General features: G+C 65.1%; 357 protein-coding genes and 8 tRNA genes (1 of these 365 cut by a window edge). 200 read left to right on the forward strand and 165 right to left on the reverse strand.

The features are described from left to right. Positions 1 to 293: 293 nt before the first annotated feature. The 6 genes from AC6RV7_RS09375 (at position 294) to AC6RV7_RS09400 (ending at position 16,647) form a co-directional block, all read left to right on the forward strand. Positions 294 to 3,542, forward strand: coding sequence for a TonB-dependent receptor plug domain-containing protein (locus AC6RV7_RS09375; RefSeq protein WP_500093710.1), 3,249 nt, complete (start codon positions 294 to 296; stop codon positions 3,540 to 3,542). A 149-nt stretch (positions 3,543 to 3,691) separates the two neighbouring features. Then, complete coding sequence (locus AC6RV7_RS09380) at positions 3,692 to 6,961, forward strand: family 78 glycoside hydrolase catalytic domain (protein ID WP_500093711.1); 3,270 nt, start codon at positions 3,692 to 3,694, stop codon at positions 6,959 to 6,961. Positions 6,962 to 6,998: 37 nt separating this feature from the next. Next, positions 6,999 to 10,904: a phage baseplate protein gene (locus tag AC6RV7_RS09385; protein ID WP_500093712.1), complete on the forward strand. Its 3,906-nt coding sequence runs from the start codon at positions 6,999 to 7,001 to the stop codon at positions 10,902 to 10,904. 61 nt (positions 10,905 to 10,965) lie between these two features. Next, on the forward strand, positions 10,966 to 12,150 hold the full coding sequence (gene rhaT / locus AC6RV7_RS09390) for an L-rhamnose/proton symporter RhaT (protein ID WP_500093713.1): 1,185 nt from the start codon (positions 10,966 to 10,968) through the stop codon (positions 12,148 to 12,150). 28 nt (positions 12,151 to 12,178) lie between these two features. After that, positions 12,179 to 13,606, forward strand: coding sequence for an arabinose isomerase (locus tag AC6RV7_RS09395; protein WP_500093714.1), 1,428 nt, complete (start codon positions 12,179 to 12,181; stop codon positions 13,604 to 13,606). A gap of 35 nt (positions 13,607 to 13,641) precedes the next feature. Then, positions 13,642 to 16,647, forward strand: coding sequence for a glycosyl hydrolase (locus tag AC6RV7_RS09400; RefSeq protein ID WP_500093715.1), 3,006 nt, complete (start codon positions 13,642 to 13,644; stop codon positions 16,645 to 16,647). Between the two features lie 123 nt (positions 16,648 to 16,770). On the opposite strand, the gene AC6RV7_RS09405 is transcribed toward AC6RV7_RS09400, so the two are convergent. Both AC6RV7_RS09405 and AC6RV7_RS09410 read right to left on the reverse strand, forming a co-directional pair. Next, positions 16,771 to 16,845 (reverse strand) — tRNA-Met (locus AC6RV7_RS09405). 89 nt (positions 16,846 to 16,934) lie between these two features. Then, positions 16,935 to 17,261 carry a hypothetical protein gene (locus AC6RV7_RS09410; RefSeq protein ID WP_500093716.1) on the reverse strand — a complete coding sequence of 109 codons (327 nt, stop codon included), beginning with the start codon at positions 17,259 to 17,261 and terminating at the stop codon, positions 16,935 to 16,937. 405 nt (positions 17,262 to 17,666) lie between these two features. On the opposite strand from AC6RV7_RS09410, the gene AC6RV7_RS09415 reads away from it, so the two are divergent. After that, positions 17,667 to 19,430 (forward strand): ATP-binding cassette domain-containing protein, encoded by a 1,764-nt coding sequence (locus tag AC6RV7_RS09415; RefSeq protein ID WP_500093717.1) that lies wholly within the window; start codon positions 17,667 to 17,669, stop codon positions 19,428 to 19,430. On the opposite strand, the gene AC6RV7_RS09420 is transcribed toward AC6RV7_RS09415, so the two are convergent. Together AC6RV7_RS09420 and AC6RV7_RS09425 are read right to left on the reverse strand one after the other, a co-directional pair. Further along, positions 19,421 to 21,823: an STT3 domain-containing protein gene (locus AC6RV7_RS09420; RefSeq protein WP_500093718.1), complete on the reverse strand. Its 2,403-nt coding sequence runs from the start codon at positions 21,821 to 21,823 to the stop codon at positions 19,421 to 19,423. The genes AC6RV7_RS09415 and AC6RV7_RS09420 overlap by 10 nt on opposite strands. A 71-nt stretch (positions 21,824 to 21,894) precedes the next feature. After that, positions 21,895 to 23,022 (reverse strand): UDP-N-acetylglucosamine--N-acetylmuramyl-(pentapeptide) pyrophosphoryl-undecaprenol N-acetylglucosamine transferase, encoded by a 1,128-nt coding sequence (locus AC6RV7_RS09425; protein ID WP_500093719.1) that lies wholly within the window; start codon positions 23,020 to 23,022, stop codon positions 21,895 to 21,897. 253 nt (positions 23,023 to 23,275) lie between these two features. On the opposite strand from AC6RV7_RS09425, the gene AC6RV7_RS09430 reads away from it, so the two are divergent. The 5 genes from AC6RV7_RS09430 to AC6RV7_RS09450 all read left to right on the forward strand — a co-directional run bounded on the left by AC6RV7_RS09430 (position 23,276) and on the right by AC6RV7_RS09450 (position 29,812). Beyond that, positions 23,276 to 23,941, forward strand: coding sequence for a PEP-CTERM sorting domain-containing protein (locus AC6RV7_RS09430; RefSeq protein ID WP_500093720.1), 666 nt, complete (start codon positions 23,276 to 23,278; stop codon positions 23,939 to 23,941). Between the two features lie 100 nt (positions 23,942 to 24,041). Beyond that, positions 24,042 to 24,731: a PEP-CTERM sorting domain-containing protein gene (locus tag AC6RV7_RS09435; protein WP_500093721.1), complete on the forward strand. Its 690-nt coding sequence runs from the start codon at positions 24,042 to 24,044 to the stop codon at positions 24,729 to 24,731. Positions 24,732 to 24,822: 91 nt separating this feature from the next. Next, positions 24,823 to 26,007, forward strand: a complete 1,185-nt coding sequence (locus AC6RV7_RS09440; protein WP_500093722.1) for a glycosyltransferase — start codon at positions 24,823 to 24,825, stop codon at positions 26,005 to 26,007. Then, the gene (locus AC6RV7_RS09445) at positions 26,004 to 27,197 is read left to right on the forward strand and encodes a glycosyltransferase (RefSeq protein ID WP_500093723.1); all 1,194 of its coding nucleotides are present in this window, start codon (positions 26,004 to 26,006) and stop codon (positions 27,195 to 27,197) included. The genes AC6RV7_RS09440 and AC6RV7_RS09445 overlap by 4 nt, the downstream gene beginning before the upstream one ends. Positions 27,198 to 27,358: 161 nt before the next feature. Further along, positions 27,359 to 29,812, forward strand: coding sequence for a DEAD/DEAH box helicase (locus tag AC6RV7_RS09450; RefSeq protein ID WP_500094197.1), 2,454 nt, complete (start codon positions 27,359 to 27,361; stop codon positions 29,810 to 29,812). A gap of 18 nt (positions 29,813 to 29,830) precedes the next feature. Here AC6RV7_RS09450 and AC6RV7_RS09455 read toward each other — a convergent pair whose 3' ends face one another. From AC6RV7_RS09455 to AC6RV7_RS09465, 3 genes are all read right to left on the reverse strand, one after another. After that, entirely contained in the window at positions 29,831 to 30,568 is a 738-nt protein-coding gene (locus AC6RV7_RS09455; protein ID WP_500093724.1) for a hypothetical protein, read from the reverse strand. Next, a complete protein-coding gene (locus tag AC6RV7_RS09460) occupies positions 30,565 to 31,116 on the reverse strand; it encodes an RNA polymerase sigma factor (protein ID WP_500093725.1) in 552 nt (183 codons plus the stop codon). The genes AC6RV7_RS09455 and AC6RV7_RS09460 overlap by 4 nt, the downstream gene beginning before the upstream one ends. Before the next feature lie 101 nt (positions 31,117 to 31,217). Next, entirely contained in the window at positions 31,218 to 31,823 is a 606-nt protein-coding gene (locus AC6RV7_RS09465; protein ID WP_500093726.1) for a mechanosensitive ion channel family protein, read from the reverse strand. 189 nt (positions 31,824 to 32,012) lie between these two features. On the opposite strand from AC6RV7_RS09465, the gene AC6RV7_RS09470 reads away from it, so the two are divergent. After that, positions 32,013 to 32,102, forward strand: a tRNA-Ser gene (locus AC6RV7_RS09470). A gap of 17 nt (positions 32,103 to 32,119) precedes the next feature. Here the strand turns inward: AC6RV7_RS09470 and AC6RV7_RS09475 are convergent. Both AC6RV7_RS09475 and AC6RV7_RS09480 read right to left on the reverse strand, forming a co-directional pair. Beyond that, positions 32,120 to 32,827: an SGNH/GDSL hydrolase family protein gene (locus tag AC6RV7_RS09475; RefSeq protein WP_500093727.1), complete on the reverse strand. Its 708-nt coding sequence runs from the start codon at positions 32,825 to 32,827 to the stop codon at positions 32,120 to 32,122. A gap of 15 nt (positions 32,828 to 32,842) precedes the next feature. Then, positions 32,843 to 35,296 (reverse strand): TonB-dependent siderophore receptor, encoded by a 2,454-nt coding sequence (locus AC6RV7_RS09480; protein WP_500093728.1) that lies wholly within the window; start codon positions 35,294 to 35,296, stop codon positions 32,843 to 32,845. 143 nt (positions 35,297 to 35,439) lie between these two features. Here AC6RV7_RS09480 and AC6RV7_RS09485 point away from each other — a divergent pair, with 143 nt between their 5' ends. Continuing rightward, positions 35,440 to 36,456 (forward strand): LacI family DNA-binding transcriptional regulator, encoded by a 1,017-nt coding sequence (locus AC6RV7_RS09485; RefSeq protein WP_500093729.1) that lies wholly within the window; start codon positions 35,440 to 35,442, stop codon positions 36,454 to 36,456. Between the two features lie 12 nt (positions 36,457 to 36,468). Here AC6RV7_RS09485 and AC6RV7_RS09490 read toward each other — a convergent pair whose 3' ends face one another. Together AC6RV7_RS09490 and AC6RV7_RS09495 are read right to left on the reverse strand one after the other, a co-directional pair. Beyond that, positions 36,469 to 36,663, reverse strand: coding sequence for a hypothetical protein (locus tag AC6RV7_RS09490; RefSeq protein WP_500093730.1), 195 nt, complete (start codon positions 36,661 to 36,663; stop codon positions 36,469 to 36,471). A gap of 3 nt (positions 36,664 to 36,666) precedes the next feature. After that, positions 36,667 to 37,497, reverse strand: a complete 831-nt coding sequence (locus tag AC6RV7_RS09495; protein WP_500093731.1) for a prohibitin family protein — start codon at positions 37,495 to 37,497, stop codon at positions 36,667 to 36,669. Positions 37,498 to 37,631: 134 nt separating this feature from the next. On the opposite strand from AC6RV7_RS09495, the gene AC6RV7_RS09500 reads away from it, so the two are divergent. The 8 genes from AC6RV7_RS09500 to ribF all read left to right on the forward strand — a co-directional run bounded on the left by AC6RV7_RS09500 (position 37,632) and on the right by ribF (position 46,482). Continuing rightward, positions 37,632 to 38,108 carry an NYN domain-containing protein gene (locus tag AC6RV7_RS09500; RefSeq protein ID WP_500093732.1) on the forward strand — a complete coding sequence of 159 codons (477 nt, stop codon included), beginning with the start codon at positions 37,632 to 37,634 and terminating at the stop codon, positions 38,106 to 38,108. 2 nt (positions 38,109 to 38,110) lie between these two features. Further along, the gene (locus AC6RV7_RS09505) at positions 38,111 to 39,349 is read left to right on the forward strand and encodes a DUF2851 family protein (protein WP_500093733.1); all 1,239 of its coding nucleotides are present in this window, start codon (positions 38,111 to 38,113) and stop codon (positions 39,347 to 39,349) included. Between the two features lie 117 nt (positions 39,350 to 39,466). Next, the gene (gene nusA, locus AC6RV7_RS09510) at positions 39,467 to 40,693 is read left to right on the forward strand and encodes a transcription termination factor NusA (RefSeq protein WP_500093734.1); all 1,227 of its coding nucleotides are present in this window, start codon (positions 39,467 to 39,469) and stop codon (positions 40,691 to 40,693) included. 43 nt (positions 40,694 to 40,736) lie between these two features. Continuing rightward, positions 40,737 to 43,280 carry a translation initiation factor IF-2 gene (gene infB, locus AC6RV7_RS09515; RefSeq protein ID WP_500093735.1) on the forward strand — a complete coding sequence of 848 codons (2,544 nt, stop codon included), beginning with the start codon at positions 40,737 to 40,739 and terminating at the stop codon, positions 43,278 to 43,280. An 86-nt stretch (positions 43,281 to 43,366) separates the two neighbouring features. Further along, entirely contained in the window at positions 43,367 to 43,765 is a 399-nt protein-coding gene (gene rbfA, locus AC6RV7_RS09520; RefSeq protein ID WP_500093736.1) for a 30S ribosome-binding factor RbfA, read from the forward strand. A gap of 11 nt (positions 43,766 to 43,776) precedes the next feature. Continuing rightward, a complete protein-coding gene (locus tag AC6RV7_RS09525) occupies positions 43,777 to 44,796 on the forward strand; it encodes a DHH family phosphoesterase (RefSeq protein ID WP_500093737.1) in 1,020 nt (339 codons plus the stop codon). Beyond that, positions 44,793 to 45,518 carry a tRNA pseudouridine(55) synthase TruB gene (gene truB / locus AC6RV7_RS09530; protein ID WP_500093738.1) on the forward strand — a complete coding sequence of 242 codons (726 nt, stop codon included), beginning with the start codon at positions 44,793 to 44,795 and terminating at the stop codon, positions 45,516 to 45,518. Before AC6RV7_RS09525 ends, truB begins: the two co-directional genes overlap by 4 nt. A 19-nt stretch (positions 45,519 to 45,537) precedes the next feature. Then, positions 45,538 to 46,482, forward strand: coding sequence for a riboflavin biosynthesis protein RibF (ribF, locus tag AC6RV7_RS09535; protein WP_500093739.1), 945 nt, complete (start codon positions 45,538 to 45,540; stop codon positions 46,480 to 46,482). Positions 46,483 to 46,550: 68 nt separating this feature from the next. On the opposite strand, the gene AC6RV7_RS09540 is transcribed toward ribF, so the two are convergent. Continuing rightward, positions 46,551 to 46,627, reverse strand: a tRNA-Val gene (locus tag AC6RV7_RS09540). Between the two features lie 179 nt (positions 46,628 to 46,806). Between AC6RV7_RS09540 and AC6RV7_RS09545 the strand changes: the two genes are divergently transcribed. The 5 genes from AC6RV7_RS09545 to AC6RV7_RS09565 all read left to right on the forward strand — a co-directional run bounded on the left by AC6RV7_RS09545 (position 46,807) and on the right by AC6RV7_RS09565 (position 52,777). Continuing rightward, complete coding sequence (locus AC6RV7_RS09545; RefSeq protein ID WP_500093740.1) at positions 46,807 to 47,415, forward strand: TetR/AcrR family transcriptional regulator; 609 nt, start codon at positions 46,807 to 46,809, stop codon at positions 47,413 to 47,415. Positions 47,416 to 47,427: 12 nt separating this feature from the next. Then, on the forward strand, positions 47,428 to 48,519 hold the full coding sequence (locus AC6RV7_RS09550; protein WP_500093741.1) for an HlyD family secretion protein: 1,092 nt from the start codon (positions 47,428 to 47,430) through the stop codon (positions 48,517 to 48,519). Positions 48,520 to 48,529: 10 nt separating this feature from the next. Further along, positions 48,530 to 50,062 carry a DHA2 family efflux MFS transporter permease subunit gene (locus tag AC6RV7_RS09555; RefSeq protein ID WP_500093742.1) on the forward strand — a complete coding sequence of 511 codons (1,533 nt, stop codon included), beginning with the start codon at positions 48,530 to 48,532 and terminating at the stop codon, positions 50,060 to 50,062. A 63-nt stretch (positions 50,063 to 50,125) separates the two neighbouring features. Further along, on the forward strand, positions 50,126 to 51,787 hold the full coding sequence (locus tag AC6RV7_RS09560) for a DNA repair protein RecN (protein WP_500093743.1): 1,662 nt from the start codon (positions 50,126 to 50,128) through the stop codon (positions 51,785 to 51,787). A gap of 66 nt (positions 51,788 to 51,853) precedes the next feature. Then, positions 51,854 to 52,777 (forward strand): ThuA domain-containing protein, encoded by a 924-nt coding sequence (locus AC6RV7_RS09565; RefSeq protein ID WP_500093744.1) that lies wholly within the window; start codon positions 51,854 to 51,856, stop codon positions 52,775 to 52,777. Positions 52,778 to 52,816: 39 nt separating this feature from the next. Here the strand turns inward: AC6RV7_RS09565 and AC6RV7_RS09570 are convergent, their stop codons facing one another. From AC6RV7_RS09570 to AC6RV7_RS09580, 3 genes are read right to left on the reverse strand one after another with little or no spacing between them, the layout of a single operon-like run. Then, positions 52,817 to 54,769: a cytochrome c biogenesis protein gene (locus AC6RV7_RS09570; protein ID WP_500093745.1), complete on the reverse strand. Its 1,953-nt coding sequence runs from the start codon at positions 54,767 to 54,769 to the stop codon at positions 52,817 to 52,819. Between the two features lie 33 nt (positions 54,770 to 54,802). Next, positions 54,803 to 55,960, reverse strand: a complete 1,158-nt coding sequence (locus AC6RV7_RS09575; RefSeq protein WP_500093746.1) for a cytochrome c biogenesis ResB family protein — start codon at positions 55,958 to 55,960, stop codon at positions 54,803 to 54,805. Further along, the gene (locus tag AC6RV7_RS09580; RefSeq protein ID WP_500093747.1) at positions 55,957 to 56,583 is read right to left on the reverse strand and encodes a hypothetical protein; all 627 of its coding nucleotides are present in this window, start codon (positions 56,581 to 56,583) and stop codon (positions 55,957 to 55,959) included. The genes AC6RV7_RS09575 and AC6RV7_RS09580 overlap by 4 nt, the downstream gene beginning before the upstream one ends. 186 nt (positions 56,584 to 56,769) lie before the next feature. Here AC6RV7_RS09580 and pxpB point away from each other — a divergent pair, with 186 nt between their 5' ends. Then, positions 56,770 to 57,489, forward strand: coding sequence for a 5-oxoprolinase subunit PxpB (gene pxpB, locus AC6RV7_RS09585; RefSeq protein WP_500093748.1), 720 nt, complete (start codon positions 56,770 to 56,772; stop codon positions 57,487 to 57,489). Beyond that, on the forward strand, positions 57,480 to 58,442 hold the full coding sequence (locus tag AC6RV7_RS09590) for a 5-oxoprolinase subunit C family protein (RefSeq protein ID WP_500093749.1): 963 nt from the start codon (positions 57,480 to 57,482) through the stop codon (positions 58,440 to 58,442). The genes pxpB and AC6RV7_RS09590 overlap by 10 nt, the downstream gene beginning before the upstream one ends. Positions 58,443 to 58,454: 12 nt before the next feature. Here AC6RV7_RS09590 and AC6RV7_RS09595 read toward each other — a convergent pair whose 3' ends face one another. Next, positions 58,455 to 58,868 (reverse strand): acyl-CoA thioesterase, encoded by a 414-nt coding sequence (locus tag AC6RV7_RS09595; protein ID WP_500094198.1) that lies wholly within the window; start codon positions 58,866 to 58,868, stop codon positions 58,455 to 58,457. 123 nt (positions 58,869 to 58,991) lie between these two features. On the opposite strand from AC6RV7_RS09595, the gene polX reads away from it, so the two are divergent. Beyond that, entirely contained in the window at positions 58,992 to 60,752 is a 1,761-nt protein-coding gene (polX, locus tag AC6RV7_RS09600; RefSeq protein WP_500093750.1) for a DNA polymerase/3'-5' exonuclease PolX, read from the forward strand. Positions 60,753 to 60,834: 82 nt separating this feature from the next. On the opposite strand, the gene AC6RV7_RS09605 is transcribed toward polX, so the two are convergent. Genes AC6RV7_RS09605 through AC6RV7_RS09615 form a run of 3 tightly spaced genes read right to left on the reverse strand, consistent with a single transcriptional unit; the run spans position 60,835 to position 62,798 of the window. Further along, positions 60,835 to 61,836, reverse strand: coding sequence for a DUF3618 domain-containing protein (locus AC6RV7_RS09605; RefSeq protein WP_500093751.1), 1,002 nt, complete (start codon positions 61,834 to 61,836; stop codon positions 60,835 to 60,837). After that, positions 61,820 to 62,263, reverse strand: a complete 444-nt coding sequence (locus AC6RV7_RS09610) for a phage holin family protein (RefSeq protein ID WP_500093752.1) — start codon at positions 62,261 to 62,263, stop codon at positions 61,820 to 61,822. Before AC6RV7_RS09610 ends, AC6RV7_RS09605 begins: the two co-directional genes overlap by 17 nt. A 25-nt stretch (positions 62,264 to 62,288) precedes the next feature. Continuing rightward, the gene (locus AC6RV7_RS09615) at positions 62,289 to 62,798 is read right to left on the reverse strand and encodes a hypothetical protein (RefSeq protein ID WP_500093753.1); all 510 of its coding nucleotides are present in this window, start codon (positions 62,796 to 62,798) and stop codon (positions 62,289 to 62,291) included. Between the two features lie 324 nt (positions 62,799 to 63,122). Between AC6RV7_RS09615 and AC6RV7_RS09620 the strand changes: the two genes are divergently transcribed. Then, a complete protein-coding gene (locus AC6RV7_RS09620; protein ID WP_500093754.1) occupies positions 63,123 to 64,949 on the forward strand; it encodes a glycoside hydrolase family 15 protein in 1,827 nt (608 codons plus the stop codon). Here the strand turns inward: AC6RV7_RS09620 and deoC are convergent. From deoC to AC6RV7_RS09655, 7 genes are all read right to left on the reverse strand, one after another. Continuing rightward, positions 64,936 to 65,691 carry a deoxyribose-phosphate aldolase gene (deoC, locus tag AC6RV7_RS09625; protein ID WP_500093755.1) on the reverse strand — a complete coding sequence of 252 codons (756 nt, stop codon included), beginning with the start codon at positions 65,689 to 65,691 and terminating at the stop codon, positions 64,936 to 64,938. The two genes, AC6RV7_RS09620 and deoC, sit on opposite strands and share 14 nt — an antisense overlap. A gap of 10 nt (positions 65,692 to 65,701) precedes the next feature. Beyond that, on the reverse strand, positions 65,702 to 66,529 hold the full coding sequence (locus AC6RV7_RS09630; protein ID WP_500093756.1) for an FAD:protein FMN transferase: 828 nt from the start codon (positions 66,527 to 66,529) through the stop codon (positions 65,702 to 65,704). Next, complete coding sequence (locus tag AC6RV7_RS09635) at positions 66,526 to 67,251, reverse strand: glycosyltransferase family 2 protein (protein WP_500093757.1); 726 nt, start codon at positions 67,249 to 67,251, stop codon at positions 66,526 to 66,528. The genes AC6RV7_RS09630 and AC6RV7_RS09635 overlap by 4 nt, the downstream gene beginning before the upstream one ends. Then, positions 67,248 to 68,744, reverse strand: a complete 1,497-nt coding sequence (locus tag AC6RV7_RS09640; protein ID WP_500093758.1) for a flippase activity-associated protein Agl23 — start codon at positions 68,742 to 68,744, stop codon at positions 67,248 to 67,250. Before AC6RV7_RS09640 ends, AC6RV7_RS09635 begins: the two co-directional genes overlap by 4 nt. A gap of 102 nt (positions 68,745 to 68,846) precedes the next feature. Beyond that, positions 68,847 to 69,509, reverse strand: coding sequence for a discoidin domain-containing protein (locus tag AC6RV7_RS09645; protein WP_500093759.1), 663 nt, complete (start codon positions 69,507 to 69,509; stop codon positions 68,847 to 68,849). Positions 69,510 to 69,582: 73 nt separating this feature from the next. Beyond that, the gene (locus AC6RV7_RS09650; protein WP_500093760.1) at positions 69,583 to 70,971 is read right to left on the reverse strand and encodes a Gfo/Idh/MocA family protein; all 1,389 of its coding nucleotides are present in this window, start codon (positions 70,969 to 70,971) and stop codon (positions 69,583 to 69,585) included. 14 nt (positions 70,972 to 70,985) lie between these two features. Further along, a complete protein-coding gene (locus AC6RV7_RS09655; RefSeq protein WP_500093761.1) occupies positions 70,986 to 71,441 on the reverse strand; it encodes a DoxX family membrane protein in 456 nt (151 codons plus the stop codon). Positions 71,442 to 71,759: 318 nt separating this feature from the next. On the opposite strand from AC6RV7_RS09655, the gene AC6RV7_RS09660 reads away from it, so the two are divergent. Further along, the gene (locus tag AC6RV7_RS09660; RefSeq protein ID WP_500093762.1) at positions 71,760 to 72,386 is read left to right on the forward strand and encodes a hypothetical protein; all 627 of its coding nucleotides are present in this window, start codon (positions 71,760 to 71,762) and stop codon (positions 72,384 to 72,386) included. 2 nt (positions 72,387 to 72,388) lie between these two features. Then, complete coding sequence (locus AC6RV7_RS09665; protein WP_500093763.1) at positions 72,389 to 73,729, forward strand: Gfo/Idh/MocA family protein; 1,341 nt, start codon at positions 72,389 to 72,391, stop codon at positions 73,727 to 73,729. A 12-nt stretch (positions 73,730 to 73,741) separates the two neighbouring features. On the opposite strand, the gene AC6RV7_RS09670 is transcribed toward AC6RV7_RS09665, so the two are convergent. The 3 genes from AC6RV7_RS09670 to AC6RV7_RS09680 form a co-directional block, all read right to left on the reverse strand. After that, positions 73,742 to 76,048, reverse strand: a complete 2,307-nt coding sequence (locus AC6RV7_RS09670; protein ID WP_500093764.1) for a HEAT repeat domain-containing protein — start codon at positions 76,046 to 76,048, stop codon at positions 73,742 to 73,744. A gap of 16 nt (positions 76,049 to 76,064) precedes the next feature. Continuing rightward, positions 76,065 to 77,351: a Gfo/Idh/MocA family protein gene (locus tag AC6RV7_RS09675; RefSeq protein WP_500093765.1), complete on the reverse strand. Its 1,287-nt coding sequence runs from the start codon at positions 77,349 to 77,351 to the stop codon at positions 76,065 to 76,067. A 193-nt stretch (positions 77,352 to 77,544) separates the two neighbouring features. Beyond that, positions 77,545 to 79,935 (reverse strand): DEAD/DEAH box helicase, encoded by a 2,391-nt coding sequence (locus tag AC6RV7_RS09680; RefSeq protein WP_500093766.1) that lies wholly within the window; start codon positions 79,933 to 79,935, stop codon positions 77,545 to 77,547. A gap of 190 nt (positions 79,936 to 80,125) precedes the next feature. Here AC6RV7_RS09680 and AC6RV7_RS09685 point away from each other — a divergent pair, with 190 nt between their 5' ends. The 3 genes from AC6RV7_RS09685 to AC6RV7_RS09695 all read left to right on the forward strand — a co-directional run bounded on the left by AC6RV7_RS09685 (position 80,126) and on the right by AC6RV7_RS09695 (position 84,023). After that, positions 80,126 to 80,590 carry a hypothetical protein gene (locus AC6RV7_RS09685; protein WP_500093767.1) on the forward strand — a complete coding sequence of 155 codons (465 nt, stop codon included), beginning with the start codon at positions 80,126 to 80,128 and terminating at the stop codon, positions 80,588 to 80,590. 134 nt (positions 80,591 to 80,724) lie between these two features. Next, entirely contained in the window at positions 80,725 to 82,644 is a 1,920-nt protein-coding gene (locus AC6RV7_RS09690; RefSeq protein ID WP_500093768.1) for a CHASE2 domain-containing protein, read from the forward strand. 101 nt (positions 82,645 to 82,745) lie between these two features. Next, positions 82,746 to 84,023: a FecR family protein gene (locus AC6RV7_RS09695; protein WP_500093769.1), complete on the forward strand. Its 1,278-nt coding sequence runs from the start codon at positions 82,746 to 82,748 to the stop codon at positions 84,021 to 84,023. 148 nt (positions 84,024 to 84,171) lie between these two features. Here the strand turns inward: AC6RV7_RS09695 and AC6RV7_RS09700 are convergent, their stop codons facing one another. Further along, positions 84,172 to 85,203 (reverse strand): haloacid dehalogenase-like hydrolase, encoded by a 1,032-nt coding sequence (locus tag AC6RV7_RS09700; protein WP_500093770.1) that lies wholly within the window; start codon positions 85,201 to 85,203, stop codon positions 84,172 to 84,174. A 109-nt stretch (positions 85,204 to 85,312) separates the two neighbouring features. On the opposite strand from AC6RV7_RS09700, the gene prfA reads away from it, so the two are divergent. Together prfA and prmC are read left to right on the forward strand one after the other, a co-directional pair. Continuing rightward, positions 85,313 to 86,440 (forward strand): peptide chain release factor 1, encoded by a 1,128-nt coding sequence (prfA, locus tag AC6RV7_RS09705; protein WP_500093771.1) that lies wholly within the window; start codon positions 85,313 to 85,315, stop codon positions 86,438 to 86,440. A 1-nt stretch (position 86,441) separates the two neighbouring features. Next, complete coding sequence (gene prmC, locus AC6RV7_RS09710; protein ID WP_500093772.1) at positions 86,442 to 87,287, forward strand: peptide chain release factor N(5)-glutamine methyltransferase; 846 nt, start codon at positions 86,442 to 86,444, stop codon at positions 87,285 to 87,287. 33 nt (positions 87,288 to 87,320) lie between these two features. Here prmC and AC6RV7_RS09715 read toward each other — a convergent pair whose 3' ends face one another. After that, positions 87,321 to 89,543 (reverse strand): carboxy terminal-processing peptidase, encoded by a 2,223-nt coding sequence (locus tag AC6RV7_RS09715; protein WP_500093773.1) that lies wholly within the window; start codon positions 89,541 to 89,543, stop codon positions 87,321 to 87,323. Positions 89,544 to 89,632: 89 nt separating this feature from the next. Next, a complete protein-coding gene (locus AC6RV7_RS09720) occupies positions 89,633 to 90,499 on the reverse strand; it encodes a rhomboid family intramembrane serine protease (RefSeq protein WP_500093774.1) in 867 nt (288 codons plus the stop codon). A gap of 143 nt (positions 90,500 to 90,642) precedes the next feature. On the opposite strand from AC6RV7_RS09720, the gene AC6RV7_RS09725 reads away from it, so the two are divergent. The 6 genes from AC6RV7_RS09725 (at position 90,643) to AC6RV7_RS09750 (ending at position 101,544) form a co-directional block, all read left to right on the forward strand. After that, positions 90,643 to 90,879, forward strand: coding sequence for a ferredoxin (locus AC6RV7_RS09725; protein ID WP_500093775.1), 237 nt, complete (start codon positions 90,643 to 90,645; stop codon positions 90,877 to 90,879). Positions 90,880 to 91,012: 133 nt separating this feature from the next. After that, positions 91,013 to 92,839: a TonB-dependent receptor plug domain-containing protein gene (locus AC6RV7_RS09730; RefSeq protein WP_500093776.1), complete on the forward strand. Its 1,827-nt coding sequence runs from the start codon at positions 91,013 to 91,015 to the stop codon at positions 92,837 to 92,839. Between the two features lie 46 nt (positions 92,840 to 92,885). Next, positions 92,886 to 94,943 carry a M3 family metallopeptidase gene (locus AC6RV7_RS09735; protein WP_500093777.1) on the forward strand — a complete coding sequence of 686 codons (2,058 nt, stop codon included), beginning with the start codon at positions 92,886 to 92,888 and terminating at the stop codon, positions 94,941 to 94,943. Positions 94,944 to 94,981: 38 nt separating this feature from the next. After that, a complete protein-coding gene (locus AC6RV7_RS09740) occupies positions 94,982 to 98,614 on the forward strand; it encodes a translocation/assembly module TamB domain-containing protein (RefSeq protein ID WP_500093778.1) in 3,633 nt (1,210 codons plus the stop codon). A 55-nt stretch (positions 98,615 to 98,669) separates the two neighbouring features. Further along, positions 98,670 to 100,712 carry a BamA/OMP85 family outer membrane protein gene (locus AC6RV7_RS09745; RefSeq protein ID WP_500093779.1) on the forward strand — a complete coding sequence of 681 codons (2,043 nt, stop codon included), beginning with the start codon at positions 98,670 to 98,672 and terminating at the stop codon, positions 100,710 to 100,712. A 124-nt stretch (positions 100,713 to 100,836) separates the two neighbouring features. Next, the gene (locus tag AC6RV7_RS09750; protein ID WP_500093780.1) at positions 100,837 to 101,544 is read left to right on the forward strand and encodes a zinc metallopeptidase; all 708 of its coding nucleotides are present in this window, start codon (positions 100,837 to 100,839) and stop codon (positions 101,542 to 101,544) included. A gap of 60 nt (positions 101,545 to 101,604) precedes the next feature. On the opposite strand, the gene AC6RV7_RS09755 is transcribed toward AC6RV7_RS09750, so the two are convergent. The 3 genes from AC6RV7_RS09755 to AC6RV7_RS09765 are packed head-to-tail and all read right to left on the reverse strand — an operon-like array spanning position 101,605 to position 104,774. Continuing rightward, entirely contained in the window at positions 101,605 to 101,928 is a 324-nt protein-coding gene (locus AC6RV7_RS09755; protein ID WP_500093781.1) for a molecular chaperone DnaJ, read from the reverse strand. A 10-nt stretch (positions 101,929 to 101,938) separates the two neighbouring features. Beyond that, positions 101,939 to 102,661, reverse strand: a complete 723-nt coding sequence (locus AC6RV7_RS09760; protein WP_500093782.1) for a PP2C family protein-serine/threonine phosphatase — start codon at positions 102,659 to 102,661, stop codon at positions 101,939 to 101,941. Between the two features lie 16 nt (positions 102,662 to 102,677). Continuing rightward, positions 102,678 to 104,774 carry an ATP-dependent DNA helicase gene (locus AC6RV7_RS09765; protein WP_500093783.1) on the reverse strand — a complete coding sequence of 699 codons (2,097 nt, stop codon included), beginning with the start codon at positions 104,772 to 104,774 and terminating at the stop codon, positions 102,678 to 102,680. Between the two features lie 99 nt (positions 104,775 to 104,873). Here AC6RV7_RS09765 and AC6RV7_RS09770 point away from each other — a divergent pair, with 99 nt between their 5' ends. Further along, on the forward strand, positions 104,874 to 107,105 hold the full coding sequence (locus AC6RV7_RS09770) for a heavy metal translocating P-type ATPase (RefSeq protein ID WP_500093784.1): 2,232 nt from the start codon (positions 104,874 to 104,876) through the stop codon (positions 107,103 to 107,105). A 15-nt stretch (positions 107,106 to 107,120) separates the two neighbouring features. Here the strand turns inward: AC6RV7_RS09770 and AC6RV7_RS09775 are convergent, their stop codons facing one another. Next, positions 107,121 to 107,657: a L,D-transpeptidase family protein gene (locus tag AC6RV7_RS09775; protein WP_500093785.1), complete on the reverse strand. Its 537-nt coding sequence runs from the start codon at positions 107,655 to 107,657 to the stop codon at positions 107,121 to 107,123. On the opposite strand from AC6RV7_RS09775, the gene AC6RV7_RS09780 reads away from it, so the two are divergent. The 8 genes from AC6RV7_RS09780 (at position 107,656) to AC6RV7_RS09815 (ending at position 114,232) form a co-directional block, all read left to right on the forward strand. Next, positions 107,656 to 108,705, forward strand: coding sequence for an aspartate-semialdehyde dehydrogenase (locus AC6RV7_RS09780; protein ID WP_500093786.1), 1,050 nt, complete (start codon positions 107,656 to 107,658; stop codon positions 108,703 to 108,705). The genes AC6RV7_RS09775 and AC6RV7_RS09780 overlap by 2 nt on opposite strands. Positions 108,706 to 108,805: 100 nt before the next feature. Further along, positions 108,806 to 108,882 (forward strand) — tRNA-Val (locus tag AC6RV7_RS09785). A gap of 68 nt (positions 108,883 to 108,950) precedes the next feature. Further along, positions 108,951 to 109,421 (forward strand): acetolactate synthase small subunit, encoded by a 471-nt coding sequence (ilvN, locus tag AC6RV7_RS09790; protein WP_500093787.1) that lies wholly within the window; start codon positions 108,951 to 108,953, stop codon positions 109,419 to 109,421. Between the two features lie 109 nt (positions 109,422 to 109,530). Continuing rightward, positions 109,531 to 110,556 carry a ketol-acid reductoisomerase gene (gene ilvC / locus AC6RV7_RS09795; protein WP_500093788.1) on the forward strand — a complete coding sequence of 342 codons (1,026 nt, stop codon included), beginning with the start codon at positions 109,531 to 109,533 and terminating at the stop codon, positions 110,554 to 110,556. 62 nt (positions 110,557 to 110,618) lie between these two features. Next, a complete protein-coding gene (gene hemC / locus AC6RV7_RS09800; protein WP_500093789.1) occupies positions 110,619 to 111,473 on the forward strand; it encodes a hydroxymethylbilane synthase in 855 nt (284 codons plus the stop codon). Positions 111,474 to 111,537: 64 nt separating this feature from the next. Next, a complete protein-coding gene (locus tag AC6RV7_RS09805; RefSeq protein WP_500093790.1) occupies positions 111,538 to 112,323 on the forward strand; it encodes a uroporphyrinogen-III synthase in 786 nt (261 codons plus the stop codon). Between the two features lie 71 nt (positions 112,324 to 112,394). Continuing rightward, complete coding sequence (locus AC6RV7_RS09810; protein WP_500093791.1) at positions 112,395 to 113,489, forward strand: DegT/DnrJ/EryC1/StrS family aminotransferase; 1,095 nt, start codon at positions 112,395 to 112,397, stop codon at positions 113,487 to 113,489. A gap of 74 nt (positions 113,490 to 113,563) precedes the next feature. Further along, positions 113,564 to 114,232 carry a phosphoribosylanthranilate isomerase gene (locus AC6RV7_RS09815; protein WP_500093792.1) on the forward strand — a complete coding sequence of 223 codons (669 nt, stop codon included), beginning with the start codon at positions 113,564 to 113,566 and terminating at the stop codon, positions 114,230 to 114,232. A 50-nt stretch (positions 114,233 to 114,282) separates the two neighbouring features. Here AC6RV7_RS09815 and AC6RV7_RS09820 read toward each other — a convergent pair whose 3' ends face one another. Together AC6RV7_RS09820 and AC6RV7_RS09825 are read right to left on the reverse strand one after the other, a co-directional pair. After that, positions 114,283 to 114,777 carry a methylated-DNA--[protein]-cysteine S-methyltransferase gene (locus AC6RV7_RS09820; protein WP_500093793.1) on the reverse strand — a complete coding sequence of 165 codons (495 nt, stop codon included), beginning with the start codon at positions 114,775 to 114,777 and terminating at the stop codon, positions 114,283 to 114,285. After that, positions 114,774 to 116,270, reverse strand: coding sequence for a DNA-3-methyladenine glycosylase 2 family protein (locus AC6RV7_RS09825; protein WP_500093794.1), 1,497 nt, complete (start codon positions 116,268 to 116,270; stop codon positions 114,774 to 114,776). The genes AC6RV7_RS09820 and AC6RV7_RS09825 overlap by 4 nt, the downstream gene beginning before the upstream one ends. A 166-nt stretch (positions 116,271 to 116,436) precedes the next feature. Between AC6RV7_RS09825 and AC6RV7_RS09830 the strand changes: the two genes are divergently transcribed. The 4 genes from AC6RV7_RS09830 (at position 116,437) to AC6RV7_RS09845 (ending at position 122,126) form a co-directional block, all read left to right on the forward strand. Beyond that, positions 116,437 to 116,898 carry a four-helix bundle copper-binding protein gene (locus tag AC6RV7_RS09830; RefSeq protein ID WP_500093795.1) on the forward strand — a complete coding sequence of 154 codons (462 nt, stop codon included), beginning with the start codon at positions 116,437 to 116,439 and terminating at the stop codon, positions 116,896 to 116,898. 32 nt (positions 116,899 to 116,930) lie between these two features. Beyond that, positions 116,931 to 118,235, forward strand: coding sequence for a flavin monoamine oxidase family protein (locus AC6RV7_RS09835; RefSeq protein ID WP_500093796.1), 1,305 nt, complete (start codon positions 116,931 to 116,933; stop codon positions 118,233 to 118,235). 53 nt (positions 118,236 to 118,288) lie between these two features. Further along, positions 118,289 to 118,738, forward strand: coding sequence for a GatB/YqeY domain-containing protein (locus AC6RV7_RS09840; RefSeq protein WP_500093797.1), 450 nt, complete (start codon positions 118,289 to 118,291; stop codon positions 118,736 to 118,738). 199 nt (positions 118,739 to 118,937) lie between these two features. Then, positions 118,938 to 122,126 (forward strand): PAS domain S-box protein, encoded by a 3,189-nt coding sequence (locus tag AC6RV7_RS09845; protein WP_500093798.1) that lies wholly within the window; start codon positions 118,938 to 118,940, stop codon positions 122,124 to 122,126. A gap of 16 nt (positions 122,127 to 122,142) precedes the next feature. On the opposite strand, the gene speA is transcribed toward AC6RV7_RS09845, so the two are convergent. Further along, positions 122,143 to 124,086 (reverse strand): biosynthetic arginine decarboxylase, encoded by a 1,944-nt coding sequence (gene speA, locus AC6RV7_RS09850; RefSeq protein ID WP_500094199.1) that lies wholly within the window; start codon positions 124,084 to 124,086, stop codon positions 122,143 to 122,145. Between the two features lie 192 nt (positions 124,087 to 124,278). Between speA and yajC the strand changes: the two genes are divergently transcribed. The 4 genes from yajC to AC6RV7_RS09870 all read left to right on the forward strand — a co-directional run bounded on the left by yajC (position 124,279) and on the right by AC6RV7_RS09870 (position 129,268). Beyond that, positions 124,279 to 124,617 carry a preprotein translocase subunit YajC gene (gene yajC / locus AC6RV7_RS09855; protein ID WP_500093799.1) on the forward strand — a complete coding sequence of 113 codons (339 nt, stop codon included), beginning with the start codon at positions 124,279 to 124,281 and terminating at the stop codon, positions 124,615 to 124,617. Positions 124,618 to 124,712: 95 nt separating this feature from the next. Further along, positions 124,713 to 127,268 carry a protein translocase subunit SecD gene (gene secD / locus AC6RV7_RS09860; RefSeq protein WP_500093800.1) on the forward strand — a complete coding sequence of 852 codons (2,556 nt, stop codon included), beginning with the start codon at positions 124,713 to 124,715 and terminating at the stop codon, positions 127,266 to 127,268. A 102-nt stretch (positions 127,269 to 127,370) separates the two neighbouring features. Further along, positions 127,371 to 129,089 carry a single-stranded-DNA-specific exonuclease RecJ gene (gene recJ / locus AC6RV7_RS09865; protein WP_500093801.1) on the forward strand — a complete coding sequence of 573 codons (1,719 nt, stop codon included), beginning with the start codon at positions 127,371 to 127,373 and terminating at the stop codon, positions 129,087 to 129,089. A 102-nt stretch (positions 129,090 to 129,191) separates the two neighbouring features. Then, positions 129,192 to 129,268, forward strand: a tRNA-Arg gene (locus AC6RV7_RS09870). Positions 129,269 to 129,324: 56 nt separating this feature from the next. Here the strand turns inward: AC6RV7_RS09870 and AC6RV7_RS09875 are convergent. From AC6RV7_RS09875 to AC6RV7_RS09885, 3 genes are read right to left on the reverse strand one after another with little or no spacing between them, the layout of a single operon-like run. Continuing rightward, complete coding sequence (locus AC6RV7_RS09875; RefSeq protein WP_500093802.1) at positions 129,325 to 130,146, reverse strand: UDP-2,3-diacylglucosamine diphosphatase; 822 nt, start codon at positions 130,144 to 130,146, stop codon at positions 129,325 to 129,327. Then, positions 130,143 to 131,324 (reverse strand): MGDG synthase family glycosyltransferase, encoded by a 1,182-nt coding sequence (locus AC6RV7_RS09880; protein WP_500093803.1) that lies wholly within the window; start codon positions 131,322 to 131,324, stop codon positions 130,143 to 130,145. Before AC6RV7_RS09880 ends, AC6RV7_RS09875 begins: the two co-directional genes overlap by 4 nt. Further along, complete coding sequence (locus AC6RV7_RS09885) at positions 131,321 to 132,529, reverse strand: glycosyltransferase family 4 protein (protein WP_500093804.1); 1,209 nt, start codon at positions 132,527 to 132,529, stop codon at positions 131,321 to 131,323. Before AC6RV7_RS09885 ends, AC6RV7_RS09880 begins: the two co-directional genes overlap by 4 nt. A 172-nt stretch (positions 132,530 to 132,701) precedes the next feature. Here AC6RV7_RS09885 and AC6RV7_RS09890 point away from each other — a divergent pair, with 172 nt between their 5' ends. The 13 genes from AC6RV7_RS09890 (at position 132,702) to AC6RV7_RS09950 (ending at position 150,967) form a co-directional block, all read left to right on the forward strand. Beyond that, complete coding sequence (locus AC6RV7_RS09890) at positions 132,702 to 135,305, forward strand: DEAD/DEAH box helicase (RefSeq protein WP_500093805.1); 2,604 nt, start codon at positions 132,702 to 132,704, stop codon at positions 135,303 to 135,305. 92 nt (positions 135,306 to 135,397) lie between these two features. Continuing rightward, the gene (locus AC6RV7_RS09895; protein WP_500093806.1) at positions 135,398 to 135,862 is read left to right on the forward strand and encodes a PTS sugar transporter subunit IIA; all 465 of its coding nucleotides are present in this window, start codon (positions 135,398 to 135,400) and stop codon (positions 135,860 to 135,862) included. Next, the gene (locus AC6RV7_RS09900; protein WP_500093807.1) at positions 135,859 to 137,634 is read left to right on the forward strand and encodes a ClcB-like voltage-gated chloride channel protein; all 1,776 of its coding nucleotides are present in this window, start codon (positions 135,859 to 135,861) and stop codon (positions 137,632 to 137,634) included. Before AC6RV7_RS09895 ends, AC6RV7_RS09900 begins: the two co-directional genes overlap by 4 nt. 57 nt (positions 137,635 to 137,691) lie before the next feature. Continuing rightward, positions 137,692 to 140,598 carry a TonB-dependent receptor gene (locus tag AC6RV7_RS09905; protein ID WP_500093808.1) on the forward strand — a complete coding sequence of 969 codons (2,907 nt, stop codon included), beginning with the start codon at positions 137,692 to 137,694 and terminating at the stop codon, positions 140,596 to 140,598. Between the two features lie 76 nt (positions 140,599 to 140,674). Then, on the forward strand, positions 140,675 to 142,420 hold the full coding sequence (locus AC6RV7_RS09910) for a beta-helix domain-containing protein (RefSeq protein WP_500093809.1): 1,746 nt from the start codon (positions 140,675 to 140,677) through the stop codon (positions 142,418 to 142,420). Between the two features lie 174 nt (positions 142,421 to 142,594). Continuing rightward, a complete protein-coding gene (locus tag AC6RV7_RS09915) occupies positions 142,595 to 143,914 on the forward strand; it encodes a putative porin (RefSeq protein ID WP_500093810.1) in 1,320 nt (439 codons plus the stop codon). A gap of 25 nt (positions 143,915 to 143,939) precedes the next feature. Further along, entirely contained in the window at positions 143,940 to 144,746 is an 807-nt protein-coding gene (locus AC6RV7_RS09920; RefSeq protein ID WP_500093811.1) for a phosphate ABC transporter substrate-binding protein, read from the forward strand. 86 nt (positions 144,747 to 144,832) lie between these two features. Next, positions 144,833 to 146,440: a phosphate ABC transporter permease subunit PstC gene (gene pstC, locus AC6RV7_RS09925; RefSeq protein WP_500093812.1), complete on the forward strand. Its 1,608-nt coding sequence runs from the start codon at positions 144,833 to 144,835 to the stop codon at positions 146,438 to 146,440. A 3-nt stretch (positions 146,441 to 146,443) separates the two neighbouring features. Beyond that, positions 146,444 to 147,499: a phosphate ABC transporter permease PstA gene (gene pstA / locus AC6RV7_RS09930; RefSeq protein ID WP_500093813.1), complete on the forward strand. Its 1,056-nt coding sequence runs from the start codon at positions 146,444 to 146,446 to the stop codon at positions 147,497 to 147,499. Further along, positions 147,493 to 148,365: a phosphate ABC transporter ATP-binding protein PstB gene (gene pstB, locus AC6RV7_RS09935; protein ID WP_500093814.1), complete on the forward strand. Its 873-nt coding sequence runs from the start codon at positions 147,493 to 147,495 to the stop codon at positions 148,363 to 148,365. The genes pstA and pstB overlap by 7 nt, the downstream gene beginning before the upstream one ends. A gap of 50 nt (positions 148,366 to 148,415) precedes the next feature. Beyond that, positions 148,416 to 149,081 (forward strand): phosphate signaling complex protein PhoU, encoded by a 666-nt coding sequence (gene phoU, locus AC6RV7_RS09940; RefSeq protein ID WP_500093815.1) that lies wholly within the window; start codon positions 148,416 to 148,418, stop codon positions 149,079 to 149,081. Continuing rightward, positions 149,071 to 149,757 carry a response regulator gene (locus AC6RV7_RS09945; protein ID WP_500093816.1) on the forward strand — a complete coding sequence of 229 codons (687 nt, stop codon included), beginning with the start codon at positions 149,071 to 149,073 and terminating at the stop codon, positions 149,755 to 149,757. Before phoU ends, AC6RV7_RS09945 begins: the two co-directional genes overlap by 11 nt. 37 nt (positions 149,758 to 149,794) lie before the next feature. After that, complete coding sequence (locus AC6RV7_RS09950; protein ID WP_500093817.1) at positions 149,795 to 150,967, forward strand: sensor histidine kinase; 1,173 nt, start codon at positions 149,795 to 149,797, stop codon at positions 150,965 to 150,967. Positions 150,968 to 150,980: 13 nt separating this feature from the next. On the opposite strand, the gene AC6RV7_RS09955 is transcribed toward AC6RV7_RS09950, so the two are convergent. From AC6RV7_RS09955 to AC6RV7_RS09965, 3 genes are all read right to left on the reverse strand, one after another. Then, entirely contained in the window at positions 150,981 to 152,042 is a 1,062-nt protein-coding gene (locus tag AC6RV7_RS09955; protein ID WP_500093818.1) for an inorganic phosphate transporter, read from the reverse strand. Positions 152,043 to 152,109: 67 nt separating this feature from the next. Next, positions 152,110 to 152,748 (reverse strand): DUF47 domain-containing protein, encoded by a 639-nt coding sequence (locus AC6RV7_RS09960; protein ID WP_500093819.1) that lies wholly within the window; start codon positions 152,746 to 152,748, stop codon positions 152,110 to 152,112. An 83-nt stretch (positions 152,749 to 152,831) separates the two neighbouring features. Beyond that, a complete protein-coding gene (locus tag AC6RV7_RS09965; RefSeq protein WP_500093820.1) occupies positions 152,832 to 153,620 on the reverse strand; it encodes an ElyC/SanA/YdcF family protein in 789 nt (262 codons plus the stop codon). 170 nt (positions 153,621 to 153,790) lie between these two features. On the opposite strand from AC6RV7_RS09965, the gene AC6RV7_RS09970 reads away from it, so the two are divergent. After that, on the forward strand, positions 153,791 to 154,738 hold the full coding sequence (locus AC6RV7_RS09970) for a chorismate transformation FkbO/Hyg5 family protein (RefSeq protein WP_500093821.1): 948 nt from the start codon (positions 153,791 to 153,793) through the stop codon (positions 154,736 to 154,738). Between the two features lie 4 nt (positions 154,739 to 154,742). Here the strand turns inward: AC6RV7_RS09970 and AC6RV7_RS09975 are convergent, their stop codons facing one another. From AC6RV7_RS09975 to AC6RV7_RS10015, 9 genes are read right to left on the reverse strand one after another with little or no spacing between them, the layout of a single operon-like run. Further along, positions 154,743 to 156,125, reverse strand: coding sequence for a class I adenylate-forming enzyme family protein (locus tag AC6RV7_RS09975; protein WP_500093822.1), 1,383 nt, complete (start codon positions 156,123 to 156,125; stop codon positions 154,743 to 154,745). Next, positions 156,122 to 158,404, reverse strand: a complete 2,283-nt coding sequence (locus tag AC6RV7_RS09980; protein ID WP_500093823.1) for an MMPL family transporter — start codon at positions 158,402 to 158,404, stop codon at positions 156,122 to 156,124. The genes AC6RV7_RS09975 and AC6RV7_RS09980 overlap by 4 nt, the downstream gene beginning before the upstream one ends. 2 nt (positions 158,405 to 158,406) lie before the next feature. Then, on the reverse strand, positions 158,407 to 159,033 hold the full coding sequence (locus AC6RV7_RS09985; protein ID WP_500093824.1) for an outer membrane lipoprotein carrier protein LolA: 627 nt from the start codon (positions 159,031 to 159,033) through the stop codon (positions 158,407 to 158,409). After that, positions 159,030 to 159,797, reverse strand: a complete 768-nt coding sequence (locus AC6RV7_RS09990) for a glycosyltransferase family 2 protein (RefSeq protein ID WP_500093825.1) — start codon at positions 159,795 to 159,797, stop codon at positions 159,030 to 159,032. The genes AC6RV7_RS09985 and AC6RV7_RS09990 overlap by 4 nt, the downstream gene beginning before the upstream one ends. A 5-nt stretch (positions 159,798 to 159,802) precedes the next feature. Further along, positions 159,803 to 160,762, reverse strand: a complete 960-nt coding sequence (locus AC6RV7_RS09995; RefSeq protein WP_500093826.1) for a hypothetical protein — start codon at positions 160,760 to 160,762, stop codon at positions 159,803 to 159,805. Further along, positions 160,753 to 161,406 (reverse strand): hypothetical protein, encoded by a 654-nt coding sequence (locus tag AC6RV7_RS10000; protein WP_500093827.1) that lies wholly within the window; start codon positions 161,404 to 161,406, stop codon positions 160,753 to 160,755. The genes AC6RV7_RS09995 and AC6RV7_RS10000 overlap by 10 nt, the downstream gene beginning before the upstream one ends. Then, on the reverse strand, positions 161,399 to 162,526 hold the full coding sequence (locus AC6RV7_RS10005; RefSeq protein ID WP_500093828.1) for a beta-ketoacyl-[acyl-carrier-protein] synthase family protein: 1,128 nt from the start codon (positions 162,524 to 162,526) through the stop codon (positions 161,399 to 161,401). The genes AC6RV7_RS10000 and AC6RV7_RS10005 overlap by 8 nt, the downstream gene beginning before the upstream one ends. Before the next feature lie 20 nt (positions 162,527 to 162,546). After that, positions 162,547 to 162,822, reverse strand: coding sequence for a phosphopantetheine-binding protein (locus AC6RV7_RS10010; protein WP_500093829.1), 276 nt, complete (start codon positions 162,820 to 162,822; stop codon positions 162,547 to 162,549). 21 nt (positions 162,823 to 162,843) lie between these two features. Next, positions 162,844 to 163,572 carry a class I SAM-dependent methyltransferase gene (locus AC6RV7_RS10015; protein WP_500093830.1) on the reverse strand — a complete coding sequence of 243 codons (729 nt, stop codon included), beginning with the start codon at positions 163,570 to 163,572 and terminating at the stop codon, positions 162,844 to 162,846. Between the two features lie 177 nt (positions 163,573 to 163,749). Here AC6RV7_RS10015 and AC6RV7_RS10020 point away from each other — a divergent pair. After that, positions 163,750 to 163,826, forward strand: a tRNA-His gene (locus AC6RV7_RS10020). Between the two features lie 85 nt (positions 163,827 to 163,911). Further along, complete coding sequence (locus AC6RV7_RS10025) at positions 163,912 to 164,787, forward strand: alpha/beta hydrolase family protein (protein ID WP_500093831.1); 876 nt, start codon at positions 163,912 to 163,914, stop codon at positions 164,785 to 164,787. Here the strand turns inward: AC6RV7_RS10025 and AC6RV7_RS10030 are convergent. The 7 genes from AC6RV7_RS10030 to AC6RV7_RS10060 form a co-directional block, all read right to left on the reverse strand. After that, positions 164,774 to 167,143 carry a beta-galactosidase gene (locus AC6RV7_RS10030; protein ID WP_500093832.1) on the reverse strand — a complete coding sequence of 790 codons (2,370 nt, stop codon included), beginning with the start codon at positions 167,141 to 167,143 and terminating at the stop codon, positions 164,774 to 164,776. The two genes, AC6RV7_RS10025 and AC6RV7_RS10030, sit on opposite strands and share 14 nt — an antisense overlap. Before the next feature lie 232 nt (positions 167,144 to 167,375). Further along, the gene (locus tag AC6RV7_RS10035; RefSeq protein WP_500093833.1) at positions 167,376 to 168,050 is read right to left on the reverse strand and encodes a response regulator; all 675 of its coding nucleotides are present in this window, start codon (positions 168,048 to 168,050) and stop codon (positions 167,376 to 167,378) included. Positions 168,051 to 168,145: 95 nt separating this feature from the next. After that, the gene (locus AC6RV7_RS10040) at positions 168,146 to 170,287 is read right to left on the reverse strand and encodes a sensor histidine kinase (RefSeq protein WP_500093834.1); all 2,142 of its coding nucleotides are present in this window, start codon (positions 170,285 to 170,287) and stop codon (positions 168,146 to 168,148) included. Positions 170,288 to 170,434: 147 nt separating this feature from the next. Continuing rightward, a complete protein-coding gene (locus AC6RV7_RS10045; RefSeq protein ID WP_500093835.1) occupies positions 170,435 to 174,181 on the reverse strand; it encodes a TonB-dependent receptor plug domain-containing protein in 3,747 nt (1,248 codons plus the stop codon). Positions 174,182 to 174,614: 433 nt separating this feature from the next. After that, on the reverse strand, positions 174,615 to 176,420 hold the full coding sequence (locus AC6RV7_RS10050; RefSeq protein ID WP_500093836.1) for a SulP family inorganic anion transporter: 1,806 nt from the start codon (positions 176,418 to 176,420) through the stop codon (positions 174,615 to 174,617). 73 nt (positions 176,421 to 176,493) lie between these two features. Continuing rightward, a complete protein-coding gene (locus AC6RV7_RS10055) occupies positions 176,494 to 178,104 on the reverse strand; it encodes an SLC5 family protein (protein ID WP_500093837.1) in 1,611 nt (536 codons plus the stop codon). A 10-nt stretch (positions 178,105 to 178,114) separates the two neighbouring features. Further along, entirely contained in the window at positions 178,115 to 179,503 is a 1,389-nt protein-coding gene (locus tag AC6RV7_RS10060; protein ID WP_500093838.1) for a sulfatase family protein, read from the reverse strand. 64 nt (positions 179,504 to 179,567) lie between these two features. On the opposite strand from AC6RV7_RS10060, the gene AC6RV7_RS10065 reads away from it, so the two are divergent. The 3 genes from AC6RV7_RS10065 (at position 179,568) to AC6RV7_RS10075 (ending at position 184,433) form a co-directional block, all read left to right on the forward strand. Beyond that, positions 179,568 to 180,638: a LacI family DNA-binding transcriptional regulator gene (locus tag AC6RV7_RS10065; RefSeq protein WP_500093839.1), complete on the forward strand. Its 1,071-nt coding sequence runs from the start codon at positions 179,568 to 179,570 to the stop codon at positions 180,636 to 180,638. Between the two features lie 130 nt (positions 180,639 to 180,768). Next, a complete protein-coding gene (locus AC6RV7_RS10070) occupies positions 180,769 to 182,145 on the forward strand; it encodes a sulfatase-like hydrolase/transferase (RefSeq protein ID WP_500093840.1) in 1,377 nt (458 codons plus the stop codon). 17 nt (positions 182,146 to 182,162) lie between these two features. Beyond that, positions 182,163 to 184,433, forward strand: a complete 2,271-nt coding sequence (locus tag AC6RV7_RS10075; RefSeq protein WP_500093841.1) for a right-handed parallel beta-helix repeat-containing protein — start codon at positions 182,163 to 182,165, stop codon at positions 184,431 to 184,433. A gap of 12 nt (positions 184,434 to 184,445) precedes the next feature. Here AC6RV7_RS10075 and AC6RV7_RS10080 read toward each other — a convergent pair whose 3' ends face one another. Then, positions 184,446 to 185,303 (reverse strand): alpha/beta hydrolase, encoded by an 858-nt coding sequence (locus AC6RV7_RS10080; RefSeq protein ID WP_500093842.1) that lies wholly within the window; start codon positions 185,301 to 185,303, stop codon positions 184,446 to 184,448. A 58-nt stretch (positions 185,304 to 185,361) separates the two neighbouring features. Further along, complete coding sequence (locus AC6RV7_RS10085) at positions 185,362 to 185,802, reverse strand: LamG domain-containing protein (RefSeq protein WP_500093843.1); 441 nt, start codon at positions 185,800 to 185,802, stop codon at positions 185,362 to 185,364. Positions 185,803 to 186,003: 201 nt separating this feature from the next. On the opposite strand from AC6RV7_RS10085, the gene AC6RV7_RS10090 reads away from it, so the two are divergent. Together AC6RV7_RS10090 and AC6RV7_RS10095 are read left to right on the forward strand one after the other, a co-directional pair. Then, complete coding sequence (locus AC6RV7_RS10090) at positions 186,004 to 187,749, forward strand: arylsulfatase (protein ID WP_500093844.1); 1,746 nt, start codon at positions 186,004 to 186,006, stop codon at positions 187,747 to 187,749. A gap of 12 nt (positions 187,750 to 187,761) precedes the next feature. Beyond that, complete coding sequence (locus AC6RV7_RS10095; RefSeq protein WP_500093845.1) at positions 187,762 to 189,210, forward strand: arylsulfatase B; 1,449 nt, start codon at positions 187,762 to 187,764, stop codon at positions 189,208 to 189,210. Between the two features lie 23 nt (positions 189,211 to 189,233). Here AC6RV7_RS10095 and AC6RV7_RS10100 read toward each other — a convergent pair whose 3' ends face one another. Together AC6RV7_RS10100 and AC6RV7_RS10105 are read right to left on the reverse strand one after the other, a co-directional pair. Next, complete coding sequence (locus AC6RV7_RS10100; protein WP_500093846.1) at positions 189,234 to 190,862, reverse strand: sulfatase family protein; 1,629 nt, start codon at positions 190,860 to 190,862, stop codon at positions 189,234 to 189,236. 66 nt (positions 190,863 to 190,928) lie between these two features. Further along, positions 190,929 to 192,338 (reverse strand): alpha-L-fucosidase, encoded by a 1,410-nt coding sequence (locus AC6RV7_RS10105; RefSeq protein WP_500093847.1) that lies wholly within the window; start codon positions 192,336 to 192,338, stop codon positions 190,929 to 190,931. Positions 192,339 to 192,661: 323 nt separating this feature from the next. Here AC6RV7_RS10105 and AC6RV7_RS10110 point away from each other — a divergent pair, with 323 nt between their 5' ends. Both AC6RV7_RS10110 and AC6RV7_RS10115 read left to right on the forward strand, forming a co-directional pair. After that, the gene (locus AC6RV7_RS10110; RefSeq protein WP_500093848.1) at positions 192,662 to 195,055 is read left to right on the forward strand and encodes a TonB-dependent siderophore receptor; all 2,394 of its coding nucleotides are present in this window, start codon (positions 192,662 to 192,664) and stop codon (positions 195,053 to 195,055) included. A gap of 120 nt (positions 195,056 to 195,175) precedes the next feature. Continuing rightward, on the forward strand, positions 195,176 to 196,999 hold the full coding sequence (locus AC6RV7_RS10115; RefSeq protein WP_500093849.1) for an alpha-L-fucosidase: 1,824 nt from the start codon (positions 195,176 to 195,178) through the stop codon (positions 196,997 to 196,999). Here AC6RV7_RS10115 and AC6RV7_RS10120 read toward each other — a convergent pair. Both AC6RV7_RS10120 and AC6RV7_RS10125 read right to left on the reverse strand, forming a co-directional pair. Then, on the reverse strand, positions 196,991 to 197,947 hold the full coding sequence (locus AC6RV7_RS10120; RefSeq protein ID WP_500093850.1) for a YihY/virulence factor BrkB family protein: 957 nt from the start codon (positions 197,945 to 197,947) through the stop codon (positions 196,991 to 196,993). The genes AC6RV7_RS10115 and AC6RV7_RS10120 overlap by 9 nt on opposite strands. A 71-nt stretch (positions 197,948 to 198,018) precedes the next feature. Continuing rightward, positions 198,019 to 198,387 (reverse strand): DUF6496 domain-containing protein, encoded by a 369-nt coding sequence (locus AC6RV7_RS10125; RefSeq protein WP_500093851.1) that lies wholly within the window; start codon positions 198,385 to 198,387, stop codon positions 198,019 to 198,021. Positions 198,388 to 198,613: 226 nt separating this feature from the next. On the opposite strand from AC6RV7_RS10125, the gene AC6RV7_RS10130 reads away from it, so the two are divergent. From AC6RV7_RS10130 to ftsZ, 19 genes are all read left to right on the forward strand, one after another. Continuing rightward, the gene (locus tag AC6RV7_RS10130; RefSeq protein WP_500093852.1) at positions 198,614 to 199,114 is read left to right on the forward strand and encodes a hypothetical protein; all 501 of its coding nucleotides are present in this window, start codon (positions 198,614 to 198,616) and stop codon (positions 199,112 to 199,114) included. Positions 199,115 to 199,650: 536 nt separating this feature from the next. Further along, positions 199,651 to 200,103: a division/cell wall cluster transcriptional repressor MraZ gene (locus AC6RV7_RS10135; RefSeq protein WP_500093853.1), complete on the forward strand. Its 453-nt coding sequence runs from the start codon at positions 199,651 to 199,653 to the stop codon at positions 200,101 to 200,103. Between the two features lie 3 nt (positions 200,104 to 200,106). Further along, a complete protein-coding gene (locus AC6RV7_RS10140; protein WP_500093854.1) occupies positions 200,107 to 200,316 on the forward strand; it encodes a hypothetical protein in 210 nt (69 codons plus the stop codon). 16 nt (positions 200,317 to 200,332) lie between these two features. Then, a complete protein-coding gene (gene rsmH, locus AC6RV7_RS10145; protein WP_500093855.1) occupies positions 200,333 to 201,253 on the forward strand; it encodes a 16S rRNA (cytosine(1402)-N(4))-methyltransferase RsmH in 921 nt (306 codons plus the stop codon). A gap of 27 nt (positions 201,254 to 201,280) precedes the next feature. Next, positions 201,281 to 201,670: a hypothetical protein gene (locus tag AC6RV7_RS10150; protein WP_500093856.1), complete on the forward strand. Its 390-nt coding sequence runs from the start codon at positions 201,281 to 201,283 to the stop codon at positions 201,668 to 201,670. Between the two features lie 4 nt (positions 201,671 to 201,674). Then, complete coding sequence (locus AC6RV7_RS10155) at positions 201,675 to 203,594, forward strand: peptidoglycan D,D-transpeptidase FtsI family protein (protein WP_500093857.1); 1,920 nt, start codon at positions 201,675 to 201,677, stop codon at positions 203,592 to 203,594. A gap of 104 nt (positions 203,595 to 203,698) precedes the next feature. Then, positions 203,699 to 205,192: a UDP-N-acetylmuramoyl-L-alanyl-D-glutamate--2,6-diaminopimelate ligase gene (locus AC6RV7_RS10160; RefSeq protein WP_500093858.1), complete on the forward strand. Its 1,494-nt coding sequence runs from the start codon at positions 203,699 to 203,701 to the stop codon at positions 205,190 to 205,192. A gap of 43 nt (positions 205,193 to 205,235) precedes the next feature. Further along, entirely contained in the window at positions 205,236 to 206,666 is a 1,431-nt protein-coding gene (locus AC6RV7_RS10165; protein WP_500093859.1) for a UDP-N-acetylmuramoyl-tripeptide--D-alanyl-D-alanine ligase, read from the forward strand. Then, on the forward strand, positions 206,666 to 207,781 hold the full coding sequence (gene mraY / locus AC6RV7_RS10170) for a phospho-N-acetylmuramoyl-pentapeptide-transferase (RefSeq protein ID WP_500093860.1): 1,116 nt from the start codon (positions 206,666 to 206,668) through the stop codon (positions 207,779 to 207,781). The genes AC6RV7_RS10165 and mraY overlap by 1 nt, the downstream gene beginning before the upstream one ends. 1 nt (position 207,782) lies before the next feature. Next, a complete protein-coding gene (murD, locus tag AC6RV7_RS10175) occupies positions 207,783 to 209,066 on the forward strand; it encodes a UDP-N-acetylmuramoyl-L-alanine--D-glutamate ligase (RefSeq protein ID WP_500093861.1) in 1,284 nt (427 codons plus the stop codon). A 34-nt stretch (positions 209,067 to 209,100) separates the two neighbouring features. Continuing rightward, positions 209,101 to 209,964 carry a LysM peptidoglycan-binding domain-containing protein gene (locus AC6RV7_RS10180; RefSeq protein ID WP_500093862.1) on the forward strand — a complete coding sequence of 288 codons (864 nt, stop codon included), beginning with the start codon at positions 209,101 to 209,103 and terminating at the stop codon, positions 209,962 to 209,964. Between the two features lie 96 nt (positions 209,965 to 210,060). After that, on the forward strand, positions 210,061 to 211,218 hold the full coding sequence (locus AC6RV7_RS10185) for an FtsW/RodA/SpoVE family cell cycle protein (protein ID WP_500093863.1): 1,158 nt from the start codon (positions 210,061 to 210,063) through the stop codon (positions 211,216 to 211,218). After that, a complete protein-coding gene (locus tag AC6RV7_RS10190; RefSeq protein WP_500093864.1) occupies positions 211,215 to 212,348 on the forward strand; it encodes a UDP-N-acetylglucosamine--N-acetylmuramyl-(pentapeptide) pyrophosphoryl-undecaprenol N-acetylglucosamine transferase in 1,134 nt (377 codons plus the stop codon). Before AC6RV7_RS10185 ends, AC6RV7_RS10190 begins: the two co-directional genes overlap by 4 nt. 3 nt (positions 212,349 to 212,351) lie before the next feature. After that, positions 212,352 to 213,728 (forward strand): UDP-N-acetylmuramate--L-alanine ligase, encoded by a 1,377-nt coding sequence (locus tag AC6RV7_RS10195; RefSeq protein ID WP_500093865.1) that lies wholly within the window; start codon positions 212,352 to 212,354, stop codon positions 213,726 to 213,728. Further along, on the forward strand, positions 213,725 to 214,669 hold the full coding sequence (gene murB, locus AC6RV7_RS10200; RefSeq protein WP_500093866.1) for a UDP-N-acetylmuramate dehydrogenase: 945 nt from the start codon (positions 213,725 to 213,727) through the stop codon (positions 214,667 to 214,669). The genes AC6RV7_RS10195 and murB overlap by 4 nt, the downstream gene beginning before the upstream one ends. 84 nt (positions 214,670 to 214,753) lie before the next feature. Further along, positions 214,754 to 215,689 (forward strand): D-alanine--D-alanine ligase family protein, encoded by a 936-nt coding sequence (locus tag AC6RV7_RS10205; protein WP_500093867.1) that lies wholly within the window; start codon positions 214,754 to 214,756, stop codon positions 215,687 to 215,689. A 71-nt stretch (positions 215,690 to 215,760) separates the two neighbouring features. After that, positions 215,761 to 216,690 (forward strand): cell division protein FtsQ/DivIB, encoded by a 930-nt coding sequence (locus tag AC6RV7_RS10210; protein ID WP_500093868.1) that lies wholly within the window; start codon positions 215,761 to 215,763, stop codon positions 216,688 to 216,690. After that, positions 216,687 to 217,901, forward strand: coding sequence for a cell division protein FtsA (ftsA, locus tag AC6RV7_RS10215; protein ID WP_500093869.1), 1,215 nt, complete (start codon positions 216,687 to 216,689; stop codon positions 217,899 to 217,901). Before AC6RV7_RS10210 ends, ftsA begins: the two co-directional genes overlap by 4 nt. Before the next feature lie 18 nt (positions 217,902 to 217,919). Beyond that, positions 217,920 to 219,206, forward strand: a complete 1,287-nt coding sequence (gene ftsZ, locus AC6RV7_RS10220; protein WP_500093870.1) for a cell division protein FtsZ — start codon at positions 217,920 to 217,922, stop codon at positions 219,204 to 219,206. A gap of 135 nt (positions 219,207 to 219,341) precedes the next feature. Here the strand turns inward: ftsZ and hpf are convergent, their stop codons facing one another. Next, on the reverse strand, positions 219,342 to 219,713 hold the full coding sequence (gene hpf / locus AC6RV7_RS10225; RefSeq protein WP_500093871.1) for a ribosome hibernation-promoting factor, HPF/YfiA family: 372 nt from the start codon (positions 219,711 to 219,713) through the stop codon (positions 219,342 to 219,344). 74 nt (positions 219,714 to 219,787) lie between these two features. Here hpf and AC6RV7_RS10230 point away from each other — a divergent pair, with 74 nt between their 5' ends. Both AC6RV7_RS10230 and AC6RV7_RS10235 read left to right on the forward strand, forming a co-directional pair. Next, complete coding sequence (locus AC6RV7_RS10230) at positions 219,788 to 220,606, forward strand: SDR family NAD(P)-dependent oxidoreductase (RefSeq protein ID WP_500093872.1); 819 nt, start codon at positions 219,788 to 219,790, stop codon at positions 220,604 to 220,606. Then, the gene (locus AC6RV7_RS10235) at positions 220,603 to 221,430 is read left to right on the forward strand and encodes an RluA family pseudouridine synthase (RefSeq protein WP_500093873.1); all 828 of its coding nucleotides are present in this window, start codon (positions 220,603 to 220,605) and stop codon (positions 221,428 to 221,430) included. The genes AC6RV7_RS10230 and AC6RV7_RS10235 overlap by 4 nt, the downstream gene beginning before the upstream one ends. A gap of 7 nt (positions 221,431 to 221,437) precedes the next feature. Here the strand turns inward: AC6RV7_RS10235 and AC6RV7_RS10240 are convergent, their stop codons facing one another. Then, the gene (locus AC6RV7_RS10240) at positions 221,438 to 222,199 is read right to left on the reverse strand and encodes a M14 family metallopeptidase (RefSeq protein ID WP_500093874.1); all 762 of its coding nucleotides are present in this window, start codon (positions 222,197 to 222,199) and stop codon (positions 221,438 to 221,440) included. A 112-nt stretch (positions 222,200 to 222,311) separates the two neighbouring features. Between AC6RV7_RS10240 and AC6RV7_RS10245 the strand changes: the two genes are divergently transcribed. Then, positions 222,312 to 223,694, forward strand: a complete 1,383-nt coding sequence (locus tag AC6RV7_RS10245) for a glutamate--tRNA ligase (protein ID WP_500093875.1) — start codon at positions 222,312 to 222,314, stop codon at positions 223,692 to 223,694. A gap of 63 nt (positions 223,695 to 223,757) precedes the next feature. Here the strand turns inward: AC6RV7_RS10245 and thrH are convergent, their stop codons facing one another. Next, complete coding sequence (gene thrH, locus AC6RV7_RS10250) at positions 223,758 to 224,360, reverse strand: bifunctional phosphoserine phosphatase/homoserine phosphotransferase ThrH (protein WP_500093876.1); 603 nt, start codon at positions 224,358 to 224,360, stop codon at positions 223,758 to 223,760. A gap of 172 nt (positions 224,361 to 224,532) precedes the next feature. On the opposite strand from thrH, the gene asnS reads away from it, so the two are divergent. Continuing rightward, complete coding sequence (asnS, locus tag AC6RV7_RS10255; protein WP_500093877.1) at positions 224,533 to 225,921, forward strand: asparagine--tRNA ligase; 1,389 nt, start codon at positions 224,533 to 224,535, stop codon at positions 225,919 to 225,921. A 96-nt stretch (positions 225,922 to 226,017) separates the two neighbouring features. Here the strand turns inward: asnS and AC6RV7_RS10260 are convergent, their stop codons facing one another. From AC6RV7_RS10260 to AC6RV7_RS10275, 4 genes are all read right to left on the reverse strand, one after another. Continuing rightward, positions 226,018 to 228,318, reverse strand: a complete 2,301-nt coding sequence (locus AC6RV7_RS10260; RefSeq protein ID WP_500093878.1) for a TonB-dependent siderophore receptor — start codon at positions 228,316 to 228,318, stop codon at positions 226,018 to 226,020. 944 nt (positions 228,319 to 229,262) lie between these two features. Continuing rightward, positions 229,263 to 230,957, reverse strand: coding sequence for a TonB-dependent siderophore receptor (locus tag AC6RV7_RS10265; RefSeq protein ID WP_500093879.1), 1,695 nt, complete (start codon positions 230,955 to 230,957; stop codon positions 229,263 to 229,265). A gap of 76 nt (positions 230,958 to 231,033) precedes the next feature. Next, positions 231,034 to 232,059, reverse strand: a complete 1,026-nt coding sequence (locus AC6RV7_RS10270; RefSeq protein ID WP_500093880.1) for a FecR family protein — start codon at positions 232,057 to 232,059, stop codon at positions 231,034 to 231,036. Beyond that, entirely contained in the window at positions 232,046 to 232,606 is a 561-nt protein-coding gene (locus tag AC6RV7_RS10275; protein ID WP_500093881.1) for an RNA polymerase sigma factor, read from the reverse strand. Before AC6RV7_RS10275 ends, AC6RV7_RS10270 begins: the two co-directional genes overlap by 14 nt. Positions 232,607 to 232,765: 159 nt before the next feature. Between AC6RV7_RS10275 and AC6RV7_RS10280 the strand changes: the two genes are divergently transcribed. Beyond that, on the forward strand, positions 232,766 to 234,457 hold the full coding sequence (locus AC6RV7_RS10280) for a rhamnogalacturonidase (RefSeq protein WP_500093882.1): 1,692 nt from the start codon (positions 232,766 to 232,768) through the stop codon (positions 234,455 to 234,457). Positions 234,458 to 234,471: 14 nt separating this feature from the next. Then, on the forward strand, positions 234,472 to 236,622 hold the full coding sequence (locus AC6RV7_RS10285) for a hypothetical protein (RefSeq protein ID WP_500093883.1): 2,151 nt from the start codon (positions 234,472 to 234,474) through the stop codon (positions 236,620 to 236,622). A 58-nt stretch (positions 236,623 to 236,680) separates the two neighbouring features. Here the strand turns inward: AC6RV7_RS10285 and glnS are convergent, their stop codons facing one another. The 3 genes from glnS to AC6RV7_RS10300 all read right to left on the reverse strand — a co-directional run bounded on the left by glnS (position 236,681) and on the right by AC6RV7_RS10300 (position 241,227). Further along, positions 236,681 to 238,498: a glutamine--tRNA ligase gene (gene glnS, locus AC6RV7_RS10290; protein ID WP_500093884.1), complete on the reverse strand. Its 1,818-nt coding sequence runs from the start codon at positions 238,496 to 238,498 to the stop codon at positions 236,681 to 236,683. Positions 238,499 to 238,596: 98 nt separating this feature from the next. Further along, positions 238,597 to 240,336 (reverse strand): putative manganese-dependent inorganic diphosphatase, encoded by a 1,740-nt coding sequence (locus AC6RV7_RS10295; RefSeq protein WP_500093885.1) that lies wholly within the window; start codon positions 240,334 to 240,336, stop codon positions 238,597 to 238,599. Positions 240,337 to 240,462: 126 nt separating this feature from the next. Then, positions 240,463 to 241,227 (reverse strand): type II secretion system protein, encoded by a 765-nt coding sequence (locus AC6RV7_RS10300; protein WP_500093886.1) that lies wholly within the window; start codon positions 241,225 to 241,227, stop codon positions 240,463 to 240,465. A gap of 245 nt (positions 241,228 to 241,472) precedes the next feature. Between AC6RV7_RS10300 and ilvE the strand changes: the two genes are divergently transcribed. The 5 genes from ilvE to AC6RV7_RS10325 all read left to right on the forward strand — a co-directional run bounded on the left by ilvE (position 241,473) and on the right by AC6RV7_RS10325 (position 248,612). Then, positions 241,473 to 242,339 carry a branched-chain-amino-acid transaminase gene (gene ilvE / locus AC6RV7_RS10305; protein ID WP_500093887.1) on the forward strand — a complete coding sequence of 289 codons (867 nt, stop codon included), beginning with the start codon at positions 241,473 to 241,475 and terminating at the stop codon, positions 242,337 to 242,339. Positions 242,340 to 242,503: 164 nt separating this feature from the next. After that, complete coding sequence (locus AC6RV7_RS10310) at positions 242,504 to 243,010, forward strand: UvrB/UvrC motif-containing protein (protein ID WP_500093888.1); 507 nt, start codon at positions 242,504 to 242,506, stop codon at positions 243,008 to 243,010. Between the two features lie 4 nt (positions 243,011 to 243,014). After that, entirely contained in the window at positions 243,015 to 244,106 is a 1,092-nt protein-coding gene (locus AC6RV7_RS10315) for a protein arginine kinase (RefSeq protein WP_500093889.1), read from the forward strand. A 14-nt stretch (positions 244,107 to 244,120) separates the two neighbouring features. Further along, positions 244,121 to 246,640 (forward strand): ATP-dependent Clp protease ATP-binding subunit, encoded by a 2,520-nt coding sequence (locus tag AC6RV7_RS10320; RefSeq protein WP_500093890.1) that lies wholly within the window; start codon positions 244,121 to 244,123, stop codon positions 246,638 to 246,640. Positions 246,641 to 246,842: 202 nt separating this feature from the next. Further along, entirely contained in the window at positions 246,843 to 248,612 is a 1,770-nt protein-coding gene (locus AC6RV7_RS10325; RefSeq protein WP_500093891.1) for a hypothetical protein, read from the forward strand. A gap of 47 nt (positions 248,613 to 248,659) precedes the next feature. On the opposite strand, the gene AC6RV7_RS10330 is transcribed toward AC6RV7_RS10325, so the two are convergent. Then, on the reverse strand, positions 248,660 to 249,577 hold the full coding sequence (locus tag AC6RV7_RS10330; RefSeq protein WP_500093892.1) for a LysR family transcriptional regulator: 918 nt from the start codon (positions 249,575 to 249,577) through the stop codon (positions 248,660 to 248,662). A gap of 295 nt (positions 249,578 to 249,872) precedes the next feature. Here AC6RV7_RS10330 and leuC point away from each other — a divergent pair, with 295 nt between their 5' ends. Beyond that, on the forward strand, positions 249,873 to 251,300 hold the full coding sequence (leuC, locus tag AC6RV7_RS10335; RefSeq protein ID WP_500093893.1) for a 3-isopropylmalate dehydratase large subunit: 1,428 nt from the start codon (positions 249,873 to 249,875) through the stop codon (positions 251,298 to 251,300). Between the two features lie 104 nt (positions 251,301 to 251,404). Next, positions 251,405 to 252,010, forward strand: a complete 606-nt coding sequence (gene leuD / locus AC6RV7_RS10340; protein WP_500093894.1) for a 3-isopropylmalate dehydratase small subunit — start codon at positions 251,405 to 251,407, stop codon at positions 252,008 to 252,010. Between the two features lie 64 nt (positions 252,011 to 252,074). On the opposite strand, the gene AC6RV7_RS10345 is transcribed toward leuD, so the two are convergent. Next, a complete protein-coding gene (locus tag AC6RV7_RS10345; RefSeq protein ID WP_500093895.1) occupies positions 252,075 to 252,938 on the reverse strand; it encodes a diacylglycerol/lipid kinase family protein in 864 nt (287 codons plus the stop codon). Between the two features lie 94 nt (positions 252,939 to 253,032). Continuing rightward, positions 253,033 to 254,310, reverse strand: a complete 1,278-nt coding sequence (gene tyrS, locus AC6RV7_RS10350; protein WP_500093896.1) for a tyrosine--tRNA ligase — start codon at positions 254,308 to 254,310, stop codon at positions 253,033 to 253,035. Positions 254,311 to 254,537: 227 nt separating this feature from the next. On the opposite strand from tyrS, the gene AC6RV7_RS10355 reads away from it, so the two are divergent. The 6 genes from AC6RV7_RS10355 to AC6RV7_RS10380 all read left to right on the forward strand — a co-directional run bounded on the left by AC6RV7_RS10355 (position 254,538) and on the right by AC6RV7_RS10380 (position 262,400). Beyond that, positions 254,538 to 255,011: a redoxin domain-containing protein gene (locus tag AC6RV7_RS10355; RefSeq protein ID WP_500093897.1), complete on the forward strand. Its 474-nt coding sequence runs from the start codon at positions 254,538 to 254,540 to the stop codon at positions 255,009 to 255,011. A 75-nt stretch (positions 255,012 to 255,086) separates the two neighbouring features. Then, positions 255,087 to 257,924 (forward strand): aconitate hydratase, encoded by a 2,838-nt coding sequence (locus AC6RV7_RS10360; protein ID WP_500093898.1) that lies wholly within the window; start codon positions 255,087 to 255,089, stop codon positions 257,922 to 257,924. A gap of 185 nt (positions 257,925 to 258,109) precedes the next feature. Then, positions 258,110 to 258,622 carry an STAS domain-containing protein gene (locus AC6RV7_RS10365; RefSeq protein WP_500093899.1) on the forward strand — a complete coding sequence of 171 codons (513 nt, stop codon included), beginning with the start codon at positions 258,110 to 258,112 and terminating at the stop codon, positions 258,620 to 258,622. A 79-nt stretch (positions 258,623 to 258,701) separates the two neighbouring features. Continuing rightward, a complete protein-coding gene (locus AC6RV7_RS10370; RefSeq protein WP_500093900.1) occupies positions 258,702 to 260,141 on the forward strand; it encodes a PP2C family protein-serine/threonine phosphatase in 1,440 nt (479 codons plus the stop codon). Between the two features lie 73 nt (positions 260,142 to 260,214). Then, complete coding sequence (trpB, locus tag AC6RV7_RS10375; RefSeq protein ID WP_500093901.1) at positions 260,215 to 261,444, forward strand: tryptophan synthase subunit beta; 1,230 nt, start codon at positions 260,215 to 260,217, stop codon at positions 261,442 to 261,444. An 83-nt stretch (positions 261,445 to 261,527) separates the two neighbouring features. Then, on the forward strand, positions 261,528 to 262,400 hold the full coding sequence (locus AC6RV7_RS10380; protein WP_500093902.1) for a YicC/YloC family endoribonuclease: 873 nt from the start codon (positions 261,528 to 261,530) through the stop codon (positions 262,398 to 262,400). Positions 262,401 to 262,427: 27 nt separating this feature from the next. Here AC6RV7_RS10380 and lspA read toward each other — a convergent pair whose 3' ends face one another. The 6 genes from lspA to hemF form a co-directional block, all read right to left on the reverse strand. Next, positions 262,428 to 262,982, reverse strand: coding sequence for a signal peptidase II (lspA, locus tag AC6RV7_RS10385; protein WP_500093903.1), 555 nt, complete (start codon positions 262,980 to 262,982; stop codon positions 262,428 to 262,430). Between the two features lie 31 nt (positions 262,983 to 263,013). Then, the gene (locus tag AC6RV7_RS10390) at positions 263,014 to 263,907 is read right to left on the reverse strand and encodes a TraR/DksA family transcriptional regulator (protein WP_500093904.1); all 894 of its coding nucleotides are present in this window, start codon (positions 263,905 to 263,907) and stop codon (positions 263,014 to 263,016) included. Between the two features lie 24 nt (positions 263,908 to 263,931). Beyond that, positions 263,932 to 266,799 carry an isoleucine--tRNA ligase gene (gene ileS / locus AC6RV7_RS10395; protein ID WP_500093905.1) on the reverse strand — a complete coding sequence of 956 codons (2,868 nt, stop codon included), beginning with the start codon at positions 266,797 to 266,799 and terminating at the stop codon, positions 263,932 to 263,934. Positions 266,800 to 266,865: 66 nt separating this feature from the next. Then, entirely contained in the window at positions 266,866 to 268,242 is a 1,377-nt protein-coding gene (gene hemG / locus AC6RV7_RS10400) for a protoporphyrinogen oxidase (protein ID WP_500093906.1), read from the reverse strand. 75 nt (positions 268,243 to 268,317) lie between these two features. Next, a complete protein-coding gene (gene hemE, locus AC6RV7_RS10405) occupies positions 268,318 to 269,367 on the reverse strand; it encodes a uroporphyrinogen decarboxylase (protein ID WP_500093907.1) in 1,050 nt (349 codons plus the stop codon). Further along, positions 269,364 to 270,356 (reverse strand): oxygen-dependent coproporphyrinogen oxidase, encoded by a 993-nt coding sequence (gene hemF, locus AC6RV7_RS10410; protein WP_500093908.1) that lies wholly within the window; start codon positions 270,354 to 270,356, stop codon positions 269,364 to 269,366. Before hemF ends, hemE begins: the two co-directional genes overlap by 4 nt. Positions 270,357 to 270,572: 216 nt before the next feature. Between hemF and AC6RV7_RS10415 the strand changes: the two genes are divergently transcribed. Further along, complete coding sequence (locus AC6RV7_RS10415) at positions 270,573 to 271,292, forward strand: hypothetical protein (RefSeq protein WP_500093909.1); 720 nt, start codon at positions 270,573 to 270,575, stop codon at positions 271,290 to 271,292. Between the two features lie 39 nt (positions 271,293 to 271,331). Here AC6RV7_RS10415 and AC6RV7_RS10420 read toward each other — a convergent pair whose 3' ends face one another. The 4 genes from AC6RV7_RS10420 to AC6RV7_RS10435 form a co-directional block, all read right to left on the reverse strand. Beyond that, entirely contained in the window at positions 271,332 to 272,360 is a 1,029-nt protein-coding gene (locus tag AC6RV7_RS10420) for a D-alanyl-D-alanine carboxypeptidase family protein (protein ID WP_500093910.1), read from the reverse strand. A gap of 134 nt (positions 272,361 to 272,494) precedes the next feature. Next, complete coding sequence (locus AC6RV7_RS10425; RefSeq protein WP_500093911.1) at positions 272,495 to 273,097, reverse strand: YdeI/OmpD-associated family protein; 603 nt, start codon at positions 273,095 to 273,097, stop codon at positions 272,495 to 272,497. Next, positions 273,094 to 273,522 carry a hypothetical protein gene (locus AC6RV7_RS10430; RefSeq protein ID WP_500093912.1) on the reverse strand — a complete coding sequence of 143 codons (429 nt, stop codon included), beginning with the start codon at positions 273,520 to 273,522 and terminating at the stop codon, positions 273,094 to 273,096. The genes AC6RV7_RS10425 and AC6RV7_RS10430 overlap by 4 nt, the downstream gene beginning before the upstream one ends. Positions 273,523 to 273,581: 59 nt before the next feature. Further along, on the reverse strand, positions 273,582 to 275,228 hold the full coding sequence (locus AC6RV7_RS10435) for a peptide chain release factor 3 (protein ID WP_500093913.1): 1,647 nt from the start codon (positions 275,226 to 275,228) through the stop codon (positions 273,582 to 273,584). Between the two features lie 165 nt (positions 275,229 to 275,393). Here AC6RV7_RS10435 and AC6RV7_RS10440 point away from each other — a divergent pair, with 165 nt between their 5' ends. The 4 genes from AC6RV7_RS10440 to AC6RV7_RS10455 all read left to right on the forward strand — a co-directional run bounded on the left by AC6RV7_RS10440 (position 275,394) and on the right by AC6RV7_RS10455 (position 278,054). Further along, on the forward strand, positions 275,394 to 276,293 hold the full coding sequence (locus AC6RV7_RS10440) for a c-type cytochrome (protein ID WP_500093914.1): 900 nt from the start codon (positions 275,394 to 275,396) through the stop codon (positions 276,291 to 276,293). A 146-nt stretch (positions 276,294 to 276,439) separates the two neighbouring features. Beyond that, the gene (locus AC6RV7_RS10445) at positions 276,440 to 276,613 is read left to right on the forward strand and encodes a hypothetical protein (protein ID WP_500093915.1); all 174 of its coding nucleotides are present in this window, start codon (positions 276,440 to 276,442) and stop codon (positions 276,611 to 276,613) included. A 20-nt stretch (positions 276,614 to 276,633) separates the two neighbouring features. Continuing rightward, entirely contained in the window at positions 276,634 to 276,801 is a 168-nt protein-coding gene (locus tag AC6RV7_RS10450; RefSeq protein ID WP_500093916.1) for a hypothetical protein, read from the forward strand. Between the two features lie 77 nt (positions 276,802 to 276,878). Continuing rightward, positions 276,879 to 278,054: a class I SAM-dependent rRNA methyltransferase gene (locus AC6RV7_RS10455; RefSeq protein ID WP_500093917.1), complete on the forward strand. Its 1,176-nt coding sequence runs from the start codon at positions 276,879 to 276,881 to the stop codon at positions 278,052 to 278,054. Positions 278,055 to 278,090: 36 nt separating this feature from the next. Here AC6RV7_RS10455 and AC6RV7_RS10460 read toward each other — a convergent pair whose 3' ends face one another. From AC6RV7_RS10460 to AC6RV7_RS10470, 3 genes are all read right to left on the reverse strand, one after another. Then, positions 278,091 to 278,741, reverse strand: coding sequence for a hypothetical protein (locus AC6RV7_RS10460; protein ID WP_500093918.1), 651 nt, complete (start codon positions 278,739 to 278,741; stop codon positions 278,091 to 278,093). A gap of 147 nt (positions 278,742 to 278,888) precedes the next feature. Further along, positions 278,889 to 280,175, reverse strand: coding sequence for a phosphopyruvate hydratase (eno, locus tag AC6RV7_RS10465; protein WP_500093919.1), 1,287 nt, complete (start codon positions 280,173 to 280,175; stop codon positions 278,889 to 278,891). Between the two features lie 149 nt (positions 280,176 to 280,324). Next, positions 280,325 to 281,350, reverse strand: coding sequence for an ankyrin repeat domain-containing protein (locus AC6RV7_RS10470; protein WP_500093920.1), 1,026 nt, complete (start codon positions 281,348 to 281,350; stop codon positions 280,325 to 280,327). Positions 281,351 to 281,521: 171 nt separating this feature from the next. On the opposite strand from AC6RV7_RS10470, the gene AC6RV7_RS10475 reads away from it, so the two are divergent. Next, positions 281,522 to 281,899, forward strand: a complete 378-nt coding sequence (locus tag AC6RV7_RS10475; protein WP_500093921.1) for a response regulator — start codon at positions 281,522 to 281,524, stop codon at positions 281,897 to 281,899. 106 nt (positions 281,900 to 282,005) lie between these two features. Here AC6RV7_RS10475 and AC6RV7_RS10480 read toward each other — a convergent pair whose 3' ends face one another. Together AC6RV7_RS10480 and AC6RV7_RS10485 are read right to left on the reverse strand one after the other, a co-directional pair. Then, entirely contained in the window at positions 282,006 to 288,086 is a 6,081-nt protein-coding gene (locus tag AC6RV7_RS10480; RefSeq protein WP_500093922.1) for an excinuclease ABC subunit UvrA, read from the reverse strand. A gap of 86 nt (positions 288,087 to 288,172) precedes the next feature. After that, on the reverse strand, positions 288,173 to 289,261 hold the full coding sequence (locus tag AC6RV7_RS10485) for a glycosyltransferase (RefSeq protein ID WP_500093923.1): 1,089 nt from the start codon (positions 289,259 to 289,261) through the stop codon (positions 288,173 to 288,175). Positions 289,262 to 289,299: 38 nt separating this feature from the next. Here AC6RV7_RS10485 and AC6RV7_RS10490 point away from each other — a divergent pair, with 38 nt between their 5' ends. Together AC6RV7_RS10490 and lpdA are read left to right on the forward strand one after the other, a co-directional pair. Beyond that, entirely contained in the window at positions 289,300 to 289,722 is a 423-nt protein-coding gene (locus AC6RV7_RS10490; RefSeq protein WP_500093924.1) for a phage holin family protein, read from the forward strand. Between the two features lie 92 nt (positions 289,723 to 289,814). Further along, positions 289,815 to 291,212 carry a dihydrolipoyl dehydrogenase gene (gene lpdA / locus AC6RV7_RS10495; protein WP_500093925.1) on the forward strand — a complete coding sequence of 466 codons (1,398 nt, stop codon included), beginning with the start codon at positions 289,815 to 289,817 and terminating at the stop codon, positions 291,210 to 291,212. Between the two features lie 96 nt (positions 291,213 to 291,308). On the opposite strand, the gene AC6RV7_RS10500 is transcribed toward lpdA, so the two are convergent. From AC6RV7_RS10500 to cutA, 4 genes are all read right to left on the reverse strand, one after another. After that, a tRNA-Arg gene (locus tag AC6RV7_RS10500) sits at positions 291,309 to 291,383 on the reverse strand. 74 nt (positions 291,384 to 291,457) lie between these two features. After that, positions 291,458 to 292,090, reverse strand: a complete 633-nt coding sequence (locus tag AC6RV7_RS10505) for a YqaA family protein (protein ID WP_500093926.1) — start codon at positions 292,088 to 292,090, stop codon at positions 291,458 to 291,460. A 73-nt stretch (positions 292,091 to 292,163) separates the two neighbouring features. Beyond that, positions 292,164 to 292,319, reverse strand: coding sequence for a small basic protein (locus AC6RV7_RS10510; RefSeq protein WP_500093927.1), 156 nt, complete (start codon positions 292,317 to 292,319; stop codon positions 292,164 to 292,166). Positions 292,320 to 292,347: 28 nt separating this feature from the next. Further along, positions 292,348 to 292,707 (reverse strand): divalent-cation tolerance protein CutA, encoded by a 360-nt coding sequence (gene cutA / locus AC6RV7_RS10515; protein WP_500093928.1) that lies wholly within the window; start codon positions 292,705 to 292,707, stop codon positions 292,348 to 292,350. Between the two features lie 98 nt (positions 292,708 to 292,805). On the opposite strand from cutA, the gene AC6RV7_RS10520 reads away from it, so the two are divergent. Then, the gene (locus AC6RV7_RS10520) at positions 292,806 to 293,006 is read left to right on the forward strand and encodes a DNA-directed RNA polymerase subunit omega (RefSeq protein ID WP_500093929.1); all 201 of its coding nucleotides are present in this window, start codon (positions 292,806 to 292,808) and stop codon (positions 293,004 to 293,006) included. A 70-nt stretch (positions 293,007 to 293,076) separates the two neighbouring features. After that, positions 293,077 to 293,553, forward strand: coding sequence for an SsrA-binding protein SmpB (gene smpB, locus AC6RV7_RS10525; RefSeq protein WP_500093930.1), 477 nt, complete (start codon positions 293,077 to 293,079; stop codon positions 293,551 to 293,553). Position 293,554: 1 nt separating this feature from the next. Here smpB and AC6RV7_RS10530 read toward each other — a convergent pair whose 3' ends face one another. Then, positions 293,555 to 293,977, reverse strand: coding sequence for a response regulator (locus AC6RV7_RS10530; RefSeq protein WP_500093931.1), 423 nt, complete (start codon positions 293,975 to 293,977; stop codon positions 293,555 to 293,557). 94 nt (positions 293,978 to 294,071) lie between these two features. On the opposite strand from AC6RV7_RS10530, the gene AC6RV7_RS10535 reads away from it, so the two are divergent. Then, the gene (locus tag AC6RV7_RS10535; RefSeq protein WP_500093932.1) at positions 294,072 to 294,548 is read left to right on the forward strand and encodes a tRNA (cytidine(34)-2'-O)-methyltransferase; all 477 of its coding nucleotides are present in this window, start codon (positions 294,072 to 294,074) and stop codon (positions 294,546 to 294,548) included. Positions 294,549 to 294,677: 129 nt separating this feature from the next. Here AC6RV7_RS10535 and AC6RV7_RS10540 read toward each other — a convergent pair whose 3' ends face one another. From AC6RV7_RS10540 to AC6RV7_RS10565, 6 genes are all read right to left on the reverse strand, one after another. Then, the gene (locus tag AC6RV7_RS10540) at positions 294,678 to 295,670 is read right to left on the reverse strand and encodes an ABC transporter ATP-binding protein (RefSeq protein ID WP_500093933.1); all 993 of its coding nucleotides are present in this window, start codon (positions 295,668 to 295,670) and stop codon (positions 294,678 to 294,680) included. Between the two features lie 6 nt (positions 295,671 to 295,676). Beyond that, positions 295,677 to 296,651, reverse strand: coding sequence for an ABC transporter ATP-binding protein (locus AC6RV7_RS10545; RefSeq protein ID WP_500093934.1), 975 nt, complete (start codon positions 296,649 to 296,651; stop codon positions 295,677 to 295,679). A 67-nt stretch (positions 296,652 to 296,718) separates the two neighbouring features. After that, the gene (locus tag AC6RV7_RS10550) at positions 296,719 to 297,768 is read right to left on the reverse strand and encodes a glycosyltransferase family 9 protein (RefSeq protein WP_500093935.1); all 1,050 of its coding nucleotides are present in this window, start codon (positions 297,766 to 297,768) and stop codon (positions 296,719 to 296,721) included. A gap of 7 nt (positions 297,769 to 297,775) precedes the next feature. Further along, a complete protein-coding gene (locus AC6RV7_RS10555) occupies positions 297,776 to 298,783 on the reverse strand; it encodes a glycosyltransferase family 9 protein (protein ID WP_500093936.1) in 1,008 nt (335 codons plus the stop codon). Positions 298,784 to 298,785: 2 nt separating this feature from the next. Next, positions 298,786 to 299,694 carry an LpxL/LpxP family acyltransferase gene (locus AC6RV7_RS10560; protein WP_500093937.1) on the reverse strand — a complete coding sequence of 303 codons (909 nt, stop codon included), beginning with the start codon at positions 299,692 to 299,694 and terminating at the stop codon, positions 298,786 to 298,788. A gap of 7 nt (positions 299,695 to 299,701) precedes the next feature. Next, a complete protein-coding gene (locus AC6RV7_RS10565) occupies positions 299,702 to 300,292 on the reverse strand; it encodes a DUF4254 domain-containing protein (protein WP_500093938.1) in 591 nt (196 codons plus the stop codon). A 60-nt stretch (positions 300,293 to 300,352) separates the two neighbouring features. On the opposite strand from AC6RV7_RS10565, the gene AC6RV7_RS10570 reads away from it, so the two are divergent. Continuing rightward, complete coding sequence (locus AC6RV7_RS10570) at positions 300,353 to 301,303, forward strand: glycosyltransferase family 9 protein (RefSeq protein WP_500093939.1); 951 nt, start codon at positions 300,353 to 300,355, stop codon at positions 301,301 to 301,303. Between the two features lie 111 nt (positions 301,304 to 301,414). Then, complete coding sequence (locus tag AC6RV7_RS10575; RefSeq protein WP_500093940.1) at positions 301,415 to 302,380, forward strand: glycosyltransferase family 9 protein; 966 nt, start codon at positions 301,415 to 301,417, stop codon at positions 302,378 to 302,380. A 7-nt stretch (positions 302,381 to 302,387) separates the two neighbouring features. Here AC6RV7_RS10575 and AC6RV7_RS10580 read toward each other — a convergent pair whose 3' ends face one another. Then, on the reverse strand, positions 302,388 to 303,656 hold the full coding sequence (locus AC6RV7_RS10580; protein ID WP_500093941.1) for a hypothetical protein: 1,269 nt from the start codon (positions 303,654 to 303,656) through the stop codon (positions 302,388 to 302,390). A gap of 140 nt (positions 303,657 to 303,796) precedes the next feature. On the opposite strand from AC6RV7_RS10580, the gene serS reads away from it, so the two are divergent. The 6 genes from serS (at position 303,797) to AC6RV7_RS10610 (ending at position 316,267) form a co-directional block, all read left to right on the forward strand. After that, positions 303,797 to 305,068, forward strand: coding sequence for a serine--tRNA ligase (gene serS / locus AC6RV7_RS10585; protein ID WP_500093942.1), 1,272 nt, complete (start codon positions 303,797 to 303,799; stop codon positions 305,066 to 305,068). 29 nt (positions 305,069 to 305,097) lie between these two features. After that, positions 305,098 to 306,153, forward strand: a complete 1,056-nt coding sequence (gene tilS, locus AC6RV7_RS10590; protein ID WP_500093943.1) for a tRNA lysidine(34) synthetase TilS — start codon at positions 305,098 to 305,100, stop codon at positions 306,151 to 306,153. Positions 306,154 to 306,202: 49 nt separating this feature from the next. Further along, a complete protein-coding gene (gene ftsH / locus AC6RV7_RS10595) occupies positions 306,203 to 308,224 on the forward strand; it encodes an ATP-dependent zinc metalloprotease FtsH (protein WP_500093944.1) in 2,022 nt (673 codons plus the stop codon). Between the two features lie 121 nt (positions 308,225 to 308,345). Next, positions 308,346 to 309,704 (forward strand): UDP-glucose 6-dehydrogenase, encoded by a 1,359-nt coding sequence (locus AC6RV7_RS10600; protein WP_500093945.1) that lies wholly within the window; start codon positions 308,346 to 308,348, stop codon positions 309,702 to 309,704. 120 nt (positions 309,705 to 309,824) lie between these two features. Continuing rightward, positions 309,825 to 312,359, forward strand: a complete 2,535-nt coding sequence (locus AC6RV7_RS10605; RefSeq protein ID WP_500093946.1) for an SdrD B-like domain-containing protein — start codon at positions 309,825 to 309,827, stop codon at positions 312,357 to 312,359. Between the two features lie 200 nt (positions 312,360 to 312,559). Then, the gene (locus AC6RV7_RS10610) at positions 312,560 to 316,267 is read left to right on the forward strand and encodes a hypothetical protein (RefSeq protein WP_500093947.1); all 3,708 of its coding nucleotides are present in this window, start codon (positions 312,560 to 312,562) and stop codon (positions 316,265 to 316,267) included. Positions 316,268 to 316,456: 189 nt separating this feature from the next. On the opposite strand, the gene AC6RV7_RS10615 is transcribed toward AC6RV7_RS10610, so the two are convergent. From AC6RV7_RS10615 to AC6RV7_RS10625, 3 genes are all read right to left on the reverse strand, one after another. Next, a complete protein-coding gene (locus tag AC6RV7_RS10615; RefSeq protein WP_500093948.1) occupies positions 316,457 to 321,520 on the reverse strand; it encodes a beta strand repeat-containing protein in 5,064 nt (1,687 codons plus the stop codon). Positions 321,521 to 321,667: 147 nt separating this feature from the next. Next, positions 321,668 to 322,819 (reverse strand): alanine racemase, encoded by a 1,152-nt coding sequence (gene alr, locus AC6RV7_RS10620; protein WP_500093949.1) that lies wholly within the window; start codon positions 322,817 to 322,819, stop codon positions 321,668 to 321,670. Continuing rightward, complete coding sequence (locus AC6RV7_RS10625; protein WP_500093950.1) at positions 322,816 to 323,454, reverse strand: peptidase M22; 639 nt, start codon at positions 323,452 to 323,454, stop codon at positions 322,816 to 322,818. Before AC6RV7_RS10625 ends, alr begins: the two co-directional genes overlap by 4 nt. Before the next feature lie 70 nt (positions 323,455 to 323,524). On the opposite strand from AC6RV7_RS10625, the gene tig reads away from it, so the two are divergent. The 5 genes from tig (at position 323,525) to AC6RV7_RS10650 (ending at position 330,856) form a co-directional block, all read left to right on the forward strand. Further along, positions 323,525 to 324,886, forward strand: coding sequence for a trigger factor (gene tig / locus AC6RV7_RS10630; protein ID WP_500093951.1), 1,362 nt, complete (start codon positions 323,525 to 323,527; stop codon positions 324,884 to 324,886). A gap of 22 nt (positions 324,887 to 324,908) precedes the next feature. Further along, positions 324,909 to 325,529, forward strand: a complete 621-nt coding sequence (locus tag AC6RV7_RS10635; protein ID WP_500093952.1) for an ATP-dependent Clp protease proteolytic subunit — start codon at positions 324,909 to 324,911, stop codon at positions 325,527 to 325,529. A 61-nt stretch (positions 325,530 to 325,590) separates the two neighbouring features. Then, complete coding sequence (clpX, locus tag AC6RV7_RS10640; protein WP_500093953.1) at positions 325,591 to 326,889, forward strand: ATP-dependent Clp protease ATP-binding subunit ClpX; 1,299 nt, start codon at positions 325,591 to 325,593, stop codon at positions 326,887 to 326,889. Between the two features lie 105 nt (positions 326,890 to 326,994). Beyond that, entirely contained in the window at positions 326,995 to 328,287 is a 1,293-nt protein-coding gene (locus AC6RV7_RS10645; RefSeq protein ID WP_500093954.1) for an AGE family epimerase/isomerase, read from the forward strand. A 22-nt stretch (positions 328,288 to 328,309) separates the two neighbouring features. Further along, positions 328,310 to 330,856, forward strand: a complete 2,547-nt coding sequence (locus AC6RV7_RS10650) for a glycoside hydrolase family 9 protein (protein WP_500093955.1) — start codon at positions 328,310 to 328,312, stop codon at positions 330,854 to 330,856. A 64-nt stretch (positions 330,857 to 330,920) separates the two neighbouring features. Here AC6RV7_RS10650 and AC6RV7_RS10655 read toward each other — a convergent pair whose 3' ends face one another. Then, entirely contained in the window at positions 330,921 to 331,988 is a 1,068-nt protein-coding gene (locus AC6RV7_RS10655) for a M42 family metallopeptidase (protein WP_500093956.1), read from the reverse strand. 61 nt (positions 331,989 to 332,049) lie between these two features. Between AC6RV7_RS10655 and hisA the strand changes: the two genes are divergently transcribed. After that, positions 332,050 to 332,775 carry a 1-(5-phosphoribosyl)-5-[(5-phosphoribosylamino)methylideneamino]imidazole-4-carboxamide isomerase gene (gene hisA / locus AC6RV7_RS10660; protein WP_500093957.1) on the forward strand — a complete coding sequence of 242 codons (726 nt, stop codon included), beginning with the start codon at positions 332,050 to 332,052 and terminating at the stop codon, positions 332,773 to 332,775. A gap of 34 nt (positions 332,776 to 332,809) precedes the next feature. Here hisA and AC6RV7_RS10665 read toward each other — a convergent pair whose 3' ends face one another. From AC6RV7_RS10665 to AC6RV7_RS10835, 35 genes are all read right to left on the reverse strand, one after another. Further along, positions 332,810 to 334,198 (reverse strand): dihydrolipoyl dehydrogenase family protein, encoded by a 1,389-nt coding sequence (locus tag AC6RV7_RS10665; RefSeq protein ID WP_500093958.1) that lies wholly within the window; start codon positions 334,196 to 334,198, stop codon positions 332,810 to 332,812. A gap of 81 nt (positions 334,199 to 334,279) precedes the next feature. Continuing rightward, positions 334,280 to 335,650, reverse strand: a complete 1,371-nt coding sequence (locus AC6RV7_RS10670) for an exopolysaccharide biosynthesis polyprenyl glycosylphosphotransferase (RefSeq protein ID WP_500093959.1) — start codon at positions 335,648 to 335,650, stop codon at positions 334,280 to 334,282. Beyond that, complete coding sequence (locus AC6RV7_RS10675) at positions 335,647 to 336,870, reverse strand: glycosyltransferase family 4 protein (protein WP_500093960.1); 1,224 nt, start codon at positions 336,868 to 336,870, stop codon at positions 335,647 to 335,649. The genes AC6RV7_RS10670 and AC6RV7_RS10675 overlap by 4 nt, the downstream gene beginning before the upstream one ends. Continuing rightward, positions 336,870 to 337,733: a glycosyltransferase family 2 protein gene (locus AC6RV7_RS10680; protein ID WP_500093961.1), complete on the reverse strand. Its 864-nt coding sequence runs from the start codon at positions 337,731 to 337,733 to the stop codon at positions 336,870 to 336,872. Before AC6RV7_RS10680 ends, AC6RV7_RS10675 begins: the two co-directional genes overlap by 1 nt. After that, complete coding sequence (locus AC6RV7_RS10685) at positions 337,730 to 339,211, reverse strand: O-antigen ligase family protein (protein ID WP_500093962.1); 1,482 nt, start codon at positions 339,209 to 339,211, stop codon at positions 337,730 to 337,732. Before AC6RV7_RS10685 ends, AC6RV7_RS10680 begins: the two co-directional genes overlap by 4 nt. Beyond that, positions 339,208 to 340,377 (reverse strand): glycosyltransferase, encoded by a 1,170-nt coding sequence (locus AC6RV7_RS10690; RefSeq protein WP_500093963.1) that lies wholly within the window; start codon positions 340,375 to 340,377, stop codon positions 339,208 to 339,210. Before AC6RV7_RS10690 ends, AC6RV7_RS10685 begins: the two co-directional genes overlap by 4 nt. Beyond that, positions 340,341 to 340,904, reverse strand: a complete 564-nt coding sequence (locus tag AC6RV7_RS10695) for a DapH/DapD/GlmU-related protein (protein WP_500093964.1) — start codon at positions 340,902 to 340,904, stop codon at positions 340,341 to 340,343. The genes AC6RV7_RS10690 and AC6RV7_RS10695 overlap by 37 nt, the downstream gene beginning before the upstream one ends. Positions 340,905 to 340,935: 31 nt before the next feature. Then, positions 340,936 to 342,072: a glycosyltransferase family 4 protein gene (locus AC6RV7_RS10700; RefSeq protein WP_500093965.1), complete on the reverse strand. Its 1,137-nt coding sequence runs from the start codon at positions 342,070 to 342,072 to the stop codon at positions 340,936 to 340,938. Further along, complete coding sequence (locus tag AC6RV7_RS10705; RefSeq protein ID WP_500093966.1) at positions 342,069 to 343,289, reverse strand: glycosyltransferase family 4 protein; 1,221 nt, start codon at positions 343,287 to 343,289, stop codon at positions 342,069 to 342,071. The genes AC6RV7_RS10700 and AC6RV7_RS10705 overlap by 4 nt, the downstream gene beginning before the upstream one ends. Further along, the gene (locus AC6RV7_RS10710; protein WP_500093967.1) at positions 343,286 to 344,830 is read right to left on the reverse strand and encodes a hypothetical protein; all 1,545 of its coding nucleotides are present in this window, start codon (positions 344,828 to 344,830) and stop codon (positions 343,286 to 343,288) included. Before AC6RV7_RS10710 ends, AC6RV7_RS10705 begins: the two co-directional genes overlap by 4 nt. 1 nt (position 344,831) lies before the next feature. Then, positions 344,832 to 346,094, reverse strand: coding sequence for a glycosyltransferase (locus AC6RV7_RS10715; protein WP_500093968.1), 1,263 nt, complete (start codon positions 346,092 to 346,094; stop codon positions 344,832 to 344,834). Further along, the gene (locus AC6RV7_RS10720) at positions 346,091 to 347,524 is read right to left on the reverse strand and encodes a glycosyltransferase family protein (RefSeq protein ID WP_500093969.1); all 1,434 of its coding nucleotides are present in this window, start codon (positions 347,522 to 347,524) and stop codon (positions 346,091 to 346,093) included. The genes AC6RV7_RS10715 and AC6RV7_RS10720 overlap by 4 nt, the downstream gene beginning before the upstream one ends. After that, positions 347,517 to 348,557 (reverse strand): glycosyltransferase, encoded by a 1,041-nt coding sequence (locus AC6RV7_RS10725; RefSeq protein WP_500093970.1) that lies wholly within the window; start codon positions 348,555 to 348,557, stop codon positions 347,517 to 347,519. Before AC6RV7_RS10725 ends, AC6RV7_RS10720 begins: the two co-directional genes overlap by 8 nt. 6 nt (positions 348,558 to 348,563) lie before the next feature. After that, complete coding sequence (locus tag AC6RV7_RS10730; RefSeq protein WP_500093971.1) at positions 348,564 to 349,565, reverse strand: hypothetical protein; 1,002 nt, start codon at positions 349,563 to 349,565, stop codon at positions 348,564 to 348,566. Further along, the gene (locus tag AC6RV7_RS10735) at positions 349,562 to 350,812 is read right to left on the reverse strand and encodes a glycosyltransferase family protein (protein WP_500093972.1); all 1,251 of its coding nucleotides are present in this window, start codon (positions 350,810 to 350,812) and stop codon (positions 349,562 to 349,564) included. Before AC6RV7_RS10735 ends, AC6RV7_RS10730 begins: the two co-directional genes overlap by 4 nt. Before the next feature lie 8 nt (positions 350,813 to 350,820). Beyond that, positions 350,821 to 352,092, reverse strand: a complete 1,272-nt coding sequence (locus tag AC6RV7_RS10740) for a glycosyltransferase family 4 protein (RefSeq protein WP_500093973.1) — start codon at positions 352,090 to 352,092, stop codon at positions 350,821 to 350,823. Next, positions 352,089 to 352,916, reverse strand: coding sequence for an FkbM family methyltransferase (locus tag AC6RV7_RS10745; RefSeq protein ID WP_500093974.1), 828 nt, complete (start codon positions 352,914 to 352,916; stop codon positions 352,089 to 352,091). The genes AC6RV7_RS10740 and AC6RV7_RS10745 overlap by 4 nt, the downstream gene beginning before the upstream one ends. Before the next feature lie 88 nt (positions 352,917 to 353,004). Beyond that, positions 353,005 to 353,997 (reverse strand): glycosyltransferase, encoded by a 993-nt coding sequence (locus AC6RV7_RS10750; protein WP_500093975.1) that lies wholly within the window; start codon positions 353,995 to 353,997, stop codon positions 353,005 to 353,007. A 14-nt stretch (positions 353,998 to 354,011) separates the two neighbouring features. Then, positions 354,012 to 355,706 carry a hypothetical protein gene (locus AC6RV7_RS10755; protein WP_500093976.1) on the reverse strand — a complete coding sequence of 565 codons (1,695 nt, stop codon included), beginning with the start codon at positions 355,704 to 355,706 and terminating at the stop codon, positions 354,012 to 354,014. Next, the gene (locus AC6RV7_RS10760) at positions 355,703 to 356,857 is read right to left on the reverse strand and encodes a glycosyltransferase family protein (protein WP_500093977.1); all 1,155 of its coding nucleotides are present in this window, start codon (positions 356,855 to 356,857) and stop codon (positions 355,703 to 355,705) included. The genes AC6RV7_RS10755 and AC6RV7_RS10760 overlap by 4 nt, the downstream gene beginning before the upstream one ends. Before the next feature lie 35 nt (positions 356,858 to 356,892). Then, entirely contained in the window at positions 356,893 to 357,912 is a 1,020-nt protein-coding gene (locus AC6RV7_RS10765) for a glycosyltransferase family 2 protein (RefSeq protein ID WP_500093978.1), read from the reverse strand. Continuing rightward, positions 357,909 to 358,436 carry a hypothetical protein gene (locus tag AC6RV7_RS10770; protein WP_500093979.1) on the reverse strand — a complete coding sequence of 176 codons (528 nt, stop codon included), beginning with the start codon at positions 358,434 to 358,436 and terminating at the stop codon, positions 357,909 to 357,911. The genes AC6RV7_RS10765 and AC6RV7_RS10770 overlap by 4 nt, the downstream gene beginning before the upstream one ends. Positions 358,437 to 358,962: 526 nt before the next feature. Continuing rightward, on the reverse strand, positions 358,963 to 359,781 hold the full coding sequence (locus AC6RV7_RS10775) for an FkbM family methyltransferase (RefSeq protein ID WP_500093980.1): 819 nt from the start codon (positions 359,779 to 359,781) through the stop codon (positions 358,963 to 358,965). A gap of 22 nt (positions 359,782 to 359,803) precedes the next feature. Beyond that, on the reverse strand, positions 359,804 to 360,817 hold the full coding sequence (locus AC6RV7_RS10780; RefSeq protein WP_500093981.1) for a glycosyltransferase family 2 protein: 1,014 nt from the start codon (positions 360,815 to 360,817) through the stop codon (positions 359,804 to 359,806). Beyond that, positions 360,814 to 361,755: a glycosyltransferase gene (locus AC6RV7_RS10785; RefSeq protein WP_500093982.1), complete on the reverse strand. Its 942-nt coding sequence runs from the start codon at positions 361,753 to 361,755 to the stop codon at positions 360,814 to 360,816. The genes AC6RV7_RS10780 and AC6RV7_RS10785 overlap by 4 nt, the downstream gene beginning before the upstream one ends. An 18-nt stretch (positions 361,756 to 361,773) precedes the next feature. Further along, entirely contained in the window at positions 361,774 to 362,319 is a 546-nt protein-coding gene (locus AC6RV7_RS10790; RefSeq protein WP_500093983.1) for an acyltransferase, read from the reverse strand. Beyond that, positions 362,316 to 363,317, reverse strand: coding sequence for a glycosyltransferase (locus AC6RV7_RS10795; RefSeq protein WP_500093984.1), 1,002 nt, complete (start codon positions 363,315 to 363,317; stop codon positions 362,316 to 362,318). Before AC6RV7_RS10795 ends, AC6RV7_RS10790 begins: the two co-directional genes overlap by 4 nt. A gap of 186 nt (positions 363,318 to 363,503) precedes the next feature. After that, a complete protein-coding gene (locus AC6RV7_RS10800) occupies positions 363,504 to 364,718 on the reverse strand; it encodes a glycosyltransferase family 4 protein (RefSeq protein ID WP_500093985.1) in 1,215 nt (404 codons plus the stop codon). Next, positions 364,715 to 365,455, reverse strand: a complete 741-nt coding sequence (locus AC6RV7_RS10805; protein ID WP_500093986.1) for an FkbM family methyltransferase — start codon at positions 365,453 to 365,455, stop codon at positions 364,715 to 364,717. The genes AC6RV7_RS10800 and AC6RV7_RS10805 overlap by 4 nt, the downstream gene beginning before the upstream one ends. 8 nt (positions 365,456 to 365,463) lie before the next feature. Next, positions 365,464 to 366,378: an alpha-1,2-fucosyltransferase gene (locus AC6RV7_RS10810; protein WP_500093987.1), complete on the reverse strand. Its 915-nt coding sequence runs from the start codon at positions 366,376 to 366,378 to the stop codon at positions 365,464 to 365,466. Further along, on the reverse strand, positions 366,375 to 367,181 hold the full coding sequence (locus AC6RV7_RS10815) for an FkbM family methyltransferase (RefSeq protein ID WP_500093988.1): 807 nt from the start codon (positions 367,179 to 367,181) through the stop codon (positions 366,375 to 366,377). Before AC6RV7_RS10815 ends, AC6RV7_RS10810 begins: the two co-directional genes overlap by 4 nt. Before the next feature lie 85 nt (positions 367,182 to 367,266). Further along, the gene (locus AC6RV7_RS10820; protein ID WP_500093989.1) at positions 367,267 to 368,502 is read right to left on the reverse strand and encodes an ABC transporter ATP-binding protein; all 1,236 of its coding nucleotides are present in this window, start codon (positions 368,500 to 368,502) and stop codon (positions 367,267 to 367,269) included. 1 nt (position 368,503) lies between these two features. Next, complete coding sequence (locus AC6RV7_RS10825; protein WP_500093990.1) at positions 368,504 to 369,340, reverse strand: ABC transporter permease; 837 nt, start codon at positions 369,338 to 369,340, stop codon at positions 368,504 to 368,506. After that, positions 369,337 to 372,468 carry an asparagine synthase (glutamine-hydrolyzing) gene (asnB, locus tag AC6RV7_RS10830; protein ID WP_500093991.1) on the reverse strand — a complete coding sequence of 1,044 codons (3,132 nt, stop codon included), beginning with the start codon at positions 372,466 to 372,468 and terminating at the stop codon, positions 369,337 to 369,339. The genes AC6RV7_RS10825 and asnB overlap by 4 nt, the downstream gene beginning before the upstream one ends. A gap of 297 nt (positions 372,469 to 372,765) precedes the next feature. Next, the gene (locus AC6RV7_RS10835; RefSeq protein ID WP_500093992.1) at positions 372,766 to 373,305 is read right to left on the reverse strand and encodes a DJ-1 family glyoxalase III; all 540 of its coding nucleotides are present in this window, start codon (positions 373,303 to 373,305) and stop codon (positions 372,766 to 372,768) included. 85 nt (positions 373,306 to 373,390) lie between these two features. Between AC6RV7_RS10835 and AC6RV7_RS10840 the strand changes: the two genes are divergently transcribed. The 5 genes from AC6RV7_RS10840 (at position 373,391) to AC6RV7_RS10860 (ending at position 375,796) form a co-directional block, all read left to right on the forward strand. Then, positions 373,391 to 374,293: an NAD-dependent epimerase/dehydratase family protein gene (locus AC6RV7_RS10840; RefSeq protein WP_500093993.1), complete on the forward strand. Its 903-nt coding sequence runs from the start codon at positions 373,391 to 373,393 to the stop codon at positions 374,291 to 374,293. Between the two features lie 126 nt (positions 374,294 to 374,419). Further along, positions 374,420 to 374,728 carry a YbaB/EbfC family nucleoid-associated protein gene (locus AC6RV7_RS10845; protein ID WP_500093994.1) on the forward strand — a complete coding sequence of 103 codons (309 nt, stop codon included), beginning with the start codon at positions 374,420 to 374,422 and terminating at the stop codon, positions 374,726 to 374,728. A gap of 66 nt (positions 374,729 to 374,794) precedes the next feature. Then, entirely contained in the window at positions 374,795 to 375,391 is a 597-nt protein-coding gene (gene recR / locus AC6RV7_RS10850) for a recombination mediator RecR (RefSeq protein WP_500093995.1), read from the forward strand. Positions 375,392 to 375,433: 42 nt separating this feature from the next. After that, positions 375,434 to 375,508, forward strand: a tRNA-Gly gene (locus AC6RV7_RS10855). Positions 375,509 to 375,568: 60 nt separating this feature from the next. Continuing rightward, positions 375,569 to 375,796: a hypothetical protein gene (locus AC6RV7_RS10860; protein ID WP_500093996.1), complete on the forward strand. Its 228-nt coding sequence runs from the start codon at positions 375,569 to 375,571 to the stop codon at positions 375,794 to 375,796. A gap of 69 nt (positions 375,797 to 375,865) precedes the next feature. Here the strand turns inward: AC6RV7_RS10860 and dxs are convergent, their stop codons facing one another. Beyond that, positions 375,866 to 377,800 (reverse strand): 1-deoxy-D-xylulose-5-phosphate synthase, encoded by a 1,935-nt coding sequence (dxs, locus tag AC6RV7_RS10865; RefSeq protein WP_500093997.1) that lies wholly within the window; start codon positions 377,798 to 377,800, stop codon positions 375,866 to 375,868. Between the two features lie 29 nt (positions 377,801 to 377,829). Then, on the reverse strand, positions 377,830 to 378,072 hold the full coding sequence (gene xseB / locus AC6RV7_RS10870) for an exodeoxyribonuclease VII small subunit (RefSeq protein ID WP_500093998.1): 243 nt from the start codon (positions 378,070 to 378,072) through the stop codon (positions 377,830 to 377,832). 137 nt (positions 378,073 to 378,209) lie between these two features. On the opposite strand from xseB, the gene AC6RV7_RS10875 reads away from it, so the two are divergent. Both AC6RV7_RS10875 and AC6RV7_RS10880 read left to right on the forward strand, forming a co-directional pair. Beyond that, entirely contained in the window at positions 378,210 to 379,457 is a 1,248-nt protein-coding gene (locus AC6RV7_RS10875) for a M48 family metallopeptidase (protein ID WP_500093999.1), read from the forward strand. A gap of 80 nt (positions 379,458 to 379,537) precedes the next feature. Continuing rightward, complete coding sequence (locus AC6RV7_RS10880) at positions 379,538 to 380,476, forward strand: endonuclease/exonuclease/phosphatase family protein (protein WP_500094000.1); 939 nt, start codon at positions 379,538 to 379,540, stop codon at positions 380,474 to 380,476. 13 nt (positions 380,477 to 380,489) lie between these two features. Here AC6RV7_RS10880 and AC6RV7_RS10885 read toward each other — a convergent pair whose 3' ends face one another. Continuing rightward, complete coding sequence (locus AC6RV7_RS10885) at positions 380,490 to 381,407, reverse strand: IPT/TIG domain-containing protein (RefSeq protein WP_500094001.1); 918 nt, start codon at positions 381,405 to 381,407, stop codon at positions 380,490 to 380,492. A gap of 45 nt (positions 381,408 to 381,452) precedes the next feature. On the opposite strand from AC6RV7_RS10885, the gene hemW reads away from it, so the two are divergent. Genes hemW through AC6RV7_RS10900 form a run of 3 tightly spaced genes read left to right on the forward strand, consistent with a single transcriptional unit; the run spans position 381,453 to position 384,597 of the window. Further along, the gene (gene hemW, locus AC6RV7_RS10890; RefSeq protein ID WP_500094002.1) at positions 381,453 to 382,691 is read left to right on the forward strand and encodes a radical SAM family heme chaperone HemW; all 1,239 of its coding nucleotides are present in this window, start codon (positions 381,453 to 381,455) and stop codon (positions 382,689 to 382,691) included. Next, positions 382,688 to 383,572 carry an SAM hydrolase/SAM-dependent halogenase family protein gene (locus AC6RV7_RS10895; RefSeq protein ID WP_500094003.1) on the forward strand — a complete coding sequence of 295 codons (885 nt, stop codon included), beginning with the start codon at positions 382,688 to 382,690 and terminating at the stop codon, positions 383,570 to 383,572. The genes hemW and AC6RV7_RS10895 overlap by 4 nt, the downstream gene beginning before the upstream one ends. Continuing rightward, positions 383,539 to 384,597 carry a M23 family metallopeptidase gene (locus AC6RV7_RS10900; RefSeq protein WP_500094004.1) on the forward strand — a complete coding sequence of 353 codons (1,059 nt, stop codon included), beginning with the start codon at positions 383,539 to 383,541 and terminating at the stop codon, positions 384,595 to 384,597. Before AC6RV7_RS10895 ends, AC6RV7_RS10900 begins: the two co-directional genes overlap by 34 nt. Positions 384,598 to 384,718: 121 nt before the next feature. Here the strand turns inward: AC6RV7_RS10900 and AC6RV7_RS10905 are convergent, their stop codons facing one another. Next, positions 384,719 to 385,087, reverse strand: a complete 369-nt coding sequence (locus AC6RV7_RS10905; protein ID WP_500094005.1) for a TPR end-of-group domain-containing protein — start codon at positions 385,085 to 385,087, stop codon at positions 384,719 to 384,721. A 6-nt stretch (positions 385,088 to 385,093) separates the two neighbouring features. Beyond that, positions 385,094 to 385,561 (reverse strand): Fur family transcriptional regulator, encoded by a 468-nt coding sequence (locus tag AC6RV7_RS10910; RefSeq protein ID WP_500094006.1) that lies wholly within the window; start codon positions 385,559 to 385,561, stop codon positions 385,094 to 385,096. 110 nt (positions 385,562 to 385,671) lie between these two features. Here AC6RV7_RS10910 and priA point away from each other — a divergent pair, with 110 nt between their 5' ends. The 6 genes from priA (at position 385,672) to AC6RV7_RS10940 (ending at position 395,546) form a co-directional block, all read left to right on the forward strand. Next, a complete protein-coding gene (gene priA, locus AC6RV7_RS10915) occupies positions 385,672 to 387,909 on the forward strand; it encodes a replication restart helicase PriA (RefSeq protein WP_500094007.1) in 2,238 nt (745 codons plus the stop codon). 129 nt (positions 387,910 to 388,038) lie between these two features. Then, positions 388,039 to 388,917, forward strand: coding sequence for a CheR family methyltransferase (locus AC6RV7_RS10920; RefSeq protein ID WP_500094008.1), 879 nt, complete (start codon positions 388,039 to 388,041; stop codon positions 388,915 to 388,917). Between the two features lie 80 nt (positions 388,918 to 388,997). Beyond that, complete coding sequence (locus tag AC6RV7_RS10925; protein WP_500094009.1) at positions 388,998 to 391,097, forward strand: hybrid sensor histidine kinase/response regulator; 2,100 nt, start codon at positions 388,998 to 389,000, stop codon at positions 391,095 to 391,097. 73 nt (positions 391,098 to 391,170) lie between these two features. Continuing rightward, a complete protein-coding gene (locus tag AC6RV7_RS10930) occupies positions 391,171 to 392,586 on the forward strand; it encodes a UDP-N-acetylmuramate--L-alanine ligase (protein ID WP_500094010.1) in 1,416 nt (471 codons plus the stop codon). A gap of 81 nt (positions 392,587 to 392,667) precedes the next feature. Continuing rightward, positions 392,668 to 394,755: a PDZ domain-containing protein gene (locus tag AC6RV7_RS10935; RefSeq protein ID WP_500094011.1), complete on the forward strand. Its 2,088-nt coding sequence runs from the start codon at positions 392,668 to 392,670 to the stop codon at positions 394,753 to 394,755. Beyond that, on the forward strand, positions 394,752 to 395,546 hold the full coding sequence (locus AC6RV7_RS10940) for a S1 family peptidase (protein ID WP_500094012.1): 795 nt from the start codon (positions 394,752 to 394,754) through the stop codon (positions 395,544 to 395,546). The genes AC6RV7_RS10935 and AC6RV7_RS10940 overlap by 4 nt, the downstream gene beginning before the upstream one ends. Before the next feature lie 63 nt (positions 395,547 to 395,609). Here the strand turns inward: AC6RV7_RS10940 and rimO are convergent, their stop codons facing one another. Next, on the reverse strand, positions 395,610 to 397,022 hold the full coding sequence (gene rimO / locus AC6RV7_RS10945; RefSeq protein ID WP_500094013.1) for a 30S ribosomal protein S12 methylthiotransferase RimO: 1,413 nt from the start codon (positions 397,020 to 397,022) through the stop codon (positions 395,610 to 395,612). Between the two features lie 298 nt (positions 397,023 to 397,320). On the opposite strand from rimO, the gene AC6RV7_RS10950 reads away from it, so the two are divergent. Next, positions 397,321 to 398,007 (forward strand): 3-keto-disaccharide hydrolase, encoded by a 687-nt coding sequence (locus AC6RV7_RS10950; protein WP_500094014.1) that lies wholly within the window; start codon positions 397,321 to 397,323, stop codon positions 398,005 to 398,007. Here the strand turns inward: AC6RV7_RS10950 and AC6RV7_RS10955 are convergent. The 8 genes from AC6RV7_RS10955 to mgrA form a co-directional block, all read right to left on the reverse strand. Next, positions 397,985 to 399,001, reverse strand: a complete 1,017-nt coding sequence (locus tag AC6RV7_RS10955) for a small ribosomal subunit Rsm22 family protein (protein ID WP_500094015.1) — start codon at positions 398,999 to 399,001, stop codon at positions 397,985 to 397,987. The two genes, AC6RV7_RS10950 and AC6RV7_RS10955, sit on opposite strands and share 23 nt — an antisense overlap. A 10-nt stretch (positions 399,002 to 399,011) precedes the next feature. Continuing rightward, entirely contained in the window at positions 399,012 to 400,226 is a 1,215-nt protein-coding gene (locus tag AC6RV7_RS10960) for a class I SAM-dependent methyltransferase (protein ID WP_500094016.1), read from the reverse strand. A 61-nt stretch (positions 400,227 to 400,287) separates the two neighbouring features. Beyond that, a complete protein-coding gene (locus AC6RV7_RS10965) occupies positions 400,288 to 401,817 on the reverse strand; it encodes a lipase maturation factor family protein (protein WP_500094017.1) in 1,530 nt (509 codons plus the stop codon). Between the two features lie 190 nt (positions 401,818 to 402,007). Next, the gene (locus AC6RV7_RS10970) at positions 402,008 to 402,967 is read right to left on the reverse strand and encodes an ABC transporter substrate-binding protein (RefSeq protein ID WP_500094018.1); all 960 of its coding nucleotides are present in this window, start codon (positions 402,965 to 402,967) and stop codon (positions 402,008 to 402,010) included. A gap of 65 nt (positions 402,968 to 403,032) precedes the next feature. Then, positions 403,033 to 403,824, reverse strand: a complete 792-nt coding sequence (locus AC6RV7_RS10975; RefSeq protein ID WP_500094019.1) for an ABC transporter permease — start codon at positions 403,822 to 403,824, stop codon at positions 403,033 to 403,035. 19 nt (positions 403,825 to 403,843) lie between these two features. After that, positions 403,844 to 404,587 (reverse strand): ABC transporter ATP-binding protein, encoded by a 744-nt coding sequence (locus tag AC6RV7_RS10980; protein ID WP_500094020.1) that lies wholly within the window; start codon positions 404,585 to 404,587, stop codon positions 403,844 to 403,846. 60 nt (positions 404,588 to 404,647) lie between these two features. Beyond that, entirely contained in the window at positions 404,648 to 405,859 is a 1,212-nt protein-coding gene (locus AC6RV7_RS10985) for an MFS transporter (protein WP_500094021.1), read from the reverse strand. A gap of 125 nt (positions 405,860 to 405,984) precedes the next feature. After that, the gene (mgrA, locus tag AC6RV7_RS10990; protein WP_500094022.1) at positions 405,985 to 406,986 is read right to left on the reverse strand and encodes an L-glyceraldehyde 3-phosphate reductase; all 1,002 of its coding nucleotides are present in this window, start codon (positions 406,984 to 406,986) and stop codon (positions 405,985 to 405,987) included. A gap of 168 nt (positions 406,987 to 407,154) precedes the next feature. Here mgrA and obgE point away from each other — a divergent pair, with 168 nt between their 5' ends. The 5 genes from obgE (at position 407,155) to AC6RV7_RS11015 (ending at position 412,860) form a co-directional block, all read left to right on the forward strand. Next, a complete protein-coding gene (gene obgE / locus AC6RV7_RS10995; protein WP_500094023.1) occupies positions 407,155 to 408,195 on the forward strand; it encodes a GTPase ObgE in 1,041 nt (346 codons plus the stop codon). A gap of 17 nt (positions 408,196 to 408,212) precedes the next feature. Continuing rightward, positions 408,213 to 408,737, forward strand: a complete 525-nt coding sequence (locus AC6RV7_RS11000) for a hypothetical protein (protein ID WP_500094024.1) — start codon at positions 408,213 to 408,215, stop codon at positions 408,735 to 408,737. Positions 408,738 to 408,748: 11 nt separating this feature from the next. Next, on the forward strand, positions 408,749 to 410,452 hold the full coding sequence (locus AC6RV7_RS11005) for a GspE/PulE family protein (protein WP_500094025.1): 1,704 nt from the start codon (positions 408,749 to 408,751) through the stop codon (positions 410,450 to 410,452). An 83-nt stretch (positions 410,453 to 410,535) separates the two neighbouring features. Next, a complete protein-coding gene (locus tag AC6RV7_RS11010; protein WP_500094026.1) occupies positions 410,536 to 411,048 on the forward strand; it encodes a hypothetical protein in 513 nt (170 codons plus the stop codon). A gap of 96 nt (positions 411,049 to 411,144) precedes the next feature. Beyond that, positions 411,145 to 412,860 (forward strand): HDOD domain-containing protein, encoded by a 1,716-nt coding sequence (locus tag AC6RV7_RS11015; protein ID WP_500094027.1) that lies wholly within the window; start codon positions 411,145 to 411,147, stop codon positions 412,858 to 412,860. Between the two features lie 15 nt (positions 412,861 to 412,875). Here AC6RV7_RS11015 and AC6RV7_RS11020 read toward each other — a convergent pair whose 3' ends face one another. Together AC6RV7_RS11020 and mnmA are read right to left on the reverse strand one after the other, a co-directional pair. Further along, complete coding sequence (locus AC6RV7_RS11020) at positions 412,876 to 415,080, reverse strand: FUSC family protein (RefSeq protein WP_500094028.1); 2,205 nt, start codon at positions 415,078 to 415,080, stop codon at positions 412,876 to 412,878. Between the two features lie 33 nt (positions 415,081 to 415,113). Next, on the reverse strand, positions 415,114 to 416,202 hold the full coding sequence (mnmA, locus tag AC6RV7_RS11025) for a tRNA 2-thiouridine(34) synthase MnmA (protein WP_500094029.1): 1,089 nt from the start codon (positions 416,200 to 416,202) through the stop codon (positions 415,114 to 415,116). 186 nt (positions 416,203 to 416,388) lie between these two features. Here mnmA and AC6RV7_RS11030 point away from each other — a divergent pair, with 186 nt between their 5' ends. The 4 genes from AC6RV7_RS11030 (at position 416,389) to tpiA (ending at position 422,334) form a co-directional block, all read left to right on the forward strand. After that, a complete protein-coding gene (locus AC6RV7_RS11030; RefSeq protein WP_500094030.1) occupies positions 416,389 to 418,839 on the forward strand; it encodes an alpha-amylase family glycosyl hydrolase in 2,451 nt (816 codons plus the stop codon). A gap of 147 nt (positions 418,840 to 418,986) precedes the next feature. After that, positions 418,987 to 420,033: a type I glyceraldehyde-3-phosphate dehydrogenase gene (gap, locus tag AC6RV7_RS11035; RefSeq protein ID WP_500094031.1), complete on the forward strand. Its 1,047-nt coding sequence runs from the start codon at positions 418,987 to 418,989 to the stop codon at positions 420,031 to 420,033. 144 nt (positions 420,034 to 420,177) lie between these two features. Next, positions 420,178 to 421,458: a phosphoglycerate kinase gene (pgk, locus tag AC6RV7_RS11040; protein ID WP_500094032.1), complete on the forward strand. Its 1,281-nt coding sequence runs from the start codon at positions 420,178 to 420,180 to the stop codon at positions 421,456 to 421,458. Between the two features lie 105 nt (positions 421,459 to 421,563). Further along, positions 421,564 to 422,334 (forward strand): triose-phosphate isomerase, encoded by a 771-nt coding sequence (gene tpiA / locus AC6RV7_RS11045; protein ID WP_500094033.1) that lies wholly within the window; start codon positions 421,564 to 421,566, stop codon positions 422,332 to 422,334. 274 nt (positions 422,335 to 422,608) lie between these two features. Here the strand turns inward: tpiA and AC6RV7_RS11050 are convergent, their stop codons facing one another. Beyond that, a complete protein-coding gene (locus tag AC6RV7_RS11050; protein ID WP_500094034.1) occupies positions 422,609 to 426,373 on the reverse strand; it encodes a carbohydrate binding domain-containing protein in 3,765 nt (1,254 codons plus the stop codon). Between the two features lie 151 nt (positions 426,374 to 426,524). Here AC6RV7_RS11050 and AC6RV7_RS11055 point away from each other — a divergent pair, with 151 nt between their 5' ends. After that, positions 426,525 to 427,934 carry a glycoside hydrolase family 28 protein gene (locus AC6RV7_RS11055; protein ID WP_500094035.1) on the forward strand — a complete coding sequence of 470 codons (1,410 nt, stop codon included), beginning with the start codon at positions 426,525 to 426,527 and terminating at the stop codon, positions 427,932 to 427,934. Between the two features lie 15 nt (positions 427,935 to 427,949). On the opposite strand, the gene AC6RV7_RS11060 is transcribed toward AC6RV7_RS11055, so the two are convergent. After that, complete coding sequence (locus tag AC6RV7_RS11060) at positions 427,950 to 428,834, reverse strand: polyprenyl synthetase family protein (RefSeq protein ID WP_500094036.1); 885 nt, start codon at positions 428,832 to 428,834, stop codon at positions 427,950 to 427,952. A 131-nt stretch (positions 428,835 to 428,965) separates the two neighbouring features. Between AC6RV7_RS11060 and AC6RV7_RS11065 the strand changes: the two genes are divergently transcribed. The 14 genes from AC6RV7_RS11065 (at position 428,966) to AC6RV7_RS11130 (ending at position 443,803) form a co-directional block, all read left to right on the forward strand. Next, positions 428,966 to 429,235, forward strand: coding sequence for an FmdB family zinc ribbon protein (locus tag AC6RV7_RS11065; protein ID WP_500094037.1), 270 nt, complete (start codon positions 428,966 to 428,968; stop codon positions 429,233 to 429,235). A 54-nt stretch (positions 429,236 to 429,289) separates the two neighbouring features. Continuing rightward, positions 429,290 to 429,940: a hypothetical protein gene (locus tag AC6RV7_RS11070; RefSeq protein WP_500094038.1), complete on the forward strand. Its 651-nt coding sequence runs from the start codon at positions 429,290 to 429,292 to the stop codon at positions 429,938 to 429,940. 72 nt (positions 429,941 to 430,012) lie between these two features. Beyond that, entirely contained in the window at positions 430,013 to 431,602 is a 1,590-nt protein-coding gene (gene murJ / locus AC6RV7_RS11075; protein WP_500094039.1) for a murein biosynthesis integral membrane protein MurJ, read from the forward strand. Next, on the forward strand, positions 431,599 to 432,567 hold the full coding sequence (locus AC6RV7_RS11080) for a bile acid:sodium symporter family protein (RefSeq protein ID WP_500094040.1): 969 nt from the start codon (positions 431,599 to 431,601) through the stop codon (positions 432,565 to 432,567). Before murJ ends, AC6RV7_RS11080 begins: the two co-directional genes overlap by 4 nt. Before the next feature lie 5 nt (positions 432,568 to 432,572). After that, positions 432,573 to 432,869, forward strand: a complete 297-nt coding sequence (locus AC6RV7_RS11085; RefSeq protein WP_500094041.1) for a GNAT family N-acetyltransferase — start codon at positions 432,573 to 432,575, stop codon at positions 432,867 to 432,869. Between the two features lie 79 nt (positions 432,870 to 432,948). Further along, a complete protein-coding gene (locus AC6RV7_RS11090) occupies positions 432,949 to 433,590 on the forward strand; it encodes a TetR/AcrR family transcriptional regulator (protein ID WP_500094042.1) in 642 nt (213 codons plus the stop codon). 104 nt (positions 433,591 to 433,694) lie between these two features. Beyond that, on the forward strand, positions 433,695 to 433,937 hold the full coding sequence (locus AC6RV7_RS11095; protein ID WP_500094043.1) for a hypothetical protein: 243 nt from the start codon (positions 433,695 to 433,697) through the stop codon (positions 433,935 to 433,937). A 58-nt stretch (positions 433,938 to 433,995) separates the two neighbouring features. Next, positions 433,996 to 435,222, forward strand: a complete 1,227-nt coding sequence (locus AC6RV7_RS11100; RefSeq protein WP_500094044.1) for an efflux RND transporter periplasmic adaptor subunit — start codon at positions 433,996 to 433,998, stop codon at positions 435,220 to 435,222. Between the two features lie 121 nt (positions 435,223 to 435,343). Continuing rightward, complete coding sequence (locus tag AC6RV7_RS11105) at positions 435,344 to 438,514, forward strand: efflux RND transporter permease subunit (protein ID WP_500094045.1); 3,171 nt, start codon at positions 435,344 to 435,346, stop codon at positions 438,512 to 438,514. A 40-nt stretch (positions 438,515 to 438,554) separates the two neighbouring features. Further along, complete coding sequence (locus tag AC6RV7_RS11110; RefSeq protein WP_500094046.1) at positions 438,555 to 439,334, forward strand: SDR family oxidoreductase; 780 nt, start codon at positions 438,555 to 438,557, stop codon at positions 439,332 to 439,334. 35 nt (positions 439,335 to 439,369) lie between these two features. Next, on the forward strand, positions 439,370 to 440,812 hold the full coding sequence (locus AC6RV7_RS11115) for an efflux transporter outer membrane subunit (protein WP_500094047.1): 1,443 nt from the start codon (positions 439,370 to 439,372) through the stop codon (positions 440,810 to 440,812). A gap of 125 nt (positions 440,813 to 440,937) precedes the next feature. Beyond that, the gene (locus tag AC6RV7_RS11120) at positions 440,938 to 442,191 is read left to right on the forward strand and encodes an MFS transporter (protein ID WP_500094048.1); all 1,254 of its coding nucleotides are present in this window, start codon (positions 440,938 to 440,940) and stop codon (positions 442,189 to 442,191) included. Between the two features lie 101 nt (positions 442,192 to 442,292). Continuing rightward, on the forward strand, positions 442,293 to 442,718 hold the full coding sequence (locus AC6RV7_RS11125; RefSeq protein WP_500094049.1) for an OsmC family protein: 426 nt from the start codon (positions 442,293 to 442,295) through the stop codon (positions 442,716 to 442,718). Between the two features lie 14 nt (positions 442,719 to 442,732). Continuing rightward, entirely contained in the window at positions 442,733 to 443,803 is a 1,071-nt protein-coding gene (locus AC6RV7_RS11130; protein ID WP_500094050.1) for an NADH:flavin oxidoreductase/NADH oxidase, read from the forward strand. 29 nt (positions 443,804 to 443,832) lie between these two features. Here the strand turns inward: AC6RV7_RS11130 and AC6RV7_RS11135 are convergent, their stop codons facing one another. Then, the gene (locus AC6RV7_RS11135) at positions 443,833 to 444,399 is read right to left on the reverse strand and encodes a pseudouridine synthase (protein WP_500094200.1); all 567 of its coding nucleotides are present in this window, start codon (positions 444,397 to 444,399) and stop codon (positions 443,833 to 443,835) included. 115 nt (positions 444,400 to 444,514) lie between these two features. On the opposite strand from AC6RV7_RS11135, the gene AC6RV7_RS11140 reads away from it, so the two are divergent. The 12 genes from AC6RV7_RS11140 to AC6RV7_RS11195 form a co-directional block, all read left to right on the forward strand. After that, the gene (locus AC6RV7_RS11140) at positions 444,515 to 445,510 is read left to right on the forward strand and encodes a zinc-binding dehydrogenase (RefSeq protein WP_500094051.1); all 996 of its coding nucleotides are present in this window, start codon (positions 444,515 to 444,517) and stop codon (positions 445,508 to 445,510) included. A gap of 118 nt (positions 445,511 to 445,628) precedes the next feature. Beyond that, positions 445,629 to 446,696 (forward strand): mannose-1-phosphate guanylyltransferase, encoded by a 1,068-nt coding sequence (locus AC6RV7_RS11145; RefSeq protein ID WP_500094052.1) that lies wholly within the window; start codon positions 445,629 to 445,631, stop codon positions 446,694 to 446,696. Positions 446,697 to 446,867: 171 nt separating this feature from the next. Then, positions 446,868 to 448,856 (forward strand): transketolase, encoded by a 1,989-nt coding sequence (tkt, locus tag AC6RV7_RS11150; RefSeq protein WP_500094053.1) that lies wholly within the window; start codon positions 446,868 to 446,870, stop codon positions 448,854 to 448,856. A gap of 230 nt (positions 448,857 to 449,086) precedes the next feature. Further along, positions 449,087 to 449,647, forward strand: coding sequence for a MarR family winged helix-turn-helix transcriptional regulator (locus tag AC6RV7_RS11155; RefSeq protein ID WP_500094054.1), 561 nt, complete (start codon positions 449,087 to 449,089; stop codon positions 449,645 to 449,647). 55 nt (positions 449,648 to 449,702) lie between these two features. Next, complete coding sequence (locus AC6RV7_RS11160; protein WP_500094055.1) at positions 449,703 to 450,833, forward strand: efflux RND transporter periplasmic adaptor subunit; 1,131 nt, start codon at positions 449,703 to 449,705, stop codon at positions 450,831 to 450,833. A 110-nt stretch (positions 450,834 to 450,943) separates the two neighbouring features. After that, positions 450,944 to 454,093, forward strand: a complete 3,150-nt coding sequence (locus tag AC6RV7_RS11165; protein ID WP_500094056.1) for an efflux RND transporter permease subunit — start codon at positions 450,944 to 450,946, stop codon at positions 454,091 to 454,093. Positions 454,094 to 454,099: 6 nt separating this feature from the next. Further along, positions 454,100 to 455,443, forward strand: coding sequence for a TolC family protein (locus AC6RV7_RS11170; protein WP_500094057.1), 1,344 nt, complete (start codon positions 454,100 to 454,102; stop codon positions 455,441 to 455,443). Between the two features lie 137 nt (positions 455,444 to 455,580). Beyond that, on the forward strand, positions 455,581 to 458,556 hold the full coding sequence (locus AC6RV7_RS11175) for a hypothetical protein (RefSeq protein ID WP_500094058.1): 2,976 nt from the start codon (positions 455,581 to 455,583) through the stop codon (positions 458,554 to 458,556). Positions 458,557 to 458,607: 51 nt separating this feature from the next. Beyond that, positions 458,608 to 459,420 (forward strand): ABC transporter permease, encoded by an 813-nt coding sequence (locus AC6RV7_RS11180; protein ID WP_500094059.1) that lies wholly within the window; start codon positions 458,608 to 458,610, stop codon positions 459,418 to 459,420. Then, positions 459,417 to 460,433: a polyamine ABC transporter substrate-binding protein gene (locus AC6RV7_RS11185; RefSeq protein WP_500094060.1), complete on the forward strand. Its 1,017-nt coding sequence runs from the start codon at positions 459,417 to 459,419 to the stop codon at positions 460,431 to 460,433. Before AC6RV7_RS11180 ends, AC6RV7_RS11185 begins: the two co-directional genes overlap by 4 nt. A 58-nt stretch (positions 460,434 to 460,491) precedes the next feature. After that, positions 460,492 to 461,361 carry an ABC transporter permease gene (locus AC6RV7_RS11190; protein WP_500094061.1) on the forward strand — a complete coding sequence of 290 codons (870 nt, stop codon included), beginning with the start codon at positions 460,492 to 460,494 and terminating at the stop codon, positions 461,359 to 461,361. Then, on the forward strand, positions 461,361 to 461,373 hold the 5' portion of the coding sequence (locus tag AC6RV7_RS11195) for an ABC transporter ATP-binding protein (RefSeq protein ID WP_500094201.1). It continues 1,070 nt past the right edge of the window; 13 of the gene's 1,083 nt are visible here — the first part of the coding sequence; it begins with the start codon at positions 461,361 to 461,363; the stop codon falls past the right edge of the window. Before AC6RV7_RS11190 ends, AC6RV7_RS11195 begins: the two co-directional genes overlap by 1 nt.

A 461,373-nucleotide genomic window follows, 5' to 3' on the forward strand; every position in this document is an offset into this window, starting at 1 on the left:
GCGGGAGAGTGCCGCGCCGGCGCGGTTTCCGGGGCTTGACAAGCGGAGAAGCGTCAACTGTGGTGATGGAATTCAAATGCTGAATAAATATACAACGCTTCGGCTGGCGCGCTCCCTGGAGGTGAAACGAGCTCCGGCCGCTGCATCCACGACGGCCATCGCCGAGCCCGCTGCCACATCGGCGCAGGCGCGGCATGTGGACCCCTCGGCATGGTGTAATAGCGACTTTGCATAGCCATTCGTCTTCGTTGGCCCGAAGGCTTTCCTCCCAAAACCGCCCAAGCATCAACCTCATGGAAATCCCCACAATCCGAACCCTGCTCCGCGGCTGCCTCGGCGCCGCCGGCCTTTTCGCGGCGCAGACCGCGTGGACCCAAACGTCTGCGGAAACCAACTCCGAGGACCAGCCGCTGCTCCTCAGCCCCTTTGTCGTCAGCGCCGAACAGGATAACGGCTACATCGCGACTGACTCGCTGGCGGGCACGCGGCTGCGCACGCCGCTCAAGGACATCGCCGCCTCCATCAGCGTCGTCACGAAGGATCTGCTCGAGGATCTGGGCGTAAACGACACGGCGGGTCTGCTCGTTTACACCACCGGGACCGAGGTCGTCGGCGTGGGCGGCAATTACTCCGGTTCCACTAGCGAGACCGCCGCGCAGACGTTCGATCCGATGCGCGAATCCACGAGTCCGACCACGCGCGTGCGCGGGCTCGCGGCGGCCGACGAAACCCGCAACTATTTCATCAGCCCCGGCATTCCGTTCGACGCCTACAACACCCAGAGCGTCACCCTGAACCGCGGCGCCAACGCGATCCTCTTCGGCTTCGGCAGCCCGGCCGGCATCATCGAAAACTCCCTGCTCGCGCCGCAGTTCAAAAACAAGGGCCAGGTCAAGCTCCACGCGGGCAGCTACGGCACGTTTCGCCAGTCCCTCGACGTCGAGCGCGTGCTGATCAAGGACAAGCTTTCGCTGCGCATCGCGCAGCTGGACGACAACCGCCGTTACGAGCAGAACGCGACGTTCCGCGACCAGGAGCGTTATTTCGGTGCGCTGACGTTTCGACCGTTCCAGTCCACCACCATCCGGCTCAACGCCGAGCACGGCCATCTCGACCAGCGGCTGCCGCGCGTAGACCCGCCGGTGGACAGCCTCACCACCTGGTGGGACTTCGGCCAGCCGACCCGTGACAACAACTTCACCTCGGCCGCGACCAAGGCCTACCAGCGCGCCAACAATCTCGACGGCATGGCGGGCAACTGGTCGCAGAACGTCGGTCTCATTTACACGGATACAAACGCCACGCTGCCGGGCGACGCGATGGTGCCCTATGCCAACGCGCCGGGCATCACCTATCGTTTTCTCGGTCCGCGGAGTAGCCAGGAAATCGCGGCGGCGGTCACCATGGATCCGCTCGCTGGCTTCATGGTCGGCAAGCAGTTGTTCGATCGCTCCATTTTTGATTACCGCAACCAGCTTCTCGACGGCCCGAACAGCGGCACGTGGCTCGACTTCGACACGGTGAACGTCGCGGTGGAACAGCTTTTCCTCAACGGCGACGCCGGCATCGAACTCGTCTACGACCGGCAGGCCGCCGACTCGTCGATGCTGCGCGGCATCAGCAACAGCTATCGCGGCAACAATATCTTCATCGACGTCAACACCGTCACGCCCGACGGCCGCCCCAATCCCAACTTCGGCCGTCCGTTCATCGCCTCGAACGGTTACTTCTACAATTACGACAAGCTTTACGAGACCGGCCGCGCCACGGCCTTCCTGCGCCACGACTTCACGAAGGAGGGCAACAGCTTCCTGCGCCGGCTCCTCGGCACGCAGACGGTCAGCGCGATGTATTCGGATCTCCGGACTTCCGACTACACCCTCGGCGGCTATCCGCAGGTCGTCGGCCCGGCCTTCCGCGACGGCCTCAACGGCAACACGATCGCGACCAGCCGCAAGATCTCCAGCGTCGTTTACCTCGGACCGTCGCTCGCGAATGCGGCGAGCCCTGCCGGGGCAAACCTGCAAGGCGTGCAGGGCGAACTGAGCATGCCGGCAACGGTGGACGTGATGGTGGAGAACGTCGGCACCGGTTACAAATGGGTGCGTCAGTCGGTCCCGACCTACAGCTACTACGATCCCGAGGACCTGAAGTATCTCGTGGTTTCGAACACCGGCCTCCGCAACAAGGCGCAGTCCAGCGCGATCATCCTGCAGAGCGACTGGTGGCGCAACACGCTCGTCTCCACGCTCGGCTGGCGCCACGACAAGGTCGAGAACGCCCGTGGCACCAACTCCGCCACCGATCCCGAAACCGGCGGTCGCACCCTCGTCCGGCCCGACTTCGATCCGTCCGAGATCACGGAGAAGGACACGTTCAGCTACGGCCTCGCGCTGCACCTTCCGCCGCGCTGGCTGCGCGGACTGCCGGGCCGGCCGTCGCTTTCGCTCTATTACAACGAGTCCGAGAACTTCGACGTCTCGATGGGCGTGCGCCGCAACATTCTTGGCGACTATCTCCCGCCGCAGGAGGGCACCACGCGCGAATTCGGCGCGGGCATCTCCGCCTTCGAGAATCGTTTCACGCTCCGCGTTGCCCGTTACGAGACCACGCAGGATAACATGACCGACACGCGCCTGAGCGGCGTGCTCGTGCGCACGGTCGATCTCGAAGCGCGCATCACCAGCTCGCTCTCGAAGAGCTTCCTCGATTCCATCGGCTATGTCGGCTTCGACAGCGCCAGCGCGTCCGAGATGTTCAAGCGCTATCTCTCGAACTATAACTATCGGGTGGGCGAGCAGCGCGAGGACGGCACCCGTAACGCCGAATACACGAGTCCCGGCGCCACCTATGAGACGACGAGCTCGATCTCCAAGGGCTACGAAATCGAGGGCGTTTACAACGCCACGCGCAACTGGCGCATCGGCTTCAACGTAGCCCAGCAGGAAGCGGTGCGCGGCGACACGAGCCCGTTGCTCACGAGTCTCATCCAGGAGCGTCTCGCCCAGTGGCAGAAGCCCGAGCTCTGGCCGCTGACGCTCGCCGGTGGCGTGCAACGCGTCGATTCCTACGCGACCACCTACATGGTGAACCCGCTCAACACCGCCAAGCTCTCCATCGGCCAGAAGATGCCGGAACTCCGCGAGTGGCGCGCGAACCTGGTGACCAACTACACCTTCGACCGCGCCTCCCGTTTCAAAGGCTGGGGCATCGGTGGCGCCGCGCGCTGGCAGGACAAGATCGCGATCGGCTATCCCGTGATCACCGACCCGGTGCTCGGCAACGTCACGGATGTCCAGCATCCGTTCATGGGGCCCTCCCAGACGACCTACGACGCGTGGCTGAGCTACCAGCGCAAGATCTACCACGGCCGCGTGAACTGGAAGATCCAGCTCAACGTCCGGAATCTCCTCAATGACGACCTCATGATTCCGGTGAAGGCCAACCCCGTCACGCTCGGCGATCTGACGACCATGGACATCGCCGCGTGGCGCATCGGCGCCGAGCGCACCTGGGAAGTCACGTCGACGTTCTCGTTCTAAGTCAGGTTTTCGAAACGATCCCGCCCGTCAGGCGGGCCCTCCGCTCCCGGCCTTGCGTGCGAACGCGGGGCCGCGGAGCGCGACGGCGTTTTCCGGAACCACGTTCCGGGAAACGTCTTCTTTTCGCCGTAGTGTCTTGGTCTTCTCCCATGCCCTTCAAAAACGGTTTCTCCGGGCGCGTCGCTGGAATCCGGCCGCGGATGCGCCTCTTCGCCGGGATTCTCGCCGCCCTGCTGTGTGCCATCGTTGCGCCGGCGCGTGCGGCCGGCCTCGAGCTCTACGATCTGCGCTGCGACGGCATTGAAAATCCGCTCGGGATCGATTCGTCGCCGCCGCGTCTGTCCTGGAAACTCCGCAGCGAGGAGCGCGGCCAGCGTCAGACCGCGTGGCAGGTGTTGGTCGCTTCGTCTCTGGCCCAACTCCAACGCGATCGCGGCGATCTCTGGGATAGCGGCCGCCGCCACAGCGACGAACAGTTGCATGTTCCTTATGCCGGCCGGCGGCTCACGTCATCCGAGCAGGTCTTTTGGAAAGTGCGCGCGTGGGATCGCGAGGGACGCGCCTCGGCTTGGAGCACGCCGGCCACTTGGACGATGGGCGTGCTCGCCGCGGAAGAGTGGAAGGCCCGCTGGATCACGGATGCCGGGCTCCTGCCATGGGTGCGACCGAAAATTGGTTTTCACTCGCAGGTGACCCGTGACGCGACGGAGCCGAAATGGATTCGCGTCGATCTCGGCGCCTCGCGGCCGATCGAAAGCGTGCGTCTGTATCCGGTTCGTCAGGTCCTCGAGGATTCGCAGGGATTGCCGCTGCGGTTCAAGCTCGAGGCCGCGGACGACCCCGACTTCGCGACCGCGCAGACGATCGCGGATTACACGGCTGACGACTTCCACTATACCAGCACGGCGATCAAGACGACGGTGCCCACGTTTACAGCTCCGCCTGGTGTGCGCGGCCGCTACGTCCGCCTTGCGACGTCAAAGTTGCGGCGCAACGGCGCTGGGCACTTTCTCGCGCTCAGCCAGATTGAGATTGTTTCCGAAGGGAAAAACATCGCCGCCGGCGCGTCCGTCCTGGCGAGCGACAGCCTCGAAACCGGCCGCTGGAGCGCGGCGTCCGTGGTCGACGGCAAAGAGACTCGCGGCGCGAACACGCGCGATAACGCCACGCTGCTCGCGCGCCGCGAGTTCATCGTGAAGCCCGCCTTGCGCCGCGCGCTCCTGCACGTCAGCGGGCTCGGTCACTATGAACTTGCGATCAATGGCCACCGGGTGGGCGACGGCCTGCTGTCGCCGGGCTGGACGACTTACGAGAAGACCACGCTCTACGACACCTACGAGGTGACGGACCTCGCCCGCTCGGGGCGCAACGCCGTCGGCGTCGTACTCGCCGGCGGCATGTATAATGTGCGCGCAGAACGCTACGGGAAATTCGAGAGCCTGTTCCGGCCGCTGACCGTCATCGCGCAGCTCCGTCTCGAATATGCTGACGGCACGGTCGAACTCATCGGCACCGACGAGCGGTGGACGTTGAGCGCCGACGGTCCGATCACGTTTGAGAACGTGTATGGCGGCGAAGACTACGATGCCCGTCGCGCGCTGGCAGGCTGGACGGAGCCGGGCTTTGACGATTCCGCTTGGACGAGCGCCATGGTGTTCGAGGGCCCCGGCGGGGCGTTGCGCGGAATCTCGCATGCGGCGCCGCCGTTGCGCACGCACGACGTGTTCCAGCCCGTAACGGTCAACGAGCTTCGGCCGGGCGTGCGGGTTTACGATTTTGGCCAGAATACGTCCATGATGCCGCGGCTGCGCGTGCGCGGCCCCGCGGGGGCGACCGTGAAAATGACGCCGTCCGAGCTGCTGCAGCCGGATGGATCGATCGATACGTCGTCGTTCATGCGTGGGCCCAACGGCTCGTGGTGGAGCTACACGCTGCGGGGCGGCGATGTCGCGGAGGAGTGGTATCCGAAATTCTTTTACACCGGGGCGCGTTACCTGCAGGTCGAACTGTCGGCGCCGGACGGGAGGAATCTGCCCACGATCGAATCGCTCGAGAGCGTGGTCGTGCACACCGCCTCCCCTCCCGCCGGCGAGTTCGCCTGTTCGAACGAACTCTTCAACCGCATCCGCACGCTCGTGCGCTGGGCTCAGCGCAGCAATCTCGTCTCCGTCATCACGGACTGCCCGCACCGCGAAAAATTCGGCTGGCTCGAACAGTATTATCTCAACGGCCCATCGCTGCGCTACGAATTCGACCTCGCGCAGCTCTACACGAAGACGTTCGGCGACATGGCGGATGCGCAGCTGCCCAACGGCCTCGTGCCCGATATCGCGCCGGAGTTCGTGATCTTCGGCGGCGGTTTCCGCGATTCGCCGGAGTGGGGCAGTGCGATCGTGCTCGCTGCCTGGCAACACTTCGAATGGACGGGCGACGACACACCGCTGCACCGCTACTATCCCGCGATGTGCCGTTACGCCGACTACCTGGCGAGTCGCACCGAGGGCCACATCCTTTCTCACGGGCTCGGCGACTGGTATGACATCGGTCCGAAGCCGCCCGGCGTTTCGCAGCTCACGCCGCTGGGGCTCACGGCCACGGCGACCTATTACGAGGACATCAAAACCCTGGCGGCCATCGCGACGCGGCTTGGCCATACGGCGGATGCCGCTCGCTTCACGACCCGGGCCGCCGAAATTCGCACCGCGTTCAACCGCCGGTTTTTCGATGCGGAGCGGGGCGTCTATGCGACCGGCTCGCAGTGCGCCAACGCCATGCCGCTGGTGCTCGGTCTCGTCGAGCCGGCCGAGCGTCCGCGTGTGCTTGCTGCGTTGGTGAGCGACGTGCGCGACCGCGGTTTGACCGCCGGCGATGTCGGCTACCGCTACCTGCTTCGCGCGCTCGCGGATGCCGGGCGCGGGGACGTGATCCACGACATGAACAATCAGTCGGAGAAACCTGGATACGGCTATCAGCTCGCCCAGGGCGCGACCGCCCTTACCGAGGCATGGAACGCCCGCCGGACGTCGTCCCACAATCATTTCATGCTCGGCCAGATCACCGAATGGTTTTACCGCGATTTGGCGGGGCTCGGCAGCGATCCGGAGGCGCCCGGTTTCAAGCGTGCGATCGTCCGTCCGCAACCCGTGAGCGGCATCGCGTGGGCGCGCGCCTCGCACGCATCGCCGCGCGGACGAATCGTCTCCGCCTGGAAGCGCACCGCCGGCCGGTTCGAACTCAAGGTCGAGATTCCCGCCAACGTCAGCGCGACGGTATTCGTGCCGACCTCCGATCCGGACGGCGTGACCGAGGGCGCCGAATCGGCCGCGTACCGTCCGGGCATCCGCCGTCTCCGCGTCGAATTGGGCGTCGCGGTTTATGCCGTGGAGTCCGGCCGCTATTCGTTCTCCGCTCCGTTTTGATTACACCGACCACTACACCCGCCTTGATCAAACAGTGATGAAACAACCCGCGATCGCCTTCCGCCTCCAACCTGAAACCCTTGCGAATGCCCGCCGATTCGGGCGCTGGCGGGTGTGGGTGAAAGCGACACTGGCGATCGTGCTCGGTGCGTGGAGTGCGCCGGTGGGACAAGCGGCTGCACCAGAATCGCCGCGCTTCGATCTTCGTGCGGAACCGCAGACCTTGTTTCGCGCAAAGTGGCTTCAGGACCGGCGGCACATCCTGCAGTCGTTCGCGTTCGATGACGCCGGTGGTCACGTTTACGTGCTCCAGGTTGAGGGATCCAATGCCGGCGGAACGTTTGCGGAACACAGCCGGCGCGGCGATCTGATCCTGACGAAGCTCAGCCGCGATGGAGCGCGGATCGAAGGTCACATGACGCTCCGTGGATTTGGTCACGGCGTGGCCATGGGCATCGAGCGCGAAGGCGATGAGGTGTTGGTCTGGACGGAGGTCGATTCTGAGCCCAACGCCGCGGGCGTGGGGCGGGGAACGCGGATCGGACGCTTCCGTTTCGTCGACGGAACAACGCTCGAGACGACCTCGCCCGCCATCCAGAAATTTACCCCGGCGGCCGGCGCGCGCGCCTGCACGCCGAGCCTCGACCTCGCTCATGGTCGTCTCGCGGTGCGCTACGTTTCCGCCGAGGGCAGCTGGAAAATCGCGCTTTACGATCTGGCTGCGTTCAAGGCCGGCGACGCAAAACCGCTGCGCGAGATTTCGCTCCCTCAAAATTTCGGAGTCTTCCAGGGCTGGTGCACGTTTGGCGACTGGCTCTATGTCTACAGCGGCACTGCTTACGGTGAGAGCAACCCGCCGCCGGGAAATGCCACGCTCTTCGTGCTCGATTGGCGAAGCGGCACCGTCGTCGACCAGGCGCACACGAATGCGTTTGCCGATCTGGTGTATCGCGAACCCGAAGGTATCGCCGTTCGAATCGCGGCAGGAAAACCGCACCTTTGCTTCGGCTTTGGCGCGTCGGTATCGGCGACCGATTCGCGCCGACAGGCGAGCATCGCGTATATCGATCGCTTTTGCGAACGCGACGAACTGGCCGCCGGCTTCGCCCGGCCACCGGATGCGGCGAAGCCCGCGACCATGTGGTGGTGGTTCAACAGCAACGTGAACCACGCCGGCATCACGCGGGATCTCGAGCAGTTTCGCGCGAAGGGCATCGGCGGCGTGGTGCTGATCAACAGCACGACCGGCTTCGGCACCGGACCGATTCCACAGGGGCCGAAGTTTCTCTCACGCGAATGGCGTGAACTTTACCGCCACGCGCTCGCCGAGGCGCATCGACTCGGCCTCGAAGTCGGCGTGAATCTCAGCACCGGCTGGTGCATGGGCGGACCTTGGATCAAGCCGGAGAATTCCGGCCGTTGGTTTCTGCAATCGTCCGTGGTGGTCGAGGGTCCGGCGAAGTTTTCCGAGGTGTTGCCGCTGCCAGGAAACAAAACCGGCTACGAAAACGCCCGCCAGCTCTTCATCAAAAACTACGTCAACCTGCCGCTGGCCGAACTCGATTACCGGGATTCGTCGGTGATCGCGTTTCCCGAGCCCGAGCCGGCGGGCACGCAGCTCGGCGCGGCGCGCGGCGCGCTGCTGCCGGCGAAAAGCAATCGCCTCGATGCAAGCAGCCACGCGCGCGCGCATGAAGTGATGGACCCGACGCTGATCCCGTGGTCGGCGTCGCCGGCGGATGCACCGGTGCCGGCGAAAGGCGTGATCGATGTCACCTCGAAACTGGGTGCCGACGGCCGGCTCGAGTGGGATGTGCCGGCAGGGCGCTGGGTGATCCTGCGGACCGGTCACCGCATGACCGGCGCGCGCACCGCGTATGCGCTGCCGGAAGGTGAGGGACTCGAAGTCGACTGGCTCGACGAGGCGGGTGTCGAAGCGCAGTTCGAACACCTCGGGCGAATCCTGCTCGAGGAAGCGGGCCCGCTTGCCGGCGGCACGCTGAAGTATTTTCACGAGGACAGTTTCGAGGACGGATTCCCGAACTGGACCGTGACGTTTCTCGAAAAATTCAAGCACTATCGCGGTTACGATCCGACGCCGTATTTGCCGGTGTTTGCCGGACGCCTGGTGGAAAGCGCCGAAGTGTCCGACCGCTTCCTCTACGATTACCGCCGCACCGTCGCCGATTGCATGGCGGACGCGCATTACGGGCGCTTCGCCGAGCTTTCCCATGGGCACGGACTCGAGGTGCAGAACGAATCCGCCGGCCCGAGCTGGTCTGGTACCATGTGCATGGATACGTTGAAAAATCTCGGTCGCAGCGACCGCCCGATGGGAGAATTCTGGCAGGACAACTACCGCTTCGTGCAGGACGGACAGAATCAGGTGACAAAAATGGTCGCGACCGCTGCGCACGTCTATGGGAAGAAGACGGCGTCGGCGGAAGCGTTCACGACCTTCGCGCACTGGAGCGACGATCCGGCGGCGTTGAAGCCGATGGCGGACCGCGCCTTTTGCGAAGGCATCAACCGCCTCGTGTTTCACACCTCGACCGCGACGCGACCCGAGGACGGCAAACCCGGCTACGAGTACGGCGCCGGCACGCATTTCAATCCAAACCTCACGTGGTGGGAGCAGTCGGGCGCGTTTCTGGATTACCTTGGCCGCTGCCAGCATCTCCTTCAGGAGGGCGTCTTCGTTGCCGACGTGCTCTACTATAACGGTGATTGGGCGCCTAATATCGTGCCGCCGAAACACGTGCCGCCGGATCTGGGGCCCGGTTACGATTACGACGTCTGCAACACCGAGGTGCTGCTCACCCGGCTCGCGGTGAAGGACGGTCGGCTCGTGTTGCCGGACGGCATGAGCTATCGCGCGCTCGTGCTGCCGGAGAGCGAGACGATGCCGGTCGAGGTCGCGCGCAAGCTCCGCGAACTCGTCGCCGCCGGCGCGACGGTGGTCGGCGCGCCGCCGCAGCGCGATCCGGGCTTGCGCAATTATCCGCAGTCGGACGCCGACGTGCGCGCGATCGCCGCCGAGCTTTGGGGCGCGACAAACGGTGAAACGCTTCAAGAAAACCGCTTCGGCCGCGGACGTGTCATTCGCGGGAAAGCCGTTCGCGCGGTGCTCGCCGCCGATGGTATCGAGCCGGACTTCACGTTCGATGCCGCGGCCGGTTCGCTCGATTTCATTCACCGCACCGCGGACGGCGCGGAGATCTATTTTGTCGTGAATCGCAACGCTCGCACCGACGTCGTCGCGTGCACGTTTCGCGTCGCGGGACTTCAGCCCGAGCTTTGGGACCCGGTGACCGGCGCGAGACGCGACGCGACGGAGTTCACGACCGCTGCGACCACGACGACGGTGTCGCTGCGTTTCGCGCCGCATCAATCGTGGTTTGTGGTGTTTCGTCAACCGCTCCGTCCGAGCGCGACGCAGGTGCCGAACTTTGCGGCAACCACGGTGGTGCAAACGCTCCGGGGCGCGTGGTCGGTGCGATTCGATCCGCAGTGGGGCGGCCCGGCCGAAGTCGAGTTTCCCAGCCTGACCGATTGGACGCTCAGCCTCGACGAGGGCATCCGTTTCTATTCCGGCGCCGCGACCTACCTGAAACGATTTCACCTCGAAGCGTCGCCGGCGACGGGCGAGCGCTGGCTGCTCGATTTGGGCCGGGTTCACAATCTCGCCGAGGTGCGTTTGAACGGCGTGAAACTTGGCGTCATCTGGACGGCGCCGTGGCAAATCGACCTCGGCACGGCGCTGCGTGCGGGCGAAAACCAGCTCGAGATCGACGTCGTCAACCTTTGGCCCAACCGGCTGATCGGAGACAAATATTTGCCGGCAGCACAGAAACTCACGCGCACGAACATCCCGCTGAAGGACGATGCGCGCTTGCTGCCATCGGGCCTGCTCGGACCGGTGTCGCTCCTGCGCGAACAATGAAGACTTCCGCTCGCATATCTCCGGCGGCGATGTCGCGCACCCACACCTCTCGACTCAATTCATGATCCCCAATCCTTTTCTCGGCGTTTTGTTTCACTGGCTCGGCGGCCTCGCGTCCGGCTCCTTCTACGTGCCGTACAAGGGGGTGAAAAAGTGGTCGTGGGAAACCTACTGGCTCGTGGGCGGCGTGTTCTCGTGGATTGTTTGTCCGTGGCTGCTCGCGTCGATCCTGACGAACGATGTCGAGGGCGTGATCCGACAGCAATCCGCCGGCACGCTGGGTTGGACGTATTTCTTCGGCGCGCTCTGGGGCCTGGGCGGTCTGACCTTCGGTTTGACGATGCGTTATCTCGGCATGTCGCTCGGCATGGGCGTCGCGCTCGGTTACTGCGCCGCGTTCGGCACGTTGCTCCCGCCGATTTTCAAGGCATTCGCGCCGACGATTCCGGTTGTGCAGACGATCGGTGAAATTGCGGCGACGACGTCCGGCCGCATCACGCTCGCGGGCGTCGTGGTGTGTCTGCTGGGCATCGCGATCGCGGCGCTCGCCGGTTTGAACAAGGAGCGCGAGATGCCGGCGGCGGAGAAGAAGAAGGCGATCGCCGAGTTTGCGTTCACGAAGGGAATTCTGGTGGCGACGTTCTCGGGCATCATGAGCGCGTGCTTCGCGTTTGCGCTGACCGCGGGCAATCCGATCGCGGATGCGTCGCTCGCCGCGGGCACCGATCCGATCTGGACGGGCCTGCCGAAGCTCGTGGTCGTGCTGCTGGGCGGCTTCACCACCAATCTGATCGCCTGCGTGACGCTCCATGTGCGCAATCGCACCGGTTATCAATATTTCGCCTCACACGTGCGGCCCGAGCACGCAGGGCTGCAGGCGAGCGGAGGCGAGCACAGCGGCGGCGGGGCGGACACGAAGGCGCGTTCAATCGCGGTGGTGGACCTGAAGGCGCCGCGGCTGGCGAATTATCTCTTCTCCGCGCTCGCGGGCGCCACGTGGTATTTCCAGTTTTTCTTTTACACGATGGGCGAGACGCAGATGGGGCGGTTCGGGTTCGCATCGTGGACGCTGCATATGGCGAGTATCATCATTTTCAGCACGCTCTGGGGCGTGTATTTCCGCGAATGGCGCGGGAGCAGCCGCCGGACGCATGTGCTGATCGCCTCCGGCATCGCGGTGCTGATTCTTTCCACGCTGGTCGTCGGCTACGGCAGCTTTGTGGGATCCGCCGCCGCCGCTCACTGAAAACGCTCAACCCGCTTCCTTCCCTTTCATGAAAACGAAACTGCGTGTCGGACTTTTTGGCATCGGCCTCGAAACCTACTGGTCGCAATTCAAAGGCCTGCGCCGCCGCCTCGAAGGCTATGTTGGCGTCGTGGCGGGGCGGCTGCAGCGCCCCGATGTGGAGGTGGTCAACCTCGGCCTGATCGATTCCCCGCCGAAGGCGTTCGAGGCGGGACATCGTTTTCGCCGCGAAGACGTAGATCTCATTTTCCTCCACGTTACGACCTACGCGCTGTCGTCGACCGTGCTGCCGGTCGTGCAGCGCGCGCGCGTGCCGGTGATCGTGCTGAATCTGCAGCCGGCCGCGGCGATCGATTACGACGCGTTCAATCGCATGACCGATCGCACGAGCATGACCGGCGAATGGCTGGCGCACTGTGCCGCGTGTCCGGTGCCGGAGATCGCGAACGTCTTCAAGCGCGCAGGCCTTACGTTTCATCAGATCACCGGCATGCTGCACGACGATCCGGCCTGCTGGGACGAAGTGGAGGCGTGGCTCGAGGCGGCGCGCGTCGCGCACACGATGGCGCACAACCGGCTCGGATTGATGGGGCATTATTACGGCGGCATGCTCGACATCGCCACGGACATCACCCGGCAGTGCGCGACCTTTGGCGGGCACATGGAAATCGTCGAAGTCGACGAGCTCGCGGCGCGCCGCGGCGAGGTGACGGCGCGGCAGATCAAGACGCGGGTCGGCGAATTTCGTCGCACCTTCGACGTGCAGTCCGACTGCGCGTCCGCGGAACTCGAGCGCGCGGCGCGCACCTCGATCGCGCTCGACGCGCTCGTGCGGGCGCACGATCTCGGTTCGCTGGCGTATTACTACATGGGCACGGGTAATCGCGACAACGAGGACGCGATCAGCTCGATCATCCTCGGCAATTCGTTGCTCACGGCGCGCGGCGTGCCCGTCGCCGGCGAATACGAGATCAAGAACGTCCAGGCGATGAAGATCATGGATACGTTTGGTGCGGGCGGTTCGTTCACGGAATACTACGCGATGGATTTCAACGACGACGTCGTGTTGATGGGCCACGACGGTCCGGGACATATCGCGATCGCACAGGGCAAGACCAAGGTGCGCCCGTTGAAGGTTTATCACGGAAAAGTCGGACGCGGTTTGTCCGTCGAAATGTCCGTGCGGCACGGGCCGGTGACACTGCTCTCCGTGATCGAACAGGCTGACGGCAGCGTCGCGCTGCTCTGCGCTGAAGGCGAATCCGTCGCCGGACCCATTCTCGAGATTGGAAACACCAACAGTCGCTATCGTTTCCCGATCGGTGCGCGCGCCTTCGTCAACGGCTGGAACGCGCAAGGCCCGGCGCATCATTGCGCGATCGGGGTCGGGCACATCGCCGGCAAGATCGAAAAGCTCGGTCGCCTCCTCGGCATCGAAACGGTGCGCGTGTGCTGATCCTCCCTCACGACTGTCATTCTCATTTCTTTCGCATGACTTTTTTCCGTCGAAATTTTTTCTTCCTCGCCGCGATCGCTCTTGGGGGCGTCGGCGTGGACGCCGTCGCTCATGAAACGCTCTCGCGCGAGTTCCTGCGTCCGCCGGCGTCGGCGCGTCCCGGCTGCTACTGGTGGTGGCTCGACGGGCTCGTGGACCGCGCGGGCATCACCCGCGATCTCGAGGAGTTCGCCGCGAAGGGAATCGGCGAAGTGCTGCTCGTCAATTCCTCGAACCTCAAGCGCTCGGACAACTACGCGGAGGATTACGCGAACGCCGTGAAGTTTCTTTCGCCGGAGTGGCGCGAGCTTTATCGCTTCGCGCTGCGCGAGGCCGATCGGCTCGGCATCGAGGTCGGCGTCAACCTCTGCGGCGGCTGGTGCATGGGCGGTCCGTGGATTCCGCCCGAGCATGCGGGCCGCTGGTTTCTGCAGTCGCGCGTGACCGTCACCGGTCCGATGAAGTGGGCGGAGAAGCTGCCGCTGCCGGGCAATCGCGACGGTTACGACCACGTGTTCAATCCGCCCGGTTTCAAGGACTACATCGATTTGCCGCTCGAGCAGCTCGACTACCGCGACACGGCGGTCGTGGCGTTTCCCGCTCCGGACGACGCGTCGGCGAAATTAGGCGACGCACGCGCGAAGCTGCTGTCGGCGAAAACGAATCGCCGCGACGCGAGCAATTTCATGCGCGCGCGCGACGTCATGGGCCCGACCCTAGTGCCGTGGGAAAACGCGCCCGACGATCGTCCGGTGCCGGCGGAGAAGGTCATCGATCTCACGACGCGGGTGCGCGCCGACGGTTATCTCGAGTGGGACGTGCCGCCCGGCCGGTGGACGATCGTGCGCACGGGCCATCGCATGACCGGTTCGCGTGTGATGATTCCGCCGCCGGAAGCCGACGGCCTGTCGGTCGGCTGGCTCTCGCCCGAGGGCGTCGAGCTGCAGTTCAAGCATCTCGGCGAACAACTCCTCGCCGATGCGGCGGCGGTCGGGACGAAGTTGAAATATTTCTGCGACGACAGTTTCGAGGACGGTTTTCCCAACTGGACCGCGCGGATCGTGGAGCGCTTCGAACATTACCGCGGTTACAATCCCGTGCCTTATCTGCCGGTGCTCTCGGGTTACATCGTCGGCAGCGCGGAAGTCTCCGACCGTTTCCTGCACGACTATCGCAAGACCGTCGCCGACTGCATGGCGGACGGACATTACGCGCGTTTCGCGGAGCTCTGCCACGAACGCGGGATGCTCGTGCAAAACGAATCCGCGGGGCCGAGCCGTTCGGGCACGATGTGCATGGACGGTTTGAAAAATCTCGGACGCAGCGATCTGCCGATGGGCGAGTTCTGGCTCGGGCTGCGGCACGACGAGGAAGGCGGGCTCGATCCGAAGTTGTCCTATGGCGTTTCGCGATTGGAGGACGGGCAGAACAAGGTGACGAAAATGGTTTCGTCCGCCGCGCACATCTACGGGCGCAACCTGGCCTCAGCGGAGTCGTTCACGTCGAACCGGCACTGGCTCGACTATCCGGGCAGCCTGAAGCCGGCGGCGGATCGCGCGTTCTGCGAAGGCATCAATCGCCTGATGATTCACACGTCCACGCTCGTGCGGCCCAGCGACGGGCAGCCGGGCTATGCGTATTACGCCGGCACGCATTTCAATCCGAACGCGACCTGGTGGAACCAATCGGGGGCGTTTCTCGACTACCTCGCGCGTTGCCAGCACCTGCTGCGGCAGGGACAGTTCGTTGCCGATGTGCTCTACTACAATGGCGACTGGGCGCCGAACATCGTCGCGCCGAAGCACACCGATCCGTCGCTCGGCGCCGGCTTCGACTACGATGTCTGCAACGCCGAGGTGCTGCTCACGCGTGTATCCGTGCGCGGTGGACGGCTCGTGCTGCCGGACGGAATGAGCTACCGGCTGCTGGTGTTGCCTGACACCACGCGGATGCCGGTCGAAGTGGCGGCAAAACTCAAGGAACTCGTCGCCGCTGGCGCGACGGTTGTCGGGCGCAAACCCGAATCCGATCCGGGACTGCGCAACTACCCGCAATGCGACGAGGACGTGCGGCGTCTCGCGGCCGAGGTCTGGGGCGACTGCGACGGCGAAAACGTGAAAACGCACCGGTTCGGCGCCGGTCGCGTGTTCTGGGGCGTGCCGCTGCGCGAGATCCTCGCGCAGGACGGCGTGACTCCTGATTTTGAATACGCCGGGTCGGCCAGCGCGTGGATCGATTTCATTCATCGGCGGACCGATGACGCGGAGATCTATTTCGTCGCGAACCGCGAGAACCGGCCGGCGGAAATCGAGGGGATTTTCCGCGTGACGGACCGCGTTCCGGAAATCTGGGATCCGGTCACGGGCACCTTGTGCGCGGCGAGTGGCGTTCGCCGCGAGAACGGGCGGGTGGTGGTGCCGCTGACGTTGGCGTCGCACCAGTCGTTTTTCGTGGTGTTCCCGAAGACGCCGTCGGCGTCGGCGAATGCGAGTGTGGACGGGCACGCTCCTGAAAAAAGTCGGACGTTGCTGCCGTTGGACGGCCCGTGGCGCGTGCGTTTCGATCCGAAGTGGGGCGGACCGGCGGAGACGGAGTTCGCGGAGTTGACGGATTGGACCAAGCGAAGCGAGGACTCGATCCGCTACTATTCCGGCACGGCGACCTACGAAAAACGTTTCGATTTGGTCGCGCCGGTGTCGGGTCGGCTCGTGCTGGATCTCGGGACCGTGCACGACATCGCCGAAGTGCGGCTCAACGGAAAACGGATCGGCGTCGTGTGGACGGCACCGTGGACGATCGACGTCACGGACGCGGCCAGGCCCGGCGGGAACACACTCGAAATCGAGGTGGTGAACGAATGGGCGAACCGCCTGATTCGCGACGCCGCGCTGTCGCCCGCACAGCGCCTTACGCGCACGAACATCGAGTTCAAGCCGGACACGCCGCTGCGGCCTTCAGGGCTGCTCGGTCCGGTGGTTCTGAACCTTCAGTCGGGGCGCTGAGCGCCCGCGATTTCCAGCATCGCGGCTTCTCGCCTTGTGCGAGGAGCCGCACGACCGCGAAAGAACGGGAGCGACGCGCGATGCAAACCGGTTTCCGGTGGTCGATTCGACCTGCAGTCGAATTGGTGCCAGGGGCCGGGATTGAACCGGCGACCAAAGGCTTATGAGTCCTCTGCTCTACCACTGAGCTACCCTGGCAAGGGAGGGGCACCAACGTGTAAAGTCCCGCGGCAAAATCCAACTCAAAATTTCCGCACCGCGGCAGCGGAGTGCAAATGGCGTGTTTTCTACTGCTGCCGATCGTCGGGTCGTGGTGCAAAAGCCTGAATCACCGTCCCAAGGTAAGTGTTGGGCTTCATCAGCACGGCATCCTCTTCCATCGCATCGAACGTGTTCGTGGACCAGCCTTTCGGTGTAGGTTGCTCCAGCACTCGCGCCACTCGGCGCAGGCCGCGGCGGAGAATCACGAGCGTCCCGCTGCGCAGGTCCGTGTAGTTCTGGCGTTCGGCCACGAAGGCCGTGCCGGCGGGATAGCGCGGCAGGAGCTCATCGGTGGTGTTCACAAACACAAACCCGCCGGCGCTGCTCTTCGCCCGGCTTTCGGCCAGAGGCATGATTTCATCTTCCGGCACGAAGGTGGGCGCGGGAAGCTCATCCAATTTCAAAACCGCGGGAGCGCTCCGTGGTGGACTGGTGCAGCTCGAGAGGAGCAGGAGGCTGAGCGCAGCCGCCAAGAGGGCCGCGCCCACTCTCAACCATCCGCCTGGCGCAATAACGCAGTCGGAAGGGGCGGTTTTCATAGTCTGAATCTACCACACCTGAAGAGGCGCCGCTCCGCATAATTTGAGGCGGAAACCGGCGCCGCAGGCATGACGCCGCTTCGCCCGGCGAGTGGAGAGGGGAGTGCGCGCCCAATCGAGATCGAGGGCGGCGATCGGCGGTGAGACAACGCCCGGAGCCGGGCGGTTTTGCAGGCTTGTCCTCCCGCGGTTTTGTCGTCGTCGTTCGCGCTCAGTGACATGAGGCGCGAATGGCTGACCTGTTGGACGTTGCTGGCGGCCCCGCTGCGGCGGCGATGGTGCGCGCTCGCGGCGGTCGCGCTGCTGGCCGCAATGTTGGAACTGGCGACGGCGGCCTTGCTGTTGCGTCTCATCACTCGACTGGAGCGCGGCGCGGACGATTTTGCCGGCGACGCATTGATCGGCGTCGCCTGGCTTCCCGAGACGGCGGGAGCGCTCGCGTTGATTTTTGCTGCGCTGCTGGTGGCGAAGACCTCGCTGCGTCTCGCCGAGACGCAGTGGCGGGAGCGGCTGACGGCGCGCACGGTGGATGCGTTTTCCGTTTACCTGCTCGGGGCGTGGCTGGGCGCGCCGTTGCGGCGCCAATTGAGTGCGACGAATCCGGCGATCATCGAAGACGTGCAGTCGGCGAGTCTTCTGGCCGGGCGCGAGGGCATCGCTTCGGTGATCCTGATTGTTTCCGAAGGCCTGGTCGTGCTCACGCTCACCGGCGTGATGATCGCGCTCTCGCCGCCGGCCGCTCTTGGATTGATCGCGGGCCTGCTGGTGCTGGCGGGCGGATTGCTGCGCCTGGCGCATCGGCGGCACGATCGGCGTTCCGCCGAAATTCTGGAGGCGCGGGTGGCGGCGCAGGGGTTTCTGCAAGGCGCGCTCGCCGGCGCGCGGGAGCTGCGACTGGCCGGGGCGGTGCCGATGTTTGTGCAGCGCTTTGCGAAGATCCGTGCGCGGGTGACCGGACCGCTGGCGGCACAGGAAGTGTGGCGGCAGGCGCCGCTGTTCATCTTCGAGGCGCTGGCGCTGCTGGCGGCGGCGGTGTTCTTGTTTCTCCTGCGTGGGACCGATGCGCTGCCGCTGTTCGTGGTCGCGGTCTATGCGGCGCTGCGCTTGCTGCCGGCGATCAACCGCCTGGTTTATCGCGCGTTTGCGTTGCAGGGAGCGCGGGCAGGATTTCGTCGGTTGCTCGATGCGCCGACGCCGGCGTCGAGACGGGACGTGGCACCGGCGGCGTTCGACCGGAGTCTGGAGTTGAAAGACGCGTCGCTGATCTATCCGGGCAACGCTGCGCCCGCGCTGTCGGACGTGAATCTCACCCTGCGACCGGGCGAATGCGTGGCGATCGTGGGACCTTCCGGACACGGCAAGAGCACGTTGCTGCAGGTGCTCGCGGGCTTGCTCGCGCTCGATCGCGGCGAAGTGTTGGCCGACGGAAGTTCCGTGACCGCCGACGATCCCGCGTGGCAGGCGCTTGTGGGCTACGTGGGACAGGAGTCGCCGCTGCTGGACGACACCCTGCGCTTGAATATCACGCTCGGCGATCGCGAGGCCGACGCAGCGGCGCTGAGGGAGGCGGTCGCGCTCGCGCGGCTCGAACCAGTGCTGGAGCGATTGCCGGCGGGACTCGACACGCCGATCGGACCCGGCGGGCGAACGCTGTCCGGCGGCGAGCGTCAACGCGTGGCGCTCGCCCGTTGTTTTTATCGGCGGCCACGGCTGTTGCTGCTCGACGAAGCGACGGCGTTTCTCGATCCGCCCACGGAGCTGGCCGTCATGGCGGGACTGGCGGCGCGGGAGCAGCCGCCGGCCGTCGTGTTCATCACGCATCGCCTCGCCACCGCGCGGCGGGCGGATCGCGTGATCTTCGTGGAGCACGGTCGAATCGCGGGCAGCGGCAGCTTTGAAACGTTGCGCGCCACGCAGCCGGCGTTTGCCGCGTTTGCGTCGACGGTCGACGCGGGTAATGTCACCGATTCTGTTCAGCGCTGAACGTCGACGTCGAGACGCTCGCCGCTCCGGATGGCGGCCTCGGGCACACGCATGCGACGGAGCGGGGGAGGAGAGAGCCGCAAGCGAGCTTCGGTGGATTTGAACTCCACGAGGTAGCCGGCGGGGTCGGGGCTGACGGCGTTCCAGTCGGGCAGAGACTCTGTCGCATAGGGCACGGTGATTTGCCACGTGCCGTCGGCGGCGGCCGGCGTAGACCAGATGAGCGTCAAGTCCCGGCCGGTGGAGCGAACAGTCGCGTGCAGCCGGAGATGCACGATCGTTTCCGGATCGGTGCGTCCGTGCAAAGTGGCGCCGCGCACGATTTCGAAGATCTTCACGCTCGGATGCAGCTCGCCGCGATAGCCGAGACGGGCGCCTTCCTGCCAGCTCGTTCGCGCCAGGGTCGCGCGCGCGGTGTCGAGGGCGTCGGGTGGCACGCGATCGCTTTGCAGGCTCCATGTTTCGAGGGCGGGCAACAGGAGATGACGCAGCGCGACTTGTCGCGGCGATTCGTAAACGAGGCGGAAATGCGCCAGCCCGGCGCCGTCCGCGGCGAGCAGTCGCCGGCCGAGCAGACGTTCATACTCGCTGCCCAGCGCGACGGTATCGCGTTCGCCCTCGGGCGTGTTCAGCCGGATGCGGGTGAGAAATGGCTCGCGGGGACGGTCCAGCGTGGAGAGATGCGCAAAAAAATAATCGCCAAACGTGCGTGGCTCGATCGCCACCCAGCGCACGGAGTCGCCGACCGTGCGGCCGCGCAACGGCAACCTCAGCGCCTCCTCCTCGCTCGTCGCAAACAGCGGGCGCAGGCCTTCGGCGTCAGGATAGCGGCTGTTGACCACCGGCCAGTCCGTGTAGGTGTTGACGATGTTGCCCGAGGCCCAATCGCCGAGCACGCCCACTTGGCCGCGGGGCGAAAAAGCCGCGCTCTGCCCGGGCGCGGCGTCCACGGCGAGCGGCCGCGGAGCGGGGACGGTGCGCCACCAAGCGACGGTTTGCGTCCAGCCCTCATGCTGCACGCGCACCGCTTCCGTGACGTTGCGTTGATCGATGACGAGGGGAAAGGTCCAGCGAGCGGGACCGACGCCCCACAGCACCGCGAGACTCACGGCGATCACGAGGCTCCAGCCGGCGCGGGGGCGCCAGCGGTGCGTCAGCGTCGCGGCGATGCCCGCGGCGAGCACCGCTTGCAGAGCCACGTGATAAATGTAATCGCCGGTGCGCGCCCAAAGAGCCACGTGCAGCAGCGGCAGCATCACGGCGCCCAACGCCGCGGGCGAGCGCCATGCGCCGGTCATGACCAGGATCACCGGCGACACCAACGCGAGGACGCCGGCTGCGCCGGTTAATCCGAAAAACAGCCGCCAGGTCACCGCGGGATGCTCAAAGACCGTCGCCGCCTTTTCGCTGAGCCCAAACTGCACCGCGGCGCGCACGAACGGAACCGTGGCCCAGGCGACCACGATCAGCACGAAGCACGCGGCGAAAGCGAAACCGCTGATCCGCGCGCCCGCCGCCGGCCAGCGGTCTTGGGCCCGTCCCAACACCGCGCCCAGCCCGCCCAAGCCCGCGATCGCGGCGGCCGAGCCGGCGAGCATGCCCGCATGCAGCGACTCGCGCAGCACGGCCACGGGAAAAATCAAACCCGCGATGCCGCACATCAGTCCATGCGCGAGCAGCAGGCGCACGGCCGCCCGGGCGCACGCTCGCGGATCGCTGCCCGCCCCGGGCGCCAGCAGCGTGGTCACGACGGCCGCGACGACGAGAACGAGCAGATGCAGCGGAGCGCCGAGCCAGGAGAAATGCAGCACGGTTAACGGCGCCGCCGCTCCCCACGCCGGGTGCCACCACGCGCGTGCGCGCTGGATCTCGCCGGTGACGAGACGAATCCACGCCAGCGCCGTCCACACGACCGCGAACATCTCGACCACGTGGTGATCGCAATAACCCGCCGCCGTGCGCGTGAAGGTGTCGCCGGGCAGCAATACGAGCCATGCGGCGGCCACCAGCGCGACTGACGCATCGCCCAGCCGCCGCCACAGTCGGTAGGCGAGCAGGAACGTCAGCGTCAGCAGCAGCGGCGGCGCGAAGAACGCCGCCCAAGCCGTGGCGTCCGCGGGAGCGAGCCCGGTCACCGCGGCGAGGGCGCGACCCGCTGCACCCAGCGACAAATCCCACAGGCCACTGGCGTCGTTGCGCTCGAGTTCCGGGTAGCGCGAAACATCCTCCCACCGCTGCAGCTCGGGAAAGTTTTCCGCGACATGAGTCGCATGTCGGAGATGAAACAGCGCGTCATTGTCGACCGGGCGCGGCGGACCGCCCTCGGCCGGAACGATCAGCGGCCAGGCGGGAAAAATGCGCAACGCCAGCGCCACCGCGAGAAGCAGGATCAAGAGGGGACGCGTCCACGCTGGCGGACGCGACGCCGGGCAGGCGGTGGACGAATCTATTGCCGCGACCGTGCTCATGGCGGGCACAAAACGGCTTCGCCGCAGGCGGCGAGCAGCGCGCGCGCGCAGCGCTCCGCGGCGCCAGGCGGTTCCATCGCCTGCAGGCGCTCGCGTGCGGCGCGCCAGGCCGCGTCATCGATCAGCCAGCTTTCCAGATCGCGCGCCACAGCGTCGGCCGACCAGCCGGCGTGACGGTGCGCGGGGCAGCCGGTCAGGCGCGCGAATGCGTCGGCGTTGATCTCCTGATGCGGCCCCGCCGCGCCCCCGAGCGGCACGGCAATCGTCGGCACGCCGGCGGCGGCGAGTTCGTGCAACGAGATCGCGCCGGCCGAGGACAGGGCGACGTCGGCCCACGTCAGCGCGCCGGCCATATTCTCGACGAAGGGCAGCACCTCGGCATCGACGCCCGCGCCGGCGTAAGCGGCGCGCACGATTTCGGGCGCGGTGTGCCGGCCGCTTTGATGGCGCACCTGCAAACCCGGCACGCGGCGATGGAGGGCGGCGGCGACCGCGGGGGCAGCCTGGTTGAGAAAATCGTCGCCGAGCGAACCGCCGAGCACGAGCAGGCGATGCCCTGGCGCAGTGCGGACGAGGCGGCCGGCGGCGGTAATTTCCGCGCGCACGGGCACGCCGGGGCGTTGCGCGGTTTTGTATCCATCGGACCAGAACGCGCCGGCGAGCAGCGTGCGGGCGACGGGTCGCAGCACGCGATGGGCGAGACCGGGCGTGGCATTGCTTTCGAGCAGGACGAGCGGACGGCGCAGCGTTGCCGCGGCCAGGCCGGGCGCCAGCGCGGCGTAGCTCCCAAGGCTGGCGCAACCCATCACCCGGCGAGCGCGAAACAGGCGCCGCGCTGCGAGCACCGCCGGCGCGAGGAGGACCAGGCTGCGGGTGCGCGTCGCGACGTTCATTCCGAGCCATGGCGCGCCGGGCAGGCCGGCGAAAGCGAGTCCCGCGTGGCGCGCCAGCTCTTCCTCGAATCCGCCGCGGCGTCCCAGGAACAGCAGCTGGAGATCAGGCCGCAGACGTGCGAGCTCGGCCGCCACGGCGAGGCCCGGAGTGACATGCCCGGCCGTGAATCCACCCGCCATCGTCACCACCGGAGGGGCGGAGGTGCGAGGGGGCGGAGCGAGACGACTCATGCGCGGGAAAAAGCCGGAACGCTAAGGACCGGCGGCAAAGACGCGCCACATTTTTGTGGGCGCGGAACGAAAACGCATCCGTCTCTATCGCGGAATTTTTTCAAAAAGACCGGGATTTGCGGCTAGGCGTTGAGTGTCAGTGGCAAAAATTTTTAAAGAGCGCTGCTGTATTCAAGAAATCTCGACACGCTCCGAATAAGCGACGACTTCGACGGCGCATTTTATGGGGATTCATCATTTTTTCGCGGACTTCGTGAGTGTGAGGAAACTGGCCGGTCTGGCCCTGCTCGTCGCCGCGGTGAATGCCCGGGCGGATTTCAGCACGGAGTTTTTCACGAGCGAATCGGCTCCGGCGGGTCGTTACGAGTATACCCAAGGAGGAAACACGCCGGCGCAGCTGGGACTGTGGACGGCCGCGCCGACCTTCAATGGTCCGGCGCTGACCAGCAGCGTGTGGGTCGACACGGGTGGCACTAGTAATCTGCCGGCGCAGCTAGAATTGGGGGCGGAAGCGGAATCGCACGACGAAGGCCAGGTCATCTCGCAGCTGGTGTTCTCGTTTACGGCCGACCAGGACACGACCTTCTCGTTTTCAAATCTTTCCATCTCATCGGACGGAAGCGCCTCTGCTTCTTGGTCGGGATGGATTACCAAGACCGGTATTCTGGACGAATGGTTGGATTCGACGGGGCTCAATGCCCGGACCTATTCTCTCCTCACGGGTCAGACCCTTGCGTTCTATCTGCAAGCGACGGCGGAGTCTTACGATAGCGAGAGTTCTGCCTGGCAACAGGTGTCCTTGGTGTTTTCCGGCGTCGAGATGAACTACACGGCGATTCCGGAGCCGGGCACGGTGGCGGCGATCCTCGGCATGGCCGCGCTCGGCCTGGTCGTCTGGCGCCGGCGCGCGCAGGCCTGAGCCGATCGCGCCTCGGCGCGGGTTTCCTGCGGTCGTTCGGTCGCGCCGGGATCATGTCGGACTCCCGCCCGCAAGTCCGCTCGTATCCATTTTTAACTACATGCGTTTGCTCCCTTCCCCCTCGTTCCTCCGCGGTCTCGCCGTGGCGCTGGTCAGTCTCTCGCTTGGCAGTCGTGCGCGCGCCGATTTCGTCGGTGAGCTTTTCACGAACCCGACGACGCCGGCCGGTATTTATCACCTCGACGCGAGTGGGTCGGGGACCATCGGGCAGTGGAGTCTCACCACCGCTTTCTCGGATTCATCCGGCTGGGCGGCGGTGAATACGGTCAACGTCCCCGCGGCCGTCATCCTCGAGATTGGCACCGCGTTGACCGGCGTGGGGACGTCGACGGCGGAGCTCAGGTTTGCGTATACGGCGATCGGGGACACGACGATCAGCCTTGGAGGCATACGTCCATCGAGCCTGGGTTTTGAGGTCACGGGCGACGGCACGCAGGGGTTCGAGTTCAGAGCCTTCGATCCGGATCAATCGTTCGTTTATAATTCGGTTGGCGCGAAAGGCTCTCACACGTTTTCAATGACGACGGGCCAAACGCTGACGTTCGTGCTGACTGCCACCGCGACGGGGCTCACCTCGGAGGACACTGCGTCCTTGGGCGTCAGGATCTGGTTGCAAAGCATCAGCGGCAGTCTCACGGCGATTCCCGAGCCGGGCACGGTGGCGGCGTTGATGGGATTCGCCGCGCTCGGTTTCGTCTGCGTTCGCCGGTGGACGCGGCGTCGCGCGTAGCGATCGTAAATCTCCGGCCCGCTTTCAAGGAAGCGGGCTTTTTTGTGGCCGCGACAGCCCGGGCCGATTGGCTGGCGACTCTTCAACTGGAATGAAATCGGGTCCTGCACTCGCGCTGGTTGTCGTTCTCGGCGACTTGGGTCGGAGTCCGCGGATGCTCGCGCATGCGCGGGCCTTGCGATCTCGTGGCTGGGCAGTGGCGCTCTGCGGACATGCCGATTCGGCGTTGCCGCAGGATGTGCGGACCGATGCCGGTGTGACGGTGCACGATCTCGGTCGCGGCGCCTTGCGCGGCGCGCTCAACCTCGCGCACTTCGCCGCTCGTCTTCCCTGGCGCCTGGCCGTCGTGCAGAATCCCCCCGGCTTCCCCGCTGTCCTCGCGCTGACGTGGGCGCGGGGCGCACGGAACGCGCGGATCGTGCTCGACTGGCACAACACGGGCGCCGAGTTGCTGGCGGCGGGCTGGCCGTGGCGGCAGGCGTATGCTGCGGCGGAAACGTTCGCGGCCCGGTGGGCGGATACGCATCTAGCCGTGACGCTCGCGCTGAAACGGGCGGTGCAACGCCGTATTGGTATCGTGGATATTCGGGTGTTGCGGGACGCGCCGGGTGAAACGCGACCGGCCGGGACGCCGAAATTCGGCCGAGCGGCGTGGTGGCGGACGCACGCCGTGGTTGAGGGGACGGGAAGCGCCGCAGGTAACGTCCCGCTGGAAAACGCCCTCTGGGTGGTGTGCCCTTCGAGCTGGGGACCTGACGAGGCGATGGAGGAATTGATGGACGTGGCGGCGAACTGGTCGCTCGCGGCGGCAGGGGGGCGAAGCCTGGCACTGATCGCCACAGGAAAGGGCGCACGTCGCGCGGCCTTTGTCTGCACCCTGGCGTCGAACGGAAATGTCGTCGCCAATGAGAAAGCTGCGACGGTGCACGTTGCGTGGTTTTCCCCCGAGGATTATCGGGAACTGCTGGCGCGGGCGGATGCGGGCCTGTGTCTGCATACGTCATCGAGCGGATTGGATTTTCCGATGAAGCTGGTGGATTTCGCGGCGGCGGGTCTGCCGGCCCTGGCCTGCGATTACGGCCCGGCGTTGCGGGAGGCGTTTCCGGCCGCGCCGGGCGACGCGACGTTTCGGAACGGGCGCGAGTTGCGGGCGCGTTTGACCGCCCTTGCGACGGGGGAACGGACGCTCCGCGAAACGGAAAAACCCGCTCGCACGTGGAGCGGCGAATGGAACCTGGCGGCTCCGGATGTCGCGGCGGAAGGAACGATCATATGAGGCCGAAAGGAGAAGTCGCGTTCCTGCGGGCCAGTCTCGGGATCGGCGGCGGCGAACGCTGGGCGATCGACGCGGCGCGGGCCTTGGCTGAAGCGGGTTGGCGGGTGCGGCGGGTTGTGGCCGAGGCGGACATGCGGGTCTTTCCGGATTTGAATGACGGCCTGGAGCCGGTGGAGACGCCTTACACTCCGGGGCCGATCCTGAGCGACCGGTTGCGCAGCCTGCGATCGATCCTGCGCCTGAGGCGGCTGGCCCAGGCTTGGGCGCGAACCGGAGCGCGGCCGGATGTCCTGATTCTCGACGGTCTACCGCAGATCGCCCCGTGGTTGCGCGGACTCTGGCCGCGCGCGCGGATCCTGATGTATTGTCATTTTCCTGACGGACTCGTGGCGCGCGGAGGCGGCAGCGGGGCCCGGCGGCTTTATCGACGCTGGCTCGACGCCTGGGAAGCCCGCGGACTGGCGGCATGCGATGCGGTCGCGGCGAACTCGGCGTTTACGGCCCGCGAGGTGCGCGCGTTCACCGCCGGTCGCGTGGCGCCGACGGTCATTCATCCCGGCGTGCGCTGGCCGGAGGAGGCGCCGGCCTGGCCGGAGTCGGACGGTGGCGGATTGCGCGTGCTCACCGTGGGACGTTTCGATCCCGACAAGCGGCTCGACTTCGCCCTCGACGTGTGGGCCGCGGCGCAGGAGCGCGTGGGAGCAGAGCGGTTTAGCGGCTGGCGTCTGACGATCACGGGCGGATGCGACCTGCGGCGGCCGGCGAGCCGTGGCGTTCGGGCCGGGCTGGAGCAAAGGATCGCCGCGGAGGCGTGGGGCAGCACCGTGCATTTGCAGCCGGAGCCGGATGCGATGGTGCTGGAGCAGGCGTTTTCGGCGGCGCACTGTCTCTTGCATCCGATGCCGGACGAACACTTCGGGATCGTGCCGGTGGAGGCGATGGCGCGCGGGCGGCCGGTGCTGGCGGTGCGGGGCGCGGGACCGGACGAAACCATCGTGGACGGCGGGACGGGGGCCTTGCGCCCGATGGACGCCGACGTTTTTGCGGAAGTGCTCACCGATTGGGCGGCGCAGCCCGAACAGATACGTGCCCTCGGCGCGGCCGCTCGCCGCCGGGCCGAGGCGTTTTCGGTTGGAGCGTTCGCCAAGCAATGGACGTCGTGGGTCGCGGATGCGGCCCGACGGAAATAATCGGCGGGACAAAGCCCGCGCGCCACCGGCCGCTGCTTGCCATCGGCGACGGAGGAAGCACAAACGTCGGCGTGTCAGACGCACCGCTTCCTTCCGCCCCGCTTGCGCCCTTGCCCGGAAAATTCGATCCGGACGCGGCGCTCGACCGGTTTCTCACCGTCATGGCGGAGCGCGGGCTCGAACTCTACCCAGAGCAGGAGGAGGCGATTCTCGAACTCTTCGCCGGGCGTAACGTAATTCTCAATACGCCGACCGGTTCCGGAAAATCCCTCGTCGCCGGCGCGTTTTATTTCAAGGCCCTGTGCGCCGGCGAGCGTTCCGTCTACACCTGTCCGATCAAGGCGCTGGTGAACGAAAAGTTTCTTTCGCTCTGCCGCGATTTCGGCCCTGAAAACGTCGGTATGATGACCGGCGACGCCAGCGTGAATCCGCAGGCGCCGGTGCTTTGTTGCACGGCCGAAATCCTGGCCAACATCGCCCTGCACCGCGGCGACCGCAGCGACATCCGCGCGGTGGTGATGGACGAGTTTCACTATTATTCGGATCCGGAACGTGGCTACGCCTGGCAGGCGCCGCTGCTCACGATGCCGCAGGCGCGGTTCCTCCTGATGTCGGCCACGCTCGGGGCGACGGAGTTCTTCGAGAAAGACCTCGAACGCCTGACGGGCGCGCCGGGCGTGACGGTCCGCAGCACGCGGCGGCCGGTGCCGCTGGAGTTCGAATACTCCGAGACACCGCTCAGCGAGCGCGTGTCGGAGCTGCTGCAGATGAAGCGCGCGCCGGTGTATCTCGTGTATTTCACGCAGCGCGCGGCGTCGGAAGCGGCGCAGGACCTGATGAGCCTCAACGTTTCCTCCAAGGAGGAGAAAGCCGCGCTGCAGGAAGCGCTCGAACGCGTGAAGTTCAACAGTCCCTACGGCAAGGACATGAAGCGCTGGCTGCGGCACGGCATCGGCGTGCACCATGCGGGTTTGCTGCCGAAGTATCGCATCCTGGTGGAGCAACTCGCGCAGAAGGGCCTGCTCAAGTTGATCTGCGGCACCGACACACTGGGCGTCGGGATCAACGTCCCGATCCGGACCGTCGTGTTCACGCAACTGTGGAAATACGACGGCGCGAAGGCGTCGATTTTGAGCGTGCGCGATTTTCGCCAGGTCGCGGGCCGCGCCGGGCGGAAAGGTTACGACGACAAGGGCTACGTGATCGTGCAGGCCCCGGACCATGTGATCGAAAACAAGCGCGCCGAAGAACGCGCGGCGGGCGATCCGAAGAAACAAAAGAAACTGGTAAAGCAGCGGGCGCCGGAAGGCTCGGTCGGCTGGGACGCAAAGACCTTCGAGCGCTTAATGGCCGCGCCGCCCGAGGGGCTGCAATCGCGCTTCAATGTTACGACCGGGATGCTGTTGCTCGTGCTCAGCCGCGACACGGACGGTTGTCGCGCGATGCGCCAGATCATCGCGGATTCGCACGAGACCCCGACGAAGAAAAAGGCGCTGCGGCGACGCGCGTGGCAGCTGTTTCGCGCGCTCCTGCAGCGCAAAATCATCGAGTGGATCCCGCCGCAACCGTCCGGCCGCAAGCTGCGGGTCAACGTCGAGCTGCAGGACGATTTTTCGCTGCATCAGGCGTTGTCGCTTTATCTCATCGACACGCTGCCGCTGCTCGATCGCGAATCGCCGGACTATGCGTTCGACGTGCTCACGTTGTGCGAGGCGATCGTCGAGGACCCGGACCAGATTCTTCGTCGCCAGGTCGACAAATTGAAGACCGAGAAACTCGCGGAGCTGAAGGCGGCCGATGTGCCTTACGAGGAGCGGATGGAGAAACTCGACGAAATCGAACATCCGAAACCGCGGCGCGAGTTCATCTACGACACCTTCAACGCTTGGGCGGCGGCGCATCCGTGGATCGAGAACGAAAACGTCCGGCCCAAATCGATCGCGCGCGAAATGTATGAGCGTTACCAGTCGTTTGCCGAGTATGTGCGCGATTACGGACTCGAGCGGTCGGAAGGCCTCCTGCTGCGGCATCTTTCACAAGTGTGGAAGGTGCTGAGCCAGACGGTGCCGACGTCCGCCAAGACGGAACCGGTGCTCGAGATGGAGGATTATTTTCGCGAACTGATCCGCGGCATCGACTCGAGTTTGCTCGAGGAGTGGGAGCGGCTGCGCAATCCGGAGTTTGCCGCGGCCGACGCGGCGGAGAAACCGGAGCGGCCGTCGAGCTTCGATGTCACGCGCGACAGCGCCGCGTTTCGCAAGCTCGTGCGCACCGCGATTCTTGGATTCCTGCAGGACGCGGGCGCGCGGGATTGGGAGAATGCCGCGGGCCGTGTGCTCGCGGTGGACGAAAAGGAGGCGCGGCGGATCGAGGATGCGTTTCGGGCGTATTTCGAGGCGCGCGGACGTTTTCGTTTGGATCCGGAAGGCCGCTCGGTGAAGCACACGCACTGGGAAACCGAAAGCGGCGCCGACGCTTGGAACGTCGCGCAGGTTTTGATCGATGCGGACGAGCAGAACGACTGGGAAGCGACGTTTGTCGTTTTGCTGGCAGAGTCGCGCGCGCAAAATCAACCCGTGTTGCGCTTCACCGGCGTGCGTCCGATCGGCGCGTAACCGGCGCGCGCGTTTCGCTCAAAGGATCTGTTCGACGGCCTCGCGCGAGGCGTCGGTCACGAGCACGTAATAGTTCTTCGGATCGGACCATGAGGCGACCACGTGATTGTGGCTGACGAACATCGCCGGGCCGCGCGGCGAGCGGTCGGCGGGGAGTTCGTCGCGCCGCGCCACAAACACATGATACTCCTTGCCGCCGCGTTCGAAGCAGACGAGCGACACGCTGTGCTCGTCGAATTTCACGGTGCGGCAGCCGAGGGCCTGCAGGCGTTCCAGTTCGGCGGGAATCGAGCGCGGCATTGGTCCGCCCTGTTGCGCGAGCCAGGTTTTCAGCACCTCGACATCGGCGTCACGTTTCTCGAGGCGGAAACCGTGCGAGACGTAATTGACTGCGAACTGATCGAGCGTCTGGCCGGGCGTCGGAGCGAACCACCACCACGCGGTGACGGAAAGCACGAGTGCGATCGAAGCGGCGATCGCGAAGAAGAGGGAACGCGTCCAGCTCGGCCGGGCCGGGCGGGCGTTGCTGCCGGCGCGCGCACCGGCGAGGATCGCGTCGCGCAGGCCGGCGGGCGGTGCGAGTGCGATCAGTTTTTCGGATACAGCGGCGTCGTGGGCCTGCTGCCGCTGGAACCAGGCGCGCAGCGCGGGATCGTTCTGCGCCTGCGCGAGCGCCTCGGCCATGGCGGGATCGTTCGCGTCGCGGCCGCTGGGCCGGTAGGCGTGAAGCAGGAATTGGGCTTCGTGATTGCTCATGGGGCTTTCGCTCCTTTCGCGGCGGGGAAGGGAAGCACTTTGCTGGTGGAGCCCTGGCGGGTTTGCTCGAGGATCTGGCGGAGCTGGGTTTTGCCGCGGGAGAGCCGCGACATCACGGTGCCGATCGGCACGTCGAGCGCGGTGGCGATTTCCTGATAGGAAAGGTCGTCGAGGTAGAACAAGGTCAGCGGGGCCCGGAAGGTTTCCGGCACGGACTGCAGCGCGGTCATCACGCTGCCGGCATCGAGGCGGCGCACGTGATCGATCTCCTCGTCGGCGATGTCCTGCTCCTGCGGCGGCAGATCCTCGATCGAGGTGGCGCGTCCGTCATGCCGACGCACGCGCAGGAACTCGCGGTAGAGCGTGGTGAAGAGCCAGGTTTTTGCCTTGCTGCGGTCGCGCAGCGAATCGCCTTTGGTGCTCCAGATGAAAAACGTTTGTTGGACGAGGTCGCTCGCGTCGGCGGTATTGCGCGCGAGGCTCAACGCGAAGCGGTAAAGCGAGGCGTAGTGCGCATCGACGAGCTGGGCGAAAGCCTGTTGCGACATCGGTCGTAAGAGCGGGCGAGCGGACGAATATTCCCGCGGCCGGTCGCGGAGGCTGTCGAGGACTTTTCGGCGTCGGCGCGCGGAGGCGGCCAGCGCGATTGTCAGGCCGTCGCCCCGGCTTCGCGCAGATTCCCGGGCGTGGCGTCCGCGGCCGCCTGTTTTTCCCGCAAATGATCGGCGGGCGAGACGGCGTTCACGGCGGCATGGCGACGGCGGATGACTTTCTGAAAGAAGAGATTGTTTGGCACCTGGAGCACGGTGCCGTCGCCGGCGTCGAGGGTGGTGTAGATGAAGTTCAGATCGGAGACGCGGCCCTTGATCGGCTCGCCGGCGATCTCGACTTCGTCGCCGACGGAGAACGGGCGAAACAGCATGATGATGAGTGTGCAGAGGGTGTTGCTCAGCACGCTCCAGACGGCGACGAAACCGATCGCGACCATCGCGAGGATCGTCGAGAGCACGCCCCAGACCCCGCCGATGTTCAGACCGAAAGCGCCCAGCGCGAAGATCAGTGCGGCGATGGAAATCGTCCATTTCATCGCGCGGCGGACGGGAGCAATTTCGCGGTCGGTGAACGACGTCCGACGCGCGACGAATACCAGCGCGCGTCCGAGGACGAAGTTCAGCAGCACGGCGCCCACGATGATCGCGATCGCGGCCGGAAGCGCGGCGAGGAGGACGGGCATCAGTTCGGAAAAATCGGGCATTTCGAAGTTCATGTGCGCGCAGTATCGCCGGATCCGCGGACGCCAGCCATGGAGGAAAAACTTGAAGCGCCGGTCCGGGAGAACGACCAAGGAAGCGGCGAGCTCGTTGCGGACGACGACGGAGGCGCGGGTCGCACTCCATGCTCGACACCTGCGGGGATTCCCAAAACTTAAGCGGCGACCGCCTGCGGAGAGGTGGCAGAGTGGTCTATTGCGGCGGTCTTGAAAACCGCTGTGGGCGAAAGCTCACCGGGGGTTCGAATCCCTCCCTCTCCGCCAGTCTTTTTTCGCCGCGTTCAGCGTTTGGGCGGCAGGAGCGGACGGATGTTCGCGGTGACGGCGTCGCCGAGCAGCTCGTAACCTTCTTTGGTGAAATGGACGTTGTGCGGAAGCTGCAGGTCGGACTGCCGCGGAACGATCGCGGACCACAAATCGACCACGGGGATCTTTTCGTCCGCCATCACGCGCTGTGCAATTTCGTTGTAGGCGCGTTCGTCGTGCGCGACGCGGCCGAGCGAATCGTCAGGCACCGGAGTCGTGGTGGCGAAGAGCAGTTTCGCGCCGGTCTTTTTCAAACGACTGACGAGCTCGCGCAGGTTGGCTTCGTAGCGCGGGAGCGGCGTCACCTGTTGGCCTTCGCTCGGGGAAACGTATTTCCCCGCAGCGTCGAGGTATTTTAGATCGTGCAGACCGAAGTTGAAAACGATCACGTCCCACGGTCGGTCGCCGAGCCAGGTCGCGAGTTTCTTCAATCCGCGGCCGGTGTCGCCGCAGTTTTCCGCGGGATGGTGAACGTTGGCCTGTCCGCGCAGGCCCTCACGGACCGGCCGGGTGTAGCCGAGCGAAATCGAGTCCCCCACGAGCAACACGCGCGGCAGGCCGGGCTCGTCTTCGATCTGCAGCGAGGCCGCACTCGGAATGAGCGGTTCGGCCGGCGGCACCTGCCCGAACAGCACGGCGCCGAGCAGCAGGAACGACGCGAGCGAGAGCGAAAGATGAGCCATGGCGAAACGTAAGAACTAGAGTTTGACGGAAAGGGAAATCCACGCGCGCTCCGGCAACCCGCGGCCAATCAGGCCGGTGAGATAAACTTCGTCGGTGATGTTTTTCCACGTGAGCGAAACCGACCACGCGGCCCGGTTCGTTTTCCAATCGTAGCCGATCACCGCGTCCCAAAGCGTCACGTCGTCGAAGAAGAGATTGGGATTCGCGATGCTCAGTTTCTTCTCGCCCGTGTAGTTGGCGCCGCCGCCGATCCAGAGGCCGGCGAGCGGCTTCGCGGTGAAACTGTAGCGCGTCCAGACGTTGAAGAGATACTCGGCGGAGTTCTCGATTTTCGCGCCGACGGATTGGGACAGGGCGGCGGGCGCGCTGACGGTGCGGGCGTCGATCTGACTGAACGACGTGTAGATTTGCCACTGGTCGGTTGGCGACAGCGTGAGGTCGATTTCGTAGCCGGTGCTCTTGTCGTTCGTGCCTTGGATCACGCTCGAGAGTGTCGTGCCGGTCACCGGATCGGGGATGGAGAAACGCGAGATGCGATCCTGCTGGTTGATTTCGAAATACGAGATCGTCGACGACAGCCGGCCGTTGAAGAAATCGGTTTTTACGCCGAACTCCACGCCGTCGGAGGTGACCGGTTTCGCGGGTCCGGCGGGCACGCCGTTGAAGGACAGCAACGTGTTCGCTGGCGTGAACGACTCGCTGTAGGAACCGAAGACGAGCAGCGAGGGCAGCACTTTGTAACCGCCGCCAAACTGCGTCGACGTGCGGCTCACGTCGAAGTCGGTGCCGGCGGCGTTGGTGCGACGATTGAAGGACGACGCCTCGCTCTGGCTGCGGCGAACGCCCGCGATGGCGTAGAGCCGATCGTCGAGAAACGCGCCGTTCAGCACGGCGTAGTAGGCGGTGTTCTCGCCTTCCGAGGTGGCGCTCGCCTGGAGCGGCAGCGCGTATTCGTCGTAAGATTCATTCAGCGTGCGCGTGCCGAGGCTGAGATAATTCCACGGCTGCAGATTCTGCGTGGGCGTCGTCTGCTCGTTGGCCAAACCGGCGGGCGGGTTGGTGGTGGACTGGCGGTTGAATGACTCGCCCTTGTTCTTTTGCAGAAACACGCCGACGAGCGGCTTCAATTTGCCGAACCGAAACTCGAAGTTGCCGGCGAGCTCCGCCTGATAATTCCACGATCTCGCGCCGTCCATCGTGAGCCGCTTGCGGCGATTTTGGAAAATGTAAGGCGACTCGAAGACGACGCTCGGATCGGCGAGCACGCGGTTGGCGAACTGGCGCGCGAGATCGAGCAGGTAGGCGTTCTTCTCCGCGGTCGTCGTGCCGGGAACGGTCGCCGGATCGATCGTGCCGTTCGTGTCGGCGGTGCCGGGCGCGTAGCTGTTGATGTCGCCGATGCCGGTCGCCTTGTTTAGAATTTCGCTCTTCTGATACGAGGCGTTGGCGCGCAGCGTCCAATGGTCGGAGAGTTTGCCGATGTATTCCGCGTTGAAGTTGTCGATCTTGGAATCGCGGTAGTCGTCGGCGCCGGTCCAGTTGAACTTCGAAGGCAGCGGAAACGGATACAGGATGCCGTAGTCGAAGGTGGTCGCGACCGGATCGGTGAGTCGGACAACCGCGGTTGGATTCGCGGCGTTGGCGGCGGAGGCGATGTTGTGCGAAACGACGACGATGTTGGGGATCGTGTTGAACGGCGTGCGCTCCTCGCGTGTGTAGTGCTCGTAGTCGAGGGTCAGCGCGTGATCGCGATTGATCCGCCAGGTGAGCGAGGGCGCGATCACCCAGCGGGTGTCGCCGGCCGGATCGGCGGGATTGGGGCCGTTCTCGAACGCGGCGTTCACGCGCGCGAGGAGCTTGCCGGCGACGAGTGGCAGGTTCGCGTCGAGCTGCGTGCGCAGGTAGTCGTCGGTTCCGAAGTCCTGCGTGATTTGCGCGAAACGTTTCTCGCCCGGTTTCTTCGTGATGTAGTTCACGGTGCCGCCGGGTTCGATCGCGCCGTAGAGGAGCGACGCCGGGCCCTTCACGACCTCGACGCGCTGGATGTTCACCGGATCGACGTAGCGCGCGCCCACGAAGCCGTTGCGCTGCGGCGCGGTCGTATCGAAACCGCGGATATTGAAGCGCGTGTTGCCCGAGACGAATTCGCGACCCGCGCCGGTGACGCCCGGCGCGTATTTCACGATGTCCTGCAAATCGCGCGCCCCGGTATCGAGGATGAACTGCTCCGTGAAGGCGTTGACGGCGAACGGCAGGTTTTTGATCGGCGTGTCGATGCGGGTCGCGGAAACGGAGTTACCGGCGCGGTAGCCCTGATCCTGGCTGGTGGAAACGGTGAACTCGGAGAGCACGACGGGATCGTTGCCGGCGTCGGCGGCCGAGGCGGCGGTTTCCGCAAGTATCGAAACCGCCGCCAGGCAGGCGACGCGGCAAGGGACGTGAAAACGACGGATGAAGGGCGAGGTCATGGTGGGGAAGGGAAGATTGGCGGTCGCAGAGACGAGGGGGTGGCGCGCGCTGACGGGCACCGTGCCGCTGGGCGGAAAAAAGAAAAGGGGCGGTTTATTGAAATTGTTAAACGAACCGGCGCTGCGCAGGCTCCGGCAACCCCATGCCGGACTACGTGCGTTTGAAGGATATCGCCGCGAAAGCGCGCGTGAGCGTCGCCACGGTTTCGATGGCGCTGCGCGGCAGCGAACTGCTGCCGGAGAGCACCCGCCAGCGCATCGCCGCGCTCGCCGAAAAGATGGGCTACCGTTCGCATCCTTACGTTTCCGCCTACATGAGCTGGCGGCGAACTCGCGGCGGACTGAAGCGACCGACGATCGCGCTGTTGCATGCGTATCCGGGCGAGGACGGCTGGCGGAAACACGAATCGCCGACGCTGCGGGAAATGCATCGCGGCGCGATGGAGCAGGCGCGCACGCGGGGTTACGCCACGGAACAGTTTCGCCTCGGGTCCGCGCGACCGTCGCGATTGGTGGACATCCTGCGGGCGCGCGGGATCAAGGGGCTCGTCTTCGCGCCGGTTCCGCAGGTCGTCGCCGATTATGGTTTCCCGTTAACGGATTTTTCCGCGGTGCAGATCGGGGTGGGTCCGGCGGCTCTCAATCTTCCACGGGTGGCCCACGATCACTATCGGGGCGCGCTCGAGGCCGTGCGTCAGTGCGGCGCCCAAGGCTATCGGCGGCCCGGACTGATCATCGACCCCGAGCACGACCTGCGGCTGCAGCACGTGTGGCGCGCAGGTTTCGAGATGGGCGCGGCGGAAAAACGATTTCCTCGGACCGCGATATTTCCGCTCAGCGAAACGCGGCCGGATCGCTCGGCCCTCGCGTGCTGGCTGAGACAGCGGCGTCCGGATGTTATCGTGACGAACCTGCACCGCTTGGTGGAGAAAATGCTGGCCGAGTTGGATTACGCCGTGCCCGCCGATGTCGGCTTGGTGAGCCTGTCGGTGCCCGCGCCGCAACATCGCGTTTCGGGCATCAATCAAAACGGATTTCTGATCGGATCGACGGCCGTCGACCTCCTCGCGAGCGCGCTGCAGTTGCACCAGACCGGCGAGGCGACTGACGCGATCGCCACGCTGATCGGCGGCCGCTGGAATCCCGGCGAGACGTTCTAGATGCGGTCGCGGTCAGTCGCGTTTCCGGCCGACGAAAAACGCGAGCCAGAGGCCGAGCGCGAGGAGCAAAATCAGCCACCAAAAGTAGCGCAGCTCGCGCGCGGCGAGTTCGACGAACGCGAGCACCCGCGGGAAAAACGCCGCCGCCGCGATCAGCGCCAGCCCGGCCAGCGCGATGATGAAAGCGCGCAATCGCGGCGGGCGCATGGTTCAGCGTCGCGGCGTCGCGGCCGGCAGAGTGGGGGGCAGTCCGATCGGCAAGAGGATGTTGGCACCGCCGGCGCCTTCGCCGCCGCCGACCACGAGCGGAGATTTGCCGTCCCATTTCTCGACGATCTGCAGCTGGATCAGGCCGGGATTATCGCGGATCGCTTCGGCGCGCACGCGAATCGCCTCCGCTTCGCCCTTCGCGCGAATGATCGCGGTGTCGGCTTCGATCTGCGCTTTTTGCTGCGTGAAGCGCGCCTTGGCGGCTTCCTGTTCCTGCACCATCTTCGATTCGATGGCCGCTTCGAGTTCCTTCGAGAGCACGATGTTTTCCAGCACGATGTCCTCGATGATCAGAATGCCGCCGATTTTCTCGCGCGCGGCGATGAGCGACTTGGCTTTGATGTCTTCGCGTTTCTTCACGATCTGTTCGGCGCTCTGCAGGGCCGTCACTTCCTTCAGGGCTTCCTGCACACGCGGTGCGATCAGGTTTTCGAACGGATCGCCGGCGAACTCCTTGTAGATGCGGACGACCGACGCTTCCGGCACGCGGTAAAGAATCCGCAGCCCGACATTAACCTGCTGCAGGTCGGAAGAATAGCATTCCGACTCGAGCGGGCGGGTGATTTGTCGAATCGGGATCGAAATGATGTTGGTGACGAACGGCGCCTTCGTGCCGAAACCCTCGGGTTTGAATTGATCGCTTACCCGGCCGAGCGTCACCTGGACGCCGCGAAACCCGGGCTGCACCACGAACGTCGCTTGCGCGGCGGCGATGACCGCGACCAGAACCACGATGCCAAAACCCACCAACCTGCCGATGTTTGAAGCCATGCGCGCGATGCCAGTGGACGAGGCGTGAGGTCGCAAGCGGCGAGTTGGGGGTTGGAAAGGCGCGACGTCATTCCAGCGCAACGATGACGGGAATTTGAATGGTATCGTCGCGCCACGTTGCTCAAGATTTGCAAGTGAGTTTCAGCCGTCACCTGCTCGTCGATGGACCGAACGTCTTACATGCCTGGTCGGAGTTGCGCGGGCTGCTCGCGTCCGATCGCGACACGGCACGCGTGCAACTCGCGCAGCAGCTCACGGCGATTCACGATGTCGAGCAGGTGCGGGTAACGATCGTGTTCGACGGTCGCGGCGCGGAGCTGGCCGTGGAGCGACCCTTTGGCGATCTGACGTTTTCGGTGCTCCACACGCCTTCGTCGCTGGCGGCGGACGACGTGATCGAGCAACTCGTCGCCAACTCGGCCGACCCGTCGGCCTGTATGGTGGCGACCGACGACAACGCGGAGCGCGAGACGGTCGCTGCCGCGGGTGCGAGCGTGCTGCGCGCGGCGGATTTGCAGACGTGGGCGCGACAAGCCGCCACGCGGCAGACGGAAAAAGTGGCGACGCTGCGGGCGGCCGCGGCCCGCCAGTGGCGGCAGCCGCACGCGTGACCATGAGCCGCACCTTGCCGGAAAACGTGGGCGCCGTGGCCGAGCTGCAGGGGTTGTACGGCCCGTTTTCGTTTTCGGAGAAACTGCTGCAGAAGATCTGGCTGAAGGGCGATTTCGACCGAAGTCGAATTGTGGATACAACGGGTGCGCGCGTGCGGGTGTTGCATCCAGGCCGCTGGAATCTGCTGGGCGGCCCGGACTTCAGGGATGCGCGGTTGCGGTTCGATGACGGCGGGGAGGTGATCGGGGACGTGGAGTTGCACCTGCGGGCGACGGATTGGGAGGCGCACGCGCATGTGCGCGATCCGGCGTATGACCGCGTGGTGTTGCATGTGGTGTTGTTTCCGCCGGCGGCGGGACATGTGACGCGTGGCGCCGAGGGACGCGCCATTCCGGTCGTGGCGCTGCTGCCGTGGCTGCATCACGACCTCGAGGAATACGCCGCGGAGGAGGTGGTTGAAACGCTCGCGAACCGCCCGGCCGCGCGGATTCTCGAGGTGCTGGGCCCGCTCGCGCCGGCGGTGCGAGCGGCGCTGTTGCAGGATCACACGGAGCAGCGCTGGCGGCAGAAGGTGCGTTTCGCGCGGTTGCGGATCGAGCGCCTGGGCTGGGACGAGGCGTGTCATCAGACCGCGCTGGAGATTCTCGGTTATCGTTTCAATCGCGCGCCCATGCTGAGAATCGCAGGCGCGCAACCGCTGGCGGCGTGGCGCGCGTCGGAGTTTTCGTCGGAGGCCGTGTTCGAGACGGAACGCGGCGGTTGGAGCTTGCAAGGACTGCGGCCGGCCAATCATCCGCGTCGCCGTCTGCAGCAGTATGCGGAATGGGTGAGCCGCCGGCCGACCTGGCCGGATACGTTACGTGTCGCCAGAAAGTGGATTCAACGTGCGGAGCCGGCGTGGGGTGCAGCGGAAGCGCGCCGGCGGCTGCGGCTGGGCGAACTGCGCGAACGGCTGCGCGAGGAGATCGGTGCGGGCGCGGTGGGCGGCACGCGTTTCGAGAATCTCGTTTGCGACGGGTTCTGGCCGCTGCTCGCGGCCGGAGGCGCCGACGATTTGCAGCCGTATTGGCGGCACTGGTTTGTGGGCGACGTTCCGCCCGTGCTGGCGAAGGCGTTGCGCGAATTGGGCGTGTTCGACGGCCGGCTGCAGCCGGCGTGTCACGGCGCCGTGCAAGGTCTGCTCGGCTGGCTAATTGCGCAGGAGACGCAACGGGCCGTCACGCCGGGGCGCGGGGCTTGACAAGAAATCCCGCCGGCGAATACGTTTTTCGGCTCAATACAACTCACTTTTCACGAAAGTGGGCCCTGCGGCCCGCTTTTTTTGTCCCCATCTTTTTCCCATCAATCTTTTTTCCTTATGAGCAGCGAAATTCTTTCCGTCCTTGAATACATGGAAAAGGAGAAAGGGATCCCTCGCGCGGACATGATTGCGACGATCGCAAATGCTTTGAAGACCGCCGCGCAAAAGGGAGTGAATTCGGGGCAGGAACTGAAAATCGAAATCAATCCGAAGAACGGCCAGCTCCACGCGTGGTCTTTGCTCAAGGTGGTCGATTCCGTCAGCAATCCGAAGACGGAGATTCACATCGAGCGCGCCCAGGCCGTGAAGCCGGGCGCCGTTCTCGGCGAGGTTCTCGAAAAGGAACTCGATCCCTCCACGCTCGGCCGCATCGCCGCGCAGACGGCCCGTCAGGCGGTCATGCAGCGGCTGCGTCAGTTCGAGAAGGACCGCATCTTCGACGATTTCAAGGACCAGGTGGGCAACATCGTGACTGGCACGGTCCGTCGCCGGGAGCGCAACGACCTTTACATCGATCTTGGCAAAGCCGAGGCGGTGATGCCGGCGAAGGAGCAGGTGCCGGGCGAGGAATACCAGCCGGGCGAACGCATTCGCTGCCTGCTGCTCAACATCGAGAGCACACCGCGCGGCCCCGAGATCATCCTCAGCCGTGGCAGTCCGAAGTTCGTCCGCCGCTTGTTCGAACTCGAGGTGACCGAAATCGCTGACGGCACGGTGAAGATCGAAGCCTTTGCCCGCGAGCCGGGTTATCGCACGAAGATCGCCGTCACGAGTGCCGATCCGAAAGTGGATCCGGTCGGCGCGTGCGTCGGCGCCCGCGGCGCTCGCGTGAAGACGATCGTCCGCGAATTGAACGGCGAGAAGATCGACATCATCCGCTACTTCTCCGATCCGCGCGAAATGGTCATCGAGGCGATGAAGCCCGCGGTGCCGCGCGAGATCGTCATCGACGAAAAATCGCATCGCGTCCTGTTGAAGGTGGCGACGGACGATCTCGCGATCGCCATCGGTCGCAAGGGCCAGAACGCTCGACTCACGTCGCGTCTCATTGGCTGGCGGCTTGACATCGAGGAGTTCCGGGCTGTCGGTGACGATCCGCGCGGAAACGCCATCGCGACCTTGGTGAAGACCTTTGGCATCGATGAAGGCGCCGCCGGCCGGCTGGTGGATATGGGCATCAACTCGCCTGCCGCGTTCGAAGGAGTGGAGGCCAGCGATCTCGTCGACGCCGGCTTCTCGTCCGAAGAGGCGGCCGATATCATCGGCCGCGTGTCCACCCGTTAATCCCTTTTAGAAAATCAAGACCGCATCCCCGTCCAAACCACTGATGAGCCTCCGCATTCACGAACTCGCCAAACGCCACAACATGGAGGGCAAGGACATGCTGGCCTTGCTCAAGGAGCGAGGCTACGTCGCTGCGGAAACGAAGTCGGTCTCGAGCACCGTCAGCAAGATCTACGTGGAAGAGATCGAGAAGGAATTTGCCGCCAAAGCGGCTGAGACGGCGGCGGCAGAAGCTGCCGCCGCGCCCGAGGAGCCAGCCGCAGAGGCGCCGGCCACGGAAGCCGCTTCCGACGCGACGCCGAAGCTGCGTCTGCCCGCCGGTGCGTTCGTGAAAACGAAACAGGACGTGGAGCGGGAGAGGGAAGCGGCCGCCGCGGCCAAGGTCGCCGCCGCCAAAGCCGCGGCTGCGCCCGCCACGCCGCCGACGCCACCAGCTCCGACCGTTGCCAGCCGTCCCGCTGCCGTGGTGACTCCGCCGCGTCCGGCCTCGGCTCCGCCGACGCCTCCCCGGATCGCGCCGCCGCCCCCGCGCGTTTCAGCGCCACCGCCGGTGGCTCCTGTGGTTCCTCCATCGCGTCCGAGCACGCCCGCGGCACCCGCGGCGCCCGTGTCGGCACCGCCTGCGCCTCCCGTTGCAAAGGCTCCCGTCGCTCCGCCGCCCGTGTCGGCCCCGCCCGCACCGGTTGCGCGCACGGCTCCGCCTTCTCCGCCTGCCCCGCCGCCGCTGCCCGGCGCGAGTCCGGCTCCCGTGGCTCCGCCCGTTCCCCCGACGGCGCCGGCCGCAGCTGAGGACGCTCCGTCAGGCGAGGTCAAAATCATTCATATCAAGCCGCCGATCGTCGTGCGCGATTTCGCCACCGCGCTCGGGCTGAAGCCGTTCCGGCTCATTTCGGAGCTGAATCAGGCAGGCGGTTTTGCGTCGATGAACTCCAACATCGACGAAGCCGTCGCGATCAAGGTCGCCGAGAAGCACGGCTTCATGCTGGAAATCAAACACCGCGGCGACGCGGCGACCCAGCAGCAATCGCAGAAGAAGGAAAAGAAACCGGAGGAGGACGAATCGAAGTTCCTCGAGCCGCGACCGGCGGTCGTGTGCATCCTCGGTCACGTCGACCACGGCAAAACCTCGCTGCTGGACGCAATTCGCAAAGCCAATGTCGCGAGCGGCGAGGCCGGCGGCATCACGCAGCACATCGGCGCTTACCAGGTCGATTTCCAAGGCCGCAAGATCACGTTTCTGGACACCCCGGGTCACGCGGCGTTTTCGAAGATGCGCGCCCGCGGCGCCAACGTCACCGATATCGCGGTGCTGGTGGTCGCGGCGGATGACGGCTTCATGCCGCAGACCGACGAGGCGCTGAAACACGCGCAGAATGCGAAGGTCGCGCTGATCGTCGCCATCAACAAGATGGACGTGAAGGGCGCCAATCTCGACCAGGTGAAGGCGCAGATGCAGCAACGCGGCATCGCGCCGGAAGACTGGGGCGGCGAGACCATTACTGTGCCGGTGGCGGCCATCAAGGGCCAGGGCATCGACAATCTGCTCGAGATGATCGGTCTCCAGGCGGATGTGCTCGAGCTGAAGGCCAACCCGAAGGCAGAGGCCAGCGGCGTGATCATCGAATCCCAAGTCGACGTGGGCCGCGGTCCGATGGCCACGGTCATCGTGCAGCGCGGCACGCTCCGCGTCGGCGACACCCTGGTGTGCGGTCCGTATTACGCGCGGGTCCGGGCGATGTTCAACGACAAGGGCGAGAACCTGAAGGAAGCTCCGCCGTCGACGCCGGTGCGGGTGATCGGCTGGTCCGGCACGCCCGACAGCGGCGCGACGTTCAAGGCGGTCAAGAACGCCCGTGAAGCCGAGAAACTGGCCGAGGAGGAACAGCAGCGCCTGCGCAAGGCCGCGACGGTCACCGACTCCGCGCCGAAGGAGGTCTCGGTCGAACAGCTGTTCGCGAACATCGCGGCGACCCAGGCCAAGGTGCTCAAGTTGATCATCAAGACGGATGTCTTTGGCTCCTCCGAGGCGGTGCGCACCGTGCTCGAAAGCATCAAGAGCGCAAAGGTCTCGGTGGAGATCGTCTCGACCGACGTCGGGCTCGTGACGAAGAACGACGTGCTCATGGCGAGTGCCGCGGGCGCGGTCGTGATCGGTTTCAACACGAAACTCGAAAACGGCGTGACGCCGCTCGCGAAGCATCATGGCGTGCGGATCGAGACCTACTCGATCATCTACGAACTGGCCGACAAGGTCCGCGAGATGATGGCCGATCTGCTCGAGCCCGACATCAAGGAGGTCAAGACCGGCGCCGCCGAAGTGCGTCAGGTGTTTCCTCTCGCAAAGGGTTTCGTGGCGGGCTGTCTCGTCACCGAAGGCAAGATCACGCGCAACGCCTCGGCGCGACTGCGCCGCGGACGCGAGATCGTCACCGAGGGCAAGATCGCCACGCTCAAGCGCTTCAAGGACGACGCGAACGAAGTGCGCGCCGGCCTCGAGTGCGGCATCAAGCTCGACGACTTCAACGGCTATCAGGCGGGCGACGTCATCGAGGTTTACGAAGTCCAGAAGGTCAGAGCGTCGCTGTGATTTCGGAGTTTTGATTCTCGAGTTTCGATTGGCGCAGCCGGTCGCAGGCGAGAATCGAAACCCGAGCGCCGAAACCCGAGCACCCGATGTCGAATCGCACCCTGCGTGTAAACGAGCTGATCCAGCGCGAACTCAGCGATATCCTGCGCAAGCGGTATCAGAGTGAAGCCGTGGCGATCACGATCACGGAGGTGCGGGTCGCGCCGGATCTGCGCGATGCGCGGGTGTTCGTGTCGGTGATCGGAAACGAAGACGTCCAGACGCAAAAGCTGCGCTGGCTGAAGCAGCAAACGCGGGTGCTGCAGGATGAACTGAGCCGGCGGATCGTGTTGAAATACATGCCGCGGTTTCAATTTGTGGCCGACCACTCGGTGGCGCAGGGCACGCGCATCTTGCAGATGCTCGACGAAATCGGCGGCGAGCCCGCGCCCGCGGACGATTCGTTGCAGGACGAGCCGTCTCAGGACGAGCCGCCGCGGGCGTAGGGAGGAGTTTCGTGGAAAAATTTTATCCTGAGCTTTCCGCGCGTTTCGCGCGCTTTCTCGAGCAGATCCGCGGGCGCAAGGTCGCCGTGATCGGTCACGCGCGGCCAGATGGCGACTGCATCGGCGCCCAGATCGCGCTGGCGCGGGTGCTGTGCACGCTCGGGCACGACGTCATCTGCGTGAATGCCGACATCGTGCCGCGCCGGCTGCAGTTCCTCGTGCCGGGCATGACGTTTTTGCGCACCGACGACGTGCTGGCCGATCCCACGGACTATGCGGCGATTTTCGTCGACTGCGCGGATCACGCGCGGGCGGGCGAGCGCCTGCGGACCCGCTTTCCCGCGCCGGTCGGCAACATCGACCATCATCTGAGCAATATCGGTTACGCGGAGACGAACCTCGTCGACAGCGCGTCGGCCGCGACCTGTGAGATTCTGGCCGGCATGTTCTTCGACAACGGGCTCACCGTTGTCGCGCAGGCCGCGCAGGGCCTTTACACCGGAATCCTGACCGACACGGGGCAATTCAGGTTCACGTCGACGACGCGCCGGACCTTTCTGCTCGCGGCGGAATTGATGGGTCGCGGAGCGAAACCCACGGAGGCGGGCTTCGAGCTCTACGAGCGCGAAACCACCGGCAAGCTGCAACTGCTGCAGCGTTTCCTCGCCTCGCTCGCGATGGAGTGCGATGGCCGCATCTGCATCGGCGTGCTGCCGAATGGGGTCTTTGAAGAAACCGGCTCGAACACCGAGGACACGGAAGGCCTGGTGGACTATGCGCGTTGTATCGACGGCGTGGATATCGGCGTGCTGATCGAGGAGCGTCCCGACGGCTCGGTGAAGGCGAGTCTGCGCGCGAAGGATCCCGCTTTCCGGCTCGACCGCGTCGCGGCGCATTTCGGCGGCGGCGGACACGCCTGCGCGGCGGGACTCAGTCTGAAGCACGGCGTCGCGGGTTTCCGCGAGCGGCTGGTGGCGGCTTTGGCCGCGCAAATCGCCGCCGTCGACGCGGGCAAAAAGAAAGGCGTATGATACTGCAGCGAAAGGAACTCGACGGCGTGCTCCTCGTGGACAAGCCCTCCGACCACACGTCGCACGACGTCGTCGCGCGTTTGCGGCGCAAGTTGAACATGAAGCGCATCGGCCACGCGGGCACCTTGGATCCGATGGCGACCGGCCTCATGATTCTGCTCATCGGCAAGGCGACGCGGATTTCGCAGTATTTGATCAGTCTCGACAAGGAATACGAAGGCACGGTCGAACTCGGGAAGGTGACCGATTCGCAGGACGCGGACGGCGAAGTGCTGGAGACGCGGCCGGTGCCGGCGCTCACCGAGGAACAATTGCGCGCGGCGATGAAGACGTTCCTCGGCGATCAATATCAGACCCCGCCGATGTATTCCGCGATCAAGATCGACGGCGTGCCGCTCTACAAGTCAGCCCGCAAGGGCGTGGAGGTGGAGCGTGAACCGCGTTTCATTCGCGTGATGAGCTTTGAGCTGACGAAGTTCGGCGTGCCGCGCTTCGATTTCAGGCTGCGTTGCAGCAAGGGGACCTACGTGCGCACGATCGCGCACGATCTGGGGCAGCGACTCGGCTGCGGTGCGCACCTCGCGGCGCTGCGTCGCACGGCGACGGACAAGTTCAACGTCACCCAGGCGCTCACCATCGAGCAAATCGAAGCGCTCCCGATCCCGGAGATCGAAAAGCGTCTGATTCCCGCCCATCAGGCGGCGCCCACCGTGGCGTTCTAAAGCGGATCCGATACGCCGCATGAGCCTGCCCGCGCAATTCGACGGCTTGGAAAAAGCGGTGTTGCCGCCGCGGCCACTGCACCTGGCGATCGGGATTTTCGACGGCGTGCATCTCGGGCACCGCGCGGTGATCGAATCGGCCGTGCAATCGGCGCGCCGCAGCGGCGGCGTGTCCGCGGTGCTGACCTTCGATCCGCATCCGAGCGCCGTGTTGCGACCCGCGCAGGCCACGAAACTGTTGATGTCGCGTGCGGCGAAGGCCCGGGTGGTCGGCGAACTGGGCGTGGAGATCGTGATCACGCAGCCGTTCGACGAGACCTTTGCGGCGCTGGCGGCGGAGGACTTCCTGATCTGGCTGCGCCGCTATGCCCCGCGGCTGGCGGGGATTTACGTCGGGGAGAACTGGCGTTTCGGTCGCGGGCGCGCCGGCGACGTCGCGATGCTGGTGGCCGAAGGGAGGCGGCATGGGGTGCATGTTTTCAGCGCGCCGCGCGTGAACCTCGATGGCGAGGCGATCAGCAGCTCCCGCATCCGCACGTTGCTGGAGGCCGGCCAGGTCGCCGCGGCGAATTCACTGCTTGGATACGCGTATGTGTCCGAGGGCCGGGTGGCGCCGGGAAAAAAACTCGGGCGCACGATCGGCTTTCCGACGCTCAATCTCGACTGGACGCTCGCATTTCGTCCGCGCCTGGGCGTTTACGTGGTCCGGATCGGCGGGGAAAAAACGCCGACGGCGCTGCGCGGTGTGGCGAATTTCGGACTGCGGCCAACCGTGGAAAAAACCACGGAGCCGCGGCTGGAAGTGCATGCGCTGGACGAGTGTCCGTATGATGCCGGCGACGACATTGTCGTGGAATGGCTGGAGTTCCTGCGGCCGGAGATGAAGTTCGGCGGACTGGGGACGCTGCGAGCGCAAATCGCGGCCGATCGGGAGGCTGCGATCGCTTATTTCCGCTCGTCGTAGCCGCGCTGAGCAGGCAGTGAGTAAAAACAGGAAAGCCGCCAACTCGTTGAGTGTAGCGGCTTAGCGGATGGTGGACCTTACTGGACTCGAACCAGTGACCTTTTCCATGTCAAGGAAACGCTCTAACCAACTGAGCTAAAGGTCCGCAGTGTTTAGGGCCGGCGAGTAAGCACGAGGGCCGGGCGGCTCGGCAAGTAAAATTCTGCGGGAATTTCTGCAACTGCGCCGCGCGTTTTCGCGCACCGCCAACACCCCGGTGAAGAGAAAATGGGTCGGACGCTTGCGCCGACGCTCGTCTCTCGTTGTATGCAAGCACTCACTTGCATGAAATCGCGCCTTCCGCTTCGTCCCTCCGCCCGCGAACGTCTCCTTCAGGCGGCGGCCAAGGTGTTTGCGCGGGACGGTCTCACCGGCGCCACGACCCGGGCGATCTCCCGCGAGGCGGGCGTGAATGAAGTGACGCTGTTTCGCCTGTTCGAAACGAAGGAGGGGCTCATCGAAGCCGTGGTGCGGCAGAACTTCGGACCCGAGCTGTGGCGGGCCGCCCGGGAAGGCGTCGCGCCGAGCGGCGACTTGCGCGCCGATCTCGTGACGCACGCCGGCCTCTACGAACGGGTGCTGCAGGAAAATCTGCCGCTGATTCGCGCGATGGTCGGTGAGATTCATCACCACGGCGAAAACGAGCGCCAGGTCTTTCAGGGAATCTTCCGGCCCTTGCGCGCGGCGCTCGAGGAGCGGTTGCGGCTGGCGCAGGAGGCGGGCGAGCTGCGCCGGGACGTGTCGGCGATGATCCTCGCCGACCTTTTTGCCGGCATGATTTTCACCGGAGTTCTTCGCCGCGCCTCGAAGCACAGCCGGCGGGAGTATCCGAATTCCGATTACCTCGATGCCGCCGTGGACCTGCTGCTGCGGGGAGCGGGCAGTGAAACGTAAACTTTGTCTATCATGAGCACACTTGCTGAGGAGGATGCCGGCGCCGTCGCGGAACGGCGCGGCCTGCGTCGAGTGCTGTTGCTGGCCGGCCCCGTGGTGCTGGTCGCGGCGGCGCTATGGTTCTACCTGCACGGCGGACGCATCGTTTCGTCGGACAACGCCTATGTTCACGCCGACAAGCTGACGGTTTCGACCGAGGTGGCGGGGGCGGTGAAGGAAGTCGCGGTGCAGGAGAATCAGCACGTCGCCGCCGGGCAGCTGTTGTTTCGCCTCGACGATGAGCCGTATCGCATCGCCGTGGCGGCGGCCCGCGCGCAGCTTGAGGCCGTGAGGCTCGAGCTCGCGACGCTCCGCGGCACCTATGGACAGCGGCTGGCTGAGATCGAGGAGGCGAAGGAGGCGGCGGCGTTTGCCGAGTCGGAGCTGCACCGGCAAGAAACGCTGACGCAGACGGAGGTGTCGCCGACGGCGCAGCTCGACCAGGCGCGGCATGCGCGGGACGCGGCGAACCGGCGGGTGGCGGTGCTGCAGCAGGAAGCGGCGACGGTGCTCGCGTCGCTCGGAGGACTCGATGTTGCCGAGGAGCAGAATCCGCGTTTCCAGGCCGCGCAGGCCCAGCTCGACAAGGCGGAGCGCGACCTGCGCAAGACGCGGGTCGTGGCGCCGATCGATGGCGTGGTGGCCAACGTCACCAACATCCCGGTGGGAAAGTTTCTGCAGCCGGCGCAGCCCGCTTTCGTGCTGGTGGCGACGGATCGCGTCTGGATCGAGGCGAACCTGAAGGAGACGGAACTGACGTATTTGAAAGCGGGTGACGCGGTCTCGATCGAGATCGACAGTTATCCGCATCGGCGCTGGACCGGCACGGTGACGGACATCGGGCCGGCGACCGGCGCCGAATTTGCGGTGATTCCGCCGCAGAACGCCTCGGGCAACTGGGTGAAGACGGTGCAGCGCATCCCGGTGCGAATCGCGATCGACCGCGGCGATTCCGCGCGGCCGCTGCGCGCCGGGATGAGTGCGCAGGTGGAAATCGATACCCGTCACCGGCGGCACCTGCGCGACCTCGCGCGACTGGTCGGCATGACCGGGCGAAACCGCTGAGCGTTTCGAGGTGAGTTCCGTTGTTTCCACCGCTCCCTCGCATCGTGGTGCGATCACCATTTGTGTGATGCTCGCGACGATCATGCAGGCGCTCGACACGACGATCGCGAACGTCGCGTTGCCGTACATGCAGAGCAGTCTGTCGGCGGCGCAGGATCAGATCAACCTGGTGCTCACGTCGTATATTGTGGCGGCGGCGATCATGATGCCGGCGACGGGCTGGCTGGCGGCGCGGCTGGGGCGGAAGAATCTTTTCCTGATCTCGGTGGTGGGCTTCACGATCGCGTCGGTGTTTTGCGGCCTCGCGATGTCGCTCGAACAGATGGTCGTGTATCGACTGTTGCAGGGCGTGTTTGGCGCGACGCTCGTGCCTTTATCCCAGGCGGTGCTGCTGGACGAGTATCCGCGGGAGAAGCACGGATCGGCGATGGCTCTGTGGGGCGTGGGCGTGATGGTGGGACCGATTCTCGGGCCGACGCTGGGCGGCTGGCTGACCGAAACCTACAACTGGCGGTGGGTGTTCTACATCAACCTGCCGGTGGGCGTGCTGACCTTCCTTGGGCTATCCGCTTACCTGCACCGGGCGACGCCGCAGCGCGGGTTGTATTTCGACTGGTTTGGATTCCTGACGCTTGCGGTCGCGATCGGTGGATTGCAGATGATGCTGGATCGGGGCGAGCAGCTGCAGTGGTTCGATTCGCCGGAGATCGTGACGGAGGCGGCATTGTCGGTCCTCGGCGCTTATCTTTTCCTCGTGCACACGTTCACGGCGCGTCGCCCGTTTCTGGACCTGCGGCTGTTTCGCGACCGGAATTTCGTGACGGGGCTGGTGTTCATTTTCGTCGTGGGCGTGATTTTGCTGGCGACGCTCGCGCTGCTGACGCCGTTTCTCCAGACGATGCTCGGTTATCCGGTGATGACGGCCGGCATGTTGCTCGCGCCGCGCGGGGTGGGGACGATGATCGCGATGATCATCGTGGGACGGCTGGTGAACCGGATCGATCCGCGCTGGATGGTGGCGCTCGGCCTTGGGCTTACGGCGCTGGCCCTGTGGCAAATGAGCCGGTTCTCGCTGGACGTGACCGCGGAAATGCTCGTGACGTCCGGGGTGGTGCAGGGGCTCGGGCTGGGCTTTCTCTTTGTGCCGCTGAGCACGATGACCTTTGCGACCCTGGCGCCGGAGTTGCGCACCTCGGCGACGGCCCTCTACAGCCTGTCGCGCAATCTCGGCTCGAGCATCGGGATCTCCGTGGTGATTTATCTGCTCGGGCAATACGCCGGTGCGGCGCACGCGAATCTGGCGGAATTCGTGCAACCGTTTCGCGCGCCGATGCAGGCGCTGCCGGCGGCGCTCGATCCGGCGACGACGGGTGGCGCGGCGTTGCTGGATGCGCTGGTGACGAAGCAGGCCGGGCTGCTGGCGTATCTGGCCGATTTCCGGCTGATGCTATGGGTGGCGATCGGGGCGTTGCCGCTGGTGTTGCTGATGCAACGTCCCCGGCACGGATCGGGCGACGAGGACCTCGCAGCGGCGATGGAGTAGGCGCAGCTCGATTCCTGCCATCCGCCGCTTGAAACGGGACGCGGTTTCGTGCCCATATCGGGCATGCTCCAGTCGCTCCATATCCGCAACCTCGCCCTGCTCGAGGAAGTCGCGCTCGATTTCGAGGCCGGGTTCACCGCGGTGACGGGCGAGACCGGCGCAGGCAAGAGCATCCTCCTTGGCGCGCTGGCCCTGCTGGCGGGCGAGCGGGCGGACAAAACCATCATCCGCCAGGGCGCGCCGGCCACCGAGGTGGAAGCGAGCTTGTTTTTCGAGGATCCGGCGAAGATCGATGCGTTGCTGGCGACCCTGGATCTGCCGGCCTGCGACGATGGCGTGCTGATCTTGAAACGCAGCCTGCCGCGCGAGAAGGCGCCGAAGATCACCGTCAACGGCAGCCTCGCCACCCTTTCGGCGCTGCAGCGAATCGGCGAGCGCTGGGTCGATTTTCACGGCCCGAGCGAGCCGCGGCGGTTGTTGAAAGAAAGCTGCCAGCTCGAGTTGCTCGATCTGTTTGGCCGGGCGAACCAGACGCTCGCGGCGTATCAGGCCAGGTATCAGGCCTGGCGTGCGCTTCTGACCGAGCGCGACCGGATCGCCCACGAGACGAAGTTGTCGCCGGATCAAATCGAGTTCATCGAGACGCAACTCGCGCGCATCGAACGGCTGGACCTCACGGAGGAGGCGATCGAGACGCTCGAGCGGGATTTCGCGCGGATGAGCCGGGCGCAGGAATTGATCGAGTTGAGCCAGGCCCTCGAATCGGGACTGACGGGCGAGGACGGAGTGCAACCGCGGCTGGCGGCGCTGCTCCGCGAGGCGCGGCACATCGAGAGCATCGATGCCGCGAGCAAGCCGCTGGCCGACCGGCTGGGTTCGGTCGCGGTGGAAATCGCGGATCTGGCGGCGGAGTTTTCGGCGTTGAGCCAGCAGCTGCAGTTCGATCCGGAGCAGGCGGAGTCGCTCGCGGAGCAGATGAACACCTGGCTGGAATTGAAACGAAAGCACGGCAGCGAGCTGTCCGCGGTGCTGGCGGCGCGTGACGAGATGCGGCGGCGACTCGAGATCCAGGGCGATCTCGAAGGGACGCTGGCGCGACTCGAGAAACAAATTGCCGGGGCCGAGGAGGCGGCGCGGAAGGAAGCGCAGGCGCTCCGGACGTTACGCGAGCGGGCGGCGCGCGAACTCGGCAAGGCCGGGGCGAAAAGCATTGCCCAGCTCGGTTTCAAAAAGGCGGATTTTCAGGTGCGGATCGTGTCGCTCAATCAGCTCACGCCAACGGGCGATTGCGCGGCGGAGTTTTTGTTTTCGCCGAACGTGGGCGAACCGGCGCTGCCGTTGAATCGCGTCGCCTCGAGCGGCGAGCTTGCGCGCGTGATGCTGGCGCTCAAGGCGGTGCTGGCCGAGCTCGACGAGGTGCCGCTGCTGGTGTTCGACGAAGTGGATGCGAACGTTGGCGGCGAGATTGGGCGGATCGTCGGCGAAAAGATGGCGGGCATCGCCGGAAGTCATCAGGTGCTGTGCGTGACGCATCTGCCGCAAGTCGCGGCGCAGGCGAGTTCGCATCTGGTGGTGACCAAGGATCAGTCGAAGGATCGCGCGGTGGTGAAGATCGACCCGATCCAGGCGAATCGAAAAGCGAGGATCGGCGAGCTCGCGCGGATGCTCGGCGATCGCAATGCAAAGAGTGCGATCGCGCACGCCGAAGAGTTGCTCGGACGGTGACGCCCGGGTGTCGGGCGAACCGCCACGCAGTTGCCAAGTCGCCGGTCGCGAGCATCGTCGCGGGCGATGAACGTTACCTCAACCCTCCGCGCCGGCTGGCTGGCGCTGGCGGCGCTTGCCGCTGTTTCCCTTCACGCCGCCCCGCTGCGGGTGCTGTATTTCACGAAATCGTCCGGCTTCGAACACAGCGTGGTGAAACGCGAAGGCGGACAGCCGAGCTACTCCGAGCGGGTGCTGTCGAAGCTCGCGCCGAAAGAGGGAGTCGCCTTCACGTTCAGCAAGGACGGCAGCGCCTTCTCGCTGGAGTATCTGGCGCAGTTCGACGTGGTGCTGTTCTACACGAGCGGCGATCTGCTCAGCAGCGGCACGGACCGGCAGCCGGCGATGACGGCGGCGGGCAAGCAGGCGCTGCTGGACTGGATTGCGGGCGGGAAAGGCTTCGTCGGCGTGCACAGTTGCAGCGACACGTTTCATTCCGGCGAGAGCGGCGGCGGGAACAATCCGCGGCGGCATCAGCGGTATCGAAACTATGGAGACCAAGCGGACCTGTTTGTGCAGATGCTCGGTGGCGAATTCATCCGTCACGGCCCGCAGCAGGTCGCGACGGCGCGGGTCGTTTCGCCGGAATTTCCTGGATTCGAGAAACTCGGGCGCGAGCTCACGGTGAAGGAGGAGTGGTATACGTTGAAGGAGTTCGCGCCGAACCTCCACGTGCAGCTGGTGATGGAAACGAAAGGGATGGAAGGTGGCGACTATCGGCGGCCACCGTATCCGCTGGCGTGGGCCCGCAATTTTGGGAAAGGGCGCGTCGCCTACAACGCGATGGGCCACCGCGAGGACGTGTGGGACAGCGCGGCGTTTCAGGGGATGCTCGTGGGTGCGTTGAAATGGGCGGCGGGCGAAGCCGACGCCGACGTGACTCCCAATTTGGCGCAGGTGGCGCCGGACCACGCCACGCTGCAGCCGATTCCCGGCGAGGTTAAGCAGTAACCCTGCGCCGGGATTGACGCGCCGCCGAGCCCCGCCGGATCAAGGGAGCGCTTCGACGTGCTCGGGCGCGGTGGGCGCCGGACGGCTGCGGAAGCTGCGCCATTTTTCCAGCGGGAGATTGGCGAGCCCGATCAGGAGGAGCTGACTCGCCACGAAAAACGAGAGCGCGACAAACGCCGCATCGGTGAAGCCGTAGCTGTGCAGGCCGACACCGAGCATGTTCGTGCCGAACCAGCTCCAGCTCGTCACGATGTTGCCGCCGATGGCGAGGCACATGAGACCGCGCTGCTTGATCATGCCGCCCCAGCGGGCGTGCAGGATGACGGCGTTCCAGATGACGATGATGAGCGCGCCGTTTTCCTTCGGATCCCAGCCCCAGAAACGGCCCCAGGATTGATCGGCCCAGATGCCGCCGAGCACGGTGCCGGCGAAACTGAAGAGCGTCGCGAAACACACGATGCCGTAAACCATGCGCGCGAGGGCGTCGGCCGTCGGCCGGTCAAGCGAGCGGGTGAGCACGCCGCGCACGACATAGATGATCGCGAGGAAGCCGGCGAGGAACGTGGCCGAGTAGCCGGCCGTCACGACCACGACGTGCGTGGCCAGCCAGAAATTCGAGTCGAGCACCGCGCGCATCATCTCGAGCGTGTCGCCGCCGAGCGAGAGGTGGTGCGCGATCAGGAGCGTGGCGAAACCGGTGAGGCCGGCGGCGGCGCTGGCGATGGCGTTTTTGTAAATCGCCTCGAGCAGCAGGCAGAGTCCGGCGGTGCCCCAGCCGACGAACAGCGCCGAGGAATACAGATTCGTCACGGGCGGGCGACCCTCGAGCCACATGCGCGTCACGATCCCGACGGTGGTGAGCACCCACGCAACGGCGATCAGCCAGAACGCGGAACGCCCGAGGATGTCCGGCCACTTGAGCCAGGAGAAAATCGCGACGAAAAACGCGAGCACGTAGAGTTCGAGGCTGGTGTAGAACGGCGCCGCGGAATTGAAGCGCGCCTCGGCGTCGGCTTTGCGGATCGCAGTCGGAAACGCCTTCGCGAGCTGCTCGTGATAGAGCTTCACGATCTGGTTGAACTCCGCGGGGCGGCCGGCGGTCCAGGTGCGCGCGAGTCCGGCGTAGGTCAGCACATACGGATTCACGCGCCCGGTGTGGAAGGTTTCGAGCAAGGTCGCGCCGGTGCTGCGCCAGCCCGTCGCGACGTCCTCGCCGTTGCTGGGCGGGACGGCGAGCAGCTGGTTGGCCTCGCCCATGCGCAGCGCGCGCTGGCCGAAGGCGATCAGCTTCGCGGCGGCCGCTTCGTCATGCGGCTGGCCCGCGTCCTTCGCGCGCACGGCGGCGATGCCGGCCTGCAGCGAATTCTGGACCTCCGTCAGCTCGGCGAGGAAGTCGGGGCTTTCCGGCGAGACCAGGCTGTATTTCAGTTGCTGATACGTGACCAGGTCCGCGTGCAGCTGCACGACGGCCTTCTGGAAGGCGGTGCGAGTCTGGGGCTCGACCGGGGATGCGAGCCGCGCCTGTTCGTCGATCTTCTGCAGGTGCGGGGCGAGATCGTTGAACGCGAAGCGCCGGTGACGGCTGGGCAGGAAGCCGACGATGGCGAGCACCTGCTTGGCGGTCGACGTGTAGTCGATGCGGAGGCTGTCCTCGGTCTTGCCGATGAGCGTGAGCAGCTCGGGATTGTCGACCGTGAAGGTCGGATAGGCGTCGGCCTTCTCGGGACGGAAGCAGACGTCGAGCAGCCACTCCGTGGGCGAAGCGACAAGCGGCTGGCTGACGTCCGGCGTGCTGACGCGCTGGCGGCCCTGGAGTGTGAGCAGCGTGGTCCGCGCGACGGTGTCGAAAGGTTTGACGCGGCCATTGGTCACGACCGGCAGCCGGCCGAAACCGACGAGATCAAATTCGCCGGAATTCGAAGGTGAGCGAAGGGTTCCGGCCACCCAGACGAGGACGACGGCGAGAACCAGGAGAGGAAGGAAACGCTTCATGGCGCGAGCGGGACGGTGTGTTACAGGCGGGACTTAAGCAGCGACCATCTGGCGGCGGCGGGTGAAAAACGCGGCGAGGTGGATACCGAATTGCAGGAGCAAACCGAGCACGATGATCGTGCACGAGATGTAGGGAATCAGCCAGCTGGGGTTTCTCACCACCTGGAATACGCTCATGCCCTGCTCGCTGTTCATCTGGTATTGATAGAACGTCAGGCCGCCGTGGCGCAGCGGGTTGTTCATATAGATCAAGACCTCGCGATTGTCGGCCTCGCCGGGCGTGGAGATACGCACGCGGCTCGAGAAGTTCTTCGGGATATCGGTGCCGATATAGACGTCGTGGGTGACCTTCAGCAGCGTGAGCGAGAACGGCTGGTAATCGCGCTCGAAGCGAAGCCCGAGCCGCCACGTGCGGTCGCCGAGCTTGACCGTCTGCGCGGCGGCGAGGTGGGTGGAGACGACCCATGTGCCGAGGGAACCGTCGGGTCCCACCAGCTCGAGCACCGCGGCGGGAGCGTTGCGCTCATCCTGGCGGAAGGTGAGCGGGGCGGGAGAAACGACGAGCTTCGGGCCGACACCCTGCGACGCCGCTGCGGGGATCTGCGCGTTTTCAGAGCGAAGTCCGAGCACGCCATTGGGGAAGTAGCTGCGGATGAGAACGCGGAACGGGAGCTTCGGGTGCTGGATCTCCTTCTCGTGCGCGAGCACGGGCTCGGGCACGGCGACGACGTCGTCGACTTTGGGATCCGTGGTTTCGATGAAAACGAGTTCGTTGTTCCGGAAGCTCTCCGCGTAGTTCTTCGTTTCGCCCTCCGTGAGGCTCATCTGGTAATCCTCCTGCCAGAGTCCGGTCAGGAGCTCGCCGATCAGGAGCAGAATGAGGCCGACGTGCGTGAGCCAGATGCCGGATTTCCGGAGGGAGAATTTGAAACGATAGAAGTGAGCGCCGATCAGGTTGAGCAGCAGGAAACCGCCGATCAGGTAACCGCCCGGAAAGACCGGGATCGGGATTTCGCGCACATGCCAGAGCACGAAGAGCGAGCGGAAATATTTTTCCTGCACGGCCCAGATGCCGAGGTGAACCTGATCGAGCGTGGCGGCGAAGATCAGGATCATCGACAGCACCAGCAGAACGACCGTGAGCTTCAGCGAGACGAAGAAGTCGCGGAATTGTCGGACCGTGTCGTTCATGGTGCGGCGGGAGCGGAGGGCTTGATCGTCTGGACGAACTGACGGAAGGCGTTGCGTTCGCCCGCGACGACCGCGTCAGGACCCATCATTTTGAAAAACCACGTCGCGTTCTCGTAGGGCACGGACACGCCGATGATGCGTTGCGGCTGGTCGCCGGTGCCCGCGATGTCGACGAACGTCATGTGCAGGCCGTTGAAGTCGAGGTGCTCCGTCGCGGACGAAAGCTCCGCTGCGCCGATCGGGGGCAACGAGAGCTGGCCGCGCCAGCGGTTGATGTTGGCGAGATCGCCGCCGACATCGCCGGGAAAAGCGGTGATGGCCAGGTCGGCCTCGGTGCCGTCGGCGCCGACGATGGCGTAACTGCCCTTGCGCATCGCCGAACCCGGTTTGGCTTTCCAGTGCGCGGGCGCCGTCCAACTCAACGCTTCGCCACCGGCGGTGGGCACGGCGGTGTTGGCCATCGCCGTGCGATCGGACCCGGAAGCGGCCGGGACCTCTCCGGTCAGAATCGGCGGCAGTTTCTCGGGCGTTTCGGCCGCGACGCGGTAACTCTTGATGTTGGTGTCGCGGCACGCTGACACAAGCAGCAGCGCGAGCAGCACGAACGGGGGACGGAAATGCATGGAGAAAAGGGAATCAGCCGCTTCCACGGGAAACTGCAAACCTAACCGGCCCGCGTGGCCGGGAGTGGCGCCGCTGTTTACCGGGGCTGCTGAACGGGATTAGAAAAAAAGGTGTCGGAGTCCAACCGTCGCGCGCATGCCGCGTTTTGTTTTTGTTTCCCGGTGAAGCTTCGCCATGGTGAACGCATGACGTTCGCACCGCTGGGTGATTCCGCCGTGGTGATTACGCTCGGCCCGGGGCTCGACGACGCGACGTTGTTGAAAGTGCGGTCGCTCACGGCGGCGCTCGAGCAGGAGAGCGAGAGTGGCGTGCTGGAGGCGGTGCCGGCCTATCATACGGTAACAGTATTTTACGATCCCGCCGCGTTCGCCAGCAACGGCGAGGCGCCGTATGATCGCGTGTGTCGCCACATCGCCGAGGCGGCCGATCGCGCCGAGAATGCGTGGCCGGATCTGGTGAGCCTGCCCGACGGCGCGGGGCAGGGTGCGCGCGGGATGCTGGAGATCCCGGTGTGCTACGGCGGCGAGTTCGGTCCCGATCTTGAGGACGTGGCGCGACATTGCGGGCTGACGTCCGAAGAAGTCGTGGCACGGCACAGTGGTGCGAGCTACGTGGTGCATGCCGTCGGCTTTTTGCCGGGTTTTCCGTATCTCGGGGGCTTGCCGCCTGAGTTGGAGACGCCGCGTCGAGCCACGCCGCGAGTGCGCGTGGCGGCAGGCTCGGTGGGAATTGGCGGAAGGCAAACCGGTGTCTATTCGCTGGAATCGCCGGGCGGCTGGCAGTTGATCGGGCGGACGCCGATCGCGTTGTTCGATCCGTCCCGCACGCCGGCGGCGCGGCTGCGTGCGGGCGATCGCGTGAGTTTCCGGCGGATCGGGCCCGAGGAGTTTGCCGCATGGAGGTAAGCGTGCTGAGAGCCGGCCTGCACACGACGGTGCAGGATCTCGGCCGTGTCCGCCACCGGGCCGCCGGCGTGCCGCGCAGCGGTGCGATGGACGCGTTTGCGCTGCGAATCGCCAACGCGCTGGTGGGAAACGCGGACGATGCGGCGGGGCTCGAGTTCACCCAGACGGGACCGGAACTCGAATTCTCGAAGCCGACGTGGATCGCGCTTGGCGGAGCGGAGTGCGAAGGGCTGCGGCCCTGGCGGAGCCGGCGCGTCGAAGCGGGGGAGCGCCTCGCGATCGGTCGTTGTGTGCGGGGAGTGCGGGGGTATCTGGCCGTGGCCGGAGGTTTTCAAACCGAGCCGGTGCTCGGCAGCCGCAGCACCTTCCTGCGCGGGCGTTTCGGCGGACTGCAAGGACGCCTGCTGCGCGACGGGGACGTGCTGCCCGTGGTGGACCTCTCGTGTGACCGCGTCCCCCGCGAGCGACCCGACGCCGCGGGATCGTGGCGGATCGATCCGCGCATCCTGCCCGCGTATGGTCCGGAGGTGACGGTGCGCGTGCTGCCGGGCGCGCAGGTCGCGGAATTTCCCGGCGCGTGGACCGGACGAGCGTTCAAGGTGTCGCCGCATTCGGATCGGATGGGCGTGCGATTGATCGGCGAACCCGTGGTGAGATCGACGGGTGAGGAATTGCTTTCGTCGGCCGTGACGCCGGGAACGGTGCAGGTGCCGCCGGACGGTCAGCCGGTGGTGCTGATGGCCGATGCGCAGACGATCGGAGGGTATCCACAACTTGGACACGTCATCTCGGTCGATCTCCCGCTGGTCGCGCAACTCGCGCCGGGTGACACGTTGCGATTCGAAATCGTGACGCTGGCCGAAGCGCACCGGCTGCTGGTGACCCGGGAACGAGCGATCGCGCTGCTGAAGCAGGGACTCGCGGAGAAGCTCGCGAACGAGGGGCGGGCCTGAGCCGCGGGCGGCTCAGGCGCCGAGGCGCGCGATCCACGCAAGGATGTCGCCGGGCAGCGGCACGCGCTCGCGTTTCGAGGCGGAGGTGGCGACGTGTTCCGTGCGGGCGCGGGCGGCGATCTTCTCGACATTGCCCGCGCGGAAAACCTCATAGCGAATCGCGAAGGCGTTTTCCGAAAGCCGCTCGGGCTGCACCGTGATGCGGAGTTTGTCGCCGGGAAACAGCGGTCGCAGATACTCGACCTCGCTGCGCGCGATCGGGATGACGACATCGGTTTTCCGGAAGAATGTCTGCAGTTCGATTCCGCCCGCTTCGAGCGAGGCCTCGTAAGCCTCGTGGCAGATCGCGAGATAGTTGGCGAAGAACACCACGCCGGCGGCGTCCGTGTCGGCAAATCGCACCGTGCGCTGATAATTGAACGGCATCGAGCGCACGAGATACACCAAAGCCGCGGGCGAGGGGAAGCGCGTTTTCCCTGCGGCGAGGCGGTGTCGTCGCGAGCTGCAAATTTTCGTGTTTTTCGTGTAGTTCGTGTTTTGTTCGCAGCCGTGACCAAAAACGAAATCGCCGACGTCCTGAACGAGATCGCCCTGCTGCTGGAGTTGAAGGGCGAGAACCCGTTCAAGATCCGCGCTTATCAGACCGGCGCGCGCGTGGTGGAAGGTTTCGAGTCGGACGAACTCGAGCGGCTCGTCGCGAGCAAAGAGTTGCAGACCGTGAAAGGCATCGGGGATGCGCTGGGCCAGAAGATCACCGAACTGTGCACGACGGGGAAACTGGAGTTTTTCGAAAAGCTCAAGGCCTCGATCGCGCCCGGCCTGGTCGAGTTGCTCGAGATCCCGAGTCTCGGACCGAAGAAGATCAAGGTGCTGAACGAAAAGCTCGGGGTGGTGGACATCGCGTCGCTGACGAAAGCCTGCGAGGACGGGCTGGTGGCGGAACTCGCCGGTTTCGGCGCGAAAACGCAGGAAAAGCTGCTCGCGGGAATCAAGAACCGGCAGGCGTATGGCCGGCGGCATTTGTGGTGGGACGCGGCGGCCGTCGCGGAGCCGATCGTGACGGGATTGCGTGCCTTGCCGCAGGTGAAGCGGGCGGAGGCGGCCGGGAGTTTGCGGCGCGGCGTCGAGACGGTGGGCGATCTGGATTTCATCGTTGCGGCCAGCGAGGTCGCGCCCGTGGTGGACTGGTTTGTCGGCATGCCCGGTGTGCAGGAGGTGACCGCGCGAGGGGAGACGAAGGCGAGCGTGCGATTTGCGTCGGGACTGCAGGCGGATTTGCGGCTCGTGCCGGAAGAACAGTTTCCGTTTGCGCTGCATCATTTCACCGGTTCGAAGGACCACAATGTTCAGATGCGACAGCGGGCGCTCGCGCGCGGATTGAGCCTGAGCGAGTGGGGGCTTTTGCCGGCGGACGGCGAGGGCACCGTGAAACAGAAAGCGGCCGCCGGAAAACAGACGGCGGCCATCCGCAGCGAGGCGGATTTGTTCGCCGTGCTTGGGTTGCATTTTATCCCGCCGGAGTTGCGAGAAGGCCTGGGCGAAATCGAGGTGGCGGAGAAAGGCGAGTTGCCACGGCTCGTGGAGCTCGGCGATTTGCGGGGAACGTTTCACTGTCACACCACGGCCTCCGACGGACGCAATACGTTGAACGAGATGGTGGCCGCGGCGGACGCGCAGGGGTGGGAGTATTTCGGGATCGCCGACCATTCGAAATCGAGTTTCCAGGCGAACGGGTTGACCGAGGAGCGCCTGCTCCAGCAGGCGGCCGCAATCGCGGCGTTGAACGCAAGCGGGCGTTTCAAGGTGCATGTCTTCAGCGGCACCGAGTGCGACATCCTGCCGGACGGCCGGCTCGACTTCGCTGCGGAGGTGCTCGCGAAACTCGACTACGTGGTCGCGTCGGTGCACAGCACCTTCAATCAGGACGAAGCCACGATGACGGCTCGCATCGTGCGGGCGATCGAGCAGCCCGGAGTGACGATGCTCGGCCATCTGACGGGGCGGTTGCTGTTGCGCCGCGACGGTTATCGTGTGGACGCGCGCAAGGTGATCGACGCCGCGCTGGCGAACGACGTCATCATCGAGCTCAACGCGAGCCCGGCACGGCTCGACATGGACTGGCGCCTCTGGCGAAAGGCGGCGGAGCGCGGGATGATTTGCGCGATCAATCCCGACGCGCACGAGATCGGCGATTTCGCCTACCTGCGAGCCGGCATCAATGCCGCACGGAAAGGCTGGCTGACGGCTGCGCAGGTGCTCAACACGCAGCCCTTGGCTGAAGTGAAACGCGTGCTGGCGCGGCGGCGCTGACGCGTCGCTGCCGCCGGCCGCGTTTGTGGTGCAAAAAAAAGAGCCGCCGTGGGACGGCGGCTCGCAGGAGGAATCGTTTCCGCTATGCTGGGGTGGAAGACGGCGCGTTGCTGCCCGGCAGGCCTTCGGCCCGGGCAGTGGAGGCGGCGGCATCCTTGGCGCTGGTGGCAACGGCCTTGGCTCCCTCGCGCATTTTTTCGGGCGTCAGGCCCTGCGCGTTGGCTTCGTCTTTTGCGGCCTCCGCCGCGGCGTGCGCGACCCGCTGGCCTTTCTCGACGAGCTCGCTGCCGGCTTCCCGGGCCCGATCGCGCAAGCGATCGACCGAAGGGCCGGCGAGTTCGTCGACTTTTTCGGAGCGCGGCAGAGCGAGGCCAACGAGAATGCCGGCGGCGAGGCAGGCGATGCCCACCCCGAGCGGGTAGTCGTTGGCGGTGCGAACGACGCGATCCCGGCTGCGGGAGTAGGTTTGACGGGCCGTGTCTTGCACGCGCGAGCCAGCTCCGGAAAGCGTGTCGCGCACGCGCTGCGTGGCGGCGGAGGTTTTCTGCAGGACCTTGTCCTTGGCGCTGGCAAGTCTGGAACCGGCATTGCTGCTGGAATCGGTTTCGGCGTAATTCGGCACGCCGCTGGCGGAATAGCCGCTTTCGGTCGACGCGTGGGTGGCGGCGCTCGCCGGGTAATCGAGCGGGCGATCGTAGAGGGCGTCCTCGTCGGGATCGCGATAGGCGCCGACGCCAAAGGACCGCGTATCGTAACCTTCATGGTCCTCGTCGCTCGTGCGGTGCTTGCGCCGCGTCTCATAGATCATCCACGCGACACCGGCGCCGATGATCGCGAACGGAAGCGGGTGCGCCTTCACGGTGTCGGTGACGGCATGAACGGCGTTGCTCGCGGAATGCGTGAGGCTCTGGCCGATCTCGCGACCGCGTTCGCTGCCGCGGCGGAAATAACCGAGCGCCTCATCGAGGAGGTGGCGGCCTTGGAAGCGCTCGCCGAGTGCGTCCATCGTTTCGTCCATGCGGCGGCGGGTGGTTTCGATATCGGAGCGGATCGTTTCGGTCTCGTTCTCAGGTGTTGGATTCATGGGAGGGGTGGAGTTTGTTTTGCGCCCAATCCTTGTTGGTTTTCAGGGATTCGATGGTTTCGCGCGGGGTGAGGGTGTCGTGAGCGAGGGCGCGCTTGGCCTTCGCCAGCATCGCCCAGCCGATCACGCCGATGACGAGGCCGACCAGCGTGGGCGCGAGCCACTGGGCGACGTCGGGATCCATGCCGGCGCGCACGAGGCCGATGCCCACCAGTTGACCGAGACCGATGAGAAGCACGATCACGCCGGCGTAGGCGACGAAGCCACCCACCGCGATTTCTGCGGCGTGGCGCCCGACGTGCGAGGCGTTCGATTTCAACTCGGCCTTGGCAAGGGCGACCTCCTGACGGAGCAGCGTCGTGGTGTCGTCCCGGAGACTTTGCAGCAGCGTGACAACGGTGCTTTGCGGCGGCAGTTCGGAATTCATGACGGACAGGCTGGTTTCAACAGTTTCAATAAGCGGCGGACGGTGGGGTGGCGGTGGCAGCCGCCCAGTCGGACGTGCCTTCCTCGCCCGTCATGGAGCTCGAGCTGTCGGTGAGCCGCCGGCTGGTGGATTTCATAATCGTGCCGAGCAGCAGACCGGCCGCGAAGAGTCCGCCGAAGAACAGGGCGGGATGACGCCGGGCCATTTCCTCGGTGTCGTTGCGGAGCTGGGAGAAGTCGCGGTTGTGGAGATAGTCGGCGGCGTGTTCCAGCCGATCGGCGGCCTGATGAGTGAACCACGCGATGTTGGGATCGGTGTCTTCGAGCGAGCGTGCCGACTCGCGAATCGCGGAGCCGTAGTGGCCGATGCGCTCGGCCGTCGCGGATTTTTTGTCGCTGGCAAAACGCTCGGCGTCGGATCGGACGCGATCGGCCGCGGAAGTGGCCGCCGACTTGACTTGCGAAGCGGCGTCGCGGGCGGTGGCTTTCAGGCTGGATTTGGCGGACGCGATGCCGCCTGCGCCTGAGGATGGCATCCCGGACGGTTGGGTGGGATTATCGGAAACATTCGATGGGTTCATAATGTGGGATTCTCCTTCGGGCTGGTGGAATCAGGGGTTCGAATCGGTCGAGCAATGCGCATGCCCATTGGCCTCGCGAAGAGAACTCCCGCCTAAGGTGCTCGGCTCGAACTGGAACCGACCCGAGGTTTCTCCGTCGTGAAACGGAGACGGCGACACCTGCCGTGCAATGTGCCGGAAGGCGTCCGTCGCGCGGGGCAAACTGCATTCCACGCGGTGAGATCGGTGCGGTTCGCGGAGGAGCGAACTCGCAGCGCCGGTGGATGACGAAGAGGCCGCGTGAAACTCGAGTGTTACGGTTTTGTGGGCGACCTGCATACCTGCGCCATCGTGGGGCTGAACGGTTCCATCGATTGGCTGTGCCTGCCGCGTTTCGATTCTCCCGCGGTGTTCGCCGCGTTGCTCGGCACGGAGGAAAACGGCTGCTGGCGGATCGCGCCAACCGGCCCCGTCGTGCGATCCGGACACGTTTACCGGAAAGACACGCTCGTCCTCGATACGGAATTTGAAACGCCCACCGGCCTCGTGCGCCTCACCGATTGCATGCCGGTCGACGGCGACTCGCGGGACGTGGTGCGGATCGTCGAAGGCGTGCGTGGCGAGGTCGAGATGCACATGCGCCTCGTCGTGCGCATGGACTACGGTCGCACGATCCCTTGGGTGCGGCACAGCGACAAGGGTATCACGGCGGTGGCCGGCCCGGACGCGGTGAGTTTGCGTTCGGATGTGCCGACGCGTGGCGAAGGTCTGTCAACCGTGGCGACGTTCACGGTTCGGCCCGGTGAGAAAAAGGCCTTTGTGCTGACCTGGTTCGCGTCGCACTTACGGCCGCCGGGGCCGATCGATGCGCACGACGCACTCGCGAGGACGGAGCGCTACTGGCGCGGGTGGACGTCGCGGTGCACCTACCGCGGCGAATGGCGCGACGCCGTCGTGCGCTCGCTGATCACGTTGAAAGGGCTGACGTTTGCGCCGACCGGCGGCATCCTGGCTGCGGGCACGACCTCGTTGCCGGAGTGGATCGGGAGTGTGCGAAACTGGGATTATCGCTACTGCTGGCTCCGCGATGCGACGTTCACGCTCTATTCGCTGATGGAGGCCGGCTACACCGAGGAAGCCTCGGCGTGGAGCGACTGGCTGCTGCGGGCCGTGGCCGGCGATCCGGCGCAGTTGCAGATCATGTATGGCGCGGCGGGCGAGCGGACGCTGCCGGAGCTAGAACTGAGTCATCTGCGCGGCTACGAAGAATCGCGGCCGGTGCGCATCGGCAACGCCGCCGCCTCGCAGTTTCAGCTCGATGTTTACGGCGAGGTCATGGATGCGATGCACCTGGCGCGAAAAGTCGGACTGCATCCGGACGCCGACGGATGGAGCCTGCAGCGACACCTCGTCGATTTCGTCGTGCGCAACTGGATGGAACCGGATGAAGGCATCTGGGAGATCCGCGGGCCGCGACGGCATTTCACGCATTCCAAGATTATGGCGTGGGTCGCGATAGACCGGGCCGTGAAGGCCGTTGAAGAGTTCGGCTTGAAAGGGGATGTCGAACTGTGGCGCGCGACGCGAAAAGCGATTCACGACGACGTCTGCGCCAAGGGCTGGCATCCGGGCCGCCGCGCGTTCACGCAGTATTATGGGTCCGAACTGCTCGATGCGAGTGTGCTGATGATGCCGCTGGTCGGTTTTCTGCCGCCCTCGGATCCGCGCGTGGTGGAGACGGTCGACGCGATCAAGGATGAGTTGATGTCGGACGGACTCGTCTATCGCTATCATCCGAACCGATCGGCCAACGTGGATGGATTGCCGCCGGGCGAGGGCGCGTTCCTGCCGTGCTCGTTCTGGCTGGTCGACTGCCTCTATCTGCTCGGACGCGAGGAGGAGGCGCGGAAACTTTTCGAGCATCTGCTCGATCTACGCAACGGCCTTGGGCTTCTGTCCGAGGAATACGATCCGGCGGCGCGGCGGCTGTTGGGAAATTTCCCGCAGGCTTTTTCGCACGTCGGCCTGGTGAACACCGCTCAAAATCTCTCTCGCAATCGCGCCGGCCCGGCGGAAATCCGCAGCGCCGAAGGCGAGGCGGAAAGCGCCGGCGTCACGACGCGCTGAGTGCGGCGAGCCGGGGCGAACCCGGCGGAAAACCGCGCCGCAGCGCCTCGCGCACGATCGTCTCGGTCGCCGTCGCGCCGATCCTCGTCACGCCGAGGTCACGCACGCGCAGGGTGTCGTCGAGAGTGCGGATGCCGCCGGCGGCTTTGATCTGCACCTGAGGCGGACAGTGGGCGCGCATCAGGCGAAGATCGTGGTCGGTCGCACCGCGGTAGTTGTAGTCGCCGTTGGGTTGTTTGACGAAACCGTAGCCCGTGGAGGTTTTCACGAACGCGACGCCGATCCCGCTGCAGATCCGGCAGAGTTCGCGAATGTGACTCTCCTGCAGGTAATCGTTTTCGAAAATCACCTTGAGGATCGCGTCGTGCGCGAGACAGGCGTCGTTCACCGCGCGGATATCCGCGGCGACATCGTCGAACTGGCCGCCGAGGACGCGGCCCGCATTCACGACCATATCGATTTCCCGGGCGCCTTCAGCGAGCGCGAGCAGCGTTTCCTGAACCTTGATCGACGTGTGGCTGTTGCCGTGAGGAAAGCCGATGACGGAACAGACGAGCACGTCGCTCCCGGCGACGAGTTCGGCGGCGCGCGGCACGTAGTAGGGCTTCACGCAGACGGTGGCGACGTCGTGGGCGACGGCGAGCGTGCAGCCGGCGTCGAGCTGTGCATCCGTCAACGTCGGATGCAGCAGCGAGTGATCGATCATGCGGGCGATGTCCCAGGCAGTGATGGCAGCGTTCATGGCGGTGAGCTCAGGAGAGATTTGCGGGGGCGAGCGTGCCGTGCAGCGAGAGGGTGTCGTTGGCGGCGATCGCGGCGCCGATTTCGGGATGGGCACGACAGAATCCTGCGATCTCGTCATCGGTCATGACGAAGAACGCGGTGGAGAGCGCATCGGACAACGCGGCGCTTGCAGCGAGCGCCCAGACCCGTGCGGTGCGAGCGGCGGCCGTGCGGGTGAGCGGGTTGACGAGATGAGCGCCTTTGACGGCGATGCCGGAGGCGCTCAAGGCGGCGTTCGCCAGCGGAAGCGCGCGGTAGCTTTCGTCTTCGCCGAGCCCGAGCGGCCAGCCGGCCGGATCTTCGGTGGGCGCGGCGAGGGCGAGTGCGGTGCTCCCGCCGCTCTGGAGGCACGCCTGGTTGACACCCCAGTCGCGCAGCGTGTCGGCCAGACGATCGAGCGCGTAGCCCTTGCCGATCGCACCGAGATCGAGGCGCAGGCGTTTCGCGTGAGACGTGAGCGTGTGGGCGGAAGGATCGAGCGTGAACGGCGCGCCCTCGTGCGACCGCTCGCTGGCGTAAGCCGGATCGAACGCGCGCTGTGTGGCAACGGCGACCTCGACGGCGAGGAGCAGGCATTGCATCGCGTCGTCTCCGATCGCGATTGTCTCGCCCTCCGCGATCCGGCTGGCGCGGGCAATGTCGCTCGACTGGATGAAGCGGCTCAACTCCGTCTCGAGCCGGTCGAGCTCCCGCCAAGCCGCGACGGCGGCCTGCCGCGCGTAATCCTGTTCTTGGCCGGCGATGGTGATCGAGAAATCGGTCGCCATGGCCTCGTGGTGAAAGGTGAACCAGCTCATGTCGTTTTATCGTGGATACGGCGCGCCGCGCGGAGGGCGTGCAACCGGGGGCGGAGCCGGAGCATGGCGACGGCGGGCCTCCACCACAGCCGGCGAAGTCCGAAATGCGCTTTGCCCTGCAACCGCGGGTGATGGCGGACACGAAACTCCGCGACACGAAAACCGGCGGCGACCGCGATGGACGGAAGGAAGGACTGCATCAACTCGATCGGGAAAAGCACGTCGACGATCTCGTGGCGGAACACCCGCAGCTGGCAGCCCGCGTCGTGGAGCGGATCGCGGAGGACGCGGCGGCGCACGGCGTTGGCGAGCCGCGACATTGCGCGTCGGAGCAGGGAGTCGTGACGGTCGGCGCGCCAGCCGCACGCGAGATCGAGTTCGCCGCGTTCCACGGGGGCGAGCAACAACGGGAAGTCGCGCGGGTCGTTCTGCCCGTCGCCATCCATCGTCAGCAGGATCCCGCCGCGCGCGGCGCGCAGCCCATTGAGAAGGGCGGCGGCCTGGCCGAGATTGCGCGGATGGTCGAGCCGGCGGCACTCGGGCCAGCGTTGTCCGGCGACTGCCAATTCGCCGGCCGTGCCGTCGATGCTGCCGTCGTTGACCAGGATGACCTCGAGCGAGCCGCGCAGCAGTTCGAGCGCGGCAAACGCGCGCTCGAGGAGGGGCAGGACATTGCCCGCCTCATTGTAGAACGGAATCACCAGCGAGTAGCGGGGCGTCATGGCGCGGGCGTGAACACGACGCAGAGAAAGCCGGGGCGAAGCCCGAGAAAGGACTCGCGGTAGCGGCCGTGCAACCGGCTGCGTACCTCGTCGGCGTGCGAGGCCGAGGCGATCACCAGCGCACCGTCGCAGTCGTCGGGGATCGTGGTCCAGTAGCCGACGCGCGGCACGTCGCGCAGATACCATGGGAGCGGCCAGTATTCCTCGCTGACGATGCGAATCACGCCGCCGGGCTGGCGCTCGAGCGCGGTGGCGGCGAGAGCGCGGACCTTGCGCACATCGGGCGAGCTGTGCACGTAGGCATAAGGATTACGGGCGTCGGCCGGGCGCAGAAAAACCGCGAGTTGGGTTTGTTTGAACTGGATGAAGACGATCGCGGCAGCGAGCCCGAGCGCGAGCCACGCGCGCGGGATGAACGCGAGCGCGCCGGCGGCGAGCAGCGCGAATCCCGGCACGAGATGGATCGCGTGCCAGGGCGTCTTGTAGGGAACGACGGACAATGCGATCACGACGAGCAAGGTGGAGAGCGCAGCCCAGCGCAGCAGGTGCCGTCCGGCGTAGTGAGAAGTTGGATGCGAGCGTTCTGCGGCCGCCGGCAGGCGCGTCCAGGCGAGGGCGGCACCGGCGGCGGCCAGCGCGAGAAAGGCGAGTTGTTGAAAAACCAGGCCGCCGTTCCGGACCCAGGCGAACAGCTGGAGGTAATAGAACCACGGTTTCTCGTGTCCGCTCGGACCGGTGGCGCGCTGTGCGCCTTGTCCTAGGGCGGCGAACGCGTCTCGCACCCCGCTCCAGTGTGTGCCGAAAGAAGAATAAAAGAGGACGAAGACCGCCGCCGCCGCGGCGAGGGCGACGCCGAGGGCGGGCGTTATCCGCGCTTTTGGAGTCGGTGGGTGAGTTTTCTCGATGCGAAGGACGAGCAGGCTGGCGATCAAGGCGGCGCCCCAGAACAGCGGCGCGCTCGCTTTCGTGGCCTGCATGAGTCCGACGCACCCGCCGGCGATCGCGGCCCAGCGCAGGTGGTCGGTGCGCCACCAGGCGCGGGCGGCCACGAAGGCGCCGAGGGCGAACGTGAGCAGCAGCGTTTCCTGGATGAAGTAACGACTGTAGTAAACCGCGGGCGGTGCGACTGCCAGCAGCGCGGCCGCGACGAAGGCGGCCAAGCGCCCCAACGGCAGCGCGAGAACGTAAAGCAGGAGGACGGCGAGCGTGCCGGCGATCGCCGGCACCAGGCGCACCGTGGTTTCGTCGATCGCGGCGAGGGAGTGTTGGCCGCGCCACCAAGCGATCGGGAGCGCTGCGTAGTAGAGTGTGGGGCCGTGATGGTCCGACGGATCGAAGGCGTAATGTCCCGATTCGAGCAACTGGCCGAACTTCACCGCCTGGTTGGCTTCGTCGGCATGCATCGGCCGGCGCGCCAGGTCGTGGGTGCGCAACCACAACGCGGCAATCGCGAGCGCGACGAGGGGAAGGAAGCGGCGCAGCAGGGCGGCCATGGCGCAAGCAAAGCGGAGAAGCGGGCGGCGGACAAGCAGCGGGGCCGGTCGAAGGACCGGCCCCGCGGGAAGAAGAAACTGTCGGACGCGAATCCGCGGAGATTATTTGGCCGGCTGGCCGTAAACCTCGACTTCGATATAGTGGTTCAGCTCGTCCGAGGTGTTGCCGTTGCTGTAGAGGCGGACATAGCGACCTTTGGTGTTCCGGGCATCGAAGATGCGGCCCTCGTAGGTTTCGATGTAGGCCGGATCGGAGCCGGTGCCGAGGCCGGCCGAGTTGTTGTCGTCGTTGTTATAAACGGTGGTGACGCCGGTCTTGAAATCCGCGTCGTCGGAGATCTGGACGATCACGTCGTGATAGGCGCGAGCCTGCGAGTGAAAGTGCCAGGCGACGATCGCCGCGATCTTGGCGGACGCGCCGAGGTCGATCTGCACCCATTGGACGCCGGGCCCGAGTTCGACGTAGCTGCCCTCGGTGCCGGACTTGTCGCCATCGGTGACGTAGGAGAGATCGCCGATCACGGGGAACGAATCGCTGCTGGTGACTTCCTTGCCCTTGGAGAGATTCTCCGTGCCGGCGGGCACCATGAAGTCGGGGCGGCGGCCGCTGCGCGGTTGCTCCAGATTGGCGAGTTTGATCGGGCGCGGCGTGCCGACGAAGAGCGGGCGGGGCAGCTCCAATTTAAGCGGAACTTTGTCTTCGGCCCGGGCCAAACCAGCCAGGGCGGCAGAAACGAGGAGGAGGGAGACGAGGGGTCTGAGCATGGTAAAAGCGAGGTTGAATTGCCCGGCGACGCCGGGAGAAACGGTGGCGGGCGAAAGGCGCCGCCACCAGGATTTAGGCGACAAAATCGCCGGGTGCAAACTTCAGCATGGTTTGCGCGGCGACGGCTTCGTTGACCTTGAGAACCGTGACGGCGGTGGCGAAGGCGCTTTCCGCGGGGCAGTTGAGCTTCGTGGTGCCGCGGATCGCGTCGAAGAAGTTCTCGAGGTGCGGTTGGTGAATCGCCTTGTCCAGCGTGACCGGGATATCCCACGCGGAGAGCTCCGCGGTTTCGCGGACGTCGACCACGGACGCCTTCGACGGGCCGGCGAGTTTCTTGCGGGGCTTTTCCCACGGCTTCACCGGCGGCGGCGCACCTTCGCCGGAGGTCGGGCGGGAGACGATGCCCTTGTCGACCCACTGGTCCCATTCGGGGGCGCGGGCTTCGCGGTAGAGCTTCGTGTATTTGGGATTCTCGGACATCTTCAGCGCGCCCTCGTCGCCCATGAAATATTCATGGTAGCCGCCGCCGGCGCTCGTCGTGGTAAGGACGCCGTAAACCGCGCGAATGGTGCCGGTCTCCGTGGGGAACTCGTAGATCGCGGTGACGTTGTCATACCATTCGTGCGTCGTGTAGTAATCGACGCCGCCGCCGGCGAGGACGGAGCCCGGGTTGGCGCCGAGGAACCAGTTGAAGATGTCGATCTGGTGCGCGCCGAGGTCCGAGATCGGGCCGCCGGCGTAGCGTTTGAACCAGCGCCAATTCCGGAACTCGTGCATGTTCGTGTAGCCGTATTGGTGGAGCTTCGCCTCGGGAATCGCGAACTTGGCGGGGAAGCCGAGATCGGGGGTGACGGCGCGGTTCCACTGGCCGGCGGCGTTGGTGAGCCGGCCGAGCAGCCGGGCGTCGTGCACCACGTGATTGAGCGCGTGCAGGTAGCGCGGATTGCTGCGACGCTGGTGGCCGACCTGCAGGAGCTTCTTGGTCTCGCGCGCGGTCTGCACCATCGAGCGGGCGCCCTCGACGGTGTTGGACATCAGCTTCTCGCAATACACGTGCTTGCCGGCGCGCAGGGCGGCGTTCGTGTGCTCGGCGTGCACGAAGTCCGGCGTGGCGACGATGACGGCGTCGAGATCGGGGACGCTCGAGAGCAACTCGCGGTAATCCTCGAACGGCTTCGGATCGTGCCCGAATTTTTTCAGCAGGCGTTCGCCGTAGGTGCGGTTGTAGTCCCAGATATCGCAGACGGCCTGGAAACGGATATCGGGAATCTTGAGCGCGGCATTGAGCAGGACGCGGCCCTGTTCGCCGCAACCGATGAGGGCGACGTTGAGAGGTTGCGCGCCGGTGCCGGCGGAGCCTTGGGCGCGGGCGATGTAGGGGGCCGCCAGGAGCGCGGCGCCAAGTTTGGCGCCGCCGACGATGAAGTCGCGGCGGCTGAGAGGGGAGGAAGTTTCGGGCATTGGACGCTCCTCGATCAATCGTGCTTGTCGGGCCAGACGGCGAAACGGTCATGGCGAACCAGGACCAGGGCGCCGGCGATCAGGCCGACATGGATCGCGAGCCACGCGATGCCTTCGGCTTCCTGCACGGCCATGAGGCCGAACGAGAGCGCAATGTAAACGAGACCGGTGAGGACGAGCGAGAGGCGGGTCTTCAAACCAAGCAGGAGCATGAGGCCCACGATGGTGAGCACGTAGCCCAGCGTCATCGCGAACGGCTTCGTGGCCCAGAGCGGGAGAAACGACGCCCCCGTGATGCCGCTGGCCATCCGGCCCATGTTCTGCGCGTAGTTCGCCAGCGAATAGCTGCCGTTCGACTCGAATTTTTCGAGACCGGCCAAAACGGTGCGCAGCCCGAGAAACAGCCGCAGCAGCAGGAAAGCCGCGGTATACTCGTAGCGACGGGCGGGGACGGGAGGTAGGTCACTCATGGTTTTTGGGATCTAGTTCAGTGGAGTTGAGGTGCAAAGTCGCAAACGTGAGCGGGCGAAAAAGCCACAGGCGCGTTCTCCCGCCGGCGCTGCTCGCGAGCGCGCGATCCGCGGGCCAAGGCATGGCTTGGAAGCGATCGGGAGTTCATTGGGAACGGCAGCGAAATGGGGAGGGGTGAAGCGGACCGAGCTGAAAAACGATGCGCGCGGAGGCACCGAGGTCCAGTCTGGAGAGCGGAAACGCGTCAACATTAGCGTCAACGTTGATTCCTGGCAGAGCGACTTCACGACCTTCCGGCGCAAAGGAAGAGATTTTTCGTGCGCCGGCCGGTGGGACTGTTTGTTTGGAGGGGCGGTTCCTCGCCGCACCACCCCTTTACCCTGATGGACAACGATGATTTGCCCTCCCCGGCCGGCCAGCGTCCGGCCAACCGCGAAGACTGGTTCACGACTACTCCCAGCCCCTGGCAGGAAGTCGCTCGTCTGCAGTCTGACGGCGACCGCAGCTTCGCCACGACCATCGAACGCATGGTCATGAACGCGGAGCCCGCGCAGCGGCCCGAACTGGAACGCAAATTGATCGCTGCGCTGCAGCAGCCGCGCATCACGGCGGCCGGGCAGCTGTTCCTCTGTCGGATGCTCGGCTTGATCGGCTCGCCGGCGTGCGTGGCGGCCGTGCGCGATCTCCTGGTCCAGGAAGACGCGTCGCACGCCGCCCGGATCGCCCTCGATTCAATCGACGATGCCGCGGTCGATGCCGCTTATCGGGATGCCCTGCCGCAGCTTCGGGGCGCGGCGAAATGCGGATTGATCGGCAGCATCGCCCGCCGCCGCGACCAGGGTGCGATCGAGGCGTTGACGGCCCTCGCACTGGACGAAAACGAAAATCGGGAGGTGCGCGCCGCGGCCGAGCGCGCGGTGGAAGCTTTGGTGGCGCAATCATGACCATGGAAAACTCCTTTCAGCCTGCGGTAACGCCATCGCCCGCCCGGACCGCGGGCGTGACCCGGCGCGAATTCGTGAAACGATCCGCGCTCACCGGCGCGGCGCTCGCCTTGCCGTTGATCCTGCCGGCGCGCCTGCGCGGGCAGACGGCGCCAAGCAACCAGATCCGCGTCGGCTTCATTGGCACGGGCGGAATTGCGCAAGGACACATCGATACGCTGCTCGGGTTTCCGGACGTCCGGATCGTGGCGGTGTGCGACGTTGACCGCTTCCGACGGGACGCCGCCGCCGCGAAGATCGACGCGTTCTATGGCAGCGGACGCTGCGCGCGGCACCCTGATTTCCGCGAGCTCGCGGCCCGACCCGATGTCGACGCGGTGTGGGTTTGCACGCCGGACAACTGGCACGCGCTGGCGGCGATCGAGGCGATCCGCCGCGGCAAAGATGCCTATGTGGAAAAGCCGTTGACGCTCACGATCGAGGAAGGCCGGGCGCTGGTAAACGCAGCCCGCAAGCACGGACGCGTGGTCCAGACCGGCACGCAGCAGCGCTCGTCGAAGCGGTTTCACGACACCGCGGAATTCATCCGCAACGGCGGCCTCGGCCGGGTGGACCGCATCGAGGTGCTGATTCCGGCGAACAACAAATTCGTCGCGGGCACCTGGAAGGCCGAACCGGTGCCCGAAGGGCTCGATTGGGATCTGTGGTTGGGGCCGGCCCCGTGGGCGCCGTTTCATCGCAACGCCTGCCACTACAACTTCCGGTTCATTCGCGATTATGCCGCCGGCCAGGTGACGAACTGGGGCGCGCACTATATCGACATCGCGCAATGGGCGCTCGGCATGGACGATTCCGGTCCGGTCAGCGTCGAGGGCCATGGCGAGTTTCCGACGACGGGACTTTTCACCACGGCGACGAAGGTCGATTTCACCTGCCGCTACGCGTCGGGGGTGACCTTGCGCTGTCGCACGCGCTACGACGGAGTCTTCGACGGCAACGTGCGCTTTTTTGGCGAACGCGGCTGGATCGATGTTTCCCGTTCAAAGAGCATCGCGTCGGATCCCGCGCTCTTGCGCGAGGTCGCCGCGCGTCAGGGGACGCTCAAGCTGCCGGTGAGCACGAACCATCACGACAACTTCCTGCAGTGCATGCGCACGCGCGAGCGTCCGATCTCGGACGTGGAAATCGGGCACCGCACGACGACGATCTGCAACCTCGGCAACATCGCGATGCTGCTCGACCGATCCGTGCAATGGGATCCGGTGGCGGAGAAATTCGTCGACGATCCGATCGCCGACCGCCTGCGGGGCCGCGCGATGCGCGGCCCGTGGTCGCTCGCCTGAGCCGCCGCCGGCTCAGTCGACGAGCAGCTCGGCGATCGTCCACCAGCTGTCCGGCCGCGTCTCGCTGTTGCGAATGATCAGATAGCGGCCGTGGGTCTGTGGCGGCAGGTCGGCGGCGGTCTGCCCCGACGTGCCTGGGACCTCCGCGGCCGGCTTGCCGGGATGTTCGGGTTGGTCGGTGACGATGATCTGGAGACGCTCGGGATAGTTGTCGGGACGGCTGCCCTGATCCAGCACCACCCGGCGGAACGGACGGGATTTGAGAAAATCGATTTGGATGCCTTTGCCGGCTTCGGCCGACGTGTTCCAGCTCGCGTCTCGATTGCCGTCGAGGAGGTTTTTGAGCTGCCACTGGTTGTCGCCGGTGATTTTCGGCGCCCCGGCGCGATTCGCTTCGATGACGGCGAGGGCGTAGTTGGCCTCCTTCGCCAACGCCGGATCCTTCTGGAACTTCTTCACCAGCGCGAGCGCCTCGTCGTCCGAAGCGCGCGACAGGAGGGTGACGAGCTGGGCCCGCACCGTGGCGGTGCTCACCGCCGCCAGCAGACGGTCGATGGCGGCCGTCAGTTGAGCGGAGGGAAGCGACCGGTTGCGCTCGAGGAATTCGGCGGCGGCCTTGCCCGCCGATTCGCGGACGGAGTCACTGGAGGTTTTCTCCACGATACGCACCAGCGCTGGCAGCCCGGCGGGATCGGTCCAGCGGCTCAGCTGCGCCACCGCAGGCGACGCAAGGGGAGCGTCGGCGCGCAACGCGAGGTCCGCGAGCGCTTCGGCTGCGGCGCTTCCGCCCAGACGGGGCAAGGCCGGCAGGATGCGGGCGGCGATCGACGGTTCCAGCTGCCCGATGGCCGTCGTGATCGGCCGCGCGCGCGCATCGAGGTCGGGGTTGCGCAGCGTGAGCGCGACGAGCGTGCGGAGCGCGCGCGATTGTTCGCCGGAGTCCTTGGCATCGGTCGCCCAGGCGAGCACGGCGGCTTGCACATCGAAGGGGGCGATTTCGGCGAGGGAGGAAAGGGCGACGAGCCGGACATCGCGGTCGGGGTCGTCGCGCAGCGAAAGCAACAACGGGATCTGCTCGATCATGTAGCGCGAAGCGAGGGCGGCGACGAATTCCGCTCGCAGCGCCGGGTCGCCGGCGCGCGCGCCGCCGATCACGGCGTCGGCCACGCCCGGGCCGTTCAGGCGGGCGAGGCTTTGGCGCGCCTGCTTCGCGGTGTCGGCGTCGCCCTGCGCCGCGCGTTCCGCGAGCAGACGTGCAACGTCCGCATCGCCGGGCAACTGGCCGAGGGCAGAGAGCGCGGCGGTGCGCACCGCCAGGTCGCCATCGTCAACGGCGGCGACGATCGCGGGGCGTGCGCGCGCGTCGCCGCGGCGGGCGAGCGCGCGGATGACTGCGGCGCGCGTCGCCGGATCCCATTGCGGCAGTTCGCGTGCGATGGCGGGCACGAGTTCGTCCGCCGGATGCGTGGCGAGCGATTCGATGAGGACGGCTTTGAGCGTGTGGTCCGAGCTGGCGAGCGCCCGCGTGATGCGTTCGGGGGCGGCGACGGGCTCGACGCTGACGAGACCGAGCAGACCGGCAGCGCGCAGTTCGGCGGGCGCGGGGCTGAGATCGGCGATCTCGGTGAACAGGCGTGACGCCTCGCGGCCGCCGACGAGGTGCGCGATGTGCAGTCGGGCTTCGATCGCCGCGGACGAACGGGCGTTGGGCGCGGACTCGAGGGCGGCGAGCGCCTCGCGCGACGCAATCTGGCCGAGCGCGGTGGCGGCGGCGTCGGCGAGGGCGGGATCGGACTCCTTGAGCGCGGCGGCGAGGAGGTCGACGGCGCCGGCGATGCGACGGTTGCCCGCGGATTGGACCAGGGCGAGCCGCGTGTCGGGCGCGGGCGCTTCGAGGGCGCGGACGAACAAGGCGTCGATATCGGGGCTGGGCACGTGCTCGAGCGCGAGGCGCACGAGATTCACCTGCTGCGGGTCGTTCATCATCGCGAAGAACACGAGGGCGTTGTTCTCGACGAGGAGGCTGTCAGCTGGAAAAAAGGCGAGTCGCTCGCAGATCGCCTGACGGGCGGCGAAGGTGGTGTTGGGATCCTTGAGGATCTGGGTGAGGTTTTTCGCGATGCCGGCGAGCTTGGCGCGGTCGTTGCCGGCGGCGGCGATCTGCCGGTCGAGCGCGGCGACCGGAGCCTGGCTGCCTTCATAGGTGAGGTCGGGCAATTCCGGCGCGCGCGGGCGCGGCGGCGTGGTGCAGGCCGCCGTGAGCAGCAGGGCGGCGATGCAGGCGAGGGGAAGCGACCGGCGGAAAAGTTGGGCGAGCATGGCGGCGAAAGCGGGTTCAGAGGGTGCCGTAGGGAGCGCGGCGAGGGCGGTCGAGCAGGGTGCTGGCGACGGGATCGCCGACGATCTCCTCGCGGAGCGGGTCCCAGCGAATGGGGCGGGCGAGCCGGGCCGCGATGTTATTGAGGTGACCGACGGTCGCGCTGCGATGACCGATCTCGACATCGGCGATCGGCCGCTGGCGCGTGCGCACGCACTCGAAAAAGTCGCTGTGATGATTGTCGCTGGCGTAGAGGTGGATTTCGCCGGCGCGGAGCGGGCGTGTGGCGAGTTCGGGCGGGTCGGTTTCCAGGAAGTCCTCCCGCGAGACGTAGACGTGGCCTTTGGTGCCGTGAAATTCGATCATCGCCTTCAGGTCGGTGTCGTCGACGCGTTCGACGCGCACGCCGTTGGCGTAGGTGTGAGTCTGATACGGCGTGCCCTCGAAGCCCTGCGGGATGAATTCCACCGGGCCGGAGTCGTCCATGCCGAGCGCCCACTGAATGATGTCAAAATGATGCGCGCCCCAATCCCCGTTTTTCCGGCCGCCGTATTCGGTGAAGCAGCGCCAGCCGCCGCTGTAGTCACCGCGGACGCGCGCCTCGTTGTAGGGCCGCCAGGGCGTCGGCCCGAGCCAGCGGTCGTAATCGAATTCGGCGGGGATGGGTTGTTCGCCGACGTTGGGGGCGGCGGGAAAGTGACCGAGGCGCGTGCGGATAACCTTCAGATCGCCGATGAGACCGTTGCGGACGATCTCGGCGGCGCGGCGGAAGGCGCGCTCCGAGCGTTGTTGCGTTCCGGTCTGGAGGATCCGCCCGTGGGTGCGGGCGGTGGAGACCAGCGCGCGGCCTTCGCGCACGGTCAACGAGAGCGGCTTTTCGCAATACACGTCCTTCCCGGCGACCATCGCGTCGTGCGCGATCCCGACGTGCCAGTGATCGGGGGTGCAGACGAAGACGACGTCGATATCGTCCCGCGCCAGGAGCTCCTCGTGATGTTGATACACGCCGACCCCGCGGTAGGTGCCGCTGGTGGAATTCTGGCCGTAATGTTTGGTGATACGCTCGGCCATGCGGCGCGCCTTCGGCAGGAACACGTCGCAGACGGCCACGAGGCGGACATCGTCGCGGCCGATCAGGCCGCCGAAATGGCTGCCGCAGATCAAACCGTTGCCGATCAGGGCCACGTTGAGCCGGTTGCTGGGGGGCAGGCCGGGCTGGGCGCGGAGCACGCGCGGAAACGCGAGAGCGGCCGAAGCCAAAGACGCGGCTTTGAGGAAATCGCGGCGGGAGAGGGCGGAACTCATGGGGCGAAGACGAATGACGGAGAAAGGGGCAACGAAACCGGGGTTGAAAGCGGCTCAGCGACGCGGACGCACGCCGCCACTGGAGATGAAAACCGGCGGCAACGGAAGCCAAGAAGCGCGACGGGCAGGGGCATGCGGGGCACGGAAGTGAGGACGAATCAGCGGGGAAGTCGTTGCGTTTGTTACTCTGATTTTAGCGAAGAAGGGCCTGCAGATCGGCGAGCGTGAGGCGTGAGGAGAGCTCGTCGCTCGCCTCGAAGACATGGGCGAGCAGCGCGCGTTTCTCCTCCTGGAGGGCGAGGACCTTTTCCTCCACCGTGCCGCTGGCAATCAGCTTGTAGCTCGTGACGACGCGCGTCTGGCCGATCCGGTGCGCGCGATCCGTCGCCTGCGCCTCGGCCGCGGGGTTCCACCACGGGTCGAAATGCACGACGGTGTCCGCGCCGGTGAGGTTGAGACCCGTGCCACCCGCCTTCAGCGAAATGAGAAAGAGGGGAATCTCGGGCGAACTTTGAAAACGATCGACTTCCGCCTGGCGGGCGCGGGGCGCCATGGAACCATCGAGATAGCAGTGCGCGATCTCCTGCGCGGCGAGTTCCGTCCGCAAAAGTCCGAGCAGCGAGGTGAATTGCGAAAAGACGAGCAGCCGGTGGCCGTCGTCGATCGCCTCGGCCAGCAACTCGCGAAACGCCTCGAGCTTCCCGGAGTCGGCAAACGCCGCGGCATCGCTGACCACGCTGCCGGGTGCGGCCACCAGTCGCGGATCGCAGCAGATCTGGCGGAGCCGGAGCAGCTGGGTGAGCATCGCGAGCCGCAGGCGTTGCTCGCTCGCGCCGCCTGCCTGAAGGTCGAAGAGCTCGCGCTCGGTGCGTTCCTGCGTTTCGCGATACAATCTCGCTTGCGCGGGCGTGAGCTCGCACCAGAGCACCTGCTCGAGTTTCTCGGGCAGCTCGGGCGCGACCGCCTGTTTCGTGCGGCGCAGCAGGTAGGGCGCCGCCTTCGCGCGCAGCCGGTCGTCGAACCACACGCGCTCGTCGGCACGCAATCCGGCGGGCAGCCGGTCGATGTAGCCCGGCAGCAGGAATTCGAAAAGCGAGCGCAGGTCGTCGAGCGAGTTCTCCAGCGGCGTGCCGGTGAGGAGGAAGCGGCTGCGCGCCCGGAGCGAGCGCAGGGCGGCGGCGTTTTGCGAGCGGCGATTCTTGATGTGTTGGGCCTCGTCGGCGATCACACAGGCGAAGTCGACCTTGGAGAACAGCTCCCAGTCGCGCGTGAGCGTGCCGTAGGACGTGATGACGAGGTCGTGCGCGGCGACGTCGCCCGTCGTCGCGAGCCGCCGGTCGCCATGGTGAACGAACAGCTTCAGTCCGGGCGCGAAGCGACCCGCTTCGCGGCGCCAGTTCTCCAGCAGGCTCGCCGGTGTGACCACCAGATGAGGGCGGCGCCCACCGCGTGCCGGCGTTTCGGTCGCGACGGCGCTCAACAGGGCGAGCGCCTGCAGCGTTTTGCCGAGACCCATCTCGTCCGCGAGGATGCCGCCGAGCTCCTGCCGGTGCAGATGCCAGAGCCACGCGACGCCCAGGCGTTGATAAGGGCGAAGCGCGACGTCGAGGTCGCGCGGGATCGGGGCGGGGGGAAGCTGCGAGAGGTGTCGCAGGGCGTCCGTGCGCGCGCGCCAGCTCTCCGGCGGTTGAAACGAAGGCGACAAAGCTTCGAGCAGGTCCTGCGTCTCGGCGACGCGGGCGCGCGAAATACGCTGGGTGCGACGAGTGGCGAGCGCGACGCCGGGGCTGCCGGCCAGCGCGCGCTGCACCATTTCGAGCTGCTGCAGTTTGCCGGGATCGAGCAGGAAGATCCGGCCGCGATCCTCGACGTAACCGCGGCGGGAAGCGACGGCGGAGCGGACGGTGTCGTCGGTCGCCTCTCCGGCCCGCAGCGATAGCGTGAGATCGTAATCCGAGTCGCGGTCGACGATTTCCGCCGCCACCTCGGCGAACTGCACCCGGGCGGTGTTGCGTTCGAAATTCGGCGTGAACGTGGCATGGAACTCCTCGCGCAGCCGCTGGCCCTGGTCGGCGAGGAAGTTCAGGGTCTTGTGCCGATCGCGCAGCCACCATTTGCGGTTGGACGGCTCGAGCACGAAGCCGTGCGACTTCACGAGCTCGAGCGCGGCGCTGTAGGACGGGTGTTCGCGCGACGGCAGCGCGATCGCGAGGAAATGTTCGGAACCGTCGACCGACATCGGCGTGCCGGTGGCGGCGGGTCGGCGGGGCGATGCCGGCGCCGACGCGACGGGGGGCGGCGGGGCCTTTTCCGCGAGGAGCACGTGCTGACGAAAGGACGTGAGCCGCCCGTCCTCGACGAAGACGGGCTGTGTCGAAAGAACGGATACAAGTTCGCGGAGCTGCGCGCGCGTCAGCTGCAGAAATTTCGGCGGCGTGGGCGTGCCGCACCAGCGCTGCAGGAGCGCCAGAGCGGGCCACAGTTCGGGCGCCGGCGGCTGCGCGAGATCGAGATCGACCTTCAGCGGGATGGCGTCGCGCGGCGCGGCGGCGGCGAGATTGGGAGGAAGATGAAGGCGGAGCATTCCGAAAGGCAGAGCGGCTCTGCGGATGAAGGTTCACGTTCCTCAAGTCCGGCCGTTGCGGGCAATGAGAAAAGCGGCAACGAACACGGTCTCGTGCAGCCTGCACGCCTGTGGGAGTTCCCCCCATTTCCGGAAAATATCTTCAATCGGGATTGAACCTGAGGAAGGTCGTGCCGGTCTGGGGCCCGTCGTGAAAACCAGAAATCAGTGCGCCCGGTGGCGGTCCGTGTTCGTCCTTGGGATACTGCTGGGGGCGGGGGCGCCGGTGATCGCGGCGACACCGCGGCAGGATGTGCTGGAGGCGATTCAGGCCGTCGAGAATCCGACGAATACGGATCGGCCGGGTCCGCGAGGAGAACTGGGGCCCTATCAGTTTCGTGTCTCCACCTGGCGGATGCATTCGACCTCGCCGTTTCGCCATGCGCTGGAAACGGATGCGGCGCACGACGTGGCGGTGCGCCATTACGAATGGATCCGGCGGGGCTTGATTCGCAACGGGCTGGAACCTTCGTGCTACAACATCGCGCTCGCGTGGAACAGCGGATTGTCGGCCGTCGTTCGCGGCCGCGCGCCGGCGGTGGCGCGCGATTATGCGCAACGGGTGACGAATCTGGTGAAGGATCGGGAGCGCACGCGGCTGGCGACGGCGGAGTAGCGGCCGGCCGACGCTCGCACCCGCGGTGCGGATACAGGCTCGGCGCCGGAATGCGCTTGGTTCCGGGCGCGGCGGCCGACAGCGTGGGCTCGACGATGAAGAGTCCAGCGCTTCGTTTGGTCCGGCGATTTCCCGTGTCTCCGCTCCTTTGTCTCGGCGCGGCGTGGCTGCTGGGCCGGACGGAGTTTGTGCAGGGCCTCGAATGGCGCACGCTGGACTGGCGCACGGAAATGCGGGTGCCGTTCCAGCCGCCGCCAGATCCGCGGATCAGTATCATCCTCTACGAGGATACGACCGAGATGGAAGTGATGCCGTGGCCGGCGGACCGGGGCGTGCATGGCGACATGATCAAGTTCCTGACGCTGGCGAGGCCGAAGGTGGTCGCGTGGGACGTCATTCTCGATGCGAGTCGCGAAGGCGACGGCGACGAGGCGATGGGCCGTGCGGCCGCCATCGCCGGTCGCGCGGGCGTGAGCGTGGTGACCGGTGCGGTCAGCGACCCCGAGGGGGCCGGCGAAGAGGGCGCGGTTAACGACGGCCCGACGCAACCCTTGCGCGATGTGCGCGGAGACATTGGCCGCGTGTTGGGCGACGCTTCGGCGCTGCGGCCGTTTCGCGAGCTGCGGGAAAACGGACTGTATGGATTTGTGGATACGCCGCCGGGGCCGGACGGGATTCGTCGCGAGATTCCGCTGGTGGTCCGGATCGGCGACGAGCTCTATCCGTCATTGGCGCTGCAGACGCTGATGGCGTTTTACGACGTGCCGGCAGCGGAGGTGCGCGTGCGTCTGGGCGATGCGATCTACCTGCCGACGGCGGTGCGCGGCGAACTACGCGTGCCGGTTTCCGCCGCTGGTCGCTTCCTCCTCAACTATCGCTATGATCAGGACGAGGACACGACGGATTTTCCGACCCTGAGCTACTACGGAGCGCTGCTGGGGCTGAACGAAGCGTATGTCGAACGCTCGGGGCATCCGCCGCTGCCGGAGTTCGCGGGCGGCATCGTGTTTCTGGGCCAGACGGTGACGGGGAAAGCGGACGTCGGTCCGACGGCGCGATCGCCTTCGGCGCCCCTCGTGCTCGTGCATGCCAATCTCGTGAACAACCTGCTGGCGTCCGATTATGCGAGCCGCGCAAACCCCTGGCTGGTCTGGGGCAGCGCCCTTTTGATCGGCTACGCCGGTGTTGTGATCGGCGCGCGCCGTCCGGTGTGGTTGTTGGCAACTTTCGGGGTGTTGGCTTGCGTCTGTTACGTCGTGGCTGCGCTGGCCGCGTGGATCAAGTTCAGCCTCTGGCTCCCACTGGCCGCGCCGCTCCTGGGGTTTGTCGCGCTGCAGTTCGTCGAGATCGGACGCCGGGTGCTGCGGGAACAGCGCGCGCGGGAGCAGGTGAAGCGAATGTTCGGCACCTATCTCGCCCCGGAACTGCTCGCGAAGATGATGAAGGAGGGGTCGGAGCGGGCGACGGTGGGGAGCGAGCGCCGGGCGGTCACGATCCTGTTCAGCGATCTGCGCGATTTCACGCGTTTGACCGAGCAGACGCGCGACGAATTGTTGATCGAGCAGTTGAACGAATACCTCGCGGCGATGGTGGAGTGCATCCATCGTGAAAGGGGGACGCTGCACAAATTCATCGGCGATGCGGTGATGGCCGTGTGGGGTGACTTGGAGAGCGAAGGTCCGGAGGCGGACGCGCAGCGAGCCGCGCGTGCCGCCCTGGCGATGCAGACGACGCTCGCGCAGTTGAATGAGGGCTGGCAGCAGCGCAACAAACCCCCGCTGCGAATGGGAATCGGGTTGAATCATGGCGTGGTGCTGGTCGGGAACATCGGTTCTCCGCGGCGCATGGAATTCGCGGTGATCGGAGATGCCGTGAATCTCGCCGCCCGCCTTGAGAGCCTGAACAAGGACCTGAATACCTCGATTCTGGTCGGGGAGAGCTTGCCGCCGTTGCTCGGAAGCGGTTTCCATCTCGCGCCCTGCGGTGTCGTGCCGGTCAAAGGCAAAGCCGAGCCGGTGAAAGTGTATGCGTTGCGGGGCCTCGTTTCCCACTAGCCGCAAGTAAATAAGCATTGCCTTGGGGTTTCCCCGGTGAATATTCCCGGACGTTTCCCGATAGGACCGGATTCGGCCAACACCATTCAGACCAGCTCCACATGAATCGTCTAAAACAATACGTCTCTTTTCTCGCCCTCTGCGCGTGCGCGCTCAGCTTCGCGGCGCAAGCGCAGGCGCACGATGCGAAGGTCGTCAAAGTAAATGGCGCAGCGGAAGTGCAGCTGCCCGGCCAGTCTTCGGCCCAACGATTGACGCCTGACATGGCGATTCCGGAAGGGGCGGTGATCAAGACTTACGCCGGCGCGCAGGTTTATCTCGAAACCATGCCGGGTGTCGTCGCGACGATCGAGAGCGAGTCGACGGTGCTCGTCGAGAAGCTCGCGATGGACCAGCAGGGCGGGGTCGTGGCCTCTCAGGAAGCGATGCTCGATCTCAAGAAAGGCAGCATTGTCTCGACGCTCGATCCGAAGAACAAGGCGATCAATCGCTATGGTGTCCGCACCCCGAAGGGTGTCGCAGCGGCGCGGGGCACGGTGTATGGCGTGTCCGTCAGCATTTCCGGCACGTCGGTGGCGACTCTGAGCGGCACGGTGTCGGTGAATCTCGGCAATGGCGTGACGGTCGACGTGCCTGTCGGCAGCGCCGTGGTGAACGATTCGGCCACGGTGACGACCCTGGCAGCCGCGATCGCGGCGTCGGGCCAAACCGGCCTCACCGTTGAACAATTGCTGGCCGAAACCGTGCAAGCGGTGGCGGCCAATGTCGCGGCCAACACGAGCGCCGCCGGCGGTTCCGATACCGCGACGGCCGTTTTGGCGGCGGTGGTGAATGCGGCCTCGGCGGCGGCGCCGAATCAGGCGTCGGCCTTCGCGGCGACGGCGATCGCGGCGGCGACCTCCTCGACCTCCGCCACCGCGGGCAACACCAATGCCGCGGCCGCCATCACGGAAGCGGCGGTGCGCGCGGCCCCGAACCAGACCACGGCGATCGCCCAGGCGGCGGCGCGTGCGGCGGTTGAAACCCAGGTTGCCGAAGCGGTCGCGGCCGCCAAGGCGAGCGGCGGCGATGTGAATGCTGCAGCGGCGCAAGCGGCGACGCAGGCGCAGGCCGCGGTCTCGGCGATCGCGCAGGCCGCCACCGCGACCGGGACTTCCCTCGGTGTCGTGTCGAATCCGGCGGACGTGGCGGCGGCGGTGAACAACGGCTCCCGCACGGGTGCGGTCGCGGCGGCTGAAGCCGGCAATGTTCCGCCCCCGGCCAATCCCCCCACGGTGACCGTGCCGAGTCAACCGACCACCACTCAGCCGCCCGCGTCGGCTCCGATCACGCCGCCGACGACGCCGGTCGATCTGCCGCCCGTGAGCCCGGCGAGCTGATCTCGGGAGAATCTTTTTCAAAGCGCGTCACGAAAGTGGCGCGCTTTTTTTTGCCCCGACGGGTTCGGTGGAGATGCCGCGCGCAGATCGGCGCGCGAAGTCGCAGCGGCGCGGCGCATGCCTGCAGCGATTTCTGAAAACGAGAGACTCAGCCTTCGTCCAGGAACGAAGACTGTTTGGGCAGGTTCGAGGTGCGACGCGCGGCGAGTTCTGCGGCGGTGAGATTCAAATGCCGCGGCGGCCGCGTGGCCTTTTGCGCGACGGCGGCCTCGCGGTCCGTCACGATCCGGTCGCAGATCTGATGGATATGCATGCGCAGCCATTGCGAGGTGCTGCTCTTTTCCGTGTAGTCGGCGGGACCATAACCGTGAATCCGGCCCGATTGCAGCAGTCGGTCGTTCTGCTCGAACTCCTCGGGTTTTTCCGGGTTGTAGACGGCGTAGGCCTTCCCTCCGCCGCTTTTAACGACAGAGAAACTCGGCACATCGCTCGGACCGTCGGCGATGTAGATCATGTTCTGGAACGGAATCCGGCGGTCCTCGGCGGCCATCTTCGAATTCACGTCGATGGCCGGATTCTTGTTCGTGCCCTTGTTGATTTCGAAGATCGCGCGGGTCTTGGTCGTGTTGTCGATGACCATCCCGATCTGGGCGATCGCGGCGGTGTCCTCGATCGAGAGTTCCTTTTGTTTGAGGAAGCCAGGCTGCAGCGGATTCTCGATGAACTCGCACGCCCACAAGCCGTCGAGGTGGCTGGCGATGGCGCTGCCGCGGATCATCGGCGCGATGCCGGTGCTCACGACGTAATGTTCGAGCCGGATGTCGTGTTTCTCGTATTCCGGACGTTCGCGAGCGAACTGCTTCGCGCGATCGAGGAAGTGCGGAAGGCCGGGATAAAACCGGATTTCTTTTCCGCAATCGGCGAGGATCTTGTTGTTCAAACCGGCGAGCGGGCCGGCGAGCACGTAGGTCAGCAGGTGGTTGAGATAACTGATCTCAGGCGAAAGATGATAGCCGCGACAGCGGTAGTGCTCGGCGAGCTTGTTCGTTTCCTCCCAGAAGTTTGTCTCGTCGATGCCATAGCGCCGGAAGAGCGGCGACTGCATGTAATCGGGGATTAAGGTCTTGTCGAAATCCCAAATGCACGCGATGGTGTTCTGAGTGAAAAGCGTCGTGGCCATGGCTGATCGGCACTGCTAGGCGGACTCGCCTGGCGAATGATGCGCGCAGCCAAGCCGCACCTCGCGGCGCGCGCAATTCGCAAATCGCCACCGGCCCGTTTCCCCGTTCATGGACGAACTTCCCGACATCGCTCCGTTCCAACGCCGCCTCGACGAACTCGACGCGCAGATGGCGGAACCGAGCTTTTATTCCAATCCGCGTCGCGCGGCGGAGATCTCGCGCGAACAGCAAAAGCTGCAGACGCTGGTCGCCGATTACGCCGAATTCAACCGGCTCCAGCACGACCTCGCGGAATCCCTCGCCATGAGCAAGGATCCGTCGGCGGATCCGGATCTGCGCGAGCTCGCCGCCGGCGAGCTGCCGGAGTTGCAGCAGCGGATCGAACGCGCGCGCGAGGCCGTGCTGCTGGCGATGATTCCGCCGGAGCCGACCGACTCGCGCAACACGGTGATGGAAATCCGGGCGGGCACCGGCGGCGACGAGGCGAGCCTCTTCGCCGCGGATCTGTTCCGGATGTATTCACGTTATGCGGACAACCGCGGGTGGAAGATCCAGCCGATGAGCAGCAGCATGTCGGAGCGGGGTGGATACAAGGAAGTGATCTTCCTGATCACCGGCACCAACGTTTACAAGGAGCTGAAGTTCGAGAGCGGCGTGCACCGCGTGCAACGCATCCCCGTCACCGAGGCCAATGGCCGCATCCACACGTCGACCGTGACCGTGGCCGTGCTGCCGGAAGCGGAGGAGGTCGACGTGCAGATCGATCCGCAGGATCTGGAAATTACCGTGACCCGCGCGAGCGGACCGGGCGGACAGGGCGTCAACACCACCGACTCCGCGGTGCAGATCGTGCACAAGCCGACGGGCCTGATCGTCACGTGCGCCGACGAGCGTTCGCAGATCAAGAACAAGGCCCGCGCGATGACCGTGCTGCGTTCGCGCCTGCTGCAGCGGCGCGAGGAGGAGGAGCGCGCGAAGTATGCGGCGACGCGACGCAGTCAGATCGGTTCCGGCGATCGCAGCGAGCGCATCCGCACCTACAACTTCCCGCAGAACCGCGTCACCGATCATCGCATCGGTCTCACGCTCTACAATCTGCCGCAGGCGATTGAGGGTGACATCGACGAGATCGTGGCGGCGCTGCAGAAGGCCGATTACGAGGAGAAACTCGCGGCGCTCACCGGCGTCGTGCTCCCGGGGTCCGTGGCTCGCGGGCCGCGGGCGGACGAAGACTGAGATGCTGACCGTTCTCGAAATCATCAAGCGGACGACGGAGTTTCTTGGCACCAAAGGGGTGGAGAATCCGCGCTTGAACGCCGAATTGCTGGTGGGCCAGGGCCTCGGTTTGCAGCGGATGCAGCTTTATCTGCAGTTCGAGCGTCCGCTGGCCGATGCCGAACTCGAAAAAATCCGGCCGCTGGTCCGGCGCCGCGCGGCGCGCGAGCCGTTGCAGTATATCCTCGGAGAAACCGAGTTTTACGGCCTCAAGTTGAGGACTGACCGTCGCGCGCTGATCCCGCGTCCGGAGACAGAGCTGCTGATCGAGCTGATCGTTGCGCGGCTCGCGACCCCGCCGACCACCATCCTCGATCTGGGCACGGGCACGGGCGCGATTGCGCTCGCGCTGGCCAAGGAATTTCCCGCCGCAAACGTGACCGCTGTGGACGCGAGCGACGAGGCGCTGGCGCTCGCCGGCGAAAACGCGGTCGCGACGGGCTTGGCGGAACGGGTGAGCTTTTTGAAATCGAACTGGTTCGCCGCGCTGCCCGCCGCTGCCCGCTTCGATCTCATCGTGGCGAATCCGCCCTATCTCACGGAGGAAGAGACGGCGGCGACCGCACCGGAAGTGCGGGGGTTCGAGCCGGTTTCTGCCTTGGCTGCGGGCGCGGACGGGCTCCGGGACCTCGCCCAAATCGTGAAAACGGCGCCCACTTATTTGGGCGAAGGCGGCCTGCTCGGGCTCGAGACCGGAATCGCGCAACACGCCGCGCTCGAGGCGCAGCTAAAGGCGGCGGGCTTCCGCGCGGTCGAGTCGTTGCCCGATCTCACGAAGCGCGATCGCTTCGTGATCGCGCGCCGTTAAGCGGACGTCGACACGTCGCGATTGCCGGAGTGGTCAGCTCTTGCGATCGAGCGCTGCGGTGAGCGGCGCGTGGCTGCTCACCCAGAATTCCTGGTGCTGGCCGAGCGCGATGGCGTCGCGAATCACGCGCAGACTCTCGCGCAGGTGGATGTCGACCTTGCCGTAGGTGTCTTCGTCGGTGCTGAGTTCGGATTCCTCCGCATCGTCCTCCTCGCCCGGCTTGGGTTCGGCCTTGATCTTCGGGGGAGGCGGCGGTCCGAGGCGAAACTCGCGGAACGGAAAGTCCTGCTGCGCGAGCCGTTCCTTCTCGGCTTTCATTTCCTTCTGAAAGGCTTCGTCCTCGGCTTTCTGCTGACGACGCGCCTCGATGTTGAGCGAAACCAGTTTCTGGCTCTGGCGCATTTTGAACCAGTCGACGTTTTTGCGAAGATAGGCGAACTCCTCGAGCTGCGCCTGACGTTCCCGGCTCGATTCGAGCAGGGGCTTGAGAACTTTCTGGTCCAGCGGAGCGCCGTCAAAAAAGCTCGTCGGAATCTCGTCCCACGCGAGCGCGTGCGGCAGGCTGGCTTCGCCGATGGGAAGAAACTCGTCGATGGAGGGAAGAACGATGTCCGGCACGACGCCCTTGAGCTGGGTGGAGGAGCCGTTGGGCAGGTAGTATTTCTGCACCGTGAACTTGGCGGCGCCGCTCTTGACCGGCGCGCGGGCGAGTTGCGGCACGAGATTTTTCATCTCGAGCACGGTCTGCACGCTGCCTTTGCCGTGCGTGGAGGAGTCGCCGATGACGATCGCGCGGCCGTAGTTTTGCAGCGCGCCGGTGACGATCTCCGAGGCTGAGGCGCTAAAGCGATCGACCAGCACCGCGAGCGGGCCATCGTAGGCGACGCCGTTGTTGTTGTCGTTGTCGATCTGGATCTCTCCGGCGTAGTTTTTGACCTGCACCACCGGACCGCTGGGGATGAACAGGCCCGTCAGGTCCACCGCTTCGGTGAGATAACCGCCGCCGTTGCGACGAAGATCGAGGACGAGGCCCTTGATGCCGGCGCCCTTGAGTTGGTCGATCAGGCGCGCAACGTCCTTGGTGGCGGAGGTCTTTTCCGCGTCGGGATCGTCGCTGTCGGCCGGGCCGTAGAAGGCTGGCAGGGTGATGACGCCAAGCGGAATCGTGCCGGTGCCGGAAGGATCGGGAACATCGAAGACCGCGCCGCGGGCCCGGGCGGAATTGAGTTTCACGATGTCGCGAGTGATGGCGATCTCGCGACGAACCGACGAATCGGGCGCCGCGGCGGGCTGGACGATGAGGCGGACCTCGGAACCTTTCTCGCCGCGGATGAGCTCGACGACTTTGCGCAGCTTCATGCCAATGACTTCGACCGGTTCGGCGCTACCTTGGGCCACGGCGATGATCTTGTCGTTGGGTTTGAGTTGTTTTTGGATGTCGGCCGGGCCGCCGGGCACGATCTCTTTCACGACGCAATAATCCTCCTCGATGCCGAGCAGCGCGCCGATGCCCACGAGCTGGAGCTTCATCTGAATGCCGAAGTCCTCGAAAGTCTCGGCAGAGAAATAGGTGGAATGCGGGTCGTAGAGGCGGGCGATGTTGGAGAGGAACAGTTCGGCCAGATCCGCCGATTCGATTTCAGCGACGTTTTTCAACATACGCTCGTAGCGCTTGCGCACGACCTGCTTGGCCTCGTCCATCGACTTCTTGTTCATCAACTCCTGGATGAGTTCGAATTTCAGCCGCTGGCGCCAAAGCTGGTCGGCGTCGGCGGGCGAGGCGGGCCATTCCGACTTGGTGCGATCGACGCGGTAGCTTTCGTTGACGGCGAGGTCCACGTCCTTCGTCAGCTCGTCGAAAATCCAGTTGATCCGGCTGACGGCGCGCTGCTCGTAGACATTGAAGATGTCGTAGGCGGCGTCGATTTTGCCGAGCGCGCTGACGTTCCAGTAGAGATTTTTACCGTATTGGTCGTCGAAGCGCTTGCGGTCGGTCTCGAGGAAAAACAAACGCTGGCCGTCGAGATCGCTCATGTAGGCCGGGATCACTTGGACGAAATCGACGTTCGGGCGCACGGCGTCGCGATTGTAGTGCGCCTGCTCCAGCAGATTGATCAGCGTCCGGGCCTCGGTCGCGAGCGTCGGGGAGGTGGCGAACTTCCGGTCCGGGCGGGCGCCGGCGGCATGAAGGGCCGGCGACACGGCGACGAAGGCGAGCAAGGCCGACACCAAGAGGTGGCGAAAAGGGCGGGTCATGGCGGGAAAGGAATTGAGACGGGGCCGACGGCCGAATGTTTCACGGCCGGGCCGGGACGCATCGAAAACACGGATACACGCGGGGGCCACTAGCGACGGCTCAGCAGGTCGCGCGCCTCGTCCAGGAGTCGTTTCTCCTCGGGGGTCAACGAGCCGAAACCGTGGCTGTTGATCTTGTCGAGAATGCGGTCGACCTCCGCCCGAAGGTCCTCGCGACGCGTGACGTCGACCTGATAAGTGACGGGCGGCGCGGCTTTGGCGCTCTTGCGAAACCACTTGGGCAGCTCGATGTCGCGATGCTGCGCGAGACGCCAGTTGGCTTCGTGAATGTAGCGATAATACACCCAGCCTGCCAGCATGCCACCGAGGTGCGCCGAATGCGCGATCGACGGACCGAACGGCGAAACCGCGCCCATGATCTCGTAGAAAAAGAAGCCCAGCAGCTCCATCGCCACCAGCGCGATCGCCACGTATTTGGGTTTCAGCGTGATCGGCAGAATGAAGAAGAGGAGAAACGTGATCGGCTGGTTCGGCTGGAAGCAGGCAAATACGATGAAAAGACCCACCACGCCGGCCGAGGCGCCGATCGCGGTGCTGAAGGGATCGTCCCAATGGGTCGCCGTCCACAACACGCCGCCGGTCATCACCGCCGCGACGTAAAACCACGCGAAGCGCCGCGAGCCCAGCAGCGGCAGCAGCACCCGCCCGAGAAAGTAGAGTCCGAGCAGGTTCGCCACGATGTGCAGCAGATTCCCCGTCGAATGCAGAAAATTGTAGGTGAAGAGAGTCCAGATCTTCCCCGCCTTGATGTTCGCGGCGCTCAGCGCGAAGGTGTGCTCCAAGGCGTCCGAGTTGAACCACCGGATGAAGACGAATTGCAGAACGAACACGGCGACGATAGCCGAGATCAGCCACGTCACCACGCTCGTCCCGTTTCGCGGGTAATCGTCCCGCATGTAAGACCGGTCGGACAACATCGCGAACAAACTAGAAACCCGCTCTCGCGAACACAAGTCGTCAACCGATTTTCACCGTAATTTCTCCTCCGGGCGGTCGGCTTGACAGCCCTGTCAATTACTCTCTTTGTTCGCGAACAATTATGGCCAATAAAGCGGACAAATGGGCGCAGAACGCCCCGGGTAAATTCTACGTCGATCAGCAATGCATCGACTGCGACTTGTGCCGCGAGACGGCCCCGGGATTCTTCACCCGTCACGACGAAGGCGGCTACTCCTACGTGCAAAAGCAACCGACGACCGAAGAAGAAATTGCACAGTGCATGGAAGCCCTCGAGGGATGCCCAGTCGAAGCGATCGGCCAGGACGGCGAGGAATAAGCCGTCCGGCTCCAGCAAGGAACGCCCCGGACTCCGCCGGGGCTTTTTTGTGAACATCCCAAGTTGTTAAGGCGTTTTGTAAATGCGCCTAACTAAGGCTTGTTTTTGGCGGTCGCGCTGCTAGCGCTTCGCCATGAGATTGCCGCTTTTCTTCCTGGCCGCCGCGCTGCCGGTGCTTGTTTCCGCGGAAACCGCGGAGGTGTTGCCGGAGGTGACGGTGTTCTCGCCGCGGGTGGCGAACCAGGCTCCGGTCGCAACGTTCGCCATGCCGGTCTCCGCGCTGCGTTTCGAACCGCGCGTCGACGTCCAGGCGCGCAATTTCGCCGAAGGGCAGGCAGATGTGACCATCCGCGGCGGTATTTTCGAGAACACGGGTTTCCGCATCGGCGGGCTGTCTCTCTTCGATCCGCAAACGGGTCACTACTTCGCCGAGATTCCGATCGCGCCAGCCATGCTTGGCGCGCCGCAAATCGTAACCGGCCCGGATCTCGCGCTGCAGAGCACCAACGCGACCGTCGGAGCGGTCGCCTCTTCGTGGCGGCGCATTCGCGACACCGGTCACGCGTCGATCGGCGCCGGCGAATTCAACCTTTTTCAAGCCGAGCTCTATCAAGGCTACGTGCGGCCGATCGGCGGCCGCGGCGCTTCGCTCGGCGCGGACATTGCCTGGGCGCATTCCGAGTCCGACGGCGCCGTGACGTTCGGCGATCATCAACTCGACCGCATCAACGGGCGTTTGCAGTTCGTGAGCGCGGCGGGACAAACCGACCTCTTCGCCGGTTATCAGGCGAAGTTCTTCGGCTGGCCGAATCTCTACACGCCGTTCAACTCGCCGGAATCGGAGAACCTCAAGACGCTGTTGCTGCTGGTGAACCATCGCGCCGACCTCGGCGGCGGTGATTTCGTGGAAGCCGGTTTTTATCACCGACGTAACGTCGACGATTATCGTTTCAACCGGTTCGCCGCGGTGCCGCCGTATCTTTATCTGCATACCTCGTGGGTGGACGCCGCCGCACTTTCCGCGCGCCGCGATCTCGGCGCCTTCGTGCTGAACGGCCGCGCCGAATTTCTGGCGGACGACCTGAGTTCCACGACGCTGACGCATGGCCGTTATCGATCGCGCTCGCTCGCGAAACTCGCCTTGTTGCCGGAAAAGACGTTCGCGCTGGCCGACGGCGCGCGGTTGGTCGTGAAAGCCGGCGCGACGTATGATGACTCCAACCGCACTGGCGGTCGCGTCTCGCCCGTCTTCGAGATCGCACGCGAAAAGTCGTCGGCATCGCTGCCGCGTCTCTATTTCAGCTATGCCGAAACCACGCAGCTTCCGACCTACACGGCGCTGAACTCCGACGCGACGAGCGGTCTTTTTCGTGGCAATCCGAATCTCGGCCGCGAGGTCACGCGCAACGTCGAACTGGGTGCGACCGCCGTCGTCGCCGGCTGGTCGGCGCAAGCCGCGCTCTTTTATCGACGTGACGACGATCTCGTCGACTGGACGTTTCGCCATGGCGTCACCGCGCGAACGGCGAGCCCGGTTGACATCGCCACGACGGGACTGGAACTCGTCGCGCAACGCTCCTGGCGTCACATCGACCTGGTGCTCGGTTACACGTGGCTCGAGAAGAGCGAGGACTACGGCGCGACGATCGCGGATGCGAGTTTCTACGCCCTGAATTTCGCCAAACATCGACTGACCCTCGCGGTGGTCGCGCGGCTGACGTCCGAGCTCGAGTTGCGCCTCGACAACGAAGCTCGCCTGCAGGCCGACAATCTTCTCCGCACGGCCGGCGGCGACGAACCGCTGCTCAGCTCGATCGGGCTGAGTTATCGTCCGCAAGCCTTCCGCCGTTTCGTGTTTACCGTGCAGGCCGACAATCTCTGGGATTCCGATTTTCAGGAGGTGCCGGCGGTCCCGGCGTCGCCGCGACAGGTGTCGGCGACCGTCGCTTTCAGCTGGTGAGGTTTTGCGGTTTGACAAGTCGCATGCGCCGAAGGTGTTTGCGGCCATGACCGCTCACGCGTTTCTCGATCCTGCGTTTCACATCCGCTGGTCCGCACTCCAGCCGGCCGACATCGAGCCCGCCCTTTCCCTCGCGCTGCAGCGGGCGCAGGCGGCGATCGATGTGATCGCGAAGCAACCGCTCGACGCGCTCAATTATGAAAATACCTTCCTGGCGCTTGAGCACGCGACGGAGGAGTTGAACCAGGCGTGGGGCAAGGTCACGCATCTGCAGTCCGTCGCCGATGCGCCGGAATTGCGCGCGGCTCATAACGCCATGCTGCCGCAGGTGTCGGCATTTTACGCGCGCATCCCGCTCAACGCCGAATTGTGGCGGCGTCTCTGGACGTTCGCGGCGAGCGAGACGGCGCGCGCGCTCACGGGCGTGCATCGCCGGTTTGTCGACGAGACCGTTGCGGAGTTTCGGCAGGCGGGCGCGGATCTCGCCCCAGCAGCGCGTGCCCGGCTTGAGGCGCTGCAGACGGAATTGTCGGAACTCACGCAGAAATATTCGGAGAACGTCCTCGACGCGACGAACGCCTGGCAACTTCTGATCGACGACGAACATCGTTTGACGGGATTGCCGGAGCACGCGAAGGCCGCGGCCCGGCGAAGCGCCGAGAGCAAGAGTCTGGCGGGTTGGCGTTTCACCCTGCACCAGCCGTCGCAGGAACCGTTCATGACCTATGTGGAGGACGATTCGCTGCGACGCGAAATGTGGTCGGGGGCGATCGCAGTCGGCGCGGCCGCGCCTCACGACAACACGCCGCTGATCCGCCGCATCCTCGAGTTGCGGGCCGAGAAGGCGAAGCTGCTGGCGAAGGCGCATTTCGCGGACCTCGTGCTCGAGCGCCGCATGGCGAAGACCGGCGAACGCGCCATCGGGTTTCTCGACGATTTGCGCGAGCGCGCGCGCGAAGCCTTTGCGCGGGAGTGTCGCGAGTTGGAGGAATTCAAGTCCACGCGCACCGGCCGCCCGCGCGCGCCGCTTGCACCGTGGGAACTGGCTTACTGGTCCGAGAAGCTGCGCCAGGAACGTTACGCGTTCGATGAGGAAGCGCTGCGGCCTTATTTTCCGATGAACCGAGTGATCGGCGGCTTATTCGAGCTCGTCGGTCGCGTCTTTGGTTTGAAAGTCGCGGAGCGTTCGCCGGGCGAAGTCGAGGTGTGGCATCCGGAGGTGAAGTTTTACGACGTGCACGATCGCACGGGTCGGCACCTCGGCTCGTTTTATGCCGACTGGCATCCGCGGGAATCGAAGCGCGGCGGCGCGTGGATGAATTATTTGATCACCGGCGGACCGCAGCCCGATGGCACGCGCGCGCCGCATCTGGGACTGATTTGCGGCAATCTCACGCCGCCGACGCCCGAGCGGCCGGCGCTCCTCACGCATCGCGAGGTGGAGACGATTTTCCATGAGTTCGGGCATCTGCTGCATCACCTCCTCGGCGAAGTGGAGATCAAGTCGCTCAATGGCGTGAACGTCGCCTGGGATTTCGTCGAGCTGCCGTCGCAGATCATGGAAAACTGGTGCTGGGAGCGCGAAAGCCTCGATCTGTTTGCGCGCCATCATGAGACGGGCGCGCCGATCCCGGAGGACATCTTTGGCAAGATGACCGCGGCGCGCACGTTTCGCGCGGCGTGTGCGACGATGCGGCAGCTTGCGCTCGCGCGGATGGACCTGCTGTTGCACACGCGGACGGAGGAGTTCGCGGCGGTGGCCGACGTCGAGCCGCTCGCGCGCACCGCGGTGGCGGAGGCGTTGATTCCGACCGAACCGCCGGCGCCCACGGTGGTGAAACGCTTCACGCACATTTTCGCCGACCCGGTGGGCTACGCCGCCGGCTATTACTCCTACAAATGGGCGGAGGTGCTCGATGCCGACGCGTTCACGCGTTTCAAGGCCGCGGGAATTTTCAACGCCGAGGTCGGCGCGGCCTTCGTGCGCGAAATCTTGAGTCGGGGAAATTCCGCCGATCCGGCGGAACTGTATCGCGCGTTCATGGGTCGTGATCCGGACCTATCCGCCCTGTTGCGGCGGAGTGGTCTGGCACCTGCGGCCTGACCGGCCGCGTTCGCAACGGCCGCGGAAAATTTCCACTCATGCGCCGTGCTCTGATCGTCCTTGCTGCCGCGGCCGCGCTCCTCGTTGTCGCGGCGGTGGCCTCGCCGTGGTGGACCGGTTGGGCGGTGGCCCAGATCGGAGGGCGGTTCGGACTCACGTTTGCGAGGGCGGAGAGCGAGGGCTACCGGCGGCTCGTGCTGCACGATGTGCGCATCGAACGTCCGAACGTCCGCATTTCGGTCGACCGGATCGAGTCCGACGGGTTGATCCTCTGGCTCTGGCGACGGGCGACGGGCGCACCGGCCAACCTGGTCGCCGGCGACTGGCGGGCGGACGTCATTCCCGCAAATGGCGCGCCGGCGAAAAAAACTCCCCGCGGGTGGCAGCCGCTGCGCGTACAACTGGCCCGCGCGGGCGACCGGCTGGCGCAGTGGCTGCCGCACGCACGAGCGGGACGCGGCGTCGTGGCCTGGCCGACGGGCGTTTTGAAAATCGACTCGGCGGAATGGCACGATCGCGTGTTGGTGTCGCCGGCCGTCACGTGGGGCCGCCTCACCGCGGCGGTGCGGGTCGAAGTTCCCGCCGACGGTGAGATCGTCGCGCGCGCCGAGAACGACGATGGCACGCTCGCCTTGCAGGGCAGCGCGACGGACGTGCGGGCAACGCTCACGTGGTGGAATCAGAAGGCGGAGGGCGAAGCGCGTTTCGGCGCGGAAGGTTGGCGACCCGAGTATGCCAGCGTGCGGGCGGAAGCTTGGACGTTGCCCGCAGAACGTCTCAAACTCGGCCGGCAATACGCTCACGTGCGCGGCGACGCACGGATCGAGTGGAAGGATGGTGCTTTGACGGCGGATGTTGCCGCGCGCGGCGAACCTCGCGAAGGCCAGGAGGCGCCGCCGCTCGAGATCGCCGTGCATGGACGCGGCGAGGCGGGCGGTTTTGTGGCGGAGCAGTTGCGCGTCGAGATTCCGGGAGTGACCGCGCGACTGAGCGATCCGGTGCGCATCGACCGCAACGGACACATCATTTCGCCGCCTGCGCGGTTCGTGGCCGAGGCCGATCTGGCCCGGCTGCCCTGGCTGACAGCGGTGGGAAATGTCACCGGCACCGGCGCGATCGCGGCGAATGCCGAAGGGTTTCCGCGAGTGGACTTCGAGCTGAACGGGCGCGGCATCGAACTGTATCGGCCAAAATTGGACATCGCCGCGCGCGGTGCGCTGGACTGGCCGGTGCTGCGCGTTGACGCCGTGCAGCTGCGATCGGAGAACGGCGAACGCCTCGTCGCGGAAGGCGCTTGGGATTTTCGTGAACGTCGCGCCTCCGACGTGAAGGCGAACGGCCGGCTCGGCCGCGATCTGATGGGAGACTGGATGCCAGCGACCCTCCTGTGGGATGACGCGGAGTTCGAGGCGGAGGTCGCGGGCCCGGCGGCGGCGCTGGAGCACCGGGGGCATCTGGTGGTCACCGGCTTTCGTTCGGGACCGTGGCACCTCGGGCGCGTCGAAACCGATTGGATAGGACGCGGACCGGTGCTCGAAAAAGTTTCACTCGCGGCCGCGGCCGGTGCGACGCGGGTAACGGCGCACGGCAGCGCAGACGCCGACAAGATGCGGATCGAAGCGGCGGAGTTCGTCCGCGGTGAGAACGTCCGGCTGCGCCTCGGCGCGCCCGCCGAGGTGCGGTGGACGGAACGGCGGTTTCGCGCCTTGGATTTCGTGGGCGATTCCGCGCGAATCTCGATGAGCGGAGCGCTCGGACCGGCCGGGGAGTTGGGGCTTACGTTGCACCATGTTTCGTCCGAGTGGTGGCGCGATCTCGTCGATCTGCCCGCCGCAAAATGGACGGTGCACGAGCTCGAGTTGACGGGCGTATGGGACCGGGGACCGGCGCGTTACGCAGCGAAAGGGCGCGGACAGGTCGAGTTTGGCCGCGGACAGGCGGCACAGATCGTCACGCAATTCGAAGGCTCGGCCGACGGGCTGGAGCTGAATTCGCTGGATGTCACGGAGGGACAGGGGCCGATTGTGCGCGCCACCGGCCATCTGCCCGTGATCGTATCGCCCGGTGGGCCGCGTTGGTTCCAGCTGGATGAAACGGCGCGGCTCGAGATCGAGGCGGAGACCTCGTCGAATCCGGAATTCTGGCGGGAGCTCACGCAGATCACCGGCGTGGAGCTGACGGACCCCGAGGTGCGGGTGAACCTCACCGGCAGCTGGCAGCGGCCGCGCGGCGAGGCGACGGTGCGGGCGGCGTCCGTGGCGGTCACGAACGACCGGCTCCGGAAAAACTGGCCGCGTATCGAAGCTTTGGATGCGCGACTCGTGGGCTTGAACGACGGGGTGCGTCTCGAGCGATTTTCCGCCGTGGTCGAAGGGCAGCAGTTGCGCGCGCAGGGATGGCTGCCGCTCTCGATGGAGCGTTGGCGCGAAATCCGGGACGATCCGCGAACGCTGGCGAAAAGCGGCGACCTCCACGTGGAGGTTCCCGATGCGGATCTCGCGGCGGTGGCGAAGTATTTCCCGGATATCCTCGCCCCGAAGGGCCGCCTGCAGGTCGAGGTGACGCTGCGGTCCGATGCGACTTTGAACGGCTTCGTGCGGGTGCGCGATGCCACCTCGCGTCCGCTCGGACCGCTCGGCGTGCTCCAGGACGTGAACGCGGAGATCCGGTTGCGGGATCGCTCGGTGGAGCTGCCCGCGGTGTCCGCGCGTATGGGTGGCCAGGCGGTCACGCTCGAGGGCCGGGCGACGTTGCCGAAAGAGGGACGCGCGCTGCTGGACCTGCAGCTCAAGGGGCGGAACCTGCCGTTCGTCCGGAGAATGGGGCTGTTGTTGCGCGGCGATCTCGACCTGACGCTGAAAACGCCGGCGAGCGGGCCCACCGCGATCGGCGGCACCGTGAGACTGCGCGACAGCCTGTTTCTGACGGACGTGCGCTCGCTGCTGCCGAGCGGACAAAAGGGGAGTGCGGCGCGGCCGCCGTATTTTTCCATCGAGGCGCAGCCGCTGAATGGCTGGCGGCTGGATGTGGGGATCCAGGGCGAAAATTTCATGCGGGTGCGGACGCCGATCTTCGACGGTGCTGCGTCGGCGCGATTGCATCTCGAAGGCTCGCTCGGCGAGCCGCGGCTGCGGGGCGAGATCGTGGTCGGGCGCGGAACGGTAAAGCTGCCGTTCGCGACCTTTGCGGTCCAGCAGGGTTACGTGCGCTTCGCTCCGGAGCAGGCGGATCCCCAGCTGCTGGTCAACGCACGGTCACGACGTTTTGGATACGATGTGCGCATGGAATTGTCGGGACCGGCCACCGCGCCCAACTTGACGTTCTCGTCGAGCCCGCCGCTCGATGCCGAGCAGGTGCTGCTGATGGTGATGGCCGGGCAGCCTCCGAACGACGAGATCACCACGACGGATCGCCAGCGCATCGCCCGGTTTGGCGCGTTTTTCGGGCAGAGTTTGCTCGGATCGCTGGGGGGCGATGCCACGGGTGCCGACCGCCTGACGATTTCGAGCGGCGAGAGCATCTCGGCCCAGGGCCGTGAAACCTACAGCATCGAATACCGGCTCAACCCCCGCTGGGCGATCACGGGCGAATACGACGAGTTCGACGAATACTACGGCGGCTTGAAATGGCGGGTGTATCCGCGGGGAGGCGGCGAAGATGAGGAAGATTGACCTCCGCCTCGTGTGTGCGCTGGCCCTCGCGGGGAGTGCGCCGGCAACGGCCGCTTTGCACGCTGATACCTCCGAGGCCAAGCCGGCGCGGATCGAGGTCAACGGGCTCGGCTGGTGGGACAATCGCGAGCAGCGGGTTTCGTTGGACCGCCTGTTGGGCAGCGAGCGGGGCCCGACGCTCGATGCGAATGCGCTGGAGGATGCGGCGTTTCTGCTGATGTCGGCGCTCAATCAGGACGGATATCTCAAGCCCACCATCAAGACCCGGGTAACCGAGCGCGGCGGCGGCAGGCGGGAATTCGTATTCGATGCGCGCATGGAGACGTTGCTGCCGCGACCGTTGGAGGCGACGGAGGTGGCGTTCGACGTGAAAACCGGCCCGCGTTACCGCTTTCACGAAGTGACATTTGCCGGGCTGACCGCACTTTCGGAGGAAGAGGCGCGCGAGTATTTCCTCGGCGAGGGCGTGCTGATTGCGAGGTCGGGTGCGAGGGCGTATTCGCCGGCGCATCTGCAGCGCGATCTCGCAGCGCTCGAAGGCGAATTGCAGCGTCGCGGTCATGCGGAGGCGAAGGTCGCGGCGGAGGACGTGCGGATCGACGACAAGACCGGCCGTGTCGACCTGCGCGTGGCCGTCACGGAGGGCCCGCGCTGGGAGGCGCGCTCGCTGCGGATCGAAACGCCGGATGGGCCGCTGGACCTTCCGGAACTGCGCACTTTCGTGGGCCAGTCGTGGTCGCGGTATTGGGAGCAGGACGTGGCGGCGGCGATCCGGAGCCATTTCTACAAACAAGGGCATCCCGATGTGCGTGTGCGGATCCAGCGCGAGACGGGTGAGCCGGCCGGCGGGTCGCGGCCGGTGGACGTCGTGGCGCAGGTGCAGCCGGGCGAGGAGGTGCGGGTGGGGCAGGTGCGGATCGAAGGCGCGGAACGCACGCGCGAAACGGTCCTGCGGCGCCGGATTCGCAGCGCCGGGGGCGATCTGCTGAACCCGCTCGAAATCGACCAGGCGCGATTCCGCCTGTCGCGACTGGGCATCTTCGACGCGGTGGACCTCCGCTACGAACCGGCGGACGGGCCGGTGCGCGATCCGGTGTTCGTGGTGCGCGAGACCCGGCCGGTCGAGGTGAATCTGCTTTTCGGATACGGCAGCTACGAGCAGTTCCGCGGCGGCGTGGAGCTGCGGCAGCTGAACGTTTTCGGACGCGCGCACCAGACGCGGCTGCTTCTCGCGCAATCGGTCAAGAGCAGCCGGGGCGAGTTCACCTACACGGTGCCCGAGCTGTTTGGCGAATCGCTGGATGCCAGCATGCGAATCTTCGGATTGCAGCGGCAGGAGACCGCCTTTCTGCGGCAGGAATACGGCGGCAACGTGTCGCTCAGCGCGCCCCTGCGGCGTCTCGGCGCCAACGCCACCGTCGGCTACACCTATCAGGCGCTGCGCAACCGCGAAAACGAGCTCACTACGCGGACCGATGACGAGAAACAGGTGACGGCGGCGAGTATCGAAGGCCGGATCGTGCGGGACCGGCGCGACAATCCGCTGCGTCCACGACGTGGCTACCGCCTGTTTGCACAGGCCGAGACGGCGAGCCGGTATTTTGGCGGCAGCGTGGATTACCAGCGGTTCGAATTTGGCGGATCGTATCACCGGCCGCTCGGCCGCGGACGCTGGCTGCACCTGGGGCTGAATCATGGCGTGATCATGACGCTCGGCGGAACGGACGACTCGCAGCTGCCGGTGAACAAGCGATTCTTCCCCGGCGGGGACAATAGCATCCGCGGCTACCAGGAGGGCGAGGCCGCGCCTGTCGGTCCGGACGGCCGCTATGTCGGCGCCAAGAGTTATGTCCTGGGGAACATCGAGTTCGAGCAGGCGCTGACCGCGAAATGGGCGGTGGTGGTTTTCGGCGATGCGCTCGGGACGGCGGTGCGGCTCGGAAATTATCCGTTCAACGAGGAATTGTATTCCGTGGGCGTCGGGCTTCGTTACCAGACCCTGATCGGACCGGTGCGCGCCGAGTATGGGCGAAACGTGAATCCTCGACCGATCGATCCGGGCGGCACGTTTCTGATCTCGATCGGCTTTCCTTTTTAGGTGGCCGGCGCAAGAAACACTGGAATGCGCGATCGTCGTTTCCAACCGGGCCGATTCCGCTGGAAAAGATCGCGTTTTGGCTAAGTTAGAAACATTTCAATCCACCCTTTACCAACTTCATCCAATGACAGCAGCACATCTCGCGTTTGTTTACCTCCCGCCGGGGCTGTTCTGGCTCCTCTTCATCGGCGTCTTCGTCTTCGCGCTCTATGCGCAGATCCGCGTGTCGAGTGTTTACGGCAAAAACGCGCGGATCGCGTCGCGTGGCCGTATTACGGGACGTGAGGCGGCGGAGGCCGTGATGGCGCGCGCTGGGATCCGCGATGTGCAGATCGTGGAGACGTCCGGGCATCTCACGGATCACTACGATCCGACGCACCGGCGCCTAGTGCTTTCGTCCGAAAATTATCGCGGCACGAGTCTCGCGGCGCTGGGCGTCGCGGCGCACGAAGCGGGTCACGCGATCCAGCACAAGGTCGGCTATTCCATGTTGAAGGCGCGCATGGCGCTGGTGCCGGCAACGCAGTTCGTTTCCCAGATCATTCCGTTCCTGATCCTCGGCAGCTTCTTCTTCGTTCGCGGGCTGACGGGCATCGTGCTCGATATCGCGATCATCTGTTATGCGGTGCTGACGCTGTTCCAGTTGATCACGCTTCCGGTCGAATTCGACGCCAGCCGCCGCGCAAAGGTGCAACTGGTCGAGCTGGGGATCCTCGATCGCGACGAAATGCCGGGTGTGAATCAGACGCTGAACGCGGCTGCCCTCACGTATGTGGCGGCGTTCGTCGGCGCGCTGCTCAACCTCCTTTACCTGCTCTCGCGGCGCGACTGATCCGCTCGAGCAGGCGACTGAATTTCAGCCGGTCCGCGCTGCGGGCCGGCTTTTTTTGAGTCACGCTGCCGGGGCGTCCACGTCGGCGAGCAAGGCACGGAGTTCGCGTTCCGGATCCTCGTGGTGCTGGGCAACCGCCAACGCGAGGGCGTCGGCGAGCAGTGGACGCGCCTGGGCGCGGCGGCCGAGTTGGAGCAGAAGTTTCCCGAGCAGAATGCGTGGCATCATCCAGTCGGCTTTCTTCGCGACGCAGAATTCGAAATGCGGGATGGCGTCTTCCGCGCGGCCGGCAGCCGAAAAGGCCTGCGCGAGACTGAAACGAAAGAGCTCGTTCTCGGGCTGGCGGACGACGAGCGCCTGGAATTGTTCGATGCGCGAGGACACGATGGGAGCGTCAAGGTTCGTCGACGAATACCAGCACGCCGGTCGCGTTGTCCGGCCCACCGCGGTGCACTGCGAGCAGGATGATCTCGCGGAGCAACTCTGAGGGCTCGAGCGGTTTGCCCAGCAGCGCGCCAAGTTCGTCGTTCGAAATCAGGCGGGTCACGCCGTCCGTGCAAAAGAGATACCGCTCGCCGGCTCGGAGCGGCCGGCGAATGACATCGACGGCGGGCGAGCCCGGCTGGCCCATGCAGCGGGTGAGGGCATTGCGGTTGGACTCGTGATAAAAAACGGTTTCGCCGCGGGCGCGGCGGTGCCGGGCCTCGTTTTCCACCGAGTGATCCTCGGTCAATTGCTGGCAATCGCCGCGATGCCAGACATAGCAGCGGGAATCGCCGACGTGCGCGATCTGCAGCTCGCCCGCGCGCACCACGCCAAACGTGAGCGTCGAGCCGATGCCCATCGCCGGACTCAACGTGGCGCCGAGCTGGCGGATCCGGTGGTTGACGCGTTGCACGATGGTCGTGAGATCGGCGTCTCCGCCCGGTTTCAAGTGGTGCAATTCATCCGCGATCTCGCGCACCGTGTGCTCGGCGGCCTCCGCGCCGCCGGGAAGACCGCCGACGCCATCGGCGACCCCGAAGATCATCGCATCGTCGTCGCAGAGGAAACGATCCTCATTCTTCCGGCGCACCCGACCGATGTCGGAAAAAGAGGCTGAGCGAAGAAGCGTCATGGAGCAGGGCACCAAACTAGCGCGGCGGCCGCGGCACGAAAGGCTGAAATCGTTGGTCCCGGTCCGCACGCGTGAGTCGGGTAAAGTCTGACTTCGGCAGCGAATCGAGAAAGAGCCGGCCGTAACTTTTCGCGAGAATCCGCGAATCGAGGATGGTGACTACGCCGCGATCGACGGCGGAGCGAATCAGGCGCCCCACGCCCTGGCGGAATTTGATCAACGCATCCGGCAGCGTGAGTTCGTTGAAGGGATTTCCGCCCCGATCGCGAATGTGATCGCAGCGCGCCTCGGTAATCGGATGTGTCGGCGGATCGAAGGGCAGCCGCGTGATGATCACTTGCGACAGCGCCTCGCCGGGCACGTCGACACCGGTCCAGAAGCTGTCGGTGCCGAACAGCACGGCGTTGCCCAGCGCGCGCATCTGATGCGCGAGTTCCGTGCGCGACAGTTCCGCGCCCTGGATCATGAACGGCCGGCCCGCGGTGCGGAAAACCGGTTCCAACGTCGCGGCGACCGCGCGCATGTCCGTGTAGCTCGTGAACAACACCAGCGAGCCGCCGCTCACGCGCTCGGTGCAGAACCGCACGTAATCCGTGAGCGCGTCGAGCGCGAGACGCGCCTCCTGCGGCGAGGGCAGCGGAATGTCGGCGGCGACATAGACGCGCATGTTGCGCTCGTAATCGAACGGCGATTTCACGGCGACTGCGCGCGCGTCGTCGGCGCCCATGCGCGCGGCGAACGGCGCGATTTCGTGGCCGATCGCGAGCGTCGCACTCGTGCAGACCACGCTCGTGCCGCAACCGAACAGATGTTTTCTCAACTCCGGGGCGACGTCGATCGGCGCGCTGCGGAGCGTGACGATCGTCTGTTTGCGGCCGCTGCGCTCGGCCCAGTAAACGTGTTTCTTGTCGGCGAGCGTGAGCCATTCGTCGATCGCGGCGGCGATCGATTTCACGCGCAGCTTCTGCTCGAGCAATTCGTCGCGCTCGCGACCGTCCTCGAGTTTGTCGGCTGCCTTGCCGATCAGCCGATGCAGCGCGCCGAGCGGACCTTCGAGGGTGTTTTCGGCCACGCCCGCTTCCCGCACGCGCACGACGGGCCGCTGCGTGAGCAGGCTGCTGGCGACGAAATCGAAGAACAGCTGCGACGCTTCCAAGGCGTCGAGCACGAGTTGTTGCACTTCGGGCCCGCCGTGCTTGCGGAGAAGGCCGCGTTTCGTGCGCGGATTGTAGAGGTATTTCAGCGCGCGATCGACGCCGTAGCTCGAGAGCGAAAGGCCGAAATTCTCCGTGGCGACGTCCGGCACGGTGTGCGCCTCGTCGAGGACGACGAAATCGTCGGCGAAGAGCACGCCGCGCGCGTCGGTGTTGGCGCCGTTGGCCTGCGCGCCGCCGGAGTTGATCAACGCGAACAGCAGCGCGTGATTCACGATGATCACGTGCGCGGTGCGCAACCGGGCGCGGGCGCGCTGGTAGAAACATTTTTCGCAGTCGCAGTGCTTGCGCGAACAAGACGACGAGTCGGCGTTGACGGCGTCCCAAACTTCCGCACGCGGCGGCGGCTTCAATTCGTGCCGCAGGCCCGTCGCCGTTTCCTGCGCCCAGCCGGCGATGCGCTGCAGTTCGTCATAATCCGCGTCGGCGAACAGACTCGCGCGATCCGAAAGGGCGGTCGCGAGCCGCGTGGTGCAGAGATAATTCGATTTGCCGACGAGAACCGCCGAGCGGAAATCCGCATAGCGGGCCAGCTCGGGCGCGCCCTTGAACAAGCGCCGGCAGAGCGGCAGGTCCTTGGTTTCAAGCTGCTCTTGGAGGGAAATCGTGTGGGTCGAGACAATCAGCTGCCGCGACTGGTCGACGGCGTGAACGATGCCGGGGACGAGATAGGCCAGGGATTTCCCGACGCCGGTGCCGGCTTCGAACAGCAGCGGCACGTCATCGCGCATCGCCGCGGCGACAGTGCGGGCCATCTGTTCCTGCTCGGGGCGATGTTCGAGCTGGAGGGCTTCGTGGAGAAATCCTGTTTCGGCAAAAATCGCCGCGGCCAGCTCCGGCGCGCGACTCGCCACCGGTGGCGGGAGGCTGGAGTCGGTGTCGTCGCGGAGTCCGATCATGATGTGAACGCAAAGAGGTGACGGCGTTTGGACGGGATTTCAATGTCGGCTGCCGGCTTGCAGTGAATTTTTGGTTGGGCGAACATCGCGGCACGCACGATGAGCACGTCGAACAAGCACGGCGCAAACTGGGTCGAGGAACTCGCGGCATTTTTGCGCGAACAGCCGGAAATCAGCGCGGTCCGCATCGATCGCGCGGCGCACACCGTCGCCGTGGCGACCATCGGGCCGGTGGAGCTGACGGGCTTGCGCGAGAAACTCGCCGAAACGATCGCGGAGGTCGAAGCCCAACTCGCCACGGATGACGAAGCGCGGGTGCCGGCGGGATTTGCGCTGAAGCATGAAGGCGGCGCCACTGTACTGGGGCGTGAAACCTGCGTGACGGCGGAAAAACTCTGGCTGTGGCGCGAGATGGAGTGGCCGGAACTCCAGGCGGAGCCGGAGGCGCCGGAGTGGCGGATGCTGGCGCTGCTGGCGGCGATCTGCGGTGGAGCGGGCATCGCCGGCTTCATCAGCGGTTACGTCGCGCCCGAATTGCCGTGGCTGAGCCGCGGCTTTTTCATCGTCGGCCTGATCGCGGGGGCGTGGGACGCGGCGGTCGACTCGTGGGAGAATCTCAAGAAAGGCGATATCGACATTCACTTCCTGATGCTCGCGGTCGCGGTGGGCGCGATGTTCATCGGCGCGTGGGGCGAGGCGGTGTTGCTGCTGTTTTTGTTTTCCGCTTCGGGCGCGATGGAGGAGTTCGCGTTGGATCGCACGCAACGCGAGGTGAGCGCGTTGCTCAAGAGCGCGCCGAAACATGCGACGCTGGTGCTGGCCGACGGCGGCACGAAGGAAGTGGCGGTGGCGGAGTTGCGGGTTGGCCAGCGTGTGCTGGTGCGGCCGGGGGAGGCGTTTCCGGCGGACGGCGCGGTGGTGAAAGGCCGCAGCGCGAGCGACGAGTCGGCGCTGACCGGCGAGGCGACGCCGGTCGAGAAAGGCGTCGGCGATCCGATTTTCAGCGGCACGATCAATCTCTGGGGCGCGGTCGAGTTCGACGTCGCGCGGCTGCCGTCGGAAAGCACGCTGCAGAAAATCATCCGCCTGATCCAGACGGCGCAGAAACTCAAGGCGCCGAGCGAGCGGTTCACCGACAAATTCGGCACGGGTTATACCTACATTGTGATCGGCGGCTCGTTCGCGATGTTCCTGGTGTGGTGGCTCGGCTTTCAGCTCCCGGCCTTCGAAAACACCGAAGCCACGCGCTCGGCGTTTTATCGCGCGATGACGCTCATGGTGGTGGCGAGCCCGTGTGCGCTCGTGCTGTCGATCCCCTCGGCGATCCTGGCGGCGATCGCGTGGGGTGCGCGGCACGGCGTGCTGTTTCGCGGCGGCGCGGCGATCGAGAAACTGGCGGACATCAACGCCGTCGCGCTCGACAAGACCGGCACGTTGACGACGGGTGAACTGAGCGTCGAGGCGGTGGAGAGTTTTCCGGCCGGACGCGAGGGCGAGGTGCTCGAGCTGGCGTATGCTTTGGAGGCGAAGTCGCAGCATCCGATCGCGCGGGCGATCGTGCGTTACGCGAAAGCGCAGGGCACGCGGATGCTGGAATTGGAGGAGTTTCACTCGATCACCGGTCAAGGATTGCGCGGAAAAATGGCGGGCGCGAGTTTGCTGCTGGGACGACGCGAATTGCTCGAGAACGGGCCGCTGGCGGAGTGGGCGAAGCGGTTGCCACCGGCGTCCGCGGAATTGACCGAAGTCTGGGTGATCGCGGCGGACATGGTGGGCCGCGTGCTGTTGAAGGATCAGATCCGCGCGGAGTCGCGCGACGTGCTCGCGAAGCTGAAACACGCGGGGATTCGCACGATCATGCTGACCGGCGACCGGCGGCATGCGGCGGAAGCGGTGGCGAAGGAACTCGGTCTGGACGAAGTGCGCGCGGGTTTGTCGCCGGAAGGAAAGGTGGCGGCGATCATGGAGCTTCGCGCCGGCGGCCGGAAAGTGGCGATGGTCGGCGATGGCGTGAACGACGCGCCCAGCCTCGCGGCGGCGGATGTGAGCGTGGCGATGGGCGCGCGCGGCAGCGATGCGGCGCTCGAGCAGGCGGAAGTGATCCTGATGCACGACCGGATCGAGAACTTTCTCGCGGCGGAACGCCTGAGCCGGCGCGCGCGCGCGGTGATCCGGCAGAATCTCACGATTTCGCTCGGCGTGGTGATCGTGATGGTGATCGCGACGGCGTGGGGTGCGGTGCCGCTGGCGATCGGCGTCGCGGCGCACGAAGGTTCGACGTTGGTCGTGTGCTTGAACTCGTTGCGCTTGTTGTTCGGCCGCAACGCGTGAGCGCCGCGCGGGAACTCAGTCGACGATCATGACTTGATCGCCGGCGCGCACGTCTTCGTAGAGCGCGACGATGTCGAGGTTGCGCATGAGCACGCAACCGGCGCTCATCGGTTCGCCGATGCGCGCTTCGTGATTCGTGCCGTGGATATAAATGTAGCGGGCGTAAGTATCGACGTCGTCGTCCCGGTTCACGCCGGGTTCGAGTCCGCGCAGCCAAAGGATGCGGCTGGTGATCAGGTTGTCCTGCGCCGCGGCGTCGGAGAGTTCGGAAAAATGATGCCCGGTGGCGATGCGGGACTTGAACACCATCCCGGGCGGCTGGCCCGCGCCGATGCGCTCGGCGATCTCGTGGAGCCCGCGCGGGGTGCCGAGGGAGTTCTTGATGTTCGAGGGCGGACGGCGCGACGTGGAGACGGGATAGCTCCTGACGAGCACACCTTTGCGATAGAATTGCAGGGTGGCTGTGCCGATCCGGACAAACAGCAACCGGTCTGCGGGCTTGATGCCGAGGCGCAGACAGGTTTTCGTGACCAATCCTAACGGAGTTTCCATGAGCAACACGCCATCCCTATCGGTCGGTATCGTCGGTGCCACGGGTGTCGCCGGTCAAGAGCTGCTGCGGCTTTTGCACGAGCGCCAGTTCCCGTTCGCCTCGCTGCGGCTCTTCGCCTCGGCGCGGTCGGCGGGCAAAGTCGTGGAGTGCGCCGGCAAGAAATACACGGTCGAGGAGGCCAAGCCCGGCGTGTTCGCCGACGTGGACGTGGCGTTCTTCGCCACCGAGGGTGCAGTCACCAAGGCGCTCGCGCCCGACGCGGTGAAGGCGGGCTGCGTCGTGATCGACAAGAGCTCGGCGTTTCGCATGGACCCGTCGGTGCCGCTCGTGATTCCGGAGATCAATCCGGAAGGGTTGCGTGATCACAACGGCATCATCGCGAATCCGAACTGCTCGACCGCGGTGTTGTTGATGGCGCTGTGGCCGTTGCACCAGGCGTTCGGGTTGAAGCGCTATTTCTCGGCGACGTATCAATCGGTCTCCGGCACCGGCATCGAGGCGGTCGAGGAGCTCGAGTCGCAGGTCCAGGCTTACGTCAAGGGCGCGCCGCTGGAGAAGAAGGTGTATCCCTACCAGATCGCGTTCAACTGTATCCCCCAAGTGGATTCGTTTGGCGCCGACGGCTACACCGGCGAGGAAACCAAGATGCTGCAGGAGAGCCGCAAGATCATGGGCCTGCCAAACTTGAAGGTGTCCTCGACCTGCGTCCGGGTGCCGGTCGTGCAGGCGCATTCGATCGCGGTGAACGCCGAGTTCGAGAAGCCGGTGAGCGTCGAGGCGGCGCGCGCGGCGATCGCGGCTTTTCCCGGTGCGGAGCTGGTGGACGATCCGTCGAACCGCCGTTATCCGACCCCGCTCGATTTCACGCGCAAGGTGAAGTGCGGCGTCGGTCGCATCCGCATCGATACGGCGCTGGACAACGGCCTCGCGCTGTGGGTCAGCGGCGACAACCTCTGGAAGGGCGCCGCACTGAACGCACTGCAGAACGCCGAGCTGATGGTGCAAAAAGGCTGGTTGAAGTCGAAGGCGCAGACGGCGGCGGCGTGAGGTGGAGCGGGTCTTCGACCCGCTCTGCGTTCTCACCCGTCATACCGGAATAATTCCTTGTCATAGCGGCGGCCCGGACACTTTCATAAACCCTCGGCTCGGACGCTTAGCTCAGTTGGTTAGAGCACCTCGTTTACACCGAGGGTGTCGGGGGTTCGAGTCCCTCAGCGTCCACCAGTTTTCGCTCGCATCGTGAGCTTCGGCTGGCCAGCCGGTTGGTTTTCCTTCTAATTCAAACCTTTTCCATGCGTCACACGATCTCCGTCCTAGTCGAGAACAAGTTTGGCGTGTTGGCGCGCGTGTCGGGCATGTTCTCCGGCCGCGGGTTCAACATCGACTCGCTCAACGTCGCTCCCACGCACGATGCCTCCCTGTCGCGGATCACCGCGGTGCTCAAGGGCGACGAGGGGCAGCTCGACCTCTGCATCAAGCAGCTGCGGAAGCTGATCAATGTCGTCGACGTGATCGATTTCAAAGAAGGCCAGGCCGTCGAGCGCGAGCTCGTCCTGGCGAAGGTGCGCGCGGATGCGAAGACCCGCTCGGAGATCGTCCAGATCGCCGATATCTTTCGGGCGAAGATCGTGAATCTCACGCAGGACAGCCTCATCATCGAACTCACCGGCACCGACGACAAGATCGGCGCGTTGCTGAGCCTGCTCGAGCCCTTCGGCATTCTCGAGATCGCGCGCACCGGCCGTCTCGCGTTGAAGCGCTGACGTCCCGCGCGGCGAGAGTTGAGGGACGGGAGTTGTCTGACCAAACCCCGTTTTTCCTCTCGCTGATTTCTCTCAACTCCAGACCCTCAACTCTCAACTTTTCATCCACATGCCCGCCAAAGTCTACACCGACAAAGACGCCGACCTCGGCGTGTTTAAAAACAAAACGCTCGCCGTCCTCGGCTACGGTTCGCAGGGCCACGCCCACGCGCTCAATCTGAAGGACAGCGGCTGCAAGGTCATCATCGGCCTCTATGAGGGCTCGAAGTCGAAGGCCGTCGCCCAGCAGCACGGTTTCGAAGTGGTCGACACGGCCGAGGCCGTGCGTCGGGCGGACGTCATCATGGTCGGCCTCCCCGACATGAAGCAGGCGGACGTTTACGAAAAGGACATCGCGCCGAATCTCGCCAAGGGCAAAACGCTCCTCTTCTCCCACGGTCTCGCGATCCACTTCGGCCTGATCAAGCTGCCGAAGGGCGTGGACTGCATCATGGTCGCCCCGAAGGGCCCCGGTCACATGGTCCGTCGCCTCTATGCCGAGGGCAAGGGTATGCCGGCGCTCATCGCTGTCGCTCCGGGCTCCTCGAAGAACGCGAAGAAAGCCGCGCTCGCCTGGGCGAAGGGCATCGGCTCGACCCGCGCGGGCGTGCTCCAGACGACCTTCAAGGAAGAAACCGAAACCGATCTCTTCGGCGAACAGGCCGTGTTGTGCGGCGGCGCCAGCGCCCTCGTCCAAGCCGGTTTCGAAACGCTGGTCGAGGCCGGTTACCAGCCCGAGATGGCTTATTTCGAGTGCCTCCACGAGCTGAAGCTCATCTGCGATCTCATGTATGAGAGCGGCATCGCCGGCATGCGTTTCTCGATTTCCGAGACCGCGAAATACGGCGACATCACCCGCGGCCCGCGCGTCGTGAACAAGAAGACCAAGGCCGAGATGAAGAAGATCCTGAAGGAGATCCAGACCGGCAAGTTCACCAAGGAGTGGGTCAAGGAATACAAGGGCGGCCTGAAGAACTACAACAAGCTGCTGAAGGCCGGCGAAAAGCACCAGATCGAGAAGACCGGCGCTTACCTGCGCGGCATGATGCCCTGGATGGCGAAGAAGCACATCAAGGGCGTGCAGGCTGCTTACTAAGCACAGCTCGACATTGCCAATTCACCAGGGCGCGGACAAAGTCTGCGCCCTTTTTCTTCGCCGTGACCAAACTCGTCCTCGCCACCCGCAAAAGCCCGCTCGCGCTTCGCCAGACCGAGATGGTCGCGGCTCATCTCGAATCCACCCTCGGCGTCAAAACCGAGCTGCTGAAAATCGTCACCACCGGCGATCGCCAAACCGATTGGTCGCTGGAGCAAAAGGGCGGAAAAGGTCTCTTCACGAGCGAGCTCGAAGCCGCGTTGCTCCGTGGCGAGGCCGACGTCGCCGTGCACAGCACGAAAGATCTGCCCGGCGACATGCCAGAGGGTCTCGCCATCGCCGGCTACCTGCCCCGCGCCGATACGCGCGACGTGCTTGTGCTGCGCGCCGGCGTCGCCAAACCGAAGCTTCTCGCCACCGGCAGCCCGCGGCGTCGCCTTCAGATCGCGAAGCTGTTTCCCGGCGTCGAGTTCACCGAGATCCGCGGCAACGTCGACACGCGTCTCAAGAAAATCGGCGAACAACACGTCGCCGACGGCACGATTCTCGCCAGCGCGGGACTCAACCGTCTCGGGATCGGCAACTGGCCCGGAGTCGAGTTTCACGCGCTCGGCCATCACGACATGGTGCCGGCCGTCGGGCAGGGCGCGATCGCGATCCAGTGCCGCGCGGGAGACAAGAACCGCTTTGCGGACGTGTTCGACGCGGCGACGGCGCGCGCGGTCGATCTCGAGCGCGCGTTTCAAGCCGCGCTCGGCGTGGGCTGTCACACGGCCTTCGGCGCGCACGCCACGGCCGACACACTGTATTTTTTCCACGAGGCGATCGGCACGCGTCAGTTCCCGATTGGCCCGGCCGATTTCGCGGCGCCGGCGGCGACCGCGGGACGGATTTTGCACGAGCTCAAACTGAAATAATCGGGGCGCTCCGATCGGGCCCCGACGGGGCGGCGATCCGGACAACCCTTCCTCTATGGCGGACATGACCAAGCTTTCTCCACTCACCGGCCGGCGCGTCGCCGTCACTCGCGCGCGCGAGCAGGCATCCGAACTTTCGCAAAAACTCACCGCGCTCGGCGCGGAAGTCGTGGAGCTGCCGCTCATCCGCATCTCGAAGGAAATCTCGAAGGAATCGCTCATGGACGTGCTGCTCGAGCTGGGCGGCTACGACTGGATCGTCTTCACCAGCGCGAATGGCGTGCGCTTCTTTTTCGAGGAGTTTCTCCGCATCTACGACGACATCCGGTCGCTCGGATTGCTGCGGATTGCGTGCGTCGGAGAAGGCACGGCCAAACTGGTGCGGGAGCTGCACCTGAAGGTCGAATGCATGCCCAAAATCGCGACCGCGGAGGCGCTGGCCGACGAGCTCATCGCAACCGACAGTCTCGACCATGCGAAGATGATCGTGGTCACGGGCAACTTGAACCGCGATACGCTCGTGACGAAGCTCGAAGGCGCGCACGCGATCGTCGATCTCCTGCAGGTTTACAAAACCGAGCAAACCGACCTTGGTGACGATCCGGCGGCCGCCGACTTTCGCGCGAAAGGCGCCGATGCGATCCTGTTCGCAAGCTCGTCCGCCGCGCAGTCGTTCGCCGACCAGGCGAACGCCCTGAAGCTGAAAACCGGCGCGAAGCGTCCGCTCGCGGGCAGCATCGGTCAGCAGACCAGCGATACGATGAAAGCGGTGGGAATCCCGGTCGATTTCACCGCCAAGGAACCGAGTCTCGATAGCCTGATCGAGGCTCTGGTGAAAAAGCTGAAATAGCCCCCGCAACGCGCCGACGGAAACCGGAGTTTTCTTTCTGGGAGTTCCGTGTATTCCGTGGGCCCTCTCTCATGAAAGTTCCGTTTCTCGATCTTTCGCTTCAACACCAGGCTCTGCGCGAACCGGCGCTCGCCGCGCTCGCGGCCACCTACGACGCGACGCGTTTTTGCCTCGGGAAGGACGTTGAAGAGTTCGAGCGAAACTTCGCCACGACGCTCGGCTATCCGCGCGCGCTCGGGATGAACAGCGGCACTTCACCGCTCCACGTCGCGTGCATGATCGCCGGCTTCGGTCCGGGCGACGAGGTGATCGCGCCGCCGTTCACGTTCATTTCGACCGTCTGGGGTGTGAGCTACGTCGGCGCGACGCCGCGGTTCCTCGACATCGAGGAGGGGACGTTCAATCTCGATCCCGCGAAAATCGAAACCGCGATCACGCCGAAAACGAAAGGTATCATCGTCGTGCACCTGTTCGGCCAGCCCGCGCGGATGGACGAGATCATGGCGATCGCGCGCAAGCACCGGCTTTTCGTGATCGAGGACTGCGCGCAGGCGGTAGGCGCGAGGTATCGCGACACGCCGGTGGGCATCATCGGCGATGTGGGAACGTTCAGCTTTTATCCGACGAAAAATCTCGGCGGTTGCGGCGAAGGCGGGGCATTTGTTTCCCGGCGCGAAGACGTGCACGTCACGGCGCGGCACATCCGCGTGCATGGTTCGGATCGTCGTTACTACCACGATATTGTCGGCGGCAATTTCCGCATGGACGGTTTTCAAGGCGCGCTGCTCAACGTGAAACTCCCACACCTCGCCGCTTGGACGGCGCGACGTCGTGAGATCGCGGGACGCTACCTCGCCGGCATCAAGCTCGCCGACGTGCGGCTGCCGGATCAGCCGGATTACGGGCATTCGGTGTTTCACCAGTTCACCATTCGCCATCCGCGACGCGACGCGTTGCGCGAGCATCTGGCGAAGCACGAGATCGGCACCGATCTGATTTATCCCGTGCCGCTGCATCGGCAGAAATGTTACGCCGCGCTCGAGCTTGGCGAAGGTTCGCTGCCCGTCGCGGAAACGGCGGCGAAAACCTGCGTGAGCCTGCCGATCTTCCCCGAGCTGACCGACGCCCAGGTCGATCACGTGATCAAGAGCATCAATTCGTTTTAGGAACCACGAAAGACACGAAATACACGAAAGAACGGTTTGGTTTTGGTGTATTTCGTGTTTTTCGTGGTGGTCTCATGATCGATGGAATTCGCCTCAAGGTCTGCGGGCTCACTTCGCTGATCGATGCCGAATGGGCCGATCGCTGCGGCGCGGATTACCTCGGTTTTATTTTTCACCCGAAGTCGCCGCGGCACCTCACGCGGACGCAATTCGCAGCGATGGCACCGCGACTGCCGGAACGAAAAAAAGTCGCGGTCTCCGTTGAGCCGACGCTCGACGAACTTCGCGCGCAGCGCGACGCCGGTTTCGATTATTTTCAGATTCACTTCCGCCCCGAAACGCCGGTCGAGCAACTGAGCGCGTGGTCGCGGCTCGTCGGCGAAAAACACCTGTGGCTTGCGCCGAAGCTTCCGCCTGACGCGGACGTGTCCGCCGCGACGCTGGCGGTCGCGAAGTTCGTGCTCCTCGATACGTTTCACACCGAGGGCTTCGGCGGTTCTGGCAAAACCGGCGACTGGGCCAAGTTCGCACGTCACCAAGCGGCGCATCCGCACAACTTCTGGATTCTCGCCGGCGGGCTGAATCCGGAAAACATCGGCGCGGCGCTGCAGGCGAGTGGGGCGCGATTTGTCGATGTGAACAGCGGCGTCGAGGCGGCGCCGGGCGTGAAAGATGCGGAGAAACTGAAGCGTTTCGTCGTCGCGCTACATCGCGCGGCGACATCCGCAACACCCGGTTCCTGAGCGGGTGCGTTCGGTCGCCGACTCCCGACGAAGCGCGGCGCCGTGGCCATTCACGCCGACACCAGCGCGCCCTCGAGTTCGAGGAGACGGCGCTTGATGTCTTCGCCGAAAGCGAAACCCGTCAGTGCTCCATCGCTGCCGATCACGCGGTGACACGGCACGATGAGGCAGATCGGGTTGGTGGCGTTGGCGCGACCGACGGCGCGCGACGCCCCGGGTTTGCGGAGCGAAGTCGCGAGTTGCCGATAACTACGGGTCTCGCCGAACGGAATGTGGCGGAGCGCGCTCCACACCTGGTGTTGAAACGTCGTCCCTCGAGGCGCGAGCCCCAATTCGAACTCCCGGCGCTCTCCCGCGAAATACGCCTCCACCTGCTCGCGCGCCGCGGCGACCGGAGTAGTGTCATACATTATATGACACTTTCCGAGGCGTCGCAGAAGGGTGTCGGAGTTGCCGAAGGCGGTGGCGGCGACGGCGGCGGTGGAGTCGACGGCGATGGAGAACCGGCCGAGCGGAGTGGGAAAAGTGTCGTAGAAAAGGCTCATGACGGGATCGGTTGGTTGAGTTGCCACAAGTGGGCGGTGGCGAGGCTGCGGAAGGGAGAAAATACGCTCATCAGTTTGCGCGTCGCATCAGGATCGGGACGCGTTTCGAGATGGAGGAGCGACTGGAGACCGCTGGTGACGCCGGTGTCGCCGAGCGGCACGCAATCCGGGAAACCCAGGGCTCGCATCATCACGTAGTTCACCGACCACGGCCCGAATCCGCGCAGCTCGAGCAGCGTGCGCTCGGCGCGGGTGGCGGACATGGAGCGCAAGACCTCGAGATCGAGTTCGCCCCGAACGATGCGCTGCGCGGTGGTGACGACGTAGTCGGCTTTCTGCCGCGAAAATTGCAGCGGCAGCAGTTCGACGGGATCCAGCGCCGCGACGGCGGCTGGAGTCGGCGACGCGATCAGGCCTTTGCCCAGCGGCGTGCCGACGCGCTCGACGAGGCGCCGCCGCAGCAGGCAGGCGAACGCGAAATTGATTTGCTGGCCGATGATCGACCACAGCAGTCCGTCGAACAGCGTCGCCGTGCGGCTGATCCGAAGCTCGGCGCGGCCGTGCACGAGACGCGCGAGACCCAGCTTGCGCGCGAGCCGCGAGAAACCGGCGGAATCGTCGTCGAGGCCGAGCAGGCCGACCGCGATTTCGTGCGCTTCGATGGCGGCAGCGGTGGCTTCGGGCGTCGAACTCACCTGCACGTGGAGCGAGTCCGGGCGAAGATGCAGCGTCAGGAGCGCGGGGCCGCTGGCGAGTTGAACGGCCGCGGTGTAGACGTCGCCGACGAGCCGTTCGGTGACGCTGTGGACATCCCGGCTCAGGGCGCGGCGCAGGTAGCCGAGCAGATAACCCGGCGGGAGGTGGAGTTCGAATTCGCGGGCGCCGGCCAGTGCGCGGTAGGCGCTGGGGGTGAGGCCGTTCAGCCGGCGGAAATTTTCGTGGAATACGGAAAGCGATTCGAAGCCCGTGGCGTAGGCGATCTCGGGCAGCGGTTGCGCGGACGCGAGCAAGCGACGCTTGGCGGCGGCGAGACGCGCGTGCAGCAGGAGATCGGCGGGTGTAGTGTGATAGTGGAGACGGAACAGCTCGAACGCCCGGGTCGGGCCGAAGCCGAGCCGTTTCACCACCGCGCGCGCGTCGGCAAACGCCGCGGGATTCGTGCGCAGCTCGGCGACGACGGTCTCGACGGTTTCCAGGACGGGATCGGCACCGCGCGCGAAGTCGTCGGGATGGCATTTCTTGCAGGGACGGAGCCCGGCGGCGCGAGCGGCCGCGCACGTCGGGAAGAATCGGACATTTTCGAGTTTGGGCTTCCGCGCCCCGCACGAGGGCAGGCAATAGATGCCGGTGGTGAGCACGCCGGTGAAGAAACGGCCATTCCACGCCGGGTCTCCGGCCAGCACCCGGGCATACATCTGGGCGGGCGAAAGGCGGAGCGGACGCGGACGGATCACCGCGGCAGGCTCGGGCGTCGATGAGGTGGAAGCAACCATGCGGCGGGACGATAACGCGCCGGTCGCGCGATGTCGTCCGACCAGCTCCGGTGCAATTTTCGCGGGAAGGCCGGCGCTGCAAATCCTTTTCCTACGAGACGGCCGGGCGTTCACCCCATGGCGGTCGACCGGAGTCGGGCGTAGGTTGCGCAAAACCAACAACGCCATGAAACTGATCGATACCATGCTTCGCAGCCATCCGCGGGCCGATTTGCAGCACGTGGAGGGATACACCGATGCGCTGAATGCCCTGGCGTTGTGCGCACAGATTTGCACCTCGTGCGCCGACGCGTGCCTGGCCGAGGAGGAACTCGCACAGTTGAGAAAATGCATCCGTTACAATCTCGATTGCGCGGACATTTGTGCGGCGACCTCCGCCGTGGTGACCCGACAGACGGAGCCGTCCGGTGAGGTGCTTCATTCGCAGTTGCATGCCTGTATCCTGGCGTGCCGGACGTGCGCGGACGAATGCGAACGGCACGCGTCGATGCACGATCATTGCCGCATCTGCGCGGAGACCTGCCGTCATTGCCAGGAGCGCTGCAACTTCCTGCTGGGCGCCATCTCCTCCACCGGCGTCGAGGAGGAAGAGGCGCCGCCTACGGACAGCCCGTCGTTCTCGCGCTGACCGCCGGCGTAGCGCGGGCGAGCCGTATCCATATGGCTGATGCGGACGTGATCGTCGTCGGCGCCGGCGTGGCCGGGCTGATCGCCGCGCTGCGGCTCGCGCAGAAAAAGCATAATGTGGTCGTCCTGGAGGCGCGGTCGCGGGCCGGGGGCCGGATTTATTCAGAAAAGCCTCCCGGCTGGCCCGCTCCGGTGGAAGTCGGGGCGGAGTTCGTGCACTCGGGAAATGCGGCTTTAGCGGCGGCGTTGCGCGCGGCGGCGGTGAAGAAACTCCCGGTCACTGAGCGGCAATGGCTGGCTCGTGGCGGCCGGCGTGAGGCTCTTCCTGATGGGTGGGAGCGGATCGATGGAGTGATGCGGCGAATCGGGCCGCGTTACCGCGGCGCGTTCGGCCCCTGGCTGGCGGCGCACGAAGGGGAGCTCGATCCGGCCGATGCGGTGCTCGCCCGTGCATTCGTGCGCGGATTTCAAGGCGCGCCGCCGGATCGGATGAGTGCGCGGGCGTTGTATGAAGCGGCGCAGGAAGAGGAGGAGCAGTTTCGACCGAGCCGGCGCTATGATGCGCTGGTGGACGATCTGGTGCGGCGGCTGAGACGGGCGGGCGGGACGATCCACCTCGACACCGTCGTAACCGAAATTCGCTGGCGGCGCGGGCGGGTATCGGTGAGCGCGGGGGGACGGAATTGGGGGGCGTCCGCGGCGCTCGTCACGGTGCCGCTCGGAGTGTGGAAGGCGGGGCCGGGAGCAACGGGCGCGATTGCGTTCGCACCGCGCTTGAGGGTGAAGGAGCGATTGCTGTCCCGGCTGGAAAGCGGGCACGCCCGCCGGGTGGTGCTGCGCCTCCGGGCCGAGGCGTGGCGGCGTGGGCCGTTGCCAGCCGAACTGCGACGCAACGAAGGTCGCAGCTTCGGATTCCTGCAGTCGGAGGAATATTTTTTTCCCGTCTGGTGGGCGGAGGCACCCCGGCCGGTGCTGGTGGGTTGGACAGGCGGACCGGCGGCGAAGGAGATGACGGGATGGCCGGACCGGAAGGTGTTCGCGGCCGCGCTGCGCAGCCTCGCGAAACTGTGCGACTGCAGTCTCACGGCGCTGCGTCGACTGGTGCTCGAGGGCCGCACGCACGATTGGGCCGGCGATCCCTTTACGCGCGGCGCCTACAGTTTCGCCACGGCGGGAGAGGAGCAGGCGCCGTCGCAGCTCGCGCGTCCGGTGGGCGGAACGTTGTTTTTCGCCGGCGAGGCGACGGCGGAGCTTTTGGAACTCGGAACGGTGCACGGTGCGCTGGCGAGCGGGGAGCGAGCGGCGCAGGAGATCCTGGCACGGCTGGTTTCCCGTTGAAGCGTTTCGGGCCCGGGCTCGACACGGCGGGTTTCCGCCCGCACGCTGGACGCATGGCCACAATCTACGAAACGTTGCGGGCGGACATTGTTGTTGCGATGAAGGCTCGCGATACGGCGACTGCGACGGCGCTGCGAAGTGCGGACGCGGCGATCCAGCGCGCCTCGATCGATACGGGAAAGCCGATCGACGACACGATGGTGGTCACGATGGTGCGCAAGCTCGTGAAAAATCTGGTCGATGCGAAGACCGAGTTCGCGAAGGGCGGTCGCGCCGATCTGGTTGCGGCCAACGATACTGAAATCAAGGTGCTCGAGAAATATCTGCCGGCGGGCTTGGACGAGTCGAAGTTGAATGCGTTGATCGCGGAGGCGATCCAGGAGACCGGTGCCCAGTCGAAGAAGGACATGGGCAAGGTGATCGGGGCGCTGAAGAAGCGTCCGGAGGCGGGCCTGATCGATTTCGGCGTTGCCAGCAAGCTGGTGCAGGCGAAGCTGCCCTGAGTGGTCGGGAGAAATCGGGCTCGGGCGGCTGAATCCTGGCGAAAACTGAGCGATAGGAAAATCGGTCCAGCTGGCAACTTCAGCCACATTGTCGCGATGAGCTTGTGCCTCGCAGCCAGGAGATCGATTGAAGCGGTGAGCGCGGACGCGCTCGCGAAATGGGCGCCAACGCGCGCGCGCGGAATCGGACGACGAGACCATGGCTGAACCGCCCTCCAAGCATGTGGCGGACTTGCAACGTTTGCGTCAAACGGCGCGAACGCTGGCGGGGGAAGCCGAACCCCAGGCGGCGTTGTCCCATGTTTTGGACGCGGCGCTGTTGTCACTGGGCGCTTCCTGCGGGCTGATTTCGTTATGCGAAGCGGAGCGCTCGACGCTCCGGGTGGCGGCGTGTCGCGGTTTCAATGACGTGCCATCGGAGAGCCTCGAAGCCGTCGCGATGGCGGGCGGCGGGACGGCTTGGTCGGCGCACCGCCGGGTCGTGATCGCCGACGTGCGAAAGGATCCCGCGTTCGCTCGCATTTTGAATCTCGCGGAGGCGGCCGGCTTGGTCGCCACTCACAGCGTGCCGCTCGCGGCTCACGGCGGCGAGGTCGTTGGCGTTTTGACGGTCTGTTATGCCGAACCGCATGTGCCGGACGAGCGCGAGGAGGTTTTGCTCGAACTTTATGCGCAGCTCGTGGCGGACTTCATCGCGAAGGATCGGGGAACCGAGCAACTGCGGTCCAGCGAGGAGCGCTTCCGATTGCTGGCCGATCACGCGCCGGTCGGCATCTTTCTCGCGAACGCCGGCGGCGATGCCGTTTACTTCAATCCCGCGTGGTGTCGGCTCGCCGGTTTGAGCGCCGCCGAAGCGAGCGGGCGCGGGTGGGAGCAGGCGCTGCACCCGGAGGATCGCGAGCGGGTGAGCCGCGAGTGGGCGCTGGCCGTGGCTGATACCCGGCCTTCGCGCGTGGAGTTTCGGTTTTTGCGCCCCGATGGATCGATCTGCTGGCTGCAGGGCAACGCGGTGCGGTTGCGCGACGGGGACCGGATCACGGGATACATCGGCACCGTGGTGGACATCACGGAGCAGCGGGCGGCCACCGACCGCAACCGGATGCTGGCGGCGATCGTGGCTTCGTCGGAGGACGGCATCGTCGGCTCGGACCTGCAAGGCCGGATCACGAGTTGGAACCAGGGCGCGGAGCTTCTGTACGGTTATACCGCGGACGAGGCGATCGGGCAACCGGTGCAGATGCTGCTGCCGGACGAACGCCAAAGCGAGGAGCCGGACATTCTCCTGCGGATCAGCAACGGCGAACGTATTCATCATTTCGAGACGGTCAGACTGCGCAAGGACGGGACGCCGGTGGATGTGTCGCTCACCGTCTCGCCGATCCTCGGGCACGACGGGAAGGTGGTCGGTGCGTCGAAGACGGCCCGCGACATCACGCTGCGCAAGCGGCACGAGGCGGAGCTCAGGCGACGGGAAAAAATCTATCACGCGATCGGCGAATCGATCAGCTACGGCGTGTGGATCTGCGACGCGGAAGGACGCCACACCTATGCGAGCGAGTCGTTCCTGAACCTGGTGGGACTGACCCAGGAGGAGTGTGCGGGACTCGGATGGCTCCAGGCGGTGGCGCCGGAGGAGCGCGAGGGCGTGCTGGCGGCGTGGCGCGAGGCGATGGCCGGGGCGGGCGAATACGAAAAGAGATTCCGCGTGCGCGGAGCGGATGGCGAATGGCATCCGGTGCTGGCGCGCGGCGTTCCGATCCGGGACGAGAACGGCCGGATCGTGCATTGGGCGGGGATCCATCTCGACATCGCGGCGTTCATCAGGACGGAGGTGGCGCTGCGCGGACGGGAGGCGCAGCTGCGACTGGTGACGGACAATGCGATCGTCTATCTCGCGCAGTGCGACCGGGAGTATCGGTTGAAATTCGTCAACCGGCCCTACGCGGCGAGATTCGGCCGGAAGCCGGAGGACGTGGTGGGAGAATCCATCGTGTCGCTGATCGGCGAGGAGGCGTTCCGCCTGGTGAAACCGCAGATCGACGAAGCGCTGCTGGGCCGGCGGGTGGAGTTCGAGCTGGAGCTTCCTTACGAGCGGGTGGGCAAGCGCTGGATGCGGGTGATCCACGAGCCGGAGCGAAACGACGCCGGCGCCGTGATCGGCATCGTGGCGGTAATCACCGACATCACTGCGCGAAAACAAGCCGAGCGCGAGATGGAGCTGGCGCGCGACAAGGCCTTGGCGGCGTCGCGCGCGAAGGACGAATTTCTGGCGACGCTTTCGCACGAACTGCGCACGCCGCTCAATCCCGTGCTGTTGCTGGCGAGCGAAGCGGCGGCCGACTCCAGTCTGCCGGAGCGCACGCGGGAGGATTTCGCGACGATCCGCCGCAGCGTGGAACTGGAGGCGCGGCTGATCGACGATCTGCTGGATCTGACGCGGATCACCCGCGGGAAACTGTCGTTGAATCTCGGACGGCAGGATGTGCATGCGATCCTGAAGGACGCCCTGGCGGCGTTGCGCTCGGACTTCGAACAGAAAGGGCTGCAACTGGAGGTGGAACTGCGCGCGCCGGAGCCGCGGGTATGGGGCGATGCGGTGCGGTTGCAGCAGGTTTTCTGGAACGTGCTGAAGAACGCGGTGAAGTTCACGCCCGCGGGCGGCCGCGTGCAGGTGCGCACCCGCCGGGGACCGGAGCCGGACCGAATCTGCATCGAGATTCAGGATACAGGCATCGGGTTGACGGCCGAGGAACTCGCGAGCGTGTTCGACGCGTTTTCGCAGGGAGAACACGCGTCTCCGGGCGGCTCGCATCGGTTTGGCGGCGTGGGCCTGGGACTGACGATTTCGAACACGTTGATCGCGATGCACGGCGGGAGCATCGAGGCGGTGAGCGGCGGCCGCGGCCAGGGGGCCTTGTTTCGCATCGACCTGCCGGTCGCGCGGCCGGAGCAGCTGGACGTGCCGGAGGAATCCGGGCCGGCGGCGCCCCTGCTGGCGGCCGCCGGGGCGGAGGAACCGCGGCGGCCGCGACGGATCCTGCTGGTCGAGGACCACGAGGCGACGCGCCGGGCTTTGGCGCAGCTCCTGAAGCGTCGGCAGTTCGAGGTGCTCGCCGCGGGCAGCGTGGCGGAAGCGCGGGCCCTGGCCGAAAACGCGGAGATCGATCTGCTGGTATCCGATATCGGACTACCGGATGGCAACGGGTGCGAACTGATGGCGGAGCTGCGCGAGCAGCGGCAGCTGCCGGGGATCGCCCTCACCGGCTACGGGATGGATCACGACATCGTCCGCAGCCAGGCGGCGGGCTTCCTCGTGCACCTCACGAAACCCGTCGCGATGCAGGCGCTCGATCGGGCGCTCGCGACGGTGCTGGCGGAGCGGACGTAGGGCCGCCCCGGCCGGCTCAGGATTTCTTTTTCCGCCCGCGCTTGGGTTCGATGCTCAGATAGGTCTTGTTGAGCATCTGGCTCTCGTAGAGCTCGAGGAGGCGGACGCCCTCCCGGGGCTTGACCATGTCCTTGCGGGTGGCGGCGTCGATCTGCGCCTTCATGCGGCGGCAGAGATCCTCCTGCTGGTATTGCACGCCCTCGATGACGTCCGCGATGCGGGAGCCGCTGAGCGCTTCCTCGATATAGAAGCCGTTCGGTTCGTCGTCCTCGAGGAACACGTGCACCTCGTTGACGCGGCCGAAAAGGTTGTGGAGGTCGCCCATGATGTCCTGGTAGGCGCCGGTGAGGAAAATGCCGAGGTAGTAGGGCTTGTTGTTCAGCGGGTGCAGCGTGATGTAGTCCTTCACGTCCTGCAGATCGATGAACGAGGAGATCTTGCCGTCGGAGTCGCAGGTGATGTCGACGAGGATCGCGTTGACCGAGGGCTTTTCGTTGAGCCGGTGAAGCGGTGCGATCGGGAACAGCTGCTTGAGCGCCCAGTGGTCGAGGAGCGACTGGAAGACGGAGAAATTGCAGACGTATTGGTCCGCGAGGAGCTTGTTGAGATCGTGCAGCTCCTCGGGCTGGTAGCCGGTGTCGATGCCTTCCTTGGCGATCTGCTCGCAGATCTGCCAGAAAAGCGATTCGGCGGCGGCGCGGTTCTCGAGATCGAGATAGCCGAGGTTAAAGAGCGAGAACGCCTCCTCCTTTTTCTGGATGGCGTCGTGGAAACGTTCGAGGCGGCCGAGCTTGGATTTGTTTTTCAGCATCAGCTCGAGATCGGTGACGACCTTGTGCTTTTCCTTCGGCTGGTGCTGCTGGCCGAGCGACTCGCGCTTGTTGATGCGCTCAAAAACCTCGACGACGAGGAGGGAGTGGGGCGCGACGATCGCGCGGCCGGACTCGCTGACGATGTCGGGCACGTTGACGTTCGAGGCGTTGCAGATTTCGCGGACGTTGAAGACCACGTCGCGCGCGTATTCCTCGAGCGAGTAGTTCATCGAGCTCTCGAAGTTCGTGCGGGAACCGTCGTAGTCGATGCCGAGGCCGCCGCCGACGTCGAGGTAGCCCATCGGGAAACCCATGCGCGAGAGCTGGCAATAGAAGCGCGTCGCCTCGATGACGGCGTTCTTGATCGTGATGATGTTCGGGACCTGCGAGCCGATGTGGAAATGGACGAGCCGCAGGGCGGAGGCGAGTTTCGCGGCGCGGAGCTTTTCGCAGGCGAAGAGGACCTCGGCGGTGTTCAGGCCGAACTTGGCGTTGTCGCCGGTGGACATCGCCCACTTGCCTTCGCCGCGGGTCTGGAGCTTCACGCGGAAGCCGATCATCGGCTTCACGCCGGTTTCGGCGGCGAGGCGGATGATGTCGTCGAGTTCGGCGAGTTGTTCGACGACGATGATGATCCGCTTGCCGAGTTTGCGGCCGAGGAGGGCGAGGCGGATGTAATCGTGATCCTTGTAGCCGTTGCAGATGATGAGCCGCTGCGCGCCCTCATGCATCGCGAGCGCGATCATGAGCTCGGGTTTCGAGCCGGCTTCCAAGCCGTAGTTGTAGTCCTTGCCGGCGGCGACGATCTCGTCGACCACCTCGCGAAGCTGGTTGACCTTGATCGGGAAGACGCCGCGGTATTCGCCCTTGTAGCCCTCTTCCTTCATCGCCTTCGCGAAGCTCTCGTTGAGCTGGATGACGCGATGGCGCAGGAGATCCTGGAAGCGGATGACCATCGGGGCGCGGAGGCCCATGCCGAGCGCTTCGTTGACCACGTCGAGCACGCGGATGCCGCGTTCGTCCGCGCGTGGCCGGATGTTCACGAATCCTTCGTCGTCGACCGAGATGTGGCCGGAGCCCCAGCGTTTGAACCCGTAGTGTTCTTCGGACTTGGCGGCCGACCAGGCGGATGCGGATTTGGTTTTCAGGACAGGTTGGAAGTTGAGTTTGTGAGAGTTGAAAGAAAAACGGGCGCAGCGCAAGCGGCGTGGTCCAAAACGATTCGGGGCGCGAGCCTGGCCCGCCGCCGGGACTTCCGCTTTACGGGCTTGCTTTTGCGGAAGCGGAATCCGTTAGATGCGTGTTTTCTTTTTTCAAATCCTCAAACCGCTCTTACGAAAATGTCTCCTCTAGCCGCAACGCTCCCTCTTCTCGCTCAGCAACCCGGACCGCAGGGCGGCGGCTGGACCCAGCTGATTTTCTTCGGCCTGCTGTTTGCGGCGATGTATTTCCTGATGATTGCGCCGCAGCGCAAGAAACAGAAGGAGCACGAAAAGATGCTGAAGGCGCTTTCGTCGGGCGACGAAGTGGTGACGACCGGCGGCATCTACGGCACGATCACGAACGTGAAGGAAGACCGTTTCGTCGTGCGCATCGCCGAGAACACCAAGATCGAGGTCGGCAAGAGCTTCGTCAGCGGCGTGGTCCGCAAGGCCGGCGGCGGCGATTCGAAGAACTGACCATCGCATCCGCGGCACGCGGCACCGGCGGGCGGCGGCGACCGTGGCATCACGGCGGCCGCTCGCGGCGTTACCCCTTTTAAACCAAAACACCCATGCTCAGAAGCAACCTCTGGAAGCTGCTTATTTCCCTCGCCGTCGTGGCCTGGGCGATTGGCACGCTGATCCCTGTCAAAGACCAGGATTTCGCGTCCTATGCGAAATCCCATGCCGGCGCAAAAACAGCGGAATTCAGTTCCCTGGTCACCGAGGCCAAGACCCGCGTCAGCAGCGGCCGCGCCCTCAGCGAATTCGTCGCGCTCAAGCAGATCGGCAACGAGCGCAAGATCGACCTGTCGCAATATTTCCCGCAGATCCGTCTCGAGGAGTCGCTGCGCAATCTCGAGAAACGAAACGAGATCCTCCTCAACGAACTGCTCCGCCGCTCGAAGGGCAGCCTGCAGCTCGGTCTCGACCTGCGCGGCGGCGTGGCGTTTACGCTCGAGGTGGATGAACGCGCGGCCGGCTCCGAGCCGGCACAGGAGCGGCAAGAGAAACTCCAGAAGGCGATCGAGATCATCGGCACGCGCATCAACGCGTTCGGCGTCGCCGAACCGGTGATTCGTCCGGTCGGCGAGAATCGCATCGAAGTTCAGCTCCCGGGCGTCAGCACCAAGGACAATCCCGAGGTGGTCGACACGGTGAAGAAGCCCGCCCGGCTCGATTTCCGCGTCGTGCATCCGACGCTGTCGCCGCGCAACACCCCCGGCGGCGAGGTCCCCGCCGGCTACGAATTGATGACCCTCGATTACGAGGGCCGCGCCGGCGAGACCGCGGCCGAGGAACTGTTCATCAAGCGTCGCCCGGAAATGTCGGGCGAGTCCATCGACCGCTCGTTCGTCCGCGCCGATCTCTACGGCAAACCGGAGATCATCCTGATGTTCACGAAGGAGGGTCGCGACAAGTTCGCGCAGGTCACGCGTGAGATCGTCCAGGAAGCGCAACAGGCCGGCACCGTCGGTCGCCTCGCGATCGTCCTCGACGGCAAGCTCTACTCCGCACCTTCCGTGCGCGAGGAGATCAACAGCGATTCCGCCCAGATCACCGGTAGTTTCAGCGACCGCGAAGCGTTGAACCTGGCCAACGTGCTTAACAACCCGCTCGATCTTCCGCTCGTCATCAAAGAGCAATACGAAGTCGGGCCGTCGCTGGCGCAGGACGCGATCGATAGCGGCGTGAAATCCGCGATCATCGGCTCGGCGCTCGTCGCCGGCTTCATGGTCGTTTATTACACGCTGGGCGGCGTGATCGCGGTGATCAGCGTGACCTTCAATATTCTGGTCGTGCTCGCGGCGCTTTCGAGCCTGGGCGCGACGATCACGATGCCCGGCATCGCCGGCATCGTGCTGACGATCGGCATGGCGGTCGACGCCCACATCCTGATTTTCGAGCGCATGCGCGAGGAGCTCAGCCTTGGCAAATCGCTTCCCGCCGCCTTCCACGCCGGTCACGACAAGGCGTTTACCACGATCATCGACGCGAATCTCACGACGCTGATCACCTCCGGCCTGATGATCGCGTTCGGCACCGGTCCGGTGAAAGGCTTCGGCGTCACGCTCACGATCGGTATCTTCTCGACGATGTTCACGGCGCTGCTCGTCAGCCGCATGCTGCTCGAGATGTCGATCGGCTCCGGCCTGATGAAGAAGTTCGTGATGATGAGCTTCCTGAAAGCGCCGACCTTGGACTTCATGAAATACGGCCGGATCGCGTTCATTTTCTCGTGGATCGTGATCGCCGTCGGCATCGTTGGCACCGTTTCGAAAGGCCGCGCGATCTACGGCATCGATTTCGTGGGCGGCGACGACATGAGCCTCAGCTTCAAACAGCACGTCGACGTGGCGAAGATCCGCGCGGCGACCGACGCCGCGAAACTCGGTGAGGTGAATCCGCTCTATCAGAGCGACCTCAGCGGCGAGGGAGAAATCCTGCGCGTGCAAACCGAAGCAGGCAAGGGCGCCGAGGCGGTGAGCGTGATTCAAAAAGCGTTTCCGCAGGCGGGCTTCGACGTCGTCGGCACGACCATCGTCGGCCCTTCGGTCGGCGCGGAGATTCAGTGGAACGCGCTCATGGCGCTCGGTCTCTCGATCATCGGCATCCTCCTCTATGTCGCGTTTCGTTTCGAAGTCGGCTACGGCATCGGCGCGGTGGTCTCCACCATTCACGACGTGCTGATGACGATCGGCATCTTCGTCCTGACGGATCGACAGTTCACGGCGCCGATGGTGGCGGCGTTGCTGCTCGTCGTCGGTTACTCCGTCAACGACACCGTGGTCGTGTTCGACCGCATTCGCGAGGAGTTGAAGGCGAATCCGGGCACCTCGCTGCGCGATCTCATCAATCTGTCGATCAACCGCGTCTTCTCGCGCACGATCCTGACCAGCTTGACGACGTTCCTCGCGGCGCTGGCGCTCTACATCTTCGGCGGCGGCGTGATCAACGACCTGGCGTTCACGTTCATGGTCGGCGTCGTGACCGGCACGTTCTCGTCGATCTTCGTGGCGAGCCCGATTTTCTACTGGTGGCACAAGGGTGACCGGAAGCACGTTGAGGCGCACCACGATGTGATGCCGAAATACGAGTGGTCCGGCTCCAGCAAGGCCTCCCACTAAAGCGGTAGGGCGCGTTGGCCGTCGACGCGCCGCAAAACGTCCGATCGCCACCGGCGATCGGACGGCGGATTCGCGACAATCCGCCCTACCAGGTCCGCCTCCATGCACTGGAGCTACACACCCGTCGCGCCCGAGGAGATCGATGCGCTCAGCAAATGCGCCGGGGTGAGTCCCACCCTGGCGGAGCTGCTGCTGCGTGGCGGTCTGCGCGATCCCGACCGGATCGGCGAATTCCTCGAGTGCGCGCTCGCCGGGTTGAACGATCCCTTTCTCGTTCGCAACGTCGACCTCGCCGCGACCCGCTTGCGCGAGGCGATCGCGCGCCAGGAGAACATCGTCGTCCTCGGCGACTACGATGTCGACGGCGTGAGCAGCACGGCGCTGCTCGTGAGCGTCCTGCGCCGTTTCGGTCTGCTGCCGCGTTTCGTCGTGCCGCGCCGCGCCGAGGATGGCTACGGGCTGACGCGGAGCGCGATCGACCGCGCGCTGGAGGAGGGCCGGCCGCACCTGTTCATCGTGCTCGATTGCGGCACGAACTCGCACGACGAGGTCGCATATCTGCGCGAGCTCGGCATCGACGTGATCGTGCTCGACCATCACCGCTCGAAGGAGCGCGCCCTGGAGGGATTGCTGATCAACCCGCACGTGCACACCGACGCGACGGGCGCCGACGGCCCCTGGCGGCACCTGTGCACGGTCGGGCTGGTGTTCAAGCTGGCGCACGGGCTGTTGAAGCAGTTGCGGGCGGACAACCATCCGGTGGCCTTTCGGATCAAGCTGCGCGACCATCTCGACCTCGTGGCGCTCGGCACCGTGGCGGACCTCGTGCCGCTCGTAGGTGAAAATCGAATACTCGCGCGCCACGGCCTGAGCATCCTGCAGGAAACGCGGCGGCCGGGCCTGCGGGCGCTGATGAACGTCGCGGGCGTGAAGCCGGAACATGGCATCAATCCGGTCGACATTTCCTTCCGGCTCGGCCCGCGCATCAATGCCTCCGGCCGCCTGGCCGACGCGGCGATCTCGGTCGAGTTGTTGTTGAGCGAGGACGAGGCGTTCTGCGAGGAGACGGCGCGGCAGCTCGATACCTTCAACCGCGAGCGGCAGGAGATCGAGCGGCGCATCACCGAGGAAGCCGAGCGGATGATCGAGACCGAGTATGCCGGCGAACCGGGCATCGTCCTGTTCAGCGAAAACTGGCATCCCGGCGTGGTCGGCATCGTCGCCGGCCGCGTGACGCGGAAATATCATCGCCCCTGCGTCGTGCTCGGGAACGAAGGCGACATGGCGAAAGGTTCCGGCCGCAGCATCGACAGCGTGAATCTCGTCGAGGTGCTCGGCGCGTGCGGCGGCGAGCTGGCGAGCTGGGGCGGGCATCCGATGGCGGTGGGGATTTCGTTGCGCAAAGATATTTTGCCCCGCTTCCGCGAGCAGTTCGCCGCGGCGGTGCACGCGCACGCGGGCGGCAACATTGCCGAGGCGCGCCTGGAACTCGCGGCCTGGTTGACGCCCGAGCAGGTGACGCCGCGGCTGATGGAGGAGATGGATTCGCTGCACCCGTTCGGCCAGGGCAACCCGGAGCCGACCTTCGGGATTCGCGGCGTCGTGCTGCGCCTCCCGCCCGAGGTGTTCAAGGATCACCATTTCCGCTTTCAGTTCGAGGATCGGCGCGGCCGGCGGCTGCACGGCGTGGCGTGGAAACTGGCACACCGGGTGCCGCCGACGCGCGTGCCGGTCGACCTCGCGGTGGAGTTGAAATGGAATCACTTCAACGGCCGGCGCTTTTTGCAGTTGTGCCTGATCGACTGGCGGCTGGCGCAGTAGCGCGCGGAGAGGTCCGGGCGCGCGCGCGAATTTTCCCCCGGCGGCGGCGAAATTCCGCTTGCACTTCCCGGCGGAAACTTGCTTGTTCTCGCCCTCTTTCACGCACCCGTAGCTCAATTGGATAGAGCATCTGACTACGGATCAGAAGGTTTGGGGTTCGACTCCCTACGGGTGCGCCAGTTTGACGGCGGCCGGCATCTTTCGGGATGCCGGCCGTTTCGTTTTGCGGCGGCAATCAGCGCTCTTCCACGTCGGCCAGTTCGGGCATGTTCTCCGCACTCGCGGCCTCCTCGGGCGGCAGCGGGAACTCCCGCACGAAGTCGCTGAAGGCGATCAATTCGCAGCGTCCGTCGTGATGCTCGACGATCGCCGTGAGCGATTCCACCCAGTCGCCCGAATTCAAATAATGGATATCGCCGATCATCCGGTCCGCGGGCGTGTGGATGTGACCGCACATCGCGCCCTGGCAACGGCGGGAGCGCGCGAGCTCCGCGATGTGATCCTCGAATCGCGAGATGTGGCTCACCGCCTCCTTCACGCGGGCCTTGATCGCCTTGCTGAGCGACCAGTATTCCTTCCCGCGCCAGGTGCGCCACGCATTGTAAATGCGGTTGATGCGGAGTAGGGCGCGATAGCCCCAGTCGCCGAGGTGCGCGAGAAAGACGAAGTTCTTGGTGACGGTGTCGAACACATCGCCGTGCAGCACGAGGTAGCGACCACGCGGCGTCTCGTGCACGTAATCCTCCACGATCTTCAGGTTTTCGAATTCGAGCGGGAGAAAGGTCGCAAGGATGTCGTCGTGATTGCCCCGCAGGTAGATCACCTCGGTATCCCGCTTTTCCAGTTTCTTCAGGATGATCCGCACGAACCGCGTATGCGCCTTCGTCCACAGGCCGGAGCGGCGCAGCTGCCAGCCGTCGATGATGTCGCCGTTCAGGATCAATTTCTCCGAGCGCGTGTGCCGGAGAAAGTGATTCACCTCGGCTATCTTGCAGTCGGGCGTGCCGAGGTGCACGTCGGAGAGGATCACGGTGCGAACGCGGAGCAGGTTTTTCATGACGAGGCGAAACGGCTCTTCGGTTGAAACGCGGACGGGCACGTCGCGCCGGGGCGGCGCGTCGTCGCTGTCTCCATTCGCGCGATCACCTGACGGGCGATGTGGTCGGCGGCGTCGGGCCGCGCCAGCGGACGCAGCGCGGCGCGCCAATCGCGCCACCGGCGGGCGTCATCCGCGAAGGCAGCGCGCAATGCCGTGAGCACGGCCGGGGGCGTCTCCGCCAGCGCGCCGATGCCGTGGCGGCGCAGCAGTTCATAATTTCCCTCCTCCTGTCCGGGCACGATCTGACTGACGACCATCGGGCAGAGTGCGGCGATCGCCTCCTGCGTCGTGGCGCCGCCGGCTTTGCTGACGACGACGTGATGCGTCATGAGCAGCCGCGGCATCTCGTCGGTCCAGCCGAGGATCCGGGTGGGAAACGGCCGGCCTGCCGCGAGGCGTTCAAGCCGGGCGCGAAGACGCACGTCGCGGCCGACGGTGCAGGTGATCTCCCAGTCGGTTTCCACGAACAGGCGGCGCGCGGTCTCGGCGGCATGGCGCGTGCCCGAGTGGACGATGTGCAGCACGCGGGGGCGCCCGGGCGGGACGGGTTCGGGCGGCGACAGCCGGCTCGCGTTTTCCGAGAAGAAAGCGGGCACGGGAAAACCGGAGACGTCCGGCGCGCTGTCCGGCAGGCCGACGCGGCGCAGGACCTCGGCGGAGTCCTCGTTGGGCAGAAACCAGCCGTCGCAACGGGCGCGCCACCAGAGCGAGTGGATGCTGATCGAATCGGTGACGATGTTGAAGACCGGCAACGACCACTCGCGACGCCGGGCCAGGTGTTCGAGGAAAAAGGCGTAGAGCGGGTAGGTGCAGCAGACCGCCGTGGGCTGTTCGCGCTCGATGAGCGTGGCGAGCGCGTCGATCGGGCGGCGAAACAGCCAATGCTGGCGCGGCACGCGCGGACTGCGGTCGATCAGGTCGTAGACGTGGCTCCAGACGTGCGGCGCGTGGTTGATCAGCCGGAGGTAGAACGAGCGTGCGATCCGGTTGAAGCGAGGCGAAGCCAGTGCAAACGCGTCGTGCATCGTCGCCGTCCCGGCGCCGCCCACGCGATCGAAGCCGGCCACGAGCGCGCGCGCCGCCGCATTGTGGCCTTCGCCAAATCCGGCGGTGAGAACGAGGACGCTGCCGCTCATGGTTGCGGGCCCGCCGGCGCCGCCGGTTGTAACGAAGGACCGGATACGGGCGGGACGATGGACCCGGGCGGGCCGGATTCGGCGAGCGTCTCGAGCAGATCCGCCTCGAAGCGGCCGATGACTTTTTCCCACGTTTGGGCGGCGACGGCAGCGCGGGCTTCGACGCGCAAACGCGTGCGGAGCGGCGCGGAGATCGCGAGCGAGATGGCCGCGTCGATCAACGCCTCCGGCGCGTCGCACGGGACGCGCAGCCCGCTGGTTTCGTGGCGGACGAACTGGCGCGCCGCGGCGTAGTCGAACGCGGCGACGGCGAGGCCGCTGGCCATCGCCTCGGTGAGGACATTGCCAAACGTTTCCGTCAGACTCGCGTGCACGTAGATGTCGGCTGACGCGTAGTGCTGCGCGAGCTCCTCGCGCGGCACGAAGCCTGGAAACAGGTAATCCGGATTCTGGCGCTGGAGCGCGGCACGCAGCGGACCGTCGCCGACGAGGACGAAGCGGCAGCGCGGATTCGCCATGCGCATGGCGGCGAACGCCCGCAGCAGCAGCGGGTAGTTTTTCTCCGCGGCCATGCGGCCGGCGTGGAGGACCACGGGATCGTCCGGTGCCGCGCCCCAGCTATCGCGGAGGACGGAGGATCGTTTGTCGGGCGAAAACTGCGTCGCGTCGATGCCGCGCGAGAGCACGCGCAGATTGCGAAAACCCCAGGCGCGCAGCTCGTCGCAAAGCTCCGGGGTCGGTGCAAAGGTGCGGCGGGTCCGATTATGCAGCCGGCGCAGCCAGGCGAGCGCCACGCGGTGAAGGAGGCCGAAGCCGTAGTGGCGCGTGTAGGCGTGGAAGTTGGTGTGAAAGCTCGAGGTGACCGGAAGGCCGAGCTGCCGCGCGGCGCTCACGGCGGAAGCGCCGAGCGGGCCTTCGGTGACAACGTGCACGAGATCCGGACGATCGGCTTGCCAGACGCGAAGCAACCGGCGCCGGGCGGGCAGGCCCAGGCGGAGGAGCGGGTAGCCGGGGATCGGCAGTCCGGGAAAGGCGAGTTCGCGGAAGGCGTTTTTCTCCGCGGGCGAGGCGGCGTCGTCGCGGCGCGGACGGCAGACCGTGACCGTGTGACCACGGCGCGCGAGTTCACGGGCGATGTGACCGAACGTCATCGCCACGCCGTTGATTTCGGGCGGAAAAGTTTCGGTCACGAGGAAGAGTTTCACGTGGGCGCGGAGGTGCGGGCGGAAGGATGTTTTCGGGCGAAAACTAGCCCCGCGAAGTGGCGCCACGGTGGCGAACTCGTTACGACTGCGTGAAATTCGGCGGCATGGGAAAAAACCTTACTTCTGGGTTGCACCGTTCGAAGGCACTTCTACGGTCGGCGTTTTTCAGTGAATGCAGTCGCACGGCCCTAAGCGCGTATATACACCGCAGTCCCTGGAGTTTTGGTTCGATCGTCTCGAGCACGACTGGGCGAACTCGTTTACCGCTGAGCAGTTGGAACAGGGACGGCGGATTTACGTGAACGGTGAAGTCCGGGAGCTCGAGCTGACGGCGAAGGACGCGATCATTCACCGCCGGGTCGACAAGAAAGACGACTATGCGGTGATCGAGTGGGGCACCCAAGGCCTCGCGGTGCGTTCATCCACCACCGACAAGGATCTGGCGCATGCGCTGGCGGTGGCCGGCTTGCATGAGATCGAGGAACTGGTGGCCGACGAAATCTCGCCGTTGCCCGACGAAACGTTGAAAGCGCTCGATTCCGAGGCGTCCGCCCGCGTGACCAACGGCCACGCGAATGGGCACGGCATCGACGCCGGCAAGTCGCTCGAAGCGGCGAACGAGTCGTCCGGCGGGGTCGCGACCGCCAGTCCCGCGACTGCCTCCCGCACGCTGTTGCTCGTGTTCAAAACGAAAACCGCCGGCCTGACGTTTCAGGCTTATTGGGCGGAGGCAGATGGCAAGACGCGCCATCCGGCCCTCGGTGCCGCGGCCCACGCGAACGGCAACAGCCCGGTTTCGTCCAGCGAGCGGGCCAAGCTGATCGGCCTGGCTGCTTATGCGCGAAAGGCGCATTTCCAATATCACCAGGAGACGAGCGTTTACCTGCTGGAATCGCTGGTCGAGATTCCCAATTTCCTGAAGACGGTCCTGCCGGCGTGGAAGAAGGTGTTTGCCGTCGAACTCGACGACAAGGCGGCCAATTTGTTGAAAGGCACGCGCGCGGTCGAAATCGAAGCGGTCGCCGAGGCGAGCGGCGGTGGTGCCGCCAGCGAGGTCGGTGGACTCAACCTGCGCTGGATCTTCCGCGCCGGCGAGCGGATGCTGACCGATTCCGAGGTGAGCACGCTGCTCAAGAAGGGTGGCGCGCCGGTGATACTCCCCAACCTCGGCATCGTCTCGCTGTCGGGCGAGCGCTGGGCATCGTTCAGCGCGTGGCGCGACAACGTCGACGAGACGCAGGCGGGTGGGGCGCTCTCGCCTTATCTGGTGTTTTCGTTGTTCAACGACGCGCGGCTGAAGCTCACGCTTTCGCCGGAAATCGAAGCGTGGCGGCAGAAGGTGCTCGCCGCGCCCGAGGCGCCGCCGGCCCTGCCGGAAATCCTGCGCCCGTATCAGCGGCGTGGCGTCGAATGGCTCGCGCATCTCTGCGACGTCGGGTGTCATGGTTTGCTCGCCGACGAAATGGGTCTGGGCAAGACGCTGCAGGTGATCACGCTGCTGGCGACGCGTCCGATCGCCGACAAGCCGAGCCTGATCGTCTGCCCGGCGAGCGTGGTGCCGGTGTGGCGCGAGGAAATCGCGCGGTTCCAGCCCGATCTCGCCGTCGAGGTGTTGAAGACGGGGCGCGACTTCTCTTCGCGGACCGGTCCGGTCGTGTGGCTCGCGAGCTATACCCAGCTGCGCAAACACCGCGACATCCTGCCGGCGCACGAATTCGGTTACGCGGTGCTCGACGAGGGGCAGTTCATCAAGAACCCCGACGCGAAGGTCACCCAGACCTGCTTTGCGATCCGCGCGAAACATCGTCTCGTCCTGACCGGCACGCCGCTCGAAAACCGGCAGCTGGATCTGTGGAGCATCTTCCGTTTTCTCCTGCCGGGTCTGCTCGGATCGAGGAGCAGTTTCGAGAGCGCGCTCGCCGGCGATCGCGCGGGCACGCTTGAGCGGCTCCGCGCCCAGCTCGCGCCTTTCATCCTTCGCCGCACGAAAAACGAGGTGGCCCAGGAACTCCCGCCGAAGGTCGAGATGGAGCTGCTTTGCCCGCTCACCGACGTGCAACGCGCGGAGTATGCGCGGATCTGCGCCGAAGGGCTGCAGCGGCTCGGCGACGACATCGGCGCGGCGATCCGCGAAAAATCGTTCGGCTTTCTCGCCCTGCTCACCCGGCTGCGCCAGACCTGCTGCGATCCGGACATGCTGCCGTGGCTCAAGTCGCCGTTGTCCGACTCGGGCAAGATCAACCTTCTCGTCGAGAAACTCGCCGAGATCGTCAGCAGCGGCCACAAGGTCGTCATCTTTTCGCAGTTCGTGATGCTGCTCGAACGCGTGCGCGCAGCGCTGGCGCAGAGCTTTCCCGACCTGCCCCGCTACGAGCTGACGGGCATGACGCTCGACCGGCTGAAGCCCGTGCAGCAGTTCCAAAACGCGCCGGGCGCGGCCGCCATGCTCGTTTCCCTCAAGGCCGCCGGCACCGGCATCACGCTCCACGCGGCCGATTACGTGTTCCTGCTCGATCCGTGGTGGAATCCGGCGGTCGAGGCGCAGGCCGTCGATCGCGTGCACCGGATCGGCCAGACGAACACCGTGTTCGTTTACCGCATGGTCACCGCCGGCACGATCGAGGAGCGCATCGAGGCGCTCAAGGCCGAGAAAAAGGACCTGTTCGACAAGCTGGTTGGCGGGCTCGGCGGCGACTTCGACCTGAGCCAGCATTTCAGCTCGCTGCAGAGTCTCGTGCAGTTGACGACGCAGGTCGAGTCCGAGCAACCGGTGTAAAGACCCTCCCGCGCCGGCTGCCGCGGACGGACGGAACCGCCGATGCACGGCGGACTTGTTTCGGAGCGAACCCGCGCTAGCGTGCCGTGCACGTGCAATCGCCGAGTGAACTCATAAGCCATCCCGACGTGGTGATGCTCGATCTGCCGGGAGGATCGCGCGAGACCGTGCTGCGAACGCTGCATGGCCGCCTGGCAGGCAATCCGGCCGTGCTCGATGCGGATCGGCTGCTGCGCGACGTGCTCGAGCGCGTGATGCTCGCGACGGTGTGCGTGTCGGCGGACACCGCGCTGCCGCACGCGCGCACCAACGCCGTCAGCCGGATCGTGCTCGCGGTCGCGCGGCTCGCGCCGCCCGGCGTGGCGTTCGACCCGGAGCATCCGCAGATCCGGCTGGTGTTCCTGATCGGGACGCCGCGCGCCGAGGTGGACAGTTATCTCCGGCTGGTCGGATCGATCTCCCGCCTGCTGCGCGATCCGGCCGCGCATGACGCCTTGCTGGCGGCGAAAAGCGAGCCGGAGTTCCGGGCGGTGCTGGCCGGCGAGGTGAAAGCATGAAGGGAATGCGCGATCCGGCTGCGTTGCTGCTGGAGCGCTTGATGCGCCTGCTGCGCTGGCGGCTCTGGATCCAGGAAAAGCTTCAGCCGACCGAGTGGCAGATCACGCTGATGTGGGCGGCGGCGGCCGGCTTCGTCGGAGCGATGTCGTCGATGCTGTTCTCCGTGATGGCCGAGGGTATCCACGAAGTGATGACGGGGCACCACAATGCGGGCGTCGTGGAGACGATGCGGCTGCTGCCGTGGTGGGGCGTCATCGCGGTGCCGGCGACGGGCGGCCTGCTCGCGGGGGTGACGCTGCTGCTCGGCAAGCGCATCGCGCGCGGCCAGAGCTCGACCGACTACATGGAGGCGATCGTGATCGGCTCGGGCGAACTGCCTGTGCGCGCCAGCTTGATCAAGAGCGCCGCGGCGCTGTTTTCGATCGGCTCCGGCGGCTCGATCGGACGCGAAGGTCCGATGGTGCAGATCGCGGCGGTGCTGGCGTCGATCATCGGTCGATGGCGCAAGTTTTCCCCGCCGCAACTGCGGCTGCTCGTCGCCTGCGGCGCCGCCTCCGGCATCGCTTCGGCCTACAACGCGCCGATCGCGGGCTCGTTCTTTGTGGCGGAGATCATCCTCGGCACGATCGCGATGGAGAGCCTTGGGCCTCTCGTCGTCTCCGCGGTCGTGGCGGCGTTGACCGTGCGCGGATTGACCGACGCGCAGCAGTTGTATCAGGTGCCGCCCTTCAAGCTGAGCTCGGCCTGGGAAATGATTCCCTACACGGTGCTCGGCCTGCTTGCCGGCACGCTCGCGCCGTGGTTCCTGCGCTCCCTGCGGCAGGCGGAGAAATGGTTTGTGGCGACGACCATGCCCCCGATCGCGCGCCTGGTGATCGGCGGCATCATCGTGGGCGACATCGCGGTCTTTTACCCGGAGGTCGCCGGCAACGGCTACTCGGTCGTGCTCAGTATTCTCAACGGCCACATCGCGTGGTTCGCCCTGATCGGCATCATGCTGGCGAAGTGGCTCGCGACCGCGTCTTCGTTCGGCTCGGGGGCGCCCGGCGGTGTGTTCACGCCGTCGCTGTTCATGGGCGCCAGCGCGGGCTATCTGTTCGGCACGGCGGTCAACGTGTTCTGGCCCACCGGCGCGGCGGATCCGCAGGCGTTCGCACTCGTCGGCATGGGCGCGTTTTTGTCGGCCGCGACGTATGCGCCGGTCATGGCGGTGATCATGCTCTTCGAGATGACGCTCAGCTATGACATCATCCTGCCGCTGCTGTTGAGCGCGGTCGTCGCGTATTACACGGCCAAGGGCGTGCAGGGCGAATCGCTCTATAGCGAGTCGCTGCGACGCAAGGCCGCCGAAACGCCGCAGGCGACGCTCCCGCTGGGCACCGTGCGCGACCTGATGAAACAGAATCCGCCGGTGGTGCCGACGACGGCGCATTTCGCGGAGATCGCGCGCATGTTTCTTTCAGTGCGCGTGAACAACATTTACGTGACGAATCCGGACGGCCGTTTCATGGGCGCGGTGTCGTTGCACGACATCAAACCGTATCTCGGCGATGCGGATCTCGCCGGCCTCGTGATCGCGAACGACATCATGCGCGAGGATTTTCCGCGCATCCGGCCCGAGCAATCGTTGAGCGATGCACTGGGCGCGTTTCTCGGACAGGCCGTCGAACGCCTGCCGGTCATCGAGAACGACGGCCGCCTGCTCGGCAGCCTTTCGAAAAGCGATCTGCTCCTCGCGCTGGTGGAAAAACGGCAGAAGCCGACGGCCTGAGTTCGCCGCCGGATCGTTGCATAGGTGACGCGCGCGTGTCCGGCGCGTGAATACTCCGTGACGCGCGCAGTCTGGAATTGCGCTGCGTTGCCGAAGGGCGGCGAGCTTGGCAGCATGTTCCAGCGCGCGTTTTCCCGGACGGCCTTCGCGACCGTCCTCCTCGCCACTATTCCGGCCGCAACCCTGGCTGACGAAACATCCGGCCGCGGTCGGTTGGTCGGACAGGCGATCAACTCCGAGAACGGCCTGGGGGTCGCCGGTGCGACGGTCACCGTCACCGGTTCGGCGCAAAGCACCGCGACGGATCTCTCCGGCCGGTTCTCGCTCGAGGACGTGTCGGCTGGCGTGCACGATCTCGTTGCGACGAAGGACGAATTCCGGCCGCTGACGGTCGCGCGTGTCCAGGTGACCGCGGGCGGCACCGCCGTAGTGGAAATTCCGATGCACCCGGTGCAGTCCGTCATCCGCATGGAGGCAATGACTGTGTCGGCCGACGTGGTGCAGAACTCCGGTCTCGGCCTGCTGAGCGCGCGACAGAAGTCGGCGGCGGTGAGCGACGCGATCGGCGCCGACCAGATGAGCAAGCTCGGCTTCGGCACCGCGGCCGCGGCGATGCGCGCCGTCACCGGCGCGTCGGTGGTCGGCGGAAAATACGTTTACATTCGTGGCCTCGGCGAGCGCTACAGCTCGACGATGGTGAACGGGGCTGAGGTGCCGAGCGCGGATCCCGATCGCCGCGCGGTGAACATGGACATGTTTCCCAGCGATCTGGTCGACGCGATCGTCACGACGAAAACCTTCACGCCGGACAAGCCGGGCAACTTCACGGGCGGCGCGGTGGACCTGAAAACGAAGGAGTTCCCCGAACAATTCACCGCGCAGCTGTCCGCCTCGTTCGGCTTCAACTCGCGCGTGACGGGGAAAACCTTCCTGACTTCCGGCGGCGGCAGCAATGTCTGGGCGCGCGACGACGGTTCGCGTTCGCTCCCGGCCGCGCTCGCCGGCCAGCGGATCCCGCTGCGTTTTACGGAGCCCGGGATCGATGCGCAGATCGGCGAGCTGACGCGGGCCTTCAGTCCCATCATGGCGCCGCGGACGAAGGATGCGCCGTTGAATCAAAGTTTCGCCGCGGCGGTGGGCGGCGTGGCGGAGTTGTTCGGCCGGAAGCTCGGCTACGCGACGAGCCTGTCGTATGACCGCACATTCAGCGGCTATCGCGGCGGCGTCTTCGGCCGCTACGAACGACAGGGCATTCATTCGCCCGCGCTCGCGCCGCTGGTGAAGCTCGACGACACGCGCAGCGAGGACGACGCGCTGATCGGCGCGCTGTTGAATTTCACGTATCAGCTCACCCCCGACCACCAGATCGCGTTCAACACGATGGTGAACCAGGCGGGTAACGATCTCGCGCGCCGGCAAACCGGATTGAATGTCGCGGGCGGGGGCATCACCGAGCAGGAAATTTTTACGACGCGCACGCTGCGCTACACCGAGCGTTCGCTGCAGTCGTTTCAACTTGCCGGCCGGCATTTGTTTCCCTTGTGGCGCGACCTCCGCGTGAACTGGAGCATCACGGACGCGACGACGACGCAGGACGAGCCCGACACGCGGTATTTCAGCACATTTCAGACGTGGGACGGAAACGAGTTCTTCGAAGTCTCCGGCGTGCCGCGGCCGTCGCGCTATTTTCGCGATCTCGAGGAGTCCCGCCGCGATTACAGCTTCGATGTCACCCTGCCGGTGACGACGTGGGGCGGGCGCGAGAGCCAGCTCAAGTTCGGCGGAGCGCTGGCGCGCACGCGGCGCAACTTCAGCGAGCGGCTGTTCGAATATAACAGCACGACGCTGCGTTACGACGGCGACGAGCAGAACTTCCTGCGCGAATCGCAGGTGGGGCAGGTCGATCCGGCGACGAACCGCTTCCGCACCGGCCAGCTTTACCTCGTGGAGACCACGTCAGCGGGCAACAGCTACGACGGCGAGATGGACGTCGATGCGATCTACGCGATGGCCGATCTCTCGCTGACGCCAAGACTGCGATTCATCGGCGGAGCGCGCGCCGAATCGACGAAGCTCGACGTGCGCAGCCGCGATCCCGGCCGGCGCGCGGGGCTGCTCGACGACGACGACCTGCTCCCGTCGGCTAACCTCGTCTACGCGCTCTCGAAGAAGATGAACGTGCGCGCGGCGGTGACGCGCACGATCGCGCGTCCGAATTTCCGCGAGATCGCCGACTACACGTCGTTCGAGTTCGTCGGCGATTTCGTTTACATCGGAAACCCGGATCTCCGGCGCACCACGATCACGAACTACGACCTGCGCTGGGAGTGGTTCCCGCACAAGGAGGAGCTGATCGCGGTGAGCGTGTTTCACAAGGACATGACCGATCCGATCGAGCGCGGCGTATTCTCGGTCATCAACAGCGGCGAGTTTCAGTATCAGAATGCGCCCTCCGGCCGCGTGACGGGCGTGGAGTTCGAGGCCCGCAAGAACCTTGGTTTCCTCGCCGACTGGCTGCGCGATTTCTCCGGCGGGCTGAACTACACCTACGTGGAATCCGCGGTCGAGATCTCGCCGGCGGAGCTGGCGTTTATCCGCTTCTACGAACCGGAGGCCGGCTCGACCCGCGCGCTCACCGGCCAGTCGCCGTATATCTTCAACGCGGACCTCACCTTCACGCATCCCGACTGGGGCAGCAGTGTCAGCGCGTATTTCAATCTCTTCGGCGAGCGGCTCTCGCAGGTGAGCCCGCCCGGCACGCCCAACGTTTACGAGCAGCCGGCGCCGACGCTCGATCTGATCTGGAACCAGAAGATCGGCTACCGGTGGAAGCTCACACTCAGCGTGAAGAACGTTTTGGATCGTCCGGTCGAGGAGACCTACACCTACCGCGGCGAGACGTATCAGCGATCCTCCTACAAGCGCGGCGCCGTCACCTCGCTCGGCGTGACGTTCACGTTCTGAGCGCCGCCGCGCCCTCCATTTCTTTCCCTCGGAAGAAGCCAAAGAAAAACCAAAGATGAAATCAACGACCCTAGCCATGCTCGCGGCCCTGGCCGCTCCGGCGGCACTCCTTGCCGCCGATATCACGGTGAACGCGAACGTCACCGCGAACACCACCTGGACGAAAGACAACGTCTACCACCTCGACGGTCGCGTGTTCGTGACCAACGGCGTCACGCTCACGATCGAGCCCGGCACCGTCATCAAAGGCAAGCCGCGCGCCGCCCAGGACGCGTCGGCCCTCGTGATTGCGCGCGGTGGCAAGATCAACGCCGCCGGCACGATGAACGAACCGATCATCTTCACCGCCGAGGCCGACGACCTGAAGGGCGGCCTCACGCAGGCCGACCGCGGTCTCTGGGGCGGCGTCGTCATCCTCGGACGCGCGACGAACAATCGTGCGAGCGGCGAAGGCAACATCGAGGGCATCCCGACCACCGAGCCGCTCGGCACCTACGGCGGCACGGACGACAACGACAACTCCGGCGTGATGCGCTATGTCTCGATCCGCCACGCGGGTTCCTTGCTCGGTCCCGACAACGAGCTCAACGGCCTTACGCTCGGCTCCGTCGGCGCCGGCACCACGCTCGAATACATCGAGGTGTTCGCCAACGCCGACGACGGCTTCGAGTTCTTCGGCGGCACGGTCAACGCGAAGTATCTCGTCAGCGCGTTCAACGACGACGACTGCTTCGACTGGGACGAAGGTTACCGCGGCAAGCTGCAGTTCCTCTTCGCGATTCAGGATCCGTCCGTCGGCAATCACGCGTTCGAATCCGACGGCGGCACGACGCCCGAGGACGGCACGCCCTACGCGAAGCCGACGATCTACAACTACACCGCGATCGGTTCCGGCGTGGGGAGCAACAACTCGAACAGCCTCGGGCCCATCTTCCGCGACAACACCGGCGGCATGGTCTACAACTCCATCTTCACCGACTTCAAGGGTTACGCGTGGCGCATCGAGACCGAGAGCGCGCAGGCGCAGGACAGCGCCAAGCGTCTGGCCGCGGGCGACATCGTGATCGCGAACAACCTCTTCGGCTCCTTCGGTGCCGGCACCACGGCCGACGACCTGTTCAAGGCCGTCAACGCCACCAGCGGCGGCGCCGCTCCCGCGAGCAACTACACCGCCGCGCACATCACCGCCGCCGCGCAGAACAACCGGCTCAACACGGATCCGAAGCTCATGATGATCGATCGCACCAAGACGGCGAAACTCGATCCGCGCCCGCAGGCCGGCAGCCCCGCGCTCACCGGCGCGGCCACGCCGCCGAACGACGGTTTCTTCTCGACCGTCCCGTTTCTCGGCGCCTTCAGCTCCGTGAACAACTGGGCTTACGGCTGGACGAAGCTCGGCCGCGACGGCTACTTCGATCCGGAGAGTGCGATCGTGACGGACTCCACCAGCAAGCTGGCCAACCTCTCCGCTCGCGTGATGGTCAACGCCAACAGCGTCGTCATCCCCGGTTTCGTGATCGACGGCACGCAGGCGCAGACCGTCCTCGTCACCGCCATCGGACCGTCGCTGCCCAACACGGTGGCGAATCGTCTGCCCGATCCGACGCTCGAACTCTTCAACGCGCAGGGCGTGAAGATCGCCGAGAACGATGACTGGAGCGGCACCGCGGCCACGATGGCCCGCGTCGGCGCCAGCCCGCTCACGCCTGGCAGCAAGGATGCCGTCATCGCCGTCACCCTCCCGCCCGGCGCCTACACCGCGCAGGTCAAGGGCAAGGGTGGCTCTGGCGAGGTCGTCTTCGAGGTTTACGAGGTGGACTGATTCCGCCCTCACGGGAAACGCCGCCGGGTCTCCTTTCGGAGGCCCGGCACACCCGGCCGTTGCTCTACCGTAACTTGATGGCGCTCGTTTTGCGGCCTCGTAACACGGCCGCCACGGAACCGTAACAATCGCCCGGCATAGTGGTGACGTTTCCAAAAACTGAAAACACCTACCATGCCGAAATTATCCACCAAATGGCTCGCGTTGATCGCCGGCGCAGCGCTTGTCACGGGCGCCGTTCAGGCGCAGGACAGCGGACCGCTCCTCAATCTGCTCGTCGCGAAAGGGATCATCACCGACCAGGAAGCCGAAGACCTTCGCGCCGAGTTGGTGAAGGACTACACCGCGAACACGTCCTCCGGTAAGCTCAACCTGAACAGCTCGCTGAGCGAGTTTAAGCTCTCCGGCGATGTCCGCCTCCGCCACCAGATGGAAACCCAGGCGCCCGAGACCGCGACGGGCCGCCCGACCGTGTCGAACGAACGCACCCGCGAGCGCTTCCGCTTCCGCTTCAATGGCGACGCCGTTTTGCAAAAGGGCTGGTCCGGCGGCTTCGCGTTCGAAACGGCCTCGGCCGCCGATTCCGGCAACCAGACGTTTCAGGACGGCAACAACGATTACAGCCTCTATCTCGCCCGCGCCTACATCGGCTGGCAGGCAAGCCCGAATCTCTCGTTCGCCGGCGGCAAAATCAAAAATCCGTTCTACACCACCGACTTGGTGTGGGACAGCGACATCAACCCGCAGGGGGTGAACGAAAACTACAAATGGTTCGTCGGCGCGAAGGACACCTTCGAGCTCCGCGCGATGCAGCTGATCATGGACGACCGCCCGGAGACGGCGTTCGGCCCCGCCGGCCGCGACGCGTGGCTCTTCGCCCAGCAGGCGGTCTACACGCACTGGTTCGGCCGCGACGAGATCGGCAATCAGGTCAACAGTCTCGTCCTCGCCCCCGGCTTCATGAAATACAACGCGTCCACGCTGGACGGCCTCGACAACGAGACGCCCTTCAACGGCAGCACGCAGGGCCTTGCGGTCATCACCTTCGCCGGCGAAGTCAACTGGCTCAACGTGGCCGGCAGCGGCACGGCCGTGAAGTTGTATTGGGATTCCGGTTACAACCTCGAATCGAAGTCGCGCCTGCGCGCCTACGGGCTCAACCCGAACGTCTGGGACGACGACCCGTTCGCCTGGCTCGTCGGCGTGGGCTATGGCTACGGTTCCGGCAAGACGCAGGGTGACTACGGCGTGAAAGTCGATTACCGTTCCATCGGCCTGGGCTCGCTGGATCCCAATCTCACCGATTCCGACTTCGCCTTCGGCCGCCTCAACCAGCAGGGCTGGAAAGCCGCCTTCAGCTATAACCTCACCGATTTCGCGAACTTGAACCTGGCCTATTTCTACACCCAGGCGATCCAGGACAAGCTCGTCACCCCCGTCGCTAATCTCGACCACTCGCAGACCCTGCAGGTGGATCTGATCCTCAAGTTCTAAGTCAGGCAATCCAACCGTTCTCCTCATGAAAAACATTCTTCTCTTCGCGGCCGCCCTGGTGGCCCTGCCGCTCGCGCAAGCCCAGAAGCTCGTGATCAAAGGTTCCGACACGCTCGGCGCGAAGCTCGTCCCGCAACTCGCCGAGGAATACAAGGCCCGCCACCCCGGCGTCTCGTTCGAGATCGCTGCGGAAGGCTCCACGACCGGCATCGCCGCGATCATCGACGGCACCGCGCAGATCGGCATGGCCTCGCGCCGCGCGAAGCCGACCGAGATGTCCGCTGCGCAGGCCAAGGGCGTTTCCATGAAGCCCACGATCGTCGCCTACGACGGCATCGCGGTGATCGTGAACGCCGGCAATCCCCTCGCGAGTCTGACCAAGCGCCAGATCGAGCAGATCTTCACCGGCGACGTCACCGACTGGTCCGCGGTCGGCGGCAAGCCCGGCCGGATTTCGGTCTACACCCGCAACACGTCGTCCGGCACGTATTCGGATTGGAAGGACCTCGCCATGAAGAAGCGCGACTACGCGTCGTCGTCCCAGAAAATGGCCGGCAACGAGCAGATCGCGGCCGAAGTGGCGAAGAACCCGAACGGCATCGGCTATGTCGGCATCGCCTACATCCACGCCGACGGCATCAAGGTGGTCCCGATCGATGGCAGCACGCCCGACAAGGCGTCGGTGCTTTCCAAGAAATATCCCTACGCGCGTCCGACGTTCTACTACACGAACGGCGAGCCGACGGGCGAGGCTGCGAAGTTCATCGAGTTCACGCTGAGCGCGGACGGCCAGCGCATCGCGGAACGCGTTGGCTTCGTGCCGCTGCGCTGAAACGCGGCGCTCGCGCGGAACGTTTGCAAAGCAAAAGGCCCGCTTGACGCCGGTTGAGCGGGCCTTCGTTTACTGACACCAGGATTATGGCTTCATCGAATTCCAGCACCGCGGGTCCGGGTAGCTTTACGATTGCACGCCGTCGCGTTCGGTTTCTGGGCCTGAGCATCGACGACTGCATCCGCTACTTCTTCGGCGGAAACGCCTTTGTCGCCGTCATCGTGCTGGGCCTGATCACGATCTTTCTGTTTCGCGAAGGCGCCGGCTTTTTCGCGCAGAACCGCGACAACCTCTCCGTCTATCGCCGGGCGGGACTCGAGTTCGTCGACATCATGCGGCGCGTCGAGACCGAGCACACGGACATGACGCGCGACCTGTTCGCGCTGCGGCAGCGGACGCTGACCTATTATTTGGAAAAGGAAAAACTGCCGCTCGCCGAAGCGAATGCGCGCCTCGCCGCGTTCGACGATTATTCGGGACGGTTCTCGGATTCGATCGAAGGGTTGCGCGGTTTCATCTCCGATCTCAGCGACGCGGCGAGCGCGACCAAGACGAAGTTCATCGTTTCGCAGGATCAGCTCGAAGAGCGCAACCAGCTGCTCGCGGAAGGAAAGACGGCGGAAGCGGCCGCGGTGAAGATCGACGAGGTCAATTTCGACGAGGAGATCCGGACGCTCACGGGCACGCTGCCCCTCTACAAGGAAACGAGTCGCGAGTTCGCTCGCGAGACCCAGGCGGTGCTCGATCATCCGCCGCAGCTGCCCACGCCGGAATTGACCGCGCGACTCGAGCGTTTCCAGGGCGACGCGCGGTCGTTTCTCGGCACGTTGCCGGGCGTCGAACAGGAGCTGGAATCGTGGGACTGGCGCCGGCCCGTGCCGCTGTGGCGCACGGTCACCTCCTTCGTTTTTGGGACGCGCTGGCTGACCGCGAGCTTCTGGCAGGACTGGTATGGCGTGATCCCGCTGTTCACTGGATCGCTGCTGGTCTCCGCCATCGCCCTCGCCATTGCCGTGCCGTTCGGCATTGCGGCGGCGATCTACGTCAACCAGCTCGCATCGCCGGCCGAGCAACGCCTGATCAAGCCCTGCATCGAGTTCATCTCGGCGTTTCCGTCGGTCGTGCTCGGTTTCTTCGGCATCATCTTTCTCGGCGAACACCTCCGCCAGTTGTCGAACGCCTCGTGGCTGTCGTGGGTGCCGGGATTTCCTTTCTCGGAGCGGTTGAACGCGTTGACGGCCGGCTGCCTGCTCGCGCTGCTCGCGGTCCCGACGATCTTCACGCTGGCGGAGGATGCATTGAACAACATCCCGCGTTCGTTTCGCGAGGCCTCGCTCGCGCTGGGCGCCACCAAACTGCAGACGATCGTGAAGATCACCGTGCCCGCGGCCTTGTCCGGCATGGTCTCCGCGGTGCTGCTCGGTTTCGGTCGCGTGATCGGCGAGACGATGGTCGTGCTGCTTTGTGCGGGCAATCGCATCGCGATTCCCGATTTCACCGAGGGCCTCGCGGTGATCACGCAGCCGGTCCACACCATGACCGGCATCATCGCGCAGGAGATGGGCGAGGTCGTCCGCGGCAGCATTCACTATCGCGCGCTGTTCGTGGTCGGCATGGCACTGTTCTTCCTTTCGCTGCTGATCAACTTCTTCGCGCAGAAAATCGTGCGGCGCTACCGTCTTTCGATTGGTTGAATCATGACCTCTTCGTCCATGACCGAAACCCTCCCAAATCCCTATGCTGCCCGCGCCGGTGCGCACCACTTCTGGGAGGGCGTGGTGCGCTGGATCTTCCGGCTGGGGACGTATGCGATCCTCGCGAGTGGGGGAGCGGTGCTGCTGAACATAGTCGTCAAGGGCCTGCCCGCGCTGGTCACGACCGACGCGCCGTTCATCAACACCTCCTTCCTGTTCGACGCGCCGGAGTCGCTTTACGTCTTCGAGTATCAGGGGCAGCATTACGAGCTCGGCGACCGGGCGTTTCGAGAGTTTCGCGCCGCGCACGGCAATCCTTCGATCGACGCCGAGAGCTACGTTTATTCCGCGGGCGGCATCTTCCCCTGTATCGTCGGCACCGTGCTGCTGGTGGTGGGATCGATGACGATCGCATTGCTCGTCGGCGTGAGCGCCGCGGTCTATCTCAACGAATACGCGAAGGACAGCCGTCGGATCCGCTTCGTGCGCCTGGCGATCGTCAACCTCGCCGGGGTGCCGTCGATCGTGTTCGGCCTGTTCGGCTTCGGCATGTTCGTGATCTTCCTCGGCTGGAACGTCTCGCTGCTCGCCGGCTGGTTCACGCTCGCGTTCATGGTCCTGCCGGTGGTGATCACCGCGAGCGAGGAATCGCTGAAGTCGGTGCCGAAGGGATTTCGCGAGGGCTCGCTGGCGCTGGGCGCCACGCGGTGGCAGACGATCCGGAAGAACGTCCTGCCGTATGCGCTGCCGGGCATCCTGACGTCCTCGATTCTCGGCATCGCGCGGGTCGCGGGCGAGACGGCGCCGATCATGTTCACGGCCGCGTATGTCGTGCGCGACAAGCTGCCTTGGGAGGTTTCGCAATGGGGCGATTTCTTTTTCCAAGGCGTGATGGCGCTGCCTTACCACATCTACGTCGTCAGCTCGAAAATCCCGCAGAACGACTACACCGAGCGCGTCCAATACGGCACGGCGCTCGTGTTCATGCTGGTCGTGGCCGGCGTCGCCGCCGGTTCGATTGTCCTGCGCAACAAACTTCGCAATCGCTACAAATGGTGAACGCCATGACGCTCATGGAACCTTCCGCCTTCCGTTCCGCCTCGTCCGCGGCCCCCAACGCTTCCGCTCCCGTGAATTCCTCTCCGGCACCGGCCTCCACGACCGCTCACAAACCGATCATCGACATCCAGAACGTCGACTTCCGCTACGGCGCGCACCAGGCCCTGCACGGGATCTCGCTGCAGATCCAGGAGAAAAAAGTCACCGCGTTCATCGGCCCCTCCGGCTGCGGCAAGTCCACGCTCCTCCGCTGCCTGAACCGGATGAACGACCTGATCGACGAGGCGCGCGTCACCGCCGGCACGATCAAGATCCGCGGCGTCGATATCAACGGCCCGCAGGTCGACCCGATCGAGCTGCGCAAACGCGTCGGCATGGTGTTTCAGAAATCGAATCCGTTTCCCAAAACCATTTACGAGAACATCGCCTACGGCCTGCGCCTCCAAGGCGTGAACGACAAAAGCCGCCTCGACGAAACCGTCGAGAAATCCCTCCGTGGCGCCGCGCTCTGGGACGAGGTCAAGGATCGCCTGCACACGAGCGGTCTCGGTCTCTCTGGCGGCCAGCAGCAGCGGCTTTGCATCGCGCGCGCGATCGCGGTCGAACCCGAGGTGATCCTGATGGACGAGCCGTGTTCGGCGCTCGATCCGCTCGCGACGGCCAAGATCGAGGAGCTGATCCAAGACCTGCGTGCGCGTTACACCATCGTGATCGTCACCCACAACATGCAGCAGGCCGCGCGCTGCTCCGATCAGACGGCGTTTTTCTATCTCGGGAAACTCGTCGAGATGGGCCAGACCCGCGAACTCTTCATGAACCCCGCCAACCCGCAGACGGAAGCCTACGTTTCCGGCCGCTTCGGCTGAGCCGCGAACTCCGTTCCCCGGTCTTCGAACTCCGATTCCGCTTCGCCAACATGACCCACTTCACGGAAGAAATGAGCAAACTGAAGGAGAGCCTCCTTGCGATGGCGAGCCACGCCGAGTCGTCGGTCGCCCGCGCCATGCGATCCCTGGTGGAGCGCGACGACGCGCTCGCGCAACAGGTCATCGATGACGACAACATCCTCGATCAGTTCGAGGTCGAGGTCGACGACATCGCGATCCATCTCCTCGCCAAGGCGCCGCTCGCGACCGAGCTGCGCCTCATCACCGTGGCGATGAAAATCTCCCAAAACCTCGAGCGGGTCGGCGACGAGGCGGTCTCGATCGCGCGCCGCGCGATGGATCTGAACCGCGAGCCGCAGCTCAAGCCGTATGTCGACCTGCCGCGCATGGCGACGATGTCGCTCGAGATGCTCCGCGACGCGCTCACCTCCTTCGTCGAGCGCAAACCCGAGCGCGCCCGCTCTGTCGTTCCGCGCGACCAGGAGGTCGACGACATCAACCGGCAGCTCTACCGCGAGCTGTCGAGCTTCATGATCGAGCGGCCGCAGACCATCTCGCGCTGCCTCGCGCTCATGGCCGTGTCGAAACGGCTCGAGCGCATCGCCGACCACGCGACCAACATCGCCGAGGAGGTGGTTTACCTCTACGAGGCGCGCGACATCCGCCACACCGGACGAAAGAACGATGAAACCTAAAATCCTGGTCGTTGACGACGAGCCGGACGCGCTCGAAGTGCTCGGATTCAAGCTGCGCGAAGCGGGCTTCACGCCGATCTTTGCGGCTGACGGCGGAAAGGCTCTCGCCGCCGTCCGGGCCGACCGGCCGGATCTCATCGTGCTGGATCTGATGTTGCCCGAGATCGACGGATTGGAGGTCTGCAAGATCCTCCGCCGCGATCCGACGACGGTGTCGATTCCGATCCTGATGCTCACCGCGAAGGCGGCCGAGATGGACCGCGTCATCGGCCTGGAATTGGGCGCCGACGATTACGTGACGAAGCCTTACAGCCCGCGCGAATTGGTTTTGCGGATACGAAAACTGCTCAAGCGGATGGAAGCGGCCGAGGAGGCGGGCGAGCACTTCCGGATCGGGCCGCTCGAAATGGACATCCCGCGGCATGAGGCCCGCGTCGACAGCAAGCCCGTCGCGCTGACCGCCACCGAGTTCAACCTGCTCGCGCTGCTCGCCCAGCGCCGCGGCCGGGTGCAGACGCGCGAGCGTCTGCTGCAGGACGTCTGGGGCTACGAGACCGCGATCGACACCCGCACGGTCGACACGCACATGCGCCGGTTGCGCGAGAAGGTGGGACCGGTCGCCGATTATTTGGAAACGATCCGCGGCGTCGGCTACCGTTTCAAGGCGGAGGGCTGAGCCGCGCGATTGCCCCGCAACCCCACCGTCGCAGCTCATGACTTTCGCGCTTGTCTTGCTCGCCTGTCTCCTGGCGGGCGCCTGTTTCGGCTGGTGGCGCGAGCGCACGCGCCGCCGGGCCCTGCGCGCGAGCCACGCCCGCGAGCTGGCGCAGGTGCAGTCGGCGCACGACGCCGCGGTGCGCGAGCACGCGCAACGCATGCAGGCGGTGCTCGACAGCATGGTCGAAGGCATCGTGGTGCTCGATCGGCAGAACCGCGTGACGATCGCCAACCGCGCCGCGGCGATGCTCTTCGGCTTCACGGAAAGCGTCGCCGGCCGGGCATTGATCGAGGCGGTGCGACATCACGAGGTGCTCGCGGTGGCCGACCGGCTGGCCAGCGAGAACGCCATCCTCGGCCACGAGCTGCGCCTCGAGGGCACGACGTCGCAGTTTCTGCAGGTCAACGCCGTCGCGTTGCGCGGACCGGATGGGACCGTCGACGGCGCCGTGCTGGTGTTTCACGACGTGACGCGCGTGCGTCAGCTCGAAGGCGTGCGCCAGGAGTTCGTCGCCAACGTCAGCCACGAGCTGCGCACGCCGCTCTCGTTGATCAAGGGCGCGACCGAGACGCTGATCGACGGCGGAAAATCGGATCCCGTGGCGCTGGAGCGCCTGCTCAGCATCATCGACCGCCATGCCAACCGGCTCACGCTGCTGATCGACGACCTGCTCTTGCTGGCGAAACTGGATTCAGGTCGCGTGATCCTGAATCTGCAACCGTCGCCGTTGCGCCTCGCCGTGCAGGAGGTGGTCGAGGACCTCGCGCCGCGCGCGCTCACGCGCGAAATCACGCTCGAAAACAAGTTGCCGAGCGGACTGATCGCAAAGGCCGATCCGGATCGGCTGCGGCAGGTGCTCTGGAACCTGATCGACAACGCGATCAAATATGGCCGCCCGGCCGGTGCCGTCACGATCACCGGTCGCGTGGTCGACGAGAAGAGCGTCGAGATCTGCGTGCGGGACGACGGCCCGGGCATTCCGGCCGAAGCGCGCGCGCGGGTGTTCGAACGTTTTTACCGCGCCGACAAGGCCCGCTCGCGCGAGCAGGGCGGCACCGGTCTGGGACTCGCGATCGTGAAGCACGTCGTGCAGGCGCACGGCGGCGAGGTTCGCGTCGAAAGCGAAGTGGGGCAGGGTGCGGCGTTCTGTTTCACCCTGCCGCGATAAAGCCCCGCGCGGCTCAGACGCCGAAGAGATGGAGCAACTCGACCATCCCGTAGCCGAGAGCGCCGGTGATGGGCAGCGTGAGCACCCAGGCCCACAGGATACGTCCGACGACGCCCCATTTCACGGCACTCAGGCGCTTCGTCGCGCCAACGCCCATGATGGAGGTCGCGATGACGTGCGTGGTGGAAACCGGCACGCCCATCGTCGACGCTCCGTGAATGACGAGGGCGGCGGACGTTTCGGCGGCGAAGCCGTGCACCGGCTGCAGCTTCACCATCTTGTGGCCCATCGTGCGAATGATGCGCCAGCCGCCGGCCGCCGTGCCCGCCGCCATCGTCAGGGCGCACGTGATCATCACCCAGCGATGCACCTCAAAGGCCGGCGTGTAGAGGAAGTGCAGCGCGGCCGGCAACTGGTCGAACGCGCCGGATTGCGTGCCGGTGAACAACGCGAGCGCGATGATGCCCATCGTTTTCTGCGCGTCGTTCGAACCGTGGCTGTAGCCCATGAAACCGGCGCTCACGAGCTGCGCCTTGCCGAACACCGCGCGCACAAAGCGGGGCGTGGCTTTGCGCAGCACCGCGAGGAGCACGAGCATCAGAATCACCCCGAGTAGAAAACCGATCAGTGGCGAGGTGATCATCGGCAGCACGATCTTCGGCCAGAGTCCGGCGTCCGCGCCTTTCGCGTCGACGAAGTGCCACTTGAGCACGTCCCAGGTGTTGGCCGTTCCCAGCGCCGCGCCGCAAAGTCCGCCCACGAGCGCATGGCTCGAACTCGACGGGAGCCCGAGCCACCACGTGAAAAGACCCCATACGATCGCGCTCAACAGCGCGGCCAGCACGGTGGCCATGGTGACAAACTGGGTGTCGACGAGTCCCTTGCCGATGGTGCTCGCGACGGCCGTGCCCATCAGCGCGCCGATGAGATTCCAACCCGCGGCCCACAGGACCGCCATGCGGGGGGAAAGCACCTTGGTGGAGACAACCGTGGCGATCGCGTTCGCGGTGTCGTGAAAGCCGTTGATGTATTCGAAAATCAGCGCGGCGAGCAGAACGAGCAGGAAGAGAGTCATGAGGCTTGAGGAGAGTCGTGACCTGCGGGTCGGCGGCGGGGTGATTTCCGTCTCGCCGCGGCCGAAATCACGAATGCTTCAGGACGATCTGGACAACGATGTTGCCGGCGTTGCGACAGCGGTCGACCGCCTGCTCGACCATTTCGTAGAGCTCTTGCAGGATCACCAGCTCCTTCGCGTCGAATGGCCCGTGATACAGCTCCTTCAGCAGGCTCAACATCACCTTGTCCGCTTCGCCTTCGGCGTATTGCAGCCGGTCGTTGGCCTCGCGGATCTTCTCGATATTCGTCCCGTGCCGCAGTGCCTTGACCATGAACACGACCGCCTCGGACGCGAGATTCAGCAGCTCGGCCTGACGCTGGAACGCCGCATGCGGCACGCGCCCGGGATAAATCGAAAGGCGCTCGACGATTTTCTCGATCGCCTTGGGAATGCGATAGAGCGCAAACGACAGCGCCTCGATGTCCTCGCGCTCGAGCGGCGTCACAAACGTCTTGCTCAGCTCCTCGGTCATCTCGTGCCGGATGCGCTTTTCCTTCCGGCGGGTCTGCACGAAGTCGTCGAGATTGGCCGGCGGGCCGCCCGCGCTGAGCTTTTGGAGGTAACGCGAAAGCAGATTCACACTGGTCTTCGCTTCCTCGGCGCCTGCTTCCAGCAGGTCGAAGAACTTGTCCTCTTTCCCAAACAGCTTCTTGAGCGACAACATGGTGCCGCCTGAGTAGCTGCGATCATGACGATTGCGAAACAAATTTCCCGGCGCGCCGGAAGAATTAGCTCCGCGCCAATCGCCTAAATTTTTCCGCGCAGCCGCGCCCACGCATAGCCGAGCCGCTCGTAAACCGCCCACGTGCTGCGTCCGAGCGATTCAAGATCCCACGTCGCATCGCTGATCGTGAACGTCTCCGACGGACGGGCGGAAAAATCCGCCGGACACGGCAGCGGCGCGAGGCCGGCCTTGCGCATCAACGCAGTCGCCCGCCGCAAATGCCAGGCCGAGGTCACCAGCGCGAAACGCTCCGAGCCCACGAGCTTCGCGAGTTCGCGCGCCTCCTCCTCCGTGTCGCGCGGCGAGTCGAGGACCACGAGGCGGCGGCGTTCCACCCCGAGCGACGCGGCGGCCTCCGCCAGGACGGCCGCGTGGCTCGGCTGGCCCGGGGCGCCGCGGCCCGACGTGACCAATCGGGCCTCCGGCAGCACCCGCAGCAGCCGGATCCCTTCCATCAACCGGCCCTGCGCCGACGTGCTGAGCTTGTTCACCGCCGAAAGTCCCGGCGTATCGCCGTGCCCGCCGCCCAGCACTACGACATAGCGACAGGCCGCAAGCTCGGACGGAACGCTCGCCGTGTCCGCCAACTCCGGGATCGGCGCGTAGACCGTTTCGAGCGGCCGGATCAGCGCCGTGCTGACGACTTTATTGCTGAATATCAGTAGCAACAACGTCGCCGTTCCGATGAGCCAGCGGCCGAGTCGCGCGCGCCGAGTGCTCAGCAACAGACAAAACCCAATCACCAGCAGCGTGAGGCAGAGCGGCAGCGGCATCAGCCAGAACGAGACGAATTTTTTCAGCAGAAAACCCACGGGCGCAGTGGAAGGGAAATGCCCGGCGCGGAGCAAGGTTCGTCCGCGCGGCCCGTTCGGGCTCGGGAAACACCTGCGTGCTTTGGCGGATATCGCGGTCGGGGGAACAATGGCCGCGCGCGACGGACGATGCCGCCAGCCGGCGCGAGCCGCGCGCCTCTTCCACGACCATGTCGTTTGCCGCCGCCCTGAAAGTCCGCACCTCGTTCGAAATTGAATTTGACCGCGCCGGCCCCGCGTTCTGTTCGGACCTGGTGGAGCCCGCGCTCCACCTGCCGGTGCCCTGGCTGGGAGGACATCCCGTGGAGCAGATTTTCGCCGCCGCCGAGCCGGAGCGGACCGCGGCCGGTTTTGTGCTGCGCCGCGCCGGCAGCCTCCTGCTGGGCTGCACCGTGCAACCCGTGGGCGCTTCCCTGCAGGCCGCGACGGGTGAACTTTACCGCCGGCTCCTCGGCGTCGTCGCGGGACGGCCCCTGTATCGCGTTTGGAACTACGTCCCTGCGATCAACGAGGTGGCGGACGGAATGGAAAACTACCGCGCGTTTTGCGCCGGCCGCGCCGAGGCCTTCGAGTCGGCGCTGGGTGCCGGCTACCGCTGCCGTTTGCCCGCGGCGTCCGCCGTCGGCTGCAGCGGCGATGCGCTCGCGGCGGTTTTCGTCGCGGGCGAAACCGCGCCGCATCACGTGGAGAATCCGCTCCAAGTGCCCGCTTATGACTATCCGCCGGAACACGGCCCGCGCGCGCCGAGCTTTGCGCGCGCGACCGTGGCGGGCGACCGCGGGCGGACGCTCGTGTTCGTCTCCGGCACCGCCGCGATTCGCGGACATCGCACCGTCGCGCCCGGGCGGCTGCTGCCGCAGCTCACCTGCACGCTTGAAAACCTGCGCCGTATCGGCCGCGAAGCGGGTGTGGGCGACCAGCTCGGCGCCGGCGGCTTCGAGCGCCATTTCAAAATCTACGTCCGCCGCGCGGAAGATTATGCCGTGGTGAGGAGCTGCGTGGAGCGCGCGCTGCTCGAACCCGGCGACCGCGCCATCTACCTGCGCGCCGACATCTGCCGCGCCGATCTCGAACTCGAAATCGAAGCCACCCTCCTCGCGCATCCCACCCCAAACTAGAGTGTCATATAATGTATGACACTTTCTCCGTCGTCGGGGCGGAGGAGGGCGGGTGGGAGAGCCAGCGTTTCAGGCGGGCGGTGTCGGTTTTTCCGCGTGGAGTAACGGGGAACTCGGGAATGACCCGGAAGATCCGGGGAATTTTCCAACGGGGAAGTCGCCCAGCCAAGGCGGTGCGCAGCGCGGGACCGTCGGTTTCGCCGGCGACAGCCGCGGCCAGCGCGTCGACGCGACCGGCGAGCGGCATGACATACGCGTCGCGCACGCCGGCGAGCTGCTTGAGAGCGTTTTCGATTTCGCCCAGATCGACGCGGCGACCGGCGATTTTGACCGCGCGGCCGGTGCGCGCGAGCCACCGCAATTCGCCGTTATCCGTGAAAAGCGCGCGGTCCGCGGGACGGAAGGAGCCGAGTCCGTCGCGCACCCGGCGGTTGCCAATCGTGAACACCGCCGCGCTGGTCACGCGAAAACGGCCGCCGGGCTCCGGTGCACAAGTGACGCCCTGGAGCGGTATGCCGACGCTTCGGCCCGACAGCGCTGCCTCGCCGGTCACGTCGTAGGCGATGCCGCCGGTTTCGCTCGAACCGTAGAAGTTGTGAATGCGCCGGCCGAATCGCCGCAAAAACGCGCCGGCGATTTCCGGCGACAGAGGCGCGCCGGCCGAGATGACGGTGCGGAGGCTTTGCAGCTGCGAGGCTTCGATCTCCGCGGCGGCGAGCGCACGCAGGATCGCGGGCACGGCGGGAAACACCGTGGGGCGATGCTGCGCGATCTCCGCCGCGACGATCTGGGGCAGCGCGGAGGAGCCGCAGACCACCGCCGTGCCCTGCGCGAGCAGCGGCACGACGAGATTGCCGAGGCCGTAGGAGTGGCCGAACGGAATCAGCGCGTAGTTGAAATCTGAGGACGCGATGCGCATCGAGGCGCACACGTTGCGTCCGTCCGCAAGCATCTGCGCATCGGTGAACGGCAGCGCGCGCGGTTTTCCAGTGCTGCCGGAGGTGAGCTTGATCAGCCGGCGGGCGTCGCGACCGGCCCGCATGCGCGCGAGCTTCGTCAGCGTTTCGTCGGCGACGGCGAATGCCGCGCCTAACGCGGACGCGATCGCCGCCCGTGCGACCGCCGGCTCGCCGGGATCGAGCGGCACGACGATGGCGTGGTGCCGGAGCAGCGCCAGCAGTTGCACAAACCAGTCCGGCCGGTTGGGCGCGGCGAGCAGGCAAACGCGTCGCGCGAGGGCGTCTGGCCACGCGTCGGCGAGTTTCATGGCCCGTGCGTGCAATTCGCGCCGGCTCCAGGTTTCTCCGGTCGCAGCGTCGATCAGGGCCGGAGCGTTTGGTGCCGCGGCGAGCGTTTTTTCCCAGGCGGAAAACAGCGTCGGGTTCATGGCGTGCGACGGGAACAGGCGTCGAGTTCGATGACCGCCAGGGCGACGATCACGATGCCCGAAACGGTGAGACCCAGCGCGTGGATCACCGGAATCTGGCTGAAACTCAGCACGCCGAATGAGGCGACGGTGGTCAGGGCCGAGAGCCGCACGGCGGCCGGGCGGCCATTCTCGGCGGTGAAGATCGCGTAATCGTGCGCGAGACACACGCCCAGGAACGCGCCGAGCAGATGGAACAAGTTGACGGTCTGACCGAAGGCGCCGAACAGCCCGAACGTGATCAGGCACGCGGCGGCCGGCACTCCGGCGATCCGAACCGCCCGCCGGGAACGATACAGCACGGTCAGGATGCCGATCAGCACCAGCACGCCCCAGAGGCTCAGTTGCAGCGCGGCCCGGCGGTAGCGGGAGAAGAGCTCGTTCAAGGACTCGAGTTGATGCACCGGAAACGTCGCGAGCTCACGGGGGATCGCGTCATTGCGCCCGTCGACCGCGGTGAGAAACCACGCCGGACTTCCGTCGGCATGCATCAGCTGTCGGAGCGGACCCTGCAGATGCGCGTCGATGCCAGCGTAGAGTTCGTCATAGGCCGGGAGCGGCGTCCGTTCCGCCGCCTGCCAGTCTGAAAAGAATCCCGCGAACGCGTTGCTCTCGAATCCGTGTTCCTCCAACGCGGCGCGAAACGCCGTCGGGAAATCCGCGAGTCCGGCGCGTTGCGCGGGAAACGCGCTCCATTCGGCTGCCGTCGGGAAAAGTTCGCCCAGGCTGGCGACGCCGATGTCCGGGGCCTGCGCGCGGAGGTGATCGAGGAACACGGCCAGGTTCTGCCGCGCCTCCGCCAAAGTGTCACCGAATGTCAAATACAGCGTTCGCTGCGCGCTTTCGCCGAACAACGTGCGCACGCGCCGGTCATCGGCCCGCAGCGCCGGCGCCGGGATCTCGAGCTCGCGAATGTCGTCCCTCCACTGCAGCCGGCCGGCAAAAACCGTGGCGAGCAGCACAATCGCGCCGCCGGCGATCAGCGCGGGCCGCCGCGGCAGCCGGAGCGGAGTGCGACCGGCGGCCAGGCGGCGTTCCTCCAACGGCTCCCGGAGTTGCAGGGCGTAGAGCAGCGCTCCTGCGAGGGCGGCCACGAGGCCGCCGACGACAAACACGCCCGTTTGCCGGAGCAGGGGCAGATCGGAAACCGTGAGCAGTGAGAAGCCGAGGACCGTCGTGAGGCAGCTGGCGAGCAGCGGACGGATGACGCGACGAACTTTCTCCATCCCCGCAGCCGGCTCGAGAAACAGGTAGAAACCGTAGTCGATCGCGACGCCGCACAGCAACGCGCCGATCACGAGCACCAGCACGTGGACTTCCGAAAACACCAGCGTGACACTGGTCCACGCGCCCAGGAGCGAAAGGGCGATGACCGGCACGAGGTGCAGCGCCCGCCACGGCCGCCGCAGCAACAGCAGGGTGATGCCAAGCACGGCGACGACCGAGGCTGCATTCAGGAATGCAACCTCTTTTTGGATACGCTCGCGGCTCGCGGCGGCCAGGCGGTTGACTCCGGTCCAGAGGACCTCGATTTCCGGGGCCGATTTCCGAACCTCGGAGGTGGCCATCGCGATGGCGGAAAAAACCGGCTCCTGCCCTCCGGCGCTCAGGGGAGATTCGGCGAGGCGCGCCCAAACCCGTGCGACCGGCATGCCGGCGGTCGCATCTGGGAGGTGAATCCCTTTCTGAAGGAACGGCGCCGTCAGCAGTAGCGGATCGCGCAGCGCGAGGGTTTGCAGGGATGCGGCCTCGGGCCGGACGAGAAATGCGTCGAGGTCGGCGGCGGCGTTTTGGGCAAGCCAGGTGACGAACGGGATTCCTGGAGTGGTCGCAGCGTAACGTCGTTGTCGCTCCGCGAGCCAGGCGGGCAGAAGCAGATGGTGGCGCTCGGCGAAAACTGTTTGACCGAGTTCGGTGATCGCGGCGTCGGAGTCGAGTTCGACGACCTCGGCGAACGCGGGGTTTTGGCGCAGGGCGCCGACGAAGGCGGCGACCACGGGCGCGGGCGGCGGCGAGTTTCCCGGCTGCCGCAAGGCGATCAACACCACGCGGGCCTGCACGTCGGTCGCGAGTTGTCGCACGAGCCGCAGTTCCGGCGCGTGTTCGTCTTTCGGCAGCAGCGCGAGGACGTCGGTCGAGATCCGGCCGACGCGGGCGAAATGCACCAGCCAGGCGGCGCCAGCGGCGAAGAGGGCGACGAGTCCCAGGCGGGCCAGCAGCCTTTGACGCGCGGGCGACACGGTCAGCGGAAATAGCGCGCGAGTTCCGCGGCGGCGAACGGTTGTCCGGTGCGCACGGCTGTGATCGAAATCCGGATACGCGGACCGCGCTCCGGCGAGAGCACGATCTCGTCGATCTGTGCCCGGTGGCCGCGCAACAGGATGGCCCCGGTCGCCTCCGCGGCGGCCCCATCGAGCGGTTTCAAGGCGAGCATCCACCGCTCGCCGTCGCGATCGCCGGCCAGCTCGAAGTTTCTGGCGAGCGTCGTTACGTCGAATTGCAGCAACTCGCCGAGATGAGCCACGGTTGCTGGCGTGCGGCGGGCCGGGAGTGCTCGGTCGCGGCCGCGTTCGTCACGCATCAACACGCCGGCGTCGTCGATGATCACCGTTTGGCGATTGGGCTCGGTGTAGGTGAGGCTCACGCCGTGGCCGGGCATCAGCCTTAATTCGCCTTGAAGGACGACGGGCTGCTTCTTGAAGGCGAACGACCTTTCCTCCTCGAAGGTCGCGAATCGCGGGATGGGCGCGGACAACGCGTCGAACAACGACTGCCATTCGGGCGGGAACGGGGGCGCGAGCGGCGCGGCGGCCACTTGAAGCGCGAGCGTCGCAGCGAGGAGAAACAGCCAGCGCCGGAGCGAATTCATCGCACGACGAGTTGTTGACGCGCACGCAGCACCTGCGTCCAGCGCCACAGCGCGAGTTGCGGCACCAGCCGCAGGTGCAGCCACAGCATCTTGAGATTATCGCGAACGTAATGGTAATGCGAAACGCCGCCGTCGGCTTTCGTGAGATACCGACAAGGCGCCGGGAGATTGAGCGTGGGCACGCCGTTCCACACCATGCGCACGGCGACTTCCGGATCGAAATCGAAACCGCGGGCGAAGCGGGTGGATTCGAGTGCGCGCCAAAGTTCCGCCGTGGGATAAACGCGAAAACCAAAAAGCGGATCGTCGATGCCGCGGCCGAGGATCTCGAGTCGGGCGAAACCGACGCTGATCTTGCGGCCGTAAAGTCGTTCCAGCGGCGCCTCGGGCCCGAAGACGGGCCGGCCAAGAATCAGCGCGGACGGATGCTCCATCGACGCGCGCATGAATGGCGCGATCCGCGACGCGGTATGTTGTCCGTCCGAGTCCATTGTGAGCACGTGGGTGAAACCGGCGGCGAGCGCGGCGCGAACGCCGTCCGCCACCGCAGCGCCCTTGCCGCCGTTGGTCTCGCGGATGATCACGCGAAGACGCGAATCCCGCGCCGCCATCGCCTGCACGGCGGCCTCGCTACCGTCGGTGCTGCCGTCGACGATCACCCAGACCGGACTCCAGTGCCGCAGGGCCTCGGCCACGGTCGATGCGAGGCGCCGGCCGGCGTTGTAGGTCGGGATGAGGACGAGATGCGTGGAGGAGGACGTCATGGTGGTCAGGCGCGGGCGGCGAGGGCGGCGAGCGTTTCGCTGGCAGGGGCGGTCGCGCTATCGCTCGGAAGCGCCGGGCTGAGCGGAATGAAGTTGAACCACTGATACGGCTCGGCGCGGAGCAGCGCTTCGAGTTCGTCGAGGACCTGTTGAAAATGCCGGCGGGCGCGGGCGAGGTTGACGGACTTCGCTTCGCGCGGATCTGGTTGGAAAACGGGCGAGGCGTAGAGGCGCGAGCGGTCCGGCCCGGAGGGAAGGCTGAGGCTGAAAACCACCGGGAGGTCGAACACCAGCGCGAGGTGATAGATCGTGAACGGCATCAACCGGGTCGCGCCGAGAAAACGAAACGGCTCGAGTTTCGAACTGTATTCCACGCGATCGCACATCATGGCGATCGTGCCGCCCCGCTGGGCGGTGTCCTTGAGGACGAAGAGCAGGTTGTCCTTCTGGTTCACCCAGACGTAGGTCACCCACTCGCCGAACGTCTCCGCGAGGTGACGCGTGTCGTGCGAGTTGTCGACCCGCAGCCGGATCATGTGCACGCGGCGGCGATAGGTCCCGACGAGGAAGCCGAGCAGGTCGGAGGTGCCGACGTGAAACGTGCCGAGCAGCGCGGGCTGGCCGGAGCGCATCAAGGTGCTGAACGACTCGAACCCCGGCTGCGGTTCGCAGGCGTGGCTGCCCGTCTCCGCCGCGCGAATACGCGCCATCATCATCTGGGTGTAGGCAAAGAAATGCCGCCATACGTCGCGCCAGCCCGGGCGCCGCGGGAGGATCGCAGCGAGATAATCGCGCGAGTAGCGGCGCTGCTTCGGCATGGCCAGCACGGCGACCCACGTTCCGGCGGCAAGGCCCACCCAGGCGAGCGGCGCGGGCATGAATCGGTCGAACCGGCGCAGAAAACCGTAGCCCCAGTTTGGGCCGGGGTTGCGCGGGAGGGACGAGTGCGAGCCGTTTAGCGCCATGTGAGGGTGAGCCGCAGCCCCGGCGCCACGTCGCGGAAAAGCGGCGAGCGCTGGTGCAGGGCGTTGAAGAATTCCGGCAGCGCGAGTTCGCCGGTCGCGGAGTCGGTGGACTCGAGACGAAGGTGTCCGACGGCGCCGGCTGGATCGCCGCTCAGCGCGAACGCAAAGGCAAAGGCGTGCGGGCTGGCGGCGTTCTGTTCGGCGAGCCAGGTGCCGTGTTCTTCGCCGCCGCAGACGATGACGCGTGGTGCCGCGGCGAGCGCCGCGGACTGGAGGGCGTGCGCGACGAGTTGGTTGCGCCCGGTGTGCGGGAAGAATTCGCGGACCGGTTGTTGCCGCGCGATGAGCACCTGTTGAATCGCGCTCGGGTGAATCGAGGTTTGGAAGAGCGTGGGACTCGGCGTCGGAAAACTGGCGAGATAATCTTCGAGCGCGCGGGTTTCGGCGTAAGTGGACGCGTAGACGATCGCGTCGTCCTCGCCGGTCGCGAGGTCGCTCAGCACGCCGCCGAGCAGCAGGCCCAGCTGCGTCATCCGCCGGGTGGACCCGCGCGGGAACGCCCCGGCAAGGCGCTCGCGCGTGGCCGCGATGGACTCGTCGGCTGGAGCGTCGGTGCGAACGGCGTGCAGGTGGCGTTCAATCATGGCTGAGGAAACAGGCGGCGTGCGCACCGCCGAACGCGTTGCTGGTGAGCAACACGCCATCGTAATCGCGGCTCGGGAAGGGTTCCGCGGCGACCGCGTCGGAGAAAAACGGCGGCTCCGTGCCAACCGTGCCGGGCACGATGCCGGCGCGGAGCGCTTCCACGACGATCGCGAGCTCGACGAGCCCGCAGCTGCCGAGGGTGTGACCGAGGCTGCCTTTCCAGGCCACGAGGGGCGCGGACGGAAACAGACGCGCGAGCGTCGCCGCCTCGAGCCGTCCGGCTTCGAGCGTGCCCGTGCCGTGGCCCTTGATCCAGAAGCGGCGCCCGGCGAGCGTCGTTTGCACGGGCGCGAGGCAGGCAGCGAAACCTGCGCCGTCGCTGCGGTTCGCCGTGAAATGGTGCATCTCGTTGTGCAGCGTCTGGGCGGTCAGGCGTAACGCCGGACGCGCACCGCCCGCAGCCGGCGCGAGCACGGCAAACGCGGCGCCGTCGCCAAGTCCGATCGAGCCGGTGGTGCCGGCGGCGGAATACGGTGCAGGCAGACCGGCGTTCAGGATTTTCAGCGCGTGGAAACCGCCGGCCACGAATGGCGAAACGAAATCGAAGCTGAACACGAGCGCGCGCGTGGCGAGTCCGCGCTCGAGCGCGCGGGTGGCGAGCAGGAGTCCAAGGTGCGCGGATACACAGGCGTGCGAGACGACGGCGACATTCGGGCCCCAGCCGAAACGTTCGCGCAGTACCTCGACGGTGGCGAAAGGCGTGCCGTAATGCAGGTGACGCGCGTCGCCGGTGCGCCGAAACGCGTGGAGGCTCCCGACGCCGAAATTGCTGCTCGTGACGAAGACGGGGAAACGCGCCGTGCCCCATGGATCGTCGGGCAACCGTGCGGCGAGCCCGGCGAGCGGTTCGAGCCAGCTGGGCGGCACCGTCTCGTCGTAAGCGTGGCCGGCGGCGAGAGCGAGCGGCACGGGATCGCCGCCGTCACGGCCGAGGACCGGATGAAACGCGAGGGCGCGTCGCGATTCGAGGAGCGCGCGATGTGTCTGCCGCGCGTCGCCGAAGGCGGTGAGGCAATCGGTCGCGGCGAGCGAAATGGAAGACGGAAGCGGGGCGTTCACGGCGGCCGGGGCGCCGCGAATCACGCGGGCAGTCGGTTGGCGGGGGAGCGGGCGCGAATGAAGTCCGCGAGCTGGGCGACACTGCCGAGCGCGGCGCGGGATTCCTCGCTGCTGCTGATCTTGATCCCGAATTCCTTTTCGAGGGAGACGACGAGTTCGAGGGCGTCGATCGAATCGAGATTAAGGCCGGATCCGATCAGCGGCTCGTCGTCACGAATGTCCTCCGGCTGCAGATCGTGCAGCTTCAGCGTGTCGACAATCAGGTGTTTGAGCCGGGAGCGGAGCGGATCGGACATGGAGCGAAGCGGGACGAGGGTTCAGGATTTGACGGCGGAATATTCGCTGAAAAGGCCGAGCATCGGTTTGCGTTCCACCCGCGCGAAACCGGCGGCGCGCAGCGCGGCGAGCACCGCCTCGGGGCGCACGCAGGCGTCCATCGTTTCCCAGAAATAAACCATCATGTCGCGGGCGTCGCGGCTGCGCGTGAAGACCTGCGTGAGCGACGGGTAGATGCGGCCAAAATAAAGTTTGAACAGCGACGCACCGGCGCGGCCTGAAGGTTTCGTGACTTCGAGGATGAGCAGCTTGCCGCCCGGACGGAGCACGCGGTGAAACTCGCCGAACGCCTCGTCCAACGTGGTGACGTGCCGCAGCGCATAGCCCATGGTGAGGAAATCGAAGGAGTTGTCGGGAAACGGCAGTGCTTCGGCGCGACCGACCACGAAGCGGGCGGAAAGTTTTTTCTGGGCGACGGCGAGCATGCCTTCGCTCGGGTCGAGGCAGGTGATGGTGTCCGCGGAGCCGAGGATTTTCTGAGCGGCGGTCGCGACGAGGCCGGTGCCGCAGGCGACGTCGAGCAGTTGATGCCCCGGCCGCAGGCCGTGACGCTGCAGCGCCCAGCGCCGATAAAAGGAGCCGCTGCGCAGAAAGCCCCAGTCGACAACGCCATCGTAGTATTTTGCACCGGAATCGAAGAGCCGGTTGACGAAGGCAGGCTTGGCCTCGGTCGACGTGTAATGCGGTTGCAGCGGCGGATGGGGAAGCATGCGTGGCGGCGCCGATGGGGAGCGGCACCGTGCAGGCCAGACAGCCGCGCGGCGAAGTGGTTGCGAGCGTCAGGGAAAACACCTGCGGGCGGCGGCGAAGAAGAGTTTGAAACGCGCTGGAAACCGGGATTGACAGCCGGGAGGTGGACCGCGAAGTTTCGCGTCCCTGTTTTCACGGCGGCCATAGCTCAGTTGGTTAGAGCACAAGATTGTGGATCTTGGGGTCGCGGGTTCAAATCCCGTTGGCCGCCCCATTTTTGAAGTGAGGCGATCGTGCGCGACGCCACTTCCGCGCTGGAAAACGCAGCGCGCTTACGGTCGGATGGCGGACGAAATTTCATGCATTCCGGCCTCCTGCATCTGCGGATTTGCGATCCCGTCTTCGGCGGCGAGTTTCCTGCGATTGTCCAGTATCCGACGCCACAGCCCGCGACGGGCGTCGCGATCGGTCCCTTCGCGTGGGACGCGACGCTCGATGCGCCGATCGCCGCGGGACGTTTTCCGGTCTGCGTCATCGCGCACGGATCCGGTGGATCGCATCTGCTTTACCGGACGATCGCGACGTATCTGGCGGGTGCCGGCTGGATCGTGGTGTGCCCGGAAGCGCCCCGCGACAATCGCAACGATCGCTCGCTCGCGCACAGGGATCAGGCGTTGACGAACCGCTGCGTGCATCTGACGGCGACGCTCGATGCGATTCTGGCCGATGCGCGCCTCGCGAACTCCGTCGACGCGAAACGCGTGGCTCTCATCGGTCATTCGCTGGGCGGTGCGGCGGCGCTCGCCTTAGCGGGCGGACAACCCTGGTCGCGCGCGGGAAGCCCCATCCCCGTGAAAGCCGACGCGCGCTTTCGCGCGGCCGTGTTGCTGGCTCCGGCGAGCGATTATTATCGCGCGCCGGGAGCGCTGGCGAAGGCTGCGATTCCGCTGCTCGTGCTCGCGGGCGAGAAGGACAACATTACGCCGGCCCGCGATATCGAAGCGGCGCTGCGTCCGCTTGCGACGGCGTCGCTAAAGAAGTTCGTCGTCGTTCCCGACGCCGGACACTTTTCGTTTCTCAGTCCGTTTCCCGCGTCGCTGCGTCGGCCCGATTTTCCCCCGGGCGAAGATCCGCCCGGATTCGATCGCGAGGCCTTTCACCGCGAGTTGCCGGTGACCATCGAGCGCTTCCTCGCCGAAGCGCTGGACGTTACTCCGGGCCTTACTCGCGGATGAGGTCGTCGGCGACGAAGACGCGGAAATCCGCGATGCGCCCGGTGACGTCGGCCGCGCCTTGACGCGGCACGTAGCGGAAGCCGCTGACGGTGCGCGGTTGACCGAGGTCGAGGATCAGCCGATGCGGGAAACCAGGTTGGGAGGCGCCCCATTCGGTGTGCCAGAAGTTGGCGGTCTGGCCGTCGATCGCGTTTTCCGCGGCACCGTCGGCGCGTTCGCGTTCCTCGCTGTCGACATACGCGATCGTCCAGCCCTCGGTGCTCAGCGGCTGGCCGGACTCGTCGAGCAAGGTGATCTCCGCGATGGACGCGAACGGTTTGCCGTCGTGGGCGTTGAGCGCTTCGAGGCAAAAATAGCGACCACGCGCCGGAGCGGACAAACGCACCTCCTGAAGATCGGATCCGGCCGCAAAACGACCGGTCTGCGCGGGCGCGCCGAAGTCGGAGCGCAACGTAACCTCGCGACGACGGCTGCGGGCGAAGTCGAGTTGCGGGCGCAGTTGGTCGAGGATCGGATGATCCAGCGCGGCGATCTCGGGTTTTTCAGGCCCGATCAAGTCGAGGATGACGATTTCGTTGTCGCCGGCTTTCAGCCACGGGCCCGGGACATACATCGTTTGCTGCGGGCCGATGTTCCAAAAGCGGCCGAGATGGTGGCCGTTGACCCAGGCGTAGCCTTTGCTCCACGGGCGCATGTCGAGGAAACAGTCGCCGGGCTGATCGACCTTCACCGTTGCGCGCCAGAATGCCGGCTGCGCGGCGTTCGTGGCGGGAGAGACCGCTTGGAAGTTCAACGCGCCGAGCATCGCGCCGTCGGCGGGCAGGCGGTAGATCTGCCAGTCGCGCAACTCGGTTTTCGGGCCGCCGGCGGCGGCGAGCGTCACCGGAGCATGGATACCTTTGCGGTCGTGGACCTCGACGCCGAAGTTCACGCGGCCCATGGCTTCGACGAGGACGTCGAGGGTCGCGGGTCGCGCGCGCGCCGGCAGCTCGACGCGATAATTGCGCGACCGGCGGTCGGTGAAACCGAGGCGGCGGCCGTCGAGAAACACCTGGCCGATATCGTGGATCGCCTTCGCCTCGAGCGTGGCGGCGGGACCGGCGGGGAGTGTCGTGCGATAGAGGATACAGCCGAAATCCTGGTCGTAGGCTTCCATGGTGCGCGGGCGCTCGTCGGTGAGCGGCGCCGGCAGATTCGCGAGCAACGGCGCGCTCTCCGTGGCGGCGACGGCGGGGATGGAGATGACGGGATTCGGCGCGGGCGGGTCGGGGACCGTTTCGCCGGGCAGGAGGTGTTGGGCGAAGAGCGCGCGAGTTTGCTCGAACTTCGGCGTGATCCAGCCGGCCTCGGTGATGGGCGCGTCGTAATCGTAGCTGGAGGTGTCGGGTTTGAACGGCCGGTCGGCGCCGGTGTAGAAGCCGAAGGTCGTGCCGCCGTGCGCCATGTAGATGCTGAACGACGCGCCATCCTCGAGCATGGCGCGGAGATCGGCGAGGTAGCGCTCGGTATTGCCGAGATGATGCGGCGCGCCCCAGGTGTCGAACCACCCCGGGTAAAACTCGCCGCACATGAGCGGACCGGTCGGCAGGATTTCGCGCAGCGCTGCGAAGGCGCCGCGCGGGTCGGTGCCGAAGTTCACGACGGGAAACAGATCGTCGCGGTAGCCGTCGCGCAGGTGCTGCTTGGGATTGCAGGCAAACAACGGCACGTCGAAACCGGCGTCGAGGAGCATGCCGCGGAGCTCGCCCATGTAGGCGGCGTCCTTGCCGTAGAAGCCGTATTCGTTTTCCACCTGCACCATGAGAATCGGGCCGCCGCGCGTGATCTGCAGCGGGGCGAGCTCGCGTCCGACTTCGCGCAGATAGCGGCCGGCGGCGGCGAGGAAACGCGGGTCGCGGCTGCGGAGCTGGATATCTTCGTTTTTGAGCAACCACCACGGGAGTCCGCCCATCTCCCATTCGGCGCAGGCGTAGGGACCGGGACGCAGGATCACCCACAGTCCTTCGGCCTGCGCCGCGCGGCAGAACTCCGCGGCGTCGGCGGCGCCGGACCAGTTGAACTCGCCGGGCCGCGGCTCGTGCAGATTCCAAAACAGGTAGGCGCAGACGGTGTTGAGGCCCATCGCCTTCACGAGCCGCAACCGGTGCCGCCAGTATTCGGGTGGCACGCGCGGCGCATGAATCTCGCCGCAACGAATCTGGAACGGCTGTCCGTCGAGGAGAAAGGCATCGGTGCCGATCTCGAAGCGATGCGGCGCGGGCGAAGCGGCGGCGGCAGGGACGGAGCTAGTTGCGACGGCGAACAGGGCCAACGCAGTGCAGAGAGTGGCGCGCGAAAGAAAGGAGTGACGTTTCACGGGAAGGAGGGTGGGGATGGCTACGGCAAAGGGGCCGGGAGCGGCGTGGCCGCGACGAGCAGGTTTGAAAAACGGCCGATTTCCGTTCTCCGCCAAAACGAAGGGGTGCAAAATCCGTGTCTCCGGCGCTCCTCGCCGCCATCCAGACTAGCAGGGCGGTGCGTTTTCTCGCATCACCCAATTGGGTGACATTTCGCTCGTGGGGCACGCGCGCGGACGAGATTAGCGAACGCTACTTGAGATGAACGATGCCGTGGCGAATCGCCTCGACGGCGGCCCCGGTGCGATCGCGCACACGGAGCTTGGCGAAGAGGGTTTTCAGATGCGATTTCACGGTGTCCTCGGAAATGCAGAGGCTGGAGGCGATTTCCTTGTTGCTGCGCCCCTTGATGAGCGATTCGAGGACGTCGCGTTCGCGCTCCGTCAATTGCTCGCGTTGCGAACGCTCGGTGAGACGCTCCGCGACCGGGCGCGGCAGGAGGGCGTCGCCGGCATGCACGCTGCGGATCGTGCTCGCGATCTCTTCGATCGGCATGTCCTTCAACAAATACGATTGCGCGCCCGACTGCATCGCGCGGTGGATATCCTCGTCGAGATCGTAAGTGGACAAAACGATCACGCGGGCGGCGGGAAATTTCTTGCGGATCGCGAGGATCGCCTCGACGCCGCCCATGCCCGGCATGCGCAGGTCCATCAGCACCACGTCGGGCTGGACGTCTTCATAGATCTCGATCGCCTCCTCGCCGTCGGAGGCCTCGGCGACGACGTCCATGCCGGGCTGGCTTTTGATCAGCGCGACGAGCCCCATGCGCATCGGCGGGTGATCGTCGACCACGAGGACGCGAATGATGTTTTCGTGATCGGGTTCTCCCATGCTCGGAGCGGTGAAGTCGGCGTGGGGCGTCATGGTGAAAGGGAGATTCCGCAAATCAAGTCTCGCGCGTTCGCCAATCTAGCATCCTCGCGGCGGCATGCCTCTCACCCATTCGAGGGAAAACGCCGTCACACGGAAAGCGTGATGGAGATGCGTGTGCCCTGTCCGGGCGCACTCGCGATTTCCATTGATCCACCGAGCAGCTCGGCGCGCTCGCGCATCCCGACGAGGCCGAAGCTGCGGCGATGCCCGTTCGGCTGGGCGTTGACGCTGAAGCCGGCGCCGTCGTCGGCGACGGTGAGACGGATCGTGCGCCGGTCGAAGACAAGGGTGACTTCGATCCGCGAAGGCTGCGCGTGCCGGCTCGCGTTGGTGATCGCTTCCTGGCCGATGCGGAGGAGATTGTTTTCGACGACGGGCGGCAGGCGGCGGTTTGTGCCTTCGATGCGCATGACCGGCGTCACGCCGGTGTCCTCGGTGGTTTGTTTCAGGATGCCGTCCAATGCCTGGCCGAGGTCGGATTTTTCCAGCACCTGCGAACGCATGTTCCAGATCGAATCGCGGGCCTCGGCGAGCGCGGCCCGCGTCAATTTCAGCGCGGAACCGAGATGATGGCGCGCCGGCGGGCTGATGTCATTGGCGTGCACGCGCGCCAGCTCGAGCTGAACGGAGATGGCGCCGAGGCTCTGCGAAAGCGTGTCGTGGATCTCGCGGGCGACGCGATTGCGCTCGCTGAGGATCGCGGTGAATTCGGTCTCGGCCATCGCGCGGCGGTGTTCCTGCTCCTTCAACCGCCGCCGCGAAGCGGACATGACGGCCGCGACGGCGCCGAGCGCGACGGCGAGGAATCCGGTCAGCACCCAGACGATGCGCTCGGAGGTCCACCACGGCGGCGGCTGGAGCACCGTGAGATCGGCGGGTGAGCGGAGCAGAAGCTGAAAGGAGCGCGGTTCCCACAAGCCGCCGAGCGGACCGGCTTCGTCGGTGGTCACCGAGCAGACGCCGGCCACGCGCACGCGGCTGCCCGGCAGCCAGGCGTCGGGCGCCGCGACGTTCTCCGGCAGGTGAATTTGCGCGCGCACGGGGGTGCCGTGCCAGTCGAGCGTGAGTCCGACGCTGTCCGGAAAATGGCGGACGTCGGTGAGCTGCGCGTCAAGCTGCACGAGGTCGGCATCGTTCTGCAGCGCGCTGGACAGGTCGGTGAGCAGATGCGGGGCCGGCGGTGCGCCGGGTCCCAGTTTCTTGAATACGGCATCCTCGAGCACGGCGCTGTAATCGCCGCGCGCGGGAAAACCGACCACGTCGACCTCGTCGCCCGGCTGCAGTTTCTCGTCCTGCGTGGTCTCCACGCGCAGGCTGTGTTCGTGATCGCGGACCCACAGCGCGGCGCCGGGGCGATGGTGCACGACCGCGCCGCGGATGTGCACGCGATGGCCGTGCTCGCCCGTGAGCTGTTCGAAGCGCAGCAGGCTGGCGACCGGTCGCGGTTCGCTGGCGAACGGATCGCGCGGCGGGGGTTTTTCCGTCACGACGGCGACGCCTCGCGGCACCTGCACGAAAGGACGCAGAAACTGCCGGTTGTGATTGTGGAGGTTGAAGGAGAGTCCGCGCAGGCGGACCTCGGCATCGACGTAGTCCGCGGGATCGAAATCGCCCGTGATCTGCACGATCACGCGCAGGCTGCCGGAGGCGATTTTCATCTTCACCTTGTGATCGTCGGGACCGGCGGCGTTTTCCAGCGGACTGGCGTAGCGCGTGCCGGGCGGCGGTGGCGGGATGTCGGTTGCCGCCTTCGGCTCGACACTGCGGACGATGCCGGAAAGCTCGACCCACTTCGCGTCCATTTGCCCGGCGTTGAGCTCGTCGATCGTGACCGGCACCGGCGCGGGAATCGGCCCGGTGCCGATTTTTCGCAGGGTGCGGGCGACGACATACGGCGCGAAACCGCCGGGATCGGTGACGCCCTCGATGTCGAGCAAGTCGCCGCGCGCGAGTCCGGCCACGAGCTCGGCCGGGCCCTGCACGTAAATGCCCTCGGTGGCATCCTGGATGACGAACGCAATCCCTTCGGGATCCGCTTCGCCAATGTAGACGCCGCGGAGATGGACCGGCAGAGCGGCGCGCGCCTGTTCCGCGGACAACGCCCGCACTTGCGCGGCGGTGGCGAGCGTCGGGCGCTCGGCTGCGGGCAGGCGCGCGATGGCGAACGTCAGCATGAGCAGCGCTCCGCCGCAGACGCGAGGGAAAGGGCAGCGACGGGCAACACTCATCGGGGAGTCACGCGCCGGCGATGCTGGGACGCAGCTCGCGTCGTGGCAATCGCCGGAAACGCAAACCGGACGCCGCCAGTGCGGACGTCCGGTGGGATTGCGGCCAAAGCGTCCGCGAGATGGAGACGTTGGCCGGGAGGGAGGCGCTCAGAACCGGATGCTGTTCGTGATCGCCCACGTGGTTTCGGCCGGGATGCGCACCTGCGCCGTGGTGCCGTCGGGATTGGCGAGGATCGGGATCAGATCGTCCTTGGCGAAGAGATCGCGGACGTTGAGCTGGATGCTCCAGACGTATTTCGTGCCGAGCTTGCGCTCGTAGCCGATCCAGAGGTCGTAGTTCGTCTCGCTCGGTCCGTAGATCGGGCGGTTCACGTCCGTCACCCAGATGTTCGCATCGGAGTTATATTGCGGGTAGTAACCGATCGCGGTCTTGTCCTGCCAGCGCACCGCGCCGCCGACGTTGACGTGGCGGAGGATGCCGGTGTCGAACGTGTAGTTCGTGACGAAGTTGACGCGCCATTTGCGGAGCTCGCTGACCGACACGCCCTCGCCGGAGATCGCGTTCACGTAGGGGCCGTAGACATCCTGCATCATGCGGCCGCCGAACGTGTCCTGCTCCGACGAATACGTGGTGTTGCCGCCCCAGTGGCGGAGATCGGCGAAGCCGTCGATCGTCCAGTAGTTCAGCTGGCTCGGGCCGCCGGGGTTGTTGTTGTAGCCGTCGAACCAGAGCTCCTTGTTGGCGGCGATGAACGAGAGCCAGTCGGGGAGGATGTTGCTGCGGGTCGCTTTGATTTCCGCGGCGTTCAAGGTCAGACGCCAGTTCGGCGTCGGGTTGGCGGTGAGCTCGATCTCGACGCCCTTGGAAACGAGATCGTTGGTGAGCTTCTGTCCGGCCGGCGGGTTTTCGCCCCAGATGCGGTAGTCGTCGCCGCTGATCTTTTCGAACTGCTCGGCGGCGACCCAGGTCGGATCGAGCGGGCGGAACCACTCGGCGTCGGTGCGGGCGGCGAACCAGGCGCGGCGGTATTCGACTTCGTCGGCGGTCAGCGGCGGCGCGAGGTAGGGCAGACTGGTGTCCGGATTGATGCTGCCCTGCGCGACATAGTTGGAGGAACCCGCGACGGCCGCGCTGCGAATGCGCAGCGGTTGGCCGACGAGCGTGCTCAGCTGGTCGCGCCAGTTGGCGGGAAGTGGCTGGTTGGCGACGGCGGTGTCGTAGGAACTGCCGAAGAACCATTTGTTGACAAGGCCTTCGGGGGCGACCTGGGCCCCGTCCGGGCTCCACGAACCCCAGGTTTCCTGAGCGAGCGTGTTCATCGTGCGGGCGACGCCGCCCTTGGCCCAATACGTGGAGGGGCCGCGGTTGAGCGTGGTGTTCTTCTGGACGGTTTTGAACCAGTTCACGCGCAGCGAAACCTTGTTGTCCAAGGCGGTGATGAGCACGCCGTAGTCCTTGGTCTCGCCGGACGGGGCGGCGAACTGGTGGCCGTTGATGTCGCGGCCGACCTCGGACGGGCGGAAGCTGTTCGAGTCGTTGTAGGTGAAGCTGACGTCAAAGCTCTTGGGCATGCGTTGGCCGAACAGGTCGAGGAGTTCGCGCGTGTGGAGCACGACGCCCCAGCTGCGGCGCTGTTCGTCGGCCTTCAGCGGCGTGACGTTGGAATAATTCCAATCCGGACTGAAGGGCAGGACGGCGTTGAAGCCGTCGCGGATGAGCGCGGCCGGTTTGTCCCAACGCTCGTATTTGTCGTGGCGCCAGCCGAACAGCGGCACGAGGGCGCCGTTCAGCAGATTACCCTGCCAGACGAACGCGGTGGAGTCGGTCGTGTCGTAGCCCTGCGCGGCTCCGGTGTAGAGGTCCTTGAGGTTGTCGTGCCAGTTCAGGATGTTGAGATTGGCGTTGTGCCAGGTGCTGGTGTTGTTGTCCCAGACGAGGGTGTTTTGCGAGGAGCCCGGCAGGTGCGCCGACGTGACCCCGCGGATGGCGGAGGCGGGGATGGCATCGAAATTCGCGACGTTCTGCAGATTGTCGCCGATGTAGTGGAGGCCCCACCACGCCTGATGGTTGGCGGAATTCAGGAGCGGAACGCCGTAGGTGGCCGCGTCCCAGGCGTAGAGGTTGAAACTGCGGCTGAAGTTGTCGTAGCGCTGGCTCGACACGATGCCGGTGAACGTCTGTTCGCCGAAGATCTTGCTGAGGAGGTGCTCGCGTCCGAGGTAGTCGGCGAGGTCGAACTTGTAGTAAGCCGTCGCGCGCCACGCCTCGCGATCCTCGCTGGTGATGTTGCCGGCGGTGGAGCTGACGATGTAGGGCCGGCCGACGTCGGGGTTGGCGGAGTTGTCGCGCAGGGTGGCGTTGACGTCGACGCTGACGCGGTTCGAGGCGATGGCGTTGGCGTAGCCGGACTCGTAGTTCTCGCGGTAATACGCGGCGTTGATGCCGAGTTTGCCGTCGAAGTAGGTCTGGGTGAACGAGAGGTCGATGTTGTCGAACTTGTTCCACTCCTCCTTGTTCGGGCCGGCCATGGTGCGGTCGATGAAGGCGAGCGGTCCGGAGAGGATCATCTGCGTGGGCCAGAGCGCGGCGCCGAAGCCGCTGAAGGCTTTGCCGCTGGAGCTCTCGTAGTCGCTGATCAGGCGCGAGAGGATGGGGTTGTTGGCGAAGAAGGCGGCGGTGTTGCGGTTCCACGCGCCGGTGCCGCCTTCGTCGTAGTTGGGATTGGTGACGCCGCTGAGGCCGCCCCACGGCGAGCCGTCGCGCTGGCGGTAGGCGTCGAGGCGGCCGTTGCCGATCGTGCCGCTGGACGGATCCTGATAGATCGTGCCGGGAGAACTGTTCCACCAGTCGCGACCGGGCGCGCCGGCGAAATAGTGGGAGAGCTCGCGGTGCTGCGTGCCGTTCGGCTCCTGAGGGATGCCGTTGCTCGTCAGCGGATCATACATCAGGTATTTGTTGAGCGGGCCGAACCAGTTCGTGATGAAGTCGGCCGCGGTGACGGAGATGGGGCGGTTGCCGCGGATCTTGCCGGTCTCGGCCTTGACGTCGATCTGGGTGAACACGTGCTCGCCGAGCTTCGGCTGCCAGCGCAGCGCGCCGTAGAGGCGCTTGTCGTGGTTGAAGGTGAAATCCTGCCGGAAGTCGGCTTCGTCGTTCACGCCCGCGATGCGGAGGCCGAGCTGGCCTTTCACCAGCGGGACGTTGGCGTCGAGGACCTCGCGGTGGGAGCCGTAGCTGCCGACGCGCAGCTGGGCCTCGCCCTGGAGCTGGTTGAGATTCGGATCCTTGAGCGTGTTGTTGATGATGCCCGCGGGACTCCCGAGACCGAAGAGGATGGAGTTCGGGCCGCGCTGGATGTCGACGCGCGAGGTGTTGTAGGCGTCCATCGGGATGCTCGTAACGAAGAAGTCGCGCGTCAGGTCGGCGGTGTTGAGTCCGCGCACGCGGGTGCCGCTCTGCGGATTCGCGAGCATCTGGTTGCGGTAGGCGTTGTCGTCGGCGTTACCGCCGTAGAAATTGCCGCCGATGCCGGTGACCTCGGTGCCCGTTGTGTAAACGAGCAGGCTCTGGAGATTGGTCGAGCCGGTGTCCTTCAGAAACTCCGGCGTGACGACCGAGATGGCGGAGGCGACGTCGCGCAACCGCATGTTAAGACGCGAGCCGGCGAGCGAGGAGGTGGCGGCGTAGCCGCGGTCCTGGCTGCTGACGACCTCGAACGGCGACAGTTCGACGATGTCCTCGCCGTCCTCATTGGTTTTCTGGCCTGCCGCCGGGGTGTCGGCGGTGGTCTGGGCGGGCAGCTGCGGGGCGGTCCACGCGACGGCCGCGGCGACGAGGAGTTGCGGCAGCCGCCAGGCGCGGAGACCAGGGGTGTTCGTTTGCTTGGTTTTCATGGGCAGGTTGGGCTTGTCAGGATTGGGGGCGGCCCGGCCGGCGGCCGGAAGGTCGAGAGGGCTCGGCGGAAAAGGGGCGCGCAGGACGAAGCTCCGCGGCGGAGGGTCAACGTGGGATAAACGGGGGAGGCAGGAACGCGCGAAGCCCGAGGGGTTGCAGAGGGCGAGGGGGCACGGACGGGGTGAAGGTTTCGCGATGCTAGCGATGGACGGTTGGTCCCGCCATCACCTGATCGGGTGAATCTATTACCTGACCGGGAAATTCCCGATCAGTTTCCCCCTGAGGGGAATGGAACGCGGCCGCCCCCTGCCGACACCGGCCGCGGGCGGGTCCGCCGCGAGCCAGCCGGCGCCCGCCAGACGTCGCCCCACCCACCCGCGCAATCGTGTCAGAAAAATGAATACGCTGGTTGCGTCCGCGTCGCCCGCCGCTTTACGTCAAGGCGGGCGGGGAAAGCCGGTCGAAATAGAGGCGGACCTCCGGATCGCCTCCGGACACCAGCGTCCGCGCCCGGAGCAGCGCCTTGCGCGTCGCGAGGTTCGGGTTCGACTCGGCGGGAAAAATATTCTCCTCGCCGAGATGGCGGTGCAGCCCGCTGTTGCGCAGCACCCGCAGCACATCCGCCTGCGCCCCCGAGATCAGCAGGTGTCGTCCCGTGTTGTGCAGAAAGTCGTGCAGCGCGCGGAGCGCGAACACCGTCGTCGCATCGAGATGGCGGGCATTCTTCAGCCGGAGAATGATCACCTGCAGGTTTTCGTTTTCCGCCTGTTGCCGGACATGGGTCTGAAACAGGTCCGCGGCGCCGAAAAAGAGCTCCCCTTCGACGTGGATGATGGCGATCGACGGATGCTCCCGCGCCCGGGCCGCGTCGCGGGCGACGAGCTCATCTTCGGAGTTGAAGGTGTATTCGACGAGGAGCGGCGTGGAGGCTTTGCGCAGGGCGAGGAAGAGCGCGAGCACGACGCCGAGATAAATGGCAATATCCAGCGGCAGGAGCAGCGCGTAGGCGAAGGTGCCGAAGAGCGCGAACGCATCGGAGCCGGTGGAGCGCGCGGCGATGCGGATCTGCTCGCGATCGACGAGATTGAGGCCAACGCGGATCAACGCGGCGGCGAGCACCGGGATTGGCAGATGGTTCACGAGCGGGGACAGCAGGACCATGAAGCCGAGCACGAACAGGCTGCTGAGCACGCCCGACATCTGGGTGCGGGCGCCCGCTTGGAAATTGGCGGCACTGCGGGCAAACGAGGTCGATCCGGGCATCGAGGCGAAGAACGCCGAGACGATGTTGCCAAGCCCCATGGCGACCAGTTCGCGGTTCGTGTCCACCGGCTCGCCGGAACGCATGCTGTAGGACTTCGAGATCGAGACGGCTTCCAGCATCCCGAGCAGTGCGATCGCCATCGCCGGCACGAGCAGATCGAGGATCACGCCGGCTTCACGAGCGGTGAGGGGAACGGACGTGAAGTTCGGCAGCGAGGCCTTGATCGCGTTGCCCTGACCGAGATTCGCGACGCCGAACTGTGTGAGATCGACTGCCCAATCGATCACGGCGAAAATCACGAGTCCGAGGAGCGCTTCCGGCCAGCGGGGCCGCAGTCGTTTGATCAACATGAACAGCAGAAACGCGCCGGTCGCGACGCCGGTCGACCAGGGGTCCAGCTCGCCCCGCAACGCGTGCCGCAGCGCGTCGAACGGGGCGGACCACAGCGAGGTGGTGGCCGCCCGTTCCACGCCGAGCAGGTGATGCACCTGGCTGAAGACCAGCAGCACGCCGATCGCGGCGCTGTAGCCGATCACTACCGACCGCGAGATGAACTGCGTGACCTGACCGAAGCGCATGATCCCGGCGGCGAGCTGAACCAGGCCGATCAGCAGGGCCAGCAGCACGGCAAGCTCCGCCGGACCGAGCGCCGAGCCCTGCAATCCGATGAAGGTGGCGGCGAGCAGCAGACTGAGCGAGTTGCTCGGCCCGAAGATCGCCTGCCGGCTGGAAAAGAAAAGCGCCGCCACCAGGCCCCCGACAATGACGCAGCCGAGCACCATCTGCGGCGGCAGCCCGGCGAGCAGGGCAAAGCCCATCGCCTGCGGAATCGAGACCATCGCGACCGTGGCGGCGGCAAACGCGTCGGCGCGCAGCTTCGCGCGGGAGTAGTGCCGCCACTCGGCCGCAAGCGGAGGGCACAACAGCCGCCAGTCCGGTTTCAGTGAATCGATGATGGGCGCGGGATCGATCACGCGAATGCGTCACATCGCTGCATCATGAAAATGAATACGGGGGCCGTCGCCTCATCGGGGCGCGCGGTCGCCGTCAGCGCACGAGTCCCCACGGCGAGAACAGGATCACGACCGTGACCCAGCCAACGAGCACCGCGCCGAGAAAAAACCGGTAACGGCGCCGTTCGCCGGCGCTCATGCGCACGGAAGACGCGTCGCGGGCGAGCGCCGGATGGTCAGCGTCGATCCGACCGCGGCTGCACAGCAGCATCACGACCGTGCAGACGAGGGTGATGACAAAGCCGACGTTGAGGGCGTTGCGCAGGTAGGCCGGCAGATGTGCGACCACGGCGGGGGAGTCGAGCGCGACAAAGGCGGCGACCCCGAGCGTGGTGCCCACCGCGAGGGTGGCGATCGCGCCGCGATTGTCGGCGCGGCGGGAAAAAATTCCGAACACGACGCAAACGAACACCGGCGGCGCGAGCAGCGACCAGAGCTTTACGAGGTAGGCGAAGAGACCGGAGTATTTGCCGATGAGCGGCGCCGCGAGGGTGCACGCGATGAGGATCGCGACCATCAGCACGCGTCCCAGTTTCACCAGGGCGCGCTCGCCGAGGCGGGGCATCAACTTCATCGCGAAATCGTAGGTGAGCATCGACGAAGAGGCCGCGAGTCCCGCGGCCATCGTGCCGAGGATTGCGGCGAGCAGGCCTGCGAGCACCAGGCCGACGAGACCGGCGGGCACAAAACGCGTGACCATTTCTGCATAGGCCTGGTCCGGATGGGCGAGATCCGGCAGCAGTTGGGCTGCGATCGCGCCGGGCGCCGCGATGATGAAGAGGGCAACGATCTTCAGCAGCGCGGCAAACACCGCGCCCATTTTCGAATGATAGAGGCTGCGGGCCGCGAGGGTGCGCTGCACGTAGTCGTGATCGGTGCAGTGTCCATGCACGCCCAGAATGAGCGCACCGGTGATCAACGGCAGCCAGCCGAAGGCGTGCGACCAGGGTTGAATGACCGACCACATGCGATCGCCGGTCGAGCTGCGCAGCGTGAGCAGGGGCTCCAGACCGCCGGATTCGTGCAAGGCTGCGCCGAGCGTGACCGCGCCGCCGATCACAAGCACGGTGACTTGAAAGACGTCGATCCACATCACCGATCGCAGACCGCCGAACACGGCGCAGATCGCGGCGCCGGACGCGATGACCGCGACGGCGAGCAGGAACTCTCCGGGGCCGCTCCAGCCCAGCAGCGTGGTGAGCACGGTCGCGCCAGCATAAAGGGCCGCGGTGAGATTGGCCGCGAGGATCATCACGACATTGATTCCGGCCACGAACAGGCGCGTGCCGGCGCCGTAGCGACGTTCGAAAAACTCCGGCGCCGTGGTGAGTTTCAGGCCGAGATAAACCTCGACGAAGAAAACCGCGAGCAGCACGAAACAGCCGGCGCCGACCAGTTGAAACGCGCCTACGACAATGCCGAGCGAGTAGGCGAGACCCGCCTGACCGACGAACTGCTGGCTCGAGATGTTCGCCGAAAACAAGGACGCGCCGACCACCGGCCAGCTGGCGTCGCGACCCGCCAGAAAAAAACCTTCGCCGGTCTCGACCTTGCGCCGGGAAAACCATGCGCCCAGCGCCACGGTGAAAAGGAAATAACCCAGGATGATCGCGAGATCGAGGGAACTCACGCGCGCGGTGAACATGATGTCGCAATCAGTTCGTCGTTGCGGCGCCGGAGTGCGAGCTCGCCACGGGCATCCAGCGATCGCCCACGCGGTCCTGCCAGGCGGCGTGTGCGCGCAGGAGCCGTTGCACGATCTCGTGGTAGGCGGAGTCGGCCGCGAGATCGTGCTGTTCGTCGGGGTCTTTTTTCAAATCGAACAACTGCAGCCGCTCCTGGCCGTTCACGCGATAGCGGATGAGCTTCCAGCGTTCGTCGCGCACCATCCGCTGGCAGTCTTTATACAGAGAGAAAAGGGTTTCACGGCCGCCGTGTTCCGGTGTTGCCAGGGAAACGGTGTCGAGGCCCGACGGGAGCTGGAGGCCGGCTAGTTGCGCGAGCGTCGCATACAGGTCGAGCGAATACACGAGCCGCGCGTCGGTGCGGCCGGCGGCGATGCCCGGCCCGGCGAGCAGCAGCGGCACTCGCACGCTTGGTTCGTAGAGATTCTGTTTTCCCAACAGGCCGTGACTCCCGAGCGCCAGGCCGTGATCGGAGACGTAGACGACGAGCGTGTTCGCCTCGAGCTGGTGAGTGCGGAGCGTTTCGAACACCCGGCCGAGTTGCGCGTCGTGGTGGCTGATCATGCCGTAATAGGCGGCGAGTTGCTGCCGCACGACATCGGGGTCGAGCGGCCGGGCCGCGAGCATTTCGTCGCGGATCGAGAGCTCGCCGTTGTCGAAGGGGTGATCAGGACGGAAATTGGCCGGGAGGGGCAGGTGGGCGGGGTCATACATGCCGGCGAATGCCGGAGGCGGGGTGCGCGGGTCATGGGGCGAGGTCAGCGAAAGATAAAGAAAGAATGGCTGGCGGCGCCCGGCCAGAAAATCCCGGGCGGATTCGCAAAAGAGATCGGTCGAGAAGCCGGATTCGAACCGCGGTGGAGCGGAATAGTCCCCGCGCGGCGAAAAGTCGTGCAGCGGCACGCGCGTGTGCTCGCACATGCCGCCAAGAAATATCCGGTGACCGCCGGTGAACGAACGGTGAAGCGAGGCGGGATCGTTGTGCCACTTGCCGGTGATGAAGGTTTCATAGCCGGCGCGGCGAAACAGTTCGGGCAGCGTGGTGTTGCTCGCGGGGATCGAGACCTTGCGGTCGGGGCGGCTCGACGGGTCCGGCGAGGCATCCGCGGCGATGGCATTGCGGCCCGTGAGCAACGCGGCGCGGGCAGGCGAGCACACGGCTGCGATCAGTCCGCCCATGTGATAGGCCTGGCTGAAGCGCGTGCCGCGCGCGGCGAGCGCATCGAGATTCGGGGTGCGCACCGCGGGATGCCCGCACAGGCCGAGCGCATCGTGACGATGATCGTCGGCAATGATGAAAAGGACGTTGGGGGCGGCGCGACCCGCGGTGGTCGACGGGGTAAGGGAAGGGGCTGGCACGAGGATGAAATACGTTGACTAGACCCCGCTGGGGCGGAAAGTCGCCCTCCACTAAATCAATTAAGTGAGCTGGCAAAAACGGACGAACCTGAAGGATATCGCGGAGCGCGTCGGCGTCAGCGTCGCGGCGGTCTCCCTCGCGCTGCGCAACCATCCGTCGATCTCAAAGGCCACCACGGAACGGGTGAAGAAGGTGGCGCGGGAGCTGAACTATACGCCGGACCCGGGGCTGTCGGCGCTCGCCGCGCACCGCAGCCGGCTGCGCGTGCAGCGCGATTTTTCGGTGATCGCACTCGTCACGAATTGGTCCACGCGCGACGCGTGGACGAAGCGCGCGAGCGCGAAGCAGGTCGTCGAGGGCGCGACCCTGCGGGCGCGGTCGCTGGGATATTCGCTGCAGGTTTTCTGGGCCCGCGAGCAGGGCTACACGCCGCGCCGGTTCAGTGCCGTGCTGCGGAATCGCGGGATTCGCGGCCTGATCCTGGCGCCCTTCGAGGATCCGCACGACCGGCTCGAGCTGGAGTGGGAGGACTTCGCGGTCGTTGCCCTCGAGCGGCCAACGCAGTATCCGCTGTTCCATCACATCGTGCCGAACCATTTTGCCGGCATCCTGCTCGCCTGGGAGCAGCTGCGCGCACGCAACTACAACCGCATCGGGATCATCGTGTGGACCGATCTTTCCGAGCGGACGCTCCATCAATGGGAGGCGGGTTATGCGTATCTCCAGTCACGGACGCTCGAGGCTGACCGGGTCTCGGCGCTCGTGCTGCAGCCCGAGGATCCGGTGGGCCAGATCCGCAGCTGGCTGCGGCGCGAGCGACCGGAAGCCGTGATCAGCCGTTCGGATGGTTTCTTCGAAGCCGTGCGCGCGGAAGGACTGCGCATCCCCCAGGATATCGGCTACGTGAGCCTGAACGTCGTCGACGACATGCCGAATGCCAGCGGGATTCAGCAGCATCGCGCCGAGATGGGGGAGTTCGCGGTCGAGATCCTGAACAGTCTCCTCCAGAGCAACCAGCGCGGGTTCAATGCCGTCGCGCATGGCACGCACGTCGACGGGACGTGGCACGAAGGCAGCACCGTCCGCCCGCTCAAAGCCGCGACGCGAGGAGCGAAACGGACCCGCGGCCGCTGAGACCGGCTGAGGCGATTTCGATTAACTGATTTAGTGAGTTCGTCATTGCGGCGCTTGGTCGGTCCCGTAGGTCTCGCGCAGCTTTCCGGCCCGACCCACCTCCGCGGTTCGCGTTTCCCCTTACCTCCTCATGTCCACGTCCGCTTTTTGCCGCCGGCTTTTGCTGTTTGCGCTCGCGGTTGGGACGTGGATGCAGGCAGCGGGGAGTCGTCCGCCCAACCAGATTCTCGTTCTGGTGGACGATCTGGGACGCGATTGGGTCGGCGCCTACGGATCGTCCCATCCCACGCCGAACCTCGACCGGATGGCGGCGGAGGGCGTGCGGTTCGAGACGGCCTGGTTCACGCCGGTCTGCACCCCGACGCGGGTGGCGCTTCTGACGGGACAGCGACCCTGCCGCAGCGGTTGGACGGTGCACTACGACGTGCCCCGCTGGGGCGGGGCGGGCTTGATCCCGGAGAACTACCCGACGCTGGGACTCTGGATGCGCCGGGCGGGCTATGCGACGGCCATCGCCGGGAAATGGCAGATCAACGACCTGCGCCGCGAGCCCGACATCATGCGCCGCCATGGATTCGACGAGCATTGTCTCTGGACCGGGGTGGAGTCGGACAACCCGGCGAGCGAGCGGCGCTATTGGGATCCGTTTCTTCAGATCAACGGCGAACGGCGCACGCATCGCGGGGAATTCGGGCCGGACGTGGTGCAACGATTCGTATTCGATTTTATCCGACAGCACCGCGACCGCCCGTTTTTCCTGTATTATCCGATGATCAACGTGCACGCCCCGAACGAGCCCACGCCGTTGCATCGCGCCACGCCGCCCGAAGGCGAGGCGGCACTCTATGCCGGAATGGTCGACTACACCGACCGGCAAGTGGGCGACCTGCTGCGCTGGCTGGAGGCTCTCGGGCTGACGGAAAACACGATCGTCTATTTTGCGGGCGACAACGGTTCCTCGACCGGTGGAACGCTGGACGGCGTGTCCATGCCGGCGGGCAAGGGCACCCGGCTCAGCGATCTCGGCGTGCACGTGCCGCTGCTGGTCCGAGCGCCCGGCCGCGTGCGGTCAGGAATCGTATCGCGGCGGCTGGTGGAGATGACGGACCTGCTGCCGACGCTTGCAGAGTTTGCGGGGGTGAAATTGCCGGCCGATGCGGCGCGAGACGGTCGGTCGCTCGTGACGGAATTGACGAGTGGCGCGAGCGTCGCGCCGCGTCCGTGGATTTTCACGCAATACGGCGCCGAGCGCGCGGTGCGCGACCAGCGCTACTACCTGGATAATCGCGGTGGCTTTTTCGACCTCGTCGCGGATCCGCAACAGAAACAACCGCTGCGCTGGGACGCGACGGTGGAATCCGCTGCGGCGCACCAGCGCCTGCGGGCGGCGCTGGCCAGCCTGCCGGCGGATGCCGGGCCGCCATTTCCCGAGTATGCGCAAGCCGAGCGCCGACTGCGCGAACACCAAGCGGCTAATCGCGCCCGCCGCTTGGAATCGTCCCATTGAATCTTCCCCGTTTTCTTATGCCGATCGCTTTCACACGCTCCTCTTTCTTCTCGCGCGGCCGTCGCCTGATCGGACTGATGCTGCTGGCGGCCTCCGTCACGGCGGCCACCGCACGCACCGAGATTCATGTAGCGCCGCAAGGCAGCGATCAAGCAGCGGGAACGGTCGCGGCGCCGGTGGCCTCGCTCGCCCGGGCGGTGGAACTATCGCGCCGGGCGCGAGCGGCGGCGCCGGCGGACGAAATCGTCGTCGTGCTCCAGGCGGGCGTGCATCGTTTGACGGAAACGTTGGTGCTCGGGCTGACGGATACACCGGCGCCGGGAGGTTCGTTGAGTTTTGTCGCCCGTCCAGGCGAACGTGCGATCGTGAGCGGTGGCGTGCTCCTCCGCGATTGGCGGCGAGTGCCGGCGGGGGAAGAGCCGGAAGGCACGCCTGCGGCGGCGCGTGGCCGGCTCTGGGTTGCGACGCCGCCGGCGTCGCTCGAGTCGCGCGCTTTTCATGCGCTCTACGACGGAATGGAGGCGCTGCCGCGCGCGCGTTCCCGCGAGTATCAGGCGCGCGGCGAACATCGCGGCCTGCTGAACCGTTTGGAGCATCGCGATCTGATCGAGTTTCCCGCGGGTTCGATCAAGGCCTGGCCCAATCTCGCAGACGTCGAGATTTTGAGCCGGCCGAATCACAACTGGCTCGTGAACTACCTCGCGCTCGAATCGGTCGACGAGGCTGCGCTGACGGCGCGCACCACGGTGCCGGCGACCTATACGCCGACGGGAAAGTTCTGGGTCGAGAACGTGATGGAAGCGTTGGACGAGCCCGGCGAGTGGGTGCTCCACCGCACGGAGCGACGCGTTTATTTGTGGCCGCGCGGCGAGACGCCAGGGGAGAACATCGTGGCGCCCGCGGTGACGACGCTCTTTCGCGTGGCTGGTCGCGAGGATTATTGGGGCGACGCCGACCAGCCGGCGGGTGGCGTGCGTTTCGAGAATCTGACGTTTGCGCACACGGACCGTGACGTGTGGACGCCGGCTGATGCCGGCCTGCAGCACGATTGGGCGATGTTCGACAAGGATGACGCGTGCCTGCGTTTCCGCGTCGCGCAGGATTGCGAGGTGCGCGGTTGCACGTTCGAGGCCGCGGCGGGCCACGGCGTGCGCGCCGATCTTTATACACGGAACATTCGCGTGCGCGGAAATACGTTCCGGCACCTCGGCGCGGGCGGCGTGTTGCTATGCGGCTACGGCCCCGGCACGAAGGACGTGAACGGCGGGCACGAGATTGTGGACAACGAATTCCACGATCTCGGCACGCTCTGGTGGCACTCGCCGGCGGTCTTCCTTTGGCAGAGCGGGAGCAATCTCGTCGCTAACAACTACCTTCACGACCTGCCTTACAACGGCATCGTGCTCAGCGGCGTGCGGCCGCGGCATTTCGGCATCTCGACTCCGAAGATCCAGAATCCCGAATTCCCGGTGAACATGCGCGAGGACCTGCGATTGATTCGCTGGCGCGAAGTCGGCAATCCGCGCACCACCGAGGAGATCCTGCCGTTCGCGCATACGCGCAAAAACGTCATTCGCGACAATGAGATTCACGACGCGATGCTCGTCCTCCGCGACGGCAACGCGATTTATCTCTCGAGCGCCGGCAAGGACAACGTGATCCAGCGCAACGTCATTTATCGCATGGGCCGCGCGGCGGCGATCCGCACCGATGACGATCAGTCCTACTGCAAGATCACCGAAAACGTGACGTTCGGCGTCGGCATCGTCGTGAAGGATTACAACGAGACCTGGAACAACGTCATGATCAATGGCGGGCTGCGGATCACCTCGGACCGACCGGAGTCGCGCGTGGATCGCAATGTCTACGTTTCGTATCTCGGCCAGGCGAAGTTCTACGAGGTCGATGTCGTGAACAGCTATTTTGGCAACGCCCCGAACGACACGATGCTGAACAACTACAATCCGAATCATAAGCCCGTCGTGCCGCCGAAGACGGATCACAACCTGTACTTCACCTCGGATCGCACCGCGGCGGAGGCGTTCGTCGAAGGAATGCAGCGGACGTGGGGCAACGATCTTGCGAGCGTGATCGCGGATCCGCGCTTCGTTGCGCCGGCGGAGGGCGATTTCCGTTTCGCGCCTGGATCGCCGGCGGAGGCGCTAGGCATCCATTCTGTCGATACGCGTGAGGTCGGACTTAAACGCGAACCCATGGTGAAGCGCCTGCAGCGCACCGGGGAAAAACTGGATCTGTCGGCCGGTGCGACCAGCGAAGATCGCGGGTGACGTTCCGGCGGACTACTCGATCCAGCCGAGCTGCGTCAGGAATCGGTCGCACTCGCCCACGGTGAGCCGATAAAACTCCGGGGAACGGCTGCGGTTGAAGAACCCGTGTTCCTGCCCTTCGTAAAGATGCAGTTCGCACGGAACGCCGGCGGCGAGCAGCGCGTCGCGGAAACGCGCAAGGGTGGCGACCGGGATGAGTTTGTCCTGCGTTCCGAGAAACAGAATCGTCGGCGGCGCGCCGGCGGCGACGTTATGCGCCGGTGAAAGTTCGCGCACCCGGTCGCGCACACGGCTGGCGCCATAGTTGCCGGGACCATTGTCGAGCACGGGATTGAAGAGGAGCAGCGCGTCCGGTTTCGGCGAAATGGAAAGATCATCGTGCGGGTCGTCGATCCCGGCCACGAGCGCGGCGTGCGCGGCCAGATGTCCGCCGGCGGATGCACCCATCGCCGCGATGCGATTCGGGTCGACGCCGAGCTCCGCGGCGTGACGTCGGACCCAGCGCATCGCGGAGCGGGCGTCCTGGATGCAGACCTCGGGCGCGGCGGTCTCGTCGCGCGGCGCGAAGCGATATTGCACGAGCACGCAGACCAAGCCGCGCGAGGTGAAGTGTTCGGCTTGATCGTTCAGCTGGGCCGGCGAACCGCCGACCCAGCCGCCGCCGTGGAAAAACACGATCGCGGGTCGCGCCTCCTGCGCCGCCGCTCCGTCCGGACGTGACACGTAAAGCGTCAGCGCGCGGTCGCCGACGGTCTTGTAAACGACCGGCTCGCCGCGCGGCTGCCCCCAGTCGGCGGCGTTGAGCGAGGTCGCGGCAAGAATGGCGGCGAAGGCGGCGAGGCGGTGCAGAAACGTGACGAGGCGAAGCATGGAGGGAAGTGGGACGACCGGAGGAGCTCGCGCGTCTGGCAGCGAGCTCAACGAGCCATCAAGGATGAGGAAGGTGGTTCAAATCCTGGATTTCCTCGAGGGTGAGCGCGTGCTGGAGAATGGCGACATCGTCGATCGTTCCGGTGAAGTAGGTGTCGGCAGTGCCGGCGTTGCGGTCGCGACCGATGTGGACCGGCTGGTTGTTCGTGTTGTTCTGCGACCAAAGCGCGGTGGACTCGGCCGCGAGCACGCCGTCGATGTAAAGTTTGTGACTCGCGGAGCCCTCGTTGACGAAGGCGACGTGATGCCAATTGCCGTCGGTGATCGTAACGACGGTGGCGACGTTTTCCGTGCCGGGCGATGTGCCGGCGTTGTCGTCGTTGCCCGCGGCCGGATCGACATAGAAGGACGCCTGAATCGCGGCGGAGGCGGAGAGGGTGGCAACGAGCAGGCACGCGCCCGCGAAAACGCTGCGCACGGCGGAGGACAATGTCTTCATGGTGGGGAGAAATGCGCCGCGTTGAACGCGGCCGGGGTTAACGCTACACGCGAAACACCTGCGATCGTTCCGCTGCGCGGCAACGGCGCGTCTGCTAGAACAGTTAAGGGCCCGCGTGGACGATGCCGCGGATTCAGCTTAAATGTTCAAGCGCGGCTTCGATTGTCGTTCGTTTTCCCGGATGCACGGTGAATCCCGCCGATGAAGCTTACCCCGTGGCTCTGTGCGCTTGCGTTGCTGTTGTCATCGTTGGCCGCGGCCTCTCCGTCCTCGCCGCGGCCGAACGTCGTGGTGATCGTGACGGACGATCAGGGCTACGGCGATCTCGCGTGCCACGGCAACACGATGATCCGCACGCCGCACCTGGACCGGCTCTATGCGCAGAGTGTGCGGCTGACGGATTTTCACGTGGATCCGACGTGTGCGCCGACGCGCGCGGCGTTGCTGACCGGGCGCTATTCGACGCGCGCCGGCGTGTGGCATACGGTGATGGGCCGTTCGCTGCTGAATCGCGACGAGGTGACGATGGCGGACGTTTTCCACGCGGGCGGTTATCGGACCGCGGCGATTGGCAAGTGGCACCTCGGCGATAATTTCCCGTTTCGACCGCAGGATCGCGGATTCGACGAGACTCTGGTGCACGGCGGCGGCGGCATCGGCCAGACGCCCGATCATTGGGGCAACCGCTACGACGATCCCGTCCTCTTGCGCAACGGCGTGCCCACATCCTCGTCGGGTTACTGCACCGATGTCTTTTTCGACGAGGCGCGGCGTTTCGTCACCTCGCAGCGCGATCATCCGTTCTTCCTCTATCTGGCGCCGAACGCACCGCACGCGCCGTTCGTGGTGGCGGAGAAGTATCGCGTGCCGTATGCGGCGCGCGGTGTGCCGGAGCCGATGGCGAGTTTCTACGGCATGATCGAGAACCTCGACGAAAACGTGGGCCGGCTGCTCGCGGATCTGGAGGAATCCGGCCTGGCGGAAAACACCCTCGTGATCTGGATGACCGACAACGGCACGGGCGCGGGCCTGCCGGGAGATGCCGAGGGCAATCGGATCTCCGCAGGAGAAGGCTGGCAGGGATTCGATGCCGGAATGCGCGGAAAGAAAGGTTCGGAATACGACGGCGGCCATCGCGTGCCTTGCTTCGTGCGCTGGCCGGCCGGTGGGCTCGTGGGTGGTCGCGACGTCGCGACCCTCGCCGCGCATTTCGACCTGCTGCCGACGTTGGTGGAGCTCTGCGGGTTGACGCCACCACGGTCGGACTTCGACGGCATCAGTCTCGCCCCGGTGCTGCGCGGGGCGCGGGCCGACTTGGCCGAGCGCACGCTCTTCGTTCACCGCCAGCGACGGGAAATTCCCCCGAAATGGGAGCACAGCGCGGTGCTGACGGAACGCTGGCGGCTTGTGAACGGCAGCGAACTCTACGACATCGAAGGCGATCGCGGGCAAAATCACGACATCGGCGACGCGCACCCGGACATCGTCCGCGAGCTCCGCGCGCATTATGAAAGCTGGTGGGATTCGCTGGCTCCGGTGCGAGCGAGCCATGCGGCCATCGTGGTCGGCGCGCCGCAGGAAAATCCGACGACACTCAACGCGATGGACTGGCACAATGACGACATCCGCCAGATTCCGTGGAATCAGCCGCAGATCGTCGCGATGCCCTGGGCGAACGGTTACTGGTGGATCGAAGTCGCCGAGGCGGGCAACTACGAGTTCACGCTGCGGCACCAGCCGCGGGAAGCGAAGTTTCCGCTGCAAGCCACCGCAGCGCGCGTGGTCGTGAACGATCGCGTCGCCGAGGTCGCGGTGCCGGCCGCCGCCCCGAGCGTGGCCCTGAAACTCGCACTGCCCGCCGGAGCCGCGAAATTACAAACCTGGCTTTTGGATGCGGCGGCGGGCAAAACCCGCGGGGCTTTCTTTGTCGAGGTGCGCCGGCGCTAAACGAATCTCCTTATGACGATCTCCTCTCGCTGCGGTTGGCTGACCTGGGTTGCGACGCTGATGCTGGCGCCGGGATTGTATGCGGCGGATCAATACGGCGCGGAGCGGCCGAACATCGTTTTCATCCTGTCGGACGATCAAGGGTGGGGCGACGTCGGCTACCGCGGCAGTCAGATCAAAACACCGAACATCGACCGGCTGGCGGCCGACGGCGTGCGGCTCGAGCAGTTTTATGTGCAGCCCCTGTGCTCGCCGACGCGCGCGGCGTTTCTCACCGGGCGTTATCCGATTCGCTACGGGCTGCAGGTCGGCGTCGTTCGTCCGCACGCCCGTTACGGGCTGCCGGCGGAGGAACGCACATTGCCCGAGGCGCTCCGGGACGCCGGCTATCGCACGGCGATGGCCGGCAAGTGGCATCTCGGACACATCCGGCGGGAGTTTTTGCCGACCGGGCAGGGTTTCGAGCATCACTACGGGCTCTATACGGGAAACTTCGATTACTTCACGCATCGCCGTGACGGCGGACTCGACTGGCATCGCAACGAGCAGCCGGTCGAGGAGCCGGGATACTCGACTGAGCTGATCGCCGACGAGGCGGCGCGTCTGATTACGGAACACGATCCACGCCGGCCGTTGTTCCTTTATGTGGCGTTTAACGCCCCGCACATGCCCTTGCAGGTGCCGGAAAACTACAGTGCGCTTTACAAAGACTGGCCCGAGCGACGCCGACTCTATGCGGGCATGGTGACGGCGATGGACGAAGGCGTGGGACGCATCGTGAGCGCGCTCGAAACGAGCGGCCTGCGCTCGAACACGCTGCTTGTTTTTAGTTCCGACAATGGCGGCGCGCTGCCGGGTGTGATGGCGGAAAACGGTCTGCTCCGCGAAGGCAAAGGGAGTTATTATGAAGGCGGCGTTCGCGTGCCGGCGCTCGCGGTTTGGGATGGCAAACTTCCCGCGGGTGCGGCGGTGGAAGCTCCGTTGCACATCGTGGATTGGTTTCCGACGCTTTTGAAACTCGCCGGTGCTTCGCTCGACCAGCCGCTGCCGCTCGATGGACGTGACATGTGGTCCTCGCTGGCTGCAGGTGCGCCGTCGCCCCACGAAGAGTTGCTCATCAATGTAGGCGTGGCCGGCGGCGCGATTCGGGTCGGCGACTGGAAGCTCGTCTTGAACGGCAAGGTGAAGGACGGCTTGGAGGGCGGTACCGAAACCGACGAGCGGCGGGAAATGAAGCGCCGCGCCCGCCTCACGCCGCAAATCGAGTTGTTCAATCTGGCGGACGACCCGTTCGAGAAAACCAATCTCGCGGCGACGCGCCTCGATCAGGTAGCGCGTTTGCAGGAACGACTCGACACCTATGGGCGCGCGGCGGTGCCGTCGAAGCAGGCGCCCGCGGCCCCGGGTTTCAAAACTCCCGCGGTGTGGGGCGCTGAGGACGGCACGGAAATGCGCGATTGAGATCGGCGCATTCCCGGTCGTGATCACCGCGTCGCGGCTGCGGCGGCGGCGAGAGCGGGATGATTCATCCAGTCGAGTTGCGGCCAATCGTCGCCACCGGTGTTCGGTTGCGCCGGTCCGGGCGTGCTGCGGCCTTGCCGGATTTGCGTTTCCAGCAGCGACGCCAGCTCGGCGACGACGTCAGGGTGGGCGCCGAAAAGATTTTTCGTTTCCGCGCGATCGTGCGCGAGGTCGAAGAGCTGAAACGGCGGCGCGTCGGCAGGCGCTTGGCCGGGTTTCGGATCGCTCCAGCCGCCCGAGTCCGGCGCGAGGCAAAGTTTCCATGCGCCTTGCCGGATGGCGAAGGAGCCGTTGACCGAATTATGCACCAGATTGCGACGCGGAGCGATCGCGTGAGCCGGATCGCGCAGCACCGGAAGGAGGCTCACGCTGTCCTCGCCGGCGTCGGCCGGCAGCGACGCGGATAGCAAGTCGGCGCAGGTCGCGAGCCAGTCCATCTGGCAGATGAGCGCGGAGCTTTCGCTTCCGGCCGGAATCTGTCCCGGCCAGCGCGCGAGGAAGGGCACGCGATGGCCGCCTTCGTAGAGATCGGCCTTGCCGCCGCGCAGGCCGGCCTGCGGGTCGTGGCCGATTTTTTTCAACTCCGCAAAATTCGCCGCGGGACTGCAGCCGTTGTCGGCGGTGAAAACCACGAGCGTGTTGTCGGCGAGGCCGCGTTCGTCGAGCACGCGCAGGAGTTCTCCCACGTCACGATCGAGCTGAAGGCAAAAGTCGCCGTAGGCCGAACCTGTGCGTCCGGCGAACTCTGGCGTCGGCACGATCGGCGTGTGCGGCGACGCGAAGGCGAGGTAGAGAAAGAACGGCTTCCCGCCGTCCTGACGCGCGAGATAGTCAACGGCTTCGCGGGTCAGCTGGCTCTGCACGTCGACGTGCGCGAAATCGTCGGCGATCGGCCCGGTGCGCCACATGGCAGGCAGGGCGGACTTGTCGATGCGATGCGTGGGTGGGGAGACGACGCGATCGTCGCGCAACCAGACATAAGGGTCCATGTCGAGCGAGGCGCTGATGCCGAAGAAGGAGTCGAAGCCGATATGAGTCGGTCCCTCGCGGAAGGGCTCGTCGTAGGCGATGCCGCGGGCGAGCTGGGGATCGTTTTCGCGAGCGCGCGGGCCGGGCTCCGGCGGCGCTTCATACGATGCCGACGGCGTGCCGGCGGGCTGGCGCGTCCAGTCCAGGCCGAGATGCCATTTGCCGATCATGGCGGTGGTGTAGCCCTGCGTGCGCAGCAATGCGGGCACGGTGAGGCGGCCCGGCTCGATCAGCGGCTGCGAGTAGCCAAAAAGCACGTGAGACTTCAAGCGACTGCGCCAGGCGTAACGACCCGTGAGAAAGCTGTAGCGCGACGGCGTGCACACCGCGGAGCTGCTGTGCGCGTCGGTGAAACGAGCGCCCTCGCGCGCGAGCCGGTCGAGGTTGGGCGTGCGCCAGGCGGCGGCGGGATTGTAGGCGGACACATCGCCCTGTCCCATATCATCGGCGAGAATGAAAACGATGTTGGGAGGGCGTGAGGCTGGCGACGAAACGGGGTTGGCCGCGCCGAATCCGGTCGACAGAGCGCAGGCCAGCGCGCCGAGGCAGAGCGTGAATTTCATGAAAGGAGAGCGAGTCGTAAAGGGACGAGGGAACGTGCAGAATTGTGAGAGCGTCGTGGCGCCGCCTCAGCGCACGACGGCGTCGCCTTCGATCTCGACCACGTAGGTATCGCCGAGGGGATTCGCGCCTAAGGTGCGCGGATGAAAGCCGCGGCGTCCGTCGGGGGCGGTAACAACCTCGAAGGGCGCCTGGTCCGGCACACCGAGAAGCCGCACGGAGCGGATCGCGTTTTTGAAGTCGGGAAAGGCGAAGTTGCCGTAGCCCTTGGCGCGTTCGAGCTCGAAGATCGTGAAGTAGAGCCTGCCGGGCTTCGCGGTGCAGCGCCAGGCGCGATACGGAAGAAAGACCGGCTCGCCGTTGAAGTTGCGGAGCGTGCGCGCGGTTTCGCCGAACTCCTCACCGAACGGTGACGGCCGGGCTCCGTAGATCGCCTCGCCATTGCGTTGCAGCCATTCGCCGACGCTGCGGAGGGCCACCTGGCTTCCTTCGGGAATGAGGCCTTGGGCGTCGGGACCCACGTTGAGCAGGTAGTTGCCGCCCTTGGACGCGACGTCCACCAGCTTGAAGACCAGCTCGCCGGCGGACTTCCAGTTGTGATCGTCGCGCCGGTAACCCCAGGTGTTGTTCAACGTGGCGGGAACTTCCCACGGCACGGTGGAGCTCTCGTGGGGAATCTGGTTGTCGCGCGTGCTGACGTAGTCGCCGACGCCACCCAGCCGGCCATTGATCAGGCAGGCGGGCTGCAGCTCCCTCACCAATCGCGTGAAGCGGGCGGCTCGGTCGCCCTGGTCCATCATCATTGGCGTATCGAACCAGATCAGCGCGAGCGGTCCATAGCGGGTGAGCAGTTCCCGCACCTGCGGCTCCGCCTTCGTCTGGAGATAACGGTCGAAGCTGCCGTTGCGATCCTTCTCCGCGTCGGAAGGGAAGTCCCAGTCGTTGCCGGCGCCGCCGGGCTCGTGCCAGTCCTGCGACTGCGAATAATAGACGCCAAAACGCAGCCCCCGGCGCGCGCACGCCGCGGCGAGTTCCTGGATGATGTCGCGCTTGAACGGCGTGGCATCGACGACGTTGTAGGGGGAGGCGTCGGACTTGAAGAGGGCGAAACCGTCGTGGTGTTTGGCCGTGATCACGACGTATTTCATGCCGGCGTCCTGGGCGAGTCGGGCCCAGGCATCGGCGTCGAATTTCACCGGATCGAATTGCGGGGCGAGTTTCTCGTAATCGGCCACCGGGATCGGCGTTCGTTTCATGATCCACTCGCCGATCGAGCCGATGCGTTTGCCCTTCCACTCGCCGGCGGGAATCGCGTAGAGCCCCCAGTGGATGAAGAGGCCGAACTTGGCTTCGCGAAACCATTCCACGCGCTGCGCCCTGGCGTGCGGGCTTTCGGGATCGGGCGCCGGTGCGGCGGTGGCCGGGATGAGCAGCGAGAGGACCAGCGCGAGGGGAAGGAAGAGACGAAGACGATGCATGGGAGGGGAAACCCGGCACTCGAAGGGGTCGGCGCCGCTGGCCTGGACGCAAGCGATCGGCGAGACGGCGTCAACGCACGTCCGGTTGAATCAGTTAAGCGCAGGGGGCGCGGGTTCTCGCAGCGCGTCTTCCCGTTGGAAAAAATCGCGGCCGTCGTTTCGATCGAAACGAGGGTTTGCGACGGATCTAGCGGGAAAGTTCCGGGCAACTTAACAGTTTTAGTAAACATACCGTTGTGTGCGGTCGCCCGGATCGGAAAGGTGCGCCCGTGTTCAGCGCGCGTTTGCGCAAACTCACCCCAACCCACACACCTCGCGCCCCCATGCTTCACTCCGCTGTGAATCTTTCCGTGCGTCCGCCTGCCGCGTGTCAGTGCAGATGGATTGCCCTCGCCTTGGCGACCTTTTCGGCCACGGCCCTGGCCCAGACGTCGCTCCCTCCGACGGAGGACGACAAAACCGTCAAGCTCCCCACCTTCGTCGTGGATAGTTCCCGCGACATCGGTTACCAGGCCACCAACACGACTTCGGTCGGATACATCAATCGTCCCCTTAAGGATCTTCCGCAGAGCATCGGCATCCTGAACGAGGAGTTGATGCGCGACGTCGGCGCCCTGGATTTCGCGCAAGCGGTCCAGTATTCGACGAACATCAATTTCCAGATCGCGAATGCCGACACGAATTTCACGATTCGCGGCCTGACCTCGCGCTCGTTCTTCGTGAACTTCCTCACGCGCGTCACGCCGACGGACAGTTACATGACGGAACGCATCGAAGTCGTGCGGGGACCGGCGAGCGTGATCTATGGCCAGCAGGATACGGGCGGCGTGGTGAACACGATTACCAAGCTCGCGCGCCTGGGGCAGAATCGCACCTACGTCGAACTCACGGGCGGCAGCGAGGACATGAAACGCGCCACGTTCGACAGCAATCTCGCCCTCGGAAAGAATCAGGCCTTGCGCGTGGCAGGTCTTTTTCACGAGCAGGATAATTCGCGGGCCTTCGCGGATCTCGAGCGCCGGGGCCTCTACGCCGATTATCTGTGGCAGATCACTCCGACGACGTCGTTCCGCTTCTCCGGCGAGCACGGCAATGATCACCGCACGCCGTTCACCGGGATCCTCACTCTCCAAGCCAACGCGAGTGCACAATCGACCGCGGCCGCCGTCGGTCTCCTGCCGCAGGATTACGCGCAAAGTGTCCAAGGCCCCGACGCGATCAGCAATCTCGACTACTTCTTCTACACGGCGGCGTTCACCACGGCGCTTTTCGACAATCGCCTGAACGTCAATTTCACGATCAGCGAGTCGATGCGTAACCGCAATCAACGCTGGGGTCCGCAGATGAAAGGCGCCAATGTCGCCACCTCGAATGTCGCCGCGAGCTCGATCAAAGGCTATCAGATCACGCCGGGTTACACGACGGGCACGCCGGTGTTCATGCAAAACTGGCAGTTCGTCGGTCTGGACGAACGTTTCCGCTTCTACCGCCTGCAAGCGGCGTTGCAGCTGCCCGAAGTTGGCGGCCAGCACCTGCTCACGTTTGGCGGCAGCTACGAGCCGAACGATTACCCGATCGAGCAGACCACGTCGTGGCTCTATCGCAACCCGACCGGCATGGCACGCGGCGCCATCTTCGGTCAAGCTGTGAATGATCGTCTGCCTTACACCGTGATCACGAACGGAGGCCTGCGATTTCCTCAGCAGCTTATCGGCAACGGTCTCTATGAGCGCCCCACGGGCGGCTTCGTCATCGGCAAGGAAGTGAAAGCCGGTTTCGCGATGCTTTCGTCGGATTGGGGCAGGACGGGACGTCTCAAGACGCTGCTCGGCCTGCGCTACGACGACATGTTCAACGACAACCTTGCCCTGACGTTCGACAACAACGACGTGCGCGGGGAGGGGGCCTACAGTTTCGACCACGTGAAGATCTGGTCGAAATCCTTTGGCGTCGTCTACGCCGTGACGCCGTGGCTCAACGCCACCGCGAATTACGGCACCTCGCTCTGGCCCAACGTCAATCGCTTCGATCTCGATCTGAACATCATGCCGGCGACGACGGGCGAGAGTTTCGAATTTGGATTCAAGGCCCTCACCGAGGACAATCGCTTCTCGGCGTCGTTTACCTACTTTGACCTGTCGCAAAAGAACGCCGCGCTGGCCGTGCCGGCCCCGTTGCTGATTGCGGAATTTGGCACCGCCACGCCGGCGCGGGCGGTCGCCGGTTCGATGGAAGCGAAGGGTTACGAACTGGAATTCGTCGCGAATCCCACGCCGGAGTGGACGGTGCGCGCCGGCTTCGGCTATGCGGACCCGAAGATCACGACCAATCTTCCCCAGTTCGGCTATCCCGCCGGCAAGAGCATGCCGGGCGTGACGAAATACACCGGCTCGCTCTTCACGCGCTACACCTTCACGTCCGGGCCGATGAAAGGGCTCTTTGTCGGCGGTGGCTTCAACTACCGCGGCAAAAACTTCGCGGGCTACATCGACACCAACAACGACAACATCGCCGAACGCCAGGAAACGTTTCCGAGCTACGCGACGTTCGATTTCCTCGCCGGCTACAACTTCAAGCCCGGCCGCAAAACCCGTGTCGTGCTGCGCGCGAATCTCCGCAACGCCTTCGACAAGTCCTACATCGTGGCGACCGACGTGAACTTCGCCGGCTACGGCGATCGTCGCCAATTGATGCTGTCGACCGGCATCGAGTTCTAAACCGCGGGACCAAATTCCCCCGCGAATCAGGGCTGCGCTCGTGGAGTGCAGCCCTTTGTTTGAACGGGGATCGTTCCTCCCTTAACCGTTTCAGCCGGATCCGTTCTCCCGCTTTCGCCCATGCCATCTTCGATTTCCCGGTCACAGGTTGTCGCCTGCATCGTCGGCGCAATCCTGTGCTTCCTGCCCGCACCCTCGCGAGCGGTCGGTTCCCCGTCGCCTTCCGCGCGGACCGAGGAGGCGCGCACCGCGTGGTTCGCGGAGGCGCGTTACGGGATGTTCATCCACTGGGGTCTTTATGCCGTGCCGGCCGGGTCGTATCGCGGCGAGCGCATCGATCGCGGTTCTCATGGCAACGGGCTCGGCGAGTGGATCATGTTCAACGCGAAAATTCCCGTGAAGGAATACGCGAGCTATGCGGAGGAGTTTAACCCCGTGAAGTTCGATGCGGATGCGTGGGTGCGTCTCGCGAAGGACGCGGGCATGAAATACATCGTGATCACGACGAAACATCACGAGGGCTTCGCGATGTTTCACAGCCGCGCGTCGTCCTTCAACATCGTCGACGCGACGCCCTTTCAACGCGATCCACTCCAGGAACTCGCGGAGGCCTGCGCGCGCCACGGACTGCGACTTGGCTTTTATTATTCGCAGGCGCAGGACTGGCATCATCCCGGCGGCGCGGCGCGCACTCCGGGACAGCCGATGGCCGGCGGCGATCCGGCGGGCGGACACTGGGATCCCGCGCAGGACGGCGACTTCGACGACTATCTCGATCGCATCGCCGCGCCGCAGGTTCGCGAACTGCTGACGAACTATGGTCACATTTCGATTCTCTGGTGGGATTCGCCGGTCGGCATGACCCCCGCGCGTGCTGCGCGCATGGCGGAGTTGCTGAAACTGCAGCCGCATCTGATCACGAATAATCGCCTGCTGAATCCGCGCGTGCCGAATGCCTTTTCCGGCGACACGGAAACCCCGGAGCAATTCATCCCCGCAACTGGCTTCGAAAATCGGCTTTTCGAGGTCTGCATGACGATGAATGAAACCTGGGGCTACAAGGCGCACGACCAGCATTGGAAGCCCGCCGCCGACATCACCCGCAAGCTGATCGACATCGCGAGCAAGGGCGGGAACTTCCTCCTCAACGTCGGCCCCGACGCGCAAGGCGAGATTCCAGCGCCGAGCGTCGAGCGGCTTCGCGAGTCGGGTCGCTGGGTGCGCGCGCACGGCGAGGCCATTTACGGAACGAGCGCGAGCCTGTTTCGACGCCTCCCGTGGGGACGCAGCACGACGAAAGGTAACACGATCTACCTGCACGTTTTTGATTGGCCGGCGGAGGGACGACTGTTCGTGCCGGGCCTGAAGAGTCCGGTGGCTCGCGCGATCGTCGTCGGCGATCGGGCCGCGCGCCCGCTCGACGTCGAAATGACAAACGAGGGCGCGGTCGTGCACGTGCCGGACGAAGCACCCGATCCCGTGGCGTCCGTGCTCAAGCTCGAGTTTGCCACGTCACCAGTGGTCGATCAGCCGTTGCCTGCGCCGGATGCGAACGGCGTCGTGTTGCTGCCGGCGAATCTCGCGGCGATCGTCAACGCCTACGACGGAAACGCGCAGCTGTTCGGTGTGGGCGAGCAGGCGGTGATCGGCGACTGGAACCGGGGCGGCACGATGTTGCACTGGGAATTCCGGACGATTGCAGCGGGTCGGTTTGCGATCGAGGCGGAGATGTCGAGCCGCAGCGGCGGCGCGCTCTCCGTCACGGTCGACCAGGAAACGGTTACGACGCGGGCCGAGCCGAGCGCGGGCGCCGCGTTGACGTGGCAACGTTTGGGCGAGATCGAGATCCGCGCATCCGGGGAGCACGCGCTCGAAGTGAAATCCGGCCAGGACGACTGGAGCGAAAGCCGCCTGCGCGCGGTGCGGCTGCGCGCTCTACGATGAGGCCTCCGGTTTCTTGGGCACGTTGATCGATGGCGCACGCGGGGAGTCCGGCTGATCCTCGGCGGCTTCCTCCGGCTTGCCTGTATCCGAAAGACTGCGACCGCCGAGCGGATGGCGCCCGCCATTGGTCTCGGCGTGCACGCGGGTGAACTCCGCGCCGAAAAACAGGATTTGCGCCGCGTAGTAGCACCAGAGCAGGAGCACGATCGCCGAGCCCGCCGCGCCGTAGGCGGAGGTCACCGTCGTCCGTGCGAGGTAGAGCGCCAGGAGTGTTTTTCCGCCGACGAACAGCAGCGCCGTCACCGCCGCGCCGGTCCAGACGTCGCGCCACCGCACATAAACGTCGGGGAGCAGTTTGAACAGAATCGCGAACAGATACGTGATCACGCCGAACGACAGCGCGAAGTTCAGCACCTCCCAGACTCCCGGCGGCCATTCGGTCCAGCCGCGGGCATTCTCGCCCATCCAGGTCAACGCGGCGCTGAGGGTCAGCGACACGAGCATGATGAATCCCGTGGCGATCACCGCGCCGAACGAGAACACCCGGCGTTTGAGTGTTTCCCGCCAGGTTTCGCCCGTGACGGGCGGCGCGCGCCAGATCGTGTTCAACGCATCCTGAAGGTGAATGAACACCGCCAGTCCGCCGAGCATCAGCGTGCCGATGCCCACCCACGCGGCCACCGAGGTCGCGTCCTCGCCGGGCAGCGCCGGATCCACGGCCGCAAGCGCCTGACTCGCGCTGGTGCCAACCAGCTGTTCGATTTCGCCGAGGACATGCTGGCGGGCGGTTTCATCCTTGAAGAAAATTTTCGCCACCGCGATCGCGAGCACCAGGAGCGGCGATACCGCCACGGTCGTGTAGAAGGCGAGCGCGGCCCCGAGTCGCGGAACCTTGTCGCCAAAGAAGCCGACGAGCGTGCCCCACAGGAGCACTTGCAGCCGCTGCAACGGCGTGGAGCGAGGTTTGGGGCGGGGGTCCAGAACGGGAACGCGACCGTCGCGGGCGGGCGGAAAATCGCTCAGCGTCGCGTCGCGCGCCGGGTTGCGGGCTTGCGGGTGGATTTCCGCGGCGAAGACGCGCGCGACGATTTGGCGGGGGAGCGGGTGGCTTTCGGCTTGGTTTTCCGGCTGCCCGCGGCGCTGTCCTGCTTCGCCTTGCGGCGGGTGGCGGGGGCGGCTTTTCCCTTTTTCGGCGTGCCGAGTTTTACGCCGGCACGGCGCGCTTCAGAGAGGCCGATCGCCACGGCCTGCTTGCGCGAGCGTGCGGTCCCTTTCCCGCGTTTGTATTCGCGCATTTCTTCACGCACAAATTCTCCGGCTTGGGTTGACGGCTTTTTTCCGGCGCGCGCATCGCGACGCGCCCTGCGTTTGGCATTGGCAGTAGGCATGAGGGGTAGGAGGTTGCACGCAATCTAGACGCAGATCGATCCGCCCGCCATCCGGGGACTTACGCATGCGGCATTCGGCAATTTTACCCTGCGCGATGCGCGTCGCCCGATTCCGCCCCGGCCGGGAACCGGTTGTAGGCTCCAGTTGAGAGGTCGGAAATTGTCGGATGGAGCGATGGGACCATGCCGCGGGATCATGGGAAAATCCGCCGCTGTCCAAGGTCGCATGTCGAAGCCATTTCCTTCCTCCACCCACGGCGCCGAGCGGTCGGGTTCCTCCGATCCCAGGCGCGACGTGGATGACGAACATTTTATCCGGACCGGCGCGTCATCGAAACGTGGATACCGAAAACCGCCGGAATCGGAATCGGTGCGGGAAAGTCGGCGCGACGGCGGGGGAGGCGGTCATGACGATCAAGGCGGTTCGCACCAGAGCACGGGCCGCGATTACGATGCGGCGCGCGAACAGGAGCAGTCCGGAGAGCAGCGCGGTGCGCAGCTGCAGCAGGGGAATTTCGGAGGCCAGGACAGTCGCGATCAGTCGCCGGAGGCGCGATTCGCGGGTCAGGGGGCGCGCGAAGCCAGTCCCTCGGAAGCAGCGGCGCAACGTGGCGAGACGGACGAGCTGGACCATTATGCCAGCGACACTCGGGACAGTTTCAGTCGCATGTATGCGGAGCACAAACGCCGCGAAGCGGCGAAGCGCGAGGCCGGGACCGGCGAGTGAGCCAAAGGCAGGCGAGGCGACGTTTAGCCAACGAACGTAGCCTCGGTTTCCCCTTTATTTAAACCGAGCGTATGAACGCGCCTGCATCCGCGACGGAAACGACGGGACGTTGTGTAGTTGAATAAACTCTCGGCCGGCGGCGTGTGACCTGTCGGCGCGAATCTACACGCAAACGCAGCGGGAGGAGTTCGTTCGATCGGATGCACGTCGATGGGCGTCGAATCGGCTGACTCGTCGTCGCCCGCGCACCTCGGGCCGTCCAGCGACGCGCCGCGGGAGTGCTGAAGACACTACGGCAGCGGTCTACGGACCGGTGCGGTCAGCTGGTCACGCGGACATGGCAGGCGGGTTGGCCGCAGTCAGAGTGCCCCTGAAATGTGGTCGGGATGGTGCAAGCGCCTAGCGCTTGACCACGAGGCGTCGAAACTGCCGGTTGTGAATAAGAAATCCCATTTTGGGCGGGGTCTATGCTTGACCGGTGGGGGTGGAAATGGGACGAAATGGGGCACTGTGGGGCACTTGGCGGGCCCCAATCCATGGCTCCATCTGGCAAAGCGCTCTACACCGGCCTTTTCAGGCACAACCTCGACGACAAGGGTCGGCTTACGATCCCGTCGTCGTGGCGCTATGCGCACGGTGAAGAGGACGTATTTCTCGCGACGCCACACCCGGACGGCTACATCGCCATTCTGCCGCCTGAAGAGGTGGAGAAATTGCGCGCGAAGATTGCGCAGGTCGCGTTGAGCGATGGCGGCGGCCAGGATTTCGCGGCGCGGTTCTTCGCGCAGACGCAGCAGTTCTGGTTCGACAAGTCGGGGCGTATCGGCCTCGAGGAAAAACTGCTCAAGCACGCCGGCCTCGAGAAGGAGGCGGTGCTCGTCGGCTCGCTGACGAAATTCAACATCTATTCGCCGTCGCGTTGGGCGCAGGTCGAAGCGCGCACGGCGGGCGAAAACTTCGGCGATCTCATGCGCCGCATGGGCATCTGACGCATGGCTCGCGCCGGTCATTTCGTTCCCGCCAAGACTCCGCGTTCGCGCGTGGCGTTCACGCTCGTGCGCGCGTTCGCCGAGCCCGCGAAGCCTGCGCCCGCCGCCGGGGCCGCGACGGCGAGTCCGCGCGTGCGCGACAGCCTGGTGCTGCGCGTCGTCAGCAAAAAATCCGATGCGAGGAGCTCGGCCGATGAGCGTCGCTCCCGCTGAACCGAGCGTTGCCGCCATGACGCCTGGTCATCAACCCGTGTTGCTCCGCGAGGTGCTGGAGCTGCTTTCGCCGGCCGCCGGTGGACGTTACCTCGACTGCACGTTCGGCGGCGGCGGCCACACGCGCGCCATCCTGGAAGCGGCGCCCGCGACCCACGTCGTTGCGCTCGATCGCGACCCGGCGGCGCAGGAACGCGCGGAAGCCTTGCGCGCGGAATTCGGCGAACGCTTCGCGCTCATCGACCGCGATTTCGGGCGGCTCGCGGAGCTGCCGTCGCAGGATTTCAACGGCATCCTCTTCGATCTCGGCGTGTCGTCGTTTCAACTTGACGACGCGGAACGCGGCTTCTCGTTTCGCACCGACGCGCCGGCGGACATGCGCATGGATCCGCGCGCGGGCGTGCCGGCGAGCCGCTGGCTCGAAACCGCGACCGAGGAGATGCTCGTGCGCGCGGTGCGCGAGTTCGGCGAGGAGCAGCACTGGCGCCGCGTGGTGCGCGCGATCGTCGCCGCGCGCGGCACGGGGGCGCTGAGTCGCACGGCTTCGCTCGCCGCCCTCGTGGCCGAGGCGATCCCGGCCCGCGATCGTCACGCGTCGAAGATCCATCCCGCGACGCGCACTTTCCAAGGCATCCGGATCGCGGTGAACGACGAGATCGGCGCGATCGAGCGCGCACTGCCGGCGGCATTCGCCAAGCTGGCGGCCGGCGGCGTGCTGTGCGTGATCAGCTTCCACTCGTTGGAAGACCGGCCGGTGAAGCAGTTTTTCCGTCGCATGTGCGGCCAGCCGGAGAGTGCCGACGATGCGACGCCCCAGGATTTTCGCGTGAAGCTGGCCGAGCCGCTGACGCGGCGCCCGCTCACGCCCGGCGATCCCGAGATTGCCGCCAACCCCCGCAGCCGTTCCGCGAAGCTGCGCGCCCTCCGCAAACTCTGAGTTCAACCCGCGAACCTCGCCCCCGCGATGAACACCTCCGCCTCCCACGGCTTCGTCAACCAGCTCCTCGTCTACACGCTCGTCATGATCGGCTTCAGCGGCTCGATCGGTCTGGGCGCCGTCTGGATGCGTCACCAGATTTCCATTACCGCCAACGCCAACCGCGTCCTCGACGCCCGCATCGCCGAGGTCGAGCGTCATCTCGCCGAGGCCACGACTGCGGCGGAGACGGAGCGCGACGCGAGCGTGCTGCTGCGTCGCAACGCGGAGTGGCGCCTCGGCCTCGTGCCGCCGAGCCAGACGCAGATCGTGCATGTCGGCGCCGATCCGGTGCTGCGCCTCGCGGCCAAGCGCAACCGCGGTCTCTTTGGTGACGGTCCCGCCACGGTCTCGCTACCGGTGGCTTATCAGCGTTGATCCGATGTCGAAGGGTTTCGCTTCCAGCTACCGGATCGTGTTGCTCGCCGCGGGCGTGATCGCCTGCTTTGGCGCGCTCGGCGTGCGACTGGTGTTCCTGCATGTCATCGATCGCGAGGATCTGATCGGCAGCATCGAGCGGGCCCGTCGGCAGATCATTCCGGAAACGGCGCGGCGTGGCGACATCCTCGATGCGCGGGGCAACATCCTCGCGACGAGCCGCTCGCTCATCGTGCTCGGCGTCGATCCGCAGGTGCTGCGCAAGGAGGACGAGGCGAAATGGCCCGAGCTCGCACAACTCATCGAGGTGCCCTACGGCCAGCTCGCGCGGATTTTCACCACGAAGACGCGCCGGGCAGACAGCGCCGCCGAAAATGAGGACGCTTCCAAGCTGACGATTTTCTCGCCGACACCGGCGCCGGACGCGACGCAAGCGGCGAACCAGAAATCCGACGACACCGAGCTGGACGAAGCGGTGGATGAGAACGGCGAGCGGGCGATTCGCTGGGCGAAGTTGAGCGAGTCCGTGACCGAATCGACTTACGCCAAGATCCAGGCGCTCGGCATCAAGGGCGTTTATGGCAATCGCGTCTACCGTCGCGCGTATCCTCACAAAACCCTCGCCGCACACGTCGTCGGCTATGTGAACAAGGAGGGCTCGGCGGCGGCGGGCATCGAAGCTTACGCCGATTTCTATCTGCGCGGCCGCGATGGCTGGCGGGAAGGCGAGCGCGACGGCAAGGGGCGTGAAGTCGCCCAGTTTCGCACCCGGGAGGTGCCGGCGGCGGACGGTTATTCGGTAGTGTTATCGATCGACGCCGCGGTGCAGCACATGGTCGACGAGGAGCTCGATTACATCGGCCAGAAATTCAAACCGAAGAAGGCGACGATCATCGTCAGCGATCCGCAGACAGGTTTCATCCTCGGGCTCGGCAATTATCCGACGTTCGATCTGAACAGTTACAACCGCGTGCCGCGCGATCAGCAGGCGGTGATGCGCAACATCGCCGTTGCCGACCAATACGAGCCGGGTTCCACCTTCAAGATCGTCGCCGCCTCGGCCGCGCTCAACGAGGGGCTCGTCACGCCGGCGTCGCGCTTCGACTGCAGTCTCACGAGCATCGAATACAAGGGCCGCGTCCGCGGCCTCCCCGCCGAGGACCACCGTTTCCACGAGCCGCTGACGGTGGCGCAAATCATCTCGAAATCCAGCAACCGCGGCGCCGCGCAGCTCGCGATGCTGATGGGCGAGCAGAAGTTCTACGACTATGCGCGGGCGTTCGGTTTCGGCGAGCTGTCGGGCTTCCCGGTCGGCGGCGAAATCCGCGGCGATCTCGCGCCTCCGGAAAAGTGGGACGGCCTCACCATCACCCGCATGCCGATGGGTCACGCGATCGCGGCCACGCCGCTGCAGATGCACATGGCGATGAGCGTGGTCGCCAGCGGCGGCCTGCTGCTGCGCCCGCAGGTGATCCGTCAGGTGCGTGACGCGAACGGCGAGGTGGTTTATCGCTACGGCACGATTTCGAAGCGGCGCGTGATCACCGAGCAGACCGCGCGCACGATGTGCCAGTTGTTGCAGAGCGTCACGGTCGAGGGCACGGGCAAGGACGCCGCGATTCTGAACTACGAGGTGGCCGGCAAAACCGGCACGACGCAGAAGATCGTCGATGGCCGCTATTCGAACCGGCACCACGTCGCGTCCTTCGTCGGCTTCTTTCCCGCGAGCCGGCCGCAGGTTGCGATCTCGGTGATTGTGGATGATGCTGACGCAAGCGTCGCCGGAGGCACGGCGTATGGTTCGTCGGTCGCCGCCCCGTCGTTCAAGCACCTCGGTGAACAACTTATCCAGTATCTCGACATCAAGCCCGTCTACTCGCCGGCGACGGGCGGCAATCTGGTCATGGGAGGAAACCGCAGGTGATTGGTTATCTATCGCAAAATTATCCGTTGATCCACGCGTTTGCCCCGCGCCCCGCGGCGCGCCGCACGCGTCGGGAAAACCTGGTTCGCAACCGCGTCTTTAAAATGGCACCGAAGCTCTCCGACTACTTCAACGAGGGTGAAATTCTCGCGGTCAAAGGCAGTCTCGAGCGACCGATCTCCGGTCTCGTGATCGACAGCCGCCGCGTCGTGCCGGGCACGCTGTTCTTCGCGTTGCCGGGGCTGCGCGCCGACGGCGCGTCGTTCATCGACGAGGCCGTCAATCGCGGGGCCGTCGCGATCGTGACGCAGAAGATGCCCGCGCTGCCGCCCGCGAAGGTGACGTTCATCCAGGTCGCCGATGCGCGCGCCACGCTCGCGCGCGTGGCGCAGCGTTACTACAAGTTTCCCGATCGCGACATGACCGTGATCGGCGTCACCGGCACGAACGGCAAGACCACCGTCACGCACCTGATCAAGCACCTGCTCAACGGCGACCAGCGCGTCGGCCTCATCGGCACGATCAATTACGATCTCGGCGCACGCACGGTGCCGTCGTTCCGCACCACGCCCGAGGCGCTGGATATTTTCGGCATGATGGCGCAGATGCGCGACGCCGGCTGCCGCCAGGCGGTGATGGAGGTGAGCTCGCATGGCATCGACCAGCAGCGCGTGCTCGGGCTGCAGTTCGGCGCCGCCGTATTCACGAACCTGACACGGGATCACCTCGATTATCACAAGACCCTCGACGCGTATTTCTCGGTCAAGACCCGCCTCTTCAACGGCGGCACCGGCGCGCCGCCGAAGGTCGCCGTCGTGAATCTCGACGACCCTTACGGCCGGCAGCTCGCCGACCAGGTCGCGGCCGACGGGCGCGTGCCGAAGCTCGTGACGTTCGGCGAGAATCCGCAGGCGGACGTCCGCGCGGAAAACGTGACGCTCAACCTTACCAACACGACGCTGCGCCTCGTCTGGCCTGGCGGCACGATGGACCTCGAGTCGCCGCTGATCGGCCGCTACAATGTCAGCAACCTGCTGGCGGCGATCGCGACCGCCTACGGGCTCGGCCGCGATCCGTTTGTATTTTTGGCGAAACTACGCGCGTTCAAGGGCGTGGCCGGCCGCATGGAGCGGATCGACGAAGGCCAGCCGTTCAACGTGCTCGTCGACTACGCGCACACGGACGATGCCCTGCGCAACGCGCTCGCGATGCTGCGGGCGATCACGCCGGGCCGGCTGCTCGTCGTCTTCGGCTGCGGCGGCAATCGCGACCGTTCGAAACGCCCGCTCATGGTCAAGGCGGTGCAGGAGTTCGCCGACTTTGCGTTTGCGACCGCCGACAATCCGCGCTCCGAGGCGCTCACGCAGATCTTCGACGACATGAAGACCGGCGTCGTCGCGCCGGCGAAAATCGCGTGGGTGGAGGACCGTCGTCGTGCGATCAGCCTCGCGCTCGACACGCTGAAGGCGGGCGACTGCCTGCTCGTCGCGGGCAAGGGCCACGAAAGCTACCAGGAATTTGCCGACACCGTGATCCCGTTCGACGACCGCCAGGTCGTGCGCGAACTGATCGGGATCAAGACGCTGAAGAGCGGATGAGGCATTGAACGCGCGCGCCCGCGCGCTTTTCCACTTTCTCCACGTGCCGAATTTTTCTCCAGATCAACTCGCGGCATGGACCGGCGGCCGCTGGACGGCGCAGCCGGTCGTGTCGCTTTCCGGCTTTGCGATCGACAGCCGGCAGATTCGCGCGGGCGAGATGTTTGTCGCGATCAAGACCGGCAAACGCGACGGCCACGATTTCCTCGCCGGCGCGCAGTCCGCCGGCGCGAGCGCGGCGCTCGTGTCGCGCGTCGTGTCCGACAGCCCGCTGCCGCAACTCGTCGTCGCCGATCCGCTGCGGGCCTTTCAAACGATCGCGCGCGAGCACCGGCGGAATTTCGCCGGCAAAGTCGTCGGCATCTCCGGCAGCGCCGGCAAAACCTCGACGAAAAACCTCCTCGCGCGCCTGCTCGCCGACGATTCCTCCGCGCCGCGAGCCCCGGAAGAGTGTCATACATTATATGACACTCTGATTGGAGCCGTGCTGGCGACGGAGGGGAACTTGAACAATCATCTGGGGGTGCCGTTGACGTTGACGCGGATCGATCCGGCGGTGCATCGGTTCGCGGTGATAGAGGCGGGGATCGGCGCGCCGGGCGAGATGGCGCCGCTCGCGGAAATGATCGAACCCGACGTGGCGTTGATCACGCTGGTCGCGCCGGCGCACACCGAGGAGTTGGGCGGGTTGGACGGCGTGGCGCGCGAAAAGGCCGTGCTGCCGGCGGCGGTTCGGCCCGCGGGGCTGGCGATTTTTCCGCGGCAGTGCGAGGAGTTCGCGGCGTTTCGCGAACTCGACGTGCGCAAGATGATCGTGGAGCGCGCGGACGGGATTCGTCCCGCGACGCCGCCGCGGGATCGCGTGTATTTCACCGTCACGCACCGCGACGCGTCGACCGCGGTCGCGCTCGCCTACGGCGCGCCGCCGCCGCTCGTGTTCACGTTCCGGCGCGTGTCGGAGGGCATGGCGCAAAATGCGGCGCTCGCGATCTGCGCGGCACTGTGGCTCGGCGTGAAAGCGGAGGACATCCAGCGGCGGATCGAAGGCTGGCAGCCGGCGAAGCTCCGCGGCGAAGTGCGGCGGGTGAACGGGCGGCTGCTGTATCTCGATTGCTACAACGCCAATCCGGCCTCGATGGCGGATGCGTTGGAGGCGTTCGACGCGCTTGTGCCGGCGGAGGAGCCGCGTTTTTTCGTGCTTGGCGGGATGGAGGAGCTCGGGCCGGACGCGGCGAATTATCATCGCGCGCTCGGACGGTCGCTGCGGCTGCGCGAGCAGGATCTGGTGGCGGCGATCGGCGACCATGCGACGGCGGTGCGCGCGGGTGCCCTGGAGAACGGCGCGCGTGGGGAAAGCATCCTAGTCGTCGAACGGGTGGAAGACCTGCAGCCGCGGTTTGAAGCGTGGCGTGGAGCGGTCTTCGTCAAAGGCAGCCGGCGTTACGCGCTGGAGAAGATTTTGGAGCGAACCTGATGCTGAGCTACCTCGCAGATTACGAATCGTATTTTGGGCCGTTGCGCCTGTTGCGCTATATCACCGTCCGCACCTTGCTCGCGGCGATCACGGCGCTGGTGATCGGGTTCATCATCGCGCCGCGACTCATCGCGAAGTTTCGCGAGCTGAAGTTCGGGCACGGCTACATCGACGACCGCACGGGCGCGCTCGGCGCGACGTATTTCGACAAGAAGCACACGCCGACGATGGGCGGACTGATCATCTTTCTGTCCGTGTTCGTCAGCTCCGTCCTGTGGGCGACGCCGAACGTGTGGGTGTTCGTGGCGCTGTTCGTTTACGCGGCGCTGACCGTGCCGGGCTGGCGCGACGATTACCTCAAAGTCGTGCACAAGAATCGCGACGGCATCTCGTCGTGGGAGAAGATCGGCTGGCAGTCGCTGGCGACCGTCGTCGCGCTCGGCTTGCTGCTGTGGCATCCCGCGAGCTCCGAGAAAATCCGCGAGCTGTGGGTGCCGTTCGTGAAACAGGCGGTGATTCCGCACATGCATTGGGCGGTGCTGCTCGTGCTGATTTACCTGTGGATCGTCGGCTTCAGCAACGCGATCAACTTCACCGACGGCCTCGACGGTCTCGCCGTGGGTTGCACGATCTCGGTCGCGCTGGTCTTCGGCATCATGGCATATGCGGCGGGCAACGTGATCCTCTCGGAATACCTGCTGATGAGCCACGTGCCCGGCACCGGTGAGCTGACGGTGATCTGCGGCGCGTTGATCGGCGGCTGCATGGCGTTCCTCTGGTATAACTCGCACCCGGCGGAGGTGTTCATGGGCGACACCGGATCGCTCGCGCTCGGCGGGCTGATCGGCGTCATGGCTTTCATGATACACCAGCCGTTCACGCTTGTGATCGTGGGCGGCGTCTTTGTGGCGGAGCTGTTGTCCGTGGTGATCCAGATCGGGTGGTTCAAATACACCAAGCGCCGTTTCGGCGAGGGCCGGCGGGTTTTCCTGATGGCGCCGATCCATCATCATTTCCAGAAGAAGGGCTGGCCGGAGACGAAGGTCGTGCTCCGGTTCTGGGTGCTTTCGCTCGGCTGCGCGCTGGCGGGCCTGGCGACACTGAAACTGCGGTGACATGGCGCTGGTGCTCTCAGATTCCATTCGCGCGTTGCTGACGCAGCCGGTCGCCATTTTCGGGGCGGGCGTGAGCGGCGTCGGGGTGACGGCGTTGCTCGCGTCGCTCGGGGCGGGCAGCGTGATCTACGACGACAAGGGAACGCCCTTTTCGGCGAAAGCCGCCAAGGCGCACCGGCTCGTCATCTTTTCCCCCGGATTCGCGCCCGAGCATCCGTGGGTGGCGCTGGCGCGTGAGGCGGGCGCGGAGTGCATGGGCGAGCTGGATTTTTCCGCGAGCCTCTGGCGCGGTTCGATCGTCGCCGTGACCGGGACGAACGGGAAGACCACGCTGACGGAATTTCTGACCCACGCGTTGAAGGCGACCGGGCGGCACGCGCACGCGACGGGCAACATCGGGCATGCGTTTGCGCAGCTTGTCGCCGCGCTGGAAGGCGGCACCCCGGAGACGATCGCGGTGTGCGAGGTCAGTTCCTTTCAGGCCGAGACCCTGAAACGCTTCCGGGCCGGCGCGACGCTGTGGACCAACTTTGCGGAGGATCATCTGGAGCGGCATCCGAGTCTCGAAGCCTACTTCGGGGCAAAATGGAATCTCGTGGCGCACACCCACGCGGGCGGGGTGCTGATCGGTTCGTCGGTGGCTCGCTTCGCCGAGAAATACGGGCGTCCGCTTGGAGGCATCCGCGTCGTGGATACGGAAACGACGACGGCGGACCCGCGGCTGGCGGGAACGCCGTTCGAACATCAGCCGCAACGCGAGAATTTCCTGCTGGCGGCGGCGTGGTGGCGCGCGACGGGGCTGCCGGAAGAGATGCTGTATGCGGCGGCGCGAACGTTCACGGTCGGCCGGCACCGGCTGGCGCGGGTGGCGGAGCGGGGCGGCGTCGCTTTTTGGAACGATTCCAAGGCGACGAATTTCCACGCGGTGGAGGCGGCGCTCGCGCGTTTCCCGGCTCCGGTGATTTTGATTGCCGGCGGGAAGGCGAAGGGCGGCGACCTGGCGGGTTTCGTCCACCGCGTCGCTCCGCGGGTGAAGCACGCGCTGCTGATCGGCGAAACGGGAGCGGAGCTGGCGTTTCACTGCTCGGCGTTTCGCGTGGCCCACACGGTCTGCGCCACGCTCGCGGCGGCGGTGCGGCGGGCGGCGGATCTGGCCTTGCCGGGCGACAACGTGCTGTTGAGTCCGGGCTTCGCGAGTTTCGACATGTTCCGGAGCTACGCCGATCGCGGCGAGCAGTTTGAAAAGCTGGTCGGAGAATTGAGTCCGGCACCCAATTTTAGATAGCATTCGCCACGGCAACCTCCCAACTATTCCTCCCATGAAAGTTCTCAAAATCTTCGGCGTGGTTTTGGGCGTTCACGCGCTCGCGCTGATGTTGATTTTCGTCAATCCGGGCTGCAGTTCCGCCAACAAGCCGCCGCCTCCCTCGGAAACCGTCATTGCGGACGGCGGCGTGAGTGCGGCACCCGTCGCCGCGGCCTCGGAACCGGCGCCAATTTCGGTCGCCGCCGTGACGGGCGACGAAGGCGCGCCGGTGGTGCGTTTCTCGCCCACGCGGCCGAACACCCCGGTGGCCAACGCCCTCGAACGGCAACCCGTGACGGACGTCGTGCCCGCCTCCACCTACACGGTCGTGAGCGGCGACAGCCTGTGGACGATCGCGCGCAAGCATCACCTCTCCGTCGCCGAACTGGCGGCGGCGAACAACATCAAGGCCGGTGCGGTGGTGCGCATCGGACAGAAGCTCATTATCCCCGCCAAGATGCCGTCGACGAGTGCGAGCGTCGTGGATACGTCCGCCCCGAAGCCCTCGGCACCGGCGCCGGCGCGTAGCAGCGGTGAGGCGGTGCGGCATGTCGTGAAACCCGGCGAGACGCTCGGCGGCATCGCGCGCAAATACCAGGTGCGCGTCGGCGACATCGCCACGGCCAACAACATTGCGGATCCGGCGAAGATTCGTCCGGGCATGGAGTTGACGATTCCGGGCTGGCGCGCGCCGGCCGCGAATCGGGCGGCGAAGAGCGAGCCCGCGCCGGCCACAGCTGCGCCGGTGCAAACGCCGGAGCCGACCCCGGCGCCCGCCACGGAGGTCCCGACCCTTGTGATCCCGCCGATCGACAGCGCGTCCTCTTCCGAGCAACCGGCGGCGGAGCCTCCGGTCATCAAGGTCGACGACCAGTAAGCTGACAACGTTGCCGACGATGCCGTGGAGCACCGCTCATCCGCGCCGAGGTTGCGCGGGCGGGCGGGCTTGCCGGCGGCGTTCCTGCCTTTCCTGATGTCCTCGCGTTCGCGCTCCAAGTCCGCCGAAACGGCCGGTTCGCGCTCGGTGATCAACCCGGCGACGATCATCGTGCTGTGCGCGCTCGGACTGACGTTTCTCGGATTGACGATTCTGTTCAGTGCGAGCGCGTCGTTCAAACAGGGGCCGTATTTCTATCTCAACAAGCAGATCGCAGGCGTCCTGGCGGCGGGGGTGCTGTGTTTCATCACGAGCCGGATCAATCTCGATTATCTGCGCGAGCACGCGTGGTGGATTGGCGGGTTGCTCGTGCTCGCGCTGCTGCTGGTGCTCATCCCGCAGATCGGGATCTCGGTGAAGGGCAGCCGTCGCTGGCTGGGGATCGGCCCCGCCCGTTTGCAGGTCTCGGAGTTCGCGAAACTCGGCATGGTGTTCTGCCTCGCGCACTATCTGGCGCTGCACCAGACGCAGATTGGCGAGTGGAAGCGAGGGTTCCTTTATCCGCTCGGGATTGTGGGTCTCTTTGCGGGGCTGATTATTTTGGAGCCGGATTTCGGCACGGCGGCGCTGACGCTGGTGGTGGGGCTGGTGCTGTTGTTCCTCGCCGGAGCGAAATGGCGCTACGTGCTGCCGACGGTGCTCGCCGCGGTGGCGTTGTTCGCCGTGGCGGTGGTGAACAACCCGAACCGCCTGCGACGGATGACGGAGTTTCTCAGTGAGGAAAAATCGTATCACTTGCGGCAGGGCCTCGCGGCGTTTGCCGCGGGCGGCGTTGAAGGGGCGGGACTTGGGCAGGGGCGGCAGCAATTGAACTACCTGCCGGAGGCGCACACGGATTTCATCTTCTCGATCGTGGGTGAAGAACTGGGGCTGCCCTTCACGCTCGGCGTGGTGACGCTGTTCCTGATCATCTTCGTCGCGGGCATCGTCCACGTCCGGCGGGCGCCGAATCTTTTCCAGTTCCTGCTGGTGACGGGATGCATCCTGCTGATCTGCCTGCAGGCGATCGTCAACGTGGGCGTCGTCACTGGCGTGTTTCCGACCAAGGGCATGTCGCTGCCGTTCATCAGCGCGGGATTGTCGAACCTGCTGCTGATGGGCCTGCTGCTCGGCGTGATCGTGAATTCGCAGCGCACCTGGGGCCGCGCGAAGCTGGCCGGACGCGGGCGCGCCATGGAGGAAGTTTTGGCATGAGCACCTTCATCATCTCCTGCGGCGGGACGGGCGGGCATCTGTCGCCGGGCATTGCGCTGGCGGAGGGGCTGACGGCGCGCGGCCATGCGGTCGAGCTGCTGATCAGCCAGAAGCGCGTGGACGCGCGGCTGATCGAGAAGTATCCACAATTCAAATTCGTGCGCGTGCCGGGGACGGGCTTTTCGCTCAATCCGGTGAAGCTGTTGCGTTGCGTGGTGTCGCAGGTGCGCGGGCTGTGGTTCTGCCTGCGCCTGGTGCGGCAGAAGCGGCCGGAGGCGGTGATCGGGTTCGGCGGCTTCACGTCGACGGGCATCGTGGTGGCCGCGCGTCTCCAGCGGGTGCCGGTGGCGCTGCACGAGGCGAACCGCGTGCCGGGGCGGGCGATCCGGCTGCTTGGGCGCTATGCGCAGCGGGTGTATCTGCCGCCGGGCGTGTCCCTCGACGCCGCCAGACCCGGAGCGATCCAGCACGTGGGTTTGCCGGTGCGGCGCGAGATCGAACGCGTGGCTCAGGCCGACGCGCGGCGGGCGCTGGGGTTCGATGCGAATCAACGCCTGCTGGTCGTGCTCGGCGGGAGCCAGGGCGCGACGGTGCTGAACGACTGGGTGCGGCGGGAGTTCCGGAGACTGGCCGCGGAGGGCATTCAGGTCTGCTGCGTCACGGGTCTCGACAAAGGCCGGGACGGCGTGGTCGAGCTGCAGACCAGCGCCGGCTCGCCGGTGCGCGCGTATTTCATGATGTTCTGCGACCGGATCGCCGAGCTGCTGTCGGCGGCCGATCTGGTCGTCTCGCGCGCGGGTGCGGGCACGATCGCGGAACTGGTGCGGTGCGAGACGCCGGCGGTCCTGGTGCCGTATCCACAGGCGGCGGACGATCATCAGCGCGCGAATGCCGCGTTTTTCGAACGCCAGGGCGGCGGCATCGTGGTCGGACAGGAGGCAGTGAGCGGACTTCGGACCGAAGTGCTCGATTTGATTTTCAACGACGAGTTGTTGCGGAAGTTCCGCGCCAACCTGCGGCGGATGGACCGGGCGAACTCACTGGAAGTGATGCTGCACGATCTGGAACAGATCGCAGGCGTGACGGCCGGCCGACGGTCCACGACGGAGCCGACGCAAACGGCGACATGACCGATGAGCACGACGGTTTTGCCGCGGATCTTCGGGCGGGAGGTGAGCCGCATCCATTGCGTCGGCGTCGGCGGCATGGGCGTGGGCCCGCTCGCCATTTATCTGAGCCGGTGCGGATTTCGGGTCACCGGCGAGGATGACGCGCTGACGGAGGAGATGGCGCGGCAGCTCCGCGACGGCGGTGTGCAGGTGCGGCCGATTCCCGACGACGGCGAACTGGTGGTGCATTCCTCGGCCATTGCGGCGCAGCATCCGGCGCACGTGGCGGCGGCGGCGCGCGGGCTGCCGGTAGTGCGCCGCGGCGAGATGCTCGCGGAAATCGTGCGGGGGCGGAAACTGGTGGCGGTCTGCGGGTCGCACGGGAAAACGACGACCACCGCGATGCTGATCACCGCGTTGCGAGCGGCGGGATTTCCGGCGGGTTACGTGCTGGGAGGCCTGTTTGCGAACGACACGCCGCCCGCGGAGAAGGGGGAAAACGACTGGGTGGTGGCGGAGATCGACGAAAGTGACGGGACGATCGGACGCTTCGCGCCGGCGATCACGGTGTGCGTGAATCTCGACTGGGATCATCCGGATCATTATCCGCAGCTCGCCGACCTGGAGCGGGCGTTTGCGGCGTTGTTCGATCGAACGACGGAAGCGCGGTTGCTGAATGCGTCCTGCGAGATGAGCGCGCGAGTGGCGGGGACGCGAACCCGGCAAACCTTTGGCCGAGGCGGCGATTTCGATGGGGAAATGGCGGACGAGACGACGGACGGGCTGACGCTGCACCTGGGCGGCCGCTTCGCGATCCGAACGGCGGTCGTGCGCGCCGCGGGAAATTTCAACGCCCTCAACGCCACCGCGGCGCTGGCGGCGGCACAGCTGATGGGCGCGACGCCGCTGCCGGCTTCGCTCGCCCATTATCCCGGGGTGCGCCGGCGTCAGGCGATTCTGAATACGGCGCGCGGCGTGACGATGATCGAAGACTACGCGCATCATCCGGCGGAGATTCGTGCGCTGCTCGAGAGCCTGCGGAAACGACGGGCGGGCGGCGGGCGGCTGCTGGCCGTTTTCCAGCCGCACCGGTTCAGCCGCACCGCGCAATTTCGGGACGAGTTTGCGGCCGCGCTCGCGCTGGCTGACAGCGTTTACCTGCTGGAGGTTTACTCCGCGGGTGAGGCGCCGGTGGCGGGCGGCACGACGAACGCGGTGGCGGCGGCGCTGCGGCGGCGGTCGCCGGAATTGCCGGTGGCCTACGAGGGCGCGAATGAAGATGCGCTGTGGGAGAAACTGGCACGCGAGCTGCGGTCGGGCGACTCGATCGCGTTTGTGGGTGCCGGCGATATTGATCGCAAGGCCCGGACCTGGCTTGAACGCTGGAGACACGCGCAATGACGGACGAAAACTGGAATCAATTTGCCGGGACGCTGCGGGCGAGGCTCAGCCCGGATACGAGGATTCGCCGCGACGAACCGCTGGGAACGAAGACCACGATTCGCGTGGGCGGCACGGCGCGGGTGTTTCTCGAACCGGCGAACGTCCAGGACCTGCAGCTGGCGCTGCGCGAGGCGTGGGCGGCGAACGTCGAGATCCTGACGCTGGGTCGCGGCTCCAATCTGATCGTGCCGGACGAAGGCGTGAATGCGCTGGTGGTTTCGCTCGCGGGCGAAGCGTGGGCGAAATTCGAGTTGCGCGAGCGCGGCCGGGTTTGGGTGGGCGCGGGGTTGCGCTTGAAGAATCTCTGCGGACTGGCGGCGAAGGCCGGGCTGACCGGTTTCGAGTTTTTGGAGGGAATTCCGGGGAGTGTCGGCGGCGCGCTGCGGATGAATGCGGGCGCGATGGGCGGATGGATGTTCGACGTCGTCGAGGAGGTCGAAGTCGTCACGCTCGAAGGCGACGTGAAACGACTCCCGCGGGCTGAGATGCACGTGCAGTATCGGCATTGCGCGGAGCTGCAGCAGGCGATCGCGGTGGGCGCGCTGCTGCGTCCGATCGCGCAGGTCGACATGCAGGCGGTGAACCGGCAGATCGACGTCTACCGCCGGAAGCGGCAGGAATCGCAGCCGCGCGAACCGAGCGCGGGCTGCATTTTCAAGAATCCGCCCGGCAATTCGGCGGGGCGTCTGATCGACGAAAGCGGATTGAAGGGCGAACGCGTGGGCGACGCGGAGGTGTCGCCGGTGCACGCGAACTTCATCGTGAACCGCGGACATGCGACCGGCGCGGATGTATTGGAATTGGTGCGACGCGTGCGGGCGCGCGTGCGCGAGGCGAAAGGCGTCGAACTGGAGCCGGAGGTGCTGCTGTTCGGGAAAAAATGGAAGGATGTGTTGTGAGTGGGCTGAGAGCCCAGGGCGCGGAGCCCAGAGCCCAGAGCCCAGAGCCCAGAGCCCAGAGCGGCGGTTGAAAACAGGTTTTTTATGAACTCTCCGGTTGTAGCGGTGTTTCGCGGCGGGACGTCGGCGGAGCGCGAGGTGTCGCTGGGTTCGGGGCTCGCGTGTGCGATCGCGCTGGCGCGGACGTTTCCGACGCAGCTCTTTCAGATCGATCGCGATGAGTTGCCGGAAGGACTCGATCCGCGCCGGCATGTGGTGTTTTCGACGCTGCACGGGACATTTGGCGAAGACGGCGGAATGCAGCGGTTGCTGGATGCGGCGGGTGTGCATTACGCGGGCTGCGATGCGGCGGGCAGCGCGCTGGCCATGGACAAGGCGGCGACGAAAAACGCCTGTGCGGCCCGCGGGGTGCCCGTGATCCCGGGGATCGTATTTGCGGCGGAGGTCAAGCCAACCGCCGAGGAGGTGCTGGCCGAATTCGGGGCGAACGTGGTCGTCAAACCGAACGACCAGGGGAGTAGCGTGGGGCTGCGGATCGTTGCGAGCCGGGCGGAACTCGAGTCGGCGCTCGCGGCGGCGACGCACGGGAACTGGATGATCGAGCAGCGGGTGTTTGGCCGCGAGCTGGCGGTGGGCGTGTTGGGCGGACGCGCGCTTGGCGTGGTGGAGATCCGGCCGAAGTCGGGCGTCTATGACTACGAAAGCAAATACACCAAAGGACGGACGGACTATTTCGCACCTGCGCCGCTTGCGCCGGAAATGACGGCGAAAGTGCGGCGTTTCGCGGAGATCTGTTTCGCCGCGTGCGGGTGCCGGGATTATGCGCGGGTCGACTTCATGATCGGAGCAAATGAGGAGCTTTATTTGCTGGAAATAAACACGCTCCCCGGCATGAAGGAAACGAGCCTGCTGCCGATGAGTGCTCGCTGCGAGGGATTCGACTTTACACGACTGGTCAGGGAGATGGTTGCACCCGCGGTGGAGCGTTTTCGTGCGGGACAGGTGCCCACCCATCCGTGAGTCGAAACGAAAGCAACGTCCCAAACGCGCGCAGTTGGAGAGACATCCCCCAACAGGTAAAGCCGCGCGCGATGTCGCCGGAAGGCCGTCGCCGGGTCGTGTGGAGCGGAATGAAGACGGCGTTCGCGGTGGCGCTGGTGGCCGGCCTGGCCTGGTCGGGTTTTCAGATCGCGGCCTTGTTTCGCGGCGACACACCGGCGCTCGCGAAAGCGGCGGAGGCCGTGCCGGTGCGGGCGGTCGAATTGATCACCGATGGCGTGCTCGACAAGGACTGGCTGGTGCGAACGCTCGCGCTGCCGCGCAACGTCACGTTGATGCAGCTCGACCTCTATCAATTGCAGGCGCGGCTGCTGCAGACGAAACAGGTGCGCTCGGCGACGCTCACGCGGAATTTTCCGTCCACGCTGACCGTGAGTTTGTCCGAATACTCGCCCGTGGCACGCGTGATGGCGCAGCTGGACCGCGAGGAGCCGCACGTGCTGCTGGTCTCGCGCGAGGGCGTGGTGTTCGAAGGCGTTGGTTTCGACGGCGAGATGATCGCGACCTTGCCGTGGCTGGCGGGCATCAAGCTCGTGCGGCGCGACGATACGTTCGCGCCGGTGGCCGGGATGGAGACGGTGTCGGATCTGCTCGCGAAGGCGAAGCTCGAGGCCGAGCACCTGTATCGGGATTGGCAGGTCGTGTCGCTGGCCCGGCTCGCGTCGGATAACGAAATCGAAGTTCAGGCGGCGGGGGTGGCTCGCATCCGCTTCGGGACGCACGAGGATTTTTTCCGCCAACTCGCCCGGCTGGATTCGCTGCTCGATGCGGCGCGCGCGAAAACCGACAAGCCGTTGCGCGAGGTGAACCTGGCGATCGGCGCACAGGTGCCGGTGGCGTTCGAGGATCCGACGCTCGTCCCGGAGGCGATGCCGGCGAATCCGAAACGGAACAGCCGGCCCGTCCGTCCCGCCGCGACACCTTCTCCTTTCCCTCAACTACAGCGAAATTCGAAACTGTGAGCTCCCGCACCACTTTCATCGGCGCCGTCGAAATCGGCACGTCCAAGATCACCGTCCTCGTTGGCGAATACACCGGCCGCGAACTGGCCATCATCGGCCACGGCGAGTGTTCCTCGCGCGGCATCATCAAAGGCAACGTCGTCGACTACAAGGCCGCCAGCGAGTCGACGCACAGCGCGCTCGAGCAGGCCGAACGCGATGCCGGCGAGCGGATCGAACTCGTGTTTCTCGCCCAGACCGGCGGACATCTCGAGGGCTTCTACAATGAAACGGCGGTGAACGTGAAGGCGGCGGACAACATGATCGACCGCGACGACATCCGCACCGTGTGCGATCTCGCGCGTTCGAAGGAGCTGCCGCAGGGCCGCATGGTGGTGCATCACATCCGGCGGCCGTTTCGGGTCGACGGCCGCATCGTGCCGACCTCGCCGGAGAACCTCGTTGGGCAGCGCCTCGAGGTGGGCTACTGGACGGTGCACGGCCAGGAGCAGCGGTTGGCGGACAACATTCACGTGATCCGCGGCTTCAACCTCGAGGTCCGCGAACTCGTCCTGTCGAGCCTTGCGTCGGGTCACATGATCACCACGCCCGAGGAACGCCAGCACGGCGTGCTCGCGATCGACATCGGCGCGGGCACGACGGATTTCGTGCTTTACCGCGACGGCGTGCCCCACACGACGGGCGTGGTGCCGGTTGGCGGGACGCACCTGACGAACGATTTGAGCATCGGCCTGCGGCTGACCGAAGGGCAGGCGGAGAAGCTGAAGCTGCGTTTCGGTCGCGCGACGGTTTTGGCGAAGGACAAGACGGAGAAAGTCTGGCTGGACGGAAACTTCGCCATCGGCGACCGCCAGTTCTCGCGGCACGCGATCGAGCAGATCACCGCGGCCCGCACGTGGGAACTGCTCGAAGTCGTGCGCAAGAAGCTGGGCAACGCGTTCTCGCCGGAAACGTGCGCGGCGGGCGTGGTCCTGACCGGCGGCACGGCGAAGCTGCCCGGAATCGCGGAGGCGGCGGCCAAGGTGTTCGGCGTGCCGGCGCATCTCGGCGAATCGCCTTCGTGGGTCGTGGAGAATCTGCGCGATCCCGGCTACAACACGGCGCTGGGCGTGCTGTATTACGGCGTGAGCGCACAGACGGAGCGGCTCGCGCAGCAGCGGCGCGGCGGAGGTTTCCTTTCGGGCGTGAAGCGACTGTTTGCGAGCGCGTAACCGAGAAACCCCTACACGATGAATCTCAACGAACTTCCCCTCGAACACGCGCTCCTGACGGACCGCAACATCGCCATCAAGCTGGTCGGCGTGGGCGGCGCCGGCTCCAATGCCGTCGACCGCCTCAAGATGGAAAACCTCGAGCGGTTGCAACTCGCGGTCGTGAACACCGATTACCAGGCGCTCGCCAGCTCGCCGGTGCAGGAAAAGGTCTTGATTGGCATGAACGTCACGCGCGGGCTGGGCGCGGGCGGCGATCCGGAACTCGGCCGCGAGGCGGCGGAGGCGGATCGGGAAAAAATCACCAACGTCGTGAAGGACTGCGACCTCGTGTTCCTGATTGTCGGCGAAGGCGGCGGCACGGGCAGCGGCGCGGGTCCGGTGGTCGCGGAGATCGCGGCGGAGCAGGGCGCGCTCGTGATCGCGTTTGCCACCATGCCGTTCAGCTTCGAAGGCGGGCGCCGGTTGAAGCAGGCGGAAGAGGGGCTCACCGCGCTGCGGCGGGTATGCGATGCGGTGATACCGTTGCCCAACGACGTCCTGATGCAGGAGTCGGCGGAGAACGAAACCGTGCTGGATTCGTTTGCGCGGGCCGACGAGTGGATCGGCCGCGGCGTGCGCTCGATCTGGTCGATGCTTTTCAAGACCGGCCTGATCAACCTGGACTTTGCGGGCCTGCGGCAGGTGTTTGCGTTGCGCGGCGGCAAGACGCTCTTCGGCCTGGGCGAAGGCACGGGCGAGAACGCCGTGGCCGAGGCGGTGGCGAGCCTGAAGCTCTGCCCGCTGCTGCACACGCCGGAGTTTTCGCGGAAGGCGGACCGTCTGCTCGTCAACATCGTCGGCGGCACCGACCTGACGCTGCCGAAAGTGAACGAACTGATGAGCGGCATCACCGAGCAGTTCGGACGCGAGTCGCACATCATCATGGGCGCGGTGATCGACGAGCAGATGCAGAACCGCGTCGAGGTCTGCATCATCGGCACGAGCGACATGGGCGGGCGGGGCGTGCTCCCGCGCCGGCCGACCGCGGTGCAGCGGCTGCGCGCCGGAGCGGGCCGGGTCGAGGCTCCGGCGGCGGGTGCGGCCTCGGCCGTAAACGGGACCGCGCAGGCGGCCAAGCCGACCGGCGAGCTGACGCTGGAGCAGGCGGCCGCGGCCGCGGCGGAGAAGATCGACCAGAACGAGTTCGGTTTCGGCGAAGTGGAGAGCCGCGGGCATTTCGAGAAAACCGACCGGAATCTTTTCGACGGGCAGGATCTCGACGTCCCGACGTATCTCCGCAAAGGCATCAAGATCGCGCTGTAGCCGGTCGTAGCGGCGGGGGTCGTGCTGACCCCGCGTCCGTCCCTTCGCGCTTCAGGACCACGGTAGGGTGGGCGGAAAACAAAAAGCCCGCCGGCAATGACCGGCGGGCGGCGATTCAGATTCTGGATACGACGTTCAGACGGCCTTCAGCTGCGCCGGGTGAGCGAGGTCGTTGTCGATCTGATGACGACGCACCTTGTAGAGGTGGTGGCGTTTGCTGAGCATCCGATCGAGTTTGTCCATGAGCAAAGAGATGGCCTTGTGGCACTCGTCGGCCTGGACGGTGGCGTTCATGTCCGGGCCCTGGATTTCGATGTGACCCTTGGCTTTGAACCGGTTGGCGACGGCCTCGTTGCGGTCGCACTCCAACTCCACGCGGATCCGCACGATGCGGTCCTCGTGACGAAACAATCGCTGGGCTTTCTCACGAACGTAAGTTTTCAGGGACGGTGTCAGTTCGAGGTGAATGCCAGAGACGATGAGTTCGTGGTTGTTTTGTCTGTTCATGATACTGCGTTTAGTTTGGGTTTCACCGAACCAGGGCACAAAGCCCTGGCTGAAATTTCCCCCTGCTCGAGCTTGTGTCCTCGCCACGCGAAGTGCTCCAAACTTTCTCCGCCGTCGTCGTGACGGGTGGATCTTCCGGTATTGGAAAATCGTTCATCGAGCTGTGCGGAAGAGTGGCGCCGGCAGTCCGGGTTTGCAACCTGTCGAGGACGGTTCCGCTCATAAAATCAGAGCAGCTTAAGCTTTGCCATGTGCCGTGCGACCTGAGCGAGGCGTCGGCGGTCGGACGCGCGGCCGGGGAGGTCGAGTCCTGGCTAAGTTGCGAGGCGTCAGCGGGGCGGGTGCTGCTCATCAACAACAGTGGCTTCGGCGCATATGGCTGCTTTCCTGAGCCCAACTTAACTCACCAGCTCGAACTATTAGATGTTAACATCCGCGCGCTCGTGGAACTCACGGGACGACTCCTTCCGGTGCTGCGGAAACGCGGTGGGGCGGTGATGAACATCGCGTCGACGGCAGCGTTTCAACCCACGCCGTTCATGGCCACCTATGGTGCGTCCAAGGCCTTTGTTTTGCATTGGACGCTCGCACTCGCCGCGGAGTTGCGCGGGAGCGGCGTGCAGGCGCTGGCGGTGTGCCCGGGACCGACGTCGACGCAGTTTTTTCGCCGTGCGGGACTGCGTCAGGGCGCGGTCGAGCCGGGCTTGAGCATGAAAGCGGAAGAGGTGGTCGAGCAGTCGCTGCGCGCGCTGGGCGCCGGGCGCACGCTGGTGGTGCCGGGATGGAAAAACAAGGCGATCGCGGCACTCGGCGGCACGTTGCCGAAACGGTGGGTCACGCGGCTCGCGGCGAAAGCGATCGGCCGCTACCGCATGGCCCAGGTGGCCTCATGAATGCCGGCGAATCGCAGGCCGGTCGCGGCATCGACGATTTTTCGCGGCGCGCGTGCGCCTGGCCCCGACGCGAAAAACAGGGACCGGTCCGCCTGATCGCGGAGGAGGAGTTGCGCAGTTGGATCGTTTACGAGGATGCGCGATTGCTCGTGCTGGCGAAACCGGGCGACGTCGTTTGCCATCCGTCGAAAGCCGGACCGTGGTCGAGCCTCGTCGGTGCGGCGCGCGAATACACGGGTTTGCCGACGATGCATCTCGTTTTCCGCCTCGATCGCGAGACGAGCGGGGTGGTCGTGCTCACGAAAGACGCAAAGATGGCGAGCCGGCTGCAGGTCGCGATGCAGGAACGGAAAGTAGGCAAGGCGTATCTGGCGATCATGACCGGCGAACTGCGCGAACCGGTGACGGTCAACCAGCCGCTCGGCGACGATGTGACGAGCCCGGTTTATGTGAAATCGGCGGTGGTGGCGGGTGGCCAGCCGGCGATCACGCATTTCGCGCCGGTGGCGCATGGCGGCGGCTTCACGCTGGCGCGCGTGGTCACCGAGACGGGGCGCAAGCATCAGATCCGGATTCACGCGCACTGGCTCGGTCACTGGCTGGTGGGCGACAAGATCTACGGACCTGACGACCGCTGTTATCTGGAATTCATCGACCACGGCTGGTCGCCGGCGATGGCGGAGAAACTCCATCTGCCGCGGCAGGCGCTGCACTGCGCGCAGATCGACTTGCGGCCGGCGGGGGTGGATCACGTTTTCGAGGCGCCGTTGCCGGCGGATCTCCGGGAGTTTTGCGCGAGGCACGGCCTCGCCGCCGACACCTGACGACGTTTCAGGGCGGGAGCAGTTTCACCAGCGCGGTCTCGAGAGCGGCGCGGAGCGCGGCCACGCGTTGAACGACGGGAAACGCGGACGGGCTTTCGAGCGTGTAACTCAAGCGCGTGTGGTGAGCGCGAAGGTAGATCGCCTCGGGCCACAGATCGCGCAGCAACGGATCCGTCACCGGACGGATGATGCCGGCGGCGGCCGATTCGCGACCGTCGATCACCGCGGCCGTCTCGATCGGACAAGTCGCGCGCGCGGCGGCGATCATCGCGTCCGCGAGGGTGGGGCGACTTTCGGGGTTGAGTTCGTAAAGATAAAACCCCTGCGCCTCCCAATCTTCGTGCAGGCAGAACGCGACATCGAAGTTGGGTTGCTGCTGCAGCCAGCCGACGTGTCCGCGAATCTCGGCGGAAACGAGACGCTTGTAGTCGCGGTTCAGATCGACGGCGTCGGAGTTCTCGCGGGTGCGCCGCGCGAATCCGAGCGGGTTGAGCAATGGGCAAACGAACCACGTGGCGCGCCGATCGAACACGCCGCTTTCGAGCAGTTCGAGCAACGCGAGCGGTGGGGCGGGTTCATCGCCGTGAATGCCGGCCGAGAAATACAGGCGCGGACGGATGCCCGGCGTGCGTTTCGTGAGCGCGATCAACGGCACGCCGGCGACTTCGCCGAAGCGCTCGATGCGAAAACCTTGTTTCGGCGCGGCGGCTTCGAAGCGGGCGACGACGTCGGCGGGATCGATGACGGGTTCGATGTGCGGAGGGCTCACGGATTGGGCGGAAAACGGAATACCACGAATCGCGTCGAGCGCACGCTTACAGCCGCGGTTTCGGCGGAAAAATCTGTCGTGTGTTTCGCCTGTTTCTTGGTTTGTTGAGCGAATGTCTTCCGTTCGCGTTCGTTTCGCCCCGAGTCCGACAGGGTTCTTCCACATCGGCAGCGCCCGCACGGCGTTGTTCAACTGGCTGTATGCCCGCCACACGGGCGGGACGTTCGTGCTGCGGATCGAGGACACGGACAAGGAGCGCAACAGCGAGCAGTTCCTCAATGTGATCTACGATTCGCTGACCTGGCTCGGATTAACCTGGGACGAAGGTCCGAAGGTCGGCGGAAGTTTCGGCCCCTACCGCCAGAGCGAGCGCGCCGATATCTATCGCGAATTTCTGGCCAAGCTCACCGCGGCCGGGCGCACGTATGAGAAGGACGGCGCGATCTGGTTCAAGCTCCTCGGCGAGCGCTACGAGGTGTTCGACGATCACCGCAAGAAGACCGTCACAAAAGTCCGCACGGCGCCTTCGGTGATCGACGACCGGATCCGCGGCCGCGTCGAGCGCGTCGAGGACGAGGACTTCGTGATCTTCCGCTCCGACGGCAATCCGGTGTTTCATTTCGTGAACGTCGTCGACGACATCGCGATGCAGATCACACATGTGATCCGCGGCGAGGATCACCTGTCGAACACGAGCAAGCACGTGGAGCTGTTCAAAGCCTTCGGCGCGCCGGTCCCGCAGTTCGCGCACATTCCGCTCATCCTGAAACAGAATGGCCCGGGCAAGATGTCGAAACGCGACCAAGGCGCGCTGATCGAGGAGTATCAGCGGCGCGGTTACATCCCCGAGGCGCTGGTCAACTTCCTCAGCCTGCTCGGCTGGAACCCGGGCGACAACCGCGAGAAGATGCCGATCGCGGAGATCGTGCGGCTGTTCGATCTGCCTGGCGTGAACCAGAGCAACGCGCGCTTCGACGACAAGAAACTCGCGCACATGAACATGGCTTACCTGCTCGAGTTGCCAGCGGATGCGTTCGTGGCGAAGGCGCGGGAGTATTTCGCTGGGCAGACGGAAAATGCGGCGGCGCGCACCGCGCTGGCCGCCGACGAAGCCTATTTCCGCGAAGTGATGCTGCTCAGCCAGCCGAAGATCAAGGGACTCGAGGAGCTGCCGGCTTACACGGTCTATTTCTTCACGGAGGAGTTTCCGATCGATGCCAAGGTGCGCGACAAGGTGCTGGCGAAAGGCGAGCCGAAGGCGCGGCTTGGCGAGCTGATCGAGGCGTTGCCGACGATCGATTTTTCGACCGACACAACCGTCGAGGACGGTTTGAAGCAGCTGATCGCGGCGAAAGGCCTCGGCTTCGGCGATTACCAGGCTGTCGCGCGGCTGGCGCTTTCGGGCACGAACGTCGGCCCGAGCATCACCGGCATGATGCGCGTGCTCGGACGTGACCGCGTGAAAGCGCGGTTCGAGCGTTTTCTCGCGAGCTGAATCCGGCGCTGGCGCGGCGGTCGCGAAGACCGCCGCATCCGGTTTCGCGCCGACCGCGTGCGTTTAGAGCCGCGCGCGGATCAGCTCGATCAGCTCGGCGTGAGTGTGGACGGACGGGAGCTGCGGGAATTGTTGCACGACGTTTTCCGGCGCATGGATCAGGATGCCGGTGTCGGCCTGGCAAAGCATCGCGGTGTCGTTGAACGAGTCGCCGGCGGCGATGACGTTATAATTGAGCAGCTGCAACGCCTGGACTGCGTGGCGTTTCTGGTCGGCGAGGCGGAGCTGGTAGCCGGTGATGCGGTCGTTTTCGACGATCAGGCGATGGCAGAAAAGCGTCGGCCAGCCGAGCTGGCGCACCAGCGGGACGGCGAACTGCTCAAACGTATCGGACAGGATGATGAACTGCACCGTCCCGCGGAGCTGGTTGAGAAAATCGATCGCTCCCGGAAGCGGCGACAGCGTGCCGATCACTTCCTGGATCTTCGACAACGTGATGCCGTGGCGGTCGAGGATATCGAGCCGGTAGCGCATCAGCTTGTCGTAATCGGGCTCGTCACGCGTGGTGCGCCGCAACTCGGGAATGCCGGTGCGCTCGGCGACGGCGATCCAGATCTCCGGCGTGAGAACGCCTTCCATGTCGAGGGTGACGATGCTTTGTTTCACAAGGGCTGAGTGAACGAGAGGTTGGCGGCGTGAGGCAAGCAGGGAGGCGGTGGAGTTGAGAGATCGCAGTTGAGAGATGAGGGTTGAGAGTTGAGAGAGGGCGAGGCACGACGGGCGGAGTTGTGTCATAATTTCTTTGCGACGGGGCGGCGGGCGAATTCCATTGGAGGGCATGCTCAAACCCACGTCGGTGAAAGACGCGCTGCACAGCGAGGCGGCGCGCGATGAAATTCTCGTGCAGGGCTGGGTGCGCACCCGGCGCGATGCGAAGACGTTTTCGTTTCTCGAACTGAACGACGGCTCGTGTCTGAAAAACCTGCAGGCGGTCGCGCCGGCGACGCTGCCGAACTACACGGCGATCCAGCATCTCACGACAGGCGCGTCGGTGGCGGTGCGCGGGAAACTGGTGGCGTCGCAGGGCGCGGGCCAGAAATGGGAGATCGCCGCGGAAGAAGTGACGGTCCTCGGCACAGCGGATGCGTCGTATCCGTTGCAGAAGAAAGGCCACACGCCGGAGTTTTTGCGCGAGATCGCGCACCTGCGGCCGCGGTCGAATCTATTTGGCGCGGTGTTCCGGACGCGCAGCCGGCTGGCGTATGCGATCCACCGCTACTTCCAGGAACGCGGTTTCGTTTACGTGCATACGCCGGTCATCACCGGCAGCGACTGCGAAGGCGCGGGGGAACTGTTTCGCGTGACGACGCTCGACCTGGCGAATCCGCCGAAACGGGAGGACGGGCTGATCGACGACGCGAAGGATTTCTTTGCACGGAAAACGTATCTCACCGTCAGCGGCCAGCTCGAGGCGGAGGCGTTCGCGTGCGCGCTGGGCAAGGTCTACACCTTCGGGCCGACATTCCGTGCGGAAAATTCGAATACATCGCGGCACGCGAACGAATTCTGGATGATCGAGCCGGAGGTCGCGTTCTGCGATCTGCAGGGCGATATGGATTTGGCGGAGGATTTCGTGAAGACGCTGATTCGGGAGGTGCGGACGACCTGCGCCGAGGATCTGGAGTTGTTCGCCAAGTTCGTGGACAAGGAATTGCTGACGCGGCTCGACTTCGTGCTCGAGCGGCCGTTTCAGCGCGTGAGTTACACGGAAGCAGTCGAATTGCTGCAGAAGAGCGGAAAGACGTTCGAGTTTCCGATCGAATATGGGGCGAACCTGCAGTCGGAGCACGAGCGCTATCTCACGGAGGAGATTTTCAAGCGTCCGACGACGGTCTACAATTATCCAAAGGAGATTAAGCCCTTCTACATGCGGCTGAATGAGGACGGAAAGACGGTGACCGCGATGGACGTGCTGGTGCCGGGCATCGGCGAGATCGTCGGCGGCAGCCAGCGCGAGGAGCGGCTCGATGTGCTCGAGGCGAACATGCGCCGGCACGGGTTGAATCCGGAGGATTACGGCTGGTATCTCGACCTGCGGCGCTACGGCACGGTGCCGCACGCGGGTTTCGGTCTCGGGTTCGAGCGGATGCTGATGTTCGTGACCGGCGTGCCGAACATCCGTGACGTGATCCCGTTCGCGCGGACGCCGGGCAACGCGGCGTTCTAGGGCGGATGAAAGCCGCGAAGCGGCAAAGGACTGCAAGGAAACGAAAGAGCCCGTCGGGTAGCGACGGGCTCTCGCGGTGTGAAGGGTGACGGCCGCCTAAAAGTTGAGCGTGTTGGCGAACTTCACGTTGATCCCCGGCGCGGTGGTGATGCCGGTGCCTGAGACGCGGCCGCCGGCCTGCTGGATGTAGCCATTGTCGTCGAGCACGTTGTCGACGTAGAGCCGGAAGACGTATTTCTGCCACGTGTAGGACGCGCTGAAGTTGGTGACGTAATACGGCTTCAGGTAGAAACTCACTTGCGCGACCTGGTTGGCGATCGTGTAGGCGGGCGGCGCGTCGCCGGCGCGGCTGCCGCTGTAGCTGACGCCGAAACTGAGGGCGAGTCCCTTGGGCGCGCCTTCGGTGAAGCGATAGTTCAAGAGCAGGGCCGCATTGCGGTCGGCGACGGCGCGCACGCGGCGGCCGAGGGCATCGCGCATCTTGAGCTGCGAGAATGTGGCGATCGCGGAGAGGTTGTTGGTCAAGCCGCCGATCAGTTCGAGTTCGTAACCGTGATTGCTGAGGTCCTGGACGATCTGCTCGGGCGCGGCGGGGTTGGTCTGGCGCTCCGGATTCGGCGTGGTGACGTTGCTCTGCGAGATTTCAAAGTAGGCGCCGTTGAACGAGAGGCGCTGGTTGAAAAACTCGGTTTTGAAACCGACCTCGTCCTGCACGCCGTCGCGCCACAGGGGCCGGTTGTTGGCGATGACGGGCGAGGAGTTGGTCGAGTGGCTGTAATAGACCGAGGCGTTGGGCAGGACCTTGAAGAGCGCGCTCGCCATCCAGACCTCCTTCGCATCGTCGAGGATGCTCGGGGCGTTGGCGGCGCTGATGGCGTTGCGCGCGTAGGTTTTCGTATCGTAATGCAGGATACCGCCGGTGGCCTGGAGGCGGTCGTTGAAGAAGCCGAGACGCTCGCTGACGTAGAGCTGCCAGTTGGTGAAATTGCCGACGTTGTTGGCGTAGAGGTTCGCGTCCCACACGGGTTCGGCGCGGAGATTGGGCCGGCTCAGGTCGATGCCGGGCAGCGTGCCGCTCTTGACCTTGTTGACGCTGGTGCGACGGGAAAGGGCGAAGCCGCCGACGGTTTGCGAGCTGACGGCGCCGAACTGATAACGGGCGGCGAGATCGGTCTGGAGATTGCCGTATTTGAGGCGGGTCCACTGGGCGTCGCCGCGCACGGGGATGTTTCCCGGATTGAAAAGCGGCGAGTAGGTGGAGACGGGCTGGCCGTTGACCATGGACCAGACGTAGTCCTGCGTGAACTCGCCGGTCAGCGGCTGGTAGCGGGTGTTGTTCAGGCCGGGAAGCGTGAGGAACTCCTGCACGGAATCGGTGAAGTAGTAGCGGCCGTTGGCGGCCACGCGCAGGCTGATATGGTCGTTGAGACTCGAGGTGAGCAGCACGAACAGATCAGCGGTGTCGACCGCGGTGTGGCTCCACGGCTGGATGCCGTTGCGGCTTTTGTGCGAAAGGCCGGGCGCGAGATACGGGTCCTTGGTGTCAGGGCCGACGCGCGGATCGATGATGAGCAGCGGCTCGCGAAAGATCCACTGCGTGGCGCCGATGAGCTTCACCGTGAGCTGCGTGCGCTCGGAAATCTTGTAGGAAAACATCGGCGCGAGCGCCTTGGCGCGCAGGCGCGCGTCGTCGGCCCAGTAGCGGCGGGTGTCCTGGATCGAACCGACGAGCCGCCAGGCAACGCGGTCGTTGGACGCGAGAGTATCGTTGAAATCGACGCTCAGCTTTTGCGCGTCGAACATGCCGACCAGCGCGGTGACGCTGTTCTGGCGCCGGTAGAGCGGCGATTTGGTGATGACGTTGACCGCGCCGCCCGGACCGCCGGCGGGCGAGAGGATGGCGTTGGGGCCCTTGGAAATTTCGATGCGATCGATCACGACCTCGGCGACGTTGTCGGCGTCGTCGGGCTGGAGAAAGTTGTCGACCACGCGCTGGCCGTTGCTCTCGAAGCCGCGCAGGATCATGCGATCCTGAAACTGGATACCGCGGCCCTCCTGCACGCCGGCGGCGTAGCGGGTGACGTCGAAGATGCGCGTGGGCGCGAGGTCCTCGATGATGTCGCGCGTGAGCACGGTGATGGAGTTGGGCGTGTCGAGCAGCGGCGCGCGCACGCGGACCGCGGAGACGGCGTCGGCGGCGCGATAACGGTCGGCGGCATCGCTCGAGACGGTGAACTGCGGCAGTGTCACGACCTCGTCGTCGGGACCGCTGCGGGCGCTCGAGGTTTGGGCGTGGCCGGCGGCGGAGGCGAGCAACGCAACGGCGGAGATCGCGGCGTGCGCGCCCGCGGAGAAAGGCCGGCGACGCGGCGCCGGTCCGGGGATTCTGGGGTTCATTCGGTGTGGTGGGATGAGGTGCCGGCGAGTCGCCGGTCTCCTGAGACGCCGAAGGAAGAAAAATGGGGGATCGCGACCGCGAAAAAGCGGCGGCGATCAGAAGTTCACCGTGGTGGTGAGCTTCACATTGAGCCCGGGCGCGGTGCTGAGCCCGGTTCCGGAGACGCGGCTGCCGGCCTGCTGGAGATAGCCTCCGTCGTCGAGCACGTTGTCGACGTTGAGGCGGAACAGGCTGCGGGCGTTCCAGCGCCACGTGAGGCCGGCGGTGGTGACGTTGTAGCTCCGCAGGAAAAAGCTGGTGCGGCCGACGACGTTCAGCGGTGTGAAATTGATCGGCGTGTCGCCGGCGCGCGCACCGCTGTAGCTCACGCCGGCATGAAACGCCAAACCGTCACGCAGGCGATAATTCAGCAGCAGCGCACTGTTGCGATCGGCGACGGCGCGCACGCGGCGGCCGAGATTGTCGCGCATCCGGAGCTGGCTGAACGTCGCGATAACCGAGAGTCTCGGCGTGAGGCCGCCGACGAGCTCCAGTTCGACGCCGTGGTTTTTCAGATCCGAGACGAGCGATTCGGGTGCGGACGGATCTGTCTGCCGCGCGGGATTTGGCGTGGGAACGTTGGTTTGCGCGATCGTGAACCACGCGCCGGCGAAAGACAGGCGTTGCGCGAAGAATTCGGATTTGAAACCGATCTCGTCCTGCACGCCGTCACGCCAGAGGACGATGTCGTTGGCGATGATCGGAGACGAATTCGTGGAGTGACTGTAGTAGAAGGACAGATCGGGCCGGGGTTTTAGGAGGGCGCTGGCCAGCCACATCGCTTTGTCGTCGTTGAGCCAACTCCCGGTGCTGCTCAAGCGGTTGTGGCTGCGGGTGTCGGTGTGATAATGCAGCACACCGCCGGTGAGCTGCACGCGCTCGCCGAGGAGTGCGATCCGCTGGTTCAGATAGGTGTGCCAGTTGGTGAACTGGTTGTCGTAGTCGAGGGCCGGCGTCGTGCTCCACACCGGCTCGGCGCGGAAGTCCGGCCGGCTGAGATCGATGGACGGGAGGCTGCCGGACACCGCAGGCCCCGCGTGGTGCGACGCGACAGCGCGAATCCCGCAACGGTCTGGGAAAAGACGGCGCCGATCCGATGCGTCGCGACCGCATCGACCTGCAGGTTCACGGTTTTTCGGCGGGTCGCCTGTTTGTCGCCGCGCACCGGAATGGCGGCGGGATCGAAGAGCGGCGAGTGAGTGGGCAGGTAAGTGCGAGCGATCGGATCGAAATCCCAGGTGTAATCCTGCGTGAGCTCGCCGGTGAAGGGGTTGTAGCGGTTGAGGAGGCTGGGCGTGGAAAGAAACTCCTGCTGCGAATCCTCGAAATAGTAGCGGCCGTTGGCGGCGGCGCGCAGGCTGAGGTGATCGGAAAGCTTGCTCGTCAGCAGCGCGAACGCGTCGGCGGTGTGCGTGCCGACGTGACTCCACGGCTGAATGCCGTTGCGCGTGCGGGAGGATAGGCCGGGCGCGAGAAACGGGTCAGGCGTGGAAGCGTTGACGGCCGGATCGAGGATCAGGAGCGGCTCGCGGAAGATCCAGTGCTCCGCGGCGATGAGTTTCACCGTGAGCTGCGTGCGATCCGAGAGGCGGGCGGAAAACATCGGGGCGAACACCTTGCCGCGCAGTCGGGCGTCGTTGTCCGGGTAGCGACGCGAATCCTGCACCGATGCGATCAACCGGTAAGCGAGGTTGGGCGAACGCGGCAGCGGTCCCGTGAGATCGGCGCCGATCTTTTGTGCGTCGAACAATCCCACCGTGGCGCTCAAGCTTCGCTGCGCATCGAACGAGGGAGATTTGGTGATGACGTTGATGGAGCCGCCCGGAGCGCCGGCAGGCGAGAGGATGGCGTTGGGCCCCTTCGCAATTTCGACGCGCTCGATCAGCACCTCGTCGAGATTGTCGGCATCGTCGGCTTGCAGGAAGTTGTCGACCGTGCGCTGCCCGTTGCTTTCGAAGCCGCGCAGGATCATGCGATCCTGAAACTGATTTCCGCGCCCCTCCTGCACGCCGGCGACGAAGCGCGCGACGTCGAAAATCCGCGTCGGCGCGAGATCGTCGATCGTGTCGCGGGTGATCACCGAAATGGAGCTCGGCGTGTCGATCAGCGCCGCACGAATCCGGACCGCAGAAATCGCGTCCGCGACGCGATAGCGATCGGCTGCCTGCGTCGAAACGGTGAATTCCGGCAGGACGATGATGTCCGGCGCTGCCGAGCCCGCCGGCGGAATGGTCGCGGGCGACCCGGCCTGCGCCCGCGGATCGGCGCGGCGCACGACGGCGAACGCGCCGGTGTGGTCGCGACGGACGATGAGCGCGGTGCCGGCGAGCATGCGGTGCAACGCGGCCTCGGGAGAAAGCCGCCCTGCGACCGCGCGAGTGTTTTGTCCGCGCACCTGATCGAGCAGGTAAACCAACTGAACGCCGGACTGGCGGGTGAATTCGTCGAGTGTGCTGGCGGCGTCGCCGGGCGAAATGGCAAACACGCGCGCCGCCGAAACGTCCGTCGGGGGATTTCCGCTGGCGGGAAGGAGCGATCCGAGCAGCAGAAAAACGAGTCGCAGCCAGAGGCGGGCACGATGCGGGACGGGCAAAACCATTCGGGGCCGGGTGGGGCGGCCGCGAGCATGGTCAAGCTGGCCGGATGCGCAATCGCTTCCAGCAGGCGCCGGCCGATCAACGAATCTTGTGCAGCACCACCCGCGTGTCGGAGACGTGTTCGACGCGGATGTCTCCGGCGGCGGCCAGAAGATTGACGAAGGCGTCGGCGTTATCCGCGTCGAAGCTGCCGCCGACCACGCGTTGTCCGAGCTCCGTGTCGGCGATCTCGATTTGGACGCGGTTGTAGCGGTTGAAGCGGGCGACAGCGTCGGCAAGTGGCGTGTGGTTGAATGCGAGTCGGGGCGCCGACCATGCCGGGACGACGTCCGCTTCGGCCGCGATCGGCGACCGGCTGTCACCGGCAAGCTGAGTCCACGCGGTGGTGTCCACGACGGCGCGCTGGCCGGCGACGAGGAAAAGCGGTTCGGCGGCATCGGCGACGTCTCGGTCCACCTGCACCTTGCCCTCGGTCACGAGGACTTCGACGGCGCCGTCGGTGCGGCGGACATTGAAGGCGGTGCCGACGGCGCGCACGGTGACGAGACCGGCGCTGACGAGGAAGGGGCGCGCGGGATCTTTCGCCACGTAGAAATGAGCCTCGCCTTTCTGCAGATGAATGCGCCGTTCGGCCGGCACGAAAGCGACATCGATGGCGCTGTCGCCGCCGAGGACCAGCGTCGAGCCGTCGGAGAGATCGAGCGAACGGTGCTGGCCGGCCGCGGTGGCGTAGGTGGACGTCGGCGCGGCGGGACGCTCGTGCGGCAACCACAGTGCAAGGGCGAGCGCAGCGGCGGCGGCGCCAATCAGCGCGAATTTTCCGACACGAGGAAAACGCAGCACGCGGGCGCGCGGTCGCGTGAGGGCGTCCAGCTCCGCCAGCAGGGCGGCGGCGGCGGGCGTTTCGGGGAGGCGGGCGAGCAGCTGTTGGGCGGATTCGAGGCGGCGGAAAGCGGCGTCGTGTTGCGGATCGGCGGCGCGCCACTGCGCGAGCGCCTCCTGCTCGTCCAGGCGAAGACCGCCCTCGCGCCGGGCGATCCAGGCCGCGGCGGTGCGCTCGATCGCGTCGTCGGGCGAAGCAGGAGAGCGATCAGGCGGAGTCATGCGAAAACGGGTTGCGCTCCTTCAGCACACCGCGTGCCTCGAAGTAATCGGCGCAGAGCTGCACGCCTTTCGCGAGGTGCGTTTTCACCGTCTCGGTGGAGATGGCGAGGGTGGCGGCGATTTCCTTGTAGGAGCATCCTTTCAGGTAGCGCAGCATGATGACGTGACGGCAGCGGGTCGGGAGGCTTTGCACGGCGGCCGCGAGAATCTCCAGTTCCTGCTGGCGGCTGATCGCTTCCGCGGCGTGCGGGCTTTCTTCAACGACGTGTTCGGCACTCGAATGGGTGATCGGATCGGCGCGATCGTGGCGGTTTCGCCGGAAAAAATCGACCGCGAGATGCCGGGCGGCGGTGAACATGAACGCCCGCGCATGGCGGATGCGGCCGGCGGCTTTTTCCCGCCAAAGACGCGCGTAGGTTTCCTGAATGACGTCGTCGGTGTCGCGCAGGAGCGGAAAACGCGACTGGAGATAGGCGCGCAGAGCGGGTTCGTGAGGTTGAACCTCGGAGGAAAACCAGCGGGTGGGCTCTGTCTCCTGATGCGACATCGGGGGCGGGGTGATCGCAAGCGGACGTATGAGCCCGGCTCAGACGGGCTGACAAGCCGGATTCTTCCCAAATGGCGCCGATGGCCGAAAAAGTTGGAAAATGCTCCGCGACGATCCCCCAATTCGCCGCGGTCGGCGTCTCACTCATTTGTCTCTCTCATGAAACCCCACTTTCCCCCGGTCGGCAGTCGTTGGATTCTCGGTCTGCTGTGCGCGTTTGCGCTCGCGGCTTCGTCGCTGCACGGCGCCGAATCGGTCTTTTCCGTCAAGGCGTTTGGTGCGACGGGCGACGGCGTCACGCTCGACACGGAGGCGGTGAACCGCGCGATCGAGGCGGCGGCGGCCGCGGGCGGCGGCACGGTGGAGTTTCCGGCGGGGAACTATCTTTGCTACACCATCCGGCTGAAAAGCCATATCGAGCTGCGGCTTGCGGCGGGCGCGACGATCATTGCGGCCGATCCGCCGAAGCCCGGCGAAGCGGGCGGCTACGATGCGCCGGAGCCCAACGCCTGGGCGGAGTATCAGGATTTTGGACACTCGCACTGGCGCAACAGCCTGATTTGGGGCGAGGGTTTGGAGAACGTGGCCATCACCGGGCCGGGCCGGATCTACGGCCGCGGCTTGAGCCGTGGCAACGGCCGGATGGCGCTGCCCGTCGGAGCGTTGTGGGCGGGGCACGATCGGGTCAATCCGCCGGACGTCCTCGAGGCGGACGGGCCGTTCGAGTTCGAGCCCCGGCCCGAGCTGAAACCGGGACCATTTGGGTATCCGAAAGCTCGCGACCGGCTGCCGGACGGCGTGGGCAACAAGGCGATCGCGCTCAAGAGCTGCCGCAACGTCGTGTTGCGCGATTTCACGATTCTGCACGGCGGACACTTCGGCATCCTCGCGACCGGGGTGGACAATCTCACGATCGACAATCTGCTGATCGACACGAACCGCGACGGCATGGACATCGATGCCTGTAGCAACGTGCGGATCTCGAACTGCTCGGTAAACTCGCCGTGGGACGACGGCATCTGCCTGAAGGCGTCGCACGCACTCGGCGTAAAGCGGCCGACGGAAAACGTGACCATCACGAACTGTTTCGTCAGCGGTTACGACGAAGGCACGCTGCTCGACGGCACGCGCAAGCGGAACGCCACGCAGCGCGGCGGGCCGATCGGCCGGATCAAGTTTGGCACCGAAGCCGGCGGCGGATTTCGCAACGTGACGATCTCGAACTGCGTGTTCGAATACTGCCGCGGACTGGCGCTCGAGCAGGTCGACGGGGCAATGTTGGAAGACGTAACCGTATCCAATATCGCGATGCGCGACGTCGTGAATGCGCCGCTGTTCATCCGGCTCGGCGGGCGGCTGCGCGCGCCCGACGCGAAAACGCCGGGTCAGGTGCGGCGGATCCTCGTCGACAATCTCGTCGCCTCCAATGTCTCGCCCGATCACGGCATCATGCTCGTCGGTCTGCCGGGTTACCCGGTCGAGGACGTCGTGTTATCGAATGTGCAGATTCATTATCGCGGCGGCGGCACCGTGGAGCAGGCGGCGCGGATCGTGCCGGAGCACGAGAAGAGTTATCCGGAACCCTATGTCTTCGGCGTGATGCCGGCGTGGGGAGTGTTCGCGCGGCACGTCGCGGGACTGCAGTTGCGGGGCGTGGAGCTACGCACGATGTCGGCGGATGCGCGGCCGGCGGTGGTGCTCGACGACGTGGTGGGCGCGCGATTGTTCGACGTGCAGGTGCGGCCGAAAGATGGCACGCCGAAGTGGCGGCTCTCGCACGTGAGCGGACTCGTGCCGCGCGATTGCGAGGGGCTGGATCAAAGCACGGTGGACGCGGCGGAAAAACGATGATGCGGGGAGTTTTTATGAAACATCTTTGGATCGCGATCGGTTGGGCATTCACCTCCTGGGCGTGCGGGGCGGCCAATGAAACCATCGACCGGCCGGCGCTCGTGGCGCGCAACGGTCCGGTGGTGCGGAGCGTGGACTACGATGCACCGCTCACGGTGGGGAATGGCGGGTTTGCGTTCACTGCTGACGTGACGGGACTGCAAACTTTCGCGGAGCAGTATCATCGCAACGGGATTCCGACGGAGACGCAGTCGCGCTGGTGCTGGGTCACGGATCCGAATCCGCAGAACTTCACCTTGAAGGATGCGAACAAGGACTTCCGGCTGGCCGACGGGCGCGTGCTGGGATTTCCGACGCGGGCGAGCACGCCGGCCGGCGACTGGTTGCGGCGAAATCCGCGGACGCATCCGCTCGGCCAGATCGCGCTGGAGTGGGACAAGCCGGACGGAAAGCCGTTCGTGCCGGAAGACGTTCGCGATATCGCGCAGACACTCGAGCTCTGGCGAGGGACGGTCGTGAGTCGTTACACGTTGGGCGGTGAGCCGGTGGAAGTGATCACGGCCTGTGATCCGGATTCGGATACGATTGCGATTCGGATTCGTTCGCCGTGGGTGGCGCGGGAGAAATTGCGCGTGCGGCTGGCGTTTCCCCGCGGGCACGATCCGAAAACGAAAAACACGCCTGCGCTCGACTGGAGCCAGCCGGAGTCGCACCGGTCGCAGTTGCGCGGGGCTCATATCGTCGAGCGCGAAGTGCTCGGGACGCGTTACTTCGTGGCGAGCAACCGCGCGCTGGAGAGCGGAGAATCGCATGTCTTTCGGATTCGCGGCGGGCGGGGCGAGGACGAGTTGGCGGTGACGGTGCGGTTTTCGCCGGAGCGTGTCGCAGCGGCGGCGGATGCGGACGCGATTTTTCGCGCGAGTGCGCAGCATTGGGAGAATTTCTGGCGGACGGCGGCGGCGCTCGATTTGAGCGGCAGCACGAATCCCCTCGCCGCGAAACTCGAGCGGCGCGTGGTGTTGTCCCAGTATTTGCTGGCGGTGCAGATGGCGGGTGATGTGCCGCCGCAGGAGAGCGGACTCACGTGCAACACCTGGTATGGAAAGCATCACACCGAAATGATCTGGTGGCACGCGGCGCATTTCGCGCTGTGGGGAAAACCGGAACTCCTCGCGAAGAATTTGGAATGGTTTCGTTCCCGCCTGCCGGAAGCGCGCGAACTGGCCCGCAGTCGCGGGCTCACCGGTGCGCGGTGGGCGAAAATGGTCGGGCCGGAAGGCCGCGAGAGTCCCGGCGGGAATCCGCTGATCGTGTGGAATCAGCCGCATCCGGTTTACTTGTGCGAGCTGCTGTATCGCGACGCGCCGACGCGGGAAACGTTAGAAAAGTATCGGGATCTCGTGCTCGAAACCGCGGAGTGTCTCGCCGCGATGGTGTGGTTCGATCCGCAGCGCGGTGGCTACGTGCTGGGGCCGCCGCTCTGGATCGCGCAGGAGATTCACGACCAGGCGACGAGTCAGAATCCCTCGTTCGAACTCGCCTATTGGCGGTGGGCTTTGAGCGTGGCGCAGACGTGGCGCGAGCGGCTGGGACTGAAACGCGAGCCGAAGTGGGATGACGTGATCGCGAAGCTCTCGCCGCTGCCGGTGCGCGACGGCAAGTATGTCGCGCTCGAATCGCATCCGGACACGTGGACGAATATCGAAAGCCGGCACGATCATCCGGAGATGCTGATGCCGCTCGGATTTTTGCCGGAAGCGCCGGGCGTGGATCGCGCGACGATGCAGCGGACGCTCGACGCGGTGCTGAAGGATTGGGATTGGGAAACGAAAATCTGGGGCTGGGATTACCCGATGATTGCGATGACGGCGGTGCGGCTCGGTCGGCCGCGCGATGCCGTAGAGATCCTACTGCGGGATGGACCGAACAACCGCTACACGCCGAACGGGCATTGTCCGCAGCGCAGCGACGAGGCGCTCGATCGCAATGCGCCGCCCGGCGCGCGGCGGCGCGAGATCGCCGTTTACCTGCCGGCGAACGGCGCGTTTCTCGCCGCGGTGTCACTGATGACCGGCGGCTGGGACGACGCGGCCAAGCCGTATCCAGGTTTCCCCGACGACGGAACCTGGAAGGTGCGCGCCGAAGGCTGGAAACGCTGGCCGTGAGAGAACGGTCGCGCTCGCCGGGACGGTCCGCGTTCCGGCGAGACGAGCGGCCGGGAGGCTATTTCGCCCAGGTGTCTTTCAGCGTGATGATCCGGTTGAAGACCGGTTTCCCCGGGGCGCTGTCCTTTTCGTCGAGCGCGAAATAGCCGAGGCGCTCGAACTGGAAGCGATCGGCGGTCGTCGCGGAGGCGAGCGACGACTCGAGCCGGGCGGTGACAACCTCGAGCGACTTCGGGTTCACATGCTGGAGGAAATCGTCAGTCGCGCCCGGTTCCGGCACGGTGAAAAGGCGGTCGTAGAGCCGGACTTCGGCGGGGACGGACTGCGTGGCGCTGACCCAGTGGATCGTGCCTTTCACCTTGCGGTCGGAGTTGGGCTGGCCGGAGCGCGTGGTGAGATCGGCAGTGCAGCGCAGTTCGACGAGAGCGCCGGAAGCGTCCTTTACGATCTCGTCGAGCTTCACGATGCAGGCGTATTTGAGCCGGACCTCGCCGCCGGGTTTGAGGCGGAAGTACTTCGGCGGCGGCACTTCGGCGAAATCGTCGCTTTCGATGAACACCTCGCGTGTGAGCGCGACCGGGCGCGTGGTGGGGGTTGGGTCCTGCGGATTGTTGGTCGCCACGCACTCGATCGTCTCGTCCGGCGCGAGGTTGGTGAGGACAAGCTTGATCGGCTTCAGGACGGCGAGCCGGCGGGCGGCGGAGGCGTTGAGCTCCTCGCGGATCGCATGCTCGAAGGCGGCGATGTCGGTGAGGCTGTCGTATTTCGTGACGCCGGTGCCGATGACGAAGCGGCGCAGCGCGCTCGCGGGAATGCCGCGGCGGCGAAGTCCGGCGATCGTGGGCAGGCGCGGATCGTCCCAGCCGTCGACGAGTTTTTCGTCGACCAGGCGGATGAGCCGGCGCTTCGAGACGATCATGTAGCTCGGGATGAGCTTTGCGAATTCGTATTGCCGGGGGAGGGCGCGCGGCAGGTCGAGGTTTTCGAGAATCCAGTCGTAAAGCGGCCGATGGACTTCGAATTCGACGGTGCAGATCGAGTGCGTGATGCCCTCGAGGTAGTCGCTCAGGCAGTGGGCGAAATCGTAGAGGGGATAGATGCACCATTTGTCGCCGGTCTGATGATGCGGCGTGTGGCGGATGCGGTAGAGCAGCGGATCGCGCAGCCAGATGTTGGGCGAGGCCATGTCGATCTTGGCGCGAAGGGAGCGGGCGCCGTTGGCAAACTCGCCGGCGCGCATGCGCTGGAAGAGGTCGAGGTTTTCCTCGACGGAGCGGTTGCGCCACGGCGATTCGCGGCCGGGCTTGTCGGGCGAGCCGCGGTAGGTGTCGGTTTCCTCGGGGCTGAGATCGTCGACGTAGGCCTTGCCCTTGCGGATCAACGTGAGCGCGTAGTCGTAGAGCTGGTCGAAGTAGTCGCTCGCGAAGAACGGCTCGGCGGCGGCGCTGGCGCCGCGATCTGAAGTTTCAGATTTGAGATCTGAGCTCGGCACGGGCGCGAGATAGTAGTCTTCGCGGCCGGCGACTTCCTGTTTCGCGGGGGTGGCGCCCTTGGGCTTGAGGCCGAGGACGTGGTCGGCCCAGCCGGCGATCAGCCAGCGGACGTCGGCGGTGATGGAATCGACATACTCGACGTCTTCCTTCGCCGGATTGGTGTCGTCCATCCGCAGGTTGCACTGGCCGTTGTTTTCCCGGGCGATGCCAAAGTTGAGGCAGATCGACTTCGCGTGCCCGATGTGCAGGTAGCCGTTGGGCTCGGGCGGAAAGCGCGTGACGATCTTCGCATAGCGTTGCTCCGCCACGTGCTGGGCAACGATGTCACGAATGAAATCGCTGGGCGCGGGAGCGGTGGAGGGCGCGTTGGACTCGGCGTTCATAAAAAAGAACGGACACTCTGTTCGTCGCGGCGGGGTGACGCAACGATTGGTTTGCCTCCGCGCGCGGGCGATGCGGCGAACGACCCGCGGCGGGCCGGTCAGGAAGCGCGTTTTCTCTTCTTGAGCGGCGCGGCGCTGGCACCCGCGAGCGAACCGTCGGAAGCCATTTCCTTCAGGAGGCTGGTGAGATACGGGATGAGCTGCTTCTTGCGGCTGACAACGCCCGGCATGTCGAAAATCTCGTCCTGTTCCACGTGGGCATACGAGATGCGGTTGATGAAACCGGCATCGCCTTTGACCAGGAGCAGGGAATTTTGCGTGTTGATGTCGGTCACGAGGAGCGCGGCGAACGCGAGCTTTTCCTCGTCGCGCAGCTCCTGTAGCGCCGCGGCGATCGGTTTCGCCTGCTGCCAGAAGTTGCCGAAACCGAGTTCCTCCACCTGCGAAACGGAGAAGCGCACGCCCTCTTCCTCGTAGATCTTGTAGTCGGAGCGGATGATTTTCTCGGGCGGGTTGGCCAGGATGACGGAGCCGGAGTTGAAGATCTGTTCGGCGAGATCCTTGGAGTTCACGCCGGAGATCTCGGCCAGCCAGGCGAGCAGGATCGCGTCCTTGCCGGTCGTGGTGGGACCGTTGAGGTGGAGCGTGTCGGAGATCAGTCCCGACATCATGATGCCCGCGATGTCGGGCGAAGGTTGCAGCCCTTCGCGGCGGAAAAGATCCGCGATGATCGTGCAGGTGGAGCCGACGGGTTCGTTGATGAACAGGATCGGCTGGGCGGTGTGCACGGCGCCCAGCCGGTGGTGGTCGATGATTTCGGCGATCGTGACCTCGTCGGCGCCGGTGACGGCTTGCGACATCTCGTTGTGATCGACAAGCACGAGCCGCGTCTGCGTCGGACGCAGGAGGTCGGTCTTGGTGAGAATACCCTCGAGGCAGCCGTTGTCGTCGGTGACCATCAACGCGTGCGGCGAGGAGGCGGAAAAGCGTTTGCGGACATCCGCGATCAACGTGTCGCTGTCCACGGTCGAGAACTCGCGGTCGACGATGCGCTCGAGCGTCGACGCCGTGCGGACAATCCACGACGTCGTCGCGGAATCGTAAGGGCTGATGATGAGGCTCGTGCCTTTTTCGCGGGCGAGCGCGAGGATGTCCTCGTCGATGCCGAGATTGCTGGTGATGACGACGGCGCGAACGCCAATCTCGATTGCGCGGCGCTGGATGTCGCTGCGGTCGCCAACGATGATGATGGATTGTTCGGCGGGGATGTTTTCCCGGATCGAGATGCTCCAGAACGAGCTGATGTCCATCGTGCCGAGGCGCACGTAGAGGTCCTGGATGCGTTGCTCGTCGACGACGTGGAGCGCCTGCCCCTCGAGGGTGCGGGTGATGTTCGCGAGCGAGGTGCGCACGAGGCGCAGCAGGCGCGGCTCGCTGAGGCGAGGGATGAAAACGCCGCCGAGCGTGGACAACGAGATCGTGCCGACGATGCGTTTGCTCCCGGTGACGGGGACCACGCGGATGTCGTGCCGATCGAAAATCCCGAGGGCCTCCGCACACGTCGCGTTTTCGTCGAGATGGATGACGTTGCGCACCATGAGATCGCGGACGCGCGGACTGACATCGCTCAGGTAAAGGGGCAGCGGCTGGCGGAACCGCGCGAGGATGGTGTCGATGCGGGCGTTGGAGTTGCCGCAACGGGCGGCCACGTAGCCGCGTTCGCCGCGGGCCTCCTTGAACGCCGCATAGGCGATCGCGGAGCAGATCGAATCTGCATCCGGATTCTTGTGACCAATGATGTAGGTCGGCGTGGTTGAGGAGGACGGGACGGGCGTCATTGCGAGACGGACGGCTGGGTGGGTGGAAAGGCGCTGAAAGAACAGCAGGAACGCTGCGCGTTCCCGGGACAACAAACAAAAAGCCCGGCGGTTGGGCCGGGCGCGCGTTTGACGCTGAAGCCTTGTTTAATCCGCCGCCGAGGGGGCGACTCCGGACGGCGTGCCGATCGCGCCGCCCTTGCCGTAGATCCGCTGTGTGCCGGAACGCGGGATCGTCTTCGTGATGTCGGAGGTGGTCTTGCCGTTCGTCTGCACCAGCTTGCCGGCGGCGGGACCACCCAGGTCATTGTAGAACTGCACGTTTCCGCCGAGGAAAACGATGTGTCCGCCGACCTCGCCGTAGACGGAGCGGCCGCTGCCATCGGCGTTGTTGTCCCAGGTGCCGTCTGTCCTGAGTCCGCGGGTGAACGCGATCGGAGTCGTGGAGGGGTCGCTCATCTTCAATCCGCCGACGAACTCGACGCTGGGCGTGCGCGCCGCGAAGGCGGGACTCAGCGTGAGCCGGCTGGAGTCGTTAGGATCGAGCACAGCTGAGGGGATGCTCGCGTCGCCCAATGGATCCAACTTGGAAAAATAGAGCGATGCGTCGGTGAGTGCGCCGGACTTCGCGAGCAGTCCCGCCCAAACATGAATCCGATCGCCGCCGGTGAGCGTCGCCGCCGAAGCGCTGGCCGGATCGGGGAGGCGGTCGTTGTTGTCGCCCGCGTAGATCATTGCGGCCTTGGCGATCTCGCGGAGATTGTTCGCGTCCACGGCGCGCTGGGCTTTGTCGCGCACGGCACCGATCGTGGGGATGAAGATCGCGGCGAGGATTCCGATGATCGCGATGACTGTGAGCAGCTCGATCAATGTGAAACCGCGCGCAGCCGGAAGGCGTGGGGTGAAGCGCATGGAGAATCAGGGGTGGCAGACGCTCCTAACGAAAAACGATGGCGACAAGCGCAAAACCGCTCCCGCGTTTTGCGTCCCGGCTCATCCAGTCTGCCGCCGCGCCCCGATAAACGCAAAGCCGTGCACGCCCAAACGGAGTGTCATACATTATATGACACTCTGTTTGGAGTCGGCGAAGAAGAGAGCGGGTGGGGTTGGTGGCGGGGCTGGACAAGGGTTTTTGCGGCCGCGTAGTTTGGCGCGACATGAAGATCTATCTAGACGGAAAGTTCGTCGACGAAGCGGAGGCGAAGATCTCGGTGTTCGATCACGGACTGCTTTACGGCGACGGCGTTTTCGAGGGCATCCGGCTTTACGAAGGAAATGTCTTCCGTCTCGAAGAACACCTGGAGCGGCTCGAATGTTCCGCGAAGGCCATCCTGTTGAAACTGCCCCTCAGCCGCCGCGAACTGGCGGAGGCGACATGCGAGACCTGTCGTCAAAACGGTCTGCGCGATGCGTATGTCCGCCTCGTCGTGACGCGCGGCGTCGGCGATCTCGGACTCGCGCCGTGGCTGTGTCCCAAGCCCTCGCTGTTCATTATCGCGAGCAAGATCGCGCTTTACCCGCAGGAGCATTACGACAACGGCCTCAGCATCGTCACCGTGCCGACGCGGCGCATCAATCCGGCGGCGTTGCCGTCGACCGTGAAGTCGCTGAATTATCTCAACAACATTCTTGGCAAGATCGAGGCGCGGCAGTTCGGCGCGCTCGAGGCGATCATGTTGAACGATCAGGGCTACATCGCGGAGTGCACCGCGGACAACATCTTCATCGTGCACAAGGGCGAGATCCTCACGCCCGCGGCGTCGCAAGGGGCGTTGAAGGGCGTCACCCGCGGAACGATCTTCGACATCGCGGCGGAGATCGGCGTGCCGATCCGCGAAGCGAATCTCACGCGCTACGACGCCTGGTGCGCGGACGAATGTTTCCTCACCGGCACGGGTGCGGAGGTGATTCCGGTGGTGAAGCTCGACGGTCGCGAGATCGGCACCGGCAAACCGGGCCCGATCACGCAGCGTGTGCTGGCTTCGTTTCGCCGCCGCGTGCTCACCGAAGGCACGCGCCTCTGATCTGCGGATGATGTCCTCGCGTTGCGAATGCGTCATGCGTGTGCCGATGCGGCGCGCGGCTGCGCAGCAACGACGCGGATCATGAAACCGCGCGGTAGAATCCTCCCAGCACTTGCCAGCGGTCGACCCCGTGGCATGGTTGCTGCAGAAACCTGAACGACTCCATGCCGAACCCACTCAAATGCGATCTCTGCTCGAAACCGGCGACGGTTCACCTCACGCAGATCGTCAACAACAAGGTCCACAAAGTCGACCTGTGCGAGGAGTGCGCGCAGGCGAAGGGCGTTACCGATCCCAGTGGCTTTTCGCTTGCCGATCTGCTGCTGAAGGCGTCGCTGAACCCGGAGCCGGCGAACCTGTCCGGCGTGCGGTGCGAGCAGTGCGGCTTCACTCCGAACGATTTCAAGAAGCACGGGCGCTTCGGGTGTCCGGCCTGCTACGATACGTTCACCAGCCTGATCGAGCCGATGCTCGACAGCATGCACAAGGGCACCGTGCACACCGGCAAGGTGCCGCAAAAAGCCCTCGCCCGGAAATCACTCCAGGACCGCCTCTCCAAACTCGAACTCGACCTCACCGACGCCATCAAGGCCGAGCGGTATGAGGACGCCGCGCGTTGTCGCGATGAAATCAACGAAGTCAAACAAAGCTTTGGGCAACCGTCGCGTTAAGGCCATGACGATTGCGTCGCTCATCGACACGCCTTCCGAGCTGACCGACTCGGGCAGCAGCAAGACGGCTGTCGTTCTCATGACGCGCATCCGGCTTGCCCGCAATCTCGCTGGCACGCCGTTTCCGGGCTGGGCCAAGCCGGCCAAGCGCGGTGAGATCTTCGCGCTTTGCCGCGAGGCGCTCTCCGCCACGTCGGCGCTGAAGCGCAGCCTTTGCGTGTCGGTCGAAGAGATGACCGAGCTCGAGAAGCAGATTCTCGTCGAGCGCCATCTCATCAGCCGCGAACTGAGCGGGGCGAAGGCGGGATCCGGCGTCGTCATCAGCAAGGACCAGTGTTTTTCGGTCATGATCAACGAGGAGGATCACCTGCGCATTCAGGTGCTCCGTTCGGGCTTCCAGCTGAAGAAGGCGTGGAATGCCATCAACGACCTCGATACCACGATCGAGGACCGGCTCGATTATGCGTTCTCGCCGAAGCTCGGCTATCTGACGGCGTGCCCGACCAATCTCGGCACCGGCATGCGTGCTTCGGCGATGATGCACCTCCCGGCGCTCGTGATCGCGAACCAGATGGAAAAGGTTGTCCGCGCCGTGAACCAACTCGGCATGGTCGTGCGCGGTTTGTTCGGCGAAGGTTCCGACGCCAGCGGCAGCATTTTTCAGATTTCGAACCAGACCACGCTCGGCGAATCCGAGGACGAGATCATCAAGCGACTGGGCAGCGTGCTGACGTCGATCGTCGAGCACGAGCTCAACGCCCGCCAGAAGCTGCTCGAAGCGGACCCGGCGAAGCTGTTGGACAAGATCGGCCGCGCTTACGGCATCCTGCGCAACAGCCACGTGCTCAGCTCGAGCGAGGCGATGAATCTTCTCTCGTTGCTGCGCCTCGGTGTGGATCTCAAGGTGTTTCCGGAGGCGGATCGCGCCACGATCGACCGCTTGTTCATCGAAGCGCAGCCGGGACATCTCCAACACGCGCAGAAGGGCGAGTTCGAGCCCGGGCAGCGTGACCTGCTTCGCGCGGGACGTCTCCGGGCGGAGTTTGCCAATTTCCCTCAACCCAACTTTACTTTCACGGCAGACGGGTCGAATTAAAATTTTATATACACATGTCCCAAGAACCCATGAACAATTTCACGCCACGCGCGCAGCAGGTGCTCGCGTTGGCCCGCAAGGAGGCGGACCGTTTTCACCACAATTACGTGGGGACGGAGCACATCCTCCTCGGGCTGATCAAGCTCGGGCAGGGCGTCGCCGTGAGCGTGTTGCAGAAAATGGGCTTGGACCTTGAGACCGTGCGCTCCGCCGTCGAGAAGCAGGTGGGCACCGGTCAGGAAACCAAGACCCAAGGCAGCATTCCTTACACGCCTCGCGTGAAAAAGGTCCTCGCCCTCGCGGGCAAGGAAGCGAAGACGCTCAATCACTCCTACGTCGGCACCGAGCACATCCTGCTCGGCCTGCTGCGCGAAGGCGAGGGCGTCGCCGCCCGCGTGCTCAAGTCGCTCGACATCGATATCGAGCGCACGCGCAACGAAATCCTCCGCGAACTCGATCCGCAGTTTTCCAGCAGCCAGGCCGGCGAAGGCCCCGGCGAGGAAGCCGCCGCGGGCACCCCGCAGCGCGGTGGCGCCGAGGACAAAAAGGAGGTCAAGACTCCCGCGTTGAAGGCGTTTGGACGCGACCTGACCGAACTCGCCCGCAAGGGCGAGATGGATCCCGTCGTCGGCCGGAAAAACGAAATCCGCCGCGTCGTCCAGATCCTCTGCCGTCGCACGAAAAACAATCCCGTGCTCATCGGCGAGGCGGGCGTCGGCAAGACCGCGATCGTCGAAGGCCTCGCGCAGGAAATCGCCAGCGGCAACGTGCCCGAGATTCTGCTCGAGAAGAAGGTCATCACCCTCGATCTCGCTCTCATGGTCGCGGGCACGAAATACCGCGGCCAGTTCGAGGAGCGCATCAAGGCGGTGATGGACGAGATCAAGCGCGCCAAGAACATCATCCTCTTCATCGACGAGCTGCACACTATCGTGGGCGCCGGCGCGGCCGAGGGCGCGATGGACGCCTCCAACATCTTCAAGCCCGCGCTTTCGCGCGGCGAACTGCAGTGCGTCGGCGCGACCACCCTCAACGAATACCGCAAGTATATCGAGAAGGACTCCGCGCTCGACCGTCGCTTCCAGTCCGTGAAGGTCGAGGCTCCGTCCGTCGACGACACGATTCTCATCCTCAAGGGCATCCGCTCCAAGTATGAGGATCACCACAAGGCGATCTTCACCGACAAGTCGATCGAGGCGGCCGCGAAACTCTCGGATCGCTACATCACCGGGCGTTTCCTGCCCGACAAGGCCATCGACGTCATGGACGAGGCCGGTTCGCGCGCGCGCATCGGCGCGCTCAGCCGTCCGCCGGACGTCGAGAACCTGACGAAGGAAATCGAGCGCATCTGCGGCCTGAAGGAAAAGGCCATCAGCGAGCAGCATTTCGAAGAGGCCGCGCGTTATCGCGACCAGGAGAAGCAGCTGCGCGTGAAGCAGGAACAGATCACGGAAGAGTGGAAGAAGGCCCGCGACGAAAAGCGCGTGACCATCGACGAGGACTTGATGATGCAGGTCGTCGCCGACTGGACCGGCATTCCGCTCAGCCGCATGGAAAAGAAGGAGAGCGAGAAGCTCCTCTCGATGGAAAACGAGCTGCAGAAGGTCGTCATCGGCCAGGATCAGGCCGCCGTCGCCATCGCGCGCGCGCTCCGTCGCTCCCGGGCGGACCTCAAGGATCCGCGCCGTCCGATCGGTTCCTTCATGTTCGTCGGCCCCACCGGCGTCGGCAAAACGATGCTCGCGAAACAACTCGCGGCGCAGATGTTCGGCAATCAGGACGCGATCATCCAGATCGACATGTCCGAATACATGGAAAAGTTCGCCGTCTCGCGTCTCGTCGGCTCGCCTCCGGGCTATGTCGGCTACGACGAAGGCGGCCAGCTGACCGAGGCCGTGCGGCGTCGCCCGTATTCGGTGATCCTCTTCGACGAAGTCGAGAAGGCGCATCCGGACGTCATCCAGATTCTCCTGCAGATCCTGGAGGACGGACGTCTCACCGACTCGCTCGGTCGCACCGTCGATTTCCGCAATACGATCATCATCATGACCTCGAACGTCGGCGCCCAGCTCCTGCAGCGCCAGACCTCGATGGGCTTCGGCGCGATCGGGCAGAGCGTCAACGACGCCGAGAAGATGCGGGAAAAGGTGCTCGAAGAGGCCAAGCGCATCTTCAAGCCCGAGTTCCTGAATCGTATCTCCGACATCATCTTCTTCCGCCCGCTCGGGAAGGAAGATCTGGTCAAGATCGTCGAACTCGAAACGGCAAATTTCGCGAAGCGTCTCGCCGAGCGGAAGATCACGCTCGAGTTCACGACGGCCGCGAAGCAACTGCTCATCGAGAAGGGCTACGACGAGAAATACGGCGCGCGTCCGCTGCGCCGGGCCGTCGAGCGCTACCTCGAAGATCCGCTCGCCGAGGCGCTGTTGCGCGGCGAGGTGAAGGATGGCGAGCCGTGCCTCGTGGATCGCGAAGGCGACAAGCTGGTCTTTCAACAAAAGGCCCCCGCTGCGGATAGCGGCGTGGCGCCCTGACAAAACAAAGGCGACCACCCGTCGTCTCACAGAAACCCCGCCCCCCGAGAACAACGGGAGCGGGGTTTTTTGTTTTCACCGTCATCGCGGCCAGCCCGACCGAAGCGTTTTTCCCGCGAATTCTTCGCTTCGCGCGACCGGCGCGAGCCGATAAACGAATGCCGTGATCTCCGCGCGCCTTCGCGTTCTCCTCGTCTCTTCCTTGCTCTTGGGCGGCATCGTGCCGGCCACGGGAGAATTGGCGGCAGCGGAAATTCCGACGGCGGAGATGGATCACCCACCGACCGCGGAGCGGCTGGCGGCGATCCATGCCGCCGCCCAACGCGACGGTTGGGCCGCGCAGGCTGCAACGTTGCGCGCGGTGGCATTGGGCGCGTTCGAAAAGAACCGTCTGCCCGCCGCGTCGGCGTGGCTCTCGATGTATCGGTGGGCGACGCTTTGGGCGGAGACCGAAGCGCATTTCATTCCGCGCTGGGGGAAGGCGATCAACGCGGCCGGCGTGGGACACCCGAACATGGAAACCGACTACCGGCTGCTGCCGCGCCCGCTCGGCGCGCGGGTTTCACCGGAGTTACAGCTCTGGCTGCTCGGGCATCCGGACTTTTCCGCCGCGTTTTTCGAACTGCTCGATCCCGTCGACTACCTGCCGCAGACGTTCTCGATTCTGAACGATCTGCACGGGCGGGATCCGCAACGTTTCGCCAACTACGCCAACCTCGCGCTGGCCATCGCGCTCGTCTACGACGTCGCGCCGCCGCCCTCCTGGCCGCATCCTCAGGTATCGGATGAACAACTACCACGACGCTGGCCCACGGCCGCGGCGGCGTTCGGCTGGTGGACGACGCAGGACCAGCGTGGCCGCACGTTTCACAAGCTCGGGCGGCTCGCGGCCGGCGATTTGAAGTTCGTCGTCGATGCGACCGCGCCGTTCGACCAGCTCGAATGGTCGCAGCAGGTTTCAAATTACCCGCTCACGCACCTTGAACGCGCCTACACGATGGTGCGTTATCGGCAGGACCGCCTCGTCAATCGGCGGCTGCAGTGGCCGGAAAAGAGCTACACGCTCGTCCAGATTCTCGGCGACGGCGGCATCTGCGTGGATCAGGCCTATTTCGCGACGCAAACGGGCAAGGCGCGCGGCGTGCCGACGCTCTTCTTCGTCGGCGCGGGCAACGACGGCCGGCATGCGTGGTTCGGGTTTCTCGACGAAAATCTGCGCTGGCGGATGGATGTCGGCCGCTATGCCGAACAGAAATTCGTCACCGGCCTGACCCACGATCCGCAGACCTGGCGCGCGATTTCGGATCACGAGCTGCGCTTCCTGGCGGAACGGTTTCGCGCGCTGCCATCGTTTCAGCAATCGCGTGTGCACGCGGATTTCGCCGCGGAGTATTTGAAATCCGGAGACGCGGCCCGCGCGGCGCAGGCCGCCCGCCGGGCAGTGAACTACGAACGTCGCCATCGCGACGCGTGGGAGACGTTGCTCGCGGCGGAAACGGCGCAGGGGCGCAGCCCGAAGGAGCGCGAGGGCACGCTGCGGGAGGCGATGCTGGCGTTTGCCCGTTATCCAGATCTCGAGGCCGGCTATGCGCGGCGGATCGTCGAGAGCCTGCGAGCGCGCGGCGAGACGAGCCTCGCGGCGGTCGAGGAGCAGCGGCAGTTGCGAAAATATCGCGGAGATCGCAGCGATCTCAGCATCCAGCAGGCGAGGGAGGCGTTGATCCGGGTGGTGACCAGTCAACCGGTCGCGGAACAGATCCGGGTTTATAACGCGACGGTCGACTCGCTCGGCCGTGACGCCGGCATCGCGTTTTTCGACCAGATCGTCGTCGGCTTCGTCGAACACCTGCTCAACTTGAAGCAAATGCAGCCGGCCCGACAGGCGGCGGAGCGCGCGCGCGCGGCTCTGAAGGTGGAACGCGGAAGCCAGCTCGAGAGCGAGTTTGCGGCGTTGCTGCGGAAGATCAAATAACGCGGCTTGTCGGCCCACGGCCGGCGTCGCTCGTCGCGCGGAAAACGCTATGGGCTGGTCCGTGCCGCGCGCGCGGCGACGTCGATGAACGCCTGCAGCGCCGGATCGGGCGGCGGATGTTTACGCCAGCCAATCACGAGTCGGCTCTCGGGCGTCGGACCTTCCAGTTCGCGAAAGATGACCTCCGGCGGCAGATACTGCGCCTCCGAGGGCGTCATGAAGGTCGCGCCGAGGCCGGCGCGGACGAGACCGACGGCGTTGGCGCGCGGCCAGACTTCCTCGGCGATGCTCGGAATGACTCCGACCCGCGCAAACGCAGAGAGGATCCGGTCGTAGAAACCGGGATTGTGCGATCGCGGAAAGACGACGAACGGTGTCGCGGCGAGATCGCGGAGCTGGAATTTCGCGCGTTTCGCCAACGGATGCGTCGCGGGCAGCAGCACGCCGTTGCGCTCGCGCAGCAGCAGCCGGGTATGCAGGCCCGGCGTCGCGGCGTCGGGATGGAAAAAGCCGCACGCGAGGCTCCCGTTTTCCAACGCGGCCAGCTGTGCGGAGGTCGGCGATTCGTTGAGCTCCACGCGCACGCCGGGAAAGCGCTGGTTGAACTCGCGCAGAATGCCCGGCAGCACGGTCGCCATCGCGAGGCCCGTGAAGGCGACGCGGATGTGTCCGACTTGGCCGGACGACAGTGCCGTGAGTTCGGCGGGGATTGCGGCGAGCCCGCGCAGCAGCGGCTCGATTCGCTCAAGCAGGAGCCGGCCGGCGGGCGTGATCTCGACGCCGCGGCGGGTGCGGTTGAGCAGATCGCAATGGAGGGCGGACTCGAGTTGCGCGATGGCCCGACTGAGCGCCGGCTGCGCGATCGCGAGACTTTCGGCTGCTTTGCGGAAATGCAGCTGCGTCGCGACCTCGCGGAAGTAAACGAGATGGCGAAGCTCGAACGGAAATTGGTATTCGCGCGGCATGAAAGCGTCGCTTTGGGTTCTGGACTTCTGGTTCCGGGTTCCGGGTTCTGAGTTTTGGGTTTTGAGTTTTGGGTTTTGGGTTCGGGGTTCGCGCGCCGGGAGAGTGAATCGTGCGCTTCTTCTGATGCCGAGATGGCATCACAGCAAGCGAAAGAAGTATTTCCTGTTATGACCTCCGGCTGGTAAAGTGGCGGGCTTCCTGGTTCGGAGTTCTGGATGAAAGGCTGTCGGCGATAACGTCGGCGGGCTCGACAATCCGGAGCGCGGGACCCAGAACTCGAAACCTATTTTCCCCATGGCCAAATCTCTGTTCCAAAAAGTCTGGGAGACGCACACCGTCCGCAAGCTGGCGAACGGGCAGACGCAACTCCTGATCGGCACGCATCTGATCCACGAGGTCACGAGCCCGCAGGCCTTCGGCATGCTGCGCGATCTCGGTTTGAAAGTGGCGTTTCCGCACCGGACGTTCGCGACGGTCGACCACATCGTGCCGACGGACCAGTTTGTCGAACCGTATCGCGACCCGCTCGCGCAGGCGATGATGGACGAGCTGCGCAAGAATTGCGCGGAGTTCGGCATCACCTTCTTCGATCGCGCGACCGGCAAACAGGGCATCGTGCACATCGTCGGACCGGAGCAGGGCATCACCCAACCGGGCACGACGATCGCGTGTGGCGACTCGCACACGAGCACGCACGGCGCGTTTGGCGCGATCGCGTTTGGCATCGGCACCAGCCAGGTGCGCGACGTGCTGGCGACGCAAACGATGGCGCTCGGCCAGTTGAAGGTCCGTCGCATCGAGGTGAACGGCAAGCTGCGCGCGGGCGTTTATGCGAAGGACGTCATCCTGCACATCATCCGCACGCTCGGCGTGAACGGCGGCACCGGTTACGCGTATGAATACGCGGGCGAGGTCTTCGACCGTTTCACGATGGAGGAGCGCATGACGGTGTGTAACATGTCCATCGAAGGCGGCGCGCGCGTCGGCTACGTGAATCCGGACGAGACCACCTTCGCTTATTTGCAGGGTCGTCCCTACGCGCCGAAGGGCGCTGAGTGGGATGCGGCTGTCGCCCGCTGGAAAGCGGTCGCGAGCGATCCGGGCTGCCATTACGACGATGTGGTCAAGATCGACGCCGGGGAAATCGCGCCGACCGTTACCTGGGGCATCAACCCGGGCCAGGGTATCTCGATCAACGAGCAGATCCCCGATCCGGCGAAAGCGACCGACACCGACGAAAAGGCCAACATCGAAGAGGCGCTCGCTTACATGAAGCTGCAGCCCGGCGCGCCGATCAAAGGCACGAAGATCGACGTGGCGTTTCTCGGTTCCTGCACGAACGGCCGCCTGAGCGATTTTCAGGAGGTGGCGAAGTTCATCAAGGGCAAGCGCGTGGCGCCCGGCGTGAAAGCGATCGCCGTGCCCGGCTCGCAGATCGTCGCGCTGCAGTGCGAAAAGCTCGGCCTCGACAAGATCCTGAGCGAGGCCGGCTTCGAGTGGCGCGCCGCCGGTTGCTCGATGTGCCTGGCGATGAATCCCGACAAGCTCATCGGCGAACAGCTCTGCGCGAGTTCGTCGAACCGCAACTTCAAGGGCCGCCAAGGCAGTCCGACCGGCCGCACGATCCTGATGAGTCCGGTCATGGTCGCCGCCGCCGCGGTGACCGGCACCGTCTCCGACGCCCGTGAGGTGTTCGGGGTCCAACCAACGGGCGAAAACTGATCGGATCCGCCGGGGTTCCGGGTTCTGAGTTTTGGGTTTTGAGTTACGAACCCAAGCCAACCCAGAACTCGAAACACAAAACCTTAAACAGAAACGAAGTTTCCATGGCTCTCGAAAAAATCACCCAGGTCGCCGGTCGCGGCGTGTATGTGCCGGGCAACGACATCGACACGGATCGCATCATTCCCGCGCGCTTCATGAAATGCGTCACGTTCGACGGACTCGGCGAATACCTGTTCTTCGACGTCCGCAAGAACGCCGACGGCACCGACAAGCCGCATCCGCTCAACGATCCGCGCTTCAAAGCCGCCACGATCCTGCTGTCGGGCTCGAATTTCGGCTGCGGCTCGTCCCGCGAGCACGCGCCGCAGGCGATCCAGAAATACGGTTTCCGCGCGATCATCGCCGAAAACTTCGCCGAGATTTTCTTCGGCAACAGCACCGGCCTCGGCATCCCGTGCGTCTCCGCGAGCCGTGAGGACATCGCGAAGATCGCCGCCGCAATCGAAAAGGATCCGCAGACCGAGGTCGTCGTCGACGTCGCGAAACAGGAAGTGCGTTTCGGCAGCCAAAGCGTGAAGGCTTCGATTCGCGAGTCCGCGCGCGACGCACTCGTCAACGGTCGCTGGGATCCCATCGGCGAACTCCTCGAAGGACTGCCGACCGTGAAGGAGACGGCCGGCAAGCAGCCGTATTTCGCCGCAGTCTGAGATTCGCGAGCGATCGCGATTCCGGCAGATGCAGCGGACGACCCCCTCGGGGATCGTCCGCTTTTTAGCGTCCCGGCGTCATGATCCGCAGGCTGGCGGGACGGATGGAGAAGTCGACGATCCGTCCGGCCTCGTAGGTTTCGCCGTCGGTGTGCAGCGGCCCGGGCGCATCGCGTTCGACGGTGAAGCGCGTGCCGCGCCGGAAGAGGACGCGGCGGTCGTGCGCGAGCGTGCCGCGAAAAAGCCGCGCGAGCAGCGGGGCGGCGTTGAGGAGGTTCACCGGAGGAATCGCGCAAAGATCGAGCTGGCCGTCGTCCGCGCGCGCCCCCGGCGCGACGATCGCGTTGTTGCCGTATTGGTCGCTGTTCGCGACCGCGAGGGTGAAGGCGAGGCGCTCCTCAATGTGTCCGTCGCAATGGATCCGGTAGCGTTGCGGCTGCCACAGACGAAACGCCCGCGCGCTCGTGGTGAGGTAGCGGAGGAATCCGCGGTGTTGGAGCGCGTTGAACCGCTGCGCGATTTCCGCCTCAAAGCCGAGGCCGGCGAGGGTAAAAAACGGATGTCCATCGGCCAGGCCGCTGTCGATCGGGCGCGGCGTCCCCGCTTCCAGGATACGCAACGCGTGCGCCACGGAGCCGTGAATGCCGAGATGACGACCGAGGCCGTCGCCGGAACCGCTGGGCACGAGGCCGAGGATCGCAGGCGTGCCGACGAGGCTCGATGCGACTTCGTTCATCGTGCCGTCGCCGCCGACCGCCGCGATCAAGTCGCAGCCCTCGGCGAGCGCGCGAGCGGCGAGCTCGCGGGCGTGACGCGGTCGTTCGGTGAACGCCACGGCGGCGCCGCGGTGGCGGGCAAATTCCTGGACGGCGGGGAGTGCGCGCGCCGCGCGGCCGGAACGCAGGTTGACGATGAAACGCGTTTTCACGGGGCGCGGGTCGGGGCGGGACGCGGAGGAGCGTGAAACGCGACGCGGTGAGCGGAAGCGGCGGGGTCGGGAGACCCGCCCTACCTCCTTCAACTTACACGAGGCGCAGGACGGCGTAGGTGCGTTTGCCTTTGCGAAGCAGGAGGTATTTTCCGAAGAGGAGTTCGCCGCTCGCGACGGTGCGGGAGACTTCGACGACGCGCACGTTGTTCACGTAGATGCCGCCGCCTTCGATGTCCTTGCGCGCTTGTCCTTTCGAGTTCGCGAGGCCGGCGTGCAGGAGCAGGTCGATCAACGACGCGCCGGAGCCCTCGAATTTCGCGCGCTCGGTGTCCTTGGTGGGGACTTCGCCGACGACGTCCTTGAAGGTGGATTCGGCGATGCCCTCGAGACCGCCGCCGAACATGATTTCACTCGCGCGGATCGCGTCGGTCGCGGCGGACGCGCCGTGCACGATCGTCGTGACTTCGCGGGCGAGGGCGCGGTGGGCTTCGCGAGCGCCGGGATTGGCGAGGTGTTTCGCCTCCAGTTCCTCGATTTCGGGCCGCGATAGAAACGTGAATTTCTTGAGGTAGCTGACGACCATCGCGTCCTCGGTGTTCACGAAGAACTGGTAGAACTTGTAGGGGCTGGTGCGCTCGGGATCGAGCCACACGGCGCCGCCCTCGGTTTTGCCGAACTTCGTGCCGTCGCTCTTCGTGATGAGCGGAAACGTCCAACCCCACGCGGGCTGACCCAGTTTCTTGCGGATGAGGTCGGTGCCGGCGGTGATGTTACCCCATTGGTCGCTGCCGCCGATCTGCAGCTCGCAGTTGAAATCGCGGCGGAGCACGTAGAAGTCGTGCGCCTGGAGCAGCTGGTAGCTGAACTCGGTGTAACTGATGCCATTGTCGCCGCCGAGGCGCGACTGGACGGAGTCCTTCGCGAGCATGACGTTGACGGAAAAATGTTTTCCGACGTCGCGGAGAAAATCGAGGAAGCTGATGGGTGCGGTCCAGTCGGCATTGTCGACGAGGCGCGCGGGATTGGCCGGGGCGTTGAAATCCAGCAGACGCGCGAGCTGCGATTTGATGGCGGCGACGTTGTGGGCGAGCTGCTCGCGGGTGAGGAGATTGCGCTCGGCGGATTTACCCGAAGGATCGCCGACCATGCCGGTGGCGCCGCCGGCAAGGGCGATCGGGTGATGGCCGGCGAGTTGGAAGCGACGCAGCGTGAGCTGGCCCATGAGATGGCCGACATGGAGCGAATCGCCCGTCGGATCGAAGCCGCAATACAGTGTCACCGGCCCTTGGGCGCAGCGCTCGGAGAGGGCCGCGAGGTCGGTGCAGTCGGCATGGAGGCCGCGCCATTGCAGGTCTTCGATCAGGTTCATGGAAATCGGAGTTAACCGGTCGGGTGAGTCGCGGCGCAAAACAAATTTGCCGCGGGACGGTGAGTGCAAAAAACGCCGGCTTATGCATTTTTGGGCCGGCGCAGAAAGCCCACTTCTTTCCGGAAAAACGGTTTGCGCGCCGCGACGGCCGGGGTTCTACCTTTTGTCTGCCTGCGTGCCGGCCGATCGGGCGCGGGCTTTACACGCCCAACCACCAGAATCCTGACATGCCCCTCGCCATTGGTTCCAAAGCGCCCGATTTCACGTTGAAAAGCAAGACCGCGGAAGGTCTGAAAGACGTGCGGCTCAGCGAGAGTTTCGGGCAGCGCCAGACCGTGCTGCTGTTTTTTCCCGCGGCGTTCACCGGCGTCTGCACGCAGGAGATGTGCGACCAGAGCGCGGGCTTGGGCGATTACGAGAAGCTCGGCGCGCGCGTGATCGCGATCAGCGTCGACACGCCGTTCGCGCAGGAAGCGTGGGCCCGGCAGAACAACATCACGGTCACGCTCGCGAGCGACCTGAACAAGACCGTGACCAAGGCCTACGACGTCGTCCTGTCGGGTTTCGCGACGATGTATGAGGCGGCGGCGCGCGCGGCATTCGTCATCGACCGGGATGGCGTGATCAAATACGCCGAACAGACACCGACTCCGAAGGATCTTCCGAATTTCGCCGCGATCAAGGCGGCGCTGGCGAGCTGACCCTCGAGCCGCGACGCGCTGTCGCGGCTCGTTTGTTTGGGCAAAGCCCTGCCGTCACTTTATCACGATAGTCCCATGAGCACTCCGAATCCGTTCAATACCCTGCAGACGTTCTCCGCCAACGGAGCGACGCATCAATTCTACTCGATCCCCGCGCTTGAGCAGCACGGCTTCAACGTGAAGAAGCTGCCGGTGTCGATTCGCCTCGTGCTCGAGTCGCTGTTGCGGAATGCCGACGGCAAGCGGGTGCAGGAACAGGCGATCCGCCAGCTCGCCGGCTGGGGCGCGAAGGCGCCGCGCACGGAGGAGATTCCCTTCGTGGTTGCGCGCATCGTCCTCCAGGATTTCACCGGCGTGCCGTTGCTCGTCGATCTCGCTGCGATGCGCGCCGCGGTGGCGCGGATGGGTAAGGATCCGAAGGCGATCGAGCCGCTCGTGCCGGTCGATCTCGTCGTCGACCATTCCGTGCAGGTTGACTTCGCTGGTTCCGCCGAGGCGCTGGTGAAGAACCTCGAGCTCGAGTTCTCGCGCAACCGCGAGCGCTATGAATTTCTGAAATGGGGCATGCAGGCGTTCGACACCTTCAAGGTGGTTCCGCCCGGCATCGGCATCGTGCACCAGGTCAACCTCGAGTATCTGGCGAAGGGCGTGCTGAGCGACGCGAACGGTATCTATTATCCGGACACGCTCGTCGGCACCGACTCTCACACGACGATGATCAACGGCCTGGGCATCGTGGGCTGGGGCGTCGGCGGCATCGAGGCCGAGGCGGGCATGCTGGGGCAACCCGTGTATTTCCTGACGCCCGACGTCGTCGGCGTGCACCTGACCGGCGCGTTGCGCGAAGGCGTGACCGCGACCGATCTCGCGCTCACGATCACGCAGCTGCTGCGCAAGGCGAAGGTGGTCGGCAAATTCGTCGAGTTCTACGGCCCCGGCGCCGCGGCGCTGCCGGTCGTCGATCGCGCGACGATCGGCAACATGGCTCCGGAATACGGCGCGACGATGGGCTTCTTCCCGATCGACGGGGAGTGCAGCAACTATCTGCGCGCGACCGGCCGCTCCGAGGAGCACGTCGCGGTCTACGAGGCGTATTACAAGGCGCAGGGCCTGTGGGGCATGCCGCAGCGCGGCCAGATCGAGTATTCGACGGACCTGGACCTCGATCTTGCGAGCGTGGTGCCCAGCATCGCCGGACCGAAGCGGCCGCAGGATCGCATCGAGTTGCCGGCGTTGAAGCGCGAGTTTATCTCGGCCTTCTCGAAGCCGGTGACCGAAAGCGGCTTTGGCAAGAATCCGGCGGAATTCGAAAAGACGTTTCACGTGACCGGTGCGGGTTGGACGCGCCCCGGCGGCGGCAGTCAGGAGCAGGTGCCGGAGTCGGACGAGGAAGTGAGAAACACCAGCGTCACGACCGAGCGCGAAATGGCGAACAACCGTCCGACGCCGGATCAGGTTTCGGTGCGCGCCTCGCGGATCGACGGCGAGATCGGCCATGGCAGCGTGTTGATCGCCGCGATCACGAGCTGCACCAACACCTCCAATCCCTCCGTGATGCTCGGCGCCGGCCTGCTCGCGAAAAAAGCGGTGGAGCGCGGACTGCGCGTCGCGCCCACCGTGAAGTCCTCGCTGGCGCCCGGCAGCCGCGTCGTCACCGATTACCTCACCAAGACCGGCCTGCAGACCTATCTCGATCAACTCGGGTTTCAGACGGTCGGCTATGGTTGCACGACCTGCATCGGCAACTCGGGTCCGCTGCATCCGGCCATCGAGGAAGTCGTGGTCAAGAACGACCTCGTGGCGGCCTCCGTGCTCTCGGGTAACCGCAACTTCGAGGCGCGCGTGCATCAGAACATCAAGTCGAACTTCCTGATGTCGCCGCCGCTCGTCGTCGCTTTCGCGCTCGCCGGCCGGGTCGACATCGACATGGCGCACGAGCCGATCGGCCGCGACAAGGACGGTCGCGACGTTTTTCTCAAGGACCTCTGGCCGACCTTGCAGGAGGTGCGTGACCAGATGCAGGCCGCGCTGAAGCCGGAGGTATTCCGCAAGCTCTACAGCGATTTCGCCGAGCAGAATCCGAAGTGGAACGAAATCCCCGCGAGCACGGGCAACGTTTACCAGTTCGATCTCAAATCGACCTACATCCAGGAGCCGCCGTTCTTTGCGAAGTTCAGCATGGAGCCCGGCAAAATCACGGAGATCACCGGTGCCCGCCCGCTGGGCATCTTCGGCGATTCGGTGACGACGGACCACATCTCGCCGGCGGGCGCGATCAAGAAGACCTCCCCGGCGGGCCGCTTCCTCTTGGAGAACGGCGTGCCGTTCGAGGAGTTCAATTCCTACGGCTCGCGGCGCGGCAACGATCGCGTGATGACGCGCGGCACCTTCGCGAACGTCCGGATCAAGAACCTGATGCTCGGTGGCGAAGAGGGCGGCAACACGATCTATCAGCCGACGGGCGAGAAGCTCTCGATCTACGATGCGGCGATCAAGCATCGCGAAAACAACACGCCCTTGATCATCATCGCCGGCCAGGAATACGGCACAGGCTCGTCCCGCGACTGGGCGGCGAAAGGCACGAATCTCCTGGGCGTGAAGGTGGTCGTCGCGCAGAGCTTCGAGCGTATCCACCGTTCGAATCTCGTCGGCATGGGCGTGCTGCCGCTGCAGTTCAAGGAGGGCACGACCGCGCAGACGCTGAAGCTCGACGGCACGGAAACCTACGATGTCCTCGGCCTCGATGGGCGGTTGAAGCCGCAGCAGGATCTCACGCTGCGCATCACGCGTCAGGATCGCTCGGTCGAGAACGTGCCGGTGCGCTGCCGCATCGATACGCCGATCGAGATCGATTACTATCAGCACGGCGGGATTCTCCCGTATGTGCTTCGCCAGATCGTGGCGCAGGCGTGAGCCATCCGACCGGGGCGGCGCGCCGTCGACGGATCGACGAGAATCCAACGACGACGGTGGCGCCGCGATCGCGGTGCCGCGGCGCGCGATCTTTACGCAAGTATGACGTCCCCGCTCTTGCAGCTCGCGCCCAACCGGGCGAATTTCATTTTCTGAGCGAACGTCCGATTTGACGCCCTGCCGCAATGCCTGAGACCGCGACCAAACCCGTTTACCTCGTCGATGCGCACTCCGATCCCGTGATCGTGCGGATCGCCGGCCGGGCGTGTTTTCAAAACAGCGCCTGCCTGCGGGAGTTCGTGACCGAAATGCTGCGACAGGGGAAAACGCGTTTCGTCCTGGATTTTCAGCAGTGCACGAGCATGGACAGCACGTTTCTCGGCGTGCTTGCGGGCGTGGCGCTGGAGCTGAAAAAGCGTCCCGGCGGCGGCAGCTTGGTGCTGGCCCGGATGGGGGCGCGCAACCTGGAATTGGTCCGCAACCTCGGTCTCCACCGGCTGCTGACAATCGATGCGGGCGACAAGCCGCTGAATTTCGAGGCGTGTCAGACACCGTTGCCGTGTCCGGAACAGCCCGAGATCGATCGCGCGCGCCTCGTGTTGGAAGCCCACGAAAATCTCGTGACGGCCGACGAGTCGAATCGGAGCAAGTTCCAGGACGTGCTCGCGTTTCTGAAGAATCGCGTCAGCCAGACCTGAACACCGGGGCCGGCGCGTCCGCGAAACGCCGGCGGATTGAGCAATTGCGGATCGGCTCGCAGCGGGCAGGATGAACGCGATGATGCTGGCCCTTCTTTTCGGCGCTGTGCTGGGGATCGCGGCGATGCTGTGGCCGATTCATCGTGCGCGCCGGGCCGCAGCCCGGGCAGAGGAACGACGGCAGCAAGTGGCGCAGGAACGCCAGCTCGTGGTGGACTTCATGCGCCACATGGTCGAGGCGCTCGGGGAGGACGCGGCCCGGCAGGATCTGCCGCAGCGGATCGTGCACGCCGCGATCCTGTGTTCGGACGCCTTAAGCGCCTGTCTTTTCGAACGGACCGACGACGGACAGATGCGCAGTGTCGCGGTGGAGGGATTGTTTCCGCCGCATCGGCCGCTGGCGCCGGAGGTGCGGGAGAAGCTCGCGACGCGAGCGCGTTTCATCGAGCAGGTGTTGCGGTCGGAGTCATTCCCCGATCGAGAGGGCGTCGTCGGCGCCGTGGTGCAATCGGGTCAGGGACAACTGGTGGCGAATGCGGAGGCCGACCCGCGCATCGTGCGGCACGACGATCCGGCGTTGCGGGTGCGCTCGGTGATCGCGGTGCCGGTGCGTTTTCGGGAGCGGTTCTTCGGCGTGCTAGCGGTGGCGAACTCGGCGGATGGCGAGCCGTTCACGCAAAACGATTTTTCGCTCGTGGAGGCGCTGGCCGAGCAGGCGGCCCTGGCGCTGCACAATGCCGAGTTTCTCGATTTCCAACTGGAAAAGGAACGCCTCGATCTCGACCTTTCGCTCGCGAGCGGGATCCAGCAGATGCTGCTGCCGACGCGGGCCACGCGCTTCGACCGGCTCGATATCGATGCGCGTTATCAGCCGGCGCAGCGGGTGAGCGGCGATTTCTACGACCTGTTTCCCCTGACCGATACGCGGCTCGGCGTGGTCGTGGCGGATGTGTCGGGTAAGGGCATCTCGGCCTCGCTGCTCATGGCGATCTGTCGGACCAATCTCCGACAAATCGCGCGCCGGCACGAATCGCCGGCCCAGGCCTTGCGGGAACTGAACCATGCGCTGCTGGAGGACATGCGGCAGGGCACGTTCATCACGCTGCTTTACGCCGTGATCGACATCGCGCGCTCGACGGTGACGTTCGCGCGGGCCGGTCACGAGTTGCCGCTCTTCCTGCGCCGCCGCGCCGAGGGGGAAGCCCGCACCGAGTTCGTGGGATCGGACGGCATCGCCTTGGGGATGGTCGGCGACGAAATTTTTTCCGCCGCCATCGGCGATCGCACCGAGAGCTTCGTGGCCGGCGACCTGCTCGTGCTTTACACGGACGGGCTGACCGAGGCGCCGAACGAGGAGGAAAAGGAATTCGCGGGGTTCCGCCTCGCCGATGCGGTTTTTTCGGCGCGCAATGGGTCGGCGCGACAGGTCAATGACGGCGTGCTCGAGGCGTTGCAGCGGTTTGCGGGCGACGGCGTGAAACGCGACGACCTGACGCTGGTCACGATCCGGCGCGACTAGAATCCCGGGATCCGAACGCCGGAGCGAAATCCGGTTTGCGTCGCCGAAGCGCGCGCACTCACTGTTGGCTCGAATGTCCTCCGCTGCCCCCACGTCCTCGCGAATCGATCGTTTCTCTTTGCCCGATGCCTCCGGCCGCTTCGGCCGCTATGGTGGCGTGTTTGTGCCGGAAACGCTGATGACCGCGCTCGAGGAACTCGGCGCGGCCTACGAGGCAGCGCGGAAGGATCCGGCGTTTCTCGCGGAGCTGCGGCACCATTTGAAGGAGTTCGCCGGGCGGCCGACCGAGTTGTATTTTGCGGAGCGGCTGACGGAGCATTGCGGCGGCGCGAAGATTTATCTGAAGCGCGAGGACCTGCTGCATACGGGGGCTCACAAGATCAACAATGCCCTCGGCCAGGCGTTGCTCGCGAAACGCATGGGCAAGAAGCGCGTGATTGCGGAAACGGGCGCCGGTCAGCACGGCGTCGCCACCGCGGCGGTGTGCGCGAAATTCGGGCTCGAATGCGTCGTTTATATGGGCGCGGTCGATATGGAGCGACAGGCGCTGAATGTGTTTCGCATGCGCCTGATGGGCGCGGAAGTCCGCGGCGTCGAATCGGGCCAGAAGACGCTGAAGGATGCGGTCAACGAAGCGATGCGCGATTGGGTGACCAACGTCCGCGGCACCCACTACATCCTCGGCTCCGCGCTGGGCGCGCATCCGTATCCGATGATGGTGCGGGATTTTCACCGCGTGATCGGGCAGGAGACGAAGGAGCAGATACTCGCGCGGGAAGGACGCCTGCCGGATGAGATGATCGCGTGTGTGGGCGGCGGTTCGAACGCGATCGGTTTCTTCTTCGAATTTCTGGAGGACACCTCGGTGCGACTGATCGGCGTCGAAGCGGGCGGGCGCGGCATTCGCCGGGGCGAGCACGCGGCGCGCTTCGAAGGCGGCAAGCTCGGCGTGCTGCAAGGCGCGAAGACTTACATCCTCCAGGATCAGGACGGCCAGATCGAGCTCACGCATTCGGTCAGCGCGGGTCTCGACTACGCGGCGATCGGACCGGAGCACGCGTTTTACCGCGAGCAAAAGCGGATCGATTTCGCCTATGCGTGCGACGACGAGGTGCTGGAAACCTTCCAACTTTGCTCGCGGCTCGAAGGCATTATTCCGGCACTCGAAAGCACGCACGCGCTGGTTCACGGCCTCAAGCGCGCGAAACAGATGCGAAAGGACGAGATCCTGTTGATCAATCTGTCGGGCCGCGGCGACAAGGACGTCAACCAGGTCGCCAAGCTGCTCGGCGTGACGCTGTAGCTCACGGAATCGCGAGCCGCCGCGCGGGAAACGACGCCGAGAATTGTTTGGCGTTTGGCGGTTTGCCGGTTGGGATTTGGGTCATGCGAAGCATGACGGGTTATGGCCGCGCGACGGCCGCAGTCGGCAGTTTCACGCTTACCGTGCAGGTGAGCTCCGTGAATCGAAAGACGCTCGATCTCGCGATCAATCTTCCCGGCGATTGGGAAAGTCTCGAGGCCGGTATTGCCGAACAGGTGAGAAAAGTCGCGGCCCGCGGACGCGTCAGCGTGGTCGTCGAACTCACCGGCGCGCGCGGGACGAGCGAGATCGTGTGGGACGAGACCGAGGTGAATGCGGCGCTCGACCGGCTCGCGGCGATGGCCGAGGCACGCGGACTCGCGTTCGCTCCCACGCCGGAACTGCTCTGGGCCGTGGCCAATTCGCAACGCAAGCCGCTCGAAATGCCGTCGGCCGAGGAGTCGGCGGCGGTCGTGATGGAGACCGTGGAGGAGGCGTTGCGCGGGTTCGCGGCTATGCGGGCGCAGGAGGGCGAGTCGCTGCTGGTGGATTTTCTCGCGCGGCTGCGGCTGTTGAAATCGCACGTCGACGCGATCGCCGCGCGGGCACCGACCGTGCCGGCGAACTATCGCGAGCTGCTGATGCAGCGGCTGCGGCAGGCGGGCCTCGATCTCGATGTGAACGACGAGCGCGTGTTGAAGGAGATCGCGCTGTTTGCGGATCGGGCGGACGTGACCGAGGAGTTGACGCGGTTGCGCAGCCATTTCGACCAGTTCGCGACCCTGCTGAAGGGTAGCGGAGAGATCGGTCGGAAAGCCGAATTCATCCTGCAGGAAATCGGTCGTGAGGTGAACACGATCGGCAGCAAGGCCAACGACCTCGCCATTTCGAAGGCGGTCATCGAGCTGAAGAACGAGCTCGAACGCGTGCGCGAACAGATCGCCAACGTGGAGTGACGGACGGGAGCGCAGGGACGCGCCTCGTCAGCGCCGCGGTTCGCGGAACGAGTGCCAGAGGTAAACGATGACGCCGATGCAGATGCCGGCGTCGGCGACGTTGAAAGTCGGATACACGTAGCTGCCGAAGTGCAGGTCGATGAAGTCGATCACGTGCCCGTGCATCAGCCGGTCGACGAGATTGCCGGCGATGCCGCCGCAGAGGAGGCCGAAGCAGATCTGGGCCAGACGCTCGCGCAGTCCGAGCGAGTGCCGCCAGAGAAAGATCGCAATCAGCGTCGCGCCGGCGAGCAGGGCGAGAATCATGCTCTGGCCGGAAAACATGCTCCACGCGGCGCCGGTGTTGCCGACGTGAACGAGGTAGAAGAACCCGCGGATCACGCGGATCGCGCCCGGTTCGCCGTAGGTCGGAAAGGGCAGGTGTTCCGCGATCCAAAGCTTCGTGAGCTGGTCGAGGACGAAAACCGTCAGCGCGATCAGCAGCAGGTTGCGATAGGCAAGCAGGCGCTGAAGTCGGGAGACCGGAGGTTTCGGACGGGATTCCGCCGGCGGGACCGACGGAGCTGGCGAGGTCGCATTCAATCGCGGGGCGGAATCCTACCGCGGCAGCGGATTATTCGTCTCCCCCGTCCTCGTCCATGATCTTGCCACCCTCTTCGCCCAGCTCTCCGAACAGGCCGCCGGCGGTGCGGGCGCGATAACGGTTCTTCTCGAGGTCCTTCTGGGCCTCGGCCGAATAGCGCGTGAACGGCACGGCGAGGAGACGTTCCTTGGCGATCGGCTTCTGCGTGATTTCGCAGATGCCATAAGTGCCGTCGAGGATCCGCTTGATGGCGGCGTCGATCTCCGTGAGCGCTTCCTGTTCGCTGGAGACGAGGCTGAGCGCGAAGTCGCGATCGAAGGTGTCGGTGCCGGCGTCGGCCATGTGCTGGCCATAGCTCGAGAGATCGCCCGAGTCGTCCTTGCTGGAACGCTTGAGGGTCTCCTCCGAGTGAAGCTGGATGCCCTCGGTGAGATGCTTGCGGAGGTCAAGGAGCAGCTTGTAGTAGCGGCGGAATTTTTCGGGCACGTCGCGCTCCTCCATCGCGGGGGCCGGGGCGCGCTTCGGGTTGAAGCCCAGGATGTCGGAAAGGGACGCGGCCTTGATATGATTCGGCTTCGCGGGTTTCTCGAGTGTCAGGGTCGTCTTCGTGGTCGCGGCCTTGGCGGGCTTCTGCGGTTTTCCCTCCGCTTCGGGAGCCTTGGTGGTGACGGTTTTCGCAATCGCGCGGACTTCATCGAGGCTGAACGCAATCGGCTTCGAGTTCGTCTTGCGCTTCAGGATGCTGTCGCGGAGGGCGGTTTTCTTAGAGGGTTTTTCCATGGCGGGAGAGGGCTTCGCTGGCTTCGCGGAGGACACCGGCTTCGCCACCTTCGCCTTGATGGGCGCAGAGGGCTTGGATTTCAGCACGGGTTTCGCGACTTTGGATTTGGCGGGTTTCGCGGGTTTCTTGTGGTTCTTGGCCATGGGGAGTTTTGGGGATAGGGGAGATTAGGACTTCAAGGCCTCAGCGCAACGCGGACATACGTCCTGGGGCGGCCTCGGCTCCAGCTCCGGGACCCACCGCCAGCAGCGGGGGCATCGCTGGAAATCGAGTTCGCCACACGGCCGAATGGACACGGTGAGCGCGTCACCCATGGCGGGGGCCAGAGTGACAGTGGAAACAATGAAGAGTTCGGGGAGAAATTCCCGATGCTTTTCCAGCACGCCGAGCACGTCGCTGCCCGCCGGCGCGGCGAGGGTGACCGACGCGTCGAGCGATTTGCCCAGTTTGCCGGCGGCGCGTTGCGGCTCGATGGTCTCGTTGACCTGCGCGCGAACCTTCAGCAGCGCGGCGACCTCGGCCTCGATCGTCGGATTGACCCAGGTTGCGGGTGCGACCGGCCACTCCTGCAAGTGGATCGAATCGTCGCTGTATTCTTTTTTCAACGACGCAAACGACCACGCCTCGTCCGTCGTGAACGCCAGGATCGGCGCGAGGAGCTTCACCAGCGACTGGAAGATGTGGTGGATCGCGGTCTGCGAGGATCGGCGCAGCGGCGAGTTCGTGCCGAGCGTGTAGAGCCGGTCCTTCAGGATGTCGTGATACGTCGCCGAGAGCGTGACCGAGCAGAACTGGTTGCACAGCTGGTAGACGCGGTGAAACTCGTAGTTCTCGTAAGCGACGGTGCACTGCTCGATGAGCGACGCCGTTTGATGCAGCGCCCAGCGGTCCAGCGTGTGCATCTGCTCGACCGGCACCTCGTCGCGCGCGGGCTCGAAATCGAAGAGATTCGAAAGCTGGTAGCGAAACGTGTTTCGGATCAGCCGGTAGCTTTCCGCGACGACATTGAGGATGCTGCTCGGATTCTTCAGATCCTTGTCGAGATCCGACACGCGGATGTCCTCGCGGAAATCCTGCGAGGCGATCCACAGACGGATCACGTCGGCGCCATACTGACCGACGTAGTTGTCCGAGGTCGGCGGCTTCTCGTATTGGCCGGACTTCGAGATCTTCTTCCCGTCCTTGCCCACGATGAAGCCGTGCGTGAGCACCGATTTGTAGGGCGCGGCGCCAAACGCGATCACGCTCGTCCACAGCGAGGACTGAAACCAGCCGCGGTGCTGGTCGCTGCCTTCGAGATAAAGATCGGCCGGCCAGTGCGTGCCGCCCTGGCCGTGCTTCAACACCGCCGCGTGCGAAGAACCCGAGTCGATCCACACGTCGAGCGTGTCGCGTCCGCCGGTGAGCTCGTCGGCCGACGGCCAGCCGGCCGGCAGCGTCACGCCCTCGAGAATCTCCTTGGGTGAGGCGTCATACCAGAAATTGGTGCCCCGCGTGGCCATTTTGTCGGCGACCGCGCGAATCACGCCGGCGTCGAGATATGCGTTTTTCTTCGCGTCGTAAAACGCCGGGATCGGCACACCCCAGGAGCGCTGCCGCGAGACGCACCAGTCGGGCCGCGACTCCAGCGCGCCGCGGATGCGCGCTTCGCCGTAACCCGGGATGAATTGCACGTCCTTGATTGCCGCGAGCGCCTTGGCGCGATGGCCGGCCTGGTCAAGGGAAACGAACCATTGGTCGACGGCGCGGAAAATGATCGGCGTCTTTGAACGCCAGCAGTGCGGATAACTGTGCGTGTAGCGCTGGCTCGCGAGGAGCGCGCCGGCCGCGCTGAGTTTCTTCAACACCGCGACGTTGGCGGGCGACGTGCGCTTGGCCGCGAGATCCTCCACGCTCTCGAGAGTGGTCAACCCCACGAGATCGGCAGGGACTTTGCCGTCGTCGAGATAACGGCCGTCGTCACCGACCGGGCAGTAAATCTCGAGGCCGTACTTGAGGCCGGTAAGATAATCCTCCGCGCCATGCCCCGGGGCGGTGTGCACGCAGCCGGTGCCGCTTTCGGTCGTGACGTAGTCGGCGAGGACGACGGGCGAGGCGCGATCGATGAAGGGATGACGCGGCTGGAGTTTCTCGAGCGCCTGGCCGCGCAGCGTCTGCACAACCGCGGGGGCCGTTTCCAACTTCGCAGCGGCCGCGACCTGACCGAGCAGCGCCTGCGCGACGACGATGCGTTCGGCGCCGAGATCGGCGACGACGTAGTCGATTTCTGGATGCACCGCGATCGCGAGATTGGCTGGAATCGTCCAGGGCGTGGTCGTCCAGATCACCACCGACAGCGGCTTGTCGGCGGGCAGGTTGAACTTCTTCGCCTCGTCGACCGGCACGGAAAATTTCACCCAGATCGACGGGCTGACGTGGTCCTTGTACTCGATCTCCGCCTCGGCGAGCGCGGTCTCGAACGGAATCGACCAGTAAACGGGTTTCTTGCTGCGGTAGACGATGCCCTGCGCGACGAAGGCCGCGAAGGTCCGGAGAATATCGGCTTCGTAGGCGGGCGCCTTCGTCTTGTACTCGTGCTCCCAATCCGCGAGCACGCCGAGGCGCTTGAACTGCGCGGTCTGCTTAACGATCCAGGATTCGGCAAACGCATCGCATCTGGCGCGCAGCTCCGCGGTGGTCACGGTCTGCTTCTTCTCCTGCAGCTCGCGCGAAACCTTCTGCTCGATCGGCAACCCATGGCAGTCCCAGCCGGGGACGTAAGGCGTGCGGAAACCGCGCATCGACTTGTAGCGCAGGATCAGGTCCTTGAGCGTCTTGTTGAGCGCGGTGCCGATATGGACGTCGCCGTTGGTGAAGGGCGGGCCGTCGTGCAGCACGAAGGTTTTGCCGGTCGCGGCGTTCTTCTGCTGGATCGCGGCATAGAGGCCGATCTTCTCCCAATGCGAGACGCGACCCGGCTCGCGCTGCGCGAGGCTGGCGCGCATCGGGAAATCCGTTTTAGGAAGCTGCAGCGTGTCTTTCAGATCGTGGGCCATGCCAAAGAAAAGGGCGCGAGGGTAGGCGGTGCGAAGGGTGAGTCAAGGGTGCGACGCTCGCCGGCGTCACGAGCCGTCGACGACCCGCGCCGCGAGCTTTTCGCCGGCCGCGACGCAGGCCGGCACCGAGATGCCGTCGCGAGCCTGGCCGCCGAAAAACAGCCCGCGATGCGAGCGCTCCGCGGCATTGAGCGCGCCGAGGAACTGTTCGTATCCGAGAGTGTATTGGGGAATCGCGCGCGGCCACACCCGGCGGCGCACGAAGGCCGGTTCGCCGCGCACGCCGAGCAGTTCCGCCAGATCCGGTCCGACTTCCTCGAACAATGCCGGATCGGTGAGCGTGGCCAGCTCCGGCTGGCGCGCGCCGCCGGTCATGACGGTGATCGCGACGTGACCCGCGGGGGCGCGACCGGGAAACAACGTCGACGAAAACAGCACGCCGAGCAGGCGGCGATTTTCGCGCGCGGGCACCAGCAAGCCGAAGCCGTCGAGCGGGTGCGCGACCTGCTCGAGACGGTAGCCGAGAAACAGCGACGACACGGGCGGGTGCTCGATCGCGGAGAGCGCCGCGAGCGGGCGTTCGCCGAGCGAGCCGATGCGCAATTGCGCAAGCGCCGGTGCCGGCAGCGCGACGACGATCGCGTCGAAGGTTTCGGTGTGAGTGTTGTGCGCATCATGCCAGACGACGCTCCAATTTCCGCCGGGCAAAATCGCATCGAGGGTCGCCTCGCGTTGGATTGCACCGTCGGGCAGCGCCGCGGCCAACCGGTCCGGCAGCATCTGCAGGCCTTCCGAAAACGAGAAGATCGCCGGCGCCGAACCGCCCTGTTGACGGCGTTCGCGGGCGAGCGCGAGTTGCCCGCGCAGGAGCGAGCCATGCGTCTGCTCGAGCTCCCACAACTTGGGAAAGGCGTGACGCGCGGAAAGCTTGCGTGGATCGCCGGCGTAGACGCCGCTGACGAAAGGATTCAACGCGTAATCCACGAACTCGCGGCCGAAATGAGAGCCGATAAAATCCGCGAGACTTACGTCGCTGGCGCGCACGCGGCGCCGCGCGGCGAGTTCGGAAAAAATCGCGAGCTTTGCGAGCGGCGAAAAAAGCGGCGAGCTGAGTAACGCGCGGGGTGAAAGTGGCGCGACGACGAGCCGACCGCGACGCACGAGGAAGCGTTTCTTCGCGGCCGGATTTGCCTTCACGCGCGCGGCATCGAGGCCGAGTTCGGCGATGAGCGCATCCAGCGACGGTTCGCCGGAAAGGATCGAATTGGGACCGCTTTCGACGAGCCAGCCGTCGTGCCGCTCGGTCTGGATCGCACCGCCGACGCGCTCGCTTTGCTCGAATACCCGGACCCGATGGCCAAGACGGTGCAGGCGGTGCGCGGCGGTCAGGCCGGTGATCCCGGCGCCCAGGACGGCGATCGTTTTTAAATCAGGTGCGGCCACGGACAGGCAACATGCACAAGAACGGGGGAAGTGCAGGACGCGCGGCGCCGTTTCCCGGCGGGCGTCGCGCCGCTGCTATTTGAACGTCGTGACCGTGTCGACGAGCGCTTCCATGCATTCGATTTTCGCCTGCGGCATGATGCCATGGCCGAGGTTGAAGATGTGGCCCGGAATGCCGCGCATCGATTCCAACAACCGCCGCGTTTCGTGACGGACGATCTCGGGCGTGGTGTTGAGCAGCACGGGATCGAGATTGCCCTGGAGCGCGATCGGCGGCCGGCCGGCGGACGGCGCGGCGCGCAATTGGCGCGCCAGCGTGGAAAGATCGCTCGTCCAATCGACGCTCAACACCCGCACGCCGCTCGTCGCCTGCGCGGCATGATGCGGTGCGGTGCCTTTCGCGTAGAGGATGACCGGGAAATCGCGCGGTAGCGCGGCGACGATCTCGCGGATCCATTTCAGCGAAGCCGCTTCGTAATCGGCCCCGGCGACGATGCCACCCCACGAATCGAAGATCTGAATCGCGTCGGCTCCCGCGCGAATCTGCATTTGGAAATACGCGATCAGCGCGGCGGTCAGCTTGCCGAGCAGCGCGTCGAACGCGGGCCGGTCGGTATAGAACAGATGCTTGATGCGCTCGAATTCGTCGGAGCTGCCGCCCTCGACCATGTAGGTGGCGAGCGTCCACGGCGAACCGCCGAAACCGAGCAACGCCTTTTCTCCGGCGAGCTCCTTTTTCAGGAGCGCGAGCGTTTCCGCGACATAGTTGAGCCGCTCCGGCACGGCGTCGGGCGCGGCGAGCGCATCGATCTGCGCGCGTGTTTCGAGGCGAAACTCCATCGCGATTCCGCCCTGATCGCGAAAGCGGTAGCCCTGGCCGAGCGCTTCGGGAATCACGAGGATGTCCGAAAACAGGATCGCGGCATCGAGCGCGAAGCGCCGCAGCGGCTGCAGCGTGACCTCGGTCGCGAGCGCGGGCGTGCGCACCATTTCGAGAAACGACGACTTCGCCTTCAACGCGCGGTATTCCGGCAGGTAGCGGCCGGCCTGGCGCATGATCCAGAGCGGCGGGCGTTCGAGCGGTTGGCAGGCGCAGGCGGAGAGGAAGCGTTCGCGGGACGTCATGAAGGAGGCTGAGGGTTAGGCGTCGACGGCGGCGTGTCGAACCGCAACCAGTCCTGCGGCTTCAGGAAAACGTCGTAGAGCCGCGCTTCGGGCGAGTCGGACTCCGGCCGCCAGTCGTAATCCCAGCGGACGAGCGGTGGGAGCGACATGAGAATCGATTCCGTGCGGCCGCCGGATTGCAGGCCGAACAGCGTGCCGCGGTCCCACACGAGGTTGAACTCCACGTAACGGCCGCGACGGTAGAGTTGAAACTGGCGCTCGCGATCGCTGAAGGGCGTGGCCTTTCGCCGCTCGACGATCGGCCGGTAGGCCGGAAGAAACGCATCGCCGACCGAACGCATCAGCGCGAAGGAGCGCTCGAAACCGAGGGCGTTGAAATCGTCGAAAAACAAACCGCCGAGCCCGCGCGGCTCCTGGCGATGCTTGAGAAAGAAATAGTCGTCGCACCAGCGTTTGAAACGCGGATACAACGCATCACCGAACGGGGCGACGGCGTCGTGTGCGACGCGATGCCAGTGGATCGCATCCGCTTCGAAGCCATAGTAAGGCGTGAGATCGAAACCCCCGCCGAACCACCAGGTTGGCACGGCGGACGCGGAGCCGGACGACGAAGACGTTGATTCGAGGGATTCCGCCGTGGCGAAGAAACGCACGTTCATGTGCGTGGTCGGCACGTAGGGATTGCGCGGGTGGATGACCAGCGAAACGCCGAGCGCGTGATAGGCTTTGCCGGCGAGTTCGGGACGGTGGGCGGTCGCGGACGGTGGCAGCGAGGCGCCCTGGACGTGCGAGAAGTTCACCCCGGCTTTTTCGAAAACGGCGCCGTTTTCCAGCACGCGCGACCGTCCGCCGCCACCATGTTCCGGTCGTTGCCAGGCGTCTTCGCGAAACCGGCCCGCACCATCCAAGGACTCGAGCGCGGCACAAATCGCATCCTGCAGCGCGAGCAGGTAAGCTTTGACGGCGGAAATGTCGGGCTGATTCGCCATGCGGGCGGAGAGCAGAGCGCGAACCGCCGGCGAGAACGAGAAGGATTTTTCCTTCCGGAAAACGGCGCCAGCAGAGTGTCATACATTATATGACACTCTGATTGGGACTGTAGGACGAAAATGAGGGGGTGGTTGACGGGTTTGCTAGAGTTCGCGTTGGACAGCTGGCGGGGTGCGCTGGCTTGATCGAGCTTCCGTGTTTTTTCGTCTTTTGAAATGAACTCCGCCGCTTTGACCACGATAGCGTTCACGGGATTTACCGTGGCGTTTCTGCATGCGGCGATGCCGACGCACTGGCTGCCTTTCGTGCTGGTGGCGCGGGCGCGACAATGGTCGCGGGCCAAGACGCTGGGCGTGACGCTGTTCGCCGGGCTGGGGCACGTGGGGCTGACGAGTCTGCTCGGACTGGCGATCGCGTGGTTCGGGTTTCAGATCAACCACGAAGTTGGCGAAGCGTTTCCCTGGATCGCGGGCGGCGTGTTGTTCGCCGTCGGCGCTTACTATATCTGGCGGCAACTGCGCGGCAAAGGCATCTGTCACCATCCGATTCCCGGCGGACATCATCACGCGAGCGAGGCCTGCGGGCACGAAGCGGAGCACAGCCATTGGGAACATGAGCTGGCGGACAGCGGCATCGCTTCGGATCGCAAGGGCGATCTCGCGGCGATCGGCGGACTCTTTCTGATGTTAACGCTTTCGCCCTGCGAAGGCTTTCTGCCGGTTTATCTGTCGGGCGTGCAGTTCGGTTGGCGGGGTTTTGTGGTGCTGAGCGTCATCCTCGCGGTGGCGGCGCTCGCGGGCATGGCGCTCGTGACCTGGCTCGCGCTGATGGGGCTCGACCGCTTCAAGATCCGCTATTTCGAGCGGCGCGAAGCGGGGACCATCGGCACGCTGTTTTGCGTGCTGGGTCTCGTCGTGATGGCGATCGGCCATTGAGACCGCGCCGACGGGGGCCGCGCCCGGTTCGCGGCCAGATCAGCGGCGGGTCGCCGGTAGTGAAAATTTAATGACAGGCGGCGCGTCGTCGGTTTCGGCATCGGCTTCCTCGTCGACCGGCGCGGGGGAAATCGGCGAATCGGCCGGCGTGATCAGCGGCGCGGGCGCGGCGGAGACAAAAGCCGGGCCATTGGCCGGCAGCGCGGAGAAGCCGCGCTCGATCAGCTCGGCGACTTTGAGGTCGCGCATCTTGCGATCGCTGCTGCCCATCATCACCACGATGACGCGGCGCTGATTGCGCTGCGCGGTGGCGGCGAGACAGAAACCGGCGCCGTTGGTGAAACCCGTTTTCAACCCGTCGACGCCGGCGACACGGCCGAGCAGGTGGTTGTGGTTCGTCATCGCGACTGGTTGGGCGCGCTGGCTGGCGCCGAAGGCGCGCGTGCGAACGGAGGTGTATTTGAGAATGTCGGTTTTCAGCAGCAGCTCGCGCGACAGCAGGGCGAAGTCGCGGGGCGTGGTGAGATCGCCTTCGGAAATTTTTCGGCTCGCGGGCGGGAGCCCGTGCGGCGTGCGGAAGGTCGTCTGCGTCATGCCGATCTCGCGCGCCTTCGCGTTCATCAGGTCGACGAAGGCGGGGACCGAGCCGGCGGCGGTGCGGGCGAGCGCGTAGGCGGCGTCGTTCGCGGACTGGATCATCATCGCATAAAGCAATTCTTCGACCGGAAACGTCTCGCCCTCCTTCAACCATACCTGGGTGCCGCCGATGCGCGAGTCGGCGGCGGTGACGGTGACCGGCGTCTGCAGCGTGAGCGTGCCGTTCTCCAGTTTGTCGTGGAGCACGAGAAACGTCATGAGTTTCGTCATGCTGGCGGGCGGGCTCGGATCGCTCTGGTGATCCTCAAAAAGGATCTGGCCGGTGGCGGCGTCCATCGTGACGGCGCCTTTGTAGGCGACGGCTGACGCGGCGCGAGCGGGCGCGGACTTTGGCGCCGCGCTGGCGGTGAATGGGGCGAGGGCCGCGGAGGCGAGCAGGGACGCGACGATCAGACGGCGCACGAAAATCATGCGCGGACAAAGAAAGTTTTTTCGCCAGTCGCGCGAGACGAAAGCAGTCCACGCACGCAAGCGTCTCAACCGATCGGATTAACAGCGACGAAGCGCTGGGCGGAACGGCCAGGCGGCGCGGCTCGAACGCGTGGTCAGCGCGCGGGCGGGGCCGCGAACGCGAACGGCTTCATCAGATCCACGCGCCGGTCGGCGGCGGAGGCGGCGATCACCGTGGCGAGGCGACGCTCGCGCGTGGCATCCTGCTTCGCGCTGACGACCCACCAGATCAACGTGCGCCGATAGCTGGGCGGTTGCGCCAACCAGAACGTCCACGCGCGGCGATGCGTGCGGAACGATTTTTCGAGTGGGAGAGGGAATTTCTCCGGGCGATTTTCGAACGAATACGCGGGCGCTTTCTTCGTGTCGCGCGCTTCGAACGCCGCGAGTCCGGCGGGATGCATGCGGCCTGCCGCCTTGAGACGCGCGATGTGGCGGAGATTGACGCTGCTCCAGTTGCTGCCCGGACGCCGCCGCGTGAAGCGTTGCATGTAGCTGTCGGCGTCGATCGATCTGAGGACGCCGTCGATCCAGCCGAAGCAAAGCGCCTCGTCCAACGCTTCGCGGTAAACCAGACCGCCGCGACCGGACGCTTTTTTATAGAACAAAATCCAGAGTTCCGCGGCGCTGGCGTGGTGGCGTTCGAGCCACGCGCGGAACTCCGCGGCGGAGGCGAACGGTTGCGGGCGGACGTTCATGGATGGCCGTCGAGTCCGTGGCGCGCGGCGCGCGATGATTTCGATTTCTTCTTCGCGGGAGGGACGATGCCGAAACGCGGATCGCGTGCGCCGGCGAGAGTGACGAGTTGGCGGGCCACTTTCTCGAAGGCGTCGGCCGACTCCGGGAGGTAGAGCCACTTCGGTAGAATCGGATGCGGACGCAGATCGGAGAAATCTGCGAGCAGCGCGGCGTGGTGTTCGCGTTCGGTGCAGACCATCACGCCGCGCCAGGGATCTTCTTTTGCGACAAAATGCAGGCTGAGCCGGCCGGCGATGTAGAGCGACTGGCCGCTGAACATGCGGCGCAGCTCGACGTCGTGGCGGGAAAGCAGCGGCTCCCAAAGCCACGCGTAAGGATGAACCGGCGTGGCGCGAACGCGGGGGCGATCGAGCGGAATGCGCATGAGCCCCGACGATGGCGAATCGCGACGGCGGATCGACGCTTTTTGTGCGAACGGCGCGCTCAGCGCGTCTGTTCGAGCGGGAGATCGTGCAACTGGATGGACGGATTCTTTTCCAGGAAATACCGCATCGTCCACTCGTTCGGGAAAAGACCGACGGGCTGCTCGAGCTTGTCGGTGCCGAAGGCGACACCGGTTGCGACGATCAGCGTCGTGAGATCGGGGAGCTTTGCGCCGGGTTCCTTGGGCGAGACCCATTTCAACAAGGTCCACGGCGCCGGATCGAGGCGCGAGGCGGCGTTGTATTCGCTCTCGAGGCGGAATTGCACGACCTCGAACTGCAGCTGGCCGACGGCGGCGAGCAACGTGGCGGTGGTCATACCGGCGCGCAGGTTGATCGATTGGACGACGCCTTCCTGCAGGAGCTGATCGAGACCGGCGCGGAATTTCTTCGCGTCGGAAGGATTCGGATTCGTGATGAACGAGAACACCTCCGGCGGGAAGCGTGGGATTTCGTCGAACAGGATCGATTTGTCCTCGGTCAACGTGTCCCCGATCCCGAGTGCTTCGTGGCCGACGAGCCCGACGACGTCGCCGGGCCACGCTTCGTTCACCGTTTCGCGTTCCTGGCCGAAGAGTTTTTGCGACGAGGAAAGCCGGATGGTGCGGCCGGTGCGTTGATGCGTGACGGTCATGTCGCGCTCGAACTTCCCGGAGCAGACGCGCACGAACGCGATGCGGTCGCGGTGCTTCGGATCCATGTTGGCCTGGATCTTGAAAACGAAGCCGGAAAATTTCGGGTAGGTGACGGGGACGATGCGGTCGGGAGAATCTGAGATTTCAGATTTGAAACTTGAAGTCGGGGCGGAGCGCCGGGGCGCGGGCGGAACCGAGTCCTTGAGAAAGCCGTCGAGCAGGAGCTGGATGCCGAAGTTATTCACGGCGCTGCCGAAATAGACGGGCGTCTGGCGGCCGGCGCGGACGGCCTCGAGGTCGAACGGATGGCCGGCACCGTCGAGCATCTCGAGCTGTTCCTTCACCTGCTCGTAGGTGTAGTCGTCGAGTTTGTTGCGCACGGCGGGATCCTCGAGCGAGGTCACTTCCACGGGGGCGTGGTAGGCGCCGCCCGGCACGCGTTCGAAGAGGTGGACTTGCCGTGTCCGCCGATCGAATACGCCGCGGAAGGAGGGGCCGTTGCCGAGCGGCCAGATGACGGGCGACGATTGCAGGCCGAGCACGCTTTCCAACTCGTCGAGGAGTTCGAGCGGGTTGCGCGTCGGACGGTCGCACTTGTTCATGAACGTGAAGATGGGCACGCCGCGGCGGCGGCAGACCTCGAAGAGCTTGCGGGTCTGCGCTTCGACACCCTTGGCGGCGTCGATCACCATCAGCGCGGCGTCGACGGCGGTGAGCACGCGGTAGGTATCCTCGGAAAAGTCTTTGTGGCCTGGCGTGTCGAGCAGGTTGACCGCGTAGCCGGTGTAGTCGAACTGGAGCACCGTCGAGCTGACGGAGATGCCGCGCTGTTTCTCGAGTTCCATCCAGTCGGAGGCCGTGGCCCGCTGTTGCTTGCGCGCGGTGACGGAGCCCGCGAGATGGATGGCGTTGCCGTAGAGCAGGAATTTTTCCGTGAGCGTAGTTTTGCCGGCGTCCGGATGGGAGATGATGGCGAAGGTGCGGCGGCGGGCGATTTCTTGGGCGGGAGACACGGGAGCGGTGGACTGTGGGCGATCGGCGGTGGACGGAGGAAGTCGGTCAGCAAACCGCGGCCAGGCGGGCGAGGGAAGCGTTTTCTCCGGGCGCACCCGGGATGGGTCGAAAGGCGAAGCAACGGACGCTTGCCTCCATCGCGAGCTGAATGCGAATTCCTCGGTATGTCCCGCACACTCAAAGCCCTTGGATACATCGTCGGCGGCCTGGTCGCTGTGATCGCGCTCGCCATCGGAACCGTTTACTTCGTCAGCAATGCCCGGCTGCAGAAAACGTTTCACGTGGAGCCGCGGGCGGTGGCGATTCCCACGGAGGCCGCGGCGATCGAGCGGGGACGGCATCTTGCCGAGACGCGTGGGTGCAACGATTGTCACGGCCGCGACTACGCGGGTGGCAAAGTGATCGATGACCCGGCGATGGGCCTGGTGCGGGGGCCCAATCTCACGGGCGGCCGCGGCGGACGCGTGGCCCAGTTTACCGATGCGGACTGGGTGCGGGCGATCCGACATGGCGTGGGGCCGGATGGCCGCGGGTTATTCGTGATGCCGTCGGAGGAGTATTCACATTTCTCGGACGCGGATCTGGGCGCACTGATCGCGTTCATGAAAACCGTGGCGGCGGTGGATCAGGAGCGCGTGCCGATTCAACTCGGGCCGGTGTCACGAGTCCTCCTCGCGACCGGCAAGATGAAACTCGCGGCGGACGCGATCGATCACGCGAAGCTGCAGCCGTCGGTCGTCGCGATGGGGGAAACCGTCGAATATGGCCGCTATGTGGCCGCGAGCTGCATCGGCTGTCATGGCCCGACCTTTGCCGGTGGCAAAATCGACATCGGACCGCCGAGCTGGCCCGCGGCGGCGAACCTCACGCCGCATGCTGACGGGCGCCTCGCCAACTGGACGCAGGAGGAATTCGTGCAGACGATGCGCAGCGCCCGGCGGCCGGACGGCACGGAGTTCGATCCGGTCATGCCGCGGGCGTTCGGACAGATGAACGACACGGAGCTGAAGGCGCTGTGGCTGTTTTTCCGGAGCCTGCCGGCATTACCGCTGGGCGCGCGGTAAACGGCTGCGTTCAGGCAAGTTGAATTCGTCATCTCCGCGCCCCGGAAACGCGCGGGGTCCCGTGGATCTTTGTAAGAAAAACGTCAAGAAGGGGGCGTAAATGCAAACCCGGCTCGCTTTTCCGGTGAATGCATTAGTGTGTTCTCATGCTTTCCCTGATGACCCTCGGGATGATTTCCCTCGCCATTGTCTACGTCTTCGGCGCGTTGAAACTGATTGCCGCGGCGGCGAATGCGCCGGTGGGGTATGAGGACGAGGCCGGATTTCATTTCGGGCTCGAGATGAAGCCGGTGCGGGGCTCCGACGAGACGCGTAGCTGAAAAACTGCAAAAACTTGGTGATGGTGGTTCAAGTTTTTGCAGAAGTGGCCGAAGTGGAGCAGTTGATGAAAGCGATCATTTCGATGCTGGGATTCTTCGCGTTCGCGGCGTTTTTTGGCATCGCACTGGTGAGCGCGAAGTGGAATGAGCGCTACGAATACGAGCCCTTCGAAGACGACCGGAGCTGAGCTGCTCCCGGGGCAGGTGAGCGAGAAATCGCGCGTTTTTTCGTCGCGCGCGCAAGGTTTTGCCCGAGCGTAAGCGCGTGTCCGCGATCCCTGCGCTCAAGCTCAAACCCAACGTCAAACCCCGCGTGCTGGCCGGACATCCCTGGGTGTTCGCCAACGAAGTCGAAGCCCTGCTGCCGGCCGATCACGACGGTGTCGTGGTGGAATGCCGGGATCGCGGCGGCCGTTTTCTGGGCAGCGGGATCTACAACTCGAAGTCGCAGATTGTGTGGCGGCGACTCAGCCGGGATCGCGTCGCGCTCGACGAACATTATCTGCGAACGGCGATCGCCGCGGCGGTTGCGCGTCGTGACGCGACGGATACGGACCGGGCGCGCCGGTTGATCTGGAGCGAGTCGGACGATCTGCCGGGTCTGGTCGTCGACCAGTTCGATGGGGCGCTGGTGGTGCAGATTCAGACGCTGGCGATGGAGCGGCATATGCAGACGATCGGGGAGCTGCTGGCGGAGCGACTCGGACCCGAGGAGGTCATCTTTCGCAACGATGCGCCGATCCGCCGGCTGGAAGGCCTGCCGCTCGAAGTGCACACGCGCTCGGGGCGCACGTGGGAACCGCGGTGGATGCGGGTCGGGGGGTTCGATTACTGGCTCGATCTGCAAGGCGGACAGAAAACCGGATTCTATCTCGATCAACGCGAGCAGCACGCCGCGGTCGCGAGGTATTGCGCGGGAAAACGCGTGCTGGATGCGTTCTGCAATCAGGGGCCGTTTTCGTTGCACGCGGCGCGCGCGGGCGCGGCGAAGGTGCTTGGCTTGGACAGTGCGGACGATGCGATCGCGGCGGCGCGGCGGAATGCGGAGCGCAACGGTGTGCGGGCGGAGTTCGGCGTGGCGAATGTCTTCGACTGGTTCAACGATCCGGCGCGCGGACACGAGCCGGCGTGGGATGTCATCGTGCTGGACCCGCCGCCGTTCGCGAAATCGAAGAGCGCGCTGGCGGGAGCGCTCCGTGGCTACAAGGAAATCAATCTCCGGGCGATGCAGCGGCTCGCGCCCGGCGGCGTCCTGGCGACCTACACTTGCTCGCATCACATGCACGATGCGGAGCTGCGCAACGTGCTCGCCGAGGCGGCCGCCGATGCGAAGCGAAAGGTGCGAGTGCTCGAGTTTTGTCACCAGCCGGCGGATCATCCGGTGCTGGTGACGATGCCGGAGAGCGAATATCTGCGCGGCTACATCGTGCGCGTGGACTGACGCGCGAACGCGGCGGGCAGCGGCGCCAAGCGCGACTTACCGCAGCGCGGCTTCGAGCTCGCGGCGCATGGCGCGCATCGAGTCGAGGGTCTTCTGCAGCTCTGCCTTTTCTTCCTTGGTCTGAGCCTGGGAGATCGCCTCGAGCATGTCCTTTTCTTCTTCCATCATCGCGACCCGCTCGCGGGCGATGTTGGCGCGATCGTCGCTCGATTGTCCGCCGAAGATGGAAAAGAACTTCGAGACCTTCGGGCCGTTCAACGTTTCGTCGAGCGCGGTGGGTTTCGTGTTCTGTTTTTCCGCGGCAATCTCGCGGTCCTGTTTGGCGAGCTGACGATCCAGTTCGGTGATGCGGTCCTTGCGCACTTCGACGCGCGGAAGCACGGTGGCGGGTTCTTCGGCCGCGGGAGTTTTCGCGTCGGATTTCGCGCTGGTGGCGGGCGCCGACGCAGCCGGAGGCGGCACCTGGCTTTGCGACTCGCGTTTGGCGGATTCTTTCTTGGTCGCCTCGTTTTTCGCGTATTTGCGCGCGAGGTGATCGGCGAGGCGGGCTTTGATTTCTTCCTCGGAGGCCTGCTTTTTCTCGGTCGGGGCCGGCGGGTTTTCCGTGGCGGCCGGCGGCGGCGTCTCGGCGGCGGGGCAGGCGATCGCGGCGAGGAACAAGAACGGAAGATAGCGGCGGGAGTTCATGGGGATCGGCAGGGGCAAGTTAATCCCGTTCGAAGTGGAGTCGAGGGGATTGGACGCGTTTCCCGGCCGCAGGTTCGGCGGAAGCGGAAAAGAAAAAGGCCGGTCGAAAACGACCGGCCTAGGAAACGGAATTCGGCGACGAACGGCTTATAGGCCGCGCATCTTGCCACCGTAGATCGCGCTGGCGCCGAGCTCTTCCTCGATGCGGAGGAGCTGGTTGTATTTTGCGACGCGGTCGGTGCGGCAGAGGGAGCCGGTCTTGATCTGGCCGGCGTTGGTCGCGACGGCGATGTCCGCGATCGTGACGTCCTCGGTCTCGCCGGAGCGGTGCGAGATGACGGCGGTGTAGTTGGCTTCTTTGGCCATCTCGACGGCGTCGAGCGTTTCGGTGAGCGAGCCGATTTGGTTAACTTTGACCAGGATCGAATTCGCGGTGCCGGTCTCAATGCCCTTTTTGAGGAACTCGGTGTTGGTGACGAAGAGATCGTCGCCGACGAGCTGCACGCGATCGCCGATGGCGTCCGTGAGTTTTTTCCACGTGGCCCAGTCACCCTCGGCGCAACCGTCTTCGATCGAGACGATCGGGTATTTCGAGGTGAGCTGCTTGTAGAATTCGACCATCTCGTCGCCGGAGAGGACGCGGCCGTCGGACTTCTTGAAGATGTAGCTCTTCTTTTCCTTCACGTAAAACTCGGAGGAAGCGACGTCGAGGGCGAGGTGGACGTTCTTGCCGAGCTTGTAGCCGGCGTTCTTCACGGCGAGGGCGATGGCGTCGAGCGCGGCCTCGGTGGATTCGAGTTTCGGGGCGAAACCGCCCTCGTCGCCGACCGCGGTGGCGAGGCCCTTGTCTTTGAGGACCTTCTTCAGCGCGTGGAAGATTTCGCAGCCCATGCGGAGACCTTCGGAGAAGGACTTCGCGCCGGTGGGCATGATCATGAATTCCTGAAAGTCGATCGGAGCGTCGGAGTGCGCGCCGCCGTTCATGATGTTCATCATCGGCACGGGGAGGACCTTGGCGTTGGGGCCGCCGATGTATTTATAGAGCGGAACGCCGATGGCGTTGGCGGCGGCCTTGGCCGTGGCGAGGGAGACGCCGAGGATGGCGTTGGCGCCGAGCTTCGACTTGGTGGCGGTGCCGTCGAGCTTGAGCATGGCGCGGTCGATGCCGACCTGGTCGAGGGCGTCGAAACCGATGAGCGCCGGCGCGATCTTGGACTTCACGTTGGCCACCGCCTTCTGGGTGCCCTTGCCGCCGTAGCGGGCCTTGTCGCCGTCGCGCAACTCGATCGCCTCGTGTTCGCCGGTGGAGGCACCGGAGGGAACCGCGGCGCGGCCGAGCGCACCGGAGGAGAGTTTGACGTCGACTTCGACGGTGGGATTGCCGCGCGAATCGATGATCTCGCGGGCCGTGATGGCGGTGATCGTGGTGCTCATGATGAAAGGAAACGCTCACGTGTGGCGACTTGGGTGCGGCGGAGCAAGTCTCGCCTGCGTCTTCGGCAGGAAACGCGGCGGGAAGGCCAAAAAATGGCGGACAGGCGGCAAGGCCTGGTGGCGGCGCGGATTTACGCCGGAAAGCCGGTCTAGAACGGCGGACGCGAGGCGCCGATGCGTTCCAGGAAACGGCCGATCGGTCCGCGCTGTTTCGGACGATATTCGATCGGAATGTGGTCGGCGTAACCCCGGGTGACGGCGAGCCGGCCGACGCTCATGCCGTCGTAGTTGCGGACGTTGAGCGTCTCGGGCGTGAGCAGACTGACGGGCACCTGATGGAGAAAACCCTCGTGCGCGGCGGCGTGGAGTGGGGTGTCGCCGTTGTCGTTACGGGTGAGGAGCAGATCGGCCGTGAGTTGAGCGCGCGGGATTTTAGAAAGCTGGCCGGATTCGGCAGCGGCGTGAATGGCCGTGAAACCCGTTTTGCTCGCGATCACGAGATGAGCGCGGGTGAGGAGCTCGGCAGGAATCTGTTCCAGGTGTTCCGAGATCGCAGCGGCGTGAAAAACGGTGTCGCCGGCATTGGTCGTCTGCAGGAGCGCGTCGGCGGTGAGCAACGCCCGCGGCACCTGGTCGAGGTGGCCGTTGAAAGCGGCGACATGGAGGACGGTTTCGCCGCCGAGGTTGCGCTCACGGAAACTTTCCGCGGTGAGAAAGGCGGCCGGCACGCGGTCGAGGCTGCCGTTTTCAGCGGCCTCGTGGAGGAGCGTGTTGCCGAGGTGATTCTTGCGCAGGATCGCCTCCGACGTGAGCAGCTCGCGGGGGATCTGGTCGAGATGCCCGTGGGCGGCAGCGACGTGGTAGACCGTGTATCCGGAATTGCTGGCAAGACTCAGGAGCGAGTCGACGAGCAGCTCGCGCGGCAGCTTGTTCAGTTGTCCGCTCTCTGCGGCCAGGTGCAGCGGCGTGTAGCCGGAGTCGTTGCGCACCGTGAAATTCTCGACCGTCAATCGGTCCGGCGGCAGCAGTTCGATGCCGCCGTGGCGCGCGATCGCATGCAGCGGCGTCGTGCCCGAAGGGTTGCGGGCGAGCAGGCGGGCGGAGGCGAGAACGTCGCGCGGCACCTCGGTCAGCGTGCCGAGGCGCGCCGCTTGGTGCAGGTCGTGGGAATCCATGTCGTGGGCGCCGGTTAACCCAGCCATATCGGATCCTTCAGGCAATTCATAAAGGCGGAATCCGCGTGAGGCTCGATTTCGATTTGCCAATAAACACCGGCCCAGCACGATGCCGCGCCAATGAAGCCAGGCGAGACGCCTTCAGCCTCCGGAACCGCTGCCAAAGACGCGGTGTTGCTCATCGACGATGAGCGTCCGCTGCTGGACGTGTTTTCCGCGGCGCTGTCGCCGTATTTTGAGGTGACGCTCGCCGGCTCCGCGCGCGAAGCGGAATTCATCCTGCACAAGAAAGCCTTCAAGGTCGCTGTCGCCGATCACCTCATGCCCGGCGGCAACGGCATGAATTTTTTGGTGCGCGCGCGCGAAGAGTATCCACACATGCAGCGCATCCTGGTCACCGGCTATATGAAACCGGAGATGCTGATGCGCAGCGTGAACGAAGCGGCGCTGTTTCGCTATTTGCTGAAACCGGTCTCGCTGCCCGAGCTCGTGAAGGTCGTGCAGGACGCCGCGAAGGCGCACGACGCGAGCGCCGCGGCCGCGCGATAAACTCTCCGGAAAGTAGGGGGCAGCGGTTCGCTCCGCCGTTGCGGCGGGCACCCGCGATCTGCGGCGGAAAATCGCGGGCGTTGCCGGGGCGACCAAGGCCGTCGGATTATTTCTTCAGTTTGGCGCGCAGATAGGGCGCGGTCGGACTGCCTTTTACTTTGAGCAGACCGGAGAGCTCGCCTTGATAAAGCAGCTCGCCGCCGTCGGGACCGCCGACCGGTCCGAGCTCGACGATGTAATCGGCCTCCGCGAGTAGATCGAGGTGATGCTCGATCACGACGACGGTGTGACCTTGGTCCACGAGCGAGTGCAGCACGCGGATCAGTTTCTCGCAATCGCTCAGGTGCAGTCCGATCGTGGGTTCCTCGAGCAGGTAGAGATTGCGCGGCAACTCGCCGCGGCTGCGTTCGCGATAGGTCGCAAGTCCGGCAGAAAGCTCGGTGACAAGTTTGAGACGCTGCGCTTCGCCGCCGGAGAGCGTGGGCGAGCTCTGGCCCAGCGTCAGGTAACCGAGTCCGCAATCGACCATGAGCTGGCACACCTGCGAAAGCTGCGAATGGAAATCGAAGAACTGCGCCGCTTCCTCGAAGGTGAGCTGCAGGACCTCGCCGATCGATTTTCCCTTCCACGTCACGTCGCTCAATTCGGGGCTGTAACGCAGACCGCGGCAATCGTCGCACGGCAGATACGTGTCGGGCATGAACGCCATCTCGAGCTTCACGCGTCCGGCGCCCTCGCAGGTCGGGCAGCGGCCGCCGGCGGTGTTGAAGGAGAAACGCGACGCGGTGTATCCGCGAATCTTGGACTCCGGCAGCGAGGCGAAGAACTGGCGGATGAGATCGAAGATGCCGAGGTAGGTTGCCGGGGTGGAGCGCGGCGTCTTGCCGATCGGCGACTGATCGACTTCGACGACCCGCTTGAATCCTTGGGCGCCGCGGAGCGAGGCGAACGGGAGCGGGGAGTTGCCGATGGAGAGTTGCAAGGAGTCGGCGGTGAAGTTCGTGGCTTTGACGAACTCGCGGCCGGTGAGCTTCGCCTTTTTGTTTTTAATGGCGCAATCGACCGCTGGATGCAGGAGATCGCGGAAGAGCGTGGATTTACCCGCGCCGCTCGGGCCCGCGACCATGATCAGCCGGCCGAGTGGCAGGCGCAGGTCGAAGCCTTTCAAGTTGCGAAACGCGGCGCCGCTCAGCTCGAGCCAGTCGCGATGAAACGGCGCCGGGCCGGCGGGGGCCTTTTTCTTGAGCAACGCGCGGACGGGACGCGTGGAGGCGACGGTGTTGGTCTTGACCGATCGGTATTCGCCGCGGAGCGGGTGCGGAATGCCCCGCTTGAGAAACAGCCCGGTCAGCGAACGATCGCTGCGTTTGATCTCGGCGGGCGTGCCGTTGGCGAGGATTTCGCCGCCGTGGACGCCGGCGGCGGGACCGAGGTCGATGATGCGGTCGGCACGCTCCATCAATTCGTCGTCGTGTTCGACGACGAGGAGCGTGTTGCCCTTGGCGCGGAGCGATTCGAGCGTGTCGATCAGCCGGTCGTTGTCGCGCGCGTGGAGCCCGATGCTCGGTTCGTCGAGGACGTAGAGGACGCCGGAGAGATTCGAGCCGAGCTGGGCCGCGAGCCGGATGCGCTGCGCCTCGCCGCCGGAGAGCGTTTCGGTCGGACGATCGAGCGAGAGGTAGCCAAGGCCGACGTGATCGAGAAACTTCAGCCGCTCCTCGATCTGCGGCACGATGTCCTGCGTGATGAGCCGGCCGCGCGTATCGAGATCCAAATTACGCAAATGGGCGAGCAACTGCGCGGGCGTGGAGGCGAGGAGCTGCGGCAGCGACAGCGGCAGCTGTTTGCCGCGAAAGTGGAGCTTCACCGCGCGTGAGACGCGATTCAGCCGGGCGCCGTGACATTCCGGACACGGCGTTCCGGCATCGGAAAGATCGTCGGCGGAATCCACACCGAATTCGCGCAGTCGCGCGGCGGGATCGTCCTTTTCGTCCTCATCGGACGTCTCGAGCATCCAGGGGAAAACGCGTCCATGCCCGCGACACGTGGGACACCAACCGCGCGGCGAGTTGAAGGAGAAATCCTTCGGATCGAGCTCGGAAAACGATTCGCCGGTTTCGATGTCGGTGCGCGTGGTCGAGAACCAGGACAGGATCGAGTTGCGCTCGGTGAGCAGGAAACAGGAGCCGCGGCCCAGGGCGAGTGCCCGGTCAAGCTGAGAGCTGAGAGTTGAGAGTTGAGAGCCGGACCGCTTCCTCTGGGCTCCGGGCTCTGGGCTCTGGGCTTTGAGATCGGCAACCACGACTTCGATGTCGTGTTCCTTGTAGCGATCGAGTTTTTGAAACGCGTCGACGCGCGTGAGCTGGCCGTCGGCGCGCATCAGCGAAAAGCCATGTTTGCCGATCCAAGTGGCGATCGGTTGATGGTGGCCCTTGCGGCCGCGGATCAACGGGGCGCAGAGATAAAGGTGTTTCGCGCGTTGCGCCGACGGCGAGGCGAGGACGCGTTTCAACAATGCTTTCAGTTGGCCGGGCGAAAGCGGTTCGACCGGTTTGTCGGTGTCCGGGTGATGCTGGATGCCGAGGCGCGCGTAGAGCAGGCGCAGGTATTGCGCGACCTCGGTGATCGTCGCGACGGTGGATTTGCGCGAACCGCGCGTGACGCGCTGCTCGATCGCCACGGTGGGCGGAATGCCGGAGAGGCGGTCGATCGCAGGACGCGGCAGCTGTTCGACGAACTGTCGCGCGTAGGGCGACATCGATTCCATGAAACGCCGCTGGCCCTCGGCGAAGACAATGTCGAATGCGAGCGTGGATTTGCCGGAGCCGGAAACGCCGGTGACGACGTTGAGCTGCCGGTGAGGAATCGAGAGCGAGATGTTTTTGAGATTGTTCTCTCGCGCGCCTTCGATGCGAAGCATCGAAGGGGTTTCGAGTTCCGGGTTCCGGGTTCCGGGTTGAACGGCTTCGTAACGTGCCGGAGATTCGGCGGCGAGTAACTCGGAACGCGGAACGCGGAACCCGGAACTTTCTGCGAGCGCCGCTCGCAGAAAGCCGCTCGTGGCGGTGTCGGCGGCGGCGACTTGCTCGGGTGTGCCCTCGGCGACGACGCGGCCGCCGTTGGCACCGGCATCGGGGCCGATCTCGAGAATCCAGTCGGCGGATTTGAGGACGTCGAGGTTGTGCTCGATGACGACCACGCTGTGACCGCGATCGACGAGTGCCTGCAGCACGGACAGCAGGCGCTTCACGTCGTGGCGATGCAGACCGGTCGTCGGCTCGTCGAGCAGGAGCAGGGCGCCTTGGGAAGGTTCCGGGCTTTGGGTTTTGGGTTCTGGGTTTCGGGTTCCGGTTTTCGAGTTCGAGCGACGCGAAACGGTTTCGGACAACGCGGAACTCGAAACTCCGAACTCGGCACCCTCCGCGGCGTAGCCGCCGAGGTAGCGGACGAGTTTCAGACGCTGCGATTCGCCGCCGCTGAGGGTGTTCAACGGTTGCCCGAGCGTGAGATAACCGAGCCCGACGGCGTCGAGCGACGCGAGCCGCTGGCGAATCGCGGCATGTCCGGCGAAAAGTGGCAGCGCGTCGCTGATGCTCGTGGCGAGCAGATCCGCGACCGAGCGACCGCTCCATTGGATCGCTAGCACCTCGGGTTTGAAACGCCGGCCTTCGCACACCGGACATGGCACGAAAACGTCGGAGAGAAACTGCATCTCGACGCGCTCGTAACCGAGACCCTGGCAATGGTCGCAGCGACCTTCGCCGCTGTTGAAGGAAAACGAGGAGGCGTTGAAGCCGGCGGCTTGGGCGGCGGGCGTGGAGGCGTAGAGATCGCGGATCAGTTCCCACGCTTCGGTGTAGAGCGCAGGATTGGAACGCGGCGTGCGCGACAGCGGCGATTGGTCAACGAGGACGATTTCGGTTAACGCGCCCGCGACGGGCGCGAGTCCAGCGCTTGAGGTCGAGGGCTGGGAGGGGGTGAGCGTGCGCGCGGGTTGAGAGTTGAGACTTGAGGGATGAGAGTCGGAGGAATCAGCGACGGTGATCGCTTCGATCGTGGCGGGGTCTTCCGTGAGCTGGAGACGCTGTGCGAGGAGACCTTGGTAGATCACGTTGTCGAGCAGCGTGGATTTGCCGGAGCCGGACACGCCGCTGAGGCAGACGAAACGCTGGAGCGGGAGACGGAAGGAGAGATTGCGGAGGTTGTGCTTGGTGGCGTTTTGGAAATGGAGAGAGAGGATCTGAGGCTTGGGATCTGAGATGTCAGAAACGGGGCGACGGTGGGCGGGCGTGGCGATCGATTCGCGGCCGGAGAGATACGCGCCGGTGATGCTCTTCGGATGTGCGAGCATTTCGGATACAGTGCCGGAGAACACGATGTGCCCGCCGCGGCCGCCGGGTTCGGGTCCGACCTCGATCACGTGATCCGCGGCGCGGATCATCGCTTCATCGTGCTCGACCACGACGACGGTGTTGCCGGCGTCGGTCAGCGTGCGGATGATGCCGATGAGCCGGTCGATGTCGCGCGGGTGCAGGCCGACGCTCGGCTCGTCGAGCACGAACAAGGTGTCGACGAGGGATGTGCCGAGGCAGCTGGTGAGATTGACGCGCTCGACCTCGCCGCCGGACAGCGTCCGCGACTGCCGGTCGAGCGTGAGATAGCCGAGCCCGACGCGCTCGAGATAACGCAGCCGCGTGACAATCGAATCGTAAGCCAGCGACTCCGACCGGTCCTCCGCCGCGCCCGAACCAGTGTCATACATTATATGACACTTTTGTAATTCCGCGAGGAGGTCGGAGACGGGGAGTTGGTAGAGTTCGGGGAGGGTGTGGCCCTGCCATTTCCAGCAGAGCGATTCGGGTTGGAGACGCTGGCCGTGGCAGGCGGGGCAGGGATTATAGGCGCGGTAGCGGGCGAGGAAGACCCGCACGTGCATCTTGTAGGTGTTCTTTTCCAGCCACCGGAAAAAGCCCTTCACGCCATACCAATACTTCGGCCAGGTCTTGCCGTTTTCCTCGCCGTAGCCGGGTTCGCCGTTAATGACGAAGTCGCGCTGCTCCGGCGTCAGCGAGGCGAACGGCACGTTCGTCGGAATTTTCTTCTTCTTCGTGAAAACGTAGAGGTCTTTCTTCGACTCGCCGTAGATGTCGCTCTCCCAGCATTTGATCACGCCCTGGTCGATCGACAACGACTGGTCGGGCACCGCGAGTCGGTAATCGATCTCGATCACGCGGCCGAAGCCGCGGCAATTCGGACACGCGCCGAGCGGGGAGTTGAACGAAAAGAGCGCGGGCGTGGCGGCGCGGAACGTGCGACCGGTTTTGGGCGAATGCAGGCCGCGGGAAAAGTGGCCGAGTTCGCTGAAGAGAGTGTTGAGAGTTGAGGGTTGAGAGCTGGGAACGGTGACAGAGTCGAAGAGGAAAACTTCGCCCTGGCCGAAGTGGAGCGCGGTTTCGATGGCTTCGAGAAAGCGGGGTTTGTCGGAGGTGGAAACGGCGACGCGATCCTGGACGACGTGGAGGTGCGGGGAAGTTGAGAGTTGAGCGTTGAGGGTTGAGGGAGGGAGAGAGAGGAGGTCGTCGATGCGTTGCGCGGCGACGGTGCCGTCGGGCTGCGCGAGGAGGACCCGGACGTAGGACTGCCCCTTCAGATTCTGCAGGATTTCCGGCCAGGTGAGGTTGGCGGGCTTCGTGACTTTGAAGGCGATGACGACGGTCTGGTCGGCGTGCGACGCGTGTGTCTTGGACCAGATGGTGTGGGCGTTGTCGTCCTCGACTTTCTCGCCGGTCGCGGGATCGAAGCATTCGGCGACGTGGCTGAACCAGACTTTGAAGAAGTCGGTGAGCTCCGTCATCGTGCCGACGGTCGAGCGCGAGGTCTTGACGGTGTTGGTCTGCTCGATGGCGATCGAGGGGCGGATGTTTTCGATCGAGTCGACCTTGGGTTTGTCGAGCAGGTCGAGAAATTGGCGCGTGTAGGCGCTGAAAGTTTCGACATAGCGCCGTTGTCCCTCGGCGTGCAGCGTGTCGAACACCAGCGAGGATTTTCCGGCGCCGCTCAGGCCCGTGACGACGATGTAGTTGCCTAGCGGCAGATCGAGATCGAAGCCTTTGAGATTGTTCTGACGCACGCCGCGGAGGCGGATGCATTCGGGAGCGGAGCGGGAGGTTTTAACCACAGCAGGCACGGATGCGAACCAGCGCGCGGAAAGCAACTCGGCGCGTGGCGGATGTCCGGTCTCCTGACAACAGGCTGTCAGGAGCCGGTGAAGTTTCACGGCGTCAGCTGCGCGAAAAGTTTGAGATAGGCGTCGACCTGACCGGCGGGATCGAACGTCGTGCGGGCGAAGTCGCGGGCGTCGGCTGCGAGTTGCGCGCGTTCGTTTTCCGGCGTGGCGGCGAGCGTCACAATCCGCTGGCGAAACGCGTCGCGATCATCACGGGCAATCACCCAGCCGGTGCGACCGGGCAGAAACGTCTCGCCGAGACCTTGCGCGGCGTAGCCGACGCACGGCAGACCGTGAGCCTGGGCTTCGATGAAGAAATTCGACAACGACTCGCTCGCGGACGCATGCACGGCGATGTCCGCGCCGGCGTAAAGTGCGGACGGATCGCGCACGAAACCGAGAAAACGCACGCGGTCCGTCAGGCCCTTTTCGTGCGTGAGTTGTTCGCAGGCCGCGCGCGCGGGGCCGTCGCCGGCGAGCCAGAGTTGCCAGTCGAGCGCGGCGGGAAGACCGGCGGCGATCTCGATCAACTCGCGCTGGAGTTTCTCGGGCCGGAGCATCGCAACGCAGAGCAGCACGGTGGTGTTGGGCGTGGCGTGGTGTTGCGCGCGCGTGGCGGCGCGATCGGCGGGCGTGGCACGGCCGGCGTCGGGGAAAATCAGCGAGTTGTGGATAACGCTGATCTTCGCGGGCGGCAGCCTGTGGCGTTGCACGAGGAGATCGCGCGCTTCGCGGCTGTTGGCGACGATGTGGCGGACGGCGGCGAGCGAGCGGCGGAAGAGAAACGGGAGCGACTTGCCGGTGCGCAGCGTGCCGATCACGGCGGCGCGAGGATTCCGGCGCTGCAGGCTGCCAGCGTAGCAGTTGGCCATGCGACCCATGCAGAGAATCACGTCGGGATCGAACCGGCAGCTGTGGCGCAGCAAGCCCGGTGCGAACCAGTCGAGACCGAGATCGAGCGGTTGCAGGATCGTTTGACGCATGGCGGGCGCGAGCGTGGGGCGGAGCACGCCGCCGGGTCGAAACGTCAGCAACGTCACGGTATGGCCGACGGCGGCGAAGGCGTTGGCCAGGAGCACGCTTTGACGCTCGGTGCCGCCGCTCCGCAGACGATCCTGCACGAGGAGGATTTTCATTGCGGGATCGAGCCGCGGGGGGACAGTGAAGCCATTCGATGAGCGGACTGACTCAACTTCTGATCCGATGGGCGGTGCTGGCGATCGGTGTTGTGCTCGCGGAGAAACTGCTGCCCGGAATCGAGTGTCGCGACGCTGGCACGCTGTTCGTCGTCGTGCTCCTGTTGAGTTTCTTCAACGCGATCCTGCGTCCGCTGCTCGTGCTGTTCACGCTGCCGTTCATCGTGCTGACGATGGGGCTCGGCATCGTGGTGATCAACGCCTTGTTGTTCATGCTGGTCGGGAAGCTGGTCGACGGCTTTTACGTGGCAGGTTTCGGGTCCGCGATTGGCGGTGCGTTGATCGTGAGTCTGACGAATTTCCTGCTGGGCGGATTTGCGAAGCGGACGAGGGACGGTGGCGCGCAGCCGCCGCGACCGCCGGCTTCGCGCGGGAAGAGCGACGACGTCATCGATATTTGAGGTCTGGTCGAGGCGCGCGCCGGAGCGGAGATTCCGTTTGACCGCATCTGGCGGTGCGGCGACGGTGGGGCCAAAGTCCACCTTTTCCCATCATGGCTGAAACAATCGAATACGATCTGGTCGTCGTCGGCGGCGGTCCCGCGGGTTATGCGGGCGCGATTCGCGCCGGGCAACTTGGCAAGAAGGTTGCCTGCGTCGAAATGGAGCGCGCGGGCGGGACCTGCTTGAACTGGGGCTGCATCCCGACGAAGGCGTTGCTCAAGAGCGCGGAGCTCTACCAGAAGATCAAGAAAGCGGATACGTTCGGCCTGTCGGTGAAGGACGTGAGCTTCGACTTCGCGAAAGTCATGGAGCGCTCCCGCGGCGTCGCGGGCCAGATGGCGAAGGGCGTCGAGTTTCTCTTCAAGAAGAACAAGGTCGATTACATCATCGGCCGCGCGACCGTGCCCGCTGCCGGCATGGTCGAGATCGTCGACGGGGAGAACAAAGGAAAGTTCCTCAAGGCGAAAAACATCCTGATCGCGACCGGCTGCAAGATGCGCCGCATCCCGGACGTGCCGGTCGACGGCACGCGCGTGATGACCTCGCGCGAGGCGCTCGCAGCCAAGTCGCTGCCGAAGTCGATCGTGATCGTCGGCGCGGGTGCGATCGGCGTCGAGTTCGCCTATTTCTACAACGCCTTCGGCACGAAGGTGACCCTCGTCGAGATGCTGCCGCAGATCCTGCCGGTCGAGGACGAGGAGGTTTCGAAAGTGCTGCACCGCGCGTTTGAGAAGCAGGGCATCGCGATCAAGACCGCCACCAAATGCGAGAACTTCCGCGTCGGCAAAGACTCGGTGAAGTTGAATCTGGTGAAGGACGGCCAGACCGAGGAGATCGAAGTCGAGACCGTGCTGTCCGCGATCGGCGTCGTCGCCAACATCGAAGGCGTGCTCGGAGCCAATCTGAAGGTGGAGCTCGACCGCAACTACGTGAAGGTCGGCGACGATTATCAGACCAACGTGAAGGGCATTTACGCGGCCGGCGACATCATCGGGCCGCCGTGGCTCGCGCACGTGGCGACCTTCGAGGCGGTGAACGCGGTCAACGGCATGTTCGGCCACGGCAAGCCGGAGCGCGTGAAGAATTTCCCCGGCTGCACCTATTGCCAGCCGCAGGTGTCGAGCACCGGCCTCACGGAAAAAGCCGCGAAGGAAAAGAAGTTGGACTACAAGGTCGGCAAGTTCCCGTTCACGGCCTCCGGCAAGGCGGTCGCCTCGTCCGAAAGCGAAGGTTTCGTGAAGGTGATCAGCGACGCGAAGACGGGCGAGATCTTCGGCGCGCACATCATCGGTTCGGAAGCGACGGAGCTGATCGCCGAATACGGTCTCGCGATCGAGCTCGAGGCGACGATCGAGGAGATCCACCAGACGATCCACGCGCACCCGACCTTGAGCGAAGCGGTGATGGAAGCTGCCGCCGCCGCGATGGGCGAGGCGATCCACATCTAGGAATCTTCCTGTTTTTCGGCGGCGCGAGATCCTCGCGCCGCTTTTTTTTTGTCCCGGCCGGCCGCTCGATTGAAGCGCGCCGTGCCGATTCGGAAGTGGTGCGAGTGCCGGGAGTCGAACCCGGATCAACGGCTTCGGAGACCGCTACACTATCCATTGTGCTACACCCGCAGAGAGGAAAGGAACGCCCGGAAATTCGCGTGCGTCACGCACGCTGTCGAGAGTAAAGACTGCCGCGCGAAAGCCTAAAACGCGTATTTGATCAGCACGAAGCTGCCGACCAGCAGGACCATGAAAATCACGGTGAACAGCTCGAGGTATTTATCGAGCAGTCGCTTTACCGGCGGTCCGAAAAAGTAAATCGTGCCGGCGACCAGGAAGAATCGGCCCGAGCGGCCGATCACCGAGGCGAGCACGAGCGTCCCGAGGCCGACTTGTTCGTGAAACACGCCCGCGGCGATCGTGAAGACCTTGTAGGGGATCGGAGTGAAGGCCGCGGTGAGAATCGCGAGAAATGCATTTTGCCCGTAGAGGTCCGCCACCGTTGCCCACGCTTCGCCATAGTGCAGCAAATCGAAGATGATCCAGCGGCCCAGCGGTTCGGCGGCGTAGCCGATGTAGTAGCCGATGATGCCGCCGACCACCGAACCGATCGAGCACCACATCGCAAACCACGGCGCGCGCTTCGGCGCACCCATGCACAGTGCGATCAGCAGAACGTCCGGCGGGATGGGGAAAAACGAAGACTCCGCGACCGCAATCAGGATCAGCGCCGGGAGGCCGTAACGTGTGTCCGCCCAATGCAAAACCCAGGCGTAAAGTCGTTTGAGCAGGTTTGGACGCGGTGCAGGCGCGACGGTGGTGGATTCGCTGCTCATGAGTCGAAAAAAATTTTGGACACAAAAAAAGCAGGTCGCGAAACGACCTGCTTAAAAGATAAAAGAGCGCGGCTCAGACGTCAGGCTTGGTTTTGCGCAGACCCTGAACGCGGTCGCCCGCCTTCCATTGACCACGCTTCTTGAGGAGGTCCACGCGTTCGAAGCGCTTCAGGACGTTGCGCTTAACGACGATACCGGAGATGCCTTGGAGGCTTTTGTGCTGTGACATGGCGAGAAAACGGAAGGGTTGCGAGTTGCTAAAGGGGTGGAGTGCTAGGGTTGGCCTTGGCCCATGACAAGTATTTTTCTGCCACGTGCGACGCGGCCACCACGATCCACTCCGGTGTCTCATACGGGTGGTGGTCGCGTAGATGGCGATCGAGTGCGCCGGCGTGCTGCGGCAGAAACTTGAGGGTCAGCCGCACTTCCTCGCCGCGCTCCAATTTGCCCTGCCAGCGGTAGATCGAGACGATGGAGGCGTCGATCTGCGCGCAAATCACCCAGCCTCGGGTCACGACGTCCTCCGCAAACGCCTCGGCCTCCGCGCGGCGGGAGAAGGTGGTCCAGCCGACGAGCAGGCTCGGCGCGGCAGCATTTCCGGAAGAAGCATTCGACATGGCGCGAGGGAAGGACGGAGAGGCGGGGAAATTGACCCTTGACGCTACCGGCAGGGGATGTAGCTCTCAACGTTTTTCACTGCAGAGAAACGCCCACCATGAGAGACGATTACGTAAAGGAAGCGCTCAAGGTCATTCCCGACCCGAATGTGTTGATCAACGTGGTTTCCCGCCGCGTCAAGCAACTGCGCCGCGGCAACCGTCCGCTCGTCGAGTCTCTCGAGAAGCTTTCGTCCGAGGACGTTGCGCTCCGCGAAGTCATCGAGGGCAAGATCAGCTTCGAGATCGGCGAGAACTAAGTTACCGCACCTTTCCAAAGGGCGGCCCCGCGATTGCGGGCGCCGCCTTTTTTGTGCATAGATATCCGTCATGTCCGCCCAGAAGAAAGACGCCGCCCGCTACACGGAGATCCGCAACGCGAAAGCGTTGCGCGATTACTTCGTCGATGAGCGCTTCGAGGCCGGTATCCAGCTGCGCGGCACCGAGGTGAAATCGATCCGTGCCGGCCGGGCGCAGATCAACGATGCGTTCGGCCGCGTCGAAAAAGGCGAGGTGTGGCTCCACGGCGCGCACATCGAGCAATACGCGTTTGGCAACATCCACAACCACGACGCCAAACGCATCCGCAAGCTGCTGCTCCACCGTCATCACATCCGCAAGATCCAGCAGGCGCTCGACAGCGGCGGCCGCGCGCTCGTGCCGTTGCGGATGTATTTCAAGGACGCGCTGGTGAAGGTCGAGGTCGCGCTCTGCACCGGCAAGAAGCTCTTCGACAAGCGCGAAACACTGAAGAAGAAGGTCGAGCTGCGCGACGTGGATCGCGCGATGAAGTCGTTTCGCCGCTGAGTCAGGCGGACGCGGTTCCGCCGGCGGCGCGATCGAGATTCGCCGCAAACTCCGGCGCGTGGCGCACGATTTCCTCGGCGAGCCGCCGCCAGCCAAAAGGTTTCGCCAGCAGCGCACGCAGCGGCCGGTCGGCGCCGAAATCGTCGCCGTCGGGATCGATCGTGTGCCCGCTGATCATGATGAACGGCACCCGCGGCTGCAGCTCCGCGGCGCGGCGCACGAACTCGAAGCCGTCCATCTGCGGCATGTGATAGTCCGTCACCACCGCACCGACATTTGCATCGCGCAGCGCGTGCAGCGCATCGAGCGGCCGCGTGAAGGCGAGCACGGGACAGCCGAGATTCTCGGCCAGCATGTGCGCGAGGAGATCGACGTAGGATTTCTCGTCGTCGACCATGACGATCGCTCTGCGGGAAGGGCTCACGAAACTGGAGCCGCGACCTTGCGGGAAACGCCACGCGAATGCAATCCACGACCCGCGCTTGCCCCGTTTATAGCAGCGAATTGATGATGGTCCGATGCTGCACGTTGTCCTGTTTCAACCCGAGATCGCTCCGAACACGGGAAATATCGGCCGGATGTGCGCGCTCACGCGCAGCCGTCTCCACCTGATCCACCCGCTTGGTTATGTGATCAACGACCGCAACCTGCGGCGCGCCGGCATGGATTACTGGAAGTCGCTCGACGTGCACGAGCATGCGGACTGGGCGGCGTTTCGCGCCAGCCCGCGCGCGCCGCAGCGGCTGTGGCTTTTCACCACGCGCGCGGAACGAACGTTCTGGGATGTGGCCTACGCGGATGGCGACGGTCTGCTCTTCGGCAGCGAGAGCGCCGGCGCGCCGGAGTGGCTGCATCAGGAAATGGGAGACGCTCAGCGCGTGCGGATCCCGCATGCGAATCCGGAGCTGCGTTCGCTGAACCTCAGCACCGCCGCGGGCGTCGCGTGCTACGAGGCGCTGCGACAGTTGCCGCCCCTGCGCGCCACGATGCGCTGAATCGCGCGCGCGGGCTTGCCGGACGTTGGCTCAAACCCGGCGGAAAAGTGGTCGCGATTTACGACGAGCCGCCGGCGCGCAGCGGACGGGCCTGAGACGGCGATTCCGCTTCTGCGATGCGCGGCCGTTTCACGGTTCGCCGATCTCGTCGAGTCGCACGCACGCGGCTTCGCGACCCGGGCCGGCGGGAAGTAGGGAGGGAACGGCAGGCTTGCACTTTTCCGCGGCGAAAGGGCAGCGCGGGTGAAACGGACAACCGGACGGAGGGTTGAGCGGAGACGGCGGATCGCCGGCGAGCACGATCCGCTGGGGCGCGCGTTCGGCGTCGGGATCGGGCGTCGGAATCGCGCTGACCAGCGCCCGCGTATAAGGATGCTGGGGACGCTCGATCACGTCGGCCGCGGGACCGAGCTCCATGATCTTTCCCAGATACATCACCGCGACGCGATCGGAGATGTGCTTCACGACCGAGAGATCGTGGGCGATGAAGATCATCGAGAGATTCCGCTGGCGGCAGAGCTGCGCGAGCAGGTTGAGAATCTGCGCCTGGATGGAAACATCCAGCGCGGACACGGGTTCGTCGGCGATGATGACCTTCGGGTCCAGCGCCAGCGCGCGGGCGATCGCGATGCGCTGGCGTTGTCCGCCCGAAAACTCATGCGGATATTTCTGCATGAAGCGCGGCGCGAGGCCGACCTGGTTCATCAGCTCGGCGACGCGCGCGGTGACTTCGGATTTCGGGCAGCGGCCGTGGACAAGCAGCGGTTCCGCGAGCGTCGCGAACACCGTCATGCGCGGATTGAGCGATGCATACGGATCCTGAAACACCATCTGCAGATCGCGACGAACGTCGCGAAGCGCGTCGGCCGAGCCGGAGGTGAGATTTCGTCCCTCGAGCACGACCGTGCCGGCGGTCGTCGGAACGAGCTGCATGATCGTGCGCGCGAGCGTGGATTTGCCGCAGCCGGATTCGCCGACAAGCCCGAGGACCTCGCCGCGGGCGACGGACAACGTCACGCCGTCGACCGCTTTGACGGTGCCGACGTGGCGCTTGAAGAAACCTTCCCGCACGGGGAAGTGCGTCTTCACGTCGTTGATTTCGAGAATGGGGCGGTCGGCCATCGCGATCTAGATTTCTCCGAGTTGCGCGCGCAGGCACGCGTGGGCGTGACCGGGCGCGGTTTCGACAAGCCGTGCCGGGGTGGTGACGCATTTTTCCCGAGCGAACTCGCAGCGCGGCGCGAACGGGCAACCCGGGAGCGGCTTCGACAAATCCGGCGGCGTGCCGGCGATCGTATAGAGTTCGGCGCCCTTGGGCTGCAGCGCGGGAATCGAGCGCTGCAGTGCGCGGGTGTAAGGATGACGAGGCGCGTAGAACAGCGTGCGCGTGTCGGCCGTTTCCACGATCCGACCGGCATACATCACCTGCACGCGATCGCAGAGTCCGGAAACGACGCCGAGATCGTGGGTGATGAAGATCACGCCCATGTTGAGCTCGCGCTGCATCGTCCTGATCAGCTCGAGGATCTGAGCCTGCACCGTGACATCGAGCGCGGTGGTCGGTTCGTCGGCGATCAACAGTTCCGGCTTGGTAATGAGCGCCATCGCGATCATCACGCGCTGGCGCATGCCGCCGGAGAACTCGTGCGGATAATGGTGGATGCGTTTCGCGGCATCGTTGATGCCGACAGCCTCGAGCATCTCGAGCGCGCGGGCGAGTGCCTGCTTTCGTGAAATGGAATCGTGGATACGCAGCGGTTCGATCAGCTGCTCCGAGACGCGCAGGTAGGGGTTCAGCGACGTCATCGGATCCTGGAAAACCATCGCGATGCGTTTGCCGCGGATCGTGCGGGCTTGTGCCGGCGGACAATGGAGGAGGTCGATCCCATCGAAAAGCGCCGTGCCGCTTTCGATCCGACCAGGTGGTTGCGGGACGAGGCCCATCAGCGAGTAACAGGTCACGGATTTCCCGGAACCGGACTCGCCGACAATGCCGAGCGTCTCGCCGCGTTCGACCGCGAAGCTCACGCCGTCGACGGCGCGGTAAACGCCGGTGCGGGTGTGAAACGTGGTGCGAAGATCGGTGACCGTCAGCAGTGGCATCGCGTGGTGCGGAAAGACGCTGCCATGGCGCAACGGTTCGACAATGTCCAATCCACCGTCGCGATTTTCAAAGCCGCACCAGCTCGCGCCAGGCGGCAATCAACTGCGCGGGCGCGATGCCGGCGAGCGTCAGGTCGTCGCGCGCTTCGGTTTGGACAATCTTCACCGGCGCCGTCGTCGGGACCGGCGCGTAGAGATCGACGGACTTGGCGGGGTGGCGGGTAAACATCACCACCAGCGGGCAGCCCATCGCGGCCGCGGAGTGGGCGGGACCGGTGTCGACGCTGAGCAGGCTGTGCGCGCGTTCCTGCAGCGCCAGCAGGCGCGGAATCGGCAGGTCGTCGGTCGCGATCGCCACTCGATCGCGCGGAGCGGGCAACAACGCCACGATGTCCTCGGCGAGCGGGCGTTCCGAAGGCGCGCCGCACAAGACAACGAACGCGTCGGGAAGCCGTTCGCGCACGGCGTTGATCACTTGCGCCCAGTTGGCTTCAGGCCAGTAGGCGACGTTCGTGGCGCGGCGGCGATTCCCGCCCTTCATCGTTTTCTTGTTGCCGGCCTGGATCAACACGAGCGGTCCGCCAACGAGCCCGCGCCGCGCGAGCCAGTCGCTGCAATCGCGACGATCTTCGTCGGTGAGGGTGGGGCGCGCGTCAGGAGCCGGAAGATTCGCCGTCTCAGCATACGTGGGCAGCGCCGCGGGCGTTGCGCGCCCCAGTCGCAGCATGTGCGCGAGAATATGTTCGGCCGGTTGGCGCGGAAAATCGCGGAGCGTGCAGATCCACCCGGCACCGATGCCGGCGCGACGGAGCAGCCACAGCGGTTTTTCGTCGGGTTCGAAAACGAAGACGGGGCCGGGCGGGCGACGGCGGAGCCACGCGACGAGTTCGCGCTGGCTGCGATTGAACCAATACGGCGCGCGCCGGCTGGTCAGATAAAAACGCTGGCCCACCGCCGGCACGCGCTGCAGGAGCGGATCGGTCCAGGGACCGGACGACACGACATCGCACGGCTGGCCGAAACGAGCGGCGAGCAGCTTCAGGATCGGGATCATCAGGACCATGTCGCCGAAGGCGCCGAAGCGGACCACCAGCGGAGGAGTTGAAGCCGGGGACATCGAGAAATCAGGTCGGAGGGGCGAGGTAACGATCGAGCGCGGATTGAACTTCGTCGACGCTCACACGCAGCAGCGGTTGCTGACCGGACAAGTCGTCGGGACGCAATATCGTGTGCGGCGTGTCCCATGGATGCCAGCGCCACGGCTCCAGCGGGCCGAACAGCGCGACGATCGGGACGTGAAACGACGCCGCGATGTGCAAGAGCCCCGTGTCGATGCCGAGCGCGAGATCCATGACACGGAACAGCGAGTTCACGTCGCGGATGGGCAAGTCGCAGCTCCAGTCGTAGCAGTGCGCGCGCAGCGACTCCGGCAGACGGGCGAGAATCTCGGCGTAGTAGGACGCGTTGCCGGGCGAATCGCAGAAATGGATTTCGCAATTCCGGTCGCGAATCAGCCAGTCGATCACTGCGGAGAAGCGTTCCGGCGACCAGTCTTTGGGCAGGTAAACGGATTTCGCGCAAACGAAGACGCGCCGGCGGCCGGTGTCGCTGAGCCGCGCGCGAACGCGGGCGTCGACCGACGGATCGCTCCAGTTCTCGTTGAATGTATCCGTCACCGGAATACTATCGGCGCGCAGCACGTCGAGGAAGCATTCGACCTCGTGCTTGCCGGGATACGGCGTGCTGCGTTGGAGCAGCCAGCTGCGGCCCTCGGTGCTGAAACCGACGCGGTGCGGGATGCCGGCGAGCAGCGGGAGGATCGCGCTCGAGAACGAACGCCGCAGAATATATACGCGATCGTAGCGACGGGCGCGCAGCAGCCGCGCGCAGGCGAGCAGCGACCGCGGATGCGGCGAGGCCTTCTTCGCGCGCGGAGCGAAGTAGACGATTTCATCCTTGTAGGGACAGTGGACGAGGGTGTCGCCGGAGACGGGTTCGGCGAGCACGTCGATCTTCGCCTGGGGAAACGCGCGGCGCAGATTCCGCAGCGCGGGAATGGCGAGCACGGTGTCACCAATAAAGCGATACCGGATGACGAGAAGCCGGAGCGGCCGCGGATCGGGAAACGCCATGCTCAGTAAACCTCGGGATAGCCGGGGCCGCGCGCCTTGAAGCGCTTGTGGACCCAGAAATACTGCTCCGGCGCTTCGCGAATGTGGTGCTCGATGAGCTGGTTGACGCGGATGGCGTCGGCGCTTGCGTCGGCGGTGGGAAAGTTCTCCAGCGGCGGCAGGATCGTGAGCGTGTAGCTGTGATCGGCTTCCCGTTTCGCGAAGTAAGGCACGACGGCGGCGCCCGTCATTTCCGCGAGTTTGCTCGTCGCGGTGTTGGTGATCGCGGGCACGCCGAAGAACGGCAGGATTTCGCTCATCTTGCTGCGCTTGCCCTGGTCGGGCGCATACCAGATCGCCCAGCCGGCGCGAAGGGCGCGGATGAGACCTTTCAGATCGTCGAACGGCACGGCGATCTTCATGTGGCTGTGCCGCTGGATCTTCATTTGCGCGGCGAGGACGGGATTGTTCGGATCGCGGTAGAGGCAGCCCATCGCAAACTCCTCGCTCATGTAGCGGCCGCAGAGTTCGAGTGTCGTGAAATGGGCGGTGAGCACGACCGCGCCTTTGCCGGCGGCGATCGCGCGCTCGAGGTGCTCGCGTCCGATCAAACGGTGACGCGGCAAACGCGCCGGCGGCGTCCACCATGCGGCCACGGTTTCAAAGAGGCCGAGCGCGAGCGATTGGTAGTGGCGTTTCGCGAGCGCGCGGATCTCGGCGGCGGATTTTTCCGGGAAACACAGCCGCAGGTTTACGAGCGTGACGTGCCGGCGGACCGGCACGACGTGATAAAAGAAAACGCCCAGTCCGCGGGCGAGACCGCGTTGCACCGGCCAGGGCAGCAGGCTGAGCGCGCGAAAGACGCCGAGGCCAAACCAGGTCGGCCAGTGTTGCGGCAGCCACAGCCGGGTGCGTTCGCTCGGGCGGCCCATGCCGGGATCAGGCTTTGGCCGCGTGGCGGTAGAGCTGCGGATTCAGCGCGGGGTCATTATACATCTTGAACTGGAAATAGACGGAAAACGTCCGGCGGCGGGCGGCGATGTCGGCGAGCAGATCCGCGAGGCACTGGGTGAGGTCGGCGCGCTGGACGCGGATGCGCGCGAGTTTCTCGCCGCATTTGGCGTGGTGCTCGGCCGTCGCCTCGGTGCGCTGGGTTTCCTCGTGCATGTGGAATTCCTTGAGCGAAAGAATCGAGAGCCGGTCGATCATCATGCCGGGTGTCTCCGAATTTCGGGGACAGCCCTCGGTGGGCGGCTGCAGCGCGGCGACGATCGCCTTGTCCATTTCCTCAATGAAGTTGTTTCGCTCCTGGTTGAAACGGTCGATGTTGCGCTTGGCGCGGTAGACCGCTTCGAAACCGAGATCGTCGCGGCGGGCGATGTCCTCCTCGTGCCAGAGCTGGAAATTCCGGAGATGGTTCTGCTGCACGAGCAGCGGAAAGCCGGCGCCGGTGGCGGCGGGCGGCGTCTCGTGCCAGCGGGCGGTGAGAGTGTTTTGCAGAGCGGCAATTTCCGCAGCGGAGGGAGTCATGATGGAGGCAAATTGAGTTGAACGAAAGCGGGGCGGACACAAGCCTGCGCATTTTTGCGGATGAAGCGCCTCCTCGTGATCAAGCCCTCGTCGCTCGGAGACATCGTGCACGGGCTGCAAGTCGTGCAGGCGGCAGCCAAAGCGCGGCCGGACCTGCAGGTGAGCTGGGTGGTGCGCGAACGCTTCGCCGGGTTGGTGAAAGCGGCGCCCTTCGTGGCGGAGACAATCATTTTCCGGCGCCGCGACGGATGGCCGGCGTTCTGGCGGTTGTTGCGCGAGTTGAATCGAAAGGAATTCGATTTCGTGTGGGATTTGCAGGGACTGTTGCGCTCGGGTCTGATGACCGCCGCCGCTCGGAGCCGGCAGAAATGGGGCCGGCCGGATGCGCGCGAAGGCGCGGGCTTTTTCTACAACCGCCGCGTGGCGCGGCCGGCGGGCGAGGGGCCGTTTCACGCGATCGAAGTGCTGCGGCCGTTTCTGGATACGCTGAACGTGGCGGCGCCGCGGGAGTTCCCGCTGGAGCTCACGCCGGATGCGCCGTTTCCCTGGCGCGGTTTTTTCTCGGGCGACCCGCGGCGGACCTTCGTGATTTTCACCGACAGCCGCGGGGAAGGGAAGATGTGGCCGCATTTCGAGGCGTTGATGCACCAGATTTTGGATACGATCGAAGGCAGCCGCATCGCATGGTGCGCGGGGAAACCGCAGCCGACGCCGGCGGGCATGGCGCCGGAGCGCGTGTTGAATCTCACGGGCTGTTCGCTCGAGGAAATGATCGCGCTCGTCCGGCAGCCGTCGGTGTTCGTGGGCAACGACAGCGGCCCGATGCATCTTTCCGCGGCGTGCGGAAATCGCGTGCTCGCGATCTTCGGGCCGACCTCGCCGCGCCGGTTCGGGCCGTATCCGCTGGAGTCGCCGCGGCATTCCGCAGTCGTGGCGCCGGACGGGAAACTGACGGCGCTCGCGCCGGCCGAAGTGTTGCGCGCGCTCCGCGATTTGTGCGCGCGAAGCTGACGCGGGAACGGGAAGAGATCGTGAAAATCGGCCCGTGGTGCGATTCGCGTTTGCATTTCACGAGCGGGCCTGAAGCTTAGCCGCTCCCGCGGTCCTGCGGGTCGATCGACTATGCGGCAGTTGCTCATCATCAAACCCTCGGCGCTGGCGGACATCGTGCATGGATTGCAGGTGGCGACGTCGATGAAGGCGCAGTGCGACGATCTCGAGATCTCCTGGATCGTGCGTGACATCTTCGCGCCGCTGGTGAGCGCGTGCGCCGCGGTGGACCGTGTTTACGTTTTCGACCGCAAGGGCGGCGCGAAAGCGTTCATGAAGCTGGTGCGCGAGGTGCGGAAAACGAAATTCGATTTCGTCTTCGATTTCCAAGGCCTGCTGCGGACCGGATTGATGACCTCGCGGGTGCAGGCGAAGCGGAAGGTGGGCCGCTCCGATGCGCGCGAGTTCTCCGGCATGTTTTACGACGAGAAAGTGCCCCTCCCGGAGGAAGGACGCCGGAGCCATGCGATCGATATCCTGCTGCAATTCTGCCCGGTGCTCGGCGCGAAGCCGGAGTTGAGGGGCACGCTGAAGTTTCGCGCGGTGGACAAGCTGAATCTCTCGTTCGCGACCGGCCGCGGCGGTTCGCGACCGATCGTGATGTTTCCCGATGCGCAGCGGGCGGAGAAACGCTGGGGAGGCTTCAAGCTGCTCACCGAGATGATCCTGCGCGCGGATCGCACGCGAAAGGTGATCTGGGCGGGGACCACGGCGCTCAACGATCGCGGTTCATTCCAATCGGCTCAGTTTCTGAACCTCACGGGCAACACGAGTCTCGTGTCGCTGCCGGCGCTCATCAAACGCGCGGACTGGGTGATTTCGAACGACAGCGGCCCGATGCATCTGGCGGCGGCGCTCGGCGTGCGGACGCTCGCGATTTTTGGCCCGACGGATCCGCGGGTGTGCGGTCCGTATCCGTTGAACGCGCCGACGAACGTCGTCGTGCAGGCGCCGGTGCGGGACCTGAAACTGTTGACCGCGCGCGAGGTTTATCAGCGTTTCCAGCGCGCGACTGCGCGCCTGGCGAAAGGGCGCTGACGTCGCGTCACGGCGGGAGATCCTGGCGCCGGTAAGCCTGGATCGTGAGCGCGGGATCGGAAGGGTAGAAGGCGACGACGTCGGCCAGGTTCATGAGGATCCACGGCATCGCCTCGGAGCCGCCGTTTTTCGTGAACACGATGTCGTCGGCGACATAGACGCAGGAATGAATCACACCGCCATCCGGTCGCGTGAAAACCAAAACATCGCCGAGCAGCGGCCGGTCGGTGACGGGGCGATAATCGTTTTCGAGCGTGCGTTTGACGAATCCCGTGTCGGCGAAGCGTTCGTCGGGATCGTCGTTGAAAAAGTTCAGCGAACTCCAGTGGCAATCGCGGTTGGCGTTCACGCCCGGCGCGGCGGGAGCCGGGTAGGTGAAAAGATGGGCCCGCGCGAACTGCGGCATCAAATGGGCGATGTCGATCGTGAGCCCCTGCGGCCGGTTCGAGACGGATTCCAGCAATGCGGCGATCGCCTTGCGCCGCGGTCCGCGTTCCCAGTAACGGGCGATCGTCGCGACGTCCGATGACGGACTCAATCGCAGCCGCACCAGTAACGTCGCTTTGCGGGCAAGGGTTTTGAGGAGAAACCGGCGCTCCTCGCGCGACGGAACCAATCGCTGCAGATAAGGATAATCGGAAAACAGTAGCGAACTACCGCGACGGTAAAGCAGAGGTTTCACGAGCGCGAGGGTGGCGGGGCTGAGGCGGCTGTCGGCGAACCATTCGTCCTCCGAATCGGCGCGGAAGCGGAACGGCTCCGCCTGCGCGAGATTGACCTCCCACTGTGACAAAACGGAATAGATCTTCGCGCGCGTCGCGGCGTTCATCGTCATCACGACCTCAGGCGGGGGGTGGACGACGAGCGCGTCGGCGGTCGCCGACGTGGCGTGCGCCAGCGTCGCAATCTGCTCGGGCGGAAGCCCGGACTCGCGCCAGAGCGCGGCGAGCATTTCTTCGGAATAACCGGGAAAGGTCCACGGCGCCAACGGCTGGTCGTCGATCGCCGGCTCGGCGAACTCGTCGGGCGGCTCGATCAGGATGCGCGAAAACAGCAGGTCTCCCCACGGGCCCGGACGGGCGTTGAAGATGTATTCGTTATCTGCGGACGGTGAGCCAGCCGTCGCGGTGGAACGGACATTCAACTGCGGAAACGCGAACCACAGGGCGACGATCAGCCACGGCACCACCAGCAGGATGGCGAAAATACAGAGCGCGCGCCGGGAGAACTGAACTTGGGTTTCGAGGCCTGCGGCGTTGTGATTCGGCGGCGGCAAGACGGGTGGAGGCGTTCGCCTAGGATGGAGCGGAGCGACGCGGGGCTGTCGAACGGAAACTCGCCGGGCGCCGCGCGGACGGCCGCACTGGCGGAATTTTGCTGGTTCGAAGGGCCGGCCTCTGCATAGCTGGACGTTCCATGTTAGACGCCAAACTAGTCCGTGAGTCGCCGGAGCTCGTGCGTGCCGCCATCGCCCGCAAGCATCTCGACGTGAACCTCGACGAGGTCATCGCGATCGACGCCGAGTGGCGCAGTCACTTGAAGGAAGTGGAATCGCTGCGCGCGCAATTGAAGTCCGCGAATACGGCGATGGCCGCGATGCCGAAGGGCACGCCGGAGTTTCAGGCAAAGGTGGCGGAGATGAAGGCCGTTTCGCAGCAGGCGAAGGAGCGCGACGCGCAGTTGAAGGAAACCGAGGAACGGTTTCGCCGCGCGATGCTCTCGCTGCCGAACCTGCCGCACGCGAGCGTGCCGGAAGGGCGCACGCCCGAGCAGAACGTGGTGTTTGCGACGCACGGCGACGTCGATGCGGCGCGTCCGCACGCGATGGCGCACTGGGAGATTCCGGGCTTCGACCGGCTGTTCGATTTTGCGCGGGGCGCGAAAGTGACCGGCGCGGGTTTTCCGTTTTATGTCGGCCATGGCGCGCGGCTCGTCCGGGCGCTGCTGCATTTCTTCTTGGATGAGAATGCGCGGGCCGGCTACGTCGAGGTGAGCCCGCCGATTTTCGTGAACGCGGCGAGCGCCACGGCCACGGGGCAGTTGCCCGACAAGGAAGGCCAGATGTATGAGACGACGCCGGATCATCTGTATGCGGTGCCGACGGCCGAGGTGCCGCTGACGAATTTCTTCCGTGACGAAATCGTCGAGGAGTCGGCGCTGCCGATCTATCGATGCGCTTACACGCCGTGCTTCCGCCGCGAGGCGGGCAGCTATGGCAAGGACGTGCGCGGACTGAACCGTCTTCACCAGTTCGACAAGGTGGAGCTGTTGAAGTGGGTGCATCCGGACACCAGCTACGAGGAACTCGACAAGCTGCGCGGCGATGCCGAGCGCCTGCTGCAGAAACTCGAGCTGCCGTATCGGGTGCTGCTGATGTGTGGCGGCGATCTTGGTTTTGCGCAGTCGAAGAAATACGATCTCGAAGTCTGGTCGGCCGGTCAGAAGCGCTGGCTCGAAGTTTCGAGCTGCTCGAACTTCGAGGCGTTTCAAGCACGTCGCGCGCAGATTCGTTTTCGTTCGAAGGAGGCGGGCAAGCCCGAGCTGGTGCACACGTTGAACGGCTCGGGCCTCGCCGTGCCGCGCGTGCTCGCGGCTTTGTTGGAAAACAACCTGCAGGCGGACGGACGCGTGAAGCTGCCGGCCGCACTCGTGCCGTATTTCGGCAAGGAGTATTTGTCGTTCCATTGAGACGAGCGCGGCGCCGGCTCGAATGAGGAATGTCCGTCGAAAACAAATGGACGCGAGCGGCGCTGAAACTCGGGACGGCGATCCCGCGTGAACGGCTGCAAACGGACGTGGTGCGCTGGGCGGACGCTTCGCATTCGCGCCGGCCCTGGGCGGTCGCACTCTCGGGTGGGGCCGATTCGGTGGCGTTGTTGCTGCTGCTCTGGGCGCACTGGCCACGCGAGCGGGCGCGGTTGATCGCGCTGCATTTTGATCACCGGTTGCGGGCGGCGGCATCGACGGCCGATGCGGCGTTTTGCCGGCGGGTGAGCAAGGCGCTCGGGATTCGGTTTCGCGGCGGTCGCTGGGCGGAGGCGCGCAACGATGCGGCGGAAGCGGAGGCGCGCGCGGCGCGGTTCGCGTTTTTCGGACGCGAGATGAGTGCGTTCGGCGCGACGGCGCTCTGGCTCGGTCAGCAGAAAGATGATGTAGTCGAGACGATGCTGATGCGCCTCGCGCGGGGCAGCGGCACCGGCGGATTGGCGGCGCCGCGGCCGGTGCAGACGATCGGCGCCCACCGGGTGCATTTGCGACCGCTGCTTTCGTTGGAAAAGCGGGAGATCGAGGCGGCGTTGCGGAGCAACAGTATCGGCTGGCGCCAGGACGCGACGAACGAAAGCGGGAAGTATTTGCGCAATCGGATGCGGCTCGACGTGGTCCCGCGCTGGCGCGCAGCGAATGGAGATCGCGATGCGCTCGCGGGCGCGGCGCTGTCGCGGGAGTTGCTGGAAGAAGACGATGCGGCGCTGAACGCGTGGGTTGCGGAGCTGGCGCCGCTGGATGCGCGCGGCGCGCTCAGGCTGTCGCGTATCCGCGGCAAGCCGCGCGCGGTCGTGCGTCGGGCAGTGCATCTGTGGCTCGGGCGGAATTTCGCGCAGAGCGCGTTGTCGCGAGCGGCGTTCGGCGTTTTGCTGCAGGACGTGGAACTCGAGCGGGAAACGCGACGGAGTCTGGGACCGGGAACGTTTGCGGAAATCCGGCGCGGAAAACTGCAGCTTATGCGCGACTCCGCGAAAAAAAGGAAGGGATTCCAGAGGCGCTCCAATTGACTTATACCCCCGGAACATCCACGTTGCGCTGTTATCCCACTCTCAAGAGATGCCTGAACTCGACAACAAGAAGAAGCGCCGTCCGCTGAAGAACATGCCGCCCGATCGCTTTCAGCCGAAGGTGCTGATCTTCTTTTTCGCGCTTTTCCTCGCGGCCCTGGCGCTGCTTTTCCTTTCGCCGGCACGGCTCAATTCTCCGGCCAACTTGAAGATCCAGCGCGTCGTCGAGCTCGCCGAGCAAGGCAAGATTCGCGAAGGTGTGATCCACCCGGATACGTCCGGCGGACGCGACTGGGTGGTCATCAGCGGCGAGACGAAGGAAGACGTGGTGTTGCAGAGTGACCGGGGCGAAACGCATCAGTTTCGCGCGGCCGGCCGGCTGACGGATGCCAACATGGAGCGACTGCAGAAGTCGCAGGCGTTCGTGGAGCAGCCGGCGACGACGCTGTTCACGCAGATCGCGGCGCAAGTGGTGCCGTTCCTGATCATTATCGGCCTGTTGTATTTCCTTTTCGTCCGACAGCTGCGTCAGGCCGGAAAGGGAGCGCTCAGTTTTGGCAAGAGCCGGGCGAAATTGCTCACGCGCGATCGCGACAAAGTCACGTTTTCGGACGTCGCCGGTTGCGACGAGGCGAAGGAGGAAATCAGCGAAGTCGTCGAATTCCTGAAGGATCCGAAGAAATTCACGAAAATGGGCGGCAAAATCCCGAAGGGCATCCTGATGGTGGGCCCTCCGGGCACCGGCAAGACGTTGCTGGCCAAGGCGGTCGCGGGCGAAGCCGATGTGCCGTTCTTCTCGATTTCGGGTTCCGACTTTGTGGAAATGTTCGTCGGTGTCGGCGCCAGCCGCGTCCGCGACATGTTCGAGCAGGGGCGCAAGAGCGCACCGTGTTTGATTTTTATCGACGAAATCGATGCCGTCGGCCGCCAGCGCGGAGCCGGCTTGGGCGGCGGCAATGACGAGCGCGAGCAGACGCTGAACTCCTTGCTCGTCGAGATGGACGGCTTCGACACGACCGAAGGCGTCATTATCATTGCGGCGACGAATCGTCCCGACGTGCTCGACAGCGCGCTGCTGCGCCCGGGTCGTTTCGACCGCCAGATTTACGTCGATCTGCCCGACCTCATCGGCCGCGAACAGATCCTGCGAGTGCACGCGCGCAAAATCACGCTCGCCGAGAACGTCGACCTTGCCGTGATTGCGCGGGGCACGCCTGGCCTGTCCGGCGCCGAGCTCGCCAATTTGCTCAACGAAGCGGCGTTGCTGGCCGCGCGACGCAACAAGAAGAAGGTCGAGATGATCGACGTCGACGATGCGCGCGAAAAGGTCCAGTTCGGCCGCGAACGGCGCCGTGTGATGGACGACGAGGAGAAGAAGCTCACGGCGTATCACGAAGCTGGACACGCGCTGGTGCAGGCGGTGCTCGATGACGGCCACATGCCGGTGCACAAGGTCACGATCATTCCGCGCGGCCAGAGTCTCGGCAGCACGATGTTCATCCCCAAGAAGGACGTGCTCACGCACGCCATGAAGCGGATGTTGAACCAGATCGCGATGGGCCTGGGTGGCCGCATTGCCGAAGAATTGGTGATGGGTGACGTTTCGAGCGGCGCCGCGGGTGACATCAAACAGGTGACCAAGATCGCGCGTCACATGGTGTGCGATTGGGGCATGAGCCCGCTCGGCATGATCGCCTACGGCGAGAGCTCCGATACCGTTTTCCTCGGCCGCGAAATCACCCGCAGCCAGACCTATTCGGAAGAGACGGCGCGGAAGATTGACGCGGAGGTTTTCCGGATCGTCGACGAGCAGTATCGTCGCGCGACCGACATCATCGTCAGTCGTCGCGACGTGTTGGACAAGATCGCCGCCGCGCTCCTCGAGCACGAGACGATCGAAGGCAAGCACGTGCTCGAGCTGCTGCAGTTCGGCGAAATCCGCTCCCAGATCATTCGCGAGCCCTCGCCGAAGAACGATGACAAGGGGGCCGGCCGGAAGCCGCAGGCGAAATCGCCGCTGCCGGATGGACTCGCGCCTGGTGGCGCGACGCCGGCGCCCAGCCCGGCGTAAACCCCGGCAACACGTAAAAAACGAAGCGCGGTGAACACCGCGCTTTTTTTGTGGTCGTTAGCGCGCGATTTACAGAATCGCCTTGGATCTGTCCAACAAACGAAATAACAGGAAATTATATATGAAGATCTGCTGTATCGGTGCCGGATATGTCGGGGGCCCCACCATGGCTATGATCGCGCTGAAGGCGCCTGACATTGAAGTCCGGGTCGTCGATATGAATGCGGGACGCATCGCTGCCTGGAACTCGGACGCGCTGCCGGTCTATGAACCGGGCCTCGACGAGGTTGTCCGCGAGGCGCGGGGCCGAAACCTGTTTTTCTCGACCGACGTGCGCGGGGCGATCGAAGCAGCCGATATCATATTTGTGGCCGTCAATACGCCGACGAAGATGTATGGCGTGGGGTCTGGCCGCGCGGCGGATTTGCGCTTTATCGAATCGGTGGCGCGCACCATCGCGGAAGTGGCGACGACGCCGAAGATCATCGTGGAAAAGTCCACGATCCCCGTGAAAACGGCGGAGACGATCAAGGACATCCTCTCGGCCAACACCCGGGGCGTGAAATTCGAGGTGTTGTCGAATCCGGAATTTTTGGCGGAAGGGACAGCGGTCGCCGACCTGCAGCAGCCGGATCGGGTGTTGATCGGCGGCGAGCGCACGCCGACTGGTGAGATCGCGCTGCAGAAGCTGGTTGATGTGTATGCACGGTGGGTGCCGCGCGACCGCATCATCACCACCAATCTTTGGTCTTCGGAACTTTCAAAGCTGGTCGCGAACGCCTTCCTCGCGCAGCGCATCTCGTCGATCAACTCCATCTCCGCGTTGTGCGAAGCGACCGGTGCGGATGTGGACGAGGTGGCGCACGCCATCGGCAAGGATTCGCGGATCGGGCCGAAGTTTTTAAAAGCGTCGGTGGGATTCGGCGGTTCCTGTTTTCAGAAGGACATTCTCAACTTGGTGTATTTGTGCGACCACTTCGGCCTCCCGGAAGTCGCGAGCTACTGGGAAAACGTGGTCAAGATGAACGACTGGCAGAAGCGCCGGTTTTCGTCGAAGATCGTTCGCTCGTTGTTCAATTCCGTGGCCGATAAGAAAATCGCGGTGCTCGGATTTGCGTTCAAAAAGGATACGAACGACACGCGTGAATCCGCAGCGATCGCCATTTGCCGCGATCTGCTGGCGGAACAGGCGAGGGTGGTGGTCTATGATCCCAAGGTATCCGCCGCGGAGATCCGGCGTGACGTGCTCAACGGCGGCGCGGACGATCCGCGGTTGACGATCGCCAAGAGCGCTTACGAGGCGGCCGAGGGCGCACATGCCCTCGCGATCGTCACGGAATGGGACGAGTTCAAGCAGCTCGATTACGCGAAGATTTACGCCGGCATGCAAAAGCCCGCCTTTGTCTTCGATGGCCGAAACATTCTGAACTTGGAAGAGCTGAGGCAGCTAGGGTTTAGGGCCCACGGTATTGGACGTTAAGTTCCTCGCTAATCTCGTTAGCGATTGATGAATAGCGGCTAGCAGCCACCCTAGGGGATCGGAAATTTTCCGATAGACTTCTAGGGTGAAACTCCTAGTTTGGCGTCGTCCCCTTCAATCATGACGACGCGCCCCCGTTTTCCGCAAACCAAGTGGCTGTTTCTCTTCGCGCTGATCGCGTCCCTTTGCGGGACGTCGTCCGCGTGGGCTCAATTTGGCCCCCCTGTCGCCGGTAATTACGTCGTCTATAATCCGGCGGTCACGCAGCAGCAGCAGGGCACGCAACCGTTCCACACCTTTTACGATCTGACGATCACCTCGCCGGCGAATTTCTCCGGAGGAACGATTGCCATCGCGATGGTGTTGGTGGTGGAGGAAACGCCGGCGGGCGTAGATGAGGCGACGGCGGCGACTTATATCACTTTCAGGGATCCGGTTTCGGGCGCGGCGAAGGACGTGCTGACGTTCTCCGGGCCGAGCGAGGCGCAAACGGTGCGGGTCACGACGGACATTCCGCTCGGATCGGACGACGGCACGTTCAAGTATTGGATCAAGACCAGCGGCTGGCCGTCTCAATTCGTCGACAACGGCACGCGGATCAATGCGCAGGCGGCGTTGCCGAGCGGGCTGACACCGCCGGCGGTGGCGATCGACCTTCCGCTGGACGGAGCAGAGTTCACGCACGTCCTCGGCCAGCCGCCGGTGCCGGTTTCGATCCGGGTGAGTGGAGCGGCCAGCGCGTCCGCTCCGGTGCTGCAGCTGGAGGCTTACCTTTCCGCCGTCGATGAGAGCGGCACGTCAATTTTGTCCGAGATCCCTCTGGGAGTGACTTTGACTGGATTGGGCACGGCCGACACTTCGGGCGTGACGACTTACCCAGTTTCGACGCCGGGCATTTACACGATTCGGGCCGTGGCGACCAATGCCCTCGGCACCAGCACGACCTCGAGTCTCTTCGTGGTGGCGCAAACCGCGCCGCCGCCCGCGGTGGTGATTCATCAACCGACGCCAGGCTCGGACTACGTTCATTATTTCGGGCAGTCTCCGGCCACGGTTCCCTTCACGTTTACAGCGAACAGCCTCTTGAGTGGCATCACGAGCTTGGCGGCGACGATCGACGGTCAACCGGTCACCTTCGCTGCCTCGGGCCTAAACACGTTGACGGCGTCCGGCAGCACCAGCTTCAACTTCACGTCGGCGGGCACGCACCAGCTCAAGGTGGTGGCGAAGAACGCTTATGGGACTGCCGAGGCGACGACATATTTTACGGTGAAGGTCGTCACGCCGGTGCCGGCGATCGTCATCACCGATCCTGCGGCGGGAGACGTGTTCACGCGCGAAGTGGGCACGCCGGATTTGGATATTCCTTTCGCGTTCAACACGACGACCTCCGCGGCCTTCACGGTCGACCAGGTCTGGGCGGAATTGGACGGCGCTCCGGTCGCGATCGCGGCCACCGCTGGATTGGGAACGGTGTCCGCCGTCAGCACCGGCACGTTGTCCTCGGTCGCTCCCGGCACGCACACGCTCACGGCCTACGGCTTGAGTTCCGGGATCCGGGTGTCCACGTCCGTGACGTTCACGGTGGTCGAGACGCAGCCGTTGCCGCCGCCGACCGTGGTGATCGACACGCCACTCGCGGGTGCCAGCTACACGATTCAGCAGGGCGCCAGCCAGACGGTAAATCTCACCTTCACCGGCACCAGCCATTATTCCGGCGGCACCATCACGGGGATGACGGCCACGATCAACGGCCAGCCGATCGCCGTCACTTACACGACGTCGGGCAATCTTGGATACGGCAGCGCTTCGTTTGTCGTGAGCACGGCCGGGACCTATGTGATTTCGGTCACGGCCACCGATGCGGTCGGGACGGCGGTCGCCGAGCGCAGCCTACCGGTTTCGGTGGTCGCGCCTCAAAATCAGACGGTGGCGGGCACGGTGTTCTTCGATCCGAATTTTGACGGCGTTCGCTCCGCGGGCGAGCCGGGCCTCCCATCGGTCGCGGTCAAGTTGCTGACGTCGTCCGGTGCGCAGGTGCGCTCGGGGGTCACCAACGCCAGCGGGCAGTATAGCTTCACGTCGGTGCCCGCGGGGAACTATGTCGTGGTGGCCGCCGCCATCAACGGGCTCGCTCCGACGACGATCAACGAAGTGCCGATCGTCGTCCAAGCCGCTCCCGTGACCGTTGCGAACATCGGCTTCGGCCTGAAATTCGAGGCGATTCGTAAGCAGGCTGCCGAGGGAATGAGCATCGGTTTCTGGAAGAACAACATCGACAAAGCGCTCGCGGGAAAAACGAACGGCGTCCAAGTCAGCAAAGCGGCGCTGCAAAGCTACACGGCGACGGTCAGTTCACTGGCGCTCGATCCGTTTGCGGGCCTGACGATGAACACCGCGACTTCGATCTTGAGCAGCAAGTCCTCGGCGGCGGCGGATCTGCTGGCGAAGCAATTGGTGGGGTCCGAATACAATTACGCCAGCGGCGCCTATATCGGAGGCAGCGAAACGTTGACCTACTGCTTCATCTACTGGGGAGAGTGGGTGTTGAAAAACAAAGCCAGCTACAGCTCCTCGTATTTGACGTGGGCGAAGGACTGGTTCGACGCCTACAACAACAGCCACGGGGGACTAGTGAGCGGTCCCAACCCGTAAGCCTTTCGGCTTTTGTGCCCCGCCGGATTCCGGCGGGGCTTTTTTGTGCGTTTTCGCCGATGTCTCTGGAGATCCGTGAATAAGCACAAAATAGGGTCGACTTCTAGGGGGATATACCTAATCGATAGGCCTGTTCTTGCCTATACCCTAATATGAAAGCACCTGTTTTGACCCCTTTTCGGCCGTGGGTTTCGTTTATCTTGATTTTCTTTTCCGGGGTGGTCGCGACGCGCGCGCAGTTCGGTCCGCCCGCCGGTGGCAATGTCGTTAAATACGATCCGGCCAACACGCAGCAGCAACAGGGGCTGCAGCCGTTTCATACCTTCTTCGATCTCACGATCACCTCGCCCGCGAATCTCACGCCGGGCGGCTATACGATTTCTGTGGACTTGGTCGTCGAGCAATCCCCGGTGGGCGTCGCTGACGCTGTGGCGGCCACCTTCATCACCTTCGTGGATCCCGTCACCGCGGCAGCGAAGAACTCCCTGTCGTTCTCGGGTCCCAACGAATCGCAAACCGTGCGGGTGAAAACGGATATCCCCTTCGGATCCGACGAAGGCTCCTTCAAGTATTTCATCAAAACCTCGGGATGGCCGACCCAGTTCACGGACAGCGGCATGCGCATCAACGCGCAGGCGGCGTTGCCATCGGGACTGACCGCGCCGACCGTGGAAATCACGGAGCCCGAGGCAGGTGCTGAGTTCGTGCTTTATCCCGGCGGACCGGCGCTGCCCGTTGCGATCAAGGTGGAGGCAGCCGCCAGCGCTTCAGCACCTGTATTGGTCCTCAACGCGATCTTGAGCGGCGAAGATGACGAGGGGGTCCCGTTTCTGGTCGACGCTCCGCTTTCGCTCGTGCTCACGGGTCTGGGCACAGCCGATGCGCAGGGCACGGTGACGGTGCCGATCACGCGTCCAGGCCTCTACACCATCAACGCCGAAACCCGCAACGCCATCGGCGAGAGCTTCGCCTCGAGCACGTTCGTCGTGACCGAGGAGGTTCCTCCTCCGGTCGTCGGCATCAACCCGCCCGCGAACGGCGCCGCCTACCGCTACATTCGCGGGCTCACGACTGCTCGCATCCCGTATGGCTTCGCTGCGTCGACCCAGGTCGGATCGATCGTTTCGCTGACGGCAACGCTCGACGGGGATGCGCTGACCCCCGCTATGCTGAACGGCATCGGCGAGGCGCTGGCAACCGGTTCCGGAGAACTCGTCTACAGCGGGAGCACGCTTGGTGGTGTGGGCGAACATACGCTGGTCGTCACGGCAACCAGCGAGTACGGCGTCGCGTCTGCGACGGCGACGTTCGTCATCGTCGAAGATGTGCCTCAATTGTCTGTCGGGATTGGCAGTCCGCAGGACGGAATGACGTTTCTGCTGCCGCCGGATGCCTCGCCGCTGGATGTTCCGTTCACCTTCACGGCGACGACTACGCATGGCGCGCCCGTTGCCACGCTGAGTGGCACCATCACGTTGGAGGATCAGAGCGTCGCGCTGACGCCGTCCGTCGTGTCGGGGCTGAACACGCCGGCGGCGACCGCGAGCGGGCTCCTTACCGGTCTGACGCCGGGCGAGTATACGATCGATGTGGCCGCGTCGAATGCGGCGCTGGGCTTGAGTGCGTTCGATTCGGTCACCTTCAGCGTGGCGCCGCCGCCTCCGCCGACGATCGCGTTCACGCAGGCTCCGCGGACGACTTATACGGTCTTTCGCGGCCAGCCTCTGTCGATCCCGGTCGCGGTCAAAACCACCGGAACGGGGGCTTACATTGTCTCGCAGCAGCTTCAGCTCGACGGAGAGGAGGTCAGCCTCCATTCCAGCGCCGACGGTCGCTCGCTCATCGCCGTCGGAAATGGAATTCTCGATATCCCGACTTTGGATACAGGAGTTTTTGTCTATGAACTCGGCGCCGCCGGAGAAGACACCTATGGCGAAACCGCCACGGCGCAGGTGAGTTTCAGCGTCACGGTGGTCGAACCGGTGATCACGATCGCCATCAATCCGGAGATCGCCCGCAACTCGCCCTACCTGATGCCGGCCAGCGGAACGCTCGCGATTCCGTTTACGTTCACCGGAACCATCACGGCTGGCGCGACCGTCGACGCCATCTCCGGAGACCTCGGCGGCAGCGCAGTCTCCATCAGCAGCACAAGCGGAATCGGAACCTCCGCGATTGCGAGCGCCTCCGGCCTGCTGCAGATCGCTGCGCCGGGTGTTTATACGCTGACGGCCACGGATTCGAATGCGCTGAGTGGCGTTTCCACCACGACGTCCGTCCGTTTCGAGGTGAAACCGCGGGCCACGCTTCCGCCGATAACGGTGTCGATCACCCAGTCGCCGCAGAGCGGCTACACGGTGCCGAATCTCTGCGATCCGCTGACCGTGCCGATCGGCTTCGTCGGCAAGAGTTCCGGTGGCAGCGTGAAAACCCTGAGCGCGACGTTGAACGGACAACCTGTTTCGCTGAGTTCGCTTTCGGGGTTGAACACGAGCACCGCGAGCGCGGCTGCCAAGCTCAAGGTCAGATCCGCCGGCACCCACGTGCTGGTGGTGAAGGCGACCGACGCTGCCGGGCAGACCGCCACCACGACGGTGTCTTTCGTCGTGAAAATCTCGAAACCGGAAATCGATCTCACGATCGCGGCGCCGCTCGATCAGGCGGTCTATACGATTCCCGCTGTAACGAACTCCTGTCGCTCGCCTTCGATCTCCGTGCCGTTTTCCTTCTCGGCGGATATCTCCGCCAAGGCGACGATCGATACTCTGACGGCGGCGGTGAACGGCAGGTCGGCGAGCGTTTCGAAAAAAGGTCTGGGCAGTGCGCACGCAAAAGGATCGGGCCAGCTCGCCGTCACAAAACCTGGTACCTATACGTTCACAGCCAAGGCGCAGGACCTTTCATCGGGTGTCAGCGCGAGCAAGACCGTGACCTTCACCGTGCGAGCGGCCAAGCCGCCGTCGGTCACGATCACCTCGCCGACGGAGACGAACATCACTCTGTTCGGCGAGAACCCGGCCACGCTCGGCTTCGCGTTCAAGGCCACCAGTGAGTCGGGCAAAATCTCGAAAATAACCGCCAGGCTGGATGGACAAAGTCTCAACGTAAAATCCTCCGGCCTCGGCTCGTCGCTGGCGACGGGATCGGGCACCTTGTCGGTTGCGTGCAAGGGCAAGCATGTCCTCAGCGTCACCGCGATCGATGCCAGCGGGACGTCGGCCAGCACCTCGCTCGCCTTTTATGCGTCGGTGCAGAAAGCGAGTCCGCGCGTCTCCATCGCCGATCCCGATAATGGAGCGGTGTTCGAGTATGCCACGGAGGGCGCGTCCGTGAAGATTCCGCTCTCGATCGCCGGCAGCAGCAACGCTCCCGTCAGTTCGTTGAAGGCGGCGCTGAATGGCGCCGATGTCTCGCTGTCCAAATCGGGACTTGGCTCCGAAAAAGCGACCGGCACGGCGACCCTGTCGTTGTCCAAACCGGGCACCTATACGTTCACGGCCAATATCGTCAGCGGCGGAGTGAGTGCCACCGACAAGGTCACCTTCACGGTGAAAAAAGCGGCGCCGGAGACAAAGTGCACGGTTGAGTGGAAGGGCGTCCTGTCGAAAGGAAGCTCGCACCAGGGCGGAGCGACGGTGCCCGTCAAATGCCAGCTGACGTCGCGAAATGGCGCCAAAGTGCGTGACCGGTCGGTCCAATTCTCGGTGTGCGAGATTCGTTCCGACGGTTCCTACGGTCCCGCGAAGCTCTACAATTCCTCCGCCTACGACATCGAGAGCGACGGCACGTATTGCCTCGATCTCCGCACGGCTTACGGCAGCAAGCGCTACCGGATCGAGGTGTATTACGCCGGCTCCGGTTCGGATCGCGCGAAGGTGGTTGGATCGAAAGAGTTCAAAACCTACTGAGGCAGCAGGTCACCTCACGGCGGCGAGTGAGCCCGCCGTGAGAGCTGTTTGGTCCGGTGCATAACAACGACCAGGAAACGAATTCACTGACGCGCGAATCTGCTCCCGTTCGTGCGCAGAATGGCGAATAAATTCAGCCCGCCCCCGGGAGCTCAGCCGCTTTGGCGGCTTGGTTTGGTGACTGGCCCCTTAGCGGCGGGTCACGCGTGAGGCCCGAAAGCGCCGGAAGCCGAGAAAGGCGAGGGCCGAACCGATCAGGATCGCGCCGTAAGTGGATGGCTCGGGGATCGGTCGAATTTCCCAGTTCGTGTAACCGAGGTGATCGTAATTGATCCAAGTCGTGTGGCTGCCGTCCGGGGACTGGGGATCGCCTTCGAAGTGGACCTGATTGGAGGGCTGGGAGCCGATCTGGTTGAACTCGGCGAGGGTGCCGCTGGCGCCGTCGAGACGAAAGCCACCGGACGTCGCATAGCCTGAGTTGGTGGCGAAGAGGAAGTCGACCTCGCTGGTCCAGTTTCTCACCGTCAGGATCGCGCCGTCGGCGATGTAAATATTGGAGGCGTTGAGGACCGATGCGCTGCCGGTGCCGAAATCGAGGATGGTATTGCCGGTGATGTAGAGGGTCCCGACGTTGATATAGGCCTCGTTCAGGACCAACGTCGTGCCGCCGAGCAGGGTGAGGTTTTCGACGAAAAGGGCATTATTGCTCGAGCCGCCCTTGAACTCCATCGTGCCGGCGCTCAGTTGCACCGTGCCGTCGAAGTTGAAGGCGCTCGTATTGGCCGTGCTGGAGAAAGTGAACGTATCAGAACCGATCTTGTTGAAGAGCCCCGAGCCGGAGAGGCGTCCGTCAAACGTGTCGGCGGCGGTGTTGTTCACGCGCAGGTTGGTCGCCGCCGCGATGCTCACCACGCCGGAACCTTCGAGGCGGCCGATCGTATTCGTGTAGTCATTACCGCCGGAAACCGCGAAGGTGGCGCCGGAGGCGACGGTGACGCGGTTGGTTTGGGCACCGAGAACGTTGCTGGCCGTGACTGCCAGGGTGCCTTGGTTGACGTTGATCGCGCCGGAGAAGGTGTTGGCGCCCGAGAGGCTGAGGGTGCCGCTGCCGTTCTTCGTCAGGGCCAGCTGACCGGTGTGAAGATCCGAATAGGTGGGCGCGGGGCCGATGTTGTCCTTGATCGAGCCGGTGATGAAGGTGTTGCCGGAGCCGCTGACGGTCAGCGTCTGCGTGCCGCCGGCCGCGGCCGTGCTGCCGATGCGGCCGCCGAGCGTGAGCGTGCCGGCATCCGTGCGGATGGTGGTGTCGCCATCGACGATGATGGTGGCCTGGCTCCAGCTGTTGCTGCCGCTCTTGCTGTTGAGCGCGCCGAGCCCACCCGCGCCGCTGCCGGAAAGGGTGAGTCTTTCGTAGTTGATGGCGACGTTGCCGAGCGTGTTGTCGAGCTGGAGGGTGGCGCCGTTCTGCACGATGGTGCCGCTGGCGGCGGCATCGTTGGCATGCTGACCGAGCGCGCCGCTGTTGCGCAGGTTGAGAATGCCGCCGGCAACAGTGGTGCGTCCATTGTAGCCGGAGCTGAGGCTGTCGCTGGTGACGATCATCGTGCCGTCGCCGGCTTTGATATAGTCGCCGCCGAAGATGCGGGCGTTGACGAGGAACGCGCTGCCGGCGTCGACGTTGAAGGTCCGCGCGGGACCGCCGCCGGCGTTCTGCAGGCCGATGTTGCCGTCGATCGTCGACGTGGCGCCGGTCTGCACGGAGACGGGGCCCGTGAGATAAAGATTGCCGGTGCCGGTGTTGATGCGGCCGCCCTGCAGGGTGAGATTGCTCAGCGTCTCGTTGACGCTGTGGGTGGCGAGGTCGAGCAGGCCGTCGGATTTGATCGTGACCGACGCGTTGTCCGCGATCTGCTCGATATAGGCGTTCGTGACGACGGCGGAGTTGGCGGCGCCGGTGCCGTCGCCGATGACGAGGCTGCCCTTGATGGCGGCGTTGGGATAGTTGCCGGAATCGACCAGCAGCCGCAGCCAGCCGTTGTTCACTTCCGTGGTGCCGGTATAGGAGTTTTGCGGGCCGGCGAAGGTGACGCTGTTCGTCATGCCGCCGTTGGTCAGATTGATCGAGACCGAGCCGGTGTCTCCGCTGCTTTTGCCGATCGCGCTCGAGATATAGACATCGCCCTGGCCGATGAAATTGAGGTTGTTGTTATTCAGATCGAACGTGGTCGGCGAAATCTGAATATAGGGTCCGAGGAACAGCGTGTTGTCATTGCCGGCCTGCGTATTGTTGATCGTGGTGTTGCCGGCGAGGGAGACGTTGCCGCGCCAGGTGTTGCGGCCGCCGAGACTTTTCAACGCGCCGGTGCCGTCGGTGCCGGAGCCGCTGAGCGACATCGTCAGGAGCAGCGTTGTGTCGGTCGCCGGCATGACGAAGCCCGGCGTGGTATTCTGGACGGCGAGAGTCGCGCCGTTGTTGACCGTGATCACCGTCGTGGGTGTGACGACGCCGGAGTAGTTGCCGAGCGTGCCGAAACCGCCGGTGGTTGTCGTGCCCTGCGCGAGGAGCGTGCCGCCACTGACGGTGACTCCGCCGCTGAAGGTGTTGTTGGCGCCGGAGAGGGTGAGCGTGCCGGCGCCGATCTTGGTGAGGCTGCCCGTGCCGGAAATCGCGCCAGCATAGCTGGTGCTGGCGCCGTTACCGCCGGTCGTGAGGGTGGCGGAACCGAGGCTGACGTTGCCACCGTTGGCGCCGCCGCCGGCGAGGGAGCCGATCGTCTGGTTGAAGCCGTTGAGGTCGAGGGTGGCGCCGGAGGTGTTGGCGAGCGTGACGGAGGACGCGGACGAGAAGGTATTGGCGGCGCCGGCGCGCAGCGTGCCGACATCGATGGCGGTGGCCGCCGAGTAGGAGTTGGCGCCCGAAAGAGTGACCACACCGCTACCGATCTTCGTGAGCGTGCCGGCGCCGGTGATCACGCCGCCGAAGGATGAGGAGCCGGAATTGACGCCCAACGTGAGGTTGCCGCCGCCGAGCGCGATTTCGCCGGCGGAGCCGGAGATGACGTTGAGCGATTCGCTGTAGCCGTTGAGATCGAGGCGGCCGTCGCTGTTGAACGTGATGGAGGGGGCGTAATTGACGATCTGGTCGTTGGCGGCGAGCCGGATGACCGCGGAGCCGGCGGCGCCACTGTTGTCGCCGATGGTGATGGCGCCCTGGCCGAGGGCGCTGATGCCGTCGGATTTGCCGAGAACGATCGTGCCCTCGTTAAGGTTGGTGGCGCCGTAGGAGTTGCTGCCGGTGCCGGAGAGGGTGAGCGTGCCGGTGCCGTTCTTGATCAAGGTCCCGCCGGTCGTGATTTGTCCGGAGGTGGCGAAGTTGCCCGCGCCGGTGAGCGTGAGGTCGGAGGCGAGGCTAAGATTGCCGAGCGTGAGTGTGCCGGAGGCGGAGCCAAGGGTGGTGGCGCCGGCGAGGTTGAGGGTGGCGTTGAGGGCGTTGTTGCCGGAGAGGTTGTAGATCGCGCCGACGCCGCCGTCGCCGGTGCCTTGGACTGAGAAGCTGCCTTCAGTGAGGGTGATGTCGCCTTGAAGGGCGAGCGTGGCACCGCTGGCGATCACGTTGCCGGAGGTAGAGCCGCCGAGGGCGGTCGAGCTGGCAGCGATGAGGGTGCCCCCATCGATGTAGGTTTTGCCTGTGTAGGTGTTGTTGCCGGAGAGGGTGAGCTTGCCCGTGCCGTCCTTCCGGAAAACGCCGTAGCTGTCGGTAATGGTGCCGGAAAAAACGGTGTCCGCGGAGGTGGACGTGGTGAAGGTGCTGCCGCGCAGCGCGAGCGTGCCGGAGCCGGAGAGGGCGCCGACGGTTTCGCTATTCGCGCCCCAATTGAACTGGAACGTGCCGGAGGCTCCGATTTCCAGATTGGAAGTATCCGCGATATGGTTGCTGGCGCCGAGTTGGAGTGTTCCGCCGTTGACGATGGTCGCGCCGGTGTAGGTGTTGGCGCCGGAGAGGGTGAGGGTGCCGGCGCCGGTCTTGGTGAGCGAACCGCTGCCGGCGAGGACGGCGGCGACGCCCACGTCGCTGGAATTGCTGAATGCGAAAGAGGAGGCGGTGAGGGTCCCGCTGCCGGCGAGCGCGCCGGCCGAGAGACTGAAGGAGCCGATGGTGTCGGAAAAGGAGCCGAGATTGAGGGCGCCCCCGGCGACGGTGACGGCGGCCGAATTTGAAATGCGGTCGCTGGCGCCGAGGGTGAGCGTGCCGCTGTTGATGTTGACGGTGCTGGCGCCGAGGGTGCCGTTGAGGGTCGTGGTGCCGGAGGTGATGGTGGCGGTGCCAGTGCCGAGGTTGGCGTTTACGGTGCCGCCTTGAAGGGCGTAAGAACTGCCCGTGAGCGTGCCGGTGCCGGCGATCGTGCCGCTCGTGAGCGTGATGGCGCCGACGGTGTCGTTAAATGATTGAACATCGAAGGTGCCGCCGGAGACGGTGAGCGAGCTGGTGTCGGCGAGCCGATTGGCGGCGCCGAGCTGCAACGTCCCCTGACTGACAGTGGTGGTTCCGGTGTAGGTGTGGGCGCCGGAAAGGGTCAACGTGCCGGTGCCGCTCTTGGTGAGATTGCCGGCGCCGCTGCCGCCGTTGGCGATGACCCCGGTGACGGTGGCGGAACCGGCGCCGTTGATGGTGAGCGTGCGCGCTGTGTTGTCGTTCGAGAGGTTGATCGCGCCGATCGTGCGGCTGCCGCCGGTGTTGATCGTCAGCGTGCGGTTGCCGCCGCTGTTCAACAAAGCGCCGCCGTTGCTCCCGATGGTGATCGCTCCGGAGCCGGACAGCGTGAGGTTCTGATTGAGCGTGACGGCATTGAACGTGAGACCGCCCGAAGCCGCATCAAAGGTCTGGCTCGTCGTGCCGACGGCGACGGTGCTCGAAAAAGTCTGAGTGTCGGTGTCGCTGTTGACGATGCCGGCCGACGTCAGCGTGAGCGTGTTGCCGGAAATCGTGAACGCATTCGTCCCGGCGGCGGCGCTGAAGGTGAGGCCGAGAATCGTGCGGTTCGCGCCGAGCGAAATATTATACTTCCCGCCGGCCGAAGAGCCATTGAACACCACGGAATCGTTCGTGCCCGGGGCCGAGTTCGAACTCCAGTTGTTCTTGGTGCCCCACGAACTGTCGGACCCTCCGCCATCCCACGTGCGAGTGGCCGCCGTCGCCTGCGGACTCACATAAGCGACCAGCCCCATCAGCGCGACGGCAACGGGCGCCCACAAAAGACTCCATCGGAGAGAAGGACTTGAATCCCGGAGTTTTGTGGACGTGGTCACGTGAGGAAGTGCCCCAAACTTCAAATCGACCCCGCAAAGGAGTCAACGCGCAAAATAGGGTTATAACCCTAGTTGTCCCGCGTCGGTTCTGGTTCAGGAACCCAGAATGGTCCGGTAGATACGGGGCACCCGTTTGCTGACGGAGCACAGCGCCTCCCAAGGAATGGAGTCTGCCCAAGCGCTGAATTCCCCAATCAGGATTTCTCCGTCGCGCTGTCGGCCCACGAGCACCGCTTCGTCTCCACATTGCGCTTCGGGAAGATCGGTGACGTCGACGATCGTCTGATCCATGGTTACGCGTCCGAGCACCGGACAGCGTTTCCCGTGAATCAGAACTTCGGCGCGATTGCTCATGGCCCGGGGAATACCGTCCGCGTAGCCGGCACAAAGGATCGCGACGCGCGTTTCGCGACTGAGGGTGTGCGTGCGGCCGTAACTCACCGTTTGTCCAGCGGGCAGGGTTTTCACCAGGCCGATTCGTGTCCGAAAGCTGAATACAGGCTCGGTGTGCACCTGGGCGAGGAGGGAGTGGGGGTGCGGGAGAATGCCGAACTGCAGGAGCCCGATGCGCACGGCGTTGAACGGGCCGCTGGTGCCCGGCAGCGTCTCGATGCCGGCACTGTTGTCGGCGTGCACGAAGATTTCCCGGGTGTTCAGCCCCGGACAACTTGCGAGAGCCTGCAGGAACCGCCGCCGTTGCTCACCCGTGAACGCGCCGTCTTCGGGTGCGGCGAAATGCGTGAAAATCCCGTCCACGCGCAGATGCGGAGCGGCGGTGACGCGTTCGTAGAATTCCGCGGCGCGTTCGTGCCAGACGCCGAGCCGGCCCATGCCGGTGTCGATCTTCAGATGCACCGAAATCTTTCGGCCCGCGGCGCGACCGATTTTTTCGAAGCGTCGAACCTCGTCCTCCGTCGAAAGCGTGGCGCTCAGGTCATACTCCGCGAGATAGCGATCCTCCTCGGGCAGCAATGGACTCAACAGCAGGATGGGCCAGCCGGGACCCAGTTCGCGGATGGCTTCGGCCTCCGACAGGTTGGCGACCGCGAAAAGATCGGCGCCCGCGTGCATGAGCCGCGCAGCCGTCTGCGGCAGGCCGTGGCCGTAAGCGTCGGCTTTCACCACCGCGACATACCGCATCTGTTTCGGCAGCGAGGCGCGGATGAGGCGCAGGTTGCGTTCGAGCGCGGCGAGGTCGATCTCGGCCCAACAGCGGAGCGGCAGGCGTGAGTGCGGCGGATTCATGGCGCGCGGTGGATTTGCGGGTTCCAAGTGGCGTAGCTTGGCTCCTCGTGCAGGAACGCATCTGGTGCGTCGCGCACTTCGAACAGATCGAGCCCCTGAATTTGCGGAAACAGCTGCGCCAGCGAGTAGGGGACGCGCTGCACGTTGGCCGGAAGGGCGCTCCAGGCGCGAAAGCCCTCCGGCATTGCCAGATCGCCGGCGAGCGCGCTGGCAGGGAGGCGTTGCAGCACGCCGCCGAGGCGCGAGACATGCCACTGCTCGCGTCGCGCATCGGCGATCACGGACAGATCGGGGCGGTTCAGCGCCCGCGAGACCAGATCCAGGCTCTTGAAGGCAAAAGCCGGTCGCGCGGCCTGCACCTGCCAGGCGCGAATCGCCATGGCGGTCGTTCGCACGCCCAGCACCGAGCCGGGCCCTTCGCAGAAGACGAACGCGCCGGCGTCCGATGGCGAACGGCCGAGCTCTTCGAGGCACCGGAAGATCCCGACGCCGGCTTCCTCTTCGACTGCCGACCAGCGCGCGTCTGCCCTCGTCAGCCAGCCGACCTGCACGCGGCTGGAAACGGCATCCAGCACCAGAAGCGGAGCGTGAAGTTCGAGAAGCTGTTGCAAGGAGGCCATCGCGCGAACCTTCACGCAACGCCCCCCGGACCCGCCACGCAAGCGCACAGAATCCGGCATTGACCGCTCTTCGGTGCGTCGTAGCGTGACCAATTCTTTTCAACCAAACGCCCGCACCTACTCCGTGAACGTCCAACTGAATAACGTCTCCGACACCCGCAAGAGCCTCGCCGTCACGCTCGATCAGAGCGAAGTCGACGGCGTCCACCAAAGCGTGGTCACTGAGTTTTCCCAGCTCGCGCGCATCCCCGGTTTTCGTCCCGGTAAGGCTCCGGCGGCGATCGTCGCGAAGCGCTACGCCAAGGAAATCGGCGACGAGTTCAAGCAGAAGGTCGTTTCGAAAGCCTACCGTGATGCGCTGGAGCAGCAGAAGCTGGACGTCCTCAGCGTCGTCAACGTCGAGCCGGGCGAGCTCAATCCCGGTCAACCTGCAGCGGTGACGATCACCGTCGACATCCGTCCGGAATTCACCGTGCCCGATTACAGCGCGTTGACCACGGAAGTCGGTCCGACGGACGCGACCGACGAAGAAGTGGACCGCGTGATCGAGGGCATGCGCGCGGAGCGGGCCGAGTTCAAGGTCGCCGAGCGCGCCGCCGGCAAGGGCGACTACGTGAAGCTGGCGTATGAGGGCAACGTCGATGGCAAGCCGATCGCCGAGCTCGCGCCTGAAAAACAAATTTACGGCAAGGTCCCGCAAACCTGGGAGGAAGTGGAAGGCGAGCACGAGGGCATCATCCCCGGTCTCGGCAAGCAGATCTCAGGCTTGAAGACAGGCGACAAGAAGGACGTGACGATCACGTTCCCGGCTGAGTTCCAAGCGGTGCCGGAACTCGCGGGCAAGACTGCCGTTTACTCGATCGAAGTCCAGGAAGTGCGCGAGCGCGTGCTCCCGCCGCTCGACGAGGCTTTCTTCAAGGCGCATCAGGTCGCGGATCTCGAGACGCTGCGCGTGGCGGTTCGCAGCCAGCTGCGTCGCCAGAAGGAATCGCAGAATCGTGCGGCGCAGCGCCGTCAGGTTTCGGATGCGCTCGCCGACAAGGTTGATTTCCCCGTGCCGGAATCGCTGGTCGAGAGCGAGACGCAGGGCGTCCTCCGCCAGTTCATTGAAGAGAACATGCGTCGCGGCGTGCCGCAGGAGCAGTTCGAGAAGGACAAAAAGGAACTCTTCGATGGCGCGCGCAAAGCCGCCGCCAAGCGCGTCAAGCTGCAGCTGGTCCTCGCGAAGATCGCCGAGGCGGAAAAGATCCAGGTGACCGAGCAGGACATCGATCAGTTCATCTACCGCGAGGCGATGCGCACGCAGCAGAAGCCCGACAAGATCGTCAAGGCACTCACGACCGATCGCGAGCAGCTCCGCGCGATCCAGCAGTCGATCATTTTCGACAAGGCGATTGATTTCCTTGTCTCCAAGGCTACGGTTACGACAGTTCAGCCGAAGGCTTAACTGCCAATATCCTCAACCTACTGTGAGCTACTACGTTCCCATCGTTCTCGAAAACACCGGCCGCGGCGAGCGGTCGATGGACATCTACTCCCGCCTGCTGAAGGATCGCATCATCTTCATCGGCACTCCGATCGATGACACGGTGGCGAACCTCGTGATCGCGCAGATGTTCTTCCTGCAGATGGAAGACCCGAAGAAGGATATTCAGCTCTATATCAATTCTCCGGGCGGGGTCGTGACGGGCGGCATGGCCATCTATGACACGATGAATTTCCTGCAGTGTGACATCGTCACTTACTGCGTGGGTATGGCGGCGAGCATGAGCACGGTGCTGCTGGCCGCGGGAACGAAGGGCAAGCGATTCGCGCTGCCGAACAGCCGCGTGATGATTCATCAGCCGACCGGCGGCGCGGGTGGCCAGACGGCCGACATCGCGATCGCCGCGCGCGAGATTCTCCGCTGGCGCAAGACGCTGAACGAGACGATTGCGAAACACACCGGCAAATCGGTCGCGCAGGTCGAGAAGGACTCGGATCGCGACTATTACCTGAGCGCGCACGAAGCCAAGGATTACGGGATCGTCGACCACGTGGTTGAGTCGACCCGCGAAGCGCAGGCGCTGGGCGTCCAGTCCGCCGCCTGAGTGACTTTGCCGTTTTCCGGTCCGCGCTCGACTCCGCGTCGCTGAACCGCATCCTTTCGTCATGGCCAAATCTTCGCGCATGACCCTTTGCTCCTTCTGCGGCAAGTCGCAGGCGGAAGTGAAGAAGATCATCGCCGGCCCGGGCGTTTACATCTGCGACTCGTGCGTCAACGTCTGCAAGACCATCATTGACCGCGAGGTGAAGGCTCCGGCGGCCGAGCCCCGGCCGCAGGTGCGTCTGGTGAAGCCGTCCGAGATCAAGCGCACGCTCGACGACTTCGTGATCGGTCAGGACCACGCCAAGAAGGTGCTGTCGGTCGCGGTCTACAATCATTACAAGCGGCTGATGTTCGACACCGGCCAGCAGTCGGGCAAGGAATCGCTGGCGCTGTCTCCAGAATTCAACGACGTCGACGTCGAGAAGAGCAACATCCTGCTCGTCGGCCCGACCGGCTCCGGCAAGACGCTCCTCGCCCGCACGCTGGCGAAGATCCTCGACGTGCCGTTCGCCATCTCCGACGCCACCACGCTCACCGAGGCCGGCTACGTCGGCGAGGACGTCGAGAACGTCGTGCTGCGTCTGTTGCAGAACGCGAACTACGACGTGAAGCGGGCCGAGTGCGGCATCATCTACATCGACGAAATCGACAAGATCGGCCGCAAGACGGAGAACGTGTCGATCACGCGCGACGTGTCCGGCGAAGGCGTGCAGCAGGCATTGCTGAAGATTCTCGAAGGCACGGTGTGCAACGTCCCGCCGCAGGGAGGCCGCAAGCACCCGAATCAGGAATACGTCCAGATCAACACCGGGAACATCCTGTTCATCTGTGGCGGCGCGTTTGTCGGGCTCGACAGTCTCGTGCAGCGCCGCTTGGGCCAGCGGAGCCTCGGTTTTTCGTCGATCCGCGCGCAGCAGGAGCAATCGCTCAAGCCGGAGGAAATGATGAAGGCGCTCGCGCCGGAAGATCTCATTCGCTTCGGCATGATCCCGGAATTCATCGGCCGCCTCCCGGTGGTTTCCGTGCTCGACCAGCTTTCCGTCGGCGACCTGGAAAAGGTGCTTCTGCGCACGAAGAACGCGATGGTGAAGCAGTATTCCAAGCTGTTCGCGATGGACGGCGTGCGGCTGCGTCTCACCAACGACGCCATCCGCGCCATCGCCCAAAAAGCCATCGATTTGAAGACTGGCGCGCGCGCCCTGCGCTCCATCCTCGAGAGTCTGATGCTCGAAGTCATGTATGACCTGCCGCAACGGGACGATGTCGCCGAGGTCGTGATCGACGCGGGCGTGGTCGCCGGGCGCAAGCGCCCCACGCTGCGCCGCCTGGAGAAGGGCGAGCCGAAGCAGGACGCGGCCTGATCCGACCGTTGGTTTTTCAAAATTGGAAACGCGGCGGAGCGATCCGCCGCTTTTTTGTGCGACTTTTCGGGGATCCGCACGACAGGCTCAACATCCTACCCCGCGATGACCTTGCGAACACTCGTAAGTTGCGCCCTGATCGCGACCGCTGTCCTGGTCCCGTCGCTGCGCGGCGAGTTGCCGCCGCTCGAAGAGCGTCGCGCGCTGCACCACCAGGTCGAGGCCGAGCTCCGCGAAAACATCCTGCCTTTCTGGCTCGAGCACGCGCGCGATCGCGAACGCGGCGGCTTCTACGGCGAAATCGATGGCGACCTGAACATCAAGCGGAACGCGCCGCGCGGCGCGCTGCTCACGTCGCGCATTCTCTGGACGTTCTCCGCCGCCTATCAGCGCTACCGCGACCCAGCTTATCTCGAGATGGCGCGGTGGGCCTATGACGATCTCCAGAGCCGTTTCTGGGATCGCGAACACGGCGGTCTTTACTGGCGGATTTCCGCCGACGGCAAGCCGCTCGACGCGAGAAAAATTCTCTACGTGCAGGCGTTCGGGATCTATGCGCTGAGCGAGTTTAATCGTGCCACCGGGGATCGGAAACCGCTCGATCGTGCGATCGAGTTGTTTCGCCTGGTCGAGCGGCACTGCGTCGATGCGGAGCACGGCGGTTATTTCGAAGAGCTCTCCCGCGACTGGCAGGTGTTGCGGGACCGCGGTGCGCGTGGCAGCGCGATGGGATCGAAGGGCCAGAAATCGCAGAACGTGCACCTGCACCTGCTGGAGGCCTACACGAATTTGCTGCGCGCCTGGCCCGACGCGACGCTGCGTGAGCGGTTGCGGTCGGTCGCCGATGTGATGCTGGACAGGATCCTCGACGCGAAGACCGACCATCTGCGGCTCTTTTTGGACGAGGATTGGACGCCGCGTTCCGAGGAGTATTCATTCGGGCACGACATCGAGTTTTCCTGGTTGATGTGCGAAACGGCCGAGGTGCTCGACGACGAGAACCTGATCGCGCGCGTGCGGCCGCTGGCGTTGCAGATCGCGCACACCACGCTCGAGCAAGGCGTCGATCCCGACGGCGGCGTGCTCGGTGAGGCCAATCCGCGCGGGCTTACGGTCACGTTCAAGGAATGGTGGCCGCAGGCCGAAGCCGTCGTCGGCTTTCTCAACGCCTATCAGATCAGCGGCGATCCGAAGCTCTGGACCGCGATGCGACGGAGTTGGTCGTTCATCGAGACGTATCTCGTCGATCGCAAGAAGGGCGAGTGGCTGCACGGCGTGTCGCGCGATCACACGAAACGCTCCACGATGAAACTGAGTTTCTGGAAGTGTCCTTATCACAATGGCCGCGCCTGCCTGCAGGTGCTCGAACGACTCGAATCCCTCGAATCGAAGCCCTGAACCGCACCGTCCCGCTGATCACATGAAGACTATCTTTTTTGCCATCGGATTTTCCGCGCTGTGCTGGGTGAGCGTGCGCGCGGCGTCGCCGGACCCCGGCGCTGGCGACACGCTCGTGCTGAACGAGCAGGAGTATCTCGAGATGCGCGGTCTGAATGTCATGCTCGCGCACGACTATTATCCCGAGAGTCACCAGGGCGGCGTGGGCGTGATCCAGAACGGACTGCGCATCGCGACGAATGGCGACTTGCGACTCTCGGTCGCCCCCGGGCAGTGGCAACCGACGCCGGTCGTCGGTCCGCGTCAGATCGATCGCGCCACCGGCGAGGTGAGCGTTCACATGAGCTATCCGGACGCGAAAAAGGACCGGACGGGCTTCAATCCGATCACCTATCCCGACCTGAATCTCGGCTACACGGTGCGGATCGTGCCCGCCGGACGGGCGTTTCGAATTGTCGTCGATCTCGACCAGCCGCTGCCGGCGGAGTGGGTCGGCCGCGTCGGATTCAACTTCGAACTGTATCCAGGATTCTTGTTCGGCGCGTCGTTCGCTATTGGCGAACAGATCGGACAATTCCCGCGTCAAGCCAACGGTCCGAGCGAGACCGACGAACACGGCGAGCAGATCATGCGGCTCGGTCGGGGGAAGTCGTTGACCGTTGCGCCCGAGTCCGATCATCAGCGGATGACGATCGAGGCGGTCCGCGGCGGAGAACTGGAACTGCTCGACGGCCGCGCCGAGCACACGAACGGCTGGTTCGTGGTGCGCTCGCTCGTGCCCGCCGGCGAAGCGAAGGGCGCCATCGAATGGCTCGTGACGCCGAACGCCATCCGTGACTGGACGTCGGCGCCGGTGATTCAGGTTTCCCAAGTGGGCTACCATCCGGCGCAGCCGAAGGTCGCGGTCATCGAACTCGATCGAAACGACTCCGCGCGCAAAATGGCCGTCCTTTATCGCGCCACGTCCGCCGGCCTCGAAAAGGTGCTCGAGCGCAAACCGAAGGAATGGGGGCGTTTCCTCCGTTACGACTATCTCCAGGTCGACTTCACTGAAGTCACACAGTCCGGCACCTACGTGCTCGCGTATGGCGACGAACGTTCGGGGCCGATTCAAATCTCTTCAGAAATCTTCGCGCGTGATGTCTGGCAGCCAACCGTCGAATATTTTCTGCCGGTGCAGATGTGTCACATGCGCGTGACCGACGCCTATCGCGTCTGGCACGGACTTTGTCACGCCGACGACGCGCTGATGGCGCCGGTGAATCACAATCACTTTGATGGCTATCATCAGGGACCGTCGACGCTCACCTCGTTTCAGCCGGGCGATCACGTGCCCGGCCTAGATCGCGGTGGCTGGCACGACGCCGGCGATTACGACCTGCGTATCGAGTCGCAAGTCGACACGATTCACGGTCTCGCACTCGCGTGGGAACTGTTTCAACCGCGGATCGACGAAACCACGATCGACCAGGAAACGCGCATCGCCGCGATCCACCGCCCCGACGGCAAGGACGATATCCTTCAGCAGATCGAGCACGGCTTGCTCTCGGTCTTGGGCGGTTATCGTTCGCTCGGCCGGCTGTATCGAGGAATCCAGGACGCTTCGCTGCGCCAATACACGCACCTCGGTGATGCCGCGACGATGACGGACAACCAGGTATTTTCAGAGCCCTCGGACGACGCCATGAAAATTCTCGCCGCCGCGGCGGTGGCCGGTTCGCAGGCGGAGCCGAAGATTGGCGATCTCCCGCCGCTGGGCTCGATCGGTTCCGCGGACGATCGCTGGGTGTTCACCGAGCAAAATGCGCCGCACGAGCTCGCGACGGCATCGGCGCTGGCCGCGTCGGCGCGCGTGCTGAAAGGCTACAACGACGAGCTTGCGGCCGAATGTCTCGTGGTCGCGGAGAAATTGTGGGCGGCGGCGGAACCGGCCCAACCTCTGCTCCGACTTGCGGCGGCGATCGATCTGTTGCAGGCGACGGGGAAATCCGAGTACGCGCAGGCGATTGTCGGTTTGGGTGACGACATCGTCGCCCACGTCGACCGCTTCGGCTGGCTCGGCGCGCGTTCGCTCCCGTTCGTTCAGGATCCGGCGTATCGCGAAAAAATTCGCGCAGCTCTGAAAACGTATCGCTCGAGCGTCGATCGGCTGGAGCGCGAAACGCCGTATGGGTTGCCCTACAAACCCGCCATCTGGGGCGCCGGTTGGGGCATTCAGCGGTTCGGGGTGGAGCAGTATTTCCTGCACGTCGGCGCGCCTGACATCTTTCCGCGCGATTACATGCTGCACGCGATCAATTTCATTCTCGGCTGCCATCCGGGCTCGAACAACGCCTCGTTCGTTTCGGGCGTCGGCGCGAAATCGCTCACGGTCGCCTATGGAGTGAATCGTGGCGACTGGTCTTATATTCCCGGCGGCGTGGCCTCCGGCACCGCGTTGATCCGCCCGGATTATCCGGAGCTGCTCACCTGGCCCTTCCTGTGGCAGCAAGGCGAATACTGCCTTGGCCGTCCGACTTCGGACTACGTGTTTCTCATTCTGGCCGCGGATCGGCTCCTCGGCCGGTAAGCGACGCGCAAACGCCAACGCGGTTTCGTCGCGCAATCGAAACCGCGTCGCGTCCCGCGTCCGTTCACCAGTGCGCGTAGTCGCCTTTTTCGAGGGCGCGCGCAAACTCGACCAGCAGCTGCACGCAGCGCTCCACGTCCTCGAGGTCCACGACCTCGCTGGGCGTGTGCATGTAACGCAACGGAATGCTCACGAGTCCCGTGGCCACGCCGCCCCGACCCATTTGAATCGCACGCGCATCGGTCCCTGTCGGACGCGGATCCGCCTCCAACTGATACGGGACGCCCGCTTTTTTCGCGGCGGCGATGAGCTTCTGATAAACCTTCGGATTGATGTTCGCGCCGCGGCAGATGATCGGACCGCCGCCAAGTTTGGTCTCGCCATATTTCCGGTTGTCACAGTCCGGGTGATCGGTCGCGTGACCGACGTCGACGGCGATCGCGAGGTGCGGATTGACGGAGTAGGCGGCCGTCGTCGCGCCGCGAACGCCGATTTCTTCCTGTGCGGTCGCCACGGATACAACCCTGGCCGCGAAATTTCTCTCCTTCGAGAGACGAATCAGCGTCTCGCCGACAATGTAGGCGCCGACCTTGTCGTCGAACGCTCGCGCCGCGCCGATGCTGCCGCTGAACAACTCGAACTCGTGATCGTAAGTGGCGACGTCGCCGATCGCGACGCGCTCGAGCGCCTCAGCCTTCGACTTCACGCCGATGTCGATCCAGATCTCGTGTTTCTTCGGCACCTTCTTGCGATCCTCCTCGTCCATGAGATGGATCGCGCGCTTGCCGGTGACGCCCTTGATCGGGCCATTCGCGGTTTGGATGATCACCCGCCGACCGGAAATCACGCTGAGATCGTGACCGCCGACGGTGTCGAAATAGAGAAAGCCGTCCTTGTTGACGTAGGTGATGATCAGGCCGAGTTCGTCGATGTGGCCCGCGAGCATCAGCACGGGATCGCCGGTGGGATTGAGCGTGGCGATGCGGTTGCCGAGGGCGTCGTTGGCGTAGGCGTCGGCCGCCGGTTTGACGTGGCGGTCGAACACCGCCTGCGCCTCGAATTCGTAACCGGAAGGCGAGCGCGCGCGGAGCAGCTCGGTGAGAAACGCGGGGACCGGGTAATTCTGCGACATAAATGAGCGATTGCTTTTCTCTTACCCTGAAATCGAAAATTCGAAATCGAAAGTTTCAAAAATGACCATCTATCCAGCCATCGACATCAAAAGCGGCCGTTGTGTGCGGCTCACGCAAGGACGCGCGGACCAGGAAACCGTTTACGCGGAGAATCCGGCCGACGTCGCCGTGCAGTTTCGCGAGGCTGGCAGCAGCTGGGTGCACGTGGTCGATCTTGACGGTGCGTTTGCGGGAGAACCGCAGAATCTCGCGGCCGTGCAGGCGATCGCGAAAGTCGGTTTGAAGGTGCAACTCGGCGGCGGCCTGCGCACGCGCGCCGCGGTCGAGCGTGCGCTCGGCTTCGGCGTGAGCCGGGTCGTGATCGGCACGCGCGCCGCGGAAAGCGAAGCGTTCGTCGGCGAACTCGTGCAGGCGTTCGGCGACAAAATCGCCGTCGGCATCGACGCGAAGAACGGCCAAGTGGCGGTGAAGGGCTGGGTGGCCACCGCCGATCTGAGCGCGATCGCCCTCGCGAAGAAAATGGATGCGCTCGGCGTCGCCACCTTGATCCATACCGACATCGGCACCGACGGGATGCTGACGGGCCCCAATTATGCGGCGCAGGAGGCGATGCTGACCGCCGGGAAGTTTCGTGTAATCGCGAGCGGTGGCGTCAGCCGGCGCGAAGACGTGATCGAATTGGCCAAGCTGGCGCAGCGTCACGCCAATCTGGACGGCGTGATCGTCGGAAAAGCGCTTTACGAAAAGCGCGTGGACCTGCGCGACCTGCTCGAGCTCGCGCGCTGACCGTTCCGATGAAACGGCGCGCGCCGGGTCGGCGTTACTTGATCTTCTCCGCGATCTCCTCGAGCGGATAGGTTACGATCTCCGCGAGCGTCGGGTGATACCACGGCGCGCGCAGCAAATCGAAAACGGTGGCCCGCATCGCGAGCGGGCCGCTGAAGGCGTGGATCAACTCACCGGCGTCCTTGCCGACAATCTCCGCGCCGAGGATGCGACCGCGGCGGGGTTCCGCGATGACCTTCACGTAGCCGTAGTTCGCGTCCATCAGGATCGACTTGCCGTGATCGTTAAATGGATACGAAGCGACGAGGTAGGGGCGCTGCTTTCGCTCGAGGTCGCGCTCGAGCAGGCCGATGGTGGCGAGCTGCGGATCGGTGAAGACGACGTTCAACAACAGCGAGTAATCGACGGGCTTCAGCTTCTTCACACCGGCGGCATGGCGCGCCGCGAGTTCGCCCTGCTGGATGGCGACGTGGACGATCTCGGCGGGCCCGGAACAGTCGCCCGCGGCGTAGATGTGCGGCGTCGACGTTTGCTGCCAGCGGTTGATCACGATCTGGCCGGTGATGCGGGTTTTCACGCCGGCGGCCTTGAGGTCGAGCGATTGGGTGTTGGGTTCGCGACCGAGGGCGTTGAACAGATGCGCTGCGCGCCGGGTGATGATTTTCCCCGCGTGCATGAACTCCACGCCCACGCCTCTTGCGTCCTGCCAGACCCGCTGCAGATGAGTGCCGGCGAACAGTTCCACGCCTTCGTCGCGCAGCGCCTGTTGCACAACGGTGGACGCGGCGGCGGAGTGATCGCGCAGGATGTTCACGCTGCGCTGGATCAGCGTCACGCGCGTGCCGATGCGCCGGAGAAATTGCGTCAGCTCGCAGGCGACGATGCCGCCGCCGAGCACGATCACGCTCTTCGGAATAAAATCGAGATCGAGGACATCGTCGCTGGTCCAGAACGGCGTGTCTGCGAGGCCGGGCACGGGCGGGACGCTTGGCTTGGAGCCGGTTCCGATCAGGATTTTTTTTGCCCGCAATCTCCGTCCATCGGAAAGCTCGACCGTGTGTGCATCGACGAAGCGCGCGTGGGCCCGGATGAGGTCGAACTTCCCTTTCTCGAGTGCCTGCACGCGGTAGTCGGCGAAATCGGCGATGATGCGTTTCTTGCGCGCGTGGATCGCCTTCATGTCGGCGCGGGCGGACGGAATTTTCAGGCCGAAGGTTTTCGCTTTCTGCGCGAGGTGCAGGACCTCCGCCATATAGAGCAGCGTTTTCGACGGCATGCAGCCGCGCAGGATGCACAGGCCGCCAAGCTCGGACGCGCCGTCGACGATGGCCGTTTTCAAACCGTGCGCGGTGGCGACGCGGGCGGAATTGAAACCCGCGCTGCCGCCGCCGAGAACGAGGAAGTCGTATGTTTTCAACTGCATCACAGGAAACGGGCTAACCCGGTGCGCGCAACCTTCGGCGCCCCGGGCCACGATCTCCGGCTTCCGCCGCACCGCTCCCGCCTAGCGCCCTTTCCCAAACAGCATGATGTGGATCGTCTTCAAGACGATCGAGGCATCCAGCAGGAACGAGAAATGCCGGATGTAATAAAGATCGTATTCCAGCTTGCGCAGCGTGTCCTCGAGGCTGGCGCCGTAGGGATAGTTCACCTGCGCCCAGCCGGTGATGCCGGGCTTCACCAGGTGCCGGAAATAGTAGCAGGGAATCTCCCGCTCATACTCGGCCACGAGCCGGTCCCACTCCGCGCGCGGACCGATCAGGCTCATTTCGCCCCGCAACACGTTCCACAGCTGCGGAAATTCGTCGATGCGCGTGGCGCGGAGAAAACGGCCGACGCGCGTCACCCGGGCGTCTCCGGTTTTTGTATACGGACTGTCGTGACCGCCGGCGCGCATGGTGCGAAGTTTGCGCATCCGGAAGGGCACGTTGTTCCGGCCGATCCGGTTCTGGGAAAAAAAGATCGGGCGCCCGTCCTCGATCCAGACGACCAGGGCGCCGAGCGCGATGAGCGGAGCGGCGAGTAGCAGGCCGATGAGCGCGAAGCCGATGTCGCTGGCCCGCTTCAGGCGCTCGAATACCGGCTCGCGGGCGATGGGGAAGCCTTCCTGAAAAAGCCAGGTCTGGTTCAGGCGGTAGAGCGGAATCTTGCGCCAGTAGACCTGGTGAAAAAGCTCGAGCGTGTAGGTGGGGACGCCGTTGAAGTAGAGATTCACCAGCTGCTGGGAAACCTCCGGCGGCCGCTCGTCCCGCGACTCACGCAGGATGAGCGCCTCGACCGCGAGCTGTCCTGCCTGGATCTGCTGCAAAACGGACGAGAACGGCTGCACGTTCAGTTCCGGATTTGCCGCGGCTTCGCTGCTCTCGGCCTCGGCAGCCAGCGAATAGACCACCTGCTGGGAGGTGCCGAGGCGCAGGCATTCGTCGCGGAAGGCGATGCAGCTGGGCAGGTCGCCGACGAAGGCCAGGCTGCGCGTGCCCCGTCGGACCGACACCCGTTGATAAACCACCCGGCGGTAGCCGAGCGTCACCGGTGTGAGCACGAGGAAACTGAGGGCGATCACGACGCGACTGGATTGCAGCTCGTAGCCGCTCGGCAGGAAGACAAAGGTCATCATCAGCACGCCCGCCATCGCGCTCATCATCGCGATCGTGTGGAGGCTGGTATAATCGACCCCGATCATGTCGGTCCGCGGGTTGTAACCGTCGATCAGATACAGCGCGATCGTGAGCGCCGCCAGTGGAGCCAGCAGCGGCGTCACAATGAGATGTTCGCCCACGAAGCCGCGGAGCACACTCAGAGCGTTGAAAACGGCGATCACCGAAAGGGCGTCGAGGACGAGCAGAACGAGGAACGTCTTGCGCGCGGTGGTCATGAAGAAGTGGCGGAGGTGGCGTAGCCGTTGCGCGGATTCGCGGCAAGACCGCGGGCCAAAATGTCATTCCAGGTCGAGAGCGCCGTCGGGAAGCCGCCGGTAGCGAACTGGGCCGCGGCCGCCTGCATCCGGTGTAGTTCGCCGGGATCGTTCCTCAGTGCGCGTATCCAGCGGAGGATGTCGGTGGTGGCGTCGCGCGAGAACGCCGCGCCCAGCCGATGCTGCCGCACGAGCTGCGCGATCCCGGCCTCGGGCGGTCCGATGAAAAGCACCGGGCGTCCGGCCGCGGCGACGCCATAAAGCTTGCTGGGGAAAACCCAGCGTTCGGCCTCGGGGCGTAACGTCACCAGATGAAGATCGATCGCTCCCAGGCTGGCCGAAAGGTTGTGCCGCGGTTGCGGCGGGAGGAACCGGACCGGCAGCTTCCTTGCGATCGCCAAGCGCTGCAGGCCCGGCCGCTGCGCTCCCTCGCCGACGATCACGAACGCGATCGACGGATCGTCGCGCAACCCCTCAGCCAGTTCGATCAGCGGCACGAGATCGTGCACGCGACCGAGATTGCCGGAATAGCCGATGACGAATTTCCCGTCGAGGTCCCAGGCGCGGCGACGGTCCGCGACGACCGCAGGCTCCGCCGGGGCAACGCCAGCCGGTGCCCAGTTGGGCGAAACGAGGATTCGGTCGCGCGCGACGCCGGCGCCGTGCGGGGCTCTTGCCATGTCGCTGCCAGGCACGACGCATGCGGCGCTCCGCCTCCACACGAAATCGCGGAGCGGGCACAGGATGGTCAACCAGCGTTGTCCCGTGAGCCCGGCGGCAACTTCCGGATAAATGTCCTGAATCCATTGCACCACGCGTGCGCCGCGCGATGTCGCGATCAGCCAGGCGAGCGCTCCCACCAGCGGCGGATCGGTCATCGCCACGACGATGTCACGGCGACGCACGACGGAAAGGAGCGCCAGTGCGCAGCCGGTGTAGAACGTAATGAAATCCGCGATACGGCCGGGGATGTGCCGCCGGCTCCAACGGATTGCGGACACGCGGTGGATCAGCACGCCGGCGCGTGTCTCCCGCCGCTGCGGCCACCCCGCGGGCGCGGAGGTGAGCACGGTCACTTCGTGGCCCGTCCGGGCGAGCGCTTCGGCGAGATCCGTGAGCAACTGCGCCGTGGCCGATTCGTCCGGCCAATAGAAGCGGTTGATAAAAACGACGCGCGGCATCAGCGGTGTCGACCGGCACGAACCAGTTCCTGCGCTTTCGCCGCACTGACGAACTCGTAGAACGCCATCAAGCGGCAAAACACATAACCGCGATATCCATCCAGAAATCCGGCGCGCAGCACGTAATGATAGAGGAAACGCAGCGTGGGTCGGAAAGGCAGGCGTTGCGCGAAGAGCTTCAGCCGCCGTTTGCGGGCGAGCGCGGGTGTCAGCGACTCGCCGCTGGTTCTGACATTGCCGGCATTGGCGAGCAGCAGCCGCGCCTCCCAGTTGCTGTAGCGATTGTGTTTCTCGAGCCAGATTTCGAGGCTGGGAAACGCGAAGTGCTCCATCTCGCCACACAGGTGGGCGGTGGTTCCTTCCAGGATCACGTGCTCGTGCACCTCGTTGTCGCCGGAGTGCGTGTCGCCGACGCCGGGAAACTGTTCGTAGCGTCCGAGGCGGTGCCGGAAGAAGCGGAGATTCCAGCTCGGATAGTAGCCGCAGTGGCGAAGCCAGCCGTCGAGAAACCAGAAGCGGCGGTTCACGTAATAGCCGTCCGCGTCCGGTGCCGCGACCATGCGCCGCAGTTCGGTCGCAAGCTCCGGCGTGATGCGCTCGTCGGCGTCGAGGATGAATACCCATTCGTGGCGCCACGGAATGTGGTCGAGCGCCCAATTCTTTTTCTTCGGCAGCCGACCGTCCCAACGAAAGTCCACGACGGTGGCGCCGAGTTCCCGCGCGATGTGAACGGTGTCGTCGGTGCTGTGCGAATCGACGACGACGATCTCGTCGGCGAAGCGGGCCGATTCGATGCACGCCCGAATGTTAGCCGCTTCGTTGCGGGCCGGAATCAACACGGAAATCGGGCAACGTTCGCTCATGCAGCGGAGGCGGAAGGGTGGGCGAGACCTTCGCTCGCGGTCGAATGCATTTTGCCGGCCCGAAGCCGCGCATACTGCAGGCCGGTGAAGAAACACGTCCACCACGCGCAGATCACGGCGCGATTCCCGAATGGAAACTCCAGCCAGGCGTAGAGCACGATCAAGGCGCAACCGGCGCCGAGATAGAGCGTGATCGGGTTCGGGCTCAGCTGACGCCGGCTGGCGTAAAGTGGCACCAGCGCACACAAGCCGAGCAGCGCGGTTCCGACCAGCCCCACTTCGGAGAACGACTGCAACCAATCGCTGTGCGCGTCGTGGAAATACAACGGTAGTCCGTCGGGGCTTCCATATTGCTGCGTGTTGTGAAGGTAGAAGACCGTTGGATACGTCGCCATGCCCCAGCCGAACCAGAGCTTTTCCTGCGCCATGTGCCAAGTGTCGCGATAGAGGATCTGGCGCGAACCGAAATCTCCGCGTGCGCGGAGATCGGCAATTTGATCGCGGGTGACGTCCAGGCGCTTCTCGATCGTGGAGCCCGCGAGCGAATAAACGAACGTGCCGGCCAGCGCCGCGGCGGCAATCGAGAGGGCGATGGGCCGGGCGACCGAACCGCCCTGCGCCCGCCGGCGGCGAACCAGATTCCAAAGTCCGTGCATCATGGCGGCGACGAGCACGAGCAGCACCAGGACCGTGCACGATCGCGACGTGCTGAGCGGCACCGAAATCGCGAGAAGCAGGATTGCGACGAGGCCGGTTAGCGCGGGTGAGTGCCAGAAATCGCGGCCCGTGCTGCGGCGGGAGAAATGGAAGACGAGGCCGAGGGCGGTCGCCGTCATCAACACGATGAAGGCGCCCCAATGATTGTGATAGATGAACGAGGAAAAGAAATACACCTGCGGCGACTTCACCGCCCCGAAGAAAAGCCCGTCGGCACCGCTCAGTTTCTGCACCGTCCCAAACGCCGCGAGTATCAGGGCATTGCCGGCGAGCGCGAAGAGCAGTGCGCGGAGGGCGCGGCGACGGCGCACGACCAGCAGGAGATTGAAACAGGAAAGGTAAACCGCATCGAGGAACCACAGCGTCGCCAGCGACAGCGCGGGGCGCGCGGTGCTGGGCAAGGGCCAACGCGCACCCTCCTGAACGTAGAACGTGCGCGCGCCATCCGTCACTTCGCGGAAGCTCGGGTTGAAGGCGCTGACGAGCACGATCGCGTTGAGCAGCCCGAGCGGCCAGAGCCACATGAGCCGGCGCCGTTCCGCCCGGTGGCGCCGACGCACGCACGCGGCGATCGTGATCGCCACGCCGAGCGAGCCCCAGACCGAGAGCAGCGTTCGCACCCACGGCGCGTTGCCGCCAAATGCCCAAGCGGCGACGATCACCAACACGGCGATGTGGAGGATGGTGAGCGCTTCGAGGCTGGTGGAGCCGGCGACGTGGGAGGACCGGCGGACGGACGAGTGCGTGGGGGAGGAACTCATCCGCGACGAGGCGAGGCGATCAGCTGCCGATAAAACTGCCGCAGAATCTCGGCGGAGTTTGCCCACGAGTAGCGAGCCAGCACATGCGCGCGCGCCACCGCGCCGCGCTCGTTCAGGCGGTCGACGCCCTCCGCCAACGCGGACTGCAGGGCTTCCTCGTAGCGTTCCCACGGCACGCACCAGCCGGCACCGGCCGAGTTGATCTCGGACCAGGGCGTCGTGTCGGTGACGAGCGCCGGGAGGCCGTGGGCCATCGCTTCGGCGATGACGAGGCCGAAGTTTTCGTTATGCGAAGGCAGCAGGAAGAGCGAGGCCACGGCGTAGGGTGGGGGCCGGTTTTCACCGTCGAACACACGCACGCGGCCGACCCCGGAGGCGCGCAACACATACGTCTCGAGCTGCGATGGCGTGTAGCTCTCCGGCACGCCCACGATCAGCAACATCCAATCGGATGGGGCGCGAGCGAGCCAGGCGTCGATCAATTCGAGCACGCGTTTTTTCTGGTGCAGTCGCGAGTAAAACAACGCCGTCGGGCGCTGCGTGACATCCGGGCACGCCTGCTGCCAATACGCGCGCGCGGCGGCGACGTCCTCCGCCTCCGGCGCGGCCACTCCGTTGGGCGCCACGCAGACCGGTTGCGTAAAACCCAGCGCCTTGATTTCGTCCGCTTCTTCAGGACTGGTGGCGTGCCAGCCGGCGGCGTCGCGGAACGCGCCCGGATGCAGAATGGCCCGCGCGATCTGCTTGCGCCAGCGACGATGATTCCACGCCCACGCGCTCATCATGCCGCGGGGCGAAATCACGAGCGGGACGCCGTGACGGCGGGCGGCCTCGCCGGCGTAGCCCAGGGTCCGCAACCAGATGGAATGGTGGTGAATCACGTCGGCGTCGTGATTTTTCAGATACGAGCGCAGCCCCGCCGAGGGACAGAGCGCCTGCGGCCAATCGCGTCGAAAAACCTGCTGCCGGTAGCGGCCGTCTTCGTTCGTCGAGAGCTCGCGGGGATGGGTGGCCAGCAGCGTCACGTCCTCGCCGGTCGCGGCGAGCGCCCGGGCGACGGCGGCGACGGAGCGGCTGGGGCCTCCGTGCCTCTCTTCGAGGCTGGGAACAATCTGGCAGCAGCGCATCGTCAGGCCGGTGGCGGACGATCCTTCACCGGCCGGCATGGCTGGCCGACGCAAATCTTGCGCGCCGGCTGATCGCGGACCACGACCGCGCGGGCGCCGATCACACAGAGTTCGCCGATCGTCACTCCCGGACCGACAAACACATCCGCGCCAACCCAGGCGTTCTCGCCGATGACGATGGGGGCGGTGACCAGCGGCATCTCCCAACGCAGAAAATCGTGAGTGCCCGCACAAAGATGGCAGTTCTGGCTGATGTTCGCGCCGCGCCGCAAGGTGATGTGACCGAGATTGTAGATGGTCACGTGGCGCCCGACCATCGATCGCGGCTCGAGTCGCAGCCGCCACGGATAGGTCACACGCACCGTGGGAAACACGACGACTTTGCCCGGCTCCGGAATATCGGCGCCGAACAGTTTCAGCAGCCGCGTGCGGAAGCCGTGGAAAGGCCGGGGGCTCCAGCGAAAAAGTGTGGCCTGAACGAACGCCCAGAACCAGCGCAGCAGGACCTCGCCCCGCGGATCGGGCGTCACGCAGTTTTGGCCGAGATAGGGCGGTTCTGCAGTCATGCGAATCGGAATTACGCCAGCAAGCGACGGGTCACTTCAACGTCGAAAAATCCGCGAGCAGTCGCGCCGCGAAGTTCGGGAAATCGTAACGACGAACTTCCTCGCGGGCCGCCTCCGCCATTCGCGCTCGCGCCGCATCGTCGCCCAATAGTCGCGCGAGTGCATCCGCGAGGCGTTGCGAAGCATCTTCGGCCGTATGGTCGAAGATCCCGCCGGTGACGTCCATGCGCACGAAGTCCGTAAAACACGGCAATGCGGATACCACGGGCACCGCGCCGGCCGCCATGGCCTCGGCAACGGCCACGCCGAAGGTTTCGCCCTCCGCTGCGAGGCTCGGGTAGCAAAAGACATCCAGCCGTCGGTAAACCTCGATCAATTGCGTCGGATCGAAAATGGGGTCGAGAAATGTGACACGATCGCCAGGAAGCGCCGCGATGAACTTGCGTTCCAATTCAGCGCGGTAGGATTCTCCGGAGCCGCCGCGCGCGACATCGGCCGGACCGCACAACAGCAATCGCCACGGCGGCAGATCGGAGCGAGCGGCAAGCTGCGCGGCGGCCGCCGCGAGAAGATCGAGTCCTTTCTCCCGATGCAGACGCCCGACGAATCCGATCGTCAGCGGCGACGATCGCGCGGGTTTTCCTCCGCCAGCGAAGGACGTCCAATCGATCGGATAACCGAAGATCCGGGTGACCGGTTGCAACTGCGGATTTTCGAGCTGCACCGCCGCCGCGATCGGCGAGCTTACCGCCAGCACCCGATCCACCCGGCGATAGACACGGTATTGGCCCTTCGGCACCCGACCCGGCATCACGACGATGCGTCCAGCCCCGCGACGAAACCATCCGAGCCAGACGGGCAGGGCGATGCAGTTGACGATGGTGATGTCGGCTGGGGGCAACTGTCGCCACACCCTCCAGCTCCAGAGGAGGTCCAGCCAGAGATTCTTCCAGAGCCGTTCGGTGTGGGAAAAACCCGGCAGCCGCAAATGCTGCACGCCATCTTGCGTTTCCCGATCGGGGAATCCGGGCCAACGGCGCGAGATCAACGTGACCTCGTGGCGGGCGCGCGCGAATTCCTTCGCCAGTCCAAACCACGATTTCTCCGATGCGCCGCCCGCGACCGGCGGCACCGGCAGGAAAAAACCGACGACGATCGTGATTCTCATGAGGACCCGGTGGCGAATCGGATCGCCTTCAGCAGCCCGGCGGTGGCTTGCGCGTAGGTGTATCCATAAATCCGTTGCGCGACGCGCTCGCGCAATGGGGCAAGGTCCGCCTGCAACGCGGCGGCCAGGCGCTCCCGCAACTGCGCCGCGTCGTCGGCGCGAAACACCCAGCCGGTCTCGCCGTCGGTCACGAGATCCTGCTGGCAGCCGACGCGGTCGCTGACGAGCGCCGGCCGGCCGAGGTGCATGGCTTCGTTGACCGCGAGCCCCCAGGTTTCGTAAAGCCCCCGGGACGGCAGTGCGAAGACATCGGCCAGCAGATACCGTGCGGGCATTTCGGTTTGATTGGCGAACGGCAGAAAAAGCACGCGGCCCGGCGCGGCGGCCGCCCGCTGAAGCAGCGCCGCTTTCTCCGGTCCTTCGCCGACAAAGACGAGCGCATGCTTGTCCGGCGGAAGCGCGAGAAAGGCGTCCAGCAGTTCCCGCGGTTGCTTCGCCGGCAGCAGTTTCCCGGCGAACAGGACGACGCGCGTATCAGGGGCGAGTCCCAGTCGCAGGCGAAGCTCCGCCGCGGCTGCGCGCGTCCCGGGCTGGGCCGGATCGAAGCGGGTGTGATCGACGGCGTGGGGCGCGAAGAAAAGTTTGTGAGCAGGAACGCCAAGCGCGTAAAAATAGTCGCGGTTTGCGCGCCCGACGTAGGTGAGGGTGGCGAACTGGGCGTAGAGCGCGCGGAGCGCCAGACGCGTCCGCCACGGCGGCGTCGGACGCCCGAGAAAATGGGAATCGCCGCGGAAGATAAGTGGAATCCCTCGGAGGCGCGCCCACGCGATCAGGCGCAGATGGCTCGCATACGCGTAGCCAAACAGAAGCACGGCGTCCGGCCGGAAAGCCGCGAGCCGCTGCGTCAGCCCGGGATTCTGCAACCCGCGGAAATGATGGGTGCCGGGATCGCGGGCGACGTTCCTGACAAACTCGTGCGGATAACCTTCGAGGAGATCGATATCCCAGCGAAATGTGGTTTGAAACTCCGGGTCGCGCGTCGGTTCGACGCCGAACTGCCAGAGGTAGAACACGCGCAGTTCCAGCGACGTGTTAGCCTGCAGCCAGCGAAACCACGGACTGTAATACTGTGTCGGATGCGACAGTACGATCGCGAGCCGCAGCCGACCTGAGGACGCGAGCCCGTCCGCGATGGAATTGTTCGCGATCTGGCTCACGCGGGGCGCAGGGAAACCCGCCGGACCAGAAACGCGCCGATCACGACCATGGGCGCGACGGATTGAAACGTCGCGGTGATGAACACGCTGGCGACCATTTCGAACGAGTTGGCGACCGTGACGAAAACGATGAAGGCGACGAAGCCTTCGAGCGAGAGAAGCGGTTTGATGGTGGACTTTTTTTCCAGCCACCCGAAGAGAAAGCCGAAGACCAGGCCGACCACCAGGCTGCCGACCAGCGGACCGAAATTGCCGTAAGCTTCCGCCAGCAGACCCCAGGCGATGTAGGTGACGAGGGTGCTCTCGAGTTGTTGACGTCCGAAGTGCACGTTGAGCATGACCTGGCCCTCGTGGCTGCGGGGCTTGTCGGGCCAAAACAGGCGGGGGATCAGCAGGGCGGGGATGATCGTGTAGGTTTTTCCGCCGAGCGGACGGACCATCCCCGTATCCATTTCGTCGATAACATAGAGGATGTTCTGCAGGTTGTTGACCCTCAGCAGCAGGCTCTGACCGGATTTCTGGGACGCCTCCGTTTGGTGGCTCCGCCAGAACGACTCCGTTTTCTCCTCGGTGCCGGTCATGATCGTCCAACTCGCCTCCACCCACTCGGCGTAGCGCTGCGGCATGTTGAACAACGTGGTGCTTTCGACCGGCGCCTCTCCCTCCCCGTGGGACCAATACAGGCCCCGCATCTCAAACTTGCCGAGATTGAGGAAGGCCAGTGCGCAGCCGACCACGGCGAGAAAGCGCCACGGAATCCTGCCGCTGCCCCAGAAGAGTCCGATCGCGACCGAGAAAAGGACGATGGCGGTCGCCGAGAGCAGAAATCCGGAAGCGGAGATGATGGCGTTGAACGCGAGCATCGCCCAGAACGCCGTGCGCTGACCGCCCGTGAGATTTCCGGAACTCAGCAGCATGCTCTCGATGAACAGACCGCAGGAGGTGATGACGCTGACCAGCGCGAACACGATAGGGAACGACCCGGCGGGGAGCAGGGCGAAAACGGGATCGAGCAAGCCGACGGCCGACAGCGCCTGGTAGGCCGTCGCGGCGCCGATCAGCCAGAAGCCGATCCGGCGCAAGCCGTCCAGCCCCTGATCGACCATGATGTTCAGCATGTGGGCGGTCGGCCTGCCGTTCTGCACGACCTGCAGCGCCGCCCACCAGCCGGCGGTCATGCTGACGAGAAAGAGAAAAATTTCGAAACCCGCCCGGGACACCATCTCTGGGGGATAGAACTGCACCACGGGATGTCGCACGAGGATGGGCAACCCATAAGCAACGAGGTGTTGCACGGCCATCATCGGCAGGATCGGCAGTCCGGTGCCGGCCAGTTTCCAGACGTGGAGCACGAGCAACACCCCCGCCGAAAGCAGCGCGAACGCGATCGCGCCTGGACGCCCGCCGACGAACAGCCACGCCGCTGTGCCGCCCAGCAAGGCAGCCACGATCGGAAATGCCTTGCGCAGGAGCGAGCGCAGCTGGTCCGCCAGATCGCCGAGCTGCGTCTCGTAGGAAAATTGGAGCGAGGGGGCGGACATGCTAACGGGCGAGAAGCTTCGCGAAAAACCCTGCGTGCTGGCGAGCGAGCTCTCGCGCCTCGAGGGACGCGAGTCGTGCGGGGTCGGACGCTCCGCCCCGCAGACCCGAAAGGGACCGGCAGAACGCTGCCACCTCTGCCACGACATCGGGCGCATCGGGGTCGATCAAGCGGCCTCCGAGGCCGGTGTGCGGCGACAGCATGCGGTGCAGCACCGAGCCGGCCCGTGCGAGCGCCAACCAGGGCTTTCCGGAGGCGAGCACCAGCCAGGCCTTCGACGGCGCGTATCCGTCATCCTGCGACCCGAGGATCAGATTGGCGTCGGCGGCGCGCAGCAACGCCAGCGAGTCGAGATAGGGGATGCGGGCCGCGTGCTCCGAGATCGCCGTTTCGATGCCGAGTTCTTCGGCGAGCACGTGCACCGGTCCGGCTGTCACGCGCGGATCGTAGCTGCCTCCGTAAAACTCGGCTGTGAGTCCGCTCTTCGCGGTTTCGCGCCGCGCACGCGCAAAACCGGCCAGAAACACCTTCAGCGAATCCGTGAGATCCGGTCCCAGCCGTCCCAGATAGCGGATGACGACCGCGCCGTCGGCGCGCCCGGTCGCCGCCGTCGGTGCGAAGGCGAAGTCGCGCTCCGACCAGCCCATCGGCAGCATGCAACCACGCTCGGCTTCCCACCAGGGGTAGCGGTCGGCGAGCTGCTCCAGGTAAGCTGGCGAAACCGCGACGACACCGGCGCAACGTCGCAACGTCCACGGCTCCAGCCAGCGCGCCTGCAACGCCGCGAAGCGATACTTCCAGCCGCCTGGTGGACGAACGCCGGGCGCGTGCGCGAAATCGCTGCGCCACGGGTCCTGGAGATCGACGACGAAAGGCACGCCGTGCCGTCGCTGCCAGATGCGTCCCAACGGCAGACATGCGAACTGAGTCGTCGAAAAATAGACGAGGTCGAAATGCTGCTCGCGCAGCAGCGCGTCGCCGGCCGCGCGCAGGGCGGTCCACGCTCGCCAGGCGATGTTGCCCAATCCAACCCGCCGCGTGAGGCGTGATGGCCATGCGGATACGCGGGTGACGGGCACGTCGGCGGGGAGCGTTCGGAGTAGCGCCGGCTCCAGCGGCGCCTCGGTGGCCGTGGGATCGACGCTGAGCACGAGCGGCTCCCAGCCGAATTCCCGCAGGTGCGGCAGCAGCATGCGCACGCGCTGTCCGTCCGGCGCGCTGATCGGCGCGAAATGCGGGGCGACGATGAGGACGCGGCGGTTCACTCGATTACGACGAGCTGGTTAGGTTGACGGGCGATGGATCCGAATCGCGCTGCGCCGATCTTCAGTCGCTCCGCGCGGGTAGTCGAATCGCGGATACTGTGCTCGATCTTCCACTCGGTGGCGATCCACAACTCGTCCGGCGGCTTCCCGGCCAGAGTGCCGCTGCTGCCGAGGCGCCAGGACTGGCGTTGCGTCCAATCGACACTCCCCGGCGGCAGATTGAAATCGAAAATGTAGCGCGCCGCCACGTCGTCGATACAGAGGATTCGTCCGGGATGACGAGCGATCGAGGCCTTGATCGAAGCAACATCCGGCGACCGGATGTCGCCGAAGAGGGGCACGGCGATCATGGCGGAGTGCTGGACGGCCACTATCGCGAGGGCGGCGGTTGCGAACAGGCCCCGCCATGGAGAGCAGCCGAAAGAGACGATGGCGAGCACGAGGCCGAAGTGGGTCGCATAGTGCACCATTCTGGTGGGATGGAAAAAGATTCCGATCAACGTGGCTGCAAGCCAGCAGACCCAGAGGCTCCGCAGCGTCACGCCACGGGCCGAAGCGATTCGCAGCGTGTGGGTCGCACCGGCTCCGATCAAGAGCCAGGCCATGCCGAGCAGGTAAGCTTGTTTGCCCAGCGTGAACTCGCCCCAGAAGTTCGCCGGTGCCCGGCTCCAGGGGGGGGCTATGACGCTCGAGTGCAGCCGCATCACCTGCACAAACTCAACCACCTCGCCCCGAACTGCCGCTACGAAGGCGACGAAAGCGACACCGAGACCAATAGCTGTTGCACCGGTGAACGCCTGTAGGCGGTTCGTCCGTAAAGCGTCCAATCCCCGCCACCCATGCAGCGGGACTGCGAGGGATAGAAAGAGAGGATGGGTGAGGACCGCGGCGGCAGCGAGCAGCGCACTGGCCGACATCCGAGGGACGCTGGAGGTCGCAAATGCGATTTGGCTCGTTGCAATGAGCGCAAGCGCGAGCGCTTCAGGTCGCATACCTTGGTCCAATAGAAAAATGAGGATGACGGCACTCGCGGCGAGTGCCGTCGCGCGTGACACACCCCCTTGTCGAGCCACGCAAAAGACGATTCCGCATACCAGGGCTTGCGCCAGCAGGTGGAAGGCCGTGAGCGAAGACGCGCTCACACCGAAAATCGTCACCCAACCTGCGATCGCGTATGGTAGCACCGGCGGTTGCGCGTAAAAGCGATCGGTGCCGAGCGAGGTCATCCAGGGGGCGATCCACGGGTTGACGAGTTGGCCGGAGCGGGCCAACTCCACCCCGGCGCCGCTGAAGAACAGGTCATCAATGTGAGGCTTCGGAAAGCCGCCGATCCATAGCAGCATCGCGGCTCCTGCGATGATCCAGAGGCCCGGATCGGGAAGCGTGCGCCTGGCAACCGGCGCGGCGGGCGGTCGGCTGGGATCAGGCACGACGCGATTTGAAAACGGCATCGGTCAGGCTGGACGCCAGCTGGAGGTAACGCTGCGCGACGACGTGCGACGCGTAATGGCGTTCAGCCGCGCGACGGCATTGGAACCGGTCATTCGCTGCCAACTTTGCCACCGCATTGACGCCCGCCTCGACGGACTGGATGAGAAAGCCCGTTCGGCCCGGCTGGACGATCTCGGGCAACGCACCGCGAGGCGAGGAGATGACCGGTGTGCCGCAAGCGAGTGCTTCGGCGAAAACGATCCCAAACGGTTCGTCCCAGCGAATCGGGACGAGCAGGGCCGCGGCCTGGCCGAGAAGCCGGTTCTTCGCCTTATCGTCGACCTCGCCGATCCATTCGATCCCGTCGCGTCCGAGATGAGGGGCGACTTCACGATCGAAGAACGCGCGTTGCGGGCCGGAGTCGTCCCGATTGCCGGCGAGGATGAGGCGGCGTTTCGCTTGTCGCGCAATGGCGATCGCGAGGTCTGGACCTTTGACATCGTCGAGCCGGCTCAGGAAGACGAGGGGCGCGTCGGGCGGGACGGCGGGCGTGAAGTCGAATTTCTGCAGTTCGACGAAATTGGGAATGGCGTGCCACTCGCCCCCGGCCCGTCGTCCCATGGCACAGATGAACTCGCTGCAACCGGTGAACCGGAGTGACCGGCCGCCGAGCCGCGCGGCCCAGGTAACCTGCGGCCCGCCGGTGTGACGCTGGTAGGACATCAGGATGGGGAGTCTGGAGGCGAGAACCGGCAGCAGATATGCCAGGCGGGAGAAACTGTGGATCACGTCCGGTCGGAACCGGCGCACCGCCCGCCCGAGCGCGAGCGCGTTGCGCACCAGGTTGTGGGCCGGCGCAGGCCAGGCGAAAAGCGCGTCGGCGGGCGTGGTCGAGGCGGGATGGGCGAGCAAAGCGACGGTGTGACCACTGGTGCGATATTCGCGCAGCAGGCTGTCGACGATACGCTCGATCCCACCATAGCCGACGGGTGGCACGGGAATCAACGGATCGGCGGTCAGCAGAATTCGCATGGGAAATCAGCGGGAAAATTCCTGCCAGGCCGGCACGTCGATTTCGCTTTGCCCGCGCTGGACATCGGGCACGCGTCCCGCGGCGACCGATTCCAGCAGTCGCGGCAGCAGTTCGAGGTAAGCCGGGGTTTTCTTATTCGGGTGCAGCAGCCAGGCGCGTTCGTCAGCCAGGTTGAGCCGGCGCAGCCCACGCGGACCGAGCACGCGGAAAAGCAGCATCTCGGGTCCCGGCGGATAACCGCGATCCAGCAGCCGGCGCAGCTTGTATTCCCAGCCAAGTCCTCCCTGCATGAGCGGCAGATGCGGGGCGAGCCGTTCGCGATCCAGTAGAAAGCAACGCGTGCTGAACCAGTCATTGAGCCAGCCGTCCGCCACGCGGTGAAACGGTCGGCCTTCGTGGAGCGAGGGGGCATCAATTTCCGTGTCGACGGCGAATCCCGGCGGACTGATGCGCGGCGTCGCCATCACGGCGTCCGGATAACGCTGCCAGAGCGCGAGCGCCACTTCGGCCCAATCGAAGCCCGGTGCCTGGTGCAGGCACATGTTGGCATCGTAATGCACCACGAAACGCGTGACTGGCGCGTCCAAGCCGGCCCAATACGCGAGATTGGCGCATCCGCCGTAGTCGTGCGTTTCGGTCAGGCCTGGTGCGAGATACCGCCGGGCAAGTCCGGCCAGGAGAGGCGAGCCCGGCTCGAGCCAGACGATCTCGTCGATCCAACCGTCGGAGCGAAGTTGCTGGGTGACGGTCCGTATCTGCGTAACTCGCTCCGCAAATCCAGGCTCCGGGAGTCGCCGGAACGAATCGAAGATCCGGGTGGTCTGCGGCCGGCAAAGATCCACCACCGCGACGCGACGGACGGCGCGAGGATGCGCGCATGCGAGTCGCGGCACGGTCAGAGCAGCATAATCGGTGTCGCCGGCCGACAGGTTGATCTGGAGCGTAAACCCCGCGTTGCCCGACGACGTGAATTCAGAATTCGAATACGAATCGGGTTTGGCGGTCATCGGCGTTCTTCGCCGGCCGCGCGGACCGTCCGTTCGATCAGCTGAAGGAAGGCGTATTGTTCGACGTCCCAGCAGAATCTCTCCTGACCGAGCCGCCAGGCGGCGGCGCGTGATTCTGCGAGGCGCGTAGGATTGCCGAAGAATGCGTCGAGCGTGCGGGCGGTTTCGTCGATCTGATTCGGATCGGCGAGCAGGCCCGCGGCGCCGAGTTCAGGGGCGAACATCGTCTGCGCGCGCGTATTGGACAGCAGCTGGGGAATCCCCGCGAGCAGGTAGACGAAGAGCTTGTTTGTCAGGCACAGGTCGCGATTACGCGGCGATGTCTCCTCGATCGAAAGACCGAGGTCGGCGGTGGCGGCGAGCCGGACCATTTCGCCGGCCGGCGCCGGATCGAGGAACCGGATCGGACGGCGCAGGCCGGCCCGGGCGGCGCACGCCGACAACTCCGCGCGATAGTCCGGCGCGGAAAATCCACGCAAGGCCAGCTCTGCCGGCGTGCGCATGTGGGCGAGCACATCGACGATCGTTTCCAATCCCCGGCCGGGACCGACGGTTTGCGAGAACCAGTAGATCCGCGCCGGGCGTGCCTTCGTGATCGGCGCCGGTATCACCGGTTCCGCGGGCGCGTGCGACCGCGGAAAAACATTCAGGATCACCTGTGCGTTGACGCCATACGCATCGGCTGTCGCGCGGGCGATGAGCGGGGCGGCGGCGGTGAGGGATGCGCAGTTCGGGAGAAACCTTTGTTGAAGGATCCGCCGGATTCGCCGCTCCGCTGGGTTTGTCGCCGCTTCGTGCGTTTCGGCGTCGTGGAAATCTTCGATGTCGAAACCGTAGCGCGTGCCCGCGGCGCGCGCGGCGAGTGCCGCCGCAGGCAGACCGGCGAGACAGTGGCCGAGGTAGAGATCGGCTCCGAGCGAGGCGGCCGCGTGGGCAAGCGTGAAGGTCTCCGCGTGATGCGCACGGGCGGCGAGCGATGGCGCGTGAACGGCGGAAAGCAGTTTTCGCGCGAGTCGGCGAAGAATTTTGCGCCGCAGGACCCCGGGACGGCCGTCGCGAAAATCGACCCGCATGCTGCGCCACGCGGCGCGCGCGAGAATCTCTTCGTCCAGAGGATCGACCGGCCCGAAATGGCGACCCGAGACAACGTGCGTATCGTAGCCGGCCGCGGCGAGCGCGTCGGCTTCCTTGAGCACGCGCGGAGTCGACGCGAGGTGGCCGGGAGTGATGAGACAGACGCGCGGCACGAAGATCGTCAGGAGGCGATGGCGGAAAAAAATCCCGCTTCGGTAAGCACGCGCAGGAGCTCGCGGCGATAGTCAGACCATTGCCACTTCGCCGCGGTCACGAGCGCCGCTTCACGCATCGCGGCGAGTTGGGCGCGGTTGTCCTGGCACCACGCGACCACCTCGGCGATGGCGAGCGACTCGCCGGCGCGGATGAGCAGGCCGTTCTCCCGCGGACGCAGCAGATCAGCGGCGCCGGCGCGATCGGTGGTGATCACCGGCAGCCCGCGCGACCAGGCTTCCGTTGCGACCATGCCGAAGCCATCGCAGAGGGTCGGGAAGAGCAGAGCGTCCGCTTGATCATATTCGTGGAACAACTGCGAACGGGGAACGGAGCCGCCGAGATGAACGCCGTCCGGTAGATCTCGCATTAGGCGCTCGGGCAGATCGATGGCGCCGAAGGTGCGAAGCGTGGCGTGACGGCCGAGCGAATGAGTGCGCCAGGCGTCGAGCACGTAGTGAGCACCTTTTCGAATGCTGAAGGTGCCGGCCCAGATGAGTCGCAGCGGTGTGACAAGATTCGTGCGGCCCCGCGCTGGGTCGGTTTCCGCCGCCGGAGGGGCGCCGTAAGGCACGACGCGGACCTTCGAGACGTCGAGCCCGGATTCGGCGTAGCTGCGCCGCGTGAAGCGCGACGCGGCGATCACCACGTCGGCTGCCTGCCATTCGGCGCGCCGCCGGGCAAGCCGACGCGCCTCACGCGCCGCGGTGTGCCGGCGGTAGGGCGTCTGCAGCTCCGGGAAGTTCTCCAGCTCGCGAGCGAGCAGGTCGTGAACGTATTCAGAATCCGGAGCCGGCACGTCGTAAGCGACGCGCAGGCCGAGCGCGCGGGCGCGGCGAAAAGTCGAAAGCGAGCTGTGTTCGAAACCGTAGACGCCGGTGAGATCGGGCGTCAGCGAGCGGCTCACGCGTGCGTCGAACGCCCGTTCGGTTTTTTCCCAGATCAGATCGGTCACGCGACCGTCGCGGTCGACCGCGCCGGCGGCGAGCCGGAGCCATTCGCCGAGCGGGTGCGAGCTTACTTTGGTGCGGGGAATTTCGGTAATGGCGCGCCGCCGTAGTTGCCGGGAGAAATCCCGACACAGGACCCGGCCTAGCGCCATCAAGGCCCGTTGCGATCTGCTCTGCGGGTCCTCGTGGACGGTGGTGACGAAGCGCTCGAGCGCATCCGCTTCGTGCAAGGCTCGCGCCGCTTGTTGCACGAAAGGTGCGACGCTGGGGTGAAAAACGAGAGCCTTCATTCAGCGGTCGTGCACCACCAGTGCTCTTCGTGCGACTCGACATCGATGTCGATGTGATAACGACGCGCGACGAGCCAGTCCCTGATATCGTTTGGGGTGAGGCCTAACGTGCGCAGCGCGGGAGGATGAACGCTGATCAGAAGTTGTGGGCGGAGACGTTCTGCCAACCCTTCGGCTCCCTGCAGAACGAGCAACTCGGCCCCTTCGACGTCGATTTTCAACAACCACGGTCGGTGCGGGTCGGCGTCGGCGAACAGGGTGTCGAGCCGATGGACCGGAATTTTGTTCTCCGACTGGGTATCGAGGCAGATGTAGCGAGCAAGGGAAGGTTCGGGGGACGGATTCTGCGAAGCAATCTCGGCGGCGGTTGCTGCTGCCGCGGCGGCTGCAGATAGCTGGACGGTGGGAGCGTTGCCAGCATAGCCGCGGATGACGTGCAGGCGATCTGGGCCGGCAAAACGACAGAGCCAGCGCGAGGATTGGAGACTTACCAGATCGGAGTCGATCGCCCAGGCATCGCCGCGCCGGGCCAGGGCCACCGTTAGGAGACTATAGAGTGCGATTGAACAACCGACGTCGATCACGGCGGCGTCTGGCCGGGAGGAGAGCCAGTTGGCGACGCGGCGCGTGGCAGGTGGCTCGTAGTTTTGCCAAGGTGGCCGAGCGAAGCGCGACGGCACACGGATGTCTTTACCGCCTAGATGGAGGGGCACACCGCGGTTGAAAGGATCCTGGCAGCGGTAGAAGGCACCCTTCACGTAGTGCTTCAGAATCGGGAAGCGGTTGAGTCCGGAACTCTGGGCAAGCTTCGAGAGCAATGTCATGTAGCCGGAGGCGGGGCGGTGGTGCGGGCTGAGAGCGTCTTGTTTTTGCTGCGGCGCTGCCACGCTTGAGAGGGGCGCGTCGCTTTTGTTAGCCGTCGGCAGCTTCGCGTGCGAGGGCTAGATAATCGCGTGCGCAGCGACCAATCTCGAAGTGCTCAAGGGCGAAGTCGCGGGGTTGATACGCGCCGGCGTTGAGACGTTCGAGAAACAGGTCCAGCTGGGACGCAAACTCGGCGATTTGCGTGAACTGTTCGCCGCACCTCGCGTCGAAATAGGGCACCGAGCTTGCCGGGTGGTCCGCGAGGCCGTGCGCGCGGCGATTGGGATCCAGCCAGCGGCCGGGATTCCAAGCGAGTATCGGCACGCCCATGCTCAAGGCCTCGTTGTAGGCAATGCCTTGAGTCTCGTTTTCGCAGAGGAAAAGCATTCCGCGACTGCGGGCGAGCAGGGCGTGATAAGAGTTCTCGCGCCCTTTGGGGTATCGGCCGTAGCCGATTTCGAAGAATTTGAGACCACGAGCAGCAAGAGCTTCGAGAAGCCGTTCCCGCAGCCCCGGCTCCGGATGTTCTGCCGGCCAGCGGAGTTTATTGTAGACGAGGAAATCGAATTCCTTCGTCGTATCTGGCTGCGGGACGAGATGGTCCGTGTCGATGCCGACGGGCCAAATGCGAATACGATCTCCGTAATACGGCCGGTAATACGCTGCGGCCCATTCGCAGGCCTGCAGGTGGTAAACGGCTTGGGTGTCACGGAAGAGCGTTGGCCATTGGTCGGGGAAATCGAGCACCCCGACGCCTGTGATGCAGCGACGCTGGCGGGCGACAATGCGGACTTGATCGACCGGGCCGTGAAGGATGCCCACCGGTTCGCCGGCAGGCAGGACCACTGGCCGACGATGAAGCACGTAGGGCTCACCGATCTTATCAAGACCGAGACAGAGATTGCGGGTCACCTTGGCGAGGCCACCGGGCGGACGTCCCCGCCAGGGACGCAACAACGAGCGAAGCAGGACGCGAGGATATTGATCGCCGGGTATCCAGCGCGCGCGGTCAGGCGATTTGATATCGTAAAGATGAAGCATGGAGAAAGGTCTCGTCAGCGTCGGCGCCAGAGCTCCCAAACGTCGGATTCGCCGCCGCGAACAAAGTCCGCGCGAAGCGCATCACCGTAGAGGAGCAACTGGCGCGGAGTCGTCGCGGCTTCGATGGGATACTTCGGAATCAGCACGATATCTGCACCGCCCAGCAGTCGTGCAGGCGACGGGATCGTCCGTTCATGGGCGAGGCGGCCGAAGTCCCAGCACCATAAATCGTATTTGGGTCCAGGAGCTTGGAGGGCAAAAGGGAAAGGATTGAAATTGTCGAAACAGAGCACCCGCGGCTGACCGCCGACAGTGCGTCCGACAAGATCGAGCCCGTCGCTCAGCCAAACGCCGTACGCAAAAGGCGTGAAGATGCCGCGTTTGATACTGGCGAGCGCATCCGCCCGCGAGTTTTCCCCCGGGAATGGAGGGAGCAGAAGTGGACGCAACGCGCCGGTGTCGATACGGACCTGGGCTGGCATAGCCGGCTCGCGGCGCAGTTTCCATGCAGCGCTGTAGAGGATACCCGCAGCGTCCCGGCCGATTGGCAGGATGAGGAACGCCAGCGCCGCGGACGCGGCGAGCCCGGAAAAAACCGGGGCAGCGGTTCGGCGGTTGATCTCCTCGGCAATAACGAGGGCTGCGAGGGCAAAGCCCGGGAAGTTCCCGTGCTGCATGTTGGCGCTGCCAATCAGAAGCGCTGAGAAGACGAGCGCCAAAGGCGTGAGCAACGCGGCGAAGGGAATTCGGTCGCGGTGCGACGCGGGCTTCGCGAGGAGCCCACCGCAGAAGAGCAGCACCAGGCCAAGCAACAGAAACTCGTGCAAAGACTGCGCTGCGGCCCCCATCAGATATACGATTACCTGGCTGCCGCGCCCGCCTGCCGCTGACAGCTGCTCCTGCCAGTAAGCGGTGAGCGACACCCCGAGTATTGTCATGTGGGCGGCGGTCATCGTCGCCGCACCGATGACGATTCCAAGCAGCCGGAGCGGCGGTTGACCGCGAAGCAGGAAGGTCAGGCCGACCACCACCGCAGCGCCAGCAGTGTAGTTGAGTTTGGTGAAAAATAGCAGCGCAGTCGCGACGCCGGTGGAGCACCCGCCGACGAACCATTGCGCGGGCGTCGGGTTGCGCGGTTGCAGGCAGCACTCGATCGCGAGCAGCCCGAACCACGCCCAGCCCATGCGATTGTAAAGCATCGCATAGGAAGGTGCGCTCCAGTCGCCGCCGAGCGGCTGTACTCCCGTGCATATCAAGCCGATGAATACGGCGAATAACATCGCGGGACCGGAGGCAAACCGCACGCGGGCGATGCACCAGGCCCAGACCGCCATCAACGGCAGGGCGATGGCGGCCGCCGCTGCCAGGGCCTGGGCGGTCGGGCCAACCAGACGCATCGCCAAGGCGACCCACCAGAAGGGCGCGGCGCCTACCGGCATGGAGAAATCGGTGTGGGGAACCTGGCCGGAGTAAATCCGCCATGACATGTTGAGGATACCAATCGTATCCCACGGCATCGCACGTTGGTGACTGACTCCGCGCCAGGCGAGCAGCCCTCCAAAAAACGTAATGAAGAGTAGAAGTGCGATCCACGCCAGGCGGCGGGCGCGCGTGCTGTCAGCGGTCCAGCTGTCGAGGACCAGGCTTGCCGGCTTGGGCAGTGCCGGGGCGCTGGCGGAGAGATCCCGCGGGGCTGATGGCTGGGTCATGTCGAGGTCATGGGCACGCCGAGGCTGGCCGCGATGCGCGTCAGACTTGCGGCGACCGTGTGGTCGGCGAGTGCGCGGCGTTGTCCAGCGCAGCGGAGTGCGCGGCGACGTGAAGCGTCGCCGAGGAGTGCGGCAGATTTTTCTGCCAGCTCGGCGCCGTTACTGAAGGTTTCAATTTCACGGCCCAGTTCGTAAAGGTGTGGTAACTCCGGCGCCCATTCGGTGAGATAGCATGCACCGAGCATCGGAGCTTCCATATCTCGGAGACGCGAGTAAGCGGGCGGCGGGTGACCTGGGCGATGTGCGGGCGCGTAGCGGTTGATACCGAGAGCCACGGAGCTGCGCGCGAGCAAGTCGGCATAGGCCTCGTCAGGAGGCGATGGGTGCACGTGGGATGTAAAATCGAAAGCGATCCTCGGTGCGGAGCGGTGGGAGAGCCGGCGCCATGCCGCGGCCAGTCCTTGCCGTCGGCAAAACTCGCTCCAGTCGCGCCATCGAGCACGCCAGGTTGGCGGCGGAGAAGCGGCAGCGGCCGGGGTCGGATTGGTCCAGCCGGCGCCGTAGATGGTGACGGCGGCGCCCTGGAGGAAAGCGTCGGAGAGGAGCTGCGCGCGCAGCTCGTCACGGCGGCCGATGAAGCAGACTTGGGGCAGTTCGCCGGCGGGCATCTGCCGGCGTGCCGGCGGCACCCAGCACGGCATGGGAGCGAACACCGTTTTCCACCCGCGTCTGGCATAAAGCGGAAGGGCGTCGTATTCAGGAACCCAATGCAGGTCAAAGGGCGCGAAGGCGGCGGGCAAATGGCGATATTCCCGGACATTATCGCAGAAAAAGTTCACCGCCGGAATCCCATGACGGCGGATTTCGCTGATCGCAGCCGGCGAGATCTGCTGCGGATAGAGATACCCGAGAAACAAATCGACCGGCGACGAGCGGACACTCGCGAGCGTGCTGGACCAGATTTCCTCGAGCCAGCGGGCGTGTTCTTCTGATGGGAGAGCAAGCAGTCCGCGAGCCCAGTCCGCGTTGGGCACTTCAACCACCTCATGACCCGCTTCGCGCAAGCCTTCCACGAAGTACGTGCGCCAAAACGAATACGCGGGAATCGCGTAATGATGAGCCGACTGTTGGCAGGCGAGGAGGATGCGCACGACGATGAAATTCGCGAGAACCGCTGGGGAACCGGCTACCTTGAACGTGTGGGCCCGCGATCCATCGCATGTCTGGTAGGGCCGGGTGAGAACGGGAGCGCTGACATGCGACGAAAGGTCTCCCACGCCCGCTGCAACCGGCGGGCTCGACGCCATCCCAGAAGCTTCGCGGTCATTCGGTACAGCCGCGGTCCGGGGGGCGGGGGGAGATCAGGGGCGAGCGTGCGGCTGTAGAAGAAGGCTTTGGCAGTGAGGTCCGGCGCCACATCGAGCTGTTCCCAGACGAAGCGCTGCCAGGCGCAGGCAAGCGCGTGTCGCGTGCGGGTCGAATCTTCGGCCGCAAACAAAAGAGATTGTTTTTTCTCGATGCTGCGAAAGGAGGACTCCGCTGCTCGCCGCCCGCGAAGGCCACTCAGGCGGGAACCATTGTGCGCGCGATAATACGAAACGGCGCCATCGACGAATCGAATGCCGGGGGAAGCCATGAGCACACGAGCGAAATACTCTCCATCGTCATCGAGCGAGAGCGATTCGTCCCATGGGCCAGCGCGATCAAGGACGGCGCGCGGCGTGAGCCACACGATTGGAGGAAACATTCCTTGACCGGAGAGAGACGCCACCAGCCAGTCGAGTGGGGCGTGATCGGCCCAGACAGGCTGACGTTCGAAGTGCGCGGCCGCGGGGTTGGCGGCGAACCTGCCCCAGGCGCCGGCGGCGACTGTACCAGACGGAGCGTTTGCAAGGACCGCAAGCTGGCGGGCGATCTTCTCGGGCGCGATGAGATCGTCGGCATCGAGGAACTGAACATACTCGCCGCGGGCGGCGCGGAGAGCGGTGTTGCGCGCCGCGGCGGCTCCGGCATTGCGCTGCCGGATGAGTTGCACGCCGTGCTCGGCGAACTTGGCGGCGATCGTGATCGAGTCGTCAGTCGAACCGTCGTCGACAACGATGATCTCGCGGTAGGGCCACGTCTGCGCCACGGCGGACTCAAGCGTGGCGGCGAGCCATGCCGCCGCGTTGTAACAGGGGATGACGATGCTGACGAGCGGGGTCACGAGGCAAGCACACGGCGCCAGTTTTGGCGGAAATACCACCGTTTGGAACCGGCTACGTAATGGTGCATCACGGCCTGGCAGAGCTTGGCCTCTGGTGGACAGGGAAACGTGACATAGTCGGCGGCGGGGGCGATGACGCAGGGCTGGCCGGCCACCTGCATCGCAACGAGAGCCTGTTCGAGGTAGTAGTGGGTGCGTTCGCGCTCAATCAGAGTGCGGCACCAGAACTCGAGGCGCTCCCAATCGAGCGTGGATCCCTCGAGACCGGTGAGACCGACGTTGACGAGATCGGCGACCGGTGTGCCGGCGAGCTGGTTCATCAGCGAGCGGGAGTAGCCGTAGGACGTTTCGCAGTCGACCGCATGCAACGGGACCATCGGCCGATCGAGCCACCGGAGCAGCAGATCGGGTGAGCGAAAAAACAGCAGGTCGGAATCGAGCACGAGTTTCCAACCGCAGGCGCCAACGTGAGGGTCGGTGAGTTTGCGAATGTTGGGGTAATTACGCCAACGTTCGCGCAGCACGGGAAAGCGGGACTCGGGGATGTTTCGATCAAGTCGGGCGAGAATCTCGTCGGGACCGACGAAGCGGATGGTTGGAAAAAGACGGGCGAATGGCTCTCGGTGCTCCGCCACAAGCGTGCCGTCATCGTAGATTACCGGAGCGAGCGGACGTTGGGCATGGCGGGCGAAGGTCCAAAGACAGAAGGCGGTTTGAGCCCAAAAACGCCGACCGGTTAGTAAGTGGAGCGGGAGCGGCGAGCCGTCCGCGTGGGGAAGCGGCGGTAATTCCCTTGCGGCGGCTTCCATGGCCTCTCGCCCCGCGCGGTTGCGCCGCTGCCCGAGCGGGCCGCCATCGCGGAAGAAGTCGATGATTTTACTCCGGGGTTGATGCCAGACGCGATAGAGCAAACGGCCCAAGCCGAGCTGACGTGGGGAAAAGGGCGTCAATGGACAGCGGGAAACCGGCGCATCGGGGACGAAGTGCGGCTTGATGTCGCCGCGAGGTCGGTGTCGGTGAGAGGAAGCGGGAAAGACATTCCGGGAGAGGTCACGCGCCAGCTGGTGCGCGGTCGAGGTGGTCGCGATGCACGGCGAGCAGCGCGTAGGGAAGGGACGTTTCGGCTGGCTTCAGGGTTCGGCCGTCGAACAGCGCAAAATTCTGCTGTCGCAGATACTCCGCCACCGGTTCCGGCTCCGCCATCCCGTCGAGGAATACGGCCAGAATCCGGTTCGCGTCGAAAAGCCCCGAAGCGCCGCGAAGCACATTCCATTCCTGGCCTTCGACGTCGATCTTCAGCACGATTCTTTTTCCGACGAGATCGCTCGCATCCAGCCGCCGGCACGCGACCGTGAAAGTCTCGCCCGTTTGGTAGGAGGTCGCGAGGTCCCGGCGCGTGGAAACGTGGGACACTGCGCCGCGCACGAATTCCAACGAGCCTTCGTCTTCGGCCAAGGCGAAGGGAAACACGGTCGCAGAGGTGTCGGCGAGGGTGCGACGCAGACGCGAGGCGGTTTCGGGGTCGGCCTCGAACGCGTAGTAACGCAACTGCGAATACATCGACGAGAATCGATGCAGGATCTTGGTATAGACGCCGACGTTGGCCCCGGCGTCGACGAAGGCATCGGCGGAGCCCAGCAGCGGCGCGAGCGCGAGCAGCACCGCTGACTCGTCATTCAGAAAGGAACTCCGCGGCATCATCCGGCTGGCCCACACGTAACCGTGCTCCCGGATGGTGTTCACGCAAATTCCGGCGTGCATCAATTGGACCTCCAGATCGCGATCGCCTTCCAACAGACGCGTGAGCCAGCGGCGGAAGCGCGGGCGCTTGAGCAGCAGTCGATCGATCAGCCAGCCTTGGAGACTCATGGGTAAATGCGGTGGGGGCGTATCACAGATCTGCGAACAAAACCGCGCCTTCCGCGTCAGACAGCGTGCGGCAGGAGGCGTAGGAATGCGCGCGAAACTTCCGCAGCAGACGCGCGGCGGATTTCGGACCGATCAAGCGGGCCAGACGGACGAAGTTTCTCTCTCCGAGTCGGGCGAGCGGTCCGCGAGGACAGCGATTCCAGACCGCGAGCAGACGCGAATCGAAGCGGGCGTCGAAATCCTTCGGAAGCCGCCGCCAGCTGACGAATGCGCATTCGCCGACCGCCGTGCGCGCGGAAGCGGTTGCCGCGGTTTGCGGACAAGCAGCGAGAAAATCTTCCATGAGGCGCAGCGAGGCGAGACCAAGCTTCTCCCAATGATTCGTGAACCGTGCCTCCTCGTGACGGCCGATGGCTGTGAGCGGCGCATCGACTTTTATGATTCGAGGCGTCGATAGCAGCAGGTTGAAATAAAGCCACACATCCCCCACCGGGTCGTAGACGCGGCGCAGGGGAATCAACGGAGTCGAAAGGTGCTGGAGCAGGTAGGCGCGCCGATAAATGGGATTGTGCGGAGCGGGCTGAACCCGAAGGAAGAAGTCGACGGGGGCGGAGGTTTCGTGGACGCGTGTTTCAGCCGAAAAACAGAGTCGCCCCGCTTGGTCGACTTCGTAGCGCGCCATATTGGAATAGGAGATGTCGGCGTCGGCGCGCTGCATCGCGTCGACCTGCCGCTGAAGTTTCTCCGGGTGGATCAGGTCGTCGGAATCGAGGAAGAGCACATAGTCGCCGCGCGCCGCGCGCAGGCCAGTATCGCGGGCCACCATGGAACCTTGGTTCTCCTGGCGCAGATGTGTCACCGTGGAATTGATACAATCCGCGAGTGTCTCGGCCAGGGAGGGCGTCGAACCGTCGTCGACCAGCAGGATTTCGGAGGGGATTTGCGCGGCGGCTTGAGCCGCGGATTGCAAGGTGAGTCGCAGCGGTGGCACGCGATTGAACGCCGGAATGACGATGGAAACGACGGGAGTTTTCATCGGGCCGAGGTCGGCAGAGCCCGACCTTCAAAATGACCGCACGACCCCTGCCAGCGGATGAACGCTGCGGAGCTTTCCCACGCGCGGTGGTGAAGCCAGGCTTTCATCTTTCGCAACGGAACACTTCCGCGGGAGATCGGCGGCCAGGGATTCGCGTCATGCAGCGCGAGCACTTGCATCCAGGATTTCTGGATACCGCGGTTGAGGCGGGCGAGGTAGTCGGGATCGAGACGCGAGGCGGGGATCAGATGCGTCAGCGCGAGCTCCGGGAAATAGCCAACCTGCCAGCCGGCACGAAGGATCGAGAGAACGATGTCGTTGTCTCCGCCGGAGGTGAGTTCGCGGCCGCGGCGGTCGGCGGGGCCGCGGTCCGATCGGTCGATCCAGGACTGCACGGCGGAGCGTCGAACGACCATTCCGGCGCCAATCGGCGCGCATGCAGGGTAGGCGGGGTGGCCTCCGACGACGGGCGTTTCCAATTTCGCGAGCGTGGGCTCCGAGCCGAGATCGCGCAGCGCGAGCAAAGGCAGGAATTCGCCCGCCCAATCTGGCGGCGGCGTTTCGAACTCAGGTCGGCTCGGACCACCGGCCGCCCCGAGCTCCGGGTGTCGGGCAAAGGCGTCGAGCGCGTTCGCCAGATAATCGGGCGCGAGGCAGTTATCGTCGTCGACGAACACGCAGAGTTCGCCGCGCGCGGCCTGCAATCCGCAGCGACGCGCGTGCGAGAGCCCGAGCTCTACTTCACGCACGATACGCAGGTTGCGGGATGAACTTGGGGCCAGTGCGTCGACGCCGAGCGAAGGGACGGAGGCGTTGTCGACGAGGAGGGTTTCCCATTCGGCAACCGGCAGGGTCTGCGCAGCAAGCGCGTCGAGAGTGCGCGCGAGACGGCCCGGGTGCGGATTGTGCGTCGGAACGATGACGCTGAGGCGTAACATGGATGGCAACGGCGACGCTTACGCGCGTTGGCGGATAACACACGCCGGAACACCGACGGCGACACTGCCGGGCGGCAGGTCTTGGGTCACGACGGCTCCGGCGCCGACGACGCAGCCGTTGCCGATCGTCACGCCGCCGAGCACCTTCACACCCGCGCCGAGCCAGACGTCTTTCCCAATTTTGGTCGGAAGCAGCACGTCGGGCTCGTGTTGAATGAAGCGGCCGCGCGGCGGCAGGCTGTGATTCGACGACACGATCGCGCAATGCATCGCGATCAGACTGTGATCGCCGATTTCCACTCCGCCATGGCCGTAGACGACGGCGTGCGGCCCGAAGAAGACATCGTGCCCGATACTCACGTCGCCGCCCCAAGACTCGATGACGACCCCGTGCGAAATCATTGCGCGCGGGCCGATCCGGATCGTGCCGCGTTGTCCGTGCGCAAACACATGCCGGATGCAGCCGGCGCCAAGGAGATAAAGCGGCGGTCCGATCTCGACTCCGTAAAGGCGCAACCGCGCGGCGCGAGCGGCATAAACCCAGCGTCGGAAAAGGGCGTTCATGGCGTGGGCAACGATGCCGCCGCGACGGTAGGCGTCAGACCGAACGCGGACAGGTAGGCGAACTCGGGATGCGGATTCATCGACGTGAGAATTTTCGCGTGAGCCGCCCGCCCCATCGCCGGCCAACGGGCGTGCTGGCGGAGTGCGCGCTCGATCGTTTCGGCGATCAACACCGGTTCCGGCGCGGGACAGATGAATCCGCTTTCGTCGGGCACCAACCAGGCGAGGCAACCTCCATACGGCGTGCGAAGCACGGGCCGGCCGCAGGCCATGGCTTCAAGCATCGCGACCGCGAGTCCTTCGTAGCGCGAGATGAGCACGAGCATGTGAGCTTTGCGCCAGATCTCGCGCACATCCGTCACGGCAGGAAAAAAGTGGACGCGCGGAGCGAGCCCGAGGGAGGCGCTCAATTCCTGCAGATAAGAGGTGTCGGGGCCGTTGCCGTAGAACTCCATGCTCCAGTCGGGCAAGTCCGATGGCAACCGCGCGAGTCCGAGCAGCAGCATGTCGAGACCCTTGTGGTGGCAGTCGATGCGGCTCACCGAAGCGAGTCGGATCGGGCCGCCTTCGGGCCAGGGTAGCGGTTGCTCATGCGGGAATCGCACGTTGAAATCGAAATAGCCGGCGTTGGGCAGCGCGCGGGCGAGTTGCACTTCGGCGAGCCGACGAATCCAGGAGGAGTTGAACAATACCCGATTCGCTTTCGCCATGAAGTCGGCGGCGGCACGCCGGCGCTCGTCGCTCATTGGCGCCTCGTAACGATTCGAGTGGCAGAAAAGATCGTAGGTGGCTCCGCTCTGCCGGATCAGCTCCTGCAGGAGGCCCTCGTCGAGAAAATCAAAACAGGCCGATTGATCGACGAACACGTGGGGCCGGACGGCGTTCCGGAAGAAGCGCCGCAGTTTGCGACCCGACGAGGTGAGGGCGAGGAGGCGGCTGCGAATTTCGGAAATGCGCCCGCGGCGGTAGACCAGCGGAGGCTGGGGCAGGAGTCTCACGCCAATCTCGCACAAAGCTTGAATGCGCGGATGGGAACAGATCTGCGGGCGCACGACGGCCAGCACCTCGGTGCCGAGTTCCCGGAGTTGGCGCGCAGCCTCGGGCCAGACATAATCCGGGGCCCCCCAGCCCCAATGTCGGATGGTCGAGTAGAAAATCGCTGAGCGCGGAGTCGGCGGCATCGGTCAGTCGCAGTCGGAAGACGCTTCGGCGGGTGTGGTTGATAGCACAGGTGCGGGCGGAATGCCGAACGGTTCGAGGTAAGTGGTTTCCGGATACGGACTGAGCTGCGCGGCGATTCGCGCATGCGCGGCGCGGCCCATGGCGGGCCAGCGCGGAAAATCCCGCAGCGCCGCCGCGAGCGACTGCGCGATGATCGGTGCGTCCGGGGCAGGGCAGATGTAGCCGGTTTCCTCGGGCACGACCCAGGCGCGACTTCCGCCATAGGGCGTGCGCAACACCGGGCGGCCGCAGGCCATCGCTTCGAGCATCGCCACCCCGAGGCCCTCGTAACGCGAAACCAACACCAGCATATGCGAGCGCGCCCAGATCGCGCGGATATCCTCGGTTCGCGGGTGAAACCGCACGCGTTCCCCGAGTTCGAGAAACTGCGCCAGGTCGCGCAGGTAGGACTCGTCAGGACCGCTGCCGTGGATGTCGAGCGTCCACGCGGGCAGATCGGCCGGGAGCTGCGCAAGCGCTTCTAGCAGGACATCGAGGCCCTTGTGGTAGCAATCGATGCGGCTGACGGAGGCGAGTCGGATGACGTCATCCGCCGGCCACGGGAGCGGTTTCTGATGCTCGAAGCGGACGTAGTGGGTGAAGCATGACGCGTTATCGAGGCGGTGGGCGAGCTGCGTTTCCGTAACTTCGCGCGTCCATTCGGAGTTGAACAGCGTCCGGCGGGCGGCACCGAGGAAGCGGCGCGCGCGCTGACGCTGCTCGAGCGAGAGCGGGGAGAAGTAGCTGTTGGATCGAAACAGCACGTCATACGACGCTTCACCCTCGACGATCAGTTCTTCGAGGACCGGATCGTCGAGAAAATCGAAAGCCCCGCTCTGGTCGATGAGCAGGTGCGGCGCCCGCAGCGAACGCAGGGCGCGACGCAGCGGCTGGGTGGAGCTCACGAGGTTGAGCCAGGCGGCGCGAAGTTCGGAAAGGAGACCCCGGCGGTAGACGAGCGGAGGCTGGGGAAACAGCTTCACGCCACGGCCCACCAGGTCGCGCATTTCCGGATGATCCCATACCTGCGCCCGCTGGACCGCCAGGACCGGGATTCCGCTTTCGCGCAAGCGCCGCGCGGCGCGCGGCCAGACATAGTCCGGTGCGCCCCAGGACCAGTGGCGCATCGTCGAATAGAATACGGCCGCACCGGGCGGCATCGGTCGAGTCGGATTCATCGGCGGCGGTAGGCGGACGTATCGGCGCCGTGAGTCACGTAATCATAGCCGAGGTCGTGAAGATGACGCAGAAAGGTCCACCAATCGCCGGCCGGCGCGCATGCGTGTTCGAAGTGAAGGAGCGTTGGCCGGCATCCCGCGTCCAGGAGCGCCCGGGCTAGGAAAAGGTCGTGACCTTCCGTGTCGATGGCGACGATGTCCGGACCGGGAGAGGGGAACCGCCGGAGTAGATCAGCTGCCGTAATCGTCTCCACGGGCTGCGAGACAAGCTCCTGCGACGTCAGGCCCAGGGCGGCCGTCGCTTCCCGCGCCCGATCGAAGTCGAGCGTTGCGACGCCGGCGGCCCAGTCGGGCAGCCCCTGGAGTTGCGGGTTGATACGATACAGCGTCGTTGAGCCGGACTCTGCGGCGATGGCGCGTTCGAGCACCTCGATCTGAGGCTGGCCGGAATAAAGCGTGCGCAGCTTGCGGGCAAAGTCCGGCATCGGTTCGACCATGATGCCGCTCCACCCGTGGTCACCAATCCAGCGATACAGCGGATCGTTGCGAATCCCGTCGTGCGCTCCGATCTGCAGAAACCGGATGCCGCCCAACTCTGGAAAACGCGAAAGGATCAGATAATCCAAAGGACTCCCGGGGACTTGGTCGACGTAACGCAGTCCCGGATGCGTCGCTTTGAGCAGTCGCAATCCCCGGCGGGAGAGAAGGCGGAGCAACGTGGTTTTCAAAAAGCTCATCGTGCGGATCAGAGTGCGATCCAGGTGGACGGAATGGCGCTGCGCCACTCCTCGGGAGAATCCTGGCGCCATTGTTTGGGGGCGACGACGGTCTTGGTCGGGGAAGGATTCAGCCAGGCGCCCCACCATGCGAATGTGCTATTGGAGATGATGGCATGATCGCAGAGACTCATGAGTCTGATCTTGTCGAACGAGTGCCAAGGTTCCGTCGCGCGGACGAAAACATGCGATCCGGGAGGACGGAACTCGCGTTCGATCGCGTCGATGTCGTCGGAAAATATATAGAGCGTGACGTCGGGATGCCGCTCCCGCAGCCGCGCGATCGCGGTCCGGTAGTAATCGAGCGGCAGCACCCCGAGCTCCCGGCTGAACGTGGCATTACGGACGTAGTCGCCGCGCCGAAAGTGCACGGCAGCGGAGGGGCCTCCCGCCCGGATGCGGGCGGCCATCGCTTCGACGGCAGGTTGCGGCGGATAGCGGAAGCTGAAGTGCAGGCGGACGAGGTGGGCGATCGGGGCGAAGAAGAGTTCCGACTGCCACATGCCCTCGAGCGTGGTGTTGTCGGGCTGATCGAAAAAGGCGGGATAAAACGCCGTGCCTAGCGCGCGGTGGAGGTTGGCGGGTGCGGCGTGGCGGTTAGCGTAGCGATAAAAGCGCAGCCGGCGTGCGACAGCGATCGACCAGCGCTCCGTGCGTGTCAGAGCGACGCCGCGCACGCGGTCGATCTCCTCCTGCGTCGCGAACTGTTCCGTGACGTTGAAGCAGGAAAGCGCGTAGCGGTTGTGCGCCTCGTATTCGGCGTATTCGCGGAACCACGACACGTCGAGTTTCAGCACGGTGCGACGCCGCTCCGCGAGCGCGAGGCCCGCGGCGTATTGAAACATCTGGTTGCCGAGACCTCCGAGGAGTCGGGTGATGATCATGCGAGGAGACGGGATTTGAGCCGGCCGCCGGCCTGGCGAACTTGCGCCACCGCGCCTCGAAAACGGTTGGCGGCGAGGTAAGGCCAGCTGCGGAGGCAGCGGCGGTTCACATAAAACTGATCGCCCTCGATCTCGCGCCGCACTTCGAACCCTAATGCGAAACCCTGCCGGCGCAGGAGTTCTTCGATTTCGCCGCGCAGCTTCTGGTCGCGGTAGAGTTCGCGATCCGAGACCTCGAGCCACAGCGCAGCGATCCGTGGCAGCATCTTTGCCCCTCCCGCCAGCACGAGATGCTCGGCGCCTTGCACATCCATGTGAAGGAAATCGATCCGGCCGATGCCGCGTTCCGCACACACGCGATCGAGCGTTTCGGTGGTGACGGTGACGGTCTCCTTGAACTCGATCCAGCCATACATCGGCGCGGAGTTCGCCGGCGCGAGCAGCGAGCTGGATTTGTTGCCGTAGTTCCAGTCGCCGCCCGCAAACTCGCGCGGCGGCCGACCCGACGAAACGTGAAACGTCGCTTCGCCGGAACGATCGGACAACGCCAGCGGAACGAGTTCGGCGGTATCGACCCGATAGCGCTCGAAGTTGGCGCGGACGAGGGCCTGGTTGCCCGGCAGCGGCTCGAACGCCAGGATGCGCGCGCGGGGAAACAGTCGGAAATAGCGCACGGACTCTTCGCCTTCGCAGGCGCCGACATCGAAGATCACAAGCGGGGCATCAGCCCGAAAAAGCCGGCGCAGCTCGGCCTCGATGGGCGAGGGGCGGGACAGGTAGGTGCTGAGGTCGGGTGGCTTCACGACGATGGGCGGCGCCTGCGGTTTTCACCCCCAGGGAAGCCGAGGAGGTTCCATCCGATTGCCGCGGGAGGTTCAGGAGCCGCCGTCATGCGATACGTTCGACCGAGGTGCCCATCGAATTCAGGACCGCGCCGACTCCGGCGGTCATCGGGAAATAGCCGCGGGCGCCTTCGCTGACGATTTCAATGCGCGCCGCCTCGAATTGCTGGAACGTGCGGCCTTCGGAAGAGAGCCCCACGCGCAGAAGATAAGTACCCGTCTCGATCGCCACGCGATCCTGCGTGAACACCGCCTCGTAGTCGCCGGGCTCGAGGTCACGCGGCGGCGCCCACGCGGTTTGCACCGCAATGCCATCGATCGCTTTCACGCCGACGGCGGCCACGAACGCCTTTTGCGGACTGACGATTCGGAACCGCACCCGCACGCGCCACGGTTCGCCGAGCGACAGGACGGATTGCGGGTTGTCCTGTAATGTTTCCACCGATACGGCCGTGGTGAACGCCCGGTCCACCTGATCCGCGTTCGGTTTCGGCACGGAGGCGGAAGGTTCGCCGGCGAGGCCGAGCTGGTAGGCTTCGATCACCCGTGGCGTGGGTCCGATCAGCTGCACCGCGCCGGACGAGAGCAGCACCGCGCGGCTGCAGAGTTGCCGGATCGAGGCGAGATTGTGGCTGACGAAGAGCACCGTGCGTCCCTCCTGGCTCGAGACGCTCTGCATCTTGCCGAGGCACTTTTTCTGGAACGCGAGGTCGCCAACCGCGAGCACCTCGTCGACGATCAGGATCTCGGGCTCGAGGTGCGCGGCGACCGCGAACGCGAGGCGGACATACATCCCGCTCGAGTAGCGTTTCACGGGCGTGTCGAGGAAGCGTTCCACCTCCGCAAAGGCCACGATCTCGTCGAACTTCCGACGGATCTCGCGGCGGCTCATGCCCAGAATCGCGCCGTTGAGATACACGTTTTCTCGGCCGGACAACTCCGGGTGAAAACCGGTGCCGACCTCGAGCAGCGAAGCGACGCGGCCGCGCAGACGAACCCGACCGATCGTCGGTTCGGTGATGCGGGACAGCACTTTCAACAGCGTGGATTTACCCGCGCCGTTGCGGCCGACAATGCCGACGACCTCTCCGGGTTGGACGGTAAAGGAAACATCGCGCAGCGCCCAGAACTCCTCGCGGGCGAAGCCCGTTCCCCAGCGCAGGCGGCGCCAGAACTTCCGCGCGGTGTGATGCAGCTGATCGCTCAACCGATCGGGCCGCGCCTCATGCTCGATCACGTAGCGCTTGCCGAGTCCGCTGACTTCGATGGAAGGCGCGCTCATGCTAGATGACGTCTGCAAATTGACGTTCCGTGCGGCGAAAATACCACAGCCCCGACGCCATGAGGACGGCGGCGAACGCGATCGAGTATCCCAGGTTGAGCGGATCGATATTCTGGTTGCCGCCGAGCAGGCACCAACGAAAACCGTCGATCACGCCGGTGAGGGGATTGAGGCCCAGCAAGGCGCGCCAGTTAGGATAGTAATCCGTGCGAAAACCCACCGGCGAAACGAACACGCCGACCTGCAGCATGAACGGAACGATGAAGCGGAAATCGCGAAACCGGACCGTGAGGCTCGTGAGCCACAACCCGGCGCCGAGTGCGAGGAGGAGCGCAAGCGCGATGTAGAAGGGCAGCACCAGAAATTGCCAGCCGGGTGGATACGCGAACCAGAACGACATCGCCAGAAAGAGCGCGAGCACGATCGCGAAATCGATCGCCGCCACGCCGAGCGAGGCGATGGGGATGACGAGCCGCGGGAAATAGACTTTCGAAATCAGGTGGGAATTGCCGACCACGCTGTTGCTGGCGCCGCCCAACGCCGTCGAGAAAAGCTGCCATGGCAAAAGTCCGGCGAGCACGAGGAGCGGATACGGCACGCCGCCGCTCGGCATTTTGGCGAGTCGTCCGAAGACGAACGTGAAGATCGCCATCGTGATCAGCGGCTGGAAAAGAGCCCAGGCTGCGCCGAGGGCCGCCTGCTTGTAGCGAACCTTGACGTCGCGCCACGCGAGAAAACCGAGCAGTTCGCGATAGCGCCATAGGTCCTTCCAGTAGTGCGTTTCAGAGCGGCCGGCTTCGAGGACCGTTTCCGTCGCGGGTGAGGCGGAGTCCGTCATGAGGGCGAGAGGGCGTGCGATGCCGGCGGCGTTTCGACGACGGATTCGCCGGCAGGGGAAGGCTCGACATCGCCGAGCAGGACCGCCAGCCGCATTTTGAAACGCTCGAACGAAAACTGTCGGGCACGCGCGAGAATCGCGTCTTCGTCCCAGGTGCGGCGGAGCGCGGCGATGCAGCCGTCGGCGATCGCCGGAACGTTGCCGAATTCAACGAGCACGCCGGTTGCGTCGGTGATCAATTCGGGAATCGCGCCCGCGCGCGCGCCGAGGCAGGGGCGGCCGTTGGCCATCGCCTCGAGTAGCACGAGGCCGAAACCTTCCTTCTCGCTCGGCAATGCGAACAGCGCGCACGCCCGCAGTTCGGCCGTGAGCCGCGCGTCGTCGACGCGGCCGAGAAACTCCACCGCGTGGTCGAGACCGAGTCGTTCGCGCAAGGCTTGCAGCCGCGGCAGGTCGTCGCCGCGACCGATCACGCGCAGCACCGCCGTCGGAAGCTGCGCGCGTACGGCCGGCATCGCCTCGATGAGATGGTCGACGCCTTTGTAGCGGTCGGACGTGGTGAGCCGTGTCACCACGAGGATCACCGGCGCTTCCGTCGCCGCGCGCGGCAGTCCGGGAGCGATGGTGAAAAACGGATCGAGCGTGTTGGGCAGCACCGCCGCCTGCTCCGGCAGCAGCACCCCGCGCTCCACCATACGATCGCGCGTGTAGCGGCTGACGCAAAATACCCGTTTCGCGCGGCGCAATGCGCTCCGCTCCAGCCGGGAGAACGGCCGCCACACCTCGATGCCATGCGCGACGAGGTAGTATTCAAGAGCTGGATTCAAGGCTCGGGCCGCCAGCGCCACCGGCAGCTGGCCGATGTGCCCGCAGACGATCCGGTCAGCGTTTCGACTGAGCGCCAGCGCATCGCGCACGAACCGGCTCTTCCGGCCGGCGCACACGCGCCATTCGGTCAATCGTGTAGTCGCGGCACGCTCCAGATCGGTCGTGTCGATCTGATCGTCGTTCAACGCGAGCAGCTTCACCTGGTCGTCCGGCCCCGCGAGTTCGCAGAGCGCCTTGAGATAGCCCTGCAGGATGCGCGGAATGCCGCCCTCGGACGTGAAGATCTCCGGCGCCCATAGCACGGTGCGGCGAGGCTGCGGACGCGTGGCGCCGCGCCCGCGTCCGGGCGTATTCGAAGTGGCATGACGGCCTTCGGACGCCACCGTGATCGACGGCGGCGTTTCCAGGCTGCGGACGGCGAGGGACGGACCGCGGCGATTTGCGAAATCGACCAGGATTGCGAGGCTCCACAGACGCGACCACTGGCGGTCGTCGTTGGTTTGAAGAAAGCTGTGCCACGTCGCGCCGACGGCATCGGGGGAGAACAGGCCGGAGCGGCTGACGCTGGCGGCGCTGAATGTTTCGTCGAGGAACGGACGCAGTTCGCGGCGCATCCAGCGGGCAAACGGGAACGAGAAACCCTGCTTGCGCCGGCTGAGCAGATCGGGCGGCAACAGATCGCGCATCGCGCTCGCGAGGGCAGCTTTCGGCGCGATGCCGGTTTTCCAACGCGCGGGCTGCGTCCACAGCCACTCGATCACGGTGCGGTCGATGAACGGCACGCGCAACTCGAGCGAGTGGCGCATGCTCATGACATCGCTGTCCCGCAGGAGGACGTCGGCCATGTAGCTCCGCAGTTCCCACGCGCTGAGTTTTTCGAACGCACCGGCATCGCGGAGATCGGCCGCGAGTCCGGCGAGGGCCGGGTGATGCGCGGGACGGGCCTCCAGCAGGTTGCGAGCGTCGGCTGACAGCAGGCGGGTCTGGCTGGACGCACTGAAAACGCGCCGCTGCAGCGAGCACAATTCGTCGAAAGTGCGGGCGTGTCTCAGCATGTCGGCTACTTTGCGGTAACGCGCTCCGCGCCGTTCGAAACGACGCAAAATCGGCTCGCGCGCGGCAGCCGGCAGCATCCGCCACCACGGCAGCCAGCGATGCAGCCGTGGAACGTCATGAAACGATGGATACCCGCCGAACAGCTCGTCGCCGCCGAGGCCGGAGAGCGCGACCGTGACGCCGCCGGCGTGCGCCGTCTCGCTGGCGAAGTAGGTGTTGATGCCGTCGCCTGTCGGCTGGTCGAGGGCGGAGAGGATGAACGGAAGTTGTTTCGCCACCTCCGCGCCGGTCACGATCCGCGTTTGATGATCGGTGCCGAAGTGCAGCGCGGTGGCTTCAGCGGCGCGGGATTCGTCGAGCGATTTTTCCTCGAAGCCGATCGTGAAGGTCTTCAGCCGGCCCGCGATCCGCGTCATGAGCCCGACGATCACTGCGGAGTCGAGGCCGCCGGAGAGGAAGGCCCCGACCGGCACGTCGGCCGCCAGATGGGCGCGGATCGAATCCTCGAGCTTGGCCCGCAAGCCGGCTTCGAACTCCTCGCGCGACGGCGCGGCTGGAGCAGGCGCGATCGATTGGAAATTCCAGTGGGTGCGGCGGACGAGTTGACCGCGGTGAAAGGTCGCGCATTCGCCGGGCTGGAGGCAGACGACGTCGCGGTAGATCGTGCGCGGCGCGGGCACGGCCAGCCACGCGAGGTAGTCGGCCGCGGAGACCGGATCGATCTCGGCGCGGAAAATCCCTGACGCGACCAGCGCGTTCAGTTCGGAGGCGAACAGCAGGCGCGATCCGCTTTGATGAAGATAGAGCGGTTTGATGCCGAAAGGATCGCGGGCGAGAAAGAGCCGGTCCTCCCGGGCATCCCAGATGGCGAAGGCAAACATGCCGCGCAGCCGACCGACGCAGGCTTCGCCCCATTGCGCAAACGCGGCCAGCAGCACCTCGGTGTCGCACTGCGTTGCGAACGAGTGTCCGAGCCCGGCGAGCTCCGTGGCGAGCGCGCGGAAGTTGTAGATCGCCCCGTTGAAAACGAGGTGGAACCGCCGATCGGCTGACGCCATCGGTTGACGGCCATTTACGGGATCGAAGACCGCGAGCCGGCGCATGCCTAACGAGGCTGCGCCGACGGAGATCGCGCCGGCATCGTCCGGCCCGCGATGAACCATCGCCGAGCACATGCGCGCAACGGCGGTATCCCGATTTTCGATCGGGAGCGATGGGTCAACGACACCGGCGATACCGCACATGTCAGGGCGTCTCGGTCAAACGCGGCCCGGCATCGTCGCCATCGGCCTGCGGCTGAGGTTCGGGTGCGTGGACACAGTCAATGGGAACATTGACGTAAATTGCTGATCTATCACTAAATAGAAAAAAATACGGCGCCGGGAGAGCAGGCTTTGCCCCGTCGCTTCTGGCAAAAAAAGCAACTTCGGTCGGTCGCAAGAAAGCTGGACCATTATTTCGAAGAGCTAGGGGTTAAACCCTATTCCGATGGCGTCAATCCAAAGGACGCCGCCGCGCGCTCTCGCCGCGGAAATCGAGGCTCACGCGCAGATGGCGGCCAGCACCTCGCGTGCTTTTTCGATGGATACGAGTCTTTCGACCAGCGCAGCACCGAAGTCGAGGGCAGTGCCCGCACCACGGGAAGTGATGACGTTTCCGTCGATCACCACGCGTTCCTCGGCGAGCCGGTGGGGCAGTTCGGCAGCGACGGAAAAATGAGCGGTATGGCGCCGGCCTCCGAGCACGCCGGCGTCGAGCAGCACGGTGGGCGCGGCGCAAATCGCGGCCAGCCAGCGGCCGGCGGCGTGGTGCCGCTGGACCAGCGCACGAACACGTGGATCGGCGCGGAGGAATTGGGTGCCGGGACCGCCCGGAAGAAAGACGCAGTCGAAATCACGGCCTTCCACAGCGCTCAGGGGCGTGTCGGCATGGGCGGTGATGCCACTGCGGCCGGTGACGTGGATGCCTTCCGGTAATGCGGCGAGCGTCACCTCGACTCCGGCGCGTCGCAGCAGATCGACCGGCGTGAAAGCTTCGATTTCTTCAAATCCGTCCGCGAGGAGCGTGAGAACGGTGGGCATGGCCGGACGAAACCACTCCCTCACGGGGAGCACACCTCTTTTTTGATCCCTTTTCCGGAACAGGTCTGCATGAGTAATTTCGAGAATGGATTTTTCCTCGAAACGGTTGGTCGTGTTTGGCGCCGGCTATGTGGGCGGCGAAGTGGCGCGGCAGGCGAGGGAGCGCGGGTGGCAGGTGACGGCGCTCACGCGTAATCCCGAGAAGGCGGCTGCGCTCGCCGCGCACGACATTCAGGTAATCGTGACCGATCTGGCGACGGGGGACTGGCATGCGCAGATCCCGGGCAGCGCGGATTTTGTGTTGAACGCGGTGAGTTCCGGCGGCGGGGGCGTCGACGGGTATCGCCACAGTTATGTCGACGGCATGAGCTCGATCCTGCGGTGGTCGGCGTCGACGGGCGGCATCGGCACACTGGTCTACACCAGCAGCACCTCTGTTTATCCGCAGAATGGCGGTATCGACGTCGACGAAACCGCAGGTCACGAAGGCGTCGGCGAACGCGGGGAGATTTTGTTGGCGGCGGAAAATGTTTTGCGAAACGGCGCGGCGGACGCGGGCTGCCGGCGCTGGTTTGTCCTGCGGCTGGCGGGACTCTACGGGCCCGGGCGCCACCACCTGCTCGAACAAGTGCGCAGCGGCACGGTGTCCGGGCGGGGCGAGCATCGGTTGAACCTGGTGCATCGCGACGACGTATGCGCGGCGATTTGGGCGGCGTTTGCTGCGCCGGCGATGGTGGGAAACGACGTCTTCAACCTCGCGGACGATCACCCTGCGCGCAAGGCGGAGGTCGTCGCCTGGTTGGCGGAACGGCTCGGCGTGGCGATGCCGGCTTTCAGCGGACATCCCGCAGGCGGTCGACGCTCGGTGACGCCGGACCGCGCCATCCTGAACACCAAAGCGCGCGACGTGCTGGGCTGGCGCCCGCGGTTTACGAGTTTCCGCGAAGGCTATGCGGAAATCCTTTCTTCGAGCGCGGCTCAAAAGTGAACACGTCCATGAAAGGGGCTTGGCTCGCTTTCACTTTCGGCCCACTCATTCTCACGCTCTTGCATCCCTGAACTGTTCTCGTCCGTTTCATTTTCACCCTCAACTTCACCTTAACTTTCTCCCCTCATGGCCGGCGTAGGCAAACTCCTCAAACAAGCTCAGAAAATGCAGCGTGGCATCGAAGCGCTCCAGGCGCAGCTCGAAGCCAAGGAGATCGATGTCACGAGCGGCGGCGGCGCCGTGAAGATCAAGATCAACGGCGCGGGTAAATTCCTCGCGCTGTCACTCGATCCCGAATTTTTGAAGGAAGACACGAAGGTCGTGTCCGATGCGGTGCTCGCGGCGGTGCAGGACGCGGCCAAGCAGGCGAAGGATTACAACGATGCGGAGATGCAGAAGGTGACCTCGGCGTTCCAGATGCCGGGATTCATGTGAGCGGCGATGGCCGAGCCGCGGCCGCTCACGAGCTTGGAGCGAAAAGCCCCAAAGTCGGACACCTGAATGTCTGCTTTCGATAAACTGCAGCAGCAGTTGAAACAATTGCCCGGGCTGGGCTTTCGCTCGGCCGAGCGGGTCGCTTTGCACCTGCTCGTCGAAAAGCCGGAGCGGCTGCCGCTGCTGGTGGAGGCCTTGCAGGAAGCCGCGCGACGCGTGCGGCGCTGCACCCGCTGCGGCAATCTCGCCGAGGCGGAATTGTGTCCGATATGTGCCGACGAGCGGCGCGAGCAGTCGCTGGTGTGCATCGTCGAGCAGGTGCCGGACCTCGTCGCACTCGAGCGCAGCGGCGCCTACCGCGGCGTTTACCACGTGTTGCACGGGAAACTCTCGCCGCTGCATGGCGTCGCTCCCGAAGACCTGAATCTTGCGTCACTCCTCGCCCGGGTGGAGAGCGGAGCGGTGGCGGAATTGATCCTCGCGCTCTCCAATGACGTGGAAGGGGAGGCGACGTGCCACTATCTCACCGAGCAACTGGCGGCGTCGGACCGCGAGGTGAAAGTGACGCGCATCGGTTTCGGCCTGCCGAGCGGCGGCGGGGTGCTGTATGCGGATTCGGTGACGTTGAAGAGCGCGCTGGAGGCGCGCCGCACGTATTCTTGATTGCAGTCGAACCTGCGGTCGCTTTGCTTCCGCGCATCCCTTGCGGGCGTAGTATATCGGCTATTATGTGGGCTTCCCAAGCCTGAGAGGCGGGTTCGATTCCCGCCGCCCGCACCAATCCCTTTCAGCCCAACTCCCCACCGCGAAAGCGGCAACCACCACTGAAAGTCGTATCCCATGAAAGTCGTAAAATCCCTCGCGGCCATCCTGGCCCTTTCCTTCCTGACCGCCGGCTTTGCGTTCGCCAACGACCAAGCCTCGACCGATGCCAAACTCGCGAAGTGCTGCGCGAAGGCTGCGAAAGACGGCAAGGAGTGCACGCACGCCTGCTGCGTCGAGGCCATGAACGCCGGCAAGAACTGCGAAAAGTGCGGCGGTAGCGGCGCGGCCGAAAAGAAAAAGTAAACCGCCCGTTTCGTTCTTACACCCAGCCGCCCGCGCCAATCGCGCCGGCGGCTTTTTGCTGCGCGCAACTCACACGTCGGCCGCGACGTGCTCGGCGCTGAGATGCCGCCAGCGGTCGACCACGCGGCGATACATGTCCTCGAACGACAGCCCGTGCGCGGCCCGCAACGTTTCGACGCTGCTGCCGTGCTCCACAAATTTGTCCGGCCAGCCGATCCGCTCCACGGCCGCCGGGCAATTCGCCTCCTGCAGCGCTTCGAGCACGGCACTGCCGAAGCCGCCGGTGACGACATGGTCCTCGAGTGTAACCAGCAAAGGGATACAAGCCGCGTGGCTGAGCAGCAGCGTGCGGTCGAGCGGTTTGACGAAGCGGGCGTTGACGACGCCCACGGAGAGGTTCTCCTCCGCCTCGAGCCGGGCGGCGAGCTTCAGCGCGTCCTGCACCATCGGACCGAGCGCCCACAGCATGATGTTGGAGCCCTGTCGCAGCACCTCCGCCTGGCCGATCGGCAGCAGGGCGGGCTCGGGCTTCAGCGGGACGCCCACGCCGGATCCGCGCGGATAACGGACGAAAGCCGGCGCGCCGAGTTGCAGGCTCGTGTGAAGCATGTCGACGAGTTCGTCCTCGTCCTTCGGCTGCATCACGGTGACATTCGGCACGCAGCGCAGGTAGGCGAGATCGAACAGGCCGTGATGCGTGGGACCGTCGTTCGGGGAAAGCCCTGCGCGGTCCAGGCAGAACGTCACCGGCAGATTCTGCAGCGCGACGTCGTGAATGATCTGGTCGTAGGCGCGTTGAAGGAACGTCGAGTAAATCGCGCACACCGGCTTGATACCCTTAGTGGCGAGGCCGGCGGCAAAGAGCACCGCGTGTTCCTCGGCGATGCCGACGTCGAAGAACTGCCGCGGCAGCGCGGTGGCCAGATGCGACAGACCGGTGCCGCTGGGCATCGCGCCGGTGATCCCGACGATCATCGGGTCGGCCTGGGCGAAGCGCGTCAGCGCCTGCCCGAAGACGTCCTGATAGTTTGGCGCGGAGGCGGCCGATTTCGTGTTCTCGCCGGTGACGGGATCGAACGGACTGGCCCCATGGAAACGCTCGGGAAAGTTGATCGCGGCGTTGAGCCCCTTGCCCTTCTTCGTGAGCACGTGCACGAGCACGGGCACGTCGCAGTTTTTGGCAAACTCGAGGTTCTTCGCGAGGGCGTCGAGGTCATGGCCGTCGACCGGGCCAAGGTAGCGCAGCCCGAATTTTTCGAAGAGCGACGACTCGACGAAGAAGTCCTTCGTCTCGCGCTTCCACTTTTGATACATCCGGTTCATCTCCACGCCGCGCTGGAAGCTCGTGAAGAATTTTTCGATGTCGTGGTGGATCTTGTTGTAGGTCGGGCTGGTGGAGATCCGGTTGAGGTAGGCGGAGATGGCGCCGACGTTTTTCGCGATCGACCACTCGTTATCGTTGAGGATGACGATCAGGCGCTTGGTGGAGGCGACGACGTTGTTCAGCGCCTCCATCGTGATGCCGCAGGTGAAAGCGGCATCGCCGCAGATCGCGATGACGTGTTCGCCCGTGCCGCGGAGATCGCGCGCGGTGGCCATGCCAAGCGCCGCGGACAGCGCGGTGCCTGCGTGGCCGGCGCCGAAAGCGTCGTGCGGACTTTCCGCCCGGGAGAGAAAACCGCTCGCGCCGTCGGTGTGGCGCAATCGGCGGAAAAACTCGCCGCCGCGGGCGGTGAGCAGTTTGTGCACGTAGCCCTGGTGAGCCACGTCGAAGACGAACTGGTCCTCGGGCGTGGTAAAAATGCGATGCAGCGCGATCGTGAGCTCGACGACCCCGAGATTGGGGCCAATGTGTCCGCCGTTTTTCGCGGTAACCGCGATCAGTTCGTCGCGAATCTCCTGGGCGAGCTGCGGCAACTGGCCCGGCGGGAGCGCTTTGACATCGGCCGGACCGCGGATGGTGGCAAGCAGCCGCGGAGGCGTTTCGGGGGCGGAATCATTCATTCAACAGAGCGGAAGCGAAACGCGGGCGATCAGGCGTCGCCGGCGGCATCGAAAGAGGAGAAGGCGACGCCGTCTTTCTGCTTCTTGAGCAGTTCGATCTTGAGTTCGGCGTCCTTCAGGCGGGCCTCGCAGATCTTCAGAAGCTTGTTTCCCTCCTCGAACTTCGCGAGCAGGTCGGCGAGCGGAATCTCGCCGGACTCCATCGCCTCGACGATGGATTCGAGCTGCTCGAGCGCGGTCTCGAAGGAGAGTTTCTTGTCAGTGGCTTCCACAAGCGCGAACGATGCGCCGGGTGGGGGGCTTTTCAATCAAAACGTGGGCCGCTCCTGTGTCAGCACGCCGCCGGGACGGGCCGCGCGGCGTCGCGATTTTGCGTTGGCGACGTTCGAAAACCCGTCTGCATGACGGAATGTTAATTGTGATGCTGGTGACGGCGGGCCTGCTGGGATTGCGGCTGTTGGGTGATCTGGTGCTGACGGCGCTCAACCGCGCCGAAGTGCGCCGCCACGCCGCCACGCCGCCGCCGGCGGTGGCGGCGATCATGGACGAGGCGACCTACCGCAAATCGGTCCGCTACACGTTGGAGCGCTCCAGCTTCGGCATGCTCACCAGTGTCTTCGACACGCTGGTGCTCGCGCTCTTTGTTTTCGGCGGCGTGTTGCCGTGGTTGTTCATGAGCGCGATCGGGTGGGGCGCCGACGAGGCGGTCTGGACGCGCGCGTTGTTCATCCTGATCGCCGGCGTGCTCTTGTCCGTCCCCTCGCTGCCGTTCGACTGGTGGGAGCACTTCCGACTCGAGGCGAAGTTTGGCTTCAACAAAAGCAGCGTGCGCTTGTGGTTCACCGACAAGTTGAAAGGTATGCTGCTGATGCTCGCGATCGGCTTTCCGCTGCTTTGGGCGCTGTTGTCACTGGTCAACTGGGTCGGGCCGACGTGGTGGATCTGGGCCTTTGCGCTGCTGTTCGCGTTTCAGCTGCTGATGCTGGTGCTGTATCCGAAGCTGATCCTGCCGTTGTTCAACAAGCTCACGCCGCTGCCCGAGGGCGACTTGCGTCACCGCCTGCTGGCGCTCGGCGATCGCACGGGTTTCAAGGCGCAGACGATCGAGGTGATGGACGGCAGCAAGCGCTCGGGACACTCGAACGCGTTCTTCACGGGCTTCGGCCGTTTCCGGCGCATCGTGCTTTTCGATACGCTGATCGCTCAGCTGACGCCGGAGGAGCTGGAGGCGGTGCTGGCGCACGAAATCGGCCACTATCGCCGCGGCCACATCCCGAAAATGCTCGCGCTGTCGGCCGCGCTGATGCTCGCGGCGTTTGCGGTCATCGCGTGGCTGGCGGCGAATCCGTGGTTCAATCTCGCCTTCGGATTCCCGCCGGGCGAGATCGCGCCGGCGTTCCTGTTGTTCGGACTTTTGAGCGGTGTGGTGACGTTCTGGTTCTCGCCGCTGAGCAACGCGTTGTCGCGGAAATACGAATACGAGGCGGATGCCTTCGCGCGCGATGCCATGGGCGGGGCCGGCCCGATGGTCGGCGCGCTGCGCAAGCTCGCGCAGAAGAATCTCACGAACCTCACGCCGCACCCGTGGTTCAGCGCGTTCCACTACTCGCACCCGACGCTGGTCGAGCGCGAGCGGGCGCTGACGCAGCCGGCTTGAGGGGCGGAGCCGCGGCGGGGTCCGGGAGAAACGGTTTGCGCCGGCGGGCGGGATCGCGCTCTCTCGTGGTCTCCGGCGTCATGAGATGGACTTTCGTCGCAGCGTTCTGGCTTGGTTTTCTCCTGTCGGAATCTGCGGGCCGCGAGTCGCTGACGATCGCCACGTATAATGTGGAAAACTACGGGCTCGCGAACCGGATGACGGACGCCGGGTTCAGGCCGGAGTATCCAAAGCCCGAGCGCCAGAAAGCGGCGCTGCGGCGGGTGATCCGGGCACTGAACGCGGACATCGTTGTTCTCCAGGAAATCGGCGGGGAAGCCTACCTCGAGGAGCTGGCCCGGGATCTGCGCGGCGAGGGCTGCGATTACCCGTTTCGTGCGATCGTCGACGCGGCGGATGCGGAGCGGAAGCTCGGCCTGCTCGCGCGTGTGCGCCCGGTCGCGTTCGTGCCGCATGCGGGGCTCACGATCGCTTATCGGGGCGAAGTCGTGTCCGTGAAACGCGGACTGCTCGAGGCGCGGTTCGCGACGCCGGCCGGCGAGCTCGCGTTGTTCGGCGTGCATTTGAAAAGTCGCTACACCGATCGCGCCGACGATCCGCAGTCGGCTGCGCGGCGAACCGCGGAGGCGGCGTCGATCCGCGACGCGGTGTTGCGCGTGTTTCCGGATCCGTCCCTGGCGTTGTTCGTCATCGTCGGCGACTTCAACGACAGCAAGGACAGCCCGGCGCTGCAGCGTTTCCGGCGGCGCGGGCAGACTCCGCTTGCGGAACTGATGCCAGCGTTCGATTCACGCGGCGAGGCGTGGACGCATGCCTATGCGAAACGCGATACGTATACGCGGGTCGATCACGTGTTGCTCTCGCCGGGGCTGCGCCAGCAAGACGGGATCGACGCAATCGCGCGGGTGTTCGATGGCGACGGCGTGCGCGAGGCCAGCGATCACCGGCCGGTGGTGCTCACGTTGCGCTTCGACGGGCAACAAAAAGGCGGGTCCGAAGACCCGCCCTTGGCGAAATAAAAATCCGATTCGGTTACTGGACCGACACCGGGACCGTGACCTCGCCGGCGCCGTAGCCTTTCAGGAACAAGCTGCCGCTGCCGGGCCGGCCACCCTGAACGTTCACCGTGACGCTGGTCTGGCCCTGCGGCACGATCACCTCGGGCATGATCACGCTCTCGGGCACGTCGGTGGTCAGGTCGAGCAACAGGCCGCCGGCGGGGGCGGGATTGGGCACGGTGAAGGTCAGCGACTGCGTTTCCCCGCGACGCAGCGTCAGTGCGGACGGCGAAACGGTGAGGTTGCTCGCATCGATGCGGAACGTGCCGACCGGCGAGGTGCCCGCGGCGCTGCCGAGTGTGACCCGGTAGTTCTGGCCGGGCGTCAGCGCGGGAACGAAAAAGCTCAGGGCATTCGGCGATTCGTAAACCGTGCGCGTGGCGGTGCTGTCGAAATAAATCACGTCCTGCGGGGTGAAACCGCGGCCGAGCACGCTGATGCGCGCGCCGACGGGACCGCGATTGACCTCGAGCGAGAGCACGTAGCGGTGCACGACCGAGGCCTGGGTGACGCCAGAGTAAGTCTGCGCCGGAGACGAACCGTTGTTGGACTGCACCTGGTAATCGACGAGGAAGTAATAGGCGAACGCGTCGCGACCGGCGGGCAGTTGGTAGTCGAACTCGTAAAGGTTCTCTCCCAGCGGGCTTTTCGTCATCGGGAAGTTGCGACCGTCCACCACGATCTGCGGACGAAGGCTGCCGGGGACGATGGTGTGCGCTTTCGGTGTGACGCGCAGCGTGATGGTGTAAATCTGCGAGGGATTTTCCGGCAGCGAGGCGGGCGTGAGATTGGACAGGACAACGCCCTGGCAACCGGCGAAAAGGAGCAGACCCAGCGCGGCGCCGAGCCCGAAAAGGAATTTCCTCGCGAGGAAAAGACGGTTGATATGCATTGAATTTTTGAGCGTGAAAACCGGGCGGATCAAGGCGCGTTAGTAATGAGTCACTTTGCATCAGAGCAAGCCAAAGCTGAGACGGGCAAACCGTTGGGACTCTACGTGCACGTGCCGTTCTGCGCCTCGACCTGCGACTTCTGCGCGTTCTACCAAACCAAGCCGACCGCGCAAGGGGTGAAAAGTTTCCTGAACGGCATCGCGAGCGAGGCGGACCTGGTGTCGTGGTCGCGACCGGTGACCACCGTGTTCTGGGGCGGCGGCACGCCCGGCCTGCTCGCGCCGGCGGACCTCGCGCGGCTCGCCGCCCAGGTGCGCGCGCGCTGCGGCGGCACGCCGGCCGAGTGGACGGTCGAGATGGCGCCGGCTTCGGTGACGGTCGAGCGTTTGCAGGCGCTGCGCGACGCGGGCGTGACGCGGATCTCGATGGGCGTGCAGAGCTTCCAACCCGTGCTGCTCGACGCGCTCGGCCGCCAGCACACGCGCGAGCAGGTCTATCGCGCCTACGAACGCGTGCGCGCGGTGGACTTTCCGAGCGTCAACCTCGACCTGATGTTCGCGCTGCCGGGGCAGACGGAGGCGGAATGGCGCGAGGATGTGCGTGAGGCGGTGCGGCTCGCCCCGGATCACCTCTCGACTTACTGCCTCACGTTCGAGGAGGACACCGCCCTGTGGGTGAAGCTGTCGCAGGGTCGGGTAAAACTGGATACGGAGCATGAGGCGCGGCTTTACGAAGCCACCTGGGCCCAGCTGGCCGGCGCGGGTTACGCGCAATACGAGGTGTCGAATTTCGCGCGGCCGGGTCATCGCTGTGTTCACAATCTGAATACTTGGCGGATGCACGAGTGGATCGGGCTCGGTCCGTCGGCGGCCTCGCAGCAGGACGGGATGCGCGGCGCGAACATCGCGGATCTGGAGCAATGGCTTGCGCGCGTCGCCCGGGGCGAGCGCGTGACCGAGGATCGCGTGGAGCTGACGCCGGCGGCGCTTGCGGAGGATGCGGTGATCTTCGGGCTGCGGATGAACGACGGCGTCGACCTCGCTCCGTGGCGGGCGGCGGCGCCCGGCGCGCCCTGGGCACAGGTCGAGGAACTGCTGAAGCGGCTGGCCGACGCGGGGCTCGCGGTGCGCGCGGGCACGAACGTGCGGTTGACAGACCGCGGGCGATTGATTGCCGATGCGGTGGGCGCGGAGGTGATGGAGGCGTTCGATTCGCCGGCGGAGAAAACTCCGTCGGAACGATCGTCGGAACGGCTCCCGCCGCTGCCGTCCGCTTCACGATGATACGCTGCGTTTTGATTTTCCTTTCGAGCTTCGCGCTGGCACGCGCGGGCGCGCTGGTGCTGCAGACCGATTTCGGCACGAAAGACGGCGCGGTCGCCGAGATGAAAGGCATCGCGGTGGGCGTGAGCCCGCGGCTCGCGATCCACGACCTGTCGCACGAGAACACGCCGTTCGACATCGGGGAGGCGGCGTATCGGTTGAAGCAGGCGGCGCCGTATTGGCCGGCGGATACGGTGTTCGTCTCGGTGATCGATCCGGGCGTCGGCACCGCGCGCAAATCCGTCGTGGTGAAAGCGGGCAACGGGCAGCTGTTCGTCGGTCCCGACAACGGCACGTGGACGCTGATCGCCGAGGAGATCGGCATCGCGGCGGTGCGCGAGATCGACGAGACGAAGCACCGGCGGCCGGGCTCGGAGCGGTCGCACACCTTTCACGGGCGCGACGTGTATGCGTATGTTGGCGCCCAGCTCGCGGCGGGTGCGCTGGCGTTCGACGATGTCGGACCGGCGTTACCGGACGTCGTCCGCCTGCCCTACGAAAAGGCGCGGCGGGAGGGCGACACGCTCGTCGGCGCGATTCCGTATTTGGATTTTCAATTCGGCAACGTCTGGACGAATCTCGGCGAGGAACTGTTCGCGCAGCTGGGGCCGGTGGCGGGCGAGCGTTTCCGGGTCACGATCGCGCGCGGCGCGGACGTTGTGTTCGAGGGCGAGCTGCCTTACGCGCGGACCTTCGGCGACGTGCCGGAGGGGGCGCCGCTGCTTTATTTGAACAGCTTGATGAACGTAGCCGTGGCTCTGAACCAGGGAAATTTCGCACAACGACACGGCGTCGCCTGCGGCGCCGGGTGGAGCATCCGGATCAGGAAGGCGAAACCGTGAGGAAGCGCATGACGGTGGGGGTGGGCGCGATGCTGTGCGCCCTGGCGGCTTGGTCGTCGGCGGCCGCGGCGGCCCCACGTGTGGAGCTGGCCTGGCCGACGCCGGGCAACGCGTGGACGGAAGGCCGCCCGGCGCGGGAGTTTCTGCAGCATGCGGGCTCGGGCGATCCGGAGTCGGGCGGATTTGGCGGCGTGCGGAGTGGAGGCCGCCAGTTTCACGAAGGCATCGACATCAAGCCGAGCGCGCGCGACCGGCAGGGCGAGCCGACCGATCCGGTTTTTGCGGCGATGGACGGCGTCGTGCGCCACGTGAGCGCCGTCGCGGGCCGGAGCAGTTACGGCCGCTACCTCGTGCTCGAGCATCCCGGCGTGAGCCCCGCGGTTTACACGCTCTACGCGCATCTCGCGCGCATCGATCCGTCGGTGCGCGTGGGCGCGAGCGTTCGGCGCGGACAGGTGCTGGGCACGATGGGACACACCGCCGGCGGCTACACGATTCCGCGGGATCGGGCGCACTTGCATTTCGAAATCGGTCTGCGGGTCACGGACGATTTTCAGGCCTGGTATGACTCGCGGAAATTCGGCAGCCGCAACGATCATGGCCTTTGGAACGGCATGAACCTGATGGGCATCGATCCGCTGGATTTCCTTGAGGCGTGGCGGGCGCGTCGGGTGAACAATTTCGACGAGTATTTCGCGGAAATGGCGGTGGCGGTGCGGCTGAAAATCGCCACGCGCCGCGTGCCTGATTTCGTGCGCCGTTATCCGTCGCTCGTCACGAAACCGCTGCCGATGATCGTCGGCGGCTGGGAGATTAGTTTCAACTGGTCCGGGATTCCGTTTCGATGGACGCCGCTGTCCGGCGCCGAGACGGCGGGCATGACGCTGAACCGGCCCGAGATCGTGGAGGTGAACCCGTCCGAGACGCGCCGCGATCGGAGCAAGGCGCTCGTCGCCCAAGCGCGTGGCATCTGGCGTCCGGTCGACGACCTGAACACGGTGCTGCAGCAGTTGGGACTACGATAAGCGTCGGCGCGAACATGAGCCCGACGTTCTCGTTGGGCGGGAGGGCTTGCGACCGACGATCAACCCGACGAGGACGTCGGGTCCACCTCAGGCGGTTACACTTGGGTGTTGCCGCCGCGCTTCAGCTCTGCGGCTTGAGCTGATTGAGGAGTGCGACGAATTCCGGGTGATCCTTCAGACCGTCGAGGTCGGGATCCTGCTGCATCCAGTCGAAGTCGTTGTAGCCGAGTTTCACCGCTTCGCGCAGCGCGCGCAGCGCGTCGGCCTTGCGTTTCACGAGCGCCAGGCTGCAGGCGAGATTGTAATGGGCGGTCGCGTTGGAGGGCCGCAGGCGCACGAGTCGGCGATCCATCTTCAGCCCGTCCACGATCCGGCCTTGTTTGGTGTAAAGCCCGCCGAGAATCTCGATGACGTCCGTGTAGGTGGCGTCGCGTTTGAGCACCGACTCGAAAAAACGAATCTCGAATTCAGGATCGTTGGGTCGCGACATGGCGGTTCAGGAGGCGCGGCGCGGACAGGAGCCGGTGAGGCGAAGGGTGTCGCATCGCGCGCTGACCTGGAGCCGCTGCGAAACGGGCGTCAGGCCCAGCTTCGAGGAGACCGTATTGCCATACCAGCTCATGAACGGCGCGCTGATCTCGAAAATCTTGTCGCAATCGAGACACACGACCTGCGCCACCTGGGTGCTGCCGCCGTCCTCGTTGGGATGATAGAACTTTTCTCCCGAGCCGATATCAACTTCGCGCAGCAACGCGCTCTCCGTCATGATGGGCAGCGTGCGGTAAACGGTGGCGCGCGACACGGAGTCGTCGATCGTGCGGGCGTAATCGAGCAACTCCTCTGCCGTGAAGTGCTCTTTCTGCGCCACCGCCGCGTCGAAAATGGCCAGCCGCTGATTCGTCACGCGCAGACCTTTTTGCGTGAGGAATTTTCGGAATTTTTCGCGGGCCGCAGGGATGTTCACGGCAAAAATGTCCGTCCGGTCGCGGGGTGTGTCAATGCGTTCGTGGCTCTCGCGGGCTCCCCGCGCGCTCCGTCTTGCCATGCGGGAAACGCTGCTCCGTGATCGCTCGAATGACTGTCGGCGTCCATCCGCTCGCGGGCTTCGATAAGCTCCTGCACTACCGCGTGCCCGAAGACCAGCGCGACCTCGTCGCGGTGGGCTCGCTCGTGCGCGTGCCGGTGCTGCGGACGCTGCGGCTGGGAATCGTGGGCGAGATCGGCGCGCCGGCGGATTTCCCGATCGAGAAGCTGAAAAGCATCGCGCAGGTCGTGCATCCGTTTCCGGCGCTCTCGCCGGAGTTGCTGAAGCTCGCGCGCTGGATGGCGGGCTATTACGCCTGCGGCGTCGACAGCGTGATCGAGACGATGCTGCCCGCCGCGGTGCGCAACGGAGCGACGGTGAAACACGAAAAACTGCTCGCGCTCTGCACCAAGCTCGCGGACGACGAACTCACCCAACTCGAGAAACGCGCACCGGCGCAGGCGAAACTCTATCGGTTTCTCGCGCAGCAGTTTCGCCCGCAGAAAAAGTCGCTGGTCCTCTCGCGGCTGGACGTCAGCGCACCGACGGTCGCTTCGCTCGTGAAAGGCGGCGTCGTGCGCGAGGAGATCCGCCGCGTCGAGCGCGTCGCCTATCACGACGATTTCGCGCACGGCGAACTGGTGGCGTCGCAGCCGCACGCCCTCAATGTCGAGCAGGCCGCGGCGGTGGCGGCGCTCGATGCGAGTCTCGCCGAACAAAAATTCGGCGTGACGCTGCTGCACGGCGTGACCGGTTCGGGCAAAACCGAAGTTTACCTGCGCGCGATCGACACCGCGCTGAAGAGCGGCGGTGGCGTGATTTTTCTCGTGCCGGAAGTGGCGTTGACGCCGCAGACCGTCGCGCGGCTGCGCTCGCGGCTCGAGGCGATCGCGCCAGCGCATCGTTGCGTCGTGTGGCACAGCCATTTGAGCGAAGGCGAGCGATTCGACGGCTGGCTCGCGCTGGCGACCGGCGAAGCGCGAATCGTCGTGGGCGCGCGTTCGGCAATTTTCGCGCCCGTGCAGGATCTGCGGTTGATCGTCGTCGATGAGGAACACGAACCCGCTTACAAGCAGGACGAGACGCCGCGTTATCACGGCCGCGACGTGGCGGTGATGCGCGCGAAGTTGAACGGCGCCGTGTGCCTGCTCGGCTCGGCGACGCCGTCGCTGGAGAGTTTCGCCAACGTCCTCGCCGGCAAATACCGCCAGCTCACGCTGACGCAGCGCGTCGACGCGCGCCAGCTGCCGCACATCGAGATCGTCGATCTGCGCATCGAGGCGATGAAGCAGCGCGCACTGCCGACGCTCTCGCGCCGGCTCGTCGACGCGATGTATGCGCGTTTCGAGCGTCGCGAGCAGACGATCCTGTTCATCAACCGCCGCGGCTATTCTTCGTCGATGCTCTGCACGAAATGCGGGCATGTGGAGGAGTGTCCGCATTGCAGCATCGCGTTGACGTATCACCGGGCCGACGAGTTGCTGCGCTGTCATCTGTGCAACCACCAGAAACCGGCGCCGCCGCGTTGCCCGCAGTGCGGCGCGCCGGATATTCGCTGGAAGGGACTGGGGACGCAGCGCGTGGAGGAAGCGGTGCGACGCGTGCTGCCGCGCGCCAGGATCGAGCGGATGGACACCGACGCGATGGCGAAGAAAAACCGGTTTCGCGAGGTGCTGGCGCAGTTTCGCGCCGGCCGGATCGACGTGCTCGTCGGCACGCAGATGATCGGCAAGGGACTCGATTTTCCGAACGTGACGCTGGTCGGCTTGATCGACGCGGACATGTCGATGCACATCCCGGATTTCCGCGCCAACGAGCGGACGTTCCAGCTGCTCGTGCAGGTGGCCGGGCGGGCGGGGCGGGGAGATCGCGCCGGCGATGTGATCGTCCAAACGTTCACGCCGCAGGCGGAGCCGATCCAGTTTTCGCGGCAGGCGGATTTCGCGGGCTTCGCCGAATCGGAGCTGAAGCTGCGGCGCGATTTTCATTACCCGCCTTACCGGCACCTCATCCATCACCTGTTTCGCGGACCGAATCCGGAGAAGCTGAAGTTTTTCGCGGAGCAGTGGGCGCGACTGGTCGAGAAGGAGCTGAGCGGCAAGGTGGAGTTGCGCGGCCCGTCTGCCTCGCCGATCGAAAAGATCAAGGACGAGTATCGCTGGCAGCTCTGGTATTTCACGAACGGCGTTTCGAAAGTGGTGCCGGAGCTTGCGCGGCTGCGTGCGGGGTTCGCGTGGCCGGACGACATCACGCAGGTGCTCGATGTGGACCCGGTCAATCTCATGTAAATGGCATTTGTTTTGGGAAGAGTTCACGTTGGCGTGAACTTGGTTTGACTCGCCCGTGGCCGGGCCTGTTTGCTGGCGGCTTGCGCAATCGTCCGGCGGATTGCGTTTTTCCCTTAGCCGTATCGCGAGATGAAGCTGGAACACCTGTTTTTTGAAGGACTGGCCGCCCCCCGTCGCCGACCGGCTCCGGCCGCGCGTCCGCGAACCTGGATCGCCCAGCCTGCGGTTCCGGTCGACGCGGAAGCGGAGCAGTTCTTGCAGCAGATTTTCGCCGCGCCGGGTCTGCGTCTGGAGGCTTATCGCGCGCGGGCGCTGATGCGCCGGGTGTCGGCTTGTCTGCGCTATCTGCGGGTGAACTCGGTGCGCGAGGGGAGCGCGCGACTCGAACGGGACGAGCGGCTGCGAGGCGAGTTGTTGAACGTGGTCCTGCTCGGGGTGACCGGTTTTTTTCGCGACACGACGGTGTTTCATGCGCTCGAGCGTGAAGTGATCCCCGAGCTGGCGAGAAAGACCGCGCGGTTGCGAATCTGGAGCGCGGCGTGCTCGGACGGACTGGAGTTGTATTCGATCGCGATGCTGCTGGCGGAGAAAGGCTGGCTGCGCAGCAGCGAGCTGCTCGGCACGGATCTGAGGAGCACGGCGATCGACCGGGCGCGCGCGGGAGTTTTCGGGGGCGAGACGCTCGAGAATCTCGAACCGCGCTGGCGCGATGTCTATCTTCAGCAGAACGCGACGACGGTGGCGGTGGCGCCCTTCCTCCGCCAGGCCGTGCGTTGGGTCGCGGCGGATCTTCTCCAGGAGGTGGCGCCGGGTCCATGGCATCTCCTGCTCTGGCGGAACATGGCCATCTATCTCGACGGCGAGGTTGCGGACACGCTCTGGGCCCGGTTGTGCGCGGAAGTCGCGGAAGGCGGCTTTCTGGTGGTGGGCAAGGCCGATCGTCCGCCGAAGCGGCTGCCGCTCGTGCGCGTGGCGCCGTGTATTTTTCAAAAACGTATCGCCGGATGATTTCTTCCCATCGCTTACCGTCCCATTGGCCGGGCACCTTATTTGTTGTCGGACTAACCGTCGTATGGACGGCGGTTCGCTTGTGGGCGTTTCCGGATCACGTTTTTCCGCTCACGTATGTCCTGCCGTTGATGGCCGCGGTCTGGACGCGCCGCAGCTGGCACGCCTGGGGCATGGCGCTCGTGTTTATCCTCGGCGCCGTGATCCGGGCGACGATCGTCGAAGCCGAGACGGCGGCAGACGTCCAGCGCGGCCTGATGCTGACGGCCACCTTGCTCAACATCGGCATCGGCATGGCGGTTGTTCTCGCGATCATCCGGCTCCGGAACCATCTGGACGCTCACAACGCACGCCTGACCGAGCAGAACGCCGAACTGGAGGCGCAGGCGGAGGAACTCGCCCAGCAGAACGAGGAAATCAAAATCCAGACGGAGGAACTGGCGCAGCAGAACGAGGAAATCGAATCGCAGGCCGAGGAGTTGACCGGCCAGAACGAGGAGCTGCAGTCCGTGAACGATCGCATCCGTCTGCGCGAAGAAATCCTGCAAGGCTTGCTCGAGTCGACGCGCCTGCCGTCGTCCAGTCTGGCGGTGCTGGAAGATACGTGCCGGCGTTCCCTTTCGGCGATCGGCCGCCCGGCTGACTGCGTGGCGGTGCTGCGCATCGATCCGGACGCGTTGCGCATCAAGGTGCAGGCCTGCCACGAACCCCACGGTCGCGTGCCGGAGGAATGGCCGCTCGAAGGCTCCATCGCGCAGGTGGTGATCGAGAAGGATTGCACGGCCTATGTCTCCGACCTGACGAAGCAGCGCGAACTGGCGGCGCCGTTTACGCCCGCGGATCGCATTCGCTCCATCCTGGCCACGCCGCTGCACGTCGGCGGGAAAACCTACGGCATTGTCGTCGCCTGCAGCGTGACGGAGTCCCATTGGACGCAGGAGCAGTTCAGCGTGATCGAATGGATCGCCGCGCAATGCGGATTGATCGTCGAAGGCATCCGGTGGCAGAAGGTCTTGCAGCAGCGCACGCAGGAGCTGGAGCGCGTCAGCCAGGCGAAGGATCAATTCCTCGCGATGCTTTCGCACGAACTGCGCACGCCGCTGACGCCGGTGCTCGCGGCGGCGGGTGGATTGGAAAGCGACGAACGCCTTCCGGCCGACGCCCGCGAGGATCTGCGCATGATCCGTCGCAACGTTTCGATCCAGAGCCGGCTGATCGACGATCTGCTCGACCTTACCCGGCTCGGTCGCGGCAAGTTGGATCTGGAGAAGCAGACGCTGGAACTGGCGGTGCTGCTGCGCGAGACCGCGGGAATCGTCGCTCCGGATCTCGATGCCCGCAGCCAGACGCTGGTCGTGGAGATCGATGCGGTGGACGGTTGCTACGTCGACGGCGACGGCGCGCGGCTGCAGCAGGTGTTTTGGAACATCCTCAAGAACGCGATGAAGTTCAGCCCGCCGAAAGCGCGGATTCTGCTCTCCGCGCGCATGGTCGCGGACGATCCTGGCCGCGTGGCAATCGACATCGTCGACCACGGACTCGGCATCGCGGCCGAAAATATCGAACGTATCTTCAAACCGTTCGAGCAGGTGTCGCCCGCGGGCAAACAACGCGGCAGCGACGCCGGTCTGGGCCTGGGACTGGCGATCGTCAAAGTGATCGTCGAGCTGCACCAAGGCACCGTGAAGGTGAGCTCGGATGGGGTGGGGCATGGCTCGACGTTCACGGTCGAATTGCCGCTGGTGTCCGCACCAGAACCTCGGGCACTCCCCCCGGCGCCGACCACCGGGCCGTCTGCCCGCCACGCCGATGACCGCAAGCTGCGGATCCTGCTGGTCGAGGACCATGTGGACACCGGTCGCGTGCTGGCACGCCTGTTGCGCAGCGGCGGCTACGAGGTGGAACATGCGGATTGCGCAGCGGCGGCGCTCGAGCTCTTCCTCGCGCGCGAGTTCGATCTCGTGATTTCGGATCTTGGGTTGCCGGACGAAAGCGGCCTCGTGCTCATGAAAAGGCTGCGCGAAATCGATCCCGAGATCGACGCCATTTGTCTCAGCGGGTATGGCATGGAGGACGATTTGCAGGCCTGCCGGGAGGCGGGATTCACCGAACACCTGACCAAGCCGGTCGACGTGCAGCGGTTGCGGGCGTCCATCCGACGGATCTCCACCAGCGCTTAGCGACCAGCACTCGGGGCGGTGCAAGATCGGCTTTGCGCCGCGCCGATTTCGTGCACGCTGGGACGTCATTGCGATGAAAGTCTACTTCATGGGCATTTGCGGCACGGCGATGGGCAACGCGGCGCTGCTGGCGCGCTCGGCCGGGCACGAGGTGATGGGCGCCGACGCCGGGGTGTATCCGCCCATGAGCACGGTGCTCGCCGAGGCGGGCATTGCGCTGCATGAGGGCTACGATGCCGCGCGGCTCGAACGACTCGCGCCCGATCTGGTGGTGATCGGCAACGCGATGTCGCGCGGCAATCCGGAGGTCGAGTGGCTGCTCGAGACCCGCGCGCTGCCGTTCACGTCGCTGCCCGCGATGTTGTACGAACTGGTGCTGAAGCGCCGCCGCAATCTCGTGATCTGCGGGACGCACGGGAAAACGACCACCACCTCGCTCACGGCGTTCCTGCTACGGGAGAACGCGCGCGATCCCGGTTTCCTCATCGGCGGCGTGCCGCTGGATCCGCCAGTCGGCGCACACCTCGGCGGCGCCACGGAGCCGTTCGTGATCGAGGGCGACGAATACGACAGCGCGTTCTTCGACAAGCGCAGCAAGTTCATTCATTACGCGCCGCACATCGCGGTGCTGAACAATCTCGAGTTTGATCACGCGGATATTTTTCGCGATCTCGCCGACGTGCAGCGGACGTTCACGCATCTTTCCCGGATCGTGCCGCGCAACGGCTTCGTCGTGCTCAACGGCGACGACGAGAACCTCCGCGCCCTGGGGCCGCTGCCGTGGACGCAGGTCGTGCGCGTGGGCGTGAACGAAAAATGCGACGTGCGGATCCTGAACTTCACCGAGTCGGCTGACCGCGCGCGTTTCTCGCTCACCTGGCGCGGCGCGCCTTGGGCCGAGATCGCGTGGACCCAGCCCGGGCTGTTCAACGCGCGCAACGCCGCGATGGCGGCGACCGCGGCCGGCCTCGCGCTCGCGCCGGAGAATCCAACCACGCTCCAACTCGGCGCGCTGGCGCGATTCCGCGGCGTGAAGCGGCGCCAGGAAATCTTGCTGCGCACGCCGCGACTGACCGTGATCGAGGACTTCGGCCATCATCCCACGGCGCTTGCGGAAACGCTGCATTCGTTCCGCGCGCGGTTTCCCGGTGCGCGGCTGACCGCGGTGTTCGAGCCGCGCAGCAACACGGCCCGCACCAAGGTGCTCGAGGCTGGCTTCATGCGCGCGCTCGCGCTCGCCGACGAGGTTTATCTCGGCACCGTCAATCGCGCGGAAAAACTCAGCGCCGGCGATCGCTTCGACACGATTGCGGTCGCACAGCATCTCGAAGCGCTCGGCGGCGAGGCGCATACGGCGACCTCGAACGCGCTGCTGCTGGAGAAGCTCCTCGCGAATCTGGGCGGGTCTGCCCAGCCGCGAGTGGTGGCGTTTTTCACCAACGGATCCTTCGACGGCATCATCGGCCAATTCGTCGCCGCGATGCGATAACGCGGGAGTTGCTGCCGCAAGGACGCTGCAGGAAGCGCTTGCGTCACGCCGATTCGTGGACCTGCTTGCCGACGTTACCCTATGAACGTTCGTAGCCCGGCAGGTGTGTGGCGTCGACTGGCGATCTGGCTGCTGTCGACGACGGTGATCGGAAATACGGTGCCTCTGCTCGCGCAGGCTCCCGGTGCGCGGCCGGAGAGCGCGACGGTCGCGTCGAGCGACCCGATGCTGCAGCGGGTTTTTCCGTCGATCGTGCGCATCGAAGCGATCCGGCTGCGGCCCCACGACGGACGACTCACCAAACAGTGGACCGGCGGCAGCGGCGTGATCATCTCCGCCGAGGGCCACGTGCTCACCAACTGCCACGTGACCGACGACGGCGATTACTTTCGCTGCTATCTCTACGACGGCTCGCACGTCGATGCGCGGCGGGTGGGGCAGGATGCCCTGACCGATCTCGCCGTGCTGCAGCTCGACCTCACGCAACGCGACCACGCCGCCGGCCCGCTCGCCGTGGCGCAGTTTGGCGATTCGGATACCTTGAAAGCCGGCGAGGAAATCTTCGCCCTCGGAAGCCCCGGTTTCCTCGCGCAGTCGGTCACGCGCGGCGTCGTCTCCAATCCCTCGCTCGTGCTGCCGGAGCAGACCGCCGGCAAGATGATGCTGCGCGGCGAGAACGTCGGCGATCTCGTGCGCTGGATCCTGCATGACGCGCGCATCTTCGGCGGCAATAGTGGCGGGCCGCTCGTCAATCGCGCCGGCGAGATCGTCGGCATCAACGAGCTGGGCGTCTTCAACCTGAGCGGCGCGATTCCCGGCAATCTCGGCCGCGTGGTCGCGGAGAGTCTCATCCGCACCGGGCAGGTGATTCGCGGCTGGTCGGGCGTCACGGTGCAGCGCCGGCTCGAGGCGGATGGCGCTGGCGCCGGCGTGGTCGTCGCCGATGTGGCCGAGGGCTCGCCGGCATCCAAATCGGGGATACAGCCAGGCGACGTGATCCTGGCATGTGACGGACACAAGGTCGAGGGCGCCGAGGAAAAGGCCGTGGCTCATTTCAATCGTCTCGAGGCGAGCAAGCTCCCCGGACAACCCGTGGCGCTCGAATTCGAGCGCGACGGTCAAGTCCGGAAAGCCACGGTCGAACTGGTGGCGCGCCAGCCGGCGCAGGCCGACGACGTGGAAGTGCGCAGCTGGGGCGCGGTGGTCCGCGACCTGACGTTCAGCCTCGCGCGGGACGAACGCCTGCCCGATCAACGCGGCGTCTGGCTGGAGAACATCCGCCCGGCCGGCCCCTGCGGTCAGGCCGAACCGGTGCTGCGACGGGAAGACGTGATCGTTGGCGTCGATGGCCACGCGGTCGCGAACGTCACGGAGCTGCGAGCACTGACGGAGAAGTTGCTGGCCGACGCACCGGAGCGGAAGCGCACGGTGCTCGTCGCCGTCCGGCGCGAGGGTGCGCTGATCAGTTCCGTCGTGGAACTGCGCGAGACGACCGATCGCAGCGTCACTCAGCTGGCGCGCAAGGCCTGGCTCGGCGCGGCCTCGCAGCCCCTGACTCCGAAGCTGGCGGCGCGCCTGGGCATCGGCGCCGCGGGCGGCGCGCGGCTGACGCGCATCTATCCGGCGACCCAGGCGGAAAAAGCCGGCCTGCAGGTCGGCGACGTCGTGCTGGCGATCGACGGCGTCGACGTGACGGCCCGTCGCGCCGAGGATACGGACGTATTGGCCCGCCAAATACGACAGTATCGCGCGGACACCACGGCGGTGTTGGCCCTCTGGCGGGACGGCAGGAAAATCGAACTTCCGGTGGTGCTGGAGACGCAGCCCGAGCCTCCGGCGGAGATGCCGTGGTGGGAGGATCGCGATCTGGAATTTTCGGCGCGGGACATTGCGTTCGACGATCGCGTGCGGTTGCAGCTTTCGCCCGACGCGCGCGGCGTGCTGGTGGAAAGCGCGACGCCGGCAGGTTGGGCGGCGCTCGCCGGGTTGCGCAGCGACGACGTGATCGAGGCGGCAGCCGGGATGCCGATCGCCACGCTTGCGGATCTGAGGGCCGCGCGCGAAGCCGTCGCCGCCGGGAATCAAAACTGGTGGGTGCTGCTCGTGCGGCGCCGCGGCCAGACGCTTTTCGTCGAGATCAACCTCCAACCCGCCCGCTCCAAATCATGAAAGCCTGTCGTTTTCACCGCCTCGCCGCCGCGCTCGCTGTGGCGGTGCCGTTCGTCTCCTCCATTGCCGCGGCGCCGGAACCGCACGCCGCCGCCCAAGCGCTCGTCCAGCGTTACGCGGACGCCGTTATCGGCGTCGAACTCGTGGTGACGCTGAAAGTGAAGATGGGCGACCGCGAAGCGCCGCCGCGCGAACAGCGCGTCGAGGTGAACGGCACCGTGATTTCCGAAAGTGGCTTGACCGTCGCCTCGCTCGCAGAGGTCGACCCGCAGGTGGCCTTCGAAGCGATGCGCGCGATGCCGGGGCCCAATTCCCGGGTCGAGTTGCTCGGGGCCGATTTCAAGGAAGTGAAGCTCCGGCTTGCCGACGGCACGGAGCTGCCGGCGCGATTCGTTTTGAAGGACGTCGATCTCGATCTCGCGTTCATGGCGCCGGTGGACAACGCGGCCGCGGAGCCGCGCCGTTTCGCGCACGTGAATCTGGAAAACGCCGCGGAAGGCGCCACGCTGGGACGCTTCTACACCGTGGGGCGCGCCCCGAAAGTGCTGCAGCGTGTGCCCTTGATCCGCGCGACCGACGTGATGGGCATCGTGGAAAAGCCCCGGCGTTTTTATCTGATGACCGACTTGATGCTCGGCGCGCCGGCCTTCGATCTCGAGGGACGCGTGCTCGGAATCGCGCTGCAGAATTTCGCCAACAACCGTCGCACGGGGGTGGTGATCCTGCCTGCGTCCGACGTGGCCGAGATCGCGCGACAAGCGGCGACCGCCCAGGCGGCGAATCCGGAGTGACGAGCTGGCCTCGCCGTCGCGAAGCCTGAGGCGTCGCGACGAGCGAAACCGCACGCGCGGCTTTTACTGTGCCTGTTTCGCGATCTTCCGCGTTGTCGGCAATTCACCGGCGGGCAGCGCGAGTAGATCGTAATCCTGATAGCCGGTGATCTTCACCTCGACGAATTCGCCGACAGGAAGATCGCGCGGGATGTAGACGCGTCCGTCGATGTCGGGCGCATCCGCTTCGCCGCGAGCGACGCCGGGTTCCTCGACGAGCACCTTGAGCGTGCGGCCGACGTAGCCTTTGCTCACCTCGGCGGCGATTTCCTTCTGGAGCGCCATCGTGCGGTGCCACCGCGCTTCCTTTACCTTGGCTGGAAGCTGTTCCTCCATTTTCGCCGCGCGCGTGCCTTCCTCCTGCGAATAACGGAAAACGCCGAGACGCTCGAACTTCGTTTCGCGGATGAACTCGCAGAGCTCGGCGACGTCCGCCTCGGTTTCCCCGGGGAAGCCGACGATGAACGTCGTGCGGATCGCGATGCCGGGAATGCCGGCGCGGATCCGGCGGATCAGGTCGCGGATGTAATCGCCGCTGGTCTCGCGTTGCATCCGGCCGAGCATGTGGTCGCTGATGTGCTGGAGCGGAATGTCGATGTAGCGCGCGACCTTCGGGCACTCGGCGATGGTCTTGATGAGCTCGTCGCTCCAGTGCGCGGGATGCGTATAGAGCAGGCGGATCCAGAAATCGCCCTCGATCGCGTTGAGCTGGCGGAGGAGCGTCGTGAGCGCGGTGCCGCGGGTCGAATCGACCGGCGTGCGCGGATTCGGCCGCTGCTCCCAGGTGTCCATGCCGAAGAACGTCGTGTCCTGCGAAATGAGGTCGATCTCCTTCACGCCTTCCTTCACGAGCTGGCGCACCTCGGCGACGACGCTCTCGACGGTGCGGCTGCGATGCCGGCCGCGGATCTGCGGGATGATGCAGAACGTGCACGGGTGGTTGCAGCCCTCGGCGATCTTGACGTAGGCAAAATGTTTCGGCGTGAGCCGGAAGCGCGGCGTATCGTAATCGGGGATATACGTCGACCGGCCCTCGATGAAGGAAACGGGCGCGTCCTTTTTGCCGCGCTCCTTCGCGTAGATCTCCTCGATGATCGGCGCTACTTTCGTGACCTGGTCGAGGCCGATGAACGCGTCGACTTCGGGCATCGCGCTCGGGAGATCCTTGGAAAACCGCTGCGACATGCAGCCGGCCACGATCAGCTTCTGCTCCTTGCGGCGCTTGCGCATGCCGCGGTTCTGATGGACCTCGAGGATGTGGCCGATGGATTCCTCCTTCGAGGAGTCGATGAACGAGCAGGTGTTGACGATCACGACGTCGGCCTTTTCGGCCTCGGGGATGACGGCCATGCCGGCTTTATGAAGGTGGCCGACCATGATCTCGCTATCGACGAGATTCTTCGCGCAACCGAGGGAGATGAGACTGACTTTGATCATGAACGTGTGGCGAACGGGCCCCGGCGAAAAGGAGCCAAACAAAACAGCCCCGACGAGTCGGGGCCGCTACAAACGGGAACGTTGCGCGCGGGCTTACTTTTTCTTCGCGGTGGCGGTGCGAGCTTTCTTGCGCTTGAGGTAAGCGATGCGGCGTTTGCGTTTGATCTTCTTGTTCAGTTGTTGGCCCATAGGAGGAGGAAAAGGGGCCCCAGCATCCGGCTCGACGCGCGTGAGTCAAGCGCGGGCGCAAACGGGATCGGGCTCGCGATCCGGCGGCAAAATCCAATGCTGGGCGGGCATGAAACTTATCCCCGGCGGTTTTCTGGTTTTGTTCACGGCGGCGTCGCTCTTCGCGGCGGATCCCAACGCGTTGAGCAGCGCGGAAAAGAGCGAAGGCTGGCGGTCGCTGTTCGACGGCAGCTCGCTGCAGGGCTGGCGGAGTTTGAAATCGGAGCAGCCGAGCGGCTGGAAAGTTGCGGACGGCGCGCTCACCTGGTCGGCGAAGGGGGGCGATCTCGTGACCGCGGACTCGTTTGCGGATTTTGAATTGTCCCTCGAGTGGAAGGTTTCGGAAGCGGCGAACAGCGGGATCATTTACCGCGTGGGGCTGGACGACACCGCGACTCATCGGACCGGTCCCGAATACCAGGTCCTGGACAACGTGAAAGCATCCGACAACCACCCGGCGAGCCACCGCGCCGGATCGCTTTATGATCTCACGGGCGTTGAGGAGGATTACACGCGTCCGGTCGGACAATGGAACGAGGCGCGGATCCGCGTGCGCGGCTGGCACGTCGAGCACTGGCTGAACGGGCACAAGGTCGTCGACGTCGATCTCGCCGCGCCGGCGGGCAAGGCGTTGATCGCGGCGAGCAAGTTCAAGAGCTGGCCGCGTTTCGCGTCGCTCGCGCGTGGGCACATCGCACTGCAGGACCACGGTTACGTGGTCAGCTACCGCGCGATCAAGCTTCGGGAGTTGAAGTAGGCGGCGGCGCAAGCGGCTCACCGCCGCTGATCTTGTCGCCTGCGCGTTCCCAGCGGTAAACGAGCGGCGCCTTCGTGCGCTCGAGTTGCTTGAAAAGCGCGGGGGCGGCGCGCTTCGGCAGTTCGAGCTCCGCGAGGCCGCTGGCGTCACAGTTCAGCCAGCGGGCGTAGGGTTTGAAATGCTCGGGGCGGCCGATGATCCGCGACAGGTCGGAAGCGCCCGCGGCGGCCGGCGCCCGATCGAGCGCGATAAACGCATACGGCAGGCTGCGCAGGTCGATGCCGGCGCGCTGGCCGAATCTCACCCAGTTGGAATCGGCGTAGATCTCGGACGGCGGCGGCGCGAAAAAGTGGCACCAGTGGCGCTCGTTGCCCGGTGCAAACATCGGGCAGGCGAGGGCGTGAGTGCAGGGTGCGACGACGCGGAAACTGGCCGCGAGTTCGTCGCGAATCTGGCCGAGTTGGCGGCTGACGGCATGCGTGCCGGGTTCGACCCAAAGGATTTCCTGCGCTCGGGCGGCGAGCGCTTTCAACGCAGCGAGCGCGTCGGGCGGGAGCTCGTTGAGCACATGGCTGACGACGAGCAGTCCGATCGGCTCGGCTGAGGCGAGCAAGCCGGGCGTCGCTGACGAAACCGCGAGCGAAGGAAAAGCCCGCGCCGCCGCGTCGCTCGCGAAATCGCAAGCGACTGCGGAATGATCCCACACGGTGAGCGCGTCGAAACTCTCAGGTCCGAAAAAGTCGATCAGCCGGCGCGCGGCGATGCCGCTGCCGCAACCCCAATCGAACACCTGACGCGAAGTCGGACGCCAGCCGCGCAGTTTCAACTCGCGGAGCACGTGATTCCATTTCCAGCCGATCCGCTCGCCGTAGGTGAAATCGTAGGACGCAAGATCGGACGAGGATTGCCAGTAGGCGCCGCCGGCGGCTTTGCCGGAAAGAAAACCATCGCGGAGCCGGTCGAGCGCCGCCCAATCGAGTTCGGACCAAGTCATGAGACGAGTTTTAGAGGGAAAACTCCAGGTGTTGCGCGAGACGCTGCCGGCGGATGCCGTAAAATTGCGCGAACTCGCGGATGCGCGCGGCGCGAGACGCGTCACCGGCCGCGTGATCCTTGATCGCGGTGATCATGAGATTTTTCGCGGTGTGTTCGGTGGAGATAAACTCGAACACCTTCGTGCGATACCCGGCCCATTCGAGCAGTTGCGCGCGCAACGAATCGGTGACGAATTCTGCCTGCCGCTCCTGAAAAATTCCGTGGCGCAACGCGTCCGCGAGCACCGGCGGTGCGACGAGTTGCGGCCGAAGTTCCTTCTGGCAACACGGCGAAACGACGAGCAGACGCGCGCCCGCGGCGATCCCTTTCGCAAGGGCGTCGTCGGTCGCGGTATCGCAGGCGTGAAGCGCGATGAGGACATCGACTGCCGCTCCCGCGGCGTCCGGCGCGGGAAATGCAAACGAGTCGATCCGACCCGCGGCGAAGGACAGATGCGCGAGGTCGTTTTCCCGCGCGATCCGGTTGCAGAGTTCGACGAGTTCCGGACGCGCCTCGACGCCGGTGACGGTTGCGCGGTTGTCGAGCAGTGCCGCGACGGCAAACGTGAGATAACCCTTGCCGCTACCCATATCCACAATCCGGAGACGTGTTGGCGGGGCGGCGTCGGTGGCGTTCGCCGGGCGGATGACAGCGTCGTCCAGCAGATGCGCCAGGACCTCGGCGAACTTCTGGATCTGGCGAAACTTGTCCGCCATGCCCTCGCGCGGCTGGCCGCGGTCGTTGGTGACGCCGAGCGCGCGCAGCCACGGGGAGTCGGCCGGAATAAGGTGCTGCTTGGCGCGATCGTGGCCGGCAGTGGCTTTGGTTTCGGAGGCGAGCGGCGCGGGCGTCAGTTTCAAGCGACCGGTGCCGCTGGATTGGTTTTCAAACTGCGCGTGCTGCGTCGTGGTGAAAAGATGCGCATCGAGAAAGTCGCGGCTGAGCAGGCGATCGATCTCGGCGAGGGCATCGGGTGGCGGCAGATTGCGCGTCACGTCGCGCGTGGCGTGACGCCAGAGAAACGAAAGGTGCGGGCCGGCCTTCAGGACGACCGGACGGACGAAGAGATTGCGGACGGTGCGATCTTCGCCGCGATATTTGCCCAGGGTGAGCTTCACGAGTTCGCCGTTGTCCACGGCGGAGCGAAGCAGGGCGAGAAAACGGTCGCGGTTCGGATCGGACATGCAGGCATCGCCGCAAAAAGCGTCGGAAGGCGCAAAGCGAAAGACGCGGCGTTGGGCGGCGTCATTTCAACGCTGCCGGCGCGAGGTAGTAGTCGATCGGTGTGCGTTCCCAGAAACGGCCCGTGCGGGCGCGTTCGGCGGGTGAAGCGAAACGATAGTCGTAGCGCACGACGCGAAGGAAGCGGGGCGGTTGGCCGGGAAACGGATTGTGCGCGAACAATGCGAGGACTTCGGGCGTCCCGCGCAACAGGTGTTCGCCCAGCGAAAGCACCCACGGGTTTTGCTGCGGAGCACCGAGTGCGGCGAACCACAACTGCCAGTCGAGTCGCGGCTGATGTGGAGCGACGACCGGCAGCGGACGCGAGAGCGCGCCGGGTTTGTAGGGAAGTTCGTAGGCGAGCCACTCGCGCTGATCGTTGCTGCCCTCGAGGGAGAGTTCGGGCCGCGACGTGGTCATGACCGCGAACAACCCATAGTTGTTGAAGCTGTTGAACGGCGCGACCCACGTCGCCACCGATTCAAACCAGCCCGGCCGCTTTGCGCCCGCCTGCACCGACGGCCACGCCGCCACCGTCGTATAGGCCACCACGCACCCCGCCAACGTCCACCCTGACACCGACACCGCGACCCCTCGCGCCGAGCGCCCGATCAGAGTGTCATATAATGTATGACACTTGCCGGGGTCGCGGCGGAGGAGGCGGAGCCAGAAGGCGTCGTCGAGATTGAGGAGGCAGAGCGCGGCGGTGAGGAGGTTGAAGAAGGCGTAATTGCCGGTGAGGGCGATCGCGAGTTGCAGGGCGAGGAGCAGGAGCGCGGCGTTGTGACGCAGCGGTCGCGATGCGAAGAGGAAGAAGGGCGCGAGCAGTTCGATGACGAACATGCCGGCGCAGGCGGCGCGGTGCACATTCTCCGACGCGTGATGGGCCCACCAGGCGAGCGGATTAGGGAGCGGTTGGGTTTCGAAATGGAAATCGAGCGCGGTGAGATTTCGCCACGTGGGATCGCCGCTCGAGAGTTTCACGATTCCGGAAAGCAGCATCAGTCGGAACAACAGCCAGCGCAGCAGCCAACGCGCGATCCGCGAAGGTTCGCCGAAATGGAAACGTGGTCGCCACGTGAGGCGCGGCAGAAAAATCGCGAGCAGCGTCGTCTCCAGTAGCAGGGCGTCCCACTGGAATCCGAGAAACGCCTGGCCGACGTTGACGAGCGACAGATAACAAACCCACAGAACAATCAGGCATGCGGTCGGTGCGATGCCGGCGAAGAGTAGCGCTGCGGCGCCAACGCCGACGGCGCAAAGAACAGTCAGAAAGGTGTCGGCGCCGAAAATCCAGCCGAGCGTCGGGAGCCGTGCGTAGGCATCGGTGCCGAGATAATCGTGCACCGCGCGAAGATAGGCCCCGGCGGGAAGAATGCCGTGTGGGCCGATCAGACCGGGAAGTTGCACCCAGAGCGAAACGAACGCGATCGCATGCGTGACCGCGAGCAGCCGGAGGAAAAGCGAAGCGCTAAAGACGTAGCGGTCGCGGGCCGGCGAGAAAGTATCCGCGTGTCGGTCTGGCGGAAAAAAGCGTGGGAGCCAGGACGACATGGGAACGCGATTCGTGCCGCACGAAAGCTTCGCTCAACAACCACGAAAAACACGAAACAAACGAAAAACGGACGGAAGCAAAGGGCCCACGGAATACACGGAACACACCGAAGAAGACGAACGTGGTTCTTAACTTCCGTGTCTTTCTGTGTGCTCCGTGGGCGATGCGCCGCGTCTATGCGTCGATTTTTTACGGCGTGAACTCGGTCGTGATCGCGGTGGCGGCGGTGACCTTGTTCTTCTTCAGGATACCGAGCTCTTCGAGTTGCTCGATCTGCTTAGCGTAGCGGGCGGGATCGAGACGCCCGATCTGGCTCGCGCCACCGTCGGCGTCGCGGCCGGTGACGAGCTTGCCGTCGAGGATGAGCTGCCGCGAGGCCATCATGAATTCGTCGGTGTTGCTGGGATTGGCTTTCTTCAACGCCTCGTGCGCGGGCGTCGGATCGCCCTCGAGATAATCGCGCCAGCCGCGGATGTAGGCGCGCACAAAGGCACGCAGCTGTTCCGGATGCTCGCGCGCGAACTTGCGGCTGGTGACGAGCACGGCATAGGCGCGAAAGCCGGCGTCCCAGGTCGAGAGGAAGCGCGGCTCCTTGCCGCCGGCTTTCACGATGTGATACGGCTCGGCGATGTAGTAACCCTGCTGGATCGCCTCCTTGTTGCCGAGGAAGGCGGAGACCGAAAAGTTCTGCGGCACGATCGAAAAGCGCACATTGTATTTTTTCTTCAAATACGGGAGGAACGCCCATTCGGGACGGGCGATGATCGTCTTGCCGTCGAGATCTTCGAAACGGCGGACTGAGCTGTCGGCGTTGACGAGCAGACCGGAGGGGTCGTCCTGGAAGACGGCGGCGAATTGCACGACGGGGAGTCCCTCGGCTTGTTGCAGGAGCGTGTTGGTGCTGTCGGCCTGCCCGACATCGGCCTGACCGGTGGCAACCTTCGGCATGACGAGCGCGTTGGGACCGCCGGGCACGAGCGTGACGTCCAGACCTTCGTCGGCGAAGAAACCACGAGCTTGGGCTTGGTAGAAGCCGCCGTGTTCGGGTTCGGCCACCCAGTCGAGTTGGACGGTGATTTTGAACGGGGCCGCAGCGGCAGCGAAGACGCACGGGGCGAGGAACAGCAGCAACAGGAGCGATCGTTTCATGGGGAAATGAGTGTGTCCGCGATTGTGGCGAATCGCCGCGGATGGCGACGGAATTTGCATCCGGTTCAGGTGTCGCGACGTTCGAACGAATCGTGCCAGCGCCGGAGCGCGAGCCAGCTCAAGCCGATGACCAGCGATACGAGGACGAATCCGAGGACACAGGTGATGGCGGCGGTGGCGAACAGCGCGGGATACTGCGCGCGGCTCGCGTAGATGATGGTTTGGAAACCGAGCCCACCGCCGTCGCCGGCCGAGCTCCCGGCCGTGTAGTCGCCGACGAGCGCGCCGATGGGCGCGAGGATCGCGGCGATGCGCAGGCCCGTGAAGAAATAGGGCAGCGCGCCGGGGATCCGCAGGTGCACCAGTTGCTGGTATCGGCTGGCCCGATACGAACGGAAGAGCTCGACGAGGTTCCGGTCGGTCGAGATGAGGCCCTGCGTGCTGTTCACAACCAGCGGGAAAAAGCAGATGAGAAACGTGATCACGGCGACGCTCTTGATGCCGGCGCCAACCCAGAGAACGAGCATCGGGGCGATGACGATCACGGGCGTCATCTGCAGGATCATCAGATACGGATAGAGGCTGACGCGGATGAGCGGAGAAAGCGAAAGCAGCACGGCAAACGCGATGCTGAGGAGAACCGCGGCGGACAGGCCCACCAGTGCGCCCTGGCTGGTGTTGAGCGTGGCGCGAAGCAGCGCGTCCGCATGTTCCTGAAATGCGGCGAACACGGCGCCGGGCGTGGGCAGAAGAAAGCGGTTGTCGGGCGAAAGCCCGGCGTGAATCGCCGACCAGAGCGCCAGAAACAGCGCGCCGGCGATCAGCGGGAGGAGAATCTTGAGCAACGGACGCGACACGGGAAATACGAGATGGCCGTCAGGCCTGTTCGGCGGCGCGGAGCGCACGGGAGGTTTCGGTCACCAGATCGTGATACGCGCGCGAGAGGCGGGTGTCCGCGGTTCTTGGATACGAAAGGTCGATCGGGATCTCGGCATGAATGCGGCCGGGATTGGCCGACAGGACGACAATGCGGTGCGAGAGAAACACGGCCTCCGCGACGGAGTGCGTAACGAACAGCGCGGTCCAGGCCTGCTCCTGGCGGATGGCGAGCAGTTCCTCATTGAGGTGCTCGCGCGTGATCTCGTCGAGCGCGCCAAACGGTTCGTCGAGAAGCAGCAGTTGCGGCGAAAGCGAAAGCGCGCGGGCGATCGACACGCGCATGCGTTGACCGCCGGAAAGCTGGCGCGGGAAGGCGCGGGCCTTGTCCGCCAGGCGCACGAGCTCGAGTGCCCGCCCGGCGGCGGCGCGGCGGTCGGCGGCGGGTGCGCCTCGGAGCTTCAACGGAAGAGCGACATTGCGCTCGACGTTGAGCCACGGCAGCAGCGTCGGGTCCTGAAAGACGAAGGCCTGTTCGACTTTGGCGACGCTGATGTGACCGGACGTTTCGACGGTGAGATCGGCGACGAGCCGGAGCAGGGTGGATTTGCCGCAGCCGCTGGGGCCGACGAGGCTGACGAATTCGCCGTGCGCGACGGAAAGCGAAACGCGATCGAGCACAAGCGGACCGTTCGCGAAACGTTTGGAGACGTCGCGAAGTTCAACGAGTGCCGGCTCAGCCATGGTCCGACAGCACATGGGCCGCCGGACCCGAGGCAAGGGGGAAGCGTGTCGCGTGGCGGGTCAGCGCCGCTCGAGGTTGGGCAGGAACATCGTCAGCAGCCCGAGCAGCGGCAGGAATCCGCACAGGTAGAACACATGTTCGATGCTCGTGTGATCGGCGAGGCGACCGAGCGCGGCCGAGGCGATGCCGCTCATGCCGAACGCGAGTCCGAAGAACAAACCGGCGACGAGCCCCACCTTGCCGGGGATCAGTTCCTGTGCGTAAACGAGAATCGCGGAAAACGCCGACGCGAGCACGACGCCGATGATGACGCTCAGTGCAACGGTGCCGGCGAGGCCGACGTGTGGGAGGATCAGTGAGAACGGCGCGACGCCGAGGATGGAAAACCAGATCACGTATTTGCGTCCGAAGCGGTCGCCGAGCGGTCCGCCGAGAATCGTGCCCGCGGCCACGGCGAAGAGGAAGATGAACAGATACAGCTGCGAGCCTGCGACGGAGACCTGGAACCGGTCGATCAGGTAGAACGTATAGTAGTTCGTGAGCGAAACGAGGTAGAAGTATTTCGAGAAGATCAGCGCGATCAGGATCGAGATCGAAACCACGACCGTGCGCGTCGGCAGCGGGCGGGCGGCGCGACGATGGGCGCGGGCCCGCGCGAGGTGTGCGTCCAAGTGTTGTCGATACCAGACTCCGACGCGCGAGAGCACGGCGATCCCGACGGCGGCGAGGGCGGTGAACCAGAGCACGGACGATTGTCCGCGCGGCACGATGATCAGCGCCGCCAGCAGCGGCCCGAGCGAGGAACCGAAGTTGCCGCCGACTTGGAAAAGCGATTGCGCGAAACCCCGGCGATGGCCGGCGGCGAGGTGCGCGACGCGCGATGCCTCGGGATGGAAGATCGACGAACCCGTGCCGACGAGCGCGGCGGAGACGAGCAGGGCGGGATAGCTCGCCGCGCGCGAGAGCAGGACGAGACCGACCAGGGTGAGGCCCATTCCGATCGCCAGGGAAAAGGGTTTCGGGCGCCGGTCGGTGTAGAACCCGACCAACGGCTGCAGCAGCGACGCGGTGACCTGAAAGGTGAACGTGATGAAGCCGATCTGCGTGAAGCTCAGCCGGTAGTTGTCCTTGAGCATCGGATACATCGCCGGAAGCAGCGACTGGATCGCATCATTGACGAGATGCGAGAAGCTCAGGGCGAGCAGCACGGACATGACCGTGCGCTCGACAAAGGACGACTCGGATGGGATCGCAGCGGCGGAAGAGGCCATGGAAGGCCGCATTTCATCTACGCTTCGGTGGCGCGCAACCCGGCGGACGCGTTGCGGCCGCCAGCGCTGTGGGAAAATTCAGGCCAGGTGTGCAGGCCGCGCGGGCGCGATCGCGCGAAAGGAACTCAGGCTTTGCCGCTGAGGATGTGTTCGATGCCGTCCACTTCCTCCGGCGAGAGCGTGGGATTCCGGAAGGCGGCGATGTTTTCCTCGATCTGGCTGACCTTGCTTGCGCCGATGAGCGCGGAGGTGATCACCGGCTGGCGCAGCACCCAGAGCAGCGCCATCTGCGCGAGCGATTGACCGCGGCGCTTGGCGATGGCGTCGAGCTGGCGAACCTTGGTGAGCTTTTCCGCGGTGATGTGCTCGGGTTTGAGGAAGCGCGGATCGTGGCCGGCGCGCGAATCGGCGGGAATGCCGGTGAGATAGCGGTTGGTGAGGACGCCCTGTGCGAGCGGGCAGAAGGCGATGCCGCCGATGCCTTCTTTCGTGAGGACGTCGGTGAGCCCATTTTCGATCCAGCGGTCGAACATGTGATAACGCGGCTGGTGGATCAGGCACGGCGTGCCGAGCTCGCGCAGGATCGCGGCGGCGCGGGCGGTTTGTTCGGCGGTGTAGTTGGAAAGACCGACGTAAAGAGCCTTGCCGGAGCGGACCGCGCGATCGAGTGCGCCCATCGTTTCCTCGAGCGGAGTCTCGGGATCGGGGCGATGCGAATAGAAGATATCGACGTAATCCATCCCGAGGCGGCGGAGGCTTTGGTCGAGCGATGCGAGCAGGTATTTGCGGGAACCCCATTCGCCGTAAGGACCGGGCCACATGTCGTAGCCGGCCTTGGTCGAGACGATCAGCTCGTCGCGATGCGCGGCGAGATCTTCGCGGAGAATGCGGCCGAACGTGCGTTCGGCGGAGCCGGGCGGCGGGCCGTAGTTGTTGGCGAGATCGAAATGCGTGATCCCGAGATCGAACGCGCGCAGCACGAGGGCGCGGCTGTTGTCGTGGCGATCGACGTCGCCGAAGTTGTGCCAGAGACCGAGGGAAAGCGCGGGCAGTTTCAGACCGCTGCGGCCGCAGCGGCGAAAGAACGCGGGATTGTCGTAGCGGGAGGCGGCGGGTGCGTAGGACATGGGATAAGTTACGCACGGTTGGACTGAGGGATGTGCGGGTCAAGGGGGCGCTGTGGCAAACGGGAGGCGGTCGCGGGACGATCTTGCCGGACGGTCGGAAATCCGGGGGCGAACGACCGTGACAATCGCCCCCTTGGCAAACGCGGGGCGTTCTGCATCGTGGCGCGCATGTTTGTCGACGAGTGCGTGGTAAAACTTCAAGCCGGTGACGGCGGGCGCGGCTGCATCAGCTTCCGCCGCGAGAAATACGAGCCGTGGGGCGGACCCAACGGCGGCGACGGCGGCCGCGGGGGCGACGTCGTGCTGCTCGGCGACGACGACACGAACAATCTCGTCGATTACAAATACCAGCCGCACTGGCGCGCCGAACGCGGCGAGCACGGGCTCGGCTCCGACCAGCACGGCAAGGACGGCGCGCCGCGCATCTTGAAGATGCCGCTCGGCACCGTCGTGATCGACGAAGCGACCGGAAAGCCCGTGGCCGAGCTGATCGAGGACGGGCAGCGGATTGTGTTGTGCAAGGGCGGTAACGGCGGCTGGGGCAACACGCACTTCAAGACCTCGACCAATCGCGCCCCCAAGCGGGCGAATCCCGGCCAGCCCGGCGAAGGCGGGACGTTCCGGCTGGTTTTGAAAAGCATCGCGGACGTCGGGCTCGTGGGTTTCCCGAATGCCGGCAAATCGTCGCTCACCGGTCAGATCACCAAGGCGCGGCCGCGGACGGCGGCGTATCCGTTTACGACGCTGCATCCGCAGATCGGCGTGATCGAGTATCGGGACGAAGTAAAAGGTCACCGCCGGCTCTTGCTGGCGGACGTCCCCGGCTTGATCGAAGGCGCCAGCGAGAATCGCGGTCTCGGTCATCGTTTTCTGAAACACATCGAACGCTGCGCGCTGCTGCTGATCCTCGTCGATATGGCGGGCACGGATGCGCGGGATCCGCGCGATGACTACAAGAATCTGCTCCGCGAACTGGAGCTCTATGACCGGACGTTGTTGAAAAAACCGCGCGTCGTCGTGGCGAACAAGATGGACGTGCCGGAGGCGAAGGAGCACCTCGCGAAGTTCAAGCGGCGCTACAAGACGGTCGACGTGCTCGAGATCTCGTGTCTGACCGGCGACGGCCTGGACCGGTTGAAAAAAGAGTTGTTAAAACGAGTCACCGCCCTGCGCGGCCGCGAAAAGGTGTCGCGCAAAACCGCGGCGTGATTCAGCCTGGCTGAGACATGCCTCCTCCGGCCAACCGCTCCCTGTTGATGCGCGCCAACCGTTTGCTCGGCGCCAATCTCGTCGAAGCAAACCTGGTCAAGATCGAGGACCTCGAGCCCGCGAACGAGAAGTTGCTCTCGCTCATCGCCGAGGATCAGCCCCGGCAATGCACCGTGTTGGGAATCCTGGCCTACGACATGAAAGTGCTGCGCGAGGAGGATGTATTGCAGCACGTGGTCGACAACGAGGGCGTGGGGCTCGTGGATCTGCGGCATTACGAGGTGGCGGACGACGTGAAGAAAAACCTCGATCTCGCGGCCTGCTGGGCGACGTGGTCGGTGCCGTTCGATCACGAGGAGGATTTTCATTTCGTCGCGACGGCGTATTATCTCAGCCCGGCGGTGCGGGCGCATTGGGAGAAGCAGTTCGACGGCCCGATCCTTTGGTTCGGCACGACGCTCGAGGCGATCGCCGATTACCTGGAAAAGCTCGCGGCGGAGCGCGCCGCCGCGCCGGCCGCGGCGGTGGCGAAGGCCGTCTAGTCGTTTCGCGTATGCCGCTCGGAAAGATCCAAACCCAGATTGTCGGGCAACTGGTCGCCATGAGCCGGCTGACCGCGGAGCAGCGCGACACGATCGCGGCGCTGCCGGGAGAACCGACGGGCGAGGCGCTCGACAAGCTGCTGCAGGACGACTACCGGATCACGCCGTTCCAGCTGCTCGTCGCGAAAGGCCGCGCGCTGGGACTCGCTCCGTATAACGTTTCCCGATACAAGATCGGGCCGGAAACGTTCGAGCGGTTGCCCGAGGAGTTCTGTCAGCAGAATCTCGTCGTGCCGGTCGGGCACGTGGGCGAGTTTCTTCTCGTTGCGCTCGCGAATCCCTTCGAGGTGTCGCTGGCGACGAAGATCCAGGAGATGACTGGCAAGAAGGTCATCCGGCTCCTCGCGCGCGAAAAGGACATCAAGGAAAAGTTCAACAAGGCGGCGGCGCAGCCGGCGGGATTCGACGACGTCGTCGAACAGATCGGCGCGGAATTCGGGGCGGTGATCGAGACGACGTCCGAGGACGTCAACGAGGAGTCCGGCCCGATCATCCAGCTCGCGAACCGCATCATCGAGGACGCGTATTTCGCGGGCGCGAGCGACATCCACGTCGAACCGCAGGAGAAGGAGATCATCGTCCGCTACCGGATCGACGGCGTGTGCTCGGAAAAACTGCGGCTGCCACAGCGCGTCGGACCCGCGCTCGTCGCGCGTTTGAAGATCATGTGCAACCTCGACATCTCCGAGCGACGGTTGCCGCAGGACGGGCGTATCGTGTTCAAGCAATACACGAAAAAGGGACTCGACCTCGACCTCCGCGTGTCGACCGCGCCTCTGAACCACGGTGAAGGCGTGGTGATGCGCATTCTCGACAAACAGAAGACGACGCTGCCGCTGCCGGCGCTGGGGTTCTCCGAGGAGAATCTGGGAAAATACCGCGAGTGCATCCGCCAGCCCTACGGCATGATCTTGCACTGCGGCCCGACGGGCTCCGGCAAGTCGATGACGCTTTACTCGGCGCTCAACGAGATCAACACGCCCGACCTCGTCATCCGCACGGCGGAGGATCCGATCGAGTATACGCTGCCCGGATTGAACCAGATGCAGATGCACCGGCAGATCGGGCTGACGTTTGCGTCGGCCCTGCGCGCATTTCTGCGTCAGGATCCGGACATCATCCTCGTCGGCGAAATCCGCGACAAGGAGACGGCCAACATCGCGGTGGAGGCGGCGCTCACCGGACATTTGTTGATCAGCACGCTGCACACGAACGACGCGCCGAGCACGGTCGCGCGTCTGACCGACATGGGCGTGGAGCCTTTCATGATCTCGTCGTCGCTGCTCTGCGTCTGCGCGCAGCGCCTGATGCGCCGCGTCTGCAAGCAGTGCCGCGTGCCTTACGTCCCGCAGGGCCGCGAGGAGGAGGTCTTGCAGAAGGCGATCGGCTGGAGCGGCCAGATCTTCAAGCACAACCCGAAAGGCTGCCCGAAGTGCGGAGGAAGTGGATACAAGGGCCGCGTCGGCATCCACGAATTGATGATCACGAACGAGGAGCTCGTGGACGCGATCAACAAGGAGCTCGAGAGCGCGGAGCTGAAGAAGATCGCGATGCGCGCCGGCATGAAGACGCTGCACCAGGATAGCCTGATCAAGGTCCGCGAAGGCGTGACGACGCTCGAGGAGGCGATCGCCACCGTGCCGCCGGACCTTTAGGCGGCCTCGACGCGGCGCCTTGCGCACGGGCGAACGGTATGGAGTTGGCAAGCGGCGGCGAATTCCCCGATATGAAAGCCCCCATGAAGCTCACCTCACTGTCCCTGCTGGTTCTCGTCTTCACGCTGCTGGCCGGCTGCAAGCCGAAGGCGCCGGAGGTTACCGATCTGCAACGCAAGGAGGCGGCGAATCTCGTCAGCGAGGCGCAGTTCGCGATCACGTTGCGCGATCTTGCCCGCGCGGAGCCGTTGCTCGCGAAGGCGGCCCAGCTCGCCCCGGACACCGCTGAATACTGGGTCAACCTCGGCGCGATCCGCCGGCGAATGGACAACAAGTCCGGGGCGAAGCAGGCTTATGAGCAGGCGCTGAAGGCCTACCGCGCCGACCAGGACGACAAGAAGGACGAGATCCGGATCGAAGGTATTTTGCAGGAGGTTCACGTGCTCGCGTTGCTCGGCCGCGCCGACGATGCCCGCACGCGGTTGGAGAAGGCGTTGAAAAAGGAGCCGGAGAACCGGATTCTCAAACGCTTCGCCGAGGACCGTCAGCTCGACCGCATGCTCGAGGATCCTGGATTCAAGGACGTCGCGCTCTAGCCGGTCGCCGGCGGGGTTTGGGATTCAGTTTTCCGTTTTGGGGCCGATGGAGAAGCAGGGCCGCCATGCCGGCGCCCTCACCCCGGGTTCGGCACCATGGCTTACATTCTCCTCGTTGATCCTGCCGACGTCGCGCGCAAGGCGATGAAGGGGATTCTTGCGCGTGGCGGACACCGCTTGGCGGCGGTCGCGACGGTGGCCGAGGCGTGGGACTTCCTGCAGCGCAATCCGGCGGTCGATCTGATCTTCGTCGAATTGAAACTGGAGGGCGAAAGCGGTTTGAGCCTGGTCGAGCAATTGCGGGCCGACTGCCTGCTGCAAGCGATGCCGGTCGTGATCTACACGGCCGCCGGCGATCGCGACTCAGTCCGGCGTGCGATGGAGCTGAAGGTGCAGAACTTCCTCGTCAAACCGTATCACGACGAGCCGATCCTTGCCGAAGTGCGCAAGGCCCTCGTGGCGGCGTGGCGCAACACGCATTTCGAGGAGGAGAAGTCGTTCTGCACGCTGATGGGTTACACGCCGGAAACCCTGCATCGCGAACTCGCGCGCCTGCAGGATGCGGTGGAAGCGGTGCTGCCGGTCCTGCAGGCGCATCTCGCCAACCGCGCGGTCGCGGCGATCATGGCCAATCTCGGCGCCCTCTCCGCGCAGGCGGAGGCGGTGGGGGCCTGGGGCGTGGTCGAGGTGACCGCCCGGCTGCGCGCGGGGGCCGAGGGCCACGCGTGGAATGCTTTTCCGGATACGCTGCGCCGGCTCGAGTTCGCCGGCCGCTTGATCTTCCGTCACCTGGACCACGCCACGGTGCCGCCGGATTTCGTGACCGACGAAGAACGCGGGGAGACGGAGCTGGCGGCGCGGCGGGCGCACTGGCTGAATGCCGCGGCGGAATCCCGGTTGCCGGTCCTGGCTTGGAAGGAACTCGCCGCGCAACTGGAGGCGCTGGCGGGCTGTCCGGTGATCGACACCGCGGCCGCCTCGTTCCAGATGTCAGCGACGGGCAAGCCGTCCAGCCTCGCGCCGTTGATGGACCTGGCCGAGAAGGATCCCGGGCTCGCGGCGCACCTGTTGATCGCGGCCAATCGGGCGCGGGGCAACGAGGACCTCGATCCCGAGCCGGTGGAGAATCCGCGTATCGCGGTGAGTCTGCTCGGGGAGCGGAAACTCGCGGCGATGAGCGGCACCGTCCTGATCGCCGAGGAGAAATGGATGAGCTTTCCTCCCTGCACGTGGACGAATTTCTGGATGTTCCAGATGGGCGTCGCGCGCATGGCGCGCTACACGTGCCGCTACCTCGAATTCAACAGCCTCGAATCGCGGGCGTATTTCGCCGGCCTGCTCCATGACATCGGGAAGCTGCTCCTGCTGCACCTGCATCCGTTCGGATTCGAGGCGGTGCTCGACTATTCGCGTCGCGAGCAGGTGCCGCTGTCGGTCGCCGAGCAGGCGTTTCTCGGAGCGACCACGCGCGAGATGGCGGGCCACTTCGCGAAAGCACACGGCTTGCGGTCGAGCTACGGGAATGTGATGCGGTGGGTCGACGACCCGCAGCAGTGTCCGGTGGAGGACGCCGTGCTGGTGGCGAGCGTGTCGCTGGCACGCGAGCTCTGTCGCCAGAACCGCGTCGGCTGGAGCGGTGAGGCGTTGCGCGACCAACCCCGGCCGATCGCGGAGACGCCCGGCTGGACCATTTTGCGCGAGCGGATTTTTCCGAGTTTCAACCTGGAGAAATTCGAGGCAGAGGCGCACGCGGAGTGCCGCGAACTCAAGCAAATGTTACACGGGCGGTTCGGCTTGGCGGCGCCGGCCTGAGCCCGCGGGTGCCGGTCAAGGCGCGGGGGCAACCGGCCGGACGGTCGGAGGGGGCGGTTCGATTTTCTCCGCGAGCTCGAGCGCGACGAGCATCGCGCCCAGCTCGGTCGCGATCGAGGCGCATTGCGCGATGACAGCGTGCTCGCGCGGATCGGAAAAACGCTCCTTGGTGCGGGCCGCGAGTTCGTTGACGGCCGCGGTCGGTCGCGGGAGCGCCGGCGCCGTGCCGCCGTCAAGCTGCGCAGCGAGTGTATCCAGAATTCCGATCGCCAGCTCCGCGCCCCGGGCCAGGGGTTGGAGCCGCAGCGGCCGGCCGGCGGCGAGGTGCAGGGCGAGCACGGTGAAGGCCCGCGTCAGCCGCTGGTTGCCGTTGGCGAGCGCGGCGAGTTCCTCGAGGCGATCCTGCCGCCGCTGCGGGTCGGCCGACATGCGCTGCAGCGAGGAGAACGCGACGCCGTTGGCGGCCTCGGCGCGGCGTTTCGCGGCGATCACCGCGGCATCGTAGCCGCCGCCTTCGGCGAAACGCTGGGCGATCAGCTGGAGATAGTCGCGGTTGGCGCGGAGGGCGGCGGCGAGGAACGCCGGCAGCCGCTCGCGTTCCCAGAGCGGCAGGAAAAACAGCGCGCCCAGCAGCGCGAGCGCTCCGCCGGCCAGGGTGGTGGCGAACCGTTCGATGCCGAACCAGATCGTGAGCGGTTCGCGCGCCTCGGTGAGCAGGACGACGAACAGCGTGACGAAGAAAACCGCGACGGTGTAGCGGCGCCGCAGGAAAAACGCGAAAAGGAACATCGTGAGGCTGGTGCCGGCGGCGACGAGCGCGGCCGGCGGTTGCAGCCATAGGAGGATGCTCGCGAAGGCGCTGCCGGCCACGGTGCCGAGCACGCGCTGGCCCGCGCGCTGGCGCGTGGTGCCATAGTCGGGCTGGAGCACGATCGCGGCCGTGAGCGGCAGCCAGTAACCGTGCGGCCAGCCCCCGAGTTTGAAGATGGCGATCCCGACCATGGTGAGCACGACGCTGCGCAGCGTGAAGCGAAGGAGGACGGGATTCACGCGCGGGCTCAGGTTCAGCGCCGACGCGAGCGGCCGCAGTTTCCAGGTTTGCAGATCGAAGAGCTCGAGCGAAAACGCGGCGCGTTCGTCGGCGCGGTCCACCGTGGCGCGCAGCGTGGTCTGCACCTCCGGCAGGTGCAGCTCGATCTGGCGGAGGATCTGACGCAGATGCGTCTCCGCCGCGGGATCGACGAGCCGGTGAGCCACGTTGGCCTCGAACGAACGCAGCAGATTGGTCAACCGGCGGAGACGAACCTCAAAGAACGCGAGATGGGCCGGCTGGCGCGAGACGATGGTCACCGCAACGCTGCGCGAGGTGTTGGTGAGCGAGGTGAGCAACGGACTCAGCGCCTCGGCGAGCCACGAGGATTTTTCGACGGTGGTGGCGTTTTCGAGGGCGAAATTCAACGCGACGACGCGCGTGGAGAGCCGCGCCGCCGCGAGATTGAGCGCGTCGAGATGGCGGTGGAGCGGCGTGCGTTTTTTCGAGACCGAGCTGTCGAGCGCGGCGTAGGTGTGATCGAGCGTGGTGCGCAGCGCGGCCTCGAGTTCGTGGACCCGGCGGTCGCGTTCCTCCGGTTCGGCGGGTCCCAGGGCGGCGAACAAGTCCGCCACCGCCAGCCAGCTGTCGGCGACCGCGCGGCGCAGCGGATGTTGCGGGCGGATCGGCCAGTGCGAGACCTGCAGCGCAAAACCCCACAGCCCGCCGGCGACGGCGGCGAGGCCGTGGTGTCCGCCGAGGCCGGGCGTGGCCGGCGCGCTCAGAGAAATGACGAACAGCACCATCGACGAAATCGCGAGCGACGTGCCGTAGTCCGGCAGCAGGTGCCGCCACGCGCCGCCGATGAGGGCGACGAGACCGCCCAGGACAATTGACCAGCCGAGATGATCCGAAGTCATTCCGCCGATGGTGGCGGCAGCGGTGAGGACGATCACGGAGGCGAGCAGCACGCCAAGCCGCAGGGTGTAGGCGCCGCGCACGTCGATCATCGCCACGTGTTGCGCGGCGAGCGCCACGAAGGCGACGTTGAGCGGAAGCAGGTTCGCGGCGGCGAGCATCAGCGGCACCGTCACGGCCACCGTCGCCCGACCCGCCCGCGCGAGATCCGGCCGCAGGGATTCCTGCTCGAAAAAACGTTGCACGCGGGTGACGAGGGCGGCGCGATTCATCGAAGGGAAGCGATTCACGCGCAAAGCCGTGACCTACACGTAAACGGCGCCGCCGAGCAGCCGCGGGCCTTCGTGAAACGCCAGAATCTGCCCGCTCGCGAGCCCGCGCTGGGGTTCGCGAAACCGGATGAGCGCGGTGCCGCCCGCCTCAGGTTCGAAGTCGAGCGGAACGCGCGGATCGCGGTAGCGCACGCGGCCTTCGAGAGAGCACGCACGGGTGAGCGGTTCCCCGATCCAGCTCAGGGAATGCACGCGCACCTCGCGTTGGAAAAGTCCGGGCGCGTCAGGCGAATCGAAGGCGACGAGCAGCGCGCGATCGGCGGCGCGTTTGCCGACGACGACGTAGGCCTGGTGATCGGTGTTGGACGGAATGCCGATGCCTTTGCGTTGTCCGAGCGTGTAGAAATGCAGTCCGCGATGGCGGCCGAGCTCGCGGCCGTCGGTGGCGCGCACGATGGGCCCGGGCGCGTCCGGGACGTAGGCGCGCAGGAAATCCTGCATCTTCACCTCGCCGATGAAGCAAATGCCCTGGCTGTCCTTTTTGTCGGCGGTGACGAGTCCGGCTTCGTGCGCAATGCGGCGGAGTTCGGGTTTCGGCAAATGTCCGATCGGAAAACGCGCGTCGTGGAGCTGCTCCTGCGACAGGAGCGCGAGGAAATAGGATTGGTCCTTGTTCGGGTCCGCGCCTTCGAGGAGCGAAAAGCTCGCGCTCTCCGCGCTGGTGGGGATGCGCTGCGCGTAGTGGCCGGTGGCGACGGCGGAGAAGCCGTGGTCGCGCGCCCAGGCGCGGAACACGCCGAACTTGATTTCCCGGTTGCACATGATGTCCGGGTTGGGCGTGAGACCGCGCGCGTAGCCGTCGAGCAGGTAGGCCACGACGCGCTCGCGGTATTCGCGCATCAGATTCACGACGCGAAACTCGATCCCGATCTGCTCCGCGACGCGGCGGGCGTCCTCGATGTCCTGCTGCCACGGGCAATGGCCGATGATCTGGTCCTCGTTGATCCAGTTCTTCATGTAGGCGCCCACGACGTCGAAGCCCTGCTGTTTGAGCAGCAGCGCGGCGACGGAACTGTCCACTCCGCCGGACATGGCGACGAGGATCTTTTCGGAGCTGGCCACGGGCCAAGACGACGCGGGCGCGCGGGGCTTTGTCAAATCTCCGCATCTGGCGCTGCGGTGCGGCTCGAGGATTGGCGGGCGGAATGCGATAAACGGCGCGCGCTGCCGGAGCAGGCGCGGACCGGCGACAAATTTGGCGATTTCCACTTGTCGCTCGTGCGGCGCGGGGGATGCTAGCAGATCCACATGTCGACCGCCGCTCCTCGCATCGTCCGCGCCTGGCTTGAATCTTTGAGTTCGGGCGTGGTGGAGCTGGATCGCGACTGGCGCGCGGCACGGCCGCCGCAGTTCACGATGGGCGGGCATTGCCCGGCGCCCGGTGGACTCGCGCCGGCGTCGACGGTCGCGGTGGGCCGGGCGTTCGGCTACGTGGTGCGTGGTGCGGAGATTGTCTTTCTGCTCGCCGATTGCGATCGCGCCGGCCTGGACCTGAAACGCGACTCGGTTTATCTCGCCGGCGATTTCAACGGCTGGCAGACCGCGGTCGGATCGGCGGAGTGGTGGATGCAGCCCACGGAGATCGAGGGCGAGAAAGTCTACGCGTGGACGGGGCCCGCGGAGCCGTTCCTCAAGCCGCCCGGGCAACGCTTCAAATTCGTCACCGGCGAGCACCACTGGTTGAGCCTGCCGGACGACGCGCCGAATGCAGTGCGCGACGACACGGGCAACGTGAATCGGGCGATCGACCCGCACCGCACCGGGCGGCACCTGTGGCAGTTTACCTGCCCGATGCTGGTCGATCTCGCGGAACCGCTGGCCGTCGGTTGGGCCTCCGCGCCCGCGGCCACGGCCGTGCCCGTCGTGCCGGGGCGGTTCTTCTACGATTTGAAAACCGACCTGCCGCTCGGAGCGCTCGTGCGGGAACGGGAGACGGTTTTCCGCCTGTTTGCACCGCGGGCGAGGGCGGTGACGGTCTTCTTTTGCGACGATCTGGCGAAGCAGGATCAGGCGGTGTTCCGGCCGCTGCGGCGGCGCGCGGGTGCAGATGGCGCGGCCGGAGTTTGGGAAGCGATCGTCGACCGCAACCTGCATGGCCGGTTCTATTGGTATGTCGTCGACGGCGTGCGCGACGGGGCGGGGCGGTTCGATCCGACGATGAAGGTGCTCGATCCGTATGCGCTGGCGACCGTGGGCCGGGAAGGGCCGGGCGTCGTGCTCGACCGCGCGTGGATCGGCGAAGGCGACCGGCGCTTCCGTCCGCCGCCGTGGCACGATCTGGTGATCGTCGAGGCGCACGTGCGCGATCTCGCTGCCAACGCGCCCATCGCGGCCACGGCGGCGGAGCGGCGGGGCTTTGCAGGGCTGACGAAATGGGTGGAGAGCCCCGATTTCCATCTGCACCGGCTCGGCGCGAACTGCGTCGAACTGCAGCCGGTGCAGGAATTCGATAACCGCGAGGACGCGGAGTATCACTGGGGCTACATGACGAACAACTTCTTCGCGCTCGAGAGCAGCTATGCGCTCGCGCCGGCGAAGGCGTCGGGCGTGCGCGAGTTCCAGGAACTCGTGCGCGCATTTCACCGGCGGGGCATGGCGGTGCTGCTCGACGTGGTTTTCAATCACGTCGGCGAGCCCGCGCACCTGATGTTCATCGACCGGCTGTATTACTTCGAACAGGACGCGCACGGCAACCTGGCCAACTGGAGCGGCTGCGGCAACGACCTGCGGGCGGGTTCCGCGATGGCGAAGCGCCTGATCATCGACGCGTGCGTGCACCTGATCGAGGCGTATGGCATCGACGGCTTCCGTTTCGACCTCGCCGAATTGCTCGGCGTCGACGTGCTGAGGGACATCGAGCGGGCGCTGAAACGCGTGAAACCCGACGTGATCCTGATCGCCGAGCCGTGGAGTTTCCGCGGGCACATCGCTGGCGCGCTGCGCGACACGGGATGGGCGTCATGGAACGACGGATACCGCAATTTCGTCCGCGACTATGTCCGCGGCGCGGGCTCGCCGGCACGGATGGAGTATTACCTGAAAGGCTCGCCGTGGTATTTCGCGAAATGGCCGGCGCAGACGGTGAACTACACCGAGTCGCACGACGACCGCGTCTGGATCGACCTGATCACCGAGAATCCGAATTACAACGGGCAGGAGCCGACGTGGAACGATCGCCGCCGCACGCACCTGATGGCGGCGCTGCTGTTCATGTCGGTTGGTATTCCGATGATTTCGGCCGGGCAGGATTTTCTCCGTTCGAAGCACGGGGTGAGCAACACCTACCTCCGCGGCGATCTGAACGCGCTCGATTACGACCGGGCGATCCGCTACCTGGGGACGCACGCGTATTTCGCGGAATGGATCGCGTTCCGACGCGGCGACCGTGGACGGCTGCTCCGGCACTTCGCGCGCGCGAGCGAGGGCTTTTTCCGTTTCTTCTTCGTGCCGGATTCGCCGGCGTTGGCGGCCGTTTACAACGCCGACCGCTCCCAAGGTTCCAGTCGCCTCCTGTTTGCGATCAATCCCGGAAACAGCGACGCGGTCATTGCGCTCGATCACGATACCGTCGCGGGACATTGGCGGCAACTTGCCAACGAGGAGCGTTTCCTGCCGCACGGCACGGGTCTTACCCAGCCGGTCACGGCGCGGCTGCTGGTGCCTGTGCTCGGTTGCGGGTTATGGGTTTGTGACAGTTGAGCCGCAAAAAACACGCGGATTATGCCAGTCTTTGCACAGCCAAAGACCTTGCATCGGTCCGGTGGGCTTGTTCATTCGACTATCCGCGCCTCGGCGCGGCCCGGTATCCTCAGTCAACTAACATAGCACTCAACGGAAAGTCCTACCATGGCAGTCAAAGTCGCAATCAATGGTTTCGGCCGCATCGGCCGCCTCGTTTTCCGCGCGTTGGTCGAGCAGGGCCTGCTCGGATCGTCGCTCGATGTCGTCGCCGTCGGCGATATCGTGCCCGCGGATAACCTGGCTTATTTGCTGAAGTTTGACTCCACGCAGGGTCGTTTCAACGGCACCGTGGGCTCGAAGAAGTCCTCGCCGGACAAGGCCGACGACGACGTGCTCGTGGTCAACGGCAAGGAGATCCTCGTCGTCAGCGCGAAGACCCCGGCCGAGCTGCCTTGGGCGAAACTGGGCGTGCAACTCGTGATCGAGTCGACGGGCCTCTTCACCGACGCCGAGAAGGCCAAGGGCCACCTCGCCGCGGGCGCCAAGAAGGTCATCATTTCCGCCCCGGCGAAGGGCGAGGACATCACGGTCGTGATCGGCGTGAACGACGACAAGCTCGACGTCGCCAAGCACAACATCATCTCGAACGCGTCCTGCACCACGAACTGCCTCGCGCCGGTCGTGAAGGTGCTGCTCCAGGAAGGCTTCGGCGTCGAGGAAGGCCTCATGACGACCGTCCACGCCTACACCGCGACCCAGAAGACGGTCGACGGTCCCTCGAAGAAGGACTGGAAGGGCGGCCGCACCGCCGCGCAGAACATCATCCCGTCGACGACCGGCGCCGCCAAGGCCACCGCGCTCGTGCTGCCGGAAGTGAAGGGCAAGCTCACGGGCATGTCGCTGCGCGTGCCGGTTCCCACCGTCTCGGTGGTCGACCTCACCGTCCGCACGACGAAGGAAACGTCCTACAAGGAAATCTGCGCCGCCATGAAGAAGGCGAGCGAGACCTACCTGAAGGGCGTGCTGGCCTACACCGAGGACGAAGTCGTTTCGACGGACTTCATCCACGACAAGCACTCCTCGATCTTCGACGCCGGCGCCGGCATCGAGCTGAACAGCAAGTTCTTCAAGCTCGTCTCGTGGTATGACAACGAGTGGGGCTACTCGAACCGCGTGGTCGACCTGACCCAGAAGATCGCCGCCAAGCTGTAATCGCGGCTCCGCCGCTCAAAGCAGCGAGTAGCGAGTAGCGAGTAGCGAGCATCCACGCCCGCGATCGCTGCTTACTACTCGCTCTTTTTTTGGGGCCGATCCTACTCACTACTCGCTACCCGCTACTGGCTACTTTTCCGACCCATGCCCAAATTCAAATCCATCCGCGACCTCGATCTCGCCGGCAAACGCGTCTTCATCCGCGTGGACTTCAACGTCCCGCAGGACAAGGCCACCGGCGCGATCACCAACAACGCCCGCATCGTCGCCGCGTTGCCCACGATCAATTACGCGCTCGAGAAAGGCGCGGCGGTCGTCCTCGCCAGCCATCTCGGCCGCCCCGACGGCAAGAAGAACGCGAAGTTTTCGCTCAAACCCGTCGCCGACGAACTCGCGAAACTGCTCAACAAGCCGGTGAAGTTCCTCGACGACTGCGTCGGTCCCGCGGTCGAAGCCGCCTGCGCGCCCGGCGCGCTCAAGGCCGGCGAGGTCGTGCTGCTCGAAAACCTCCGCTTCCACATCGAGGAAGAAGGCAAGGTGAAGGAGAAGCAGGCCGACGGCACCGAAAAGTCCATCAAGGCCGATCCGAAGGCCGTCGAAGCCTTCCGCGCTTCCCTCTCGAAGCTGGCCGATGTCTACGTCAACGACGCCTTCGGCACCGCGCACCGCGCGCACAGCTCGATGGTCGGCGTGCAACTTAAAGACAAGGCCGCGGGTTTCCTCATGCAGGCCGAACTCGATGCCTTCGCGAAGGTGATCGACAATCCCGCGCGTCCGCTCCTCGCGATTCTCGGCGGCGCCAAGATCGCCGACAAGATTCCGCTCATCAATAACCTCCTCGAAAAAGCCAACGAGATCATCATCAGCGGCGGCATGGCCTTCACCTTCAAGAAGGTCCTCGAAGGCATGGAAATCGGCACGAGTCTCTTCGATCCGGAAGGCGCGAAGATCGCGAAAGAACTCTTCGACAAGGCCAAGGCCAAGGGCGTGACGATTACGCTGCCCGTCGATTTCGTGACGGCGGACCGTTTCCCCGGCTCCGCGGACGACATTGCCGCGGTGCAAACCGGCGTGGCCACCGACAAGGAAGGCATTCCCGCCAACTGGATGGGTCTCGATGCCGGCCCGAAGAGCCGCGAGCTGTTCGCGCAGGTGATCGGCCGCGCCAAGACGATCGTGTGGAACGGTCCCGCGGGCGTGTTCGAAGTCGACAAGTTTGCCGAGGGCACGAAGGCCATGGCCGACGCGATCGCGAAAGCGACGGCGGCGGGCGCGGTTACCGTGGTCGGCGGCGGCGACACCGCCACGGCGGCGAAAAAATTCAAGGTCGCGAAAGTCGTGACGCACTGCTCCACCGGCGGCGGCGCCAGCCTCGAACTCCTCGAAGGCAAAGTGCTCCCCGGCGTGGCGTTCCTCGAAAACTGATCCAGCCCAAGCGCAAAGGCGCGAAGAACTGCCAAGGATCGCAAAGGGCTCTTCGCGAAACTTGGCAATCTTTGCGTCTTCGCGCTTAACTCCTCCTCACCAATTATGAATCCCCGCAAGAAACTCATCGCCGGAAACTGGAAGATGAACAAGACGAACGGCGATGCCGTTTCGCTCGTTAACGAGATCGTGGCCGCGACCGGCAAGATCAACGACGTCGAGATCGTCGTGTGCCCGCCGTTCACCTCGCTCGACGCCGTGGGCAAGGCCCTCGACGGCTCGACCGTGAAGCTCGGTGCGCAGAACATGCACCCCGAGGCGAACGGCGCGTTCACCGGCGAGATCTCGGCGCCGATGCTGCGTTCGCTGTTCGCGACGCACGTCATCCTCGGTCACAGCGAGCGCCGGGCGTATTTCGGGGAGGACGATGCCTTCATTAACAAGAAGGTCCTCAGCGCGCTGAAGAACCAGCTGAAGCCGATCCTCTGCGTCGGCGAAACCCTCGCCGAACGCGAGGCGGGTTCGACACTCAAGGTCGTGCAGACGCAGCTCGAAGCCGGCCTCGAAGGCGTGAGCAAGGAGCAGGCGCCCACGGTCGTGATCGCGTATGAGCCCGTCTGGGCGATCGGCACCGGCAAGGTGGCGACCACGGATCAGGCGCAGGAAGTGCACGCGTTCATCCGCAACCTGCTCACGAAGCTCTTCACCGAGCCCGTCGCTCAAAAAGTGCGCGTGCTCTACGGCGGCTCGATGAAGCCGGCGAACGCGCCCGAACTGCTCGCGCAAAAAGACATCGACGGAGGCCTGATCGGCGGAGCTGCGCTGGAGTCGCGCAGCTTTATCGAGTTGATCAACGCCGCGGCCGCCGCCAATTAAGTCGCGCCATTAATTTGGTTGTAGATCCCTCGAGCGACGCGCGAAAGCGCGTCGCTTTTTTTATGCACAACGGTCCGCGGGCGATGGCTCTTCCCGCGCGTTTGCCGGCAGTTCCCCCGCAGTTTCGCATCCCTTCCCGCGCCTCGCCCCGCGACGACTTACGCCCGGGAAACCGCCCAAAAAACCAACCACGCAACATCCAGCCGCGCGACAGCTGCGCCGGCGAAGTTTTAAGTGTCATACATTATATGACACTCTGGTTTGGGCGCTCGGGTCAGGGAGTAGGGTTGACGACGAGGGTGGCGGTGACGTCGTGGCCGTTTTCTTCGAGAACGGCGCGGTTCGATTGCGCAGGCAGCAGCGTGCCGTGGGAATCGCTGCCAGCGACGAACTTCACCTGCGTGAAACCGCTCACTTGCACGTGTGCCGCGTTCTCCTGCAGCAAACTGCCGCCCGTGATGCGGACGTCGCTGGACGAACCGAGCAGGATCGCGGGGGTGGCGAGAGCCTCGGCGGCAATGTTGCCCAGATAAACCGGTCCGGTAAACGCGACGCCGGGCGCATATACACCGGCAAGACCGCGCTCCGCGGAGAAATGGGCGTTCGCTGCGCGCAGGCCACCGAAGCGGCCATTCGTGCTCGCGATGGCGACGAAGGCCACGTCGGCGATACCGTCGTAGTGAGTGTTGGCGTGTCCCACGAACAACGGGCTGCCGTTCGTCGCCGGATCGTTCGTCGCGCTCACCGGTTTCGTGATGTCAAAATGTCCACTCGGGTCGTTGGCGGTCGCACGGCCGACCGTGAAGATCGACAGATTGGTCCGTTCGTCGGCTCCCACGATCACGATGCCGGCGCGGCCCCGCATGTAGTTGATGCCTTGAGTGTAGTTTTGCGGTGGCGCGGGCGGCGTCCAATCCTGCAGCACGAGCGACAACGTGCCCGGACCGCTGAATTCCACCTGTACGATGTCGTGGTTCAAATCGATGAAGGATGTCCGGGTGATTTGGTTCAGCGTGTAGTCCGCGGTGACTGCCTCGGCCGGCCCGGTGACCAGGACTTGGTCGAACGTGTTGCCGTTGGGATGCCGGACGTTCGCGTCGACCTCGCGTCCTTCGCCGATGACTTTCGCGTTGCTCGTGCCGCCGACGATCAATTGAGCGCTCGCCGTCGTGCCGTGCGCATTCATGAGCAGCGTGCGATACAGACCGGTTTGCGCCGGACCGAAGTTCAGCAGCGACAAGGTCGGCTCCGTGGCGTCTTCGATCTCCGAGCCGTTGCGCAGCCACGCAATCTCAGGAACGGGCGAGCCGTCGATCGCCGCCGAAAGGGAAACGTCGTCGCCGAACTCCGCGGAGGACATCGCCGGCATTTTGAGCACGGACGGTGCAGCGGCGGGGCCGGGGGCGATCGCGATCTCATACCACAGCGTCGTGCCGCTTTGTCCTAAAACGAACTGCGCGCGGCCGGCATGATCCACGACGGGCACGGCGACCGTGCGCGTGCCGCGGCCGTCCAACGCCCAGACGGAGACGCGGCTCGCGGCCACCGGCAACGTGATCGTTGCCGGAATCACTTCGACGAGCGTGGGCGCGTTGCCCCACTGGCTGCCGAGCGACGTGTGTGTCGGGTCCTTCCAGACCTGGCCGGTGTTCTCCTGATCGCCGGTGGCGACCAGCACGGCGCGCGCGGCGCCCTGCTGATCGAAAGCATAGCCTTCGAGGAGCGTCAGACCGATGGTGCACCAGTCCTGACGGGTGCCGCCCGGCGCGATGATGACGCCGCCCAGATTGAAGCTGCGGCCGTTGACGAAACCGACGACGGCCTTCGAACGCGGTGTATCCAACGTCACCACCCCTTTGCTCGCGGCGGACACATCCCAGCGCAATTCGCCGGTGTCGGCCGCAAAAACATTACCCGCGGGTGCGGCGGGCGGCGTGGCGAGTCCGCTGGCGTTTTCGCCGATGCTGAGATCGACGCGGCTGATGAGCGCGGTCGCCGCGGGCATGCCGAGATGCGAGCCGTCCGCGATCGACCAGGCGCCGCCACGGGTGCGGGCAGTCTCGATTTCGGCAGTCGGTGTGAGCGGCAACGTAAAGGATTGCCGGGCGCTGGCGACGTCGCCGCGACGGAACATCGCGGCGGCAAGAAGGTTGTTCGCCAGTTTTCCGGCGTGTCCGCCATGGTCGAAGTAACCAGTGACGAACTCGCTGGTGCCGGTCTTGTAGTCAAAAAACCAGATGCTGTCCCAGTCCTGCAGCGCGCCATACATCGCGACGAGCAGCGGTCCCTCGCTGCCGTAGGTGTTGGGCGCGGCGTGTTCATATTCGGTGACGTTGTGCGGGCGACCGCGCATGCGCTGGCGGGCGATGCCGGTGAGCGTGTTCGCATCCGGCGAGTTGACCATCGACGTATTCGCCACGGTCCACAGCTCCGGATCGAAATCGTGCCCCGCGGGAAACACGGGATGCTGCCAGTAGCTGTGCGAGTCCATCGCGTCCATCGCCACCTGTGTGTTCGGCGCGCTGTTGGAGAGGATGGTGGCCCAGACGATCCCGTGAAAACCGACGCTGTTCACGAGATGGGATTTCATCGCCTCCCAGTAGGTCTTTTCGGTCGCGAGGACGAAGGCGACCCAGTCGCGGGTCTGCGCCGCGGTGGCGCTCGCGATCGAAGGGTTGTGTTTCACGATTGGGATCGTGCTGCTCTCCAGATTCACGCCGGCGGGAAGTCCGCCGATCGCGCCGCCGGGCTGGAGTTTTATGTCGGCGAGCGACACCGTCGTCACGCGGTCACCAAAGCCGTTGAACACGAGCCGCACGCTCGGCTCGGCGGCGGAGGCCTGGAAGGTGGCGGTGTAATTCGCCCAGGTGACACCCAGCGTCGCGTTCAGCGAGGCGTTGACGGCGGAGTAGTCGGACGGGCCGGTGCGTGTCAGCGTGGCGGAGAGCGGTGTGGCGGCGGTGGCCTTGGCCCAGAAACTCAGGGTGTAGCTTTTCCCGGCTTCGAGCGAGAGGTTGCCCTGGGTAAACTGAACGTGCCAGCCGGCGGTGCCGGCGGTGGTCACCGCGATCCGAAGCGACGATTGTTGATTCGTGAAGTCGTTCGCCGCCGTCGCCGTGGCGGCGGCGCCGGAGTGGCGCTCAAGGGTCCAGGAAGCGTCGCCGGTGGAGAAGGAGCCGTTGACGAGGCGATTGGCGCCAAGCGGTTCGTCGATCGCGCCCCAACCGGCGAGGAGCGCGGCCGTGCTGGCGTATTTGCTTTTCAACCACGAGTTCCACTTGGATTGCAGCGCGGCGGCATAGGGCGCGGGTAGGGTGTCGAGCACGTTTTCATACCATTTCTGCAGCAGACCGTTCTCGTTCATGATCTCGACGAACGCGACCGCCGGATCCTGGGCGAGCGAAAGGCCGTTGCGGTAGGGATTCGGCGCGGTGAGCAGTTTCGTGGCGTATTCCCGATGCAGCGAGAGGGCTCGCTCGTCGAAGAACCCGAGGATGTGCTGATCCTTCCAGCCGAGCTGCACGATTTCCGGGCCGAGCCCGTCGGTGGCTTGAAACTCACGCGAGACGAGCAGGTTGATGTCGGAGTGAATCCCGTGCGCCGCGAGTTGCGCGACGAAGTAGTGCAGGCGATCGAGGCGTTCCGCAGAGAGCGTGCGGGAGCTGCCGCTCGCGTAGTCGACGAGGACGTTGGCCTTGTCCCACGGCGCCTCGAGGTGATGAAAACGCACGGCGTTGAAACCGAAACGCGCGAGGCGTGCGGCGTGGGCTTCGGCGCGATCGCGGGAAGGAAACGCATCGGCGGACGTGACGTTGACGCCGAGAAAACGCAGGCGCTTTCCGTCGAGCTGATAGTGTCCGGCAGGTGTGACGCTCACCCGCGGAGCGGTCGTGGGAATCGGCTCCTGCCAGCTTTGAAGATTCGTGATACCGGTGGACGCGTCGTTCCACGGCATCGTAAACGGCTGCAGGGCGGCGCCGGCGAGCGAGACGAGAAAGCAGGGCACGACGAATCCGACGAAGCGGACGTGGGGTAACATGCAGCATTTATCCGCGATCGTGCCAAATGCCGCAATTTTGAAGATATGTGAGCGTTTGCTTCGGACTCGCCAAATTTTGCCGGCTGGCAAGAGGTGGAGTCACCCCGCCGGAAACGTCCGGCATTCGTCTTGGTTAAACCCTGTTTCTTCGATGAAAACCCTGCTCATTCGTGCTTTCGTGTGGTTCGTTGCTGCGGCCGGAAGCCTGTCGGCTGCGTCGGTAAACGTCACCGATTTCGGCGCCTTCCGCGGCGAGGTTGCGGCCGACACGGCGCTGATCCAGCGGGCGATCGACGCCTGTGCGGAGAGCCGTGGCGGGCGCGTCGTCGTGCCGGGTGGCGCGCACGTGACGGTGGGTTCGATCCGGCTGCGTTCGCATGTGGATCTGCATCTGGAGCGCGGCGCGGTGCTGCTGGCGACGCCGCGGCACGAGGAATTTTCGATCACGAATCCGTATCCGGTGACGACGCGGCCGGGCGACGTGGCGCCGCAGATGGGCGTGATGATTTACGCGGACGAAGCCGAGGACGTGGCGATCAGCGGCTACGGCACGATCGACGGTAACAGCCCGGCGTATGTGGAGGAGCGCGGCGTCGAGATCGACAAGGCGAAGCAGTTTCGGCCCTACACCGTGGTGTTTCGCGCGAGCAGGCGCGTGACGTTGCGCGACGTCACGATTCGCAACGGCGCGTTCTGGACCGTGCGCACGCTCGGCTGCGACGACGTGCTGATCGCCGATATCCGGATCGACAACAGCCTGCTCATGCCGAACAACGACGGCATCGACATCGACTGGTCGTCGAACGTGCGGATCCGGGATTGTCACATCGTGTCGGGCGACGACTGCATCGCGCTGAAAACCGCGCCCGAAAACATGGGCATCACGCAGCCGTGCGAGAACATCGTGATCACCGGCTGCACATTGAAGTCGCGTTCGTCGGCGATCGTGATGGGCAGTGACGTGATCGGCACGATCCGCGACGTGGTGGTGTCCGACTGCGCGATTCGCGACAGTCATCGCGGCGTATCGGTGCGGTTGAACATGTCGGGTACGATGGAGCGGATTTCGTTTTCCAATCTCGTGATCGAAACGCGGCTCTACGATCCCGCGTGGTGGGGACGCGGCACGCCGATCGACGTCGTGGTGACGCCGTGGAACGAGGTCACGACGCCCGGCCGCGTGCGCGACATCCGTTTCAGCAACATCCAGGCGCGCGGGGAAAACGGCGTCGTCGTTTACGGTTACAGTCCGGGTTTGCTCGAGCGCGTGTCGTTCGACCGCGTGGCGGTCCTCATCGACAAGACGACGGATTACGCGGGCGGGCAGCAGGATTTCCGGCCGGCGCCAGCGAATGCGTTTCCAGATCTTCCGACGAGCGGCTTTCTGCTGCGCAACGCGGCGGGCGTTTCGATTCGCGACTGCCGCGTGACGTGGGGCGAGCACCGGCCGGAATACTACCGGCACGCGTTGGACGCGGAAGCGTGTCCCGATCTCGAGGTGCGCAATCTCGTCGGCGAATCCGCGCACCCGGAAAAATTCGCCGCGCGGCTCGTGCGCTGATCCTGCGCCGCGCGCTCAGCGCGTGCGGCTGACGAGCGAAAGGACGAGCGCGTCGAGAAACGCGCGCTCGCCGTCGAGGTGCGCGAGCGCATCGCGAGCAGACGCGGTGTGACGCTCCGCCAGCTCGCGGGCGCGGGCGAGGCCGTGAACCTTGACGAACGTCGTCTTGTCGGCGCGCGCGTCCTTGCCGGCGGTTTTGCCGAGCGTCGCGCTGTCAGCGGTCGCATCGAGGATGTCGTCGACGATTTGAAACGCGAGTCCGAGGTCGCGGCCGAGCTGGCGCAGCGTGTCGATGTCGTTGGGCGTGGCGCCGGCCACGAGTCCGCCGAGGACGAGCGAGGCCTCGATCATCGCGGCGGTTTTGTTGAGGTGAATGAATTCGAGCTCGTCCGGCGAGGCGTCGGCTTTTTTCTCGGCGAGCAAATCCGCCATTTGTCCGCCGATCAGGCGGCGGCTGCCGGCGGCGTCGGCGAGCTCGCGCACGAGCGCGTTGGCGAGCGCGGGATCGGCGGCGTAGGCCGTGGAAAGAAGCGCGAATGCGTGCGTGAGCAACGCGTCGCCGGCGAGCAGGGCGGTGGCTTCGTCGAACGCCTTGTGCGCGGTGGGGCGGCCGCGGCGAAGGTCGTCGTTGTCCATGCACGGCAGGTCGTCGTGGATCAGCGAGTAGGTGTGCACGCACTCGATGGCGACGGCGGCGGGAAGGGCGGCCTCGTCGCGGCGGCCGAAAAGCTCCGCGGTGGCGAGGACGAGGACGGGGCGGAGGCGTTTGCCGCCGGCGTCGAGGCTGTAGCGCATCGCCTCGTGGATCCGCGCGGGGCGCGTGGAGGCCGCGGGCACGTGCCGGGCGAGGCCGTGTTCGACGCGGGCGGTGAGGCGACTGAGTTCGGCGGCGAAATCCATCGCCCGTTTCGCTGAGGTAAAAGTCGAACCGGGGCAAGCGGGCTTTGGTTCGGACGGGCCGCGGGATGGAAGGGCAGAAACGCACTCGCCAAGCGTCGCGGCGCTTACCATAACCTCGCGCTTTTCTCACCATGCCTACCTACGATTATGCCTGCCCGAAGTGCGGCCACGCCTTCGAACAGTTCCAGTCGATGAAGGATGAGCCGCTCAAGAAGTGCCCGAAGTGCAAGAAGACCGGCCTGAAGCGTCTCGTCGGCGGCGGCGCCGGCCTGATCTTCAAGGGATCCGGTTTCTACATCACGGACTACAAAAAGAAGCCGGCCGAAAAGTCCGGCGGCGACTCCGGCAGCGCGGCGAAAAGCGAGTCAAAGCCCGCCAGCGACGCGAAGGCGGCGAAGTAAAGCTCGGCAGGCCGCACGGTTTCTGTTTCGTAACCGCGCGGCCCCTTTCCCTTGATGAACAAGAAACTCGAGCGCGAACTCAACGGACCCACCTGGACGGAAGTCATCCTTGGCGCGCTGTTGAGCCTGCTGCTCGGCATCGCGCTTGCGGCGGTTTACCTTGCGCTCAAACCGGTCACGACCGTGAAGGCGCTGCCACAGGAGCCGGCGCCGGGTGTCGTCTATTACATCGAGGGTTCAAGAAATTCCGTCAGTCTCAGCGCGCTCGCAGCCAAGCAAAAGACGTTCATCGAAGGCGGTTCGATCGAGCTGACGGAGGATGAAGTGAATCAGTTCGTCGGCGCGGCGGCGAAGACTGCGGTCACGGCCGACGCCGCGCAGAATGTCGGCGCGGGCGTGCCGAATTTCCGGATCCGCGACGGTGTCATGCAAATTGGGATACCGCTGCAGCTCGACGTGGCCGGTTTTGCGCCGCGCGTGATCCTGCAAGCCCGCGGCGGCTTCGAGAAACGCGGCGACGTTTTCGTGTTCAGCCCGAGTGAACTTTATCTCGGCTCGTGTCCGCTGCAGCGTGTGCCAGCCGCGACCGGGCTGGTGATGAAACGCATTTATGGTTCGCTCAACGTGCCCGAAGAGATCGCCACGGCGTGGCGGCAGTTGTCGGACGTTTCCGTCGAGGGATCGAAGCTGCGGCTGACCATGTGAGGTCGCGCGCGGCGGGAGCGCTCGCCGCGTAAGGACTTGCACGCGTCCGGCGTCGGTTCGAAAACAGGTCCGGTGTCGAAGCACATCAAACACATCGGGATCGTGTCCGCGCTGACGATGGCGTCGCGCCTCCTCGGCCTGGTGCGCGAGAGCCTGACGGCGGCGGTGTTCGGCACGGGCGCGCTGGTGTCGGCATATTTCACGGGCTTTCTGCTGCCCAATCTGTTTCGGCGCTTGCTGGCGGAGGGTTCGTTGACGGCGGCGCTGGTGCCCACGCTCAACGACGAGATGAAGGACGGTCAGCGCGAGCGGGCGTTCCGGCTCGTGAGCCAGGTGACGAGCTGGCTCGGGCTCACGGTGACGGTGCTCGTGGCGCTGGCGATGCTCGCCCTGAACCAGGATGGCGCGGTGCGCTGGTTCGGCGCCGCGGTGCATGCCGAGCCGGATACGATCGCGCGCTGGACGCTGGCGGCGTGGTTCGCGGTGATCCTGTTTCCCTACCTGCTGTTCGTGTCGCTCGCGGCGGCGTTCAGCGGGGCGTTGCAGACGTTGCAGCGCTTCGTCGAGCCGGCGTTGTCGCCGATCTGGCTGAACCTCGCGATGATCGCGCCGCTCGCGGCGGCGCGCTGGGTGTGGCGCGCGGAGGAAGCGACGCAAGTGTTGTGGTTGTGCGGCGGCGTGCTGGTGGGCGGGTTTTTGCAGATGGCGGTGCCGGCGTGGGCGTTGATGCGCGAAGGCTGGCGACCGCAGTTCGATTTCACGTTGAGCGGGCCGGTGCGCGCGATTCTGCGCTTGATGGGGCCGGCGGTATTCAGTTCGTCGATATATCTGATCAACATGAGCGTTTCGCGGTTGATCGGTTTGTCGCTCAACGACGAGGCGGTGGCGGTGCTGAATTTCGCGCAGCGGTTGATGGAATTGCCCATCGGGGTGTTTGCGGTGGCGGTGTCGACGGTGGTGTTTCCGCTGATCTCGCGCTACGCGGCGGCGGGCGACACGGCCAATCTCGCGGCCGCTTATCGGAAAGGCATGCGGCTGATCCTGGTGATCAACGTCCCGGCGGCGGCGGGCTTGGCGCTGCTCGCGCTGCCGATCATCCGCGTGATTTTTCAGCACGGGGCGTTCGATGCGGCGTCGACCTCGTCGATGACGCCGGTGTTGGTGGCCAACGCCCTCGGGCTGCCGTTCTTCTCGTTCGTGAACCTGGCGTTGCGGGCGTTCTATGCGCAGAAGGATACCACGACGCCGGTGAAGGCCGCGGTGCTGAGCTTCGTGGTGAACGTGGCGTTGAGCATCGCGCTCATGGGCCCGCTGTCGACGTTGGGACTCGCGATTGCGAGCACGGTCGCGATTGCCGTGCAGGCGGGTTACCTGCAGTGGCATCTCGCGCGGCGGCACGACGGGTTGGCGTTTCACCACCTCGCGCGGGACCTCGGCAAAGTCGTCGCCGCGAGCGCGATCATGGCGCTGGTCGTCGCGGCGGCGTGGTGGGCGTGGCGCGGTGCGGTGCCGGCGTCGAAGGTTTCGGACGCGGTTGCGATCCTGACGATCATCGGCGTGGGTGTCGCGACGTATGGCGGCGTGTTGTGGGGATTGAAGATCGAAGGACGCGAGGAATTGAAAGCGATGCTGCTGCGGCGGCGTCCGCGCGTGAGCGCATGAAGCTCAAGATCGATTGGTTTCTGCTCGGGATGGGGGTGGCGACGCTGCTGGCGTGGCTCTTTCCGGAGCCGGGCGCGGCGGGCGGCTGGCTGCAGCCCGAATTGCTGACGAAGGCGGGGATCGCGCTGATCTTTTTTCTGCACGGGCTGGCGCTGTCGTTTGCCGCGCTGAAGGCCGGCACGCTGCGCTGGCCGCTGCATTTGCTGGTGCAGGCGAGCACGTTTCTGCTGTTTCCGCTGCTCGGTCTCGGGCTGGTGAAGGCGATCGGCGCGCGTGTATCCGAAGAATTGATGCTGGGGCTGTTTTATCTGTGCGCGCTGCCGTCGACGGTGTCGTCGTCGGTCGCGCTCACCGCGGCGGCGCGGGGCAATGTCGCGGGCGCGCTCTTCAACGCCACGCTCTCGAGCATCCTGGGCGTGTTTCTTACGCCCTTGTGGGTGGCGTGGGTCTTGCAGGCGAGCGGGGAGACGCAGTCGGTATGGCCGGTGATGGTGGATCTCGCGAAGTGGCTGCTGCTCCCTCTGGCGCTGGGGCAGCTGTTTCGGCCGCTGCTCGGCGCGTGGGCGGCGCGCAACAAGACGACCATCAACGCGGCCGACCGCGGCACGATCCTGCTGCTCGTTTACACGTCGTTTTGCGATTCGTTCAAGGAAGGCATCTGGTCGGAGAATGGGTGGGGGACGCTGCTCGTCGTCGTGGCGCTCTCGCTCGGGCTGTTCACGCTGGTCATGATCCTGGTCGCCTGGGTCGCGCGGGCGGCGGGTTTTTCGCGGGCGGACCGGATCGCGGCGATGTTCTGCGGTTCGAAAAAGACCCTCGCATCCGGCGTGCCGATGGCGCGGTTGATTTTCGGAGCGCATCCGGGGATCGGCGTGATCCTGCTGCCGATCATGATTTATCACCCCCTGCAACTTGTGATCTGCGGCGTGCTCGCACAGCGTTGGGCAAAACGAACGGAGGACTAAAAACCATGGCAACACCTGCTGCTCCCGACGACATCGCGGTCACTCACAACGAAGCCGAAAGCCGCTTCGAAACCCAGGTTTACGGCGAACTCGCCGTATGCGACTACCACCTGGAAGGCGACCGGATGGTCTTCACGCACACCTACGTCCCGACCGAGCTGCGCGGCCGCGGCGTCGCGCAGAAACTCGTCCGCACGGCCCTCGAGTTTGCGCGAGAAAAAAACTACAAGGTCGTGCCGCAGTGCTCTTACGTGGCGGTTTTCATCGAGCGGGAGAAAACCTTCAAACCGTTGCTCGCCTGAAGCCGCCGCCGTTTGCACCAGCGGAAAAGTGGAGATTCCGCTTGCAATAGATAAATGGTCAACTATCGCTTTCGCCAACATGGGTAGGACCTCAGATGCCGATCAACGCTTGATGGACGCCGCGCTGGAGCTCGTCTGGAGCCAGAGCTACGGCGCCGTCACGATCGACGACATCTGCAAGCGGGCGGAGGTAAAGAAGGGGAGTTTCTATTACTTCTTCGATTCCAAGGAACAGCTCGCCGTCGCCGCCTTGGATCGGCTGTGGAATGAAGATTGGAAGCCGCGGATGGACACCATCTTCTCGGCTTCGGTCGAGCCGCTGCAGCGCTTGAAAGACTTTCTGGCCGGCATTTATCGCCGGCAAAGCGACACCAAGAAACGCACCGGCCGGATGCTCGGGTGCCCGGTCGCCTCGGTCGGTTCCGAAGTCGGCACGCAGGAGTGTAGCATCTGCGCGAAGACCCGCGAACTGGTTGGCCGGAAGCGCCGCTACGTCGAGGCCACGGTGCGTGAGGCGATCGCCGACGGCTCGCTCGAGCCAGGCGATCCGGTGAAGCGCACCACCGTGCTGATGAGCTTCATCGATGGACTGACCCTTCAGGCGCGGATGCTTAACGATCCCGAAATCCTAAAGGACCTTGCGGAGCTGGGCCTGGAAATCCTGCGGATTCGCGAGCAGCAGCCGCAGCCTCCTTCCGCCGAAGTGCTCGCCGCCCGGTAAACGTTTTCTCGAATCCAAATTCTACCGCCAGCGCACCTCGTCCGTGCGCTCTTTTTTCCGCCAAATACTAGATAACTAGTCAACTATTCAACCGAAACGTCACCATGATTCCTCGCTCCCGCACCTTGGCCTTGAATGGACTTCGCGCCGCCCGGACCTCGAGCGCTCGCATCTACGCTGCCGGCGCGGATCCGAAATTCGGACGTCGACCCGAACCGAAGCTCTTCCGCTTGGAGCCGGCTTTTCCCAATCCGCCTCCAGGCTCGGCCGCGACGGCCGAGCCGCGGGTTTTCGCGCCGGGCCTCGTCGATCGTCTCGAGGCGCCGCTCACACGTTATCGCGAATGACGCTCCGCGTTCCCCCGGACGCTTTTCCCTTCACTGATCGTTAACACACACACACATCATGTCTGCCCAATCCACCGCGCGGTCGCCGCGCATCCGGCGCCGCACCGCGCTGACCTTGGCGAGCGCCGCGCTCGCCGTGTCGCTCGCTACCTACACCGTCACCCGCGCCACTGCGGCTGACGAAAAACCTGCCGCCGCCGCGCCGCCCGCCCCGAAGGTCACCGTCGCGCCGGTCGAACAGCAACTCGTCACCGACTACGAGGAAATCACCGGCCGCGTCGACGCGACCGAAACCGTCGAGCTCCGCGCACGCGTCTCCGGCCATATCGAGGCGGTGCGTTTTCAAGCCGGTCAACTCGTCCGCCAGGGCGACGTGCTGTTCTCGATCGACCCGCGCTGGTATCAGGCGCAGCTGACGCTCGCCACCGCGCAGGTCCGGCAGGCGAAGGCGCACGCCGAGGTGGCCGAGCGCGAGGCCGAACGCGCCGAGACGCTCGTCAAAGCCGCGGCAATATCCACCGAGGAGGCTGAAGCGCGACGGTCGCGCGCTCTGGAAGCGATGGCGGCGCTCGCCTCGGCGCAGGCCGCGCTCGCTTCGGCCCAGCTCGACTTCGAACACACGCAGGTGCGGGCGCCGATCGACGGCCGCATCAGTCGCGCGTTGGTCACGGCCGGCAACCTGATCTCCGGCGCGCCGGGCAACGCGACGCTGCTCGCGACCATCGTGTCGGAGGGCGAGGCCTACGTTTACGCTGACATCGACGAGGCGACGCTGCTCAAGTTCAACCGGCTGCTCCGTGAAAATCGGCTCAAGCTCGAAAACGGTCGCGTGCCGGTCGAGATGCAGCTGGCCGACGAATCCGGGTATCCGCATCACGGTTACATCGAGTCGACGGACAACCGCCTGAATCCGGCGACGGGTTCGTTGATGCTGCGGCTCGTCTTTGCGAATTCCGATCGCTCGCTGGTCCCCGGCCTGTTTGCCCGGGTGCGCGTGCCCGTCGGCGCGCCGCGGTCGTCGTTGCTCGTCAGCGAGCGGGCCATCGGCACCGACCAAAGCCAGAAATTCGTGCTGGCGGTAGCCGAGGACAACACAGCGGTTTACCGCTCCGTGAAGCTCGGTGGTTCCGTCCGCGACAAGCGCGTCGTGCAATCCGGCCTGCAGCCGGGCGATCGCGTGATCGTCAACGGCCTGCAGCGAGTCCGCCCGGGCATGCGCGTCCAGCCCGAAACCGCTGTCGCGACCGCCGCCGAACTTTCCACCGCGACCGTCGCCCAGCGCTAAAAAGCAGGGCGGGCTCTGACCCGCCCTCAACTTTCCCCGACCGGCGGGCCGAATCCCTGCCATCCGCCAGCGCTTCATCGCGTGCTCCAGCTACTGCTTTGCCCGCTCACCGCCATCCGTCATGAACTTCTCCGATTTTTTCATCAAACGTCCGATCTTCGCCGGCGTTCTTTCGATTGTCATTTTCCTCGTCGGCGCGATCGCGCTCTTCCGGCTGCCCATCAGCGAGTATCCGGAAGTCGTGCCGCCGACCGTTGTCGTTCGCGCCGTGTATCCAGGCGCGAATCCGAAGACGATTTCCGAGACCGTCGCCGCGCCGCTCGAACAGGCGATCAACGGCGTCGAGCACTCGCTCTACATGTTTTCGCAGGCGACGAGCGACGGCGTGATGACGCTCACCATCACGTTCAACCTCGGCACCAATCTCGATAATGCGCAGGTGGAGGTGCAGAACCGCGTCTCGCAAGCGCTGCCGAAGCTGCCCGAGGAGGTGCGCCGGCTTGGCGTCACCACCACGAAGACCTCGCCCGATCTGCTCATGGTCGTGCACCTGTTTTCGCCCGACGGTCGCTACGACGACATTTACGTCCGCAATTACGCCACGCTGCAGGTGCGCGACGTCTTGAGTCGGTTGAACGGCGTCGGCCAGGTGCGCGTTTTCGGTTCGGGCGATTACGCGATGCGCGTCTGGCTCGACCCTAACAAGGTCGCCGCCAAAGGCCTCACCGCGTCCGAAGTCGTCGCGGCGATTCGCGAGCAAAACGTCCAGGTCGCCGCCGGTGCGGTCGGCCAGCAGCCGACGTCCTCGGCGGTCGCGACCGAGCTGTTGATCAACACGAAGGGCCGTCTCGCCACGGAAGACGAATTCGGCGCGATTGTGGTGAAAAGCGGCCCGGGCGGCGAACGCGTGCAATTGCGCGACGTCGCGCGTCTCGAACTCGGCGCGTCGGAGTATGCGTTGCGCTCGCTGCTCAACAACCAGGCGGCGGTCGCGCTGCCGATCGCGCAGCTTCCCGGCTCCAACGCGATCGCGACGTCCGACGCCGTGCGCGCGACGATGAAGGAGCTGAAGAAGAATTTCCCCGACGGTCTCGACTACGACATCGTTTACGACCCGACGATCTTCGTCCGCGAATCGATCAGCGCCGTCGTGCACACGCTGCTCGAAGCGATCGTGCTGGTTGTGCTCGTCGTGATCCTGTTCCTGCAAACCTGGCGCGCGTCGATCATTCCGCTCGCGGCCGTGCCGGTGTCGCTCGTCGGCACGTTCGCGGTGATGCACGCGCTCGGTTTTTCCATCAATGCGCTCTCGCTGTTCGGACTCGTGCTCGCGATCGGCATCGTGGTCGACGACGCGATCGTCGTCGTGGAAAACGTGGAGCGAAACATCGCGCTCGGGAAGTCGCCGATGGAGGCGACGCGGCAGGCGATGCGGGAAGTCACGGGGCCGATCGTCGCGACCGCGCTCGTGCTGTCGGCGGTGTTCATTCCGACCGCGTTCATCACCGGCCTGACGGGACAATTCTACAAGCAGTTCGCGATCACGATCGCGATTTCGACGATCATCTCGGCGTTCAACTCGCTCACGCTCTCACCCGCGCTCAGCGCGATCCTGCTGCGCGATCATCATGCGCCGAAAGACGTCCTGACCCGCGGAATGGATCGCGCCTTCGGTTGGTTTTTCCGGCCGTTCAACCGCTTCTTCGCGTGGGCATCGGACAAATATTCCAGCGGCGTGGCGCGCGTGATTCGCGTGTCGGCGGTCGCGGTCATCGTCTATCTGGGCCTGCTCGCGCTGACGGCGTTTTCGTTCAAGAAGATTCCGAGCGGCTTCGTGCCGACACAGGACAAGCAATACCTCGTCGCCTTCGCGCAATTGCCGTCGGCCGCGTCGCTCGATCGCACCGACGCCGTGATCCGCCAGATGAGCGACATCGCGACGAAGCATCCGGGGGCCGACTACGCGATCGCGTTTCCCGGACTCTCGATCAACGGCTTCACGAATTCACCGAACAGCGGTATCGTCTTCGTGCGTCTGAAGTCGTTCGAGGAGCGGAAAACGAAGGAGCTTTCCGGCCAGGCGATCGCGCAGCAGCTGCAAAAGGAATTCTCGCAGATCCAGGACGCGTTCATCGCGATCTTCCCGCCGCCGCCCGTGCAGGGCCTCGGCACGATCGGCGGTTTCAAACTCTACGTCGAAGATCGCGGCGACAACGGCCTCGACGCGCTCTATGGCGCGACGCAGTCGCTGATCGCAAAGGGCTATGAGACGCCCGAGCTGACCGGCCTGTTCTCGAGCTTCACGATCAACACGCCGCAACTCGACGCCGACGTCGATCGTGTGAAGGCGAAGGCGCAGGGTATTCCGCTGCAGAACGTTTTTGAAACGATGCAGATCAATCTCGGTTCGCTCTACGTGAACGACTTCAACCGCTTCGGCCGCACCTACCAGGTCGTCGCGCAAGCCGACGCAGAATTTCGTGATCGGCCCGACGACATCCTGCGGCTCAAGGCGCGCAACCAGGCCGGCGAACTCGTGCCGCTCGGCTCGATCGTGAAGGTTCGCGAAACCTACGGACCTGATCGCGTGATGCGCTACAACGGCTATCCTGCGGCCGAAATCAACGGCGCGGCCGCGCCCGGCTTCAGCTCCGGCCAGGCCGAAGCGGCGATCCAGCGGATCGCGAACGAAACGCTGCCGCGCGGCATGGCGCTCGAGTGGACCGAGCTTACGTATCAAAAGATCATCGCGGGCAACGCCGGCATCTGGATCTACCCGTTAAGCATCCTGCTCGTATTCCTCGTGCTCGCGGCGCAATACGAAAGCTTCCGGCTGCCGTTCGCGGTGATCCTGATCGTGCCGATGGCGCTGTTCTCCGCGATGCTCGGCCTCTGGCTGACGCGCGGTGAGAACAATGTCTTCACGCAGATCGGCCTCATCGTGCTCATCGGTCTCGCGGCGAAGAACGCGATCCTGATCGTCGAATTCGCGGTGAAGCGCCGCGAAGAAGGCGAGGGGATCGTCGAAGCGGCGCTCGACGCCGCGCGGCTGCGGCTCCGCCCGATTCTGATGACGTCGATCGCGTTCATCGCGGGCGTTTTCCCGCTCGTGATCGGCACGGGCGCCGGCGCCGAAATGCGCCGCGCGATGGGCGTCGCGGTGTTCGCCGGCATGATCGGCGTCACCTTCTTCGGCCTCTATCTCACGCCCGTGTTCTACGTGCTGCTCGAAAAGCTCGGTTTGAAAAAGCCGGCACCGACCGCCCCCGCGGTCGAAGCGCAGCACGCGTAAACTCCACTTCTCGCTAAAAAGTCTCTGAACCACTCTTCCCATGAAGAACAATTATCCGTCCTCGTCCCTTGTTGAAAAAACCGCACTCGTCACGGGCGCCACGTCCGGCATCGGTCGCGCGACCGCACTCGCGTTTGCCCGCGAAGGCGCGCGCGTGGTCGTCGCCGGTCGCCGCGAAAAGGAAGGCCAGGACGTCGTCGCCGAAATCGTCGCCGCGGGCGGCGAAGCGATCTTCATCCGCGCTGATGTCACCCGCGAAGACGATCACATCGCGCTCGTCGAGCGCACGCTCGCGGCGTTCGGCCGGCTCGATTTCGCGTTCAACAATGCCGGCCTGCTTGGCCCCGCGGCGTTGATCACCGAGCAGACCGTGCGCGATTACGAAGCGATCTTCGATGCGAACGTGAAGGGCGTGTTCTTCGCGATGAAGCACCAGATTCCCGCGATGCTGCGCCACGGCGGCGGCGCGATCGTCAACAACGCGTCGATCGGCGGGAGCGTCGGCTTTCCCAATGTCGGACTGTATGTGGCGAGCAAGCACGCGGTCGTCGGTCTGACGAAATCGGCCGCGCTCGAACTCGCGCCGCAGGGCCTGCGCGTGAACTGCGTATCGCCGGCGGGAATACAGACGCCGATGTTCGATTCGCTGTTCGGCGCCGGCGAGACCGAAGCCAAGAAGGCGATGGCGGCGCAGCATCCGGTCGGACGTGTTGGCACGCCGGAGGAAGTCGCCTCGGCGGTCGTCTGGCTGTGCTCGCCGGGCGCGTCCTTTGTCACCGGCCACGATCTGCTGGTCGATGGCGGTTTTACGGCGCGGTGAGCCCGCAACGCCGCTGAACGATCGCAACCCTTCCGATGAAAACCTCTTTATCTTTTCTTCTCTCCAGTGTGACGGCTTTCGGCGCGTTGCCGGCGGTCGGTCCCAACTACGTGCAGCCCGACGCGCCGGTCGCGGAAAGTTTTCGCGACGCCGAATCGCTCGGCGCGTGGAAAACCGCGACGCCATCCGACGCGCTCGAGCGCGGCGACTGGTGGAGCGTGTTTTCCGATCCGGCGCTCGACGAACTCGAACGCGCGGCGCTCGCGGGAAACCAGGACATCCGCGCGGCGGCGGCGCGGGTCGAACAAGCGCGTGCCGTCGCCGGACTCGCGCGAAGCACGTATTGGCCGCAAATCGCGGTCGGCGGCGCGGTCGTGCGCGAACAGACGTCGACCACGACGGACAACCGCTTTCCGCAGGATCTGACCACGACCTACAGCGCACCCTTGAGCGCGAACTGGGAGCTGGATCTTTTCGGGCGCGTGCGTCGCCTGAACGAAAGTGCGCGCGCGGCGGCGGAAGGCAGTGCGGCGGAATTCGAAGCCGTGCGGCTGACGCTCACGGCGGAAGTGGCGTCGACCTATTTCACGTTGCGGGCGCTGGAGCGCGAACACGCCTTGCTCGATGAAACGCTCGCGGTGCGACGCCGCGCGCTGGAACTCGTGCGCGCTCGCGTGAGCGGCGGCGCGGCGGCCGATCTCGATGCGGCGCGAGCGGAGACGGAGCTTGCTGTCACGGAAGCGGAGGTCGCCGCTTTGGAAAACCGACGCGCGTCGGCGCAGAACGCCCTCGCGGTGCTCGTCGGCCGGCCTGCGCCAGACTTTGAACTTCCGGCGCAAGCCGTCGCGCTCGTGCGGCCGCCTTCGACTCCGGCCGGCATGCCATCGGCGTTGCTCGAACGGCGTCCGGACATCGCCGCGGCGGAACGCGCACTCGCGGCGGCCAATGCGCGGATCGGGGTGGCGAAGGCGGCCTTTTTCCCGGCGATTTCCCTGACCGGCTCGGCTGGCTACGCGGCGGGCGACATCGATCGGTTGTTCGAAACGGATTCGCGGACCTGGTCGATCGGTCCGCGGCTTTATCTGCCGATTTTTCAGGGCGGTCGGAATCGCGCGAATCTCGCGCGCAGCCGCGCCGCTTACGAGGAAGCGGTCGCGGGTTTTCGTCAGCAAGTGCTGGTGGCGTTTCGCGAGGTGCAGGATGCGCTGACGACGACGCGTTTGCTGGCGGAAGAATCGGCCGCGCAGGACCGCGCGCTCGCGTCGGCCAGGCGCGCGGTGGGTCTCGCGCAAACGCGTTACGACGCCGGTTTCGTTTCCTATCTTGAGGTGATCGAAGCCCAACGCACCGCACTCGCGACCGAACGCGCGGCCACGCAACTGACGGCACGCCGGCTGAATGCGAGCGTGGCGTTGATCAAGGCGCTCGGTGGCGGCTGGCACCGACCGACGGACGGGTTGCTGGTCGCCCAGCGATGAGCACAGCGGCCGCTGGAAACACTTTGTAACTGACGTGCGCCGGCGCGTGTCCATCACCGCCGTTGCGATTGGTTGTTCCGCCACTCGCCACCACACCTTCCCTTATGCGACAACTTTCCGAACGAATGCTGCTGCTGCTTTTGGCCGCGGTGCAGTTCACGCACATCATGGACTTCATGATCATGATGCCGCTGGGGCCGCAGCTCATGCGCGAGCTCGGCATCGGACCGGGCCAGTTCAGCGGATTGGTCGCCGCCTACACGATCAGCTCCGGCGTGGTGAGCCTGCTCGCGGCGCCGTTCATCGATCGCTTCGACCGCCGCAAGCTGCTGCTGTTCGTCTATGCGGGGTTCACGCTCGGCACGACGGCGTGCGCGTTGTCGACCGATGCGGGAACCCTGCTGGTAGCGCGCGTGTTGAGCGGCGCGTTTGGCGGATTGTCGATGGCGACGGTGCTGGCGATCGTGAGCGATGTAGTGCCAGCGGCACGACGCGCCTCGGCGATCGGGATCGTGATGACGGCGTTTTCGGCCGCGGCGGCGCTGGGCGTGCCGTTCGGTTTGGAACTGGCGCAACGCTTCCGCTGGGAAGCGCCGTTCTTCCTGATTGCGGCGATCGCGGTGCCGATGTGGCTGGTGGCGTTCAACGGCGTGCCGCCGATTCGCGGCCATCTGGAAGCGAAACCGAAGGCGCGGCTGGCGGCGTTTCTCGAGTTGCTGCGCGATCGCAACGCCGGCCGGGCGCTGCTGTTCATGGCGGTGCTCGTGCTCGGACATTTTTCGATCATTCCGCTGATGTCGCCGCATTTCGTCGCGAACGTCGGCTTGCCGGAGCGCGATTTGTTTCTCGTCTATCTCGTCGGCGGTGTGCTCACGGTGTTCACCGGTCCGCGGATCGGGCGGCTGGCGGATCGTTACGGGCGCCGGCGCGTGCTGACGGTGCTCACGCTCGTGGCCTGCGTGGTCACGCTGGCGATCGCCAACACCGGACCGCTGCCGGTGTGGGGTGTGCTGACGCTGACGGCGTTCTTCTTTGTGTTCGCGAGCGGCCGATTCGTGCCGGGGCAGGCGATCGTGACGCTCGCGGTGCCGCCGTCGCGCCGCGGCGCGTTCATGAGCCTGAGCGGCTGCGCGCGCGATCTCGCGTCGGGCCTCGCCTCGACGATCGGCGGCGCGGTGGTCGTGAAATCGGCGGATGGCCGGCTCGCGCATTTCAACTGGCTCGGCTGGATCGCGGTCGCGGCGAGTCTTACGGCGGTGTGGCTCGCGCAGCGCGTGCAGGTCAACGAAACCCAAGCGTCGGCGACCGCCAGCCGGCATCAACGCGAGCAAGCTAATCCCGCCACGGGCGCCGCTGGCGAGCCGTTGTTGGAGGTGTAGGCGGCACGTTTTCGCAGCTTGGACTGGCGCGGCGGCGTGAAGTGCTTTCACTGCCCGGCTGCGTTCAACGCAGAAACCAAACCCTAAATCCTCAAATCATTATGAAACGAAAAGCCTCCGCCGTCTGGCACGGCGACCTCAAGTCCGGTCGTGGCACGATCTCCACCGACAGCACGGTGTTGAAGGAAACCCAGTATTCCTTTGGCACGCGCTTCGAAAACGGCCCCGGCACGAATCCAGAGGAGCTGATCGGTGCCGCGCACGCGGGCTGTTTCACGATGGCGTTGTCGGCCGAGCTGCAGAAGGCGGGCTTCACGGCCGACACGCTTTCGACGACGGCGACGGTGACGCTCGAGAATCATCCGCAGACCAGCTGGACCGTCACGCAGATCCATCTCGAGACGACCGCGAAGGTGCCGAACATCACGCCCGAGCGGTTTGCGGAAGTCGCCAATGGCGCGAAGACCGGCTGTCCGATTTCGCGACTCCTCAAGACCGAGATCACGCTCAACGCCAAGCTCACTTAAAACCTAAAGACACCATGCCGCACCTCTTCGAACCGTTCACCCTGAAGTCCATCACGCTGCGCAATCGCATCGGCGTTTCGCCCATGTGCGAATATTCGTCGAACGACGGCGTGGCGAACGACTGGCATCTGGTGCACCTCGGTTCGAGAGCGGTGGGTGGCGCGGGTCTCGTGATCGCCGAAGCGACGGCGGTGTCGCCGGAGGGCCGCATCTCGCCGGGGGATGCGGGCCTCTGGGCCGACAAACACATCGAGCCGCTGCAGCGGATCAACCGCTTCATCAAACAACACGGCGCCGTGGCGGGCGTGCAGCTTGCGCACGCCGGTCGCAAGGCCGCGACCGCCGCGCCGTGGGACGGCGGCGATCATCTGGCGGACGAGGCGGGCGGCTGGACGCCCGTCGCGCCGAGCGCGATTGCGTTTGGCGACGGACTCGACCGCGTGCCGCACGAGCTGACGATCGCGGAGATCGCGCAGGTGCGCGACGATTTCGTTTCGGCCACGAGACGTGCGCTCGACGCGGGCTACGAGTGGATCGAGCTGCATTCAGCTCATGGATACCTGAGCCACCAATTTCTTTCGCCGGTGGCGAATCGGCGCACGGACAATTATGGCGGCAGCTTTGAAAACCGGATTCGCTTTTTGTTGGAAACGACGCGCGCGGTGCGGGCGGTCTGGCCGGAGCGGCTGCCGCTGACGGCGCGGTTGTCATGCACGGACTGGATCGAAGGCGGCTGGGACATCGAGCAATCGGTGGAGTTGTCGCGGCGGTTGAAGGCGGAGGGCGTCGACCTGATCGATTGCAGCACGGGCGGCATCGCGCCGAACGTGAAGATTCCCGTCGGACCGGGTTACCAGGTTCAGTTTGCGGAGCAGGTGCGGCGCGAGGCGGGCATCGCGACGGCGGCGGTGGGGCTGATCACGCAGCCGGAGCAGGCCAACGAAATCGTGCAGAGCGGAAAGGCCGATCTCGTGCTGCTCGCGCGGGAGTTTTTACGCGACCCGTATTGGCCGGCGCACGCGGCGCGGGCGCTCGGTCACGCGGCCGCGGTGCCGGCGCCGAAGCAGTATGCGCGCGCCTGGTGAGCGTCGCGTCGCGGGGACGCAGGCCGCGTTTACTGAAATACCGCGGCGCGCTCGTCGCCATTGAGCTCGCGCCATTCGCCGGCGGCCAGCGAGCCGAGCGCAAAGGCGCCGATCCGCACGCGCAGTAAGCGCAGCGTGGGATGTCCGATGGCGGCCGTCATGCGGCGGACCTGACGGTTTTTGCCTTCGACGAGCTCGAGCGCGAGCCAGCAGTCCGGGACGTTTTTTCGAAAACGAATCGGCGGATCGCGCGGCGGGATTTCCGGTGCGGGCTCGAGGCGGCGGACGTTGCACGGTCGCGTGCGGAAATCGCCGAGATCGAATCCGCGGGAAAGTTGCGCGAGCGAGGCGGGCGAGGGGAGACGTTCGACCTGCGCCCAGTATTCGCGGCGGTGCTGTTGGCGCGGATCGAGCAGGCGGGAGTTGAGCCCGGGCTCGTCGCTCAGCAGCAGAAGTCCTTCGGAATCGGCGTCGAGCCGACCGAGGGGATAGACGCGGGGCGGAAAGCGGAAATCGGCGAGCGTGCGCCAGCGCGAACCGGGCTCCGGCGTGAATTGCGAGAGGACGCCGTAGGGCTTGTGAAACGCGAGCAGCACGGCGCCGAGTAGGATCGATGCCGCGGCCGTGCACAAGCGTCGCGCAGGAGCTTCGTCTGTTGGTTTGCGTGTCGCGGCGAATCCGGCTTGATAGATGCCGATTCTTTCAAAGCTCATGCGCGCTACTCGAGTTTCCGCTCCCCATCAGATCGAAATTGCCGAGGTTCCGAATCCGGAAGTTCAGCCCGGGCAGGTGGTGGTCGAGGTGCGCGCGGCGGCGCTGAACCATCGCGACGTTTGGATCAAGGCGGGGCAATATGCGGGTGTGACGTTTCCGTGCATCCCCGGGTCCGACGGCGCGGGAGTGGTGACAACGGTCGGCTATGGCGTCGACGCGAGCTGGGTCGGACGCGAGGTCGTGATCAATCCGAGCCTCAACTTCGGCCGCAACCCACGGGCGCAGGCGACGAATTTTTCCATCCTCGGTCTGCCGCGTCCGGGCACGCTGGCGGAGCAGGTAATGGTGCCGGTCGAGCAACTGGCGCCGAAGCCGGAGCATTTGACGTGGGAGCAGTGCGCGGCGCTGCCGCTCGCGGGGCTCACGGCGTGGCGGGCGGTGGCCTCGCGCGCGAATGTCGTCGCCGGCGAGCGCATGTTGATCACGGGGATCGGCGGCGGCGTGGCGCTGTTCGCGCTGCAGTTCGGCCTCGCGTTGGGTGCGGAGGTGTGGGTGACGTCGAGCTCGGACGAGAAGATTGCCCGCGCGGTGGAGCTCGGGGCGAAGGGTGGAGTGAATTACACGAAATCGTCCTGGACGCACGATCTGGCGGCGCAGGCGGGGCGTTTCGACGTGGTGGTCGATAGCGCGGGTGGACCCGGCTTCGACGCGCTGATCGATCTGGCGGCGTCCGGCGGGCGGATTGCGGTTTACGGCGCGACCCGGGGAAATCCGCCGGCGCTGGCGTTAAGGAAGATTTTTTGGCGGCAGCTGTCGTTGCTTGGCACCACGATGGGATCGCCGATGGATTGGGAGGCGATGCTGCGCGCCGTGAGCGAGCATCGGCTGGCGCCGATCGTGAGCGCGGTGTTTCCGCTGGCGCGGGTGGAGGAGGCGTTTGCGGTGATGGAGCGCGGCGACCAGTTCGGGAAAGTGGTCGTGCAGATCAAGTGACGGTGCGGTTTCGGTGTGGAGATGCGCGCGCGATGCGTGTCAGCGCGGGAACTGCCGGAGGTTTGTGCGTTCAGGCTTGGACTTCCGGTAACGACCTTGATTAATCGAGCACACACGCATGACTGAGAATCCCAACGCCTTCGTTTGCATCATGGCGGGCGGCAGCGGCGAGCGGTTCTGGCCGATGAGCCGGCAGCGCACGCCGAAGCACCTGTTGAAACTTTTCGGCGATCGCACGCTGCTGGAGGAGACCGTGCATCGCCTCGAAAACGTGGTGCCGCGCGCGAATATTTTCATTCTCACGAACGACGTTCAGCTCGCGGCGACGCGCGAAGCGCTGAGCTTTCTCGCGCCCGAGCAGATCGTGGCGGAGCCGGCGAAACGCGACACGGCGCCGGCGGCTGCGCTGGCGACCGGACTCGTGCGCGCCCGCAATCCACAGGGCGTGATGGCGCTGCTTCCCGCCGATCATCTGATTCACAACACCCGCCGGCTCGCGGAGCAGCTCGCGGCAGCCCTGGCGCGGGCGGCGACGACGGACGCGCTGCTGACGTTCGCGATCAAGCCGACGTATCCGTCGCCTGGATTCGGCTACCTCGAGATGGGCGACGCGGTCGCGCATCCCCCGGAGCTCGGCCAGGTGCGGCAGGTGAAGCGTTTCGTGGAAAAGCCCGACCTCGCCACCGCCGAGCGCTACGTGGCCAGCGGAAACTACGCCTGGAACGCCGGCATGTTCATCTGGCGGGCGTCGGCCTTCGTGGCCGAAACCGAGAAGCATGCGCCGGAGCTGGCGAACTTTGTGAAGGCGTTTCCGGCGGGCGATCCGACTTCGTATCTGGCGGAGAAATTCCCCCATCTGCCGAAGATTTCCGTCGATTACGCGGTCATGGAAAAAGCCGCGCAGGTGGAGACGATCGTCGCGGAATACGATTGGGATGACGTCGGCATGTGGACCTCATTGCCGCCGCATTTGCCGGGCGATGAGAACAGCAACGCCGTGCGCGGCACCGTTCTCGGCGTGAACGCGAAAAACAACATTGCGATCAGCAACGGCCGCACGGTCGCGCTGGTGGGCGTCAGCGACCTCGTCGTGGTGGAAACCGCCGATGCCGTTTTGGTGTGTCACCGCGACGCGGTGCAGGATATCAAGAAACTAATGCCGCTGCTGCCGAAGGAACTCCTTTAACGAGCGCCTGACGGATTTGGACAGGGCAGTGGAGTCCGGCCGTCAGCCGGCCGGGCTCGCCTCACGGTCAAGACCGCCGGTGCTTGGCAGTGCGTGCATTTGGCCCAGCGTCCTGGTTTTTAGGCTTCACGGGTCGCCAGCCGCTCCGTAGTCGTAAACCTTCTTATCATCATGACGCTCCAAACTCCTCTTCTTGCCAAGGCAGCCAACCAAGCGCGCGGACTCGCCATCGATGCGGTGCATGCGTGCTCTTCCGGGCACCTTGGTCTGCCGCTCGGAGCCGCCGAGATCGGCGCCGTGCTTTACGGCCACGCGCTTTCGCACAACCCGGAGCGTCCCCGCTGGATGAACCGCGACCGCTTCATCCTCTCCGCGGGTCACGGCAGCATGTTCCTTTACAGCTGGCTGCACCTGAGCGGCTACGACGTCCCGCTCGAGCAGGTGAAGAAGTTCCGCTCGCTGCACAGCATCACGCCGGGCCATCCCGAGTTTCATGAAACGCCGGGCGTCGAGTGCACGACCGGTCCGCTCGGCCAGGGCGTGGGCAACGCCGTCGGCATGGCGGTCGCGGGCCAGATGGCGGCGGCGCGCTTCAACACCGCGGAGCATCCGATTTTCGATTACCACGTCGTGTGTCTCGCCGGCGACGGCTGCATGCAGGAAGGCGTGGCGATGGAGGCGGTGGAGTTCGCCGGCCACCAGAAACTCGACAACCTGATCCTCATTTACGACTCGAACGACGTGACGCTCGACGCGATGGCGGAAAAGACGCAGAGCGAAAACACCGCCGCGCGTTTCAAGGCTATCGGCTGGGATGTGCAGACGGTCGACGGCCACGATATGCCTGCGTTCCTGAAGGCCTTCAACAAGGCGAAGAAGACGAAGTCCGGCAAACCGCAGCTGATCGTCGCGAAGACGCTGATCGGTCGCGGCATTCCCGAAGTCGCCGGCACGGCCAAGGGGCACGGCGAGGGCGGGGCGAAGTTTGCCGATGCGGCTCGCGCGGGTCTCGAACTGCCGGCCGACCAGCATTTCTACGTGAGCGACGACGTGCGCGCATATTTCGCGAGCCACAAGGAGCGGCTCGTGCGGGCGTGCAACCGCTGGCACAAGACCTACAAGGCTTGGCGCGAGGCGAATCCCGAAAAGGCGGCGCTGCTCGATGCCGGGCAAACCGCTCCGAACGCCGCGGCGCTGCTCGAAAAAATCCCGACCTTCCCCGCCGACGCGAAGCTCGCTTCCCGCGCCGCCGGCCGCGATGTGTTGCAGCCGATCGCCGCGGAGCTCCCGCTGCTCATCGGCGGCAGCGCCGATCTTTATGGCTCGACGCTGAACTACATCGCCTCGGACAAGGATTTCGATCCGAGCAATCGCACGGGACGCAACATTCGTTTCGGTATTCGCGAACACGGCATGGCGGCGATCGCCAACGGCATCGCGTATGACGGGCTGTTCCGTCCGAGTGTGGCGACGTTCCTCGTGTTTGCCGATTACTCGCGTCCGTCGATGCGCCTCGCGGCGCTGGCCAAGCTGCCCGTGATCTACATCTACACGCACGATTCGATCGGCGTGGGCGAGGACGGCCCGACGCACCAGCCGGTGGAGACCGTTTCCAGCCTGCGCTTGATTCCGAACTTCGACGTGATCCGTCCGGCCGATCCGGAGGAAACCGCGGGCGCGTTCGCCGCGGCGGCGGAGCGCATGGATGGACCGACGCTGCTCGCGCTGACACGCCAGACGCTGCCCCTGTTGAACGACATCGATCCGCAGCTGCGCCGCACGGGCGTGTTGAAGGGTGGCTACATCGCGGTGCGCGAGACGGCGCCGCTCACGCACATCCTGCTTTCGGCTGGCAGCGAGGTGCAGCTGGCGATCGCCGCGGCCAAGACGCTCGGCGCCGGCGTGCGCGTCGTCTCGATGCCGTCGTTCCACCGTTTCGATCAGCAACCCGCTGAGTATCGCGAGAGCGTGCTCCCGTCGTCCTGCCGCAAGCGCGTCGCGATCGAAGCCGGCGTGACCGCGCTTTGGTACAAGTATGTGGGCGCGGACGGCAAAGTGATCGGCATCGATCGCTTCGGCCTGAGCGCGCCGGGTCCGGTCGTGTTCAAGGAGCTCGGCATCACGGCGGACGCCGTGGTGGCGGCCGCTCAATCGCTGTAACGTCCGACCCCAAGGCGATCCGGTCGCCTGCTTTTCGCTCTGCAGGGCGGCTCTTCACGGGCCGCCCTTTTTGCTTGGGTGCCGCCGCGGGCGTGAGACCAAGCACCCTAAGGGGAGCATCAGGGGAAAACGGAGGTTGCGTAACAGTATGGAGGTAAAGGCAACTACGGACTTGCGCTTTTGATTAGGGTCCTAATTATCAGCCGCCTTATCTTTTTCGCCGTCGTTTCATGCCGTTTCTGCTGATCAAGAATCTGCCGCGTTACGAGTGCCTCTTGGAGGCCTCGAAGCTCTTTCCCGACATGGATCCGTCGGCGACGGAGGCTTTCCTGCACCTGATGCAGGCGGGAGATGAGGCCTTTCGCCTGGTTGACTCACATTTGGCGGAACATGGCATCTCGCAGGGGCGTTTCATGGTGTTGATGCTCTTGCTCAACAAGCGCACGAACTGCCCGCACCCGCGCACGCCCGCGGAGTTGGCGGATCTGGCGCACGTCACCCGCGCGACGATCACCGGTTTGATCGACACGCTCGAGCGCGACGGGTTGGTGCGTCGCGAGCCGGATGCGAAGGATAGGCGCATGATGATCGTGTCGCTGACCCCCAAAGGCGGCGCGGTGCTTGAAGCGATTCTCCCGCCGCATTTCCAGCGTATGGCGGCCTTGATGGAGCCGCTGTCGCACGAGGAACGGAAGATGCTCGTGCAGCTGCTCGGCAAGATCATGCAGCGGGCGACGAAACTCGCCGGCGATGCGGGACCTTCCGCCTCGGTCGCGGCCGCTTCTCCCTGAAACCCTTTTTCCCGACTTCAACCTCAACCACACACTGCCCGTCCCCCCGTCTGTTATGTTAAAGAAGTTCACGCTGACCACCCTTGGAGTCATTGCCATCGTCGGCTCACTGGTCGGCATCAAGATGCTCCAATTCCGTGCCATGGGCGCCGCCGCGGCGAACATGGTCATGCCGCCCGAGACTGTTACTGCCTTCGCCGCCCGTCAGGAAGCCTGGCCCAACATGGTGCCTGCCACCGGCACCGTCACCGCCGTCCAGGGGGTGATGATCGGAGCGGAAATGGCCGGCCAGGTCACCAAGATCGCGTTCGAGGCCGGCGCGCGCGTCAAGGCGGGCGACCTGCTCGTTCAGCTCGACACGTCGACCGAGGAGGCGCAGCTCCGCGCCGCCGAGGCAAGTGCGGATCTGGCTCGCGCCAATTCCGACCGCGCCCGTGACCTGTCGCAGAAAGGCACCATCTCGCAGGCGGAACTCGACGCCGCCGAGGCACAGTTCAAACAGGCGAAGGCCCAGGCCGACGGCATTCGCGCGGTGATCGAGAAGAAGACCATCCGTGCGCCGTTCGCCGGCCGGCTCGGTCTGCGCCAGGTGAACCTCGGCCAGATTCTGCGCGAGGGCGATCCGATCACGACCCTGCAGACGCTCGATCCGGTGTATGTCAATTTCTCGATTCCGCAGCGGCGTCTTTCCGATCTGGATACGGGTGCTTCGGTCCGAGTGACGACCGACGCCGCCAGCGGCGTCGTGTTCGAGGGCAAGATCAATGCGATCAGCCCGGAGGTCGACCAGGTCACGCGCAATGTGCGGGTCCAGGCCACCGTTAAAAATCTGCAGGAGCGCCTCCGCGCCGGCATGTTCGCGAAGATCGAAGTCGTGCTGCCAACCCAGAACGATGTGCTGGTGATTCCCGCCACCTCGGTGCTTTACGCGCCCTACGGCGATTCCGTTTTCATCATCGAGGAGAAGAAGAACGAACAGACCGGCAAGGCCGAGCAGGTCATCCGCCAGCAGTTCATCCGTCTCGGCGAGGCGCGCGGCGATTTCGTCGCGGTGACCGACGGCGTGAAAGCGGGCGAGAGCGTGGTTACGAGCGGGGTCTTCAAGCTTCGCCCCGGCATGGCCGTCGTCGTCGACAACACGCTCGCTCCCGACGCGAAACTGCAGCCGACGCCGGATAACACCTAAGCGCTCGTTACGCTCTCCCGACCACTGACCTCCCTCGCTCGCACCCGACCGTTGCGCGCCGTCGTCCCGCTGTTGGCGTCCGCCTCGCCCGTCGCCCGAGCCTAGCTCCCATGAAATATTTCACCGACATCTTCATCCGCCGGCCCGTGCTGGCGATCGTGGTCAACCTTGTGATCATCATCGCCGGTGTGCAGGCCTGGCGCACGCTGAACGTGCGGCAATACCCGCGCAGCGAAAACTCCAGCGTCAACATCACCACCGTCTACGTCGGCGCCAGCGCCGAACTCGTGCGTGGCTTCGTCACCACGCCGCTCGAGCGCGCGATCGCGTCCGCTGACGGTATCGAATACGTCGAATCGAAGAGCCTCCAGAGCTTCTCGATGATCACCGCACGTCTGAAGCTCAATTACGAGCCGACGAAGGCGCTCGCCGACATCACCGCAAAGGTGAACCAGGTCCGCAACGATCTGCCGCCGGAGGCGGAAGTCCCGTCGATCAGCGTCGAGTCCGCCGACTCGCAGTTCGCGTCGGCGTATCTGAGCTTCTCGTCGGACATCCTCTCGCAGGCGGAAATCACCGATTACCTGACGCGGGTCGTGCAACCGCGACTCGCGGCCTTGCAGGGCGTGCAACGCGCCGAGATCCTGGGCGCGCGCACCTTTGCGATGCGCATCTGGCTGAAGCCCGATCAGATGGCGGCGCATCACATCAGCCCCGCCCAGGTCCGCCAGGCGCTCGCGGCGAACAATTACCTCGCGGCCGTCGGCAGCACGAAAGGTTCGTTGGTGCAGGTGAATCTCACGGCCAACACCGATCTGCACTCGGTCGACGAGTTCAAGCGGATGGTCGTGCTGCAACGCAACGACACGCCGGTGCGCCTCGAAGACATCGCGGACGTGCAGCTCGGAGCCGAGGACTACGACACGCAGGTGCGTTACTCGGGCCAGACGGCCGTGTTCATGGGCATTTTCCCGCTGCCGAACGCCAATACGATCGACGTGGTCGGGCGCGTGCAGACCGAGCTCGACGAAATCAAAAAGGATCTGCCCGGCGGTCTCGAAGCGAAGATCGGCTACGACGCGTCGGAATACATCAGCAAGGCCATCAGCGAGGTGTCCCACACGTTGATCGACACGCTGATCATCGTGGTCGTGGTGATCTTTCTCTTCCTGGGCTCGATGCGCTCGGTCCTGGTGCCGGTCATGGCGATTCCGGTTTCGCTCATCGGCGGCGTGTTCCTGATGCAGGTTTTCGGTTTCACGCTCAATCTGCTCACCCTGCTGGCGATCGTGCTCTCGGTCGGTCTCGTGGTCGACGACGCGATCGTCGTCGTGGAAAACGTCGAGCGTCACCTGCGCGAAGGCCGCACGCCGCGCGAAGCGGCGATCATCGGCGCGCGCGAGCTGCTGGGTCCGGTCATCGCGATGACGATCACGCTCGCGGCGGTCTACACGCCGATCGGTTTGCAGGGTGGCCTCACCGGCGCGCTCTTCCGCGAGTTCGCACTGACGCTGGCCGGGGCCGTCACCATCTCGGGCATCGTGGCCCTGACGCTCTCGCCGATGATGTCGGCGCACCTCCTGCGCAGCGCGGCCGAGGAGGAGCGCGGTTTCACCGGCTGGGTGAATCATCACTTCGATCGCCTGCGCCAGGCTTATGGCCGGGTGCTCGGCTACACGCTGAATTCGCGTCCCTATGTGTATGCGATCTGGGTCGTGGTCAGCTTGCTCACGATCCCGATGTATATGTTCTCGCCCAAGGAGCTCGCTCCGACCGAGGACCAGGGCGTGATCTTCGGCATCATCAACGCGCCGGCCAACGCCACCGCCGACTACAAGGCGCTCTACGGCAAGGCGGCCGAGGCGGCATTCCTCAGCACGCCCGAGGTCGATCTCACATTCCAGATCATGCTGCCGCCGTCGGCGGGCGCGGGTTTGGGTGCGGACGGTTTCTCCGGCATGGTGGTGAAGCCGTGGCAAGCGCCCCGCGAACGCACCACCACGGAGATTCTTCCGGAGGTGCAGGCGAAGCTGGCGGCGATTCCGGGTATCCAGATGTTTGCGACAACGCCCTCGGCGCTGCCCGGCGGCAGCAACTTCCCGGTCGAATTCGTCATCGCCTCCACCGCGGATTCCGAGCGTCTGCTCGAGTTTGCGCAGAAGATCTCGATGCGCGCGATGGAGAGCGGAATCTTCTACTTCCCGCCGCAAATCGACCTGAAGTATGACCAGCCGCAGGCGGAGGTCGTGATCGATCGCGAGAAAGTCGCGACGCTCGGCCTCAACCTCACGCAGGTCGGCGCGGACCTCGCGTCGGCACTCGGCGGCAACTACGTCAACCGCTTCAACATCGCGGGCCGCAGCTACAAGGTCATCCCGCAGATCGAGCGGATCGACCGGTTGAACCCGGAGCAGCTGGAAAACATCTACATCAACGGACCCAGCGGCGAGCTGGTGCCGCTGAGCGCGGTGGCGAGCATTCAGAACAAGACCGTGCCGCGTTCGCTCAACCGTTTCCAGCAGCTCAACGCGGTGAAGCTCTCGGGCATGACCAATCGCACGCTCGATCAGGCGCTGAAGGTCCTCGAGGAGGCCGCGAAGGAAATTCTCCCGCCCGGCTATTCCATCGATTACACCGGCGAGTCGCGCCAGCTGCGGCACGAGGGCAACAAGTTCCTGCCGGCCTTCACCCTCGCGGTCGTGCTGATCTTCCTCGCGCTCGCGGTGCAGTTCAATTCGTTCCGCGACCCGCTCGTCATCCTGCTCGGCTCCGTGCCGCTCGCGATGTTCGGCGCGCTCGTGTTCTCGGTCCTGAAGATGCCGAATCCCAATATGCCTTTCTGGACGAACGGCTGGACCACCACGCTCAACATCTACGCGCAGGTGGGACTCGTGACGCTGGTCGGCCTGATCGCGAAGAACGGCATTCTGGTCGTGGAATTCGCCAACAAGCTTCAGGAAGAGGGGCGTTCGAAATTCGAGGCGGTGCATGAGGCGGCGATGACCCGTTTGCGCCCCGTGTTGATGACCTCCGTGGCGACGATCGCCGGCCATTTCCCGCTGACGCTCGTCACGGGTGCCGGCGCGGCGGCTCGCAATTCGATCGGCCTTGTGCTGGTTGGCGGTATGACGATCGGCACGATCTTCACGTTGTTCGTCCTTCCTTCGATCTATATCCTGATCGCCAAAGATCACCGGGCTCTTGCCCGCAAGTCGGCCACGGAGGCTGAACTTGCCGGCGCTCCGAGCTTTGCCAAATAATCCCTTATGAAGTCAGTTCGCTCCTTGTTTACGCCGGCCGTCGTGCTGGCGGCCCTTGCCTTGGCAGCGAGCCCCGTCGGGGCCGCTCCCGCCGCCCAGCCGCCGCCGCCCGAGCCGGAGACCATCGATCTGAAGACGGCGATTGGCTACGCGATCGAAAACAACTTCGCGATCCGGCAGGCGCGCGAGCGCATCCGCCAGCAGGAAGGCGTTCTGCTCGAGGTGTCCGCCCAGTCCATTCCGAATGTGGGCGCCAGCGGCGCGTTTCAGCTCAACGACAAGCAGATCTCCCAGTTCAATCCGCCCACCGACCGGGCCTGGTCGCTCAACGTCACCGCGAGCCAGGCATTGTTCGCGGGTGGTGGGATTCGCTCCTCGATCCGCAGCGCGCAACTGGCCCGCGAGGCGGCCATCCTCGACCTGAAGGCTGTCATCAACCAGGCGCTCCTCCAGGTGCGCACCGCCTACTATGCGGTGCTCCTGAGTCGCGACCGCATCACCGTGCAGGAGGAAAATCTCCGCCTGCTGGAACAGCAGCTGAAGACGACCACCGATCGTTTCGAGGCGGGCACCGTGTCCGGTTTCGAGCGGTTGCGCGCGGAAGTGGCCGTGGCCAACGCCAAGACGCCGCTCATCTCCGCCCGCAACGACTACCGTCTGGCCATCGAGGGTCTGCGTCAGGCTCTTGGCTTGACCGCCCGGCGTGCGGACGGGCAGCCGCCAGAGGTGGTTGGCACGCTCGACTACACGCCTTCGGACTTCGACCTGCCGTCCGCCACGCAGGCGGCGCGCGCGAATCGTCCCGATCTCCAGCGTCTGGCCAAGCTGGCCGACGCGAGCGAGCAGGGGGTGATCACGGCGCGTTCGGGGTATTTTCCGACGGTGGCCGTGGTCGGCGGCTGGCAGATGCGCAACGGCCGGCGCGATCCGTTCGAGGACCCGCGCGATGGCGCGTATGTCGGGCTGCAGTCGGATTGGAACATCTTCGACGGACGCGCGACCCGCGGTCGCGTCGCCCAGGCTCGCTCCATCGTCGAGCAGACCCGGCTGACGCTGGTCGAGAGTGAGATCGCGGTCGAGGTGGACGTGCGCCGCGCTTATTCCTCCTGGCAGGAGGCGAATGAGCTCGTCGAGGCTTCCGGTCGCGTCGTGGAACAGGCCCAGGAAGCGGTTCGCCTGGCGAATGCCCGCTACACCGCCGGCACCGGCACGCAGCTCGATGTCCTGCAAGCGCAGGTCGAGCTCACCACCGCCCGCAGCAATCAGGTCCAAGCCTACTACAACTACAATGTCGCCATCGCGAGCCTTCGTCAGGCCATGGGTCTGACGGATGCACTCGTGACGGAGTAAGCGCACCGCGGATTGACGCTTCCCCCGGCCGGACCGGGGGAGCGTCGATTCAGGAGGCGCGGCTGGCGGATGCTCGCCGCGCGCTCTTTTTCATTACCCTTCGCAACTCGCGAACTTAGCTCGTGTCTTCCGCTTCGATGAAACCCGTTCGCGTGGCCCTGATCGTCACCGGCGTTGTGGTCGCGTTGGTGCTGATCGCACTTTTGATTGCGTTCAGCACCTCGTTTCAAACGTGGGCGGCGCGACGAGCGCTGGCCGGACAGCCCGATTTACGCGGCAACGTCGGCGAGGTCTCGGCCGGGTGGCGCCACGTGGAGATTCGCGATCTGCATCTCGAAAAAGATGGCGCGGTCCTCACGCTGCCGGCGCTCGATGTCGAGCTGCCGCTGCTCTCGGCCGGCTTGCGCGATCGGGTGCTGGTGCGGCGTCTCGTGGCGAAAGGATGGACACTCGATCTCTCCAAGCTGGACCCTTCCGCGGCGACGCACGCGGCCGCGGCTCCGGTTCTGAACCGTGGTTTTTCGTTTCTCTCCTCGGCGATCGCCGCCGAGCCGGCCGCGCAACTGACTGCACCAGCCGCGGCCCGCGCCTTCGACGGTGTGTTTCCGCTGCTGCAACTGCCCGTGGATCTCGCGCTGGAAGAGGTCGTGCTGCAGGGCGAAGTGATCCTGCCTCCCGCTGCTGGACAACCCGCGCCGCGGGTCCAAGTCAGCGTGACAGGCGGCGGACTGGCCGCCGGTCGAACCGGCACCTTCACCGTTGAAGCAGCCGCTGCGCAGCCCGACGGCGGCACGCTGTCGCTGCACAGCGCGGTCAGTGCGCAGATGGACACGCCCCGGACGTTTGCGACCGTCGCGATGAAATCGCAGGCCTCGGCCAGCGGCACGCAGTTTCCCAGCGGCGTGCATCTCGACGCGGATTTGTCGGCGACCCGCAAGGACACGGGCGAGGATTACGGGCTGGCCATGTCCTCGGCAGGCAAACCGCTCGCCGACATCAAAGCGGAGTTTCTGCGCGCGGCCGCCCGACTGAACGGAACGTGGAAGATCGATCTGCACGATGCCGATCTCCGGCCGTTCGCGCTCGGCAAACCGCTGCCGACGTTCGGCGCGCTGGGGGAGGGGACCTTTGAAACCGGGACGTCCTTTGACGAGATTCGTGGACGTGGCTCCCTCAAAGGCTCCGTGGACGGACTCGAAGTCCTGCAGCCCGAGCTTTCCGCCATCGGCGCGGTGAGTTTCAACGCCGACTTCGACGTGTTGCAGCATGGCGACGCGCTGCGGGTGGAGCATTTGAACGCCCTCGCGTCGGCGCCTGAGCCGGTGGCGACCGTGCGGGCGCTGCAATCGTTCGAGTTCAATTTAAAAACCGCCGAGCTGCGCGTGGCGGATCCCGCGCAGGATCTCGTGGGTGTTTCGTTCGCCGGTGTGCCGGTGGGATGGATGAATCCGTTCCTCGACGGACTCCGCGTGAGCGGCGGGAATATTCGCGGCGAATTTGTCGCGGGCGCGCGCGAGGGCGGGCTGGCATTGCGCCCCCGCGGCCCGTTGGAACTCCAGCACGTTTCCGTGGAGAAGGAGGGCGAACCGCTCCTGCGCGACGTCGACATCAGCCTGACGGCCTCCGCTGACTATACGCCGGCCGGCTGGCAGGCGGAAATCGTGCGCCTCGACGTCCGCAGTGAGGGCGCCGCGCTCTTCACGCTGGACGCGAAAGCGGGCCAGCTCGCCAGCGCCGGCAAGGTCGTGAAAGCCACCGGTCGCTGGAGCGCGGACCTGCCGCATTGGCTGAGTCAGCCGGTGCTCGCGGGGCAGCTGCAGCTCGCGCGTGGACTCGCGCAAGGGGAATTCTCCGCAAGCCTGGACGGCACGCAGGCCTTGGAGGCGAAGATCAACCTCACCGATCTCGTCGGGCCGGACCAACAGGTCATGCCCACGATCGGCATCGAGGTGCGCGCCGATATCGCGCCCAACGGGAAGGCGACGTTCAACGTCCCGCTGGCGTTTACGCAGGGTCCTCGCAAATCCGACTTGCTGATCGCGGGCACGCTCACGCCCGCCGGCGATGTATCCAATATAGACGGACGCATCACCGGCGACACGGTCTATCTCGACGACGTGCAGCTGTTGCTGCTGTTGCTGCCGGTGGAGTCAGCGCCGGCGGAGAAGCCGAATGAGTCCGGCGGCACGGAGCCGTTTTGGAACCAGGTGCGCGGGCAGGTCGCGCTGTCGTTGAAGAAGGTGATCTACGGTGCGGATTTTGTGGTGAGCAACATGGGCGGCACGCTTCGAATCGATGCGGCGGCCTTGAAATTCGAGAATGTGCGCGCGGCGTTCGGCCCCGAAAGCGATCTCAAACTGGACGGCGGGTTGTCGTTCAACGCGCAGGCCGCACAGGGTTATGCGCTGTCGGCGGATTTGTTGCTGAACAACTTCGACACCGGACCGATGTTCAAGGCGATCGATCCCGCGAAGCTGCCGACCGTGGAGGCGCGCGTGAATGTGGCGAGTCACGTCAGCGGGCGGGGCGCGACGCTCGGCGAGGTCGCGGAGCGGGCGCAGGGCCGGTTCCAGCTGTCCAGCAAGGGTGGAGTTTTTCGCGCGTTGGCCACGGTCCTGCCGGCGGAGCGCTTGCAGGCGACCCAGTCGGCGCTGGCGATCGTCGGTGGATTGCTGGGCGGATCCACGGGCGAAACGGTGAATTCTGCCTCGGAGATCGTGAAGATGCTTTCGGAGATTTCTTTCGATCAGCTGAACCTCAAAGCGGAGCGCGATGCCACGCTGAACCTCGTGCTGCAGGATTTCACTCTGATCTCGCCCAACGTTCGGCTCGGGGGCGCCGGCGTCGTGACCTATGTGCCCGGAAAACCGCTGCTGCAGCAGGCGCTGGACATGCAGGTGTCGCTCGGCGCGCGTGGCCGGCTCGGCGAGCTCTTCGGCCAGTTGAAGATGTTGAAGCCCGAAAAGGATCCGCTCGGCTACAGCACGCTGACGACGCCAATCAAGATCGGCGGCACGCTCGCCAGCACGGATACGAGCGATTTGCGAACGAAGCTGCTGAATCTCGCCCTCGAGAAAACCGGACTGGAGAAGATCCTCGGCGGCGGAAAGTAGCCGCGCCTGTGCGCTTGCGCTGTCGCGGAGCTCCGCAAATCTCGCGGGCCGATGTCCACGCCGCCGCGCTTTCGTCGTTTCACGGGCCTTCGTCTGGTCCGGGGCGTGTTTGCGTCGTGGACCGTGGTCGTGTTCGCGTTCCTCTATCTGCCGATCGCAGTGCTGATCGCGTATTCGTTCAACACGTCGCGGCTCAATCTCGTCTGGGAAGGCTTCACGCTGAAATGGTATGAGCAGCTCGCGAACAACGCGCCGCTCATGCGCGCGCTGAAGAACAGCCTCGTGGTCGCCAGCCTCACGACCTTGATCTCGGTCGTCGTCGGCACCGTGGGCGCATGGCTGCTGCACCGCTACCGATTCCGCGGCTCGCGCGCGATTCAGACGCTCGTCGGCGTCCCGATGATGATGCCGGAAATCATCATGGGCATCAGCCTGCTGGTGTTTTTCGCGACGATCGGGATGAAACTGGGCTTCGCCACGGTCGTGATCGCGCACGTCACGTTTTGTTTTCCGTTCGTGCTCGTGGCGGTGCAGGCGCGACTCGCCGGCCTGGATCCCGCGCTGGAGGAGGCAGCGCTCGATTTGGGAGCGACGCCGCTGCGGGCGTTCTGGTCGGTGACTGTGCCGTGTTTGCGGCCGGCGATTCTGTCGGGGGCGCTGATGGCGTTCACGCTTTCGATGGACGAGGTGATCGTCACGTATTTCACCGCCAATCCCGCCTCGACGACGCTGCCGCTGCGGGTGTTTGGCATGGCGAAGATCGGGTTGAATCCGATGCTGAACGCGCTCTCGGCGCTGTTTGTGCTGTTCGCTGTCGCGTTGGTTTTATTTTCCCACCACCTCAAGAAACTCCACCGCTCATGAAACTCCTCCGCGCGCTTTCCTCCGCCTTGCTGCTGGCCGCCTCGACGGCCGGAGCGGCTCCGGAACTGAACCTGTTCGCCTGGTCCGAATACGTGCCGCAGTCGGTGATCAACGGCTTCACCAAGGAGACCGGCATCAAGGTGAACTACGAGACCTTCGCTTCCGGCGAGGAAATGCTCGCCAAGCTGCTCGCCGGTGGCGGGGACTACGATCTGATCCAGCCGCCGGACTACATCGGGGAGACCCTGATCAAGCACAAGCTCCTCGCCCCGCTCGACGCCGGGCAGCTGCCGAATTTGAAGAACATCGCGCCGGAATTTCTCGGCATGCCGCACGATCCGCAGCAGCGGTTCACCGTGCCGTATATGATCGGCACCGTCGGCATCGTGGTGAACACCGCGGTCGTGAAAGAACCGATCCGCGGCTACCGCGATGTCTTTCAACCGAAATTCAAGAACCGCATCGTCGCCGTGAACGACAACCGCGAGTTGGTCAGCTGGGTGCTCGTCACGCTCGGCCTCGATCAAAACGACATCACGCCCGCGAATCTCGCGAAAGTCCGTCCCGTGCTCGCCGAATGGATCAAGCTCGTGAAGGTCTTCGATTCCGACAGTCCCAAGACCGCGCTGTTGAGCGGCGACGTCGATCTCGGCGTCGTCTGGAGCGGCGAGGCCGCGCGGCTTTACGAGGAGGACAGGAAGTTCGCCTACATCCTGCCGGTGGAAGGCGCGCACCCGTTTGTCGACGTGCTGGCGATTCCGGCCGGGGCGAAGCACCGCGACGCGGCGCATTCATTTCTCAACTACATCCTGCGGCCGGAGGTGAGCAAACTGATCTCCGACGAGTTTCCCTATACGAATCCGAATCTCGCCGCGCGCCAGCTGCTCACCCCGGAGCAGCTCGGCAATCCGGCGAGCTACCCGAAGATCGAGAAATACAATACGTTTCGCGACATCGGCAAAGGCGCGGCCGCCATCGATCAGCTCGTGACGGATCTGAAGAGCGCGCAGTGAGGAGCGAACGACGACGTGCGTCACGATCGCGGAAGCCATCCCGCCAGCGCGAGGAAGCATGAGCGCGGATGACGTCACGATGATGGCGCGGCGACGACCAGGTTGGGCGGCGTGGCTGATGCTCGCGCCGCTCTTGCTCTGGCTGGCGGCGTTCGTCGTCGTGCCGACGGGTATTCTCGCGTTCTACAGCTTTTGTCAGCGCGACGAGCTGGGCCGGGTGGTGTTCAGCTTTTCGCCCGAGAGCTATGCGCGCGTGTTCGATCCGGTTTATCTGCGGATCTTCGGCCGGTCGATCTGGTATGCGGCGCTGACCACCCTGGTGTGCATCGGGGCGGGCTTTCCGGTCGCGTGGTTCATCGCGCGCGTATCCGAAAAATGGCGTCACCGGCTGCTCCTGCTGGTGATGATTCCCTTCTGGACCAGTTTTCTCATCCGCACGTATGCGTGGATCACGATCTTGAAAAGCGACGGCTTGCTGAGCGCGCTGCTCCAGTATGCGGGATTGATCGCGGCCCCGCTCGAGCTGCTTTACACGCCGGTGGCGGTCGTGATCGGGCTGGTTTACACCTATCTGCCGTTCATGATCCTCCCGATCTACAGCAGTGCGGAAAAGCTCGACGGCTCGCTGCTCGAGGCGGCGCATGATTTGGGGTGCGGACCGTGGCGTGTGTTTTGGGAAGTCGTGGTGCCGTTGACGAAGCCGGGGTTTTACGCGGGCATCCTCCTCGTGTTCGTGCCGGCGATCGGCATGTTCGCGATCACCGACTTGATGGGCGGCGCGCGGGTGCCGATGATCGGCAACGTGATCCAGAATCAGTTTTTCCAAGCGCGGGACTGGCCCTTCGGTGCGGCGCTCGGCGTGGTCTTCACGCTGATGTTCGTGGTGAGTTACTGGCTGCTGCAGCGCCGCGGAGCGGGCGCGACGTGATGACGCCGATGG

The organism is Opitutus sp. sgz309028 (genome assembly GCF_059821195.1).

Bases quoted from the DNA above. Each gene is read 5' to 3' on its own strand.
- AC6RV7_RS09375 (WP_500093710.1), top strand. From the start codon at position 294: ATGGAAATCCCCACAATCCGAACCCTGCTCCGCGGCTGCCTCGGCGCC.
- AC6RV7_RS09380 (WP_500093711.1), top strand. From the start codon at position 3,692: ATGCCCTTCAAAAACGGTTTCTCCGGGCGCGTCGCTGGAATCCGGCCG.
- AC6RV7_RS09385 (WP_500093712.1), top strand. From the start codon at position 6,999: ATGAAACAACCCGCGATCGCCTTCCGCCTCCAACCTGAAACCCTTGCG.
- rhaT (WP_500093713.1), top strand. From the start codon at position 10,966: ATGATCCCCAATCCTTTTCTCGGCGTTTTGTTTCACTGGCTCGGCGGC.
- AC6RV7_RS09395 (WP_500093714.1), top strand. From the start codon at position 12,179: ATGAAAACGAAACTGCGTGTCGGACTTTTTGGCATCGGCCTCGAAACC.
- AC6RV7_RS09400 (WP_500093715.1), top strand. From the start codon at position 13,642: ATGACTTTTTTCCGTCGAAATTTTTTCTTCCTCGCCGCGATCGCTCTT.
- AC6RV7_RS09410 (WP_500093716.1), bottom strand. From the start codon at position 17,261: ATGCCTCTGGCCGAAAGCCGGGCGAAGAGCAGCGCCGGCGGGTTTGTG.
- AC6RV7_RS09415 (WP_500093717.1), top strand. From the start codon at position 17,667: ATGAGGCGCGAATGGCTGACCTGTTGGACGTTGCTGGCGGCCCCGCTG.
- AC6RV7_RS09425 (WP_500093719.1), bottom strand. From the start codon at position 23,022: ATGAGTCGTCTCGCTCCGCCCCCTCGCACCTCCGCCCCTCCGGTGGTG.
- AC6RV7_RS09435 (WP_500093721.1), top strand. From the start codon at position 24,042: ATGCGTTTGCTCCCTTCCCCCTCGTTCCTCCGCGGTCTCGCCGTGGCG.
- AC6RV7_RS09440 (WP_500093722.1), top strand. From the start codon at position 24,823: ATGAAATCGGGTCCTGCACTCGCGCTGGTTGTCGTTCTCGGCGACTTG.
- AC6RV7_RS09445 (WP_500093723.1), top strand. From the start codon at position 26,004: ATGAGGCCGAAAGGAGAAGTCGCGTTCCTGCGGGCCAGTCTCGGGATC.
- AC6RV7_RS09450 (WP_500094197.1), top strand. From the start codon at position 27,359: ATGGCGGAGCGCGGGCTCGAACTCTACCCAGAGCAGGAGGAGGCGATT.
- AC6RV7_RS09455 (WP_500093724.1), bottom strand. From the start codon at position 30,568: ATGAGCAATCACGAAGCCCAATTCCTGCTTCACGCCTACCGGCCCAGC.
- AC6RV7_RS09460 (WP_500093725.1), bottom strand. From the start codon at position 31,116: ATGTCGCAACAGGCTTTCGCCCAGCTCGTCGATGCGCACTACGCCTCG.
- AC6RV7_RS09465 (WP_500093726.1), bottom strand. From the start codon at position 31,823: ATGCCCGATTTTTCCGAACTGATGCCCGTCCTCCTCGCCGCGCTTCCG.
- AC6RV7_RS09475 (WP_500093727.1), bottom strand. From the start codon at position 32,827: ATGGCTCATCTTTCGCTCTCGCTCGCGTCGTTCCTGCTGCTCGGCGCC.
- AC6RV7_RS09480 (WP_500093728.1), bottom strand. From the start codon at position 35,296: ATGACCTCGCCCTTCATCCGTCGTTTTCACGTCCCTTGCCGCGTCGCC.
- AC6RV7_RS09485 (WP_500093729.1), top strand. From the start codon at position 35,440: ATGCCGGACTACGTGCGTTTGAAGGATATCGCCGCGAAAGCGCGCGTG.
- AC6RV7_RS09490 (WP_500093730.1), bottom strand. From the start codon at position 36,663: ATGCGCCCGCCGCGATTGCGCGCTTTCATCATCGCGCTGGCCGGGCTG.
- AC6RV7_RS09495 (WP_500093731.1), bottom strand. From the start codon at position 37,497: ATGGCTTCAAACATCGGCAGGTTGGTGGGTTTTGGCATCGTGGTTCTG.
- AC6RV7_RS09505 (WP_500093733.1), top strand. From the start codon at position 38,111: ATGAGCCGCACCTTGCCGGAAAACGTGGGCGCCGTGGCCGAGCTGCAG.
- nusA (WP_500093734.1), top strand. From the start codon at position 39,467: ATGAGCAGCGAAATTCTTTCCGTCCTTGAATACATGGAAAAGGAGAAA.
- infB (WP_500093735.1), top strand. From the start codon at position 40,737: ATGAGCCTCCGCATTCACGAACTCGCCAAACGCCACAACATGGAGGGC.
- rbfA (WP_500093736.1), top strand. From the start codon at position 43,367: ATGTCGAATCGCACCCTGCGTGTAAACGAGCTGATCCAGCGCGAACTC.
- truB (WP_500093738.1), top strand. From the start codon at position 44,793: ATGATACTGCAGCGAAAGGAACTCGACGGCGTGCTCCTCGTGGACAAG.
- ribF (WP_500093739.1), top strand. From the start codon at position 45,538: ATGAGCCTGCCCGCGCAATTCGACGGCTTGGAAAAAGCGGTGTTGCCG.
- AC6RV7_RS09545 (WP_500093740.1), top strand. From the start codon at position 46,807: ATGAAATCGCGCCTTCCGCTTCGTCCCTCCGCCCGCGAACGTCTCCTT.
- AC6RV7_RS09550 (WP_500093741.1), top strand. From the start codon at position 47,428: ATGAGCACACTTGCTGAGGAGGATGCCGGCGCCGTCGCGGAACGGCGC.
- AC6RV7_RS09560 (WP_500093743.1), top strand. From the start codon at position 50,126: ATGCTCCAGTCGCTCCATATCCGCAACCTCGCCCTGCTCGAGGAAGTC.
- AC6RV7_RS09565 (WP_500093744.1), top strand. From the start codon at position 51,854: ATGAACGTTACCTCAACCCTCCGCGCCGGCTGGCTGGCGCTGGCGGCG.
- AC6RV7_RS09570 (WP_500093745.1), bottom strand. From the start codon at position 54,769: ATGAAGCGTTTCCTTCCTCTCCTGGTTCTCGCCGTCGTCCTCGTCTGG.
- AC6RV7_RS09575 (WP_500093746.1), bottom strand. From the start codon at position 55,960: ATGAACGACACGGTCCGACAATTCCGCGACTTCTTCGTCTCGCTGAAG.
- AC6RV7_RS09580 (WP_500093747.1), bottom strand. From the start codon at position 56,583: ATGCATTTCCGTCCCCCGTTCGTGCTGCTCGCGCTGCTGCTTGTGTCA.
- pxpB (WP_500093748.1), top strand. From the start codon at position 56,770: ATGACGTTCGCACCGCTGGGTGATTCCGCCGTGGTGATTACGCTCGGC.
- AC6RV7_RS09590 (WP_500093749.1), top strand. From the start codon at position 57,480: ATGGAGGTAAGCGTGCTGAGAGCCGGCCTGCACACGACGGTGCAGGAT.
- AC6RV7_RS09595 (WP_500094198.1), bottom strand. From the start codon at position 58,868: ATGCCGTTCAATTATCAGCGCACGGTGCGATTTGCCGACACGGACGCC.
- AC6RV7_RS09605 (WP_500093751.1), bottom strand. From the start codon at position 61,836: ATGAATCCAACACCTGAGAACGAGACCGAAACGATCCGCTCCGATATC.
- AC6RV7_RS09610 (WP_500093752.1), bottom strand. From the start codon at position 62,263: ATGAATTCCGAACTGCCGCCGCAAAGCACCGTTGTCACGCTGCTGCAA.
- AC6RV7_RS09615 (WP_500093753.1), bottom strand. From the start codon at position 62,798: ATGCCATCCTCAGGCGCAGGCGGCATCGCGTCCGCCAAATCCAGCCTG.
- deoC (WP_500093755.1), bottom strand. From the start codon at position 65,691: ATGAACGCTGCCATCACTGCCTGGGACATCGCCCGCATGATCGATCAC.
- AC6RV7_RS09630 (WP_500093756.1), bottom strand. From the start codon at position 66,529: ATGAGCTGGTTCACCTTTCACCACGAGGCCATGGCGACCGATTTCTCG.
- AC6RV7_RS09635 (WP_500093757.1), bottom strand. From the start codon at position 67,251: ATGACGCCCCGCTACTCGCTGGTGATTCCGTTCTACAATGAGGCGGGC.
- AC6RV7_RS09640 (WP_500093758.1), bottom strand. From the start codon at position 68,744: ATGGCCGCCCTGCTGCGCCGCTTCCTTCCCCTCGTCGCGCTCGCGATT.
- AC6RV7_RS09645 (WP_500093759.1), bottom strand. From the start codon at position 69,509: ATGCTCAGACCCCTCGTCTCCCTCCTCCTCGTTTCTGCCGCCCTGGCT.
- AC6RV7_RS09650 (WP_500093760.1), bottom strand. From the start codon at position 70,971: ATGCCCGAAACTTCCTCCCCTCTCAGCCGCCGCGACTTCATCGTCGGC.
- AC6RV7_RS09655 (WP_500093761.1), bottom strand. From the start codon at position 71,441: ATGAGTGACCTACCTCCCGTCCCCGCCCGTCGCTACGAGTATACCGCG.
- AC6RV7_RS09665 (WP_500093763.1), top strand. From the start codon at position 72,389: ATGGAAAACTCCTTTCAGCCTGCGGTAACGCCATCGCCCGCCCGGACC.
- AC6RV7_RS09670 (WP_500093764.1), bottom strand. From the start codon at position 76,048: ATGCTCGCCCAACTTTTCCGCCGGTCGCTTCCCCTCGCCTGCATCGCC.
- AC6RV7_RS09675 (WP_500093765.1), bottom strand. From the start codon at position 77,351: ATGAGTTCCGCCCTCTCCCGCCGCGATTTCCTCAAAGCCGCGTCTTTG.
- AC6RV7_RS09680 (WP_500093766.1), bottom strand. From the start codon at position 79,935: ATGCTCCGCCTTCATCTTCCTCCCAATCTCGCCGCCGCCGCGCCGCGC.
- AC6RV7_RS09695 (WP_500093769.1), top strand. From the start codon at position 82,746: ATGAATCGTCTAAAACAATACGTCTCTTTTCTCGCCCTCTGCGCGTGC.
- AC6RV7_RS09700 (WP_500093770.1), bottom strand. From the start codon at position 85,203: ATGGCCACGACGCTTTTCACTCAGAACACCATCGCGTGCATTTGGGAT.
- prfA (WP_500093771.1), top strand. From the start codon at position 85,313: ATGGACGAACTTCCCGACATCGCTCCGTTCCAACGCCGCCTCGACGAA.
- prmC (WP_500093772.1), top strand. From the start codon at position 86,442: ATGCTGACCGTTCTCGAAATCATCAAGCGGACGACGGAGTTTCTTGGC.
- AC6RV7_RS09715 (WP_500093773.1), bottom strand. From the start codon at position 89,543: ATGACCCGCCCTTTTCGCCACCTCTTGGTGTCGGCCTTGCTCGCCTTC.
- AC6RV7_RS09720 (WP_500093774.1), bottom strand. From the start codon at position 90,499: ATGCGGGACGATTACCCGCGAAACGGGACGAGCGTGGTGACGTGGCTG.
- AC6RV7_RS09725 (WP_500093775.1), top strand. From the start codon at position 90,643: ATGGCCAATAAAGCGGACAAATGGGCGCAGAACGCCCCGGGTAAATTC.
- AC6RV7_RS09730 (WP_500093776.1), top strand. From the start codon at position 91,013: ATGAGATTGCCGCTTTTCTTCCTGGCCGCCGCGCTGCCGGTGCTTGTT.
- AC6RV7_RS09735 (WP_500093777.1), top strand. From the start codon at position 92,886: ATGACCGCTCACGCGTTTCTCGATCCTGCGTTTCACATCCGCTGGTCC.
- AC6RV7_RS09740 (WP_500093778.1), top strand. From the start codon at position 94,982: ATGCGCCGTGCTCTGATCGTCCTTGCTGCCGCGGCCGCGCTCCTCGTT.
- AC6RV7_RS09750 (WP_500093780.1), top strand. From the start codon at position 100,837: ATGACAGCAGCACATCTCGCGTTTGTTTACCTCCCGCCGGGGCTGTTC.
- AC6RV7_RS09760 (WP_500093782.1), bottom strand. From the start codon at position 102,661: ATGACGCTTCTTCGCTCAGCCTCTTTTTCCGACATCGGTCGGGTGCGC.
- AC6RV7_RS09765 (WP_500093783.1), bottom strand. From the start codon at position 104,774: ATGATCGGACTCCGCGACGACACCGACTCCAGCCTCCCGCCACCGGTG.
- AC6RV7_RS09770 (WP_500093784.1), top strand. From the start codon at position 104,874: ATGAGCACGTCGAACAAGCACGGCGCAAACTGGGTCGAGGAACTCGCG.
- AC6RV7_RS09780 (WP_500093786.1), top strand. From the start codon at position 107,656: ATGAGCAACACGCCATCCCTATCGGTCGGTATCGTCGGTGCCACGGGT.
- AC6RV7_RS09775 (WP_500093785.1), bottom strand. From the start codon at position 107,657: ATGGAAACTCCGTTAGGATTGGTCACGAAAACCTGTCTGCGCCTCGGC.
- ilvN (WP_500093787.1), top strand. From the start codon at position 108,951: ATGCGTCACACGATCTCCGTCCTAGTCGAGAACAAGTTTGGCGTGTTG.
- ilvC (WP_500093788.1), top strand. From the start codon at position 109,531: ATGCCCGCCAAAGTCTACACCGACAAAGACGCCGACCTCGGCGTGTTT.
- AC6RV7_RS09805 (WP_500093790.1), top strand. From the start codon at position 111,538: ATGACCAAGCTTTCTCCACTCACCGGCCGGCGCGTCGCCGTCACTCGC.
- AC6RV7_RS09810 (WP_500093791.1), top strand. From the start codon at position 112,395: ATGAAAGTTCCGTTTCTCGATCTTTCGCTTCAACACCAGGCTCTGCGC.
- AC6RV7_RS09815 (WP_500093792.1), top strand. From the start codon at position 113,564: ATGATCGATGGAATTCGCCTCAAGGTCTGCGGGCTCACTTCGCTGATC.
- AC6RV7_RS09820 (WP_500093793.1), bottom strand. From the start codon at position 114,777: ATGAGCCTTTTCTACGACACTTTTCCCACTCCGCTCGGCCGGTTCTCC.
- AC6RV7_RS09825 (WP_500093794.1), bottom strand. From the start codon at position 116,270: ATGGTTGCTTCCACCTCATCGACGCCCGAGCCTGCCGCGGTGATCCGT.
- AC6RV7_RS09830 (WP_500093795.1), top strand. From the start codon at position 116,437: ATGAAACTGATCGATACCATGCTTCGCAGCCATCCGCGGGCCGATTTG.
- AC6RV7_RS09835 (WP_500093796.1), top strand. From the start codon at position 116,931: ATGGCTGATGCGGACGTGATCGTCGTCGGCGCCGGCGTGGCCGGGCTG.
- AC6RV7_RS09840 (WP_500093797.1), top strand. From the start codon at position 118,289: ATGGCCACAATCTACGAAACGTTGCGGGCGGACATTGTTGTTGCGATG.
- AC6RV7_RS09845 (WP_500093798.1), top strand. From the start codon at position 118,938: ATGGCTGAACCGCCCTCCAAGCATGTGGCGGACTTGCAACGTTTGCGT.
- yajC (WP_500093799.1), top strand. From the start codon at position 124,279: ATGTCTCCTCTAGCCGCAACGCTCCCTCTTCTCGCTCAGCAACCCGGA.
- secD (WP_500093800.1), top strand. From the start codon at position 124,713: ATGCTCAGAAGCAACCTCTGGAAGCTGCTTATTTCCCTCGCCGTCGTG.
- recJ (WP_500093801.1), top strand. From the start codon at position 127,371: ATGCACTGGAGCTACACACCCGTCGCGCCCGAGGAGATCGATGCGCTC.
- AC6RV7_RS09875 (WP_500093802.1), bottom strand. From the start codon at position 130,146: ATGAAAAACCTGCTCCGCGTTCGCACCGTGATCCTCTCCGACGTGCAC.
- AC6RV7_RS09880 (WP_500093803.1), bottom strand. From the start codon at position 131,324: ATGAGCGGCAGCGTCCTCGTTCTCACCGCCGGATTTGGCGAAGGCCAC.
- AC6RV7_RS09890 (WP_500093805.1), top strand. From the start codon at position 132,702: ATGCAGTCGCACGGCCCTAAGCGCGTATATACACCGCAGTCCCTGGAG.
- AC6RV7_RS09900 (WP_500093807.1), top strand. From the start codon at position 135,859: ATGAAGGGAATGCGCGATCCGGCTGCGTTGCTGCTGGAGCGCTTGATG.
- AC6RV7_RS09910 (WP_500093809.1), top strand. From the start codon at position 140,675: ATGCTCGCGGCCCTGGCCGCTCCGGCGGCACTCCTTGCCGCCGATATC.
- AC6RV7_RS09915 (WP_500093810.1), top strand. From the start codon at position 142,595: ATGCCGAAATTATCCACCAAATGGCTCGCGTTGATCGCCGGCGCAGCG.
- AC6RV7_RS09920 (WP_500093811.1), top strand. From the start codon at position 143,940: ATGAAAAACATTCTTCTCTTCGCGGCCGCCCTGGTGGCCCTGCCGCTC.
- pstC (WP_500093812.1), top strand. From the start codon at position 144,833: ATGGCTTCATCGAATTCCAGCACCGCGGGTCCGGGTAGCTTTACGATT.
- pstA (WP_500093813.1), top strand. From the start codon at position 146,444: ATGACCTCTTCGTCCATGACCGAAACCCTCCCAAATCCCTATGCTGCC.
- pstB (WP_500093814.1), top strand. From the start codon at position 147,493: ATGGTGAACGCCATGACGCTCATGGAACCTTCCGCCTTCCGTTCCGCC.
- phoU (WP_500093815.1), top strand. From the start codon at position 148,416: ATGACCCACTTCACGGAAGAAATGAGCAAACTGAAGGAGAGCCTCCTT.
- AC6RV7_RS09945 (WP_500093816.1), top strand. From the start codon at position 149,071: ATGAAACCTAAAATCCTGGTCGTTGACGACGAGCCGGACGCGCTCGAA.
- AC6RV7_RS09950 (WP_500093817.1), top strand. From the start codon at position 149,795: ATGACTTTCGCGCTTGTCTTGCTCGCCTGTCTCCTGGCGGGCGCCTGT.
- AC6RV7_RS09955 (WP_500093818.1), bottom strand. From the start codon at position 152,042: ATGACTCTCTTCCTGCTCGTTCTGCTCGCCGCGCTGATTTTCGAATAC.
- AC6RV7_RS09960 (WP_500093819.1), bottom strand. From the start codon at position 152,748: ATGTTGTCGCTCAAGAAGCTGTTTGGGAAAGAGGACAAGTTCTTCGAC.
- AC6RV7_RS09970 (WP_500093821.1), top strand. From the start codon at position 153,791: ATGTCGTTTGCCGCCGCCCTGAAAGTCCGCACCTCGTTCGAAATTGAA.
- AC6RV7_RS09975 (WP_500093822.1), bottom strand. From the start codon at position 156,125: ATGAACCCGACGCTGTTTTCCGCCTGGGAAAAAACGCTCGCCGCGGCA.
- AC6RV7_RS09985 (WP_500093824.1), bottom strand. From the start codon at position 159,033: ATGAATTCGCTCCGGCGCTGGCTGTTTCTCCTCGCTGCGACGCTCGCG.
- AC6RV7_RS09990 (WP_500093825.1), bottom strand. From the start codon at position 159,797: ATGACGTCCTCCTCCACGCATCTCGTCCTCATCCCGACCTACAACGCC.
- AC6RV7_RS09995 (WP_500093826.1), bottom strand. From the start codon at position 160,762: ATGGCGCTAAACGGCTCGCACTCGTCCCTCCCGCGCAACCCCGGCCCA.
- AC6RV7_RS10000 (WP_500093827.1), bottom strand. From the start codon at position 161,406: ATGATTGAACGCCACCTGCACGCCGTTCGCACCGACGCTCCAGCCGAC.
- AC6RV7_RS10010 (WP_500093829.1), bottom strand. From the start codon at position 162,822: ATGTCCGATCCGCTCCGCTCCCGGCTCAAACACCTGATTGTCGACACG.
- AC6RV7_RS10015 (WP_500093830.1), bottom strand. From the start codon at position 163,572: ATGCTTCCCCATCCGCCGCTGCAACCGCATTACACGTCGACCGAGGCC.
- AC6RV7_RS10025 (WP_500093831.1), top strand. From the start codon at position 163,912: ATGCATTCCGGCCTCCTGCATCTGCGGATTTGCGATCCCGTCTTCGGC.
- AC6RV7_RS10035 (WP_500093833.1), bottom strand. From the start codon at position 168,050: ATGACGCCCCACGCCGACTTCACCGCTCCGAGCATGGGAGAACCCGAT.
- AC6RV7_RS10040 (WP_500093834.1), bottom strand. From the start codon at position 170,287: ATGAGTGTTGCCCGTCGCTGCCCTTTCCCTCGCGTCTGCGGCGGAGCG.
- AC6RV7_RS10045 (WP_500093835.1), bottom strand. From the start codon at position 174,181: ATGAAAACCAAGCAAACGAACACCCCTGGTCTCCGCGCCTGGCGGCTG.
- AC6RV7_RS10055 (WP_500093837.1), bottom strand. From the start codon at position 178,104: ATGTTCACCGCGCGCGTGAGTTCCCTCGATCTCGCGATCATCCTGGGT.
- AC6RV7_RS10070 (WP_500093840.1), top strand. From the start codon at position 180,769: ATGTCCACGTCCGCTTTTTGCCGCCGGCTTTTGCTGTTTGCGCTCGCG.
- AC6RV7_RS10075 (WP_500093841.1), top strand. From the start codon at position 182,163: ATGCCGATCGCTTTCACACGCTCCTCTTTCTTCTCGCGCGGCCGTCGC.
- AC6RV7_RS10080 (WP_500093842.1), bottom strand. From the start codon at position 185,303: ATGCTTCGCCTCGTCACGTTTCTGCACCGCCTCGCCGCCTTCGCCGCC.
- AC6RV7_RS10085 (WP_500093843.1), bottom strand. From the start codon at position 185,802: ATGAAGACATTGTCCTCCGCCGTGCGCAGCGTTTTCGCGGGCGCGTGC.
- AC6RV7_RS10090 (WP_500093844.1), top strand. From the start codon at position 186,004: ATGAAGCTTACCCCGTGGCTCTGTGCGCTTGCGTTGCTGTTGTCATCG.
- AC6RV7_RS10095 (WP_500093845.1), top strand. From the start codon at position 187,762: ATGACGATCTCCTCTCGCTGCGGTTGGCTGACCTGGGTTGCGACGCTG.
- AC6RV7_RS10100 (WP_500093846.1), bottom strand. From the start codon at position 190,862: ATGAAATTCACGCTCTGCCTCGGCGCGCTGGCCTGCGCTCTGTCGACC.
- AC6RV7_RS10105 (WP_500093847.1), bottom strand. From the start codon at position 192,338: ATGCATCGTCTTCGTCTCTTCCTTCCCCTCGCGCTGGTCCTCTCGCTG.
- AC6RV7_RS10110 (WP_500093848.1), top strand. From the start codon at position 192,662: ATGCTTCACTCCGCTGTGAATCTTTCCGTGCGTCCGCCTGCCGCGTGT.
- AC6RV7_RS10115 (WP_500093849.1), top strand. From the start codon at position 195,176: ATGCCATCTTCGATTTCCCGGTCACAGGTTGTCGCCTGCATCGTCGGC.
- AC6RV7_RS10125 (WP_500093851.1), bottom strand. From the start codon at position 198,387: ATGCCTACTGCCAATGCCAAACGCAGGGCGCGTCGCGATGCGCGCGCC.
- AC6RV7_RS10130 (WP_500093852.1), top strand. From the start codon at position 198,614: ATGTCGAAGCCATTTCCTTCCTCCACCCACGGCGCCGAGCGGTCGGGT.
- AC6RV7_RS10135 (WP_500093853.1), top strand. From the start codon at position 199,651: ATGGCTCCATCTGGCAAAGCGCTCTACACCGGCCTTTTCAGGCACAAC.
- AC6RV7_RS10140 (WP_500093854.1), top strand. From the start codon at position 200,107: ATGGCTCGCGCCGGTCATTTCGTTCCCGCCAAGACTCCGCGTTCGCGC.
- rsmH (WP_500093855.1), top strand. From the start codon at position 200,333: ATGACGCCTGGTCATCAACCCGTGTTGCTCCGCGAGGTGCTGGAGCTG.
- AC6RV7_RS10150 (WP_500093856.1), top strand. From the start codon at position 201,281: ATGAACACCTCCGCCTCCCACGGCTTCGTCAACCAGCTCCTCGTCTAC.
- AC6RV7_RS10155 (WP_500093857.1), top strand. From the start codon at position 201,675: ATGTCGAAGGGTTTCGCTTCCAGCTACCGGATCGTGTTGCTCGCCGCG.
- AC6RV7_RS10160 (WP_500093858.1), top strand. From the start codon at position 203,699: ATGGCACCGAAGCTCTCCGACTACTTCAACGAGGGTGAAATTCTCGCG.
- mraY (WP_500093860.1), top strand. From the start codon at position 206,666: ATGCTGAGCTACCTCGCAGATTACGAATCGTATTTTGGGCCGTTGCGC.
- murD (WP_500093861.1), top strand. From the start codon at position 207,783: ATGGCGCTGGTGCTCTCAGATTCCATTCGCGCGTTGCTGACGCAGCCG.
- AC6RV7_RS10180 (WP_500093862.1), top strand. From the start codon at position 209,101: ATGAAAGTTCTCAAAATCTTCGGCGTGGTTTTGGGCGTTCACGCGCTC.
- AC6RV7_RS10185 (WP_500093863.1), top strand. From the start codon at position 210,061: ATGTCCTCGCGTTCGCGCTCCAAGTCCGCCGAAACGGCCGGTTCGCGC.
- AC6RV7_RS10190 (WP_500093864.1), top strand. From the start codon at position 211,215: ATGAGCACCTTCATCATCTCCTGCGGCGGGACGGGCGGGCATCTGTCG.
- AC6RV7_RS10195 (WP_500093865.1), top strand. From the start codon at position 212,352: ATGAGCACGACGGTTTTGCCGCGGATCTTCGGGCGGGAGGTGAGCCGC.
- murB (WP_500093866.1), top strand. From the start codon at position 213,725: ATGACGGACGAAAACTGGAATCAATTTGCCGGGACGCTGCGGGCGAGG.
- AC6RV7_RS10205 (WP_500093867.1), top strand. From the start codon at position 214,754: ATGAACTCTCCGGTTGTAGCGGTGTTTCGCGGCGGGACGTCGGCGGAG.
- AC6RV7_RS10210 (WP_500093868.1), top strand. From the start codon at position 215,761: ATGTCGCCGGAAGGCCGTCGCCGGGTCGTGTGGAGCGGAATGAAGACG.
- ftsZ (WP_500093870.1), top strand. From the start codon at position 217,920: ATGAATCTCAACGAACTTCCCCTCGAACACGCGCTCCTGACGGACCGC.
- hpf (WP_500093871.1), bottom strand. From the start codon at position 219,713: ATGAACAGACAAAACAACCACGAACTCATCGTCTCTGGCATTCACCTC.
- AC6RV7_RS10235 (WP_500093873.1), top strand. From the start codon at position 220,603: ATGAATGCCGGCGAATCGCAGGCCGGTCGCGGCATCGACGATTTTTCG.
- AC6RV7_RS10245 (WP_500093875.1), top strand. From the start codon at position 222,312: ATGTCTTCCGTTCGCGTTCGTTTCGCCCCGAGTCCGACAGGGTTCTTC.
- asnS (WP_500093877.1), top strand. From the start codon at position 224,533: ATGCTCAAACCCACGTCGGTGAAAGACGCGCTGCACAGCGAGGCGGCG.
- AC6RV7_RS10260 (WP_500093878.1), bottom strand. From the start codon at position 228,318: ATGAACCCCAGAATCCCCGGACCGGCGCCGCGTCGCCGGCCTTTCTCC.
- AC6RV7_RS10265 (WP_500093879.1), bottom strand. From the start codon at position 230,957: ATGGTTTTGCCCGTCCCGCATCGTGCCCGCCTCTGGCTGCGACTCGTT.
- AC6RV7_RS10270 (WP_500093880.1), bottom strand. From the start codon at position 232,059: ATGACTCCGCCTGATCGCTCTCCTGCTTCGCCCGACGACGCGATCGAG.
- AC6RV7_RS10275 (WP_500093881.1), bottom strand. From the start codon at position 232,606: ATGTCGCATCAGGAGACAGAGCCCACCCGCTGGTTTTCCTCCGAGGTT.
- AC6RV7_RS10280 (WP_500093882.1), top strand. From the start codon at position 232,766: ATGAAACCCCACTTTCCCCCGGTCGGCAGTCGTTGGATTCTCGGTCTG.
- AC6RV7_RS10285 (WP_500093883.1), top strand. From the start codon at position 234,472: ATGAAACATCTTTGGATCGCGATCGGTTGGGCATTCACCTCCTGGGCG.
- glnS (WP_500093884.1), bottom strand. From the start codon at position 238,498: ATGAACGCCGAGTCCAACGCGCCCTCCACCGCTCCCGCGCCCAGCGAT.
- AC6RV7_RS10295 (WP_500093885.1), bottom strand. From the start codon at position 240,336: ATGACGCCCGTCCCGTCCTCCTCAACCACGCCGACCTACATCATTGGT.
- AC6RV7_RS10300 (WP_500093886.1), bottom strand. From the start codon at position 241,227: ATGCGCTTCACCCCACGCCTTCCGGCTGCGCGCGGTTTCACATTGATC.
- ilvE (WP_500093887.1), top strand. From the start codon at position 241,473: ATGAAGATCTATCTAGACGGAAAGTTCGTCGACGAAGCGGAGGCGAAG.
- AC6RV7_RS10310 (WP_500093888.1), top strand. From the start codon at position 242,504: ATGCCGAACCCACTCAAATGCGATCTCTGCTCGAAACCGGCGACGGTT.
- AC6RV7_RS10315 (WP_500093889.1), top strand. From the start codon at position 243,015: ATGACGATTGCGTCGCTCATCGACACGCCTTCCGAGCTGACCGACTCG.
- AC6RV7_RS10320 (WP_500093890.1), top strand. From the start codon at position 244,121: ATGTCCCAAGAACCCATGAACAATTTCACGCCACGCGCGCAGCAGGTG.
- AC6RV7_RS10330 (WP_500093892.1), bottom strand. From the start codon at position 249,577: ATGCCGCGCGAATACCAATTTCCGTTCGAGCTTCGCCATCTCGTTTAC.
- leuC (WP_500093893.1), top strand. From the start codon at position 249,873: ATGGCCAAATCTCTGTTCCAAAAAGTCTGGGAGACGCACACCGTCCGC.
- leuD (WP_500093894.1), top strand. From the start codon at position 251,405: ATGGCTCTCGAAAAAATCACCCAGGTCGCCGGTCGCGGCGTGTATGTG.
- tyrS (WP_500093896.1), bottom strand. From the start codon at position 254,310: ATGAACCTGATCGAAGACCTGCAATGGCGCGGCCTCCATGCCGACTGC.
- AC6RV7_RS10355 (WP_500093897.1), top strand. From the start codon at position 254,538: ATGCCCCTCGCCATTGGTTCCAAAGCGCCCGATTTCACGTTGAAAAGC.
- AC6RV7_RS10360 (WP_500093898.1), top strand. From the start codon at position 255,087: ATGAGCACTCCGAATCCGTTCAATACCCTGCAGACGTTCTCCGCCAAC.
- AC6RV7_RS10365 (WP_500093899.1), top strand. From the start codon at position 258,110: ATGCCTGAGACCGCGACCAAACCCGTTTACCTCGTCGATGCGCACTCC.
- AC6RV7_RS10370 (WP_500093900.1), top strand. From the start codon at position 258,702: ATGATGCTGGCCCTTCTTTTCGGCGCTGTGCTGGGGATCGCGGCGATG.
- trpB (WP_500093901.1), top strand. From the start codon at position 260,215: ATGTCCTCCGCTGCCCCCACGTCCTCGCGAATCGATCGTTTCTCTTTG.
- AC6RV7_RS10380 (WP_500093902.1), top strand. From the start codon at position 261,528: ATGCGAAGCATGACGGGTTATGGCCGCGCGACGGCCGCAGTCGGCAGT.
- AC6RV7_RS10390 (WP_500093904.1), bottom strand. From the start codon at position 263,907: ATGGCCAAGAACCACAAGAAACCCGCGAAACCCGCCAAATCCAAAGTC.
- ileS (WP_500093905.1), bottom strand. From the start codon at position 266,799: ATGGCCCACGATCTGAAAGACACGCTGCAGCTTCCTAAAACGGATTTC.
- hemE (WP_500093907.1), bottom strand. From the start codon at position 269,367: ATGACGTCCCGCGAACGCTTCCTCTCCGCCTGCGCCTGCCAACCGCTC.
- hemF (WP_500093908.1), bottom strand. From the start codon at position 270,356: ATGGCGAATCAGCCCGACATTTCCGCCGTCAAAGCTTACCTGCTCGCG.
- AC6RV7_RS10415 (WP_500093909.1), top strand. From the start codon at position 270,573: ATGAACTCCGCCGCTTTGACCACGATAGCGTTCACGGGATTTACCGTG.
- AC6RV7_RS10420 (WP_500093910.1), bottom strand. From the start codon at position 272,360: ATGATTTTCGTGCGCCGTCTGATCGTCGCGTCCCTGCTCGCCTCCGCG.
- AC6RV7_RS10425 (WP_500093911.1), bottom strand. From the start codon at position 273,097: ATGAACGTCCGCCCGCAACCGTTCGCCTCCGCCGCGGAGTTCCGCGCG.
- AC6RV7_RS10430 (WP_500093912.1), bottom strand. From the start codon at position 273,522: ATGCGCATTCCGCTCGATCGCCCCCGCGTTCGCGCCACGCCGGTTCAT.
- AC6RV7_RS10440 (WP_500093914.1), top strand. From the start codon at position 275,394: ATGTCCCGCACACTCAAAGCCCTTGGATACATCGTCGGCGGCCTGGTC.
- AC6RV7_RS10445 (WP_500093915.1), top strand. From the start codon at position 276,440: ATGCTTTCCCTGATGACCCTCGGGATGATTTCCCTCGCCATTGTCTAC.
- AC6RV7_RS10450 (WP_500093916.1), top strand. From the start codon at position 276,634: ATGGTGGTTCAAGTTTTTGCAGAAGTGGCCGAAGTGGAGCAGTTGATG.
- AC6RV7_RS10460 (WP_500093918.1), bottom strand. From the start codon at position 278,741: ATGAACTCCCGCCGCTATCTTCCGTTCTTGTTCCTCGCCGCGATCGCC.
- eno (WP_500093919.1), bottom strand. From the start codon at position 280,175: ATGAGCACCACGATCACCGCCATCACGGCCCGCGAGATCATCGATTCG.
- AC6RV7_RS10470 (WP_500093920.1), bottom strand. From the start codon at position 281,350: ATGGATTCCCACGACCTGCACCAAGCGGCGCGCCTCGGCACGCTGACC.
- AC6RV7_RS10485 (WP_500093923.1), bottom strand. From the start codon at position 289,261: ATGAAAATCCTCCTCGTGCAGGATCGTCTGCGGAGCGGCGGCACCGAG.
- AC6RV7_RS10490 (WP_500093924.1), top strand. From the start codon at position 289,300: ATGAGCGGACTGACTCAACTTCTGATCCGATGGGCGGTGCTGGCGATC.
- lpdA (WP_500093925.1), top strand. From the start codon at position 289,815: ATGGCTGAAACAATCGAATACGATCTGGTCGTCGTCGGCGGCGGTCCC.
- AC6RV7_RS10505 (WP_500093926.1), bottom strand. From the start codon at position 292,090: ATGAGCAGCGAATCCACCACCGTCGCGCCTGCACCGCGTCCAAACCTG.
- AC6RV7_RS10510 (WP_500093927.1), bottom strand. From the start codon at position 292,319: ATGTCACAGCACAAAAGCCTCCAAGGCATCTCCGGTATCGTCGTTAAG.
- cutA (WP_500093928.1), bottom strand. From the start codon at position 292,707: ATGTCGAATGCTTCTTCCGGAAATGCTGCCGCGCCGAGCCTGCTCGTC.
- AC6RV7_RS10520 (WP_500093929.1), top strand. From the start codon at position 292,806: ATGAGAGACGATTACGTAAAGGAAGCGCTCAAGGTCATTCCCGACCCG.
- smpB (WP_500093930.1), top strand. From the start codon at position 293,077: ATGTCCGCCCAGAAGAAAGACGCCGCCCGCTACACGGAGATCCGCAAC.
- AC6RV7_RS10535 (WP_500093932.1), top strand. From the start codon at position 294,072: ATGCTGCACGTTGTCCTGTTTCAACCCGAGATCGCTCCGAACACGGGA.
- AC6RV7_RS10540 (WP_500093933.1), bottom strand. From the start codon at position 295,670: ATGGCCGACCGCCCCATTCTCGAAATCAACGACGTGAAGACGCACTTC.
- AC6RV7_RS10545 (WP_500093934.1), bottom strand. From the start codon at position 296,651: ATGCCACTGCTGACGGTCACCGATCTTCGCACCACGTTTCACACCCGC.
- AC6RV7_RS10550 (WP_500093935.1), bottom strand. From the start codon at position 297,768: ATGTCCCCGGCTTCAACTCCTCCGCTGGTGGTCCGCTTCGGCGCCTTC.
- AC6RV7_RS10555 (WP_500093936.1), bottom strand. From the start codon at position 298,783: ATGGCGTTTCCCGATCCGCGGCCGCTCCGGCTTCTCGTCATCCGGTAT.
- AC6RV7_RS10560 (WP_500093937.1), bottom strand. From the start codon at position 299,694: ATGGGCCGCCCGAGCGAACGCACCCGGCTGTGGCTGCCGCAACACTGG.
- AC6RV7_RS10565 (WP_500093938.1), bottom strand. From the start codon at position 300,292: ATGACTCCCTCCGCTGCGGAAATTGCCGCTCTGCAAAACACTCTCACC.
- AC6RV7_RS10570 (WP_500093939.1), top strand. From the start codon at position 300,353: ATGAAGCGCCTCCTCGTGATCAAGCCCTCGTCGCTCGGAGACATCGTG.
- AC6RV7_RS10575 (WP_500093940.1), top strand. From the start codon at position 301,415: ATGCGGCAGTTGCTCATCATCAAACCCTCGGCGCTGGCGGACATCGTG.
- serS (WP_500093942.1), top strand. From the start codon at position 303,797: ATGTTAGACGCCAAACTAGTCCGTGAGTCGCCGGAGCTCGTGCGTGCC.
- tilS (WP_500093943.1), top strand. From the start codon at position 305,098: ATGTCCGTCGAAAACAAATGGACGCGAGCGGCGCTGAAACTCGGGACG.
- ftsH (WP_500093944.1), top strand. From the start codon at position 306,203: ATGCCTGAACTCGACAACAAGAAGAAGCGCCGTCCGCTGAAGAACATG.
- AC6RV7_RS10600 (WP_500093945.1), top strand. From the start codon at position 308,346: ATGAAGATCTGCTGTATCGGTGCCGGATATGTCGGGGGCCCCACCATG.
- AC6RV7_RS10605 (WP_500093946.1), top strand. From the start codon at position 309,825: ATGACGACGCGCCCCCGTTTTCCGCAAACCAAGTGGCTGTTTCTCTTC.
- alr (WP_500093949.1), bottom strand. From the start codon at position 322,819: ATGAATCCGCCGCACTCACGCCTGCCGCTCCGCTGTTGGGCCGAGATC.
- clpX (WP_500093953.1), top strand. From the start codon at position 325,591: ATGGCCAAATCTTCGCGCATGACCCTTTGCTCCTTCTGCGGCAAGTCG.
- AC6RV7_RS10645 (WP_500093954.1), top strand. From the start codon at position 326,995: ATGACCTTGCGAACACTCGTAAGTTGCGCCCTGATCGCGACCGCTGTC.
- AC6RV7_RS10650 (WP_500093955.1), top strand. From the start codon at position 328,310: ATGAAGACTATCTTTTTTGCCATCGGATTTTCCGCGCTGTGCTGGGTG.
- AC6RV7_RS10655 (WP_500093956.1), bottom strand. From the start codon at position 331,988: ATGTCGCAGAATTACCCGGTCCCCGCGTTTCTCACCGAGCTGCTCCGC.
- hisA (WP_500093957.1), top strand. From the start codon at position 332,050: ATGACCATCTATCCAGCCATCGACATCAAAAGCGGCCGTTGTGTGCGG.
- AC6RV7_RS10665 (WP_500093958.1), bottom strand. From the start codon at position 334,198: ATGCAGTTGAAAACATACGACTTCCTCGTTCTCGGCGGCGGCAGCGCG.
- AC6RV7_RS10670 (WP_500093959.1), bottom strand. From the start codon at position 335,650: ATGACCACCGCGCGCAAGACGTTCCTCGTTCTGCTCGTCCTCGACGCC.
- AC6RV7_RS10675 (WP_500093960.1), bottom strand. From the start codon at position 336,870: ATGCCGCGCGTCGTTTTTATCAACCGCTTCTATTGGCCGGACGAATCG.
- AC6RV7_RS10680 (WP_500093961.1), bottom strand. From the start codon at position 337,733: ATGAGCGAACGTTGCCCGATTTCCGTGTTGATTCCGGCCCGCAACGAA.
- AC6RV7_RS10685 (WP_500093962.1), bottom strand. From the start codon at position 339,211: ATGAGTTCCTCCCCCACGCACTCGTCCGTCCGCCGGTCCTCCCACGTC.
- AC6RV7_RS10690 (WP_500093963.1), bottom strand. From the start codon at position 340,377: ATGCCGGCCGGTGAAGGATCGTCCGCCACCGGCCTGACGATGCGCTGC.
- AC6RV7_RS10695 (WP_500093964.1), bottom strand. From the start codon at position 340,904: ATGACTGCAGAACCGCCCTATCTCGGCCAAAACTGCGTGACGCCCGAT.
- AC6RV7_RS10700 (WP_500093965.1), bottom strand. From the start codon at position 342,072: ATGAGAATCACGATCGTCGTCGGTTTTTTCCTGCCGGTGCCGCCGGTC.
- AC6RV7_RS10710 (WP_500093967.1), bottom strand. From the start codon at position 344,830: ATGTCCGCCCCCTCGCTCCAATTTTCCTACGAGACGCAGCTCGGCGAT.
- AC6RV7_RS10725 (WP_500093970.1), bottom strand. From the start codon at position 348,557: ATGCGAATTCTGCTGACCGCCGATCCGTTGATTCCCGTGCCACCCGTC.
- AC6RV7_RS10730 (WP_500093971.1), bottom strand. From the start codon at position 349,565: ATGACCGCCAAACCCGATTCGTATTCGAATTCTGAATTCACGTCGTCG.
- AC6RV7_RS10740 (WP_500093973.1), bottom strand. From the start codon at position 352,092: ATGAAGGCTCTCGTTTTTCACCCCAGCGTCGCACCTTTCGTGCAACAA.
- AC6RV7_RS10745 (WP_500093974.1), bottom strand. From the start codon at position 352,916: ATGACATTGCTCTCGAAGCTTGCCCAGAGTTCCGGACTCAACCGCTTC.
- AC6RV7_RS10750 (WP_500093975.1), bottom strand. From the start codon at position 353,997: ATGCTTCATCTTTACGATATCAAATCGCCTGACCGCGCGCGCTGGATA.
- AC6RV7_RS10755 (WP_500093976.1), bottom strand. From the start codon at position 355,706: ATGACCCAGCCATCAGCCCCGCGGGATCTCTCCGCCAGCGCCCCGGCA.
- AC6RV7_RS10775 (WP_500093980.1), bottom strand. From the start codon at position 359,781: ATGAGTCTCCAAGGCTGGCTGATCGATCGACTGCTGCTCAAGCGCCCG.
- AC6RV7_RS10780 (WP_500093981.1), bottom strand. From the start codon at position 360,817: ATGAAAACTCCCGTCGTTTCCATCGTCATTCCGGCGTTCAATCGCGTG.
- AC6RV7_RS10785 (WP_500093982.1), bottom strand. From the start codon at position 361,755: ATGTTACGCCTCAGCGTCATCGTTCCGACGCACAATCCGCACCCGGGC.
- AC6RV7_RS10790 (WP_500093983.1), bottom strand. From the start codon at position 362,319: ATGAACGCCCTTTTCCGACGCTGGGTTTATGCCGCTCGCGCCGCGCGG.
- AC6RV7_RS10800 (WP_500093985.1), bottom strand. From the start codon at position 364,718: ATGAATCCGACTCGACCGATGCCGCCCGGTGCGGCCGTATTCTATTCG.
- AC6RV7_RS10805 (WP_500093986.1), bottom strand. From the start codon at position 365,455: ATGAGCTTTTTGAAAACCACGTTGCTCCGCCTTCTCTCCCGCCGGGGA.
- AC6RV7_RS10810 (WP_500093987.1), bottom strand. From the start codon at position 366,378: ATGATCATCACCCGACTCCTCGGAGGTCTCGGCAACCAGATGTTTCAA.
- AC6RV7_RS10820 (WP_500093989.1), bottom strand. From the start codon at position 368,502: ATGAGCGCGCCTTCCATCGAAGTCAGCGGACTCGGCAAGCGCTACGTG.
- AC6RV7_RS10825 (WP_500093990.1), bottom strand. From the start codon at position 369,340: ATGACGGACTCCGCCTCACCCGCGACGGAAACGGTCCTCGAAGCCGGC.
- asnB (WP_500093991.1), bottom strand. From the start codon at position 372,468: ATGTGCGGTATCGCCGGTGTCGTTGACCCATCGCTCCCGATCGAAAAT.
- AC6RV7_RS10835 (WP_500093992.1), bottom strand. From the start codon at position 373,305: ATGCCCACCGTTCTCACGCTCCTCGCGGACGGATTTGAAGAAATCGAA.
- AC6RV7_RS10840 (WP_500093993.1), top strand. From the start codon at position 373,391: ATGGATTTTTCCTCGAAACGGTTGGTCGTGTTTGGCGCCGGCTATGTG.
- AC6RV7_RS10845 (WP_500093994.1), top strand. From the start codon at position 374,420: ATGGCCGGCGTAGGCAAACTCCTCAAACAAGCTCAGAAAATGCAGCGT.
- recR (WP_500093995.1), top strand. From the start codon at position 374,795: ATGTCTGCTTTCGATAAACTGCAGCAGCAGTTGAAACAATTGCCCGGG.
- AC6RV7_RS10860 (WP_500093996.1), top strand. From the start codon at position 375,569: ATGAAAGTCGTAAAATCCCTCGCGGCCATCCTGGCCCTTTCCTTCCTG.
- dxs (WP_500093997.1), bottom strand. From the start codon at position 377,800: ATGAATGATTCCGCCCCCGAAACGCCTCCGCGGCTGCTTGCCACCATC.
- AC6RV7_RS10875 (WP_500093999.1), top strand. From the start codon at position 378,210: ATGTTAATTGTGATGCTGGTGACGGCGGGCCTGCTGGGATTGCGGCTG.
- AC6RV7_RS10880 (WP_500094000.1), top strand. From the start codon at position 379,538: ATGAGATGGACTTTCGTCGCAGCGTTCTGGCTTGGTTTTCTCCTGTCG.
- AC6RV7_RS10885 (WP_500094001.1), bottom strand. From the start codon at position 381,407: ATGCATATCAACCGTCTTTTCCTCGCGAGGAAATTCCTTTTCGGGCTC.
- hemW (WP_500094002.1), top strand. From the start codon at position 381,453: ATGAGTCACTTTGCATCAGAGCAAGCCAAAGCTGAGACGGGCAAACCG.
- AC6RV7_RS10895 (WP_500094003.1), top strand. From the start codon at position 382,688: ATGATACGCTGCGTTTTGATTTTCCTTTCGAGCTTCGCGCTGGCACGC.
- AC6RV7_RS10905 (WP_500094005.1), bottom strand. From the start codon at position 385,087: ATGTCGCGACCCAACGATCCTGAATTCGAGATTCGTTTTTTCGAGTCG.
- priA (WP_500094007.1), top strand. From the start codon at position 385,672: ATGACTGTCGGCGTCCATCCGCTCGCGGGCTTCGATAAGCTCCTGCAC.
- AC6RV7_RS10920 (WP_500094008.1), top strand. From the start codon at position 388,039: ATGAAGCTGGAACACCTGTTTTTTGAAGGACTGGCCGCCCCCCGTCGC.
- AC6RV7_RS10930 (WP_500094010.1), top strand. From the start codon at position 391,171: ATGAAAGTCTACTTCATGGGCATTTGCGGCACGGCGATGGGCAACGCG.
- AC6RV7_RS10935 (WP_500094011.1), top strand. From the start codon at position 392,668: ATGAACGTTCGTAGCCCGGCAGGTGTGTGGCGTCGACTGGCGATCTGG.
- AC6RV7_RS10940 (WP_500094012.1), top strand. From the start codon at position 394,752: ATGAAAGCCTGTCGTTTTCACCGCCTCGCCGCCGCGCTCGCTGTGGCG.
- rimO (WP_500094013.1), bottom strand. From the start codon at position 397,022: ATGATCAAAGTCAGTCTCATCTCCCTCGGTTGCGCGAAGAATCTCGTC.
- AC6RV7_RS10950 (WP_500094014.1), top strand. From the start codon at position 397,321: ATGAAACTTATCCCCGGCGGTTTTCTGGTTTTGTTCACGGCGGCGTCG.
- AC6RV7_RS10955 (WP_500094015.1), bottom strand. From the start codon at position 399,001: ATGACTTGGTCCGAACTCGATTGGGCGGCGCTCGACCGGCTCCGCGAT.
- AC6RV7_RS10960 (WP_500094016.1), bottom strand. From the start codon at position 400,226: ATGTCCGATCCGAACCGCGACCGTTTTCTCGCCCTGCTTCGCTCCGCC.
- AC6RV7_RS10965 (WP_500094017.1), bottom strand. From the start codon at position 401,817: ATGTCGTCCTGGCTCCCACGCTTTTTTCCGCCAGACCGACACGCGGAT.
- AC6RV7_RS10970 (WP_500094018.1), bottom strand. From the start codon at position 402,967: ATGAAACGATCGCTCCTGTTGCTGCTGTTCCTCGCCCCGTGCGTCTTC.
- AC6RV7_RS10980 (WP_500094020.1), bottom strand. From the start codon at position 404,587: ATGGCTGAGCCGGCACTCGTTGAACTTCGCGACGTCTCCAAACGTTTC.
- AC6RV7_RS10985 (WP_500094021.1), bottom strand. From the start codon at position 405,859: ATGGCCTCTTCCGCCGCTGCGATCCCATCCGAGTCGTCCTTTGTCGAG.
- mgrA (WP_500094022.1), bottom strand. From the start codon at position 406,986: ATGTCCTACGCACCCGCCGCCTCCCGCTACGACAATCCCGCGTTCTTT.
- obgE (WP_500094023.1), top strand. From the start codon at position 407,155: ATGTTTGTCGACGAGTGCGTGGTAAAACTTCAAGCCGGTGACGGCGGG.
- AC6RV7_RS11000 (WP_500094024.1), top strand. From the start codon at position 408,213: ATGCCTCCTCCGGCCAACCGCTCCCTGTTGATGCGCGCCAACCGTTTG.
- AC6RV7_RS11005 (WP_500094025.1), top strand. From the start codon at position 408,749: ATGCCGCTCGGAAAGATCCAAACCCAGATTGTCGGGCAACTGGTCGCC.
- AC6RV7_RS11010 (WP_500094026.1), top strand. From the start codon at position 410,536: ATGAAGCTCACCTCACTGTCCCTGCTGGTTCTCGTCTTCACGCTGCTG.
- AC6RV7_RS11015 (WP_500094027.1), top strand. From the start codon at position 411,145: ATGGCTTACATTCTCCTCGTTGATCCTGCCGACGTCGCGCGCAAGGCG.
- AC6RV7_RS11020 (WP_500094028.1), bottom strand. From the start codon at position 415,080: ATGAATCGCGCCGCCCTCGTCACCCGCGTGCAACGTTTTTTCGAGCAG.
- AC6RV7_RS11030 (WP_500094030.1), top strand. From the start codon at position 416,389: ATGTCGACCGCCGCTCCTCGCATCGTCCGCGCCTGGCTTGAATCTTTG.
- gap (WP_500094031.1), top strand. From the start codon at position 418,987: ATGGCAGTCAAAGTCGCAATCAATGGTTTCGGCCGCATCGGCCGCCTC.
- pgk (WP_500094032.1), top strand. From the start codon at position 420,178: ATGCCCAAATTCAAATCCATCCGCGACCTCGATCTCGCCGGCAAACGC.
- tpiA (WP_500094033.1), top strand. From the start codon at position 421,564: ATGAATCCCCGCAAGAAACTCATCGCCGGAAACTGGAAGATGAACAAG.
- AC6RV7_RS11050 (WP_500094034.1), bottom strand. From the start codon at position 426,373: ATGTTACCCCACGTCCGCTTCGTCGGATTCGTCGTGCCCTGCTTTCTC.
- AC6RV7_RS11055 (WP_500094035.1), top strand. From the start codon at position 426,525: ATGAAAACCCTGCTCATTCGTGCTTTCGTGTGGTTCGTTGCTGCGGCC.
- AC6RV7_RS11060 (WP_500094036.1), bottom strand. From the start codon at position 428,834: ATGGATTTCGCCGCCGAACTCAGTCGCCTCACCGCCCGCGTCGAACAC.
- AC6RV7_RS11065 (WP_500094037.1), top strand. From the start codon at position 428,966: ATGCCTACCTACGATTATGCCTGCCCGAAGTGCGGCCACGCCTTCGAA.
- AC6RV7_RS11070 (WP_500094038.1), top strand. From the start codon at position 429,290: ATGAACAAGAAACTCGAGCGCGAACTCAACGGACCCACCTGGACGGAA.
- AC6RV7_RS11080 (WP_500094040.1), top strand. From the start codon at position 431,599: ATGAAGCTCAAGATCGATTGGTTTCTGCTCGGGATGGGGGTGGCGACG.
- AC6RV7_RS11085 (WP_500094041.1), top strand. From the start codon at position 432,573: ATGGCAACACCTGCTGCTCCCGACGACATCGCGGTCACTCACAACGAA.
- AC6RV7_RS11090 (WP_500094042.1), top strand. From the start codon at position 432,949: ATGGGTAGGACCTCAGATGCCGATCAACGCTTGATGGACGCCGCGCTG.
- AC6RV7_RS11095 (WP_500094043.1), top strand. From the start codon at position 433,695: ATGATTCCTCGCTCCCGCACCTTGGCCTTGAATGGACTTCGCGCCGCC.
- AC6RV7_RS11100 (WP_500094044.1), top strand. From the start codon at position 433,996: ATGTCTGCCCAATCCACCGCGCGGTCGCCGCGCATCCGGCGCCGCACC.
- AC6RV7_RS11105 (WP_500094045.1), top strand. From the start codon at position 435,344: ATGAACTTCTCCGATTTTTTCATCAAACGTCCGATCTTCGCCGGCGTT.
- AC6RV7_RS11110 (WP_500094046.1), top strand. From the start codon at position 438,555: ATGAAGAACAATTATCCGTCCTCGTCCCTTGTTGAAAAAACCGCACTC.
- AC6RV7_RS11115 (WP_500094047.1), top strand. From the start codon at position 439,370: ATGAAAACCTCTTTATCTTTTCTTCTCTCCAGTGTGACGGCTTTCGGC.
- AC6RV7_RS11120 (WP_500094048.1), top strand. From the start codon at position 440,938: ATGCTGCTGCTGCTTTTGGCCGCGGTGCAGTTCACGCACATCATGGAC.
- AC6RV7_RS11125 (WP_500094049.1), top strand. From the start codon at position 442,293: ATGAAACGAAAAGCCTCCGCCGTCTGGCACGGCGACCTCAAGTCCGGT.
- AC6RV7_RS11130 (WP_500094050.1), top strand. From the start codon at position 442,733: ATGCCGCACCTCTTCGAACCGTTCACCCTGAAGTCCATCACGCTGCGC.
- AC6RV7_RS11140 (WP_500094051.1), top strand. From the start codon at position 444,515: ATGCGCGCTACTCGAGTTTCCGCTCCCCATCAGATCGAAATTGCCGAG.
- AC6RV7_RS11145 (WP_500094052.1), top strand. From the start codon at position 445,629: ATGACTGAGAATCCCAACGCCTTCGTTTGCATCATGGCGGGCGGCAGC.
- tkt (WP_500094053.1), top strand. From the start codon at position 446,868: ATGACGCTCCAAACTCCTCTTCTTGCCAAGGCAGCCAACCAAGCGCGC.
- AC6RV7_RS11155 (WP_500094054.1), top strand. From the start codon at position 449,087: ATGCCGTTTCTGCTGATCAAGAATCTGCCGCGTTACGAGTGCCTCTTG.
- AC6RV7_RS11160 (WP_500094055.1), top strand. From the start codon at position 449,703: ATGTTAAAGAAGTTCACGCTGACCACCCTTGGAGTCATTGCCATCGTC.
- AC6RV7_RS11165 (WP_500094056.1), top strand. From the start codon at position 450,944: ATGAAATATTTCACCGACATCTTCATCCGCCGGCCCGTGCTGGCGATC.
- AC6RV7_RS11170 (WP_500094057.1), top strand. From the start codon at position 454,100: ATGAAGTCAGTTCGCTCCTTGTTTACGCCGGCCGTCGTGCTGGCGGCC.
- AC6RV7_RS11175 (WP_500094058.1), top strand. From the start codon at position 455,581: ATGAAACCCGTTCGCGTGGCCCTGATCGTCACCGGCGTTGTGGTCGCG.
- AC6RV7_RS11180 (WP_500094059.1), top strand. From the start codon at position 458,608: ATGTCCACGCCGCCGCGCTTTCGTCGTTTCACGGGCCTTCGTCTGGTC.
- AC6RV7_RS11185 (WP_500094060.1), top strand. From the start codon at position 459,417: ATGAAACTCCTCCGCGCGCTTTCCTCCGCCTTGCTGCTGGCCGCCTCG.
- AC6RV7_RS11190 (WP_500094061.1), top strand. From the start codon at position 460,492: ATGAGCGCGGATGACGTCACGATGATGGCGCGGCGACGACCAGGTTGG.